The sequence below is a fragment of the Rhodococcus sp. NPDC056516 genome, from assembly GCF_042794655.1.
In the GTDB taxonomy this organism is placed as follows: Bacteria; Actinomycetota; Actinomycetes; order Mycobacteriales; family Mycobacteriaceae; genus Rhodococcus_F.
In genome coordinates this window covers 1-456,261 of sequence record NZ_JBHTTG010000003.1, presented here as the reverse complement: position 1 = coordinate 456,261, position 456,261 = coordinate 1, and the positions used below count along the sequence as shown (strand labels likewise).

Below are 456,261 nucleotides of genomic sequence, written 5' to 3'. Positions count from 1 at the left end.
CCATGGTCGTCGTAACCCACGAGATGGGCTTCGCCCGTGAGGTTTCCGACCGAGTCATCTTCATGGCCGACGGGTACATCGTCGAAGAAGGCAAGCCGGAGAACTTGTTCGGCAACCCCCAGCAGCAGCGCACCCAGGACTTCCTGGCGAAGGTTCTCTAGGCGGCAAGCCCCCTGTGCGCCTTTTTGGTAGTGCGGACTACCGGAAAGGCGCACGGGTGGTGGCCAATTCGACGACAACGGCCGTCTCCATCCAGCCACGCTGACCGGCAACCAGAGACGACATGCCGCGAAATTGTCGTGGGACCTTCTCGACTCGAACATAGTCGGTGCTGCCAGGCACCAACACCCAGTGCCTGGGTTCTTGTTCGACAAATTCGCCGCGCTCGAGTCGGATCGCGAGAACGATCCCGGCTGTAGGTTCCACGTCGTCGGGATAGATTCCTCCATGGACCGTCCCGTCGAACCACGGCGACTCAGGTATCGGGTGCAAAGCCCACGAAGATTTTTCGCCGACCACCGGCAACGGTGCACAGCACTCGAATTCCCACGTTTCGATGCGGACTGTGACCACGTTGTAGTCATTCATCTGAAATACCCCGCGCAGTAGACGGACCGGGACACGACGGTCCCAGGCGCGGAGTTACCTGTCAGACCACCATAGCGTCAGAGTTTGTAGACGCGCTCCGCTGTCGCCGTGGACGCTGCCGCGAGAGCTTGCGGATCCTCACCGCGGATGTCTGCGAGCGCACGCACTGTGTAGGGCAGGCAGTACGACTCGTTGGGCGCCCCGCGGAACGGGTGCGGCGTCAGGAACGGCGCATCCGTTTCGACGATCAGCTGATCCGACGGCACCAGCAGCGCAGCCTCACGCAGCGCTTTCGCGTTCTTGAAGCTGACGGTTCCCGAAAAGCTCAGCACGTACCCGGCGTCGATGCACTCCCGCGCCATCTCCGAATCCGAGGAAAAACAGTGGAACACCACCGTCTCCGGTGCACCTTCCTCGTTCAGCACCCGCAGCAAATCCTGGTCGGCTTCGCGGTTGTGGATCATCAACGTCTTGCCCAGACGCTTCGCCAAGTCGATGTGCCACCGGAAACCGTCGACTTGCTCCTCGATGGTGGCGCACCCCTCGAGCTTGCCGGGCCAGTAGAGATCGAGCCCGGTCTCCCCCACGGCAACGACTCGTGGATCGGACGCCAAACGCTCGATCTCGGCTCGGGTGCCGGCATCAAGAACGTTTGCCCTGGTCGGATGGATTGCGACGGCTGCGTAGACCCTCGAATCCCAATGAGCCGCGTCGACGGCAAATCGCGCGGCGTCGAGGTCGTCGGCCACCGTGACGACTCGCCCGACGCCGACGGCCTCGGCTCGATCGACTATCTCGGCCACGGTTGCAGCGTCATGCGCACCACACGCGTCGAGGTGTGTATGGGCGTCGATCAGAGGCGACAAGGGCTCAGGGGCATCGGGGGCGGGACGGTCTTTGCTCACGCCCGATAGAGTAAGCGCACCATGACTGTGCCTGCCTCACCCTCCCAGACCCCGCGCCCGGACTCCGCCGCCTCGGAAGGCGCGGAACGACCGCCGTTCTACATCACGACAGCGATCGCGTATCCCAACGGCGCTCCGCACATCGGCCACGCGTACGAGTACATCTCCTCGGACGCGCTCGCCCGCTTCAAGCGGTTGGACGGACATGAAGTGTTCTTCATGACCGGCACCGACGAGCACGGTCTGAAGATGCAGCAGACAGCGATCAAAGAGGGCATCGACGTCCGCGAACTCGCGGCTCGGAACTCCGACGTGTTCCAGAACCTCGACAAGGTCCTGAACATCTCGTACGACCGGTTCATCCGCACCACCGACGCAGATCATCAGGTCGCCAGCAAGGCGATCTGGGAGAAGATGGCCGCATCGGGCGACATCTACCTCGACACGTACTCGGGGTGGTACTCGGTTCGTGACGAGGCCTTCTACACCGAAGCCGAGACAACGCTTCTCGAGGACGGCACCCGTCAGTCCACCGAGACCGGTACGCCGGTGGAGTGGACCGAGGAGTCCAACTACACCTTCCGTCTCTCGGCGTACGAGGACCGTCTCCTCGCACTGTACGAAGAGCATCCCGAGTTCATCGCCCCCACGACTCGCCGCAACGAGATCGTCAGCTTCGTCAAGGGCGGCCTCAAGGACCTGTCGATCTCGCGCACTACGTTCGACTGGGGCGTCGAGGTTCCCGGCGACCCCGACCACGTCATGTACGTCTGGGTCGACGCCCTCACCAATTACCTGACCGGCGTGGGCTATCCGAACGTCGACTCGGAGGAGTTCAAGAAGTTCTGGCCCGCGAGCCTGCACATCATCGGCAAGGACATCACACGGTTCCACACCGTGTACTGGCCGGCGTTCCTCATGTCGGCCGGCATCGAACTGCCGGAACGAGTCTTCGTCCACGGGTTCTTGTACAACAAGGGCGAGAAGATGTCGAAGTCGGTCGGCAACGTCGTCGACCCCATCGCGATGGTCGATCAGTACGGCCTCGACGCGGTCCGCTTCTTCCTGCTCCGCGAGATCTCGTACGGCCAGGACGGCAGCTACAGCCACGAAGCAATCGTGACTCGCATGAACGCAGACCTGTCCAACGAACTGGGCAACCTCGCACAGCGTTCACTGACGATGGTCGCGAAGAACTGCGACGCCCAGGTCCCCACCCCCGGCGAGTTCACAGAAGACGACCTGGCGATGCTGGCGTCGGCGGATGCCTTGCTTGCCAAGTGCCGCAGCGAGTTCGACGTGCAAGCGCTGCATCTCGCGTTGGAAGCCATCTGGGGCGTCCTCGGAGAGACCAACCGGTACTTCTCCAAGCAGGAACCGTGGGTTCTGCGCAAGACCGATCCGGCACGGATGGCAACGGTCCTCTACGTGACGATCGAAGTTGTCCGTATCGTCGGCCTTCTCGTTCAGCCCGTCATGCCCGACGCGGCGTCACGCATCCTCGATCTGCTTGGGCAGAGCGAAGAGAACCGTCAGTTCACCGACATCGCGGTTCGCATCGACGCGAATCGGAAACTGCCTGCTCCGGCACCGGTCTTCCCCCGCTTCGTCGAGGAATGATCTAGGCACGAGTGCCGCACGTGGGGTCCGAAATATCCGTCTACCGGCGGATGTGTCGGACCCCACGTGCACACTCCAGCCATGACTACGAATAGAACATACATTCGAACCAGCGCTTCGGCGCAGACACTGCCTTGGAACGGAGCACGGGTGTCCACTCAGGAGGTCAGCCCTCAATCCGTCTCTGCGGCGCAGGGTCTCGTCAGCGAACTGACGGCCGCCTACGAACGCGGATGGCAACCGGCAGATCTGATCCATCTGGCGCGCCGAAGCAAAGACGCGTCCGACGCCGATCTCGCTGCCACCACCATCCTGTTCGACGCGAACGCCTCCCGCGCGTCGGATCGCGCACCACTCGAGTGGGTGGGGCAGTTGCAGACGATCGGCGAGCAGTACCCGAAGTCTCGGCGCGTCGCCTCTCGAATCACCGTGGACGACGACGCTTTCCGCTCCCTCGCGGCGGGCCTACTGTTCCAGGACCCCTACTTCCTTGTTTCGCAGATCGTCGATGTCACACGATCGTGGATGCGCCTACCTCAGTGGACGGTATTGCTCGCGCCACCATCCACCTGGCCGTCGCAACGCACCCACACCAGCTATGCCGGCGTCGGTGACACCGAGGTTGACGCCAAGGTACTCAAGCGAATTCGTGGGCTACTCGCCAAAGCGGAAGCCACCAACTTCGCGGAAGAAGCCGAGATCTTCACCGCGAAGGCCCAGGAGTTGATGACGCGATACGCGATCGATTCCGCACTGCTCCACAGTCGCGCCGGGGTTACCGACACGTCCGTGAATGCACGACGCATTCACATCGAGAACCCGTACGTGAAAGAAAAAGTTCACCTCTTGACCGAGATCGGCGAATCGAATCGTGTCAGGACGGTGTGGTTCAGTGATATCGCGCTCGCGACCATCGTCGGCACTCCGGTCGACCTTCAGCAAGTCGACATGCTGTTCACCTCACTGCTTGTACAGGCAACCCGTGCAATGCAATTCGCCGATTCGAGCAATCGCGGCGGCTCCCGCACCACATCGTTCCGCAAGGGGTTCCTGGCCGGTTTTGCCAGCCGAATCGGACACCGCTTACGCGACGCAGGCACCAAAGCCACAGCCGAAGCGGCCGACGCAGCATCGATGGACGTCGCGGATCTTCTACCGATCCTCGCCACCACGTCCGAGGCTGTCGACGCCGAATTCGATCGACTGTTCCCGACAACCCGCAAGACTCGCGGGCGCTCCGTCGACGCCGAAGGTTGGCACGCCGGCCAGGCAGCAGCCGACGACGCCAACCTGCGTCCCGGTGCGCCAGCAGTGCACCGCTCCCGCTAGTCCTTGCGAGCGGCCAGAACCGTCTCGTACAACTCACGCTTGGATACTCCGGCCGTCGCGACCAGAGCGCACGCGTCCTTCAAGCGCGTTCCCCCCTCGACCAGCCTTTCCACCTCGTCGACAAGATCGGCAGGATCGGATGCCACCAGCACGGCGCCTTCGAGCACCACCGTGATCTCGCCGCGAACACCCTCGGCCGCCCAGGCAGCTAACTCCCCGAGAGTGCCGCGCTTGACCTCCTCGTAAGTCTTGGTCAATTCCCGGCACACGGCCGCGCGCCGATTCGGCCCGAGAACTTCCACCGCATCTGCGAGGCAGTCGGCAAGGCGATGGGGTGCTTCGAAGAACACACACGCTCGCTGCTCGGTTGCCAAGGCCGAGAGCCACGTCTTGCGCTGCCCCTGCTTACGCGGTGGGAATCCGTCGAAGCAGAACCGCTCCACCGGCAAACCCGAGAGTGCCAGCGCCGTCGTCACCGCCGACGGACCGGGAAGGCACGTGACGGCGAGGTTCTCGGCCACGCAGGCGGCAACGAGGCGGTATCCAGGATCGCTGACAGACGGCATGCCTGCGTCGGTGACCAGAAGGACGGTCTTGCCTTCGGCGACGTCGGCTACCAGCGCAGGCAGCCGCGAAATCTCGACCTGATCGTAGAAACTGACGATCTTTCCGGTGATTGTGACCTCGAGCGCGGACGCCAGAGACTTGGTGCGTCGTGTGTCCTCCGCAGCGACGACGTCGGCGGTTGCGAGAGCAGACCGAAGACGCGGAGACGCGTCACCGACATCTCCCATGGGTGTTGCGGCGAGTACCAAACGACCAGTCATACCTGACAGCCTACGATTGCCAGGTGACTGTGCAGACGGACGAGCGGCCAACGCCCGCCACGAGCGATCGGGTAGTGCGTAGTCCCGGGCCGCTGGTACCGGATCCTGATTTCGGCCCGACCGACAGATTGCGCGGCTGGATCGTCACCGCTTTCATCACCGCCATCGCGGCAATCACACGCTTCACGATGCTCGCCTATCCGACCGACGCCGGCACCCCGGTCTTCGACGAGAAGCACTACGTTCCGCAGGGTTGGCAGGTTCTCACCGGCGGCGGCATCGAAGACAACCCCGGCTACGGATTGGTGGTTCACCCGCCGATCGGCAAGCAGATGATCGCGATCGGAGAAGCACTCTTCGGTTACAACGGTTGGGGGTGGCGATTCTCGTCGGCCCTGGTCGGGACACTGATGGTCTTGCTCATCATCCGCATCGTGCGCCGCATGACGCGCTCCACGCTGATCGGCGCGATTGCCGGAATCCTGCTCATCGTGGATGGCGTCACCTTCGTCTCCTCGCGTCTGGGGATGCTCGACATCTTCCTGGCTTTCTTCGTCCTCGCCGCTCTCGGCTGCCTGGTGGTTGATCGCGACCAAGTCCGCGAACGGATGGCGAAGGTATACGAAGAGGGCCGAATCGGCGACTCTGCCTGGGGTCCGCGGATGGGTTTCCGGTGGTGGAGGTTCGGCACCGGCATCCTGCTCGGTCTGGCCTGCGGAACCAAGTGGTCCGGCATGTACTTCATTCTGTTCTTCGGATTGCTCAGTGTTGCCTTCGACCTGTCAGCGCGCCGCGCCTACCGCGTGCAGCGCCCCTGGGTCGGCACTGCAGTTCGCGACATCGGACCGGCTCTGTATGCGCTGGTGATCATTCCGCTGGGTGTGTACCTCGCGAGCTACTGGGCCTGGTTTACCAGCGAGACCGGCGTCGACCGTCACGCCGTCGGTAACGAGATCGGCGAGGGCGGCACGTGGACCTTCATCCCCTCCGCGCTGCGCTCACTCTGGTACTACAGCGGAAACGTTCTCCAATTCCATGCCGGTCTGACGAACTCCGCCGGAAACCACCACCCGTGGGAGTCGAAACCGTGGACGTGGCCGATGGGGCTGCGACCGATGCTCTACTACTACGCCGACGGTGAGCAGGTCACCGGTTGCGGGGCCGCCAGCTGCGTCAAGGCCGTGATGCTGATCGGCACACCGGCGATGTGGTGGCTGGCCCTGCCTATGTTGGCGTGGGCGATCTGGCAGACGTTCGTGCGCAGGGATTGGCGATACGCAGTGGTCCTGACGGGTTACGGTGCCGCCTACCTTCCGTGGTTCGCGACGCTGGACCGCCAGATGTACTACTTCTACGCCGTTGCGCTCGCCCCGTTCATGGTCATGGGATTTGCGCTCGTCCTCGGTGACGTTCTGGGCAAGGCGAGCGCCTCCGTCGAGCGTCGTACCACCGGACTTCTTGCGGTCAGCCTGTACATCGGTCTGGTCGTGGCCAACTTCGTCTACCTCTGGCCGATACTCACCGCCATGCCGATCACGCCGGAATCGTGGCAGAACCACCTGTGGTTGCCGAGCTGGAAGTAACAGGACAAAAGAAGGAGGCACCGAACCCAGTTCGGTGCCTCCTTCTTTTCACGGTTACTCCGCCGATTTACCGACGCGACGCCCCCGCCGCGGGCGCAGGAGTGCGCGTTTCTGCTCCTTCGCCGCAACGATGATCGGGTCGTGCGAAAGATCCTTGTACAGCGAGAAGCACAGTCCGATCATGACAAGCACGAACGGCGCCGCAGCGATGATCGTCATCGTCTGCAAGCCGTCGAGCGCTTCGGAACCACCAGTCCACAGCAGAAGCGCCGCGACGCCACCGGTCAACATGCCCCAGAACACCACGACCCAGCGACTCGGTTCGAGCGTTCCGCGCTGCGAGAGCGTCCCCATCACCATCGACGCAGCGTCGGCGCCGGAGACGAAGAACACTGCGACGAGCAGCATGACCAGGACAGTCGTCACTCCGGCCAACGGCAGATTGTCGAGCATGCCGAACAGTTGAGCCTCTTCCGAGCCTCGGCCGGACAAGCCGATTCCGTCGCGTTCCTCGCCGATGCCTGCGCCGCCGAAGATCGCGAACCAGAGCAAGCTGACAGTCGTGGGAACGGCGATGACGCCGACGATGAACTGACGGATCGTACGACCACGGCTGATGCGCGCCAGGAACATGCCGACAAACGGCGTCCAGGAAACCCACCATGCCCAGTAGAAGATCGTCCAGGACGAAAGCCACGCGCCCGTTTCAGGATTCGACGACGCACCCGTGCGGGCGGACATCTGGGCAAGGTCGGAAACGTATGCACCGATGGTCGTCGGGAGCAGATTGAGAATCAGTACGGTGGGCCCGAGAACGAACACGAACAGGGCCAAGACCAGCGCGAGCACCATGTTGATGTTGGAGAGCCACTGAATTCCCTTGGCCACACCGGAAACCGCGGACGCGACGAACGCCAGGGTGAGCACCGCGACGATGGCAACGAGCAGGAACACGCCGGCTTCTTCCATCCAGCCGACTACCTCGAAACCGGAGCCGATCTGCAGTGCGCCGAGCCCCAAGGATGCTGCGGTTCCGAAAAGTGTCGCAAAGATTGCCAGGATGTCGATGACCTTGCCGATCGGCCCTTCAGCCTTGCGACCGAGCAACGGGATGAAGGCCGAACTGAACAGTTGCTTGCGTCCGCGGCGATACGACCCGTACGCAATGGCAAGGCCCACAACGGCATACATCGCCCACGGGTGAAGACCCCAGTGAAACATGGTGGTAGCCATGGCAGTTCCGACGCCGCCGTCGGTACCGGGAGGCGGAGTCACGTAGTGCGCAAGCGGTTCCGCGACACCGAAGAACATCAGGCCGATCCCCATACCGGCGCTGAACATCATCGCGATCCAGCTGACGGTGCGGAACTCGGGCTTCTCGCCGTCTTTACCCAGCGGAATGTCGCCGAATCGGCTCACCGCGAGGTAGATGGAAAACAGCACGAAAGCCGAAGCTGCGAGTACGAAGAGCCAGCCGATGTTGGTCACCAACCAGCCGAGAACACTTCCGGTTACCGAGTCGAGGTTGTCGGGAGCTACCAGGCCCCACACGACAATGGCCGACACCGCTGCGGCCGCCACGGAAAACACCACGTAGTCGGTCCGAACGCCTACCCGAGTAAAGCCCGTCTCCGGACGCTCTTCGTTGGCCCCGGAATCTTGTTCGGATCGATCAGATTTCGTCACCATAGATGACTACGTTCGTCACTTTGTGGTCCAAAAGCAAGCCAGAAGGCGGGCTCAACGTCCGCTGAGCCCGCCTTCTCACCCCGATCAAGCTGGGGTTTTAACCCAACCGTTGCCCTTGCCGATCAATCCGTCGATGCTGATGCGTCCTGCGCCGATCACGGCGATCAAGAGCGATCCGACACCGAGAGCGACGACGAGTTCGTAGCCACCGTTGTCGATGAAGACACCCTTGTCCGCGTGCACGATGAAGAACGCGCCGACCATGTCGAGGAACAAGAGCGCTCCGACGAGCGGGGTCAGCAGACCCGCGATGAGCAGGATTCCGCCGCCCAGTTCGATGGATGCGGCGAGAACTGCAGAAATCTTGGGGAGCGGGGCGCCCATCCCTTCGAATGCGGCCTGCGTTCCGGCGATCTTGTAGGTGAAGAACTTCTGCCAACCGTGGGCGATGAAGATGATCCCGAGGCCGACACGGGCGATGAGGAGTCCGAGGTCACGAGCAATCGACGAATTCATGAGCCAAGACTGACAGCTTTAACTTGAAGCGTCAACTTAATCACTGTGTCACGCACCTCTCAATGCCGACTCCACCATGGCGACGATCTCACTGTCCGTGTACCCGAGCGAGCGGACGCTGTGCGCAAACGCAGTCGCCGCTTGTTCGGCCTGCGCCTGCACCGGATCGGTCCCGGAGGCGATGAAGGTCCCTTGCTTTCCCCGCGTCTCGATGACGCCCTGATCGCTGAGCGCGCGATAAGCCTTCGCAACGGTGTTGGCCGCCAAACCCAGCTCCGAGGCGAGCGCCCGCACCGTCGGGATCTTGGTTCCCGCGATCAATCCGCCGCCGTGAACCTGCTCGATAATCTGTTGCCGCAGTTGGTCGTACGGAGCCGTGGAGGAATCGTGTTCGATCGCGATCTTCATCGTCACCCTCGTCGTATCTTCTCAGTCACAGGCCACAGCATCTTCTCGATCACAGACCCTCAACAGCCTCGCGGATCGTATGGGGGCCGGAGGTCAGAACCAATATCTTGCCGACGCTGGACGGCGCATCGATGAGCGCCTCCACTACGGCGGCAACGTCGGCACGCGGAACAGAGCCGCGATCGACGGGCGGCTGTGCAAGCAACACTTCACCGGTTGGGTCGTCGTCCGTCAGGAGGCCTGGCCGAAGAATCGTCCAGTCCAGCGAAGTCCTTGCCTGGAGGTCTTCCTCCGCCGCAGTCTTCGCCCGCAGATACGCGGCAAAAACCTCGTCGGTGCCCTCTGGCACGTCGTCACCAGCACCCATGGCGCTGATCTGGATGAACCGACGCACTCCTGCTTTCTCGGCGGCATCGGCCAACAGCACGGCCGCCGCTCGGTCGACGGAGTCCTTGCGTTCGATCGAGCTGCCCGGTCCGGCGCCCGCGGCGAAGACCGCGACGTCGGCACCGTCGAGTACCTTCGCAACTTCCTCGACCGTCGACGTTTCCAGATCGATAACCACTGGGAACGCGCCAAGCGTGCGGACAGCACCCTCGTGCGCAGAATTGCGGATCAGCGCTACCGGCCGATCACCATGCCCGGCCAGCAGGTATGTCAGGTGCTGCGCAATCTTGCCGTGCCCACCGGCAATGACTACGCGTCGTTCGTCCACACTTCGATGTTCCGTCATCGTTTTCTCCTCACACGTCGGTACTTCAAGTGCAGCACGCCGGAGCGGCCCGTTGTTCCCCTGTTTGTCCCACGAGTTCGGACGCAGAGGCAGAATGACGAACATGGCATCTGCAACCATCTTCCACAATCAACGGTGCAACACCTCGCGGACTGTTCTCGGGCTCATCCGGGATGCCGGAATCGAACCCACCATCGTCAAGTACCTCGATACTCCGCCTACCCGATCCGAGCTGGAAAAACTCCTCGCCGACGCCGGCCTCGAGCCCAGTCAAGCGGTTCGCAAGCGCGAAGCGCAGTACAAGGAACTCGGACTCGCCGACGCTTCCGAATCCGAGATCCTCGACGCGATGATCGAGCACCCAATTCTGATCGAACGCCCATTCGTCGTCACTGACAAGGGCACCGTGCTCGCGCGTCCGGCAGCCAAGGTGGAAGAGATTCTCTGACAGCGTCTACCACTCACAGCGGATCGCGGGCGATCGGACAGGACATACACCGAGGCCCGCCACGACCGGAGCCCAGTTCGGAACCCGCGATTCTCAAGACCTCGATACCCGAGGCCTCGAGCCTGGCGTTCGTTTCGACGTTGCGCTCGTACGCGACGACGACGCCAGGTTCGACGGCCAACGTGTTGTTGCCGTCGTCCCACTGCTCGCGCTCGGCCGTCACCGTGTCGAGTCCGGTGTCGATCACACGAAGTTTTCCGATTCCCATGGCGTCCGCCGCTGCTTCGAGGAACGGCGTCGCACCGCGAATACTCACCCCGTCGTCTTCCTTGCGCAGGGTGAACGCCGACAAAGTGTCCTGGATGGCCGGGTACATGACGACCGCGTCGGCCTCGACCATGGTGCAGACCGTGTCGAGATGCATCGACGCTCGGCGCTGCTCGATCGGAACAACCAACACGGTGTGAGCGAGACCGTCGTCGAACACGCTGCGCGCCAATGCTTCTGCTCCCGCGGGTGACGTCCGCTCACCGACACCGATTGCGATCACCCCCGGAGCGAGAAGCAGCACGTCCCCTCCCTCGACAGGAGCGGTGTGGGACTCGTACGCGCGTCGCACGCCCTTGAATCGAGGGTGATGGGCGTACACGAGATCCGTGATCGAGGATTCGCGAGCTCGCGCCGACAACGCCAAGGACGTGATGATCACCCTCGGCCCGACCCAGAACGACGAATCGCGGGTGAAGAGCAAATTGGGCAGAGGGTCGATCACGAAGTCACCGCCGTGATGCATCCTGCGCACCAACGAGGTCGAGTCTGCATCGATCGGCAGCTCGTCGAACGTCATTCCGGCAGTGAGGATCGACGACAGCTCCTTCGGCTCTACCTGTCGCAGGTACGCGGCCAGGTGTTGCCCGAGCGCGTGTCCGATCTTGCGTGCGTCGACGGCAGCCGCGATTCCCTGGATCCTGGCTGCGCCACTGACCTCGAGCGACTCGGTGAGGAGATCGGACAAAAGCAGTACCTCCACGCCGCGCTCACGAAGGACGGTCGCAAACTGGTCGTGCTCTTCCTGCGCACGGTCCACCCACGGCAACGCGTCGAACAGCAGCTCGTCGTTGTTGCGCGGGGTCAACCGTTTCAACTCGTCGCCAGGCCGATGAAGAATGACCGATCGCAAGCGGCCCACCTCGGAATCGACACCGAGGGGGACGGAGCCAGAAGCGTTCATGAGTGAACACTAATCCCGTAGGCCCCACCCAGCAGGGAGAAGCAGCTGCCTTACCGGCCCGCGTAACGTCTGATCCGACGCAGGCGAGAGGACTACACAATGGACAGTACGGATCAGGTGGCGCTGAGCGGCGCCGGAATCGACAGGTTCACCGGACGCTGGGTCGGCGCTGGAGCCGGACATTTCCCGACCATCGACGACTTCGAGTACTCCGAGGAGATCGAGTTCGCGGCCACTCCCAAACCATTTGTCACCTACTCGTCGCGCACTCGGGGGCTTCCCGACGGCCGACCGCTTCACATGGAATCGGGATACCTGCGTCCAACACCTGGTGGCGAACTCGAACTGCTCGTCAGTCAACCCACCGGATTTGTCGAGATCCACCGCGGCACCGTCGACTCCGAAGGCACTCTCGCCTTGACCCGTCTCACGCTCGCAGCATCGCCCGACGCAAAACCCGTTCACGACGTCCGACGCGTCTTGCGCGTCCAGGGCGACACGCTGACATACGACGTGTGGATGGCGCATGGAGACACCCCGCTGACGCATCACCTCCACGCCACTCTTCATCGGGCAACGGACCGGTAGTCGTCATGGAGATGCCGTCGTGGAAAGCCAAGGAACTGACGCCCGGCCAACTCTCCGAGCGCAGCGGTGTGGCCGTCTCAGCCCTGCATTTCTATGAACGGGAAGGCCTGATCGTCAGTCGCCGGACCAGCGGCAACCAGCGTCGATACCAACGAGACACGCTTCGACGCGTCGCCTTCATCAGAATCTCGCAACGCGTCGGAATTCCGCTGTCGGAAATCCGGGAGGCACTCGGCACACTGCCTGAAGGCCGGACCCCGAACCGCGCAGATTGGGAAAGGTTGTCGACCGGGTGGCGGCGCCACCTCGATCTACGCATCGAGCAGTTGGAACGCCTACGAGACAACCTCACCGGCTGTATCGGTTGTGGGTGTCTCTCGCTGGAGGGGTGTGCCCTCGCCAACCCTCACGATCAACTCGCGTCCGCCGGTCCGGGTGCGCGCGTTCTGGAGGTCGATTTCGGCGCCGATTCAGGCGAGAAATGACTCGACGGCGTCCCGATCGCGCCCCAGCAAGTCCTCGACGGTCTTCTTCAGCAACTTCTCGATCTGGCCGCCGATAATCGGCATCTTCACCTCAGCCGTTCCGTCGACGACCAACCGCGTGCAGGACTCGGCAGCGGTGAGATCGAGCGTCGTCTCGATTCGTATCGGCAGTCCCTGCGCAATTCCAGTCACCGAACCTGCCGCACGCCCGTCCGACAGAGGTCCCCACCGATCGATCCGCTGCAGACCGAGTCGACTCGGCGCAACCTTCGCAACCAAGCTCGGCAGGGAGGCGGAGTCGATTTCCTCGGACACCGATACTTCGATGGATCCGTCCAGTACCGCGATGTCCGAGGTGGCATACAGATCGCCCAGTCGAACTTCCCAATAACTCGGGTCTGTCAAAGTTCGATGAACGTCGTCGATCGGATATTTGAAATCGATATCGAAATGAAAACTCTTCGGCATGACCTTGGTCCCTATTCGACTAGATAAAAGTCCCGACTGAGTTAATGCTCATCGCTTGAGCAATTTACCGAACTGGTCGTTCGCTTTTTGCATGACGAACTCGTAAGGCGGGGCGAATTTGCGCGCCCACCAGTATCCGAAACGGATGTCATTGGACGTGTAAACGAGATACTTGTTCTTCTCGATCCCCCGAACAATGCACGACGCCACCTTTTCCGGCGAAACCGCACGCTTCTCGAACCGATGTGTGAGCTTTTTTACCCGCGGGTCATCCCTGTCGATACCCGCGATTTCCACGGTTCCCACCAAAGGCGTCTTCACCCCACCAGGCACAACCAGACTGACGCCGATCCCGTGCCGCTTCAGATCGAATCGCAGCACCTCGGAGACCCCGCGAAGGCCGAACTTGCTCGCACTGTAGGCAGCGTGCCACGGCAGGGCCAAGAGTCCGGCGGCCGAAGACACATTGACCAGATGTCCACCCTTGCCTGCACGAATCATGGGCGGAACAAACGTCTCCATGACATGAATAGGCCCCATCAAGTTGACGTCCACCATCGACTTCCAATGCCGATGTTCGAGGTTCTCGATAGTTCCCCAAGCTGAAATGCCGGCGATATTCATGACGACATCCATCGGAGAGAATTGAGTGTGAATCTCGGTACCGAATTTCACGACCTCGTCGTAGTCCGAGATGTCGAGCGCCTTCGCCATGCTGACCGTGCCGCCGCCGGCACCGACCATCGCAACGGTCTCCTCTAATCCGAGGTCATTGATATCGGTGAGAAACAATTCTGCACCAGCCTCGGATGCGCGCAGCGCGGTTGCGCGTCCAATTCCACTACCAGCGCCGGTGATCAGGCATTTCTTGCCGTCGAGCGACCTTACAGACATGGATGAACACTCCCCCGCACTCGTACTGTGGACATGCGGGAAAGTCTACGCACGCACGGTGCGGCCGCCCCGAAACACGCAAGGCGACCTGCGAGTGAGGCCGCACTCCAAAAATGTTCGGTGGAGACGACCGCACGCAGTACTACAGACGCTGCATCATCTGCTCTTGATAGCCCCTGACTGTACGGTCGAGTTCTTCCGCCGCTACATCGTCCCCGCGCTTGCGCGCGTCGTGGGCTCGATCCTGAATTTCACGGATTGCGCGGCGCAGTTCGTCATCGCTCATCGTGTGTTTCATATCACAATTCTGCACCTGTCCAGCGGGTTTAGCTAGCACAGATCGCATTCCGGCAAACCGTTCAAGGTTCAACCCAGAAGTGATCCCCACGACATCGCGAATAAGCAGTCAGATTGCGGCCCCATTCATTCAAACCGTCTCTGAACTGCAGTTTTTCAACCGAAACACTCTCGAAAAACCAGGCTAACGCTTAGCTAATATCGCCAAAACAGGTAAATAGTTTGATAATGGGCATATTAGCCAAGTACTGGAAGGTTCGAATAGCGCAGCCGTAGCTGCGCATTTCCGTGCGGCGGATACTCAATGTGCGCTGGGACATAGCTGAGCACTCAACGACCCGATGAATCGAATCTCGGACACATTTGACAACTAGTCCACTAAACAGACTACGGTGAGCTACCGATCGGTTATCCGCGTGATACCGTAGGATTCACTGAACGGACAATTGCTAGCTAGAGAGGATTACGGGGCGGTTCACAATGGCTGACTTTGCAGAACGATTGAACAAACTGTTCGACAGTGTTCATCCTCCGGGGCGCAAACCCCACACCAATGCCGAGGTTGCGGCAGCGCTCATCGAAGACGGCCATCAGATCTCCAAGCCGTACATCTCGCAGCTCCGCTCGGGACAGCGCACCAATCCGTCCGACGAGACAGTCGCCGCATTCGCCAGGTTCTTCAAGGTGAAGCCCGACTACTTCTTCAACGACATCTACGCAGCCAAGATCGATCACGACCTCGAGCTGCTCTCGCAGCTCCAAGGCTACGGTCTTCGCCGCCTCTCGAGCCGTGCATTCGACCTCTCGGAAGAATCGCAGAACCTGCTCACCACGATGGCTGAAAAGCTCCGCGCGAGTGAAGGATTGCCAGAGGTACCGCCTGACGCGTCACGCTGATGCGAAAGTGCTGAAGTGGCGAGAGCACTGAAATACTGAAATGACATGGAGTAGGTCGACTATGAACGTCGACCTACTTTTGTCGTTTCATCAAGTTCTTTCGCCAACAACAAGACCCAGCGGCGCGCAGACATCTTCTCCGGTGGTGCAATCCACCTGGTGTCCAACACATCCGAGGCCAACGGATCCGCGATCCACCCTGCCATTATTCCCGCATGTGCAGTGACTGCCCGTGGCGGTTCCTGTCCGCCGACGTCGAACATCCCGGCGCCGGACTGGATGTACATTGCATCCATGATCTGGGCGATCATGTCCGATGCTCGCAGCACAGACGTACTTCCGGCACTGTCCGCGTCGACAACCTCGGGAAATCGCTTGACGAGAAGCGCATGCATTCGCCGCAGACGATACAAATCTCGTCGTGCGCGCAACCAGGTCTCGAGAAGCACCCATGTGATGCCCAGCGCTATAAGAACACTCGACGCAGCGATGAACCAAACCCCTGCGCCCGTCCAGACATCCGATTCGAGTGCTCCTGTGCCACCGATCGATTCGACCAGCATCACGACGACCACGACAAGCAGGATCGACGAACCCGTCACGATCAATGCGATACCACGGCCCAACGGCGCCCACGCCACGTGCCGTAGACCTGTCGAAATGACAAGGGACAGAGCGACTATGACAAAGATCAGAGCCGGCGCCGGGTAACCGAAAAGAACCGCGATCGCCACCAGCAGCCCCACCGAGTACAGCACCGTAGCGAGACCGCGCATAGCTGGGCGCGACATCACCGGCCAGGCAGACACGGCACCGACTGCGCTGGCCGCAGACAACGCTGTCCACAACACGATGACGATCATCGCTGCGGCATGCTGCTCCGGTGCAATGCGATCGACGATGTCCCACACCGCCGGCACCATGACCGTCGAGGACAATGCGACCGAGAAGCCGGCAAAGACCATCGACATTCGCAAGGGCGTAGCGGTGCGCGCGACAACTCGACCCAGTCTCGCGCCGGCTGCAACCCAGACGAGAAGGGCGACAGCCCAAAAGATCATCCGATCGCCTCGTCGTACCGCAACACCGACAGCGGTGTCCCACGGCCACTCATCGTTCGCAGACGCATGATCAACATGGACGCAAACGTCTCGGCTTCCCACTCGGCGATGTCATCCATCGGCACGGGCTCGTTGCGCCGCAAAGAACGTTGACTCAGCATGTACGCGATCAAATCGTCACTGACTTCGAGCGTCGCCTCGGCGATCTCGGCACCCTCGTGACGAAACACTATGTGCCCCAACTCATGTGCCAGGGTCCGCTCGACATTGGGCAGTCCGGGAGCCAGGACGATGACATCGTGATCGTCGTAGGCTCGACGCTGACCGCACACTCCGGTGGCGAGCGGGGTTTCCAGATCGATCTCGATCGGGCGCCCACGCTCGCGGGCGACTGTCTGCACCACCGTCAGCAGTGACACAGCCTCCGACGACGCCGCAGCGTCACATACGGCATCCACCGCAGCCAGAACGCGGCGATGTGAACGTCTGTCCGGCACGACTCACGCACCTCCCTGTGATCCAGGTGCCAAGAACTCGGCACGGGCGGCAGCCAATCGCGCCTTCTGCAGCGATGCTCCGCGGAAAGTCATTGCTCCCGCACCGGCCGCCACGACCGCCATCCCGCCCACACCGCCGGCGACGGCGGCAGCGTTGAGAATCGGCGGAAGCCCTTGAGTGAACGCCGTCGGAAATGCCTGCGGGTTGTCACTGGGAGCCGCGACGTTCGGAGTATTCGACGGCACCTGGGGAGCCACGGGTGCCGGAGCGGCCAGGACCTCGGGGACCGATGGTGCTGCGACTGCGCCCGGCGCAGCGTTCGCCGGTCCACCGGAAGAGGGTGCAGGCGCTCCGCCGCCCGCTGACGGTCCCTGCGGATCAGACGGTCCCGCCGGCGGAGCCGCTACCGCGGACGACTGCTCGGAACTCGGCTGCGATTCGGAAGGGGACTGCGTCTCTGACGTCTGCAACTCGGAGGGTGCTTCGCTCGGAGAACTCTCGGTCTGCGAGCTTGCGCTGGTCACCGGTGACGCACTGCTGCTCGGACGTTGCGACGCCGAAGGGTTCGCTGAGGGCTCAGGCGTGGTCGTGGGCTCAGTCGTCGTCGTCGGATCAGTCGTCGTCGGCTCAGTCGTCGTCGTCGGCTCAGTCGTCGTGGTCGGCTCAGTCGTCGTGGTCGGCTCAGTCGTCGTCGTGGGCTCAGTCGTCGTCGTGGGCTCAGTCGTCGTCGTCGTCGGCTCAGTCGTCGTCGTCGGCTCAGTCGTCGTCGTCGGCTCAGTCGTCGTCGTGGGCTCAGTCGTCGTCGTGGTCGGCTCAGTCGTCGTCGTCGGCTCAGTCGTCGTGGTCGGCTCAGTGGTCGCCGGCACAGTCGTCGTGGTCGTCGGCACAGTCGTCGTGGTCGTCGGCACAGTCGTCGTGGTCGTCGGCACAGTCGTCGTGGTCGTCGGCACTACCGTCGTTCCGCAGTTGTGGTGATGGCAATGCCAGCCGTAGTTGCCGTTGCCGCCACCGTTGTTGCCGTTGCCGTAATTGCCGTTGCCGCCACCGTTGTTGCCGTTGCCGTAGTTGCCGTTGCCGTAATTGCCACCGTTGTTACCGTTGTTTCCATTGCCGTTATTGCCACCGGGTTGGGCGGCGACGATGGCGGGGAAGACCGATACGGCAAGGACGCCGATTCCCATCAGGCACATCACAGCAACAAGCATCATCGCTAGCCGTCGTGGCTGGCTCATCGACATTCCTCCCCGACATATACGTCCTACCTGCGGAAAACTGCAGCGGACTCATCGTGCCTATCGCAGCGGACAGACCCTCGTTACATTTCCGGCAAACATGTATCCGCCCAAGGATCATCCCTCACTTGGAAGCTCAACGGTCCGGATCGGCGGTCGCAATCGTATGAAACGGCGCACACTCAGACCGAATCTTCGCAATTCGGGCAGGCCCTGAAAATGCAGGAAAGGGTCGTTCAACTTTCGTTGAAAGACCCTTTTTGCTGGTACTTCTTGGTGGAGCTGAGGGGAATCGAACCCCTGACCTCTTCGATGCGAACGAAGCGCGCTACCAACTGCGCCACAGCCCCGTGCCACCGCCTCAGCGGTGCTCGGCAACTCTAACAGGAACGATTACTCCCGTTGGAATCACCCGACACGAACTTTCGGCCCGACAGATCGGCCCAGAGGATCACTGACCGGACGCGCGACGCATCTCGGTGTGCCTGACCTCTTCTTCGTAGTGGTCCAAGTGATCGAACACCGGATCTTCGTCGTCGACCTCGAGGACAACCGCTCCGGGCCGACGCAGTCGCGCCGGAATCAGGCGCAACTCTTCGTCGGTGTGCGACTCGACTCCGAGTCGCGATCGGTTGAGGCGTTCAGTGCGGCGGCGGCGAATCTCCTGCTCGATCCGAACCTGCCGACGCAAGTAAGCCATGTACCCGCCGAGGCCGCACACGGTGAGCGCGAACAACCACCACACCATCGGCGAGATGATCAATGCGAGAGCGCCCGAAAGAATTGCGACGAACGCAAGTCCCAGCAATGTCCGCTGACGGAAGGCATACCGCGCCTCCCGGGCGATGGCATCCGCTTCGGGGTCGAACCCGCCTCGGCCGCGCCTGACGGGAACAAATTCTCCGACCGGTGCACGACCGCCGGCGTAATCGTCTTCTGCGTGAGTGTCCATCTGGTCCTCCGCGTCGTAGCTGCTGCGCACTGGTTCTGGTTGCCAGTTCGGATCGCTTCGATGTCCTGCTGCCGGCCCGCGCTGAACAGGGTTGCTGTCGCCGCGGTGGAGTACTCGAGTCGCGAGCGCCGCGTCACTCGTCTGCCGGATCCTGGGGCGCTTGTTGACGAGCATCGGCACCAGGACGAACAGCCACACGGCCACCAGCCCGATCCACACGAATGAGCTAGGCATGCCGCGGCCTCCTCCCGATCACCTACCAGCACCTATGCCAGCCGTTGACGAGTCAAGGTTAACGGCCGACGCCCTCGCATCGTTGCCGACGCGCCGAACCCCACCATACTCATGTGTCACACGCGTACCGAACTGAACTTCCGGTTCAGTCCCAAAAGTCTCAAGTTCTAGTTGAATCAAAAATCACAAATTTCCGACCAAAAGTAGGACTACTCAGCGGTAACTGCTGTTTAGCTCGCGTTTCTCATGCTTCTGGCGCCGTCTTCGTCACACCCACGAAGCGCGCCCGGATCGCACCAATCTGTCGACGACGGTGGTGGGCACTTCCTCGATCGTCATTCCGACCAGAAGATGATCGCGCCATTGGCCGTCCACATCGAGATAGCGTTTGAGGAGACCTTCCTCCCGGAACCCCACATTTCGTAGGACTGCGCGACTCGACGCGTTCTCCGGCCGAACAGTGGCCTCCACTCGATGCAGACCGACCTTCGAGAATGCGTGATCGAGTGTGAGCGCAACGGCCGCTGTGGCAACGCCCCCACCGGTGACGTGCGAGGCGACCCAATAGCCCACCCAGGCGGACCTCAGGGCGCCGCGCACCACATTTCCGATGGTGACCTGCCCGCAGTACTTCCCGTCGAGTTCGATCACCAGGGGAAGGATCCTGCCCTTGCGCGCTTCGGAGCGAAGGTTTCCGCACAGGGAGGGCCAGACGGTGATGTGATGGCGAGCATCCCAGGGCGATTCTCCGGTGGGCTCCCACGGCTCTAGGTGCTCGCGATCGCGAATGCGGAGACGACTCCACACGGCAGCGTCACGAAGTTTGACGGGGCGGACGGTCACCACGCCCGCGGGCACTCGCAGCGGGCCGAGATCTTCCGGCCATCCTGGATGGACTGACATCACACCCCACTCGGGTCGGCGTTACCCACGTTGGGCGAGAAAAGCTACGTCGACTTCTTCACCGATGTGCACTTCGGTGACGTCTCGATCGACAAGAACCAGGCAATTGGCTTCCGCCAAAGTCGCGAGGAGGTGGGAGGACGCGCCGGGTGCACCGCCGAGAGCCTGCACCAGGTACTCCCCTGTCGCTTCGTCACGCATCAGCTGACCACGCAGGAAACCCTTGCGATCGGCGATCGACGTAATCGTTCCCACCGTGCGCGCCTTCACTACTCGTCGCATCGGTTGGCGTCGTCCCAGCGCGATTCTGATCAGCGGGCGAACCATGACTTCGAATACCACCAGTGCGCTGACCGGGTTGGACGGTAGGAGAAAGGTCGGAACCTCGTCTCGTCCCAGCTGACCGAAACCCTGGACTGATCCCGGATGCATGGCAACGCGCTCAACCTCGAGTGTCCCCAGATCGGCAAGCGCCTCACGAACTTCGTCGGACGCTCCGCCGCCCACTGCACCGGCGATGACAACGATTTCCGAGCGAATCAGCTGACCCTCGACTACTTCACGAAGACGACGCGAGTCGTTGCCTGCGATTCCCACGCGGTTGACGTCGGCACCGGCATCGCGCGCGGCCGCGGCGAGAGCATACGAATTGACGTCGTAGACCTGACCAGGCCCCGGCGTGCGATCCACGTCGACGAGTTCTCCACCGACGCTGATGACCGAGAGGCGCGGACGTGGATGGACGAGCACTTTGTCGCGGCCGACGGCGGCAAGCAACCCGACCTGTGCGGCTCCGATGATGGTGCCTGCCCGAACGGCGACGTCGCCCGGCTGGACGTCATCGCCTGCACGGCGAACGTAATCGCCCGAACGCACCGGCTCGAAGATCCGAACGCGAGCGCGACCACCGTCGGTGTTCTCGAGCGGAAGAACTGCGTCGGCCAGCGTGGGCAACGGCGCGCCGGTGTCGACTCGGACAGCCTGACGAGGTTGCAGCCGGATCGGTTGGCGTGAGCCCGCCGTCACCTCGCCGACCACCGGCAAGCTGAGGTCCGTGGGCTCGCCGTCCTCTCCTCGGAGATCGGCTCCCGCACCGGCGACGTCGACGCTGCGAACCGCGTAACCGTCGATGGCAGCTTGATCGAATCCTGGCAATGGGCGTTCGGTCACCACTTCCTCGGCACACAGCAGTCCCTGCGCCTCCGAGATGGCGACCCGAACCGGACGGGGTGCCACTGCAGCAGCGGTAACCCTGGTCTGCTGCTCCTCAACCGACCGCATCTGGTCCGCGTCCTCCTGTGTCTGGAAATTCGGTGATATCCGTCAGCTCATGATGCCTTGCCTTCGAAAAGGGACAAGCACATTGATACTGCGTTATCGGGCGATCAACCACCGTGGCGACACGCTCAGCGGTCGAGTCGATCCGCGAGCCACTTGCGCAAGGACGGGCCGTAGTCGTCACTGTCGAGAGCCAGGTCAACCGAAGCGCGGAGGTACCCGCCGGGGTTGCCCAGGTCATGACGTGTTCCGCGGTGCACCACCACGTGAACCGGATGGCCCTCGGAAATCAGGAGCGCGATGGCGTCGGTGAGTTGCAACTCACCGCCGGCTCCCGGCTTGATGCGACGAAGTGCGTCGAAGATCGCACGGTCGAGCAGGTAGCGACCCGCCGCGGCAAAGGTCGACGGCGCATCTTCCACAGCGGGCTTCTCGACCATGCCGACGACCTTGAGTACGTCGGGATTGACCGCGTCGGGAACGATCTCGACGTCGAAGACGCCGTACGCACTGACCGCATCTTTGGGTACGTCGATTGCGCAGAGAACGGAGCCGCCGCGCTTGGCCCGAACTCGCGCCATGATCTCCAGGACACCACGCGGCAGTACGAGATCGTCGGGCAGAAGGACCGCGATGGCATCTTCGTCGTCGTCGAGAACCGACTCGACACAACCGACGGCATGCCCGAGCCCGAGGGGCTGTTCCTGAATCACGGAATCGACTTCGAGCAAACCGGGCGCTTTGCGCACCTTTGCCAGCGCAGCAAGTTTTCCGCTCGCCTCCAGCTTGCTTTCGAGTACGAGATCCTCGACGAAGTGAGCAACCACTCCGTCTTTACCCGGGGACGTCACGATGACGAGCCGCTCGGCTCCCGAGTCCGCGGCTTCACCAGCCACCAGTTCGATACCCGGTGTGTCCACGACCGGCAGCAATTCTTTCGGAACCGTCTTGGTGGCAGGTAGGAAACGCGTACCAAGTCCGGCTGCGGGGACCACGGCCGTACGGAAGGCCCTCGTGCTGCTAGCGACAACGTCTGTCATGCCAACACCTTAGCCGCCGCTTGTTACCGCTCGGTCAGCAAGACGAATATCGTTGCGGGGTGACACCTCGGACAAAAGCGCAATGGCGACAAATCGCACTCGCAGCCCGTGAAGCAGTCTCGGAGCACACTCGAAACACGGAAACTGCGGCGTTGATCACGCACCTGCGGTCGGTGATCGTCGACGGGTCAACGGTATGTGCGTATGTCCCCACTCGCACCGAACCCGGATCCACCGACTTGCTCGACGCCGTTGCCGAGATCGCCCAGCGAGTACTACTTCCGATCACCGGGGAGCCCGGACCCTTGTCCTGGGTCCAGTACAGCGGCGCCGACGGTTTGCGCCCGGCGAAGTACGGCATTCGGGAGCCCGTCGGACCCGTCCTACCACCGGAAACCCTGTCCGAGGTGGAATGCATGCTGATCCCTGCACTTGCGGTGGACTTTCGCGGAACACGCCTCGGCCGTGGCGCAGGCTTCTACGACCGCACTCTCGGGTCGGTCGGCTCGCAGACTCGATTGGTGGCCCTCGTCAGAGACTCCGAACTCGTCGAGACCTTGCCGGCAGACGACCACGACATTCCCATGGGCTGGGCACTGACGCCGGGCGGCGGTCTCACGCGGCTCCATCGCTAATGATCTGCGGGAATAGATCCCTGATTAGCGCTGTTGGCACTGTCACTTGTAGAGTGCTAAAGGCTGCGGTGTAAATACGCGGCTGCTCGAACATCACAGTGCGGAGGAAGCCCGGTGCCCACCTACTCATACGCATGTACGGAATGTGACAACCGTTTCGACATCGTCCAGTCCTTCAGCGAAGATTCGCTGACGGTCTGCCCAGCCTGCTCAGGCAAGCTCCGCAAGCTGTTCAACTCTGTTGGCATCGTGTTCAAGGGCAGCGGCTTCTACCGCACCGACAGCCGCGGCGGCTCCGGAACAGCGAGCGAGCCGGCCAAGAGCGATTCGGCACCCGCCGCGAAGTCCGAGTCCAAGTCGGACTCCTCTTCGACCTCGAGTTCGTCGACCAGCACGCCGGCGCCCGCGAAGGCTGCCGCAAGCTGATTTCCACAACCTCCGGGTTGTCCACAGGTTCACATCGTTAGGGCCGGAAGCACCGCTTCCGGCCCTAACGTGCATGAATGCCGTCAGTACGTTCTCGTTCGCCGAGGCGCTCCCATCCATTGCGCGCCCAACTCGATCTCACGCCGAACACCTTCGATCGCCTCGTCGAACTGACACGCGGCACACGATTTCGCTCAGCGACCGTCCGCAAGTTCGCAGCCGTTATGCTGGCCACACTCGGCGTTGTTCTTTTCTTTCGAGGCGATCCCGCGACCGACACCGTCGCCGTAGTTGTCTCGAACCGCGATCTCACTCCGGGGCAGGTGATCGCGGATTCGGATGTCGAGGTCCGCGAGATCAACTCGAAACACCTTCCCGAAGGAGTTGTCTCCGATACCGACCTGGTAGTCGGCAGAACCGTTGCCGGCCCGATTCGCTCCGGGGAAACCGTCACCGACGTGCGTGTTCTCAGCCCCCGGTTGGCCGGGTTGTCGGTGGGCACCGACGACGCCCGCATCGTCCCCGTTCGACTCGCCGATGCGGCTGTGGCAGAAATTTTGCGCAGCGGCGATGTCGTCGATGTTCTGACTGTCGGCCCAGACACACCCCGCCCCGACACACCCAACGAATCAATTGCCGACAAGGCCCCGCAGATTCTTGCCGCGGGGGCGGTCGTCGCGCTGGTCACCACCTCGGAAAGTACACGTAACCAGCAGGAACAGGTGATTCTGCTGGCCCTGCCGACACCGGCGGCCAACGTCGTAGCCGCCGCATCTCTGTCCAATGCGATCACCGTGACATTTCGCTGACCGCACAAATCAGCCGAAGCTCCTCTAGGATTTTTCCAGTCGGTTCGGTATCAACGGACCATCTGGCACTTGCCATCGGAGACTCGAGGGGACACCGACATGCTCAAGGGATTCAAGGATTTCCTGCTTCGCGGAAACGTGCTCGACCTGGCCGTCGCAGTTGTCGTCGGCGCAGCCTTCACTGCCATCGTCACGGCATTCACCAGCAACATCATCAACCCGCTCATTGCCGCAATCGGAGGTTCCAACGAGTTGGGCTGGGGCCGTGAGATCGTCTCCGGCAATCCCGAAACCTTCGTGGATATCGGCGCAGTCGTCACCGCGATCATCAACTTCGTCATCATCGCGGCGGTCGTTTACTTCGTGCTCATCGTTCCCGCGAATGCGGCGAAGAAGAAGTTCGTCTCCGAGCCCGAGGACAAGGAAGCCAGCGAAACCGATCTGCTCATCCAGATCCGCGACATCCTCTCCGCCAACAGTGGCGCCGACACGGGAGCGCACGCGAAGACACTCGAATAGGCAGTGCCCACAGAACAAATCAGGCCCTCGGACATTGCGTCCGAGGGCCTGATCTACTTCTCAACCACCGTGGTGCGGGGGCCGCTGGCTGCGCAGCCAATCGTCGTCCGAGGATCGCGACGATCCTTCCGGACCCCGCTCGTCCGACGTCGTCTCGGGAAAGACGTCCCCGAAGATGCGCGCCAGGCGCTTCTTGTCGACTGGCGGCTTCTTCGGGGTATCTGACTGCTCGGGCAAACCGTCTCAGCCCTCGAGGCTGGACAGCTCGGCGATGACGTGGCTCGCCAGTGCCGTCAGGGTTGCCATCCCGTCGCGAATCGCCGGCCTGGTCGACGCCAGGTTGGCGACCAACGTGCTGCCCGAAACCCCGACGAGGCCACGGGACAAGCCTGCGTCGAGTGATCCGGCCGAAAGACCGGAAGCGCGAAGTGCTTCGGCAATTCCCGGGATCTCGCGATCGAGAACCTCGGCGGTCACATCGGGAGTGACGTCACGCGGGGACACCCCGGTACCGCCGACCGAGATGACGAGGTCGACGCCACCGATGACTGCTGTGTTGAGAGCGTTGCGAATTTCCACTTCGTCGGCGGCGACGGCAACCGTCGCATCGACGAGAAAACCCGCTTCGTTCAGCAGTTCCGTGACCAGAGGACCGATGGAGTCGGTGTTGTCGCCGTGGGCTGTGCGATCGTCGACGATGACGACCAGAGCGCGGCCGGCCGATGTGGCTTCGAGTTCCATGACTCCTACCGTAGTGTCCGATCCCGACGCCGTTGCGATCTGGCCGAAGATCGGGTCGATCGTCTGCTGATCGCCGAACATCATCGGCCGCCCTGCGCCGCCGCGGTTCCCAACGTGACATCGACGGTCTTGGTCTGCCCACCGTCGCTGTACGTGATCGAGACCTTGTCTCCGGGAGCATGCGAACGCACTGCCGCGATCAGCGAATCACCATCTGCGACAACACGATCGTCAACTTTGGTGATGACTGCACCCTTCGGGATGCCGGCCTTTGCAGCCGGTCCGTCAGCGGTGACATCCATGACGGTTGCGCCGTCGGCGTTGTCCTGCGACGGCACGGTCACGCCGATCATGGCCTGGGTCGCCTTGCCGGTCTTGATCAGCTCGTCGGCGACGCGGCGTGCCTGATCGATCGGGATGGCGAATCCGAGGCCGATGGAGCCGCCCTGGGTACCCGAGGACGCCCCGAGGGAGGCGATCGCCGTGTTGATGCCGATCAGCTGGCCGTCCATGTTGACGAGAGCGCCACCGGAGTTACCGGGGTTGATCGCTGCGTCGGTCTGCAGAGCGTCGATGACGGTGTTCTGGTTGCCGGACTCGCCGCTCGTGGACACCGGACGATCGAGGGCGGAGATGATGCCTTCGGTGACCGTGCCGGCCAGACCGAGCGGGGACCCGACGGCAACAACCTGCTGTCCGACCTGGACGTCGCCGGAGTTGCCGAGATCGATGGGCGTGAGGTCGTTGCGACCGTCGACCTTGATGACGGCGATGTCGGAGACTGGATCGGCACCGACCAGGGTGGCCGAGGCCTTGGTTCCGTCGGAGAACGCGACGCGAAGTTGCGCTCCCTGAGCACCGGCAACGTGGTTGTTGGTCAGGATCAGGCCGTCGGAGGACAGGATGACACCGGAACCCTCACCGCCCTGTCCCTGAGCGGTGGCCACCTCGATCTGCACGACGCTGGGCACCACCTTCGAGGCAACGGCCTGAACCGAGCCGGCAGGAGCGTTGGACGTGTTGGTCGCAGTGGGCTTCGGGGCGTTCAACGAGTTGGTGACCGTCGCGGTTCCACCGTTGCGGTCCGCTACGACGGCACCGACCACGCCACCGACACCACCACTGACCAGGACCAGGGCGAGAGCGCCGGCAACCAGCGCCATGCGTCCCGACTTCGGCTTGGTGGTGGTCGAACCGGAGTTCGGCCCCTGCAGCGGCGCTGGGATCTGATTGTGGCCGCCCGGACCGTTCGGGCCACCGGGTCCACCAGGTCCACCTGGGTTGGGTGCGCCATACGGAGCGTTGTGCTGGTACGCCGCCTCATGAGCACCGTGCGGGTGGCCGAAAGCCTGCGTGGGCTGCTGCGGCGCCTGCCCGAAGCTTTCGGTGGGTCGGCCTTCGGTGGGTCGGCCTTCAGTGGGTCGGGCAAAGGATTCGGTCGGCTGGTACGGCTGCTGCGGCTGCACAGGAGGCTGCTGCGGCTGCGCCTGGGTGGTGGGCTCGCTGTTGGGCTGCTCGGGCCGGGTCGGCCCGACGTTACGGTCCTCGGTCATCGGCTCGCTTTCGTCTACGGTGACCACCGGACGGGCAGTCACAACTGTTCTGCCGACAATGCTGCCTTGCGCTGCTGAGAAGGCGCTGAGACGTGCCTGTCACTTTACCCAGAGTTCGACGTGAAAAGCCGGTGTTGCCGGCTCGGCCCGAAATACTTTCGGCCCGAACGTATTACCCCGTGACCTCGGTCACCGATACGCGGGACCGACGGGCCTGGGCAGCCGCCCGAACACGCTACTCGGCACTCGGACCCGGTTCCCCGGGAAGCACGATTCGAACCAGCGCTCCCCCACGATCGGATTCGTCGATCGCGATGGTGCCGCCGTGCTTGACGACGACCTGACGCACAATCGCAAGTCCCAGACCCGATCCCGGCATGGAGCGAGCCGCGGTCGACCGGTAGAAACGATCGAACACCAACTCCCGATCCTCCTCCGGAATGCCAGGTCCCGCATCACTTACGGTCAATTCCAACAATCCTTGGCCGACCGGACGCATTTCGACGCGTACCTGTTCGCCCTTCGGGCTCCATTTCGCAGCGTTGTCGAGGACGTTGAGCACGGCACGCGAGAGGCCCGCCTGGTCTCCGTAGACGTACCACGGAGTAGTGACCGCCTCGAACTCGATTTCGTTGCGCCTGCGCCGTGCTCGCTCGAGCGCCCGCTCGACGACGTCGCTGACGTCGACGCGCTCGTACACGGTTTCGGGCGCGTCTTCGCGGGCCAGATCCACGAGGTCGCCCACAAGAGTCGACAGTTCTTCGATCTGCGCGACGACGTCGGCGCGCAGTTCGGCCATGTCCTCGTCGGGAATCTGCGGCGCGCCTGGTCGGCTGGACGCGATCAGCAATTCCATGTTGGTACGCAACGAAGTCAGCGGTGTGCGCAACTCGTGTCCGGCGTCCGCAACGAGACGCGACTGACGCTCGCGGGACTCGGCGAGTGCCCGCAGCATCGTGTTGAAACTCTCTGTCAGACGCGCCAATTCGTCGCTGCCGGTCACGGGGATCTGCGTCAGATCGTCGGTCCGGGCGACGCGTTCGGTGGCTGCAGTCAGCCTGGCAATGGGCCGTAAACCGGTGCGGCCCACGGTAGTACCCGCCACCGCTGCGAGAATGACACCACACCCGCCGACCACGAAGAGGACCCAGGCCAGCCGGTCCAGTACCGCCACAGTCGGCGCGAGCCGCTGCCCGATCACCAAAGTGCTTCCGTCATGGGTTCGTTGGGCCAGCACGCGCTGGCCGTCGACGGTTCGCAGCGAGGAATCCGATTCGCCCCGCGCAACGGCATCTTCGGCTTCGCCGATCGGCACGTCGGAACCGGGCGGCTGGTACGTGCTCAGATCCGAGAAGATCAGGGCAACACTGATGTCGGTGGTGTAGAGCGTCGCGCCGGAGATGTAGCGAGGATCGAAGCGCACGACATTACTGTCGATGAGCACCGCTGCTCTGGTCCGCAACTGGTGATCGACGTCCGCGTAGAGCGCACGCGAAACCACCGCGTATGCCGCGATCGCCATGACTGCGACGGCAATGGCCACCACCGACGCAGCGAGCAGTGTCACGCGCCAACGCAGCGACACCGAACGGGTCAGTGGCATCGGCGGGCGCATTTCGACGGACGCTTGGGTGGTGGAGGATTTCTTCGGTTCGGCGTTCTTGCCGAACGGAGCGGTGATCACGGAGGCGTCTCCCGCAGGACGTAGCCGACTCCGCGGACGGTGTGAATCAACCTCGGTTCGCCGTCCGCCTCCGTCTTACGACGCAGGTAGCCGACGTACACCTCGAGCGCATTGCCGGACGTCGGGAAGTCGTATCCCCACACCTCTTCGAGAATGCGTCCACGAGTCAGCACGCGGCGCGGGTTGGCCATGAGCATTTCGAGGAGGGAGAACTCGGTTCGGGTGAGGCTGATCGATCGTTCGCCGCGCTTGACCTCGCGGGTGACCGGGTCGAGGGTGAGGTCCTCGAACGCCATCATCTCGGAATCGGCGTCGAGATCGGGTGCGGTGCGACGCAGCAGAGCGCGCAGTCGCGCGAGCAGTTCTTCCAAGGCAAACGGCTTGGGCAGGTAGTCGTCGGCTCCGGCGTCGAGGCCGGCGACTCGCTCGCTGACCGAATCGCGAGCGGTGAGTACCAGGATGGGTAGGTCGTCGCCGGCGCTACGCAATCGGCGGCAAACTTCGAGTCCATCGAGTCGCGGCATCATGACGTCGAGAACGACGGCGTCGGGCCGGTTGGCGAGGATCTTCTCGAGAGCGTCGAGCCCGTCGACCGCGAGTTCGACCGTGTAGCCGTTGAAGCTGAGCGACCGCCGAAGCGACTCGCGAACCGCCCGGTCGTCGTCGACCACCAAAATACGCATACCGACAGTTTGGACTGAAGTGCTGAGATGCGGCTGAGAGGGTCCGATTCCGGGCTCCGGCGTGTCGCGATCAGTCCCGGGTTCGCCGGGGTCCCGGCAGGCTCCAATGACGCCACAACGCAAGCAGTCTGAACACTGCGGCGAATGCGGTGCCGCATACCAGCGCGGCGTTGGTGGACAGTCCGGCTTGCGAGACTGTGACCACCAACGCAGCGCCGAGCAGTGCGGGAACCGCGTACAGGTCCTTGTGCAGGAGCAGCGGCACCTCGTTGACGAGGACGTCGCGGATCACTCCGCCGCCGATCGCAGCGGTCGCACCGATCAACGTCGCCGCCAGCGAACTGGCGTTGTTGTCCAGCGCGATGACGGCGCCGGTGCTCGCGAACAGGCCCATTCCCAGTGCGTCGAGCGCCAGGATTTCACGACGCAGTCGATTCAGCGGCTCGTGGAGGTAGAACACGGCGAGTGAGGTGGCGGCGGCCGTTCCGAAGTACGGCCAACTGCTCAGCGAGCTGGGCGGATGGACGCCGAGGAGAACGTCGCGGACGATACCGCCGCCGATACCGGTGAACACACCCACCGAGCACACCCCGAAGATGTCGAGTCGCTTGGTGACGCCCACCAGGGCACCCGAGGCTGCGAACGCCACGATGCCCACCAGTTCGAGGATCCTCAGCAGCACCGGCCAAGGATCGCACGGTCAGATGCGGCTCGGGTCGATCACCCCGAGTCGAACTGCTTTGACCAGTCGCCGGGGAACCCGGTGGGTCTGGCCGAAGGCCGTGACCTCGACCAGATCGGGCGCCGTCGCCTTCCACTGGGCACGGCGACTGCGCGTGTTGGAGCGCGACATCTTCCGCTTGGGAACGGCCATCAGAGTGCCTTGCGCTTTCCGTAGCGACGCTCGAACTTCTCGACGCGTCCGGCGGTGTCCATCACGCGTTGCGCTCCGGTCCAGAACGGGTGCGAGTCGCTCGTGACATCGACGACCAGCAGCGGGTACGTGCCGCCGTCTTCCCATTCGACGGTGCGGTCACTCGTCACGGTCGATCGGGTCAGGAAGCTCTTGCCGGTGCTGGCGTCCTGGAACACCACCGGGTGGTAGTCGGGGTGCATCTGCTTCTTCATTCGTTTCCCTCTCGCGTTGATTCGGTTTCGGCATAAGGTGATTCGGATTCGTCACACGGGTCTTCGTGGAACTCACCGAACGGGTCTTCCCAGGTGGCCCACGACGTTTCGTCTGCCAATTCGTCGTCGGTGACCAAGGCATGCTGCAGTGTTCGGTCGATCTCGAGCGGGTTGGCACCGCAGGTCAGAACGACCATCGAGGTGTCGCGATCACCGAAACGCTCGTCCCATTTCAGGGCCGCGAGGGCACGGCGCTCGGCCGGAACGCGCTCTCGTTGCTCCGGCGTCATCGCGGCCAGCCAGGTGTCTGCGCTGGCAACCCGCAAGCCACCGCCGGCCGATTCGAGCCAGAGCGCTTCACCCGGTTGCGTCGCCACCCAGACGCGACCCCGGGAGTACACGACGCCTTCGAGCAGGACGTCGATCGCCTCGTGCAGACGCCCGGGGTGGAACGGCCGGTTCGCGGTGAACTCGACCAGCATCACTCCGCCGTCGTCGTCGAGCGGCGGCTGGCGACGCAGCAACGGTGAATGTGCGTCGGCCAGTTCACCGCGTCGCGCATCCGCAGGCACCTCGAGGAGCAGTGCCTCAATGTCGTCTCCCTCATCGAAGACGGGTACCCGCGGAGCGATGCGCGCGAGAACCGCGTTCAGGCGGGACCGCTGCCAGCCGTCGAGTCCGTCGGACCCGCGCAGGACGAGCGCGTCGGCGAAGTCGACCTGCCCGACGACGACCTGAGCCAGGGTGCGGTCGTCGTCGAGAGCTTCGTCGCCGGTCGCTTCGGCGAGCCAGGTCTGCGCGTCGATGCACGTCACGACAGCGTCGACGCGGACATCGCGCTGTGCCGGTCCGTCCAGTTGGCCGACGACGCCGGTCACGACGACGTGCTCGATCGCCCAGCACAGCGCCTCGGGCTCGAGTTGGCGGTCCAGCAGCAAGACGATCCGCTGGACCGAACTGTGCGAGTGAAGCCGGCGCAGGAGCGGCAGCAAGTCTTCGCGCAGGGTGCAGGAGACGCAGCCGTGCGCGAGCTCGAGGATCGTCTCGCGCTCGGACACAGTGCTGGCAGACCCGGCACTCCCGGTCATCGAGGTGACCGTCCGCCGGACCACCCCTTCACGGACGTGGCTCAGGTCGTGATGGACCAGAACAGTTCCGGTTCGCAGCAACGCTCGTGCGGTGTGTGGGGTGGATTCGCTCATGCCGGCGACCAGGACCAGCGGAGTCCTGCCGTCCAAGATCGTGTTCACAGCGGGCCTTTCTGGGAATGATTGTCATTACCGAGGTTGAACGGTACATTGATCTCACCGCATTGTCGAAAATGATTGTCATCTGCAAGTTGAAAGGAACACCCATGTCGGCTCACTGCCAAGTGACCGGACGTGTGCCGGGGTTCGGAAAATCCGTCTCGCACTCCCACAAGCGTTCGAACCGTCGCTGGAACCCGAACATCCAGCGCAAGACCTACGTGCTGCCCAGCGAGGGTCGCCGCATCACGCTCACTCTCTCGACCAAGGGGATCAAGACGATCGACCGCGACGGCATCGAATCCGTCGTCGCCCGGATTCGCGCCCGCGGCGAGAAGGTCTGAGCAGATGGCGCGCAACGAGATCCGCCCGATCGTGAAACTCAAGTCCACCGCGGGCACCGGGTACACGTACGTGACCCGCAAGAACCGTCGCAACGACCCCGATCGACTTGTGCTGAAGAAGTACGACCCGGTGCTGCGAAAGCACGTCGATTTCCGAGAAGAGAAGTAGGCATGGCCAAGAAGTCGAAGATCGCCAAGAACAACCAGCGACGGGTCATCGTCGAGCGGTACGCGGAGCAGCGATCCGCTCTCAAGGAGGCGATCCGCTCGCCGAAAAGCTCGCCCGAGGAGCGCGCGAAGGCCCAAGCGACCCTGCAACGTCTACCACGCGACGCCAGTCCGGTACGATTGCGCAATCGAGACGCTGCGGATGGACGTCCGCGCGGCCACCTGCGGAAGTTCGGGCTCTCCCGGATTCGCGTGCGAGAAATGGCGCACCGTGGGGAACTGCCTGGCGTACAAAAGTCGAGCTGGTAAGGAAGTCGGATGGCAGTCAAGCGTTCACCGTCGAAGAAGCCACGCCCCGTAGAGGGTCGTAAGCCCAAGAAGAACCCGTTGTTCGCAGCGAAGATCACGCATGTCGATTACAAGGACATCAACTTGCTTCGCACGTTCATCTCGGACCGCGGCAAGATCCGTAGCCGTCGCGTCACGGGCCTGACCCCGCAGCAGCAGCGTCAGGTCGCCGTTGCAGTGAAGAACGCACGCGAAATGGCGTTGCTCCCCTTCACCGCCGCACGGTAGTCACACGTAGAAGTACCGAAGAGGCCGCGCAGTCACTCGACTGCGCGGCCTTTTTGTTGCCCGGACTAAGATTTCTCGAAGTCGTTCATTCCAGTCGAGAGGTGCCCGCAGCGTGTCGGGAGTTGTTGCGGGTTTCACCGTAATCTTTGTTGTCATCGCGGTCGGTTATCTCCTCGGCCGTCTCGGCACCCTCGGTAGCCAAGGGCAGTTCGTTCTCGGTCGACTCGTCTTCTTCGTCGCGACGCCTGCCCTGCTGTTCACGACCCTCGCGTCGTCCGATTTGTCGGTGATCTTCTCGCCGACGCTCGCGGTTGCGTCGGCCACGGCCTTTGCCGTCGGCGCTCTGTACGTTCTCGTCGCGAAGATCTGGCTCAATCGGCCGCTACCCGAACTGACTATCGGCGCACTGTCTGCGTCGTACGTGAATTCGGCGAACCTCGGAATCCCGATCGCGGTATTCGTGCTCGGCGATGCCACGTTCGTTGCCCCGCTCCTGCTGTTTCAGATCGTCGTCTACTCCCCGATCGCTTTGACGATCCTCGATCTGACGGCGCTTCGCGGCGAGAATGCCGAGAAGCTCTCGTTGATCTACACCGTCACTGCCCCCTTCAAGAACCCGATCGTGCTCGCGGGCGCAGCGGGATTGATCGTCGCGTTGGTCGGTTGGTCACCGCCCCGGCCGCTGATGCAGCCTTTCGAATTGATCGGCGCCACATCGGTACCCGGAGCGCTTTTGGCATTCGGGCTCTCGCTGTACGGCGTGCGGGTCTTGGAGAAGGGCTCGAGTCCGCGCCGCGACGTCGCGCTGGCGTCGACGCTCAAAATCGTCGTCCAACCTGTGCTGGCCTATCTGATGGCGCATTTCCTCCTCGGCATCGACGGCCATCAGTTGTTCGCGATCGTGGTCGTCTCGACCTTGCCGACTGCGCAGAACGTCTTCATCTACGCAAGCCGCTACCGGCGTGGAATGGTCCTCGCCCGAGACAGCGCGTTTGTCACCACTTTGGCGTCGATTCCGGCAATTGCGCTGGTCACGGCACTACTCGCTTGAACAGGGTTACGGTGGATTCATGCGTGTACTAACCCTCGCCGTTCTGGCCTGCCTTGCTTTGGCCGGATGCTCCGTCGGGGCCCAGACAACCGGGCCGGTTGCCGCGCCGAATCCGATGGCGGCCAACGAAGCGAGTCCCGCCGACTGGTCGCTCGGAACGCCCGTTCCCGACGAGGTCGACGACAGCGAGATGGGCACGGAGTTCGACAGTCGCACCGACATCGTGGGAGCAACGGCCACGATGTTCGAATCGTGGTCCGAGGTCGACGATCACACGGTGGCCGTCCACTTCGTGACCGGCACTCCGGAGTGCTACGGCGCGTACGCAACCGTCGAAGAGACCGATACGACGGTGATCGTCACTCTACGAACCGGGGCACTGCCCGAGGCCGCGGACAAGATGTGCATTCTGGTTGCCGTGTTCGGCAGCTTGGATGTCCCGCTGAGCCGACCGCTCGGCGATCGTCACGTCATCAACGGCTAGCCGCGCCTAAACGGCACAAGATCACCGATCGAACACTCCGTTTCGTCAGGTGTGGCGTGCGTCTCCTCAGGACAGACTGAAAACCGACAACCGTTCACTCGCTCGTCGGCAGCTTTTCGACTCGAGCGGTGCTCAACATGAAGGAGCTCGCAAGTGCCTACTCTCCAGAGAGACGTTGCAATCGTCGGCGCCGGCCCCTCTGGCCTGGCAGCGGCAACCGCGCTGCGCAAGGCCGGCTTGTCCGTCGCCGTGATCGAAGCACGCGATCGTGTCGGCGGCCGCACGTGGACCGACACCATCGACGGCGCAGTCCTGGAAATCGGCGGCCAGTGGGTCTCCCCGGACCAGACCGCGCTGATCTCCTTGCTCGACGAGCTCGGCCTCACGACGTTCGAGCGCTACCGAGAGGGCGAATCCGTCTACATCTCGTCAGCGGGTGAGCGGACGCAGTACACGGGTGATTCCTTCCCCACGAACGAGACCACGAAGAAGGAGATGGACCGTCTCATCGACGAGATGGACGATCTCGCAGCGCAGATCGGCGCGGAGGAGCCGTGGGCACACCCCCTCGCCCGCGATCTCGACACCGTCTCGTTCAAGCAGTGGCTGATCAACCAGTCCGACGACGCCGAGGCGCGCGACAACATCGGCCTCTTCATCGCCGGCGGCATGCTCACCAAGCCCGCCCACTCGTTCTCCGCTCTACAGGCAGTCCTGATGGCCGCCTCCGCTGGTTCGTTCTCCCACCTCGTCGACGAGGACTTCATCCTCGACAAGCGCGTTGTCGGCGGAATGCAGCAGGTATCCATCCGTATGGCCGAGGCGCTCGGTGACGACGTCTTCCTCAACGCGCCCGTCCGTACGGTGCAGTGGAACGAATCCGGCGCAACGGTGTTGGCGGACGGCGATGTTCGTGTCGAGGCAAGCCGGGTCATCCTGGCTGTACCCCCCAACCTCTACTCCCGGATCTCCTACGATCCCCCGCTGCCACGCCGTCAGCACCAGATGCACCAGCACCAGTCCCTCGGCCTCGTCATCAAGGTGCACGCCGTGTACGAGACGCCTTTCTGGCGCGAAGCCGGCCTGTCCGGCACCGGCTTCGGCGCGTCCGAGGTAGTGCAGGAGGTTTACGACAACACCAACCACGAGGACGATCGCGGCACCCTGGTCGCTTTCGTCTCCGACGAGAAGGCCGACGCGATGTTCGAGCTTTCCGCCGAGGAGCGTAAGGCAACGATTCTGGCCTCACTCGCCCGCTACCTGGGCCCGAAAGCCGAAGAGCCGGTTGTGTACTACGAATCCGACTGGGGCTCGGAGGAATGGACACGCGGTGCCTACGCGGCGAGCTTCGACCTCGGCGGCCTTCACCGCTACGGCGCGGATTCCCGCACGCCCGTCGGCCCGATTCACTTCTCGTGTTCCGACATCGCGGCCGAGGGGTACCAGCACGTCGACGGTGCCGTCCGGATGGGTCAGCGAACCGCCGCCGACATCATCGCCCGCAACAAGGCCTGACGGCCGCTTTGCCAAGTCTCGATCATTGCCCGGCAGTCACGACTGCCGGGCAATGATCGAGAGCAGCAGTTCCGCACGAACTCTCGCAACTTCGAGCCGACAGTCGATCAGGCTCTCCACCTTCGCCATTCGGCTTCGCAGCGTGTGCCGGTGGACGCCCATCGTGATGGCTGCCGCTTCCCAGTGCCCGTTGGCCTCGAGAAATGCCCGCAACGACGCCAGCAGTTCGGTGCCGTTGTCACGGTCGTAATCCTCGATCGGAGTGATCATCGTTTCCGCCAGCGTGTTGAGCACTTCACGCGTCGAATCGAAAGACAGCAGCACACTTCCGGTCAGCGCCGCGAATTCCAAAGGCTCACCGCCGATTTCCGCCGCAGACGCACACAGCTGGGACTGTTCGACGGCGACCGCCAGGGCCGCGACCACGCGTCTCGCGCTCAGGCCGACGCGGAGTGAGCGTAGATCCGACCTCGATACCCCGCTCAATAACTCTCGGGCGAACGCGACGTCGTCGGTTCCTCGCAGCAGCACCGTGACGCGAGTGTCGTTGATCCGCGAGAACAACTGCCGCCCTGCCTTGTTCATGAATTCGGCAATCTCGACTGCGACGCGTCCCGCGACATCGGACGTGTCGGCAAGAACTGTCAGGCCACGGATCATTCCCTCGCCGTCGGCGGCTTGCCGGATCTGTTGCCACGCCGGCGCCGGGTCGCGGTCTTCGGTGAGCAGCAGTCCGAGGGCATGCGAATTCAACTGATCCTGAGTGGCACGCAGGCGCGCAGGTTTCTCGAAGTCCAACGCCAACAACGAGTTCGCGTGACCGAGAAGTATCTGATCGACGTAACTGAGCGCAGACGCACTGATGACCGCCAGGTATCCGTACGGCGTTCGCCCGACGCTGATCTGCTGCACGGCAATGGACGCGCCGGAACGTGCAAGCGTCACGCTGCTGGACGCGCCGCCCCCGAGAGTTGCTCGCAATTCCTCGATCACGTCGTCCGTCGGCAGTTGAGGTGAGCTCTCGAGAACCCGCCCGGCGACGTCGAGCAGGAGCACCGTCGCCGAAGTCGCGATCGCCAGTTCACGCACGGTTGCGGCAGTTCCACCGGAAATGACTGCGCGCGTCATCCGCGGTTGCGCTCGTGACGCCCGAAGGACAGCTTCGTACTCCTGCTCTGCCAACCGGCTCATCACGCGCTTGACGACGGCTGCGAAAGGCGTCGGCAGCGGCACCTCGATCAGCGGCAGTCCGATCTCGTCGGCAACCGCCACCAGATCGGCCGGAACCTCGGGGTACGAGAGTCCGGTCCCGAACCCCACCGCCGCCACACCCGCTGCGTCGAGCATCCGGAGATAACGGCCGCGCTTTTGCTGAGTGGACGGCAATCGAATGCCGGTGGTGAGGATGAATTCGCCGCCGGTCAACCATCGGAACGGGTCGAGCAACTCCGTGGCGTGCGCAAATGTGATTTCGCGACCGACACCCTGCGCCCCACCTTTGAGTTCCAGCGCGAGGTCCGGCTGCGCCAACATCCACCGCACAGCGATCGTCATGCGCTGGACTGTACAACTCGGCGCGTTGGTGATCAAAGATTTCACCTTTTTGGCAGCTGTCTTTACCTGTGAGTCAGCGCACACTTGCTCACACACGCCCCACAAAGTGCGAGTTCCGCGCTGATCACCTCAGCCGGAACTCGTTCGACCTCGAGAGGAACCGGTACCGATGTCGATCGTCGTACTCGAGAACTACATCAACGGTGAATTCGTCGCCTCAGCCGCGACGGAAACGCTCGACCTGATCAACCCCGTGGACGAGAGTGTGGTCGGGCGTACGCCGGTCTCCACCAAGGAAGACGTCGACGCCGCCGTCGAAGCCGCGCAGCGCGCATTCGAGACCTGGGGCAAGACCACTCCGAGCGTGCGCCAGGCCGCACTCCTCAAGCTCGCCGACGCCATCGAAGCGCACAGCGACGAAATCGTCGCGGCCGAAAGCGCCAACACCGGCCAGGCCCACCAGATGATCGCCGACGAAGAGGTCAAGGTCGGAGCCGATCAGATGCGGTTCTTCGCCGGAGCCGCACGCCTCCTCGAGGGCAAGGCTGCCGGAGAGTACATGGAAGGTTTCACCTCGTACGTCCGCCGTGAGCCGATCGGCGTCGTCGGTCAGGTCACTCCCTGGAACTACCCTTTCATGATGGCGCTGTGGAAGATCGGGCCCGCGCTCGCAGCCGGCAACACGATCGTCCTCAAGCCCAGCGACACCACACCGGGCAGCACGCTGGTCTTGGCGAAGCTCTCGAAGGGCATCCTGCCGGACGGTGTGTTGAACGTCGTGCTCGGCAACGGCGGAACCGGCGCGACGTTGGTGGAGAACCCGGCCCTCGGTCTCGTCTCCATCACGGGGTCGGTACGGGCAGGCATCGCAGTCGCGGTGTCCGCGGCGCAGCAACTCAAGCGCGCACACCTCGAATTGGGCGGCAAAGCCCCGGCCATCGTCTTCGATGACGTCGACATCGAGAAGACCGCCACCGGTATCGCCGAGGCAGCGTTCTTCAACGGCGGTCAGGACTGCACCGCGGCCACTCGCGTGATCGTTCACGAATCCATCCACGATCAGCTCGTCGAAGCTCTCGTGCGTAACGCCGAAAAGCTGCGACCCGGAGCGCCTTCCGATCCTGACGCCTTCTACGGCCCGCTCAACAACATCAACCACTTCAACGCCGTGAGCGACAAGATCGCGAACCTGCCGGCGTCGGCCAAGATCGTTACCGGCGGAAAGCGTTCGGGCGAAACCGGATTCTTCTTCGAGCCGACCGTCATCACCGGCGTCGCGCAATCGGACGACATCGTGCAGGAAGAGACTTTCGGTCCTATCCTCACAGTCCAGAGCTTCTCCGACGAGAAGGAGGCGATCGCGCTTGCCAACGACGTTCGGTTCGGCCTGGCCTCGAGCATCTGGACCAAGGATCACGGTGTCACGCAACGCGTCTCCGCTGCTCTCGACTTCGGTGCGGTATGGATCAACTGCCACATTCCGCTCGTCGCCGAGATGCCGCACGGCGGCTTCAAGTACTCCGGTTACGGCAAGGATCTCTCGGCCTACGGAGTCGAGGACTACACCCGTCTCAAGCACGTCATGAGTTCGCACGACTGAGTCGCCGCCCCTCCTGCTGTGCGCCTTTATTAACCCCCCGCGGTTAATAAAGGCGCACAGCAGATTCCTCCAATCCGGAAAAGAGCCACCATGCGCCTTATCGTCGGATACCTCGCCACACCCAGCGGTAAAGACGGGCTGGTCCTCGGGGCCCAGCTCGCGCGCAGTCTCGGCGCGCAACTCGACATCTGCATGGTCCTCCCACCGGATCGGACACTGCCGGCCAAGGTTCCCTCGGAAGCCGGCTACGACGACATCCTCGCCGCACGTGCACACGACTGGCTCGCCGAAGCGAAAGCCTCGGTGCCCGAGGACATCCAGGTGGAAGTACACCTGAGCTTCCACGAGTCGTTTGCTCAGGGCCTGCTCGACGAGGTGGACCGACTGAACGCGCTGGCGATCGTGGTGGGCGCTTCCGGCGACGGTCTGCTCGGCCGTCACGCGATAGGTTCGGTCTCGACCGAACTGCTGCACTCCGCCCACGTCCCGGTAGCGCTGGCGCCTCGCGGAACGCGGCACTCGACGGCCACTGCAATACGAGAGGTCACCTGTGCGCTCGGCACCCGCGTCGGCGCCGACATCGTCTTGAACACCGCCGTACGCGCCAGCGAACTGATGCAGGTTCCGCTGCGACTGGTCTCTCTCGTGGCGCTCGACCCCCAGAACGATCTGCGCGATCATCGCGACACCGCCGAGTCGGCCAGGGAGCGTGCACGAAATCACGCTCAGGACACACTCGACGTCGCAAGAGCCGCGCTCCCCGCGGAGTTCCCCATCGAGGTCATCATCGCCGACGGATCCACCGTGGAATCGGCAGTGCGTCAACTGGACTGGCAGGACGGCGACCTCGTGATGGTCGGTTCCAGCCGCCTCGCACAGCCCCGCAAACTTTTCCTGGGTTCCACCGCCACCAAGATGCTGCGCGTACTGCCCGTTCCCATGGTCGTAGTGCCCAAGCACGAATTCACCCAGCCGGAGGCACTGTCATGACCAGCACCGAACTGAGTTCCAAAGGCCTCGCCACCGGCAAGATCGGCATGATCTCCGGCGCGGTACTGGGAATCTCCTCCGTGGCACCGGGTTACACCCTGACGGCCAGTATCGGATTGATCGTCGCCGCCGTCGGCCTCAAGATGCCCGCCATCTTCATCGCCGGCTTCATCCCGATGTTCCTCACCGCATACGCGTACCGCGAACTGAACTCCGACACTCCTGACTGCGGGGCGTCATTCACGTGGTCCACCAAGGCATTCGGACCATACGTCGGCTGGATGTGCGGCTGGGGCATGGTGATCGCCACCATCATCGTGCTCTCGAACCTCGCTGCGATTGCCGTCGACTTCTTCTATCTGTTCATAGCGCGAGTGGTCGACAATCCCTCCATCGCCGATCTACCGGGCAACAAATTCGTCAACGTCGGCACCACGCTGGTGTTCATCGCGTTGGCCACCTGGATTGCCAGTCGGGGAATCACCACCAGCGAGCGCGTGCAGTTCGCGCTCGTCGGTTTCCAGATGGTGTTGCTCGTCGTCTTCGCCGTCGTTGCACTGGTTCACGTCGGTGCCGGCGACGCCCCGGCCGGATTGTCCTTCGACCTGAGTTGGTTCAACCCGTTCAGCGGACTCGCGATCGGCGCATTTGTCATCGGACTCACCGGATCGATCTTCGCGTTCTGGGGCTGGGATACCTGTCTCACACTGGGCGAGGAGTCGAAGAACCCCAAGAAGACCCCGGGCCGTGCCGGTTTACTCTGTGTCGCAACCATTCTCCTGACCTACCTGCTGGTCGCCGTCGCCGCGATGATGTACGCCGGCGTCGGCGAGGAAGGCCTCGGCCTCGGCAACCCCGACAACTCCGAGAACGTCTTCGGCGCCCTCGCCGACCCGGTCTTGGGTAACTGGGGCGGAATGCTCCTGTTCCTCGCCGTCTTCGTCTCCTCCGTCGCCAGCCTGCAGACCACGTTCCTGCCCGCTGCACGAACCATGCTCGCCATGGGCGCGTACGGAGCCTTCCCCAAGAAACTCGCCGAGGTCTCCCCTCGCTTCCTGGTGCCGTCGTACGCCACAGTCGTGGCCGGCGCGGTGACCGCCGTGTTCTACAGCGTTGTCACGTTCCTGTCCGAAAGTGCACTGCTCGACACGATCGCTGCACTCGGCATCATGATCTGCTGGTACTACGGCATCACGGCATTCGCGTGCGTGTGGTACTTCCGCAAAACGCTTTTCGAGAGCTTACGAAACTTCGTCTTCCGGCTCGCGTTCCCACTCATCGGTGGCCTCATGCTGCTTGCGGTGTTCGTCATTTCGGTCCAAGAGAGCATGAATCCGGACAACGCCAGCGGAGCATCCATCGGCGGGATCGGCCTGGTCTTCTTCCTCGGGTTCGGAATCCTCATCCTCGGCGCGGTCCTGATGATGGTCATGCGAGTGCGCAATCCCGAGTTCTTCGAGGGCAAGACCCTCAACCGCGACACGGAGGCACTGCGCGACGAGAACGACCTCAGCGTGTCCTAGGAGGCAGTTTCGGGAGCCTGCGCGATCAGGCCCGCCATCAGCACGCGCAAGCCGAATTCGAAGGCGGCGTCGGCACGTTCGGGATTTTTCCCGGACGTTGCCAACGCCGCCTTCATCGCGTCGTTGGCCTCGGGCCCCGACGCCCACTGGACGTCCGGCGCCGCCAGATCCAAGGCCGAACCGAGAACAAAACTGTCGACGGTCGTGATCGCGTGCAGTGTTTCAGCCGGGTCGAAGCCACCATCGGCAAATGCCTGCGCCAATGCGTTGTACAGGGTGAAAGCCACACCGGCCTGGACGGTCTGCGCAGTGAAGAGCGGAATCAGACGAGGATGCGCGGCGTAGCTTCGCCGGTACTCGGCTGCCAGCGCCGCGACGGTCTCACTCCAGGTCCCCGAGGCCGACTTCACGTCGATTCCTGCCATCAGTTGAGCCCTCATCAGTTCGACGATCTCAGCCCGTCCGGAAACGTGGTTGTAGAGCGACGACGGTCGAACCTTCAGCCTTGCGGCGAGTCCCGGCATGGTGAAGTCGCCGGATTCGTCCACCGACTCGATCGCTGCCTCGGTGATGATCTCCGGTGAGAGCAGTCGTTGCGGTGGCCGCGGCATATGTCCTCCTGTAGTGATCCACACCGTTCGGGCGCCGCAAAAAACAATTCCTCGAAAGTCCTTGATCAATCAGCGCTCACCCACCATACTTAACGAATCACATTCGTTTTACGTTGAACGTCGAATACCCGAGCACCGAGGAAACCCCATGCTGACGATCACCGCCCTCACTCCACCCGAGTCACTGGCCGCGACTTCGCCGTCCACGTCCACCCCTCTCCGTGTAGGTCTCGTCCAACATCGCTGGCACGAGGACCAAGACGACCTTTACACCGAGTTGAGCGAGGGCATTGCGTCCGCAGCGAAGCTGGGCGCTTCCGTGGTCTTTCTTCCGGAGCTGACGCTCAGCCGCTACCCCGCCTCCACCCCTGCCGGGGACAATCCCGGACGCCAAGCCGAAGACCTGCTCACAGGACCCACACTCTCATTCGCTACCAAGGCAGCCACCGAGAACCAGGTCCTCGTTCATGCATCGCTGTACGAGCGCAGCGACGCCGAGGACGGACTGGGATTCAACACCGCGATCCTCGTCTCGCCCGGAGGGGAGCTTCTCGCTCGTACCCGCAAGCTCCACATTCCGGTGACGGCCGGGTACTACGAGGACACGTACTTCCGGGGTGGTCCGGCCGAGGACGCATACCCCGTTCACGAGGCGCTCGGCGCCAAGTTCGGACTCCCGACGTGCTGGGACGAGTGGTTTCCCGAGGTCGCACGTGCGTACTCCCTCGCCGGTGCACAGGTTCTGGTGTACCCGACGGCGATCGGTTCGGAGCCTGATCACCCGAACTTCGACACCCAGCCACTGTGGCAGCAGGTGATCGTCGGAAACGGGATCGCGAACGGCACGTTCATGGTTGTCCCCAATCGCCACGGCAGTGAAGGCCTCATCACCTTCTACGGTTCCTCCTTCATCTCGGACCCGTACGGACGCATCCTCGTTCAGGCTCCCCGCGACGAATCAGCCGTGCTGGTCGCCGATCTCGACCTGCAGCACCGTGAAGACTGGCTGGCACTGTTCCCATTCCTGGCAACGCGTCGTCCGGACACATACTCGACTCTGACCGCGCCGGTGAACACTGCGGGAGCCAAGCGATGACCTGGCGCATGCCCGCGGAAAGCGAACCGCACGAACGTACCTGGATGGCCTACCCCAGCGCCGGATACTCCCTCGGGGACACCGCGGAAGAACAACACGAAGCTCGCTCGACGTGGGCCGCAGTTGCACACGCCGTCGCCGAATTCGAGCCCGTCACCGCCGTCGTCGATCCCGCCGAGGTCGAAGAAGCGCGAAAGTACCTGTCCGAGAAGGTAGACATCGTCGAGGCACCCCTCAATGACGCATGGATGCGCGACATCGGGCCGACGTTCGTCTTGTCCGACGAGGGCCGTCTCGGCGGAGTCGACTGGGTGTTCAACGGGTGGGGCGCACAGGATTGGGCGCAGTGGGACAAGGACTCGAAGATCGGCAGATTTGTCGTCGAGCAGTCCGGGGCCCAATTGATCGACTCACCAATCGTCAACGAGGGCGGCGGCATTCAGGTCGACGGCCTCGGCACTGTGCTGGTCACCGAAACCGTGCAACTCGATCCGGGACGAAACCCCGAACTGACGAAGGCGGACATCGAGGCCGAACTCGCCCGCACCATCGGAGCCAAGCATGTTATCTGGCTTCCCCGCGGATTGACCCGCGATCAGGAGACCTACGGAACGCGCGGACACGTCGACATCGTCGCGGCAATCTGTTCCCCCGGAGTGGTACTCGTCCATGACCAACGCAATCCGGTGCACCCCGACTACGCCGTCAGCAAGACGATCATCGAGTTGTTCGAACGCTCGACCGACGTCGGCGGTCGGCCGTGGAAGGTCATCCGGGTACCTGCGCCCGAGATCCTGCGCGACGACGAGGGATTCGTCGACTACAGCTACATCAACCATCTTGTGGTGAATCGGGGAGTGATCGCCTGCAGCTTCGACGATCCTGCCGATGCCGAAGCTGCCCGGATCCTGTCAGCCGCTTACCCCGGGCGCACCGTCGTCACCGTCGACGCGAGGCCGCTGTTCGAACGTGGCGGCGGCATCCACTGCATCACCCAGCACCAGCCCGCTGAACAGAACTAACGTCGACCTCGCATGTAGTCACTCACCACGGCGGCGCCGAGGCCGTCCAGGTCCGGCGCGATGACGCGTCCACCCACACGGTGCGCCATCCGGTCGACCACCCTGGCCAGGCCTGGATCGTCACCGAGGCGGAAGAACGTGACCTTGGCGCCAAGCCTGGCCACCGCGTCGAGTGCGCGAACCGTCAAACCGAGGGTTCGTGCACTCGGCGGGTAGTCGAACCTGGCTTCTCCGTCCGCTTCGAGATGAGCCGTCGGCTCACCGTCGGTGACGATCAGTACCACCGGCTGTGCGTTGGAGTGGCGTCGAAGGTGTCTGGCCGCCAACAAGAGCGCATGGTGGAGGTTGGTTCCCTGGTCCCACGCGCCGTCCAAACCGGCGAGCTCAGACGGGCTCAGTACGTGTGCGTGGCGTCCGAAGGCGATCAACTGCAGCTCGTCGCTACGAAACCGAGTACTCACCAGATGATTGAGCGCCAGTGCGGTGCGCTTCATCGGAACCCAGCGATCCTCCATGACCATCGAGAACGACGTGTCCACCAGCAGAGCCACGGCAGCCTGACTACGTTGTTCGGTTTCGGCCACCTCGACATCGACGACGCTCAGCCGCACCGGCATTCGGCCCGGGTCACGCAGGACGGCGTTGGTGATCGTTCTCGTGACGTCCCACGGTTCCGTGTCCCCGAATTCCCATTCGCGGGACGCTCCGGTCGGTTCACCCATCGCACCGGCCCGACGCGTGTCGCGTTGACCGGTTCGCGACGACAGTTGCCCGGCGACATCGCGTAGAGCAGTCTGTCCGAGCTGCCGCATGGCCTTGGGCGACAGGCGCCATTGACCGTCCGGTGCGCGATCGAAGAAACCCTGCTCCTGCAAAGCCTTTTCGAGGTCGGCGAGGGTGCGGGCGTCAGCAGCGGCTTCGTCGCCGAGTTGCCGCGCGAGCAGTTCGGGGTCGATGTCGTCGAGTGCTGCGCCTGCATACTGCTGCGATAGTTGGTCCGCCAACGATTCCAGCTCGGCAATGTCCTGCAGTGCGCCGGTTCCCTCACCCAAACCCATCCCGTTGTCGCCGCGGAACTGTTGCGAGCCTTCCCAGTCCTCACCCGGCCGAGCTGCCTGAAGGTACTGGTCGAGTTGCCCCAGTTCACTCATCAGGCTCGGATCCCCGAAAGCCTGCTGCGCCAAAGCATCCAACTCGTCACGCTGCTCCTGCGAGAGCGAGTTCCGTAATCGTTGTGCGGCCGCTGCGCGCTGCGCCAACGAATCCAGAAGTTCCTCGACGTTGCGGGGGTTGTCCGGGAAATACTGCCCGTGTTTGTCCATGAACTCTGCGAACTGCTCCGGAGTGTCGACGCCCCGAGAGTGCGCGTCGAGCAGGTGATTCAGATCTGCCAGCATCTGGCGAATCTGCTCACGATCCTCATCGGTGGCACCCTCGAGCGCCTGCTTCATACCCGAGAATCGCTGATCGAGGACTTCACGACCGAGCAGATCACGAATCTTCTCGTAATCCGCGCGAGCCTGTTCGCTGCGCCAGTTGTAGTCGGCCAGATCTTGCACGGCCTGAGCTGTCGACGGCGGTAACTCCTCGATCCGCATTTCGTTGAATCGTGCGTCGTCGTCGAGAGCACGTGCCAGTTCTTTGCGCTCTTCGAGCACCGCCTTGTCGAGAAGCTTGCGAACCTCGTCGAGTGTTCCGTCGAGATTGTTGCGGCGCAGCAACTCGCGTCGACGCCGGTTCGCCTGGGCGGCAAGGTCGTCGAGCCCGCGCATGTCCCGGTTTCCTCGGCGCAGGAGCTCTCGGAGGGCATGGCGCGGCGACGTGCCCGACAACACGTCGTCACCGATTGCTGCCAGGGCCTCGCGCAGATCCACGGGAGGCGCGAGCGGATCGGGACCACCGTCGTAAGGCCCGTACCGCGGATTGTGGATCATCACTGCCCCTTACGAGTACACCGAGCGGCCGCCCGGGCCTTGATCTTTGGAGATCCGGCGCGCGAGGTAGAGCCCTTCGAGGGCAAGTTCGGCACCGGCGGCACGCTCACCGTCGGATTGCGCGCCCAGACGTTCGGCTACTTCGTCCAGAACTTCGAGGTCCGGAAGTTCGTCGAGAAACGCCTTGGCCGTGACAGATTCACCGGTGACGATCGTGTTGCCCATCTCCACGGCTGCAACCAGCATTCCCAAGTCGATTCCGCCGAGACGTACCCGAACCGTATCGGCCGTCGCGCGACGCAACAGGTGCTCGAGCACCTCCAGTTCGCGGCCCTCTTCGCCGGATTCGAACTCGACCTTGCCTCGAAGAACCTCGACCACGGACTCGAGATCGACCGGCCGTGCAACGGGATCAGCTTCGCCAAGCACCGCCGCGCGTCGTACTGCGGCCGCACTGACGGTTTCTGCGCCGGCAACGGCAAATCGTGCCGACACACCAGATCGCTGGTCCACCGAGGTGGATTCACGAAGCAGGCGTGTGAATCTGGCAAGAATTTCGAGGAGATAGTCGGGCACCTCGGCGGCCAGATGCGCTTCCTGCTCGATCACCGCGATCTCGCCCTCCAGTTCGACCGGATAGTGAGTCCGGATCTCGGCACCGAAGCGGTCCTTGAGCGGTGTGATGATGCGTCCACGGTTGGTGTAGTCCTCCGGGTTCGCGCTCGCGACCAGCAGGACGTCCAACGGAAGCCGAAGCGTGTATCCGCGGACCTGGATGTCTCGCTCCTCCATCACGTTGAGCAGCGAGACCTGGATGCGCTCAGCCAGGTCGGGAAGCTCGTTGATGGCCACGATCCCGCGATGCGCGCGGGGCACCAAACCGAAGTGAATGGTCTCCGGATCGCCGAGGCTCCGACCCTCGGCAACCTTGACCGGATCGACGTCGCCGATCAGGTCGGCGACCGAGGTATCCGGCGTCGCCAACTTCTCGGAGTACCGCTCGCTGCGGTGGCGCCAAGCGATCGGGAGGTCGTCGCCCAGTTCCTTGGCTCGACGTATCGAAGCCGGGGTGATCGGCTCGTACGGGTGCTCCCCCAGTTCCGAGCCTTCGATGACGGGCGTCCACTCGTCGAGCAGGAGCCCGAGAGTGCGAAGCAACCTCGTCTTTCCCTGGCCTCTTTCGCCGAGCAGAACCACGTCGTGGCCGGCGATCAGCGCCCGCTCGAGTTGTGGAGCGACCGTGTCCTCGAACCCGACTATCCCGGGCCAGGGGTCACGGCCGTCCCGCAACGCGGCGAGAAGATTCTCTCGTAGTTCTTCCTTGACACTTCGCTGTACGTGTCCGGAGGCGCGTAGCTCTCCGAGGGTTTTTGCGACAGTCACCACTCCACGCTACGAGTGTTTGCGGGGTTTCGCCTCTCGCCGAGGAAGTTCGGTCGCTCAGCCCTCGATGTTCTCGGGATTCATCCAGATGATTTCCCAGATGTGGCCGTCGGGATCCTGGAAGCTGCGGCTGTACATGAAGCCGTGATCCTGCGTCGCGTTTCCCTCGGAACCGCCGCTCGCGAGTGCCTTGTCGACGATGGTGTCGACGGCCTCACGGGTCTCGGCCGAGAGACCGAGCAACGCTTCCGTCGACGTCGAAGTGTCGGCGATGCCCTTGGTGGTGAAGGTCTTGAAGAAGGGCTCGGCCAACAACATCACGACGATGGTGTCACTGATGACCATCGACGACGCGTTCTCGTCGGAGAACTGCGTGTTCTTGGAGTATCCGAGGGACTCGTAGAAGGTGGTGGCCTTGCCGAGGTCCTTGACGGGCAGGTTGAGGAAGAACATCGGTTGCGGGTTTGTCGCCATGGAAGGTCCTTTCCGAGTGCTTGCTGTGCGCCTTTATTAACCGCCGGCGGTTAATAAAGGCGCACAGTAGACCTAAACTCCACCCATGGATACCTGGGTGTTGCCCGCCATGCTCGGCCTCGGACTCGCCGCAGCGTCCGGAATGCGAACCTTCCTACCGCTGTTGATGCTGAGCGCTGCGGTGCATTTCGAACTGTTCGGGATCACCGTCGGCGAGTCGATGCGGTGGATCGGATCCACCGGCGCACTCGTGGCATTGGGAATCGCCGCAGTGGTCGAACTGGGTGCCGACCTCATTCCCTTCGTGGACAACGCGTTGTCGGTGATCGGGAACGTCACCGGACCCATCGCCGGAGTGATCGCTGCCTGGGCGGCTTTCAGCCATCTCGATCCTGCGATAGCCGCGCTCGCGGGCATCATCGTCGGCGCACCGACGGCATTGACGTTCAGCGCCGCCCAGACCGGAACTCGCGCGGTCAGTACGGCCACTACCGGTGGGCTGGCAAATCCTGTCGTTTCCGTCATCGAGGACGTACTGACTTTCTTCACCTCGTTGATCGCGATGATCTTGCCGTTCCTGATCATTCCGCTGCTCGCCGCACTCTTGTGGTTCAGTTGGCGCGGTTGGCGCCGTGTACGGAGTCTGCGCACCGCCTGAACGTGCGGACCTGGTAGACAAGTCGTCATGTCCGACACCGAGATCTCGTTCCAATCCGGCGACGTCACCCTGTACGGGAGTCTTCGCCTGGCCGCCTCACCCGACGTCCCTGCCCCGGCCGCGCTGATTCTGGCCGGCAGCGGCCCCACCGATCGCAACGGCGACAGCGCGCTCCTCGAAGGTGACATCGGAACCCTCCGCTTCATCGCGGATCTCCTTGAGAATCAGGGCATTTCAAGCCTGCGTTACGACAAGCTCGGCAGCGGCGAAACCGCACTCGGCGACTACGAGATCGAAGACATCGCCGATCTCGGCTTCAACACTTTTGTCGACGCAGCCTCCGACGGACTGGACTACCTCGCCGGGCAACCCGGTGTCGATCCCGAGCGGTTGTTCGTGGTCGGACACAGCGACGGTGCCGTCGTCGCACTGGCTCTCGCCACTGCTAAGGAGGGCACCAGAGTCAGCGCCCTCGCACTCCTCGAGCCACTGAGCGTCAGGCTTCTCGATCTACTCACGACGCAGATTCACCGCCAGCTCGACGCCGTCGTCGGCGCCGGTCAGTTGCCGGTCGAACTGGCTGACGAACTGCGCGTCGCGCTCGCCGACGCCGTCGAGTCGCTGCGATCCGAGGGCACTGTTCCGGATGACCTGCCCGAGCCGCTGCAGAATGCGGGACTCGTACACGCCAACGCCAAGGCACTCGCCGAGGAAGACGCATTGGACCCGGTTGCGCTCGTGGCGGCTCTACCGGCGGGCATGCCGGTTCTCACGAGCTGCTCGGACAAGGACATCCAAGTCATTCCCGCCGATGTCGCAGCACTGGATGCCGCGCTCTCACATACAGAGCTGACTTCCGTGCGGATGCGCAACGCCAACTTCGTACTCAAGGACATCGGCGACGAACAGTCCACCGGTGCCGACTACGTCGCGCCGCTTCCGTACTCGGCAGAGTTCTCGGAGCCCTTCACAGCGTGGGTCCGTTCGTTCTCCTGATCACGTACAGACCGAACGTCCTTTTTTTCAGGTAGAAAGTTCCCTCCGCGAAGCATCGCGGAGGGGCTTTCGCTTTCTACGCCTGACCTGCACCAGAGGCTCTTTCAATCCCGCAAATCCGGGGACAGAAGTCACCCGGTGTTTACGTTCGCGGCGCTTTTTATTGGTGCGAACCCTCAATCCGTGCTGTACGGTCATCCATTAACCAGCAACGCCACACGGAAAGGAACGGACATCATGTCGCTACACCCGAACGTCGTATCCGTACTTTCGTGGCGCAGCTGCACCGCAGACAAGCACATTTTTTCGGCCGCAATGTCGGCCAAGCACATGGGCAACAAGCGCGGTGTACCCCGAGAATGATCCCCAGTTTCACCGGATTCGTTCTCGGGCACCCAGGGCAAACGCCTCGGGTGCCTTTTCTTTTACCTTTCACACGCAGGAGCACCAGATGAAACTTCGAGTCAACCAACTGTCCATCGCGCCGCCGTATGTCGATCTGCCCGGTGACCTCACCGGATACGCCGTCACCCTGGATCTTTCGCACTCCGACGCTGCCCACGAAGCCACCCTCGGCGCACTGATCAGCGAGATCCGCAGTCGCGGAGCCTCACGCGTCGTCATCACCGGCTCACCCCGCGAACTCCAGGGCACCCACAGCAGCGCTGCCTGAAAGAACCGGGCCGCCTGAAAGCAGAACGGGCCCCGACAACCTACGAAGAGGAAGTCGAGGCCCGCCAGCGAAGCAGAAATCAGTGCGCGAAGTGGCGCGCGCCGGTCAGATAGAGAGTGACGCCGGCTTCCTTGGCCGCAGCAATCACTTCGTTGTCGCGAACCGATCCACCCGGCTGCACAACAGCCTTGACGCCGGCGTTGAGCAGTACCTGCAGACCGTCCGGGAACGGGAAGAACGCGTCCGAGGCCGCAACCGAACCTACGACGCGGTCACCGGCGCGCTGAACAGCAAGATGCGCTGCATCGACGCGGTTGACCTGGCCCATGCCGACGCCGACGGACGCGCCGCCGGAGGCCAGCAGGATCGCATTGGACTTCACCGAACGGCTGGCGCGCCAAGCAAATTCGAGGTCTGCAAGAGTCTCGGCATCGGCAGCCTCGCCGTTGGCGAGAGTCCAGTTGGCCGGGTTGTCCCCGTCAGCGTCGAGGACGTCGCGCTGCTGGAGCAGAGTACCGCCCGAGATCGGACGCAGTTCGATGCCGGTAGCGGTCGGAGCGGCAGCTTTCAGAACGCGAATGTTCTTCTTACGCTGCAGAACCTCGACAGCTCCGTCTTCGTACGAGGGCGCGATGACGACCTCGGTGAAGATATCGGCGATCTGCTCGGCCAGTTCGACGGTGACCTCACGGTTGGCTGCGATCACGCCACCGAAAGCACTGACCGGATCGCACGCATGCGCCTTGCGGTGAGCGTCGGCGATGTCGGTGCCGATGGCGATGCCACACGGGTTGGCGTGCTTGATGATTGCCACTGCCGGATCCGTGAAGTCGTACGCTGCGCGCCACGCGGCGTCGGAGTCCGTGTAGTTGTTGTACGACATCTCCTTGCCGTGCAACTGCTCTGCCTGAGCCAAACCTGCAGGCGCTGCGGGGTTTTCGTACAGCGCGGCGTCCTGGTGCGGGTTCTCGCCGTAGCGCAGGACAGCGCTGCGGTTCCACGTGGCACCGACCCAGGCCGGGAACTGCGAACCGTCTTCGTCGGCGGCAATCGTGCTCGTCATCCAGCTCGCAACAGCGACGTCGTACGACGCCGTGTGCTGGAACGCCTGCGCCGCAAGCACAGTACGCTCACGCAGAGTGAATCCGCCACCGGCAACGGCAGTCAGAACGTCGGCGTAGCGAGCCGGATCGACCACGACGGCAACCGACGGATGGTTCTTGGCTGCAGCACGCACCATCGACGGGCCGCCGATGTCGATCTGCTCGACGCACTCGTCCGGGCTCGCGCCCGAGGCAACCGTCTCAGTGAAGGGGTACAGGTTCACGACGACCAATTCGAAAGTCGCGATGCCGAGTTCCTCGAGCTGAGCGAGGTGATCCGGCTTACGGGTATCAGCGAGAACGCCGGCGTGGACGCGCGGATGCAGCGTCTTCACACGGCCTTCGAGGCATTCCGGGAATCCGGTCAGAGCCTCGACTGGGGTCACAGGGATTCCGGCGTCGGCGATCTTCGACGCGGTCGAACCGGTCGAGACCAACTCGACACCGGCCTCGTGCAGGCCCGTGGCCAGCTCGATCAGACCACTCTTGTCGTAGACGCTGACAAGTGCACGGCGCACAGCCTTGCGTTCACTCACTGGGGATCACGGCCTTTCGTCCATCGGAAACCACTCCGCGCGTAGCAACAGCGGCGATGACGTCCGCCAACAACCGTCGCTCCACAATTTTGATGCGTTCATGCAACGACGACTCGGTGTCGTCGTCATGCACCGGCACAGCTTCCTGCGCCAAGATCGGCCCGGTATCAACTCCGCCGTCGACGAGATGCACCGTGGAACCGGTGACCTTCACGCCGTACGCCAGAGCGTCGGGAACCGCGTGCGCGCCGGGGAAGGCAGGCAGCAACGCGGGATGAGTGTTGATGATTCGGCCGCCGAAACGCGCGAGAAAGGTGGGGCCGAGGATCTTCATGAAACCAGCACTGACCACCAGGTCGGGGTCGTGCTCGGCCACCGCTGCCGTCAGCGCGTCGTCCCAGGTGGCGCGATCTTCGTAGGCCTTGATCGACACTTTGAAGGACCGAATCTTCGAATCCGCGGCGTGCTCGGCGGCGAGGCAGTCACGATCTACACCGACGGCAACGATCTCGGCCGGGTATCCGTCGGCATGCGAAGCGTCGATCAGCGAGGTCAACAGAGTTCCCGCGCCGGAAGCGAGTACGACTACCCGCGCGATCGAGTCGCGAAATTGGACCCTGTCGGGCATTGTCGGCTGCGGATTGTCGGCCGAGGCAGTCAGCGCACTACTCCTGAGAACTGGAAGACGATGCGGCCGGAGTATCGGCCGCATGACAGCCTAGTCGCTGGACTCCTGCGGCTTCGAGGGCAGGTCGGTCTCCGGCCCGGACTTTGTCTCGGGTCCGGCAGCGGGGTCGGTCTCCGGTGCCGCGACAACTTCGGCGTCGACTACTTCGATCTCGACGGTTTCCTCTGTCACGACCTGCACAGGTTCGCCTGATTCCTCGACGATTTCAGCTTCGACGACCTTGGTGACCACTACCGCAGATTCCTGGGCGAGCACTTCGTCGGTGTTCTCGTCTGCCTCTTCCGGGGTGGGCGCGGCCGTGATCGCGAGTTCTGGCTCGGATGTTCGAGCCGGTTCAGCCTCCGGCGGCGCAACCTCGTCCTTCATGTGTCCGCGATGCGAGAACCACATCGCGAACAGCGCCGAGACGGTTCCGAACAATCCCAGCCACGCAAAAGTCAGAAGACCGAAGCCCCACCACAGGACCTCGACGGTGCCGAACTGCCCGAGGTCTCCCCCGGCAGCAAGCGCAAGCAGAGCCATGACGACGCCGGCACCGGCAGCTGCCGTCAGCACCGCGAGCACACTGTCCTGCCCGGCGATGCGTCGAGCGCAATCGCGGCCGAGCATCACCCCCACCGCCGCCGGAACGATCAACAAGATCGGCCAGATTCCGCCGGCGACGCCTTCCGGAATGGCTCCGAGAAGGGGCAGCGGTGGCAGATCTCCGCCGATGTTGCCGAACACACTGATGGAGACGTTGCCGAAATCGGCCGTCGATCCCGTCATCACCGCGGCAGCGCCGACGACGAGATTCGGTAGATAGAGGAGCGACAACACCGTCAATCCCAGAACGCCGACAAACCCGTTGCCGCGCGCGAGCAGGTCACCGACCGTCGACCACGACACGAGCAGTGACACCACGACGGCCACGGCGCCTGCGGCCAACAGCGCTGCCGACGCGGCCGTTGCCGGGCGGACAGCGGCGGACGCCCACGGCGGAATCTCGGCGACGACGCGATCCCAGTGCGCTGCAGCAACACCGACGGATGCGGCGAGCAGGTGAATCCCGGCGACCCAGCCGAAAGCAGCCAACGTGTTGGGGCTCGACAGCGGAATCGCCGCGGAAGCGTCGGCGACCACTGCGAGCGCGATCGCCGTGATCGTCAACGGTCCGGCTACCGCGGCCCCCACCAGGCGGAGGGTGTCGTCACGGGAGTCGGTGTGCACCGCAGTCGACGCGCATCGGCGTGCGACCACCCACATCATGACCGCCGTCGGAAGCAGTGGCAGTACACCGAGTTGGACGCCGCTGATAGTCGCCGGCACTTGGTGGATGACCAACCATGTAGTGGCAATGGCGCCGAAGGTTCCGGTCAGATCGCTGCTCGCCGATACCAAGGTGACCACAACGACGGCCGCGATCAGCAGCATCGTCAGGCCCGACGGCCGGAACGCGACAGTCAGCAACTTGCGTGCCAGGTCCGGGTTGGGTGCCGGGCGACCGCCGCCGACGCGGCCGCCGCCAGTACGACCACGTCCGGGTCGTGCGGACGCGGGACGGGACCGGGTGCCATCAATCAAAGAACTCATCCCCTCGAGGGTTTCACTCGATAGTGCGCCGCGCACTCAGGCGCGCCGTCGGCTCACGGAATGTGGCCTCCACCCGCAGCGGGTCGGAGGCCACATTCATGCTCGTGAAACGAAGAAGTACTACTGCTGACGCTCGTCAGGGTTCTGGGAACCGAAGACCTTGGTCTCGGCCGCAGAATCGCTGCTGCCCTGCTCAGGTTCCGCGGGCGGCGTCGGTGCTTCGAAAGCGGGCGGCTCGAAGCCCGTCGGCTGCTCGGTCGAGCCAGTCTGCTGCTGGTTGTACGGCTGGCCGTAACCACGCGGAGCGGTGAACTGGTCCGACGAGTAACTCTGGTTCGGCTGGCCACCGGGCTGCGAGGTCAGCGGATAGTAAGACGACGTCGTTGCGGACGACGACGAGTCGGTGGGGGTCTGCGTCGGATTCTGCACCGGGTTCTGACCGTAGGGAGATGCGCTCTGTCCGTAAGGCTGCTGCGAAGCAGTCGGGTCGGCGGGGGCGGCGTGCGCTCCCCCGTATCCCTGCTGCTGAGCCTGCCCGTACTGCGGATTCTGCTGGTACTGAGGCTGCTGCTGAGCCTGCTGGCCCTGGCCGTACTGCCCTTGTCCGTAGCCCTGGGGCTGACCCAGTTGTTGCCCCTGGGGCTGACCCTGCTGCTGACCGTAGCCCTGCGGCTGACCGTACTGCTGGGCTACCGGACGCGGCGCGGGAGCCTTCAGGATTCCGATCTCGAACAGCAACGCCGCAACTGCGACGACGGTCTGCACGAACGAGAGAATCAGCACGATGATCAGGCCCCAACCGAGCCCGATATCTACGTAGTCGCTGGTACCGACCGAGAACGCGGCGAACACCAAAGAGAAGAAACCCGTGAGTGAGAGCGCTGCGGCAATGCCTGCATACGACTGCTTCGGGAGCAGCGAGATTCCGGCGACAACACCGCCGGCGAAGATGAACCCGAGGCCGTAGATGCTCGACTCGAAGAAGCTCGAACTGGTGTCCAGATCGCTGCCGATTCCGCTGCTGCTTCCACTGATCGTGGTGAAGGGCGCAAAACCGAGTAGGAAGTTGATCAGGCCGAGCGCCGCGACGGCGATGAGCAGGATGAATCCGAGATTCTTGGTTCCACCGCCCGCTGCCGGCTGATTCGGTGGCCCGAAGTTGGGCCCTTGCGGCGTGAACGTCATGACTTCTCCTCGTAGACGGTCTTCGATGGTTACCAGCGTATGTGTCTCGACTTCGCACGCTAACACCGACGGGAGACAATGGGCAGATGCCCTTCACCCTCGCGCCCGGCGCCGACCATGTCGTCGAAACCGAGGTGAAGCATTCAAAATTCATCGCCGCGCTTCGCCGGATCGACGACCCCGAAGCCGCCATGGAGTTCGTCGCGGAGCAGAGGTCGCTGTATCCCGATGCGCGCCACCATTGTTCGGCTTTCGTGATCGGATACGACGCGAACTCGCGCGTCGAGCGTGCACACGACGACGGCGAACCGGGTGGCACTGCGGGGGTGCCGATGCTTCAGGTTCTCAAGTCTCGAGATCTGGTCGATGTGATTGTGGTCGTCACGCGCTATTTCGGCGGAATCAAGCTCGGCGCCGGCGGATTGGTTCGCGCGTATTCGGGAGCGGTCTCGGTGGCTCTCGATTCGGCCGAGCTTGTGGCCAGGGAGCGGAAAATCCTGCGCACTTTGGCGATCCGGCACTCAGAGGCCGGTCGAGTGGAAGCAGAACTGAGAGCGCGGGGCGTCTCGGTGCTCGGAACTACGTACGGATCGAAGGCGGTCATGACACTCGCCGCCCGTGATGCCGACGATCTCGAATCGGTCGTCGCATCCATCACATCCGGTGCCGGGCAGTTGGAACCAGCCGGGTCGATGTGGGTCGATACCACCGTGCGTGGTTAAGGAGTCCGGAGACTCCCTAACCACGCACGGGGGCGAAGCCCCTTTACAGGGACTGAAGGATCTCGCGAGCGAGAGCAGCAGTGGCGGACGGCGTCTTGCCGACCTTCACGCCTGCAGCTTCGAGAGCTTCCTGCTTGGCCTGAGCCGTTCCCGAGGAACCGGAGACGATGGCGCCTGCGTGGCCCATGGTCTTGCCTTCGGGAGCGGTGAAGCCTGCCACGTAGCCGACGACCGGCTTGGTGACGTTGGCCTTGATGTAATCGGCTGCACGCTCTTCGGCGTCGCCACCGATTTCACCGATCATCACGATGACCTTGGTCTCGGGATCGTTCTCGAATGCCTCGATGGCATCGATGTGGGTGGTGCCGATGACCGGGTCGCCGCCGATACCGATGGCGGTGGAGAAGCCGAAGTCACGGAGTTCGTACATCATCTGGTAGGTCAGGGTGCCCGACTTGGAGACCAGGCCGATGGGGCCGGTGCCTGCAATGTTGGCGGGCGTGATGCCGACGAGGGCCTCACCCGGGGTGATGATGCCGGGGCAGTTCGGTCCGATGATGCGGGTCTTCTTGCCCTTGGACTCGTTGTACGCCCAAGCGTAAGCGGAGTCCTGAACCGGGATGCCCTCGGTGATGACCACGAGGAGCGGGATCTCCGCGTCGATGGCCTCGACGATGGCGTCCTTCGAGAAGGCCGGGGGGACGAACGCGATGGAGACGTCTGCGCCGGTCTCCTTGATTGCCTCTTCGACCGTCGCGAAGACGGGGAGCTCGACAGCGGAACCGTCAGCAGCAACGTGCGAGACCGTGGTGCCGGCCTTGCGTGCGTTGACGCCGCCGACGACCTGGGTGCCGGCCTTGAGCATCAGAGCGGTGTGCTTGGTGCCCTCGCCGCCGGTGATGCCCTGGACGATGACCTTTGAATCCTTGGTGAGGAAGATTGCCATTGTTCTGTGAGTCCCTTACTTCGCTGCGTGAGCGAGTTCGGCGGCCTTGTCGGCGGCCTCGTCCATGGTTGCGACGACCGTGACCAGCGGGTGGTTGGCCTCGGCGAGGATGCGGCGACCCTCTTCGACGTTGTTTCCGTCCAGGCGAACGACGAGCGGCTTGTTGGCCTCGTCACCCAGGGTCTTCAGTGCGCCGACGATGCCGTTGGCAACTGCGTCACACGCGGTGATGCCGCCGAAGACGTTGACGAACACGCTCTTGACCTGTGCGTCGTTGAGGATGACGTCGAGGCCGGCAGCCATGACTGCAGCGGAAGCTCCGCCGCCGATGTCGAGGAAGTTGGCGGGCTTGACGCCACCGTGGTTCTCGCCGGCGTATGCGACGACGTCCAGGGTGGACATGACCAGGCCTGCGCCGTTGCCGATGATTCCGACCTCACCGTCGAGCTTGACGTAGTTGAGGTCGTTCTCCTTGGCCTTGAGCTCGAGGGGATCGGTAGCGTCGCGATCCTCGAATGCCTCGTGGCCGGGCTGACGGAACGCTGCGTTCTCGTCCAGGGTGACCTTGCCGTCGAGGGCGAGGATCTGATCGTCAGGCGTGCGAACGAGGGGGTTGACCTCGACGAGGAGCGCGTCTTCGCCGATGAAGACCTCCCACAGCTTCTGGATCGTCACGGCCGCTGCGTCGAGCACCTCTGCGGGCAGCTTTCCTGCCTCGGCGATGCTGCGCGCGAACGCGAGGTCGACGCCCTTGACTGCGTCGACGGGGATCTTGGCGAGAGCGTCGGGGTTCTCCTCGGCGGTGACCTCGATCTCGACGCCACCCTCTACCGAGCACATGGCCAGGTAGGTGCGGTTGGTGCGGTCGAGCAGGAAGGAGATGTAGTACTCCTCGGCAATGTCACTTGCCTCTGCGACCAGCAGCTTCTTGACGACATGGCCCTTGATGTCCAGGCCCAGGATTGCCTCGGCGTTTGCCACTGCGGCATCCACGTCGGGCGAGTACTTGACGCCACCGGCCTTGCCGCGGCCGCCTACCTTGACCTGTGCCTTCACCATCACGGGCTTACCGATTTCTTCGGCAATCTCGCGTGCGCCGGCGACTGTGTCTGTAACACGTCCAGCCGAAGTCGGCACTCCGTGCTTGGCGAAGAGTTCCTTCGCCTGGTATTCGAAGAGATCCATCTGCTCACCGTCTCGTCTGCGTTGTCACCCGCTCGAGGGGTAGGAGCGGGTCTGTTCTGGACTTTAACCAGTTGCCGCGTTCGGTTTGCGCCCGCATTGATGCTATGTGGCCCAAGTCACGCGCAATTGCCCAATGAGGCACGCCTCACCGATTCGGCAAGGTGGCCACACCGAATTTGTCAAGCATCAGTCTCACTGATTCTTGCGCTCGAGAACGCTGCAACGAGAAGCAACACTATGCCCGTGGCTGCTGTGATCGCACCCACCCCCACCGTTGCGTCCGATATGCGTGATGACGTGAGCAGCCACTCACTGACGTACACCAGAGCTGCCACGGCAGATCCGATCAGCAGTACTACGCCCTGTGTCGGCCGCGCAGACGCAGCGATCACCGCGGCGATCACGACGGCGACGCCGACGAGCAGTTGTCCCCAGACGTCAATTCCCCACGGCCACTCCAGAACTGACGCCGCCCTGTACGCGTCGCCTTGATAGAGCGGAAGCGCCGTTCCGATCAGGACCGCGACGCCGCCGATCCCACCGACCAGAAGTACCAGCCCTCTCGAACCGCCGCCTACCGACGTGTCGACGTCCTCACGTTCGGCGCTTCCTGCCAACCAGACGAGCAGTCCCGTCGCCGCAGCGAGGAGTGCTGCCCCGCAGAGGACGAAGGCTCCGGCTCCCAACCCGACGCCCGGTACGTCCGTCGCGATGACCGCCGACTGCATGACCGCGGCGACTCCCATCACGACCGTTGTCCACAACACTCCGACGGCCGGACGCACCACGGCGGCGCGGCCCGGAACGAAGAGACCCAGCGCGGCGAGCAGCAGTACGGCAGCGGCGAGCAGGACAACTCGAGACGAAAGAATCGACGGTTCCGGGATGCCCGCCGGCAACGACAGGACCGGAAGGGCCGCGCCCAGGGTCGCCAGTACTGCCGTGACAACCGCGCCGGTTCCGGCAACGCGGTGAAGTCTGTTCACCCGCGCCTGCGCTGCCCGGGACTGAGCCACCATGGCTGCTTTGAGTGCCCCCTTCGTCGTTCTCGCAGGAGCGCGGACCTCACTGGCGGCGGGAATCGCGTCAGCTTCGCGGCTGGACGCCAGATAGTGCGCTGAAACTCCGATGACGACGATGACCACCGCTGCCAGCGCCCCGACGACGGAACCCGATCCGACCCCGATCCGATCACCGGCCGCGAACCCGGCCACCACCCTGGTGCCGCTGACTGCCAGCGCGCCGAGACCGACACCGATCAGCGCGCCGCAGCCAACCGGCAGCGAGATGGACGTCAATGCCGCCGCGACCGCCACAAGTACCGCGACGCCGACCAATCCCGTACCGACAGCGGTGGCCGCCGCCGAGTCGACGAGTGGTTTCACCAGGAAGATCGGATCCTGCGAACTGAAGGAAGGACCGAACAGGGAGAGCACGAACACCACCGCGGCCAGAATCAGCAGCGCTGTCGGCCACCCACCGATCCGCCCGCCAACCGATCGCCCGTCGAATTCTGCGGCGCGTGCACTGCCGTATCCGTCTCGTTCAGATTCACGATGGACGACCATGAGCCCGAGGACGCCGGACACGACAAGGAGGCCGTGGCCGACGAGTGCGAGGTAGGCACCCGGACCTGCATCGATCGAACCCGCAGATATCGGACGGAAAAGGTCCAAGCGGTTTGCATCGATTGCGTCGACGAACAACTGGACGTCCAGAATTGCGGCCCCGAGCGACACCGCGCCGATACCTGCCAGGAGTCCACCGGCAAAAGCGGGTCTGCGACTCGAAGCAAGCACTGCAACCAGCGGCACGATGATCACGCAGACAGCGGCGAAGAGAGCTGCAGAAGCAAGAGCCCCCGTCGTGTCGATCCCGCGGCCACTCCCGACTCCGACGACGGGACCGGCCGCCACTGCGAGGGCTCCGAGCAATCCGGTTGCCGCCGCGAGGGGCGCCCCCGACTTCACTCGGGGATCGTCGAAACGCGCCTGCGACGTAGTTCCAGGTGTTGTGGACACTCGATCGACGGTAGTGCCTGTGTGGACCGGTGATCCCGTTGTGACACGCTTGATCACGAAACGAGATGATTCGTCCGTTTTGCCCGAATCGACATATTCCCAGGTCAACCTGTGAGGCACGTCACATAATCGGACAGGTTTCCGCTACGGCTTGCGCCCATCGCAATCATTTCGTTACCGTCAGTCGGTCTAAGTCACGGGCTGATCACGAACTCGAGGAGAGAACCGGCATATGCATCACCGCAGCCAGTTCACCGCCAGTAGGTTCTCGAACCCAGCACATGACGAGGTCACGACCACTTATCCAACGCACTCGGCCAGGCGTTACACCGAGACTAAAAGTTCTGAGATCTCTACCGATATGTTCATTCGAAATTCATCCTCCACGTCGTCAGAATCCGACTCTCACGAGTTCGTCGAGTCCGACGTGATCAGCGCTCCCACTTACTCCTCCTCCGCACCGACAGTCGATGTCGAATCTCCGGTTCGCCGCAGCGGTGCCCACCGACTCCCCACCCCTCCTTCCGCACTCAAGGGCCGCGCCGCCGTTCTGGCCGTTGCAGCCGGCGCAGTTGTCGCTGCGGGCCAGGCAGTCATCAACGACGGTTCCTCTTCCTCCGCCGACCACTCGGAAGTTGCACTCGCCAACGAGTCCTCCGCGATCGGCACCACCGCAGAACCGCAGGCCGCTCAGTTCGCTCCGGCCACCTCCACGGCAGCCACCACCGAGGCCGACGCTCCCCAGGTCCTCAACGTTGCAGCGCCGACCGATCTCTCCCAGTTCAGCAATCTGCTTGCCAAGGGCCAGCGTTTCAGTGACGAGCGCGCCGCACGCGAAGCCGCTGCCCGTCGCCCGCTGTTCGTTCTGCCCGCAGTCGGAACCTTCACGTCCAACTTCGGCACCCGCTGGGGCACCCTGCACGCGGGCGTCGACATCGCTGCCCCGATCGGGACTCCCATCGTCGCCGTCGCCGACGGCAAGGTCATCGATTCGGGCCCGGCTTCCGGATTCGGCATGTGGGTCCGCCTGCAGCATGCGGACGGAACGATCACCGTCTACGGCCACATCGACACCTCGACCGTCACCGTCGGTCAGCAGGTCATGGCCGGCGACCAGATCGCCACCGTCGGCAACCGCGGCTTCTCCACCGGCCCGCACCTTCACTTCGAGGTTCACCTCGCCGGCGAGAACAAGATCGACCCCCTCCCCTGGCTCGCCTCGCGCGGCATCAGCCTCGGTATCGAGCAGGACTGATCGCAAGCCCGACACTTCTGAAAAAACTTCCGGCCCGCACCTGAAAAGGTGCGGGCCGGAAGTTTTTGTCTGCCTTCTACAGCTTGACCATCGGCACACCACCGATGAGCATCAACCGCACCTTGCCCGCGCTACCGAAGTCGATGGTGACCGTCGCGGTGGGTCCGGTGCCCTTGGTTTCGAGAACGGTCCCCAGACCGTACTTGTCGTGACTGACGCGATCACCCGTGGTGAGGACCAGAACGTTGTTGCGGCCACGCGCAGCTCCGAAACTGGGAGTCGACGCAGCCTTGCCTGCCCCACCCCCATAGCCCTGTCCGCCGCCGTAACCCTGGCCGCCCTGGCTGCCGTACCGGCTTCCGCTGCCGTAACCTGGCCTACCACTTCCGAATCCACCACCGGTACCCGGATCCTCGCGGCGCCAGTTGATCAGGTCCTCCGGGATCTCCTGGATGAACCGTGACGCCGGGTTCTGGATCGGTTGCCCCCATGCCGAACGCATGATCGCGCGCGTCAGGTACAGGCGCTGCCTGGCTCGGGTGATGCCGACGTAGGCGAGTCGACGCTCTTCGGACAGCTCTGCAGGATCGCCGAGGGCACGCATGTGCGGGAACTGTCCGTCCTCCCAGCCGGTGACGAAGACGACCGGGAACTCGAGGCCCTTGGCGGTGTGAAGCGTCATCATGGTCACGACGCCGTCGTCGGAGTCCGGTAGTTGATCGGCGTCGGCGACAAGCGATACGCGTTCGAGGAACGCGGCGAGCGAACCCGGATCGGGTTCACCTTCGCGCATGGCTGCCGTTTCCTCGTCGTCCGGATCTGTCAGCCCCGCTGCGTTTCGTGCGTCGGAACTGAATTCTCTTGCCACGCTGACGAGTTCGTTCAAGTTATCGAGCCGAGCGCCGTCCTGCGGATCGCTGCTCGCAGCGAGTTCGGCGCGATAGCCGGTTCGCTCGAGCACCGCCTCGGCGACCTCACCGATGTCACCGAGTTCGAAGGGTTCGTCCTCGTCGGCCGCTGCTGTCGGCAGCAGGGCCCGCAGTCCGTCCATCATCTCGAGGAACGACGCGATGGCCTTCTGCGAACGCGTATTGAGCAGCGCCACTTTGCCTTCCGCGCCGTCGCGCAGTGCAGCGGCGAAGCTGATGTTGCGGTGCTCGGAGTGCACGGCGACGCAGGCTTCGGCTCGATCACCGATACCGCGTCGTGGTGTGTTGAGAATGCGTCGCAGGCTCACGGTGTCGTCCTCGTTGGCGAGGACGCGCAGGTACGCGACGATGTCCCGAACTTCCTTGCGCTCGTAGAAGCGAACGCCGCCGACCACCTTGTACGGCACACCGAGTCGGATGAAGATTTCCTCGAGCGCACGTGAGGAGTTGTTGGTCCGGTAGAAGACCGCGATGTCGGCGAACTTGGTCTCGCCCTGGTCCACCAGGCGATCGATCTCCGAGGCGACGAACGATGCTTCGTCGTGCTCGTTGTCTGCAACGTAACCGACGATCAGTTCGCCCTCACCGGAATCGGTCCACAGGCGCTTTTCTCGTCGTCCGGTGTTCTTGGAGATCACGGAGTTGGCCGCCGAGAGGATGTTCTGCGTCGAACGGTAGTTCTGTTCGAGCAGGATGGTTCGGGCGTCCGGGTAGTCGCGTTCGAACTCTTCGATGTTGCGGATGGTGGCTCCGCGGAATGCGTAGATCGACTGATCGGCGTCACCGACGACACACAACTCGGCCGGGGCAACCGCGTGGTCGGACTCGCCGGCACCGCCGACCAGTTCACGCACCAGCATGTACTGCGCGTGGTTGGTGTCCTGGTACTCGTCGACGAGTACGTGACGGAAGCGGCGACGGTAGTACTCGGCGATCTGCGGAAACGCCTGCAAGAGCGCAACGGTCTCGCCGATGAGGTCGTCGAAGTCGAGTGCGTTCGCAGCACGCAGTCGCTGTTGGTAGTGGCCGTAGACCTTGGCGATCAGTCGCGGCAGTTCCGCCGGATCCTGATCGGCCGCGACAACCGCTTCTTCCGGTCCGACGAGTTCGTTCTTGAGGTTGGAGATGTGCGTGGCGAGAAGCCGCGCGGAGAATCGTTTGGTGTCGAGCTCGAGGTCCTTCGAGATCATCGTCAGCAGTCGACGCGAGTCGTCGGAATCGTAGATCGAGAAATTCGAGTTGAGACCGGGCAGGAGCGCCGCCTGTGCCCGCAGGATGCGAACACAACTCGAGTGGAACGTCGATACCCACATGGCGTTTGCGCGCGGTCCGACAAGCGCGGCCACACGCTCACGCATCTCGGCTGCAGCCTTGTTGGTGAAGGTGATGGCCAGGATCTGGCCGGGAGTGACGCCCCGTTCGGCCAGCAGATAGGCGATGCGACGCGTCAGCACTGCCGTCTTGCCCGAGCCGGCACCCGCGACGATCAGCAACGGCGAACCGGTATGGACCACAGCCTCGCGTTGCTGCGGGTTGAGTCCCTCGAGGAGGGCGTCCGAACCCGCGTCGTGTCCCCGCGCGCCGCCCCCGTCGTGATGGGAATGTCCGTCGTGCTCACCGAGTGCTGGGTACGTGTTCATCGCCTGTCCACGCTACCGGCGTCCACCGACACGGTCGTCAGTGCGTCCACCTGCTGGTAGAGGCACTTGGATTCCTTGTGTCGAACATGGCAAACTGGACGCTATGTTCAGCATTTCCGTTCGCGACAACGCGGCCGACCCCGTCGGTCCGCTGTGGCGTTACTTTACGTGCCCCGGACCTCGGTGCACGTGATCTGAACAGCTCACCCGCCCCTGGTCCGAATCGGATCCGGGGCATTTTCGTCAGTGTGCCTGGATCGGTAACGACCCGAGCCGAGACCACGATCCACGCAGTAGGAAGAGGAGACGAATAGCAATGAGCACCCAGGCTGCAGCACCCAATGGAAATACTGTAAATACTGTAAATACCGTAAATACTGCTCCGACGGACGTCGAGATCCCCCAGAGTGAGGCGGAGATCGACGAACTACGGAAAGAAATCGACCGTCTCGACGCCGAGATCCTCGCGGCCATCAAACGCCGCTCCGAGGTCTCCCAGATCATCGGCCGCACCCGGATGGCATCGGGTGGTCCGCGTCTGGTGCACAGCCGGGAGATGAAGGTCCTCGAACGGTTCAACGAGCTCGGCCAGGAAGGCCATACCCTCGCGATGCTGCTCCTGCGTCTGGGCCGAGGACGCCTGGGCCACTAGCGCACACGCCGATCATTCGCGAACGGCCACATCGGATGCCTCTGGCAGTCCCGATGTGGCCGTTCGCGTGTGTATCAGCTCTCGAGCGCGATGTACTTCGTGTCGAGGTACTCCTCGATCCCCTCGGTCCCGCCCTCGCGGCCGAATCCGGATTCCTTCACACCACCGAACGGCGCTGCCGCGTCCGAGATCACTCCGCGGTTGACGCCGATCATTCCTGATTCCAGAGCGTCGGAAACGCGAAGTGCACGGTCGAGATCCTTCGTGAAGATGTATGCGGCCAATCCGAATTCGGTGTCGTTGGCGGCCGCGATTCCCTCGTCTTCGGTGTCGAAACCGGTGATTGCGGCGACGGGCCCGAACACTTCTTCCTTCAGAATCCGTGCGCTCGCCGGAACGTCGGCCAGCACCGTGGCGGGATAGAAGTACCCTTCACCACCTGGCGCTTCGCCGCCCAGTCGCACCTTTGCCCCGGCGTCCACCGCGTCTGCGACCAGCTCTGCGACGGTGTCGAGCTGATCCTGGTTGATCAACGGCCCGAGCTTGGTCTCCGGGTCAGTCCCCGGTCCCATCGTGAATGCCGCCATCTTCTCGGTCAGTTTGGTCGTGAACTCTTCACGCACCGCGTTGGCGACGTGGAAGCGGTTGGCGGCAGTGCAGGCTTCGCCCCCGTTGCGGAGCTTGGCCAGGACCGCGCCTTCGACGGCCTTGTCGACGTCCGCGTCGTCGAACACGACGAAGGGCGCGTTGCCACCCAGTTCCATCGACGTGCGGAGCAAGCGCTTCGCGGACTTCTCCACGAGCATCTTGCCGACGCCGGTGGACCCGGTGAAGGTGAGCTTGCGCAGTCGCGGGTCGTCGATGAGCGGGCCGGTCACTTCACCGGATTTCGACGTCGGCAACACCGAGAGGACACCGTCCGGCAGCCCTGCCTCGGCCATGAGCTGGGCGAGCAGCAGCATCGTCAACGGGGTCTCCGAGGCGGGCTTGACGATGATCGTGCACCCGGCAGCCAAGGCCGGTCCGATCTTCCGGGTGCCCATCGCCAACGGGAAGTTCCAGGGCGTGATGGCCAGACACGGTCCCACCGGCGCCTTCGTGACAAGGATCCGTCCGTTGCCCGCCGGCGCCGGTGTGTAGCGCCCGCCGATGCGAACGGCCTCCTCGCTGAACCACCGGAAGAACTCCGCCCCGTACTTCACCTCGGCGCGGCTTTCGGCGAGCGCCTTACCCATTTCGAGGGTCATCAGCAGCGCCACGTCCTCGGCGCGCTCGGTGATCTTCTCGAAGACGGCTCGCAGGATTTCCCCACGCTCGCGCGCAGGTGTGCTCGCCCACTTCGGCGAGACCGCCACTGCTTCGTCGAGGGCGCGTAGCGCGTCCGCGGGGCTCGCATCGGCGACATCGGTCAACGGTTTCCCGGTCGCCGGATCCGACACCGGAAAGGTCGCGTTGTTCTCCGCGGGCACGAACCGGCCGCCGACGAACAACTGGGTGGGAACTGATCGAATGAATTCGAATGTGTCCATGGGTTCCATGATGCTCGCCGCAGGCGCGTACGTCTGCGGGCGAGTAAGACTCGCGAGGAAGTTTCCAGCCCGTGCCACTAAAGTCGATGATCGTGAGCACTGATATCACCGGAACCTCAGCCTGGCAGAAACTGCGCGCTCATTACGCCGACATCGAAGGCGTTCACCTGCGAGAACTCTTCCAGGACGATCCAGCCCGAGGGCGAGAGCTGACGATCGACGCCGGTGATCTTCACATCGACTACAGCAAGCATCGTGTCAGCCGCGAGACTCTCACGCTGCTCGTAGACCTTGCCCGCGAGGCCGGCGTCGAAGCACGACGCGACGCGATGTTCGCGGGTGATCACATCAACACCTCGGAAGACCGCGCCGTGCTGCACACAGCGCTGCGTCTGCCGAAGGATTCTGCTCTGACCGTCGACGGTCAGGACGTCGTCGCGGACGTTCACGAGGTTCTGGACGCGATGGGCGCTTTCGCGGATCGCGTGCGCAGTGGCGAGTGGACCGGCGCCACCGGCAAGCGCATCCGCACCATCGTCAACATCGGTATCGGCGGTTCCGACCTCGGGCCCGTGATGGTCTATCGCGCGCTACGGCATTACGCCGACGCCGGAATCAGCGTCCGGTTCGTCTCCAACATCGACCCTGTCGATCTGGTCGGGCAGCTCGACGACCTCGATCCGGAGACGACGCTCTTCATCGTCGCGTCCAAGACCTTCTCCACCCTCGAGACGCTCACCAACGCGACTGCGGCAAAGCGTTGGCTGTTCGCCGGCCTGGGCAGCGAAGACGTCTCCGCCGTAGCCAAGCATTTCGTCGCAGTCTCCACCCACGGTGACCGCGTGGCGGAGTTCGGCATCGACACCGCGAACATGTTCGGTTTCTGGGATTGGGTCGGCGGGCGCTACTCGGTCGACTCGGCGATCGGCTTGTCGGTCATGTGCGCCGTCGGACCTGTCCGTTTTGCGGAGTTCCTCGACGGTTTCCACCAGATCGACACGCATTTCCGAAACCAACCGCTCGAGCAGAACGCGCCGGTACTCCTCGGTCTCATCGGGCTCTGGTACTCCAACTTCTTCGGAGCTCAGTCCCGCGCAGTTCTGCCGTACTCCAACGATTTGTTGCGCTTTCCCGCGTACCTGCAGCAGCTGACCATGGAATCCAACGGCAAGTCGGTGCGCGCCGACGGCTCACCGGTAACCACGTCCACCGGTGAGATCTTCTGGGGCGAGCCTGGAACCAACGGGCAGCACGCGTTCTATCAGCTCCTGCATCAGGGCACCTGGCTCGTGCCTGCCGATTTCATCGGGTTCGCGGAATCCACCGACGATCTGCCGACGGCGGACGGCACGGGATCCATGCACGATCTGCTCATGAGTAACTTCTTCGCTCAGACCAAGGTTCTCGCGTTCGGCAAGATGGCCGAAGAGATCGCGTCGGAGGGCACGGCACCAGAGTTGGTGCCGCACAAGGTAATGCCAGGCAACCGGCCTTCGAGCACCATCTTGGCGAAGGAATTGACACCCTCGGTGGTCGGTCAGTTGATCGCCCTCTACGAGCACCAGGTATTTGTCGAAGGTGCCGTATGGGGGGTCAATCCGTTCGATCAGTGGGGCGTCGAACTCGGCAAGACGCAGGCACTGGAACTTGGGCCTGCACTGTCCTCCGAAAAGGCACCCGGCGACCTCGGCGACACATCTACCGATGCTCTGGTGCAGTGGTACCGCAAGGAGCGCGGACGGGCCTGACTTCACGCGGCGGCTGGGCCGAACCAACTCTCCGTTGTGTACACGCGCCCGGATCGGTCGACGAGCCGAGCGCGAAGCTCTTGCTGTTCAACCCATTTGATGGCACTGATACCTCGGATCAATGCTGCTTCGCTCGCGGCGTACGCCCACACTGCGTCATCCGCGATCACCGAGACTTGCGCCCACTCCGTGGAGGGTCGCTCCTGGTTGGGTTCCCAGGAGGGCAGCTCTACCGCCCGCGCCGTCGCCATCGCGGTTCCGTTGATCAGCTCGACTTCTTCGCTGCCCGGCACCGGAATCTGCCAGCCTCCGGCGGGCGCATGGCCGGCAGTGGCGATCACGTCGCCGATCCGCACGGCAACACCACATTGCAATTCGGCAGCGACGATCTGCGCGGCGCGATCGACTGTGTCCGCCTTGGCAACTCCGGTGATGTCGAATGACGCACCCCACGGCGCGTACACCACGTCACCGTCGAGTTGGACGTCCTCGAACGTCGGGGTGGGGTGCACCGGAGGGATGGATTCGTCCTCGGAGTAGTTGTCGGCAAGCGGATTGACTGCACCGCCGGTCATGCGGGCCGCCCACAGCGCGGAGCGCAGCAGAGCCGACATACGTCGTGTCACTTTGACCGGAGTTCCCTGAGCGAGATTGACGGCGTGGATCTCGGCGTCGCCCCGGCGAAGGTCGCACACTGTCTCGGTCTCGTCGATGGCAGCTGCGATCAACGCGTGCGCAGTGGGCAGCGCAGCGCCCTCGGTGACATCCACCTCTACGGCGGAATCCCACATCGCCCACTTCTCGACACTGACCATGCCAGTCCTGCCCTTCAAACACCGCGTTGTAACCAGTATGCGCCGGTCAGCAAGCCCCGTGCCATAAGCCGCTGATCAGAGTCGAGGCAAGCGTGGTGCACGGTGTGCAGCGCTTCGGCAGCCGAGACAGGAACGGGACAGCGACGAATCGGAAGACCTGTGCGACAGAATTGCCGCGCGTCACTCTCACCCGCTGTTCCGCCCTGACTGGCGTCTCGCTGCAACGCACGCCGACTACTACAGACGCAACAGGCAATTCCGACTCGAAAGATGCAGAGGCGATCCTCGACGTGTCCTTACGGGGTGCTGCGTCACAAGACCCGTGCCTCGTCGCCGAAGGCTGCCGAAAACTGTCCGGGCACATGCCGACGGCGCCGACAGCACCGTATGAAATAGTGGCGAGCGGCGAGATGTATTGCGCTCCAACATCGGTGACATACCGATCGGCCGCTTTTCGGAAAGCAACGACTTCGATCGGAGCCACTGGGAACACCTGACCGACAGGTCGACTCGGCCGACCGCCCACTCGCGAATGACAAAAAGTGCGCGCCCGTTCTTGCTCGCGGGCGTCGACTCGACCACCAAGTGAGGACGGCGCGCCAACTTCCGCGAAATGCAGCGACCGTCACCTACCGGCGGTTCGCGCACGTTACAGGCAGGGCCGACATGCATCGACCCTCATGGATAGGACCGGCCGAAAGAACCTGCAGCGCAACCGCGTAACCACCGCCATTTTGCTTATACGCCACCCCGACACCGCTTGGCAAAACGAACGGTCAGTACGCGGTGTAAATCACATACTTTGCAAAGTCTTTGGAATGTCGCCGCACCAAATATCCGCAGGTGAAAGGACTTTCGACCGGAGTCCAGAATAACCGTGTCGTCTACTATGTGAAAACTGCGAAGTAGCTGTGACGCTGGGTCACGCTCGAGGGAGGAATTGTGACCGATTCATTCAAGGACCGATTGAACGCCTTGTACCCGGCCACAGCCCCTAGACTCACCAACGCGCAAGTTGTGGAAGCCCTTTCACAACGAGGATGCAAGATTTCGACACCGTACCTCTCGCAACTCCGCAGTGGTGTGCGCACAAATCCGTCCGAGCAAGTCGTTTTGGCATTGGCCGATTACTTCGGCGTTGCCGCCGAGTACTTCTTCGGTCCGACGCCTCGTCACGATCCCGAACTGATTCCGGAAGAAGACCGTTCGGTTGTCGAAGAGTTCCACGACAGCGAATTACGTTCTCTGGCCATAAAAGCGGTTGATCTCTCCCCCGAATCGCAAGATTTACTCTCGTCCATTGCGGAGAAACTTCGCTCGTCCGAAGGACTCCCGGCCGTCCCCCCGGATTGCAGCACGTACACCCCACCGTTCACGCGCGACTAGTCGTGGTGAAGGTCAGCGAGTCAACCGGCCCAATAGTGCCGAGGCGGTGACGATTCCGAGCAGCGCTGCCCCGATCAGCACCCCGAAGTCGACGGCGTAATCGGTCGGCATTCCGATGAGCAGACCCCGCAGCGCTGACACCTCGTAGCTGAGCGGGTTGATGCGGCTGAGCCACTGAACCCACGTCGGCATGAGTTCGACCGGGTACAGCGCGTTGGAGGCAAAGAACAGTGGCATCGTGATTGCCTGCCCGATGCCCATCAATCGATCTCGTTTCAGCACGATTCCCGCGATCGCGACCGACAGGCAGGCAAAAAACGCGGAGCCCAGCACAACGACGACCACGACCCCGAGCAGTTTGAGCGGGTTCCACGTCATACTCACACCCAGCAGTGCCGCCACGATGACGACCACCACTGCTTGGGCGACAGCGCGGATACCGGCGGCGAATGCCTTACCCGTCACCAGTGCGGCGCGCGGCGTCGGCGTGACCATCAATTTGGTGAGTACTCCCGCGTCACGCTCCCAGATGATCTGGATTCCGTAGAAGATTGCAACAAAAAGAGCGGACTGAGCAATGATGCCCGGTGCGAGAAAGTCGAGATAGGGAACGTCGCCGGTCGGAATCGCTCGGATATGACTGAACGTCTGACCGAAGATCACCAACCAGAGGATCGGCTGGATTGCGCGCGTAACCAATTCAGATCGGTCGTGCCGCAACTTCTGCACTTCCACGAGGCAAAATGTGTAAATTCTCGACAGCAATCGTGCAGGACCGTTGGTTGTGGGATCAGCCCAAGCGGCGCGCTGTGCGACGGGCAGTGCGGACATCGCGGAGACCTCCTGACTTGTCGCCGGTGAGATCGTCGCCGGTGTAATGGCGGAACACGTCTTCGAGAGTGAAATCCGGTCCCAGTTCGGAGGCCAACGCGCTCGGCTCGCCCACTGCGCGAAGTTCACCGTGATGCATCAACGCAACACGATCACACAACTCGTCGGCTTCTTCCATGTAATGCGTAGTGAGCAGCACGGTCATGCCGTACAGCTTCTGCATCTCTGCCACTCGCTGCCAGACGGATTCGCGGGCAATGGGATCCAACCCCACCGTCGGTTCGTCGAGCACCAGCAGCGACGGTCGGTTCACCAGAGCCTGCGCAAGTTCGAGCCGTCGCACCATACCGCCGGAGAAACTCGACGCGAGACGATCCGCCGAATCGAGTAGATCCACCATCTCGAGCGCCTGGTCGACGCGCTCGCGTCGTTCGGACCGCGGAACGTCGTACAGTCGCGCGAACCAGGTCACGTTCTCGCGTGCGGTCAATGCGCTTTCGATCGAGAGCTGTTGTGGCACGTACCCGAGATAACGCCGAATGGTCATCGCTTCGCTGCGAACGGATCGACCGAGAATTCGAATGTCACCATCCTGCAGTGGAAGCAGGGTGTTGAGCATCCTGATCGTCGTCGTCTTTCCTGCACCGTTGGGACCCAACAGGCCGAAGCATTCCCCCGCGTTGATGACCAGACTCAAGTTGTCCACCGCGCGATGATCGCCGAAATTGTATGTTACCGAGTCGATCTCGACCGCGGGCGCGCCTGGGTCAGGCACGTGCGCCGCTCGGCTCTTCCGCCACTGTGTCAGCATCTCACTGCCCCTCGCCTTCTGATCCGGCTGCTGCCAGAGCGCTCGCCAATCGAGACAGGGCCGGTAGCGCAGCCTCGATACTCGTCCTGTCTGCTGCGGTCAGACTCGACAATGCCTGACCGACAATCACACTCCGTCGATCACGCCACACTTCGACGCGGGCGCGCGCCTCGTCCGAGAGCACCAAACGCGCGACGCGTCGATCGGCCTCGTCGGCGACGCGTTCGATCACTCCCTCGTCGACCAGCTGACGAACCAAGGTGGACACCGTATTTGCCGCGACACCCAACCGCCCGGCAGCCTCGGCCACGGACAGGCCCGGGTTGCGTCGCAGCAACCTGACGAGTTCGATCTGGGCGCCGGCGAGCGGTCGTTCCGCAAACGGACGCCCCGACGCCTTCCTGGTTCCCCGACGCAATTGCCCGAGCGTCTCGAGGACGTTATCGGTAAGATCTGCTCCGCTTTCATCCACAACCTCACAATAGCTCTGTAACAGAGCTATTGTCGAGAGGTCGGCTTACGCGGTGTAAGAACTCATGTCGTAGACCGTGTAATCGTCCACGGAAGTCGGGGTGAAGTGGGCGTGCACCCACGTGGTGATGTCGGAGTGACCACCTCCCGCTCGCGCATTTCCGCCGACCTTTCCGCCGCCTCGATCACCACCCTCTTCCGGAGCCTGAGACTGAGACTGTGTCTGCGTGGGCTCGACAAAGTACGTGACACGGTGGTTCGTCACATCCGAGACGAACTCGGCCAGGGTGGGCGCTGGGTCGTTACTGAAACCACCGATCGCCATCACCGCAGTGTTGCTTCCCAGTTCCAAAGTTGCTGCTGCCGAGGACCTGTCAATTGCCGCTGACCATCTCGTGGTTGTCGTCCGAAGCATCGAATCCAGTGCGGAACTGTCAGCGCCACCCCCGAATCCACTACCACCGAATCCGCTGCCGCCGATTCCACTAGCACCGACGGACTGACCGTCCCGAGAACTGTTCTGCGCCTTCGGCCCTACCGCAGGGCTCCCACCGGTGTGTGGCTGTTCGAACGTCGCCACCGCGTATGCCGTGCCACCACCGAGACCGCCGATCAGTGCGCAGGCGATCAACAACGGCGTGAGAATCCGCCGCTGCGAACCAGAAGTGACGACGAGCCCCACCGAGCCGATGAGGACAGCAGCCAGCAGCACCCACCGAAGCTCGGGCAGCCAGTTCGAATTGCGTTGAAGAAGAACACATCCCCAGACTCCGGCCGTCAGGGCGATCGCTGCCAAGCCGATTCGTCCGAACAGACGCTCGCGGATCGACCACATCTCGGCAACACCGATGCCGACCAGAGCAGCGATGGCGGGTGCGATCGCCAAAGTGTAATACGCATGGATAGTGCCACTCATGAAGCTGAACACCAATGCATCGACAACCAACCACACACCGAAAATCAACGCGCCACCACGGATCACATCTGTTCGTGGCCGTCGCCCCCGACTTACGAGAATCACGAAGAATGCCATCAGCGCAGAAGGCAGCAACCACGAAATCTCGTATCCGAACTCACCGGTGAAGAGACGGCCGATACCCGGGGCGGCGTTGCCCATTCCCCCACCACGGCCACCGGATACAGCATCGAGCGCTTCCGGCGACGGACCGGACGCCCCACCTCGGGCCCCTCCGCCGCTCCGGCCGAGTATTCGCGCAAATCCGTTGTACCCCAGTACCAAATTCATGAAATTGTTGTCCGTCGAGCCTGCAAGATAGGGACGCGCGTCGGCGGGCCACAGCAGAGTCAAGATGACGAACCATCCGGAAGCGATCATCATCGACACCAGCGCGCCGACAAGGTGGAGTAACCTTTTCGGCAACGAGGTAGGTGCTACGACGAGATATGCAATCGCCAACGCCGGCATCACCATCAGTCCTTCGAGCATTTTCGCCAGGAACGCAAAGCCCAGTGCGACCCCAGCCAACGCCAGCCAACGTGGACTCGCTTTCTCCAACGCACGGACAGTGCAGTAGGCGGCCACAGTCATCAGCAGAACCATCACCGCATCGGGATTGTCGAACCTGAACATCAGCGCGGCAACCGGAGTCAACGCCAAGACCACTCCCGCCAGGAACCCTGCCCGCGCGCCCGACAATCGCGTGACGGCGCCGTAGATCAGCGCCACGGCGCCCACAGCCATCAGGGCCTCGGGAATCAACATGCTCGCGCTGCTGAAACCGAAGAGCTGCCCGGACAGTCCCATTACCCACTGTGAGACCGGAGGCTTGTCGACAGTGATGAAGTTGGACGTGTCCAGCGAGCCGAACAGCAAGGCCTTCCAATTCTGGGAGCCGGCTTGCGCCGCAGCCGCGTAGAACGCGTTGGCGTTGCCATTGATCGAGATGTTCCAGATATAGACGATCGCCGTGCCGACGAGAAGTACAGCCAGAGCGATACGTTGCCACAAATTCTCGACGTGGGAGCGCGGTCCTCCTGCTGTCTGAGGTGCGGAGAGCAATTGATCGCTGGTCTGGGTCACACCACACTGTCCGACCACAACCTGGCCGTCGGCTGGCACGGTCCTGGCAGTTTCCTGTCAGACACTCGACTTCCTGTCAGAACCCCGACTTCCAGTCAGGACTGTCCGCACCCGCATCGCGTTTTCAGCTCGTCCGCAACGGGTATCCCCGATTGCTTGTCCCGAGCACTCCCGCCCAGAACGGAGACGTCATGCGCAGACAGTGGTTGTTCGCGACGGTAGCGAGTACCGCCCTCGTCCTCACCGGGTGCTCGCCCGATGCCCTCGACTCCGGGGACAGCGCGGACAACGTCACCGCCATCTCGACGTCGCTGTCTCCACCTGCCGCTGCCGATGCTCCCTTGCTGAAGACCGCCGACTCCCCGCTCGGGAGGATCGCCGTCGACGGCGAGGGCATGACGGTCTACGTCTACAACCCGGACGAGGAGAACTCCCAAGCCGGCGCGTGTGACGAAGCGTGCCTGCGCTACTGGCCGGCGGTCACCTCGGTTTCCGATTCACCGATCGTCGAGGGCATTGACGCCGCAATCGGCACCGTCGACGGGCCGGAAGGATCGTTCCAGATCACCGTCAACGGCAAGCCCGTCTATCGGTACCTCGACGACAAGGTTCCCGGCGACATGCTCGGACAGAGCATCGGCAGCCTGTGGTGGATGATCGACGCCACCGGAAACCCCGTGTTCACAACGGAGTAGCCCTCAGTTGTACGGCTGCCGAGCGGTTTCCGGATCACCGTACGTGATTGCCCGTTCCCGACGAGTTTTCGACGCCAAGGTTGCACCCCAGTTCAGCACCGTGCTGGCGCGGTTGCGGAACCCGGCGAGAAACGCGATGTGGATGATTCCCCAGGACACCCATCCGATGAACCCGGACAACTGAACCGGCCCTGCCTGAAGCAACGCGTGGCGACGCGAAATGTACGCCGCAGTTCCAAGATCGCGGTACTTGAAAGGCTTTCGGTTGGGTGCGCCGTTTTCGACTGTGGCCGCGATCCTGGCCCCGGCGTGCCGCCCGCCCTGCATCGCAACCTCGGCCACCCCGGCAAGCTTGTCACGAGACATGAGGTCGCCGACCACGTAGACGTTCGGGTGACCGGGGACGGTCAGATCGGCTTCCACTTCGATGCGGCCACCGCCGACCTGCTTCACACCCAGCGCTGTGGCCAAGGCCTCGGCGAATGGCACTGCTTCGACGCCCGCAGTCCACAGAATCGTCCGAGTCTCGTACTGCCGCTTCTCTTTAGTCTTCTTGTCCGTCGTCTCGATGCTGGTCTCGCACACGTCGGTGACGTGCACACCGAGGTGAGTCTCGACGCCTATCCCATCGAGAGTGCGTTTGGCTGCAGCCGAGAGCTTGCGACTGAACGAGGGCAACACACGATCGTCCCCGTGGAAAAGCAGCACCCTCGCCTCGTCCGGGTCGATGGACCGGAACTCGTTGGTCAGCGCGTGCATCGCCAATTCACGGATCTGCCCGGCCAATTCGACACCGGTCGGTCCGCCGCCCGCCACGGCGAAGGTCAGCCACGGTCGACGCTCCTCCGCCGTCGGGAGCGATTCGGCCATCTCGAACGCGGCAATGAGACTGCGTCTGATCGCCAGAGCGTCGTCGAGGGTTTTCATCCCCGGCGCCCATTTGATGAACTCGTCCTGACCGTGGTACGACTGCCGCATTCCGGCCGCCACGATCAGGTAGTCGTACGGCAATTCGAAGGTCGATCCGTCGAAGCGGCTGGCGGTCAGTATCCCGGCGTCCGCGTCCACCGACTTTGCCTCGCCCAGAACGACGTTCGTGTTCTTGTTGTCTTCGAGTAGATGACGCAGCGGACTTGCGATCTGCCCTTCGGAGAGCAGGCCGGTGGCGCACTGGTAGAGCAGCGGCTGGAAGACATGGCTGGTTCCCCGGTCGATCAGAACGACCTCGACGTCGGCCTTCTTGAGTCGTCTCGCCGCGTACAGCCCACCGAAGCCGCCACCGACGATCACTACCCGGGGCTTGCCGTTCGAGATGTGGATGCTCATCAGACAAACCTCGCTGTCACGGAGTTGGGCAGGAATCGTAAGGCTGCATCTATCCCCTGCCACTTGAGGCCGGGCAGCGCCGCCCGTGTGGTTTCCTTCTCGATGGCGTCGACCATCGCGCTGACGCCTTCGTCCAAACTGGCCATGAGCGCAGCATCGTCGCCGGCGCCGGCAGACATGTCGGTCTTGATGAAGCCGGGCAGCAGCGTGGTGACCCGAATAGGTGTGCGCGACAACTCGATACTGAGCGCCTCCCCCAGAGCCGCTACGCCGGCCTTGCTCGCCGAGTAGGCCGCCTTCGGCCCGGGTAGTCCCCGATCCGCGCTGATCGAGGACACGAGAACCAGGTGTCCGGCGTCCTGTGCGCGGAAGATCTCGAGCGCAGCTTCACACTGCGAAAGCGCACCGACAAAATTCGTCTGCGCTGTTGCGAGATTCGCGTGCGCTTTGCCGGTACCGATCTTCGCGCCCTTGCCGAGCCCGGCATTGACGATCACTCGGTCCAGACCGCCCAGCTCGTCGCGAAGCTCGCCGAAAACTCGGACGACGGAATCGTGTTCGGTCACATCGAGTTCGCGCACTGCAACGCTGATCAACGGGTACTGGGCCACCAACTCCTCGCGAAGTGCGTCGAGGCGATCCGTCCGCCGGGCACACAGCGCGAGATCGCGACCGGCTGCGGCAAATCTCCTGGCCATCTCCTCCCCGAGACCCGAACTGGCACCCGTGATCAAAATCTTCTGCCGCGTCATGGGTGCAACTGTAGCCACCATCGAGCTCTCGTACCCGGCAGTAACCGAGCGAACTCGGACCGATCCGGCATACCGTGGAGCAATGACCGACGAATTCGATGTCATCGTGATCGGCGGTGGGCCCGCCGGTGAGAACGCCGCCGCATACGCCATCGCCGGGAGTAATCGCACCGCCGCAATCGTGGAACACGAACTGGTCGGCGGTGAATGCTCGTATTGGGCCTGTATGCCCAGCAAGGCGCTACTGCGTCCAGGGCAGGTCCTCGAAGCGGCCGACGCCTTGCCCGGGATCCCGGCCGGACCGCTGGACGTCGAGGCCGTCCTGAAACGGCGCGACTCGTTCACCCACAACCACGACGATTCGTCCCAGGTCGACTGGGCAACCTCCGCGGGTATCACCGTGATCAAAGGCCACGGAGTGATCGACGGCGAGCGAGCAGTGACCGTCGACGGGACCCGTAAGCTCCGCGCCCGCCAGGCAGTAGTACTCGCCACGGGCACAACTGCCACCGTCCCGAAGACACCGGGATTGCGCGAGGCGCTCCCGTGGACCTCGCGCGATGCGACCAACCTGCACGAGGTTCCGTCGCGAGTGGCGGTCATCGGCGGCGGAGTGGTCGCAACGGAGTGCGCAACGTGGTTGTCGTCGTTCGGCGCTCACGTGACGCTGCTCGTGAGGGGCGATGCTCTCTTGAAATCAGCAGAACCGTTTGCCGGAACGATGGTTGCCGAAGCACTCGGCGCCCGCGGTGTGGATGTTCGACTGAGCACTGACGTCAACTCGGTCTCACGCCCCGATGCCAAGGACACCGGCGAAGGCCACATCCACGGAGGACCCGTCAGCATCGAGACCTCGTCCGGCGTGATCGAGGTCGACGAGGTCATCGTCGCGGCGGGCCGCGGTCCGACCTCTGCCGATCTCGGCTTGTCCGCCATCGGCCTCGAGGACGCCAAGTACGTCACCACCGACGACCACCTCTGTGCCCAAGGTGAGTGGCTCTACGCAGTCGGCGACATCAACGGCCGTTCACCCCTGACCCACATGGGCAAGTATCAAGCGAGAGTGTGCGGAGACGTCATCGCAGCGCGAGCCGAGAGTCGGGGACTGCGCGGACCTCGATACACGGCGTCGGCAGACAACGGGCAGGTTCCCCAGGTGGTATTCACCTCACCCGAGATCGCCTGGGTGGGACGCACCGAGAAGAAAGCTCGCGACGACGGCTACGACGTCGAAGTCGTCGAGATCGAACTCGCCGTCGCGGGATCTTCACTGCTGCGTGACGACTACTCGGGACGCGCGAAGTTGGTGATCGACAAGGCCACGGACGTGATCCTCGGCGCTACCTTCGCCGGGCCCGAGGTATCCGAACTGGTGCATGCGGCGACAATCGCGGTGGTCGGCGCCGTACCACTGGAAACTCTGTGGCATGCGGTGCCCTCCTATCCGACGGTCAGTGAGGTCTGGCTTCGTTTGCTGGAGGCTCGCCGCTGACGCGATCCCGAAGTACGTATAGTCGCGACATGGCGTCCGACATACTTGTGACCACGGCCGACGGCATTCTGCGCGGCCGCCGGGTGGGAAAACTTCGTGCCTGGCGCGGAATTCCCTACGCCCGGCCGCCGGTCGGAACACTGCGTCTGACGCGGCCGCAGCCGGTCACGCCGTGGTCCGGAGAACGCGACGCGACCAGATTCGGCGACGCGTCTGTCCAGCACAAGAAGGGGCTGCTGCTCGCGCCCGGGAAGTACCAGCCCAGCAGCGAAGACTGCCTGACGCTTAACGTGCTCGCTCCCGCGAACACCGGAAATACTCCGCGTCCCGTCATGGTTTTCATCCACGGCGGGGCCAACACCATCGGAACCTCCGCCACCGGCCTGTACTCCGGAGTATCCCTCGTCGAACGCGGCGACGTCGTCTACGTCTCGATCAACTACCGGCTCGGCGCTCTGGGCTACCTCGATTTCACCCCGTTCTCCACATCCGAGCGCGTATTCGACTCCAACCTCGGACTGCGCGATCAGGTAGCGGCGCTGCAGTGGGTGCAACGCAACATCGCCGACTTCGGTGGGGATCCCGACAAAGTCACGATTTTCGGTGAATCCGCCGGAGCCACTGCCGTCACCACCCTGATGGCTACTCCGGCCGCCAAGGGACTCTTCGCCGGGGCTATCGCCGAAAGTTCGGCTCCGGATCTGGTCTCGAGCACTCAGCGATCGCACGCCTGGGGTGCGCGTTTCGTCGAGATCCTCAATTCCGTTCTACCGCCCGCGAAGGCCCTGACCTCGGCGACAGCCGTCGAATTGGGCCGAGCCGGAAGCAGACTGGGCGCCGAGGTACTCGCGAACACACCTGGACTACATCCCTTCGGACCGGTCGTCGACGGCGACTTCCTTCCGCGTTCACCCTTGGACGCATTCAAAGAAGGTTCGGCACACCAGGTTCCGATGATCATCGGAACCAACAGACGAGAGGGAACGCTGTTCCCGAAAGTGCTCGACGCACTCCCGACCAACCCGTCGCGCATCGACACCATGTTCGCCCTCACCGATCCCGAAGCCGGGAAGCGCATCCTCGCAACCTATCCCGGGTATCCCGACGAGCAGTCCGCGATCGACGTCGGCGGCGACGTCACGTTCTGGCACCCGTCCGTGGAGTTGATGCAGGCGCACGCACAATCGGCGCCCACGTACGCCTACCGATTCGACTTCGCGCCGACGATGATGCGTTGGCTCGGCCTCGACGCCACCCACGGATTCGAGATGTTCGCGGTCTTCGGTATCGGCGACACCATGATCGGGCGTGGCCTCACTCTTCCCGGTGGTCGGCGCGGACTGCGCGCAGTCACCGAATCCGTTCAGGGACACTGGCTTCACTTCGCCACGCACGGCTCTCCGCGCGGATCGTGGCCTCGTTACGACGCACAGGAGCGTCGGACCATGATCTTCGACCAGATCGTGCGCGTCGAGAACGATCCCAGACGTGAACAACGCTTGGCTTGGGCGGGATACAGCGGTTACCGCAGCCACGGCACCGACATCCCTCTACCGTGACACACGCTCTCGAGGTCGAGCTCGATTCCGGCGTCGTGCGCGGCCGCCTCGATCGAGGACTGCGCACCTGGCGGGCAATCCCCTACGCAGCGCCCCCGATCGGTCCCTGGAGATTTCGCGCACCGCAGGCGGTCGAGGCCTGGAATGGCGTCCGCCCCGCGGAAGCATTCGGTTCTCCGTCTCCGCAGCGCAAGAGCAACTTCGACGAGAACTCTCTGTTCGTGAACGTCGTGGCCCCTCGGCTACCTTCCGATTCGCTGCGACCGGTCATGGTCTTCATTCACGGCGGCGCGTACAACGGCGGGAATCCGTCGACGCCCATGTACCGCGGAACGAGCCTGGTCGAGCGAGGCGACATCGTCTACGTCTCGATCCAATATCGTCTCGGCGCGTTGGGCTATCTCGATTTCAGTGAATATTCCACTGCCGAACAATCATTCGAGACGAACCTCGGATTGCGTGATCAGATCGCGGCACTGGCGTGGGTCCAACGCAACATCGCCGCTTTCGGTGGCGACCCGAACGCCGTCACCGTCTTCGGTGAATCGTCCGGCGCCAACGCGGTCACCACATTGATGGCAACGCCGGCGGCACGAGGGCTGTTCGCCCGGGCCATCGCGCAAAGTCCGCCGGCCGCTTCCGCATACGGAAAAGAGCGAGCGCACCGCTGGGCACGCGAGTTCCTCGAGATCGCACATGCTCCGGAAACCGAGCCGGCATCGTGGCTGCGCTCCGCTTCGGTGAAGGAACTGGTCGATGCCGGCGAAGAACTTGCGCGCCGCGGCGCGGACGAAGAACCCGGAACGCGGGCATTTGCTCCCGTAGTGGATGACGACGTCCTTCCCGAACACCCGCTCGACGTGTTCGCAGCGGGAAAAGCCCACCCCGTCCCGTTGCTGGTCGGTTCGAATCTCCATGAGGGGCGGATCTTTCCGCGCGTTCTCGACATCTTGCCTACCAACCCGGTTCGGATCGAGAAGATGTTCTCCCACACCACCCCTGAAGTGAAAGCACGTGCGCTCGCGGCGTATCCCACATATCCGCACCGGTTTGCTGCCGCAGATCTCGGCGGCGACATCACGTTCTGGGAACCGGCGATACTCTGTGCACAGGGTCATTGCCAGGTAGCTCCCACCTACAGTTACCGCTACGACTTTGCGCCTCGCCTGCTCAGACTCATCGGCATGGGCGCTACCCACGCCACCGAATTGCTTGCGGTCTTCGGGCGTTCGGATGCACTCACCGCGGCCTTGACCGCAGTCGGAGGGCGCCACGGACTGACTGCGGTGACCTCCACCATGCAGCGCCACTGGATCCATTTCGCCCACCACGGAGTGCCGGACCGGGAATGGCCCGCCTACTCCGTACCGGAGCGGCAAACAATGGTTTTCGACGAGACGTCCCGAGTGGAGAACGACCCGATGGGTGAGCGTCGACGGGCTTGGATCGGCTACGAGCACAGGCGCTGAAGCCCGATCAGAAGAACTGGCCTTTCACGAAACCTGCGAGTAGGACGGCGAATCCGCCGACCTCTCCGAGAATCAGCAGGAACATTCCGAGGTGCAGGGGCGGACCGGCGGACTCGAACTGGTTGTCGGTGTCTTTCATCGCACCGTGAGCGATGTAGCTGAATATCGCTGCAAGAAAGAAGAACACGACCACCGCTGCGCTGGTCAGGTTGATCCACGTCGGCCAGGCACTGAGTTCGACGAACACCGCGATCAACAGCGTTGCGAACGAGTACATCAGCGCTGCGCGGTGTGCGATGTCGACATACGGATGGGCGAGATGATTGTCCGAGGTCGCCATTTGTTGGTATTTCCAGATACCCAGGCACAGGGAGAGCAGGAAGATCAGACCCGCCGCGAGCAGCGTGAGTGTCGTATCGGTCCCGAGCGTCATCTGCTCACCCCGCAGTGCGTTTCCAGCGAGTCACCGCTGGGTGATCCAGCCGAAGGCTTGTCGTAGACGACAACCAGCACCACCGCACGATCCGCCGACACCGACCGCATCCGGTGCGGCGTATTCGCGTCGAAGTACAAACTGTCGCCGGCGTCGAGGTGCATCGTCTGACCGGGGATTTCGAATTCCACAGATCCGGAGTGCACGAACACGAACTCCTCTCCCGTGTGGTCCATGAACTTGGGACCCATCACCGAGGACGGATGAACCACGAACGGCTGCATGGCCTTTCCGACCAGTGAGGGCGCGATCGGATCGTAGACGGAAGACTGCACGGAGGTGGCCGGGTCGATCACGCGGTCCTTCGCGCGCACGATCGTCATGGCATTTCCCTCCATACTGTCCGAGAACAGTTGCCCCACATCGGCATCGAGCACACGCGCAATCTTGAGTGCCACCGCGATCGACGGGGTACTGATACCCCGCTCGACCTTGGAGAGATAGCTCTTCGTCAGCCCGGTCTGCTCGGCCAGGCCCTCGAGTGTCAGACCGGCGCGACGCCGATGTGTTCGCAAAAACGCTGCCATTCGGTTCCCCTCACGAGACTTTGTGTCATCACCCTACCAATACATTGACCTGCGGCGATCACCGATTCATAAAACCGAGGGTTGCACATTTCCGTCCTATATGACACTTTGTGTCTTATAGGTGACTGGATGTCATCGAATGCCGGATCCAGAGAAAGGCACACCCATGACCGACACGATGCATGCAAGCAAGCAGGAACTCATGGCCACCGCCGAGACGAAGATGCTCACCGAAGTAACGACAGGTAGTTGGACTCTTCGACAGAAGATCGCACTGACCTGCCGGGCACTGTCGGACGCCGGCCACGATTCCGGCCTTGCCGGCCAGATCTCCGCCCGCGGTGAGCAGCCCGGCACGTTTGTCACCCAGCGACTCGGCCTCGGGTTCGACGAGATCACCGAGGACAACCTCCTGCTTGTCAACGAGGATCTCGAGGTTCTGGACGGGGAGGGAATGCCGAACCCCGCCAACAGGTTCCACAGCTGGATCTACCGCGCCCGACCCGACGTCAACTGCATCGTCCACACGCACCCATTGCACGCGACGGCGTTGTCGATGCTCGAGATTCCCCTCGTCGTGTCCCAAATGGACATCGCACCCCTCTACGACGATTGCGCATTTCTTGCCGACTGGCCCGGAGTTCCTGTGGGAAACGAGGAGGGCGAGATCATTTCGGCTGCACTCGGCGACAAGCGGGCAATTCTGCTCGCCCACCACGGCCAACTCGTCGTCGGCAACACGGTCGAAGAGGCATGCTCCCTCGGACATCTGATCGAGCGGGCCGCGCGGCTGCAGTTGCTGGCGATGGCTGCCGGCGACATCAAGCCGCTACCGCCTCGCCTGGCGAAAGAGGCACACGATTGGACGCTGACTCCTCGGCGCAGCGAGGCGAACTTCGCGTACTACGCCCGCCGCGCTCTCCGCAATCACCCAGACACGCTGACCAACTGAATTTCGTTTCTCACCAACAGAACAGAGAATCTCATGAGCAGCACCATCAAGGGAATCGTCGCCTATCCCATCACCCCGTTCGACCGCGATACCGGAGCGTTCGATTCCAAGCCGCTACACACGCTCCTCGACAACATGATCGGCAGTGGTGTCGACGCGATAGCTCCGCTCGGCAGTACCGGCGAGAGCGCCTATCTCGACGACGCGGAATGGGAGACAGTCGCCCGGGAGACCCTCGACCACGTCGACCGCCGAGTCCCCACCGTCGTCGGCGTATCGGACCTGACGACGGCGGGAGCACTTCGCCGAGCATCGATCGCGGCGGACGCCGGCGCCGACGCAGTCATGATCCTTCCCACGTCGTACTGGCATCTGGGTGAGCCGGAGATTCGTGAACACGTCACTGCGGTAGCCGATTCCGTCGACATTCCCACGATGATCTACAACAATCCGGCCACCACCGGTATCGACATGTCGCCGGAGTTTCTCGTCGATCTCGTCTCCACCGTCGACGGCATCACGATGATCAAGGAATCCACCGGCGACATCACCCGGATGAACCGCATCAACGAACTGAGCGGTGGCACGATCCCCTTTTTCAACGGCAGCAATCCTCTTGCACTGCAATCTTTCTCTGCCGGTGCACGCGGATGGTGCACGGCAGCCCCGTGTCTGGCCCCAGGGCAGGTGGTGCACTTCTGGCGTCTACTCGAATCCGGTGATCGGTCGGGTGCCGCCGCTGTGTTCGAACAGATCGAGCCACTACTGAAGGTCCTCGTCAGTCGCGGACTGCCGTCGACGGTCAAAGCCGGGTTGGAATTTCTCGGCGTCGACGCCGGCCTTCCCCGCCGGCCCCTGCTGCCCCTCGACGACAACACCAGGACTGCTCTGTCCGATGCGTTGTCGGTGGCTCGCGGTGTAATCGTCGCGTCGTGACCTGACGTGGGAGTGGGTTCCGGCAAGATGGAATGCACACCGACCGAAGGAGGGACACCATGTCCGTAGATTCACGGTCTGCGAGGATCGCCGTCACCGGCGCTACCGGTCATATCGGCGGCCTGGTGGCCGCGTCGTTGGCCGACGCGGGTGTCCCGCAGCGGCTGATCGCACGTTCGGTCCATCGATTGCCGCAGCTCGCCGGTGCCGATTCTGCCGAGACCACATACGGGGATCGCGAGCGCGCTCTCGCGGCTTTGGCGGGAATCGACACCCTTTTCATGGTCTCGGCGGCCGAAAGCGCAGATCGCCTGGATCAGCATCGCACCTTCGTCGACGCCGCAGCGGCGGCCGGGGTCAGGCACATCGTGTACACGTCTTTCCTCGGCGCCGCTCCGGACGCAACGTTCACGCTCGCGCGCGATCACTGGGTCACCGAAGAACACATCCGTGCTTCCGGACTCGCATTCACCTTCCTGCGCGACAGCTTCTACCTCGATTTCCTACCCGCTCTCGCCGGCGAAGACGGTGTGATCCGGGGCCCCGCCGGAAACGGTCTCGTGGGCGCTGTAGCGCGATCCGACATTGCTGCCGTCGCTGTCTCGGTCCTGAAGGATCTGGATTCCCATGTCGGACAGACGTACAACCTGACCGGACGGGAGGCGCTGACGCTCTCCGAGGCTGCGAGCATCATCACCGAAGTCACGGGCAAGCAGACCACGTACGTCGAGGAAACTGTCGAGGAAGCTTACGAATCACGGGCGTCGTACAACGCACCGGCCTGGGAACTCGACGCGTGGGTATCGACGTACACCGCAATCGCGCAGGGTGAATTGTCGCTGATCACGGGCACCGTGGAGGACCTTGTCGGCCGGCCTGCGCTCACGCTGCGTGAATTCCTCACAGCAGAAACCGCCTGATGCCACCACGCAAAGCAACCACGGCACGCAAGGCTGCCGCAAAGAAGTCTGCACCGAAGAAGGCTGCACCCAAGAGGAACACGACCAGAAAGACCGCCCCGAAGAAGACTGTCGCAAAGAAGAGCTCACGCGCGACGATGCCGGATGTGCCGACTGCCGGCCCTGGTGAGAGAGTCTGGCTCCTCGACGTTCCCTTTCGGACGCCGGCGCCTGGTGCGCAGTTCGTCAAGAAATGGAAGAGCTACGCGTGGGTCGGTACGGAGTTGCCCGTAGAACTCGCTCCATTCAAGGCACTCCCCTTCTCGTATCAGCAATGGGTAGAGGACGACATCAATGACGGCACCGGTGAACGTCCCGTGGCCGCACCCAAAATTCCGCGACCCGAACAGGTTTCGGGGGCGAGCGCCGTCGTCGACGCTGCTCGCGCCGGTAAACGCGGATTTCTGTTGGCAGACAATGCGGGCCTGGGTAAAACGCTCATCGCGGTGATGTCGGCCAAGACGATTGCCGAAGAGCGCGGCGAAACCAACATTCTCGTCCTCGTCGATCGACCGGCACAGATCACCATTCCACATTGGCGCTACTCCATCGCCTCGGTGGGCGACGGCGGCTTCCGTTGGCTGATCATGTCGCCTGACCAATTGAAGAAACTGATCGCACGAAACGGGCGCCCCAAGTACACGTTCGGTGTGGTGATTGCTGACGAGGCCCAGCTGTACAGCAACGACACACAGCGCACGGCGGCATTCGAGAAGGTCGCGCGCTTTCCGAATGCTCACGAGCAAGCGCCGTTCGTCCTGTCCGTGACAGCAACTCCGGGACATACTCCAGCAGATCAGCGTTACCTGGCACCACTTTTTGCGCAGTTGCATTCGGAGCCCTCCGAATACTGGTCGGACCTCGGCGCCAGGCTTGTCGAGTCCGGTCTTCCGCTGGACAAGTCCTACGGGAAGTGGACGTGGAGCGCTGAGGCGAAGGAATCACCGACACTGCAATCCCAGGCGCTCGAGACCGTACGAGGGTGGATGTCGAACAACAATCCACCCTTGATGATTCATCGACCGACGCCGTGGGGACCCGTTCCACTGGACGGTATGCCGATCGACCTCACGCATGCCCAGCGCGCCGAGTACGAGACGGAGTGGGCCGAGTACGCGTACGAGATGGGCTTGGCCCGTAAGAGCCGCAACATTGCTCGGGGTCGTGCGCTGGTTCTCCGCTATCGGCAGAAGGCGGGAATGATCCGTGCCGAGTCGACAGCTCAGTGGGCGCAAGCCCAGGTCAAGGCAGGCAAGCAGGTGTTGGTGGCCGTCGAGTTCGTCTCCACGGCAGGCGATCCGCTGGTCGAGATGATCGAAGACGCCGGGATCTCGGTCGCGAAACTGTTCGGCGCGGTAGCGGACAAGGAGGGCCAGCGTCTGCGATTTCAACGCGGGGACGCACCCGTCATTGTCTTCAATGTCACGACCTCGATTTCGCTCCATGCCAACGAAGCGCTCCCCGACGGCTCTCACGCGTCCTCGTTGCCACGGACGGGGATCTTTCATCAACCGCGATACTCAGGAATCGCGGCAGAACAGACATTCGGTCGGTCACATCGCGACTACCAAACGTGCCCGTGGGTCATACCCTTCGGCGTGGGCACCAAGGAAGAGGACGTCGCCACGGTCATGTTGCGCAATCTCAATTCCGTGACCGGCCTGAAAGGGGGCGATCGATCCGGACTGCGGTCGCTGTCCGAATTGCTCGGTGTCGAGTGGCTCGAGCCCGACGTCTTGACGTCGGAGGCCTGACCTTCCAGCGAACATCCACCGACCAAAAACGGGCGGTTTCAGAGATTTGCCCCAATTCAACTCCACCAAAACCGAATTCGGCTGACCGCTTCATTCCTTTCGGGACCTTGGGACTCAGGTATCTGTGACCAGACGTGGCAGACTCTTTCGAGTCGAGGTGCACCAGCCTCGAAACAGTGCCGAGAATGCGAGGGGTCCGATGCGCAATATCTACCGGTCATTGATGCGCAATGTCGGCCATACACAATGGTTCTCGGATCTCGGCAAGGATCTGGTTCCGCTCGATCGAGCAGTGCAGAGAGTATCGGGAGGCAAGCTCTCGCTGGTCGGAGAGAACACCGTGACTCAGCTACTGCTCACCACGACGGGCCGTAAGACCGGCCGTTCTCGCACCACGCCACTCCTGTACGCGCCCGACGGCGATGCGTTTGTCGTCGTCGGTTCCAACTGGGGTCAGGATGCGCATCCAGCGTGGACACTCAATTTGATGGCCAACCCCACTGCGATCGTGACGGTGAAGGGCGTCGAAATACCGGTCGGTGCAACCCTGGCGGAGGGCGCCACGCGTAAGAAACTGTGGACGCTCGCGACCACCGCGTGGCCGCCGTACGAAACCTACGCCGATCGAGCATTCGGGCGCCAGATCCGCGTATTTCGGCTCCACCCTGTCAAATAGCTGCTGCCGGGCGCAGGATGGGAAGGACAACCTGCCGAATCTCAGGAGCATTCACGAATGTCCACAGCACTGACTCACGCAGAAGACACACAGGTCAAAGCTTCAAACGGGCGGATCGCACTCGAGCCGAACCCCCGCCGAATTCGAGCATTCTTCGCTGGTCACGCCGTCGCTGACACCACTCGTTCGGTGTATCTGTTCGAACGCGGCCGCCTGCCGATGTACTACATCCCCCTCACCGACGTTCGCAACGAATTCCTCGTCCCGACGTCGACGACCACCCATTGCCCGTGGAAGGGTGACGCCACATATTGGACTATCGAGATCGGGGATCGCCGCGCCGAGGACGCCGTCTGGTCCTACCCTCAACAGTTCGACGGTTCCTTGGACCTGAGTGAGTACGTCGCGTTCTACTGGGATCGCATGGACGCCTGGTTCGAAGAAGATCAACAGGTCTTTGTCCACGCCCGCGATCCATACGTACGTATCGACGCACTCCCCTCGTCCCGGCACGTCGAGGTTTTTGTCGGCGACGTACTGGTCGCCGAGACGACACGACCCCGACTGCTCTTCGAAACCGGCCTGCCTACCCGCTATTACATTCCGAGAATCGACGTCCGCAGCGAGTACTTTGTCGCGTCCCCGACCACCACTGCTTGCCCGTACAAGGGCACCGCGTCGTATCTGTCCTTCACCGGCACAAGCGAACTCGCACCGATCGACGATCTGGCGTGGTTCTATCCGTTCACCACTGCCGAAGCGTCCGGGATCGACGACCACGTGTCGTTCTATCCCGAACGCGTCGGCAAGATCCTGGTGGACGGTGCCGAAATCTGAGAAGGTGCAGGGATCTGAAAGGTGCTGGAATCGAGAAGGTGGCTGCCTATCCCACCGCGACAGGGGATTCCGGGATTCGCAGTTCAGCCGTCTCCAGGCGGCGATCGTGCATCCACACCAACGCCGTTGCAAGGGAGAAGACCAACCCGGCGATGCATACTCCGTTCCAGCCGTACGACTTCCACACCACTGATCCCACTGCCGAACCCACGGCAGCACCGACGAAGTAGGTAGTCATGTACACGGAGTTCACACGCGAACGTGCCTCGGGGACAAGGGCGTAGATCACATTCTGGTTACTGACGTGTACTCCCTGCAGCGCGAGATCGGCAAGAACGATGGCAACAAGAAACCACACTATGTGCGCGGCACCGGCGACAAAGGGAAGCCACGAGACCAACAGAATCGCAATGGCGCCGCCGGTTGCCACCTGACCCAATCCCCGATCGGCCAGTCTGCCTGCCACTGTCGCCATCAATGCTCCTGCCACACCGAGAAGTCCGACGAGGCCGATTTGAGTGTCGCTGTAGCCGAATTCGTCGGAGAGCAGAAAGGCCATGGTTGTGAAAACAGTGCTGACGGCAGCAAAGGCCAACCCGCCCATAGCCGATCGAGTTCTCAGTCGCGGCAACGTCGCAGCCAGCCTTCCTACCGAAGCAAGCGTGGCGCCGTAACCGGCCTTCGGGCGATCTGCGGAATCGGACGGCAAGGATCGCCACAATGCCACGGCCATTCCCACCATCAGCACCGCCGCCACCTTGTACACCGTCGACCAACCTCCCAGTCCGGAGAGCACGCCGGCAACGCTGCGCGCCAACAGGATTCCGATCAGTAGTCCGCTCATGATCGTGCCGACCACCTGACCGGACCTCTCAGGCTCGGCCAGTGAGGCGGCAAACGGGATCAGTACCTGCGCGGCGACCGAAAAGACTCCAGCGACTGCGATTCCCACTGCCAGCGTGGCAAAGTTCGGCGCAAATCCGCTGACCGCTTGACCGGTCGCCGCCAGCAGCATGAGCCCTACCGTCAGCTTGCGTCGGTCCACCATGTCGCCCACCGGAACCAGGAGTATCAATCCGAGTGCATACGCGACCTGCGCAATGGTCACCGTCGCGGCTGCGGTCGAGGCCGACACATTCAAGTGATTCGCGATGGAATCGAGGAGTGGCTGATTGAAATAGTTACCGCCCGCGCACAGGCCCGTCGCTGCAGCCATCAGCAGCACTGTCGGTAGTCCGAGCCTCGGACGCGCGTCGCTTGAAATCATGTCGCCAAGCATGACCCTCCACACCGGCGTGCGTCCAATAGATGGATACGCATGATCTATCGCTGAGAACGATAGATTGGTGATATGGAACTACGTCACATTCGCTACGCCCTTGCCGTCGCGGAAGACAGACACTTCAGCCGGGCTGCCGCGCGGTTGCACGTTTCCCAGTCCGCCCTGAGCGCCCAGATCAGAGACCTCGAAAAGGAACTGGGAGTAGAACTGTTCAACCGGAACAGTCGCAACGTCGGCCTGACTGCTGCCGGCGAGGTTTTTGTTGCGCGCTCCCGCGAGGTACTCGGCGCCATGTCGAGACTGGTCAGCGATGTCTCGGCTCGGAGCAACGAGCAGGTGCGGCTGACGGTAGGCATCATCACCTCGGCAGGACGCGTCGACGTCGGCCGCGCGCTGGCAGATCTGACACGGCGGCATCCCGCCATCAACATCACCGCGCGGCCCTACGGCAGTGAAGTAGTGATCGAGGGAGTTCGGTCCGGCGCGATCGACGTCGGCATTGTCGGATTGGCCGCCGGCCGCCTACCCAAGAGCTTTGCCGCGGCACCGTTGTGGAGTGAACCGACCGCAGCGTTTGTCACTCCCGACCATCCCTTTGCCCAGGCCTCGTCGATCAGGCTCGAAGACCTACGAGATCACACTCTCGTGGACTTCGCCTCGGGCAGCGAGGCCCGTGTCCAAACCGACCAGGCCTTCGCCGAATCACAGGTCCCACGCGGAAAAACTCTCGAAGCCAACTCCGTAGACCTGATCTGTTCACTGACCGCCAACGGTTTGGGCGTCGGCCTGCTCCCCCAGTCCATGAGCGCCCTACATCCCGAACTGATCTGCATTCCGATCACCGATGCACCGCATCGGATCGTCCACGCAATAACCGAACCCACCCATTCGTCTGCCCTCGCCCGAGAGTTCGTCGAACTGCTCGCGGCGCAGTTCGCTACTTGAGTAGTTTCGACATTCGCCTGTCCGCCAATGGCTTACCACCCGTCTGGCACGTCGCGCAGTACTGAAAAGAGCGTTCTGCGAACGACACTTCGCGTACGACGTCACCGCACACCGGGCAGGGAAGTCCTGTGCGCGCGTGTACTTGCATCCCCGAGCGTTTCTCACCCTTGAGTCGGGCCGCGTCCTGACCCTCGGAACGCTCGACCGCATCGGCCAGCGTGGATCGCATCACGGTGTACAGCGTCGAAATCTGCTCCGGAGTCAGGCGCGACGACGTCGCGAAGGGCGAGAGCTTCGCGGTATGGAGGATCTCGTCCGAATAGGCGTTCCCGATACCGGCGATCAGCGACTGATCAACTATCGAGTTCTTGATCCGGGCCGACGTGCCGCCCAGAATTTCTGCGAACTCCGCTTCCGTCACAGCCATCGCGTCCGGCCCCAATCGCGCGATGCCTGGAACCTCTTGCGGATCGCTGACCACCCAGACTGCCAGGCGCTTCTTGGTACCTGCTTCGGTGAGATCGAACGCCGGCGTCAACCCTTCGGGTGTGAAGAAATGAATTCGTAGCGCCAACGGCCCCTTGCCAGGCTTCGGCGGTGCTGCCGACGGATTGTCGAGCCACCGCATCCAACCGGCACGGGAGAGATGCGTGACCAACCACAACCCGTCGCAGTCCAGCGCCAGATGCTTTCCGAAGCGGGCGGCGCCCGTCACGTCACGCCCCTGCAAGGCCGTGATCGGCGGATCGAAGGTCTTGAGCACACTCAGTGCGGCGATGTCGACGCGTCCTACCACTGCGCCGACCGCGTGCTGACGAAGGAACCCTGCCAGTGCTTCCACCTCGGGTAGTTCAGGCATGGCAACAGACTAGCGCCGACCACGGACACTCACAGCGCGCTCAGCCGGTTTCAGTCTGCAGAACCACCGAGTGCCCACCTCGCGCCTTCGCGGCGTACATCGCCCGATCCGCTCGCCGCAGCAGAGTCGGGTAGGCGACCAACGCATCGTCAACCGAGTCGAAAGGCCCTGCCACTTTCGCGATTCCGACGCTTATCGCCACCGGTGGATGATCGGGCGAGGTGATCGTCGGACGCCGAAGTTCGTGCGCGAGTCGATCGACCGAGCGTTGATCGACCGAATCGACGATTACGAACTCGTCGCCCCCGATCCGTGCGATCAACGCCGTCGGTCCGGCGCTGTCGACCAGTCGCGATCCGACTTTTTCGATCACCGCATCGCCGACGCTGTGCCCGTACTCGTCGTTGATCGCTTTGAATCGATTGATGTCGACCGCGGCGACAACCAAGAGAGTCGAGTGCTTGTGCGAGCGCTCGAGTAAGAGCCGTACTTCGTCTGCCAGCCCCCTTCTGTTCAGCAATCCGGTCAGCGGGTCCAATTGCGAATTCAGCGCATCGGTACTGAGGATCGAGAGTATGAACTGACAGGCAAAGGGAATCACGTAGATCGCTGCACCCACTAGAACAACCAGCGCGAGAAGAACCGGAATATCGGAATAGTTCTCGACAATGGCAATGCGTGTCACGATCCCGATGACTACGACGAACACCCACAACATGTGCAGGCTCTGAAGTCGAGCATTGTGAAAGAACGCGATGTAACCGCCGATCACGGAGAACATCACTGCATGCGCCAATGCCGCAAGTGGATTGGAGTACAACAGCATTGCTGCGGCAATTCCCACTTCTGAATAGAGCACGAAGGCGTATGACCACGAGCGAGACAGATTGCGCTTCGTCGAGAGAACAAGGACCATCATCACGGTTACGACGATGATCACCAGATTCGCAGTGCGCGCATGCGCGCTCGTCGGCCCCTGTGCACTGAATCGAGTCAAGAACATGATGACCGTGACCAGCACCAACGAGGAGACGACCAGAAAACGTGAAGCGATGGTCAGCCCCTTGTCCGCAAGGTAGCGATTGAAAGTATCGAATTGATCCGGCCGCTGATACCAATCGACGAGTTGCGACGAGATCATCCGAAATGCTGGACCCGAGAGCGGTCGTTGCGACGCGACGACGTCCGAACGCTCTGCACCCCCGGTTGTTCCCATGAGGTCAGGGTAATCCAGTCAACTCCCCGCAATCAGACAAATATCACGGTTTTTCTTCGCACATCACAACCTGATTGCCGCCGCCGGCCTTCGCTCGGTACATCGAGGTGTCGGCTACTCGAAACAGTTCCGTCAACTCCTCGTCGGAAATGATCGCCGACCATTGAGCAGAGGTGATCGCCACTCCGACACTGGTCGTCACTGCCGGATCACGATCGTCGATTCGCAAGTGCCTCCGCAGCTTGTCTTCGAATGCAGGCGCTGCACCGGTGTCTATCATGTCGACCAACACGAACTCGTCCCCACCGAACCTGGCGAAGAGTGCGTTTTCGCTGCCACACCACCGCAGTCGATCAGCAATCTGACGAAGTACAAGATCGCCTTCTTCGTGCCCGTGCGAGTCGTTGACGCTCTTGAACGAATCGACATCGACAATCGCGACGACATAAGACGATTTGCTCGACGCATGTCCCGTTGCCCCCAACTCGACTACTGCTCGCTGCAGCCCGCGCCGATTCAGGAGACCGGTCAACGGATCGACATCCGAACTTTCGGCGTCGGATCCGAGAAGTGAGAGGACGAACTGGCATGCAAACGGCACGACGACGATCGCGGTGGCGATGATCAGACACAGTGCAGTGGCCAACGCAGGGTCCGCGTAGTCCGCGACCTTTCGCCCGACGAGTGCCAGAACCACGATGGACAGCGCGATGTGAACTGCTTGGAGTCTCGCATTGTGGAAGTAAGCGATGTAACCGCCGATCAGTGCGAAGAGCACACACTGGATCAACCCGATGAACGGATCGCTGTTCAGGAATACACCGACGAATACGCCGACCTCGCAGTAGACGACAAAGAAATACGACCACCGACGTGTGATTTCGGGTAAGAGACAGAAGAGCACGATCACCGCGACCGTGACGGCGATGATCACGGCGTTGACGACACTGGTGACGTGGTTGTGAACGCCCGCATCGCTGAAGCGCAACAGAGTCATCGCGATGATGACCGTCGTCAGGGAGCTGACAACCAGCAATCGGACAGCTAGCTCCAGGCCCTTCGTGGCGAGGTATCGATTGAAACTGTCGAATCGATCAGGGTTCCGATACCACTGGGCGAGAAGATCCAGAGCTGACTTCACCGCTGATTTTTCACGGCCACGCGGTGCGGGCAGAATCGACTGCCGTCGATCCTGCCCGAACGATGTCATGCGCAGATCATAGGTGCGCAGACCGTCATTCGGGATCAAGAGCGCAGGATCGACGACGCAATCTGTGGCCGGTCGTCAGCGCCGAACGAGGTACGTATCCATGATCCAGCCGTGCTTCTCTCGCAGCTCCGCCCGACGCGCGACGATCCGATCTTCGACGTCGCGCAGTTTGCCGGAAATCAACTCCTCGTCCGAGGTTCCGAGGTACGCACCCCACCAGATCTCGGCGTCGTCTTCGGCCACCTGAGTGAACGTGCAATGCGCGTCGAGCATCACGACGGCGTTGTCCACTCCGTCAGGTAATCCCTCGGCCAGTTTGCGGCCGGTCGTGATGTGGATGGGTTCACCGATGCGGTTCAGGACGATCCGGTGTTGTGCAGCCAACGACTGCACACTCGTGATCCCCGGGATGACGGAGTAGTCGAACGACACTCTCCCGCGAGCGAGCACGCGCTCGACGATCCGCAGAGTGCTGTCGTAGAGGGAAGGGTCACCCCAGACGAGAATCGCGCCCACTCCGGGTTCGGCCGCGAATTCCGCTTCGAATTTCGCTGCCCTGCGCTCGTGCCAGTCCTCGACGACACCTTCGTAATCGGTCGGGGTTCGGTCCCGCGGTGGGTCCGTGATCTCGACCACCTTGTAGTCGAGATGAACGTGCTCGTCGAGGATGCCGGTTCGCAGGTCGACCAGAGCCTGCTTCTCGTCACCCTTTCCGATGATGAAGAAGGTATCGGCCCTGTTCATGGCCTTGATCGCCTGAACAGTCACCTGCTCGGGATCACCCGCACCGATACCGATCACCAAGAGTTCGCGCATGCGCTGAGGCTATATTGCTGTGCGCCTTTATTAACCGCCGGAGGTTAATAAAGGCGCACAGCAGGCTAGGCCCTAGACTGATTCCCGTGACTGTCTCCACTGCTTACGAAGACCTCCTCCGGCTCGTCATGGAGACGGGTACCGCTAAATCCGATCGCACCGGAACCGGCACCCGCAGCATCTTCGGTCACCAGATGCGCTTCGATCTAGCCGACGGCTTTCCGCTCGTCACCACCAAGAAGGTCCACCTCAAGTCGATCGTCAACGAGCTCCTGTGGTTCCTGCGCGGCGACTCCAACGTGGCATGGCTGCACGAGCACGGCGTCTCCATCTGGGACGAGTGGGCCGACGAGAACGGCGAACTCGGCCCCGTCTACGGCGTCCAGTGGCGTAGCTGGCCCACCCCTTCGGGCGAGCACATCGACCAGATCACGCAGACCGTCGAGACCCTGCGCTCCAACCCCGATTCCCGGCGGATCATCGTCTCGGCATGGAACGTGGCCGACATTCCGCAGATGGCGCTGGCGCCCTGCCACGCTTTCTTCCAGTTCTACGTCGCCGACGGCAAGCTCTCGTGCCAGCTGTACCAGCGCAGCGCCGACATGTTTCTCGGCGTTCCGTTCAACATCGCCAGCTACGCGCTACTGACCCACATGATGGCCCAGCAGGCCGGACTCGACGTCGGTGAGTTCGTCTGGACCGGCGGCGACTGCCACATCTACGACAATCACGTCGACCAGGTGACCGAGCAGCTCGGCCGCGAACCGCTGCCGTTGCCGACCCTGAAGCTGAACAAGCGCGACTCCATCTTCGACTACACCTTCGAAGACGTGGAGATCGTCGACTATCGACACCACCCCGCGATCAAAGCGCCGGTAGCGGTCTGACGATGACCGATCGCACAGTCACGCTCATCTGGGCGCAGGCCCATGACGGCGTCATCGGCACCGACAATACGATTCCGTGGCGCGTGTCCGAGGACATGGCCTACTTCAAACGCGTCACCATGGGCCATCCGGTGATCATGGGGCGGCGCACCTGGGACTCCATTCCACTGAAGTTCCGGCCGTTCAGCGGGCGACGGAACATCGTCGTCACGCGCGATCCGGAGTGGCACGCCGAAGGCGCCGAGGTAGTCCACAATCTGGACGAAGCGCTGGCATTGCCGGACGGTGACGTCTTCGTCGTAGGTGGCGGGCAGATTTATTCGGCTGCACTGCCATTCGCGACGCACCTACTGGTCACCGAGATCGACCTCGATACCGCCGGTGATGCCTTTGCTCCCGAGATCGGCTCCGAATGGAACCTGAAGTCCGACGAGCCCTGGCAGACCTCGGAGAAGAGCGGGCTGCGCTTCCGCTGGCTGGAATACACGCGCTGACCGACTTCCGTCGATAACGAGGCACCTCGCGAGTGAGTCGGTCATACTCCAAGAAGGACATTCACCGCTTTCGAGAGGTCTTCGATGGACAAGAAGTCACTGACCGCTCTCGCTCGCCAACAGTTGAAACTGGCGGGCTCGGCGACCAGCGGTCGCAGTTCACAAACCGTCTACGGCGGCCACCAACGCAGTCTGCGGCAGACAGTGATCGCGCTGAGCGCCGGCAAGAGCCTCGCCGAACACGACAGTCCGGGCGAGGCCACGCTGTTGGTCCTGAGCGGGAAGCTGAATCTTGTGTGTGGGAGCGACCAGTGGAAAGGATCTACCGGTGATTTCCTCGCTGTTCCGGCCGACCGGCACAGTGTCGAAGCGCTCGAAGACGTCGCATTTCTGTTGACCGTCGCCATGAAGGGCTGAAGTCGGTAGCGTCTTCCGGATGAGCGAAACCGTGATCGAAGTGTCGATCGTCGCAGCCCCGTCCGTACTCTGGCCCGCGCTGCGTGATCCGTCGCTGATTCGTCGTTGGTTCGGCTGGGAGTACGACGGACTCGACGACGAAATCACCCAGATCTACTCCACCGCCGAGGCCGACCCCGAAGCGTTGACGCTGAGACTCGGAAACGGTGACCGTTTCTCTCTATTGGAACAAAACGGCAAGACGCTCGTCCGCATCGATCGGCCGGCAAAGTCGGCAGAAGACGACTGGTACGACGACATCACCGAGGGGTGGACGACGTTCCTCCAGTTGCTCAGATTCGCCGTGGAACACCACGGGCTGGCCGAGCGAAGGACAATTTATCTCGACGGCCTTCTGCTCCCCGGCGAAAACGTGGCGACCGTCCTCGGGATCACCGAAATCGAACTGGAAGCGGGAAGTCGGTACGCGGCGACGATCGCTCCCGGCGACTACTTCGAGGGCGTCGTCGACTTCGTCACCGACCACCAATTCGGCTTGACAGTCGAAGATCTCGGCCCTGGCCTGCTGTCGGTCGCCTCGCAGTCCGTGACTACCCAGCGACCCGATGGAGGTATGTCGATCCTGCTGACCACCTACAACCTGAGCGATGACGAGTTCGACGAAATCAAGCATCACTGGTCTTCGTGGTGGGAAGGTCGCCGTCAAGAGGGCTGACGTTCCGCGAGGCGATATGCTTCGACCATGGTCGAAGCTTCGGGTCACAGTCCGGCACGCACGTTCGGCGAGTTGCTCGACCGCCTGGGCGATTCCAACGCAGACATCCCCACGCTCCACCGTCTGCTCGAGGCGGTCCTGGTCGTCGGTTCAGGCCTTGATCTCGACCTGACACTTCAACGGATCATTACTTCTGCGACAACGGTTCTGGATTGTCGCTACGGCGCCCTGGGAGTTGCGGCGCCAGGGGGCGGGCTCTCGGAATTCGTCTACGAGGGAATCCCCGGGTCCCAACGCGCGATCATGGGACATTTTCCCGAAGGGCATGGCGTTCTGGGTGTTCTGATGAATCATCCGCAGACTTTGCGCGTGGCGCATCTCGGCGACCATCCCGAATCGGTCGGATTCCCCGCAAACCACCCACCGATGGAGAGCTTCCTCGGAGCGCCGATCATGATGCGAGGAAAGGTGTTCGGCAGCATCTATCTGACCGAGAAGCGAGGAAAAGCCGAGTTCACCCAGGAAGACGAGGTCATTCTGGAGGCTCTCGCCATCGCAGCCGGTATCGCCGTGGAAAACGCCCGACTGTTCGAGCAGTCTCGAACTCGTGAAAGATGGCTCACCGCAACATCTGCCATTCGCTCCCGGTTGCTGGCCGGTGACTCGCTCGAGGACGGCTTGCAACTTCTTGCCAGCCGCGTTCGGGATTTGACCGGGGTCGAGGACGTGATCGTGGTGATCTGCGAGAACGGGTATGCCCAGGTCCATGCTGCGGCCAGCGCCCGAACCACTTCTCGTGGGGTCAGAATTCCAGCGACGACCTATCCGTTCGACGTCGTGCGGAGTACCCGAAAGCTACAGGTGCTCACCACATTAGGTGCGCTCACAGAACTGGTGCCGTCGGCCGGAAGTGCGGTCGTTGCACCGATGTGCGTCGCCTCGGGTGTAGTCGGCGCGATCATCGTGGCGTCGAATTCCACCAACACGCACTGGGACCACGACGAACTGACCCGGATCGAGTCGATGGCCGAACTCGGCTCCGTTGCAATCGAGTTCGACGAAAAGCAAAAGGCCCAGCGTCTGCTGTCGGTCCTCGCCGACCGCGATCGCATCGCACGAGACCTGCATGACAACGTCATCCAGCGACTGTTCGCGAGTGGAATGAGCCTGCAGAGCACGCTTCCGGACGAGGCCCTCCCCGCGTCGGCACGCGCGATTGTCAAACGATCGCTCGAACAGTTGGACAAGACCGTCCGCGAGATCCGGACAACCATCTTCGATCTGCAGACTCCCACGGCCACCGATTCGTCGAGCCTGCGCCGACGCCTCCTCGATGTCATCGGCGACGCCACCGCGCAGTCTGCGGTGACCCCCAGCGTCCAATTCTCCGGCGCCATCGACACTCTGGTGAATCCCGGAATCCATCAGCACGCCGAGGCCGTGCTGCGTGAAGGACTGAGCAACGTCCTTCGGCATGCACACGCACATCACATCACCATCGCAGTCACCGCGGATGTCGAATTCGCGATCACAATCGAGGACGACGGCGTGGGTCTTCCCTCCGACTTCCACAAGAGTGGGCTTCACAATCTCGAGCGCCGTGCCGAACACTGCGGCGGTACATGCACAATCGTCAACCACGAACCGAGCGGTGCACGTCTGCTCTGGCGAGTGCCGCTAGGCCGCACCAACTCGAATCGACCGAAGTCCGGTCGATAGTCCTATCGACTGCCGCTTCGGATTTCGGTGGCCAGCACTGCAGCCTGAGTACGGCGCTGCATGCCCAGCTTGGACAGCAGACGCGTCACGTAGTTCTTGACCGTCTTCTCCGCGAGGAACAACCGCGCGCCGATCTCCCGGTTGGTGAGTCCCTCTCCGATGAGGTCGAAGACTGCTCGCTCCTGATCGGAAAGTTCGGCCAACGGATCAGCTGTGCGGTCGCTACGGATCCGCTGCATCAGCGCCTCCGTCGCCCGACTGTCGAGCAGTGAACCGCCACGCCCAACTGTGCGGACGGCAGCGACCAGATCGGTTCCCAGAATCTGTTTGAGGACGAACCCCGAGGCGCCGGCCATGATCGCGTCGAGCAACGCCTCGTCGTCGGCGTAGGAGGTGAGCATCAGGCAGCGCAGGTCGGGAAGCATCGAGCGGAGCTCGCGGCACAGTTCGACGCCGTTACCGTCAGGCAGCCGTACGTCCAGAACCGCGACGTCGGCATTGCTCTGCGGTACCGCAGCCAATGCTTCTCCCACGGATGCGGCCTCGCCCACCACCACGAAGTCTTCGACCCCGCCGAGCAGGTCGAACAAACCGCGTCTGACGATCTCGTGATCGTCGACCAGGAATATCCGCGTTGTCATCGAACCCCTCCAAAAGACATCTCGAGTCGAACGGTACCGGAGATGGTGGACTCAGAACTCATTGAATGCATTCTCTTCACTTGTTGTCGTGCCGGACTATGAGAACCGGGCAATCCGCAGTGTGCAGGAGCGCCCGACTGGTCGATCCGAGGAGCATTCCCGCGAATCCGCCGCGCCCACGGCTACCGACGACTATCAATTGCGCCGTCTCCGCGTATTCGCTCAAAACCCGGACCGGACGGTCACGCGCGACGACCCTCTCGACGACGACGTCCGGGTAACGCTCGGTGAATCCGGCCAATTGCTCGGCGAGCACAACTTCCTCGCCCGTCTGGATGCTGCTCCACAGCTTGTCCTCCGGGGTGGCGCCCAGCGAGGGCTGCACACTCACGTCGCTCCACACGTTGACCGCAATCAAGGTGGCGCCCCTCGCGGAAGCCTGCTCGAAAGCATGCTCGACTGCCTCGATGCTGCTCTCGGATCCATCGACGCCGACGACGACGGGACCTTCGGTCGGCGGTCGCCCGTCGAGCGTGCGCCCTCTGACAACTGCAACCGGCGATTCGCCGTGCGAGACCACGGACACAGTCGCGGAACCGACGACCAATCCGGTGAATTCACCGTGTCCGCGCGGTCCGAGCGCAATGATGTACGCACTCTTGGACAATTCGATCAGCCGATCGGAGACGCTGCCGTCAAGAAGTTCGGTGACGATCTCGAGGTCGTCATCGATGCTTTGCCGCGCAAGAATCTGCGCGCTGTCCAGACGAGCTGTGGCAGTTCGGCGCAGTTCTTCCTTGAAGCTCTCGGCGAGGTACGGCTCCGAGTAGTAGAAGGCGGGGATGTGCACCACCGTCGCGATGTGGAGAGGACGACCGAGCGCCACTGCGGTTCGAGCCGCCCAGACGACAGCCGACGACGCCGATTCCGAACCGTCTACCGCTACGACGACGGGTTTGGTTGCACTCATGTTCGTCCCTCCACTATCGACCACAGAATCTCTACACCCTCACACTATTGCCCAATGACGGCAAAAAGGATTCATCAGCCGACGCGAGTCCCGAATCGGACATTCGACCTTCGGGTCTACTGCGGCAACGGCCCCGCCAACATCCCTTTCGGGCGTCAACGAGGCCACTGGAGCCGGATTCGCACGCGGACCCTGGCTACCCGATCCACGATAGGTGAAGAACCCGACCGGTCAGAAGTGCAAAAAGTCCTTTCAACAAGCGCCTAAAATCGGGTTTCGTGCGCAAGAGATCCCGAATCGACTGGAACACTTCTCACCTGATCGTCACTGGAGGCTCGTCCGGAATCGGTGAGGCAGTGGCCAATGAGGCAACAACTCGAGGGGCAAAGGTTTCACTGATTGCGCGCGACGCCGATCGGTTGGAGGCAGTCGGCTCCCGAATCGGAGCGCAATGGGCCAGCGCCGACGTCACGGATTTCGATGCCGTTCAACGAGCCGTCGAAGATTTGCAGTCCCGCAGCGGCACGTGCACCGCTCTGGTCTCCTGCGCAGGAACCGCGCTCCCCGGGCGATTTCTCGACGTCGACGTCGCGGAGTTCGGATCTCAGATGGCACTGAACTATCTGGGCGCCGTACATGTCCTACGCGCTGTCCTCCCAGCGATGGTGGCACGCGGCAACGGCTCGGTACTGTTGACCAGCTCCACCGCGGGCCTGATCGGTGTTGTCGGATACAGCGGCTATGGCCCGACCAAAGCTGCAGTCCACCAACTTGCACACAGCCTGCGATACGAAATGGAACCGCACGGAATCACCGTCGGCGTCCTCTATCCCCCGGACACTCGAACGCCCGGATTCGACGTGGAGAACGCTCGGAAACCGCCCGAGACTGCTGCGGTTTCCGGTGCGATCACCCCGGTGGAACCGTCGGTCGTCGCACGAGCGGCGCTGAACGGAATGGAGCGCGGGCACCATCACATCGCAGCAGATCCGCTCACGAAAGTTCTGATCCGAGCGGGCGGATTGTTGGAGCCGGCCATCCGACCCTTCATGAAGAGGACTATTTCCCGCTCTGCTGTGCGCCTTTATTAACCGCGGGCGGTTAATAAAGGCGCACGGCAGGGTCAGTCACAAATCTTGCGGAACTTCTCGATCAGCTGAACACGGCCGTTGCGATCGGCAGCCAACGGCGTGACGTTGAGCGTCGTGACGCCCGCTTCGGCGAAGGCTGCGACGCGTTCCCTGACGTAGCTCTCGGGACCGATCAACGACACGGCACGAACCAGCTCGTCGGGGACTGCTGCTGCGGCTTCGTCCTTCTTGCCCGCGAGGTAGAGATCCTGGATCTTCTCAGCGGCTTCTTCGTAGCCGTAGCGCACTGCGAGGTCGTTGTAGAAGTTCTTGCCCTTGGCGCCCATGCCGCCGATGTAGAGCGCAAGGCTCGGGCGCACCCAGTCGAGCATGTGGTCGACGTCGTCACCGATGGCGAGCGCCGGCGACGCATACACCTGAAGCTCGCCGAGGCTCGGATCGCGCTTGGCCTTGCCCTTGGCGATCGGCTCGCCCCACACGCTGGCTGCCTTCTCCGGATGGAAGAAGATCGGTTCCCAGCCTTCGGCGATCTCGGCTGTCAGCTCGACGTTCTTGGGGCCGAGCGAAGCGATCAAGATCGGGATGCGCTCACGCACAGGATGATTGATCAGCTTGAGGGGCTTGCCCAGTCCGGTGCCCTTCTCGGCGGGGAGCGGGACCTGGTAATACTTGCCCTGGTATTCGACCTTCTCGCGGCGCCACACCTGGCGGCAGATCTCGACGACCTCACGCGTGCGCCCCAACGGAGCGTCGTACTTCACGCCGTGGAATCCCTCGATCACCTGCGGCCCGGAGGCGCCCAGTCCCATGACGAAGCGGCCGTTAGAGACGAAGTCCAGGCCCGCTGCCGTCATCGCGGTCAACGAAGGCGTACGGGTGTAGATCTGAAAGATTCCCGAAGCGAGTTCGATTGTCGACGTCTTGGCCGCCAGGTAACCCAGCTGGCTGACCGCGTCGAAGGAATACGCTTCCGGGACGAAGGCGATGTCCAGGCCGGCCTTTTCCAGGTCACCGACCTCTTCGACGGTTTCGGCGAACCCGCCGCTGTAGTTCAAACCCATACCGATACGCACGTTGTAACCCCAATCCTGACGATTGCTGCCGTGTGCGACGCGCACACGGGCAGTGGTACTCCCATCGAACACTTACTCACATCGAACACTACGGAACCTGAGTCCGCATTCATGTGACTACCCCGTTCATATTCGATGACCGAAATGAACGGGGTAGCGGGAGAACCTGAAGAGGGTCAGGATTCTTCGGGACGAACCACCATGACGGGGCACTTGGCCGAAGCGATCAGGGTGTTGCTGGTCGAGCCGAGCAGCATGCCGCGGAATCCACCGCGACCACGGCTACCGACGACCACGAGCTGCGCTTTTGCCGACCAGTCCAGCAGCCGTCCGCGTGGGTTGTCGAGGTAGACCTCGCGCCGGACCTTCACGTCCGGGTACTGCTCGGACCAACCGGCCAAGCTCTCGCTGAGAACTGCGTGCTCTTCCTCTTCGAGGGACTGCGGTGCAAGTGCAGCGGCCCTCGGGTCTTCGAATGCCGCGCTACCGAGGTCACTCCACACGTGCAGCGCCACCAACTCGACGCCGCGGAATGCCGCTTCCTCGAAAGCCGCCCCGACGGCCTGCGCGCTCAATGCGCTGCCGTCGACGCCGACCACGACCGGCCCCTCCGAGGGCACCGCGCCGTCGCGGTCTCGGACGACGATCACCGGGCACTTGCCATGACTGGCCACCCCGACCGCGGTATTGCCGAGCACTGCCGTTGCCGCCTTGCCTGATGCAGAAGCTCCGACAACGACGCGCCTGGCCTGTGCCGAACTCTCGATCAACCACTGAGTTGCACTGCCGATGGCGATTTCGGTGTGAACCTCGAGTTTCGGATCGATCTCATGGGCGAACTGTTCCGCCTCTGCCAAGATCGCTTTTCCGGCCTCCTCGACCCATTCGTACACCCCGCCCGCGTCGACGTACGGTCCACCGAAACCGTACGGCGCGAAGTCGAGAGCGTGGATGATGTCGAGTCGCAATTCGCGCTGGGCGGCGATTTTCGCGGCTTCGCGGAGTGCGGTGGACGCAGTGTCCGAACCCTCGACTCCGACAACAACACTGTTATGTTCGCGTGAACTCATGTGCCCACCTTCCTGAAGAAGTAACCGAGCCACTTTCACTCTAACCATCCCACTTGTCCGGCTTTTTTGGGGTCGCCCCCTCTCGATTTCGGGGACTTAGGTCCCCGAAACTGTTGACGGATAGGAGAATTAGCAGAGCAATCAGGACCAGGTGTGAACAGGATCTCCCGTGCGCATGTTCTCCACGTAACCGCGGAGCATTCCGGTGAGCGCAGTCGAGCGGTCCGCGCCAGAGCCCTCCGCCCGCGCAACATGCTCTCGTTGCCAGGCGGCACCGGTCTGCCGATTCATGCACCGCCCTTCGATGACGCCGAGGTACCGATCGCGGGCGGCGGCGGACAATCCGAAGTCCGTCAAGCCCTCGTGCGCCAACGGCAGCAACCTTCGCAATATCAACTCGTCGGCACCGACCCAACCGATCTCCGGCCAGTACAGGGTCGCATCCAGTCCGTACTTGGCGCCGATGTGCAGGTTCTCTTCCGCCGCGTGAAAAGACATGTGCGACCACAGTGGCCGCTCCGCGTTCACCAGTGCCCGAACGGTTCCGTAGTAGAAGGCTGCATTGGCCATGATGTCGACGACGGTCGGTCCGGCCGGCAGTACGCGATTCTCGATACGCAAGTGCGGCTTGCCATCCGAGCAGTCGTACACCGGTCGATTCCACCGGTAGACCGTGCCGTTGTGCAATTGAAGCTCGCTCAACTCCGGAACCCCGCCCGCCGCGAGCACTTCCAGTGGATCGGTGTCCGACACATCAGGCAGCAGGGCCGGGAAATACCGCGAGTTCTCCTCGAACAAGTCGAGCACCGAATGGATCCACCGTTCACCGAACCACACCCGCGGACGCACACCTTGATTCTTGAGCTCGAAAGTTCGGGTGTCCGTGGCCTGTTCGAAGATCGGAATGCGTGATTCGTGCCAGAGTGCCTTGCCCGCCAGGAAAGGAGAATTGGCGGCCAACGCCACTTGCACTCCGGCCAGACACTGCGCGGCATTCCAGTGCGCGGCAAATTCTTCCGGCGCGACGCGCAGGTGCAACTGCATGGACGTACACGCCGCCTCCGGCACCACCGAATTGGTATCGGCCCGAAGAAGTTCCACGTCGCCGCCAGGTAGCGCGACACCTTCGACGTCGAGTTCGATGTCCTCTCCTCGCGCGGCAAAAATCTGCTCGTTGAGCAATTCGTAGCGCGGGTTGGCGGTGATCCACTCTCGATCGAGATGCTCGAGCTGCAGTGTCGGCAGCATCCCGATCATCACCATCTCGGCGTCGTGCGCATGGATTCGCGCGTCTGCAACGTCGAGGGACGCCCGCAGTTTCTTTTCCAATTCGAAAGTCGCGTCACCGGTGAGCGGGCCGGGTTCGACGTTCATCTCGACGTTGAACTGTCCGAGCTCGGTTTGGAAAACCTCAGCGTCGTCTATGGATTCGAGTACTTCACGATTCGACATCGCAGGAGCCATGTCCCCGTTCACCAGGTTGAATTCGATCTCCATACCCAGCAGCGGCGCCGGCTTGTCGACGGCGTCCCGAAAGTCACCACCGTCGAGCATCTGCTTCATGGCGTCGACGCATGAGCGCACCTTCTTACGAAAGAGCCTGCGATCGGCTCTGGTGAATTCTCTCGCCGTGACCTCTGCACCCATCGCGCGTTCCCCCTTCGACGATCAACGTCACTGAAGGCTATCCGGCCGGGGTCACCGACAAACGAGAACTGCGGTGGCACCAGGAAGATTTTCCCGGCACCACCGCAGTTCTACAAGAAGCTTTCTTACGAGTTGTCTACCCAGGTGACAGCCACGCCGCGGGCCTGCAGCCACGCTGCGGGATCGACCTTTGCGCCGTTCTCGGCAACCTCGAAGTGGAGGTGCGGGCCGGTGGACTGGCCACGGTTACCCACGGTGGCAATCTGCTGGCCGGCGTTGACACGCTGACCGACGTTCACCTGGTAATCGTTGACGTGACCGTACGTGGTGACGGTGCCGTCGTCGTGCTGGACACGGACCCACAGTCCGAAACCTGACGCCGGGCCGGCGTCGATGACCTGGCCGTCGGCTGCAGCCAGGATCGGCGTACCGATCGGGGCTGCGATGTCGAGACCGCCGTGGTGTGCTCCCCAGCGCGAACCGAAGGTGGAGGTCAGCGTTCCGGATACCGGCTGCACCGTGCGAGCGGACGTGCCGGGATTGATACCGGCGAGGAACTGCTGTGCCTGCGTGTTGAGGTCAGCTGCAAAATCGGGAAGCTCAGGAATGTCGAGAGCGGGAAGAGCTGCCAATTCAGCCGGAACGACAACGCCCTCGGGAAGCAGACCCTGCGGGAGTTCGAAGCCCGCGATGGTCTGTGTTGCGGGCGCCGCAGCAGCGGTTCCTGCACCCATCTGGCCTGCACCGACGAGGAGTGCACCGGTAGCCGCAGCTACGACGCCTGCCTTGACACCGGCACCAGGGCCAGACGACGCGGTGCGGTGGCGGCCGCTTGCTGCCTCGGGATCGATCTCGAAGACAACATCGTCATTGCCCGTGCGGTGGTGGTTTCCCACAGTGTGTACTCCGTCAGTCGTCGGCGTGCAGCGTCCTTCTGATGAAGCCCGCTCCTCTGTCTGCCGAAGAATGTAACAGTTTGATCAAGGCGGCCGCCACCGTTACCCGATCTTGACCAAAACTATTTTTCGCCGTTCTGTCGGCTGGCGTCCAGTTCTGACTTGAATGCGTCGTATCGTGCCCGGTGAGCGGGTCGGCGCCGGATGATCGCCCACGCGATACCCAGAACGACGAACCAGATCGGCGTGACGACAAGTGCCTGCAGGGTGTCGTCCTTGGTTGTCAGCGCCCAGAGGATGAAGACGAAGAACGCGAGCACGACCCAGCACATCACGATGCCGCCGGGCATCTTGAACTTCGACGCCTCGTGCAGGTGCGGACGACGCTTCCGGTACACCATGTAGCTCGCCAGGATGATCGTCCACACGAACATGAACAGCAGCGCTGAGATGGTCGTGACGACAGTGAAGGCCTCGATCACGGAGTCGCCCGAGAACAGCAGGATCAGCGACGCCAGCAGGAAGATGCACGAGAACATCAGGGCGTTCGCAGGAACCTTGCGTGAGTTCAGCTTGCCGAGAGCCCTCGGTGCGTCGCCTTCTTGTGCAAGCCCGAACACCATGCGCGAGGTGGAGTAGATACCCGAGTTCGCCGAAGATGCGGCGGAGGTCAGCACGACGAAGTTGATGACCGATGCAGCGATGCCGAGGCCGGCGAGCGTGAACATGGCGACGAACGGACTCTTGTCTGCACTGATTTCACGCCACGGTGTCACCGCGATGATCACGGTCAGCGCAATGACGTAGAACAGCAGCACACGAATGGGGATGGAGTTGATGGCCTTCGGCAGGTTCTTCTCCGGGTCCTTCGCCTCGGCTGCTGTCGTGCCGACCAGTTCGATACCCACGAATGCGAATACCGCGATCTGGAAGCCGGCCACGAAGCCCATGAATCCGGTCGGGAACATGCCGCCGTCGTTCCAGAGATTGTCGATGCCCGAGGTAGCACCGTTGGGCGCAGTGAACCCGGAGACGACCATGACGATGCCGACGATGATCAGGCTGACGATGGCGATGATCTTGATCAGCGCGAACCAGAACTCGGTTTCACCGAAGGCCTTCACCGTCGGCAAGTTCAGGAGGAGTAGGGCCGCGATCGTCAGCAAAGCGGGAATCCACGCCGCGAGACCTGGCCACCAGTATTTGAAGTAGCCGGAAATCGCGATGACGTCAGCGATGCCGGTGACGATCCAACAGAACCAATACGTCCAGCCGGTGAAGAATCCCGCCCAGGGGCCCAGCAGATCAGCGGCGAAGTCCGAGAAAGACTTGTACGCCATGTTCGAGAGCAGCAACTCCCCCATCGCGCGCATGACGAAGAAGAGCATGAAGCCGATGATCATGTACACGAAGATCACGGAGGGCCCGGCGAGAGAGATCGTCTTGCCCGATCCCATGAAGAGTCCGGTGCCGATGGCCCCACCGATGGCGATCAGCTGGATATGCCGGTTGGACAGCTGACGTGAGAGGTGGGGGTCTTCGCCGGACGGCTTCGTCAAATCTGGTGTGTTCGCGTGGTCGGACACGGAGGATCCCCCTCGTCGTTCGGTTCATCCGGGGCGTCGAAATCACGCCCGTCGGGGGAACCTCGGAAAATGTGCCCTCTCAAAGTACGCGTGCACTGGCTCACATCACGCATCGGAAAGCGGACGCCGATAACCTGTCGAGGTGAACACTGACAGCACGGCCCATCAAGACGGACATATCGCCGCGACGCTGTTCGATTTCTCCGGAACGCTCTTCCGTCTGGAAGAGAGCGACGATTGGAACGAGCACCTCGTCGATCACCAAGGTGATCCGCTCGACGTGCATGCTCAAGCCGAGCTGATGCGCAGGATGACCGCGCCGGTGGGTAGAACCGTCGAGATGGACGAAGCCGGGATCTACGCGTGGGAGAACCGCGACCGGGATCCGAAGTTGCATCGTCAGGCCTACCTCGACGTGTTGAGCAAGTCCGGAGTTCCCGATCCGGTTCGCGCCGAGGCTTTCTACGCCCTACTGGTCGATCCGGACCAGTGGTCGCCGTACCCGGATACCGGCGAGGTCCTGCAAACATTGTCGGAGAAGGGCATACGAACCGCGGTCCTGAGCAACATCGCCTTCGACATCCGACCGGCGTTCGTCGACCGAGGCTGGGACGTCTGGGTCGACGAGTTCGTACTCTCTTTCGAGGTGGGTGCAGTCAAGCCCGAACCGGCGATCTTCGAGTACGCCCTTGCGCAACTCGATGTGGATGCGGCGCAAACTCTGATGGTCGGTGACAGCGACATCGCCGACGGCGCTGCCCGAGACGTCGGTTGCCAGTTCGCACTTGTCGATCCCCTGCCGACGACCGAACGCCCGCACGCGCTACTCGACGCAGTCCGAAAGTTCGGCCTGCTCTGAGCGATCAGCAGTCGCGGGGCTTACCGGCAGTCTCGTATTCGCCGATCGCAGCAACCTTCTCGGCAGAGGCGCTCCGAGTGTCGAAGTGATAGCCCAACCACTCCTTCGCCAGTCGCCTGGCGAGTTCGAGTCCAACCACTCGCTGCCCGAAACACAAGACCTGCGCGTCGTTGCTGAGAACCGATCGCTCCACCGAGAAACTGTCGTGGGCAGTCACCGCACGGATCCCCGGTACCTTGTTGGCGCTGATGGCGACGCCCAATCCTGTTCCACACACGAGGAGCGCCCGGTCGGCTTTGCCGTCGGCCACCAACCTGGCGGCGGTGACAGCAACGTGTGGATACGCCGTGTGCTCGTCGTTCCCGACGCCGACATCGGTCACCACCTCCACACGGTCGTCGGCTTCGAGGTCGGCCTTGAGTGCCTGCTTGTACTCCAAGCCGGCGTCGTCGCAACCGACGACGATACGAAGTCGCTCAGCCATGATCGTGCTCCTTGCGTTCAGAGTTCGTGTTCAAGAAATCGGCGACGGTACGGACGCACATCGCCATCGATATCGCGCCGGCATCCGGGGTGCCGACGCTCCGTTCTGCCAGCGGTCGTGCCCGACCCACCAGCGGACGCAATTGCGCCGTGGCGTCGGCTGCGGTCTGGGCAACGACGGCGGCTTCGTCCCACGCCTGTGCCGTGAGCACCCCATTTCCGACTGCGGCACTTAAGGTTTCCACGAACGGCCACAGAGCGTCGAGCATCGTCTTGTCGCCTGGTTTTGCTCCACCGAGCGCCACTATCGCGTCGTAGCCCGCCCGCACACCGTCAGCGAGGTCATGGGCACCTGGTTGCCCCTTGTCGCCCAGCCTGGTTCCCATCGCCGTAAGCGCGGCACCCCACAGCACGCCGGACGTTCCGCCTGCCTTTGCCGCCCAGGCTTCACCCGCTGCAGTCAGAACTCCTTGTGGCCCTGCACCTTGCGCGGCTGCGGACTGCGCTGCCAGTGTCGCGTACTCGGTTCCGCGAACCATCCCGCGCCCGTGGTCTCCGTCGCCTGCCACCGCATCGATGCGGCCCAGTTCTTCTTCGTTGTCCGCCATCACCCGAGCGAGAGCCTCGATGACCGTAGCCACGGTTTCTCCGCATAGTCGTCCCTGGTCGTCGCCCGCAGCGCTCACGCCGGACGTCTCGTGCACGGAAGTGGTTGTACGACGCTCCCCCGATCGTGTTGCCACACCGAATGTTCCGCGTCGAAATGCCGGAGTGTCCGCGGCTGCGGTCCAGAACGATTCGAGTTCCTCGTCCAGCCACATGAGCGTCAGTGAACAACCGGCCATGTCCAGACTGGTCACCAACTCTCCGACCTCCGGCGAGACGATTGTGTATCCGGCCTCCCGCAACAGCTTCGACGCGGTTCCCCAGACCACGAACAATTCCTCGTACTTGGTACGCCCGAGCCCGTTGAGGATGGCACCGACGCGTGTCCCGGTACCGTCCGGTCGTTCGGCAAGCACGCCGTCGACCAATAGTCGCGCCAGTTCTGCGGCACTTGGCATCTCGTGCGTGGATACACCCGGTTCTCCGTGAATACCCAGCCCCAGATCCATCATTCCGGTTTCCACTGTGAACAGTGGGTGATCCGCGCCCGGCATGGTACATCCGTCGAAAGCAACACCGAGGGTTCGTGTGTTGTCGTTCGCCGCGCGGCCTACTCGCTGTACCTCGTCGAGGTTGTATCCCGCTTCCGCAGCAGCCGACGCGATCTTGAACACCGTGAAATCACCGGCGATTCCCCGCCGCTTCGTGATGTCCTCCGCCGATGCACTCGCAATATCGTCGGTGACCGGCAGGTATCGAGCATCAATTCCCTCGTGCGCCAAAGCTTTCACTGCGAGCGAGAAATTCATCACGTCACCCGCGTAATTTCCGGTGGTCAGAAGAACCCCGGCACCGCCGTCGACGGCGCGAGCGACGGAGGTCGCCTCCGCGGCGGAGGGAGACGTGAAGATGTTTCCCACCACCGCGCCGTCGGCGAACCCCGGCCCGACAACACCACAGAACGCGGGATAGTGACCGGAGCCGCCACCTACGACGACCGCAACCTTGCCCGGTCGTGTCTCCTGGGCTCGTACTACACCGCCTGGTACACCGACAACATAGTCGGAGTTGGCGTCGAGGAAACCCTCGAGCATGTCTTCCGTAAAAGTCGCGGGATCGTTGAATAGCCGAGTCATGACAAAATACCTCTAACGCAGTCGATTTCCGGTTTCAGGGTCGAACAGATAGACACGTTCGGGAAGAGCAGTCGCAGCGCACTCGTCGCCTGCCGCAAACCTTTCGTGGGCCGGCGTCTGAACCATCAGCGTTGATCCCGAGCCAGTCGACTCGGTTCCCGCTGCGTTCACCTGTACCAAACCGAACTCCATCAGGTGCTCGAAATGCTTCACGTGCACGGTGATCTGCCGATGCCCGGCAGGCCCCGGCACCATAGTCATGTCCTGGGGGCGAACCCCGACCCGAACCGACTGACCCTCAACGACATTGCGAGTCGAGACCGGCAAGGTACCAGCCGATCCTATGGCAACAACCGCAGATCCGTTCTCGAGGCGGACAATTCCGTCGAACATGTTGATCTGAGGTTCGCCCACGAACTCCGCCACGAAGATGTTGGCCGGATCGTCGAACACCTCGTCGGGAGTGCCGTACTGCTGGATGATGCCACCGTCCATCACCGCAAGCCGGTCGGCCAAGCTCAGCGCTTCGACCTGGTCGTGGGTGACCACGATTGTGGTGTAGCCGAATTCGCGTTGCAGCATCTTCAGTTCACGCCGAACCCGTTGCCGCGCCGACGCGTCGAGGTGCGATAGCGGTTCGTCGAGGAGCAGCACCGGCGGATTTCGCACAAGCGCCCGAGCGAGTGCAACCCGCTGCTTCTGCCCGCTCGACAATCCTGCCGGACGCAAGTCGAGTAGGTCCTCCATCTCGAGACGACGGGCGATGGTGGACACCAGTTCGTCTGCGCCCGCCACCTTTCGGGCTTTCAATCCGTACGAGAGGTTGTCGCGTACCGAGAGCGGCGGATACAAAGCGTAGCTCTCGAATCCAACCCCGACGCCTCGTTTCCCGGGCGCCAACTGACTGATCTTCCGGTCACCGATCAAGATCTCCCCACTCGAGACGGTCTCCAGTCCGGCGATCATCCGCAAGGTTGTCGTCTTGCCGCATCCCGAAGGACCTAGCAGGGCGACCAACTCACCGGGTTCGATGTGCAGGTCGATTCCTTTGACCGCGTGGAATGTTGCCCGCCCGCGTGAAGAGTAGGTCTTCTCCAGGTTGTCCAGGGTGAGTGATTGCGCGACCTTCGTGGCGCGACGGCTATCGGCGGTAGTGGTCATCGCCTGTCCTCCTGTGCTGCGTGGGTCGTTACACTGTCGCCGGTCCTACCGGCGCCGGCGATCGCGCTGCCGAGTCGTCGACTGTCTGTTCCCGCTGGCGCTCCCTCGAACAGGTGAATGTTCTGGCGCGCCACTTCCACAACGATCTCGGCGCCTTCGACCGCGAGCGAACCACCCGAAGACAGACCGATCATCGTGACCCCGCCGCCGAGATCTATCGAGAGTTCGACATTGCGGCCGAGACGCTCCACCAGTTGGATGCGGCCGCGTACGGCCACCGAACCGGAGTTCCGCGAGAAATCTGCCCGGATCTCGATGTCACACGGTCGGATACCGATTCGAGCGCCGGCCGACGCAGATATCGTGATATCCGACGGAATCCCGACCTCCAGATCGGTTCCGAGCACCCGGAGCGCTGCCCCGTCGACTACTGCGTCGAACACGTTGATCTCGGGTTGGCCGAGCGAGCGCGCCACGAAGGTGTCAGCGGGCGCATGCCAGATGTTCGCCGGTGTGTCGATCTGGACCAGCCGTCCCTCCCGCAGGATCGCGATACGATCACCCAACGCCAGCGCTTCTTGATAGTCGTGTGTCACGTATACCGTTGTGGTGTTGGACATCTGACCGAGCTGACGCAGTTCGGCACGCATCGCGGCCCGTAGTTTGGCATCGAGATGTGAGAGCGGTTCGTCGAGAAGGTACACGTCGGCCGGCCGTACCAACACTCGCCCGAGAGCAACTCGCTGCCGCTGCCCGTTCGACAATTCCCGTGGAAAGCGCTCGAGAAGATGGTTGATTCCCAAGGTCTTGGTGACGGTGTCGATCCGGCGCTTCTGCTCGTCCTCCGAGTATTTTCCAGTTCGACCGGACTTCAGTGGTGACGCCAGATTCTCGGACACCGTTTTTTGTGGGTACAACGCGTAACTCTCGAAGGCCATGGCGACGTTGCGGTGGTACGGCTCGACGAGCGTCATGTCCACTCCCCCGATGTCGACCGTGCCGTCGTCGACTTCGACGAGTCCGGCTATCGACTTGAGCGTCGTCGTCTTGCCTGCGCCCGAAGGTCCCAGAATGACGAGGAATTCACCGTCTGCCACGTCGAGGTCGATGCCGTCGATGCCCACGGTCTTTCCGTAGTGTTTGGTCAATGCTTTGACAGTAAGTGCGACCATCAGGATTTCACCGCCCCGAACGACAGTCCGCGCACAAGGTATCGCTGGATCGTCAACGCCAGAATCAGCGGTGGTAGTGCAGCGATCACCGCAGCCGCAGCTGTCAGGTTGTAGTAGGCCTGTCCGCCACCACCGAGGAACTTGGTCACCGCGACGGTGACTGTTCCGGCGTTGCTGTCGGCGAGGATGAGTGGGAATACGTAGTTGTTCCACGCGAATATGAACGAAAGCAGCGCTGCTGCAGCAATTCCCGGACGAACGAGTGGTAGCGCCACCATGACGAAAGCGCGCTTGCGCGTGTATCCGTCCAGGAGGGCCGCCTGTTCGAGGTCTTCAGGCAGATCTTCGAAATACGAGCGCAAGATCCAGACCACCAGGGGCATCGTCACCAGTTGCAGAACCCACACCATTCCGAGTTTGGTGTCGAACAACCCGATCTGGTTGTAGATGACGAACAGCGGCACGATCACCATCAGCTCCGGCGCAAAGCGGAAGGACAGCATGTTGAACATCAAATCGTTGGATCCCTTGTACTTCCACCGTCCGGCAGCATACGCAGCCGGAATGCCGATAGCCAACGAAACCAGAACAGCACCACCACAATTGATCAAGCTGGTGAGCAGAGCCGACTTGAAGTCGACACTCGTCAGATCCGTACCCTTCTGACTCAGCACGGTTCCGAAGTTCTCGAACGTGGGACTGAACTTGAAGTATGTGGTGGTCTGCTCGGCCGGAGTCTTCAGCGCCAGCAGAAACATCCACAGGATGGGAAAGAGCGAGAAGACGAACCACACGACCAACACGATGTCCGCGGCTACGGCACCCACCGTGAACCTCTTCTGGCCTGGCATCAATTCACTGGCCATGACTTTACGACTCCGCTCCGGCAGCACGACGCTGCGCTTTGCCCAACACGCTCACCAGATAGCGCGCGGTGACGAACACGATGATCCACAGCAAGAACATGTAGGTGCTGCCGCGGGAATAGTCGAGATTGATGATCGAATCCTCGAACGCACCGATCTGGAGCGTTCGGGTGGACAGTCCTGGCCCACCCGCAGTCAGGACGTACACCGCGTCGAACACTTTGAGGTTGTCCATGAATCGGAAGATCACGGCGACCAGAATGTATGGCCACAACATGGGCAGCATCAGCCTGCGGAACATGTAGAACCAGCTGGCGCCGTCCACCTCGGACGCTTCGAACGGCTCCTTCGGTAGCGAACGCATGCCGGCGAGAACAAGAATTGCCACGAAGGGAGTGAAGATCCACAGGTCCACCAGAATGACGGACCACAGTGCATTCTGACTGCTCAACCAGTCGAATGTGTTGCCCAGTCCCAGAACGTGATTCAGAATTCCGAACTGCGGGTTGAACATCAGCTTCCAGATCACACCGGCGATGACCGGTGCGATCATCAAAGGAAGGATCAGCACTTTCTCGAAGATCTTCCCGATCAAGCTCGAACGGTTGAGCAGTAACGCGATGCCGACGCCGATCACCGTCTCGACCGCCGTGGCGACAATCGCGAAGACTCCGGTCACACGCACGCTGGTCCAGAAGCTCGAGTCGCCCAGCACACTCGCGAAGTTCTTGAACCACACGAACTGCGGATCCGGGTTCACTGCCGCGTAATTCAAGAACGAGTAGTACGCGCCGATCACAAACGGATAGAGAATTCCGACAACGATCACCACAGCCGGAATCGAGAGGATGTAGGGGCGCAACTTGCGTCGCCACATCGGCACTTCGGGAGGTTCGACGTTGCGGGGCGGTGCGCCTGCCGGTTTCGCGGAGTGCGCCTCCGACGGCGGACGGGTGGATTGGGTAGTCACTTTTCCTTACTCCCTTGCTCCGGTGATCCGCCGCGGATCAGAGGTTTACCTTGGATGTGTTGGTCTTGGCGAGCGAGGACAGCGTCGATTTCGCGTCCTTGCCGCCGTAGATGTCCTGCAGCGCGACAGCCCAGTCCTCGGTGGTGTCGAAGAACTTCTTCTGAGGCGTGAACTGGATCTTGGAACTGCCGATCACCGTCTCGAACGTTTCGAGATAGCCCGGCATACCGTCGCCGACTTCCTGTTTGAAAGTTTCGTTGAACACGGACTCGCGCACGGGGTTCGCGAAGATGCCTGATTTGACCGCGTCGTTGAGAGTTCCCTTACTGGTGGCCCACTGCAGGAAAAGCCATGCCGCATGCTTTTTCTCGGAACGCGCATTCATGGCCAACGACCACGTCCACAGGTTGGTCGCGTAACTCCCGTCCGGACCCGCCGGACCCGGGTACCACGCGAGGTTACCCGCTTCGCGACTGGCTCCGGGCTTGTTCTTCGGGTACGTCGCACTGTCCGCGTCGTAGACCATCATTGCCTTGCCGTCACCGAGATCGCCTGTCGCCTGCGGATAGTCGTACGTTGTCCACGAGGTCGGTCCGGCAGCGTGCATCATGTCGATCCACTTCTCGGTGAAGGCGACAGCCTTGTCCGAATCCATGGTCGCCACCAACTCGCCACCCCGGAATTCGTAGTCCTTCGCGCCCTCGCGGGTGAACTGCGTCATGAACCCCGGGTGAATCGTCGCCCAGGACTTCGAGCCTCGCGTGGCGATTCCGTAGACGTTCTCACTTCGATCCGTGAGATCCGTTGCAAGTTGGATCAATCCGTCGAATGTGTCGGGCAGCTTGATGCCCTTGTCGTCGAAGACTCTCTTGTTGTAGGTGACGACGTTGTTCTCGAATCCGAGCGGTAGTGCCCACTGCCCACCGGTTCCGAGTGGAGACCCCAACTCGAAATCCCAGCGGGTGGAGGTACGCAACCCCTCGTAGATGTCCTCGAAGTCGTACTCGTCGCTGGTGGCCGATGTGTTCTCGAGCCAGGGCTGCAGATCCTCGAGCCAGGCCGGCGGCCCGTACTGCCAGATGAAGTACGCGCCGAGCATGAATACGTCGTGCTTGCCGGTACCACCGGCAAGTTCCGTGTTGAGCTTGGTGAAATAGTCGGCCTCCGGCACCAGATCGGCTTTGACTGTAATACCGGTCAATTCGGTGAAATCAGCGAGCAGCGGCTGCAACGCCTGCTGATACGGGTGCGGGGTTTGCAGGATGTTGATGCTCGTACCTTCGAGCGCCCGCCAATTGAATCCGCCTGTCACCTCCGACGCTCCGTTGGTCGGCTTCTCACCACCACCGACACCACAGGCGGAAAGTATGGGCACGCTCGCGGCAGCCATCCCCGCGATACCGAACGCCCGCAGCATCTCTCGACGCGAGAGCTGTGGACCACCGCTGAATGGGACGCGGGGTGTGAAACGACTCATGTTGATTCTCCGCTGAATGGATGAGTGGGGATCTCGAACGACCTGCGGTACAGGCCGGGTGTGCGAACCGTCAGGGAATGAGTGAGACCTTCACGGACTCGGTGCCACTGGCCACCAGATCGAGTCCCTTCTGGAAGTCTTCCAACGGAAGCTGATGCGTGCAGATCTTGTCCATCGGCAGCAGGCCTGACTCGATCATCCGGATTGCGGCCGGCCAGCAGTCTGGGCCCAGGTGCGCCCCGAGGACGTCAAGTTCCTTGTCGTCGCTGATAATGCTCCAGTCGACGCTGACGTCGTCTTTGAACACTCCGTATTCGACGTAGGTGCCGAGCTTACGCAAGATGTTGAGGCCCTGCGGAACTGCAGACGGATGGCCTGTCCCCTCGAGATAGACATCGGCTCCGTAACCGTCGGTGAGATCCTTGACGATCTGCACGGCATCTTCGTCGGCAATGTTGATGACGATGTCGGCTCCGCACAGTTTGGCGAGCTCGAGCTTTTCCGGTGCCATGTCGAGAGCGATCACGTGCGCCGGGCTTTTTGCCCGCGCACCGGCAACCATCCCCAGCCCGATTGGCCCGCAGCCCGCAACAACGACAACGTCGTCAAAGGTGATTCCAGCTCGTTCCACGGCGTGCAGTGAGCACGACAGCGGCTCTGCAAACGCAGCATGTGCTGCCGGGAGATCCTTGGATACCTTGTGCACCAAAGCTTCCACTGGATAGACCATGAATTCGGCCATCGCGCCGGGGGTGACTCGCTTGAATCCGTACAGGTTGTGCGGTTGGCACATGTGATACTGACCGCGCTTGCAGTAACGGCACTCCCAACACGGAACGATCTGTTCGGAGACCACACGGTCGCCCACCTCGATCCCCCAGCGCTTCGACCCTTCCGCATCGATCGAGACAACCTCACCGACGAATTCGTGCCCCGGAATGACCTCGGTCTCGGCCCAAGCCGGACGGTTCTCGTCGCCCCAGAATTTTGCTGCACCGTGGTAGCACTTCAGGTCACTCGCACAGATTCCGACTGCTTCGACCCGAACCAGCGCTTCACCGGGGCCCGGAACAGGCTTCGGCACTTCTTCGAGTCGATAGTCGCGCGGACCGTGGCAGATGACCGCCTTCATCGTCTCGGACATCGTTGTCTCCTCTTGGGATCAGGTCTGGATGGGGCGCTGAGCGCTGGTCCAGTGGCTGCACATGAACACAATTTCATGTGTCGGCGGTCACAGTATCGGATCGAATTACATATGTCCAGCACAATTGTTCATCTGAACTAGGTGCGTGAGCATCTGTTCATGCGGTACCTTTCTGTCATGCCGATCAGCAGCTCAGACGCGATGCCACTACCCGCATCCACGCCTGCCGGTTCGGCACCGACCAGCACGAACAGCACCTTCACACGCGCGTTGCTCTACACCGCGGCCAAGCTTTACTACGACGAGGACGCCACTCAAGCCGAAGTGGCAAAAGCCCTCGGCACCAGCCGCGCCACCGTCAGTCGCATGCTCTCCGAGGCGCGAAGGCAGGGCATAGTCCGCATCCAAGTTGTGCCGCCTCAGGAAGAAGCACATGGAAGCCTGGCCGAGCGGCTGCGCGTCAAGCTCGGGCTGCATCGCGTGTACCTCTCAGGTCCCCTACCCACTCCGGCACAGCAGAAAGGCACGGTTGACGTCATGGGTTCGGTACTCGCCCCGGCGACGGCCGAGGCACTCGCCGGCGCAGGCCTCGTGCCAGGTGACGTACTGCTCGTGTCCTCCGGGCGGACGGTCTACGAAGTCGCGCAATACGATCTGACGCCCATTCCAGGAGTCTTGGTCGCTCCCACTGTCGGTGGCAACGACCAACCGGAGGAGTGGTACCAGACCAACGAGATCACCCGCTTGATCTCGAACAAGATCGGCGGACGTCCGAATTATCTTTTTGCGCCGGCGCTTCCAGGTCCCGATCTGTATCCGACCCTCACCAAGGATCCGGCCATACAGCGAGTTCTCGGCCTGTGGCCACGAGCTCGGGCTATTCTCATGGGCATCGGCGCTCCACCTCTACTGCGCGCCGACATTCCGCAGTTCGTTCCGATAACATCGTCGTCGCTTCGAGAAGCCGTGGGTGACATCTGCTCTCGCTTCTACGATCGCGACGGCAACACCGTCGACTTCCCCGGTAGCGAACGCCTTATTGCGCTCGAACTGTCTGCACTGCAAGATATCCCGGTGGGTATCGCCGTGGCCGTCGGCGCCGATAAAGTCGCTCCCATCATTGCCGGTGCGCGCAGCCGGTACTTCAATCAACTCGTCACCGACCCCACCACCGCACAACAGATACTTGCGGTCGAGTAACTTCGAAAGGCTTTGCCATGCCTACTGCGTCAGCCCGCCTGCTCGACGGAAAACGCGCTCTTGTCACGGGAGCCTCGAAAGGCATCGGCACGCAAATCGCACACGCCTTCGCCCAAGCCGGTGCGGACGTAATCGTCTCCGGTCGTAGCCGTTCCGAACTCACAACGCTGGCCGACAGACTCCGCGACAGTTGTGGCGTGCGCGCCGAGATTCTCGTTGCAGACCTCGCATCCCCCGACGCACCGACCCAGGTCGCACAAGAGTCTCTCGCGGTATTCGGCGGACTGGATGTGCTGGTCAACAACGCTGGAATCTCGTATCCCGAATTTGTCACCGACATAACCGAACCCAACTTCGACGCGGTTCTGAACGTCAACCTCCGTGCCCCGGCCTTGCTCGCCGCGAAGATCGGCTCGGCCATGGCCGATGCGGGCGGCGGAGCCATCGTGACGGTTGCTTCAGCAGCAGCCTTGCGCGCTTTGCCCGAGCACTATTCGTACTGCATCGCAAAGGCAGGTTTGGTGATGGCCACCAAAGTGCTTGCCTTGGAGTTGGGTAACCGCGGCGTCCGGGCGAACTCGGTCTGCCCGACGGTTGTACTCACCGAGATGGGACAGACGGTATGGGGTGAGCACGACAAGGCCGCACCTATGTTGAATCGTATCCCGAGTGGCCGCTTTGCCGTACCGGACGAGGTGTCCGAGGCCGTCGTCTGGCTGGCGTCGGACGCCGCCGCCATGGTGAACGGAACCGATCTTCCCATCGACGGCGGTTACCTCGTGAGCTGAACGGCCGCAGCCATCAGGCCGTTCAGCCGAATTCGGCGAGGGCGTGGATTTGTTCCTTCGTCGTCGGATACAGCGTCAACCACGTTTGATACAAATCCTCGTACATCGCGCTGTTGGCTGCATTCGGCACTACCTCGTGCGACAGCGTCGTCCAATCAGTATCCGGCGCAACAAGTCCGGTTCCGATCGCAGCCAACAACGCGTCGCCGTAGCTGGCGCCGATGGTCTGAGCGGGAACCAACTGTGTGTGTCCCGTGATGTCGCTGATCGCCTGCGTCCAGACCCGACTCTTGACCCCACCTCCCACCGCGATCGTGCGTCGGACTGGTTCATCTGTGTCACCGAACATCTCGAGTATCTGACGGATTCCGAAGGCTATGCCCTCATAGGCTGCTCGAAACAGATGACCCCGGCCATGGCGCAACGAGAGTCCTGCGACCACGCCTCTGGCTTTGGGGTCGAACACTGGGGTACGTTCGCCGGCAAAGTACGGCAGGATCAACAGCCCTTCGGCGCCTGCCGGTATTGCCTCAGCTTCGGCGAGCAACTGTTCGAATGGTGCATCACCGGTGAGCTTTTGAAGCCAGCCGGTCAAGCTTCCGGCGGTGGATGTGCCGGCCGCAAGTGCCAGAGTATTCTTCTGAACGCCTGCGGTTGTCCACAATGCCGGGTTGCTGTGAAACTTGTCGAGCACCTGCACAAGGAACATCGTCGACCCGTACATGAGCATGAGATCCCCGGGATGACGGGCACCCACACTGAACCCCTCGGAAAAGGCGTCGACGGTACCCGCGACAACAGGAGTTCCGACCGGTAGTCCGGTCTGCTCGGCCGCATCACCGTGCACAAGTCCGACAACATCACTCGGCCACACCAAACGTGGGCATTCCAGATGTCCCAGAATGCGATCGAGCCACTCGGATTTCCAGCTGAAGTCTCGAACCGAATAGAGCGGATCGCACTGACTGGCCGTGTGATGATCTTGAATGTACTCGCCGGTCAGCTTTGCGGCGATGTACGAATTCGAGCCGTACCACCGCGTCGCCGCGGCAAAAACATCCGGTTCGTGGATGCGCACCCATTCGATCTTCGGTCCGACGGCCTGACTCGACAGGAGTTTGCCACCACAATCGAGTATTGCCTCCTCGCTGAACAATTCGGTCAGCGAGGCCACCTCCGCTGACGCTCGACTGTCGATTCCGTAGAGGATAGCCGGACGAACAGGACGAAGTTCACTGTCGCACAACACCAATGCCGGGCCGACACCACTGACACATACGCCGGCCACCTTGGCATTCGTGGGAACTTGCGCCACAAGACGTTTCGAGATCGCACACACCTCGGACCACCACATCTTCTCGGCGTCCACCTCGGCCCACCCTGGCCGGGGCATCGAGATCTGGTGATCGATCTGCTCGGTTGCCAGGACCACACCGTCAGGGGTCACCAGAACCCCTTTGCTGCTGCCCGTCCCCATGTCTATCCCTACCAACAAGTCCACGGAGTCACCCTAACCGAGCGAACGGTGTCAGGCTCTGTGGTTACACGCCTTCGGTGAGTTCGCGCAGCGACGCGTAACGCTCACGCACGTGGGGAGCTGGTTCGGCGTCGAATCGCCGCTCTTCCGGTTTCGGCCACACCGGCGGCTGCACGTCTTTGGACAGAGCCCATGCTGCTTGCCGGCAGGCTCCCTCGGCGACGTACTCACCCGGAGCAGGGATCACGACCGGCACCCCGAGAATTGCCGGCGCTATCTCACAGAGTGCACGAGACTTCGCTCCGCCTCCCACAAGGAGAACTCGCTTCACCTCGACACCCTGACGAACCAGATCGTCGACGCCATCGGCCAAGCCGCACAGGAGACCTTCGACGGCGGCTCGTGCAAAGTGCGCAGGCGTCGAGTTCTGCATACGGAATCCGTGCATGGCTCCCGTGGCGTCGGGCCGGTTGGGCGTCCGCTCACCCTCGAAGTACGGGATCATGACCAACCCGTCGTTTCCGAGGGGCGCGGTCAGCGCCAACCTGGACAGTTCGGCGTGATCGACGCCGAGAATGGATGCCGTCGCATCAAGAATGCGAGCGCCGTTGAGAGTGCATACCAGCGGCAGGTGCAGTCCGGTCGCGTCCGCGAATCCTGCCACGTTTCCACTGGGATCGTGTGTGGGCGTGACTGATACAGCGGATACTACGCCGGAAGTTCCGATCGAGATGATCACGTCACCGGGGACTGCACCCAAACCAAGTGCGGCGGCGGCATTGTCACCCGTGCCCGGTCCGATGATTCCCCCGGAGTGAGTGCTTCCGATCTTCTCGTTCGGCGCTGCAACTCGGGGAACCTGCGGGGTTCGATCGCGAAATGCCAACGCCAACAGATCGATACGGTATTCGCGCGTCGAGGCAGCGTAATAGCCGGTTCCACTGGCGTCGCCCGCGTCGGTGGCAAGTTCCTTCAACGACCCTGACCCGCCCAATTTCCAGGACAGCCAGTCGTGCGGAAGACACACCGCGGCAGCGCGATCGGCGTTGGCCGGCTCGTGATCTGCCAGCCATCGAAGCTTGCTTGCCGTGACTGCAGCGACCGGAACGACTCCGACGGCGTCGGCCCATTCGTTCGATCCGCCGAGTTCTTCTACCAGATCGGACGCAGCCTTGGCCGAACGAGTGTCGTTCCACAGCAGCGCCGGCCTGACGACCTCGCCGCCGTTGTCCAGACACACCATGCCGTGCTGTTGAGCTCCGACGGAAACTGCCGCGACGTCGTCCAGCCCACCCGCCGCGGCAATTGCACTGTCCACAGCCTCGAGCCAGCAGGCCGGATCTATCTCTGTACCGACTGGATGAGCCGCTCGTCCTTCTCGTACCAGTTCGCCTGAATCGGCGTCACGGACAATGACTTTGCACGACTGAGTAGACGAATCGATACCGGCAACGAGCGTCACGCTGGAGTCCTTTCCGAAGGGACCTTCAGCTCGCGTTGGCGACCGCGGGCATCCGGTTGCTGCGCTTACGCAGCGATCGCACATATTCTGCGCGCTCGGTCTCCGTCATTCCACCCCAGATGCCGTACGGCTCGTGGACGGACAGTGCATGTTCGCGGCACTGCTGGAGTACAGGGCACGTCCCGCAGACCTTCTTGGCGTTGCGTTCACGGTTCTCGCGAGCATGTCCACGCTCGCCGTCCGGGTGGAAGTACACGGCGGAGTCGTGCCCACGGCATGCTCCCTGCAACTGCCAATCCCACACTTCGGCGGTCGGGTACGGCATCGGAAGGTGCTTGTGCATGATGGCGACCTCAATTCCTTACTCGGGTGAAACGGATTCGGGTGACTCGGAGCTACGCTGCGGACTTACCGGCGCCCGGCCGATTCGTCGATCGGCCGAGTCGATGCGCACAGACCGAAGCGAGTTCGCCGGCGACGGGCGGAGTCAGCGCTGCGACGCCGTCGTCGAGAATCGCCTGCAGCCTGCGGAAATACTCGTCCGGGGCGAGGCCGAAAGTTACGAAGATCTCTTCGTCGGGTCCACCGTCGAACTGCTGCCACTTACGTGCGAACTCGACGATCTCTTGTGTATCGGTGCGGCTCATCAGGTTCTCCCCTGTTTGTGCGCCCTGCTTCACAGAAACTGCGACTCGTCTCCTCGGACGCCCGTGGCAGTGAGTCAAGACACACACTATGCCTACTTCTGCTTTTGCACAAGACTTACTTAAGTCTTTTTGTGAACAAAGTAGGGCAACTTTCGCACGCTGAAGTTGCCGACAAGGAATGCTTGAATAGGACAATGACCCGACCGTCCACAACTCCGGCTACCGCAGGAGAGGTATTCACGCTGATACGCAGCGGTTCAGCGACCACTCGCAGCGAGATCGGGAAGCTCACCGGCCTGTCCAGGACAGCAGTATCGGCCAGGGTTGCGGCACTTCAATCGCTTGGATTGATCGCCGATGACGACGAGGGACCGTCGACGGGCGGACGGCCGCCGTCCACTCTCACGTTCGCAAAGGCGTCCGGCGTGGTTCTCGTCGTGGCGATCGGTCGATCGCGGGCACAACTTGCCGTCACCGACCTGGCGGGCACGATCCTCGCAGCGGAAGACATCGACAAGTCGGTCGGAGTCGGCCCGGACGAACTGATGCCCGAAATTGCCGAGCATCTCTCGTCACTCCTGGCCCGGGTCCAGCGCAAGTCCACCGAAGTCATCGGAGTAGGACTGAGCATTCCCGGAACCGTCGACGTCGCTGCAGGAGCCAGCCTCGATTCCCCGATGATGGCGGGATGGGACGGAGTTGCTCTTGCCCCCTACCTGGCATCGGTGACGACGGCACCGCTGTTCGCCGACAACGATGCCAACGTGATGGCTCTGGCCGAATTGAGCGAACGACGCGAGAGCGCGCCCAACCTCCTGATGATCAAGGCATCGACCGGCCTGGGCGCGGGAATCGTCCTGGGTGGAGTCCTCCAACGCGGTTCACTCGGAGCATCCGGCGAGATCGGGCACACGAAAACCGCTGCGGCGCGGGGCATGAAATGTCGGTGCGGCGACGTCGGCTGCGTCGAAACCGTCGCCAGCGGTTGGGCTCTCGTGCACGCCCTTCGAGATCAAGGTCGGAGCGTCGGGCATGTGCGTGACGTTGTCCGCCTCGCCCTGGACGGTGACAGCGAAGCCCGCCGGCTCATCAGAAGCAGCGGTCGACTGATCGGCGACGTCATTTCGGGCGCGGTCAACCTCCTCAATCCCGAGGTCCTGATCATCGGCGGCGACATGGCCGAGGCCGACGAACTCTTCCTCGCCGGGCTTCGAGAGTCCGTGTACGGCAATGCAACGGCGCTTGCCACCCGAAAGCTGCAGATCGCATCGGTCAGCCACGGCGCACAGTCCGGCATTCTCGGCTGCGCGGTTCTTGTCCTCGACCACCTACTCAGCGCTCGGGAAATCGACCTGCGCATTGCCGCGTCGCCCCAAAACTGAGCGCCCGATTTCTCGCACACTCCGCACCGGATAGTCAGACCTTTCCGACATCTCTTGTGCTGACGCTCACACTTCTGCATAATTCATTACCTACCGATCATTCGGTTGCCGATATCGACAATGGGATCGCGCAGGAACGCTCCGAATCAGCCAAAAGCATGCATCGAGCACACCGGCAACGTCGCAGATCGAACAGTATTTCTCCCCTGTTCCGACTTCGCAGTTCACCTCCTCGGTGGAACACGTGAATGGCAGAAAGTAGCTCGATGACCACAATCAGAACTGGCACCAAACCCGCCGCGAAGGAGTACGACCGCGCCGCGATGGCGTCGATGGTCGGCACCACCGTCGAGTGGTACGACTTCTTCATCTACGCCCAAGCCGCAGCGCTGATCTTTGCCGACCTGTTCTTCAAGCCGATGGGCTCAGCAGGTCAGATCGTCTCCTACGTCACGGTCGGCATCAGCTTCGTCTTCCGTCCACTCGGCGCCATAGTCGCCGGCTATCTCGGCGATCGACTCGGCCGAAAGCGCGTGCTGGTGGCAACTCTGGCAATGATGGGCGCCGCGACGGTCCTGATCGGCGTGCTGCCGACGTATGCCTCCATCGGAATCTGGGCGCCGATCCTGCTGATACTTCTCCGAATCGTGCAGGGATTCTCGACGGGCGGCGAATGGGGCGGGGCCGCTCTACTTGCCGTCGAACACGCACCCACCAAACGCCGAGGATTCTTCGGAGCATTCGTCCAGATGGGTGTACCGCTCGGAATGTTGCTCGCCACCGGTGTTTTGGCACTGTGCACGTTCACCCTCACGGAAGAACAGTTCACCACCTGGGGATGGCGAGTGCCGTTCCTGCTCAGCGTCGTGTTGATCGGCGTCGGCTTCTACATCCGAAGCCGGGTCAGCGAGTCACCTGTATTCGCCGAACTCAAGGAACGCCGCTCCGAGAGCAATACGCCTATCCGCACGCTGTTCAAGAAGCACCCGAAGCAGGTCGTACTCGCAGCCCTGTCCTTCATCGGCACAAACGGCAACGGCTACATGGTGATCGGTGGATTCATCGTCGCGTACGCAACCAAGACGTACGGTCTGGGTAAGACGGAACTCCTGATTGCCACGCTCGCCAGTGCCGTCACATGGGGTGTGTTCACCATGATCGGCGCCTACTGGTCGGACCGACGCGGCCGCACCACGGTAATGAACGCGGGCAACCTCGCGATGGTCCTGTTCGCGGTGCCGTTCTTCCTCCTCATCGACACCGGAAATCTCGGCTGGATCTATGTGGCGATGATTCTCTTCTCGGTTGGACTCGGGCTTTCGTACGGACCCCAACCGGCGTTGTTCGCCGAGCTGTTCCCGGCCTCGATCCGCTACAGCGGCGCGTCGATCTCCTACGCCGTCGGAACCATCTTCGGCGGCGCCTTCGCACCCACCGTCGCGCAGTGGCTCCTCGGCAAGACCGGTGGCACTCTGGCCATCTCGATCTACCTCGCTTTGCTGGCAGCGGTGTCATTCGTCGCCACGACGCTCATCAAAGACCGATCGGGACGAGATTTGATGCTGTGATCGACCTCGACGTGGACGCCGCACGGCGCCGCGATGCCGGAGTTCGTCAGCCGAACTTTCGAATGGCGAACTCCGGCAACTTCTTCACACCGTTCGCGGTGCGCACGATCTTGTGATTTTTACCCCTCATCAAAGCCAGTTGGATCCGTGATTCGATCCAAAATGCCCAGCGAGGCGATCGGTTCCAGGTCCTGTGCAACAACGTCTTCGTTGCTGCGACGGCGTCCGGCGAGCGAGTCATGATCTGCGACAGCAGTTCCTGCGCCGGCTTGATCGGGTTGTCGCTGACTCCGCTCACGAAACCCCACTCGAGAGCTTGATTTCCATCGAACAGTTCCGCCGTCATGGCGAGGCGTTTCACGACATCTATTGCCGCGAGTTCGCGCGTCGTGACCGTCCCGGTCATGTCTGGAATTAATCCCCACTTCGCCTCCATTACCGAGAACGTGCAATCAGGGGTGGCGAATCGAAAGTCTGCGGCGAGCGCCAATTGCAGTCCCCCGCCGAAACAGTGGCCGTGAACGATCGCGATGACCGGTACGGGCAATTCGCGCCATACCCAGCACGCGCGCTGAAACAAGTTGGTCTTCTGACCTGGAAACTTCGCAAAGGCCCTTGCCATCCGCCTCGGTTGCTTGCCGGCAGAAGCAAAATCCAATCCGGCAGAGAATGCGTCACCCGCGCCTTGCAGAACTACGCCCCGAATCGAACGATCGCTCTCGATCGTTCGAGCGGCATTCACCAGCGCGTCGAGCATGTCCAGATCGAGACCGTTGAGTTTCTCCGGCCGGTTCAACGTCACGTACGCCACCGACTGCACTATCTCGACACGAACACGATCACTCACGGCAACTCCTCCGATTCGACATATCCCCGACGAACTTACCTGAGAGTAAGTTCTTCGGGGATTCGTCATGCCATCTCGGCGAGAAGTTCCATGGTCACTTGCCCGGCCGGGTCCGAATCAGTGGATGACGGCACGGCCACAACGGTGTCCACGCCCGCCGCTCGGTACGCCGCGAGTTGCGCGCGAGCGTCGGCCGCTGTTCCCACTATTCCCACCGTCGCCACCATGGCGTCGGAGACCTGACTCAAGAGCTCTCGCGGCGCGGCCCCGGCCCTCGCTGCCTCGATCACGTCCGCGAAGCCGGCACGGACGAACATGTCCGAGTACCCGGGGGCAGCGAGATACGGCACAAGCCCACGTCTGAGTTGATCGATCGACACCTGCGACGGTCCATGCTCGGCGACAGCAGCCGGTGCCCACACCGACACGACGGGCATGCCCGTTTTCAACTCGGCCGCGATCTCCTTGCATCGCGAGATCAGACGACCGGCCTGCTCCGCGCTCACCAGATTGAGCACCAGTTCGTCACCCAACTCCACGGCGGCCCGAAGCGCCTTGTCTCCGAATGCCGCAACGATCAACCGGCCGCCCGGCGGCTGAAGTCGCAGTCGGTATCCACTGGTGCGCACCACAGTGCCGGCGACTTCGCCGCGCTCGCCGTTCATCAGCGCTCGCACACCGCGGGCGGACTCCGCGAGCGCACGTGCTGCCCCGGATCTACTTCGCCCATGCCATTTTTCGACCACGACAGTGCTGGACGTTCCCAACGCGATCGACACGTGACGCCCGGTCAAGTCCGCTACCGACGCCGCCCCGATCGCGATCATCGCCGGATCACGAACCGTCACTGCCAGCGGACCGACCACCAACTCGGAGTGCTCGAAGCCGGTGCCAACCGACGTAGCCAGCGCAAATGCGTCGTACGTCGCCATCTCTCCCACCCACACTCGGCCGAACCCCAGTTTGTCGGCAAGACGCGCAGTGGCGGTCACCTCGCGCGGCGGACGGTCCTGCCACAACCCCAGGGAGATGTCGACAGTGGGCAATCCTCGCTCTGAAGTCCCGCTACTCGAAATCCCGCTACTCGAAATCCCGCTATTCGAAATCGGAGACAAGACCCATTCCCTTCAACAGTGTCGGGCGGTCGTAGTATTCGAGCCACTCGGTGATCCGTCCGTCTGCCATGGTGAGGATTCCGACAACAGGCACGACGCCGTAGGTACCGTCGAAGTGGAAGTCGTCGACTCTCTGCACGAATACCCTGCCGCCGATCACGCCGAGAGACTCGATCTTCAGCGTGATCCTTTCACACTTGCTTGCCAGCAATGCAATTCGGCCCGCGACGGCCTCTTTGCCGACAAGCGGTTCCTGCATCACGCTGTGGAGCACACCGTCCTCGGCAAACAGGTCGACGACGCGTGTCCAATCCATGACGTCCCAGGCCTGGAACATCTCACGCGCCAGCGCAAGTTTTTCACTGTCGTTCATCACACTCATGCCACACTCTTCTGTCGAAGTTCACGCTTGAGGATCTTTCCGGTCGAATTGCGCGGCAACTCTTTCCGAATCTCCAGCCGTTCGGGAAGCTTGTACGACGCGATGCGCTTGTCCTTCAGGAACGCGACCAGAGCGTCCAGTTCGAGTTCCGTCTCGGGCCGCAGCGTGACCACTGCCGCCACACGCTCACCGAGCACTTCGTCGGGGTCGCCGATGACGGCCACATCCGCAACTGCCGGGTGCTCGGCGATCAATCCCTCCAGTTCGGCTGGGGCGATGTTCATTCCGCCGCGGATCACGAGATCCTTGCCTCGATCCAGGTAGCGGAGGAACTGCCCCTGATCACCGGCGATCTCGAAGATATCTCCGGTGCAGAGGAATCCGCGTTCGTCGAACGGCGACGGTCGATCGCCGAGATAGCCGGCGAAGACAGTCGGTCCACTGATTCGCAACTCACCCGGGTGTCCGACTTCGGTGATGTCCTCGCCGGTGACCACGTCGACCAAGCGCACGTCCATCCAGTCCGAGATCCTGGTGCTCCAACGGAAGCTTTCGACACCGAAGCGGGGGAAGTACCGTGCGCGGTCGTCCGGATCCGGCATGTCCGCAGGCGAGGAGAGCAGACTGATGCCTTCGTTTGATCCGAAAAAGTTGATGACTCCGATTCCGTATCGCTCCTGCCACCCCCGCACCATCGGAGGTTGTAGTGGCACCGAACCCGAACCGATCCGCGTCAAGCTCGACAGGTCGACCGCCGCGAGCATCGACTCGTCGGCGAGCAGCATCCACAACAGCGCAGGCGGCGCTACCGTGTACGTCACTCGCTCGGCCTCGATCTGTCCGAGGAACACTCGAAGGTCGAACGGGTGGTGCTGTACCAGTACACATCCCGTGCGGAGCCACGGCAGGAACATTCCGTTGATTCCGGCCATGTTGACCATCGGGAACGGGTTCAACAAGACGTCGCCGACGACGATGTCGGGAGCGTCGATCGTGGCCCAGCAGATGGCCAGCCACTCGTAGTGCGAACGTGGGACCCCCTTCGGTTCGCTTTCGGTCCCGGAGGTCCAACAGATCGTCATCGCATCGTTGGGGTCGTTGGGATCTTCGGTGTTTCGTTCCTCCAGTTCACTGCGCTGTGCTTCGGTGGCAGTCCGAGGACTCAGTCCCACGACGCCGGCGGGAAGCTGAGCCGCAAGCTCGGACGCGGGAGCGTAGGCGAACACCGATCTCAGAGAAGGAATCCGGGATCTGATTGCAGCGATCTCCGTAGCGGGGAGTCTGTCACCGAAACTGGGTACGGTGACAAATGCTGCAAACGCCGCCTGGTTTGCCATTCCTTCCACTTCACGTTCGCGGTACTGCATCGGCAAGGGTGAGACCACGATCCCCAGCGACCACGCTGCAAGATAAACCTCGACCAGTTCGACGGTGTTCGGCATCTGCACGCCCAGAACATCTCCCCGGCCCAAACCCACCTCGGAGAAGCGGGCAGCGAGCGCGATGACTTCGCTCTCCAGTTGGTTCCAACTGAGGCGTCGTGGATCTCCCCCGGACAGCTCGCTCCGGTTCGCCGGATCAACTACCGCGAGTTCGTCGCCGCGGACCCGCACCTGCGCCCGGAACACCTGATCGATCGTCTCGTCGGACCACCACCCCTTCGAGGTGTATTCGTCCACCTTGCCGCGAGGATGCAATCCCCTGTGTGTCTTGTTCATGCGCGCACTCGCCTCAGTTCTCGTAACGGCCGGAAATGTCGATCACGTCGCCCTGCTTCTCGAATGCCTGAGTAGCGGCATTCCACTCGAACGGCTGGAATGCCAAGATGCCCAGCGCATGATCGGCGGTCATGGTGAACTTGATTCCGTCGATGAACATCGGCGGGTGGTAGTCCTGCGTACGCGCGGCACTCATGATGGTGGCGCGAGAGAGTCCGTCAGAAGACTCGGAGGCCCGAGTGAAGTTGTCCACCAACAGGTCACCGATGGCCCATCCGTTCACGGTGTAACTGTTGGTCGGGGAATCGGCACCGTGAGCAGCTGCACCCGCTAGGTAGTCACGTACCGCCGCATCGTCCTTGTAGAGAGCGTTGTTGGGATCCTTGAGCCACACCATCACCTGCTGCCCGTCTGCAGCATCACCGGCGGGCGCGTACAGGGTCGCACCGTCGACGCAGTTCGACGGCTGAATCACGGTGTCGGGCTTCCATCCGACACGTCCGATCGCCTGAGTGATCGCGAGGCAGTCAGTGGTGACACCAGCTACCACCAACACCTCGGCGCCACTGGCCTTGAGGGTCGATGCCGCCGTCTTGGGGTCGGTCAACGCCTCCTCGGCAGCGATCTCGAAGTTGGTTCCTTCGATCGCCGACTTGAAGCCGTTGGCGATTCCCTGTCCCGACTCGGTCTGGTTCGTAGCCAATGCGACCTTGGCGCCGTCCGGATACTTCTTCTTCAGGCTCTCGACGACTACTTCCATCTCGATGCCCGGATCCGGGAGATACTCCGTTGTCCACGGGAAGTCTTCGATGACCCGGAACTCCGGCATCCCTGCCTGCGCAAACAGCAGTGGCACACAGGCAGTGGTCTGATCGTCCGCGACGGCGTTCAACTGGCCGGCTCCGAACGTGCCCAGAACGTCGACCTTGTCCTTCTGAATGAACTCTCCGACATTGGCTTTGGCCCGTTCCGGAGAGAAGGCATCGTCCTTGACCACCACGTCGAGTTTGACACCGCCGACACCTCCGGCCGCGTTCGCCACCTCGAACCGTGCTCGCATTCCTTCGATCACGTTGCCGACGGCGTCGGCGAGCGGGCCGGACGTCGGCCCACTCCATCCCACCGTCAGTTTGTCGGTGATCGGCGCTGCGGCACCGCTGGGATCGCTGCAGTCGTCGACCGAGACTGCGCCGGCTGATGTCGACGTGTTGCTCTCTGCATCGGAGCTACCTCCGCAGGCCGTAAGGAGTAGTGCCGCAGCGGCGATGACTGCGGGAATCGTGGTCTGCTTTTTCATGTCGTCCAGTTCCTTGCTGTGAGTCGAGAGAAACGAGAGTGGGCGAGGGAGATGTTGTTCAGGCGCGAGGCTCGCCTTCGCGATACTTGGGATGATCTGCGGGAACCACGAGGATGAATCGTCGTAGGACGCTGTTGATCCGGCCGACGATTCCGTCCGGCATCAAGAACACGATCGCGATAAGCACCGCGCCGAACACCACTCCCGACACGGGGCCGTCGGTGACGCTTCCGGTGTAGTACGGCAGGAACACCACTGCCGTTGCCCCCACGATCGGGCCGAATTGGGTTGCGATTCCGCCCAACACCAGCCCGGTGATGAACTCGATCGACTTCATCAGCGAGAAGGATTCCGGCGAGAGCGCGCCGATGTACATCGTGAAGAGCGAACCTCCCAGGCCGGTGATCGCGCCGGAAAGCCCGAAAGCGAGAATCTTGACCCGCGCGACGTTGATGCCGTTTGCGCTCGCCGCAATCTCGTTGTCGCGCACCGCGACCATAGCCAGACGGAATCGACTCTTGACGAGATTGCGAATCAGGAGCATGACAATTGCCAGCGTCACGACCGACACCCAGAAGATCCAGAGATAGGTGTCCGCGCGAGTCAAACCAGTCCATTTCGGCGGGACCAGTAGATTTGCACGAACCACCATTCCGGCAGCACCACCGGTCAGATCGCCGGTCTTGCGGATCACTTCGGGAAACGCCACAGCGACAGCGAGTGTCACGAGAGCCAGATACAGCCCCTTGATCCGCAACGACGGAAGACCGACGAGAAGCCCTAGTACAAAACATAATACGACTGCCATCGGGATCGTGGTCAACGGCGAGTATCCGCGATCGACGATCAGCACGCCGGTCGTGTACGCGCCGAGGCCGAAGAAGGCAGAATGCCCGATCGACAGCAGTCCCGTGTATCCGCTGACGATATTCAGTCCCGCAATGGCAATCGCGATGATGAAGACGCTCGTGAACTGCCCTACGCGAAACGGCGCACTTTGTGAAGCGAGAAGCAAAGCACAGACGGCTGCCACCAACAGACCAATTTGGAGTAACCGGTACGACGTCGATCCGGCGACCACCACACGCGGCTGCCTGACCGCCTTTTCGGCGACGGCGGGTTCATTTCTCTCGGCAAGCGTCGTCATACTCGCTCCAGTTTCTTGGTTCCGAACAGTCCATTGGGTCTGACGAAGAGGATCACCACGATGATCAGCAGAGCGGATGTCTGCTGAAGCGAACCGCCGATGGCCGAAATATAGCCGCTGAGCATCGATTCCAGGACACCGATCGTCAACCCACCGACCACGGCACCGACAAGACTGTCGAGTCCTCCGAACAGTGCGGCCGCAGATGCTGCGATGAAGATCGGAAACATGGTCGTGAGACCGAGTTGTTGCGGCGAGAGCGGAGTGACCAGGACACCGGCCAGTGCGCCGATCGCTGCCGCAACACCCCAACCGATTGCGAGTATCCGGCTGGTCGAAACTCCGGCCAGGGTTGCCGATTCGGCGTTGTCCGCGACAGCGCGCATGTGCAGACCAACCCTGGTCTTGCGAAAGAGCAAGGACATCAACACAAGTAGGACAACCAGCGCCACGAGTACACCCAGCGCGTCGCCGTACACACGCGCACCGCCCACCGAGATGTAATCGGTCGGACCGTTGGGGAACGGACTCGGCATGATCTTCGTATCGCTCCCCCACAGCATTCCGGCCAACGAGTTGAGCCCGGTGAACAATCCCAGTGCCACGATCAGCACGGCCATGTCGCTTCTCCGCTGAACCGGCCGGATCAGCAGGCGCTCCATCAATGCACCGAGCAGGAAGCCGAGAGCGAGAGCCGCTCCGATCGCGCCCCAGATCGGCCAGGACATCGTCGTGAGCCACCACGCCACGAAGGTCGTGAACAGGGCCAACTCGCCCTGAGCGAAGTTGATCGTGCCGGTGGCGCGGAACACCACGACCAGTGCGAGGGCGAGAATTGCGTAGATGGACCCGTTGGTCAATCCGGAGATGAGTCGTTCGAGAAAGAGTGTCACCGTTTACTCCTGGTACCCGAGGTAAGCGCTGCGCACGACGTCGTCGGAACGAAATTCCTCGGGCGTTCCGGCAGCGACGATGGTGCCTACGTCGAGCAGGAAGACCTTCGACGCGAGTTTCATTGCGAGGTCGGCATTCTGTTCCACGATCAGCAGTGCAGTTCCGTCGCTGCGGTTGATCGCACCGAGCGTGTCGAACAATTCGGCGATGACGATGGGTGCCAGCCCCAGGCTGGGTTCGTCGCATAGAAGCAGTGTGGGACGGCTCATCAATGCGCGTGCGACCGCGAGCATCTGCTGTTCGCCGCCCGAGAGTGAGCCCGCCAGTTGCGTCGAGCGACGACCGAGTACCGGAAACGTCTCGCACCACCGCTCGATGTCGGCTGCGATCTCCGCCTTGTCCTTACGCAACGCAGCGCCGACGAGCAGGTTGTCGCGGACGGACAGTTGACCGAGAGTTCCGCGGCCTTGCGGGACGAGGCTCACGCCGGCAGCCACGGCGCGTTCCGGTTTGGACCCCAACGGCGAACCGTTGAAGGTGATCGTTCCCTGATGCGGAATCAACCCGGCCAGCGCACGCATCATGGTGGTCTTTCCGGCGCCGTTCGCACCGAGAACAACAGCGACCCCACCAGGTTCGACGTCGAGCGAAACCCCGTGCAGTACATTGCCGCGCCCGTAGCCGGCATGCAGATCGTCGACCTTCAACAGCGTCATGCGGCACGTCCCAGGTACGCGTTGATCACGGCGTCATCCTGCTGGATCTGCGCCGGAGTGCCCTCGGCAATCTTGTGACCGAAGTTCAGGGCGACAACGTGATCGGAGATCCCGAGCACCAATCCCATGTGGTGTTCGACCAGAAGCGCACCGAAGCCGAAATCGTCGCGGAGGGAGACGATCAGTTCTCCCAGTTCCTTGACTTCACTGTGCGTGAGCCCACCGGCAGGTTCGTCCAGCAGGAGCAGCGACGGCTCGGACATCAATGCTCGCGCCAGTTCGACGCGCTTGAGTGTTCCGAACGGAAGGCCTGCCGCAGGTGCGTTCGCGACGTCGACGAGTTCGAGGCGTTCGAGCAGATACCAGGCCTTCTCTCGCAGTTCTCGGACTCGAGCGCGCGCTGGAGGCCAGCCGAGAAGCCCGCTCGCCAGTCCGAAGCGACCCCGAGACGACCCGCCGACCATGGTGTTGTCGAAGACGCTCATGCCGCTGAACAGTGCGAGATTCTGGAAGGTTCGAGCGATCCCGGCCGAGGCGAGCGCATAGGGGCGCAGCCCGAGTAGATCGGTTCCCTGCCAGGTGATGACGCCCCGGCTCGGCTCGTAAATCCTTGTGATGCAGTTGAACAGCGTGGTCTTACCAGCGCCGTTGGGTCCGATGAGCCCGCATATCTGTCCGGCGCGGACGTCGAAGCCGACGTCGTCGAGAGCGGTGACACCGCCGAATTCGATCGATACGCCGGAAAGCGTGAGTACGACCGGGTCATTCGCGGGTTGTGCGGGTGGTGTGGTTCCAAGCATTGGTTCACCTCCTCGTGACACTTCAATTAGCAGTGTGATAGAGATTACTACAGTAAGCAGAGGCACTCCGTCAACGTGCGGCTCCGCTCCGGGGCCGAGAAGGGACATCATCGTGAGGTCCAACGACATTCGCGAAGTCGATACCGGCGGGGGCCCGGGCACTCGGGAGTACAGCCCGATCGAAGCCCTCGTCGCCAAGCAGGAAATCTACGAAGTTCTGGCGCGTTTCCTCCGAGCCGCAGATCGCGGCGACGTCGAGGACGCCCGGCAGTGCTACCTACCCGGCGCAACCGAAGACCACGGCGGGGTCTTCACCGGCACTGCCGACGAGTACGTCGACCACATCGCCGGGGCCATAACGCACCCGCGGTCGCTGACGACCCACGCCCTGACCAACGTCTTGATCGAACTCGACGGGGACACCGCACGGGTCGAGTCCTACGTGCTCGCATTCGCACGAATCAAGCACTCGGACGGCATAGCCGACACACTCACCTCGGCGCGCTTGATCGACCGCTTCGGCTTCGAGGACGGCAGGTGGGGAATCCGCCACCGCGCACTGCGGTGGGACTGGAACCACGACATGGCCACTACCGAAGGCTGGATCTTCGGGATGCTCGCACCCGAATCGTCATTGAAGAAGAGCAAGAAATTTCCCGACGACCTCATCTACACCCGGCAGACACAGGAGAACTCATGACAACCTTTCGCGGAACTCCGGTCGAGGGTGCGACCGTCCTCGTCACCGGCGCCAATCGAGGCCTCGGGTTGGCCTTCGTCCAGCAGGCGAAGTTGATGGGCGCAGCCAAAATCTATGCGGGGGTGAGAAATCCCGACGAGGCACCGGCCGAGCTGCGAGCCACGGGAGTGCACATCGTCGAACTCGACGTGACCGATCCAGGACTCGTCGACGCAGCGGCCAGTGCGTGCGGTGACACCACGGTCGTCGTCAACAACGCCGGACTGTTCACCGGGAATCGGTTGATCGAGGCCGACGACCGAGACGCCGCTCGCGCCGAGATGGAGGTCAACTACTTCGGGCCTCTGACGATGATCCGAGCCTTCGCGCCGGTGCTCGCCGCCCGTGGCGGAGGATCGATAGTCAACGTCCTGTCGGTGGCCGCAATCGCTCCGACCGCTTTCATGGGTGGCTATTCACCGGCCAAGGCGGCGGCTCTGTCGCTCGGCGGAATCGCTCGCGCCGAACTCGAACCGCACGGCATCACCGTCACGTCGTTGATCGTCGGCAGCGTCGACACCCGCATGGCGTCACATGTGCAGGGCCACAAGGAAAACCCCCTCGACATCGCGGCAACCGGACTCGCCGCCATGCAACGCGGCGAGTGGACGTGCGACACCGATTTCATGGCAATCGACGCACGTGCGCGCCTGGCCCGCGACCCGATTCGGTACGAACGCGGACTGGGCAAGCTCCTCTTCGCCGGCGAACTGACCACCCGATCATGAGCGATCCGATTCGTGTTGCCCAGTGGGCGACCGGCGCCATCGGCAAGACGGCGCTGCGCGGAATCATCGATCGTCCCGACCTCGAGTTGGTCGGCCTGTACGTCTACAGCGACGCCAAGGCAGGTCGAGACGCCGGTGACATCGCCAGACGCGCACCGACGGGGGTGATCGCTACACGTGACGTGGACGAGATCATCCGCTCGCGCCCACAGGTTCTCATCCACAGTCCGCGGTTGCAGATTCCGTACGAACGCCACGACGACGATCTGTGCCGTCTGCTTCGAGCCGGGATCAACGTGATCACGACGGCCGGGCAGCACTTCCCCCGCGCACACGGCACCGAGCGCGAGCACATGTTCGCCCAAGCATGCAAGGAAGGCGATTCGACGCTCTACGGGGTTGGTGTGAGCCCAGGTGTCATCGGCGAGCGATTGGCGTTGGCTCTGACGGGAACATCGATCGAACTCGACCGAATCACGATCGACGAGGTGCTCGATGCTCGCGGCATGCCCGACCCCGACTTCGCGTTCACCGTCATGGGAATGGGCTCGCCCCCGGAGGAACTGGACGGAACCGGGCCGTTGCCCTCGCTGTACGCGTCGCTGTACCTCGAGACCATCGCGTTCATGTGCGAGCGCCTGGGCGTCACCTACGACGAGGTCGTCTCCGATCACAAGGCGCTTCCCGCGCGTACGGATCTCGACGTCGCTGCCGGACGCATTGCGGCCGGAACCGTCGGAACCACCGAATGGCGCTGGCACGCAATGGTCGACGGAAAGCAGTTCCTCACCCTCGCCATCATCTGGACCATGGAACCCGATCGCGAGGAATACGCGGAACGGGACCAATGGGAAGTCCACCTATTCGGCAAACCCGAGATCGTGATGACCGTCAATCTGGTCGAACCGCAAGATCCGAACAGTCGAACCACGGCCGGTCAATTCATCACCGCAGGCCCGGCACTACGCGCCGTCGAGCATGTACTCGCCGCTCCCGCCGGCATTTTCGAACCCCCTGTCTTTGCCCCCTTCAGATTGGAGCATTCAGCATGACAACTCAGCCGACGGCCGTAGATTCGACTGCCACCCGTGAAACTTCCGCCCGTGAAACTTCCGCCCCTGAACCTTCCGTGAACGCGCTCCTGCCCGACGGACGTCCCGTACAAAATCTGGAAGACCTACTCCGCAGCCGGGCCATTGCGACGCCGGACAGCACTGCCATCATCTCCGATGACGGTCGAACCAGCTTTCGCGAGCTGGACGTCGAAGCCAATCGAGTGGCGAATGCACTTCTGCGCGATGGTGTTCGACCCGGCGACCGGGTGGCGTACATCGGCGCCAACGCACCGTCCTTCCTCTCCGCCTTGTACGGATCTTCGAAGATGGGCTCGATTCTGACGGCCGTCAATAATCGACTGGCACCGGGTGAGGTCGACTACATCCTGAGCAACAGCGAGCCGACCGTCGTCGTCATCGGAGCAGGCGATGAGGGCCTCTCCGACGTCGCGGCGGCGGTCGGTAGCGTCCGAACCGTCGTCACAGTCGACGGCGCCGGAAACTCGGTCTCGTGGAACGACTGGCTGGCCGGTGTCGGGGACGAAGATCCAGGGTCGTCGCGCCGTCCCGACGACACAGCGCTGATCTTCTACTCGTCGGGAACCACCGGTCACCCCAAGGGAATCGAGCTCACCGGCGCCAACCTCGGCCGAGCCCTCGCCACCATGTATCACCTGCTCGATCTCGACACCGACTCCGTGGCTATGTGCCCGGTTCCGTTCTTTCACGTCGCGGGGCTCGGTCTTGCCCTCGTCACGACGCTCAGCGGTGGCGCTCTACTTCTCGAGACCATCGCCGGGCCTCTCGAACTCGTCGCGCTGATGCAGGAGTACAAGGTCACGCATGCGGTCGCCGTTCCCGCGGTGATCAGCGTCCTGACCTCCCTTCCTGCTGTGCGCGAGGCAGATTGGAGTGCCCTGCAGTTCCTGGTCTACGGAGCCGCGCCGATGCCACTGCCCCTGTTGCAAGATGCGACGAAGGTATTCGGATGTAGTTTCCTGCAGGCATACGGACTCACCGAGTCAACCGGCGGCGTCACCATGTTGACGCCCGACGACCATCGGGCGACCGACGAGTCGACCGCGCATCGGTTGAAGTCCGTCGGGCAGCCGATGTTCGGCGTACCCATCCGCATCGTCGATCCCGTGACGCTCGATGACGTCCCGGTCGGTAGCCGCGGCGAGGTCGTCATCGGCGGCGCTCACGTCATGAAGCGCTACTGGCGCAACGAGGCAGCGACGGCGGCCACCATGTTGGACGGAGACTGGCTCCGAACTGGAGACGGAGGATCGTTCGACGAGGACGGTTACCTCTACCTCCACGACCGTCTCAAGGACATGATCGTCTCCGGCGGTGAGAACGTCTATCCCGCCGAGGTGGAGAGCGTTCTCTCGGGGCACCCTGGAATCCGGGAGGTCGCAGTGGTCGGCGTTCACTCCGATCGCTGGGGTGAGACTCCCATTGCGGTGGTCGTTCGAGCCGGCGATTCTGGTGCCACCGAAGCTGAGATCATCGAGTGGTCACGCAAGCGGCTGGCTCACTTCAAGTGCCCCAGTGCAGTTCGGTTCGTCGAGGAGCTGCCACGCAACGCGAGTGGAAAGCTTCTCAAGACTCGCTTGCGGCAGGACTTCGCCTGAGTCCATGACAAGAAATCGGGGCCGATCGCTTCGAGCGATCGGCCCCGCTTTCTGTCGTTCGATATAAGGCAAGCTCAGCGTGGGTGAATCCGGAACTCGACGCCGCCGATACTGAGACCGGGCTCGACGGCAGACGCGCCGCTCGACGCCGCCAGATCGATTGCACTGAGCATCGACCGCTCCCCTGGAACGAACGACACGACGCGCGATCCCAGCGTGATCGAGAGTGTTTGCCTCGAAACGGGTTTCTTTCCGAACACCTCAGCCCACAGTGCCGCCGTCTTGGCCGGATCGGGAGAGGACACGTCGACGCCGAGGATGTCGTCGACCCATGGATCGACCGAAACCTCCTTCTCCGTCTCATCCCAGAACCACTCGTCGGCGTCGGGAATCTCGTCGAGTTCTACGAGCAGTCCGAGATCACCGGGATGGAGCTGAACGATCCGGTGACCGTAGGCCTCGAGATCGGCCACCGTCCGAACATCGGCCGCAACTGCACGTTCCAGATAGGGCTCGATGTTCGATACCTGGATCGAGAGTGCATAACCGCCCTCCCCTCCGCCCTTTCGGATCCATCTCGCCAGCGAGACAGTCTCGTCGAGCGGTGCGACGATCTCCAGAAAGGCTTGCGGCCCGACGGCCAGGGTCTCGTCGGCCAATCCGATGTCTTCGAGCAGCGGATCCGCGAATCCGGCAGCGAGATTCAGCGCTTCACGTAGTTGCCGACCGGTCTTCTCCAGGTCTCGTGCGCCGATCACCACCTGCCGCAAGATCTCCCAGGAGCCCGAGTCGGGCGTGGCCGTCACAATCCGACCGCTTCGGCTGCGGTGTCGGCACTTTGCCAGCGTCGGAGCTCGGCCCCCGGAGCCCACGTCGAGTGCGTACCACTCGAAATCCTCTCGGGAAGGCGAAGTTTGCACAGAGGACCGTCTCCGACGCGGGCGGCGTCGAAGATCAGGCAGAATGACGCATCCTCGTTCATGTCAGTGGTCAACGTGATGAGATAGCCGTCGTCTTCAGCGGTACCACCCACACGCGGCGCCATCGAAGTCTCGCTGCCGTACACACCGTCACCGAAGGAGAATCGTTCCTCGTTGCCCGTCAGCAGGTCGTGTTTGACCAATCCGTCGAACAGGAACCACGACGGCTTACCCGAAGCCGCGTACGCGTACCGGTATTTCTCGCCCGCGAAATTCCCGTTCATCATGCCGAATTCGGTGATCGAGTCACTGAGCTGCTCTTCACGCGTAGCTCCGGTGACCAGGTTCAATCGCCAGCGGTGCAGCCGGGTCTGCATGCGATCGAGAGCGAGGAAGCGGAAGGCGCGTTCCCACTGATTGCCCATGCCGTTGTCCGACGGTTCGGGATCACCTTGGTAGAAACCGTCGAGAACTATTTCGTCACCCTCTTCGTAGGCGTTCACGAAGTGCAGGACGTAGGTCGGATCGGCCTCGAACCACTTGATGTCAGCGGTGTTTCCGCGGCGTGGGATGACTCCGAGACGCAGCGGGATTTCGGGATGGAAATTCGCGACGTGCGCGCCCTTCTCGAGCAGAACCGGATCCCAGAACAGGGGGCAATCGTTGAGGATCGCGTAGTTCTCCGTGAAGGCCATGTCGTGCGGCAAGCGCGGACCGGGAAGTGGGACATCGACGTAGTGGACCAACTCGTTGGCCGAGTCCACGACGCCGTAATGCATGTACGGCGCTTCCTTGCTGTAGTTGAAGAACAGCATTTCTCCGGTTTTGTCGTCCACCTTCGGGTGCGCGGACACACCCCATTCGAAGGGGAACTTGCCGTTCCAGTTTTCCTTTCCGAGTGTCTCCGCCGACATCGGATCGAGGCGATACAGATCCCCACACTGGTAGAAGCTGGTGAGAGCGGTTCCCCGGTGAACCACGACGTCGGTGCTGGACGCGTCCTTCATCCGGGTGCGTGCACCTTTGCCTCCCTCTGGGCGACTGAGCTTGGGAGACTCGGCGAGCCCTGCCCACAACGCAGCGCCGGCATCCTGCTCGGCCGCCAAGCCGTCCGTACGCACGAATCGGTTGCGGTAGAACGACTCTCCATCGCGAAAACCCACGATGTGAATCATGCCGTCACCGTCGAAGGGGTGATACGCCTTCATCGAGGGATGAAGCGGATTCTCGGTATTTCGCAGGTAGACACCGTCGAGGTCTTTCGGAACCTCACCGAACACAACTTCGAGGTTGTCCGCTTTGAACTCGGTGGTCTGCGGTTGCCACGGACCGGTGCGATACGGGTGATCGTCATCGGCGGGAAGGGTGGACAACAGCTTGCCTACGATTTCGACGTCCATGGATTTCTCTTTTCGACTGATAGGGAAAGACTGGGCTGCAATTCAGGAAACGGCGTCGACGACAAAACTGACGGTGGTGGCCGTACTTCCGCCGAAGTTGAGCGTCGCAAAGCGGTGTGCGCCCTCGACTTGGAAGCCACCGGCCGTTCCCGTCACCTGATGGGCCGCATCGAGAAGCATGCGGACACCGCTGGCGCCCACCGGATGACCGCCGCCGATCAGACCACCGCTCGGGTTGATCGGCAGCTTGCCGCCCATGGCGATGTCTCCACTCTCGATGGCTTTCCAGGACTCACCAGGCGCCGTCAGACCGATGTGGTCGATCGCGAGATACTCGCTCGCGGTGAAACAGTCATGTGTTTCGATCCCGTCTATCCCGGTCAGATCGACTCCGGCCCGAGAGAAGGCGTCCATCACCGCATCCCGAACGTGTGGCATCACGTAGGGATTCTCCGCGTCACGCGCCAGTTTCTGTTCGAGGCCCAAACCGACGGTGCGGTGGCCCCAGCCCGCGATCTGAGCCAGAGGGGTCGCCGCGGCACCAGGGTGCTCACGAAGGTACTTGTCCGTCACCAGCACCACCCCGGCACCACCGTCGGTCACCTGACTGCAATCGAATCGTCGAACACCACCTTCCACAACAGGATTGGTGGTGTCGTCACCACCCGCATTTCCGAGCAGATCGGGCACCGACCAACCGCGTGTCTGTGCGTTGGGGTTGTTCTTCGCGTTCGAGAAATTGATCTGCGAGATCGCGCGAAGGTGAGATTCGTCGATCCCGTAACGGCGCCCGTACTCCTTCGACACACGATCGAACATGTACGGCCACATGAATTTTGCTTCCCCACCTTCATGTCCGACCCAGGCTGCGGCACCAAGATGACCCGCTGCGTCGTCACCCGGAACTGTCTTCTCCAGTTCGATACCCATCACCAGAGCGGCGTCGTAATTGCCGGCACGCAGGTCTGCCATTGCGGCGAGTACCGCGATACTGCCCGATGCGCATGCCGCCTCGTGTCTGGACGAGGGCACACCCCAGAGTTCCGGATGGACTGTGGCGGGCATCGCACCCAGCTGACCTTGGCCGGCAAACAACTGGCCGAAGGCATTACCGACGTGAATCACCTCGATGTCGGTGGCAGGAACCTTCGCCGCGGCCAGCGTGTGGTTCACCACCTCTTCGGCAAGGTTCGCGAAATCGAGTTCCTCACGGGTGAAGTTTCGTGCGAAGTCGGATTGGTACCCGCCGAGAATCCAAATGTTCGAAACAGTCATGACCTCTCCCCTTGCCGATCCGGCCTCGGTGACGTCACCGAGATACCCGTGTATCGGCGGTTGTAATTTCATCGCAACCGTACTACAACTAGCAGAGTAACTCTACTAATTGAAGGGTTGAAAATGACTGATGCTTTTGTCCTCGACTACGTGCGCACGCCGCGCGGTCGAGCATCGGCGCGAGGCGCCCTCCACGAACACAGCCCCGTGGATCTTGTGGTCCACCTGGCCAAGGCTCTGCAGGGTCGAACAAACCTCGCCGCAGAACAGATCGACGACGTAGTTCTCGGTTGCGCATCGCAGGTGGACGAGCAGGGCGCTAACATCGCGAGAACTGCCGCACTGCTGGCAGGTTGGGGCGACTCCGTTCCCGGAGCGACTCTCAGCCGATTCTGCGCATCCGGTGTCGACGCAGTCGGCCAGAGCGCAGCCCGCATCCGTAGCGACGACGTTTCCCTCGTCGTGGCAGGCGGTGTCGAAAGCGTCTCCCGCACCCCGATGTTCAGTGATCGCGGGCCGCTGTGGACCGACCCGGCGACTATCGCGCAGATCGGCTCCATCCATATGGGTGTTGCCGCCGACTTGAATGCCACGATCGAGGGGTACTCCCGCGACGAGTTGGATGCCTACGGCGTCGAAACCCAGCACAAGGCTGCCGAAGCGTGGCGCAACGGGGCGTTCGAGCGGTCGGTTGTACCTGTTCCCGGAAGAAACGGTGAGGCGGGAATCGCGCACGACGAACTGGTCAGGGCAGACACGAGCGCAGAGGGACTCGCCGCACTTCCGGCCGCATTCGAAGGACTCGGCGCCGGAGGTCAGGACGCTCTCGCGCTCGCCGCGTACCCAGAGGTCGGAAAGATCGAACACCTGCACACCGTCGGATCCTCTCCCGCCATGGCCGACGGAGCGGCACTCCTGCTCCTCGGGTCCGAGAAAGCCGCTGCCCGAGCCGGTTTGACACCTCGCGCACGGATCATCGGGTCCGCGTCGACATCGGTGAATCCGGTTCTCATGCTCACGGCAGGTCAGAGCGCCGTGGAGGCCGTCATCGCGCGAGCCGGACTGCGTCCGCAGGACATCGACGTGTTCGAGTTCGCGGAAGCCTTCTCCGCGCTCTGCCTGCGATTCCGTCGCGATCTCGACGCCGGGCCGGACCGGATGAACCCCAACGGCGGAACGATGGCGATGGGCCATGCCTTCGGCGCTACCGGAGCAATTCTCGTGGGCTCGTGCGTCGACGAACTTGTTCGAAGCGACGGGCGATACGGTGTGGCCGCGGTCAGTGGCGCTGCAGGCGTCGGAGTTGCCGTGCTCGTCGAACGGATCGCCTCATGACCGCCAGTGCACTCTCCGGTCGCGTTGCCGTCGTCACCGGAGGTGGCAAGGGCCTCGGCCGTGCCGTCGCGCTGCATCTGGCAAGCCGAGGCGTCACGGTGATCGTCAACAATCGAAATCGCACACTCGATTCGAGCGCCCGAGGCCCCGCGGATCAGGTTGTCGACGAAATCCTCGAATCCGGTGGACAGGCCGTCGCCAACCACGACGACGTCACCGACCCCGACGTCGGTCGAAAGTTGGTGGACGACGCTCTCACTCGGTTCGGACGACTCGATTTCTGCATCACCAGCGCCGCGGTCAGCGGTCCGCAGATGCTCCACCGCACCACTGCCGAGAACCTCAGTACCGTCATCACGACAAACGTCGTCGGGACCGCACTGGTTGCAGCCGAAGCCTCCCGCGTGATGCGCGAAGCCGGGTTCGGACGCATCGTGATGATTGCCTCGACCGCCGGACTGCACGGTGAGCCCACCGTATCTGCTTATGCCGCAAGCAAGGGAGCCGTGATCGCCCTGGGCCGCACCGCAGCGGCAGAAGGTGCGAACCGCAACGTCTTCACCAATGTCCTTCTTCCCTATGCCACTACGCAGATGACCGAATCCGGAATGAACCCCGAATTCATCGACATCATGGGAGCCGACTTGGTCGCACCGGTAGTCACCGCCCTTGTCGATCCCGAGTCCACCACCAACGGTCAGGTGATAGTCACGGCAGGCAACGGCGTGCGTTCGGCCGACGCCGTCGAGGGCTCGACCGAATTTTTGCCTACCACCACCGAACTCGATGCCACGGCGCTCGATTCACTGCTCGTAGCCAGTCGACTCGGCACACCTCACACCTATTCGAGCGCACAGGAAGCCTTCGCGGACTTCGCTTCCGAACTGCTCGACCACCACAATCGGAAGGCGCACGCATGACCGGCATCCCACTGGGCGATCTAGCGCTGAACTTCGGAGTGAGTGCACTCGCCGTACTCCTCTTCATCGCCGCAGTGATGGCCGTCGCCATCCGAATGAACAATCACTCGATCATCGATATCTGTTGGGGGCCAGGCTTCGCCGTCGTCGCCGTCGTCTCGTACCTGACGTCCATCGGATCGGAAGGAAACGATCTGCGTCGCCTCGTTGTCCTTGCACTGACCGTGGTGTGGGGGATGCGACTGGGGTTGTACATCGGCTTCCGAAACCGCGGGCACGGGCAGGACAAGCGCTACACTGCCCTACTCAAACATCAACAGGGACCGCTGGTTCCGTTCCTGATTCGCAAAATCTACGGCCTCCAGGGCGTCCTCATTCTCGTGGTGTCGCTGCCCGTCCAGTTCGCGATGTACGAGTTTCGCGCCCTCGGAGTCCTCGGCGCGATCGGCATCGCTGTCTGGACCGTCGGCTTCGTCTTCGAATCGGTTGGCGACTACCAACTTTCCCGCTTCAAGGCAGATCCGGCCAATTCGGGCATGGTGATGGATCATGGACTCTGGGCCTGGACCCGGCATCCCAACTACTTCGGTGACGCATGTGTCTGGGTCGGACTGTTCATCCTCGCGCTTGGTGATCCATTGGCGCTGATCACGATCGTCTCGCCGATCGTCATGATCAAACTACTGGTGAGCTACAGCGGTAAGGCCTTGCTCGAACGAGGCATGCGCAAGAGCAAAGGCCAGGCCTACGACGACTACGTCGCCCGGACCAGTGGCTTCTTCCCCCGTCCACCCCGTCCGGCACGAAACCACGCGTCGTGAGCGCCCCCACGAGTGGCCTCGCCGACGTCTTCGACCTGGAATCGACCGGCCCGGACCGGTGGCAAGGGTTGAACGACGGTGTTCGGCTTCCTCAGTTGTTCGGCGGCCAACTGGTCGCGCAGTCGATTCTCGCGGCCGGACACACGGTCACCGACGGCAAAGCGATCAGTTCCGTCCATACGCACTTCCTGCGCCCCGGATCGACGAAGTGCGCGACCGAGTTCTCGGTGGATCGTCTTCGCGACGGAAAGCGCTTGTCCACCAGAGGCGTCGACGTCCACCAGGGCGGACGACTGGTCTGCCGTTCGACGGTCTCGGCCTCCTCGATCGGCGAGGGCATCACTCACAGTCGAGCCGTCCCGGCAGCACTCCGACCCGAAGAGTGCGTGACCTTGCAAGAGTTGGCCGAGGCGGACGGCGGGTTGGGAGAAGTGTGGGAGGAGTTCTCCGCCATCGAGATTCGTGTGTCCCCACTCGATTCGCAGTTCCCCACGACACATTCGGCGGCGCCTGCGCGCAACATCTGGATGCGTTCGGCGCAGCGACTGAGCGAAGATCCACTGATTCACGTCGCTGCTCTTGCTTATGCCAGTGATTTGATGCTGATGGCCACCGCTTTGACTCCACACGGATACGACATCGGGCAGGAGCACTCGCTCGACACGGATTGGACAGGAGTGTCCCTCGATCACACGATGTGGTTTCAGCGCCCCGTGCGAGCGGACGAGTGGCTGCTCTTCGAGCATTCGACCCCCACAGCTCATGCCGGCAGAGCGGTCGTGAATGCCGCGGTCTTCGATCCATCCGGACTCCAGATCTGCCAGATCACTCAGGAAGCGTTACTCATTGCCCGTACCGAGTGATTCCCGACTCTTTCTGCAGACCACTCGGTACGCTCTCGCGGTGCGGCTGGGTTCACGGCCTATGATTTCGGGGTGGTACGAGTGAATGCAACCGACTCTTCGACACCCACCGCGTCGGCGGGCGTCACCGAGTTGCCCGCAGGCGGACCCAACGCACTGGCCGTCACGCTCGGGCTGTTGGGGGACGAGTGGAACCTCTGGATTCTGCGGTTCGCCCTGTTGGGGTCGCGGCGCTACAACGACTGGCTGGCACTGGGGGGAATCTCCAACTCCGTGTTGTCAGCACGGTTGGCGATCCTGACGGCAGGCGGAATGCTCGAGCGTCGTGAGTATCAGCAGAACCCGCCACGGCACGAGTACTCGGTCACTCGCAAAGGGCAGTCGATCTGGCCCGTCCTCATCACCATGTGGTCGTGGGAGAAGCAGTGGGCGCCCAATGAAACCGCGCCGCTACCACCACTTCGGCACAGCACATGCGGAAACGACTTCACCCCGATCCTGCGTTGCAAGGAGTGCGGCGAGGACGTGGACGTGCGGTCTCTGGACTCCGAAATGGGACCGAGTGGCGACTTCTCACGCAGTGTCCCCGAAGCAACATCCCGGCGACGCTCCACCAAGTCCGAACGCCGACCGGAAATTCTGGCTCACACGATGGAACTCGTCGGCAATCGCTGGTCAGCGGCGATCATCGGTGCGGCATTCCGAGGCGCGCGCCGGTACGGAGAGTTCGCCGAGATCACCGGCGCGCCACCGGCGATAGTCGCGGATCGTTTGAAGCACCTCACCGAGATCGGTGTGATGGAAACGCGACCGCTTCCGGATCGTCCCCAGTGGTCGGAGTATCGACTCACTGCCAAGGGGACGGCCTACTTCCCTGTCGTGATGTGCATGATCTCCTGGGGTCAACGTTGGTTCAGATCCGCGGACGGCCCGGACATCGTTCTCCATCACAAAGCTTGCGGTAAGCGATTCGAAGCAAGGCTCGGGTGCAGTGTGTGCGGTGAGGAATTGAGGTCTTCGGACATCGAGGCGATCGACCTCACCACCTCGGTCCACGTACCCGGGTCCGGCTGGTCCTGAAGTCCCCGCTCAGCCGGCAGTGGGGATCCGGTCGAAGCTCCGGCCTCGGTGTTCGAGCGGCAGCCTGTCCCCTCGCCCGAACAGTTTGTTACGCAGCGTTCCCTCGTCGTAGTCGCTCTGGTAGGCACCTCGTTTGGTCAGCTCCGGAATCACATGCTCCACAATGTCTTCGAAGGTTCCAGGAGTCACCGCGTACGCGAGATTGAACCCGTCGACGTCGGTCTCGGCAACCCACTCCTGCAACTCGTCCGCGACCTCCGCACCGGAACCGACAACGATCGGTCCCAGCCCGCCGATACCCGCCCACTCCGCGATGTCCCCCACCGTCCATTCACGGCCCTTCTCGTCGGCCTGACGAAACGATGCGACCGCGGATTGAATGGCATTGCTTTCGACGTTTCCGATCGGCTCGTCGGCTCGGTATCCGGACAGGTCGATCCCCATCCACCCCGAGGTGAAAACGAGTGCACCTTCACTACTCGCGTAACTGCGGTAGTCCTCGAGCTTCGCCTGGGCCAACTCGGGGGTTCGGTCGGTGACGATCGTCAACAGTGTGTAGATGCGGGCCGAGTACGGATCGCGGCCCACCTTTGTCAGCTCGTTTCGGATTCGGGCAACGGTGTCTTTGAGAATCGCCTTGGTCGGCGCACCGACAAAAATCGCCTCGGCATTCTCGGCGGCGAAGCGAACCCCGCGAGGCGACGCACCGGCCTGGAAGATGACCGGCGTCCGCTGCGGAGACGGTTCCGAGATGTGGATGCCCGGAACCGTGAAGTGCTTGCCTTCGTGCTCGATCGGATGAACCTTGGACGGGTCCGTGTAGACCCCGGTGCTTCTGTCCCGCACCACCGCATCGTCTTCCCACGACGTTTCCCACAACTTGTAGAGAACCTCGAGGTACTCGTCCGCGTGGTCGTAGCGATCGTCGTGCTGGAGTTGGTCGTCCTCGCCCATGTTCCGTGCGGCCGACGGGAGGTATCCGGTGACCACGTTCCACCCGATTCGCCCGTTCGTCAGGTGATCGAGGGTGCTCAAACGCCGAGCGAACGGGTACGGATGCTCGAACGCTGTACCGGCGGTGATCCCGAAGCCCAAGTGCTCGGTCACGGCAGCCATTGCCGACGCCAGTAGCAGTGGGTCCGAGACCGGTACCTGCGCGCCCTGCCGCAACGCTGCGTCGTCGTTCCCGCCATAGACGTCGTAGGTTCCCAGGACATCTGCCAGGAAGAGTCCGTCGAATCGTCCACGCTCGAGGAGTTTCGCCAATTCCGTCCAGTACCTCAGATCCGTGTACCTGGACGACTGGTCCTCGGGGTGGCGCCACAGACCTGGCGATTGGTGGGCGACGCAGTTCATGGCAAAGGCGTTGAAGCGGATTCTGCGGGTCATTCCCGCACCTTGCCGCGCCTGCTCGGCGGTGACCACCATTGCGATCAGTGCGATCGGTTCGGCCGGCACCTTGCACGCGATAACACCGTCGACTTCGCCACCGCGTCGGTGGGCCGCTACACTGACTAGCGCAGCTGTGATGTCTCGGGCTTCGTGCCGACAGGTCGAGCAGATGCAACGGCAGTATCGGGAAGCGAAAACCCCCGCAGCACAGGGTTTTCAGCGCTTGTCGGTATGCTCCCCGCCCTCGTAGCTCAGGGGATAGAGCATTCCTCTCCTAAAGGAAGGGTCGCAGGTTCGAATCCTGCCGAGGGCACCAGGTGGGACTCTCTCCACACCGGCGCGACCAACGTGCCATTCTTGGATTCATGACGATGCCTCACTCCACGACTACTCCCCCGAAGAACATGTCGTTGATCCCGGGTGGGACGTACTGGATGGGCTCCGAAGACTTCTATCCCGAAGAACGCCCAGTTCACCAGGTCACAGTCGACGGATTCTGGATGGACACGACGGCGGTGACTGTCGCCGAGTTCCGACGCTTCGTGAAGGCAACCGGCCACGTCACCACTGCGGAAATCGCCCCGGATCCCGCCGACTATCCTGACGCCGATCCAGCCCTCCTCGTTCCGGGATCGTTGGTCTTCAATTCACCACCCGGCCCGGTTCCACTCGACGACTACACCCAGTGGTGGTCGTTCACTCCCGGCGCCGACTGGCGCCATCCCGAGGGCGCCGACAGCAATATCGGGGGACGTGAACGGCACCCCGTCACCCACGTGTCGTACTTCGACGCCCAGGCCTACGCCGCGTGGGCCGGCAAGGAACTCCCGACCGAGGCCGAGTGGGAGTTTGCCGCCCGTGGTGGACTCGATCGCCAGGCCTACGTGTGGGGCGATCACGACTCACCGGGAGGACGGCCCGGTGGCAATGTCTGGCAAGGCCAGTTCCCCTGGGAGAACCTGCTCGAGGACGGGTACGAGCGCACCGCGCCGGTCGGAAAGTTCCGGCCCAACGGCTACGGGCTGCTCGACATGGCCGGGAACGTGTGGGAATGGACGGCCGATCATTACACGTCCGACCACGCCCACGGTTCGAAGAATGTCGCGCCTGCCTCTTCGTGCTGCATTCCGCGCAATCCCCGCGCGGAGTTCGCCACCGAGGTCTTGGCTGGCGAACCCTACGCACGACGGGTGATCAAGGGTGGCTCACATCTGTGTGCGCCGAACTACTGCTTGCGGTACCGCCCTGCCGCGCGGCAGGGCGAGTCCGAAGAGTCCTCGACCTGCCACGTCGGCTTTCGGTGCATCATCCGCATTCCGCAGACGTAGATCAGAAGGGCACGTCTCCGAGGATTGCCACCCGCTCCATCACGCGGCGATGAGGGAAGTAGTCGCTCGCCGCATAGTGCTGTGTTGCCCGGTTGTCCCAGAATGCAATGGAATTCGGCGCCCACTTGAAACGGCACTGGAAGTCCGGGACCTTGACCTGCGCGAACAACAGGTTGAGCAGAGCGTTGCCTTCGGAAGGATCCATGTCCGGAATGTGGGTGGTGAAGAGGCTGTTGACGAACAACGTCTTACGCCCGGTTTCCGGATGCTTACGGACCATCGGATGCAGAACCGGTGGGTACTGTTCCTTCATCTGCTCCAACTTCTCCGGGCTCATGCCGCGTCCGAAGGACGGCACGAAATCGTGGATGGCGTCCTTGCCGTCGATCAAGTCCTTGATCTCGTCCGGGAGGCAGTCGAAAGCATTTCCCATATCTGCCCACAACGTGTCACCGCCGGCCGGCGGCACGTCGATCGCCCGAAGGACCGAACCGAGCGGCGGTGTCTTGGTCCAGGTGACGTCGACGTGCCAGATGTTCTCGGTGCCTGGACTGTCTTCTCCGCGTTCGAATCTGACGACGGCCGGGACCTCTCCCTGCGGGAGAAGTGGATGAATCTCGAGTTCGCCCCAATGGGCGGCGAAGTCACGATGATTCAGACTCGAAATCGGCTGGTCGCGGAAGAAGACCACCTTCCATTCGAGTAGGGCCCGACGTAGATCCTCGATCTGATCCTGCGACGGATCACGTAAGTCGATATCGCTGATCTCGGCACCGATGAACGGTGTGACGGGCGTCAGAGTGAACCGCTCGTACGGGCTCGATTCAATGCCTTCCGGATTTCGCCGCATTCCGCGTGGCCCGAATTCGATTGTGTGATTGCCGATTTGAACTGTGCGTGATGATGTAAGGGTCGCCATCATATGACTCCGTCCTGTCGCGTCCTGAAGGGTCACACGTCAGTCGACGCGTGCACCCGTTGTGCTCGTGTGCGCTTGTGTGTGCTTTGGGGTGCAGTCAGGGCTCCCACCGCGAGATCGACCAGATGGTCCACCGTCGTATCGAAATCCGCCTGCACAACCGGGTTTTCGTCTTCGCGGCGCTGCTCGAATATGGCCAGTGCGGACACACTCATGTTGAACGACAGGTCGATCCGTTCGACCGCGACGCGGCGGGGCAGATGCGGCAATGCCCGCGTCAGTCTGCCGACAACTTCGTTGATCCCTTCGCTGACCTCTCGAAACTCGGCGCTCTGCGTATCCACCGACGGAGAGATTCTGGCAATGAACCTCGCATAGTTGGAACCGTCGACCGTCGCCATGAAATCGGCCAGCGGATACAGAAAAGCTTCGACCAACGCGCGGACCAGGTCAGTCCGCCCATTGGCGTCGATGTCGTCGAGATACGTCAGTCGCGCTGCATTGATCTGATCCATCCGATGGCGGAATACTGCCAACACCAAACCGTCTCGCCCACCGAAGTGATACTGAACCGCAGAGTTGTTTCGCTGCCCGGCCGCAGTCGCCACGTCCCTCATGGACACTTCGTGAATACCGTGCTCGGCAAACATCCGTTCAGCGACGGCGATCATGGCGTTCTTGGCGTCCAGCGAGGCGGGCATACACCGACCATATAAGTCACTGTCTTAATTCCGCAAGACCCAACCCCCGTGCGCGGTTAGGGAGTGCAGGCACTCCTTAACCGCTCACGGGGGGTGATTGTCCCAGTCAGCGAGACTTGCACCGCCAACTGAATCCTCACCGATACGCTCCAGATTAAGACGACTGCTTAATCGACCCGGTTTTGCACACGCCAAGGAGCCTGCTGGTGAATCGCCATTCCATCCCGATCATCCCCGAGACGCCGAACGTCGCGGCCGCCGTGTACTACCCCGATCAGAATCCGCCGTACACCCGCCCGGAACCGCTTCGCCCACCCGCAGGTGCGCCGAACGTGCTGCTGATCATGATCGACGACGTCGGATTCGGGGCGCCCTCTGCCTTCGGCGGTCCGTGCCGCACACCCACCGCCGAGCGTTTGGCCGAGACCGGCGTGAAGTACAGCCGATTCCATACCACCGCTCTGTGCTCACCGACGCGCGCTGCCACGTTGACCGGGCGCAATCACCACAGCGTCGGCATGGGAGTCATCTCCGAAATGGCGAATGCTGCACCGGGATACAACGGGACCCGTCCCGCTTCCGCAGCGACCGTTGCGCGCGTCTTGCAGGGTAACGGCTATGCGACGGGCGCTTTCGGCAAAATGCACCAGACCCCGACTTGGGAGACAACCGCCGCCGGGCCGTTCGATCGTTGGCCGGTGCGTGAGGGTTTCGACAAGTTCTACGGTTTCCTCGGCGCCGAGTCCGACCAGTTCACGCCAGTGCTCTACGAGGACTTCACCATGGTGGACTTGCCGAAGACACCGCAGGAGGGATACCACCTGTCCGAGGACCTGGTCGACCACGCGATCGAATGGGTCGAGGGCATCAACACGATGGACCCCGACAAGCCGTGGTTCTGCTATCTCCCCTTCGGCGCTTGCCATGCCCCACTTCAGGTTCCGGACAGCTACCTGGACAAGTACGTCGGCGAATTCGATCACGGATGGGATCGCCAACGCGAAATCACCCTCGAAAAGCAGAAGGAACTGGGCGTCGTCGCTCCTGATACCGAGTTGGCCCCGTGGGCTCCGGGGCTCCCGCACTGGGACGAACTCGACGACGACCAGAAGAAGGTTTCGGCCCGTCTGATGGAGGTGTACGCGGCGTTCCTCGAGCACACCGACGACGAGGTCGGCAGGCTCGTCGACCGGTTGCAGGATATGGGCGTCCTCGACAACACCCTGGTGCTCTACATGATGGGTGACAACGGCGCTTCCGCGGAGGGCGGAATGGAGGGCTCGTTCAACTACCTCGCCGGCCTCAACGGTTACAAGAGTGCGACATCCGACGTGCTGACGCGCTACGACGAATTGGGGACCGAAACCAGCTACCCACACTATCCGGCGTCGTGGGCTCTGGCCCTCGACACCCCGTACCAGTGGGCCAAGCAGGTTGCGTCCCATTACGGCGGTACCCGAAACGGCCTGATCGCCCACTGGCCCAAGGGGATCGACAATCCCGGAATCAGGGAACAGTGGCATCACTGCGTCGATATCACGCCGACAATTCTGCAAGCTGCCGGAATTCCGGCGCCGACCAGCGTCGACGGCGTCACCCAGAAACCGATGGAGGGTGTGGCGATGAACTACACCTTCACCGAGCCCGACGCCGAAGAGCGCCACACCACACAGTATTTCGAGATCTTCGGTAATCGCGGAATCTACGATCACGGCTGGACCGCGGTCACCGCGCACCGCGCACCCTGGCTGATGGCGACTCACGGCCTCGAGCTCACCCCGATGAGCGAAGACCGTTGGGAGCTGTACGACACATCGGTCGACTGGTCGCAGGCCCGCGATCTTGCAGACGAGCATCCCGAGATCCTTGCCAGGCTCAAGGACAAGTTCCTCGTCGAGGCCGCCAAATATCAAGTACTGCCGCTGGACGACAGAACGGTCGGCCGTCACGCCACCGCGGAATCACGACCACCACATCCGATGATGGGCCGCAAGACCCTCACGCTGTACCCACACATGAACGGTCTGGTCGAGAAGGCCGCGCCGACGTTCTTCAACCGCTCGTACACGCTGACCGCCAGTCTGGGTAGCGTCGCCGACGGCATGCTGGTCAGCCTCGGTGGCCGGTTCGGCGGATTCGCTTTGTACATACTCGATTCCGTCCCCGTCTACTGCTACAACTTCAGCGGTGGAGGCCGAACCTACGTTCGCGGACCGGGTCAGCTGAGTGCCGACGCCAGCGAGGTGTCCATTCACTTCGAGTACGACGGCGGCGGAATCGGCAAGGGCGGAATCGCCACCCTGAGCGTTGACGGCGAGGTGGTCTCCGAGGGACGGATCGAGAAGACCACGCGGGCGATCTTCAGCATGAACGAACAGCTCGACGTCGGCATCAACCGGGGAAGCCCGGTCTCGGAGGAGTTCGCCGAGCACGGCACCTTCCGTTACGGCGGCGCGTTGCACAGCGTGACCATCGACTTGCGCTCCACCCGCGACGTCGTGTCCGCGGCGGAACGGGAGAAGATCTCACTCGCCGTGCATTGATCGACCCGGCGGCGCTCGCCGATTGTGCAGCCGCGCGCTATATCTGCCGCGCGGCTGCACAATCGCTCTGCGTCTATCCGACCGTGTACATCTGCAGGCATGGCCCCACTGGGCGAGTCTCCACGATGTCGCGGGCCTTCTCACGCGCCGCGTTGAACTCCCAGGGCGCACTGGTACCAGGCACTCCGAATCGATACCTACTCAACGCACACGAGCGCTGCGGTTCCGGTAGACGATCCAAGGCAGGTACCGCGTCGACGGAGAGCCCGTGCAGGTAGGAGACGTCGATGCTCTTACCGCCCTCGAACCGCTCCACGTTCTTTTGCGCGATGTACGCGTCGGGGTCGAACACCGCGAATGCCAGCAGAGCAAGGGCAGAGGTGGCGAGAACAGCTGTGGGTAGCCACTTCCCGGACATCCGGATACCCGCGACGAGCAAGATCACGAACACGAATCCCAGAAGCAACTCTGTCGCGAAGACGCTGACCCGCAGCACCGTGAAACCGTACTGATTCTCGTACAACCACATCCGGTGCACAGCCGATGCCACGATCACCAGGCTGAAGAGGCACAGTGCACCCAACAAACCGCGGGCCAGACGCCTCGATCCAGCATCGCGACGGTCGATGAACCGCACCGCGACGGCGATGACGAGCAGCGTCAGCACGGTTACTGCCATGAGCTGCCAGAAACCCTCACGTGCGTAGTCCGCATAGGTCAGTCCGTCGGTCACCTGAACGTGCTCGTCTCCCCCGAACAGTGTCTTTGTCTGCACTGCAACAAAACCGAGGAACAGGACGTTGAGCACGCCGAGCGGGACCGCCCATTCCCACATCGGCAACGGCGTCGCCGGCGCAGGCGCAAATGCGTCCACCGTCGGCGTTCTACGACGCAGATACACCGCAACCAGTGTGCCGAACGCCATCACGACGCCGGCGAAGATCCGTGCCCCCGGGTTCGACACCGAGATGGCAGGAGCGAAGCCACCGAAGATCTTCGCGAACTCCGGATCCGCACTCACGAACAAAGATCCGAAGATCAGCAGGAGGACAACAGACACTGCGCTCACGACGACAACTCTCGCCGCCGGCACCCGCGGAGCAGAGCGGGTAGCGAGTTTTCGACGACGAACGAAGTTTACCGTCCGGTGGGGCGCCCGCCAGGGTGCCACCGTTCCCAGGAGTATCCCGGTCCACGTCCGCCCGCCGATCAGAGTCCACGTGAACAGAACCCACGCAGCTACGACGCAGACGAACACCAACCACTCTGCACCGCGAACGGCGGCAACGCCCAGTAGTGCAAGCATCCCGATGGCGGCGACCCACTGCGCCACGGTCATCCGCGGCGGTGTCAGAATCCCGAAGACGATCACCACACCGACACCCACGATCACGTACGCGATACTGACGAACCCTGGATCGAGGATCAGGGCCGCAAGCACCCCTACTGCGGCCGCGCCGACGAGCATCGAGCGGGTGGCCATCGACGTTCGATCGGGGCGCCAGAACCGGCTGGGACGCTTGGGTTTTACGGCTGGCATCGGCGGTTTCGGTGGAATTACTATCGGAGCGCTCATGTGATCTCCTATGTTTCTGGTTCAAATTTTCAGGTTCGGAAGTACAGACGAATGCCGATGAAGGCATGCGCCATCGCGAGATCTCTCGATCTCGTCAGGGACTTTGATTCAGTTCTGCGGCAGCACTACTCGAATGCAGCATCCCGACGGGGCATCGACGACCGCAATCCTGCCGTCATGTAATTCGACCGCCCACTTCGCGATCGCGAGGCCGAGCCCGGTGCCCCCGTCTGTCGATCCGCCGCGGATGAAGCGGTCGAACACTCGCTCTCGGGCTTGTGGTTCGATGCCGGGGCCGTCGTCGTGGACGTCGAGCACCAACTCCCCCGCGCTGCCGGAACGCACTCGGATGGCAACTTTGGTGTCGACGTTCCCGTGCTGAACCGCGTTGTCCACCAAGTTGGTCACCACCTGATGGAGGCGATCCGGATCGGCTACCACGGACAATTGCGGAGGCTTCACGTCTATCTCGATGTCGCCCGCACTCACACTCGACAGCTCGCGTAGGAATGGCTCGACCTCGAAACGGCTGCGCTTCAACGGCATTGCGCCGCCCTCGAGTTTCGAGAGGTCGAGAAGGTCGGCCACCAACGCGCCCAGTCGTTCCGTCTGCCGCAGCGCCGACTTCATCATCGCCGGATCCGGTTCTTCGACACCGTCGACGACGTTTTCGAGCATGGCCTGCAAAGCGGTGATGGGCGTGCGTAATTCGTGGGAGACGTTGCCGATCAGCTCGCGGCGGTACCGGTCGTCTGCCCCGAGGTCCTCGGCCATCCGATTGAACGCATGGGCGAGTTCGCCTACTTCATCGCGGGAAGTCGCTCGCACACGCCTCGAATAGTCGCCGCGCGCCATCGCCTTCGCCGCGGCCGTCATCTCGCGAAGCGGCGACGTCATTCCGTGTGCGAGCACCTGTGTAACTCCGAGAGCGACAACCAACGCGGTCAGCAGGGCGAAACGAAACGGTTGTTGCGACGTCAGCCAGAACCCACCGGAGGCGAACAACAGTGCTGCGACAACCAAGAGCCCGACCTTCACCTTGAAGGATCGCATCGGGTCCAGGGGCCGCGGCCACCGCGCAAAGAGTCGGTCGACGCTGCTCATCGCGGCACGTCCCAGGCGTACCCGACGCCGTGAACGGTCCGGATCACGGAAGATCCGAGCTTGCGTCGTAACGCCTTGACGTGGCTGTCGACGGTCCGACTACCCGCTCCCTCGCCCCAGCCCCAGATCTCCTCGAGCAGCGACTCCCGTGGGATCGCGGCTCGCGGCCGTTCCGCCAGATAGGCGATGAGATCGAATTCGGTGCGGGTCAGATGGACTTCTTGGGCATCACGGCGCACTCGACGCTCGGTCAGGTCGATCACGACGTCACCGAACTCGAGGAGGTCGGTCACCGGACGAGCGGCATGCTCCGCACGATCAGCACGCCGAAGCAACGCCTGCACCCGGGCGACGAGGACACGCATGCTGAACGGCTTGCTCAGGTAATCGTCGGCCCCCACACCGAGACCGATCAGCAAGTCGGTTTCATCGGCACGTGCTGTCAGCATCAGCACGGGTACCGGGCGCACAGCCTGGATGCGGCGGCACACTTCGAGGCCGTCGAACCCCGGCATCATCACGTCGAGCACCACCAGGTCTGCATCCATCTGCTCGCAGCGGGTCACCGCGCTGGGACCGTCGAACGCCAGCTCGACGTCGTAGCCCTCGGCGCGCAGCCTCGCCGCGATGGACTCGCAGATACTGACCTCGTCGTCGACCACGAGCACTCTTCGCTGACTCATGGAACTGACTGTATTCGGCCGTCGTGGATGAACCTGGGAGGACTTGTGAAGGTTCTGTGCAGGTTCTAGAACCTGCGGATGTTGTTGATCGGCAGATCCGTGAGGGGCGTCAGTCCGGTCGGAACACCAACACCGTAGGCGTTGAACACCATTCCGAACCCAGCGTAGATGCCGACATGCGTCGCTCCGGGATAGAACGTGATGACGTCGCCGGGAGCGAGGGCCCACCGCGGAACCGGCTGTCCGACGTTGGCCTGCTGCTGACTGGTCCGTGGCAGATTCACCCCGGCCTGCCGAAACGCCCATTGCACCAGCCCGGAGCAGTCCCACGAGTTCGGCCCGACGCCGCCCCACTGGTAGGGCTTTCCGGTCTGAGTGCTCGCCGCTGCCAGCGCGATCAGGCCTGCCGGACTCGGAATGGGCAGGGCGGCTGAACCGCTGCTGATGCTGCCCGCGCTCCCCAGGCTGCCGGAACTCCCGCTACTGCCACCGCTACCGAGGCTTCCCGGGTCGGCTGAGGCAGGGGCAGGGGCAGCGGACAGCAACAGAACACTTCCGGTCAGCAGAGCCGCGACCGTTCCCGTGCGGAGTGTCGACTTCTTCATGCATCCGTCCTTCGTGGGAGTCGTTTCGGCGCGCGGCAGCGCACCTCGATAGCCGTGAACTGGTAAGACACGTGAAAACAAACACTTCGTTCGGATGTTAACGGCGTGGACGTGGTGTTCGGACAGGAATGATTGATCCGATTTGTCGGTTTTGAACAAACGGGCCTTACGTCCCGGCCCGGCAGAAGATCAGGGAATGATGGGGGATTTCCTGGATCCCGCGGCACGACAAGGTCCATAGATTCGACTCATGCGCCCATACCTGCTCGTCGCCGCGGTCATCATCGGAGCCACCACGGCACTCGTCGGTTGCTCGACGCTCCAGCGCGCAGTGGAGATTCAATCGGATCTCGACGGACTCACCCGCTCGGGCGTCGTCGGGTCGATCGCAACACTCGACGACGGCACCACGACGGCTGTCATGACCAGCGGCGTGCCCAACCGGACCAACGGCGATTCGATCGGCAAGAATGATCGCGTCCGGATCGGAAGTGTGACAAAAACATTCACTGCTTCGCTCGTTCTGCAGTTGGTGGCCGAAGGCAAGGTCGACCTCGACGCACCGATCGAGCAGTACCTTCCGGGGCAGCTACATGGGAGCGGCACGGACGGCAGCGCGATCACCGTGCGGCAGCTGCTGCAACACCGCAGCGGCCTTCCCGAGTTCGCCGGTGAACCCGGAGCCGACGAATGGATTGCCGCAAACGAGGACCGGATGCTGACGCCTTCCGCTGCGCTCGCCATCGCCCTCGGCAAACCGGCCCAATTCGTTCCCGGAACGTCGTTCGTCTACACCAACACCAACTACATCGTTCTCGGAATGCTCGTCGAATCCGTGACCGGCCGCAGCTACGCCGATGAACTTCAGTCTCGGATACTCGACCCGCTGCATCTGGGAGACACGTACCTCCCGCCGGCCGGCGAACGCGACATCAGGGGCGATCACCTGACGGGCTATCAGGACCTGGGAGGGGGCCTGACAGATGTTTCCCGGACCGAACCGTCGATCCCCTGGTCTGCGGGAGCGATGGTGTCGACGGGCACAGACCTGAACGTCTTCTGGCGGGCACTACTCGACGGGCAGGTGGTGCCGGCCGCGCAGCTTGCCGCGATGACTACTGAGCAAGTCGCCGCCACCGAAGCCGAGGGGCTCGGGTACGGGATGGGCGTCAGCGTCACCGAACTTCCTTGCGGCGTCACCTATACCGGCCACAGCGGCGGGATCTACGGGTACTACACGTTGTCCGGTGCGACGCCGGATCGTGCATTCACCGTGACGCTGACGTCGACGCCGAAGGACCAACCGGACACTGTCGCGATGCTCTCGCATGCTCTCTGCCCCTGAAATGACTATCAGTACTGACGACTACCAGTACTGATGACGCTGCCCGTCGGTATCGTCGACGAAGATGACCGCGTCGGCGCCGTCCAACTCCGACGGTTTCAGCGGCAGATGGCCTGGCAGGATCGCCTCGCCCGCGGCGATCGACGGGTCGAGCGCGGCTCGCAGGGCCGGCGTCGGGAACAGGGCACGCCGAGTGGTCGCATCGGCCAACACACCCTGCAGAGTGCCCGGATCACTGCCGGGGTTGGCGTCGGTTGCCACGAATACGTAACGCTCTCCGAGGGCAAGTCCGACGAGTGAACCGGCGCTCCCCCAACTGACCACATCATCGCTGACCGGCATCTCGGACTGCACTCGCAGAAGATGAGCGTTGTGGGCGAACAGCAGGCTCGGCCCGCGTCGCTGCTCCTGAGCAACGACGGCCAGCAGGTTCTCCGCCATCATCTCGGCGCGCAGGCTGAGGAGAGTTCCGATGCGATCAGGAGCGGAACTCGCCATCGCGGCGTGATATCGCAGGAGTCCTACAGCGGTGCGTGCGTGTGCGAGGGCCAGGTCGTACCCGTCCGGGTCGGTGGGTCGCAGCACGGGCGCGGCGCGCCGAAGGATGCTGCCGAGGTCGTCCGCAATGATGCGCAGGAGGCGAGCATGATCGCAGTCACCGATGGACGCGGCCGGATCGAACATCGCCGCCGGGTTGGTCCAGTCGGCGTCCTGCCCGAGCAGAAGGTCGATGTCGTCGAACGAATGCGGCCGCATCTCAGCGGGCAGGATGTCACCTGCCGCAGACAGTGCGCGGCGCGGGCTCGGTGCACCGGAATACTCCACCGGAGCGTCGAAGCCGTAGAAGCGAACTCGGTCGGCCGGAGCGCGGCCGTGGTTGTACTCGCGTAGCCATTCGACGAGTTCGCGGTTTCCCGGTACTGCGCCGAATCCGTGGCTGAAGCCTGTGGCGAGCACTTTCTCGATGTCCGCCTCTCCCCCGCTCACGTAGTCGTCGACAAGGAATGCCGCAAAGACATCTGTTTCGAGCACGATCGACCGATACCCTCGTTCGACCAGCTGGCCGAGAAGTTCGTTGCGCAGCAACGGAAAAGCCTTGATCCCGTGAGTCGGCTCGCCGAGGCCGAGCAGAGTCGGCGCCTCACTTCGCGCTGCGAGCAGTTCGTCGACGACGCGACCAAGACTTGCCGAGTCTTCGAGTTGGCGGCCGATCTCACTCAGTGCCGGGGCAGTAGACATGGATATCCCTTTCGAAGGTGGACTGCCTTCGACAGTATCGTTGAAGATTCGGGTGAAACTTTCACAACAATTACCTGGGGCAGATCGCTGAAAGCCTCAACCGGAGGTGCTCAGTGCGGCCCATCGACCTTGCCCGTGAACACGGGTTGTCCGCACAGGCGATCCGCAATTACGACGACGCCGGCATCCTTCCTCCGACCGAGCGCAGCAACACCGGCTACCGGCGCTACACGCCTCTGCACGCGCAGGCCCTGCGTTCTTTCCTTGCGTTGCGCAGCGGTCACGGACACCAACAAGCTACGGAAATCATGCGGGCGACCAATCAGGGCGACACCGAGTCCGCCTACCGCCTGATCGACAGTGCGCACGTGACGCTGCTCGCCGAGCGTGGCACCCGCACCGAGGTAGCCACAGCGCTGGGGACTCTGTCCACCACGGCACCGGCACGCGTGCGTGGTCCAGCATTGACGGTGGGTGAGCTCGCGCGCCGTCTCGGCGTGCATCCAGCCACACTGCGCACCTGGGAAGAGCACGGCATTCTGCGTCCAGAGCGCGAACGATCAACGGGTTATCGCGAATACGGGCCGGAGTGTGTGCGCGACGCCGAGATCGCCAGGCAACTGCGACGCGGCGGCTACCGGCTGTCGCAAGTCGCCCAATTCGTCGATTCGCTGCGCGAGGCCGGCGGAGCGGACGCATTGGCGGCGTTCCTCGACTCCTGGCAGGACCGGCTGACCACACGCAGTCGCAACCTTCTCGCCGGCGCAGCTCAGCTCGATGCCTATCTCACGATGCTGGACCAGACCTAGCAGGGTTGCGGATCGACAAACGGATAAGGCGTCAGTTCACAAGCCGCGCAAGGCTCCTCACCATCTCACTGACGGTATCCGTCGACGGCCACGGGAACTCCGGGAGATCGGCACGCAACATCACCTGCCCGTGCAGCGAGGTCCAGATCGACACGGCATCGACAAAAGTGTCTGTGCTGTTTGACTTCCCAGCGGCGACACACGCGTCGAGGTTGGTCACCAGAGTGTTGAACGCAGCCAGCCCTCGCGTATCCGATTGTGGTGATTGACCTTTCGGCCTGGACCACCCGAACAAGACCCGATACCGAGCAGGCTCGGAAATGCCGAACTCGACGTACGCCGAGCAACCGGCGTACAGGCCCTCGACGGGGTCGGAATGCGCGGCCACTGCGTCGGCCACGGCGAGATGCAACTGCTCCAGCGATTCGGAGACAACCGCTTCGACAATGGCGTCGCGATCGGAAAAATGTCCATAGATCGAAGGGGCAGAGATCCCGACCTCGCGAGCGACCGATCGAAGCGTCACCGCCTGATCCGATCCGGTCCGGGCGATGAGCGTCGCCGCTGCGGCAACGATCTCTCCGCGCAGTCGTGCGCCGCTTCCTCGCGGATTTCGGGCGCGAGAACTCCGAGAACCACTGGTTTCGGTTTCATCGGCTTCCTCGGGACCATGACTCACCAGACAAACTTTACACATGTAAGGCGAAGCGGTACGTTCTCATCACTAAACATCCGTAAGGTTACATTTGTAAGGAAATGATGAATTCTCTGGAACCCACTGACCGGCGACGATGGGCAGCACAAGGCGCCCTCTGCACATCCCTGGTCGTCGTCACGATCGACAACACCGTCCTCAACACCGCCATCCCCACCCTGGCCCGCGAACTGCACGCCACCACCGTCGACCTGCAATGGATCAACAACGCGTACACACTGGCGTTCGCCGCCTTGCTCATCACGGCGGGTGGACTGGGCGCGAGATTCGGTCACCGGCGAATACTTCTGACCGGCCTCACACTTTTTGCCCTCGGGTCTGCCTGCGCCGCCCTCTCTCACACGTCGTTGCAGCTGATCGGGTGGAGAACAGTGATGGGAGCAGCTGCCGCACTGGTCATGCCCGCGACGTTGTCACTTGTCGTCTCGATATTCGCCCCGCACGAGAGAGGTCGGGCGATAGGCATCTGGTCTGCAACCGCCGGACTCGGAATCGCGATCGGTCCGGTAGCCGGTGGCGTACTACTCGAACATTTCAACTGGGGAAGTGTCTTCTGGATCAACCTCCCACTGGTCGCCGGTGTGATCGCCGCGACGATTCTTCTTGTGCCCCCGGCAAGAGGAATCACGAAGGGTTCGTTCGACATCCCCGGCCTCCTGTTGTCCGCCGGCGGACTGGCTTTGATGGTGGATGCCCTCACCCAGGCAAGCCTTCGCGGATGGTCGTCGCCCGTCACGCTGGTGGAGATCGTCAGCGCAACAGCACTTCTCGCCGTATTCATTTGGTGGGAGCTGCGGGCCTCGGCGCCGATGACCGACGTGCGCATCTTCACCAGTCGAGTGTTCAGCATCTCCAATGCCATCTTGGCCGTAACGTTCTTCGCCGTGTTCGGAGTTCTCTTCACGTACACGCAATACCTCCAATTAGTTCGTGGTTACGGTCCATTGGTCGCCGGCGTCGGTGCAGTTCCGTTTGCGATAGTGATGGCGGCTGTCGCCTCCAGCAGCGATCGTATGGTCGGCCGATTCGGCGTGCGCAGTTCGATCGCGAGCGGTCTCGCAGTCATGTCCGTGGGACTGTTGGTCCTGTCGATCGCAGCAGATAGGTACGCACCGTTCGGAATCCTGGCTGCGATCATGGCACTGGTCGGCGCGGGGATGGGGTTGGTCATGGCTCCGGCCACAACCACGTCGATATCTTCGGTTGCGCCCCAGCAGGCTTCGATGGCCAGTTCGATCAACAGCGTCGTGCGAGAGTTGGGTGGAGTTCTGGGCGTCGCCGTCATCGGGACGGTCGTAGCCACTGTTTTCCGGTCCCGCTTCGAACCCGGAGTCGATACTTCCACAGCCGATCTGGCGCAGATCCATGCCGGAGCTCCCCCAGCGAGTGCCTTGACCGACGCAGCGAACCAGGCTTACACCTCGGCGATGAGTACCGGAATCCAAATCTGTGCCGCAGTCGCGTTCGTCGGTGCGTTGGCCGTCATTGCACTGTTTCCCGCACCACGTCTTCCCGCACCACGTCGCCCGGTCTCTTCTCCTCCCGCAGACCTCGCCAACTCGGATGACGCAGACGCTCGGTCTTCGTCCAATCCATGAACCGCACCTCACCGACGAGTTCCGGTTTCACCCACACTGCTCCCTTGCGGTCGTCGGCGGGCAGTTCCTCCTCGAACGGACTTTCCTTCTGACGCAGCGGTTCCAGTGTCGCAAGTAAAGACTCCAAGTCGCGATCACTGAAGCCGGTGCCGACGCGCCCCACGTAGGTCAACCCGTGCTCGCCCGGAATACCCATGAGCAGCGCGCCGATTCCCTGCGCTCGATTGCCCTGCCCGGTGCGCCACCCACCGATCACCACCTCCTGGGTACGCCAGTTCTTCACCTTGATCCAACTCGATCCCCGCCGACCCGGAAGGTAGACCGATGCACGACGTTTGGCGACAATCCCTTCCCACCCGGCATCGGTACTCACCTCCAACGCGTTCTCCGCCGTACCCTCGATCTGTGGGGGCACCTCGAGTTCACCGACCTTGCCCGCCAATGCATTCAATACGGTACGGCGATCAGAATAGGACTTCCGCAGCAAAGACACTCCGTCGAGGTACAGAAGATCGAAGGCCAGGAAAACCGGATCCCCACCGCGCTGCAGCAGACCGAAATCGGTGACACCCGCCTCGTTGTACGCCACCACTTCGCCGTCGAGAACCACCTCATGACCGTCCAGGATCTCGGCCAACCCCGAAAGGGCGGGATAGTCCCGAGTCTTGTCGTTACCCGCGCGACTGCGGAATGTCATTGTGCCCGAACGATATTCGAGAATTACCCGAATACCGTCCCACTTTCCTTCGAAAGCCCACTCCTGCGGGTCGAGGCCCTCGAGCGTTCCAGCGGTGGCAAGCATCGGCTCGAGATTCTTGGGAAACTCCGTTCCGAAACTCGCGTTCTGATCCTTCATCAGATGCATCAACCACTGGTCACCCTTTGTCCGGATCAGCGCGAACCGTCCCTGCACCCGTTTCCCACGGAGGCGCACGATCACCTCGTCGTCACGCCACTTCTCGGTCTCGTATGTTCCGGAATCCCAGATCGTCATCGAACCGCCGCCGTACTCCCCCTTCGGAATCGTGCCCGAGAACGTGGCGTATTCGAGCGGATGATCCTCGGTGTGCACGGCCAACCGGTTCTCTCCGGCACTGGTCGGCACACCCTTCGGGACTGCCCAGGATACGAGCACACCGTCCCGCTCGAGACGTACGTCGTAATGCAATCGCCTGGCGTGATGTTCTTGAATCACAAAGGTATTGCCCGCTGTCTCCTTGTCCACCGCAGCCGGGATCGGCTCGGGCGTCCGATCAGCCGATCGTTTGTTGCGATAGTGCGTCAACGTGTCGGCCACAGCCGTCGAGACGGGCGGATCCAAGTCGCGCAGCAGATCACCGTCTGATTCGACGCGCTCCAGAACCTCGTCGAACAGCAGGTGGCGCAGCTTCGGATCGTCGAGTTCGTCCCAACTACGCGGCGCGGCAACATAGGGTTGATCGCGACCGCGCATCGAATAGGGCGCAATGGTGGTCTTGGCTGCGTTGTTCTGACTCCAGTCCACGAAGATCTTGCCGGCCCGGACATTTCGAGCCATCGTTGCGGTGACGAGATCCGGGTGAAGCTTCTCCAATCCGGTGGCGATCTGCTTGGCGACAGTCGACGCACCACTGCCGTCCAAAGTTCGATCCAGCGGAACGTAGAGGTGGATTCCCTTGCTACCACTGGTTACCGGATAAGCAGTCCACCCCAGAGTTGCAACCAGATCTCGAATCGACCTCGCCACCTCGGCGCACTCGGCCAACCCCACGCCCTCACCCGGATCGAGATCGAACACCAGTCGTGTCGCCGGGCCACGCTCGGAACCGTCGAACCGCCATTGGGGAACGTGCAATTCGAGTGCCGCCTGCTGCCCCAACCACGCCAGGGATGCAACGGAATCGAAGATCGGATAAGTGACAACACGATCCGAGTGTTGCAGCGACGCTCGGGTAAGCCACTGCGGCGCAGACGACGCAAGGTTCTTTTCGAAGAAGGACTGGCCATCGACGCCGTTCGGCCAACGCTTACGAGTACCCGGCCTACCGACGACGTGCGGAAGCATGACTGCGGCGATACGGGTGTAGTAGTCGATGACTTCGGCCTTCGTGGTGCCGCTCTCGGGGTAGAGGATCTTGCCCAGATTGGTCACGGACACCGTTGTGCCGTCGAGCGTGATCTGACCCCGATCCGTCGTTGCCATTTCCTCATTGTGCTGGAAACCGCTGTGTCTGGATACCGCTGCGTATGGCAGTAGAAATCTGGTGGATCGGAAACCTGCCGCTGCGCCAGTCCACGGGCAAGACTGGATTCTCGATCGGAGAGGAGACCACGATGACAGTTCGCAGTTCCCCGGAGCCGTTAGTGGACAACAACTGGCGGATGTTCGCCACCTGTAAGACGGTGGACCCGGCGGTGTTCTATTCGCCGGGTGAAGAACGCGGACGCAATCGGACTGCACGGGAAAGTTCCGCGAAGCAGGTGTGCTTCCGCTGCCCTGTCATCCGGGACTGCCTGACTTTTGCACTCGAGACCGCTGAACCGCACGGAGTCTGGGGTGGGACGACGCCGTCTGAGCGCCTTGCGTTACGACGCTCAGCTGCGTGAACACCTCTCGCACGAGACCCCCGTCACGTCCATACCGGACAAACAGGCAAGATGGCCTTGTGCCTATGACACGACGCGCTGTTGCCGTGACCGCGATCTTCGCTTCCTCGATCTTGTTGGGCTCGTGTTCGTCGCAGCCGGAAGCACCTGCGGCAGCGGATACCACGACCACGGTTCCCGAGGCCTTCACCAAACTGCCCTCGACCACCGCAGTGGACAAGTGCGGGCCCCAGAGCGGGACCACCCTCGAAGACGGTGTCTTGACCATCGCCACCGATTCACCGGCATACGCACCGTGGTTCGTCGACAACAATCCGTCGAACGGCAAGGGCTTCGAGGGTGCCGTGGCCCGCGCCGTCGTCGACAAGCTCGGATACACCGCCGAGCAGGTTCGCTTCACCACGGTCGCCTTCAACGACGCTTTGAAACCGGGCCCCAAGAATTTCGACTTCGACGCCAATCAGTTCACGATTTCCGGGGAACGCCGCGAGAGGGTCGACTTCAGCTCGCCGTATTACGCAGTGGCGCAGTCGGTGATCGCCTCACGCGGAAGCAAAGCCGCTGGTGCAAAGAATCTTGCGGATCTTGCGGGCTACCGCTTGGGCGCTCAGACGGGTTCCACCAGCCTCGCGGCGATCACCGACACGATTGTTCCGACCACTGCGCCACGCGAATTCGCGACCACGGACGACGCGAAAGCAGCGCTGGCCGCAGGCGAGATCGAGGCGCTGGTCGTCGACATCCCGACGGGATTCCACATCACCGAGAACGAACTCCCCGGGTCCGTCATCGTGGGTCAGTTTCCGCGGCCCAATGCGGTCACCGAATTCTTCGGTTTGGTGCTCGAGAAGAACAGTCCACTGACCGCGTGCGTCTCTGCCGCCGTGGATGCGCTCTACGCCGACGGCACCCTAGAGAAGCTCGCGACCGAATGGATCACGGACAGCGCGGACGCACCCGTACTCGAGTAGTTCAGCCGGCGCGCCCACTGATCGCGCCGACGAAGACCTTCGGGATGTCTGCCGGTGTCGGAGCGAAGTGACTGTTGCCGCCGGTGAGAGCCGAAATCTGCTCGAGCACATCGGTATCGGCGTCATCGGTGACGCCGATGGTGATGATCGGCACCGGGCGCGACGGGTCCTGTTCGCGAGTCAGGGTGTCGAGAAGTTCTTGCAGCGAGATCCCTGCCGGATCGTCGTTGGCACCGTCGGTCAGCAGAATCACCGAATTGATCGACGCCGGATCGTAGGACTGTTGCACCGACCGATACGCGGCGAGAACGCTGTCGTACAAACCTGTTCCACCGCCGACGATCGAAGAGAGATTGTCGATCTGAGACAGTAGTTTGCTCCGATGGTCCGTCTCGCCTTCCATTGCATCCATACGGGCGATGGGTTCGAGTTCGCGGTAGTCCGTCCCGTCACCGAGGTCCACGGAGAAGGCCCAGAGGCCCAATTGTGCGTTGGCGGGAAACATTCGGATCGCGATGTCGCCGGCCTGCGCGGTCGCGGCCATTCGAGTGATCCCGTCCTGCATGTAGTCCATGGACCCCGAGACGTCGACAACCGCCAATGCGCGCGATGGTCTGGACAGAATCTCGTACCGCGCCAGGGCTTTGGTGACGACAGCCGGATCGGACGGCACCAGCGGCACAACCTTCCCCACTCCGCCGGCGACCAGTGGGGCCTGATCCGCGCCGCGGAACCCGAGGCCGGCGAGCACGGAGCGTCCGGTGTCCGATGTCAGAGCCGCCGCCAGCAGTTTGCCGGCTTCGTCTGCCCTAGACGAGTCTGCGCCCACACTTGCCATTGGGTAATCCATGAAGACCGAACCGGCCGCCGGAACCGACGCGGCGAGTCCACTGTCAGCATGCGCGGCGAGATAAGCCTCGAAGGTCTGCTCGGTAGTCACCGCGGTCCCGCCGTCCGCGTCCACGGTTTGGATGCGTCCGGTCGAACCGGTTTCCTTCAGATTTCCGTACTGCGCTTGCGCCACCGGGACCAGGGCTGCCGAAATGGACGTGAGGTCCCCGCCCCGCGACTGGGTCTCGGCAAAGGCTGCCACGATCGGCGCACTGGAGACGGCACTGGTCAGGGGATCACCGATGTGCAGTGCTGGAGCACCGAGGACATCCGTCCATGCACCGGGTGCCTCGCTACCCGGCGCCGAGACGGTGACAACAGGGGTGGACGCGACCGAACTGCTGATCCGGCGAATCTCCTGCCCGCTTGCCGAAACCTTGTCCAGCCATTCGCTCGAATCGGGGATCCACAGTGCGGGCGCCGAACCGTCGGCGATCGCCGCGACGGTGAGCGCGGGATCTTGCGGCGTCACGCGCAGTGACGTGCACCCGAGATTCGCAGCGGGAATGGCAGCGGCGACGGCTTCGAGCGCTGAGGCGATCGACGGATCGGCCGCCACAGGCACGGTTTCCTGGTTGTCGCAATTGGTTGCTGTCGCAGCAGCAGCGGCGCCCACGCCGGGTTCTCCTTTGTCGCTGACGCTCTTGAACGTCACCGCAAATGCTGCGGTTCCACCGACTGCAACTACCGCCAGGAGTCCGATCAGAACCTGCACGGATCGAGGCATGGACGCAGGTGGTGCGCCGTACCCGTGACGAGACGACATTGAGCGAATCCTTTCCGGCGGGACCCGCACCAATAACCAACCGATGCCTGGTTTATCCCGCCGAAAAGAATCCTAGCTCATGTTAGCGGCGAAGTAGCTCTATGTGTATATCTCGACAAACTAGGTGTAGATCTGAACAAACTGGGCCAGCGACTTCTCCACATCGCCCTTGAGCGCCCGCGCCACACTCGAACCGATCGGGCCGAACAGCGGCGCTCCACCCAACTCGACTGTCAGCGCAAGTTCCGACCCGTCGCCCTTTGCCTTCACGTCGAGTTCGAGACCGAGCTTGACCCCGCCCTTGCCGTCTCCCTTGAGCGAGATCGCCTTCGGGACGTCGTACTTCTTGATGGTCCACCGAACGCGGTTGCGCAGGCCCTTCACGGTCACGACCGAGCTGATCTCGGTGCCGACACCCAACTGCTCGGGAAGTTCACTACGCCATCCGTCGTGAACCACGAGCCAGTTTTCGTAGCCGCTGAGATCGGAAGCCTTGTCCCACACTTCCTGAGGAGGAAGTGGAACGTCGATTTTCACTGTGAGCTTTGCCATGGCAGAACAATAAGCCCCGTGCGCCTTTTCCGTAACCAGAGGTACCAGAAACGCGCACGGGGCTTTGCCCCTCTTAGTGGCTGACGGCTTTCTCGACGCCGACGCCGGTGAGGGAGCGAACTTCCATCTCTGCCTGCTTTGCCGGATCTTCGATCTTGTTGCGTCCGATGTACGTACCGACGATGCCGAGGACGAATGCCAGCGGGATCGAGACGATGCCGGGGTTCGAGAGCGGGAACCAGGCGAAGTCGGAGTTCGGGAACATCGACGACGCCTTGCCCGACACTGCCGGGGAGAAGACGATCAGCGTCAAGCAGCTGATCAAACCGCCGTAGATGCTGAAGAGTGCACCGGTGGTGTTGAACTTCTTCCAGAACAGCGAGTACAGCAGGGTGGGCAGGTTCGCCGAGGCCGCCACTGCGAAGGCGAGAGCCACCAGGAAGGCGATGTTCTGCCCCATCGCCATGATGCCGAGAACGATGGAGACGAGTCCGATGACCACGACGGTGATTCGAGAAACTCGAACCTGCTGCTCCTCGGTTGCGTTGCCGCGCTTGATGACACTGGCGTAGATGTCGTGGGCGAACGACGCCGACGCAGTGATCGCGAGGCCGGCAACGACGGCGAGGATGGTCGCGAACGCCACCGCGGAAATGATGCCGAGGAAGATGGTGCCACCGAGTTCGAAGGCGAGCAACGGAGCTGCCGCGTTCTCCTTGCCTGGTGCCGCCAAGATCTTGTCCGGTCCGACCATGCTGGCCGCGCCGTAGCCGAGAACCAGTGTGAACAGGTAGAAGGCACCGATCAGCGCGATCGCCCAGGTCACCGAGCGGCGAGCTTCCTTGGCGGTGGGCACCGTGTAGAAGCGCATCAGTACGTGAGGCAGGCCGGCGGTGCCGAGCACCAAAGCGATTCCGAGAGAGATGAAGTCGAGCTTCGTCATTCCGGAGAGTCCGTACTTCGCACCGGGCCCGAGGATGTCTCGTCCCTGCACACCCTTGGTGGTGGAGCTGTTGACCATGTCCTGCGCATTGGCGAGCAACTGAGAGAAGTTGCCGCGCACTGCCCACAGTACGAGCACGAACATGATGCCGGCTCCGGCGACCAGCAGAACCGCCTTGACCATCTGTACGTAGGTGGTGCCCTTCATGCCGCCGACCAAGACGTACACGATCATCAGCACACCGACAATTGCGACGACGATCGACTGTCCCACTTTGCCGTCGATGTTGAGCAGCAGCGCCACAAGTCCACCGGCGCCGGCCATCTGAGCAAGGAGGTAGAAGAGGGAAACTGCCAGAGTGGACAGCGCTGCCGCCATGCGCACCGGACGCTGCTTGAGCCTGAAGCTCAGGACGTCAGCCATCGTGAATCTTCCGGTGTTCCTGAGCAATTCGGCCACCAGAAGCAGCGCAACCAACCAGGCGACAAGGAATCCGATGGAGTACAGGAAACCGTCGTAGCCGTACACGGCGATAGCGCCTGCGATGCCGAGGAACGACGCCGCCGACAGGTAGTCGCCGGCGATGGCGAAGCCGTTCTGCGGGCCGGTGAACTGTCCACCGCCAGTGTAGAAGTCGGATGCCTTCTTGGTGGTCCGGCTGGCGCGGATGACCAGCGTCATGGTCACGACGACGAACGCGAGGAAGATCGCGATGTTGAAGGCGGGGTTTCCTACGTCCGTTCCGGACGCGGCGAGTGTGGTGATCACTGTGCGGGACCTTCCAGTTCTTCGCGGATGGCGGCGGAGCGGGGATCGAGCTCACGGCCGGCGAACTTCACGTACCACGCGGTGATGGCGAAGGTCGTGACGAACTGCCCGAGGCCGAGGATGATGCCGAGATTGATGTTTCCGAGGACCTTGGTGGCCATGAAGTCGTGGGCATAGGTAGCCAGGACGACGTACACCGCATACCAGAGCAGGAAGAATGCAGTGATGGGGAAAACGAACTTGCGCAGACGCGTTCGGAGTTCCTGGAATTCGGGACTCGCTTGCATGTCTATGAATGCCTGGGCATCCGGGGTACGTCGCTCTTGCGGCGACCCCTCACTGATTTCTGCTGTGGACACTGCCGGCTCCTCGCCTCGCGTGTGAAGTGAACTACGCACAGACGTTAGTGAGATCAGAGTCACATGAAGATGCTGTGGTGCCAGTCACACGCTGAGTAGTCGCGCGCTGCGCCGAACGGTCCGGCAGGCGCGACCAACGGCACGATCCCTGGGCGACGAAAGTCAGGGTTGGCGGAGATCGTCTTCGCGATCGGAGCCCATTCCGAGCCGTTCAGGGGCGTGCATCCGCGTGAAGATTCGCGCGATATCTGCCGGTACCTGCTTCGCCGACGCCTTGCTCACGACGATCATCGTGACGAACGCCAGCGGCACGCTCACCGCGGCCGGGAACGCAAAAATGGCTGCCGGCCAGCCACCGAGGACGTTCTCCGACAAACCGCCCAGAACTGCGACGGTAGCGGCGGTTCCCGCGACAAACCCGCCGACCACCATCCCCGCCCCGGCGCCGACGGCGGTCAGGCCGCGCCACCAGATGCCCAACACGAGCAGAGGGCAGAGCGTCGACGCCGCGACCGCGAACACCAGTCCGACGGTTCTCGAGAGGTCGACCGATACCACCGCCAGCGACAGCACGAGCGGAACGACACCCGCCAGGAGTGCGGCAATGCGGAAATCCCGAACTCGCCCGCGGAGGACATCGGTACTGAGGACCCCTGCGATGCTGACGAGCAATCCGGACGACGTCGACAGGAAGGCCGCAATGGCACCGGACGCCACGAGGGCTGCCAGCAGTTGTCCACCCCACCCCGAGAACACCGATCCCGGAAGCAGCAGCACCGCGGCATCCGAGGTACCCGTGATCAGAAGTTGCGGAACATACAGGCGAGCGAAGACACCCAGGAGTGTCGGAAACAGGTAGAACACGCTGACCAGACCGACAACTGCGAGCGACGTGAGACGAGCGGCCCGACCGTCGGGGTTGGTGTAGAAGCGAACGAGAACGTGAGGCAGGCCGAGAGTTCCGAGGAATGTGGCGAGCATCAGCGAGTACACCTGATACATCGGGTGCGGCCCACCGAAACCCCAACCTGGGGTGATCCAGTCCGAGTTCTGTGCAGGCGCTCCGGCGACGACGGGGACCGCGGCTCCCGCGTCGAGGACCATGGACATGCCTTCACCGAGGGTGTGCTCCCCCGGCCCCAGGGTGACGGTGCCGTCGACCGCTCGCCCGTCGACCGTGCCACCGCTGACCGTCACCGGCTCGGACACCTGGACCACGACGTCGGTGGTGATGTCCACCGTCGTTGCGGTGGTGACCGTCGGCGGCATCGACGCGCCGACGTCGTGGTGATCTCCGAAGAAGTAGAAGGTCAGTGCCACAGCGGGAATCGCGACGGCGGTCAGTTTGAGCCAGTACTGGAAGGCCTGAACGAAGGTGATCGAGCGCATCCCGCCGCCCACGACGTTGGCGATGACGATTACCCCGACCGCAACGCCGCCGATCCAACTGGGAACACCGAGCAAGGTGTTGAGCGTCAGGCCCGCGCCTTGGAACTGCGGAATCAGATACAGGATGCACACCATCGCGACCACGAGCATCGCGAGCTTGCGCAAGCGCGGTGAGCCGAGACGGAATTCGGCAAAATCGGGGACGGTGTACGCACCCGAACGCCGAAGCGGCGCTGCGACGAACAGCAACAGCGCGAGGTATCCGGCGGTGAATCCGATCGGATACCAGAGGGCGTCTGCACCGTATTTCGCGACTAACCCGGCGACTCCGAGAAACGAAGCAGCAGAAAGGTACTCACCGGAGATGGCCGTCGCATTCCACCGCGCGCTGACGGTCCTCGACGCGATGAGAAAGTCCGAGGTGGTGCGAGCGAGCCGAACTCCGTAGATACCGATCGCCACCGTCGCCACAGCCGCTGCCACGATGCCGATCACCGTCAACACCGGGATAGGTTGTCCTCCCACAGCGCCGCGCTCAGTCGTCCACGATGTCGGTGAAGTCCTGCTCGTTCCGTTCCGCCCGACGTACGAACACCCAGCCGGTGATCAACAACAGGGGATACACCGCGCCGCCCATCACGAGCCACGGCAATCTGATTCCCAGGACAGCGACGTCCGACAGCGTCGGGAAGAGGTGCGTCAGAAGCGGTACTGCACACAGGAGCCCGGCTGCGACGACCGCAAGGCGGATCGCCAGCCCCAACTGCGCGCGAACGAGACCCCGGATCATGGCGTCACCGACTTCGGTCTGTTCCTGCACCTCCACCCGTGTCCGCACGATCCGAGCGCCGCTGCGTTGCGCCAACACCACACGCTCACGTTGAGGAGGATCGGACTGCGACGTCATCGCGACAACCAACTCTGCTTTGGCGCACGAACCAGACGATCCTTGAGTTCACGGGTGTGTCTGCGGCTGACCGGAAGCTCGACGGGAGGCTTGTCGCCGTGCGGGCGCAGACACACCACCAATCCGCTGCCCACCGTGCGGATACCGGTGACCAGCGCCAGAGACACCAAATAGGAGCGGTGAACGCGCAGGAAGCCGGCGTCGGCCCAGCGTGATTCGAGCGTCGAGATCGGGATGCGCACCAGGTGCGACTTCCCTGCAGTGTGCAAACGCGCGTAGTCCCCGTCGGCTTCCACCCACTCCACCGAGGACCGCTGAACGAGCGTCGTGACACCGCCCAGTTCCACCGGGATCACCTCGTCGGTCGACGCAGCTTCGGGCTTGCTCTCGCTCTTGGCGCGCCCGGCCAACCCCACGATCCGTTGAACGGCCTGAGCGAGACGCTCCTCCCGGAGCGGTTTGAGTAGGTAGTCGACGGCACCGAGATCGAATGCCGCAACTGCTCGATCGTCGTGCGCTGTCACGAACACCACGGGCGGCGGCGTGGCGAAGTTGGAGAGAATGCCGGCCAGTTCGAGACCGTCGAGTCCGGGCATGTTGATGTCGAGAAATACCGCGTCGATGCTTCCACCGCGCAGGATCCTCAACGCGGTCGTCGCATCCGATGCAGTGTGAACGTGCGCGACCGAGCCCTCTGCGCGCAGCAAGAACGCCAGCTCGTCGAGGGCTGGTTTCTCGTCGTCGACGGCGAGGACGGTCAGCTGGGCATCAGTGTCAGTCTCGTTCACAACAGGTCCATGTTCCCACGACGGTTTCAGCCTGATCATCGAAGGCGAGAATCAGACGTGAATCCCCTGCTTGAACTTGGGAACACGCATACTGACCTTCGTTCCGGCGCCCGGCGCCGTCTCCACCACGAGTCCGTAGTCGTTTCCAAACGCGGCGCGAAGCCTGTCGTCGACGTTGGCCAATCCGACGTGAGCGGCTTCCCGCGCGCTGGGTCGTCCCGATCCCGACTCGATGGCGTCGAGTGAACCGGAGCGCAGTAGTTCGGGATCCATCCCCACTCCGTCGTCCTCGACGCTGATGATGCAGTCCGGTCCCTCGTCCGCGGCCACGATGCTGACAGTGCCGCCCTCCGGCTTACTCGAAATGCCGTGACGAACCGCGTTCTCGACCAGCGGCTGGAGTGCCAGGAAGGGAAGCACCACGTTGAGCACTTCGGGTGCAACCTGAAGGCGGACGTTCAGCGCCTCCCCGAATCGCGCGCGTTCGAGAGTCAGATACCGATCGATGTTGCGTAGCTCGTCGGCGAGCAGGGTGAACTCGCCCGCTGATCGAAACGAGTACCGGGTGAAGTCCGCGAACTCGAGAATCAGTTCTCTGGCACGCGCCGGGTCGGTCCGCACGAAGGACGCGACGGTGTTGAGCGCGTTGTAGATGAAGTGGGGACTGATCTGCGCGCGCAGAGCCCGCACTTCCGCTCGATCCAACAGGGCCCGGGACGCGTCGAGGTCGGCGAGTTCGATCTGGCTGCAGGCGTACCGAGCGACCTCGGTGACCGCTCCGAGCATTCCCGGCCACGGATCTTCGCTGGTGACGATTCCCATCACCCCGACTACGCCGATGTCCTCGATCAGCAGTGGTTGCGCAATCAACGCTCGCACGCTGTGATCGCTCGATCCGCGCACCAGGTCTGCGTGTGTGACGAGCACCCGGCGCTCACCTTCGATCGCGCGAATGGCGGCGTCGTGGAACTGATCGGCCAACGCTTCGTGACGACCGTCCCACGCCAGCAGATTTCCCGACGCGTCCGCCAGGCCCAAGCCGGAACCGCCGGTCAGCTCGCGCAGGTGAGGCGCCGCCTCCGCCGCCGAATCCTTGTCGAGTCCGCGCCGAAGTGGCCGCGCTGCAAGCGAAGCCGTGTGGAGCGCCGCGTGGACGGCACGCTCGGTGGGGGTGGTCACCTCACGTCTGGTGCGCATCCACACCGCTGTCAGCGCCCCGGCCACCGCGAGAATCAGTACGCTCAGAAGCGCGACCACGGCCGGGCTCAACGTGAATCCTCGTCCAGTTTCCGGATCAGAGTTTTCGAAGCCACCGTGCGGTACGCATCTTCGACGACGTCGGCGACGTCGTTCCAAAATTTTTCGTTCTCGGTTTCGTCGGCGCTCGGCACGTCGAGGTACACGCCGATCCATCCGCGGCCACCCACGTACGGCGGGACGAAGAACCTCGACGGATCGCGGCTGACCCAATCTGCCTGCGCTCCAAGGGGTGCCGCGGCCCAGATCGCAACGCGATCGTCGTGGTGGTGATCCGCCATGGTGACGAACTGCGGCACCTTGCGCACGAACCACGACGCTTCACCGTGGCTGACCCGCTCGGTTGCTTCCGGCAATGCCAGTGCAAGAGCGCGGATTCGCTCCAACGGCGTCATCTATTCACGACCCGCAGGTATTCGGCGCCGGCACACCTGCAAATCGATCCTTGACCCACGCAACAGCTCCCGGCACAGCGGCGCCGTCCGCGTGACCCTCGCCCGGCCGCGCGTGGAACTCGATGACGTCACCGTCGGCGCAGGCACGTTCGACTGCCGCCTCGGTCCATTCCGGACGGATGAGGTTGTCATTCGTACCGACGACGACGTACATGGGACCGCTCGCCCGTTGACGTGGGAGAGCAACGTCGCTGAGCCACGCGTGAATTCGATCCGCGTCCTCGGCGGTGGCGGGCCGGGTGTCGGCCGGCGTGACCTTTCCGACTAGGCCCAACTTTTCGGTCGCGCGAGAGGTCAGGCACGAGGTGAGTAGTTCGTAGTTCTGCTCGAATGCTCCGCGCACGTAGTCGGTTCGTTCGAGTTCGGGATGGGTGAGTGAGAGTCCTTCGAGCACGTACGGGAGCAGCAACTGCTGTGGGAGAGACAGATTCACCTCGGAATCACTCGAGATGATCGGTGAGATGTCCGCAGCCGGGGACAGGTTTGCCGCACCCACGAATTCGAGGCCGTCGCCGTACGTCTCGGCTTCCTCGGCTGCAGCCCAGGAGGCCTGCCCGCCTTGGGAAAGCCCCAGAGTTGCCCACCGAGTCGAGGTGTCCGGAACGACGTTGCGCGCCGCTCGAACCGCGTCGATGACGTTGAACGCCGCGGTGTCGGGTTGCAGGTAAGGATGCGGATCCGGAGTGCCGAGACCCTCGAAGTCGGAGACAGCGACAACGTATCCCGAGTCGAGGAACGGTGCGACCAGGCCGATCGTGCCGAAAAGAGTCGGCGACGTCGACGGCGCACAGTCGTCCGAAATACCCGTCGTGCCATGGCCGATGGAAACGATCGGCCAGCCACCCTCCGGCGGAGTTCCAGGCGGCGTGAACACCGTTCCCGATACCTGAGTCTCCCGGCCGTCGATGCCGGAGGTGGAGCCGTAAAGGATCTTGACCGCACTCGCTCCGGACGCCGCCACTTCCGCTGTGCTGGTGAAAGGTTGACTGTCGAACACGACGCCGCGTTGAGCACTGTTCTCGACCGGCGGGGTGGTGGTGGTCTCGGTGTCGGTGACAGATATGTCAGGCGAGACATCCGATCCGCAGGCGACGCTCACGAGAAGTGCGCTCGCCACCAGTACTCCCCAGCCTGCGCGAACTCTCGAACTCCGAACCGTCATACGCAGTGTTCCCCTCTATTTGCCCGCGCTGCCTGCTCGGCGACGCCTGACACGTTCCTCGGCTGCGGCCTCTTCGATGTCGAGTCCTTCCAATACGGTACGCAATACCTCGTCGTCGAGATCGCCGTCGTCGCGTGCGGCGATCAGCGCAACTCGCTGCGAGCGCAGTGACTGATGCCGGAACTTGTCGAACAACGCTCCCGCGTTCCACAGGACAGCCTCGCGATCGGCGTCTTCGTCGACCTCCTGGAGTTGAAGCCTCGCCTGCATCGAACGCCGCACACGTTCGACGATTGCCTGCAGTTCCTTTCCGTCGATCCCCGGTGGAGGGTGCGCCGCAGCGTCGGCCAACGCCTTCTCACCGGCCTTGCGAGAAATGTTGCGTGCCAACTCCATCTGTTCCTGCGTGCGCAACTGCTCGTAGGGATCCGCGACGTCGAGGCGGCGAATCATGAACGGCAGAGTCGAACCCTGAATCAGCAGGGTCCCGACAGCGACGATGAACGCGATCGCCTGGATGACGCCGCGTCCGGGGAACGGCTCGCCGGACGAGAGCGCAAACGGAATACCGCCGGCGGCAGCAAGAGTCACGACGCCGCGCATGCCCGCCCACGAGACCACCAGATTCTGTTTCCACGTCAGTTGATTCTCGCGATCGCGGCGCAGGGTTACACCGAATCGAACACGCGAGTAACTCAGGAACAGCCACAGAGGCCGAATCACGATGACCACGGCAAGGACTGCGAGACCGTATGCGAACACGTGAAGCACCGGAAGCCCGTCGGCGACAACATCGTCGATCACGAAGCTCAGTTGTAGACCCATGTATGCAAAGACGAACATCTCGAGAAGAGTGTCCAGACTCGACCACACCGAGCGCTCCTGCAGTCTCGTCATGATCGACGCATCCGTCGAATAGTGCCCGATCACCAAGCCGGCGACCACGACGGCCAGAACACCGGACGCGTGCAGTTCTTCGGCGGCCAGGTACGCAGCGAACGGAAGCACCAGCCCCAAGCCGGTTTCGAGTGGAGAGTCGTACATGCGGGCACGAACGAACTTGACGACAAACGCCAGCACCAAGCCGACGACGACGCCACCGATCACTTCGTACGCGAAAAACAGCAGGGGCGAATCTGTGGCAATCCTGGTTCCTGTCACTGCCGCGACGGCGACGGTGAAGAGCGTCAGCGCGGTGGCGTCGTTGACGAGCCCCTCGCCCGTCAGGATGGCGATGACCCGTTTCGGGAGCCCGAGTTTCTGACCGACCGCCACCGCGCTGACGGCGTCGGTCGGCGCGATCACGGCCCCGAGCACGAGGGCGGCGCCGATCGTGAACTCGGGCACCATCCATTCGGCGAAGAAGGCAACCACGAACGCCGTCACCAACACCATTCCGACGCCGAGACGCAGGATCGGTGCCAGGTTGCGTTTGAAGGTCGCCACCGAAAACTTCAGAGCGGCCGAGTAGAGCAGCGGCGGCAGGACCACACCGAGAATGACGTGGGGGTCGAGTTCGGGTCGCGGCATACCGGGTATGAACGATGCGACCGAACCTACCGTCACCAAAACCAGCGGGGCCTGCAGGTTTCGTCGATTGGACAGCCCGGTGACTGCGATGGCGGCAATGACGACCAGCAGAATCCAGGTGAAGTTCACGCGTTCATTCTGCCCGCCGACCCTGGGAGTTCACCCAGCGGACGCACAGAAGCCCGCAACCTTTTCGGTTACGGGCTCCTGAGCAACGGTGTTACCGAAAAACGGTATTGCCGAATCCGGTCTTACTGCTTTTCGGGAACAGCCTTCTTGGCGGCCTCGGCTGCCTTGTCGATCTTGTCGCCGTACTTGTTGCCGGTCTTGTCGTCAGCAATGTCGGCGACCTTGTCGATCGCGTCGTGAACCTTGTCGGAGTTCTCCGCTGCGAGCTCCTGGCCCTTTTCGACCAATCCCTTGACGTTGTCCAAGAAACCCATGTCCGTGTCCTCTCCCGGTGCTGACGCACATCCTTCGGCGGAATCGTTCCTCCGCGCCCTTCGATTCTCACAGGTCGACGGCCTCCGCGCCAGAAAGCAGGTCCGTGCTCACGATCCTCGCACTACTCGAGGTAGCGTTAACCCGCCAATAGCTGATTGACCGCCCATCGACATCGACAGGTGCCCGGTTTGAATGCAGGACTGCGCGGGACGGGGAGCGATCCCCACCCGACGCGTGAACTGCTGTCTCGGTGGTGGTCAGACCGTACCGATTACAGTTGGCTCCCCCGATTCCTCGACACCCGCGGGCTGACCGTTCCCGGGCGCAAATTGGTTGCGCTGTGGTGTTTCCTCTTCGCCCTGATCGCGGCGACGATGCAGTTGAGTCGCTTCGGTTCCGACACTGCCCTGGCGCGGTCGGTCCTCGCTGTCGGAAGCATCAGCGGGATCTACGCGGGTTGCCGTTGGGCACGAAACGAATCGTGGCCCACCTGGCGACAATCCGTGGCCTTTGTCGTCTGGGCCGACCTGTGGCTCGCCGTCACTCTTTTCTTCGCTGTCCGCACCGCTTTCGTCGGAACCATCGGCTGCATCCTGTTCATCATGATCGGTTTCTACGCGGCGATAGTTCACAGTCCACGCGTTGCCATCACGCACATCGGCTGGGCTCTTGCCGTCTGTACGACGCTGGCCGCCATGGCGATGTCCGAACCGGTCAACGACAACTGGGTGGTCGTGAACCTCTATCTGATGGTTGCCGGTGTGGTTTTCTCCACCGCCTGGATTCTGCAGATCGTCTGGCTGCGTCTGACCGACGACGCACGCAATGCCCACCGGGACTACCTCACCGCGACGCTCAATCGCCGCGGACTTCAAGACGAGGCACAGCATCTGCTGCGCAGTGATCGAACACAGGCGCTGATCGCACTTCTGATCGACGTCGACTCGTTCAAAAGCCTCAACGACACTCACGGCCACGTCGCGGGCGACGATGCGTTGACCGCTGTCGCCGACCGCCTCATCGCTGCCGCCGGACCCGATGCGGTGGTGGCGCGAATCGGCGGGGACGAGTTCGTCGTCCTTCGCGGAGTCGATCGAGGAGATATCGAACAGGTCGCCACCGAGATACATTCGGCGGTCTCGTCCGACTCCGATCCCTATCCCGTATCCGCCAGTACCGGCGTCAGTGTCTATCTGAGTCCCGAGACGGACTTACCGGATCGAGCTGTCAACGAACTGATCGAGCACGCAGACAATGCGATGTACCGGGCCAAGAAGCGCGGCGGCAATCGCATTGCCTGGGTGCAGATGTTCAGGCGCTGAAACTGTCTACTCGCTGTGCGCGTGGTGATGCTCGCCGGGTAAGTCGTCCGGCGTGGCGAACATCTTCCGTTTCTCCCCGTGCAGGCGTGCGCTGATCCACCACGAGAGTTCCACTAGTACAACACCGATCGCGCCGAGGGTGATCGCGAGCGTCGTAGCAGCGACGTTGCTCGGATCCAGTTTGAAGAACTCTCGGGTGAACGGCAGAGCGAACAGAATCAGATAACCGGCTACCGATCCACCGATCAGAACAAGCTTCCACCAGACGTACGGCCTGGCCACAACGGCCAGAACCCACACGGCGATCATGATCAACGTGATGAGCGCGCTGGTTCCGGCCTGGATCTTCTGGGTCTCCGTCTGGTCCGGACCTTGGTAGGCCAGCACGTAGGAGATGAACGTGGTGATGCCGATGATCAGACCTGACGGCAGCGCCAAGCGCATGACGCGGGAGACGAAACCGGTTCGCGCGCGCTCGTTGTTGGGTGCCAGAGACAAGATGAAGGCCGGGATACCGATCGTGAACCACGCTGCGATCGTGACGTGGCGGGGAAGGAACGGGTACGGCAGCGGTTCGAAGTCGAAGACCTGGGACAGGACGCCGGTGATGCCGATCAGGAACGCAAGCACCACCGAGTAGACGGTCTTGGTCAGGAACAGATTCGACACACGCTCGATGTTGCCGATCACTCGGCGGCCTTCCGCGACGACGTACGGAAGCGTCGCGAACTTGTTGTCCAGCAGCACGATCTGGGCCACGGCTCGCGTAGCCGGGCTGCCCGAACCCATCGAGACCCCGATGTCGGCGTCCTTGAGGGCGAGCACGTCGTTGACGCCGTCACCGGTCATCGCGACGGTATGTCCGCGAGACTGCAAGGCAGCGACCATTTCCCGCTTCTGATCCGGCCGCACGCGACCGAAGGTTGTTGCGCCGTCGAGAGTGTCCGCCAGCTTTTCCTGATCGCTGGGCAGCTCCCGCGCATCGATCGGACGGTCGCCACCTTCGAGTCCGAGTGACCCCGCAACGGCGCCGACGGAAACCGCGTTGTCGCCGGAAATGACCTTGACCGCCACCTTCTGACTGGCGAAGTACTCCAACGTCTCCTGTGCGTCCGGACGCACCTTCTGCTCGAGTACGACCAGCGCTTCGGGGGTGACAGTTCCCGGTGCGTCGGCGTCGTCGACGGGGAGGTCGCTGCTGCCGAGCATGAGGACACGAAGTCCGCTCGACCCCACCTCCTCGGCCTTGCGGGCCATTTCCGAGTCGGGATCGAGCAGAACGTCCGGGGCACCGAGTACCCAGTTACCGTGACTGCCGTACGACTGGCCGCTCCACTTCTTCGCCGAGGAGAACGGCGCCACCGCTGTCGCCTCGCCCCACCCGGAATCGTCGGAGAGCGACTCGCGAATCGCCAGGACACTCGCGTTGGGACGAGGGTCGGAAGCAGCCATCGCGCTCAGCGCAGACTTGACCGCAGCCTCCCCCGATCCGCCCGGTGCGACATCGACCTCGGACAGGCGCATGCCGTTCTCGGTCAGCGTTCCGGTCTTGTCCGCACACACCACGTCGACGCGGGCCAGACCCTCGATCGCCGGCAACTCCTGAACGAGGCACTGGCGCTTGCCCAATCGGATGACCCCGACCGCAAATGCGATGGAGGTCATCAGCACAAGACCTTCGGGAACCATGGGAACGAGAGCTGCCACCATGCCGTTGAGGGCCGGTCGGATCGGCAGGCCGATGGTGAAGAGCTGGTTGAAGATGATCAGCGCACCCGCCGGAATCATCAGGTAAGTGATGAATTTCAGGATCTTGTCGATGCCGCTGCGCAGTTCGGAATGCACGAGGGTGAACTTGCTCGCCTCTTCGGCCAGCTTGGCCGCGTATGCATCGCCGCCGACCTTGGTGGCGCGGTATGCACCACTGCCCGCGGCAACAAAACTGCCCGACAACACTTGCTGGCCGCTCGCCTTGTGAACCGGATCGGCTTCACCCGTCAGGAGCGATTCGTCGACCTCGAGTGCGGCGGAACTGACCACCTCGCCGTCGACGACTATCTGGTCACCAGATCCGAGTTCGATAATGTCTTCGAGCACAACATCTTTGGGTGCCATTGCCACGGCGACGCCGTCACGCCTGACCATCGGCTTGGCCTGACTCACGATGGCCAGAGCGTCGAGCGTGCGCTTGGCGCGGATCTCCTGGATGATGCCGATGCCGCTGTTCGCGATGATCAACAACCCGAACATGCCGTCGATGATCGAGCCCGTCGCGAGCACGATCACCAACAACACGGTCAGGATCGCGTTGATGCGAGTGAAGACGTTGCCGCGAATGATGTCCTTGACCGAGCGGGACGCCCGGTCCGGCACGTCGTTGGTTTGCCCCGACGCGATCCGGGCCGCAACCTGATCGGCGGTCAAACCGCGGGCGACGTCGACGTCGTCCGGCAATCGCTCAGGGGCGACCGCCACTGCTGTCTCTTCTGAACTGGTGTGCTCGTGAGCCATGGTCAAAGATTACGCACCCGGAGCAACTAATCAGGGTTCGACTCGAAAGGCAACCACGTCCGCGGCGCTTCCCCGCTCATCCCAGCGGTATCCACCACTTCGACGGAGGTGTGGGCGACAACGCGTCGATCCTGCCGCCCGGCATCGGAACCGACACGGTCGTGCCTGCCTCTGCGGCCGACTCGTTGAGGCGAATGATCGGCTCCGACCACGAGTGAAACGCGAGGTTGAAGGTCGCCCAGTGAATCGGGACGAATACACCGCGCGACCCGTCGCCCTTGTTGAGGTCGATGTGCGTCTGCACTGCCTCTTCGGGATTCATGTGAATGTCCGGCCAGCGCACGTCGTACGCGCCGACGGGGAGAAGCGTCAGATCGAAAGGCCCATAGGTTTCACCCAGCTGTTCGAAACGTGATGTGTATCCGCTGTCACCACCGAAGAAGACCCGGTGCTTCGGACCGGCGAACACCCATGACGCCCACTGGGTCGTGTTCCGGACGAGACCGCGACCGGAGAAGTGACGAGCCTCGGTGCACGTGAGAACCAGCTCGTCGATTTTTGTCGACTCGTCCCAGTCCAATTCCACGATCCGGTTCTCGGGCACCTTCCAGTGCCGTAAGTGAGCACCGATACCGATCGGCACGACAAACGGAGCCGTCTGTGTGCGAGTCAGAGTCTTGACCGTCGCCATGTCGAGATGGTCGTAGTGATCATGCGAGATAACGATCGCATCTACCGCCGGCAGATCGGCCAAGGCCACCGGAGCGGGATGCATTCGTGCGGGACCCACTGTGGCCGAAGGTGATACGCGTTCGCTCCACACCGGATCAGCAAGAACACGGTATCCGTCGACCTCGACGAGAACGCTCGAATGGCCGTACCACGTCACCGCCGCGTCGCCCGCTACCGCCGGTGCCAGCGGAGTGGCCAACGGAATCGGCTGACGCGGCCGACCCGTCGACCCTCGCGTAGCCATCGACTTGAACATCCCGGCATCGGTGCCCGGGACCAACGTGCTGCTGGGCTCCGAATTGTGGAACTGCCGGTCCCGGTATCGCGGGGACATCGCCGCATACGGCTGCACCGTGTTCCGCGATGCCCCGATCTGCGTCGGGATTCCCCATGCGGCTCGCGCCACCCATCCTGTTGCCGCGGCAACTGCAGCAACTCCGAGAAGCGTCGTCTTCTTCATTCAGACGAGCGTAGCCACTATCTGCCCCGCGTGCGTGGCGCCTGAGTACCCTGCAACTGGCTTTACTTTCCCTTGAATACGGGAGGGCGGTTTTCGATGCGGGCGGCGCGGGCTTCCTGGACATCCTCGCTGAGCCAGGCGGCGTGAAGGGCGTCGAGTTGCTCGGGAGACTGCTCCTCCATGGTGCCGTCGTCGTTGAGGACCATCTTCATGTGCCGCAAGGACAGCGGTGCGAGATTCGCGATGCGGTGCGCCCACTCCTGGGCGTCGGCGAGGGTTCCGATCTTGTTGGCGAGGCCGCGGGTGAAGGCTTCCTCAGCGCCGATCTGCTCGATCCCGAGCAGGATGGTGCGCGCGGGACCGCCGCCGACCAGCGACGCGAGCCGGCGCATGGTCCACTTGTCCACCGAGACACCGAGGGTCGCTGCCGGGATTCCGAAGCGAGCGCTCGGTGCTACGACGCGCAGATCCGACGCGATGGCCAACTGCGTACCCGCGCCGATGGCCGGACCGTTGACGGCAGCGATGACCGGGATGGGCGCCGTGTCGATCGACCGAAGCATCTCGAACAGGCGGTCGGTGAAGCCCTCCATGTAGACGTCACCGGAGAGGTCTGCCCCTGCACAGAACGCCGATCCCTCACCGGTGATGACGACGACGTGCGCATGCTCGGCGACTGCCGCATTCATCGCGTCCCGTATCGCGATGCAGAGTTCCGCGCTGAGCGCATTACGACGCTCGTGACGCTGCAACTCGATGGTCACGACGTTGCCGTCACGGGAGAACCCGATCATGTCCGCTCTCTTTCGTTTCTGGAAGGCTCGACACAGGGATGTTCCGAGGCGCCGATACCGTCCGCATACTTCTCTGCAGCTAAGTTCTGTACATCAGGAGGTTAGATTACCGATGAGTACAGACGACCTTGCCGCACAGCAACCACACCCGGTTGACGTGGTGGTGATCGGCGCAGGACAGGCCGGACTCTCCGCCGCGTACTACCTGCGCAAGTTCGGAATCGCACCCGAATCGGGGTTCGTGGTGCTCGATCATGCGTCCGGTCCGGGCGGAGCGTGGCAGTTCCGTTGGCCGAGCCTGACACTGAGCACCGTCAACGGTGTGCATGACCTCCCGGGAATGTCTTTCGCGGAAACCACCGGGACCGACGCCCAACAGGTGCCTGCATCGGTGGCGGTCCCCCACTACTTCGAACTGTACGAAAAGCAATTCGAACTTCCCGTCCACCGCCCGGTACACACGCGAGTGGTGTGCCCGAGGGAAGAGCGACTGCGGATCGAGACCGACCACGGAGTGTTCGCGGCCCGAGGCTTGATCAACGCGACGGGAACCTGGGAGCGACCCTTCATTCCCCATTACCCTGGGGCCGATTCATTTCGTGGCCGACAGCTCCACACGAAGGACTATCGAACCGCCGCGGAGTTCGAAGGCAAACATGTTGTCGTAGTCGGCGGCGGGATCTCGGCCGTCCAACTGCTCGACGAGATCTCACGCGTCACGACCACCACCTGGGTGACGCGCCGCGAACCGGAGTTCCGCGACGAGCCGTTCACGCCGGACATCGGCCGCGCTGCGGTGGCCATGGTCGAGGATCGTGTACGACGCGGTCTGCCACCGGGATCCGTTGTTTCGGTCACCGGCCTCCCCGTAACGCCTGCCATTCGGGCAGCACGTGAGCGTGGTGTGATGAATCGACTCCCGATGTTCTCCGAAATCCTTCCGAACGGCGTGAAGTGGGCCGACGGCACCGCTATCGATGCCGATGTCATCCTGTGGTGCACCGGATTTCGTAGCTCTCTCGATCACCTGGCTCCGTTGCACCTACGAGGGCCGGGTGGCGGAATCCCGATGACAGGACGCCTCGCCACGCAGGTCGAAGCCGACCCTCGCGTGCACTTGGTGGGATACGGTCCGTCGTCTTCGACGATCGGAGCCAACCGCGCGGGCCAAGCGGCGGCTCGTGAGCTGACGTCTTACCTGGGGATCGGCGAATGAACAGAATTCTTGTTCCGGGCGAAACCTGCTGGCGCATCGAGCCGGCGGACAATCTTGCCTGCATCGTCGACGCCGCTGACTACTTTCACCATGCGAAGTCCGCGATGTTGCAAGCCGAGAAGCGAATCATGTTGATCGGCTGGGACTTCGACACGCGTATCAAACTCGAACCAGGCAAGCAGACGCTCGACGGCCCCAACAGGTTGGGGATGTTCCTCCGCTGGCTGGTGCGCGAGAAACCTGACCTCGAAATCCTCGTACTCAAATGGAACATCGGGGCGTTCACCGCAATCGGCCGCGGTATGACTCCTGTCTTCGTGTCCAACTGGTTGACCGACGAGCGCCTTCGGTTCGAGATCGACGGCGCCCATCCGGTGGGTGCGGCGCACCACCAGAAGATCATCGTCATCGACGACGCCCTGGCGTTCTGCGGCGGCATCGACATGACTGTGGACCGCTGGGACACCTCGGATCACGTCGACCGAAACGATTACCGAATCACGCCGAGCGGAAGGCGTTACGGCCCTTGGCATGACGCGACCACGGCGGTCGACGGCAATGCGGCGGCGGCCATCGGCGAATTGGCGCGGGCACGCTGGAAATCCGCAACCGGCGAGGATCTGACACCGGTCGAGAGCACTGCGACTCCGTGGCCCGTCAATCTGGCGCCCACCTTGCGGGTTGTCGACGTAGCCGTCGCCAGAACATTGCCGGAACTCGGCGAACGCACGGAGGTGCGTGAGATCGAGGCGCTGTATCTCGCGGCCATCGCCGGGGCCGAGCACACGCTGTACATCGAAAGCCAGTACCTCGCCTCACGCACTCTGGCAGAGGCGATTGCCGCGCGCCTGCGTGAGGACGACGGACCGGAGATCGTTCTGGTCATTCCGCGCAACGCCGACGGTTGGCTGGAACAAAAGGCGATGGACGGGGCGCGCCACGACCTGTTGCATCTGCTGTGGGCCGCCGATATCCACAACCGATTCGGTGCGTTTTATCCCGTGACCTCTTCTGGCGCACCTATTTACGTACACGCCAAGGTTCTCGTGATGGACGATCGTCTCCTGCGAATCGGGTCGTCGAACCTCAACAACCGCTCTATGGGCTTCGACACCGAGTGTGATATCGCCGTCGAATCCGACGACGACGCAGACGTCGAGTTGCGGGCCTCGATCATCGGTTTGAGGCGCCGTCTGCTCAGCGAGCACCTCGACGTCACCGAGGAAGAAGTCGACGACGCATTGCGTGAGCGCTCACTGTTGTCGACGGTTCGCAGTCTTGCGTCTTCCAACGCTCGCAGTCTGCGCGAATTCGACCGGAACACAGTGGACGGCGAAGACCACGTGCTCGCTGAAAACGCGCTGATGGACCCCGAGCGCACGCCGCCCAGACTCAGCGACCGAATCGAGGGATTCCGTCGTCTCCTCGGTAAACGCTGAGACACTAGAACACGCGGACGCTGTGCCCGGTTGTCAGCGAGAGTTCGACGAGTGTTGCGGCTCGATCACTCGGGACGAGCACAACGAGAAACGTATCGCTGTCGCTGTCGAGCCAGGCCACGGAAACGCCTGCCCCGGCGATGTTGTCGCCCACCCGCGCGAGAAGCGATTCCAGTCCGGCAGCTCGATCGAAGGCAGCGGCAAGGCTGTCTGCCCACTCCCACGATCCCGCACTTGCGGGCGAAGACTTCAGCTCTCGCAGCTGGCCGAGAACCTCGCCCGCGTCCTCGTTCCAGTCCACCCAGACGAGGAGTTCTTGTTCGTGCAACGCGTCGACGAGAGCGAACCACGCCAATTCGGGGTGTGGCTTCTCGAGCTTCTGTGAGTACAGCTCGTTCTGTACTGCGACATACCGTTCCGGGTAGTCGATTGCGAGAGTCACACGGTCGATGACTGTCGAGCTGTTCGGGGCCAGCAGTTCCGCGATCGCGCGCAACGCATCGCGAGCAGGTCCACCCATTACGTCTCCAAGGTTCGAATCGGTCATCGGCGCGGTTTCCACAGTCTGACACGCGGGTCCGCCTCGTACGGACCTGTCCTCGACGTTCGGTGCAGAGTCAGACACCGTTGCGGAGAGATCCCTCACGCTTACGAACCAAAGTTCAGATAGCTACCAAATCGAACAACTCGGCTATCCTATTCGCCGCACTTGTCCGTTTAGCCTTTCACCTGGCCTTACAATCCCGATATAGTCATGGTCGATCCGTTGAGACACCTGGAATGTAGCGAGCCAGCGAACAGTCTGTTACCGTTCAGCTAACTACTCCTTCTGGTCAAACCGGATCGAAGGGGTTCGGGCAATGACCCACGGGGGGTTGACGTGAAGGGGCCATGTTCCGCATGAAACACGATTCACACACGACAACCTCTTGGTGGTCGATCGGCGAATGGCGCCTGGGATGGAAGGTCATCGCTGTCCTCGCATTGCCGATGATCGTCGCCGTTGTCCTCGGAGCCCTTCGAGTTCAGACAGAACTCGAAGAAGCCGCGCAGCTGAGTTCCTCGTCCGAGCGCGCCCTCGCAGTGCCAGCAGCGATCAATCTGGAATCGGCATTGTACGAACTCGCCGAAGCGGCATCGGCACGCTCCGACACCGCTCCTGCCACGCAAGCAGTCTCCGATGCGATGGACCAACTTGTCGATGCCGCCCGCACGTTCCAGTCCGACGATGCCCTCAACGACCAAGTGACTTCGGCGTTGGCCGAGAGCCGTTCCATCACCGAGGAGATCGCCGCCGGCGCGGTGGCACCCGCTCGCCTGGTTTCGCGGGTCGGTGAGGTCTCACGAGCCCTTTCCGGCACCTTCACCAGCGTCGTCGAGCATTCTCAGCGCCCAGTCCTGCGTGAACAGGGTGGTCGACTGTCCGCACTCTGGGAAGCGCGACGAGCCTTGGCCGAACAACGAATCCTCTTCGGCTCAGGCGATCCGGACCAGCAGGCTCGCACCTCGATGGTCAGCGCTGCCGGCGCCGAACTGGTCGCTCTGAACAACATCCTCACGATCGACGGAACCAACGACACCGTCCAGGACCTCAGCAACTCGGCTCAGAACCGGATCAACGCACTCGGATCGACTCCGTCGACTTCTCCCCTGGGGAGCCGCGTCGGCACCGATCTGAAATCTGGAAACGAGCAGTACAACAGCCTGACCGACACCACCGTCACCGAGTTCGGCGATACCGTCACCGCTGAATCCAACGCCGCACGAACCGCGGCACTTCGCGATACCGCAATTGTGCTCGGCGCGGTCCTGCTGGCGCTGGCCATCGCCCTCGTCATCAGCCGATCGCTCATCGATCCGATCCGTCGGCTGCGATTTGCCGCATTGCAGGCAGCGAGACGCGGACTCCCCGACGCGATCGAACGAATTCGCGCAGGTGCCAGTATCGACGACGTCGACTTCGCCCGTGTCCCGATCCGCACCCACGAGGAAATCGGCGAGCTTGCACGCGCGGTGGACGACATGCACGGTCAGGCCATCACGCTGGCCGGCGAGCAGGCCACCCTGCGGCGCCAGGTCAACGACATGTTCGAAACGCTGTCGAGGCGTAACAAGTCCCTCGTCGACCAGCAACTCGGTTTGATCGAACAGCTCGAGCAGGACGAAGACGACCCGCGTCGCCTCGAGAATCTGTTCCGCCTCGACCATATCGCCGCGAGAATGCGCCGAAACGGCGACAACTTGTTGGTTCTCGCCGGAACCGATGTACGCCGCGCCAGGACCGCCCCCATCGCCCTCGGCGATACCCTTCGTGCCGCCGTGTCAGGCGTCGAGGAGTATCGACGCGTCGAACTCGGGCAGATTCCGCCCGGAGTCGTCACCGGTCATGCGGCCCCGGACGTCGTTCACCTCATCGCCGAGCTGCTCGACAATTCGCTGCGGTACTCCCCACCTGAAACCACCGTCTCCATCAACGCCGCCCGCACCATCGACGGCTCCATGATCGTCGAGGTCGCTGATCTCGGTATCGGCATGTCACCTGCCGATATCCTCGATGCCAACGAACGCCTCGCCGCCGGCGGCGAGATGAGCGCAGATACAGCGCGTCGCATGGGTTTGTTCGTCGTGAGCCGAATCAGTCGTCGCTACAACATCTCTGTGCGCCTGCGCCCGACGGCGACGTCGTCGACACACAGCGGCATCACCGCCACGGTGCTCCTACCGACGTCGATCCTCGATTCTTCTCGGGCACCCGAGATCCGCACGCCGCGAACCGGACCCGTTCCCACGCTCGATCGGACTCCCCCTCCCGCAACGTCTGCACCGTTCGCACCGTCGGCACCGTCGGCACCGTCATGGTCACAGCCCGTCCCGACCGAATCCGCACCTCCGCGGCCTGCGACCAGAAGCTTCGCTGATCTCCCGCGTCGAACACCCGCCAACAGCACCGATCGGACTGAGACGTTCGCCCCGATCACACCGCAGTCGACGCCGCCGGCAACGGCACCTTCGGGGCTACCGCGTCGAACCCCGGGCACCAGCGGAGTACCGGCGGTCAGCACCTCGACTCCGACTTCTCCGGCACCCACTTCGTCGGTGTCATCCTTCGCTCCTCTGCTCGATCCCTCGGGGACAGAAACACCAACGGCCCTTCCCGTTCGGGCTCCGTCGCCGGAATTCACCTCGCCGGCACAGGGTCCCGAGATTCCGGTGGGTCCCCAACCGTCGACAACTCCGCCGCCACGGCACCGGCTCTCAGCCCCGACACCGACAAATACTGCGGCGTTCTTCTCCTCGCGTACCCGTGACGGGCTCTCTGCCCGACCATCGGCGCGCGCTGACAGCGCAGGCGACGGCAACTCGAACGGCGCGCCCGCCGCCCCGTCCACGATGCCGATTTTTGCCCGGATGGTGTCGGAGTGGCTTGTCGATCCGACGGCGGAGACGTCGGCGGCTTCCACCGGCAGCTCGTGGACCACGGACGCCGATCAAGGCTGGGTGGCTGCTCGAACGTCATTCGAAATGCCGGTCACCAAGATCGCCGATTCCGGACTTCCCATTCGGGACCGCGGAGCCCGGCTGGTTCCTGGCGCCGTCGGCGGTGGCGGCTCGACTCAGCGTCACGCATCCAATCCGGCGGACGTCCAACGCGGTTGGAGCAGTTACCAATCCGGAGTACAACGAGGGCGGCGGCACGCCGCCGACCATCAGCGCGATGGCGGACAGTCTTTCGAATCGTCCACGATGTTGCACAACGATGAAGGAGAACAGTGAACACTGTCGGAGCCCAAGAGACTCCCCGCGCACTCGACTGGCTGGTTTCGGCTTTTGCCCGAGACGTGCCGGGTGTGAGTCACGCGATCATCGTCTCAGCCGACGGGTTGTTGACGGCCTCGAGCACACACCTGCCGCTCGATCGGGCGGATCAATTGGCCGCTGTCACTTCCGGACTCGCCAGCCTGTCCGCGGGTGCATCACGCCTCTTCGACGGTGGGGCCGTCATGCAGTCCGTCGTCGAGATGGAGAACGGGTACCTACTTCTCATGGGTGTCGGTAGTGGTGCTTACCTTGCCGCCCTCGCCGTTGCCGGATGCGACATCGGCCAGATCGGTTACGAAATGGCGACTCTCGTCGATCGCGTCGGGACAACCATGGACATTGCTCCGCGAACATCGCAGGGTATTTGAGTCCGATGCCTCACCACCAATCCGAGTACGACGACGCCGAACCGAGCTTGGTCCGGCCGTACGCGCTCACCGAAGGTCGGACCCTGCCGTCCATCGACCTCCCGCTCGAAGCGATCATCGCGACGATCGAAGACGTGGTCTCGAACAATCTTGCACCGCAGGATATTCGTGCGTCGATTGTCGCACTGTGTGAGCAGCGGATCTCGATAGCCGAGATCGCTGCCCACCTGGGTGTTCCGATCGGAGTCGTGCGGGTACTGGTTGCCGACCTCGTAGTAGCCGGATCACTGGAAATACATGCCACTCTGCGAAGCGACGCATCTCGAGTCGAGCGACGCGAACTGATCGAAAGGACCCTCAGTGGACTTCGGGCACTCTGACTCATCGTCTCGCGTGAAATCGACCAAAATCGTGATCGCCGGGGGTTTCGGTGTTGGCAAGACAACGCTTGTGGGGACCGTCTCCGAAATCGTCCCCCTTCGCACGGAGGCCATGGTCACCGACGCCAGCGACGGTATCGACAATCTCGGATCAACTCCCGACAAGAGCACCACGACGGTCGCGATGGACTTCGGACGAATCACTCTCGCCGACGACCTGGTCCTCTATCTATTCGGAACCCCGGGGCAGCGCCGCTTCTGGTTCATGTGGGACGACCTCATCACCGGTGCGATCGGTGCGGTCATTCTGGTCGACACTCGCCGCCTTGAAGACAGCTTCGCCGCAGTCGACTTCTTCGAGGCGCGAGGGCTCCCGTTCATCGTGGCGGTCAACCGTTTCGACGGCGCACCAATCCATTCGGCGAGCGATCTCCGGCAGGCGTTGGCTCTGCCCAACCGCGTTCCCATGATCGAGATCGACGCCCGTAACCGCGAATCGGCCAAACGCGCGTTGATCGCCATCACCGAGTACTCCCTCGAACGACTCGCAGCCGAAGCAGTCGTCTAGATGAATCACCAGATGCGAATCGTCACCGAAAGGAACTGGCATGTCGGATGAAATGCACCATTTCTCGATGGGAATCTGGCTGCTCGGGCTCGCCTACGTCGTGTCCGTGGTCGGGTCGGTAGTCGGCCTGGCGTGCACCAGGCATTCAGCGTCGGCGACGACAACCGCCACACGCATGCGATGGCTCGCCATGGCTGCCCTGTCGATCGGTGGCGTCGCCATCTGGCTGATGCATTTCATCGCCATGCTCGGCTTCGCAGTCCCCGGCAGTCCCATTCGATACAACCTCGGATGGACCGTGATCTCTGCGATCATCTCGGTGGGCGCCGTGTTCGTCGGTCTGCTGATCATCGGGACCGAATTCCGCTGGACGCGGCTTCTGATCGGGGGCCTGGTGACCGGTCTCGCCGTGAACATCATGCATTACACGGGTATGCGCGCCTTGCGCTTTCAGGGCGAGATCCACTACGACCTGCTCTTCGTTGCACTGTCGGTTCTCATCGCAGTCGTCGCCGGCACCGCCGCATTGTGGTTCACCATGGTGCTCGAGTCCACGATTCTGCGTTTTGTCGCCGGAATCATCATGGGTATCGCGGTCGTCGGTATGCACTACACCGGAATGGCCGCAGTCGAAGTTGTCCACGACGCGGCAGCCCCGGCGCCGCAGGGGCTCGAAGTGTTCTCCTTCCTCTTCCCCGTCTTCGTTCTCGGCTTGCTGGCGTTGGCAGTTCCGATTGTCGCAGTGCTGACAGCGCCCAACCGTGCGACGGCTCGGATGGAATCCGCCGCCGACGACTTGGCATTCGAAGCTCGAGAGTTCGCGATCCCGAACTGAGAGGAGTACGGGGCGAGTCGGCGTAAATCGACGACGCCCCGTACATTTCGAGGATGGTGGATGCCGGACACAACCCGCAGCCGTCGGCCCGCGCAACACTGGTCGTGATCGGTGGTTTGCCGGCCACCGGCAAGTCGACGATCGCGCGGGCACTTGCCCGGCATCACCAGATTCCCTACGTGCGGATCGATACCATCGAACAGGCACTGACCCGCAGCGGTATCGCTGATGTATCCGGGACCGCTGGATACATCACCGGGTACGCACTCGCCGCCGAACAATTGCGACTGGGGCTCTCGGTCGTGGTCGAATGCGTCAACCCGGTCGAGGTGACACGAAACGCCTGGTCCGCTACCGCACAACAAAATTCGGCGCGCTTGCTCAACGTCGAGGTCGTCTGTTCGGATCCCGACGAGCATCGCCGACGCGCGGAGCAGCGTGTCGTCGACATCCCGGATCTTGTACTACCTACGTGGCAGGAAATCCTGGATCGAGACTACGAACCGTGGACCGTGGAACGGCTGGTGCTCGACACCGCAATCATGAACTTCGACAGCGCAGTACGACTCGTCACTGCCCGAATGTTCATTGCGTGAGGACTGCTCACAGTGCGAGAACTGTTCACAGCGTGAGAACAAAGAAGGCGCTGCTCGGATCTTCGCGGTAGTTCCCGAACGGTGGACACGGCACAAACCCGAATTTTGCATAAAGTCGCCGTGCCGGGTCGAAGAAGTCTTGCGTACCGGTCTCCAATTCGAGTTGCCGGTAGCCTCGTTGTCTTGACTCGTCCACGACGTGTTGAAGAAGTCGCGTTCCCACTCCGCGCCCTCGAGCGGCCGAAGATGTTCGCATCGACTTGATTTCACCACCGCTCGACGACCGTTCCTTCAGAGCTACACAACCGAGTAGCTCGTCGCCTTCGCTCCACAACGTCCACATGGTCACGGAGCTATCCATCAGACCTGCGACGTCCAGCGCGTGAACGCTGTCCGCAGGCGAGGTCGCATGCATGTCGGCGAGATGTTCGGTCAGTAAGGCACGGACCGCATCCCGGCTCAAGTCGTCAACTTCGATTCGCACAGATCCCTCACCGTCCACTTTGCTTCCGCCTGCATCGAACAAAGTATGACTGTCCGTCACTTCGCCGAAGGCTTGGCCCGTACGTGGATGCGTTCTCCTTGCGGGCCGAACAGACTCAGCACCTCGACCGGGCCGCGGCCGTCACTGCCGAACCAATGCGGGTTTCGGGTGTCGAATTCAGCAGCTTCACCCGTACCCATCACGATGTCGTGATCGGCCAACACCAACCGCAACCTCCCCGACAACACGTACAGCCATTCGTAGCCGTCGTGCACTTGGGGGTCCGGTTCCGTCTGGCTTGCGGGGATGGTCATCTTGAATGCCTGCAACCCACCCGGTTGCCGAGTCAACGGCAATACCGTTCGCCCACTGACGCTTCGAGGCGCACTCTGGATGCGCGGATCGGCGACCTGCGGTGCCGCCACCAGCTGGTCCAACGGCACTTGGTGGGCAAGCGCGATCGGAAGCAGCAACTCCAGACTCGGGCGACGCTCCCCCGCTTCGAGCCTCGACAGAGTGCTCTTCGAAATACCGGTGGACTCGGACAGCGCTGTGAGCGTGACGTTCCTCTGTGTACGAATGCGTTTGAGGCGCGCGCCGATCTGCGAGATGGCGGCATCGATGTGCGGACCGTTGACATTCATGGTCCGAGTCTGACGACGATTCCCAGAAATGGCAACAATAGTTGCTGAAACTTCTCGTCCGCAGGCAACCTGTGCTCATGCGAACACACACTGAAACAGAGATCCTCGACGCCGTGATCGTCGGCGGTGGCGCCGCCGGACTCAGCGCAGCCCTGGTGTTGGGTCGTGCGCGGCGCACGGTCGCCGTCATCGATTCCGGCAAACCGCGCAACGCGCCGGCAGCACACATGCACGGCTTCCTCTCGCGAGACGGCATGGCGCCCGGTGAGTTGCTTGCCGTCGGGCGCAGCGAATTGCAGACGTACGGAGTGGAATTCAATCGCGATGACGTCGTCGACGTCTCCTGGCGCGGTATCGAACCCGGCTTTGTCGTCGAACTTTCAGGAGGCACAACCCTCGAGACCCGCACTCTGCTCATTGCCACGGGCCTACGGGATTCACTCCCGGAAATACCGGGTATTCGGGAGCTTTGGGGACAGAGCGTGCTCCATTGCCCGTACTGCCATGCATACGAGATCAGTGACGAGCCGATCGGCGTTCTCGGCGGCGATGCTCGCGAGATGTCACTTCACCAGGCGTTTCTACTCCGACAGTGGTCGTCGGATGTGACGTTCTTCCCCCACCACATCTCACTCACCCGTGACGAACGCGCGCGACTTGCTGCGCGTGGGGTGACCATCGTAGACGGACTAGCCTCTGGATTGATTTGCGAGAGAGGCGAACTGAAGGCCGTCGAACTCGACAACGGGCAATTAGTCCCTCGCTCAGCACTGTTCGTTGCGCCGCGTTTCATTCCGAACGACGCGCATCTGACGCGACTCGGGTGCAAAACCGGCCCTACGGGATTCGTGGCTGTCGACCCTTCCGGCGCCACCAGCGTTCCAGGCGTCTGGGGCGCCGGCAACGTCGTCGACCCTCGCGCTCAGGTGATAGGCGCTGCCGCTGCCGGGTCGACGGCGGCAATCGCGATCAACGGATACCTGGTCGAGCAAGATGTCGAATCGGCTCTTCGTTCGACCGAGCCTGTGGGCGGCTTCTCGGCGGCCGTGGAGCAACGCGTCTGTGAGATGAACGGCGGCAGCGCCCTCCACGGTATGTGACCGAGGTGCTACGTCGCGGGGCCGCCGTGCAGCTTCTCGTAGGCGGCCTTCTCGGCGTCGTGGCGCGAGATCTTCTTCGGGTTCTCGAGGTCGGAAGGCAAACCGTGACGCTCGAGGCGACGCGACCTGTTCTGAGCCATGTAGGAGACCGAATAGAACAGTGCCAGAAGTACTCCGAGTAGCACCATCGATGCCCGCAGGGCCAACGGCCCGGGGAAGAGCATGAAGGCCGCGAAGACTGGAATGAACGGCACCATGCTGCGGATCAGGTGACGCGGCACAGCCCAGTCACCGATCAGGTCGTTTCGCACCCATTCCTGCATGGAATCGGGCAGCTTGCGCCCCACTGAATAACCCAACCACTGAAGGGGATTCGGGCTCGTACGTTGCTTTTTGGAAGTCACGGAAGTCACCTGTTCGGTACGCATCGACGGTACTGACGCAGTCATCACGTTTCTCTCGGATGCAGTCATCACATTTCTCTCATTGGTCCAAGGCTCCGGCGCGGAGCGCGGCCTCGTTGACCCGCGTCAGAACATTGTGGAGTTCTTCGAGTTCGGCGAGGCTCACGCCGAGCTTCGCGACAACCGCCGGGGGGATCTTCTCCGCCTCCGTGCGCAGCGCCACACCCGCTTCGGTGAGGTCCACGTCCAGTTGACGTTCGTCGGCGCGGCTACGGGTTCGCGTGATCAACCCGGACGCCTCGAGTCGCTTGAGGAGCGGCGACAGTGTCGGCGAATCGAGCTGCAGTGCCTGCCCGATTTCCTTGACCGCCATCGGCGACTTTCCCCACAGTGCCAGCATCACCAGATACTGGGGATGCGTGAGGCCCATCGGCTCGAGCAGTGGCCGATAGACGGACAGCACCGCCCGGTTCGCGACCGCAAGTGCAAAGCACACCTGCCGGTCGAGAGCCAGCGGATCGTCCATCTGCGTCTGCGGAGCCTTCGTCGTCATGAATCCGATGTTATCAGATTAATTAGTGCAGTAACTATTATTGCACTAATCAATTTGGCGATGATCGTCACTCTTCTCCAACGTCGACGTGGGTTGCCCGGTGAGACCCACATGCGCCTCCGCCCTCATTCGCTCGACCATGTGTGGGTAGTGCAGTTCGAAGGCCGGGCGTTCGCTGCGGATGCGCGGCAGCTCGGTGAAGTTGTGACGCGGCGGCGGGCAGGTTGTCGCCCACTCCAGCGAGTTTCCGTAGCCCCACGGATCGTCGACGGTCACAACTTCGCCGTAGCGGTAACTCTTGAAGACGTTCCACAGGAAGGGCAGCGTCGACGCACCGAGTACGAAGGCGAAGATCGTGGACACCGAGTTGAGCACGGTGAATCCGTCCGAGGGCAGGTAGTCGGCGTAACGACGCGGCATGCCCTCGCCGCCGAGCCAGTGCTGGACGAGGAACGTGCCGTGGAAGCCGACGAAGGTGGTCCAGAAGTGCCACTTGCCCAACCGCTCGTCGAGCAGACGTCCCGTCATCTTCGGGAACCAGAAGTAGATACCGGCATACGTGGCGAACACGACCGTGCCGAAGACCACGTAATGGAAGTGGGCCACAACAAAATACGTGTCGGTGACATGGAAGTCGATCGGCGGACTCGCGAGGATGACACCCGACAGACCACCGAAGAGGAAGGTGATCAAGAAGCCCACCGAGAACAGCATCGGCGACTCGAAAGTCAACTGCCCCTTCCACATCGTTCCGATCCAGTTGAAGATTTTCACACCCGTGGGCACCGCGATCAGGAACGTCATGAACGAGAAGTACGGCAGGAGAACAGCACCCGTCGCGTACATGTGGTGAGCCCATACCGCGATCGAGAGGGCAGCAATCGCAAGCGTCGCATAGACCAAGCCGGTGTAACCGAAGATCGGTTTACGACTGAAGACCGGGAAGATCTCCGAGACGATTCCGAAGAACGGCAACGCGATGATGTACACCTCAGGGTGACCGAAGAACCAGAACAGGTGCTGCCACAACAGAACTCCGCCCGATGCCGGGTCGAAGATGTGCCCACCGAGGTGACGGTCGACGAACAGACCCATGAACGCGGCGGTCAGGAGCGGGAACGCCATCAAGATCAAGATGCTGGTGATGAAGATGTTCCAGGTGAAGATGGACATGCGGAACATCGTCATGCCGGGTGCTCGCAGGCAGATCACGGTGGTGATCATGTTGACCGCACCGAGAATGGTGCCGAGGCCACCGACCGTCAGACCGAAGACCCACAGGTCAGCTCCGACGCCGGGGCTGTGTACCGCGCCGGAGAGCGGGGTGTACGCCGTCCAACCGAAGTCGGCGGCGCCGCCCGGCGTGAGGAATCCACCGAGGACGATGAGGCCACCAAAAGTGAAGAGCCAGAACCCGAATGAGTTCAATCGCGGGAACGCCACGTCGGGCGCACCGATCTGCAGCGGAAGTATGTAGTTCGCGAATCCGAAGACGACTGGGGTCGCGTACAGCAACAGCATGATCGTGCCGTGCATGGTGAACAGCTGATTGAACTGCTCGTTGGAGAGGAACTGCATCCCGGGAACGGCCAGTTCTGCGCGCATGAACAGCGCCATCAGACCGCCGATCAGGAAGAACACGAACGCAGTGATCAAGTACATGATCCCGATCTTCTTGTGATCGGTCGTCTTGATCATCTCGAGCATCCACGACCCCTTGGGATCACGACGCTTCGGATACGGCCGCTCCGGAATCGGCTCCAGCTCTCCGGCCCGCTCGTTCGGCACCGTCGTTGTCATGCTCGCGCGTCCTCTTTCGTGCTCGATACCGCCCTCAGAAACTTTCCGCACGACCATATCGCATGTTAATAGTTAATGCACAAACTAAGTTGGGTCTACATAGATACTGATCGAAAACCGAACGTACGCAACCTTTTGCAGATTTCAGGGAGATAAACTCATGCGGCGGAATAGGTCGAGGGTCCGCTGTGTTGAACAATCCCGTGACTCTTCCCGACACATCGACAGCACCCGAGGCCTCCGCGTTGCGCGGCCTCTTCGAGCCTTTCGAGGTCAAATCACTCTCGTTGCGCAACCGTTTCGCCATGGCCCCGATGACGCGTGCCTTCTCTCCCGACGGAATCCCCGGCGCCGACGTCGCCGAGTACTACCGTCGTCGCGCAGCAGGTGGTGTCGGCTTGATCATCACCGAAGGCACCTACATCCCCGACCCGGCAGCCGGCCCGCACACCCGCGTACCGCGCATCTACGGTGATTCGAGCCTGGGCGGCTGGAAGTCGGTTGTCGACGCCGTCCACGCCGAGGGTGGATCGATCATTCCTCAGCTGTGGCACCTCGGAGTCGAGCGCGGCGAGAACTCGCACCTGAACCCCGAGGTCGAAACCGTCAGCCCCTCCGGTCTGGCGCTGGACGGCACCCGTTTGGGACGCGAATTCACCACGTCGGATCTCGACGACTTGAAGCAGTCGTGGGTGGATGCCGCGCTCAACGCGAAGAACACCGGCTTCGACGGTCTCGAGTTGCACGGCGCACACGGCTACCTGCTCGACGAATTCCTCTGGGCAGGAACCAATGTCCGGACCGATGGATACGGCGGATCGCTCGAAGCTCGCACCCGTTTCCCGGCCGAGGTCGTCTCCGCAATCCGAGAGGCAGTCGGGGACGAGTTCGCGATCGTCTACCGATTCTCGCAGTGGAAGTCCGGCCAGTACGACGCTCGTATCGCGCAGAGCCCGGCAGAACTCGGCCGCATCCTCACTCCCCTGGTCGACGCCGGCGTCGACGTCCTGCATCCGTCGACGAGGCGTCATTGGGAACCGGCATTCGCTGAGCTCGACGGTGAAGACGGCAAGCTCGGCCTCGCCGGTTGGACCAAGAAGCTGACCGGGTTGCCGACTATCACCGTCGGATCGGTCGGACTCGATTCCGTGTTCACGACGGCATTCACCGGCGACGCTGCATCGGCTGTGACCGGACTGGAGCGTCTCGAAGCTCAGTACGAGAACGGCGAATTCGACATGGTTGCCATCGGACGCGCACTGCTCGCCGATCCCGAGTGGGTCGACAAGCTCCGCACCGGACGCACGGACGAGCACATCGCATTCACTGCAGAACACCGCACACACCTGAACTGACCTCGCACGACAAAACGGCACTCCCGCGATTGAGGGAGTGCCGTTCGTGGATCTACCGGAAGTTCTAGCTGCCGAGCGTGACCGGGTCGGGGCCGATACGGCCGGCCGGGTCGTCGAGAGCACCGATCGCGTTGATCTGTTCCGGAGTCAGCTCGAAGCCGAAGACATCGAAGTTGGCTGCGATGCGTTCCGGGGTCACCGACTTCGGAATCACCACGTTGCCGATCTGCAGGTGCCAGCGAATGATCACCTGAGCCGCGGTCACGCCATGAGCGTCGGCGATGGCAGTGATGACGGGGTCGCCGAGAACGGTTCCCTGGCCCAGCGGGCTCCACGCCTCCGTCGCGATTCCCTTGCCGGTGTGGAAGGCGCGCAGTTCTGCCTGGTTGAACTTGGGGTGGAGCTCGATCTGATTGAGGACCGGCACCTCACCGGTTTCACCGATTACACGCGCGAGGTTCTCGATGGTGAAGTTGGAGACGCCGATGGATCGAACCCGTCCGTCGGCCTTGAGCTTCTGGAATGCCTTGAACGTCTCGACGTACAGGTCCTTGGACGGAACCGGCCAGTGGATCAGGTACAGATCGAGGTAGTCGAGACCCAACTTGTCGAGGCTGGCGTCGAATGCGGCAAGCGTCGAGTCGTAACCCTGGTCGTCGTTCCACAGTTTGGTCGTGATGTAGAGGTCTTCGCGGGCGATGCCGGATTCGGCGATAGCGCGGCCGACACCCACCTCGTTGCCGTAGATCTTGGCGGTGTCGATACTGCGGTAGCCGGTCTTCAGGGCGGTCGAGACAGCTTCCTGCGTTTCGTCGTCCGGAACCTGGAACACACCGAATCCCAGTGCGGGGATCGTCTTACCGTCGTTCAGAACAATTGTCGGTACGGAGGTCACATCGTTGGTTTCGGTCATATTCGAAACCAACGCGTCAGAGCACGGAGGCATTCCCCGCCGAACATCCGGGGAGTGCCCTTGTACCGCCCGAAATGCCGGTCTACCTTGGAAGACAAGTATTGGAATCGCCTCGAGAAAAGAGAGAGCGATGAATCTTTCATATCGTCTCGCCTACAAGGTCGGCGTCACTCCGTGGGAGCACACCGGGCATGGGTTCGACGCCCAACTGTCCGGACTTCTCGACGCGATTCCTGTTCCGGAAGGTGGCCGTGCCCTCGATATCGGCTGCGGCACCGGACGTCATTCGATCGAGCTGGCGCAACGCGGTTGGCACGTCACCGGCGTCGACGCCGAGCAGGAACCGTTGGACAAAGCGCGCATCCATGCACGTGAAGCCCACGTCGACGTCCGGTTCCTCCATGAGGACGCCGCAGACCTGCACATAGCCGTCGACGGTGGGCACATGCTGGTACTCGACATCGGCTGCTTTCACGGGCTGTCCGAACATCAGCGACGGGACTACGGGAGGTCGGTCAACGCGATCACCGCGCCGGGCGCGTCCATGGTCATGTTCGCGTTCGGGCCAGGTCACCGCTGGCCGATGCCACATGGTGTCTCCGAAGAAGACGTCATGCGCGCATTCGACGGGTGGTCGACGGCCTCGAGCATGGCCGCGGACGTGAGCGAATCGCCACTTCCAGTCCGTGCGGCGCATCCGTGCTGGTATCACCTGGTTCGGGACTGACTGCTGTGCGCCTTTATTAACCGCCCGCGGTTAACAAAGGCGCACAGCACCGATTAACACAGGCGCACAGCACCAGGGATACTTCTCGGGTGACTGCAACACTGCGCATCAGCGGCCTCTCTGCTTCCCGGGGAGAACGCACCCTGTTCTCCGACCTCGATCTCACAGTGGCGCCCGGCGACGTCATCGGCCTCGTCGGGGCAAACGGCGCCGGCAAGTCGACGCTTCTGACTGCCCTGGCCGGAATCGGAACCGCCGACGTCGAGGGTTCGATCATCCTCAGCCCGCCGGATGCTGCGGTCGGTTACCTCGCGCAGGAACCCGACCGCATCGAGGGTGAAACCGTCCTCGAGTTCCTCGGCCGACGCACCGGGGTCGCGCACGCCGAGGCGGTTATGAACACCGCGGCCGAAACGCTGGCTGAAGCCGAAGAGGATCTGTACTCCCCGGCGCTGGAGCGCTGGCTCGCGCTGGGCGGCGCCGATCTGTTCGAGCGCGCCGAGAAGGTAGTCGAAGAACTCGGACTTGGCGTATCCCTCGATGCTCACATGACGGCATTGTCCGGCGGTCAGGCCGCACGCGCCGGCCTCGCATCGCTGCTGCTTTCGCGCTACGACATTCTCCTGTTGGACGAGCCCACCAACGATCTCGACCTGCGGGGTCTCGAGCAGTTGGAACGATTTGTCGCCGAGACCCGAGCGGCGCTGGTCGTCGTGAGCCACGATCGCGAGTTCCTCTCGCGCACGGTCACGGGGATCGTGGAACTCGATCTGGCACAACAGGACATCGCAGTGTACGACGGCGGCTACGAGTCGTACCTCGCCGAACGTGAGATAGCCCGCCAGCACGCACGCGAGGCCTTCGAGGAATATGCCGGCACCCGCTCCGATCTCGAAGATCGTGCACAGATGCAGCGCAACTGGATGGAACACGGCGTCCGCAACGCGCGTCGTAAGGCCAAGGACAACGACAAGATCGGACGCGGATTGCGGACCGAGTCGACGGAGAAGCAAGCCGCGAAGGCCCGCCAGACTCAACGCCGCATCGAGCGACTCGAAGTGGTCGAGGAACCGCGTAAAGAGTGGGAACTTCGTATGGAGATCGCGGCGGCTCCGCGGTCCGGTTCCGTTGTCGCAACCACGAACGGCGCCAAGGTGACGCGCGGTCAGTTCACTTTCGGTCCGGTTACGACGCAAATCGACTGGGGCGATCGAATCCTCGTCACGGGCGCGAACGGTGCAGGCAAGACCACCCTCCTGAACGTCCTGCTCGGCAAACTCGTCCCAGACGAGGGCATCGCGTCTTTGGGTTCAGGTGTCGCGATCGGTGAGATCGATCAGGCGCGCGGATTGTTCGAAGGCGATCAACCAGTAGTCGAGGCCTTCGGTGCTCAGGTTCCGGACTGGCCAGACGCCGATGTCCGCACGCTCCTCGCCAAGTTCGGCCTGCGTGGACACCACGTGCTCAGATCTGCCGCTTCACTCTCCCCTGGCGAAAGAACAAGGGCTGCACTGGCTTTACTGCAGGCTCGCGGCGTGAATCTACTGGTACTGGACGAGCCGACGAACCATCTCGACCTTCCGGCGATCGAACAACTCGAGCAGGCGATGGAGTCGTTCGAGGGAACCCTCCTCCTCGTCACTCACGATCGACGCATGCTCCAATCCACCCGCAGCACGCGGCGGTGGCGGATGGAGAACGGACAACTCTTCGAGGAGTAGCCGACAGCGCTGCTTGCGCAGACAACCCGCGTGTGCAACTATTTATCAGGCGCACGCAATAGTTGCATGCGCGGCATAGGTGGTTCACGGGCGACACGATCCCCGGTCGGACCGCCATACACAGTCCTGAAAGGCGCTCTTCAATGTTGTCGATCCCCGACCGCACACTGACTCACGGAACCACCGGCGAACCGATCACCATCCCGCAACTCGGGTACGGCGTTTTCCAGGTACCGGACGCCCAGACCGAAGAGGTCACTGCCACCGCTCTCGAGATCGGCTACCGCCACATCGACACGGCCGCGATCTACGGAAATGAAGCCGGGGTCGGCCGCGCCATCGCAGGGTCGGATATCCCTAGGTCAGAGCTGTTCGTCACCACCAAGCTGTGGAACGACGATCAAGGCCACGACCGAACACTCGCCGCTTTCGACTCGAGCCTCGACAAGCTCGGACTCGACTACGTCGACCTGTATCTGATTCACTGGCCCGCGCCGGCAAAGGGCCTGTTCGTCGAGACCTGGGCCGCTTTCGAAGAGATTCTCGCCTCCGGCCGCGCCCGTGCGATCGGTGTGTCCAACTTCCTCCCCGAACACCTCGACCTGCTGGCCCAGCACAGCTCGATCACCCCAGCCGTCAACCAGATCGAACTGCACCCCAGACTGCAACAGCACGCGTCACGGGAGTACGCACAGAGTCGCGGCATCGAAATCGAGGCCTGGAGTCCGTTGGGACAGGGAACTATCCTCGACGACCCGACCATCGGGAAAGTTGCTGCAGCACACGGAAAGAGCCCGGCGCAGATCATTCTGCGCTGGCATCTCGAGCAGGGACACACCGTACTGTCGAAGTCGGTCACACCAGCCCGCATGCGCGAGAACGCCGCGATCTTCGACTTCGCACTCGATGCCGACGAGTCAGCTGCCATCGCAGCGTTGAACACCGACAGCCGTGTCGGACCCGATCCGCTCGAATTGAACTGAATCGGAACGACTTCAGAGATTCTCGTGCGGAGCCAACGTCAGCAGAACCGAATCGACAGCCTGCTCAGCCAGGAGCGCGTCCAGCGGTAAGTGACGGAACAACGCTCGATAATAGATCGGGGACGCCAAGGCATCCAGGACGAAGTCCAGGTCGAACTCGCTCCGAATGTCGCCGCGTAGACGCGCCGATTCCAGCACTGCCGCAGTGGAATCGCGTCGCGGCTGAAAGAATGCCGACTGGAAATCCCGCGCCAATTCCGGGTCCGCGGCCAGATCTGCGACCAACGCGGGCAGTATCCGACCAACTACCGTTTCGCTCAGTCCCACAACCAATGTCGTGATGCCGGCGACCAGGTCTGCCCTGAGATCGCCGGTGTCCGGCGTTGGATCAGTGCCGATATGCGCCACGACGACGTCTACCACCAGATGCCGCTTGGACGGCCATCTCCGGTAGATGGCGGGGCGATGTACACCCGCCCTCGTCGCCACCGATCCGATCGACAGCTCCGCATACCCGTTCTCCCCCAACAATTCCAGGGTCGCAGACAATACGGCATCGTCAATCCGCTCGTCGCGGGCGCGCACCATCTACAGCACCGGACGCGGCATGAGCACCAGACGCCAGCCGTCAGGATCTTCGAAAGTCATTCCCGCATTCTCCTCCCAGTACGGATTCTCGGCTTCGACGGGTTCGTGCCCCGCCTCACCCAGTCGCTGAACCACCTCGTACATCGCCGACTCGCCGGCAAAGTAGAGCACCAACAGATTGTCCTGCGTCGGCGCCGGGCACGGGCTCCCGTCTTCGTGGGTGGTGAATTCGAGGTGATAGTTCACATCTGGCAACCCCAGCATGATCCCGTCGTAGCCGGCGTGCCCGGAAAACCGGTAGAGCTCCGGCAACCCCAGGCAATCGCGATAGAACGCAATCACGTCGTCGAGTCGGTCGGTGGGTCTCGCTACCCGCACTTGCACCACTGCGAGGTCGTTCGGCCAAGTTGTCATAGTTAAACGGTACAGTACGTACCGTAACATTTTGAGCACAAGCCCGACCGCCCCTCCACAGCCGACCTCGCGAGACCTACAAACGATCATTCTCCGGAAACGCCGCCTTGGGCATGAACTTCGGTCTGGCGAACAAGACCGACAGTTTGGTGGGCTGCGACTCCACCGGGCGATCAGACCGGTACAACAATGCCTGCTGCGGGGCGCTCACCCATTCACTGGCGAAGATCTCACCGAGACGCAAAACCGGCACGTGCGACCCGTCGTCGAGTCGAACGGTGACGTCAGCCGTGGTGTCCGACTGGCCGTACACGACCCACCATGATTCGCCTTCGACATCGCCTGGAGTGTGCTGACCGATACCGATGACGGCACCTTTCTCCATCGGATCGCGCCAGAGCGGTTCGCACCCCTGCGGTCCCACACTGAAGCTACCGTCCTCGCGCACCTGCACGACCAGGCGGGACTTCTCGAGTACCAACTGTTCGACCACCATGTGAAGCCCCTTCCGTTGCCCGAACCCTATCCGCCGGCATCACCCAGAAGCGGGACTATCGCGGTTCGTGTTGACAAACTGTTGGGTTTTTACAACACTTTGATGCATGAGCCCAGTCCGGCGGGGAGACGCGCTCCCTATCTTCAATCGCATCGGAGTGCTTCGCGCCGAGCGGAAGATGAGTCGGGCCCAGCTTGCACAACTCGTCGACGTCAATCCGCAGACGGTGGGGGCACTCGAACGCGGCGACCACTACCCCAGCCTGGATCTTGCATTTCGGATCTGCTGGGTATTCGACCTACCGGTCGAGGCGGTGTTCTCGCGGACTGAGTTCGGGCCGCTGTCGACGGAGGTCTACCGGAATGCACCGTCGACGGAGGTCTACCGAAACGCACAGTCGACGGAGGTCTACCGGACTGACCGCACTATCGAGGGGAGTGAAAAGCCCAGTGCCTGAATCGAATCTGATCGACCGCTACCAGGCCCACCGCACTCGGCGGTTCCTGCAGAACGAGGAGACGTTCCGACATTGGCTCCCGAATTGGCGATCCCGCCGTCGTCGGCGCGTGCTCGTCGTCGCCCTCGGAGTCCTTTTCGCCTTGATGATTGCCGTCGGCATAGCGTGCCTGTTCAATCCGCTCTTCGCGGTGGCTTGGCCGATCCTCACCCTGTTGTTCCTGCCGACGTGGTCCTCACTTCAAATCGTGTCGGGTCGGCAAGGGGATGCGCCGCGGCAGGCTTTGGACGAATGGGAGATCCAGCAACGCAATGACGCTCGCTCTGTCGGGTTGAGCGTGACCCAAACGTTGGTGTTCATTGTCGCCATTTTCCTCATTTTCACCTCTTCGGTGCAGTGGAATGTAGAGAGGCTGCCTTACACGGGAGGTTTATTGGCACTGACTGCAATGCTGATCGGCGCGTGCACGCCCGCGATGATTCTCTCGTGGACCAATCCAGACCCGGATCCGATTGATTCGGAAGAGTTCGACTTCTGACCCGTATTACCGAAGCGCACCACTCGACCGATGGGAAGGACCCATGTCAGCCACCCTCACGATCGACGGCATCTCGAAACGCTACGGCGACGTCGTTGCACTCGACAACCTGAGTTTCGAAGTCCGCCCGGGCGAGATCTTCGGATTTGTCGGCAGTAACGGCGCCGGCAAGACGACCACGATGCGCATTGCGTTGGGTGTCCTCGGAGCAGATTCGGGGGAAGTTCGTCTCGGCGGCAAACCCGTCGACCTCGACGTGCGTCGCACTATCGGATACATGCCGGAGGAACGCGGCCTTTACCCCAAGATGAAGGTGGGAGCGCAACTTTCCTATCTGGCCGAACTACATGGACTCTCGAAAGCCGACGCGCATGCGGCCACGGAGCGGTGGACCGAACGTCTGGGCATCGCCGAACGCGTCAAGGACACCGTCGACTCCCTCTCCCTCGGCAATCAGCAACGAGTTCAGCTTGCAGCGGCGCTGGTTCACGATCCTTCGGTACTCGTTCTGGACGAACCATTTTCGGGTCTGGATCCGGTAGCGGTCGACGTCATGAGTGACGTGTTGGTCGAGAAGGCCCGCACCGGTGTTCCCGTTATTTTCTCGAGCCATCAGCTGGATCTGGTGGAGCGCCTGTGCGATCGCGTGGGCATCATCAGCCGCGGCAGCATGCGAGAGATCGGAACTGTCGACGAACTACGAGGCAAGGGGGACGGCCGAATCGAAGTCTTCGCCCCTGACGCGCCGGTCGGTTGGGCACACCATCTGATCGGTGTCACCACGCTGAGCCACCTCGACGGTCGAACACTCCTGAGCGTCGACGGCACCGCCGACGATCAGCAGATCCTGCATGCAGCGTTGAAAACCGGTCCGGTGCACGAGTTCACGCTACGACGTCCGTCACTGACTGATCTGTTCCGAGAGGTGGTAGCCGCATGAGCAACCAGTTGAGTGGAGGTCGAGCGATCGGGTTGGTCGCTCGACGCGAATTCATGACGCAGATCTCGAAGAAGAGTTTTGTGATCAGCAACGTCATCATTCTGGTCGCGATCATCGGCGGCATCATCGCCTTCTCACTCTTTTCCGGTGGCGACGAGGACAAGTCGAAGATCGGCTTGGTCGGCAACCAGTCGCTCAGTGCCACGATGGTGTCCATCGGCGACACCCTCGGAAATCCGGTGACGGTGACGGAGGTTTCCGACGACGGGACCGCGCGTGATCAGGTCAAGGACGGCGACCTCGACGTGGCCGTGATCGCTGGATCGGGCGGCGGCGTCACTGTCGTGACCAAGAAAGAAGTGCCCACGAATCTGCGCGCCGTCATCGAGAGTTCCGTTGCACAACAGGCACAGTCGAATGCGCTGTCCGCCGCGGGGATCGATCCGGCTCAGCTCGCCGAAGCCACGTCCACCGCAGTGGTCACCATCGATGCCATCGATCCGCCGGATCCCGAACAGGGCCAACGCATAGCGATGTCGATCGCTGCCGTGGTGCTCCTGTACATGCAGATCTTGCTATTCGGAACGTACGTGGCGATGGGCGTCGTCGAGGAGAAGTCCAGTCGCGTCGTCGAGTTGTTGCTCTCGACTCTGCGTCCGCTGCAGTTGTTGTGGGGCAAGGTTCTCGGAATCGGCGCTGTCGGCCTGATGCAGATGGCTGCTTATGCTGTCGCGGGCGTCGCGACCGGATTGGCGACGGGCGTCCTGACCGTGACGGGCACCGCGATCGGTGTTCTGTTCGGCACTCTCGGGTGGTTCATTCTCGGCTTCCTCTTCTTCGCCGTGCTGTACGCCGCGGCCGGGTCCATGGTCTCGAGGCAGGAGGACGTCAATGCCACCGCGATGCCACTCGCACTGCTTGTCATGGCAATGGTCAGCGTGGCTTTCGTTTCGGTGAGCAATCCCGAAGGAACCCTGAGCAACGTGCTGAGTTGGATTCCGCCGTTCTCGGCGATCCTCATGCCCCTGCGCATTTCCGCCGGTGTAGCTTCTCCGCTCCAGATCGTAGGAACCATTCTGCTGATGCTGATCGTGACTGCTGCGCTGTCGATGATCGCGGCAAAGATCTACCAGCGCTCCATCCTTCGCATCGGCAAGGTCGTTTCGTGGAAGGAAGCGTTCGGACGCTGATTCTCCGGCGCACAACTGACGCCACGCGATCCCGGCGGCACCCCGTCCAGGTAGGTTCATCCTGGACGGGGTGCTGCTTACTTGGAGGACGTTGTGCGAATCTCGGCCGAAGAACTACTCACTGCGGTACTCGATCCCGAGAGCTTCGTCTCGTGGGACTCCCCGCCCGTCGACGTCGGGCCTGGGCCGAAGTACGCGGAAGACCTGAAGAAGGCCCGCGAGAAGAGCGGAGTAGACGAGTCCGTCGTCACCGGCGTCGGCACAGTTCGGGGGCGTCGGGTCGCGGTGATTGCCTGTGAATTCAGCTTTCTCGCCGGTTCGATCGGAGTTGCTGCAGCCGAACGGATCGTGACCGCCGTCGAACGTGCTACGGCAGAACAACTCCCACTGCTCGCCTCGCCCACCTCTGGCGGAACACGAATGCAGGAGGGAACCGTCGCGTTCGTTCAGATGGTGAAGATCGCTGCGGCAGTGGCTGTTCACAAGGCTGCACACCTGCCCTACCTGGTGTACCTGCGTAATCCCACCACCGGCGGGGTTTTTGCGTCGTGGGGATCTCTCGGCCACATCACCGTCGCGGAACCGGGCGCCCTGGTGGGGTTCCTCGGACCCCGTGTCTACGAATCCCTCTACGGCGAAAAGTTTCCCGACGGGATTCAAACCTCCGAGAACCTGTACCGCAACGGCGTGATCGACGGCGTCGTCCCGGTGGACCGCCTCCGTCTGCTGGTCAATCGAGCGCTGTGCGTGCTCACCGATCCCCCGGCTCCGGCAGTCGCGGACCCGATTTCCTCGCCCGAGATTCCCGATGTCCCTGCCTGGCAGTCGGTGATGCTCTCGCGTCGGGCGGATCGACCAGGCATCCGGCAGTTGCTCCGCCATGCCGCGACCGAACAGGTACCACTCAGCGGCACCGGGCAGGGTGAAACCGACAAGACGATCTTGCTCTCGCTCGCCCGCTTCCGAGGCTTTCCGTGCATCCTGCTCGGCCAGGACCGCAGTGGACAATCCGCGCTCACCACGATGGGACCGGCCGCGCTTCGTGAGGCGAGACGGGGCATGAAACTTGCCGAAGAACTACAACTCCCGCTTGTCCTCGTGATCGACACTTTGGGCGCGTCGTTGTCCAAGGAAGCCGAGGAACGTGGACTGGCCCCTGAGATCGCCCGCTGCATCGCCGACCTGGTGACGCTGAGAACCCCGACAGTGTCAGTGCTGCTCGGTCAGGGAACCGGCGGTGGCGCTCTGGCCCTGCTACCTGCCGACCGGGTACTCGCGGCACAGAACGGGTGGCTCGCTCCCCTGCCACCGGAAGGCGCAAGCGCGATTGTCCATCGCGACATCAGTCACGCCCCGGAGATGGCCGCAGCGCAGGGAATTCGTTCGTTGGATCTGCTTCGAGACGGCGTGATCGACGCCATCATTCCCGAAACCCCTGACGCGGCCGACGAGCCCGTGGAATTCTCCAAGAGAGTAGGGGCAGCAATCGCGCACGAGCTCTTCATTCTCGCCGAGGAGTCAGACACCGATCGCCAGTCCTCCCGTATCGCGCGCTATCGAAACCTGGGAGTTCCGCAATGACGACGAAGGATCGGACTGCACTGACTCTGCCGCACAGTTACGACCGTGCGGCACTGGCTCGTTTCGAGCTCTTCCTGTTCGCTGCCATTGCGACCGTGCTGATCACCCGCGCTTACCTTGCGGCAACCGGCTATCCCCAGATCGGGGGCGGTTCCCTCCACATCGCCCACGTTTTGTGGGGTGGATTGCTGATGGCCGTCGCCATCGTCTCGACTGCCATCACCGAAGGCTCTCGCATGCGCGATCTGGCGACCCTCGTCGGCGGAATCGGATTCGGCCTCTTCATCGACGAGGTCGGAAAATTTGTCACCGCCGACGTCGACTACTTCTACCAGCCTGCCATCGCGATCATGTACGTCGTCTTCGTCCTCTTCTATCTGGCCGCGCGCGAGATGGTGATTCGGCGCGGTATGAACGATCGTCATCGGCTCGCCATCGGCGCCCGAGCGCTCTCGGACCTCGCTCTCGGTCAGCTCGACGAGATCCAGTACAACCACGCCCTCCGCGTACTCGACGGCGTCGAAGACCGCAGCTTCACCGGTCTCGTCGACTCGATCAAGGCCGGCTTGCACACACAGACTCCGCCGGTCGGCGGTATCGAATCGAAGATCACGCGTGCTCGCAACGTGTTCTTCCAACGGGCCGAAGCACTGCTCGGGCACCGAATTGTCCGCCGACTGGTACTGACACTGTTCGTCTTGCAGGCCCTCCTCGCGATAGCCCAGGTGATCTACGCACTCGTCTCCGAGAACGGCGTCGAAGCTGACGACGTCTCCGATCTCGTCGTCCAGATCTCCACGGCTGCAACCGGAGTTCTTGTGGTTCTGGGAGTGTGGTTCCTCTTCCGCGGTCCTTACCTCCGGGCCTTGCGGCTACTACGAGCATCGATCGTGGTGAGCCTTCTGGTGACGCAGGTGTACCTGTTCACGCAGGACCAGTTCGGCGCGCTGTTCGGTTTTGCCGTCTCGCTGTTCATGCTCGCGACTCTTCGTATCGCGATTCGAAGCGAAGAGGCCGCAGCAGCTCACCGCCGTGATTCGCTGCCACAGTGATTCGCTAGCGCAGTGATTCTCTAGCGCAGTGACTCGGCGGGCCGACTCGGTAGATCGCGGATGCCGCGCAGTGGACTGAAGAGCAAGACCAATCCGCACGGCGCGATCAACCCGGCCATGATCCACATGGTTCCGCGCACACCTACGAGATCACCCAGGAAGCCCGCCAGCAACGCACCCAGCGGAATAGTGCTGTGCAACAAGAACATACTCGTTGCCACCACTCGACCGAGACGGTCCGGCGGACAGTAACTCTGACGGAAGCTGCCGAGCACTACGTTGCAGGACACGACGCCGGCGATCATCACCATTCCTCCCGCACAGAACCAGAACAGGCCGGCGCCGTACGTCGTCAGAGGAGCCAACAGGATGAACGGTCCCGTCACCAACTGACAGATGAGAACGCTTCGGGCAGTACCGAATCGGCGCCCGAGCGGACGCGCGATCATCGACCCGACAATTCCGCCGATCCCGGCAATGGCCAACAGAAGTCCGAGTCCGAACTCCCCCACGCCAACTGTCTTTTCGAGGAAAACGATCTGGATCGTGGTGTACCCGGCGAGACCGAAATTGAGAAGAGTCCCGTAGACGACGATGGGCCGCAGATACGGATCAGCTGCGACGAATCGCAGTCCGAGCGCTATCTGGCGCCGAAACGGTTCTCGGCGGCCCTGTCCGCGGTCAACCGTTTCCTGCGCACGAATCAGCCAGATGCACACTGAGCAGACGACGAAGGTGAAAGCATCGACCAGCAGACCGGCTGCCAGCCCGACAGTCGCTACCAACAGTCCACCGATACTCGGGCCGATCACCCGGGTTGCGGCCTCGGCGCCCTGTATCTTCGAGTTCCCTTCGACCAGATCCGCTTCGTCGAGCACCGTGGGGAGATATGCGTGGTAGGCCGCCTGGAAGAAAACGGTGGCCGTACCGGTGAGCAGCGCAACCAGAAGCAAGTGGCCGTATGTCACCGCCTCCATGAGGCCGGCGATCGCGACGCTCGCGAAGAGCAGCGCGCACGCAGCGTTCGCGATCACCATGATCGGACGGCGAGGCAGCCGGTCGATCCAGGCACCGGCGGGTAGTCCGACGATCAACCACGGCAACCACACCGCCGAGGCCAGCGCCCCGATTTGAAAGTTACTCGCTTCCAATTCGCGAAGCGCGATCAACGGCAGCACGACGGTCGTGACACCGTTTCCGATGCCGCTGACGGCGTCGCCGGTCCACAGAAGCCGGAAATCACGCTGAGCGAGGACTCCCCAGAAGCCCGCACGTTGCGCCGTATCCGTCACACCGATTCCCCCTTCAGTCCCTGGCCCAAGTCCCTGGCCTATCCCACCCGCCGACGCACCACTGGCCGACGGGACGGGCCCGTCCGGCGCAAACGGACGGTACCCGCACCCACACTGAGGCGCACGGCACTAGCGGTAACCTAAGGTGCTTCAGGTCACGGGTTAGCGAAGTTCACGAGAGGACACACGTCGATGAGCTCTTCTGAGCAGGCGTCCCACACCACGTATGCCGACGCGTATCGCGAGAGCATGCATCAGCCGGAGAAGTTCTGGCTCGATGCAGCGCGTGCCGTCGACTGGGATGTCGCGCCCACGAAGGCACTCGACGATTCCGCCGCACCGATCTATCGCTGGTTCCCGGATGCGTCGCTCAACACCAGCTTCAATGCCCTCGATCGGCACGTCCGCGACGGCCGCGGCGATCAGACCGCGTTGATCTTCGACTCCGCGATGGTCCCCACCAAGGCCACGTACACCTACTCCGAACTCCTCGAGCAGGTCTCACTCTTCGCCGGTGTCCTGAAAGATCAGGGTGTTGTCGCGGGTGACCGTGTCATCATCTACATGCCGATGATCCCCGAGGCTGCGATCGCCATGCTGGCGTGTGCCCGTATCGGTGCTGTGCATTCAGTGGTGTTCGGCGGCTTCGCAGCCAAGGAACTTGCCACGCGTATCGACGACGCCGGCCCCGTGGTGCTCGTGACGGCGTCCGGTGGCCTCGAGCCCGGCCGAACCATCGAGTACCTGCCGATGGTCGAGAAGGCTCTGCAACTGTCCGCCACCCCCGCTCACACCGTGATCGTGAAGAATCGTGAGCAGATTCCCGGCGCTGCTGCCGACTACAAGTCAAGTGCCGCAGCCTGGTTCGACTGGGACGAGCTGATCGCCGATGCCACCCCTGCCGGCCCGGTGTCGGTCGCCGCGACGGATCCGCTCTACATCCTCTACACCTCGGGAACAACCGGTAAGCCGAAGGGCGTCGTCCGGGACAACGGTGGCCATGCCGTTGCGTTGACGTGGACGATGAAGAATCTGTACGACATCAGCCCCGGCCAGGTCTGGTGGACCGCCTCCGACGTCGGCTGGGTGGTCGGCCACTCCTACATCGTCTACGGACCTTTGCTCGCCGGAGCCACGACGGTCATGTACGAAGGCAAGCCCGTCGGCACCCCCGACGCTGGTGCATTCTGGCGCATCATTTCCGAATACAAGGTATCGGCACTCTTCACCGCTCCGACAGCCATCCGCGCGGTCCGCAAGGCCGACCCGGACGCAAAAGAGCTCGCCAAGTACGACATCTCGTCGCTCGACACGCTGTTCGCGGCCGGCGAGCGCTTGGATCCCGACACCTACGAGTGGGCTACTCGGATTCTCGATCGCCCGGTGGTCGATCACTGGTGGCAGACAGAAACCGGTTGGGCAATCTGCGCGAATCTGCGCGGCCTCGAACCCATGGAGATCAAAGCGGGCTCACCCACCGTCGCCTGCCCCGGATACCGCGTCGAAATCGTCGACGGCAAGGGCGAACTCGTGGGACCGGGCACCGAGGGCAACATCGTGATCGGCCTGCCACTTCCTCCCGGAACACTCGCCGGACTGTGGCGTGACGACGATCGGTACGTGAAGTCCTACCTGTCGACATTCGAAGGCTATTACCTCACCGGCGACTCCGGATACATCGACGAGGACAACTACGTCTTTGTCCTCGGGCGCAGCGACGACGTGATCAACGTTGCCGGACACCGTCTTTCGACCGGAAGCATGGAAGCTGTCGTCGCGGGCCACCCGGCGGTCGCCGAATGCGCCGTCATCGGCATTCACGACGAACTCAAGGGACAACGGCCGAGCGGTTACGTCGTGCTCAAGTCCGGCGTCGACATCGATCCCGAAACTCTCCGACAGGAACTGGTCGCGCGGGTGCGCGACCAGATCGGTGCTGTCGCCACGTTCCGGGACGTCACCGTCGTCGCCGCACTACCGAAGACTCGTTCCGGCAAGATCCTCCGCAAGACCATGCGGCAGATCGCCGACAACGAGGAGTACACGGTCCCGTCGACCATCGAGGACGCGAGCGTATTAGACGAGCTGTCCAAACTCCTTCGCGGATAAGGATTTCGCGAATTCCCCTGCCTGCCCGGCACCGGACATAGCAGTATGAACACGTTCCAGTTTTGGCGCTTTACACGGGCAGGGGAAGTTCGATGGGCAATTTAGACGGTCAGGTCGCATTCATCACCGGAGCGGCGCGTGGTCAAGGGCGCGCGCATGCCGTCAAGCTCGCGTCCGAGGGCGCGGACATCATCGCGGTGGATCTCTGCGCGCCGGTCGCAACGGCGGGGTACGACATGGCCACCGAGGCCGACCTCGCCCAGACCGTCGCACTGGTCGAAGCTCAGGGCAGGCGCATCGTCGCGTCCGTAGCGGACACTCGCGACCTCGATGCCCTGAAATCGGCAGTCGACGCCGGAGTCGAGGAGCTCGGCCGGCTGGACATCGTGATTGCCAACGCGGGAATCGCGGCGTCGGCAAAGCTGTCCTGGGATCTGAGCGCCGAAGAGTTCCGCGAGCTGATGGACATCAATGTCACCGGCGTCTGGTTGACGACCAAAGTGTCGATTCCGCACATCATGAACGGCAATCGGGGTGGGTCGATCGTGTTGATCAGCTCGATGGCCGGCCTTCGCGGCGTGCCGGGTATCGCACACTATTCCGCGTCCAAGCACGCCGTTCGCGGTTTGGCGAAGTCTCTGGCCAACGAACTCGGCTGGGCGGACATTCGGGTCAACTCCGTGCACCCGGGCAATGTGCGAACCACGATGATCGACAACGAACCGATGGTTCGCGCGTTCCGTCCAGACTTGGAGAATCCCGTCCTCGCGGACACCGCTCCCATCATGTCGAAGCTGAATCTGCTGCCCCATCCGTGGGTCGACCCCGAAGTGATTGCGGATGCGGTGTTCTACCTGGTGGGGCCGGCCGGACGCGGGATCACCGGGATCGCACTGCCGATCGATCTCGGCACCTCGGAAAAATTCGCCGGCGGCTAAAGGCCCGAACTGATGCAGAATTGCCTCTGCCGGATGGGTCTCGAGCACCATCCGGCAGAGGCAATTCCGGCTTGATCAAGCCTTCGTAGCAACAGAACAAGTAGTCGACAACCTCATAGGCGCTCCTCGTCTGGCGTGGGAAAAACCTTTGTGGGATGCGCAACAAACCCAAGACCCAGAGTAGAAGCATTTGGCCTCAAACGCGCGTCATTCGGCAGTATTTTTTCGGATTCGGGCATACTGGACAACGCTCCCACCACGTATTATGGACCCGAGTTCACACTTACAGGGGGTAGGCACAGTGACGGTCAATTACGCCGCGATGGACCCGATTCACGGAAAAGTCGAGATCTCCTTCGACGTCGACACCGGGGTCGTGGACGTCCGAAACGGCGAATCGCGCGCTCTGTTGACGCGCCGAGTCGACGCCCCACGCCGCGAAGGCACACCCATCGGAACGCGGGCTGCCGCGGACCTGTTCTTCACTCTCGGTGGCGACGAAGTCGAACTCACTGTCGGCAAAGGGTTTCTGTCCCGGCGCTCGTATTCGGTCTCGGCACTCGTCGAGGGCGTGACACTGACCTTCGCGCCCGTCGACGACGCGAACAGCGCCTTCACCCGGGACGGGGTTCGCATCGCGCTGTTCTCCAAGAACGAGGAATCCGACCCCAGACAGACCGACGCAGTCTGGTCGAGCACTCCGAGCAACGACGAAGTCGTCATCGGCTACGCCCTGGCCGAAGCATTCGACTGCGGAGCACTCAACGGCGCTTTTGCCCTGATCGAATCACTGGTGCTCGGCGGCGGGTAAGGCCGAACTCAGAGCAGGTGAATCACCAGCAGAACGACGGCAATGGCTGGGAAAAGCATCTGCACGACGGCTGCGCGGGCCTTGTCGGGAGACGAGAGAATCAACACCACCCCCGCGGCAACCATCGATCCTGTACCTGCCAGCACGAGGGCGATTCCGACCGACGCGGAACCTGTCGCCGCAATCACGATGCCGATCACGGACACGATTGCCAGGAAGAGGTTGTAAAAGCCCTGGTTGAAGGCAAGCGACTGCGTGGTGATCGCCTCTTCTTCTGACTTGACGCCGAATGTCGCGCGTGTCTTCGGGGCCGTCCAGAGAATCGATTCGAGGACAAAAATGTACACGTGCACTGCTGCGGCCAGTCCCGCGAAGATGTAGCCGGCGACGTTCATCGGTGAGCTCCTGTTGCATAGAGTGAATTCTGTATCGTTTGGTCCAATATATACTGGACCAAACGATACAGAAAGAGCGAGGCTTTGATGGGCAGATCACAAGAATTCGACACAACAGCCGTGGTCGCTGCCGCTTTGGACGTGTTCTGGGCACATGGGTACGAAGGCGCATCGCTCGGCGACCTGGAATCCGCGACGGGACTGAGCCGGTCAAGTCTCTACAACTCGTTCACCAACAAGCGCGGATTGTTCGACGCCGCAGTGCAGCTGTACCTCGAACATGTCATCCGTCCGCGTTTGCGCAATCTCACTACGAATCCGAAACCGGACGCCGTCGACGATTACCTTTCCTCGCTGGCGCAAGCGATCAGCACCATGACCGCCGACTCACCGCGGCGAGGTTGCCTACTCCTCAACACTGCTGCCGGACTCGGCGCGCACGACGACGCGGCGGCAGCCGTCATCCGCGCCTACCGCCAAGAACTCGCCGACGCGATCAACAGTGGATTACACGCCGCTTTTCCGACCGAGACAGACGCCACGCTCTCCGATCGCACTCGAATCCTTCTCTCCTGCACGGTAAGTGCACTGGTTCTCTCGCGAGTTGACACCGAAGAGGCCATCGCGACTCTGGAATCTGCGCGCCGACTGAACGCAGAGTGGCAGAGCCGGAACACGTAGGCTGTAACCGCACCGGCCGCCATGGAAGCACCTTCCGAGAAGCAGGGTTTCACCGACTCGAACTCCAGCACTCGATCCACAACCCACCGTCATGCCGAGTCGCCACCAAATCAGGGTTCAGCGAAGAAGGTGTTCGACGAGGCTCCGCGAGGCACGCCGACGGCTGGCACGACATGCACGTCCACGCCCGACTAGGCAGCGATCAGCCGCAGGTCACTCGATAACCACCCGCGCTGAGAGGGCAAGAGTCTGATCCACCAATTCCGCAACTCTCTGCGGCGTGACCGGCTCGAGGTCGAACAGGATTCGGTAGACGATCGGTGCCACCACATGGTCCACCACCGAATCACCATCCACACCAGCAGCTTCCGGCCAACGCGCGAGGATCACGTCGATCTGCGTCCGACAGAAGAAGGCACACTTGAACTTCTTCGTACCGTCCGGTGCGTGCGTCTGATCGTCGCTCATCAACACGTCTCGCAGCGAAGCACGACCGACGGGCGCCGACATCTCCTCGAGATAGTCCTGCGCCCAGACCGTCAGATCTCCTCGGAGCGAACCCGTTTCACGCGGGTCGGCGTCCGGTCGCAATCTCTCGATCGAGACATCGGCAAAAACTTCGTTGATGTCGCCCCACCGCCGATAGATGGTCGACGGGGTCACTCCCGCATCGGTCGCGATCATCGGCACCGTGATCTCGGCTCGATCACGCTGTTCCAGCAACTTGCGCGCCGACGCGTGCACGGCCTGTTGGATACGCGCACTGCGGCCACCGGGGCGCGGACCTGCGGACGGACTCATAAATCAAATACTAACGCAAAGATGTTGCATTAGGCTACGGCCAAGCGTAGCGTCCCAAACGCAAAGTATTTGCGTTTGAAGTCTTCACCACCCGCACGGGAAGCGCTACGACAATGACAACGACCGTTTCACCACCGACCGAGAGCACTTCACGCCCACGCTTGGGGCGAGGCGCCGCTTTCACACTCATCGCCGTCATCATCGCTACGTTCCTGGGCGCCTCCGCGACCCCGACACCGTTGTACGAGCACTATCAACAGTTGTGGGGATTCTCCTCGCTCGCGTCGACGCTCGTGTTCGGCATTTACGCTCTCGCACTGCTCGCCACACTCTTGACCGCCGGTTCCCTGTCCGATCACATCGGCAGGCGCCCGGTCCTGCTCGGGGCACTCGTCCTCGAGGCGATCTCGCTCGCACTGTTCGCCTCGGCAGACGGTCTGACCATTCTGCTGATCGCCCGCGTCGTACAAGGTGTTGCCACCGGCGCTGCAATCAGCGCTCTGGGCTCGGCCTTGATCGACCTCGAACGCACTCCCGGCCGCGGATCGATCATCAACAGCGTCGCTCCGACAGTGGGACTTGCCGTCGGCGCCGTGGGTTCGAGTCTCATCAGCGAGCACCTCCCCCGGCCCACCAGCACTGTCTACCTGGTCCTTCTCGTACTGGTCGTTCTCGAAATCCTCGGGGTTTGGGCCGCTCCCGAGACTTCGGGCGGACGACCCGGAGCCTGGCAGTCGCTACGCCCCACCCTTGCCGTTCCTCGGGAAGCCCGAACGATGATTGCGCTCACCGCACCGTGCCTGATCGCAGTCTGGGCGTTGGGCGGTTTCTACCTCTCACTCGGACCGGCGTTGGCGCGCAACGCACTTGACGTTCACAGCTCACTCATCGGTGCCATCATGGTCGCAACACTGACGGGATTCGGAGCTGCAGCGGTACTCACCTTCCGCAAACTCGGCGGGCGAACCGTGATGCTGATCGGAACCACCGCCCTGGTGCTCGGGGTGGCCATCACGCTCATCGGCGCTGAAACGTCCTCTGCAGTACTGATTCTGGTTGGTACGGCTGTGGCAGGTATCGGCTTCGGAGCAGGATTCCAGGGAACCATCCTCACAGTCATGCCGCTGGCCGAGAACCACGAACGCGCGGGATTGTTGTCCACCGTCTACGTCATCGCCTATCTGGCCAACAGCCTTCCGGCATTGCTGGCCGGCTACCTGGTCGGCAAGGTGGGGTTGGTGGATACGACGCGCGGCTACGGAGCACTCGTCATGGTTCTCGCGGCCGCCGCGCTGATCGGACTGCTGGTCACCGGCGAGCGAAAGGTCAAAGCTGTCCCAGTGTCGGAGTAGATGTCCCCCGATCGGTGGACACACAGTTCCTCCTTCGTACGGTCCGGGTAGTGGACATACGGCATCGATCCGCTCCGACATAGTTGTCTTCGACAGAGCCAACCGAACGCTCACCCGGACAAAGGACACCGACGATGACGAACCCGCGCTACGTAGTTGCCGCAATCACGGCCCTGGCCGCTGGTGCCCTCACTTTGGGGTTGAGCGGAATCGCCAGCGCCGGAACTCTTCCGGCAACCGGCAATACCATCACGATGACGATCAGCAACGACACCGAACAGACAATTCATCTCGTAGGCGCCGACAATCCCTACGGACAGTGGATGCAGAGCCCACGTCAGTCGCTCGCGCCCCACGAGACCGAGATCGTCACCGCATACAACCAGGACCCGCGAGGCCTGACGGTCGACGTCGTCTACTCCACCCCCGGCGGCGGACAAGCAGTCTTCATGGCCAACGACTATCCGCAGTTCGACACCGACGGAACTCGCACAACCGACCCTGATCACTACTTCATCTCGAGCTACATCGACGGCTACTACCCGAACCTGAGCGTCGGCTACCACCTCGGTGCGGCATCGTCATAAGAAATCCGTCTGCCTCTCAGACGCACTCATTCTTGGACATTCGTCCGGCGTGAGGGGATTGTTGAACGCGGCCCCGCACGAGAAGGCACACGCCTCGTTGCAGGTGGTCCGAATGTCAACGGGAGAGGGAAAACCACAGTGCGACTACCCAATCAGTTTCTGATCTATGTCAGCGATGCAGCCTCCGCAGCAGCGTTCTACGGCGAATTGTTCGACGCGAAGGCGGAGGTACTCAGCCCTCGGTACATGACCTTCGACCTGGGCGGCGGTGTGGTCCTTGCACTGTGGAGCGGCAAGTCACGCGACCTCGATCCCGCGACACCACGAAATTTCGAAGTCGGCATATTGGTCGACGGCGGGAGCAACGAAATTCGGGCGATCTACGACGAGTGGGTGGCCAAGGGTGTCGAGGTCGTCGAAGAACCCAACGAAGATGTCTTCGGCCTGACATTCGTCATTTCAGATCTGGACGGAAACCGCCTCCGCGTAGCGCCCGCCGATCACTGAGCACTCAGCCTTTGATCTCGCCGTACCGGCGGAGGGCTTCCTCACGCTCGTGCGCATGGTCGACGATCGGGTCCGGATAGTCGACCGGCCGCATCGCTTTCAGTGAGTGGACCGCTTTGCCTGGAACATCGCGAAGTTCGGGGACCCACCGACGGACGTATGTGCCGTCGGGATCGAACTTCTCCCCCTGAGTGATCGGGTTGAAGACCCGAAAGAACGGCGAGGCATCCGTGCCCGACCCCGCAGTCCACTGCCACCCGTGCTGATTGGACGCCAAGTCACCGTCCACCAGTTGCGACATGAAGTACCGTGCGCCGCGCCACCACGGAATGTGCAGGTCCTTCACCAGGAATGACGCGACGATCATTCGCACCCGATTGTGCATCCAGTTCTCGGCGGCGAGTTGCCGCATGCCCGCATCGACGATCGGGAAGCCGGTCTTGCCCTCACACCAGGCAGTGAAGGCAGCGTCCGCGTCGACTCCGCCGTCGTGACGTAAGCGGTCGAACTTGTTGTCGTAGTTCTTCCGTGCGCTGTCCGGTCGTTGAAACAGGATGTCTGCGTAGAAGTCTCGCCAAGCCAGCTGGCGACGGTAAGCCTGAGCGCCGTCGCCGAGCCGCTTGGAAAGGTCTGCCAACATGGTTCGCGGATGGATCGTGCCGTACTTGAGCGGGATCGACATCCGGCTCGTGGTGTCGAGGTCCGGCCGATTTCGTTCGTCGTCGTAGCGGTCAAGATCGTTCTCGCAGTATTCTTTCCACTGCTCGAGCGCACCGGCCTCACCCACGAATTGGCTGACCTCGCGAGACGGCACGGGAATGTTCACCCGGCGCGGGCCACCGTCCTTCTCACTCGGATCGAACCAACTGAGGGTCTGTGCGTCGGTCGACGCGGGACCTCGCCAACCGTGTTCCATCCACTGACGGAAGTACGGCGTGAACACCTTGTACGGATCGCCGTCGGCCTTGGTGACGCGTCCGGGGGCGACAGCGTACGGAGAACCGGTGGCGATCAACTCCACCTTCTCCGCCACTGCAGCGTCACGCCGTCGGCCGTATGGTCCGTAGTCTGCACTGATGTGAACTTCTTCGGCGCCAACGGATTCCGCCACGCGGGGCACCACATCCACCGGATCACCTCGAACAACCATCAATTTTCCGTCGAGCTGGTTGTCGAGGGCCGCCAAGTTGGCGAACAGTTGATCCTGGCGGGGGGAGCCTGCCGGTCCGAGCAGTTTCTCGTCGAGAACAAATAATCCCAATGCCTGCCCGCCGCCATCCGACGCCGCGCTCAGGGTGGGAAGGTCACCTACCCGCAGATCGCGTCGAAACCAGACCACAGAGTTGTTCACCCCGTCGAGCCTACCGATCAGATCCCAGAACGCACCCCGTCGCACGCGCAGCAAGTTGCGCAGCTCTTTCGGGTGTCGGCTCTGGGACCAGCCCGAGCAGGCGCCGCCGGTGTTCCTCACCGAGCAGCAATGTGTACAACTGATCCGCACTCAGCGCAGCCTTCTGTCCGTGCTGATCGAGCAAGATTTTCTCCAGGAAGGCAATCGACTTGGCCGGTCCGGATTCGTAGAACGCGGCAGCCAGCTCAGGGAACTGCAGTGCCTCGCCGATCATCATGCGGTGCAGCGCAATCGAGTTTTCACTGTGCAGGGCGATGACGATGTCCACTGCGGCGGCCAGCAGGTCGGACTGGCCCTCGCCGGCATTGTCGACGTACGCGTGCTGACGCGCTACCGCAGCTGCAAAGACCGCGGACTTGTCGCCGAAGTAGCTGTACACGGTGCGCTTTGCGACGCCGGCCGCCGTGGCAATCGCGTCGATCGTTGTTCGAGCGAACCCGACTTCCCGAAACGAGTCGACCGCGACGTCGAGAATCTCGTTGCGTCGATCGGCACGCTCGGCGTCACTGGTTCTCCCACGTCTGCGCGGTTGCTCCATCAAGTCTCCTGTTACCGTGCCAGTGAATTAATGCTACGTTGACGTTTCATTATTTCGAACACTACAGGAGCACTGCATGACCGGACAACGACTCGTCCACGTCGCCATCGCCGACGACTGGGAAGCGTGCAAGCGCTTCGGTGAGTACGAGGTCTCGACGCGCGGAATCAGTTACGACGAGGCGGGATTCATTCGCGCAACCAACCCGGACGCACTCGCTTCGGTGCTCGATCTGGTGTTCGGCGACCTGACCTTGCCACTGATCGTCGCCGTCATCGACGAGGACGCGCTGACCTCCGCAGGCATCGACGTCGAATGGGAGGCCGGAAAGCCCCGAATCCTCCGACCCCTACCGATGGACGAGGACACGGTGGTCGCCGAACTGGCCGTGGAACGCGTTGACGGGGTCTGGCCGCTTCCCGACCTCACCCCGTACGCAACCCGCACCGGCTAGACCAGGGCTACCTCTGGTTCGACCACCGGCGTCGACGCCTTCTTCCGACCGGCAGCCACGCACAGCGCGATCCCGACGGCGATCCAGCACACCAGCACCAGAAGTGGTGCGGCGGCACCGTGGCCGTCGAAGAAAGCCATCGATCGGACGGATGCCCCTGCGGCACCAGGCGGGAGCAGTTGTCCCAATGCACCCCACCCCGCGGGCAACCAGGCCGCAGTTGTCGCCATCCCCGAGAGCGGATTGCCGACGAACATCATCGTGACGGCCCCCAATGCGAATCCCTTCATCCCGAGCAGGGATTCGAGTCCCAGAATGGGAAGCGAGATAGCCGAAATGCCCATGGTGAGTGCGAGTGCGGTGAGCAGGTAGTTTCCGTCAAGGCTGTTCGTGCCGAACTGCAGAATGCCAGTCAGGGCAAAACCTGCGACAACCGCGACGCCGACGGCGCCCAGCACTCGCTTGGCAATGCTGCGCGGAAACAGCTGCACGAGAACAACAGCGGGCATGATTCCACCGAACACCAGCGGCAAGGCCAGGGCTGTGAGCCCCGCACCGGTCGGGTCGTCCGCCGTCAACGGCACCACGTCTTCGACGGGAACCTCCGTTCCCGAAGCATCCGAGAGTCCACTGGCCACTCCGGTCAGGGTTTGCGCGATCGGGGTACCGCCCGCGGTCGCGATCAGCACGTGAGGGCCGGTCGCATCGACAACGATTCCGCCGACCACGTCTCGATTCCGAATCGCGTCACGAAGCGCGTCGGCGTCGGCGAAGTCCTGGGTGGCAAAGGCACCCGGCTTGCTCGCCTCGAGCGAGGCACTGATCTGGGTGGTTGCCTGAGCCGGACCAGCGATACCCAACTTCAGCTCGTGCGGGCCACTGTTCACCGACGGCAACACGAAGGCGAGCAGCATCAGCCCGATCACGGCAGAGAGGCCCAACACCACGGCCACCAGCTTCTTACGATCCCACGCTTCGACTTCGACGTTCATCACTACCTTCCCTAAGTGGAGGTTTTTCCTCCACTATTTGTGGAAGATATTCCTCCAGTTATGATGGACTGTCAATACCGGAGGTGAATGTGCGAGCCGATGCACGTGAACGCAGGAACGCAATAGTCGACGCCGCACGTGCGGTGTTCACCGAGCGCGGGCACGATGCGCCCCTCGACGCCGTCGCGGAACTCGCGAAAGTGGGCATAGCCACGCTGTATCGGAACTTTCCGACGCGCGAGGACCTGGTGACCGCCGTCGCCGTCGCAACGCTGACCGATGTCCGAGAGGCCGCCGACCTCGCGCTTGCGGCGATGCCCACCGATCCGACAAGCGCGTGGCACACGTTGGTGGACCGACTCGTGGAACTGCGACTGGGTGCACTCATTCCCGCACTGGTGGAACGCAGTTTCACCGAGTTGGCCCCCGAAGTTCTGGCCGTGCGTGAGGTGACGAAAGCGAAGATGACCGCGTCAATCGGCGCCGCTCAGAGCGCCGGACTGGTTCGCGCCGATCTGCAACCGCTCGAATTCGTCATGGCTCTGGCCAAACTGACACGCCCGCAAATCGAGTTGTCCGACGAGGCCATGCCGAACCTGGTCCCTCGATTGGTCGCGGTGTTCATGGCCGGTCTGCGTCCGGACGGTACCGACTTGCCGGTCTGATCGGCGAAACACGACGTACCAGGCAAGGCACAATGGGGCTGTGACCGAGATACCGAAAATCCTCGTAGTCGACGACGACGCAGACGTCCTCACCTCACTCGAACGCGGATTGCGGCTCTCGGGATTCACCGTACTGACGGCGGTGGACGGCGCCGACGCGCTCCGAGTCATCTCCGACAAGCGACCGGACGCGGTAGTCCTCGACATCAACATGCCGGTGCTCGACGGCACCGGAGTGGTGACGGCGCTTCGAGCCGCCGGCAACGAAATCCCGATCTGCGTACTCAGCGCACGCAACTCGGTCGACGATCGCATCGCCGGGCTCGAATCCGGTGCAGACGACTACATGGTCAAACCGTTTGTCCTCGCCGAACTGGTAGCCAGGATCCGCGCGATGCTCCGGCGTAGCAACACCCCTGCCGGCGATCACACCGAGGGAACGAACACCCTGCGCGTCGGTAACCTCGACATCGACCTCTCCGGCCGCAGAGTTCGTGTCGACGGCAAGGAAGTACCGCTCACCAAACGCGAATTCGAACTACTCGAAGTACTCGCTCACAATTCCGGCATCGTGCTCACTCGCGAACGCCTCCTCGAACTGGTGTGGGGCTACGACTTCGTCGCCGACACGAACGTCGTGGACGTGTTCATCGGCTACCTGCGTCGCAAGTTCGAATCCGGCGGTTCACCTCGCCTGCTCCATACCGTTCGCGGCGTCGGGTTCGTGCTTCGGGAGAACCCGTGAAGCGTCGCCGCTTCTCACTACGAACCCGCGTTGCCGCAGCCGCGGCACTGGGGGCGACGTTCATCGTCATCGCTCTCGGTGTAGTCGTTGCGTTGGCCATCGCTCGAAACAACCTGTCCCAGCTGGACCGTCGACTCGAGACGGCGTCGACAGTGATCGTGGCCAACGCCGCCACTGCCGGACCGTTCCTGGGAGCATTCGGAGACGGCGGCGCGTTTTCCGTCACCATCCGCTCCGACACCGACGGAACCGTCAAATCCAGCACCCCGACCCGTCTGCCCGAACTCCCGGTCGGCTCGGCCACCGTCGATGTGGACGGCACCAAGTACCGGGCATACACCGCCGAGGCCGACGGCATCAACGCCCTTGTCTCACTGGCAGTTCCCTACGCCGAAGCGCGGGACATCACCGTCGACCAACAACGCCAGGTCGCTTTCTTCGGCGTCGGTGCCGTCGGGGCCGCTGCAGCTCTCGGGTGGTTGTTCGGCGGCCCGGCGGTGCGCCCACTCGTGGAACTGACCCGCCGGATCGCCCGACGCGATCCCGATCTCGCCACCGAAATTTCCGGCATCCGTGAAGCGGACGAGCTTGCCGCAGCAGCAGAATCGATGCTCAGCGATGTCGCCCGGGCACAGGCCGCGACCAACTCGGCCCTTGCCGCCGCGCGAGACTTCGCTTCCGCCTCGGCGCACGAACTCCGAACTCCGTTGACGGCGATGCGAACCGACATCGAGGTGTTGTCCATTCACGACCTCGATCACGAACAAAGACGCGAGATCCTCACAGATCTGGCCCGCGCGCAGGGCCGCGTCGAATCAACGCTGCGAGACCTCGAGCGACTGGCGAAGGGTGAACTCTCGACTGCCGAGGATTTCAAGGACACGGATCTGACCGAGGTCTGCGACATCGCCGCCGACGACGCACGCCGACATCATCGCGGCCTCGACGTCAGCGTCGTCACCGTGGATTCCCCACTCCCCTATTGCATCCGGGCTCTTCCCGGCGGAATCCGGTTGATCCTCGACAACGCGATCACCAATGCCGTCCGCCACGGCCGCGCGAGCACCGCGCGCATCACCCTCGCGCGCCCGGTCGATTCACCGGACACAGTCACGATCACGATCGACGACAACGGTTGCGGAATACCGGCCGAGGAACGCTCGAGCGTCTTCGAAAGGTTCACCCGCGGGTCGACGGCAGGCAAGACGGGCTCCGGCTTGGGCCTGGCACTGGTGGCGCAACAGGCGGCCCTGCACGGCGGACGCACGACATTCCACGACAGTCCGCTCGGCGGGGCTCGCCTGCTGGTCGAGCTCAGGGATCAACCCGGATCCGTTTAGCCCTTTCAGGTCTCGATCAGCTCACCGATCCCGGACGAACTCACTTCGATTACCCGAGCCGATCCGATATCGAAGAACAACCCGGCGATACGCAGGCGACCGTCGACGCGGGCCTGACCGACGAGTGGATGTCGTTCGAGGGTCTGCAATTGCACTGCAACGTTGACCATTCCGAGCTGATCGACCTCCGAGAAACCCGCCTCGGCGGCAGCGCGGGCGACCGGGTGGCCACTCGTGTAGGCCTGCAAACTCGTTTCGGCGTGACGCAGCCATTCCCCGATGGCTCCCGATTCCGGCGAACTGTCGGTCAGAAGTGCTTGCATCGCTCCGCAGCCTGAATGTCCGCACACGATAACCGAACTGACGCTCAACTCGTCGATCGCAAATGCCAGTGCCGCTTCCACCGACGTATCGCGTCCGCCGGCAGGAACCAGGTTTCCGACGTTGCGCACAGTGAAGAGGTCTCCTGGGCCACTGCTCGTGATGATGTTCGGCACCACTCGCGAGTCTGCGCAGGTAAGGAAAAGGGAGTCCGGATTCTGCCCGTCACGCAACTGATCCATGTGTGGCCGTATCGCTTCGGCGCGGTGGCGATGGTAGTTGGACACCCCGTCGAGAATGGGCCGCAGCGCAGGCGGGCTGCTCAGATTCCTTCCCGAAGCCTGTGGTTGCCAACTCCCCCACGGAGCGAGCAAGCCTCGCAGGTCGGTGACTGCTGCGCCGCGCTTGGGCGGTCCGGTGGTCGCGCTCTCCATGCTCACCGATCCGACTTCGTCGATAGTCACCGACCCACCTGCCAACTCGTACTGCCTCGCCCACTCTTCGATGACGTCGAAGACGGCGTGGTCGAGAAAGTCGACGGACAGTTCGACCGTCACGTCCGACCGCGGCGGAATGCCGGCGAGTACCGACGTGAGCTTGGGCAGCACGAGGAAGGTGCACGACCCCTCGACGAGCACCCGCCACTTCCCGGAATCCTTGTCATCCAGCTCTTCTGCCGTGACCGATGCGCGAATGACACGCCACACCAGGAGGGCGATCGCCAGTGCCAATCCGATGAGTACGCCCTCGAGCAGGTTCAAGAACACGACTCCGACCACCGTGATGCCGTACACCCACAGGTCACCGGTCCGCCGCGCCAACCGAATGTGCGCCAGCTTGACCAGTTGAATACCGATGACGATCAACAGACCGGCAAGTGCAGACTTCGGAATCTGCTGAACCAACCCGGCCAGCGCGGCCGAGAACAGCAGGATCCACAGGCCGTGCATGATCGACGACGCACGGGACTTCGCACCGGCTTCGACGTTGGTGGCACTGCGCACGATCACTCCCGTGACGGGCAGCCCGCCGATCGCCCCTGACACCAAGTTCGCAGTACCTTGACCGAGCATCTCGCGGTCGAAATTCGAACGCGGGCCCGAGTGCATCTTGTCCACGGCCACAGCCGAGAGCAGACTCTCGACGCTGGCAATCAGGGCGATGGTCAGGATGCCGGTTGCGACGCCGAGCCACTGGCCGTCCGGCAGGGCAGGAAGTCCGATCGAGTCCAGCAGGGACCCGTCGAGAGCAATACGCTCGACGTCGATCGGCAGCACGAGTGAAGCGAGAGTTGCCAATACGATGCCGACCAACGCGGCCGGAACCTTTCGGACGCCCGCGGGAAGATAACGCCAGCCGAGAAGAGTGGCGACGACGACGAGCCCGATCATCAAGTCCTCGACGTGCAAGGCACCGATCTGCGCGGGCAACTGCCGTAGGTTGTCCAGCGCCGAACTGGCGGAGCTTCCGCCCAACAACACGTGAACCTGTTGTAGCGCAATGGTGATGCCGATACCGGCGAGCATCGCGTGCACCACCACCGGTGCAATAGCGAGTGCCGCACGGGCAATTCTGCTGAGCCCGAACACGATCTGCAGAAGACCGGCACCGACGGTGATCAAGCAGGTGACTTTCCACCCGAACTTGCCGATCAGTTCGGCGACCACCACGGTCAGGCCTGCCGCGGGACCACTTACTTGCAGCGGTGAACCTCCCACCGCTCCGGCCACCACTCCGCCGACGATGGCGGCGATCAGACCTGCCATGATCGGCGCCCCGGACGCGATCGCAATTCCCAGGGACAAGGGAAGCGCCACCAGGAAGACGACCAGCGACGCCGGCACGTCGTATCTGATCAGTTGCTCGAGATAGCGCCGGCTTCCACCACCCGGCGGAGACGAATCCCCTACGACGCTCTCGTCTGCCGGTGATTGTGTGTGCACTACGGACTGCGTCGACATAGATCTCCTCGCCGGACCCCGGATCCGGCTGCTGGGCAACATGTTCGAAGCGAATCGGCGATCGGTATCGCCGATCGACTGTGACCATGGTAACCGCGATTCCTTACCGTTCCCTTAGATGCGAACCCAGACGTGGTCGACGTCACCGCCGCCTGACACTGTGACTCGAACCTGAACGTCGGTCCAGAAGATCGATCGAATTACTTTAACCCGCAAGCATTTTGACTGAGACACCTCCCAGCGACCAGCACACCTGAGCGGCATCGGCGATAATGGGTAGACGCTCAACCGCAACCACAACGATGTGAAGGCAGGCACCATGTCCGATCAGTACGTCGCCGCGCAGAACCGCTACGAAGCCATGCCCTACCGCCGGACCGGCCGGAGCGGTCTCAAACTCCCGGCGATCTCGCTCGGCCTCTGGCACAACTTCGGCGACGACGTACCGATCGACAACCAGCGCGCAGTTCTGCGACGGGCGTTCGATCTCGGAATCACCCACTTCGATCTTGCCAACAACTACGGACCTCCGTACGGAAGCGCCGAGACGAACTTCGGCAGGATTCTGCGTGAGGATTTCTCTTCGTACCGCGAGGAATTGGTCATCTCGTCCAAGGCCGGCTGGGACATGTGGCCCGGCCCCTACGGATTCGGCGGTTCCCGCAAGTACTTGCTGTCGTCTCTCGATCAGTCGCTCGGTCGAATCGGAGTCGACTATGTCGACATCTTCTACAGCCATCGCCCCGACGCCGACACTCCGATCGACGAGACCGCAGGCGCCCTGATCACTGCCGTCCAGCAGGGCAAGGCCCTGTACGCGGGTATCAGTTCGTATTCACCGGAGCGCACCCGTGAAATCGCCGCACTGCTCGCCGCTGCCGGGGTTCCCTTGTTGATCCACCAGCCGAGCTATTCGATGCTGAATCGGTGGATCGAGCAGGATCTGCTTTCGGCTGTCGACGATCTCGGAGTGGGCGTCATCGCGTTCTCACCGCTCGCGCAAGGCATGCTCACCGACCGGTATCTGAACGGTGTACCCGACAATTCTCGTGCCGCCCAAGGCAAGTCACTCGACCCGTCGTGGCTGACCGACGACGCTCTCACCCACATTCGCGCACTCAACGATATCGCCGCAGCCCGCGGCCAGTCGCTGGCCCAGCTTGCACTGAGCTGGGCACTTCGCGATTCGCGGGTCACCTCGGTACTGATCGGTGCGTCCAGCGTCGCGCAGCTCGAAGCCAACGTCGGCGCGCTCGACAATCTCGAATTCAGTGCAGCCGAACTGGCCTCCATCGATCAGCACGCCAAGGACAGCGGCATCAATCTGTGGGCAGAGGCCAGCTCGATCTGAGTGAGAACTTCAGCTAGAGCGCAGGCAACTCCACGTTCACGTGCTCGCCCTCTTCGAATACCGCCGAGGCCGGCCCGACGATCAAGGGGTCCGGAGTACCGACTGCCCGGTGATCCTTGTTGGGATAGTCGAAGCTGGCGAGCACGTGACGCATCGCTTCGAGGCGCGCGCGCTTCTTGTCGTTGCTCTTGATCACCGTCCAGGGCGCATCCCCGGTGTCGGTGTAGAAGAACATCGCTTCCTTGGCCTGCGTGTAGTCGTCCCATTTGTCGAGCGAAGCCAGGTCGGTCGGTGAGAGCTTCCACTGACGCACCGGGTCCGTTCGACGGGCCGCGAACCGCGCCAACTGCTCTTCGCGGCTGACCGAGAACCACAGCTTGTGCAGATGAATCCCGGAGTTGACGAGCATCCGCTCGAAGTCCGGGGTCTCTCTCATGAACTCGAGATACTGCGTCGGCGTGCAGTAACCCATCACTCGTTCGACGCCGGCGCGGTTGTACCAGGACCGGTCCATCATCACGATCTCACCGCCGCTCGGCAGGTGAGCGACATAGCGTTGGAAATACCACTGCGTTCGCTCGATGTCCGTGGGCTTCTCGAGCGCGACGACGCGGGCGCCACGGGGATTGAGATGCTCGGTGAACCTCTTGATCGAGCCGCCCTTTCCGGCAGCATCACGACCTTCGAAGATGATGAGCACCTTCTGACCGGTTTCCTTGACCCACAGCTGCAGTTTGAGCAGCTCGATCTGCAGACGCCGCTTCTTCCGCTCGTACTCGCGGCGCGACATCTTCTTCTCGTAGGGGTAACCCTGCTTCCAGGCATCCGCGAACTCCGAAGGCTCCAGCACGCCGAGCTTGTGCTTGAGACTCGAGAGCTCGTCGATCTCGGCCGCGTAGTCCTCGGTGACGGAAATTCTGGTCGACGGGGTCGGCAGGTCAGGAACCCGACCGTCCACACCGCTGGCGTCGGGGCTCATGAATACGTACTCCCTGTCGTCGAAATGAACGAACGTCCGGAAAGTGAATTTTACGCGCCGAAGCCCACCGCCGCGGGGCCGAAGCGAATGTTGCTTGGCATCGAGGAGGTAACGACAGGTCCGGCTTCCCAGTCGCCGAACCCCCACGCGGTACCTTGATCGAGGTAACTGAGACGGTCGGTAACCCCGAGAGAAGAGAGTTCTGGCGAGATGCGAGTAGACGGACGGGAGATCCCGGTAACGGGAAGTCTCCTGCCACCACTGCACCGCCGTACGAGCGACATCATGCGGGTCGCTATCGCTGCCGTGCTGCTCGGCGGCGTCATCGCGGGATCTCTGATCACTCGAAGTCAGTGGGACGCCCTCGAAACGTCGGTGTCCAACATCGTCGGCGTTCTGTCGCCGAGCCTGTCAGACACTGTGTATCTGCTTTACGGCATCGCAATTCTGGCGCTACCGTTCGCCATTCTGATCGGACTGATCGTCGGTCGCCGATGGAAGTTGCTGGCCGGATACGCCGCCGCCGGCCTGTGCGCCGGTGTCGCGCTCTCCTTCACCGGAACGGGCCTCGCCGCGCCCAAGTGGCACCTCGACGTCCCGGACAGACTCGACGCCACGTTCCTGTCTCAGTTCCTCGACGATCCACGATGGATCGCGATGCTCGCGGCGGTGCTCACCGTCTCGGGCCCGTGGCTTCCGAAAAAGTGGCGACGAGCCTGGTGGACGCTGCTTCTGCTTTTTGCTCCCATTCACCTGATCGTCAGCTCGATCGTCCCCGCCCGCTCGATGCTGGGTCTCGCAGTCGGCTATTTGATCGGCGCTGTGATCGTTCTCGTCGTCGGCACACCAGCCCTCGAAGTGCCGCTGGATTCGGCAGTGCGCGTACTCGCGCGGCGTGGTTACCGGGTCACCACTTTCCGCGTCGTAAGCCCGTCCGGAATCGGGCCTCTCGTCATGTCCGCCGCCATCGACAAAGCACCGGACGACGAACCCTTCGACGAATTGATCGTCGAGTTGTACGGACAGAACCAGCGAAGCAGCGGAGCAATTCGACAGACCTTCCGCTGGATCTCGTTCCGGAACCGGGAAACTCCTCCGCCCTACGGATCGCTTCGTCGTGCCGTCGAACACCGGGCGCTCATGGGTATCGCGTTCGCCGACATCGGACTGGCCAGCTCCAAAGCCGTCGCCATCTCGGTCCTCGATCGCGGATGGGAAATGTACGCGCGCCCGAGTCCGCGCGGTATCCCCCTGTCCGTCGCCGTCGAGAATCAGGCGGGCGAGGAAGAATCCACCAAACTGATCGACGCGCTGTGGCAAACACTGCATACCGCTCATGTGCACCAGATGGCGCACGGTGACCTACGCGCTTCCGAGATTCGCGTCGAAGGCGGAACCATCCTCTTCGGTGGATACGCGTACTCCGAATTCGGCGCGACCGAAGTGCAGATGCAGTCCGACAACGCCCAGCTTCTTTTCGCCACCGCATCACTGTTCGGCGTCGACGCAGCAGTGGACGCCGCGATTCGCGCGCAAGGCGCAGACACGATCCTCGCGGCGTCGGGCCGATTGACCACTGCGGCGTTGCCCAACCGCATTCGGCGGACCGTCGCGGATTCCGCGAAACTGATGACCGAGATCCGAGACGAGGTCGGTGCGAAGAACGGGATCGAGAAGGTCGCTCCCGCGCAGGTCACCCGGTTCAGTCGCAATCAACTCATCCAGCTCGTGCTGCTCATCGGTCTGGTCTATGTCGCCTATCCGTTCATCAGCCAGGTACCGGCATTCATCACCGAACTGAAGACAGCCAACTGGTGGTGGGCGCTGCTCGGCCTCGGCGTCTCCGCACTGACGTACGTCGGTGCAGCAGCGGCCCTGTGGGCGTGCGCGTCGTCGATGGTCAGCTACCGCAACCTCCTGATCATGCAGGTGGCCAACACCTTTGCGGCGACGACAACTCCCGCCGGCGTCGGCGGGCTCGCCCTGAGTGTGCGGTTCCTGCAGAAGGGCGGGCTCGGTACCGTCCGCGCAACGGCCGCTGTGGCGCTTCAGCAGACGGTTCAGGTGGTCACCCACGTCGGGTTGCTGATCTTCTTCTCGGTCGTCGCCGGACGCGATACGAATCTCTCGCACTTCATCCCGGGATCCACTGTTCTGTATCTGGCGGGCGGAGTCGCGCTCGGAGTTCTCGGCGCATTCATGTTCATCCCGAAGCTCCGTGGGTGGCTGCGCGACGATCTGCGTCCTCAGATCACCGAAGTGTTGGGTGAACTGAGCCAGCTCGCGCGAAACCCCACGCGTTTCCTCATCATCGTCGGCGGCAGCGCCGCAACCACTCTGGGTGCCGCTCTGGCGCTGTGGGCGAGCGTCGAAGCATTCGGCGGCGGAACGACGTTCATCACCGTCACCATCGTGACGATGATCGGCGGCACGCTGGCCTCGGCAGCTCCGACACCGGGTGGCGTCGGAGCAGTCGAGGCCGCCCTCATCGGCGGTCTGTCCGCATTCGGACTGCCGGCAAGCATCGCGGTCCCGTCGGTCCTGCTCTACCGAGTACTGACCTGCTGGCTCCCGGTGTTCTGCGGTTGGCCGACGCTGCGATGGCTGCAGAAGAACGACATGGTCTGAGCCGTTCCCCTTTACTGCCGGTTTTACTGCCGACGAACGACGTGCGCCTGCAGCGCTTCTCCGTCCTCGTCGACCCAGCCTTTGCTCTGCGCGTAATCGACCATCGCGGCAACACCTTCGACGTCCAAGGTGCCCTCGCGTACACGGGCCACCGAGACGAAGGCACTACCACCGCTGACGTATCCGTAATCTCGAACGCGCAACAGCTCGTCCAGTTCGGAATCGGAGATGTCGGTAGTCACCTCGACGTGGAAGTCCTTCAGATTCTCGCCGTCATGGATGCTGACGCGGCCGTCGTCCACCAATACATACATGGCTCTCCTTCCTAGAGCACTGACGTCGATGCGTGCGTACCGAATGCACGCCGGTGGTAGGTCAGTGGATTCGACTCGCGGTGCTCGACCTCGTCCACCGATCCTGTCACGATCTTGTGATCACCACCGTCCACGGTGCACACGATCCAGATGGGAGCGTCCGGCAGTCTCGGTGAGCACACGTGCGCCATGGCTTCTCGAAAACACAACGCCCGGTTGCCCTGTGGGACATTCACGATGTCAGCCCTTGTCTGCCAACTCTTGTGCGTACTTCTTTGTCATGTGGTCGACGGCGTCGACTTGCGCCTTCGCATGCCCCTCCCTGACGGTGCGCGCGTGAGCGCGGACAGCATAAACACTACTTCGAAAAAACGGACAACTTCGCCGCCTACCAGCACTGTTGATGCCGATAACCGATACTGAGCTGTATGTCGGAACTCGGAAATGAACCAGACTCGAAGCAGAAGGCGGTGCTCGAGCGACACGCGTCATGGATCGAATTGTTCTTCGACCTCGTCGTGGTTGCCGGTATCGGTCAGCTGGCTCACCTGCTCCACGGTTCGCCGTCGTGGTCGGATGTCGGGCTCTACGCGTTGCTCTATCTCGCGTTCTGGACAGCGTGGGCGACGTTCACGATGTACGGCAACATTGCCGGCGACCGCGTCCGAATTCCGAGCATGCTGATCGCCATGTTCGGGCTGGCCGTCATGATGGCGGCAGTGGCCGGCATCCACGACAACCATGCGCTGGCCTTCGCTGTCGCCTACGTAGCCGTACGTCTGCTGGCTAGTCGCGTGTGGCACAACGGTCAGATCGTCGTCGACTGGCCGATCGCCCAGATGTCACTTGGTGTGATTCCGTGGATCGTCTCGTTCTGGTTCGAGGGTGACACCCGCTTCTGGCTCTGGACTGCCGGTGTCACCATCGACCTATTGATCATGTTCGTCGTCTCCGGCAGCGCGATCATGGAAGACGCTCAGGAAAAGCTCGACCGCATCATCAAGGTCCGCGGGTTCAAGGACGACCGAATGCCCGAACTCGAAGCCCTGCACTCCGATCGGGCTCACCTTGCCGAGCGCTTGGGCCTGTACGTCATCATCGTGCTGGGCGAGGGTGTGATCCTCGTGATTTCTGCGGCCTCGAAGCTCACCTGGGACTCGACGGTGGTCAGCCTCGCAGTCGGATCGTTTGTCCTGCTCTCGGGCATGTGGGCTCTCTCGCTTCTCTACGGCCACGCCGGTGTTCCGCACCTGCAGCCCGAGAAGTTTCCCGCTCGCATCGACATGGCGCTGCACTGTTTCACCACCGGCGCTATCGCGGTTCTGGTCGCGGGGCTCGGAGCGGCAACCGAACACGGCGCGGAGCACACGCCCGCGAATCTGCGGTGGTTGTTGTGCGGAAGCATCGCAGTCTATTTCGGCATCAGCACCGTCGCCGGATTGTTTGCGCGAACGGACCGACGGTGGTTGCTCGGCTGGGCACTCCCCTGCACTGCAATCCCCATCATCATGGGCATCGTCGGCACGCATATGAGCGCTACGTGGATCATCTGGGTGCTGGTGGCCACCGTGACCTGGCAGAACGGCTACGAGTACGCGCAGGTGCGTCGTTCGCGCCGCTCTGCTGTGCGCCTTTATTAACCCCCCGCGGTTAATAAAGGCGCACAGCAGGGAGGGTTTTTACCCGCACCGCCGGGTCGTAGCGATAAGGCTGCGCCAAGAGGATTCCGGCCAATCGTTTACGCAACCTCGACATCTCGGCCCGGACGGTCACCGTCTTGCGCGGATCGCCGAACAGCTGTGAGGCGAGCTGCGAGGCCGTGAGGCCCTCGGACGTCTGCGTCAGAGCGAGAAGGATCTGCGAATGGCGCGGGCTGAGGTCGATACTCCAACTCCCCATGGCCGAGGAGTACCGCAGTTCCATCGCATTCGGATCTCGCAGGTCCAATTCAACTTCGGCACAAACAGTTCCGGACGCCGGGTTCACCTGAGGACGGATGAACCAACCACCCGGAAGCGGCTCGCACATACATAATCCGAGCGACGGGAGCCAATGCTCGCCGCTGCTCATCACTTTCGGCAGCGCGATGCGGTAGATCGGAGCCATCGAATCCACGGCCGCGACCCAGCCACCACGGTCCACGACCACTGTCGGCTGACTCGCGCGAGCCAGCGTCGACGCCGAGATCATCCGGAGCTGATCCAATCCGATTCGATGCTTCTCCCGCAGTGCGGATTCCGCCAGCCTGGCCACACTGTCCACCAGCGCGAGAGTCGACGGGTGGACCGTGTCTGCTGCGCCGGCGACGTTCACGACGGCGATGGCCCGGCGACTACGCGGATCCCGAACCGTCGCTCCGGAGCAGGTCCACGGATGCTGCGAGCGTGAGTAGTGCTCGGCCGAGAACACCTGCACTGCCGAACCTGATGCCAAGGACGTGCCGATCCCGTTGGTACCGACAGCTTCCTCGGTCCACGACGCACCCTCGATCATCCCGAGTCGTTCGGCCCGATCCAGCATTCGGCTGGGCCCGTGTCGCCAAAGGATCCGCCCGTGGCGGTCGGCCACCACGATCAGATTCGCGTCGCCTGGGCCGACGAGTGGCGCCAGACCGTGCACCGCCTCGTCGAAGATCTCCGTCATGCCGGCGGCGCGTCGGCCCTCTTCGATCTCGGATTCGCGGCCCGTCTTGGTGATCGAGCACCGCTCCGGATCGAGTCCGAGCGCACGCAGACGCGACCACGAATTCGCGATGACGGAGCGCGGACGCGCAGGCGGCTTGCGCCCGGACATCGTTGCTTCGTACACGGATTCGAGAACACGTGCGTACTGCGCCGGGTCTTCACCACTACCCAAGGCCGGTTCGAGTCGATTCGTTGCGCCGATCACACTCCAGTCCTATGCGACGGGGTCACCGAAAGCGAGCGTTGCACCCGGTTGCAGAGTTGTCCGCGTGCGTGAACGTAGGACGGCGTTCACGCACGCGGACTGTGCTCACGCGTTGAGGGGTCTCCCCAGCGCCGAGAGCACCGACTCGTGCATTGCCTCCGAGAGCGTCGGATGAGCAAACACGACCTCGGCGAGATCCTCGCCGGTGGCTTCGAGGGATCTGGCGATTCCGAACCCCTGAATCTGCTCGGTCACGTCCGGACCGACCATGTGCGCGCCGAGCAGTTCCCCGGTATCGGCGTCGAAGATCGTCTTGACGAAGCCTTCGGCCTCACCGATCGCCAATGCCTTGCCGTTCGCCTGCAGGTCGAAGTGCCCGACGCGCAACGTGCGACCAGAGTCGGCGCATTGCTTCTCCGTCAGACCGAGACTCGCTACCTGAGGGCGGGCATACGTGCAACCAGGAACGTAGTCACGATCGAGCGGGTGAACATCGGGCACGCCGGCTAGCTTTTCGACGCACAGGACGGCTTCGTGACTTGCCTTGTGCGCCAGACACGGAGCGCCCGCGACGTCGCCGATGGCGTAGATCCCGAAAGCACTGGTGCGGCACCACTCGTCGGTGACGATCGCACCGCGCTCGATCTCGACGCCCGCGGCCTCCAACCCGAGATCCTCGACGTTGCCGGTAATTCCGGCCGCCACCAAAACCCGGTCCACGGTCAACGCGTGGACACCGTTGCTCGTCTGCACATTCACCTCGACGGCGTCGGCGCCGACGGTTACCGCCGACACCGAGGCACCGGTGTGGATCGTGATGCCCCGCTTCTCGAACTGCTTGCGAACGAAGCCGGAGATCTCCTCGTCCTCGACCGGCATGATGTGCGGTGCCATCTCCACGATGGTCACCTCGGTTCCGAGATCGCGGTACAGGCTGGCGAATTCGACTCCGATCGCGCCGGACCCGATCACGAGCAGCGACTTCGGCAGTTCCTTCGGGACGAGTGCGTCGAAGTAAGTCCACACCCGGTCGCCGTCCGGAACGACACCGGGAATCGAGCGCGGCCGGGCTCCGGTTGCAATGATGACGTGGTCGGCTCGATACGTCCGACCTTCCACGGATACGACGCCCTTGTCCACCAACTTCGCAGTGCCGGAGATGACCTCGACGCCGTTCTTCTTCATCAGATAGGCAACACCGCCGGACAACCGCTCCGAAACCCCACGGCTGAACGACACCAACTTCGAGATGTCGAATTCAACAGACGCCGAACTGAATCCGTATTTGTCGAGTTCGCTCAAGGTATGCGCGACGTCAGCGCCGTGAAGCATTGCCTTGGTGGGGATACAGCCCCAGTTGAGGCAGATACCACCGAGGCGATCACGTTCGACCAGCGCAACGCTCAACCCCAACTGGGCAGCCCGGATCGCCGCAACGTACCCACCCGGGCCACCGCCGATGACAAGAACGTCGTACTTCTGAGACGTATTGTTTTCCACCACAGCCCCTTACACCAACATCAGGGCAGGAGAAGCGACAAAGCGCTGGAGTTCCCGAAGGAACGTCGCACCCAACGCTCCGTCGATCACCCTGTGATCGCACGAGAGGGTCACGGTCATCACCGTCCGGACCGAAACGGTGTCGCCGACCACCACGGCCCGCTTCTCCCCCGCACCAACGGCGAGAATCGCACCCTGGGGCGGATTGATGATCGCGTCGAAGGCCTTGATCCCGAACATACCGAGGTTGGACACCGTGAAGGTTCCACCCTGGAATTCTTCGGGACGGAGTTTGCCGGTCTTCGCCTTGGTGGCCAACGCGAGCACCTCACCGGAGATGTCCGCCAACGACTTGGTGTTCGCACTGCGCACGATGGGCGTGATCAAACCGGTCGGAAGTGCCACTGCCACCGAGACATCCGCCGACGCGAATCGAAGAACCGATTCGTTCGCGGCATCGAACTGGACGTTCACGTCCGGCACCTTCATCAGCGCGGCGGCGCAGGCTTTCACGATGAAGTCGTTGACCGACAACTTGACCGCCGGGACGGTCGAATTGATCTCCTTGCGCAGAGCGAGGAGCGCATCGAGCTCGAGATCCGCCGAGAGCCGGAAATGGGGAGCCTGCTGCTTGGACGCCTGCAACCTACCGGCGATTGCCGATCGCATGGGTGTGAAAGGAACTGTGTCGTAATCGGGTTCAACGGCAACGATTCCCGTCTCGGCTGCCGCATCAGGTAGGAGCTGCGCGGAACGGGCGGCGTCGTGCACGTCGGCGACGCAGACGCGCCCCCTCGAGCCCGTCGGACGACAGTCGTGCAAATTGACGCCCAGCGAGTGCGCAGTTCTGCGTGCGACCGGGGTGGCCGGTACGGCGCTGTCATCGACAGTCGATCGCAGCGGAAGTCCGGATCTCGTGGCCGGCACTACCGGCGCAACAGTGCCACCGGCGTCACGAATCGCGTCGTCGATGTCTCGGACACTGATCCGTCCGAGTGGGCCCGTACCCACCACGGCGGCGAGATCGATTCCGAGTGCTTCGGCACGTCGGAGTGCGCGAGGACTGGCAAACACGTCACTCTGAGTCGTGCCCTGCAGAACGCTCGGTACGACGGTGGAGCCGGTTGGTGCAGGTTTCGGCGCAACAACCACCTTCGCAGCCGGCGTCGGCAGGGGTGTCGCGGGAGCCGCCGGCGCGGCAGCTGGTGACGGTGACGGCTCTTCCGGCGGCGCGGTTGCGCCGCGGGCGGCGAGGAACTGCTCGATCTCCTCATCCGTCGTGGACGCGTCGGCGGACACACCGATCACGGCACCGACGGGCAGAGTCTGCCCCGGTGTGCCGACGATCTTGCGGAGAACACCGTCGAACGGCGCCTCCAGCTCGTTGGTGATCTTGCTGGTCTCGATCTCACAGATCAATTGGCCCTTGGTGAACGACTCGCCTTCCCCGATGAGCCAGGCGTTGACCAACCCCTCCTCCATGGAGAGCCCCCACTTGGGGATGTCGATAGCTTTGATATCCGCCATGATCAGGCTCTCACCAGCTTGCGAACCGACTCTTCGATCCGCGCCGCGTCAGGCAGCCAGGCAGTTTCGAGGGTCGGTGAGAACGGAACCGGCGTGTGCGGCGGCGTGATCAGTTCGATCGGCGCTTTCAGGTAGTTGAAACCCTTGGTGGCGATCAACGCGGCCACGTCGTGCCCGAAGCCGCAGCGGGCGGCGGATTCGTCGACGATCACGACCCTTCCGGTCGACGCGACGGATTCGAGAATGCCATCCTCGTCCAATGGGGAGACGGTACGAGGATCGACGACCTCCACCGAAATACCCTCTGCTGCCAGCTTGTCCGCTACGTCGTTGGCGCGGTTCACCATCGCGGACAAAGCAATGATCGTGACGTCGTCGCCCTGCCTGGTGTAGTTGGCGACGCCGAACGGAATCGCGTAGGGCTCGTCCGGCACTTCGCCCTTGAGGTCGTAGAGAACCTTGTGCTCACAGAAGACGACGGGGTCGTCGTCCCGGATAGCTTGGATGAGAAGCCCTTTGGCGTCGTACGCGTTGGACGGAGCGACCACCTTCAGACCAGGCACCGCCGCGAACACGTTGTACGGGGACTGAGAATGCTGTGCAGCGGCGGAGAATCCTGCGCCGATCATGCCTCGCACCACCAGCGGAGTTCTGGCCTTGCCACCGAACATGTAGCGGAACTTGGCAGCCTGGTTGTAGAGCGCGTCGTAGGAAACTCCGAAGAAGTCCATGAACATCAACTCGGCGACCGGCCGAAGTCCGGTCAGTGCGGCTCCGGCAGCCATTCCGATGATCGCGGATTCGGTGATCGGGGTGTCGATCACACGCTCCGATCCGAACTCCGTCCACAGGCCCTTGGTGACCCCGAGGACACCGCCGAACGCCTCGATCTTCTTCGTCTCCAGATCGGGATTGGTACCGGCATGCCCGCCGCGTACGTCCTCGCCGATGAGGACGACGCTCGGATCTCGTTGCATCTCTTGGGCGATGGCCTCTTTGACGGCCTCGCGGTAAGTCTTCTTCGACACGTTCTTGGTTTCCACGCTTGTCATCTCGGGCTCCTCAGTACGACACGTAGACATCGGTCAGCAGATTCTCGACGGGTGGATACGCCGCGGCGCGCGCCTTCGCTACCGCCTCGTCCACCAACACTCGCGACTGCTCGTCCACCGCGTCCAGATCAGCGAAGCTGACCTTCTTCGCGTCGACACTGCTACGGAAGTTCTTGAGCGGATCTTTGGTTTCCCGCAGTTGCGCAACCTGTTCCGCCGTGCGGTACAGCTGCGCGTCGCCCTCGAAGTGGCCGTGCCAACGGAATGCCGCCGCCTCGATCGTGGTGGGGCCACCGCCGGTCCTGGCACGCTCGGATGCTTCTGCCATTGCGTCGTAGACCGCGAAGAAGTCGGTGCCGTCCACCTTGACGGCAGGCATGCCGAAGGATGCGGCGCGCGCGGCGATGTCGGGTGCACCGACGGCGTAGTCGGTTCCGGTGGCTTCCCCGAATCCGTTGTTCTCGATCACGAAGACGATCGGAAGATCCAGCACCACAGCCATGTTCATCGCCTCGAAGACGGTTCCCTGGTTGGATCCACCGTCACCTGTGAACGAGGCTGCGATGACTCCGTTTCCGAGGGTCTTACCACTCAGTGCTGCACCGATCGCCAACGACGGTGCGCCGCCGACAATCGCGTTGGCGCCGAGCATTCCCACGGACAGGTCGGCGATGTGCATCGAACCACCCTTGCCGCGACACAGGCCGTCGTCCTTGCCGAAGATCTCCGCCATCATTCCGTTGAGGTCACAGCCCTTGGCAATGCAGTGCCCGTGACCGCGGTGTGTATCCGATGTAGTCGGCGTCGCTGAGGTTCTCGCACACTCCGACGGCGATGGCTTCCTGGCCCGAGTAGAGGTGAATGAAGCCGGGGATGTCGCCGGTTGCATTCTCTTCGTGCAAGCGATCCTCGAAGGCACGGATACGTGACATCTTCTCGTACGCCTTCAGCAATGCTTCCCGGCCCAGTCCTGAATGAGGCTTGGCCCCGGTCTTTTTCGATCCTGGCGTTGTCGGCTTCTGCGCCGTCCGTTGAACCACCGTCACACTCCTCGTTCTCGATCACTCGTGCCATGCAGTGTCGTGTAGGTCACGGACGAAGAGAAAGAGTTGCGTACGGTTGCCGGGAGTTGCGAAGGGTTGCAGCTGTTGACTTTCGAGCGTTGATTAGGCGCCGCTCAGGCTGCCGCGTCTGATCTTGGACAGCGCGCGGTGTTGGACGAGTTCGACGGCGCTCGTTGTTGTTCTCAGTGACAGCGCCGTCTCGCGCACGTCGAAACCGACGACGATGCGAGCTACCAAAACATTGCGTTCGACGGCCGACAGATCACCGAAAGGCAGAGTGAGTCGACTCGATGCTGGTAGCGAATCGATTTCGCGACTTATCGCGTCGTACAGGTGCGCGAGGAACGCTTCTCCGGCGCGTCTTCGTCGCCGGATGTCGGACAGGACGGATCTGCAGATACCGACGGCAATACGGTCAGCGTCGAGCGGTCGCAGTTCGGCACGACAGCGCCGCGTCACCAGAGGCACGATGCGTTGGATGAGTTCTGCAATCGCGTCACGATCCCCTCGGCACGCATCGTCGGCAACACAGTCGATCGAACGTCCACCTGCCCTGCTTGTCATTGCGATCTCCCCCTGGTTCGGCCCTTGGTCGAATTCCGCACTACTGCTCAGGTTTTGAACTCGTCAGGGGCGTATCGGCTCGGGGCAGATCCCGGTTTGTTCCCCGATGATGTTGATCTCAGCGTTGGAACGAGGGTCAGCGCCGTAGTTGATCTGGTCGGTGCACTTCTCTGAGGGTTCGACGGCATCGGATGGGAGCGGCGCCGGACACGAACCCATCCGCTCTCCGATGCTGTTGATCTCCGCATTCGAACGAGGATCACCCGCATAGTTGATCTGATCGGTGCACCTGGTCGACTCGGTAGGCGGACCAGGGGCCGCAGGGGCAACCGCGCTGGTCGAGACCGGGGTCCAGGCCGGCGCTGCTCCGCGCGCCGGGGCTCCGGGAGTGGATGTGTCCACACCGCCGCCCGCCGAGCTCGAGCTTTCGACTGTCTCCGACGCGGTCGCTGGGGTCAGCGGCGGTGCGGTCGTCGACGCCGCGACCACCGACGTAGTCGTCGATTCGAGTCCTGGCGCGCTGGTGTCGTCGCTCGAACACCCGGCCATCGCGCACACCACTCCGATCGTCAGTACGGCGAGCAGCACTCGCAGACGCCGAGTCTTGTTGGTCAGCAATACTTCAGGCATTTGCTCTCACACTCCTCGATACGCGGATCAGCTCGTTCCGCCCAAGCGGTGAACACCGACGTGACTCACTCTAGGAGCCCGATTCCATCGGTTTCGTAACAGAATTCCGTCGGTCACGTACCAACTCTCGACGGTCCTGACATTTGTACGATTACGTAACGGTGGGTGGCGAAACCCCGATATCGGGATCACCTGTGATCGTATGAAGTACATATGCCGATGAGACAGTTCGCACCGGCCGGGGAGGGGAAAGCGTTGTATCGGAATGAGATCTGCGAGGGCCGAACAGGCCGCACTCGCAGGCTGTTCGGTACGGCACTCGCGACAGCGGCCCTCGGAGCGTCCGTGATCACCGGATGCGGGTCCACCCAGGGTGTTGTGATCGAAGGCGATGTCGCTTCCACCGGATTGTCCGTCACACAGCCCGCCGACCTGGCCAGACGGGTTGCCGAGAATTCGAGGTTGGGGCGGGCGCTTCTCGACGACCCCGGGGTGTCGGAGGGTGTGAAGACCGAACTCCGATCGTGCCCGGACTGGTATCCGATCTCGGTCGGATCCATCCTTCTCGATCCAGGCGCACCTCGTATCGTGCCGGAGACCGAACTGATCGTCATGAACGTGTATCCGTGCCAACCGGCCCACCAACCCGGGACCGGAGTATCGATTTCGGTCAACCTCGCCGGCTACGTCTACCGCAGCGGCAAGGCCGGTTCGAGTGAAGACAATCCCGAACTAGGTGAGCGCCTGTTCTCCGTCGAAGAGCGAGGAAAGTTCATCGTCAGCGGTCAACGCGCCGCGAGTTTGTCTGTCCTGGAGACGGATCCGCGGCCACCGGAGTTCGAATGTTGCCCCCGTCCACCGCTTCGGACCGAGTTCCACTGGGATGGAACGGAGTTCATCCGTGATTGATCGCCGTCGTCGCGCGCTGCTCGCCGTGCTCTGCCTGCCGGTCGCGTTTGCTCTCGCCTCCTGTTCCACCGAGCCTGAATCAGAACCCACTCCGAATATCGCAGCATCACTCGACCCCTCGGATCTCTCACAGGGCTTGAGCATCGATCCTGTTGCCCTCCTCAGAGCAGACCCGGAAGTGTCCGATGCGGTCAAGGACAGTCTCCGGTTGTGCGGTGATGCGAACTTCCCCTTCGAAATCCGCTACTCCCACGTGACGGACGCCGTTTGGCAAGATGCCGTCGTCAATGTCTTCACCTGCGAGTCTGTCGGCATCTGGGGACGACCGGCCCCACCGGTCAGCTTCATGGTCGCCGGATTCGTCTACCAGATCGACGAATCGGGCGCTCACAAAGTCTTCGGAGTGCAAGACCCAGGACGCTACGTCGTCGGCTCAACCGGAGGATTGTCGGTCATGGTCGACCTGTGCAAGGACCCCGGCATTCCGGAATTCTGTCAATCGTCGACTGCATACAAGTGGACCGGTGAAGGGTTTGAGAGTGTTCCGTTCCCATGAAAGCGAAGGCCGATGACCGATCCGTTGATTTTGCTGGTCGAAGACGACGCTGTCATCCGCGAAGCAACGCAATTGAATCTCGAACGCAACGGGTTTCGGGTGATCACCGCACCAGGTGGGTTGACCGGAATGGATTTGGCGGTCGACGCCAAGCCGGATATCGCCGTCCTCGACGTGATGCTTCCCGACCTGAACGGAATCAGCCTGTGCCGACGCATTCGTGAGGAACTGTCGGTGCCGGTCATCATGCTGTCCGCGCGCGACGACCCGGTCGACATAGTTCTCGGATTGGAAGCCGGTGCCGACGACTACGTCACCAAGCCCTTCGACAGCGGTGTCCTGGTGGCCCGTATCCGAAGTGTGCTCCGGCGGGTCGAATCCCATTCCGGTACGGAGAAAGACATCGTGACTCTCGGCGATCTGGAGATCGATCGCGAGTTGGTGACCGTCACGCGTTCGGGCGCCGAAGTGGCACTCACCCCCACTGAAATGAAGCTGCTCCTGGTCATGGTGAGTGTGCCGCGGAAAGTCTGGTCTCGCTCCGAACTGCTCTCGGACGTCTGGGATTACGACTGGGGCGGCGATACGCGCATCGTCGACGTTCACGTTCAGCGATTGCGCACGAAGATCGGCTCCGAACAGATCCGAACCGTCCGGGGGTTCGGCTACACGATGGACAACCATCGGTGAGATCGCGGGATCTCGCCGCCAAGCTCCCGTCCACCGGGAGGCGGTTGTCGTTTCAGTGGAAGATCGCGGCGGCCATCACGTTCGTGATTGCCGTCGCCTCGATCACGCTCAGTACCGTGATGCATCAAACCTTTTCACACAACCAGGAGGATGCAGCGCGGGCTGCAGCTGATCGCAATCTCCAACTGGTGTTGCAGGACGAAACAGGCAGCATGCGTGCATTGTTCCGCGCCACCACGGATGGCCTGGACGTTCCGGAAGAGTTACGCGAGGCCGTCGCCGGCGGCAAACGCGCCACCTACCTCGTCGACAGTGACGACCAACCATTCGTCTGGGCAGCTGCCGACGTGAACACTCAAGTGGTGGCGATTCGCGTCCCGTACACCGCGCAGCGGGAATCGATCGCCAGCGTCGATCGGACACTGCGCAATGCCACCGTCGCTGTGATCGCAGCGGGTGCCGTCCTGGGTGTGCTGCTTGGGCTCGCGATGTCGTATCGTTTGCGCTCGGCCGCCCGTGCGGCACGCAAAGTGTCTACCGGAGCGGACATCCGCGTCCGCTCGGTCACCTGGTCACTCTTCGACGACGAGATCACCGAACTGGCGGATGCAGTCGACGCGATGTCCGATGCGCTACGGGGTCAGCTCGACGCCGAAAAGCGTGTGACAGCCAACATCGCGCACGATCTCCGGACGCCCATCTCCGGACTGGTCGGCGCCGCGGAGCTTCTACCGCCCGGCAGGCCAACCGAATTGGTGCGCGACGGCGTACATAAACTCAGGAGACTCGCCGAGGACGTCATCGAAGTGGCCCGCCTCGACACCACCTCCGAGCAGGCAGACATCCAATCGGTGGAACTGGCACCGGTGGTGCGTCACGCGATTTCCACCACCGGGGTCGAGTGTGTAGTGAGTGCTCACGGCGCCCCCGCGTCGTACACCGATGCACGCAGACTCGAACGGATCATCGCCAACCTGATCTTGAATGCTCGCAATCACGGAAAGTCGCCGATCATTGTCGACGTCGACCACTCCCGCATCACCGTGCGGGATCGAGGCAGTGGGTTCACTGAAGAGTGGCTTCGCCAGGGGCCGAAGAGATTTCAGACCGATTGCGTCGAACGCGGCCCGAACTCGGGCCTGGGCCTCGGCTTGACGATCGTAGTGGGGCAAGCGGCGGTCATCGGCGCTCGTATCGACTTCGCGAACCATCCGAAAGGGGGCGCGGTGGTGACGGTCGACCTCCCCGAATGCTCGTCGGACGAGTTCGATTGACACCGGTGCAGTTCGGTCGATCGGCCGGGACACAGTGCCCCGGCCGATCATTGGTGCTTCAGGCTCAAACCTGTCCGACAGTAACTCCGGTGCGAACGTCCGGTGCACCGAGGCGCGCCGCATCAGCCGTCAGGTCATCGGGCTGCTCCTGAGATTCCCGCTCGGCTGCAACGCGCAACCGGTAGTGCTCGATCTCCTCGGCAATGTGCTCGGGAGTCCAACCGAGCACCGGTGCAACCAGTTCCGCCACTTCGGCAGCTGCCGCATCGCCGCGATCGGTAACCTCGATGGAGATGCGAGTACGACGGGTCAGGATGTCGTCGAGATGCTGCGCACCCTCGTGGCTCGCAGCGTAATGGATCTCTGCCTTCAGGTACTCGGGAGCGGAGTCCAACGGTTGCCCCAGTTCCGGCCGCGCCTCGACGAGTTCGAACAACTCGTCGGCCAGAGTGCCGTACCGACCCAGTAGGTGCTCGATGGTCGAAACGTGCAGTCCCGTGCGCTCAGCGGTGAGGTGCCGATTGTTGTGCGCGGCGAAGTAGCCGTCGGCACCCACCAGTTGGATACGCTCGGTGCAGGACTTCGGCACCTTCTGTTCGAGTCCGTGCACCGCGGAATCGACTGCGTCCTTGGCCATCACGCGGTAGGTCGTGTACTTGCCACCGGCGACCACCGTCAAACCTCGGACCGGACTCGACACCGCGTGCTCACGCGAGAGAGTGCTGGTCGAGTCCGATTCGCCGAACAGCAACGGACGCAACCCCGCGTACACACCGACGACGTCTTCGTGCGTCAACTCGTCCTGAAGGAGCTTGTTGACATGTCCGAGGATGTAGTCGATATCGCTTCGGCTGGCTGCCGGATGCGCGAGGTCGAGGTTCCAATCGGTGTCCGTCGTACCGATGATCCAGTGGCTTCCCCACGGGATCACGAACAGCAGGCTCTTCTCGGTCCGCGTGATGATCCCGGTCGAGGAGTTGATCCGGTTGCGCGGGACAACCAGATGCACGCCCTTGGAGGCACGAACCTGGAATTGTCCTCGCCCACCGACCATTTCCTGAATCTCGTCGGTCCACACGCCGGCCGCGTTGATGACCTGGCGAGCACGGATCTCGAAGGCGCGACCCGTTTCCAGATCCACCGCCTTCACACCGACCACGCGGTCCTCCTCACGGAGAAAACCGACGACGCGAGTGCTGTTGACGCACAGAGCGCCGTACTCGGCCGCCGTGCGCGCCAGCATCATCGTGTGGCGGGCATCATCTACCTGACCCTCGTAGAACTTGACCGAACCCCGGATAGCAGAACGCTTTCCGGAAGGGAACGATTCGAGAGTCTTCTTCTTGCCCACATGCTTGTGGTGCGAAGGAACCCCGCGGCCTGCGCCCATCACGTCGTAGACGCCGATGCCCAGACCGACGTACGGCCGGTCGATCAGCTTCTCGAGCGGGTAGATGAACGGCACCGGCTTCGCGAGATGCGGGCACAGCGAGTTCAGAACCAGCGACCGCTCACGCAGTGCCTCGAACACGAGCGCAAAATTGAACTGCTCGAGGTAACGCAGTCCGCCGTGGAACAACTTGCTGGACCGGCTCGAGGTTCCGGACGCGAAGTCGCGTGCCTCCACCAAGCCCACCTTCAGACCACGAGTTGCGGCGTCCAGCGCGCTACCCGCACCGACCACGCCACCGCCGATGACCAGGACGTCGAGTTCGGTTTCTTCCAACTTCTTCAGCGACTCCGCCCGCGAGGACGGACTCAATGCTTGTGCTGTGCTCATGAAAACTGTTCCTTCACTTGAAAATAGGTAGAAATGCGGGCGCCGCGATCAGTCTGCGTCGACCCAGTCGAGTGTCCGAGTGACGGCCTTCTGCCAGCCTGCGTACAGCCGGTCCCGCTCCGCCGAATCCATCGATGGCGTCCAACTCTTGTCCTTCGCCCAGTTGCTACGAATGTCGTCCTCGCTCTCCCAGTACCCGACCGCGAGACCAGCGGCGTATGCGGCGCCCAAAGCCGTGGTCTCTGCCACGACCGGGCGGATCACCTCGACGTCGAGCAGATCGGCCTGGAATTGCATGAGGAGTTCGTTCGCGACCATTCCGCCGTCGACCTTGAGCACCTTCAAGTCGACACCCGAGTCGAGGTTCATCGCCTCGATCACCTCACGGCTCTGGTACGCAGTCGCTTCGAGCACCGCCCGAGCAAGGTGCCCCTTGTTCACGAACCGGGTCAGACCGACGATCGCGCCGCGTGCATCCGCGCGCCAATGCGGTGCAAACAGACCCGAGAACGCGGGCACGAAGTACGCGCCACCGTTGTCCTCCACAGAGCGAGCGTTCACCTCGATGTCTGCCGCATTGTCGATCATGCCGAGGTTGTCCCGAAGCCACTGCACCAGCGAACCCGTCACGGCGATCGATCCTTCCAGCGCATAGACAGTGGGCTGCTCGCCGATCTTGTAACAGACCGTCGTCAGCAATCCGTTCTTGCTCATCACCTTTTCGGTGCCGGTGTTGAGGAGCACGAAGTTGCCGGTTCCGTAGGTGTTCTTCGCTTCTCCGGGAGAGAGGCAGGCCTGGCCGAAAGTTGCGGCCTGCTGATCACCGAGGATTCCGGCGATCGGCACGCCGGACAGGGTGCCACGTTCACGGACGAATCCGAAGACCTCGGACGAGCTTCGGATCTCGGGAAGCATGGACTCCGGAATTCCCATGTCGGCACAGATCGCCGAATCCCAAGCGAGAGTGTCGAGATCCATCAGAAGGGTGCGCGAGGCGTTGGTCGGATCGGTGGCGTGCACTCCGCCTTGGACGCCGCCGGTCATGTTCCACAACACCCAGGTGTCCATCGTGCCGAAGCACAACTCGCCGGCTTCTGCCTTGTCGCGAGCGCCCTCGACGTTGTCGAGAATCCACTTGACCTTGGGGCCCGAGAAGTACGTTGCCAACGGCAGTCCGGTGACTTCGGTGTACTTCTTGGGGCCGTCTTCGCCTGCGAGTGCCGTGCAGATCCGATCAGTGCGTGTGTCCTGCCAGACGATCGCGTTGTACACGGGCTTTCCGGTTGCTCGTTCCCAGACCACTGCCGTCTCACGCTGATTGGTGATTCCGACGGATGCGATGTCGGCCGCGGTCAAGTCTGCATTGGCGAGGGCGCCCGCCGTGACGTTGCGGACGTTGTCCCAGATCTCGATCGGATCGTGCTCGACCCAACCCGCCTGCGGGAAGATCTGTGAGTGCTCATGCTGCTCGACGGCAACCACGTGCCCACTGTGGTCGAAGATCATGCAACGAGTGGAGGTGGTTCCCTGGTCTATCGCGGCTACGAACTGCGCCATCGTGCTACCCCTTTGGTGTCGAAGAAAGTGCGAAAGATTTACTGTCGGAAATGATGATTCGCCATCAGGCCGGTATCGCGGCCGGCTCCTCGGCCGCCTTCTCCACCGACTCGTCAGGCAGGAATCGTCCAACCAGCTTGTCGTAGAGGAACACCCCGATCGGAGCGCCGATCAGCGGTCCGACGATGGGCACCCAGAAGTACAAACTTCCGTACTGATCCCGCCAGGCACTGCCGTAACCGGTGAGGTACGACGCCAGACGCGGGCCGAAGTCACGGGCCGGATTGATGGCGTAACCCGCGTTGGTCGCCCAGGCGAATCCGATTCCCACGACGATCAATCCGACGACGAAGGGCGCGAGATTCGCAAGCGGTGGAGTGCCGCGGGAATCCGTCACGGCAACGATGAGAAACAGCAGAATGGCTGTACCGATGATCTGATCGATCAGCGCCGAGCCGAGACTGACCGGAAGCGTTCCGTTTCCGGGCATCGTCGAGAAGATCGTCTGAGTGGCCGTGGTGTGTCCGGGATCGATGGCGTTGAGCATGTCGTTGTAATTCCATCGAACGATCAACGCCGCGACAAATGCGCCCGCAGTCTGCGCCAGCGTGTAAGGCAGCACCTTGCGCCAGGAGAAGTCCCGGAAGATCGCGAAGGCGAACGTGACCGCGGGGTTCAGATGAGCACCCGTCGCCCGGCCTGCGACATAGATTCCGAACATCACGCCGAGTCCCCAGGCCCACGCAATGCTGTCGTGTCCACCGAGACCCCCTTCGCTCCCGCCGGACACCACCTGCGCCACCACCCCGACGCCGAACAAGATCAAGATCATCGTTCCTGCAAACTCGGCTGCCAACTCGCCTGGAAGCCCCAATCGCTTGGCTTTCTCCATCCCCACCCTCACTTCGTTGTGATGCATGTCATAGTTTGGTCTGCTGCACTCGTAGCGTAAGACCCATTGCACATTCACGCATAGCTCGTGCACATATGTGCAAGTTGCCCATTTACGCACCGTAACGTGGGTAACAGACACACTTCAGGGACTTTGCGTGATCGAACGCTTCAGCCTGGTCCTACTCGGATAAGATTCGGTTCAGTGCTCTTGCACGTACGTGCAGACAGGACGAAACCATGGAAACTCCCACTTCCGACTCTCCAACCTCCGACCCGGCAGACCCGCGTATCGCCGACGCCGTTCAGGCCGCTCGCCTCTACTACTTCCAAGATCAGACGATGGCTGCCATCGGGCGCGACATGGGAGTCTCCAGATCCACCGTCTCCAGGCTGATCACCTACGCACGCACTTCGGGACTCGTCGAGATCAAGATCAGCACGCCGCACGGCCAGGCACCTCGCATCGAACGCGAGTTCTCGGAACGATACGGAGTACGCGCACACGTAGTGACCGTGCCGGAACTGGTGGGGGATCTCGAGCGACTCGAGAAGGTAGCCACTTTCGCGGGACGCCTGTTGGCCTCGTTCTTCGACAGCGACATGGTGATGGGAATCGCCTGGGGAACCACTCTCAGTGAAGTCAGCAAGCACCTCGCCCCCAAACGCACGTACAACTCCTACGTCGTGCAACTCAACGGTGCTGCCAATACCCGCACCACGGGAATCTCCTACGCCAGCGACATCATCAGAACCATCGCCGACGCCTACGGCGCTCTGCCACAAGGATTTCCGGTACCTGCATTCTTCGACTACCCGGAAACCCGGGAACAGTTGTGGCGCGAACGCAGCATCAAGCGAGTGCTGGACATGCAGAAACGAATGGACCTGGCAGTCTTCAGCATCGGCGTCCCGGGTGGTAACGTGCCCAGTCACGTCTACACCGCCGGATACCTCGAACCCGATGAAGCAGAAGCACTTCGACGCGACGGAGTGGTCGGGGACATCGCAACCGTGTTCTTCCGGTCCGACGGGAGCTATCGCGGCATAGAACTCAACGAGCGCGCGAGTGGACCGCGGCTCGACCTTTTCGAGAAGGTCGCCAGACGCGTGTGCATCGTCGCCGGAACAGCAAAACTGCCCGCCCTGGAGGGAGCACTACGGGGCGGGCTGATCACCGACCTGATCATCGACGACGTCAGTGCCACCGCGCTGGTGTCCTGACCGCTGCACCAACTTCTCGATTCCGTCGAGCAGAAGGCCAAGCGAGAAACTGAAATCGAACGCATCATCGCCGGCTGCCTCGCCCTCCGGACTGCCGTCCTCGAAGCCTCCCTCCTCGATTGCAGCACTGAGGTAGGGAAAGTCCTCGCGGTTGATGACTCGCGCGATGAGGGCGCCGTAAGCCACGTCGTCGTCAGCCGACTGCGCCGACCGCGAAGCCAGGTCAGCCGAGAAGCGGGCACGGCCGATCACGAACAACGACACGTTGGTCACCACCTGGAACTTCGATGCGGCACTCAGAGCGACGCCGTCGAGTGCGCTCAGCCCCGCGTCGAGCCACGCCATGTTGTTCGGTCCGGTCGGCGGAGCGGTGATGGGCAGCTTGAGCCACCAGGGCCGACTCAGCATCGTGGCGTACTCCTGGTTCGCCCACGCCTCGAGCTTGACGCGCCAGGTCACGTCGTCGGGAATTATCGGCGGCGGCCCGATCACTCGATCCGAAATCAGTTCGATCAGTTCGTCTTTGCTTGCCACGTAGCGATAGAGCGACATCGTCGTGAACCCGAGCGCTTTGGCCACCCGGCCCATCGACAGTGCCGTGACACCTTCGGCGTCGGCCAACTCGATCGCGGTGTCGAGGATGTGCTCGAGACTGAGCCCCTTCTTGGGACCCCGCGTTCCGGGCTGATCCAGTCCCCAGGCCAGTTCGACCGTCCTCGGTAGCGCGCCGCCATCCATACAGCTCCCACTCTTCGCTCTTGCCATCATCCTAGAACTGTGTACGCTATAAACACGAGTTTATGCCCTACACAGTTACCTCGGAGGTTTCGATGCCAGGAACGATCCCCGCAATCTCGGTCCGCGGACTCCGCAAGCGCTACGGCGATCAACAGGTTCTGGACGGACTCGATCTGTCGGTACCAGCCGGATCGGTGTACGCCCTCCTCGGCGCGAACGGCGCCGGAAAGACCACAGCGGTAAGAATTCTCACCACCCTCATTCCTTTCGACGCCGGCGAAGTCACCGTGGCGGGCCACTCACTCCCCGACGATCCCCAGAACGTTCGCCGACGCATCAGCGTCACCGGGCAATATGCTGCCGTCGACACGCTGTTGACCGGCTCCGAGAACCTGACTCTCCTGGGCGAGCTGAATCATTTGGGCCGGAAGAACTCTCGAAAACGTACCGACGAACTGCTCGACCAGTTCGACCTGGCGGACTTCGGCGACAAACGAGCGGGCGACTACTCGGGCGGCATGCTCAGGCGACTCGACATCGCGATGAGCCTGGTGGCGAACCCGGACGTCGTCTTCCTCGACGAACCCACCACCGGCTTGGACCCGAGAAGCCGCCACGAAATGTGGTCGATAGTTCGCGGTCTCACGGCGTCGGGTGTCACGATCTTCCTCACCACCCAATACCTCGACGAGGCAGACGAATTGGCCGATACCGTCGGCGTGCTCAGTGGCGGCCGTCTGGTCGCCGAGGGAACACCGGACGAACTCAAGCGACTTGTTCCCGGCGGCCACGTCGCACTGCAATTCGAGAACCTGGCCCAACTCGATCTCGCCGCGGCGTCACTGCCGCAGGCACACTCGAATGCCGAGACATTGACCCTGCACATCCCTTCCGACGGAGCCGTTCCGTCGATCAAAGCCATCCTCGACTCTATCGACGACCCGTCGATCACCGTCGAGAAGTTCTCCGTTCACACCCCGGATCTGGACGACGTGTTCTTCGCGCTCACCGGATCCGGCCAACCCGAGATTGCGAGCGTTCGATGACGTCCACCATTGCAGTCGATTCCGCGGTGATGCTTCGCCGGAATCTCAAACACGTTCTGCGTAGCCCTGATTCGATGATCACCGCGATGGCGCTGCCGGTCATGCTCATGCTGCTGTTCGTCTACGTCTTCGGTGGCGCCATCAACACCGGTACCGAGTACATCGACTACGTCGTGCCCGGAATCATCCTTCTGTGCGCCGGTTTCGGCGCCTCGACCACCGCCGTCAGCGTCTCGGGCGACATGAAGGACGGGATCATCGACCGTTTCCGGACGCTCGCGATCTCACCGTCATCGGTCCTGACCGGGCATGTGCTCGCCAGCGTCGTCCGCAATATTCTGACGACGGCGATCGTGGTTCTCGTCGCTCTGATCATGGGATTTCGCCCGACAAGCGATCCGCTACGGTGGCTCGGCGTCGCCGCTGTGATCGTCGCCTTCGTCTTTGCCATGTCGTACCTCTCGACAGCTTTGGGGCTCTTGGCCAAGAACCCGGAGGCTGCAAGCGGATTCACCTTCGCCATCATGTTCCTGCCCTACGTCAGCACTGCTTTCGTACCGGCTGAGACCATGCCGTCCTGGCTGCAGGGGTTTGCCCGGCACCAACCGGTGACTCCCATCATCGAGACGGTGCGTGGACTCTTGATGGGCACCCCGATCGGGAACAGCGCGGCCATCGCCCTCGCGTGGTGCCTGGGCATCGCCGCCGTGGGATTCGTGTGGTCGAACTGGCTCTACCGGCGAAAGACAACACGCTGACCACACAAGAAAGCCCCGCACCTGACGGTGCGGGGCCCTCCTGCTGTGCGCCTTTATTAACCGCGGGGGGTTAATAAAGGCGCACAGTAAATTACTTGGCGTCCAGCAGATCGATCACGAAGACCAAGGTCTTGCCGGAAAGCTGGTGCCCTGCACCGGCGGGGCCGTATGCCAGCTCCGGCGGAATGGTGAGCTGACGGCGTCCGCCGACCTTCATGCCCGGGATGCCGTCCTGCCAGCCCTTGATCAGGCCACGAAGCGGGAACTGAATGGACTCGCCACGGCTCCAGGAAGAGTCGAACTCTTCGCCGGATTCGAACTCGACACCGACGTAGTGAACGTCGACGGTGCCACCGGGAACGGCTTCGGCGCCTTCTCCGACAACCAGGTCCTTGATGACCAGATCGGTCGGCGCGGGGCCTTCCTGGAACTCGATTACGGGCTTGCTACTCATGGGTCCTCCTCGTTGAGGCGAAATATTGGGTACAGAAGACTAGCGGGTGGTGATATCGCTAGGTCACGCGTCAGCGGGACGTGATGTCTCTGTAGTCACGCTCGGTGTAGCCGGTGTAGATCTGGCGCGGGCGGCCGATCTTCGTAGCCGGATCCTCGTGCATTTCACGCCAGTGCGCAATCCAACCGGGCAGACGGCCCATGGCGAACAGCACCGTGAACATACGCGGCGGGAAGCCCATCGCGCGGTAGATGAGGCCGGTGTAGAAGTCGACGTTCGGGTAAAGCTTGCGCTCGATGAAGTAGTCGTCCGTGAGGGCGGCTTCTTCGAGTTGCATTGCGATGTTGAGCAGTTCGTCGTCGCCGCCGAGCTTGGCGAGGATGGTGTGCGCAGTTTCGCGGACCAGCGCAGCGCGCGGATCGTAGTTGCGGTAGACGCGGTGCCCGAAGCCCATGAGCTTCACGCCGTCTTCCTTGTTCTTGACCTTGCGGACGAACTCGGCTGCGGTGCTGCCGCTGGCCTTGATCTCGTCGAGCATCTCGAGCACTGCCTGGTTCGCGCCACCGTGCAGCGGGCCCCACAGTGCGTTGATGCCGGCCGAGACGGAGGTGAACAGGTTGGCGTCCGACGAGCCGACCATACGCACGGTCGACGTGGAGCAGTTCTGCTCGTGGTCGGCGTGCAGGATCAGCAGCATGTCGAGTGCCTTGGCGACCTCGGGATCACCCTGGTACGGCTCGGCCGGGAAGCCGAACGTCATGCGCATGAAGTTCTCGACCAAGTTCAACGAGTTGTCCGGGTAGAGGAACGGCTGTCCGACGGACTTCTTGTACGCGTACGCAGCGATGGTCGGCAGCTTCGCGAGAAGACGGATGGTGGACAGTTCCACCTGCTCCGGATCCTCGGGATCGAGCGAATCCTGGTAGTACGCCGACAGTGCGTTCACTGCGGACGAGAGAACCGGCATCGGGTGAGCGTTGCGCGGGAAACCGTCGAAGAACCGCTTGAGGTCCTCGTGGAGCAGGGTGTGTCGACGAATGCGGTCCGTGAAGGACTCGAGCTGGGCGTCGGTCGGCAGTTCGCCGTAGATCAGCAGGTAGCTGACCTCGATGAACGTCGACTTACCTGCCAACTGCTCGATGGGATATCCGCGGTAACGCAGGATTCCCTTCTCGCCGTCGATATAGGTGATTGCAGAACTGGTGGATGCAGTGTTCACAAAACCGGGGTCAAGGGTGGTGTACCCCGTTGTGGCCAGCAGCTTTCCCAGCTCGATGCCGTCATTGCCCTCGGTTGCCCTGGCAATGGACATCGTGTACTCACCACCGGGGTAAGTAAGCGTGGGCTTTGTGTCATTGTCAGCGGGCACGAAGGATCCCTCTCAAGCTCGAACCAACGAGTAACTACATGCGATCAACTAGAAACTAGTCGCACGGGAGAGATCGTGCCGAAGGAGGGTCGCCCCACGGCTATTTTTCGGGTACTCACGAACCCGACATACCCACCGAAACTGAAACACGTTCCAGGCGGGATTTTCCCACCCGCGTGACCGGTACTCCTGTCTACGGAATCGCGCGCTTACCCGCATTGATCTGCAAGTCTCGACAGCAGCACGAGACGTGGACAAACGATCGACCTTCTGAACCACTGACACGGCGTACCGAAAATCGATTGTTATCGGCCGATACCCAGACTGCGTTACACGATCCCACGGTATGAGAGCCGGATCACAGAGCCTTGATGCCCCAGCTACCAGTCCACGTCTGACCCGGTTGAAGCACCAGGAGATCGATGCCCGAGTTGAATGCATCGGGTGGGCAGGTCATCGGCTCCAACGCCAATGCTCGTCCACGGTCGGGATATCCCTTGTCGTTGGCGGGATCTGCGATGAATGCCTGAATCCACGGGAACTCGCGGTTGGTCCACAGCGCTGTGCCCGTTCCATCCGGAGCCAGCAGCTCGTGCTGAGTGCGACCACTGCCGTCGACGACGTCCAACGCGCTGTACGGGGTGTCCAACTGAACCCCGGCGAGCAGTCTCGGCGTCCGGAAGTCGTAGTCCGTACCGGCGACTGCCTGCGAATACGCGTTCGGCAGCATCCTCGCCGGATCGATCGGCAGTCGCGTGCCTGCCGCCAGATGCAGAGCACATTCGTCGAGCGGAAAGTCGCCGGCGCGGATGAAGGTGTGCATTCCGAGCCCGAACGGCGACGAGGTCGCACCCTTGTTCGTGGCCGTGTGAGTGACGGTCAATCCGTCAACACCGACCTCGTAGGCGACCGTCAGCTGCAACGGATACGGCCAACCCTTGTGCAGTCCCACGTCGACCGACAGTTCGACGCGCTCGTAGGTGTGGTCGACGAGGCTCCAATTCCTACGCCTGACAAACCCGTGGCTTGCGTTCCCCAGCGCCGGTTCGGTGATCTCGAGTTGATGCTCGATTCCGTCGAACATGAAGTGCCCGTCCCGAATCCGGTTGGGCCACGGCGCGAGAACCAATCCGGCAGAGAGCGGCGGCTTCGATCCGAGGGCCCAGGTTTCGGTCAGCGCGCGCTGACCGTTGGGCCCCTCGTGATCGAGAAGCCGCAGTCCGGCACCGGCCGCCGCGATCTCGGCCCGATAGCCGCCACCACGGATCTCGAACCCTCCCCTACCCGTGCTGTGCGGCGCAGTCATACGTACCAGTTTCCACCACGAGCGACCGGTTAACCAGGACGTCAGACGGCGCGTCCCACCTTGTAGCGAACGAACGCCGGGAATGCGAGGGCAGAAAGGACAACACCGACAATCACCAGGAAGCCGCCTCCCGCTGCCGCAACACCGGTTCCGAACAGGAAGGCCGCGCCGCCGTGCAGTACGTCACCGATACGCGGACCACCTGCCACGACCACGATGAAAACGCCCTGCAATCTTCCGCGCATGTCGTCGGTTGCCACTTGCTGGAGCATCGTGCTGCGGAATGCGGCCGAGACCATGTCGACGGCGCCGCCGAACGCCAGGAACGCCACCGCGACCCAGAGCAGAATCACGCTGGAACCGGGACTCGCGAAGTACACGGCAACGCCGAAGCCGACCATGGACAGCCCCCACAGCACGATGCAGACCATCACGGCGCGCCCCTGGTACTGCACCCGCGGCAACCAACCCGAGAAGACTCCGCCCAGAACGGCTCCCACCGACATCGCCGCGAACAGCAGTCCGAGCGCAAAACCACCGCTGGCAGGGTCACCGAAGGATTCGTGTGCGATCTCCGGGAACAGTGCTCGCGACATCCCGAACACCATCGCGATGATGTCCACCACGAACGACGCGAGCAGAACCTTCTGCGTCGCCAGATACGTGAAGCCGCCAAGCACCTCGCTCAATCCGGCCCGCCGAGAGGTACCGGTCGGCGGAATCGCCGGGAGCTTCCACACTGCCCACAACGTGGCGAGCAGAAAGATCGAGTCGACCAGGTAGAGCAGCTGCAGACCTGCCTTCGGAATGAGAACGCCGGCCAGCAGCGGGCCGGCTATTGCACCGAACTGCACGACGGTCATGTTCAGCGAGTTCGCGGCAGGCAACTGTCGGCCCGGAATCAGCCGAGGGATGATCGCCGCTCGAGTCGGCTGGTTGACGGCAAAGAACGCCTGTTGAACCGAGAACAAGCCGAGCACCAACCACACGTTGTTCACGTTCAGCGCGGCTTGGATCCAGAACAGAACCGACGTGACGCCGAGTCCGATCGAGGTGATCATCAACAGTCGTCGTCGATCCATGACATCGGCGAGGGCGCCGCCCCACAGACCGAAAACGATCAGCGGTACCAGGCCGAAGATTCCCGTCAGACCGACATAGGCCGAGCTCAAGGTGATCTGATACACCTGCTGCGGTACGGCGACCACACTGAGCTGAGCGCCGATAACGGTGACGATGCCGGCCGTCCACAGTCGTCGGTAGTCGCGATTCTCGAGCGGAGTCGTATCCGCAAGTAACCGGCTCACGGCTGGAGTCGGACGGCGGACCACTGACCGTCGACCAGGCTCGTGCGAACTCGATTGTGCATGCGGTTCGCGCGCCCTTGCCAGAACTCGACAGACTCCGGCCGGATCAGAATCCCGCCCCAGTTCGGTGGCACCGGAATCTCTCCGTCCACGCCGAATCGGGCCGCGACCTCACGCAGTTGCTCGTCGAGATCGGCACGCGAGCCGATCGCACGAGACTGCGACGACGCCCACGCACCGAGCTGCGATCCACGAGGCCTGGTTCGCCAATACTCCTGCGTCAGTTCAGCACTCACCCGCTCGGCGGCGCCGCGAACGATCACCTGCCTGGCAAGAGTCAGCCACGTGAAGTTGGCCGACGCGTACGGATGGGCGTCGAGTTGACGAGCCTTGTCGGATCCGTAGTTGGTGAAGAAGAGCACGCCGTCTTCACTGAGGCCCTTGCAGAGCACGGTGCGCGAGGCCGGGTGACCACGGTCGTCGACCGTCGACAGAGTCATGGCATTCGGTTCCGGCGCGTCCGCTTCGACGGCGTCCACGAGCCATTGACGCATGAGGGGCAGCCAACCGGTCTCGACGACCGAGGTATCCAATTCCGCACTCATGCGGTCCTCGACGGACTCCGATTCGCTGCCTGCTTGCGGATAGCCCACACGCATGGCCGCGAGTTCGTTGTCCACCGCCTGCGGGTCCTGACGTTCATTCGACACAGCCGAGAACGCTACTCCCGGGTACTCACTGGCCAACGGCTACGCGGCACGCGCTAAAGTTTGCCGTGGCTAGACCCGACCCGGACCGCGAGCCGCACCAGCGACAGCAACCGAATCGGGACGAGAAGATTGCGCAGTACTAAACACGGTGCGTGCTCATCCCTGCGAGCACCGAGGCGCAGTCACTGAAGCTGAGGCAGTGCGACTGTAGACCTGGCGCACTCGAACGAGGAGAGTCCACGAGAATGGCAGCGAGCGCAGCAATACCGGACGATTTTGTGAGCGGACTCGAAGGCGTCGTCGCCTTCACCAGCGATATCGCAGAACCCGACAAAGACGGCGGCGCACTGCGCTACCGCGGAGTCGACATCGAAGACCTGGTCGGCCAGAGGGTCACCTTCGGCAACGTATGGGCCCTTCTCGTCGACGGCCGCTTCGGCCCCGGCCTCCCGCCGGCCGAGCCGTTCCCCCTCCCCATTCACACCGGCGACGTCCGTGTCGACGTCCAGGCCGGACTGGCGATGCTGGCTCCCATCTGGGGCTACCAGCCACTCCTCGACATCGATGACGAGACCGCCCGCGACCAGCTCGCCCGCGCGTCCGTCATGGCACTGTCCTACGTCGCGCAGTCCGCTCGCGGCATCTACCAGCCCGCAGTCCCCCAGAGCCGCATCGACGAGGCCAAGACGGTCACCGAGCGCTTCATGGTGCGCTGGAAGGGCGAGCCCGATCCGGCACACGTCGAGGCAATCGACGCGTACTGGGTCTCGGCAGCCGAGCACGGCATGAACGCCTCCACCTTCACGGCCCGCGTCATCGCCTCCACCGGCGCCGACGTCGCGGCCTCGCTCTCCGGCGCCATCGGCGCGATGTCCGGCCCGCTGCACGGCGGCGCTCCGGCCCGCGTTCTTCCGATGATCGAAGAGACCGAGAAGACCGGCGACGCCCGCGCACTGGTCAAGGGAATCCTCGACCGCAAGGAAAAGCTCATGGGCTTCGGACACCGCGTCTACCGCGCCGAAGATCCCCGTGCACGCGTGCTTCGCGCTACCGCGAAGCGCCTCAACGCTCCCCGCTACGAGGCTGCCGCAGCTCTCGAGCAGGCAGCACTGACGGAACTGCGTGAGCGTCGTCCCGATCGCGCGATCGAGACCAACGTCGAGTTCTGGGCTGCAGTCATCCTCGACTTCGCCGAGGTTCCCGCGCACATGATGCCCGCCATGTTCACCTGTGGCCGCACCGCCGGCTGGTGTGCACACATCCTCGAGCAGAAGCGTCTCGGTAAACTGGTACGCCCGGCCGCCATCTACACCGGCCCGGAGCCCCGCACGCCTGAGTCCGTCGAGGGCTGGGACCAGATCAGCCACGCGTGACACCCGCTCGAATTCGCCAATCACGGTAGTACAGAACACAAGTGAAGGAACAGAAAGAAGCGATGACCTCCACACCGATCATCCCCGCCGACCTCAAGCCCGCCGACGGACGCTTCGGCTGCGGTCCTTCCAAGGTTCGCCCCGAGCAGCTGCAGTCCCTGGTCGAGGTGGGCGCTTCGGTGTTCGGCACCAGCCATCGCCAGAAGCCGGTCAAGAACGTTGTCGCCAGCATTCGTTCCGGCCTCGCCGATCTGTTCTCACTGCCCGAGGGCTACGAGGTCGTCCTCGGTAACGGTGGAACCACTGCGTTCTGGGATGCGGCTGCATTCGGCCTCATCCGCGAGAAGTCGCTGCACCTGACCAACGGCGAATTCAGCTCCAAGTTCGCTTCGGTCGCCAAGGCCAACCCGTTCATCGGTGACCCGATCGTCGTTTCCGCCGATCCGGGCAGCGCACCGGTGCCGGTCTCGGACCCGTCCGTCGATCTCATCGGCTGGGCGCACAACGAGACCTCCACCGGTGTGTCGATCCCCGTCTCGCGTCCCGCGGGTTCGGAGAACGCCCTGATCGCCATCGACGCCACCTCGGGCGCCGGTGGACTCCCGGTCAACGTCGCCGATTCCGACGTCTACTACTTCGCTCCGCAGAAGTGCTTCGCTGCAGACGGCGGACTGTGGATCGCGCTGATGAGCCCGGCCGCCCTCGAACGCGTCGCGGAGATCAAGGATTCGGGACGCTGGACGCCCGACTTCCTCTCGCTGCCCATCGCCGTGGACAACAGCTCCAAGGATCAGACGTACAACACCCCGGCCCTGGCCACCCTGTTGCTCTTCGCCAACCAGATCGAGTGGATGAACAGCAACGGCGGCCTCGACTGGACCACCGCTCGCACCGCGGATTCGTCCTCGCGCCTGTACAACTGGGCCGAGGCCAGCGAGTTCGCAACGCCGTTCGTCGCTGATCCGGCACACCGCTCGCAGGTTGTCGGCACCATCGACTTCAACGACGACGTCGACGCAGCAGAAGTTGCAAAGATCCTGCGCGCCAACGGAATTGTCGACACCGAGCCGTACCGCAAGCTCGGACGCAACCAGTTGCGTGTCGGCATGTTCCCGGCCATCGACCCCGATGACGTCACCGCTCTCACCAAGAGCATCGACTGGGTCGTTTCTCAGCTCGGCTGATTTTCACACTGCTTCACCGCTCGGCCCTCGACATCGTGTCGGGGGCCGAGCGTCGTTTGCGCAAGACCCTGTGAGCTACCACACCGGTAGGTGAATCAGAGGCCATCTCGCCCTGCGTGTCCTGCCGAGCCCATGGTCACGAATGAATTACAGTTGAGCGCGGCGCAAAGTCGCGAGCCGGCGCGATAAGGAGGTCAATGTGCGAGAGCTTCGAGTGATCGGACTTGAACCCGATGGATCGCATGTGGTGTGCGCAGATGCTGAAACCGGCCAGAAATTCCGGCTTCCCGCCGATGACAAACTTCGTGCAGCTTCCCGCGGAGACGTGGCTCGACTCGGCCAGATTGAGATCGAAATGGAAAGCCAACTCCGTCCCCGCGAAATCCAGGCCCGCATCCGTTCCGGTGCTTCCGTAGAACAGGTCGCCGAAGAAGCGAAGATTCCCATCAGCAAGGTCGAGCGCTTTGCGTATCCCGTTCTGCTCGAGCGCTCTCGCGCCGCAGAAATGGCGCAGGGCGGTCACCCGGTTCGCGACAACGGTCCGACGGTTCCCACACTCTCCGAAATCGTGACTCACGCATTCCGTGCTCGTGGCCACAGCATCGACGAGGCCACCTGGGATGCCTGGCGCGACGAGGACAATCAGTGGGTTGCGCAGTTGCAGTGGCAGGCCGGCCGCACCACCAACGCCGCGCACTGGCGTTACCAGCCCGATGCACACGGCGGAACGATCGTTGCGCTCGACGACGCAGCATTCGACTTGATCGATCCTGACTTCGGTCGCCCGCTCCGCGGGCTGGTACCGGTGGCCTCGAACGAGCCGGAACAGCTCGAACTGTCCCGATTCGACGTCGAACCGGTGGCGGAAATCGAGCCGACGGTGGTTCCCGAACGGACTGTGGTTGCCGAACGGACTGTGGTTCCCGAACGGACTGTGGTTCCCGAACGGATCGTGGCGCCCGAGCCGATTGCCGAACCGGAAACCGTCGTCGCCGAAGAGGTTCCCGAACCTGCGCCGGATGTGACGCCGAAAACCGCGCCGCAACAGACGCAGACAAAGGACAAGCGCGGAAGGCCTGCTCTGCCCTCGTGGGATGACGTTCTTCTCGGGGTCCGCAGCAGCGGTCGCTGACCCGAAGGAAAGTATTCTTCTTTCGAGCGAGGCTGAGGAGAGAGGGCTGCCGGTGGCTGCACGGGTATCGACAATCTGGTTTCTGGGCGGCGCAGACGCTCGCACCGAATTGAGCAAGTACCCGCAGCCGGATCAGACAGAGGCGCTGAAAATCGCCATGTCGTTGTATCCGGACAAGGAGTTCGAATCCCTCGGGCCCCAGCCGCTGTCGATGGCCGCGACGGTGAGCCCCGGCTACGTCTTCATCGGCGCGTACAACCGGGTGAGCGTCGTATGCAGCGCCGAACTCAGCACCTTCGTCCCCTCGAAACTGCCTGAGTCCTGGCACCTTTCGGCCGAGGGTGGGTCGACGCTGCTGATCAGCTCCGTCCCCGAAACCGCGCAGGGCTCGTTTGCACTGTGGGAGGACGGCGAGCTACGACGCTCGTTCAGTGCCATCCCGATAGACATCGTCGAAAATGTGGGGATCCCGCAGACCTGGGAACGGGAATTCTGGGCCGGCGATCATCCTCTGCGCTATCCGCCCGGGATCCTGCCCGATCCGCAGTCATTGCCGTTCCACCCGCAACAGTTCGCGGAGTCCGCCAATCTCGAGTGGCTGGGATTCCGATACACCGGCGCTCCGCGAGAACACGAACTCGATACGACGCAGATTCTCCTGTGGGGCTTCAAGATTCACCGTCCCGGCGAGGCGCCTAAACCTGCGCCACCAGCTCCCGTGCCGGTACCCGAGCAGGCGCCGACCGAGGTGCCCGTGCCCGAGAACATGCCGCCGATCCGCGAAGCGCCGGCAGCCAAGCCGCGCAGCCGCCTCGCCCGCTACTTCGGATTCAAGTAGCGCGGTACGCCTTCACAGGTTCATGCGGCTATCGCTGCGATCCACCCGAGCGGAACGCCGACAACTGCGCCGAAGACCACCCATCGCCAGACAGGAGTCGCTCGCCAGCGCCACACGGTCGGCGCAAGTCCGCCTACCGCAATGAGATTGACGACAATCGCCAGGAGCACGTTCACGTTGCCCAGTGCGACGCAGAACGCCGCGACGGCACTGGTCGAGAGCATCGCGGCGAATACCGACACCGCGATTCCGGTGAACCAGGGTGTGCGGTCCTGAGTCACCGGCCGGTCCTGACACGTTCGTAGAAGGCCATCGCCGCTGCGGTCGCGACGTTGAGCGAATCGGTGCCTGGTGCCATCGGTATCTTGGCGCGAATGTCGGTGGCGCGCATCGCATGTTCGGTCAGTCCTGGCCCCTCGGCGCCCAGCAGTAGCGCCACCTTCTCCCCGGTCATCGCTTCGGCCAAAGTGACCGCTTTCGGATTCGGAGTCAAGGAAATGAGCTGAAAACCGTTGCCACGCAGCTCCTCGAGGTCGTACGGCCATTTCGCCACGTGCGCGAAGGGCACTCGCAGCACGTGTCCCATCGACACGCGGACCGAGCGCCGGTACAACGGGTCGGCACAACCCTTCCCGAACAGAACGGCGTCGACGCCGAGCCCCGCAGCGTTACGGAACATCGAGCCGAGGTTCTCGTGATCATTGACGCCTTCGAGGATCGCTACCGTCTTCGCATCCCTCAACACGTCCGAGACCGCGAGCGGTGCCGGACGTGATGCTGCAGCGAGGACGCCACGGTTCAGGTGGAATCCGACGACCTCGGCCATCACTTCGGCGCTCGTACGGTAGAACGGCACGTCCACACCGTCGAGATCGTCAGCCAACTCCACGAGCCGTCGTTCGACGCCGAGGAGACTGATCGGCTCGAACCGCGAGGTCAGCAGCCGCTGAGTGACGAACACTCCCTCGGCGATCACCAACCCCTTGCCCTCCGGCAGGTCGGGGCGTCGATCCGAGGAGTTGAGATCGCGAAAGTCCTCCAGCCGGGAGTCGGCGGGATCTGAGATGTCGATGACGTGAACCACGGGTCTATCGTGCCGTACGCACCGCGAGCCCCCACCACTACTCCCGACCTAGCGCAACAGCGTGACAAAATGCGCGTCGAGCACCTGGCTGATCACCTCCGGATTGGTTCGCTCGGGATTGTCGACGCCGTGCGACGCGAGCCCGTCGGCGAGCGCATGCAATCTCATCGCCTCGATGTCGACCGAGGCACCCGGCCGTAGAAAACCCGCTCGATGCGCCGCTTCCACGAACGAACGAAAGTGCTCGAACAAGGTCCGGTCTGTCTCGTCACGCACCGCCGTCAACGCCGGATCGGTCTGGGCGGCAGCAGCAAAGGCCTCCCAAACCTGCATTTCTTCACGCCGATCTTCGTCGAGGGGCACGAACTGATCGGTGAACTGGCGGATCGCGCGGCGGATGTCGGGATCGAAGTCGATGCCGGCAATCCTCTTCTCCACCCGAACGGTCACGAGCGTCATCGCGAACAGCAAGAGTTCGGACTGCGTGGTGAAGAAGTGACGCAGCGAGCCCGTCGACATCTTCGCCTCGTCCGCGACGGCTCGGACGCTGGCGCTCGCGACACCGTCGCGTCGAATCACACGCCAGACAGCCTCGGCGATCTCTTCTCGTCGCTCGTCGGGACTGATTCGTTTCACCACTTCACAAAACTAACACAACTGTGCTAGTTTTCCTCCACTAATACAGTCGTACTAGAAATGAGCTGATGTCATGATCGTCCACCTGATCATCGCGTGCGAAATCATGTTCTGGGTGTTCATCGCCGTCGGTCTCGCCGCCCGCTATCTCCTTCGCCGCAAGACGCTGGGCGCCGCGCTGCTCATCTGCGCTCCCCTGGTCGACGTGGTCCTGCTCGTCGCCACGGCCCTCGATCTTCGCGGCGGTGGCGAGGCGAACTTCACCCACGGCCTTGCCGCGGCCTACATCGGCTTTTCCGTCGCGTTCGGACACAGCCTCATCTCCTGGGCCGACACCAGGTTCGCCTACCGATTCGCCGGCGGCCCAGCGCCCGTGGCACCGCCCAAGTACGGGAGCGCGCGGGCCCTGCGCGAATGGCGCGAGTTCGGCAAAGCCGCGATCGCCTGGGCCATCGCGTGCGGGCTTCTCGCCGCCGCCATCTACCTCGTCGACGACCCCGCCCGTACGGGAGCCCTCGACGGATGGATCAGCAAGCTCACTGTGGTGCTGGGAATCTGGGGAGCAATCGCGTTGAGCTACACGGTATTTCCCAAGCGAGAGAAGGTCATGGCGCGCGGCTAGCCTCGACTGCCTGTTCGGTCGCATCGCACACGATCACCGGACGCAGGACGAACACCGGCAGCCTGCCACCGTCTTCCGGCCTCGCGAGCCGAAGCTTCAGTCCTTCGCTACGCAGCAGGTACACCCCGGCGGCAGTGCCCGAGACCAGCGAGATCACTCCGCCCACGATCAGGGGCGCGCGAGGATCCACGGAGTCGGCGAGCCAGCCCAGCAACGGGCTTCCCAGCGGTGTGCCACCGAGGAAACTGAGCATGTAGATGCCCATCACCCGCCCGCGCATCTCGGAGGGTACCGACATCTGCAGGATGTTCATCGCAGACGTCGTGAACGTCAATGTCAGTGCGCCCGTGGGAATCAGCATCAGTGCCACCAACGCGTAGGTGGGCATCAACCCGACCGCGACCTCGAACACACCGAAAGCCACGGCGGCACCGAGGAACGTACGCAGTCGCGGTGCTTCCTTCCGTCTCGCGGCATACGCAGCGCCCGCAAGGGTTCCCACGGCGAGCGTCGTGGACAGGAGTCCGTAGCCGTCGGCCTCGAGACCGAACGTGTTACGCGCCATCACCGCAAGGCTGATCGCGAAGTTCAGACCGAACGTCGAGACCATGAAGACGGACACCATGATCACCCGAAGGTCCTTGCGGCCCCACACATATCGGAACCCGTCGCGCACCTGGCCCTTGGTACGCGGAGCGGGTTCGGACGGGATCAACTCCTTCTTGTTCATGAGGTAGAGCGCGATGAGCACCCCTCCGAACGTCGCGACGTTGAGCAGGAACACCCACCCGGTACCGATCAGGTTGATCAGAACACCCGAGATGGCCGGGCCGACGATGCGGGCCGTGTTGAACGTCATGGAGTTGAGCGCGATGGCGTTGGACAGGTGCTCCTTGCCCACCATTTCGATAGTGAACGACTGACGCACCGGTGCGTCGAGCGCCGAGACACAACCGAGCGCAAAGGCAATCAGGAAGACGTGCCATAACGCGACCAGTCCGCCGACGTCCAACACACCCAGTACCAGCGCACAGGCCGCACTCGCCCACTGCGTGAAGATCAGGATCCGACGCTTGTCGTACCGATCGGCCAGCACACCGCCCCATACCGAGAGGAACAGCGTCGGGCCGAACTGCAAGGCCATGACGATGCCCACCGCCAACGCGTTGCCGTCCGAGAGCGTCAGTACCAGCCAGTCCTGGGCGATACGTTGCATCCACGTGCCGACCAGAGAAACGATCTGTCCGGAAGCCCAAAGGCGGTAGTTACGGTTGTGGAGCGCGGCAAACATGCCGGAATCGGGGTCTCGGGGCACCACACCATCTTGCCCCTCGAGTAATTCGTTTGGGCAACGACCTATGGCATGGCGGAGCTACTCCGTCTTGTTGACCATCTCCGTGATGATCTCGACAGCCCCGCGCAGCGTCGCGAGTTCTTCGCCACCCAACCCCGCCAACTGCTCGTTCATCCACGCTTCACGCGCGTGGGTCTCGTCCGCGAGCAACGCCTGCCCGGCGTCGGAGAGGTTGACGATGATCTGACGACCGTCCGTGGGATGCGGCGAACGCTCGACCAAACCGAGCTCGGCGAGAGAAGCAACAACCCGCGTCATCGACGGCGGCTGCACTTTCTCACGTGCTGCGAGTACGCCAGGAGTCATCGGGCCGTACTGATCCAGGCTCGCCAAAGCGGACAGTTGCGTCAGCGATACCTGAGCGTCGACTCTGCGGCCGCGCAGATGCCTGGTGAGACGCACTACAGCCAGGGAAAGATCGCTGGCCAGCGCACGAGTTTCGGTGGTCACGCGTCAGACAATACGTCAAGAGCTGGCCGGTAGCTCACGTAATCGAATACCGGTCAACCCCGATTTCACGTAAGGGCGTCGGTAATGGGTCCGACAGTGAAGTAGGCCACAAAAAGTGCCGCCACGATCCACAGCAACGGGTGGATTTTCTTGATACCACCGCTGGCAGCGTGCAGGACCACCCACGAAATGAAGCCGACGCCGATGCCGTTGGCGATCGAGTAGGTGAACGGCATGACGATCATGGTCAGGAACGCCGGGAGTGCCACCGAGAACTTCGTGAAATCGATGTCTCGGACCTGTCCGATCATCAATGCACCGACGACGACGAGGGCAGGCGCAGCTGCCTCGATCGGCACGACGGAATACAGCGGCGTCAGGAACATCGCGACCAGGAAGAGCAGACCCGTGACCACGTTTGCCAGGCCCGTGCGGGCGCCTTCGGCGATACCCGACGCGGATTCCACGAACACGGTGTTCGACGACGCCGAAGCGCCACCGCCGACGATCGCACCCGCACCTTCGACGACCAACGCGCGACCGACGTTGGGGAGGTTTCCGTCCTTGTCGGTCAGGCCGGCTTCCTTACCGAGACCTGTCATCGTGCCCATGGCGTCGAAGAAATTCGCGAGCACAAGGGTGAAGACCAGCAGGCTGGCGGCCAGAACACCGATGCGGGTGAACGCGCCGAAGATGCTGACGTCGCCGACCAAGCTCAGGTCAGGCATACCTCCGAGCATGTCCGGGATGGCGGGGATGCTGAGGTTCCAGCCCTTGGGGTTGGTGCCGAGTGAGGGTCCGACGTCGGCAACGGCTTCGATGACGGCGGCGAGGATCGTCGTGACGACGATGCCGATCAGCAGTCCACCACGAACCTTGCGCACGACCAGAACACCCATGAGCAGCACACCGAAGATGAACACCACGGTCGGCCACGAAGCGATGGAGCCGTTGATTCCGAGTCCGACGGGGACCGTCGTACCGGCGGCGTCGGGGATGCGGCGGACGAATCCGGCGTCGACGAGTCCGATGAAGGCGATGAACATGCCGATACCGGCCGCGATCGCGGACTTCAGCGCTGCGGGGATCGCGTTGAACACCGCCGTTCGGAAGCCCGTGAGCGCCAACAGAACGATGATCACACCGTCGATGACCACCAGACCCATCGCCTCGGGCCAGGTGACCTGAGGTGCGATGGTGACTGCGAGGAGGCTGTTGATGCCGAGACCCGCGGCGATGGCGAACGGATAGTTGGCGACGACACCGAAGACGATGCTCATCAGGCCAGCCACCAGAGCGGTGACTGCAGCCACCTGGTTGACCGGAAGGATGTTGCCGAGAACGTCGGTCTTCGCCGCAGCGTCTTCGGCCGAGAAACTGCCGAGGATGAGGGGGTTGAGGACCACGATGTAGGCCATCGCCACGAAGGTGACGACACCGCCGCGAATCTCGGTCGAGATCGTCGACCCTCGTTCGCTGATCTTGAAATAGGTGTCGAGGATCTTGCCGGGTGCCGCCATGTTTGTTCTTTCCCCATCGCTGTAGGTCGCCGTGTGCCGGCGCACATGAAGCCGGTCGCACTAGGGAGAGTAGGCCACCGGGGTACGGGTAGCGTTAATTTTGTGACGGAGACTCGCAACACAACTGGCCTGATCGGCAAATTGTCCGCACCCGCGCCGGCACTGATCATCGGCACCGCGTTGTGGGTGATCGCCACGATCGTGGTCGCGGTGAGCGGCGACCGTTGGTCGGATGCACTCCCGATTTGTTACGCGGGTATCGGAGTCGGCTTCCTCGGCTTCGCTCTGTTCTCGATTCAACGGCGCGCAGCTGTGCGCGGCGACAAGGGCGCGCAACAGGGCGCCGGTCTGGTCGACTGAGCGGGTCGATTCACCCTTTCAGTATGGTAAGCCTACCCTGCACCAATGTGCGGATCATGGCTTGCCGCCGCTGAAAGGAAACACGTCACCGTGAATATCTCCATCCGAAATCGTCGGAAAAGCCGCGACCTTAGGAAAAGCCGAGGACATCGGACGAGACTGACATCCGTTGCCCTGGTCGCACTGGTCGGCACAGCACTCGTCTCCTGCGGATCGGGCGACGACGACACGACAAATAGTTCGTCGACTTCCGGAGGCGGCGCCTTCCCCGTCACGATCGATCACGCCTTCGGCAGCACCACGATCGATTCCGAACCACAGCGGATCGTCACCGTCGGCTACAACGACGAGCAAGCTCTGTTGGCCTTGGGCATCAAGCCCGTCGGCATGGTCAATCAGTACCCGGGTGAGCCGGACGTCAACCGCACGTGGCCGTGGGTGACCGGACCTTGGGGCGGAACCGAACCGACCGTCGTCGGCAGCAATCCCGAAACCACGATCAGCGTCGAAAAGATCGCCGCGCTCGAGCCGGACCTGATCCTCGGGCTCTACTCGAGCATCGACAAAGACCTGTACAGCACACTTTCCGCGATCGCCCCCACCGTCGCGAAGGATCCGGCCTACGGCGACTACGCAACCCCGTGGCAGATCACGACGAAGACCGCGGCAAAGGCAGTGGGCCGCGAAGCCGACGGCGAGAAGTTGGTCGCCGACATCGACAAGCAGTTCGCCGACGCGAGAAGCGCTCACCCCGAATTCGCGGATCAGACCGCGGTGATCATCAGCGTCGACACGACTCCGGAGTTCTACGCCTTCTCCTCCGAGGATGCCCGCGGACGAGTTCTCGGCAGCCTCGGATTCAAACCTGCTCCCGCGGTCGAGGCGTTGATGAACGGCGAGTTCTACGCTCCGATCTCCACCGAACGACTCGATCTCCTCGATGTGGACCGTCTCGTGGTCATCGGCAATCCCGATGCCGCCCAGGCGGTCCGGAGCAATCTCGGCTTCCAACAACTCGACGTGGTCAAGAACAACCGCGTCGTCTACGTCAACGACGATCAGGCCCCGCAGGTCGGCGCTGCCCTGACCGCAAGCTCAGCGCTGAGCTTGCCTTGGGCTACAAGCGAACTACTCGCCGAGCTTACGAAGTAACCGGCGTCCGGCGCGCCTTGATCTGCGCAGTTCCCCAGATCCACACTCCGGCCCACATCATCCCGAACGCCCAACCTGCCAGAACGTCGGTCATCCAGTGGGCAGCCAGGTAGACGCGGGAGAATCCGACGGCGATCGTGTACAGGCCGAGGCTCGCGAGCATTGCCAACTTCGCGAGCCTCGGCAAGGCAAGCCGAAGAATCACGGCGGCAACCGAAGTCGCGAGGATCGCGCTCATCATCGCGTGGCCCGACGGGAACGAATACGAGTCGATTTCGATCAAACGCTCCGGAACGGGTGGGCGGGTCCGGGTGAAGATGCGCTTCAATCCGCTCATCACGAGCAGGCCGGTCAACATCGACCCGGCGATCAACAGAGCTTCGGTGCGCAGTCCTCGGACCAGAAGCACGATCGTCAGCAGCGTCGCGATCAGCCACGACGCGAGTGTTCCGCCGCTGTCGGTGATGACGTCGACCACGTCCACGAGCCACGCCGTCCGCTGACTCACCGCGCTGTCGAGCACCCACTGATCAAAAGACATCTGGCCTCACATTCCTTGCGGCAGAGTCCACGTGCGCATCACGTGATGAATGCCGTCCGAGTCCACCCACCAAGGCACGGTCACTGTCGCCTCCACTGCTCCTGTCAGTTCCACCGACAGTTCGTGATGGATCACTACCTCGCCGACGGGAACCTCACGGCCGAGGGCTGCGAAGCCGAGAACTGCCTGTGGTTCGTTCGCCCAAGTCGTCACGACGCCGGTGCTGCTCACTCGTCCGTGAACGGATGCAGAAGCCGCCGCGATGTCGAGGAGATCCGCCAGTGCGGCGGCCGTCTCGAAGCTGCCGAGCACCACTCGTTGCGCAGGTAGTGCTGCTCCGAGCCACGGTCGGTCGAGAACAAGGGCGTCGCCGGGATCGACCAGATCGCCGGAAAGGCCGCGCACGAACGGTGGCAGGCGCAGTTCCTCGAGGTCGAGAACCCGTCGCTGCGCTGCCTCACCCAGTAGTCTGTGCGCCCGCGCGACGACGGCGGAGGCCGGCATCCGTAGTGGGTCGGCAAGCCGATCGAGCAGCAGCTGAGCCAGTTCCGGATCGTCGACGGTATCCGATGCCAGCAGTCCGGAAAAGAATCCGGCGTCGGGGTGTTCGGCAGCATCGAGCAATCCCTCGAAAGTGCGATCGCCCGGCGCGCGCAGCAGTCCCAGAACCTCCCCGCCCAGTTCGGCATTCGATCGCAACCACCACGCCGTGTATCCGCGGCGATCGACGAGCAGCGCCCGCGTTGCCGGCGATTCGACCAGCAACGACAACGCTTGAGCCCAGCGGTCTTCGTCCACGAGATCGAGGTCGCGCACGGCTTCGATGTATTCGGGATCCTCGTCGAGGGTGTCCCACCATGCGTCTTCGGCGTCGAGATCGTGGTCCGGGCCGGACGGCAATTCCTCACGGACCACCGCGAAGCCCCACCCGACACCGACTACCCGAAGTGCCTGCTCCCCCACCTGCTGCACGAAATCAGCGTCGACGATGCCGAAGGGAGAATCCTCGACCAGGACACCCGCGAGGGGAGCCCCCGGAAGCAGAAGCTGGTCGGCGGAACGCAATTCGCCCTCCGAATCAGGAAGCAGCACTTCACCGATCCACGACGGTAGTGCCCCTGGCGCCACGTGGGCAGCCAAGCCGAGCACCACCTGCGCCAAGTCCGTCACTACCGAATCATCCTGATCCGCAGCATCTTCGATCAATGCTCGTAGCGCCGGGTCGGACAGCAGGTCGGTGGCACTCGCGGTCTGCGCTCCCAATCGAGACAGCAACGGGTGAGCCGCAACGGGATGAACCAACCTCGTCCACTGCACCGACGGTGCGTCTTCGCCCAGTTCGACACCGACGACGACGGTCCGCGGACCGGTCACGATCCGTCCGTCGGAGAGCGGAACGGGCAGCGTTCCAAGCTCTTCCACCGCAAGGGTGTCGATCACCAAGGGCTCGAGAGCCGAATAGAGCCGATTCCACCAACTCGGTTCACGTTCGAGGCCGCTGAGCAGTTCCGCGATGCGCGCGAGTCCGATGCGGTGCGTCGACACCGCCGCAAGTGCTCGCTCGTGCTTGGGGCCGGAGAGTTCGGGGACAACCAGTCCGCCGATGATGTCGGTGAGCAAATCGGCGAGTTCGTCACTGAGCCCGGGAACCACGGACGCTCGCTGCGGCGCCCGGTCGGGTTCACCGACCACCGGAAGCCACTCGTTCTCCTGCAACTCCTTCAGAAGCGCTTCGCGCAGAAGCGAATCCGTTTCACTTCGAGCGAAGGCGGGAATCGGAACGAGCGCCGTGCGCTGCCGGGGCGGCAGTGCGGCAAGGAACTTCGCGTATCCCTCGGCGAGCGGAGCGATCGGTGCAGCGGGCATGATGCGTCGCCGATCGGGCTGCATCGCTATGTCGGCAATGATGATCGCGGGGATCGACAGTTCCTCGTCGGATCGCGTCGGCGCCCGCAGGACGTCGTCGGACACCGGCTCGACGACCCCGTCGCGGACCGGCACCAACCATCGTGCGTTCGTCGCCGAGTACTGCCACCACGTGCGATCTCCGATCGCTATCTCCACGAGACCGGATTCCAGCACTCGTTCCGAACGCTGAAAAGTCTTCTCGCCCAGACGAATAGATCCGAGGGCCGGAAGTTCGAGCAGCAAGTCGACGGCCTCGCGCGTCATCTGCGCGAGCAACGCAGCGGCATCGACATCCGGCCGCAGTGTCAGCACCACTTCCGAATCGGCACCGACGCCGGGCAATTCGACCGAGGGCCACACCAAACGGAGTACGGGAACTCCGGTTTCCGGCACCGGAAGTTCGTGAGACTCGATCTCGCGCAGGGTTTGCGAGGCAGAGAACCGAACCGATCCCGTCGACGAGCGCAGTTCCACCTCGTCACTGACCGAGAGAACTGCCGAGAATCCGACGCCGAACCGACCTGTGACGCCTTCGTCGGCGTCGACCTTGTTCGACGCTCGCAGCGCCGTGAGCGCGTGCACGCCGGATTCGTCCAGCGGACGGCCCGTGTTCGCCACGGTCAGCGTCTGATCGTCCAGGTCCACCCACAAAGAGCCTGCGATGCCCTCGCGTGCAGCCGCATCGGCAGCGTTCTGCGCCAACTCGGTGAGCAGACGGTCGCGGTACCCGGCCTTCGCGAGATCGGATTCAGCAGCCGCGTCTTCACGCAATCGCGTCGGAGATTCCGACCACGCGCGCAGCGTCGCCGCCCTGAGTGCGTCCGTGCCGAACGGATCTTCTACTCGGTGGATACCGAATCCTCAACTGCAACAACGCTCGACGGGCGAGCAGGCACCGCGATCAGCTCGACTGCCCCGTCGTCGAATGCGTCGAACTGCGGCGAACCCGCACCGAGCGGCAAGCTGGTGTCCGAGTGCGCGCCACAACCGTAGGACACGCTGACCACTCGGCCGTCTGCGGAGAGTTCGTTGCCGCACACGCCGAACGCTGCATGCAGCGAACCGGCGAGCGGCAGGAAGAACCCACACAGCCCACACGTCGACGGCGCGGCCTTCGCCATTTCCGACTCCGGGCCGAAGTCACCGTCGAACCAACGCTGCGCGGCATCGAGTCGGCCTTCGAGGCTCATGACCTGTTTGCGGCCGAGCCCGATTTCGAGAGCTACCTCGTCGACTTCCGGGTCACCGGTGGCGACGTAGCCGGGAACGAGACGAGGATCCTCGGCCGGCGGAGCCAACAGGTCACCGACGGAGAGATCGCCGGGGCGAATCCGCTGATCCCATGGCAGCCATTCCGGCGCAACCAACGCGTCGGGACCTGGCAACAGCGCCAACTCACTGACCGTGGCGTGGGTGTCCTCCGGTCCGGCAGCGACGACAACCGCCCACTGCCAACCGCGGTATCCCGGAATGTCTGCTGCAAATCGATGGGTGGCGGCAAATTCGTCCTCCGACGTCACGCCGAGGTATGCCCCCACACCGCCTTCATGCAGGTCGACGACTGCCGTTCGGGCAAGCTCGACCGCATCGGCCAGTACTGGGCGCGGCACTGCACGCTCTGGAGAAGTAGCAACACTCACTCCTCCAGTTTGCCGCACCACCGCAAGTCCGCAACGCACTGGGCTGCCATGCTGGGCAGATGAGTAGGTCACACGCCAATTCCGTGCGCAGTTTCGCAGCGGTCGCCGTGATCGCGTCGGCGCTGGCGGGGTGCTCCGATTCCCCCAGCCCTCCCGACAACCTCACGACCGAAACCGGCTCCGTCGAGATCGTTCGAGTGTCCGCGCACGACCCCGACGCGTTCACGCAAGGCCTCGAAATCGACGGAAATCGTCTCTACGAAAGTACCGGGCGCGTCGGGCAGTCCTGGGTCCGCTCGAGTGAGATCTCGGACGAGCAGGCACCCGCTTCGGGACCGGAGGTTGCACGTGCCGATCTCGACCCGCCGTTGTTCGGTGAAGGCATCACGATCGCCGGAGACACGCTGTGGCAACTCACCTGGAAAGACGGCGTTGCCATCGCTCGTGACAAGGACACCTTGATCGAACGAGGGCGGTTCCCACTCGACACCGAGGGATGGGGAATCTGTTCGCTCGGGGATCGGCTGGTCTCGAGCGACGGTTCGGCCACGTTGACCTTCCGCGATCCCGAAACCTTCGCGGCGATCTCCACGATCGATGTCACCAGGTCTTCGGAGTCCGTGGGCAAACTGAACGAACTGGAATGCGCCGAAGACGGCTCCGTCTACGCCAATGTCTGGACCAGGGACACCGTCGTCAGAATCGACCCGTCGGGCGGCAGTGTCACGAACGTGTACGACGCGTCGCCGCTCCGCGAAGAACTCGTCACGGACGGATCGACCAGCACCGTCGACGTTCTCAACGGCATCGCGCAGATTCCCGGTACCGATCGATTCCTGCTCACCGGCAAGTATTGGCCGCAGATGTTCGAAGTCCGTTTTGTTAACTGAGTCCGACATGACACAGGACTCGCAGGGGTGTGCGTGGTAGCCGCGCCGACACTAGGACAGAATTGAGTGGTGACCGGACCGCGCGAACCCTACGACCCCGAAACTCGGCGAATCCACGACGAGCCGGAGGGGCAACAGGTGCACCCCGGTTACGACAATTACCCACCCGCGGCCCGCCCGGACAACTACCCGCCTTCGGCCCGTCCCGCTGCCCGTCGCACGCCTTTGCCGCCGCTGCATCCGATCCCGGAATCACGGGGAGACTCCGATTCCGCGTCCGGTTCGAAGGCACCGGGTGCGGACGCTCCCAAGGCTCCCCCGATGCCTCGCAAGCTCACCGTCACCCGCGTCGCAGCGATGCGCAGCCGTGAACTGACGAACAAGGGCATCGCGACATTCCAGCGCGCAGCGAAGGCCGACGGCGCGGACAAGTCCGGACTGACCGCTCTCACCTACGCGGTGATGACGAACAATGCCACCGACGCGGCCATCTCCGTCGCCCTCGCCAACACGCTGTTCTTCTCGGCCGCGACGGGCGAGGACAAGACCAAGGTCGCGCTCTATCTCCTGATCACGATCGCGCCGTTCGCCGTGATCGCGCCGCTCATCGGTCCGATGCTCGACCGCTTGCAGCGTGGCCGCCGAATCGCGCTCGCGTCGTCGTTCGGAGTCCGGACGCTCCTCGCGGTGATCCTGGTCTTCAACTTCGACAGCTGGATTCTGTATCCGGCGGCGCTCGGCATGATGGTGCTCAGTAAATCGTTCTCGGTACTCAAGAGTGCGGTGACTCCACGCGTGCTACCACCGGAAATAGACCTGGTGCGAGTCAATTCGCGTCTGACGGTCTTCGGGTTGATCGGTGGAACGATCGGGGCCGGCGCTGTCGCGGGTGCGCTCGCCCTCGCTTTCGGTTCCACCGGAGCCTTGTGGTTCGCGGTTGCCGTCACCGTCTTCGGCGCATATCTGAGCATGCGAATCCCGTCGTGGGTCGAGGTCACCGAGGGTGAGGTTCCCGCGACCATCACTTACCACCCGGACGAGGCACATCACGCCGGCAGCGCCCCACCACAGCCGAACGCGAAACCGGCCAAGGTCCGTCAGCCTCTCGGACGGGCCGTGATCATCGGACTCTGGGGCAACGGAACCATCCGAGTGCTCACCGGCTTTCTGACGCTCTACATCGCGTTCGTCGCCAAGTCGCGTACCGATCACGAGCCACTCCAGCAAGCCATGATGCTCGGCTTGGTCGGCGCAGCCGCCGGTCTGGGTAACTTCGCCGGCAATGCCGCGGGCGCTCGCCTCAAGCTCGGCCGGCCCGCGTTGATCGTGCTTCGGTGCACGGCCTCGGTATGGATCATCGCCGTGATCGCCGCTCTGACGGACAACCTGATGACCGCCGCCCTGGCAACGCTCATCGCCTCGGCCGCCAGCGCACTCGCCAAGGTCTCGCTCGACGCGTCACTCCAGCACGACCTGCCCGAGGAATCGATCGCGTCCGGATTCGGCAGATCGGAGACGGTTCTGCAGTTGAGCTGGGTACTCGGCGGCGCATTGGGGGTTCTGCTTCCGACCGAATACTGGATCGGGTTCACTGTTGTATCGGTGTTCCTGACGATCGGTCTCCTACAGACCTTCCTGAGCTACCGAGGAAGCAGCCTCCTGCCCGGCCTCGGTGGGAAGCGACCCGATCTGGCCGAACAAGAAGTGACCGAAGTGATTTACACCGGTAAATCCAACCGAGGACAAGGAAGTACTCCGCAGTGATGATGCGCTCGAGAACAAAGAAGATCGTGGCAGCGATCAGTGTCCTGATGGTGGTGGCACTGGTTGCTTACGTCTCCGTTCTTTTCGTGATCATCAAGAACATCAACGACGACCCCGAGAAGCTGCCGGTCATCACTGCATACGCACACGGCAAGACGATCGAGACCAACCCTGCCGGGTTCTGCACCATCGATCTGTCCCAGTGCGCCCAGGTGGGCGACATCTACGCCCTCGACGTTCCCGCGGGCTATCCGCTGCAGCTGTCGTTGTCGACTGACGTCTCGGATGCGCAGTGGGCACTGCTGGCCGTCTACGAGGATGCCGACGGCAACCAGACCGGCGAGCCCCGAGTCTTCGAGCCTGGTGAGGCATTGGCCGTGACGGTCGAATCTTCGAGCGATCCCGTCAAGCAACTGGTCGGCGTCGAAATCCACCTCGCCGTCGGTGAGGGAAGCGAACAGGGACTGCTGATCTGGTCGATCAAGACCGCCTGATCCCCGGACCATGAAAATGCCCTGCACACCGATTGGTGTGCAGGGCATTTTGTCAGCAGCTGTATATGGCAGCTCGTATCGAAGCGATCAGGTGTCGAGCTCGCGAGCGACGGCCCGGACGACCTCGGAGATCCGCTGAGCGGTCTTGCGGTCCGGGTACTTGCCGTTGCGCAGATCCGGCTGGACCTTCGCCTCGAGCAACGTGATCATGTCCTCGACCATGCCGTGCAGCTGGTCAGGGGTGTGCTTACGCTCGACGGGCTCACGACGGGTCGCCGTAGCGCCGCGCAACGACGGTGCCGGCTCGAGCACCTTCAGGCTCAGCGCCTGCGGACCGCGTCGACCTGCGGCCATGCCGAACTCGACGCGCTGGCCGGCCTTCAAGCCCTCGACGCCCTCGGGGAGAGCGGAAGCTCGGACGTAGACGTCCTCGCCCTCTTCCTGCGACAGAAAGCCGAAACCCTTTTCGACGTCGTACCACTTCACCTTGCCGGTCGGCACCGCGTTCACCTGCTCATCACTCGACTGGGGCATCTGCCCCAATGTGCTCGGGAGGCTCTCGGAAGAGCCTCATGGCCTTGCTCGCATCGCTTCCGGTGGAAGAATGCAAAAGAACGCGCCCCACACTTGCTTCAGCGGGGCGCGCAGTCTGTTAACAGTCTACCTGTGACGAACCCGGGTCGGCACCCAGGTTTACAGGCACTATCCTCATAGGTGTGGACCCTCAACCGAACCCGCGCACTTCCGGCACCGGAAACGGTCTGTTCCGTACGGCGATGGCACTGTTCATCGTCGGATTCCTGGCGATCGTGGCCATCTTCGCGGTCCACATCTTCAGCGACACTCCGCCCGGCCTGGCCTTGTATCTCGTCGCACTCGCGTGCCCGATCGGCTTCCTTCTCGCCATCGTCTACACGCTGAGATCCGGTCGACGCGTGCGCTGATCTCTCCCGCCTCCAACCGAAAGGTCACTGACCATGAGAATCCTCCTGAACGTGATCTGGCTGGTGTTCGGCGGCTTCTGGCTGGCATTGGGTTACTTCGCCGCAGGCATCATCTGCTGCATCCTCATCATCACGATTCCCTTCGGAATCGCAGCGTTCCGCATAGGCATCTACGCGCTGTGGCCGTTCGGTAAGACCGTCGTCGACAAGCCGACCGCCGGTGTCGGTTCGATGATCGGCAACGTCATCTGGGTGATCATCGCCGGCATCTGGTTGGCGATCGGACACATCGTCACCGCCGTCGCGATGGCAATCACGATCATCGGAATTCCACTCGCCGTCGCGAACTTGAAGATGATTCCGATCTCGCTGATGCCACTGGGCAAGGAGATCGTCGACGTGGACCGCGTCAATTACGCATAGCCGTGGACCGCGTCAATTGCTCGTAATCGGCCTCGCAGACAGACGAACCCGACCACGGCAGGTGCTGTGGTCGGGTTCTTCTATCAGGTCGGATCAGCGGCCGAGGCTACCGAGTCCGGGGAGGTTACCGAGCGAACCGGTACCCGTGCCCGGGTTGCCCGGATCAACGGGGCCGACCGGGCCCTCGGAGACAACGACGGTCACGCTCGAAGCACGCGAAAGCACGCTCTTCGCAGTGATCTCGACGGTGACGCTGCCGACAGCAGTGGGGGTTCCCGAGATGGTGCCGTCCGGTGCGAGGGACAGTCCGCCGGGCAGAGTGCCGTTGGTGAGTGCAAAGGTTGCGCGCGTGTCAGCGGCAGTGAGCTTCTGCGAATACGCCTTACCGACCTGAGCGGCAGGCAGTTCGACGGTCGCGGGCAGCGGATACGCAGCAACTACGGTCACCTTGCCCCCGTTGGTCGTCGACGCGATGGCGCCGGTCGAGGTGTCGAGCGCGAGGTTTTTGACCTTCTCCAGTGCCGGAACCTTGGTATCGGCCAGAGCGGTAGTGGCGCGCGTCGTCAGATCGACCGACCACAAGTGTCCGTTCATGACGTCGGCGACATATGCAATGCCTGCCGCAGAGTCGACGATCACGCCGTTGGGAATCGCGGTCGGAGACAGCGTGGTCTTCGACAGAACCGCGCCGCCCGGGGTGATCGCCCACAGGTTGGTTGCCCGGGTGTCGGTCATGTAGATGTTGCCGGTGTTCGTGTCGACATCGACGTCGACGGGGTAGAGGTTGTCGGCACGCACGATCGACTTGAGTGCTCCGCCCTTGCGTACGTCCGCCTGCCACAGCGTGCGGCCGTAATTCTCGTCGAAGAAGTTGGTGTCCGCGATGTAGAGGAAGCCGCGGACACTGTCGAAGGCGAGCTTGGTCGGCGTTGCCGACTTGTCGACCAGAATGCTCGACACGGCGTCGGCGGCGTTGGGGTCGACGACTCGGATGTTGCCGGACTTGTAGTCCGAGAAGTACGCGCGGTGTGTTGTGGGGTCGACGACGACATCGTTGATCTGTGGCCGCGAGCCGTCGGGGTTCTTCTCGCTCAGCGTGACCGTCTTTTCGACCTTGCCGGTCTTGGTGTCGACAATCGAGATCGCGCCGCCGTAGGAGGAGGACACGTACGCGCGTCCGAGGTCCGAATCCACGGCAAGTGCCGACGGGTAACCGACGACACCGTCGATGCTGCCGACGGACTTGCCCGTGTTCGTGTCGACGACGGACAACGAACTGGTCGGTCCGCCGTACTGCGTGATGTATCCGCGGTGGGTTGCCGAGTCGACGACGATGTCGCCGGGCTGGGTTGCGGAATAGCTTCCGACAACACCGTGTGTCGGATCCTCGGGTGAGGCGTGTGCAGCGGGAGCAGTGACGGCCAGGCCGACAGCAGCAGCGGCGACGGCGAGTGACGCGGTGACCGCGCGCCGACGGTATTGCAGTTTCATGAGGGGTGCCCTACTTCTTTGGAAGACTCTGCGAACCCTGCCCATTCAGGACAAGTCAGGCAAACCTAACCTAAGTTTCTATTCGGATGTTGAGACACAGGCCACACCACCGGCCTGGATCGACACACCTCTCAATCGCCCGGATTCCTATTTCCAGATAACGTGTGACCTTGCTCACATTACGGATGGATAACGGAACGGACACAACCGGACATTCACTCAGGCACCCCCACCTACCTGGGAAGAGTCTCCTGCGCTTTGTGTGACGCGTTGTACGTCTTTCGCCACGCCGCGTTATCAAATGGTGACACGAGAGACTCGAGCCGTTACCGTCGTTTTCGGCCGGGAAACTCGGCCACCTCCGGCCCGCCGCGCCAAGCCTTGTCCCGCGGGTACCGGACTTCCGACAGAGCATTCCAGGGACGAGGACGGGGGACCCAAAGTCCTCTGTGAGAACAGAAAAGTTCTCCAGTGGACACCGGTTCGGTCGCAAGACCGGATCTTGGGGTGAAGCCAGACCCTTTCCAGCCAGGAAAGGCGAGGCCGGGCGACCTCTCAGCCCGAACCCGACAGCTGACCTCGCAGGCGCGTGTGGAGAGGATTTCGACCATCATGAGCGGACGCCATCGCAAGCCCACCACCACCGGCCGCACTGTCGCCAAGGTCGCCGTCACCGGCGCCATCATGGGCGTAGCAGGAATTGCAGCCACCGGAACCGCAAACGCTGCCCCCGACTCCGACTGGGATCGTCTCGCCCAGTGTGAGGCCGGCGGAAACTGGGCCATCAACACCGGCAACGGTTACCAGGGCGGATTGCAGTTCTCCCCCAGCACGTGGAACGCACACGGCGGCGGACAGTACGCAGCCACCGCAAACCAGGCCTCTCGCGAGCAGCAGATCGTTGTTGCCGAGCGTGTTCTCGCAAACCAGGGTTGGGGCGCATGGCCGTCCTGCTCCTCCAGCCTCGGACTGAGCAGCGGCGCCACCGAGCGTTCCGCTCCGGCCACCACGGCTCCTCAGGCAGCTCCGGCTCCGGCACAGCAGGTCGCTCAGACCGTTGCACACCCGGTTGCCGACGCCATCGATCAGGCAATCGCTTTCGCCAAGGCCAACGGCATCCCGGTCGACCCGCAGATCCTCGCAGTCGCCGACACCGCGAAGACGTTCCTCAAGTAAAACCGGCAAGACTGTCCGCTCGGACGCTCGAACTAGAGAAGGCCCGCACCGAATCGGTGCGGGCCTTCTTCGTGTCGAGTTGTTATCGGTTGATGACGGTGTGCGGGTGCACGTAAGGGAGTGACTCCACCGGAACCGGAAAGGTGGTGTCCTCGCCGAAGGGTGAAAGTCCACCTGCACGGGTCGATGACAATTCGGTCACTGCGTGATCTCCGTCTGCAGTTTCCGGCCATCCTGGATCTACATAGTGTTGCTTCGAATTGTTGGCCACGAAGTCATTTTGACAGGACGCCGTTACGCCGTACAGACCAGGTCTCTAATCTGATACCTGATGACCGAAACACGTGGCACCCCGGCGGGCAGTTCCGCAGCCGAAAGTCTGACCGATTGGCTCTCGGCGCGCAGTGACGCCGAGTTGACGGAGTTGATGCGTCTGCGCCCCGATCTGGCCGTGCCGCCGCCGAGCACGATGGTGGTTCTCAGCGGTCGGGCGCAGCAACGCGCGTCGGTCAGCCGAGCCGCAGACGAACTCGACACCCTCGATTTCGGTCTTCTCGAATTGTTGGCGCTGGCCGGCGCCGAGGAAACTCCGATGACGCGGGCGGAGCTCAACAGTGCAATCGCCGAACGCGCCCTGACCGGCAAGGGCAAGGTCACCAAGAAGGCCGTCGACAAGTCACTGTCGAAGATGCGCGAGTCCGCCCTCATCTGGGGTGTCGATCCCATCAGCGTCGTCCCGGCAGTCATCGGGATGATTCCCTGGCGTGTGGGGCGTGCCCTCGAACCTGCCGAGGCGATGTCCGAGACCGAGATCTCGGCGGCCCTCGACGCTCTGGACACCCGGGAACGGGATCTCCTCGAGACTCTCGCCAACTCCAGCCCGATCGGCCGTACCCGCGACGCTGCCCCGGGAACGCCGCCCGAGCGCCCGGTTCAGCGATTGCTGGCAGCCGGCCTGCTGCGGTGGCTCGACGAGCAGACAGTCGAACTTCCGGCGACGGTTCGTCAGGTCATCCGCGGCGAGCCGGTTTTCGATCCGACGACACTGACCGCACCGGTCATTGGGGGCGACAAACTCAAACCGGCGGACGTGAACGCCGCAGCAGCCGGCGAAGCGCTCGAGTTGGTACGCCAATGCGAGAACGTGATCGCAGTTCTGGGAGCAGCACCGGCCCCCGCCCTGCGAGCCGGTGGACTCGGCGTTCGAGAACTACGACGCGTGGCCAAGACTGCCGATCTCGACGAAGCGCGAGTGAGCCTGCTTGTCGAATTGCTCTCGGCAGCCGGACTCATCGCGAGCGGAACGCCCGACCCGGCGCCGATCTCGGACAACGCTGACGAATACTGGACGCCTACACTCGCCGTCGACGGCTGGCTGAACGCGTCCACAGCGCGACGGTGGGAGGTCCTGGCGTCCGCCTGGGTGGACGTACCGCGCGTTCCGTGGATGATCGGGCTGCGGGATTCCACCGACAAGCCGATCGCGGCACTGTCCGAGGAGGGCCGGGCACCGGCCGCTCCGCGAGATCGTCAGGCCATTCTGGGGTTGCTCTCCGAACTCGACAGTGGTCAGACTGCGTCGGCCGTCGAGGTCAGTCGGCTGCTGGCGTGGCGACGTCCGCGGTGGAGCGGGCGCCTTCGGACCTTCGCGATCGAGCGAACTCTGGACGAGGCCGCCGCGCTCGGACTGGTAGCCCGCGGCGCTTTGTCGTCCCCGGGTCGAGCATTGCTGCACGGCGGGGACGCCGAAGCCGAAATGCAGTCCGCGCTACCCGAGCCCATCGACTACATCCTGGTCCAGGCAGATCTGACATTGGTTGCGCCAGGTCCGCTCGTACCGGACCTGCTCGAGCAGGTGAGCCTGGTCGCGGACATCGAGTCGGCAGGATCGGCGTCCATGTACCGCATCAGCGAGGACAGTGTGCGGCGTGCTCTCGACGCCGGCCTGACGGCCACCGAACTGCATGCCATGTTCGCTTCGAAATCGAAGACACCTGTCCCCCAATCGCTTTCGTATCTGATTGACGATGTTGCCCGTCGGCACGGACGACTGCGTGCCGGGGTTGCAGCGTCGTTCATCCGGTGCGAGGACGCATCACTGTTGGCGGAGGTACTCGCATCGGCGGTGGCCGAGTCCCTGGCATTGCGCGCATTGGCTCCCACGGTCGCGATCTCCCAAGCCCCGCTACGCGAGGTCCTGGCCGAATTGCGCGCAGCCGGATTTGCGCCGGCCGGTGAAGACTCCTCGGGAACGCTGGTCGATCTTCGCCCACGCGGGGCTCGCGTACCGAACCGTCGCAGCCGACCGGCGTCGAGAATGCCTGCGAGCCCGTCGGCGGATCAGTTGGCGTCGTTGGTACGCACGATGCGGGCGGGCGACCGCGCTTCCGCCCCCGGCCGTGGCGGCGTTCGAACGGACGGTTCGCGCGAGAACAACGCAGCCACCATCGCCTTGCTGGCCACGGCGGCACGAGACAATTCCAGCGTCAACATCGGGTACGTCGACGCCCAGGGGGTGGCGACCCATCGCATCGTCGACCCCGTCAGCGTGGGCGGCGGACAGCTGGACGCGTTCGACCCGGCAAGTGGTGCGGTACGCCGTTTCACGTTGCACCGCATTACTTCCGTCAGCCCCGTCGACTCCGGAAAAAAGTAGCAGAAAAGAAGCAACTGGCTTTTTTCTGTAAATGAAGTATGGTCGAGGTCAGTTTGTGATTGCCACTTCGAAAAATGAGGAGCGACAATGGCTGACAAGGCGCCGGGTAAAAACATGAAGAAACCCGCTCAGTCGATCAAAGAACGCCGCGCGGAAAAGCGGGCGAAAACTGCGGAGTCTTCGGAGTTCATTCGTAAGAGAAAGCGGAGCTGACAGCACAGTCCAGAGAAAGACGAGCTGACTGCGAAGCTGACCAATGCCGGCCCCCACCGACACCCTCGTGCACCTGCACGAAACATTCAACCTGTTCAAGTCACGTAGTCGAGGAACTGACGCACGCTCGCGCGGCTACGCAGCGGGCATGACCCTCGCTTCACTCTGCGTCCTCGACGAACACGCTCGGCAGTCCGGAATACTACTTTCGGATTCTCCGCAGAAAGAGAATTAACTATCGTGAAAAGAACAATCCACACCCTGGACCGCATTCAAACGAGACTCGAATCGGAGCTTGATTCCACTCCGGGCGATTCCGAAAAGAATATCGGTTATCGATCCGGAATTTCCGAGGCTATTACTCATGTAATGGAAATGCGAAAGTCTGTCGTCGCGCAAAAATAAGGAACTCATCCCAATAACTGCCGCACGCCACCGATCAGAAAGACGACCTGATCCTCGTAGAAGTCGGCAAGTCGCTCCGGCGCGAGCGGCTTGCCACTTCCGCTCCAATCGTCGGCCCGGCTCAATGCTTGGAGGAAGCCCATCAAGGCGATCGCCCAGCGCGTCTCGAGCCTTTCCGGATCGGTAGCGGGAAATGTACGACGGACCTGGTCGAGAAGGTGATCGCGAAGGTGCAGCTCGGTCGCCTCGAGGGCGGGATGCCCTGGTCGTGACATCTGCGGCTGCGAGATCTGCGTGACGATCCTGATCCATCGCATTCCCCGCGTGCGGTGGCGAAGGAGCAACGCCTCGTAGGGCGCGGTGACAGCCCGTACCAGTGCCTCGACCGTCGGCGGCGTCTGTTCGGCGGCAAGGGCGTCCACGTTCGCGCTGATCTGATCTCGCACCGACGTTCCCATGTCCAGCAGCACCGCGGCGACCAGGTCGTCCTTGGTGCCGAAATGGTAGTGGACAGACGACGGACCGAGACCGGCTGCTGCGTTGACCGAGCGCAACGAGACTGCATCCAATCCCTCTGTCGCGAAAAGCCGCTCGGCAGTTTTGAGCAAGCGCATGCGCGTCGCGTCGCCTTGTCGGTTCTGCCTGGAGTCGGTCATACGAACGAGCTTCGCACGGGCTCGCCGAAGTTCTCCGAAGCGCTGACCCTGGAGTCAGAGTGATTCACGGTGTGCCCGCACCCTGTTGTCGCGATCGACCCAGCCGTGGGCGCGCGCGTAGTCCACCATCGCGGAGAACTTCTGCCTCCACTGCGCGTTTCCGACCTGGGCCGCGACGGCTTGTTCCAGGTGAGCAATGTCGAGCCAGACGTGATCGTCCTCGAGTTCCCCCCACGGTTCCAATACCCGACGCAGAGTCTCGGACTGATCGTCGCCGCCTACGACGACCGAGAGACTGGTGAAGTCGTCGACCCCGTTCAGTTCGACGGTCGAGGAGGTGGGGGTGATGGTGACGTCCAAGTGCATGACCTCTTCAACGCTCCTTCTCGCAATGCCTGGTTTAGTTGATCGACTTGAAACAACATTAGACGACATGACTACACCAGATAGCGTTGAGCTACAAGTGATTACAAACCTCCCATTGTGCGGGAGATTCAACTTATTGGATCAGGTGATCCATGTTAGACATCTCCACCAGAGCGAGTGAGCCAAATCACTTCACTGTCGACAGGAGATGTCATCGTGTGGTCCGCATCGTCCATCCGCTTCGGAGCCTTCCTTGCCCCGTACCATCCGCTCGACGCAGATCCCGCCTTGCAACTCAGACGCGATATCGATCTCATGGTGCACCTGGATCACCTCGGCTTCGAGGAAGCCTGGATGGGTGAGCATCATTCGACCGGCGCCGAAATCGTGCCCGCGCCGGACATGTTCATCGCCGCCGCAGCCGAGCGGACCGAGCGCATCCAGTTCGGTACGGGCGTGACGTCCCTGCCCTATCACCACCCGCTGATCACGGCCGACCGCATCACTCAACTCGATCTGCAGACCCGCGGGCGAGTCATCTTCGGCACCGGCCCGGGCAAGATCCCCCTCGACGCACACATGATGGGTATCAACCCGTCGGATCAGCGCCGCCGCCAGGGCGAAGCACTCGAGGCCATCCTTGCGTTGCTCCGCGGCGAGGTCGTCAACATGGAAACCGACTGGTTCACGTTGCGTGATGCTCGTGCACAGCTGCCCACGTACCGCGCGGATGGCATCGAGACCGTGACAGCGTCGACGATTTCGCCCAACGGTTCGGTACTCGCAGGCAAGAACGGCCTCTCCTTGCTCTCGTTGGCGGCGAGTTCACCCAGCGGATTCGACGCACTGGATCGCAACTGGGATGTGTACGAGAAGGTCTCGGCCGAGCACGGCCACCACGCCGACCGCGCGACGTGGCGGGTGGTTAATCCGATGTTCATCGCAGAGACCCGAGCCGAGGCCGAGCGCGCCGTGAGCCGACGGATCGGATCGATGGCCTCCTACGTGAATCGGCAGACCGGCCAGACCCCGGCCTGGGCAGATACGCCGGCAGGGATCATCGACCAGTGGCGTAACGACACTCTCGGCGAGTTCGGTCAGGCGATCATCGGTACCCCCGAGGATGCGATCGCACAGATCGAGCGCCTGATCGAGAAGACGGGAGGGTTCGGCACGTTCCTGATCCTTCACGTCGACATGGCGAGCTGGGAGGACACCAAACGCAGCTACGAATTGTTCGCCTCCGAGGTGGTCCCGCACTTCCGGAAGCGGAACGTCGGGCGTCAGGCGAGCATGCAGTTCGCCGAGGACAATCGCGAGTACCTGATCGGCGGGCTGGTCGGAGCGCTCACCAAAGCCCACACCGACTACTACGGCCGGTCCGCCGAGACGGGAGCGGTACGCGCATGAGGGCTGTCCGATTCCAGAACGGTGAATTCGCAGTAGCGGTGGTAGCCGACCCGCCGCCGTTGGCACCCCATCAGATCCGCATCGACGTCGTCGCCTGCGGGATCTGTGGCAGTGATCTGAGCATGTCGAAAGACCCGTGCCGGTTCGTCGAGGTCGCACACGACGGGGGCTACCCGCTCGCCACCTTCGACCCCGACCGCCCCGTAGTCCTGGGACACGAGTACGCGGGCATCGTCTCCGAAACCGGCTCTGCAGTAGACGATTTCGCGATCGACGACAGGGTGGCGGGCATCGGCCTGGCCACCGACACTGCCACCGGGATCCCGACGATCATCGGCTACTCGAACGAATACCACGGCGCGTTCGGCGACCACATCGTCGTCGACGCGTTCTGGGTCCGCAAAGTTCCCGATCACCTGTCACTCGAGCACGCCACACTTGCCGAACCTCTCCACGTCGGCGAGATGCACCTTCAACAGTCCGGCCTCACCTCGGCCGATTCGGCGCTCGTCATCGGTTGCGGGACGATCGGACTTGGTGCCGTCGTCGCGGCGAAGGCGAGAGGAGCACAGATCGTCATCGCGTCCGAGCCCTCCCCCAAACGACGCGAGCTCGCCGAGAAGATGGGCGCGGACATCGTCGTCGATCCGGCCGAGCAGGATCCGATCGAACTGTGGAATCAGATGGTCGCCGAGGGCAACCCACTCGTCGGTCAGGCCGCAAACGGCATCCTGATCGCCTACGAATGCAGCGGCCGGGCGGGGGCTATCGGGGAACTGATGCGCACCTTGCCGTTCAACTCGCGGATACAGGTGCTGGCTGCGCCGTTCGGCGACGAGACGATCATTCCCGTCGTCGGGCAGTTCCGGAGGATCTCGATCAACTTCGGTCACGGCCCCTACGAGAATGCCTACGACATCACCCTGCAGAGACTCGCCGATGGAGAGATCGACGCCGAAGCGATCATCACCGGCCGGGTCGGTCTCGATGGTGTCTCGGACGCTTTCGCAGCTCTGCGCGCACCCGACGAACACGTGAAGATCCTCGTTCTACCCGGCGCCGGCCGCCCGGAATAGCGGTCGGTCATGCCCTGTTGACCTAGGGGTGCCCGCACTCGGGCACCCCTAGTTCGGGCTGTGCGAGCGTCGCCTGTTGGCGTCTGCGCCCCGATACCAGGACAATGGCAGGGTTGGCGTCAGCCGACAACGCGGCGCAACGCTCTGTGGCCGCGTTTGTTTCACTAGGAGGATTCCGTGACCGACGGACCGTTGATCGTCCAATCCGACAAGACGCTGCTGTTGGAGGTCGACCACGAGCGTGCCGGCGAGGCCAGGCAGGCAATTGCCCCCTTCGCGGAACTCGAACGGGCCCCGGAGCACGTCCACACCTATCGCATCACTCCCCTGGCCCTGTGGAATGCGCGCGCAGCCGGGCATGACGCCGAGCAGGTTGTCGACGCCTTGGTCTCGTTCTCACGGTTCGCCGTGCCGCAGCCTCTCCTGGTCGACATCGTCGACACGATGGCCAGGTACGGACGCTTGCAGTTGGTCAAGAGCCCGGTGCACGGTCTCATCCTGGTCAGCCTGGACCGCGCGGTACTCACCGAGGTGATGCGGCACAAGAAGATCTCGCCGATGCTCGGTGAGAAGGTCGACGACGACACCGTGATCGTGCACCCGAGTGAGCGCGGCCGCCTCAAGCAGATGCTGCTCAAGGTCGGCTGGCCGGCCGAGGATCTCGCCGGCTACGTGGACGGCGAAGCGCACCCGATCGATCTCGCTTTCGAAGAGGGCCACTGGGAACTGCGTGACTATCAGCAGATGGCAGCGGATTCGTTCTGGGCCGGCGGCTCGGGCGTCGTCGTGCTGCCGTGTGGCGCCGGTAAGACGATGGTGGGCGCCGCAGCGATGGCAAAGGCCAAGGCCACCACACTCATTCTGGTGACCAACACCGTTGCCGGTCGTCAATGGAAGCGTGAGCTCATTGCCCGCACGTCGTTGACCGAGGAAGAAATCGGCGAATACTCCGGCGAGCGCAAGGAGATTCGGCCGGTCACGATCGCCACGTACCAGGTGATCACGCGTCGCACGAAGGGCGAGTACAAGCACCTCGAACTTTTCGATTCCCGGGACTGGGGACTGGTGATCTACGACGAGGTACACCTGCTCCCCGCGCCGGTCTTCCGGATGACGGCAGACCTGCAGTCACGCCGCCGCCTCGGTCTGACCGCGACGTTGGTTCGTGAGGACGGACGCGAAGGCGACGTCTTCTCACTCATCGGCCCCAAGCGCTACGACGCTCCGTGGAAGGACATCGAAGCGCAGGGCTGGATCGCACCGGCCGACTGCGTCGAGGTGCGCGTGACGATGACGGACGCCGAACGCATGTCCTACGCCGTCGCCGAACCGGAGGAACGCTACAAACTGTGCTCGACGGCGCACACCAAAATCGCTGTCGTGAAGTCGATTCTGGCCAAGCACCCGGATTCCCCGACGTTGGTGATCGGCGCGTATCTCGATCAGCTCGACGAACTCGGCGAAGCCCTGAACGCCCCGGTGATCAAGGGATCCACCAAGAACAAGGAACGTGAGATCCTGTTCGATCAGTTCCGGAACGGTGAGATCCAGACGCTGGTCGTGAGCAAGGTCGCGAACTTCTCGATCGACCTTCCGGAGGCGTCTGTCGCCGTGCAGGTTTCGGGAACCTTCGGATCGAGACAGGAAGAAGCTCAGCGACTCGGGCGCCTCCTGCGACCCAAGCACGACGGCGGTCAGGCGCACTTCTATTCGGTGGTCTCCCGCGACACTCTCGATGCGGAGTATGCGGCACATCGTCAGCGATTCCTCGCCGAACAGGGCTACGCCTACCGGATCACCGACGCCGACGACCTGCTCGGACCTGCAATCGGCTGAGCATTTCTGCAACGCGTTCCAGAAATAAATGGACATACGTCCAGTTACCTGTAGAGTGTGCCCTGTCACAGTCGTGTCCATCGGCCGGGGGTCACCAGCACCATGCGCTCAGTTCCACGTCTACGGGGTCGGCTCGCCGGAACCATCTCGCTGCTGACTGCCGCCGTCGTCGTCGCCACGACCGGCGTCAGTGCGGCGGCACCGAGCCCATCTCCTACCGCGCAGAACTCGGTGTATGCACTTGCGAACGGCTGCTACGCGCTTCGCACGGAGTCCGGAGACTTCGTGCGTCGGGGCGGACCGGCGTACCTCACCGACGCCACGAAAGCCGCCGACGCCGAGCCTTTCCGCCTGCATGCGGCCCAGTTGGGTCGTTTCATGCTGTACGGCCCGGACGGGTCGATGCTCTCGCACGACGGAGCAGACTCCGTTCTCGCCACCTCCGAAGCAACTCCAGCCACCGACTGGACCGTGATGTCCACCGGCGAGTCCTTTGTTCTGACCGCAACCTCGAACGGCCGTCAACTGATCTCGCGAGATTCGACGCTCACGATGTCCGATCCCGGTGACGTTCCCGAATCTGCGTTCACTCTCGTCCCCCGCGATGGCTGTGCCGATTTCCCCGAAGCCGAAGTGGGTGCAAACGGTATTCCCGGAGAAATCGGGCCGAACGGTGAAGTCACGGGATTCATCGACACACACGTGCACATGAATGCTTCCGAGTTCATGGGTGGAAACCTGCACTGCGGCAGACCTTTCGACCCCCAAGGTGTCACAGCTGCACTCGTCGACTGCCCGGACCACCAACCCGACGGAATACCGGCACTCCTCGAAAATGTTCTGTCGTACGGAAATCCCTTCGAAACTCACGACACCACGGGCTGGCCGAGCTTCGCCGACTGGCCGGCTCACGATTCGCTGACGCACGAGCAGACTTACTACAAGTGGGTCGAGCGGGCCTGGCGCGGCGGACTGCGAATCTTCACCAATCTCTTTGTCGCCAACCGTGTCCTGTGCGAGCTGTATCCGAGCAAGCGAAATCCCTGCGACGAGATGGAGACCGTCCGGATCCAGGCGCAGCAGACACGCGAACTCCAGGACTACATCGACGCCCAGTACGGCGGACCCGGCCGCGGATGGTTCCGCATCGTGAGCTCCCCGGAACAAGCCAGGAAGGTGGCTGCCGACGGAAAGCTGGCCGTCACCCTCGGGGTGGAGGTATCCGAACCCTTCGGTTGCTCTGTGCGTAACGGGATTCCGCAGTGCACCGAGGACGACATCGACCGCGGTCTGGACGAGTTGTACGACCTGGGTGTCCGGCAGATGATCGTCACGCACAAGTTCGACAACGCTCTCGGCGGTGCTCGTTTCGACGGCGGAATTACCGGCGTGGCCGTCAATATCGGCAACTACCTCGGCACCGGGGAGTTCTGGCAGTCGGAACCCTGCACCGGAGTTGCCGAGGACAACGTGCTGCCCACCAAGGTCGACGGCGCGCAGAATCTTCTCGCCGTACTCCCGCCCGGAGTGACGCTTCCGGTGTACCCCTCTGGTCCGCAATGCAATTCGCACGGCCTGACCGACCTGGGTGCTTACACGATCAGAGGTTTGATGGACCGAGGAATGATCGTCGACATCGACCACATGAGCGTCAAGACCGCCGAAGCAGCCCTCGACATTCTCGAAGCTGCGAACTACTCCGGTGTCGTCTCGAGTCACAGTTGGAGCGACCCGAGCCTGTACAAGCGGATCTACGCGCTCGGCGGATTTGTCGCCCTGTACGCCGGGCAACTGGACGCATCGGACGAAAAGCCCGAAGAGCGCGGATTCATCGACCAGTGGCGCGACGCGCGGGCAATGCGAAGCGAGAACTACTACTTCGGTTTCGGCTACGGCGCCGACACCAACGGCTTCGGTCCCCAAGCCGCACCGCGCGGTGACGCCGCCGAAAACCCGCTGCAATATCCGTACACCGCCTTCGACGGCACGGTCATGGACCAGCAGCGCGCCGGCACCCGGGTTTTCGACGTGAACACCGACGGCGTGGCGCAGTACGGGATGATTCCCGACTGGATCGCGGACATGCGCATCGCCGCGGGAGCCGACGGCGACACCATCGTCGAGGACATGAGCCGCGGCGCCGAGGCTTACCTGCAGATGTGGGAGCGCGCGCGAAACTAGCTACGCTGGTGGACGGTCCCCGGGCGATCGGGGGCCGGTCCTAGATCGTCCGGCACCACCCGAAGGATTTTTCGTGGCTGACTTCGAGTTCACTGTCGACAAGGCTCACGCCAAGTCGGTCAACGACACACTGGCCGACGTACGCCGCCTGCAGATTTCTGCGGTGATCTTCGCGATCGTCCTCGCCGCGGTCGGCGCCTGGCTGATCAGCATGGGCGAGGTGTGGTCCATCATCATCGGCGCAGTCCTGGTCATCGGTGCGGTCAGTTCCCTGTGGGTGGCCGTGTGGGCACCTCGCAAGGTGGGGAGCGTCGAATCTCTGTATGCGGACAACCCGCTGGTCCCGGCGATCGTCACCGAGGTCCACCCGCGTGCGGCGACGCTGACCGCACTGATCGACATCGCGAAGCCGGCCGCTGGGGCACCGAAGTACGCACTCGTCAGCCGCAATGTTCGACTCAATCCGAAGTGGCGAGTCGGCGACCGCATTCCGTCGGTTGCACTGTGTTCGGATCGTTCCACCCGCAGCAAGGCGGACACCTGGCAGATGGTCAGCCCCATGCCGATCGAATGGGGAACCAAGGACTCGGCGGCGCTGGCACGCGCTGTCGCGGCTGTCAGTGCCAGCGAGTGGAACTTCCTGCAGAGCCGGATCCCCGATTCCGAAGAAGTACGCACCCACCCCGATCGCCGGGTCCTGATCAACCCGGCCGATCTTCCTGACTCCCTGCGATAGCCGTACCGCTACGCGAGCGCGGGCAGTACTTCCTTCTCGAACATCTCGATCCCCGACGTGTCGTACGCGGCCTCGGGGAAGTAGAAAATTCCGTACTCGAGACCCTGTGCTTTGAGCGCCGACAGGTTCTCGATGATCTGCTCCGGTGTACCCACCGCCGGCATTCCGCGGAAGGCGTCGAGCGACGCATCCGCAGCAGCTTCGCCGACCAACGGCGTCAGTCGGGATTTCAGCGTCTCCAACCGCTGAGACACCTCGACTTCCGTCGCCCCGATGGCCACGTTGTAGTTGGCCGAACGGACGATCGCGTCGAAGTCGGTACCGACGGTGTCGCAATGCTTCTTCAGGATCTCCGACTTGTGCGCGAAGCCGTCCGGGGTGCCGTCGAAGTTGGTGTACTGCGCGTACTTCGCCGCGATCTTGAGAGTGACCTTCTCGCCGCCGCCGGCAACCCAGATGGGAATTCCGCCCTCTTGCAACGGAAGTGGACGGCACAACGCTCCGTCGACCTGGTAGTACTTGCCGTCGAGCGTCGCACTTCCCTTCGACCACGCCTGCTGCATGATCTGGATTCCTTCGTCGAGTCGACCCAGACGCTCACCGGCAGAGGGGAATCCGTAGCCGTACGCGCGCCACTCCTGCTCGTACCAACCGCCGCCGATTCCCATTTCGACGCGTCCACCCGTGATCAGGTCGGTGGTCGCGGCGACCTTGGCCAGGTACGCCGGGTTGCGGTAGCTCATGGCGGTACACATCTGGCCGAGCCGGATACGCGACGTCGACGCACCGAGCGCGGCCATCAACGTCCACGCCTCGTGAGTCGCTTCTTCCGTCGGCTGGGGAACGGTGTGGAAGTGGTCGTAGACCCACACCGATTCCCACGGCCCTGCCTCCGCGCGGAGCGTGAAGTCTCGCATCACCTCCCACTGCCTCGCGGGGTCGATGCCGACCAGGTCCAGACGCCAGCCTTGAGGTACGAACAGTCCGAATCGCATGCTGCGAGCCTACCTATCGTTTCCCGACGCGCGAGCGGGGTGACCCCCGCGGAGAGTAGACCGGAATGAAGCGGAACATCATCGCCGCGCCCGCGAACGACGTCGCGCCCAGAGCGGCGAATGCCCACCCGAGTGGGAACACCGCGGCGAGTAGACCGATCGCGAGCGGCCCACCGAACATGCCCGTGTCGTGAGTCAAACGCCATGCGGCGAGGAACTCGGCGCGTTCTTCGGGCGGGGCGATATCCGCACCGAGAGTCATGATCACGCCGTTGCCCAGTCCGTTCCCGATCCCCATCACGACAGCGACCACGGTCAGCCCCACCGCGCCCGTCGAGAACGGCAACATCAGGTACGACACACCGATCACGGTCAGCGAAGGCACCGCCACCAACCTGCGCCCGTATCGGTCCATGATGTGTCCGGCCGGATACGAGCACAGCAGATCCACGGCCGCACCGATACCGAAGATCACACTCACCTGGGCCGCATTCAACCCGAGGTGCAATGCCCACAATGGAAGAACGGCCTCCCTCGACGCACGGGCGGCGCCCATCAGCAGGGAGCCTGTCCCGAGCGTCGACAGGGCGGCGCGGTGGCGGCGAAGGATCTCCGGGAGCGTGACGTGGCTATGACCGCCGTTGCCCGCCTGCGCCTTTCGTGGCGGGTCGGGAACGCGGGCCATCAGAGCCCCGGCGAGTACGACGCCCACCAACTGGACCAGAAATCCTCCGCGCGCGCCCACCAGCAGAATCACGCCGGCTCCGATGAGTGGGCCCAGGAAGAAACCCAACCGCCACATCGCGGCGAAAGACGACATTGCTCGGGCCCGCAGGCCGAGCGGCACCGTCTCAGCGAGGTAGCTCTGCCTGGCAAGACCCCACACAGCATTCGCCAGTCCGGTCAGCAGAGCACCGATACCCAGCATCCACGGAGTCTGCGCAAGCAGACAGATCACCACTCCGGTCGCGCCCAAGGAACTTCCGCCGATGATGGACCGACGCTCGCCGAATCGCGACACTATCCGGCCCGCCGGGAGATCGCCGAGGACGGCACCCAAACCGCCGAGTGCAACGATCAATCCGGCGACGGCGACCGATGCACCGAGGTCGCGTGCGGTGACTGCCATGATGGGGGCGGCCGCGCCCTGACCGATTCCGAAAATAGCCGCCGGTACGAAAACCGTTGTGACCAGTGGCTTGAGCCCGGCAATCGCCGGCTGTTCCTTGGGCAGTGTTTCCGTCACGCGCTCACTTCTGCCGCGTCAGCGGCCCGCGAAAACCGATTCGCCGGACGATCGAGGCCGTAGTGACCCCGCAGGGTGGATTCCGTGTATTCGGTACGGAAGAGCCCACGCGCCTGCAGAATCGGCACGACCCGGTCGACGAACACCTCGAGCCCTCCGGGCAGATAGGGCGGCATGATGTTGAAGCCGTCCGCGGCGCCCTTGTCGAACCATTCGGTCAACTCGTCCGCGACCTGCTCCGGTGTGCCGGCAAATGTCCGATGCCCACGGCCACCGCCGAGTTTGCCGATCAATTCACGGACGGTGAGGTTTTCGCTCTCTGCAAGATCTTTGACGAGCTGGTATCGACTCTTGTTCCCTTGGATGCGATCGATGTCCGGCAACGGTGGCAGCGGGGCATCCAGAGAATGCTCGGTGAGATCGACACCCACCATGTTCGAGAGCTGGCGCAGCGAATACTCCGGAGAGATCAGGTCCGTGAACGACTGCTCCAGAGCCTTCGCTTCTTCTTCCGTATCTGCGATGAAGGGCACGATGCCCGGCAGCACCTTGATCTCGTCGGGACTACGCCCGTACTTGATCAGCCGCGCTTTGAGATCGTTGTAGAAATCCTGCCCCTGCTCGAGTGTTCGTTGAGCGGTGAACACGGCTTCGGCATACCTCGCCGCGAAATCCTTACCGCTCTCGGAGGAACCGGCCTGTACTAGCAGCGGACGTCCCTGTGGAGACCTCGGCGAATTGAGCGGGCCAGCCACCGTGAATCGTTGACCGTCATGGTCGATGCGATGGACACGATCAGGATCGGCGAAGATTCCGGTCTCTTCGTCCAGGACAACTGCCCCCTCTTCCCAGCTGTCCCAGAGTCCGAGTGTCACGTCGAGAAACTCCTCGGCGCGCTCGTAACGACCGCTGTGCGTCGGTACCGCATCGAGGCCGAAGTTCGCGGCCTCGTCGGCGCCGGCCGACGTCACGATGTTCCACCCGCCTCGTCCGCCACTGATGTGATCGAGGGAAGCGAACTTCCTTGCAAGAGTGTACGGATCGCTGTAACTGGTCGACGCGGTTGCAATCAACCCCACCTTCTCGGTGGCCGCAGCGATCGCCGACAGCAAGGTGACGGGTTCGAAGATCGCCTGAGTGTTGTATTTGACCCGCGGACCGACTGCTAGACCGTCGGCGAAGAACACCGAGTCCAACTTTCCACGCTCGGCGATTCTCCCCAAATCCTGGAAGTGCTTGACGTCCAGAAGGTTGGCCGCATTTGTGCGAGGGTGGCGCCACGCCGCCTCATGATGGCCGACGCCCATCAGGAAGGCGTTCAGATGAAATTGTCGTTCGGACATGAGTTCGCAGAATCTTTCCGTGAAAGTGTGGTCAGGTGGTGACGCGCCAGCGCGAGAGCCGACGTTCGATCAGGACCAGAATCGCGTTGATTGTCAGACCCAACAACGAGATCGCGACGATGCCCGCATACATGTTCGGGATCTGGAAGTTGAGTTGGGAAGCGGTGATCAGATACCCGAGACCGGCTTTGGCCCCGACCATTTCGGCGGCGATCAGCACGAGAATCGACGACGCGGCTGCCATGCGGATACCAGTGAAGATCGTGGGAACTGCGGCGGGCAGAACCACCTTCTGGAACAGCCGAATCGAGGAGAACCCCAGCGAGGCAGCGGACTTGATCAGCAGTGGGTCCACTGTTCGCACACCGGAGATCGTGTTGAGCAGAATCGGGAAGGTGCAGGCGTAGATCACCAGGGCGATCTTCGATTCCTCACCGATTCCGAGGATCAGCACGAAGACGGGAAGCAGAGCCAAGGCTGCTGTGTTGCGGAACAATTCGAGAATCGGGTTGAGGAAGTCGGAGACCGGGCGGTACCAGGCGATCGCGATTCCCAACGGAATCGCGATCGCGATGGCCACGAAGAATCCGGTCAGCGCACGCGTCAGACTGGCCGAAACATGCTCTTGCAATTGTCCGTTCTCGGCGAGAGTGAAGAATGCGGACACAACTTCGGTGAAGGGCGGGAGGAAGACCTTGTCCACCAGCCCGAGCCGAGGTGCCGCTTCCCAGATCCCGAGGAAGATCGCGATCGCAATCGACGGCTTGGCAATCCGCCAGGCGGTGGAACCAATGTAGCGCGCCGCCTTGCCGCCGGCCTGGCTCCGCTGCGCAATGTCAGGTGTTTTGTCGGCCAACGGTTTCGGGGTGGCGACTACCTCCGGCGTCGCCAATGCGCTAGACATGTGCAACCTCCTTGGCAGGATCGAGTTCGCCGGCCCGAGCGCGCTCGACTTCACCGTGCAGCAGCGTCCAGATCCGGTGCCGGAACACACGGAACTCCTCACCTGATCGCACGTCGTCGCCGGACCTGTCGATGTCGATGTCGACGATCGTCTTGACGCGCCCCGGCCGCGAAGTCAGTACTGCAACACGTTGCCCGAGGTAGATGGCCTCGTCGATTCCGTGGGTGATGAACAGGATGGTCTTGCCGGTGGCCTTCCAGATGCGCAGAAGCTCGTCCTGCAGCGACTCTCGCGTCTGTGCGTCCAGCGCAGCAAATGGTTCGTCCATCAGCAACACTTCGGGATCGAATGCCAAGCTGCGGGCGATCGCGACTCGCTGCTTCATTCCACCGGACAACTCGTGCGGATAGCGATCCGCGAAACCTTGCAGACCGACCAGTTCGAGGTAATGCTCGGCGAGTTCGCGTCGCTCGCTCTTCTTCACGCCCTTCGCTTCGAGTCCGAACTCGATATTGTGACGTGCAGTTCGCCATGGAAGTAGCGCGTATTGCTGGAAGACGATTCCCCGATCCAAGCCTGGGCCCGTGATCTGCTTGCCGTCCAGAAGGATTCGACCGGAAGTGGGCGAACTGAGTCCTCCGAGGAGGTCCAGCAGAGTCGACTTGCCGCAACCACTCGGCCCGACGAGGACCAGGAACTCCCCCGGCGCGACGTCGATGTTGATGTCCTCGACCGCGGTGAAAACTTCGTCGGTCCCACGAATGTCGAACTGTTTGGTGACGTGCTCGAGCCGTAGTTTCGGTTCTGTGCTCATTTTGCTGCCTCCAGTGCCTGTCCGTCAGCGCCGCTGTCGGGTGAATACGTTCCGTTGGCGTACGGGTTGAATTCGTTGGTGTAGATGTCCGACGGCTTCAACTTTCCTTCTTCGAGTTCGCCGTTACGGGTGAGCCAGTCGATCCACGTGCTGATCTCGGTATCGGTGATCGTTCCGCCGGGGCCGGCGACTCCCGGGCTCTTCCAGTAACTGATGAGCTTGGTGTCCTCGTTGCGTCCGCGACTGTTGATGATCGACGTCAGCTTCGCGATCACTTCCTCACGTGGGTGCGTCTGGGTCCAGCGGATCGCTCGCGCTGTTCCCTGTACGAAATCGGCGACCGCTTCCTTGTTCTTCGCGATGTAGTCGTCACGGAACACCAACGTGCCGTAGGTGAACGAGCCGAACAGTGATTCGTCCGTGAACAGCTCGCGAAGACCACCGCGTTCGAGCGCGGAGTCACGGAAGACCGAGCCGAGGGTGGCAACGTCGATCTGTCCCTGGCGCAGCGCTTGCTCCGTGTTGACGGGAGGCACCACGATCAGTTCAACCTGTTTGATCTCGTCCGGCGTAAGCCCTTCCCGCGCAAGCCATTCACGAACAACGAACTCGTGGTGGGCGCCGAGTGTATTCATCCCGACCTTCTTACCGATCAGGTCTTTGGCCGTTTTGATCGGACTGCCGTCCAGTACGTAGTACCCATTGAAGCTCTGTTTGTCGGAGCCGTAGTACCCGATCACCGAGGTGATCGGTGAACCCGCGGAAGCCAACTTCACCACCGCACCGTTGAACGCACCACCGAATTCGGTCTGACCGGTCGCGGCATTCTGAATGCTCTGAGGACCGCTGGTCGTGTCGCCGATCCAGTTGAGTTCCACGTTGTCGAAGTAGCCGAGATCGGCAGCGAGTTCGGGGTAGATGACCTGTCCGGTACTGCCCTCGTACCGCAGGACGGTCTTGCCGTCGGCGGTCTTGACGACTTCGTCGGAAGAGCCCGAGCAGGCCACGGCAAGGCTGGACAGAGTGACAAGAGCGACGACTGCGGCTATGGAGCGCGCAAGGCGAGGGCGAATCATGAAGTTGCTTCCTTTAGAGGATGATTGGTGAAATTTACGACGACACCTGTCCGGATCGCCTTGTGCGGCGATCGGCACAGGCAGGTGTTGGGAAAGTCAGTTCAACGACAACAGTTCAACGACGACAAGAGCGAAGACCGAAACACGTGAGACTCCAATGAATGTGAAGACAGAATCGAGCCGTTAGCAGTGTCGAAACCATACGTCGGCACCCACTACCTGGGTCAACGGTTACATTCATGCCGGATTTAAAGTGTGAAGTCCGTATCATGAGGGCATGCTTTCGCCGACTACCGCGCAGGACTTCGAGCAACACCGTGGCCATCTGACGTCGGTGGCCTACCGTCTCACCGGAAGTTTCAACGACGCTCAGGACGCGGTGCAGGAAGCATGGATACGACTCCAAGTAGCCGAAACCACGCGAGGTGAAGAGCTGGAGATCCGCGAGCTGCGCGGATGGCTCACCACTGTTGTGGGTCGGATCTGCCTCGATCATCTCAAATCGGCCGCAGTCCGGAGAGAAAGCTATGTAGGACAATGGCTTCCGGAGCCGATCGTCACGCCCGTCGACGCCACCGTGAGCACACAGTCAGCGACACCCGATCCACTCGAGTACGTCGTGACGCAGGAACAGAATCGTTTTGCGGCCCTCGTCGTCCTGGACACTCTTACTCCCGCGCAACGCGTTGCCTTTGTCCTGCACGACGGCTTCGACGTACCGTTCGCCGAGGTAGCCCGAATCCTCGACATCGAAGTCGCCGCCGCCCGTCAGTTGGCCTCGCGAGCCCGTAGAGCCGCAGCGTCGGCGCCCGTCCCGGTCAGCAGCGAGGAGCATGCTGCCGCCGTCGAAAGACTGGTCATGGCTATCGCGAGTGGGGATCTGAACGCGGTGATCGAAGCACTCGATCCCGATGCCGTGCTGATCGGCGACGCAGGCGGAACAACTCGCACGGCGGTCAACGTCGTGCGCGGCAGTGATCGTGTGGCACGGTTCTACCTGGGGCTGGCACGCAAGTACGGACCGGCGGCGCTGTTTTCGATGTCACCGGTTCTCGTCAACGGACAGCTCGGTGGTGTATTCGCCGGCTCCCCCGGAGATGACCGGTACCCGCAGTTCGCCGCTCGCGTTGCCGGCTTCACGGTTCGCGACGGAGTTGTGTGTGCGGCCTACGACATTGCGAACCCAGCCAAGTTCAGTGCCGTCCCGATGCTCGATCACACCGAACCCGAGCGCAGGTAGCGAGACTCCCATTCTTCGAGGTGAGACCTGGACACCTGCGTGCCGAACCACAGTCGGTGCAGCACATCCGATCCCAGGTGATGCAGTGCGGTATGCGTTCTCCACTGCTGCGACGCCCACTCGGGTTCGTTGTGGGCGGCGTCGATCCCGGCCATCGTGCTGCCTCGTAGTTCGAAGTCCAGGTCGCGTCGAAGCTCCGAAAGCTCGGACCAATTCGCTTGTGGTGCATAGTGCCTTGCGCGGATTTCGGTCAGCAGCTTGAACAGGACACTGTCGGCACGCTCGTCGACCCAGATCAGAGTGCGTCGATGTGCCCCGCGCCCGACCGTCCACAGGACGATCAACGCCACGACGACGCCGATTGCCGTCTCGAGCATGCGGCTGAGGATCAGATGCTGGACGGTCCCATGTGCACCACCGGCAGCGCCGAGGAGAATTGCCAGAGCGGTGATGAAGATGACGGCGATCCCGTAGTTCCGCACCAGGAACAGTTCGATCCCCGCCATCAGGATGGCAAGTACCGCCACCAGCCACAGACCGGTCGGACTCCAGGCGTATATGGCGCCCAACAGAATCAACCCGAGGACGGTTCCGCCGATGCGATGGATTCCGCGATAGGTGCCCAGTATTCGATCCGGTCCTTGATGCAGGACCATCGCCGCGGCGATCACCGCCCAGTCCGGGCGATCGATACCGAGTAGAACGGTGAGGGTTCCCGCCGCCATACAGGCGATGGACAGCCGAAGTGCCGTGATCGACGCTCGGCTGGACGGATTGCAGGCGCGGAGAAACCGATACCGGATCGTCGGGTCGGGCAGGGGCGGATGCGCCCCGACCTCGTCGACGTCGAACGCGGGGTCCGCCATGAGTTCGGGATCGTGGTCGTCGGAGATCGCCCTGGCCATCGCGATTTGTGCTCGTTCGAGTTCACGGGTCAACGGGTGGTCTTTCCCGACGATTGCGCCACGGTAGAGGCACTGCCACGCGTCGTGCAGCCGCAGTGCTGCAGCGTGCCGTTTGTCTCGCGTCTGCTCCGGCGGGGCGTACTTCGCCTGCGCTTCCGTGTACTCCGCAACGGCCGAGACGGCTGCCTGTACCGCGCTGCGTTCGATCGCTCGCGGTGCCCACAGGATTCCCGTCATCGAGACGACCACCGCGCTGATCCCGCCGATTGCCGTCCACATCGCAACCTCGATCGGCGGCTGCCCGGGAGTGGCGATCACCGAACTGATCTCGGTGGTCAGCAGCAGGAAGAACGCGCCTGGTGGGCCTAATCGAAGCGCGTCGACGGTAAAGGCGCAGGTCGACACCACGATGGCCATGATCAGCACGACAAAGACGAGCAGCACCGTCGGCGCGCCTTCGGAGATCGCTCGGTGGACCGGCTCCCCCACCGATGCCCCGATGAAGGACAGGATCGTCAACGCCGCCGCGGCGATACCGACTGCCTTCCATCTGCTCCGGTACGGACGTCCCTCACCGTAGATCGACGCGAATGCACCGAGCCCGACCAGGAGGGACGAGGGCCCGAATCCGAGCAGTGTCGCGACAGCCGCAGGAATCGCCAAGGCGAGTGCGACCCGAATTGCTCCGGGATACCGGTTTCCCACCGGCGGCAATCCGAACAGGACGCTGCGAGCCGGACGCGGCGCCGGGAGGTTGGACTCGTGACCCGCTGATGTTTCTTCGGGGTCCACTGCCCATCCTTCGCGCCGGTTCGATCGTGTCTGTGCCGTCCCATTCTTGCGGGCGGCTGCCCTGGTATCCGAAGCGGGTCTGGAGGTCGATTCGGCCACCCGCTTATTGACACTGCGTCAACAGTGTGGATGATAGGTGGAGCCAGATCCGCTCGTGGGTCGCACTTCATCGATCGGGAGAAATCACGATGACGCAAGTATCAACCGCAACCCGAACCACCGAACGACGCTCCCCGTGGATGGACGACGAATTGGAGGCCGTTGGCGAACTGGCGAGGAACTTCTTCGCCAAACACGTGACACCGCACCAGAAACGCTTCGCGTCCCAGGGTTTTCCCGACAAATCCGCCTATCGGGAACTCGGGACGCTCGGCCTCGCCGGCATGTCGATACCCACCGAGTACGGCGGCGGAGGAGGAACTTTTGCGCATGATGCCGTGCTGTTCCACGAGCAGGTGATGGCGGGTGATCATTCACTCCAACTCGGTGTGCACTCGGGAATCGTGCCGCACTACCTCAATGCCTACGCCGATCACGAGCACAAACTGCGCTGGCTACCGAAGCTGTCGAGTGGCGAGTGGGTGGGCGCAATCGCCATGACCGAGCCCGGCACCGGATCCGACTTGCAGAACATCACCACCCGCGCCGTCCGCGACGGTGACGACTATCTGATCAGCGGCGCAAAGACATTCATCTCCAACGGTCGCAATTGTGATCTGGTGATCATTGCCGCCAAGACCGATCCCAGCCTCGGAGCGCGTGGAGTGTCGCTCATCGTGGCCGAGGTCGATGACAACACACCGGGTTTCGAGCGCGGGCGAATACTCGAGAAGGTCGGACAGAAGGGCCAGGACACCACCGAGCTGTTCTTCGACCGCTTGCGGGTGCCTGCAACGAACCTGCTCGGGGACCGCGAAGGCACAGGGTTTGCCCAGCTGATGCAGCAGCTACTGCCTGAACGATTGATCTGCGGAGTTGCAGCCACTGCGGCAATGGAGCGTGCAGTCGCCCTCACCGTCGAGTACACCAAATCCCGAAACATGTTCGGGCAAACGCTCTTCGATCTGCAGAACACGCGCTTCGAACTTGCCGAGTGCGCGTCCATCGCTCGTATCTCACGAACGTTCATCGACGACTGCATCGTCAAATACCTTGCCGGGCAGCTCGATGCGACTACCGCCGCGATGGCCAAGTACTGGCTCACCGATCAGCAGTGCGCCGTGATCGACCGCTGCGTGCAACTACACGGCGGGTACGGCTACATACTCGAATATCCCATCGCTCAGATGTACGCCGACGCTCGTATTCAGCGAATCTACGCCGGATCGAACGAAGTCATGAAAGACCTCGTGGCGAGATCACTCTGAGTAATCAGGAATCCGCCTCGCACGCCGGCAGAACGTCACGCACGATGGCGAGCAAACTGCGTACCAGCAGAAGGTGCACCTGTTCGCGGTCGAGCGCTCCCGTCACCAACCACTGCTTACTGGCGGCCTTCGCCAGTCCTCCGTACGCCACGATCATCGAATGAACAGCAGCCTCGCTGCCTTCACTCGGTCGAATCTCGAGCGCATCCATCATGCGTCGCGCAGCAACGTCGTCAGCATCCTGCAGGATCCGATCCATCTCGGGATCACGGCGGAGGTCGTCGGACATGACTGTCGAGATCCACATGTCGCGATGACGCCAGGCGACGTCGAGCCACCGATCGATCACGGCGCCGATCCGCTTCTCCTGGCTCGCCGATCGCGGAATGCGGTCCACCGCCACTTCGGGAATGAAGACGAACCGCCGCACGACGTCGAGATACAACTCCCGCTTGGAGCCGAAGTAATGATTGAGCAGCGGACGACCGACCCCGGCCGCCTTGGCCAACTCGGTCATCGAGACGTCGGCAAAAGACTTCTCCTCGAAAACCTTTGCCGCGCTGACAATGATCTGCTCACGCCGGTCTTCGGGACCGAGACGCTTTCCGCCTGTGGCCGACGCGGACGTCATTCTTTTCTCGCGGGCGTGCTGTTGACCGTCGCCTGCGCCTCGACCATGAGCGAAATGTGTTCCACCAAACGCTTTCGAGAGATCTTGGAGGACGGGGTGTGCGCCTGATAGATGAACGCGAGGGCACCGAACAGCCCCACCGAATTGAGTTCGGAGTTCGCGGAGTCGGTTGCCTCGCCGCCGTACATCAGCTCGAGCGACGCGGAGATCGGATTGGTGAACTCCGCCATCAATTCTCGCCCTCGATCCCACAGCGCAGGTTCCGCCTGGGATTCGACGAACATGATGCGTCCACGGCGCGGATCCTTGAATACGTAGGTGGTGAAGGCCTTCACCACGTGACGGATCAGGGCCGACGGTTCGGAAGGCGCCGCCTCGAGAGCGTCCAGAATAGTGTCGCGTGCCCCGAGAACGACCTCGTCGAGCACGGCGACCAGCAGTTCGTCACGATTGGCGAAGCTCTCGTAGAAGTACCGTTCGGTCAGCGCAGCCTCGCGGCAGGTCGCACGCATGGTCGCGGCGGCCGCACCCTCGGTGCCCATGATCTGCAACCCGGCTTCGATCAGCTGTGCCCGGCGCGCGGCGCGGCGATCTTCTGGTTCCTGCCCACGCCACCTGCGCGGGCCGGTGCGCCGAGCCTCGGTATCCGTCATGTCCCCATGTTCTCACTGACCGGCAGTGCTCTCGACCTCAGGTTATCGCGGCGACCTCGGCAAGCGAACTGACATCGCACGATGTCAATCAATTCAATTCTGACATCAATCGCTGTTGACATCACTTGATGTCAGACTTACTCTTCGTTCAGTTGTTCACGCACCAATCAGGAGGCGTCACACATGGTCGACATCGACCCAACCTCGGGGCCATCGGCCGGTGAAGAGGAAACTCCAACTCGCCGAACACGAGTCGTCGTCATCGGAGCAGGCTTCGGCGGCATCGGAACTGCTGTCCGCTTGAAGCAATCCGGGATCGACGACTTCGTCGTTCTCGAACGCGCTGCGGAGCCCGGGGGAACCTGGCAGGTCAACACCTACCCCGGTGCACAGTGCGACATCCCGTCGATTCTGTACTCGTTCTCGTTTGCGCCCAATCCGAACTGGACGCGGCTGTATCCGCTACAGCCCGAGATCTACGACTATCTCCGGGATTGCGTCCATCGCTTCGGACTGGCCGGTCATTTCCACTGCAACCAGGACGTGACAGAAGCTTCGTGGGACGAGCAGGCCCAGATCTGGCGGGTGCACACCGCGGAAACCGTGTGGGAGGCACAGTTCCTGGTGGCGGCCACCGGCCCGTTCAGCGCCCCCGCCACACCCGACCTCCCCGGACTCGAATCGTTTCGTGGTCAGATGTTCCACACCGCAGACTGGAACCACGACCACGACCTTCGCGGTGAACGCATAGCCGTGGTCGGCACCGGCGCCTCCGCAGTGCAGATCATCCCCAGACTGCAACCGCTCGCGAACTCGCTGACCATATTCCAGCGGACACCGACGTGGATCCTGCCGCACCCGGATCAGCCGATGACGGGCTGGCCCAGCGCGCTGTTCGAGCGGGTACCGCTCACCCAGCGACTCGCACGCAAGGGACTCGACCTACTTCAAGAAGCCCTGGTACCCGGATTCGTGTACAAGCCGTCACTGCTCAAAGGGTTGGCCGCACTCGGCCGAGCACACCTTCGCCGGCAGGTGCGGGACCCGGAGCTTCGCGCAAAGCTGCTCCCCCACTACGCATTCGGATGCAAGCGTCCGACGTTCTCGAACACCTACTATCCCGCGCTGGCGTCACCCAATGTGGAGGTGGTGACGGACGGAATCGTCGAGGTGCAGGAGGGCGGAGTTCTCACCGCGGACGGAACCTTCCGGGAAGTCGACACCATAGTCATGGGAACCGGCTTTCGGATGGGAGACAACCCGTCGTTCGACATCATCCGAGGCCAGGACGGCCGCAGCCTCGCGCAGACGTGGAACGGCAGTGCCGAGGCCTTCCTCGGCACCACCATCAGCGGTTTTCCGAACTGCTTCATGATCCTCGGCCCCAACTCGGTGGTCTACACCTCGCAGGTCGTCACGATCGAAGCGCAGGTCGAATACATCGTGAGCTGCATTCTTCAGATGGACGAGCGCGGCATCGGCAGCATCGACGTCCGCGCCGACGTGCAGCGCGAGTTCGTGCACGCGACCGACCGCCGACTCGCCACCAGCGTGTGGAACGCGGGCGGGTGCAGTAGCTACTACCTCGTCGACGGCGGCCGCAATTACACCTTCTATCCCGGATTCAACCGATCCTTCCGCGCCAGGACCAAACGAGCTGACCTCACTCACTACACGCAGGTACAACCTGTCTCGTCCACATCACTCACCACTGCTCGAGAAACCGTGAGGAGCCGATAATGCTCGGCATCAACGCCTTCCGAGGCACACCCGTCATCGCACCGTCCGGCGCTCGCCGCTACACCGACGAAGCACATGCCATCGCCGCCCGTGACGTCGAATTCGACTGGGACGGTGTACCACTGCACTACGTGCCGAACGAACCGATGGTCACCCACGTCATCAACTTCATGCATCTCGTGTTACCCGAGGGAGAGCGGGCCATGTCCGCGACGCTCGCCGAAGCGCTCCCTCTCATCGAGGACACCCGACTGCACGAAGAGGTGGTGGGTTTCGTCGGCCAGGAAGCAACACACGCGTCGTCGCACAAAGGTGCACGCGAACACCTTGCGGACCTCGGCATGGACATGAAACCGATGGCACGCCGCATGGACTGGCTCGTGGACAAGATATTGGGAGACAAGGGATTGACCGGAAAAGCCAAGCACGCCTGGCTCTGTGAACGTCTCGGCTTGTTTGCTGCCATGGAGCACTACACGGCAGTGGTCGGGGAATGGCTGCTCACCGATCCCGCCCTCGAAGATGCCGGCATGCACCCGGTGATGCTCGACATGGTCAAGTGGCACGGCGCTGAAGAAGTCGAGCACCGCAACGTCGCTTTCGACGCCTACATGTACGTCGACGGTAGCTACTCCCGACGCGTTCGCACGGGGCTGCTGGCCAGCTTCACGTTGTTCGTACTGTTCATCGCCTCGATGAATTACCTTTTCCGGCAGGACCCGTCGAAGGCGAAGGGTCGACTGTGGCCTCTGCAGCTGATCAGCGCCACTCGTCGTGGACTGGTACCGAACATGAAATTCCTGATCACCGAGATTCCTCCGTATCTGCGGCCGAGCTTCCATCCGTCCCAGATCGGGGACATGGACGTAGCCATGCGCTACCTCGCTCGCTCACCTGCCGCCAATCGTTCTTCCGAAAAGAGTGAAGAATGAACAAGACGGCTGCCGACCGTCCTCACGACGCACACGGCTTCACACCGACCCGGTCGTTGAGGTTTGCCGCGCAGGCCACCAGCGCATACCGTCGGATCTTCGCAACCAGTCCTGCAGCGCAGATACTTTCGCGTCCCAACCCGGTCCGCTACAGCGGGTTCGACATGACGCTGGACGTGAAGTCCGTCCGGTTCGAGTGTGACGACGTCATGAGTGTCACCTTGACCCCGAGGGAAGGCATCGCCCTGCCGTCGTGGATTCCCGGCGCCCACCTCGACGTCTTTCTCCCCTCTGGAAGGCAACGACAGTACTCGCTGTGCGGCGACCCCGACGACTTGACCTCGTATCGGATCGCCGTCCGAAGGATAGACGAGGGCGGTGGCGGCTCACGCGAGATCCACGAGTCGCTGAAACCTGGAATGGCGGTGGACGTACGAGGGCCACGGAATGCATTTCCGTTTGTCACTGCTCCGTCGTACCTCTTTGTTGCGGGCGGAATCGGGATCACTCCGATACTTCCCATGGTGCAACGCTGTCACCGCCGCGGAGTCCAGTGGCGATTGGACTATCTCGGACGAACTCGGGCAGCTATGCCATTCCTAACCGAGATCGAGGAGTATTCCAGCGGCCGGGTAACCATCCGGCCGGACGACGAGTTGGGTCCGCCAGATGTCGAAACACTGCTCTCCGCTGCGGATCCCTGCGCCGCGGTGTACACGTGCGGACCGACGCCGCTGATGAACATGGTGCGCGCGGCGGCCTTCACGAGCAACCCGACCGGATCGGTACACAGTGAGCGCTTCTCGCCGCTACCGGTAGTCGACGGCAAAAAATTCACTGTGCACCTGGCGCGCACCGGTCTCACCGTCGATGTCGGCGAGTCCGAAAGTGCCTTGGCAGCAATACGACGCGCACTTCCCGGCGTCGCGTATTCCTGCCAACAGGGCTTCTGCGGTACCTGCAAGGTCCGGGTGCTCGCGGGGACCGTCGACCATCGGGACACCCTTCTCACCGAATCGGAACGCACCGATTCGATGTTGACCTGTCGATCACGTTCCACCGGTGGGTCTTTGGTGGTGGACCTGTGAAGCGAAAATTCCCGCTCGCGGCGGCCGACGCAGACTTCATCCGCTCCGCTCCGCTGGCGATCACTCACCGGATCGAGTCCGAAGCGACGTGTGAAAGCTTGTGGCGGACGTTGACCTCGGACGGTGCGCTCGCGTCGTGGGCGCGCGGGATCACCGGATCCGACTGGACCTCGGCCAGACCATTCGGCATCGGTACGACGCGAACTGTGCGGGCCGGCGCTTTCGCCGCACTGGACGAGAGATTCTTCCGCTGGGACGAGGGGCGCCGGATGACGTTCTACGTGGAGTCTGCGTCACTCCCGGGATTCAAGCGTTTCGCCGAAGATCTGGTGCTGGAACCGACTTCGACTGGAAGCCTTCTCACCTGGACGTTCGCGGTGCAGGCGCAGCCGTGGTTCGCCCCGATTCTGTCTCTGTCCCGACCGATCCTCGACCGCGTGACCCGCAACTGGGCCGACGGCGCCATCCACCACACACTTCAAGGAACTCCACAATGACGGCGACCGAGATCGACACGACCACACAGGCGTCCGACGACACGGTGACACAGGCAGTGCGCGAAGCTCGAGTCGCCGCCGCGTGGTGGGCGGAACTGACATTCGAGCAACGCGCCCACCGACTGGATCGGTGGCGAGGAATCATCGCTCGTCGAGCATCCGAACTCGCCGACGTCGTGCACCGGGACATGGGCAAGCCTCACCCCGACGCAATGCTCGAAATTGCCATGGCGCTCGAACACCTCGCGTGGGCCTCTAAGAATGCTCGAAAGGTGTTGGGCAGGCACACCGTCGGTTCCAGTCTGTTGACGATCAATCAGGCCGCCTCGGTGGAATATCGGCCTCTCGGAGTGGTCGGCGTGATCGGTCCGTGGAACTATCCGGTCTTCACCCCACTCGGTTCGCTCTCGTTTGCCCTGGCTGCCGGCAACGCTGTTGTCTACAAGCCGAGTGAGTTCGCACCAGGTGTCGGTGAATGGTTGGCCCGAGCATTTGCCGAGGTCGTCACTGAACATCCTGTGCTGCAAGTTGTCACAGGTGACGGTGGGGTCGGCGCGGCACTGTGCCTGGCCGGTGTCGACAAGATCGGGTTCACGGGATCGACCGCGACTGGCAAGAAAGTCATGGCAGCGTGCGCCGAGACCCTCACACCGGTGTTGATGGAATGTGGCGGTAAGGACGCACTCGTCCTCGATTCCGACGGAGATGTCGGCGCCGCCGCGGATGCTGCGGTGTGGGGAGCGTTGTCCAACTCCGGTCAGACCTGTCTGGGCGTCGAGCGTGTGTACGTGCACGAACACGTCTACGACGAGTTCCTCGACAAGACAACCACTCTGGCCGCTCGAATTCATGCAGGTCCTGCTGCCGACGACAAGATCGGTCCGATCACCATGCCCTCGCAAGTCGCCGTCATCCGGCGCCACATAGACGACGCGGTATCGCGGGGTGGACGTGTCGTTCTCGGCGGGCTCGGCACGATCTCCGGTCAGTACGTGCAACCGACCATCATGGTCGACGTACCCGAAGACAGCCTCGCCGTCACGGAGGAGACCTTCGGCCCGACGATGACCATCACCAAAGTCAGCTCGATGGACGAGGCGGTGGAATTGGTCAATGCGTCGACATACGCCTTGGGAGCAAGCGTGTTCGGCAAGGACGGAGTATCAATTGCAGATCGACTCCGATCGGGAGGAGCGTCGGTGAACTCCTACGTGATGTATGCCGCAGTTCCCAACCTGCCGCTGGGCGGGGTCGGAGCATCCGGTTTCGGACGCGTTCACGGCCCCGACGGACTGAAAGAGTTCACCTATGCCCGTTCGATGACCAGGCAACGGTTCCGTTCGCCATTACCACTGACGACGTTTCGACGGACCGCCCGAATCGACTGGCTGGTCAAGGTTCTCATACGCGCTCTACACGGAAGGCACTGAAGCCATGACGGGACGCTTGTCCGCGCTTGCAGGAACAGTCCGCGATCTGGGCATTCCACTGCCCGGACGCCGGATCGACTTCGACGTCGCCGGTAAGGTCGTACTGATCACCGGCGGAGGCGACGGTATCGGTGCGGCGTTGGCGCGCACTCTCCACCGACGTGGGGCAACGGTGGCGCTGGTCGATGTCAACCAGAGTTCGCTGGCAGCAGCCGAGCGCGCATTCGAGTCACGGCGAGTCGTGACGGTGACGGCCGACGTCCGCGATCGGGACGGTATGAAAGCAGCCGCGCGCACGGTTGTCGATCAGCTGGGCAGAATCGACGTCGTGGTGGCCAACGCCGGAATCACCCCTCCCCCGGCAACATTGCGCCAAATCGATCCCGACGCCTTCGATCGAGTGGTCGACGTCAATCTCACCGGTGTCTTCAATACCGTGCAACCGACCATCGACGAGGTGATCCGCAACAGCGGGCACATCGTCGTCGTGTCCTCGGCCGCGTCGTTCGCCCCCGGTTTGGGCGGAGCGTCGTACATGATCAGCAAGGCCGGCGTCGAAGCGCTCGGGCGGGCACTGCGTTTGGAGGTTGCCGGCTACGGCGCCACTGCCGGAGTCGCGTACTTCGGGATGGTGGACACACAACTTGCGCGCGCAACTCTCGACGACGACGAGATCGGGCGCAAGCTCGACGCTCGACTGCCTGGGCCCCTCCGCCGTCGAATCTCCCCGGACAGTGCCGCGAAAGTGATCGCCGACGCGATCGCGCGCCGCGCCGGCCGGACCCTTGCCCCCGCGGCCTGGGAACCCTGGGCGTGGGGACGCGGTTTCGTCAATGTCCTTGCCGACGGTTACCTGGCCAGGGACAAACAGGCACACGACCTGATCCGCGAACTCGAAGACAGAACCACCGCTGCGGCCCCGACGAATGCATCAGCCCTGACAAAGGCATCCAGGAGAACATCATGACCACGTTGTGTGCTGCCTTCCAGCGAGTGTCGGCGGTAGCGCCCGACGCGGTGGCCCTGCGAGACATCGGCGATGCGCGAACACTGACGTGGCGCGAGTACGGCGAACAGGTCCGCGATGTTGCCGCAGGATTGGCCGGAATCGGCGTGGGACATGGCGATACGGTTGCCTTGATGATGAGTAACCGAATCGAGTTCTACCCGATCGACGTCGGCGCCCAACACCTCGGCGCGACGTCCTTCTCCATCTACAACACGTCGGCACCCGAAGCCGTTCGCTACATCCTCGCCAATTCCGGTGCGCGAGTTCTCGTCTGCGAGGCCCAGTACGTGGATACCGTTCGCCGATCCGGTGCCACACTCGACACGATCGTGGTCGTCGATGCGCAGCCGCATGCCCAGCAGTCCGGCACCCTGACGATGGAGCAGATGAAGTCTTCTGCTGCCGCCGATTTCGATTTCGAGAGTACCTGGCGTGCGGTGAAGCCGAACGATGTCGCCACGCTGATCTACACCTCCGGTACGACCGGCAACCCCAAGGGCGTCGAGACGACCCATGCGTGCCTGTTGTTCGAGACGAACGCCGTCAGCGCGGTACTACCAGTCGAATTCGGTGACCGCATCACGTCGTACATGCCGTCGGCGCACATCGCCGATCGGCTCACGTGCTTGTACATGCAGATGGTGTTCGGCACCCAGATCACCGTGGTGCCGGATCCCGGCCAGGTTGCGGCTGCGCTTCCCGACTGTCGCCCGACGATCTGGGGCAGCGTTCCCCGTGTGTGGGAAAAGCTGAAGGTTGCCGTCGAATCAGCAGTTGCCAACGAACCGGACGACGCGCGTCGGGGGGCGTTGCAGTGGGCACTCGACGTCGGTCGAACTCGTCTCGCACATTTACGGGCCGGTCAATCCGTCCCCGCCGAACTGGAGGCGGAGTACGCCCGAGCCGATGCGATGGTCCTCTCCGCCCTGCGTGCGAAACTGGGCTTTGCCGAATTGAAGTGGGCCATCTCCGGCGCAGCGCCCATTCCGCCGGACACCTTGGCATTCTTTGCGGCCCTCGGAGTTCCGATCTCGGAGATCTGGGGAATGTCGGAACTGACATGCATTGCGAGTACAGCGCCGGCCGAGCCGACCAAGCTCGGAACGGTCGGAAAGTTGCTCCCGGGTATGGAAATGCGCATCGAGGCCGATGGCGAGCTACTGGTTCGAGGACCGCTGGTCATGAAGGGGTATCGCGGCGAACCCGCGAAGACGGCAGAGGCGATCAGCGCCGACGGTTGGCTCTCGACCGGAGACATCGTCACCGCCGACGCGGACGGGTACCTCACGGTGATCGATCGCAAGAAGGAGTTGATCATCAATGCGTCGGGAAAGAACATGTCACCCGCAGCCATCGAGACGGCGGTGAAGACGTCGTCGTCGTTGATCGGTGAAGTAGTGACGATCGGTGACGGCCGGAAGTTCAACACAGCATTGATCACTCTGAGCGCCGACGCCGCGGTCGAAGCGGCACGCTCACTGGGACTTGCGGTCGACGCCGCGGTGCTCGCCAAGGACGCTCGGATCGTCGACATCGTTGCAGCTGCTGTCGCCGAGGGAAACTCGCGACTTTCGAGGGCCGAGCAGATCAAGCGGTTTCACGTGCTCACCACGTTCTGGGAGCCTGGCGGCGAGGAGCTGACACCGACGATGAAACTCAGGCGCAAGCCGATAGCCGAGAAGTATGTTTCCGAAATCGTTGCTCTCTATGCGGATTCGATCGCAGAGGACGTCTACGAGCCGGCGCCCTGAGCGTAGATCAGTGTTTCGGTGGCCTTGACCACAAACGTAGCGGCCGTTCCCGGAACCAGATCGAGTTCGGCCGCTGCACTGGCCGTGATGTCGGCAGACAAACCAGGCTGGCCGGCGTCGTCCTCGGCTCGGACTCTGACGACATCGCCTCGGTTTTCGATCTCGGCGACCGTGACTGCAAACGCGTTTCGTGGGCTGCCGTGCGGCGGTTCAAGGTAGACCGATACCGCTCGCGGTTCGAAGACCGCCACAGCGGCACTGCCGGCGAGTAATTCGGACTCGGTCTGACCTGCGATGTCCACTCCGGTCGGGCTCCTGAGAACACCGTCACCTGCCATCGTGCCACTGCGCAAGTTGATCCCGGCGATGCGTGCGGCGAACGCACTTCGCGGGCGAGTCAGAACTGTTCGCACGTCACCACGTTCGACAACCCGGCCACCGTCCACAACGACAACGGTGTCGGCAAGGGCCAGCGCATCCAGAGCGTCGTGCGTCACGAGTACGGCTGTGCGATCCCCGGTCCGGAGCACTCTGCGCAGTAACGACCGCAGCGCCGGGGCCGACGCGACGTCGAGCGCGGACATCGGTTCGTCGAGCAGCAGCAGTTCGGGTTCTGCCGCCAATGCCCTCGCCACTGCGATGCGTTGTGCTTGGCCGCCGGAGAGCTGTGAAGGCTTGCGGTCAGCCAATTCGCCGGCGTCGACTGCGTCGAGCCAATGGCGCGCAGACTCGGCGGAATCGCGACGCGACCGTCCTGCGCTGCGCGGCGCGAACGCCACGTTCGCAGCCGCGCTGAGATGTGGAAAGAGCAGTGCCTCTTGCGCGAGTAGGGCGGTGCCGCGCCGATGCGGCGCCAATGCGACTCCCCTGCTGGTATCGGTGAGAACGCGGGAATTGAGTTCGATCAGCCCGCGCCGCGGATGATGCAGTCCGGCAACTGCCGCTAGAACGGTCGACTTGCCTGCGCCGTTGGGTCCGAGGATGGCGGTCACCTCACCGGCCGCGACGTCGAACGCCGCGACGACGTCGCGCTCAGGAATCTCGATGTCGACGTGGAGGCCATTCACAACGAACCCGCCGATCCGCGTCCACGCACCGCAACCACAATGACGACCGCGACGACTACCAGCACCAGCGAAAGCGCAACCGCTGCATCCGGATCGGTCTCACGCTGGAGATAGATTTCCAGCGGCAGGGTACGCGTCACCCCTTGCAGACTTCCCGCAAACGTCAGCGTCGCACCGAATTCTCCCAGCGCACGAGCGAAAGCCAGAACTGCCCCTGACACCAGACCGGGAAGAACCAACGGCAGCGTCACCCTGCGAAGCACGGTGGTAGGGCGGGCACCGAGCGTCGAGGCCACTGCCTCGTATCGCGTGCCTGCAGTGCGTAGCGCACCTTCGAGGCTGACGACAAGGAACGGCAGGGCAACAAACGTCTGCGCCAGGACGACCGCAGTTGTCGAGAAGGCTATCTGGATGCCGAGCACTTCCAACTGCTCACCGATCAAGCCTTTGCGTCCGAACGTGTACAGCAACGCGATACCGCCCACGACCGGCGGCAGAACCAGCGGGAGCAGAATCAAGGACCGGAGAACGGACAGTCCCCGAAAGTGACTGCGTGCCAACACCGCGGCCATCGGTACCCCGAACAGGATGCACAGCACCGTGCTCATCGCCGCCGTCTTCAAACTCAATTTCAGTGCAGCAACCGATGATTCGGAGGTCACGAGTTCCCAGAACTGCGACCACTGCACGGTGGCCAGCATCGCGACCAGGGGAGCTATGACAAAGGCCCCGCCGATCAGCGCGGGAAGGTAAATCCACACCGGCAACCCGAGCGGAGCGCGGGTTGCCGGTCGTAGGCGTGTCACGGAGCAGCGAATCCCGCGTCACTCAGAACTGCCAGGCCCTTCGGCCCCTTCACGAGGTCGACGAACTTGGTTGCCGTAGCCGAATTCTTCGAATCCTTCAGCACCGCAATCTGGTACAGGTTGACCACCGTGGTTGCTTCCGGGAACGCGACGGTCTGCACCTTGTCACCGGCGGACTTCGCGTCGGTGACGTAGACGACGCCGGCATCGGCCTGGCCGGATGTCACCTTGTTGAGAACGTCGGTCACCGACGATTCCTCACTGACAGGCGAGAGGGTCTCACCGGTAGCCGTCTCGACCTTCTTCGTGGCCGCGCCACACGGAACCTGTGGAGCGCAGATCACCAATTGTGTCCCCTCCTTCGCCAGGTCGGCGAACGACGCGATGCCCTTCGGATTGCCAGGAGGCACAACAATCGTCAAGGTATTGCTCGCGAAGTCCGAGGCTGATCCTGCGACGACACCGGCATCGGTGGCCTTGGTCATGTTGGCGGCGTCAGCCGAAGCGAACACATCAGCGGGTGCACCTTGGGTGATCTGGGCGACGAGGTCCGAAGATCCCGCAAAGCTGAAAGTGACTTCGGAACCGGGGTTCTCGGACTCGAACTCCTTGCCGAGTTCGGTGAAGGTGTTCTTGAGGGACGCCGCCGCGAAGACGGTGATGCTTCCCGTGGCACTCTCGCTCGAAGTGGTTGTGGTCGGAGCGGCCGACGACGTCTCCGACGACGAATTGTCGGAGGAACTACAACCGGTCACCAGGGCAAGCGAAAATGCGCCTGCTGCAACAAGTCCGAGTACGCGTTTCACGAATATCCTCCAATATGTTCAGAACTACGGCGTTTTCAGAGTTACGGGGTTTCCACTATGACGGTGGTGGCCTTCACTATCGCGACGGCGATGCTTCCGACTTCGAGTCCGAGTTCCCTAACCGCGTCGGTGCTCATCAAGGAGACGACGGTGAAGGGCCCACACTGCATTTCGACCTGTGCCATCACCTTGTCGGTGACGACCTTGGTGACGAGGCCGGCGAACCGGTTGCGGGCCGAACTTGCACCGGTGAGCGGATCGGCCGGTGCGGGTCCGGCATTGGACCTGGCGAAGCCTGCCAACTCGGCGCCGTCGATGACCTTGCGGCCGGAGTCGTCCGTCGTCGCTTCGAGAAGCCCACCGTCGACCCACCGCCGAACGGTGTCGTCACTGACACCGAGCAGACCGGCGGCTTCGCGGATTCGAATGTTGGGCACGAGGTGATCGTAGGTCGCAAGTGCGGACCTAACAAGCCGAAATACTCCGCAGATGCGTGAACTAGTCAATCATGATCACGTATCTGCGGAGCATTGTCGATAGTTGCCGTAGACGAGTCAGCGCATCATTCTTCGGCCCAGGGCACGCGGCAGGAGTCGGTGCTGAACCCTTGCTCGGTGATCCCCAACGCCGAATACATCCGGGCGCGCATGTTCTCGAGCCCGATCTGATAGGTCAGTTCCACGACGCCCGCTCGCCCGAACCTGCGCTCGAGATCCGCGACCTGCTCGTCCGTCACCCCGTTCTCCCCGTGCGGGTCACCGGTCATGGCATCGGCGTAGGCGATCGCGGCCCGCTCGTCCTCGCTGTACTTCGGTGAATCCCGGTAATTCGCGATCCCTTTCAGCTTGTCGATGTCCAAACCGTCCAGGCGCGAGAGCATCGTCCCGAAGTCGACACACCACGAGCAGCCGACAGTCCAGGCGACGCGATAGACGGCCAGTTCACGAATGTTCGACGGCAGCACCTTCGACGCCTTCTGCACGGCCATCTCGTGACGGGCAGCGGCGACGAACAATTTCCGATGATTGGCCAGGACGGCAAAAGGCTCGGGAACTTCGTCGTACTGCCTGGCGGCAAATTTGTAGGCCACCTTGATCAACGGACTGGCTTCTGACGGTGTCACTGCGGGAATGCGAGTCATGGCAAGCCTCCGTATCTTCTACAGCACCGGATTCGATGCTCTCTACAGAGTTGGACGACGGCGGCGATTCAAACGTGACAAGCACCGCGCCCGAGCAGATGTGAGGATGCGGTCTCAGCCGACTAAGCTGCAAAGATGCCTTCGACGCCCCGCAACCGCACCGTCTCGCGTCTGCAGCCGTTCGCATCCACGATCTTCGCCGAGATGACAGCGTTGGCCACACTTCACGACGCGGTCAACCTCGGTCAGGGCTTTCCGGATACCGACGGTCCTGCGGCCATGCTCGAAGTAGCGCGTCGAGCCATCGCCGAGGGCGTCAACCAATACCCACCCGGGCCGGGCATGCCCGTCCTGCGTCAAGCAATCGCGGAGGATCGGCGCATCCGCTACGGGCTCGACAGTGATCCCGACTCCGAAGTTCTGGTCACCGTCGGTGCCACCGAGGCGATCAGTGCTGCGATCCTCGGACTGGTCGAACCCGGCGAAGAAGTAGTGCTGATCGAGCCGTATTACGACTCCTACGCAGCATCCGTCGCATTGGCCGGCGCGGTGCGTCGCACTGTTCCTCTGGTCGCCTCGGGAGACGGATTCGCGGTCGATCTCGATGCCTTGCGCAACGCGATCACCGCCAAGACGAAGATGCTGATCGTCAACAGTCCTCACAATCCCACCGGCACCGTGTTCACCGATCAAGAACTTCGAGCGATCGCCGAACTCGCGTGCGAACGCGACCTGATCGTGTTGAGTGACGAGGTCTACGAGCACTTGGTGTTCGACGGTCTCACCCACACACCGATGGCGTCTCTTCCGGGTATGCGTGAGCGCACCGTCACGGTGTCCAGTGCCGCAAAGACTTTCAATGTCACCGGCTGGAAAACAGGATGGGCGATCGGCCCTCGCGAACTCATCGACGGCGTTCGTGCTGCCAAGCAGTTCATGTCATTTGTCGCCGGCGCACCATTCCAACCTGCCGTTGCGTATGCGCTGACCAACGAACAGCCGTGGGTGGTCGAACTTCGACAGAGCTTGCAAGGCAAACGGGACGTGCTCGGCAAAGCCCTGACCGAAGCCGGTTTCACGGTGCATTCCGGCGGCGGCACGTACTTCCTCCTTGCCGACATCAGACCGTTGGGTGAGACCGACGCGGGAGAGTTCTGCCGCGCGCTGCCCGAGCGTATCGGCGTCGCGGCCGTACCGGTCGACGTGTTCGCGGACAACCGCGACGATTGGAAGCACCTGGTGCGCTTCGCCTTCTGCAAGCAGGACCACATTCTTTCCGAAGCTGCACGCCGTCTCCACCTCCTCCAAGGAGCAGCGCACCCATGACAGCGCGGACCATCCCGACCGCATTCGTCCACCGCTACCTCGCGTTCTCGCCGGACAACGACGTCGATTTGTCTGGTGCACTGCGAGCTGCTGGGATCGATCTGGAGACATTGTCCGACCCTCGCGCCCGGCTGACCCCGACTCAGGTCACCACGTTCATCCAATCCACCTGGCAGATCACCGACGACGAATTGTTCGGCCTCGGATCCGCCCCGGTGCCCCGTGGCACTTTCCGTTTGATCTGCCTGACGTTGATCCATTGCCCTGACCTCGGATCCGCCTTCGTCCGAATGTCCGACGTGATCCGTGCACTACCGGCCCTGGCCCCACTGTCGATCGAGAAGGGCGAAGAAAGCACCCGAGTGAGTTTCGCTGTCCGAGCACGCGAAGGTGTCGCCGAACGTGATGTCGCAGAACGTGTCACGACCGATTTTGTCCTGATCTTACTGCACCGCTTCTCCGCGTGGCTGATCGGAAAGCGCGTCCGACTACGGGCCGTCGAATTTCCGTACTCTGCGCCGGATGCGCGGTTGGCCCAGGACTACGACTACATCTTCGGAGCGCCCGTCACCTTCGGCGCGCAGCGAGCGGCACTGGAGTTCGACAACTCGGCCATGCGTGCACCGATCATCCAGACCGAAGAAACACTGGAGGAATACCTCCGAGAATCGCCGATTCAGCTCATGTCCGAACGCGACTACGACAGCACCGCGTCGGCACAGGTGCGACGGGTCCTCGAACTCGGAGTGAAGGGACGAACCTCCACGGCCGAGGAGATCGCCGAAATGCTCTCGATCAGCGTTCCCCATCTGCGTCGACTGCTGCGGCGTGACGGCACCTCACTCAATCAACTGCGCGAAGAAGTACTCCGCGACGTAGCCATCGCCGGTTTGCGACGCGGAGAATCCGTCGAAGTACTCTCGGCGCGATTGGGATTCTCCGAGCCCAGCGCCTTCCGTCGTGCCTTCAAACGATGGACCGGCGATACGCCGAGTTCCTACCGCTAGCTGACGCAGAACTCGTTACCTTCGGGATCGGTCATCGTGATCCACACGCTCGGCCCCTGTGTTCCTCGGTGCAGGATCGTCGCTCCCACCTCCTCGAGTTGCGCTGCAACATCCTCGCGCTTGTCGCCCACTCGTATGTCGAAGTGGAGACGGTTCTTCACCGTTTTCGATTCCGGAACCAGTTGGAACAGAACGCGGGGACGTTCGGGATGCTCCGGATCGCTGATGGCCGCACCTTCACGCCAGACGAGAACTCCCTCGAACGTCGTGGTGTCGGATTCCTTGGCGTGACCAGCGGCGACGAGGCCTCTGATGAAGTCTTCGTCGCTAGGCTCCGCTGCCCACCCGAGTGCCGCGGCCCACCACTTCGCCTGTTCGTGCGGGTGCGCCGAATCTACTGTGACTTGAAATTCGTATCCCATGTTCCGACGTTAACGCCGAGCACCGACACGAAAGAGCAGGTTCGGGTGAGTTTGGGCGTCAGTCGACGCTCTTGATGGTCTTCATGGTGATCAGCGATGTCACCCGCGAGACGGCCGGAAGCCCGCTGAGCTTGGTGACCATGAAGTTCTCGTACGTCGCCAGATCTTTCACGGCGACACGGATGAAGTAGTCGGGTATTCCGAACAGTCGCCGACATTCGATCACTTCGTCGAACGCCGCGACCTGAGATTCGAAGTCCTCGATGGTCGCCTGGTCGTTGACTCCGATCTCGGCAGTGACGATCACCTGAAATCCTCGACCGAGCGCTTCCTGACTGACGATCGCGCGGTACCCGGTGATGATTCCGTCGGCTTCGAGCTTCTTCACCCGACGCAGGCAAGGAGAGGGCGTCAACCCCACCAGATCCGCCAACTCGGTGTTGGTCAAACTCGAGTCTTGGCGAAGGTGAAACAAAATTGCGTCATCCATGGCATCCATCGCACTATTATTGCGCACCGTTCACTATGTGGGCATTCTGAGCAATCGATCACCTCGATCTTTGTTATAGATTTGCGTCGTGATCGAACCAGCATCGTCGACGGCCGCACCTGCCGTCGAATCCCCGCCTCGAACTCCGGCGTGGCGGCACGCCTTCCAGCTGTCGCTGCCGGTCGGGTTCGGCCTGCTCCCACTCGGGATAGCTCTCGGAGTTCTCGTGGTCCAACAGGGGCTCAATCCTTGGTGGGCAGTTGTTTTCACGTCGCTGATCTACGCAGGATCGCTGGAGTTCCTCGCCGTCGGAATGGTCGCGGCCATGACGCCACTGCCGTACGTCGCACTGACCGCACTGTTGGTCAACTTCCGACATGTGTTCTACGCCTTGAGCTTTCCGCTGGAAAAGATTCGAAATCCCTTCGCTCGCTTCTACAGCATGTTCGCGCTGACCGACGAGGCGTACGCGATGTCGGTGACTGCCGATCCCAAGGCACTCACCGGCCGCACCATCGTCTACTCCCAGCTGTACCTGCACGCCTATTGGATCGGTGGCGCGATCCTGGGCGCAACGGCAGGACAATGGATTCCGGACTCGATCGTCGGCCTCGACTTCGCCCTGACGGCATTGTTCGTTGTCCTCTCGATCGAAGCGATTCGCGCGCAAAACGGATTCGCGGTGCCGGTCGCAGCGGTCACCTGCGCTCTGGTCGCGCGGCTCGCGGCACCGGAACACATGCTGCCAATTGCGATGGGTGCCTTCGTACTCTTCCTGATCGGCCGCTTTGTCTACGACTCACGAAAGGCGAAGATCGATGCCTGACACCTCGTACATCTTTGCGGCGGTCGCCGTCATGGCCGTGGTCACCTTCGCTCTGCGCGCGATACCGTTTGCCGCGCTCATGCCGCTGCGCTCCTCCGCTCTGGTCGGCTACCTGGGCATCTACATGCCGGCCGGCGTCATGCTGATCCTCGTGATGTATTCGCTCAAAGGCGTGTCGATCACCGCACCGTCGCACGGCATACCCGAACTGATCGCAGTGTGCGCCACGATCGCCGCGCATCTGTGGCGAAAGAACGCCGTCTTGAGCATCGTCGTCGGAACGACGATCTACGTCGCCCTGGTCAATACCGTGTTTGCCTGAAGATTTCCCATCCGGGAGCAAAGAATCTTTACTCCTGGATGGGTGATTTGTAACCTCCAGGCGCTTATCTGAACAGTTGAACACTTATACGATTTCAGTAGTGTGGCCGCCGGCCGCGACTGAAAGATCGGTGAGGTTCGATGTCCACGACAATGACCACGACGGGCACCCGAATCGCCGGAGCCTGGCACAGTCTGGATCGAGGCCAGCGTCGAAGCATCATCGGAATGACCGTCACCGTCGTTGCACTCAACGTCGTCGGGTGGGCAGTTCTGCTCGGTCTGGTCGTGCCCGGCCACTACACGATCGAAGGCAGTGTCTTCGGCATCGGACTCGGCGTCACGGCGTACACGCTCGGCATGCGCCATGCTTTCGACGCCGATCACATCGCCGCCATCGACAACACCACTCGGAAGTTGGTGGCGGACGGCAAGAAACCGATGTCCGTCGGTTTCTGGTTTTCACTCGGACACTCCACCATCGTCTTCGTTCTCGTCGCACTTCTGGCGTTGGGTGTGCGGCAACTTGCCACCAGCCTTTCCGACGACAACTCCGATCTGGAGAAATGGACCGGCTTGTTCGGCACCACCATTTCCGGAACGTTCCTGATCTTGATCGGCCTCCTGAATCTTTTCTCTCTCATCGGGATTCATCGGGTGTACACGAAGTACAAGGCCGGAACCTTCGACGAGGAACAACTCGAGAAGGAACTCGACAGCCGCGGCGCCCTCAACAAGATCCTGAGCCCGGTGATGAAGATGGTTCGCAAGCCCTGGCACATGTACCCGGTCGGCCTACTGTTCGGACTGGGATTCGACACCGTCACCGAAGTGGGACTGTTGGTGATCGCCGGCGGCGCAGCGGCGACAGGGCTCCCGTGGTATTCGATCCTCGTTCTACCGATACTCTTCTGCGCCGGGATGTCTCTGTTCGACTCGATCGACGGATCGTTCATGAACTTCGCTTACGGTTGGGCATTTGCCCAGCCGGTACGAAAGATCTACTACAACATGGTGATCACCGGACTCTCGGTGGCAGTAGCCCTACTGATCGGGACCCAGGAAATCATCTCGATCTTCACCGACAAACTCGACATTCACGACGGGATTCTCGGCGCCATCGGGAACCTGGATCTCGGCGCGATGGGCTTCATCATCGTCGGACTCTTCGTCGTCACCTGGATGATCGCCCTCCTCGTGTGGCGGTACGGCCGCATCGAAGAACGGTGGCAGGCGCAGTCCGGTGCGGCAGTCGCACGACGAGCGACGGCAGAAGACGCGATGTGAGTTCAGTTCGGCGACAAGGCAGCACAGAATTCTCGAGGTTGGTCGACATGCAACCGCAGCCCACCGATCATGGTGGAGCTAGATCCCTTCGACAGCCCTTTCGGTAGCGAGACCGGCAGCGGTCGATCGAATTCGACGTCCACGACAGTGCCGTCGGGCCCCGGGAGAACGAGATGCTCGTCGACCACCGCATTGGCGGTATCACCGAATCTTCGGACCATGCTCACCCGCGAAATCCGTGATCGGTCCACCTCGACACGAATGCCCGTGCCGGATCGAAACACCACCGTTCGAGCCGACACGAGATGCGGGTGCACGACCCGTCCGGCGAGCCAACCGCCAATCGCAATCAGCGACAACACCGTTGCAATGAGCAGCACGACGCGAAGCCACTGCCACGGAACAAGGAAGTGAATCGCCACGGCCTCGATCACACTCGCCGCGACAAAAGCCACCGGTATCGACATGGTCCCCCTCGAGTAGCCGAAAGTCGCTGTATCACCGGAACTTCCGTCTACCGTGCCCGTCGAGAGCAACCACAGTGATCGGATCACGCCGTACCGCTAGACATGAGACGTGTTGCGACGCGCGCGACCACTTCCCGTTGCGCCGGATCAGGCACCAGATCTGCGATCCCGACCGAGAAGCCCACATCTGCGGATCCTCCGTCTGAGGACACGTCGCCCAGCACCCCGGCCAACGATCCCCCCAACTCGCCCGACAAGTCCGCGATCTCGTCCGCAGCCTCGGCTACCTCGCGCCCAGCCAATGCAGCAAAGCGGCGGTACAGATCGACAATGCGCTTCCGGTCATCCTCGTCGGACAGCAACTGCGTGGCCGTGGAGAACAACTCGTGCGGCGCTGCCCCCGAGATCGCCACCAGCTCCCACATGTCGCGTTCCCGTTCGAACAGGCGCCGCACCGAGTCCGTCGGAGACGAGGCGATCAACTCTTCGAACGCCGACACCAGCTCCACGGGAAGCGGCGAGACCACCCGCCCGGCACCTCGCGCCGACAGCATTTCCTCGAGGCGCACCCGCTGGTCAGCGAGGACACGCTGCTTCCTGTCTATCTCTGCAATCAGGGAGGAAAGGTCGTCGGCGAAGTCGTCCGGTTCTCCTGCATCGATCGGCTTCGGCTCGATCATGGCGGCAATGGAGCCGAGTGGAATGCCGGCGGCAGAGAGCCAACGAATGCGCATCAGCCTGACCAGATCGGGCAGTTCGTAAGTTCTGTATCCGTTGGACAGCCGCCTCGGCTCGGCCAACAGGCCTAGTCGGTGATAGTGCCGAACGGTCCGTGAAGTGGTCCCTGCCGCCCTGGCCACGTCGCTGATTCGCATACGAACAGCATCAACTATGACGCTACGTCATAGTCAAGGCACCGCATCCCTGGCCGCAGGTCCAAGGTCCCGTTCTTCCTGCGGAGAGTTTCGCAGACGAATGTGGCGGGTATTGATCACTTGCGGCGGCGATTTCCAGAGCGAGGGGTCAGCCGCGCAAGGTCTGCCCCCGGCTGTCACTCGCCGGGTGGCGGGCCGCCAAAGCAAGCGGGCCGCCGAAAACAATCTGCGCCAGGCGATGATTTCGATGCAAACGACACGACTCGACACCATCCTGATTCTGATCGTCGGGACGGCAATCGGACTGAGCGTCTGGCTGGCCACGCAAGAACCATTCGCGTCGATCGGACTCGGAATCGCAACGGTCGTGATCTGCTGGATTTCTTGTTCGATGATCCACGGCTTCCCACACCGATCGACAAAGGACATGCGTCCGCGCGAGGACCAGGATCGCGAATCACCGAGGCGCCGTTGACGCCGTGCAGTGATGTGGCCAACCGTGGAGGCCCGGACACAGCGGAGTGAGTGGTTCGCCTGTCGCAGGTGAACCACTCACTCCGGTCAGTTGATCAGACCTCGTCGGGTCGCCATGTCGCGACGGCCCAGATCACAGCGACGTCGAGAGCGATGATCACGATCGACCACAGCGGGTAGTACGGCAACCACAAGAAATTGGCCACGATCGAGAGAGCTGCGATCACGAAGGCCATCCCGCGAGCCCATGTCATTCCCACGAACAATCCCAGCGACACCGCGATGCCGATGATTCCGAGCACGATGTGAATCCAACCCCACGTCGTGACGTCGAATTCGAAGGTGTAGTTGACTCCGACGATCAGAAGATCGTTGTCTGCGAGAGCGGCAATGCCTTGCAGCAGCGCGACAATTCCCGCTACGAAGAGCAGGCAGGCTGCCGCCACCGTGGTCCCGATGGCAAAGCCTTGTCGGACAGGATGGTTCGCATGAGATTGGTGCGGAGCAGTCATGACATCCCCTTCATCGGCGAAATAGCGTGAGAACAGTATTCAAAGGTTCGCGCCGACGAACATCACCCAGCAAGGATGAACAGCCGTCCAGCACCGCAATAGAAAATTCATGGGAACATATGTTCGATTTCGGTGTACTGTGGTCCTTATGACCGCCACGATGCAACCGTCTCTCTTCGACAACGGTGACCTCGGCGTTTCTTTGGCCGATCTCGACGGCACGGTGCAGCGACGCATTCTCACCGCCGGTGCATGGGTCGACCATCGCCCAGCTTGGCTGACTGGATCGGAAGCCGTGTTCGACAACCTGGAAGCTACGGTTCCGTGGCGATCAGAACGGCGCCAGATGTATGACCGCGTTGTCGACGTACCTCGTCTGGTGTGCTTCTACGCGGAGAATCAGCCGCTGCCGGACGCGCTTCTCACCGAAGCCAAAGACGTACTGAGCAGCCACTACTTCGGCGAACTCGGCGAGCCCTTCGCGACGTCGGGGCTGTGTTTCTATCGTGACGGTTCCGACAGCGTTGCCTGGCACGGGGACGACACGGGACGAAGCCGCACCGAGGACACAATGGTTGCCATTCTGTCTCTCGGTGCCGCTCGCCCGCTCCTACTGCGCCCCCGCGGGGGTGGCGAATCGATCCGGTTCAATCTCGGTCACGGCGATCTACTCGTGATGGGTGGATCGTGCCAACGCACCTGGGAACACTGCGTCCCCAAGAGTGCGCGGGCACTCGGGCCGAGAATCAGCGTTCAATTCCGTACTCGCGGAGTCAGATAGCGTCGCGAAGTTGCTCTCGCAGCGCCTTCCGATTGAGCTTGCCGACGGCCGTCTTCGGAACCGATTCGGCAAAAACCACCCGGCGCGGCTTCTTGTACGACGCCAGTCGCTCGCCGACGTGAGTGACCAATGATGCTTGCAGTGCGTCGTTTTCGACGGTTCCGTCCTCGAGGACAACGACGGCGGTGACCGCCTCCACCCACTTGACGTCGGCGGTGCCGACCACGGCAACCTCACGAACAGCCGGATGCGTCAGGAGCGCATCCTCGACTTCACGGGGGTAGACGTTGTATCCGCCGCTGATGATCATGTCCGATGCCCGGTCCTTCAGGAACAGGAATCCGTCGGCGTCGAACTGGCCGATGTCGCGCGTGTGGACCCAACCGTCTTCGGTGAAGGTGTCCGCATTCAGTTCCGGTGCGTTGAAGTATCCGGCGATCGCAGATGGCGAACGGATCACGATTTCACCCGGTTCTCCCTGCGGCACTTCGTGCCCCTCGCCGTCGAGCAGCCTGATCTCGACGTCGATGGCAGGCTGACCACAGGACAGTAGTCGATCCTCCGTGTGGTCTTCGGGCCGAAGGACTGCGATACACAGAGGCGCCTCGGTCTGCCCGTAGTACTGCAGAAAGCGGTGTTGCCCCCATGCCTGCATTGCCCGCTCGATGGTGTCCAGCGGCATCGGCGAGGCACCGTAGATCACGGATTTCAGACTCGAGATGTCTGCGCTCGCGAAATCAGGGCGTTCGAGGAGCATCTGAATCATCGTCGGCACCAAATTGATTGCGGTGGCACGATGCTCGGTTATCGAGTTCAAGAACGTCGATGGGTCGAAACCGGGAAGGACGACGGTCTTTCCGCCGCGGAGCCAGAACGGAAGCACGAACACACCGCTGGCATGGATCAGCGATGCCGCATGCAGCATCGTGTCGTCCTGAGTCGCCGGAAGCAGATTGAGCAGCACATTGCGGCAGATGGCGGCGTAGCTGCGTTGGGTGTGCTGCGCGGCCTTCAACGTTCCCGTAGTGCCGGACGTGAACAGAGTCAGGATCACATCGTCGGGAGCCACCTCGACGTCAGGCATGTCCGAAGGCATGCTCTGCGCTTGGTCGAGCAGAGAACTCTGTCCCTCCGAGTTCGTTTCCAGCCCGATGAATGTCCGCTCGGGAAACCTGGCCGAGAGTTCAGCGGCTCGGTCCGCGAGGTCGTGACCGAAGACGACGTGGGAACTGTCGGTGTCCTCGAGCATCCTCGCGTGCTCGTCGACCGAGAGTCGCGAGTTGAGCGGAACCCGATTGATTCCGGCTTTGACGCAGGCAAAATCGACGGGCACGCTGGCAAGAGAGTTGTTGACCAGCAACGCAACCCGTGCGCCATGCCCGATACCGAGCGCGATGAACGCGTGTGCCAATCGGCTGCTGAGTTCGTCCACTTCCGCGAACGTCATCGATCGATCGCCGAAGACGACGGCCGTTCGCGCCCCGTGCTGTCGCGCGCCACGGACGATCAGGTCTCTGGTTATGGGCATCATGGTTCAGTTTCCTCGTTCGAATTCCGGTTGTTCTCGAATCGGCCGTGCCGGCCGGCGCCCGCGGCGAACGCAGCAGCGCCGCGTACACCTTCAGCGATGACAATGGGATTTCCTGCAACGCCCTCGGCGCGCAGCGCTTCGGCAAGTGGTAGATCAAACGATCGGTAGGCTGACGCGCGATCCGCGAGCATGCAAAGTTGCGGAAACGCGGTCAACTGGTGTGCAAGTTCCTTGGCTGCCTGGAGTGATTGCCCTACTGGAACAACACGATTGGCCAGACCGAAGGACAGCGCCTCCGGAGCGTCGACCGGACGACCGGTCAAGATCATGTCGAGTGCTCGCCCCTGCCCGACAATTCGCGGCAGTCGCACGGTCCCTCCGTCGATGAGAGGAACTCCCCAGCGTCGGCAGAAGACTCCGAACACGGAATCTTCCTCGCAGATCCTCAGGTCCGCGAGCAACGAAAGTTCGAGCCCTCCGGCCACCGCGTATCCGCTGACCGCGGCGATCAGCGGTTTGGACAACACCAACCGACTCGGCCCCATCGGACCGGTGCCGCCGCCTTCCGGGTGTAACTCGTGCACGCGGGCGGGGTCGGAGACTGCGGTCAAATCCGCACCGGCACAAAATGTGCCGCCCGCACCCCACAGAATCGCCACCTTCTGGCTCTCGTCCGACTCGAACTCCAGGAAGGCATCACGCAATTGCGCCGCCATCGGTCCGTCAACCGCGTTCTTGCGATCGGGGCGATTCATCACGATGACGGTGACGCCACCGTCACGCTCCACATAGACATCGCCACCTGGTCGATCGGAGTCGGTCACGATATTTCCTCACTGCTCGCGGATAAGGTTTCCCGGTACCCACCATGCCACTTGTAACAGAATTTGTCAGGAGTTGTTCAAAAGTTGTTACAAACTGATCGAGGAATGTCCGCAACCCGAGTTGTGCTGGACCTCGCAACGGCAAGCCCGGACACCGAGTTCAGCACCGCTGTGCTGACCCGGGCCGGCGAGATTGTCGGCGTCAGCGCATCGAGCATTCGCGTGGCAGCGGGCCGTCTGTGCCGCGAGGACAAACTGCGTCGCACCGCCCGGGGAACGTACGTCCTCAACCCGGACGGCATCCCCACCTACAGCGAGGTCGAGGGGTGGCGAACTCGCACCGATCGCATACGCCCCTGGGACGGCACCTGGATCGCCGTCGAGCACTCAGGGCTCAAACGAAGCGACCGCACCGCCGCCCGCCGGCACGATCAAGCGTTGCGCCTGGCGGGCTACGAGGACTGGAAGCCCACACTCGCCGTCCGTCCGAACAATCTAGGCGGCGGAATCGACAGCGCTCGCCGCACTCTCCGCCGACTCGGCGCCGCTCCCGAATCGTCGCTGATGGAGGTTGATCACCTTACCCCCGAGGATGATTCGACTATCCGTACGCTCTGGAACTCGGAGGCGCTGTTGGCCGACATCGCCGAGGCTCGCGAAGCACTCACACAGGCGCAAACCCGCCTGGCGGCAATCAGCCGCGAGGAAGCCGCCCGCGAATCACTTGCCCTGGGCAGCGCGATCATCGCGGTCATCGTCCGCAATCCACTACTTCCGGAAGAGCTCGAACCAACGCAGCCACTGCGAGAGTTGATCTCGCACATGCTCGAGTACCAGGATGCATCTCGTGAACTGTGGCAGTCACTGCTCCAATTCTGATCGGCTTCCTCCAGAAGGTATTTCAATACGTTGCGCGGCCACCGCTGGCGTCGTACACGGCACCGGTCGAGTAACTCACCGCAGACGACGACAGCCAGGAGATCAGTTCGGCGATCTCGTCCGCCTTCCCCATCCGCGCCATCGGCGTCAAAGATTGCGAACGGGCGAGAATGGCAGGATCGGTGCCGGCATTCATGGGGCTTTCCACCGCCGCCGGCGCAATCGCGTTGACCAGCACTCCGGTGGTGGCGACCTCTTTGCCGAGTGATTTCGTCAGCGCGACAACGGCCGCTTTGGACGCCGAATACGCACTCTGATTCGGGTTTCCGTCCTTGGCAGCAATACTCGCGAGATTGACGACCCGTCCCCACCCCGACGCAACCATCCCCGGTACGAATGCCCGGCACATGAGGAATGTTCCCTCGACGTTGATGCGGAACGTACGCTGCCAGGCCGCAAGATCAACCTCGACCAGCGGCGCTGACGGCCCGACAATTCCCGCACTGTTGATCAAGATGTCGACACTGCCGACTCGGGCACGAAGCGCGTCGACGGCGACCGGGTCACTCACGTCGAGTTGTTCGTGCGCTCCCTCGGCAAGATCTGCCGTGATCACCCGAACTCCCCTCTCCGTCAGCAACTTTGCGCTGGCGGCGCCGATTCCGCTCGCACCGCCGGTGATGAGCGCGGTGACACCTTCCGGATAACTCTGCATCCTCTTCACTCCTGAGTTTCTGTGCGTTACGCACTCAATTTATGTTGCAAATAGGCATAATTGCCGTCACACTGTGTAGAAATTCTGAATATATGGCGTTTGTCGTCGACGTCAAATACCTGGAGGCGTTGTCGATGGAAACCCGCTGGTTGCACGCGTTCGTCGCGGTTGCGGAAGAACTTCACTTCGGACGGGCCGCGTCACGGCTCCAGATGGCGCAGTCGCCGCTGAGCCAAATGATCCGAAAGCTCGAAAAGGACATCGGCGTCAAGTTGTTCGAACGGAGCACCCGCAGCGTCGCACTCACGTCCGGCGGACATGCCTTTCTCCCCCACGCCTATCGCGTCATCGAGAACATGGAGACCGCACGGCACGCTACGCGGGCGTCGTCGGGAGGCGTCTACGGACGAGTCACGATCGGATTCACCGGAGTGCTCAATTATCAAGCACTTCCGCCACTCACCCGCGCGTTGCGTCAGCGCTATCCCGAAGTCGAACTGACACTCCTCGGCCGGATCATGACGCGCGACGCGGTCATTCAACTCGAGAGCGGCGCCCTCGATCTCGCCTTCGTCGGGCTACCGGTGGAATCCGCATCGCTCTCTACCCGACTCATTCGACGGGAGGCGTTCGGCGCCGTGCTTCCGATCGACCATCCCCTTGCCGAGAGGGACGCGATCGATCTCCGCGAATTGGCCGGCGACGGATTCGTGACCACCCCGCTCTCGGCCGGCTCGGCACTGCAGGAGACCGCGATGCGGGCTTGCATGAACGCCGACTTCAGACCTCGCGTAGTCCAGGAGATCACCGATCCGTACATGATCCTGATGCTTGTTGCTGCCGGCGTCGGCGTAGCCCTGATGACATCGGGCATGGCTGCGATCACGCCCCCTGGCAGTGTGTTCGTCCCGCTCACCGGCGACCCGACGTACATGAATCACGGAATTGCCTGGTCACCACGGCACATGACCGATGCGCTCGCCGTCGCACTGGAGACGTCGGAGGAGATTCTGCCTACCCCGGACATTGAGACCAATAACGTCATTATCTGAGACTCATTTAGTGTTGGACGCGCCATAGTCCTTCGTGGCACTGTCGTCTCAGCCGCCGAAAGGTGAGGGACGTCACCGATGCGTGGTGCATCTCCACACGTGCCACCACGGCCGGCCCATCGGGACGAAAGGACTTCACATGGCACCTCCGATTACCTCCACCGGTTCCACGAACTCGACCGAGGAACATCCGAATGCGAACGCGCGCCGCGCCGCCGTTTCGGGCTTCCTCGGCAGCACCCTCGAGTACTACGACTTCTTCATCTACGGCTCCGCGGCCGCGCTGGTGTTCCCCAAGATCTTCTTCCCCGGCGGCGGATCAACCGCAACCCTGCTCTCGATCAGCACCCTGGGTGTTGCCTACGTCGCCCGCCCGCTCGGCGCGGTGCTGTGGGGTCACCTCGGCGATCGCTACGGACGTAAGAACGCACTTCTCGCGTGTCTTCTCCTCATGGGAGTCGCGACCGTCATCGTCGGTTGCCTGCCGACCTACGACCAGATCGGCATAGCCGCACCGATCATCCTCGTCTTGCTCCGCCTGCTTCAAGGGCTCTCCGCCGGCGGTGAATCCCCCGGCTCGTCGGCGCTGACACTCGAACACGCACCTGATCACCGTCGCTCGTTCTTCACCTCGTTCACCATGAGCGGGATCATGTTCGGCATCGTCATCTCCAGCCTGGTATTCATCCCGGTGGCAAGCCTGCCCGACGAAGACCTCTACTCGTGGGGTTGGCGAGTTCCGTTCTGGCTCAGCATCATCGTGACCGTGGTCGCGCTCTGGTTGCGTCGTGCCCTCGACGAGCCCGAAGTGTTCGAAGAACTCAAAGAGCAGGACGAGACAGCGGGAATCCCCGTCGTCGAGATGTTCCGCTCGCACTGGCGCACCGTGATCCGCATCAGCATGAGCTCGACCTTCGCGATGATCAACACCATCGTCAACGTCTTCGCGCTGGCGTACGCCGTCGAATCCGGATTCGAACGCTCCACGATGCTGTGGGCCATCGCGACCGCCAATTTTGTTGCCGTACTGACGCAGCCACTGTTCGGCATTCTCTCCGATCGCTACGGGCGCAAGCCGATCTTCGTCATCGGTGCGATCGGAGCGGGGCTGATGATCTTCGTGTTCTTCCATTCCATCGGAACCCAGAGCGTTCCCATGGTTTTCGCTTCGGGAATCGTCATGATCGGCATCTTCTACGCGATGCCCAACGGTACCTACCCGGCGTACTTCCCGGAGCAGTTTCCCGCGAAGGTCCGATACACCGGTATGGCTGTGAGCCTCATGCTCGGTCTACTCGTCGCCGGCTTCACACCGGCTATCGCCCAAGCGATTTCGGCCGGAGACAAGAGCAACTGGACGCCGGTTGCCTGGATGTGCCTCGGCTTTGCAGTCGTGTCAGCCATCGCTGCCATGACCGGGCCGGAGACGTACCGGACGCCCACAGCTGAACTGGGCCAACCGAAGCCGAAACTGCCGACCAAGCAGGACTCAGAGCTCACCAGCAACAACGCTTGACCGGACCGGCCCCTCGCGTTGATTTTCCGCGAGGGGCCGTCCCCACTTATGCAGGAGAATGTCATGACTACCGAATTCACACGTCACCGAATCGGCCTTGTCGGAGCGGGGATCTCGACCTCCCTCTCGCCGGCGCTGCATTCGCACGAAGCATCAGCACTCGCACTCGTCGATTACAGCTACGAACTGATCGATCTCGAGAACCTGACGGTCTCGGTCGAGAAGACCGGCGAGGTGGTGCGGAGCGCCGTCGCAGGTGGTTTCACCGGGTTGAACATCACCCATCCGTGCAAGCAGGTTGTCGTGGACGCGCTCGACGAACTGTCCGACAATGCCCGATTGCTCGGTGCCGTCAACACGGTTGTCGTCGACAACGGCCGTCTGATCGGCCACAACACCGATCACAGTGGATTCCTCACCGCACTGCAACGCGGTTTACCTGACGCCACCTTGGATCGAGTTGTCCTCGCCGGAGCCGGTGGCGCGGGTTCCGCGGTGGCGTACGCACTCGCTGCGGCCGGTACGACGGACCTCCGCATCGCCGACGTCGATCCCGAACGTGCTGCCGATGTGTGCTCGCGCGTGTCCTCGGCCTTCCCTGCAACGTGCACAACGGCTTTGACGATCGATCAGATCGGCGACAATCTGGCTACGTGCGACGGAGTCGTCAATGCGTCGCCGATCGGCATGGTCGGTCATCCCGGAACCCCCTTCGACCCCGCGGCGCTGCACTCCGAGTTATGGGTCGCGGACATCGTTTATCGGCCGATGCGGACCGAATTACTCGACGCTGCACTCACTCTCGGATGCTCGGTTCTCGACGGTGGTCAGATGCTGGTGGCACAAGCCTCGGACACCTTCACTCTCCTGACCGGTGTCGAAGCCGATACGGACCGCATGCGCAGTCATCTGCGCGATCTGCTCTCCGAGGCGGCACACGCATGAGCACAACCGAGCACCTACTTTCTCGCGAAGTACCAGGAGCGCTGATAAACGTGACTGCGCCGTTCGCCGCACCTCTCGACATGGGCACCGTCCGCCTTCGAAACCGATTCGTGTCGGCTCCGATGGAGCGCAATTACTGCGAGGTCGACGGAACCATGACGGACGAGTACATCGCGTACCTCGCCCGCCGCGCTGAAGGTGGTGCGGCACTGATCTTCACCGAGGCGAGCTACGTGCGCGCCGACGGCAAGGGGCGCATCCGGCAGATGGGCGTCGACGTCGACGAGCGGATTCCGGGCATCAAGAAGATGGTCGACGCTATTCACGCGCATGGAGCGCTCGTCGGAGTCGAACTCAACCACGGTGGTCGCACGGCTCAAGGTTCGGTCAGCGGTTTCGTTCCCGTTGCCCCGACTCCGATTCCGTGCTTGGTGGTCGGCGGCGAGATGCCCGAACAACTCGACGGTGACGACATCGAGCACATCATCGAATGTTTCGGTGAGGCTGCTGCACGATGCCAGAAGGCCGGCGTCGACGTCATCTCCCTGCACGGCGGGCATGGGTATCTGATCCACCAGTTCCTCTCCCCCGCTTACAACCATCGTGACGACGAGTGGGCGGACCCGACTCTCTTTGTCAACAGGGTCATCGCGGCGGTACACGAGCATGCTCCGGGAATCACTCTGGGACTTAGATTCTCAGCCTTCGAGGGAATCGACGGCGGGCTCGACGCCGAGACGACCCGTGCCCGCATCGACGCCATCGACACCGACCGACTCGATTTCCTCGACGTCTCGGCGGGCAACTACGAAGCGGGACAGTGGATCATCCAGCCCGGCGAGTGGTCGCGTGGCCTCCTCGCGCCGTACTCCGAGCAGTACCAGCGCGACTTCGACATCCCGGTGGGCGTAGCCGGCCGCATTACATCGCCCGAAATCGCTGCGCAGATCATCGAATCCGGGCAGGCGAACTTCGTCAGCATGGCACGGACTCTGCACGCTGATCCCGACTTCCCCAAGCGCGCGATCGACGGCGGCCGCTACCGCCCGTGTATCGCATGCAACTACTGCATCGACAGCCTGGCGGCCGGCCCGATCCCATGCTCGGTGAACCCCTGGGTCGGACGTGAATTGGACCAGCCCACGACGCCTGCTGATGTCACCGTGCGAGTCGCCGTCATCGGAGCCGGCCCCTCCGGAATGGCTGCTGCCCGCGACCTCGCACTCGCCGGCCACCGCGTCGACCTGTACGACGAACGCCCCAGTCTCGGTGGCGACTTCGCCTTGGCGTCAAAGTTGCACGAGTATCCCGAATACGGGCGGATCGTGGAGTGGTATCTCGCCGAGCTGGCTGATCTCGGAGTGCAGTGCCACACGTCGACCAGGGCAGATGCCGCTTCACTCGCCGGCCGTGACTTCGACGCGATAGTCCTGGCCGCCGGCGGCGTAGGCCCCACGGTCGATCTCCCCCGAGCAGCAACGCGCACCGTTCGTGACATCCGCGAATTCCTAGTCCTCGAAGATCCTGCCCCCGATGCGATCACGATCTTCGGTGCTGATCGCGAGGCTGCGGCCGTCGCCGACGATCTCCTCCAGAAGGGCACTCAGGTCGTGATGATCGGTCCCCAGGAAACCATCGCCCACGACGTCGGACGACGCGGCAAGATCGTGCTGCTACCGCGCCTGGCCGCAAGTGAGAACCTCACGACCTACCTGAGCTCGATCATCACCAAGGTCGACACCGACTCGGTCACGATCTCGACGGCCGGTGTGCTGAGCGAGGTCGACGCTCCCGGCGAACTGCTGATCTCACAGGGCGTCGAGCCACGCTCGGAGCTTCTGACCGAACTACGTTCACTGGCACCGCGCCTCGGTGTCCATACCGTCGGCGATGCGAGCGGAGACGGCGGGTCCATTCACGCTGCACTCGTCACCGCCGCCGATGTCGCCGTCACGATCACGGCCGCCGCTGCGGCCCGTCAGGAGATTCACGCATGACTACGCAGGCAGCCGCACCGGTCGCAACTGCATTGCCGCCCATCGGACTCGGAACCTGGCCCCTCGTCGGCGCGGACGCCACGACGTCCGTTCTCTCCGGCATCGAGGCTGGATACCGCCTCATCGACACCGCCGCGATCTACGCCAACGAGGATGCTGTCGGTGTGGCGCTGGCAGAATCTGGTGTACCGCGAGAAGAACTGTTTGTCACCACCAAACTTCGTGGCAACGACCAGGTTTCCGGCGACATCCGGGGCGCCCTCGAGCAGAGCCTGGAACGACTAGGGCTCGACCGGCTGGATCTTTTCCTGATCCACTGGCCGCTCCCGCGAATCGATCGCTATGTTGCGTCGTTCGAGGCGATGCTGGCCTGCCGCGATGCCGGACTGGTCAGGTACGTCGGTGTGTCGAACTTCCTGGAGCACCACTTGCACAGACTCGTCACCGAAACCGGTGAGGCACCGGCAGTCAACCAGATTCAGATGGACCCGTCGCTCGCTCGCATTCCGGTGCGCCGGGCAAACGACGAGCTCGGCGTTTTCACCCAGTCGTGGAGCCCCCTCGGTCGGGGTGACGTGCTCGACAACGCCGTCGTCGGGGAGATTGCCGGTCGAATCGGTTGCACCCCAGCGCAGGTGGTTCTCGCGTGGCACTCCTCGCAGGGCGTGGTCCCGGTCGCGAGGTCAGCTAACCCGACCCGCCAGGCCGAGAATCTGGCGGCTCTCGACGTGACACTTACCGCCGAAGACGTCACCGCACTGAACAGTCTCGACCGCGGCGAGTCCGCGGCGCGGGACGTCGAAGCAGAGGAGCATTTCTGATGACGTTGAAAGTCGGAATCGTCGGCTGCGGCAAGATCGCCGGCAACCATGCCCGTGCTCTGCAACAAGTACCCGGCGTCGAGGTGATCGGCTGCTGCGATCCCGATATTGGGCGCGCTCAGGAGTTCGCGGCACTCCACGGCATTCCCGCAGCCGTCAGTTCCGTTGACGAACTACTTGCTCTCGGTCTCGATGCCTGCACCGTCTGCACGCCTCACCCGGTGCACGAAGAGGTCGTCGTTGCCGCGGCCGAGGCCGGTGTACATGTGTTGTGCGAGAAGCCCATCGCGGTGGATGTTGCCGCAGCCGACCGCATGATCGAGGCCGCCGACCGAGCCGGTATCACCTTCGGCGTCCTCTTCCAACGACGCTTCTGGCCGGCAGCGCGTCGTATCCGGGACGCGATCGACGACGGCCGGATCGGGCTTCCCACGCTCGGTGAGGCGTCGGTGATCCTGCATCGTCCATCGAGTTACTACTCGGCCGACGCGTGGCGCGGACGCTGGGACACCGACGGGGGCGGCGTGCTCATGACGCAGGCCGTGCACCAGATCGACATGCTGGCCTGGTTCATGGGCGAGGCCGTCTCGGTCAGTGGCTTCATCCGCACCCATACTCACGGTGAGCACATCGAGACCGAGGACAGCGCGTCGGCGGTGATTTCCTTTGCCTCGGGCGGCACCGCCACCGTCACCGCGACCACGGGTGCCAATCACAATTTGGGCAACCGCGTCACGGTGATCGGGCGCTCCGGAGCAATTGCCAGTGTCCTCGAGTTCCCCGAAGGGCACGAGGGTGTCAACGAAATCTGGACCGTAACAGGCGAAGTGGAATTCCAGTCGCCGTACTCCGCGGACGCCGACGCGAATCTTGATGTGGGCGCGGTCAATGCGGCACTGACCGACTTCCATACATTGCAGGTGCAGGACTTCGCCGACGCCGTCCTGACCGGGCGCGAACCCGCCGTCACCGGACGCGACGCCCGCGCGTCGCTGGCCATCATCGCCGCAATCTACGAATCGTCACGAACCGGGAAGGTTGTCGAACTGTCGTCGACGCCGACCCTCGCAACAACTGCCAAGGAGCAGAAATGAGCAGCAGTACCCCCCTCACCTACGACGTGGTTGTCGTGGGCTCCGGCGCAGGTGGGCTTTCCACAGCGATTGCCGCAGCAAATGGCGGCGCGTCCGTCCTCGTGGTCGACAAGGCCGACACCTGCGGCGGCGCAACGGCATGGTCGGGTGGGTGGATGTGGACTCCGCGCAACATGTTTGCCATCGCAGATGGTGTTGTCGAGGATCGCTCGGCACCGCGGACATATTTGGAGAACCGACTCGGCGACAACTTCGACGCCGCGAAGGTGGATGCACTCCTCGACGGCGCACCGGAGATGGTCGAGTTCTTCGAACGCAAGACCGCGCTGAAGTTCGTTCCCGGAGCCAAGATCGCCGACATTCACGGTGACACACCGGGTGCCGGCACCGGTCACCGGTCCGTCGGACCGAAACCGGTGAGTCTGCGAAAGCTCGGGCCAGATGTTGCGGCCTTGCTCCGTCGGCAGTTGTACGAGACGTCGTTCCTCGGAATGGGCATCATGGCCGGCCCCGATCTGCAGGCGTTCCTCCACTCGACGCGGTCACCGAAAGCCTTTGCGCACTGCGGTGTTCGAGTCACCAAGCACATGTTCGACCTCGCCACCAAGCGTCGCGGTCAGCAACTCGTCAACGGTACTGCCCTGGTCGGCATGATGCTGCGTTCAGCGCTCGATCTGGGCGTCGAGTTTCGGGTCAAGACGTCCGCGACCGCATTGCAGACCGATGACGACGGCCGCGTTGTCGGCGTCCGTCTCGAAGGTCCGGACGGTGCGTACTCGGTAACAGCCACGCGTGGCGTTGTACTCGCCACCGGCGGCTTTGCACACGACATCGATCGACGACGCGAATTGTTCCCGCGCACCCCAACCGGACACGAACACTGGTCGCTCACCCCGAAGACAACCACCGGCGACGGCATCACCCTCGGCGAATCCGTGGGCGGACGACTCGACCGCACGCTCGCCTCCCCCGTTGCCTACTGCCCCGTCTCCATCGTTCGTTACCGCAACGGCAAGGAAGGTGTGTTCCCCCACATCCTCGACCGCGGAAAGCCCGGCGTCATCGGGGTTCTCGCGAACGGCAGGCGGTTTGTCAACGAAGCACTCGGCTACCACGACTACACGCTTGCGATGGTCGAGCAGGTTCCTGAGGGCGATGAGGTGTGCTCGTGGCTGATCGCCGATCAGCAGTACGTGCGCTACCTCCCGCTCGGCATGGCCAAGCCACTACCGATCCCGATCCAGCCGTATCTGCGCTCGGGATACCTCACGCGGGGGCGCACTGTTCGGGACTTGGCCGAGAAGATCGGCGTCGATGCGGCGCAGTTGGAGAAGACCGTCTCGGCGTTCAACACCGGAGCTCGCAGTGGCGACGACCCCGAGTTCGGTCGCGGCGCAACACCGTTCAACCGGGGATCCGGTGATACCGCCAATCCCTGGCCGAACCCGTCACTCGCGCCGTTGCAGAAGGGTCCGTACTACGCGGTGAAGGTGGTACCCGGCAGCTTCGGCACCTTCGCCGGGCTTGTCACCGACTCGTCGTCGCATGTCCTCGACGACAACGACCGCCCCATCGAGGGATTGTTAGCTGTGGGTGTCGATCAGGCCAGCGTGATGGGTGGGCATTACCCCTCCGGCGGTATCAACCTCGGTCCGGCCATGACCTTCGGTTACCTGGCAGGCCGGGAACTGGCCGGCACCAAAACAGTTGGAGCGCACGCATGACACTCTCACTCGGGCTGGCGGCCCTCACCGTGCTCGATACCGCACCGATGCAGCATGTCGACTTGGCCGAAAAGCACGGCTTCGACACGATCGGTATCCGGTTGATGCCCGCGGCACCGGGTACGACGGCGTACCCCCTGCACGAGGACAAGCAGGGGTTGAACGAACTGGTGCGTCGACTGGATGATTCACCGGTCGAGGTATTCGATCTCGAAATCATCCGTCTTGCAGCCGACTTCGATCCCGCCGACTACGTTCCGCTCCTCGAAGCGGGAGCGCAGCTCAGCGCCAAGGCCGTTCTGGTCGGTGGCGACGACCGTGACCGTGCTCGTCTCACGGACTCCTACGCCCGCCTCGCGGAACTGTGCGCGAACTACGGCATCGTCGCCTCACTCGAGTTCATGCCGTGGACCGCTGTGCCCGATGCGCGGGCGGCCATCGAGATCGTCTCGGCGGCAGACGGTCCGGCTCGTAGTGTCCTGGTTGACGCATTGCACACCGACCGCTCGGCGACAACGCTCGAGGATCTTGCGTCCATCCCTCGCGAGTGGCTGCACTACGCCCAGATGTGCGACGGTTCGACCCCCGCTCCCACTGGGGACGCAGAGCTGATCCGTCAGGCCCGCGAGGAGCGTCTGGTGCCCGGCACCGGCGGCATCGCCCTGGCCGACATCTGGTCGACGTTGCCCGCCGGGCTGCCGGTCAGCATCGAATTGCCCAACGAGCCGCTGCGCCGCGCTGTCGGCACGGACGCTTGGCTGGAACGCCTGGTCACGGCCACGCGAGAAGTGTTGGCCTAGCGGCCCTGTGCGCGTTTAGCAAGTCCAGGCACTCCCTAAACGCGCACGGGGGCGTCAGCCCCTCCGAGCCGCAACAGCCTGCGCCAAACGATCCAACTGCGCTGCCGTGGTGGACCAGTCGATGCACGCGTCGGTGATCGACTGACCGTAGGTGAGCTCGTCCGCCTTGCCCAAGGTCAGGTCCTGACGTCCGGCCTCGATGAAGCTCTCCAACATGACGCCGGCGATTCCCCGCTCACCCTCGGTCAGACGACGGGCAATGTCGTCCAGGACGATGACCTGACGCTCGTGGTCCTTGCTGCTGTTGCCGTGGCTCGCGTCGATGACCACGCGCTCGGGCAAGTTCGACTTACGCAGACGAGCAAGGGTGTCCGCGACTGTCTCGGCATCGTAGTTCGGTCCGTCGCTGCCGCCGCGAAGAATGACATGGCAGTCGGGGTTGCCGGCAGTGCGAATCAAGGCAGCCTGACCGTCGAGGTCGGTTCCGGGGAACACATGGCTCGCGGCGGCAGCGCGGGTACCGTCGACGGCTACCTGCACGTCACCTTCGGTGGAGTTCTTGATACCGACGGGCATGGACAGTGCGCTGCACAGCTGGCGATGCACCTGGCTCGCAGCGGTCCGGGCACCGATCGCACCGTAGCTGACCAGGTCCGCAATGTACTGAGGCATGATCGGGTCGAGGAATTCACAACCGACAGGCAGACCCAGACTCGACACGTCGAGAAGCAGTTTGCGACCGATACCGAGCCCGGTGTTGATGTCGAAAGTTCCATCGAGGTGCGGATCGTTGAGCAGTCCCTTCCACCCGAGCGTGGTGCGCGGCTTCTCGAAGTAAACGCGCATGACGATGTGCAGATCGTCCCGCAACTCCTCGGCCTTGGCGGCCAACCGGCGGGCGTAGTCCATCGCGGCTTCCGGATCGTGCACAGAGCACGGACCTACAACGACGATCAAACGATCGTCGTCACCGTTGAGGATGTTGATGGTGTCAGCACGACCGGTGCGCACGGTTGCGGCCGCGACCTCGTCCGGAGCGTGCTGAGCACGAACAGTCGCCGGTGACACGAGCGGACTGATACTCACAGTGCGCTGATCGTCGAGGCTGTCCGAAGATGCGGTGGTGTCGATGGTGACAGTCATGGGGTTTTCGGTTTCCTGTTCTCAGGCCGACCCCAGAGATGAAGAGAAACTCCAGCGAGCCGGTCTGTAGTCCGGCTCTTGGGTGGAGGTTGTCAGCGCGTGGTTACGCCGGCAGGCCCACCCGGGGCCGGCCTGCTAAACCAGAAATAAACGCGCTGCATGTCGGCCACGATACCTCGAGTTCGAATGGGATGGGCGTGCCCCTCCACTCCGAGCCGAGTCCGAGGGGAGCGTCCCCCAGCACGAGTCCGTTGAAGAATGGCCAAATCCGCTGAGCGGTTGGCGCTTTCGAGCAAGGCTCCGACATCGAAGTTCGAATACGTTGAGTGGGCACCCTGCCAATGTCCGGAACATCAGATGGAGCTGCGCCTTCTCATGCCTGTGATCGAATCGACCGAAACCGTCCACCCGAGGGTTTCCCCTTCCGCGTCCGAAACCGCCTGGCAGTCGACGAAAGATGTGGACCGCGAATTCACCCGTCTGATCGATTCCTTGACACGACGTGGCTTCCTGACCGGTGCGACGGCGCTCGGTGCACTGGGCGCACTGTCTGCGTGTTCGAGCGAATCCAACGGCACCGAAGCCTCGGACGAGTGGGTCGACGTCGTCGTCGCGGACCAGGCCTACCGCCTCCCTCGGAACCCCAAGCGTGTCGTGGTGCTCGAAGCCCGAGGAGCCCTCGATTTCGCACTACTGGCCGAGTACCCGATCGTCGCGACCAATTGGGATCCGAAGTCTCAACTCATGCAGCAGGTACCCGCCGGCGCAGCTCGCCTCGGTGGGACGAACAACGAACCGAATGCCGAATCGATACTGAGCCACGACCCCGATCTGTTGGTCGTCGGAAAAGGCTGGTGGGATTACTACCAGGACAAGGGTCTGCTCGGCACTGACATCGCACCGGTGCTCGTCGTCGACGAAGGCAAGACGGGCTCGTCCTGGAAGCACGCCATGACCGCGCAACTCACGGCTCTCGATCGCCGCGAGGTCGCTGAGCGCGTCATCGCCCGATACAACGCTGAACTTGCACAAGCGCGGGCCAAGATCGGTGGTCTCCTCGAAGGAAAAACGATCGCGATCGCCGGCGCAGACAGCGGTCAGATCTGGCTGCAAAACAACACGTTCGCGGTGTCGGTTGCGCAGGACCTCGGCTTGAACGTCTTGACCGACGCTGCCCATGCCGCGCCCGATCGGAAGGATTCGACCTTCTACAGCCTCGAGGAGCTCGCCATCTTCGACCAGGCCGACTTCGTGTTGCTACAGAACCCAGACGCTGTCGAAGCCGAATCGCCCACGTGGAAACGGGTACGGGCTGTCCAAAACGACAATGTCGGGCAGTTGCGCTACGACCTCAACAACGGCCTCGCTCTGACTGCCATGGCCCTGGCCGCTGATATCGCCGAACAAGTACAAGTCATGCGCTGACATCTGTGCGGCATTCGTTCAGGACTCGAGTGACCCCGTCTCACCGGGTGGGGTCATTCACGCATCCAAACGGAATACACCTCGCACCTGGCGTACGCCGTTGATCTGTACCTCGACGGCATGGTCGCCTGCGTAGTACTTCCGGGTACTGATCGGTTTGAAGGAATGCTTCTTCGCGATGCGGGCCGGAACCCCGGGCTCCAGCGTTCGTGTCGTCAGTTTGAAGACCTTGGGCGTCGTCTGCCCGTTGGCCTTCACGTGGTGGACGATGTAATCGATCACGACGGTGACGGACTCGCTGCCGTTGTTCGTGACGGCGAAGTCGAAGGTGAGTTCTCCACCCGCATCGACTGTTTCGCGGTCGATGACGAAGCCCTCGACCACGACGTCGGTGGGCGGCGAGAACCCTAAAAGCGACAGAGCATCTGGGTCGCCGGCCTTGATCAACGTCCGCAATGCATGTTTGACGATTTTCAGTGTGTTGGAATCCGGTGTCTGTAACCAGCGCTTCGCGGTCGATACTGCGAGCGCTGCATCGGCACGACTGAGATCGTTGAGATGGTTTGCGACCGAACGGCGTACATATTCGGAATCATCCCGGTACAGCTCGTCGAGAATGGAGATTGTCGACTCGGGACGCGCCGTCAACTCTTTCACTCGCCTTCCCCAAGGCAAACGTGTACGAGTGCCTTCGGTCGCCAAACGCCGGACGTGTTCGTCTTCGTGCCCGGTCCAGGCGAGTGCAATCGCCAGAGAACGGTGAAGGTCCGTTTCAAGGAAGGTTCGAATCGCGAATTCACCAGTCAGACGCGAAGTCAGCTCAGCGAGGAGTGCCATTCCACCGTCGAAATCCGACTCGGAGCCGCTCCGTGTCGCCGTGACGGCAACTGCTTCGGTGACCGGCCAGATCATCCACCCCGTGAAGGTCTCCTCTTCGAGCGCACGACGGATGATCTCCGCGAAGACCGGAAAGTCCTCGGGCAGTTCGGCAATCATCGCGTCCCGTACGATACGTGTGCGCTCGCCGAGACTCATTCCGTCGAATTCGGATGAACTACCTCGAACGAGGGAAAGGCGCGTATCACCAGTCGCACGCTCGAGGCAGCCTGCCAGATCGGCCACGACGGATACCCCGAGAAGTTCGTCAGCTGTGGGCATCAGGGGCACACCGTGAGAGCGGAAACCCGATCACCGTCGAGAGTGAAATGGTGATGTAACTGGACCGGGCTTCCCGGAAAATCACCCTCGACCTTCACAGACACGACAACGGCCGAGCCAGGCGTGTGCACCGACTCGATCTTCTGGGTGAAGGTGAACGCAGTCGACACGGCGGACTTCCACGCCACGATTTCGTCGATGCCGAAATACGTCCGGCCATCGTCACGCACTACCGCGTCTTCGGTGAACACGTCGCGGACATCGCCGCCGTCGAAGTACGCGCGCGCTGCGCCTGGCACCTTCGCTGAGTCGATCATTCGCGAAGCGTACTGCTGGGGTCCGACAGGTTCGGCGACCTCACTGCGCGAGCGGAGGCCGCCAGCTGAATCTCCATCAACAGCCTCGCCGACGGCTCGGACAGATCGGTATCTGTTATCTCCTCGACCCTCTTGATCCGATACCGGAGTGTATTCGGGTGAATCCGGAGCTGCTCGGATGCGCGTCTGACGTCTCCCGAGAGCGCAAGATAGACGCTGACGCTTTCTCGCATGTTCGACCCGTTACGTCTGTCGTAGACGTCCAGGGCGTCGATTCTCGGATCATGCAGTTGCTCGTCGGCCGCGATCGTGTTCATGATTTCGCGCAGCAGCACCGGGGTACGCGAGTCCGCGAGAGTAGTCACACGAGCATCCCCCGACGTGCCGTCGAGTACCCGATCCACTTCGGCCCGAGCCTGAGCCACCTCGGCAAGCGTCGAGACCGGAGACGACACGGCGGCCCGTAAACCCGAGGGCGACACCTTGTCCAAACGCGCGATAACTTCGCGGGTCCACGAGACTGTGGATTTCACGGATTGGGTTCGGGGAAACAGCACATAGAGCCGGGTGCCGACGGCACTCACCAGTGATTCACGCTGAAAGGCGCTGGCGTGCAGGCGCAAAGACGACACGAGTTCACCCGAAGACGGCAGCCCACCGCCACCGACGCCCGCCACCCCGATCACCATCGCCGGTCCGGACATGGGAATGGACAACGAGGCCGCCAGGGAAGGAACGTCGACGCCCCCGCCTCGAACCCCGAGCAACCGCTGAATCTGTATCGCCTCGTTGTTCGGTGCGTCCCGAATACGCGAAATCAGCCGAGCAGCAACGGCAGCGGCGCCTCGGAGGACGCTGTCGGCGTCGCCGGCAATGGGAAGCGGGCCTTCCTGAACCCAGATAGTGCCGAGCAGGCCAGAATTGAAACCACTCTCCCCCTTGATGTTCTCGGAGATCCTGCGTATCGGAACCACCAACCGTCGCCTGATTGCGAGGTCTTCGTGGGCAGGCACCTCGACCACGTCGTCGCTGCGGCGCAGGCTCTCGAAGACACCCCACTCTTGCAGCTTTCGGAGGTATTCGTGAGGACCTTCGCGTCCGAGAATGGATCGTTTGCGTAGCTCGTCCGCAGCATCCCCCGATGCCGAGTAAGCCAAGACATGAGAACGCTCGTCCTCGATACTGACCATTCCCCGCGTGAGTGCTGCGACGTTCTGCGCCAACTCGAACAAGTCTGTGTCACTGCCGAATACGACGTCGTCCGAATCCTGTCGGGATACCGAATGATCGAGCACGCCGCTTACCGTGGTGAACAATCGATCCCAACGAGCGTCCGCATGGACCGCTATCAACGCGATCCCGGCGCGCTTTGCCGCTTCCTGCACCGACGTGTCCGAGGCCTCCTTCGACATGACGGCCCGAGGCGCTGAGCCACTCTGATCGAGGCGGTTCAACCAGGCCGCCAGTTCGGCTGCACCGACACCGACAGTGAGCCAGAGCTCAGAGGATTCGACGCCTGCAGTTCTGGGGCGCACGAGGTCCCCGACCTCCGCGAACACCACGGAATCGACGAAGAAGTCGTCGCCTGGCGGCGCGAGGACGAGCTCGACAAAGGCTCCACCCAGTGCTCCAAGGACCGCGTCGAGCCTGACCCCACGGATAGACACGTACCACCAACTTTCCGGACCGTTCCTACGCCTTGATTTCGAGAATAGTGCATTTTCCTGCGAAAACAGTTCAGCCGATCGGACAAACACGGCCGCAGATGTTTGGCCGCTCAGCGGATTACTCACCGAGATCTTTCGACTTGACTGGTGAACAACACGACAACTGCCCACTCCTGAGTCTGCCGAAGGATCGTCATGGACGCCGTCACCAATGTCCCCCGCCCCTCCAACGAACCGGTCAACAATTACGCGCCGGGAAGCCCGGAACGATCTCGCCTACGCACCAAGCTGACCGAACTGGCCGAAACACCGACCGACATCAGACAGGTCATCGGTGGCGTCCACCGCACCGCGGAAGGTAAGCGGGAGAAGGTCGTTCAACCACACCGTCACAGTTCCGTGATCGGATCATTTGCGGGCGCAACGCACTCGGACGTTCGAGACGCAATCGACGCCGCCACCCTCGCCGCCCCCGCCTGGCGCGACCTCTCGTTCGACGACCGGGCTGCAGTCTTCCTGAGAGCTGCCGACCTGCTCTCCGGACCGTGGCGTGAAACCATCGCCGCCGCAACAATGCTCGGGCAGTCCAAGACCGCATATCAGGCCGAGATCGACGCACCGTGCGAACTGATCGACTTCTGGCGATTCAACGTCGCATTCGCTCGTCAGATACTCGCCGACCAGCCCGTTTCCGCTCCGGGAGTATGGAATCGCGTCGAATATCGGCCGCTCGAAGGCTTTGTCTACGCGATCACGCCCTTCAATTTCACCGCCATCGCCGGAAATCTACCCACCGCACCGGCCCTGATGGGCAACACCGTGATCTGGAAGCCGTCACCGACGCAGGCCGTCGCGGCGTACCTGACGATGCAACTACTCGAAGCCGCCGGCCTCCCGCCCGGGGTGATCAATCTTGTTCTCGGCGACGGCCCCATGGTGTCCGAGGTCGCGCTTGCCGACCCCCGCCTGGCGGGCATCCACTTCACCGGATCCACCGCAACGTTCCAGCGATTGTGGCGTGAGGTCGGAGCCAACATCTCGAACTACCGGACGTATCCGCGTCTCGTCGGCGAAACCGGCGGCAAAGATTTTGTACTCGCACACAGTTCCGCTGACCCGGACGTACTCACGACGGCGTTGATCCGCGGGGCCTTCGACTACCAGGGACAGAAATGCTCGGCCGCGTCACGCGCATTCGTTCCGAAGTCGGTGTGGGCCAAGATGGGCGACACGTTCATCGACACGGTGTCGTCACTGAAGTACGGCGACGTCACCGACCTGACGAACTTCGGCGGCGCCGTCATCGACCAGCGTTCCTTCGACCGCAACGCCGCCGCGATCGTCCGCGCCAAGTCGACCAGCAGCCTCACCATCGCAGCGGGCGGCGACTACGACGACCGCGAAGGGTTCTTCATCTCGCCGACCGTCCTGCTCGGCGACGACCCCAGTGACGAGGCATTCAGCACCGAGTACTTCGGTCCCATACTCTCGTTGCACGTTTACGACGACTCCGCGCCGAATGCCTACGCCGACACCCTCGCTCGTATCGACAGCGGATCCGCCTACGCTCTGACCGGCGCCGTGATCGCCACCGACCGTGCCGCCGTCGATCAGGCTCACCATGGTCTGCGGTTCGCCGCCGGAAACTTCTACGTCAACGACAAGCCGACGGGAGCGGTTGTCGGACAACAACCCTTCGGAGGTGCACGGGCCTCGGGCACCAATGACAAGGCCGGTTCGCCACAGAATCTACTCCGTTGGGCTTCGACGCGAACCGTGAAGGAAACCTTCGTTCCTCCCACCGATCATCGTTACCCCCACCAGGACGTCGATTCAGCCGAAAGCGAGAACCGTTGATGAGTGCCGTGTCCCTGAGCAACCCGCTGCGCCCTGTACTTCTGGCGGCAGCGCGCTCGCCGCGACTGGAGAAGACAGTCTCCGGAATGGCCTTGACCCGCAAGCTGGTAGACAGATTTGTCGCCGGCGACGCGGAACCCGCAGCGGTCTCCGCCGTACGCGACATCCTCACCGGTGGCCGGTTCGCGACGGTCGACTACCTCGGCGAGGACACCACCGATCCAGCTCAGGCAACGGCGACCGTCGACGCCTATCTCTCTCTTCTCCGCACCTATGCAACGCTTTCCGACACTGCCGGGACGCAACACCCCTTCGAGGTCTCACTCAAACTCTCCGCACTGGGGCAGTCGCTCCCCGGCGACGGTGAGAAGATTGCGCTGGCGAATGCACACCGAATTCTCACAGCAGCGGACGAAGTGGGAGCGTGGGTCACCGTCGACGCAGAGGATCACACCACCACCGACTCGACGCTGTCCATCGTGAAAGAATTGCGCCGCGACTTCCCGACGCTCGGTACCGTTCTGCAGGCCTATCTGCACCGCACGGAAGCCGATTGTCGCGAGTTCTCCGGACCGGACTCGCGAATTCGCCTGTGCAAGGGCGCATACAAAGAGCCGGCAGGGGTCGCATTTCAAAAGCCCGCCGAAGTCGACGCGTCGTACCTGCGTTGCCTGAAGGTCTTGATGGAGGGTGACGGATACCCGATGGTCGCCTCCCATGACCCCGCGATGATCGACGCCGCACTCGAACTCGCCACACTCACCGAGCGGACACCCGAGGATTTCGAGTTCCAGATGCTCTACGGCATCCGCGACGGCGAACAACGCAGATTGGTCGCCGAAGGCAATCACCTGCGGGTCTACGTTCCCTACGGCAGCCAGTGGTACGGCTACTTCATGCGTCGCCTCGCGGAACGACCGGCCAACCTCATGTTCTTCATGCGCTCACTCGCCTCCAACAACTAAGGCGCCGGAAACTGTTGGCAGCGGCGGCAACTCGAGATTCTCGCGGAACGTACCGCCGACGTAGTCCGTTCCCACGATTCCGCGCTTGCGTAGTTCCGGCAGCAGACCGTTCGTGACGAAATCGCGCGTGCGCGGATCGGCAAGGTCACCGAGGGTGATGACGTCGAGGACACCCGCGTCGTAACGCTCCGCGATCGCATCCGCGAGATGTTCCGGGGTGCCCGCCGCTGCCCAGTGGCCGGTATCCCTGGAGGCGATGATCAACTCACGCAGCGTCTTTCCTTGCGCGGCGAGCTTGCCGAAGATCTCGACCCGACCCCGTCGTCGATTCACCGACGACGGGTCCGGGATCAACGACTCCGGGATCGGCCGGTCCAGCGGCAATTCCGAGAAATCCACGTCGCCGCCGAACATGTCGGCAAGCCGCGTGCGTCCGGCGTCGAAGTTTGTCGATTCCTCGGCCTCTCGGACCAATCGGTCGACTTCGGCTTCGGTGGCGCCGTACGTTGCGTGGAACGAGCTGAAAATCAGTGGCAGTTCGTCCCCACGCCCCAACTCTGCCGCCCTTGCGCGAATGGTCTTCGTGTAGGTGACCGCGTCCTCGAAGGTTGGGAGAGAGGTGAATACGACCTCTGCGAAGCGAGCACCAAGTTCGATACCCCCGGCAGACTGGCCCGCCTGGAATTGAACCGGACGACGCTGCGGCAGTGAGGGAATGTTCAACGGCCCCTGCACGGTGAAATACTTGCCTCGGTGCTCGATGGGGACCACCCGCGACGGATCCAGCACTGCGGACCCTTTGCCCTGGACCAGGGCACCGGGCTTCCAGCTGTCGAACAGTGCGTTGACGACCTCGAGCGACTCTGCCGCTCGGGCGTACCGCTCCTCCGGGCTCGGCAGCGTCAAATCACTGTAGTTCTCTTCTCCGAGTGAGGAAGTGACCGCATTCCACGCAGCTCTGCCGTTGCTGACATGGTCGAGGGTGCCGAACAACCGCGCCAGGTTGAAAGGGTGATGAAACGTGGTCGTGACGGTCGCGATGAGGCCCACGTGGGTGGTTACTGCACTCAGCGCGGCAAGAAAGATCAGCGGTTCCTGCGCGCCGATCGCGCCCTGCGCACCGAAGCTCAACAGGTCGGCGGCAAACAGTCCGTCGATCTTGTTCGCCTCGGCCGTCTTCGCGATTTCGATCGCGGACGCGAGCGTCGAAGTCGTCGGATCGATCGCGGCGTCGTAGATACTCGCCGCCCCGCTGACACCGGTCACCGTTTTGAGCGGACGCCTACGATCGGCCACCGAATATCCTCCTGGCTTCGCGAAATCTGTTCCGACTTCACAACGCTAGACCGATCCTGGCTCCCGACAAGGTATTCACTCAGCCTGGTCCTAACCCTCCGAACACCACTCGGTTACACCCTGGATCTACGGGCACGATAGGCGGCGACGTGTGCCCTGTTCCCACAGTTTCCGGTGTCGCAGTATCGCTTCGAACGATTGCGCGACAGATCCACGAAGACCGCGCCGCAGTCCGGGGCCTCACACCATCGCAGTCTCGAGAATTCGTCGGTTCGGATCAGATCGAGCACACCCATCGCCGCTTCTGCGGCCATCCGGTCCACCAGCGGCGAATCGTCGGCGGTGACGTGCAGATGCCAACCGAGGTCGTCGTGCCTGGTGAGCCGCGGCCGCGCACCCGATTCGAGCAACAGAGTGTTCACCACCTCGACGGCGTTGTCCACTCCCGCAACTTCCCAGAACTGTCGCAGCCTGGGACGCAGTGCACGAACCGCCGTCAATTCCTCCAGCGTGCCGTCCCGCCTGCCGGTCCAGTGATCCGCGTCGAGAAACCGTGTCAGTTCCTCTTGATCCGGAAGCAGTTCGGCCCCGCCGCGGTCCGTGTTGACCAACGAGGCAGCGAAGACGAGCGCCGATTCCGTGTCACCAGCAAAATGCACTTTGACTCCTGAGCTGTATCAACCTAATGTCAGCATCGTAATCGCTTTTACTCCTGACGGGTGACGACGTGAACTCTCGCAACGGCTTGATCTTCGCTCTGCTGTCCGCGGCAACGTTCGGCGTATCGGGCCCGTTCGCGAAATCTCTCATCGAATCAGGGTGGTCCCCCGGCGGCGCAGTGTTCGCGCGCGTTGCCGGCGGCGCACTGGTGATGATGGTGATCGCAGTAGCCACTCAGTGGAATCGCCTACGCCAGGTGAGCGCCCACACGCGAACGGTACTGCTGTACGGGGTGTTCGCGATCTCGGGCGTTCAACTGTGCTTCTTCAATGCCGTGCAACATCTTTCGGTCGGAGTCGCCCTGCTGCTCGAATACCTTGCACCGATCATCGTCATCGGGTGGGTGTGGATCACCAAAGGCGCGCGCCCGAGTGTGCAGACACTTCTCGGTGCAGCGGTTGCCCTGATCGGTGCCGCCGTGGTGATCGACGTCTTCGGATCGGCGGAGATCAGTGCCGTCGGCGTCGCCTGGGGATTGGCGGCAGCTGCCTGTCTTGCAGTCTATTTCGTCATTTCCGAGCGCGCGGACGGCGACCTCCATCCCGTTGTACTCGCGGCGTCCGGGCTCACCGTCAGCGCACTGGTCATCGGCACCCTCGGACTCGTCGGCATCCTCCCCTTCCAGTTCTCGGCCTCTAACACCGTCGTGGCAGAACACTCGGTGGGCGTGTGGCTGCCGGTAACGGTTCTCGTCCTGGTCAGCACCGTCATCGCCTATCTCACCGGCATCGCCGCGATCACGCTCCTGGGACCAACCATCGGATCCCTGGTAGCGCTGACCGAAGTGCTGTGTGCGGTTGTCGCCGCCTGGATCCTGGTCGGGGAGTCCGTCACCGCACTACAAGCTGCGGGCGGTGCAGCCATCATCGCCGGTTTGGTCCTCGCCCGACTCGGCCAGGTTGCACCGAAACAGATACCGGCCGACCCGATGACAAATGTCATGGCAGAAGAATGACGGACGGACGAGGGTTCACGTCCTCGAAGCGAGCAGATTCTATGTATGACCTCAGCACAGGCACGGCATTCACCACAGGCACTGCATCCACTCAGTGAAGGATCGACACACGACGCCGTCCGGTTGACCGGACTTCGCAAGAGTTTCGGCACCGTCGACGCAGTCAAGGGAATCGACCTGAGCATCCGCCCCGGCGAGATCGTCGCGTTCCTCGGCCCGAACGGCGCAGGCAAGACCACGACCATCGACATGATTCTCGGCCTGTCCCGGCCGACGTCGGGCGAGGTGAGCGTCTTCGGAATGTCACCTCGATCAGCGATAGCGCGCGGACTCGTGTCCGCAGTCATGCAGACCGGCGGGCTGCTCAAAGAACTGTCAGTGGCCGAGACCGTACAGCTGACCGCCAGTCTGTACGCCCATTCCCGTCCGGTCGACGAGGTGCTGGGGAGAGCCGGAATCCTCGACATCTCCGATCGCCTCGTCAGCAAATGCTCCGGCGGACAACAACAACGCCTGCGATTTGCGATGGCGTTGCTGTCGGACCCGCAATTGCTCATTCTGGACGAGCCGACCACCGGCATGGACGTCGAAGGGCGACGGGACTTTTGGTCCGCCATCCGCGCCGACGCCGATCACGGTCGCACTGTGCTCTTTGCGACGCACTACCTCGAAGAAGCCGATGTCTACGCCGACCGCATCATCCTGGTCCGGCAAGGCACCGTGGTCGCAGACGGGACCACAGCCGAGGTCAAGTCCATGGCGTCCGGACGGACCCTGCGCGCGACAGTCCCCGGCATCACCGACGAACTCCTGCGCGCGATACCGAACTCGGACGCCGTCGAGGTGCGTGGCGAGTCACTGCTCGTGCACTCGGGCGACACCGACGCCGTTGCACGGTTCCTGTTGACCAACACGCAGGCTCGCGATCTCGAAATCGTCTCCCGCGGTCTCGAAGACGCCTTCATCGCACTCACGTCGAACAACTCCGAAGGACAGAAGTGATGACCACTGCAACCGAACCGAACACCTACGGGGCCGAGCGAACCGTCGTACCTCTCGGCGGATTCAACACGACGCTTCTGCGACTGGAATTCCGTCGTCTGACCCGCAATCGGCGCACGATGATCTTCACGCTCGTCATGCCGGTTGTCTTCTTCCTCGTCTTCGGGCTCGGTCAAGGCGACGACGATCACGGGATCGGGCGTGGCAATGTCGCCGCGTACATCATGATCAGCATGGCGCTGTACGGCGCGATGCTGGCCACGACCAGCGGCGGAGCGATGGTCTCGATCGAACGGGCGTCGGGATGGAGCCGGCAACTTCGGCTGACTCCCCTGACGCCAGTCGCCTACATCGCCGTCAAACTGATCATGGCAATGCTGCTCGGGCTCGTCTCGATTCTCGTGGTCTACGCCGTCGGCTCGTTCACCTCCGCTCAGATGGACGGATCACTGTGGTTCACAACAGCATTGATCGCGTGGCTGGGATCGTCGATCTTCGCGGCGTTCGGCCTGTTCATGGGATATCTGCTGCCCAGCGAGAACGTCATGCAGTTGCTCGGGCCAGGACTGGCCCTGCTCGCCTTCGGCGGCGGACTCTTCGTGCCGCTCGAAGACGGTTCGGTATGGGCGAGCATCGCGCAGTTCACACCGATGTTCGGCATCAATGCCCTCGCCCACGCACCGCTGACGGGCAATAACATTCATTGGACCTGGATCGTCAATATCCTGGTGTGGTTCGCCATCTTCGCCGGCGGAGCGATCTGGCGATTCCAACGAGATACGGAGCGTGTGTAGTTGTCGGAAACGACTGACCGAAACGATTCCGTCGCATTGCCGCGACGGAATCGTTTCGGCGTTCTCTTCGCGGCGGTCTGGATGGTGTTTCTCGGCGGACCGCTGATCGAGGGATGGAATCTGCGCGACGAACTGCGCGGCTGGACAGGGATTCTCGCGACGATCGCCTTCGGTGCGCTCTACCTCTACACCTTCGCCACAACGCAGCAGCGGCGACGAATGACGATGACTCGGCCGACGATTCGCGAAGCTGCACTGGCTCTGGCCGCCTTGACCGCGCTGGCCGCTGTGATGATCGTCAGCGTCGGGCCGACGGGATTGGCAGCGGCCCCTTATCTCGCGGTGACAGCGGTGACGCTGCTCCCGACCGTCGCGGGCGGCATTCTCGCCTTGGTGTTCGCGGCCTCCGTGGAGATAGTGAGCCTCTCGTCAGGGTGGGGGAATTACTCCGGCCTCTCACTCGGTGTCTGCGCGGCCGCTTTTGCGACGTGGGGAATCATGTCCCTGATCAGCCGTAACTTCGCCATGCTCCATGAACGCGAAGAGCAGGAGCAGCGAGCGATCATGGAGGAGCGAACGAGGATGGCGCGCGATCTGCACGACATACTCGGACACTCACTGACCGTCATCACGATCAAAGCCGAATTGGCCAACCGGTTACTGGACGTGGACATCGAACGCGCGCGCAGCGAACTCGACGACGTTGAAAGACTCTCTCGCGACGCGTTGGCAGACGTCCGCTCGGCAGTCGAAGGATTTCGTGGGATTTCGCTACCCGTCGAGATAGCCCGTGCGCGAGAGGCATTGCGCGCGGCAGGGATCGAAGACGAGGTGCCGAGCAGTACCGACATGGTTCCTACGCGCCTTCGTGAACTCTTCGCATGGACGATCCGCGAGGGCGTGACCAACGTGGTTCGGCACAGCGGGGCAACACACTGCCGGATCACGGTCGACGAGAAAAGCGCGACTGTCGTCGACGACGGACACGGGGCCGGGTCGGTGTCTTCCGGCAACGGTCTGATCGGATTGCGAGAGCGAGCCGGTGCGTCGGGCGCACGAGTGATCATCACTCATCCCCAGCCGCAGGGGTTTGCACTTCAGGTATTCGAACAGGAGAAAGTGTGAGCAACCAGGGCGAGCGGGCATCCATACGGCTGCTCTTGGCGGACGACCAGGCACTCGTGCGAGGAGCGCTGGCCGCGCTGCTCGATCTGGAATCCGACCTGTCCGTAGTGGCCGAGGTCGGCCGCGGTGACGAGGTCGTGGCCGCCGTTCTCAAGCACCGCCCGGATGTCGCGCTTCTCGATGTCGAGATGCCTGGCATGGACGGGATCGCCGCGACAGCAGCTCTTCGCGAGGCAGCACCCGACACCCGAGTCCTGATCGTCACCACGTTCGGACGTCCCGGATTTCTTCGCAAAGCCCTGCACGCCGGGGCCGGCGGGTTCGTCGTCAAGGACACGCCCGCCAGGCAGCTTGCCGACGCCGTCAGACGTGTCCACGCCGGATTGCGCGTCGTCGATCCCACCCTTGCGGCCGACAGCCTCGTCAGCGGCGAGTCGCCCCTGACAGAACGTGAGACCCAAGTCCTTCGGGCCGCACACGACGGCGCGCCCGTGGCGGCAATCGCGGCGGAACTCTTCCTCTCCCCGGGAACGGTTCGAAATCATCTGTCGGCCGCGATGGGTAAAACCGGTGCCACGACACGCGCCGAAGCCGTCAGGATTGCCGAGTCGAACGGCTGGCTCTGATCAGAACGGGAGAGAACCCGCTTCCCGGCAAATAGTTCGCCGCTCGTTCATCGATGGCAATTTGTCCAGATCACTCAAAGTAGGGACCTTATACCCTAGGGATTTGCCCAGAAAACTACCCGGTCACGCAAGTCCGAAACAGCTAATCGTTCGATAACTGGCTATGATGCAGTTAATTGAATTGACGGAGCCTGTGTAACGGGGAAGGGGCGTCTCATGTCGAACCAGTTCAACGATCGATTGAACTCGCTGTTCGAGACTGCCGACTTTCACGTCACCAATGCGATGGTCGTTCGCGGCATGACCGATTTCGGTTGCCGCATTTCGACTCCGTATCTGTCACAACTGCGCACCGGCGTCCGAACCAATCCGTCACCGGAAGTGGTTGCCGCCCTCGCGCACTTCTTCAACGTCCATCCGGACTACTTCTACGCCCCGTCCGACCACACTCCGCCCGCCATCTCCGGTGGCGAAGCTGACCTTTCTCTACTCGAACAGTTGCATAACGTGCGCCTGCGAAACCTCACCTCGCGAGTCGTCGACCTCTCACCGTCGTCGCAGGATCTGCTCGTGGAAATGGCGGAAAATCTGCGCTCCTCGGAGAATCTTCCGCGCGTACCACCGGACTCGAATTCCTACATGTCTCGCGCTTAGTGCTTCGTCGACTCTCCTTGACTGCTCAGGGAGGGTTGGCCTTATGCTGGTCGATGCAGCTGGTTCGCCCGGCACGGTCATGAGGAGCCCCGAAGACCGTTCCCGGCGTCGAAGCCCCGTCAGCGCAAGCTGTCGGAGTGAGAGGGAACCCGGTGAAAATCCGGGACTGTCCCGCAGCGGTAAGCAGGAACGACCGCCGTTTATGTGCACTGGGCATCCGCCTGGGAAGCGACGGCCAGTAGGTTCGATCCAACTCGATCGAGTGCCCGCGAGTCCGAAGACCTGCCGACTGTGTCGGGCACGCCGTGCCCGACGGTCCACCGCCTCGTGGAATGGGCGTGTAGATCTCCATCGAGCCTCGTGTGCGGTGCGGGCAGTGCTGCCCGCCGAAACTCGAGGTCTCGTGAGGTGTACCCGTCTGCCGGCAGTGGCCATCAATGCATTGGCAATCTGGAGAAACTCCGTGACAACGACATTCACTTCGACCGTGCTGGGCTCACCGCGCATCGGTCCTCATCGAGAACTCAAGCGGGCAACCGAAAGCTACTGGGCGGGGCGCATCGACGCCGACGCCTTGCAGAGCGTGGCCCGTGACCTCCGTCGGCAGGGCTTGGCCGACCTCCGTGACCTGGGCCTCGACTCAATCCCGGTCAACACCTTCTCCTTCTACGACCAGATGCTCGACACCGCAGTTCTTCTCGGCGCACTACCCGATCGCGTCGCACCCGTCACCGATCCGTTGGACCGTTACTTTGCAGCTGCCCGTGGGACGGACACCATTGCGCCGCTGGAAATGACGAAGTGGTTCGACACCAACTACCACTACCTGGTGCCGGAGATCTCACCGTCCACCACTTTCGAACTCGACCCGTCCAAGGTCTTGTCCGAACTGGCAGAAGCGCTTTCCGACGGCATTGCAGCCCGCCCGGTCGTCATCGGACCGGTTACCTTCCTGCTGCTCTCGAAGGCTGTCGGCACAGACGAGCCGCTGCTCTCGCGGCTCGACGAACTACTCCCCCTCTATGCGGACCTACTCGGCAGGCTCGCGAAGGCCGGTGCAGGGTGGGTCCAGCTCGACGAACCGGCACTCGTGGGCGATCGCACCGACGAGGAGATCGAAGCGGCACGCGCTGCGTACGAACAGCTTTCGGCACTTTCGGAGCGACCGTCGATTCTGTTGGCGTCGTACTTCGGTTCGCTGCGTGACGCGTTGCCCGCACTTGCTTCGACCGGCGTCGAAGGATTTGCCGTCGACCTGGTGGCCGGTCAGGATTCGATCGGCTCCGTACCTGAACTCGCCCGCAAACTGGTCGTCGCCGGAGTGGTCGACGGACGAAACATCTGGCGGTCGGATCTGGACTCGGCACTGAGCACATTGGGCGCTCTGCTGGGAAGCGTCGATACGCTTGCTGTCTCGACGTCGTGCTCTCTGCTGCACGTTCCGTACACGCTCGACGCGGAAGCCGGGGTCGACAAGGCACTGCGCTCGTGGCTCGCGTTCGGCACCGAGAAGGTCAAGGAAGTAGTCACTCTCGCAACCGCTCTCACACAGGGCCGAGAATCGGTGGAAGACGAGTTCGCTCTGGCACGAGCGGCCGCCTCGACCCGCAAGGACGATCGCAGACTCAACGACGCGAGTGTTCGAGGCCGTCTCGACGCCGTTCTGAACTCGGCAACCGGTCGCGCACCCGCCGCCGAACGCCGTGCGGCCCAGGACGAGTTGCTCTCTCTTCCGCCGCTCCCCACGACAACCATCGGCTCGTACCCGCAAACGTCGAAGATCCGCATCGCTCGCGCGGCGCTGCGCAAGGGCGAGATCGACGAAGCCGAGTACGTCAACCGTATGCGCGCCGAGATCGCCGAAGTTGTTGCGCTCCAAGAAAAGCTGGATCTCGACGTACTTGTTCACGGTGAGCCGGAACGCAACGACATGGTCCAGTACTTCGCGGAGCAGTTGGACGGGTTCTTCGCCACCGCCAACGGGTGGGTCCAGTCGTACGGCACCCGCTGCGTGCGTCCGCCGATTCTGTACGGCGACGTCTCGCGTCCGAAGCAGATGACCGTCGACTGGATCACGTACGCACAATCGCTGACCGACAAGCCGGTCAAGGGCATGCTGACCGGGCCCGTCACCATCCTTGCCTGGTCCTTCGTCCGCGACGACCAACCGCTCGCCGACTCGGCGAATCAAGTCGCACTGGCCATTCGAGACGAGACGGTCGATCTGCAGGCCGCCGGAATCGGAATCATCCAGGTCGACGAACCCGCACTACGTGAACTACTCCCGCTGCGTGCGGCGGACCAGCCCGCCTATCTGGACTGGTCCGTCGGCGCTTTCCGGTTGGCCACCTCGGGCGTCGCAGATTCCACCGCGATCCACACCCACCTGTGCTACTCCGAGTTCGGAGCGGTGATCGGTGCCATTGCCGGTCTCGACGCGGACGTCACGTCCATCGAGGCGGCGCGATCACACATGGAGGTGCTCGACGATCTCAGTTCGGTCGGGTTCGACCTCGGCGTCGGCCCGGGCGTCTACGACATCCACTCACCGCGTGTGCCGAGCGTCGACGAGATCGCCGAATCACTGCGTGAGGCACTCAAAGCTGTTCCGGTCGAACGGTTGTGGGTCAATCCGGACTGCGGTTTGAAGACCCGCGGCCCGGTCGAGGTCGAAGCATCGCTGCGTAACCTCGTCGAAGCCGCGAAGTTGGTCCGAGCGGAGCTTTAGGGGCAAAGCCCCTGTGCGCCTTTTTGGTAGTGGGCACTACCAAAAAGGCGCACGGGGGTCAGCTCAACCACGTATTGCCGAAGAGCAGAATTCCGTCCGCACTCGGCGTCACTCCGTGCACGTTCTCGCGCCACGGAATGAAGACCTTGCCGGAGTTGACCACAGCCATCGGCGCCGTCTCGTTGACTACTGTCTGGATGTCGTCGATGACGGCTCGACGCTCTTCCTCCCCCGACGCCGTCTGCAGTTTGCCGAGCAACTCGTCCATCCGAGCGTTCTTGTAGCCGAGGATATTCGACGGCGACTCACTGAACAGATTGCCGTACATACGCACGAACGGTGACTCTTCGAGAACGTTGAACGCGAAGTAGGACACGTCGTAGTCGTGCTTGGCATACAGCATGGAGATCAGATCGTTGATGCTGGTTGCGTAGGTGATGTCGACCGTGAAACCCACTGCCTGCAAGAGCGACTGAAACGTCAGCGCGCTGCGTTGCGTCGCCGGATCGTTCATTCCGACGTAGGTCAGTTTTCCGTCGTAACCGTCGGCCTTCGCCTCGGCCAGATACTTCTTCGCAGCCTCGGGATCGAAACCGTTTCCCGCCACCGAACCGTGCCATTGCGACCACGACGCGAACATGTCTGTGCCAGGTTCGCCGAAGCCGCCTTGAACCCGCTCGTTGAACGTATTCGGATCCACCGCAGCGACGATCGCCTTTCGCACACGCTCGTCCTTCGCCGCCCGATCGTCGCGCTGATTGATCGCCAGGACACCGGCCATGCTGGCCGAGTACACAAATCCCGGATCGCCGGCTTCGAAAGCCTCGTGAATGAAATCGGGAGACTTCAGATAGGCAACCTGAATTCCGTCGGTGTGTAGGCCCTCCAGTTTGCTCTTCTCGTTGACAATTGCCGGGAAGCGCAACTTCTCGAGATACGGCGCCCCGTCCCAGTACGTCGTACGGGCAGCGAGCACCAATTCGTCCTGGGAAGCGAACTTCTCGACGGTGAACGGGCCTGCCCCGACCGGGACGAACGTGCCGGTTGCCATCGACGAGGGTGCGACGATCATGCCGGGGCCAGTGGTGAACATGATCGGGAACTCGTCCCACGGCTGCGCCAAGGTGAAGATGACCGTACTCGGATCCGGTGAATTCATCTCGCGCACAGCGGTCTTCCACACCAGCGCGTGAGTTCCCTTCTTCTGCAGATAGTGATCGATGCTCCACAACACTGCTGCACTGTCCATCGCGGTGCCGTCGCTGAAGGTGACACCGTCGCGCAATTTCAGTGTCCACACCGTGTTGTCGTCGTTGGCAGACAAAGTCTGCGCCATGTGGGGAACATATTCTCCCGCAGCGGTATCGAAGCGCATCAAAAGGTCGTAAATGGCTGCCATTTCGCTACCACCGGTAGCGCCGCCGTCCTGACGGTCTGCTGGGTCGAGACTGCTGATTCCGTTGTACGTCGCAAACGAGACCGTGCCACCTGAGCGTGGCTCTCCCCCGTCGTTCTGGTCGCCGACAACTCCGACCGTCACGTCCGATGCATCCGTGGTCGTACCTTGGCCGCTACTCGCACACCCGGTCACCACCAGTGTCGCCGACGCCAGGACAACCATCCAGATTCGAGCGCGAGCTCGGTACGAGCGCTTCATTGCGACTCACTTTCACAGTTCACGGACACGTCGATCTCATGGATCCAACACCCGACAGATTTGTGAGTGAATTCTAGGTAAGGACTCATTCTGTGTCTGCGATTTCGCAAAGCTGAGACGATGATTCACAATATTGACGAGGAAAAGAGAATCGAATTCTAGATGACTCTGGTCCGCTGAACACCAACCAGATGGCATCGTCGAGCCTTCCACTGCGCCTCGGCGAACTGATCCCACCACGAAGGGTGCTCGATCTCCCGCCTGCCGTCGTCTCCGCCTTGCGCAATCACGATCGTTCGGAACAGCGCTCGAATTTCCGAGTCGTCAAGGTTCGTCACAGTCCAGAGAAGTAATACACATATTAATTAAGTATTGAACCACGCGATCACGCTAGGGTTAGGCCATGAATGACCCGACGACCGACAACCAGGCAACCGATGACCAGGCAACCGTCGGCGAACTGAATTTCTGGTCGTTCATCGAACTGGCCAACAAGCGACTGGCCACCGAACACGGCTTTCGCGATCAGCTGGCCACCGAGGTACTCCTGACGCTCAATCGAGCCTCCAACGTCGTCACCTACGATCTCGAGTCGTCAATCCACCGCCCTCGCGGCTGGTCATGGTCGTCGTTCCGACTATTGTTCGTCACCTGGCTCGCCGGACCGATCGAGCCGAAGGCTGCCGCCGAGCTCACCGGGATGAGTCGAGCCGCGGTCTCCAACCTGTCCAAGTCCCTGCTGGCAGACGGACTGATCGATCGCCGCCCCACCGAGAACGACGGACGCTCTGTCCAGCTGTACCTGACCGACAAGGGCCGGGAAGCCATGGTCGAGGCATTTCGCGAGCAAAACGAACGCGAGCACGCCTGGGTCAGCGTCCTGAGCGAAGCCGAACAGCGCATCCTTGTCATGCTCCTGGACAAACTGATCACCAACCGCAGCCAATTCGACGTACGCGGGCGTAACTGACGCGAATCAACACCGTCTCGAGGGTTGCACGCATCACATCATTTTAGTTAATGTATTTACTATCTGGTGGATGTGAGCCAGGCAGAACAGCACAGAAGGAGCCCCGTCATGGCGTTCTATCGACAACTCGGCAACATTCCACCGAAACGTCACACCCAACACCGTGACGAGTCGGGCAACCTCTACTACGAAGAACTGATGGGTGAGGAAGGTTTCTCCTCCGACTCGTCGCTGCTCTACCACCGCGAAATTCCGTCGGCCATCGTCGACGCAACGGTCTGGGAACTGCGCGACCAAAGCACCACGCCCAACCACCCCCTCAAACCCCGCCATCTGAAACTCCATGCACTGTTCCCCGAGAGCATCTGGAACGAGACCGACGTGGTAACCGGCCGTCGTCTCATACTCGGCAATGCCGATGTCCGACTCTCCTACGTGGTTGCTTCCGCACCATCCCCCCTGTACCGCAATGCAATCGGTGACGAGATGGTCTACGTCGAGTCCGGCGAGGCTACCGTCGAGACCGTCTTCGGCACGCTCGACGCCCGCGAGGGTGACTACGTCCTGATCCCGATGTCCACGACCCACCGGTGGATCCCCAAGGGCGACAAGCCACTCCGCGCTTACGCCATCGAGGCGAACAGTCACATCGTCCCGCCCAAGCGCTATCTCTCCCGCTTCGGCCAACTGCTCGAGAACGCACCGTTCTGCGAGCGAGATCTGCACGGACCGACCGCGCCCATGATCGCCGAAGGCATCGACGTCGAGGTACTGGTCAAGCACCGCACGTCGGCAGGCATCGTCGGAACCCGAATGGTGTACCCCACGCATCCTTTCGACGTCGTCGGCTGGGACGGCTGCCTGTACCCGTACACCTTCAACATCTCGGACTACGAGCCGATCACGGGCCGCGTTCACCAGCCGCCGCCGGCACATCAGGCGTTCGAGGGGAACAACTTCGTTATCTGCAACTTCGTACCGCGCAAGGTCGACTACCACCCCCTGTCGATCCCGGTGCCGTACTACCACTCCAACGTCGACTCGGACGAGATCATGTTCTACTGCGGCGGTGACTACGAGGCACGCAAGGGTTCCGGCATCGGGCAGGGATCGATATCGATTCATCCCGGCGGCCACGCTCACGGCCCACAACCCGGCGCGTACGAGCGAAGCATCGGCGCCGAGTTCTTCGACGAACTGGCCGTGATGGTCGATACGTTCCGGCCGCTCGAATTGGGCGAGGGGGCATTGGCTTGCGAAGACGGTGCCTACGCCTGGAGTTGGGCGGGACGGGGGCCGCAGCAATGACGGTCATCTCTCCCCTCCTTCGCGGCCTGTGTGACGACGCAGCACTCTTCCCACCCGGCAATGCTCCTCTCGCCGAGGCAGTTCCGGCCCACGGCGCCTACCTGCAGGCGGACTACGACGCACTGGTCGGGCCCTTCGTCTTTCCCGCACCGCGATTGAGCGAACTGGCCGCGTATGTTACGGCAGACAACCCGGTGACGCTGAGTCTGACCGTGCCGGCCGGCCCAGCCGATACAGCGGCCGCGCTGTCGAATGCGCTCGCCATCCCTGGCGTTCACGTCGCCGCCGTCGAGGTGGGAATTCCTGACGGGCTGGACGCCGATGCGGCCTTCGAGGAACTCGCTCGTGTCCATGCCGCTCATCTCGACATCGATATTTTTGTCGAGGTACCCCGCGGTGATCGGCGCGCGGACTATCTGACAGCTCTCGAAACTGCCGGGTACTCCGCAAAGTTTCGAACCGGCGGGATTGTCGCCGAGGCGTACCCGGACGAGGAAGAGCTCGCAGATGCGGTGATATCCGTTGTCCGAGCAAATATCCCGTTCAAGGCAACCGCGGGACTGCACCACGGCGTGCGCAACACCGATCCGGAAACAGGCTTCGAGCAACACGGCTTCCTCAACATCATGGTGGCCGTCGATGCTGCGAGACGGGGCGCCGGTCGTTCGGAAGTTGTTGCCGCACTGGCGCAGCGTGATCAAGATTCAATCGCGCGAATCCTGGCCGGATTGACCGAGCCCGAGGCCGGCGAGGTGCGTCGCCGATTCCTCTCGTTCGGTACCTGCAGCATCTCGGACCCTCTCACCGAGCTAGAAGGGCTCGGATTGATCGTCCGCTCCGACAAAACCGAAGGAACACTCGTATGACCGTCACGACCATCGACATTCCCGCCGACTCGCTGTTCGGGCTCGACAATCTGCCGTACGGGGTCTTCTCCCCCGCGGGAGGGTCGCCGCGCATCGGTGTACGGGTCGCCGACTCGGTGGTCGATCTCGCAGCCACACTGGGTGATTCCGTCTTCTCCGAACCGACCCTGAACGCGTTCATGGCTCAGGGCCGAAATCAGTGGATATCTGTGCGAAACCGGATCTCGGAACTCGTGACCGGTGAAATAGACTCGGATGCAGTGTTTTCCGTCGACTCGGTGACACTGCACTTGCCGATCGCCGTGGCCGACTACGTCGACTTCTACGCCTCGGAGAATCACGCAACCAACCTCGGACGGCTATTCCGTCCCGACGCCGCGCCTTTGATGCCGAACTGGAAGCACCTTCCCGTCGGATACCACGGGCGCTCGAGCACCATCGTCGTCTCCGGCACCGACATCGTTCGTCCCTGCGGACAGCGGAAGGCACCCGATCAGGAAAGCCCGGACTTCGGACCGTCTCGTCGCCTCGACATCGAAGCCGAGATGGGGTTCATCGTCGGAACTCCCTCGAAAATGGGCGATTCCATCACCCCGGACGAATTCGCCGAGCACGTCTTCGGCGCTGTCGTCGTGAACGACTGGTCTGCGCGAGACATCCAAGCGTGGGAGTACGTCCCCCTCGGTCCGAACCTGGGGAAGAGCTTCGCGACGTCCATCTCGCCGTGGGTCGTACCGTTGCTCGCCCTCGAAGCAGCCCGAATCGACACTCCGGTGCAGGACCCCGAACCGCTCTCCTACCTGCGCGGTGAGGAGAAGTGGGGACTGGACATCGATTTGGCCGTCGAATGGAACGGCCACGTCGTCTCGCGACCGCCCTACTCGCAGATGTACTGGTCGCCGGCGCAGATGCTCGCGCACACCACTATCAACGGCGCAGCAGCGAGCACCGGCGATCTCTTTGCATCCGGAACCATTTCCGGACCGGACAAGGATCAGCGCGGCGCCTTCATCGAACTGACCTGGGGTGGCAAGGAACCCGTGACCGTGGGCTCCGAGACTCGAACCTTTCTCGAAGACGGCGACACCATCGCCATCTCGGCCACCGCTCCCGGCGTCGGGGGATCACGAATCGGCTTCGGGGATGTTCACGCTCGGATCCTGCCGGCAACGCAAACCGAAAGATAACGATTGACAACTGTTTGATTCACGCTGATCTGATGTCCGAAATTCCTTGCCTCACGATTCTCCGAAGATAAGCTGGACTAACCATCCAGAGCGATCGAGAGTCCTGGCTCCGTGACGTCGCAGCAACCCCCTCAGCTGAGGTGCGGGTGCTTTCTGCCAGGTCCGATGGAGGACTCGTGCCCGGCGATCGACCCCGTACCTCAGTGGGGACAGCAACTGTCATCGTGATCGTGGGCGGTGGCCCCCGCGGTACCGGCGTACTCGAGCGGATCCTCGCTCACGAATCGGTGGACGCCGATCCCACACCGATCGACATTCATGTTGTCGACCCGTATCCGGCAGGTGCCGGCCGTATTTGGCGAGGCAGCCAGGCGCCGCTCCTGTGGATGAATTCGACAACCGCAGACGTCACCATGTTCACCGACGAGACCACCGCAGTGACCGGTCCGGTACTTCCGGGTCCGACGCTCGCGGAATGGGTCGCCGAAAACTCGGCAGAGCTTGCCCACTTCCCTGAAATCGCGGCAGAAGTGCCGACCGTCACGCCGTCGTCGTTTGCATCGAGGTCACTACAAAGCCGATACCTGAACTGGGTGTTCCAGACCGCGGTCGACTCTGCTCCAGCGCACGTCGATGTTCAGGTTCATCGACGATCCGTGTTCGACATCGTGAACGTGGGCGAAGTACAGAATGTTCACCTGGACGACGGCGTTGTCATAGAGGCGACGGCCGTCCTTCTTGCACAAGGGCACCCGGATGCGTTGGCTGCACCGCGCGAAACCTCACTGAGCGGCTTCGCGTCGGAGCACGGGTTGACCTATGTAGGTCCGGGATACACCGCCGACCTCGACGCCGATGTCATTCCAGCAGGCGAGCCGGTACTGATCGCCGGACTCGGTTTAGCTTTCATCGACTGGATGGTTCTACTCGCCGAGAGCCGCGGCGGCGTTTTCGAACGCGGCGACCACGGCACCCTCACCTACGCTCCCTCGGGTCGGGAACCATTGTTGTATGCCGGATCTCGTCGCGGCGTGCCGTATCACTCCAAGATCTCGTACTCGATCGCTGACGCCCGGCCACCGCTACCGCGGTTCTTCACCGCTGATCTTGTTCCCGGCGACGGGCCTTTGGATTTCCGAAACGACATCTGGCCGCTCGCGTCGAAAGAACTGGCAGGCGCCCACTATCACGAACTGTTCGCCTCGCACCCGGATCGGACGGTGGGCACCTGGGAGGAGTTCGACGCCGAATTCGCCTCGCTGGCTTGGGGATCGCCTCGATTGCAGGAACTGGTCGAGAACGCGGTCCCGAAGCCGGAAGACCGTATCGATCTCGAACGGCTCAACCGCCCACTCGGCGGTGAGCGCTACGACGGACTTGCCGAGGTCCAATCTCGGATCACCGAATACATCTCGGCAGACGTCGCACGCCGGTCGGACCCGTATTTCAGCGCCGACGCAGCTGTCTTCTCAGCGCTGCTGTCGACGTACATGACTGTCGGAGAATTGTTGCGGCGCGGTAGAATCCCGGCCGAATCCGTAGCCAAGGACGTCGAGGGTTGGCTACATTCGTTCTTCAGCTTCATTGCCAGTGGTCCACCGCCCGAGCGTCTGGAACAGTTGGTCGCCCTCAACGAGGCCGGCATCGTCCAGTTCCTCGGGCCGGATTCGGTGTTCTCCACCGAGATCGACCCGGCAACGGGAGTTGGCGTCTTTGTCGCTCGCAGTGCGTCGCACACCGATATCGTGGCCGCGAACACCCTCGTCGAGGCACGCTTGCCGGTCGCTTCCATCAGCGCGAGCGGTGACTCGCTCCTGCGGACACTTCACGGGCGGGGCGAGGCGGTCGAAATACGTGCCACCGCCGACAGTGCTGCGAAGCTCGCGGTCGACGGCACGTCGCGAATTCTTCATCAGGACAACACTGCTCATCCCCGTCGCTTTGCTGCCGGGCCGTGGGTTGCCGGACACAACTGGTCGGCGGCGTTCCCTCGCCCGCGCACCAATGCAGGGTTCTTCCGGCACAACGACGCTCTGGCGGCGGAGATTTTGGGCGCTGCGCGCCTGTGAGCGGTTAAGGAGCCCAGAGACTCCCTAACCGCTCACGGGGGCTGTGCCCCTAGCTGAACACCAACTCACCCTCGTCAACCGCGACGGTGATGCTGCCACCCTCTTCGAGGAGATCGTCGAGCAGCATGTCGGCGATCTTGTCGTCGACCACTCGCTGGATCGAGCGGCGCAACGGCCGAGCCCCGAACTCGGGCTGGTGCCCGTGCTCGGCGATCCAGTCCACGGCGTCGGCGGTGAACTCGATCTCGATGCCCCTGGACTGCAACCGCTTCCGGCTGTCGTCGAGCAACAGATCAGTGATCCGGTGCAGTTGCTCGGTGTCGAGCTTGCGGAAGATCACGATCTCGTCGATGCGGTTGAGGAACTCCGGCCGCATCGATTCGCGCAACCTGGCCATCACGCGGTCGCGCAGTGGCTTCTCCGCCGACTCTGCATCACCCGTGGTGAAGCCGAGTCCACCGGACTTGCTCGAGATGATGTCCGAGCCGAGGTTGCTGGTCATGATCACGACGGTGTTCTTGAAGTCCACCGTGCGACCCTGGCCATCGGTCAGACGCCCATCGTCGAGTACCTGGAGCAAAGTGTTGAACACGTCCGGGTGTGCCTTCTCGATCTCGTCGAGCAGAATCACCGAGTACGGGTTACGACGCACTTGTTCCGTGAGCTGTCCTGCCTCGCCGTAGCCGACGTATCCGGGAGGAGCACCGACCAATCGGCTGACCGTGTGGCGTTCCCCGAACTCACTCATGTCGAAGCGCAACATCTTGTTCTCGTCACCGAAGAGTGTGGCAGCCAAAGCTTTTGCGAGCTCCGTCTTACCGACACCGGTAGGTCCGAGGAACAGGAAGCTGCCGACGGGGCGATCAGGATCGCTCATACCTGTCCGGCTACGACGCACCGCACGAGCGATGGCGCGAACCGCATCATCTTGACCGATGACACGACCGTGCAGTTCCTCCTCCAGACGGCGCAGGCGATCCTTCTCTGCCTGAGTCATCTGGCTGGCCGGAATACCCGTGGCGCGAGCGACAACTTCGGCGATCTGCTGAGCGGTCACGTCCGGAGTTTCCTCCGAAGGAACCGAGGATCCCGCCTTCTCGAGACGCTTTGCGACGCCGTTGATCTCGTCACGAAGGGTCGACGCCTTCTCGTACAACTCGTCGGCGACGGCTTTTTCCTTGTCGCTCTCGAGCTGCTCGAGACGCTGCTGCAGGGCAGCGGTGTCTACGGTGGCCGTCCTCAAACGGAGCCTGGCGCCGGCCTGGTCGATCAGGTCGATTGCCTTGTCCGGCAAGAACCTGTCGCCGATGTACCGTGCCGACAATTCCACCGCAGCGGTGATCGCCTCGTCGGTGTAGTGCACCTTGTGGTGATCTTCGTAGCGACTGCGCAGTCCGCTCAAGATGGCGATCGCGTCCTCGATCGACGGCTCTCCGACCTGTACGGGCTGGAAGCGCCGCTCGAGTGCGGGATCCTTCTCGATGTTCTTGCGGTATTCGTCGAGCGTGGTGGCGCCGACGATGTGCAGTTCACCGCGAGCGAGCTTGGGCTTGAGGATGTTTCCGGCGTCCATCGCGCCTTCGGCACCGCCGCCTGCACCGGCGATGGTGTGCATCTCGTCGATGAAGACGATCAGCTCGTCCTTGTGTGCGGTGATCTCGTCGATCACCTTGGTGAGCCGTTCCTCGAAGTCACCGCGGTAGCGGGTACCCGAGACCATGCTCGACAGTTCGAGCTGGACGATCTTCTTGCCCACCAACGATTCCGGGACGTCCCCGTCGACGATGCGCTGGGCCAGCCCTTCGACGATGGCAGTCTTGCCGACGCCGGCCTCACCCACCAGGACCGGGTTGTTCTTGGTACGGCGGGAGAGGATTTCGATGGTTTGTTCGATCTCGTCGGCGCGTCCGATCACCGGATCGACGCCGCCGTTGCGGGCACGATCGGTGAGATCGACGCCGTACTTGTCGAGCGTCGGAGTGGTGGACTCGTCCTCCACTGGACCGGCCGCGGGATTCTGAACAGCGGCCTGCAGTTTCTCCGGCGTGATACCGGCGGAAGCGAGCAGGCGACCCGGGACGTGATCGGGGTCACCGGCTAGTGCGATGAAGAGATGTTCGGGGTCGATGTACGTCGATCCCAGGGCTCGGGCCAGTTGATGTGCCTCGAGTAGAGCAGTTTTGACGGCGCTGCTGAGCGCGGGAGCAGAGTATGCACCCTGTTCACGGCCTTGTGGTAGTCGCAGGTCGACGGCGTCGACCACGGATTTCGGGTCGGCTCCGGCGCGCTGCATGAGCGTGCGGACCGGATCCTGCTCCGCCATGACGCGGAGAACGTGCAGTGCATCGAGATCCGAATCACCGCGAGCAGCCGCTACGCGTGCAGCGTCAGCCATGAGTTGCTGGGTGGCCCTGCTCATGAGCCGGGAAATATCGATGCGACCGGGACCCTCGGGCCCGAAGAATGCTGGCATTCCGAAGCCTCCTTGCAGAAAGTTGAGCGTTACTGACTCAATTAACGTGCATGGGGCTCGATCAATTCCCGCGGGCTCAGATTTGTTTCAACACCCTCGGGCCGAAGATCGTTCTCAACTACCGAAAGATCCGGTAGATCGACCGACCGGGTACGCCTCGATGTGCATGATCACCGACCCCTCGCAGGGACCACTCTTGATGTCGGTACGCCACGAACCCTTCAGGCTGCCATCGGGCTGAGGTGTGTAGTACGCGTCCGAGTGTGCCGGCGCCCACACCTTGGGTACACCCTCACCCTGGTAGCAATCCCACTCCCAGTCATAGGGGTGCACCCAACTGGTTCCGTCCCAGGTGTATTGCGCCGGCTGCGGCAAAGTCGGATTGGCGGGAGCCGGCCCGCCCACCACAGTGGCAACACACACTCCGCCCGAGCAGTCCGTCTCGAACGTGTACGTATCGGAGAAATCCGGCTCCCATTGGCCGGCGGCCAGACTTGTACCCGTCTTGGTCGCGGCGAAGCGCTTGAGCGAGTAATCACCGGACCAGTTCGCATCCGCCGCCCCCGCAGGCATCGCCCCTGCGACAAACCAAGCAGCAACCAGCGCAACCACCGACAATGACTTCCGCATGCGTGAAGTGAATCACAAGCGATGTCCGATTTGTCGGATACTGGCCACAAGAACACCGACCACGATGAGCACCAGCGCCACCAAGGGCAACGCTCCCGCACCCCTGTTCGCCAAGATCAGGCCGCCGACGACGCCACCCGCTGCGATCGCCGAATTGAAGATCGTCACGAAAACCGATTGTGCAGTGTCCACCGCGTCACCCGTCGTTTCCGCGAGCGCAGTCTGAAGGAGAGTGGGAGCGCCTCCGAATGCCACACCCCATACTGCAACGCTGAGTGCGATCACTGCGAAGTTCGCGCCGCCGACACCCAAGGCCGTCAAAGCTGCGGCAAAGACCACCAAGCTCAACACGGTGAGGCTTCGAAGCGCCCGGTCGACGAGCACCCCGACCACACCGATGCCCACGAAGGCGAAAAGTCCGAACACGAACAAGACGATTCCCAACCGATCGCCGAAATCGATGCGATCCAGGAACGCCGCCAGATACGTGTACACAATGTTGTGCGCGAGGATCCACAAGAACGCGACAAGGAGAATCGGTCGTACGCCCGGCAAGACCAGGACTTTCCGCACCGACAGCCGCCGATCCGCTTGTTGCCCGGGAAAGTCCGGCATCACTGCGAGTATCCACACCACCAGAAGTAGCGCAGAACCCGACATCAAGGCGAAGACGACGCGCCAATCGGCCAAGGTCCCGAGCCACGCCCCCATCGGAACGCCGATTGCCAACGCAATCGGCTGTCCGACTGAGGCAACCGCAACGGCCCGCCCCTGCAGGTGAGGGGGCGCCATCCTACGTGCATACCCGGCAAGCAATCCCCACACCACACCTGCCGCCATGCCCGCCAGGAACCGAACACCCAAGGTGAGAACAAGATTCGACGACAGCGCTGTCACCAGATTGAAGACACCGAACCCTACAATCGCCGACACCAGGACCGCGCGCCGTCGCAATCCCCGCGTCACTGCGATCAGCGGTACAGCCCCGACGACAGAGCCCAAGGCGTATGCAGTGACCAATTGCCCGGCGCCGGAGACAGATACGGACAGTCCTGACCCGATCTGCACCAGTAGTCCGGCCGGCATGGTTTCGGTTGTGATCGCGATGAAACCTGCCGTTGCGAGTGCCGACAACCCCGAAAGCGGTAGTGTCCGGACGGAATCGGTCTCCGCCAGTGCCGAAGTCGCAGTCCCGTCCGAAGTCACAGTCCCGTCCGAAGTCGCGCTCACCTCGTCGGTGTTTCGGGACTGCCTTCGCCCGACTGGCCGGAACGGACCAGTTCTGCAATCGACGCCCAGTCCATCTCGCCCTGACCGTTCGCCAGAGCCTGAGTGAGCACGCCCCGAAGTACGCCACCGAACGGCAAATCCAGATTGACGCTGTCGGCGGCGTCGAGCGCAAGCTTCAGATCCTTGAAGCCCAGAGCGGTGGTGAATCCCGCAGGCTCGTACTGACGCGTCGCGACGAGGTTTCCGTAGCTGGAGTAAACCGGCCCCGGGAAGATCGTGGAGGTCAGCAGTTCTACGAGTTGGCTTCCGTCCACACCTGACCTCTCCCCCAATGTGATTGCCTCACCCAAGGATTGAATCGCGGAGAGGATGAGGTAGTTGCCGATGATCTTGACGATGTTGGCCTGCTCCGGACGCTCACCTTGTGGCCAGGTGCGAGCCCCGATGACGTCGAAGAACGGCTGTACTCGTTCGAGAAGGGCACTGTCGCCACCGGCGATGATGTTCAACTGACCAGCCTGAGCAACAGAAACGCGTCCGAACACCGGCGCCGCGATGTAACCGATGCCGTGCTCGGCGTGCAGTGCGGCGGCGCGCTTGGCAAGATCGACGCTGACGGTGGCCATGTTGACGTGCACGGTTCCACTCGGAACGGATGCGAGTACGGCGGGATCCAGAATGGCCGTAGACACGGCCGAATCATCCGCCAACATCGACAGCACCACACCGGACTCGAATGCCTCGGCAACGGTTTTCGCGCCGGTCGCCCCTTCCTCGACCAGTTCGGTTACCGCTTCAGGGCTGCGATTCCACACCGTCACGTCAAACCCTGCGCCCATCAGATTTCGAGCGATGGGACGACCCATCGCGCCCAAACCGACCACGGAAACAGAAGTCATGGATTTCCCTCTCGAAAGTGTTGAACCATCTAAGACGGTTCAACACTCTCATACAGGTACAGTTGGTGTCGAACCGGTTGAGATGGTTCACCACGAAGGAGGGCGAAAGTGAACGAAGCAGGAGCTGATGAATCCGCTCGGGACGTCTTTCGACTCGACAACGACACGCTCGCGTTCCGCTTCACCGCCACCCTCACCAATCGAAACGGCTCGAGGTTCGAGCGACTCACGAGCCCGCAGCGGCTCGAATTATGGTTGCGCGCCAACGATCTGATGAACACCGCGGCAAGAGCAACGACAGACGACCTCCACGACGCGCAGGATTTACGTGAGTCCATTCATCGCATTGGAACCGCCGTGTGCGAGAACCGCCAGGCTTCACGCGCCGATGTCGCGATCGTCAACACCGCATCCGAACTCGGCAGCGCCCACCTCACCCTTTACGGCGGCCGAGCCCTCTGGAAATCGACCGGAGACAATCCGGTCCGCGACGCCCTGTCGATCGTGGCAGCCGACGCGATCGCGGTACTGGGCGGTCCCGACCGCGACCGCGTCAAAGCATGCCAAGGCGACGGGTGCACCGGCCTCTACGTCGATACCAGTCGCGGCAACAACCGACGCTGGTGCTCGATGAACATCTGCGGAAACAAGGCGAAGAAATCCGCGATGACCGCGCGCGCCGACTAGCTCATTTCACCTTCGCCGCCTCTCGATTTCACCGCTTCTCGATTTCACCGCTTCTCGATTTCACCGCCGCTCGATCCCACAGCTTTTCGATCGGGGTCGACAAGAGGAGAAGAAGCAACGGGAAGTACGACGTCACCGGGACAAGCACGCTGACGAGCAGTGCCACCAGCATTATCAGGACGGTGACGATCTCGGCCGTGAAATGCGGCTGTGCACTCTCTTCGCTCAACGACGGGTTGCGGACCAGACCCCACGCGACCACCGCCAGGCACGCAGCGCTGGCGGCCATCGTCCCGATGTAGAGAGCCCTGGTTCCCAGGTCCTGGGACGGCGCTGCAACCAGCGCCGTCGGGAAGGGCAAGAACACGATGGTCAGTACCCACAACCCCAGTCCGCGCACGACCACCTTGTCCCCGTCGATCACAAAGCGAAGTAGTCGATGCTGCGACCACCACAGGCGGAAGATCACCAGAAAGCTCAGGGCGAAGGAGCAGAATTGCGCCGCGTGCTCGCGCAGCAACTCGGACGTGGTGCCGTGGTGGTCGCTGGTCAATTCGACCAACGGCAGGACGAGCAGCGTGATCGCGATGGCAACTATCGCGTCGATGAAAGTGACGTAGCGCTCGAAGTAGCGGGTTCGTTCCTCGATCTCAGCCATTGCGGAAGCATAAGCCTCGCAACAAGAAACAGACCGGTGACGCCACTTTGCGAGAGTCGATATCCCGAAACATATAATTAACGAATCAAATTCGTTATACCTCTTGACCGAGCCCTCGGCCGTCCCCATACTTAACGAATCACATTCATTAAGTGACTCGCATCACGCCATCAGGGGTCGGTTCCGCCACCCCCTTCAGGACTTGGGGTTGCCCTAGTGCCAAACAACGCTTCTGCGAATACGAAGTCAGATCGGGTTCCACTCACCACCAACCGCGGTGTTGCCGTCTTCAGCATCGGCGTCATGGGGTTCATCACCGCGAACCTCATCCCATTGATGATCGTGGCAATGGTCGATGACCTCGGTGTCACCGAATCTGCCGCTGGTGCCGTCCTGACCGCGTCGCTGCTGGTCTGCGCGGGCACCTGCCTCGCCACCACGCGGATCGCATCGGGTCCGCGTCGTCACCTGCTCGGCCGCATCAGTCTGATCGCGATGGCGGCTGCATTCGGCGTCGCGGCCATCGCACCGACCACGGCAATCGCGTGTGCGGCGATCATCATCGGCGGCGTCGGCGCTGGTGGCTCCGCATCCGTCGGTGGCGCGGCATTGGCAGCGCTCACGAACCCGGACCGGGTATCAAGCATCAGCGGACTTGTGAATCGGGTCGTCGTCACAGCGGTCCTCGCTCTCATTCCCATCCTCGGCACACATATGACCAACGCCTTCGGCATCGTCGCGGTCCTGGCGCTTGCCACCGCCGCGACGGTGACCTGGTTGCCGTCATCCCCGGTGAAAGAGTCGCCGGAGACGACGAAGTCCGCCAAGGCGACCACAACTCTCCCCGCCGGGGTCAGCGCGAAACGACTCACTTTTGCCGGGACCGCCTTCCTCGCGATGCTCGCCGTCTGGGCGATCAGCGAGGACTCACTGTGGGCAGTACTCGGCATCATGGGCTCGGAGCACGCCGGACTTTCGGACCAACAGATGGGGCTCGCGCTGAGCGCATCAACGGCAGGTGGTGTCCTCGCGGCAGTTGTCCTGACCGCGCTGGGTTCCCGCGTCAGCCGGACAGTGTCGATCTCGGCACTCCTGATCCTCGGGGCAATTCTGAAGCTGTCGGCTTGCCTCGCAACCGATTCCACGATCTACCTCATCCTGGTGATCGCCTGGAACACAACCTACGCGGCAACGTTCATCGTCTTGGTCGCCATCTCGGCGGCCCTCGACGCCGCCGGCCGATGGTCCGCCCCACTGCTCGGTACCTACCTCATCGGTTCCGCGTTTGCGCCGTTGTTCGGCACTTCGGTGACTGCGAGCCTCGGCTATCCGACCTTCGGAGTCATCATCTCGGGGATCAGCTTCGTCTTGTTGGTCCCGTTCGCCTTGGTATCGCGGCTCTCCGCACGTACCGAGGGTGCGTATCGTCACCACAGCGCCGCCATCACTACTACCGTCATCGCGTAAGGATCACGTAGAAGTCATGAATGACAGCATCACTCACTACCGCAACGGAAAGATCTTCACGGCCGCCGAGGACGGGTGGGCCGAATCGATAGTCGTCGAGGGCCAACAACTCAGGTTCGTGGGCGAGACCGTCTATGCCGAAATCCTGGCTCCCGACGCCGAGGTGGTCGACCTCGAAGGTGCGGTCGTGCTCCCCGGTTTTGTCGACGCCCATACACATTTGGTCATGATGGGATTCGCGCTGCAGAAGCTCGATCTCCTCGATGCCACCGATCTTGCCGACATTCAGTCCAGCATCCGGCAATTCGCGGAATCGAGCCCGGACGCGCCGCGCCTGTTGGGTCGCAGTTGGTTGTTCTCGGCGCTGAACGGAGAGCACCCCACGCGAGAGATGATCGACGCCGTCGTACCCGATCGCCCGGTGTACCTCGACGCCAACGACGTACATTCGGTCTGGGTGAACACCGCAGCACTGCGAGAACTCGGCATCGACGCGGACACTCCCGATCCGATCGGCGGTCGTATCGGCCGGGATCCGGACACCGGAGAAGCCACCGGAATGCTGTACGAGACGGCCATGATGCTCTACGTCTGGCCGAAACTGGCGGAACTCGCTTCGGACGAGGACCGGGACGCCGCCCTCGCGCTCACGTTCCGCCACTATCTCGAGGACGGCGTGACCGGTGCGGTGGACATGGCCCTCGGCGCGGACGAATTGGCCGCGCTGGAAAGAGCTTTGGACGCCGGGAACGGCACTCTCCCGCTACGAGTCGCGGCTCACTGGCTGATGACCCGCGAAGACAACGAGGCCGACAACGTGCGGCAAGTTCACGAGGCCACCGAACTCCACAAACGCATCCAAGGGCCGTGGCTCCGCATCGCCGGAATCAAGATCATCATCGACGGAGTGATCGACAGCTGCACTGCCGCAATGAAAGAACCTTACTCCAACGGCACCAATGCCGAGCCTATCTGGGATCTGGAGTCCTTGATCCCGGTCGTGACCGCAGCTGACGCCGCCGGCCTGCAGATCGCCATGCACGCGATCGGCGACGAGGCGTCGGAAATCGGATTGACTGCACTCGAGTACGCGATCGCCGCCAACGGAGACATTCCCCGCAGGCACCGAATGGAACACTTGGAGTCCATCACGCGAGACAACGTCGAACGGCTTGCCCGCCTGGGCATCATCGCCTCGATGCAACCGGTTCACGCTGACCCTGCGATTCAGGAGAACTGGCAGGCGATGCTCGGCGACTATCGCGTGAATCGCGCGTACCCCTGGCCTGAATTCACCGAGGCCGGAGCGGTTCTGGCGCTGGGTTCGGACGCTCCGACGGCGCCTCACCCGCCGCTGCCGAACATGTTCATCGCCACCACCCGCCGATCCGCAATCGATCCGTCGCTGGCACCCAATCTGCCGAAGTACGCCCTCCCCCTCGCAGATGCGTTGGCCCACGCAACTCGTGACGCTGCCTACTCGTGCAGGTGGGAAGATGTGACCGGCCAACTGGTTCGGGGTAAAGCAGCCGATTTTGTCGTGCTGAAACAAGATCCGTTCACCGAAGGGGTCGATTCTCTCCTGACCACGGAGATCGCAATGACCGTGGTTGCCGGATCCGTGCGATACGACGCATCGGAAGTTGCGAACGCCGGAGCCGCGAACAGCGAACCCCGATAGCCGATCGTTACCAGTTGTTCGATAACGCAAACGCATATCCCGGCGACAGAACGAAGGAGGGACTTGAACACGTGAACCCATACTCTCTGGAGGACGCATGCGCAGGAAAGCTCCGATTTCGGTCGTCGCCGCGGCCATTGCACTGGTGACGGCCACTGCCCTGACGGTCGCCGGTTGCGGGTCGACCGAAGGAACACCTGAAGCGGCGAGTTCAACGACAGCAAGTTCGGCGGCGGCGTCTTCGACGGCAAGCGAATCCGAGACGACGGTAGCGAGTTCTCCCCCGCCACAATCGGACACCCGCACAAGCGCATCCATGACAGCAATCCCCGCTTCGGGTCCCTGTCTCGACGTCGGCTCTCCGCTCGTCACCGATGCCATCAGCACGCTGGGTACCGACGTCAACGGAGGTAACTGGATACCGACATCCTCGAGCGAGGAGCAGGTCGGTAATTGCCCTGACCTGCTCTGGATTTCGGTCGACGGCGACGGCGTCGGCGATGCTACGTATCAGACACACGTTCTGTTCTTCCGCGACGGAACCTACCTGGGCACGGCTACCAGTAAGCCGTATTCATACACACACGTCATCGACAGCAACAAGGATTCGGTATCCGTCCAATACCGATGGCTGCTGGACGACGACGCATTCTGCTGCCCCCAAGGCGGACCGAACATCGTGAACTTCACGTGGAACGGAAGCGCCGTGGTTGCCGACGGTCAGTTCCCGCCCTCCTGAACCTGTCTACGTACGATTCGGCTCCGAACACGACTGTGCCCCAGCAACAACGGTTACTGGGGCACAGTTTCTTCGAGCTACTCGCTGACGCTGTTACTCGCTGACGCCGAGTTCACGCAGGCGAGTCTTGTACAGCTCGATGTTGCCGAGCTTGATGTCCTCGTAGCCACGAACCACGTCCGGCAGCGCCGCGATCTCGACGGCGCGATCGTATCCGTCGGCGCCGAGCGTACGAGAGAGATCAGCGATCATGGCCTCGTACTCGGCGAGCAGTTCACGCTCGACCTTGCGGACGTGCATGTAGCCGAAGGGGTCGAGCTTGGTGCCGCGAAGCTTCTTGCCCTTGGCCAGAACCTTCAGTGCAACATGCGACTTGGGTCCGAGGCCGATCTTCTTCTTGCGACCCATCACTCGAAGGATCGGCGGGTGGAGCTTGTAGGTCAGGTTCTCCCCGGCCGGCACCTGCGACTTGACGTCTTCGATGAAAGCGGGGTCGACCAGCATACGAGCAACTTCGTACTCGTCCTTGTACGCGGTGAACTTGAACAGGCCGCGGGCAACCGCTTCGCTGAAGTCGGTCCGCTCGGTTGCGGCACGCTCGGCAGTCCAGACTGCCTGCACCTGATCGATGTAACGCTGGGCGATCTTGACGGACTGGAACTCGATGAGCTGCGCAGCACGCAGCTCCACCAGTCGCAGGGTTTCACCGGTGAAGGTGGTTCCGGCGAACATGTGAGCCGGTGCGACAACGGGTTCGCGGACGGACTTGGCCGGCGTGGTGACGGCCGAGAATGCAGCGGTGTCGGCAATTGCTGCGCGACCCCAACGGAATGCTGCGATGTTCGCGTCCACGGCAACGCCGTTGATGCCGATCGCTTCTTCGATGGCCTCGGCCGGCAGACGAAGTCCGCCGCTCTGGTAGGCCGCACCGATCAGCAGGAAGTTGGCAGCTGCGGTGTTACCGAACAGCTCCTGCGCCGCTGCGAGGGCGTCGAAGGAACGCAGGGTGCGCGATACCTTGTCGAGGCGCGCGAGGAGTGAAGTCTCCTCTGGGTAGCGAACAGCCTTGTCGTAGACCATGTCTCCGGTCGGCGTCTGCGACGTCGACGCGATGGAGACCGTCTTCTCGGAGTTGCCGTAGTCGAGGTTCTTGTTGTCCGTCGCGGTCAGCAGGTCGAATGCGACGATGCAATCCGCACTGCCAGGGGTGAGGCGGTTGGACGGCTCGAGCGCGCTGGAGCTGAAACGCAGGTGCGAGACGACGGGCCCGGCCTTCTGGCTCAGTCCGATCTGGTCAAGGCTCTCCACCTCGAGGCCTGCGCGCAGTGCCGCCGTTGCGAGCACCTGGTTGACGGTCACGATGCCGGTGCCGCCGATGCCTGCCAGGAAGACGTTCTGCGTGGTTGTCAGCGGGCCGAAATCAGGATCTGCGACGACCGGCGGGACGGGACGTGCGGCCTTGGGAGCCTTCTTGCCCGGTACCAGTTCGACGGTCACGAACGACGGGCAATCGCCGTCCATGCAGGTGTAGTCGGTGTTGCAGGACGTCTGATCGATCTTCGTCTTGCGGCCGTACTCGGTGTCCACGGGCTGGACCGAGAGGCAGTTGGACTTGACGCCGCAGTCACCGCACCCCTCGCACACTGCCTCGTTGATGACGACGCGAGTGTTGCGAGTGGGCAGCGTGCCGCGCTTGCGCTGACGACGAGCGTCGGCCGCACAGTGCTGGTCGTAGATCAGCACTGTGACGCCCTTGATCTCGCGAAGCTCCTTCTGAGCCTCGTCGAGGCGATCGCGGTGCCAGAGCTTGGTTCCCTTGGCCAGTGCGCGCTTGTTGTGACGCGAAGGCTCGTCGGCGCAGATGATGATCTGCTTGACGCCCTCGGTGGTCAGCTTGTGGCTGAGTTGAGCAACGGAGAGGGCACCTTCCGCGTCCTGCGCTCCGGTCATCGCCACTACCTCGTTGTAGAGCAACTTGTAGGTGATGTTCACGCCTGCAGCGATGCACGCCTGGACAGCCAACTGACCGGAGTGGAAGAAGGTGCCGTCGCCGATGTTCTGGAACAGGTGAGGCACGTCGGTGAACGGTGCCTGCCCGATCCACTGGCTGCCCTCGCCGCCCATCTGCGTCAGACCGGTGACAGCGCTGTCCTCACGGCCGGACATGGTGACGAGTGTGTGGCAACCGATTCCGCCGCCGCCGATGGAACCCTCGGGGATAGCGGTGGAACGGTTGTGGGGGCACCCGCTGCAGAAGTACGCGGTTCGCTTGGCGGAGAGCACGTTCAGCGACAGCGGCGCCGGGAGGGTGCGCTTGAGCTCGACGTGCGGCTTGAGTACGCGGCGCAACGGGGCCAGCAGTCGACCTGCGGTCAGCTCACCGCTGGCAGGCATGAGCAGACGGCCCTGGCCGTCGCGCTTGCCGATGATGCGTGGGGCATCGTCGGTGCCGTACAGGACTTCCCGGATCTGCGCCTCGATGAACGCGGTCTTGTCCTCGACCACGACGATCTGCTCGAGACCTTCGGCGAACTCGCGAACCTTCTCGCCCACAACGGGATAACACATGCCGATGCGGAGGAGGCGGATACCGGCACGGTGCAGCGCGGCGTCGTCGACACCGAGGTCTGCCAGCGCCTGGCGAACGGAGTCGAAAGTTGTCCCGGTGGCCGCGATACCGATCTTCGCACCGGACGGGTTGACCTCGATGACGTCGAGATTGTTGGCAGTTCCGTACGCGTGCACCAGATCCCATCGCGGGCCGTACAGATCGGCCTCGGCGATGACGCTGTCCGGCGGCGCGGCCATCTGACGCTGCTTGTAGACGAAGGGCTTGCCCTCGAACTGCACCTCCGGAACCACGATGTCGAAGTCCGCGATGCTGCCGTCGATCGTCCAGGCACCGTCGGCGACGTCGGCGACGATCTTGAGCGCCACGACACAACCGGACACACGCGAGAGTGCAACAGCGTGCATACCCATCGTGATGATCTCTTCGGCATTGCGCGGGAACAGAACCGGTACACCCATCGCAGCAAGCGAGCGCTCACTGACGGCAGGAACCGTAGATGACTTCGACGCCGGGTCGTCGCCCACCAGGAGGACGACGCCGCCCTTGGGGTTCACGCCGTACATGTTGGCGTGGCGAATGGTGTCGGTAGCGCGGTCGACGCCGGGGCCCTTGCCGTACCAGACGCCGGTCACGCCGTCATGGGTCGCGGTTCCTGCGGGGAGGTCCGTCTGGCTTCCCCACACCGCGGTGGCAGCAAGTTCCTCGTTGAAGCCGGGAATGAAGGTGATGTCGTGTTCTGCGAGTACCTTCGGCATGCCGTGAAGCATCTTGTCGACGCCGCCGAGCGGGCTGCCCTGGTAACCGGACACGAAGGTGGCAATACGCTTACCTGCCCGAATGTCGCGAACGTGCTGCTCGACGAAGCCGCGTGCAATTGCCTGAACACCGGTCAGCAACACCGGTCCCGATCCCGACCGGTACCGATCATCGAGGTCATAGGGCTTGGCCTGGGCTACGCCCGACACCAGTTCAGTCATCGTGGACCACCGTTCCGTCTGCAGTGCATTTCAACTACCGTGCATTTTCAACAACCGCGTAACTCGATCTGTTCAGATGATCGTGGTCGAGGTATGTGAAAGCGTCAACAGAGGCTTGTTCAACTATTCAAATTGACAATTTGTGAGCCAAATCACGTGACCTAGGTCATCGAATCAATCAGTTGGAGACCCGTTCGTGGCGATACGGCGAAACGGACATAAAACGTTCCCGACAATGCAAACCGAAAACATCCTTGACATTGACGCAACGTCAACTTGCATGCTGAATGAGCACAACCGATCCGAGAGTAGGAACTACACGTGAGCGAATGGTCCATCCAAGAACTCGCCAAATCCGCCGGTACCACCAGCCGAACGCTGCGTCACTACGGCGATCTCGGGCTCCTGGAACCGAGCCGCATCGGCGCCAACGGCTACCGCTTCTACGACGAAGACGCCCTGGTGCGGTTGCAGCGCATCCTGCTGCTCCGAGAACTCGGACTCGGATTGCCGGCCATCGCCGAAGTCCTCACCGGTGAACGCGACACGGCCGCCGCGTTGCGTACCCACCTCGAACTTCTCGAGCATGAGCGCACGCGGATCTCGAGACAGATCGAATCGGTCAACAGGACCTTGAACAAGACGAAGAAAGGTGAATCACTCATGCCGGAAGATGTTTTCGACGGGTTCGACCACACCCGATACAAGGACGAGGTCATCGAGCGTTGGGGCAAGGACGCCTACACGAGAGGGGACAACTGGTGGCGATCGATGTCCGAGCAGGACCGAAAAGCGCATCTGCAGAACCAAGCTGACATCGCAGAAGCATTCGGCACCGCAGTGACAGCCGGTCTGTCCGCGGATAGCGACGACGTCCAGTCGATTACCCAGAGACAGTTCGAGTGGATAAAAATCGGTTGGCAGGGAAGGACTCCCAGCGCCGACGCCTTCACCGGACTCGGGCAGATGTACGTCGACGACCCTCGCTTCACTGCAAACTACGACAAGTACGGCGAAGGCACCGCTGTGCTGGTCCGTGACGCGATGAAGGTCTACGCCGAGCGCAACCTGCACTAGCCGGTAGTCAGTCCTGCCCGCTGCCGAGTAGGTTGTGTCGGTGCGCTGCCGCGACGGCCTCTTCGCGGGAATGCGCACCGAGTTTGCGATACAGGGCTCGCAGGTGACTCTTCAACGTGTTGTTGGATACGAACAACTTTCGCGCTATCTCACCGATCGGGATGCCGAGACCGAGTTCCACGAGAACGTCCATCTCCCGCTTCGTCAATTGGACTCGAGCGATCACCGCTGGATACATCTGCGGCGCTTCGGATTCGAGAAAGGCCGCGACGGCACTGCTCGAGCCCTCGGCCCGCTCCTCGAGTCGCCTGATCAGATCCCGCGGTATCGTCGCCAGCGCCGACAGGACACCCGAGGTTTCGAGCAGTCCGCGAGCCTGCTCCCATGGACGCGCGGCAGCGGCGATTGTGCCCAGTTCGCCCAGCGCTGCGCATTCGATCAACAGCGATTCGAGACGATTTCTGGTGAGATACTCTCCACTCCAGTCAATTTCACGGCACAATTCCAATGCCTGTGCCGGCGCTCCGGTCAGTAGATGCGCACGAGCGACAGAAACCGTGACAACAGCAAACGTGTGCGCGGCAGCAACTGCTTCTTCCAGTGCCTTCGCACCCTCCCCGGACGCCAAAAGAAGATCGATGCGTGCTGCGGTGAGAAGTGCGTCACCGAGCGATCGTTCACACGGATTCACGTGACCATGCGTAGCCACTGCACGCTGCAATGAAATCAGGCCCGAGAACGGGTCTGATTGCAGCAGTGCGAATCTCGTGTACGCGTAGGCGGCAAATGCCCAGAGATCCCCTGGCGGCGTGATCTCGGCGAGCACGTCCATCGCGGCAGCGCCCGCAATCCGGTCCACGCTGTCGTACGCCACCAGTGCACGCGCGATCGCTCCGCCCATGTGCGAAGGTGGTCCCAACCATCCCGAAACGTCCGGGTGCATGCTTTCGACTTGAAGCCACTCTGTCGCGTGTGTGACATCGCCGATCAGCGCGGAGTTGAGCGCAGCGTTGCCTGCGGCGTGCCGCAGGACGAACTCCGGACCGTGCTGCACGGCGCCGTGATACGCGAGCCGCAATTCCACCGCGGCATCACCGAGGTCACCAGTCAACTGGTGCGAGACTCCCCAGATCAGCCGCAGGGCGGGCAGTTGAGACCCCAACGCGCTCAACGATTCTTCGCCGAGTCCGTACACGACGTGCGCCAACTTGCGTGTGATGTCGGTTGAGCGCTGGTACTTTCCGGACGTTCTCAGTACGACGGATTGGACGGTCCCGACGTTCAACAAACTGCATGCTTGCGAACTACCGCCTATTGCGCGCAACTCCGCAGGTTCCGTCGGTAGCGAATCGCCGTTCATCAACTGTGGACGAAGGCGTGATTCGAGTAGGTCACGCCCCACCAGGATCGAGGGGTTCTCGGCCAAGACGTCACTGGGAATCGATTGCAACGCCGTTCGAATCAGTCCAGTGTGATCGACCAAGAGGTCGGCCCAGTGCCGTTCGAGTATGTCGAGCGCGCGAAGCCACTGACGACCGTCCATCGCGTAGCGGACCGCACTGGCGAAATCCGAAGTCGCGAGAGCGTGATCGACGAGCATCGGAAAGGGGTCTTCGAATCTCGCCCCTTGTTCGGACCGTATCCGTATGAGCGCCAATCGAACTGATGGCGCAAAATACCAGGCCGGCTCCCCGGCGCGGCCGTCCCGGAAGATGAGTCCGAAAGACTCGAGCACGTCGAGTTTGCCCGTCACGTCAAGGTCGTCGGACACGACGGCCGCGATCGCAGGTGTGACCGTGCGCGCGGCGGCGATCGTCGTCGTGAAGTCGAACAGCTCGAGCGCTTTGCCCGATCGAGGAGCGGTGCGACTGACGTAAGCGAGGATCGCCTGGTCCACCCGCTTCTGAACGCGTTCACGCCCGCGATTCGGTTCACTCAGCCCCGCAACCGCGCTCAGAGCAACCTTCATCAGAACAGGGACACCCGCAACGCGTTCGCAGATCGAATGCACGATGCCGGACGGAAGGTGAATCCCGGCGTCCGCAAACAGAATCGTGGACTCGTCGAGTGTGTATCTGAGGTCGTTCATGCAAAGGTACTCGTCCACGCGCACACCGTCGAGCAAGTCCGTTGCAGATCGATCCTGGAGCGTGACAATCACTTTCAACCCGGGCAACCGCACGATCAGGTCAACGAGTTGGTGCCCCACCTCGTCTCCCTCGACCAGGTCGATGCGATTGAACACCAACACGAACGGCGTAGCCGAGGAGTGGAGAAGTGATTCGACGGCTCCGACCGGATCGTCGAGGATTCGTGGCGGAGCCTTCAGCGATTCCAGCGAATCCTGAATCAGGGCGAAAGCCGAGTTCCAGTAGTCGACGGGAGTCATCCGTTTCGACGGTGCCGGCACCCACACAACCGGTCTACTCGGCACCGTCCCGAGAGTTGTCAACCACAAGGCCGCGAGTTCGGTCTTGCCGAACCCTCGGGGCGAGTCGATGACCGTCAACCCCGCGGGGCGCTCCATCAAAGCCAGGAGGCGAGGGCGTACCGCGGTCGGTCCACGACCCGCGAGACGCCGATGCAGCGAGCCCGTTCCGCGCGGGTTTCGCTTTGCTCGGGATAGCTGTGATCGATTTGAAGGGGACGTCACGATTTTCGGCCAGTGAGCAGCCGAGCCCCACCGAATTCGAGATTTCGTTCGAGAACCGAACTCACAGCCTGTCCACCCATAACGAACAACATAGACAGAATCTGCACGACACGCGAGGGCCGTGCGTCTCAAAAACTCGTCCGTTTTGTCTCAATATGTGGGCTCGATCACTATCGACGATTATTTGCGGGAGAGTGACTGCGGCCTGCAGGATCTGACATATCATGCCCGCGTGTCGATCAATTCCGCCCGCATTCGCGTGTCGACCGGATCGGTCGACCCCGCAGATGCCGACGACTTCTGGCGCGACGCGACGCGTCCGTTCTTCGTCACCGAACCGGTGGGTGCCGACACTCCACTCGAAGGCTCGATATCCGCTCTGCCCATCGGGACCTCGCTGATCGGTGAAACTACGTTCAATGCACAGAAGTACACCCGAAACAAAATCGTCATCGCCGAGAGCGGACTCGACGATCAGTACATGATCCAGGCCGTCCTCGACGGGCAGGTGAGTGGTAATGCAGAGGGGGTAGATTTCGTCGCCCGCCCAGGGGACGTCACGTTCTTCGACCTAGGGCGGACCTGGACCGCCGCCGCCGAAGCCGAGGCGACAGGGCGCACCATCACGCTCCTCGCCCCGCGCTCTCTCGTCGAGGCCGAGTCGAAGGGTCGTTCCCTCCACGGAACGGTCCTGCGCGGAGTTCCCGCCTACGTTCTCGCTCAGTGCCTGCAATCGGTCGTACTGGCGCTGCCGCATCTCGACCCCGATGCTGCGGCCGGCTACGAGGACGTCGTCGCTTCACTTCTCCGCGTCAGCTTGGGTATCGCCGAGCCCGACTTGTTGCCGCGGCCCGATCACTCTCTCCGCGATCGTGCCTACGCCTACATTGCCGAGCATCTCTCCGAGACCTGGCTGGGGCCGACGACCATGTGCGCGGCCTTGTCGGTCTCCCGGGCCCAGCTCTACCGCGCGTTCGCGTCCGACGGCGGAATTGCGCTTGTCATACGGCGCAAGCGTCTCGAACTCGTGTATCGCGAGTTGACCCGAGCCGAGATGCCGAACGAAACGATCGAAGCGCTGGCGCAGCGTTGCGGCTTCACGTCCAAGTCCCAGTTGGCGCGCGCGTTCAAGGACTTCTACGGGATGACCCCGAGCCAGGCACGCACAGACGGCAGACGCACGATCGGAGACCCGTCGATCTCGCGTCTGCACCGCCGCCTCGAGTTCTTCAGCCCTTGAATCGCAATACTTCACAGCCCCGCGATCGTGCCTGTGTTCTAGTTGATCCATGAGCTGGGTCGACAAGGAACTGAGTCTGGCCGCGCTCACCGGCGCCGTCACAGGTGTCGCCGTGATGATCCCGATAGTCGGCGATGGAGCTTGGTCCTGGGTAGGACTGTTCATACCTGCCTTCATCGGAGCACTAGTCGGGCTGATTGTCGGCTCGAGCGCTGTTGCAGGCGGGCGCTGTGCGCTGAGCACAGGCCGGAGATGGCCGGCGCGCACAGTCCACCGCTGGAAGCATCGGTTCGCGGCGTATTCGACAATGGCGGTGGCGTTACTGGTGGCCACAGTGTTCATGGCGGCTGTCATCGCTACGGGTGACCCGGTGCGAGATGCCGGAGGGTTCCCGACGTCCTTGATCGTACTGGCGGTCATCGCCCTGGTGACGTACGTGTTCTCCTACGTGCTCGCCCCGGCCCAGGCCTCGGAAACTCCGTAAGTAACTCTGCTTCATCACAATTCAGCAGATCATTTCAGCTGGAAATGAACCGAAGAACAAGCTGTTCGATGCCTTCCGATATGACCTTGGTGAGGGCGGTGAAGTCGTTCGACCAACGTTGAATGTCCAAGCTGCTCATTGATTTCCTCCGGTCAACATCCCGCTGCCTGTGACCACATGACATATGCGAGGCATCGGTCGCGCACTGGAAATATCTGCCAGAAAGCGGTTTCCGTTACCGCTGGGCCCACCGAACAGCGACACCTGTTCCTGCGAACCCTGGTACTGCAGATGCCGTCGAACGGTTGCAACAACGCCATGCAGAGTTCGAGCGAAAAGCGCTATCCACCAAAAGTATTAGCTCGAAAGGACTACGATCCACGCGACTTCCGGCACATCAAACGGTCACTTCTTCGACCGGCTTCTCCTCGTGGGTCGCGGCGCCGAAGACTGCCACGGCGACGGCACCGGCGATCGCCCCGACAAAGCCGACGACGGCAAGCCATTCCAGTCCCGGTCGCGACGCGTCACCGAGTACCACGACGCCGACGATTCCCGGAACAACCGTCTCGCCGACAACCAGAGCCGCCGTCGCTCCGTTGACGGACCCCAGCTGCAGCGCGACCGTGTGCAGATAGAAACCGCCCAGGCCCGAGACGAGGATTGCCCACCCGGCCGGATCGCGGAGCATCGTGCCGATTTCGAACGGATCGATTCCGTAGACCACGCGTACGGCAATGGCCAGACAGCCGAACAGCACACCCGAGATCAATCCGGCGACAACTGCTGCGCGTGAACCCAACCATCGGATCAAACCGATGCCGATCGACAAGATCAACGCCGAGCCCACCAGGACGCCCCAGTGGACGACGTCATTGGAACTCCCGCCGCCCGCGTGACCCGACGACAAGCCGAGCAGCAGGAGCGATCCGATCACAGCGGCGATCGCGAACCAGTCGCGGCGATGCAGCTGGATGCCCAGGACCACGGTCCCCAGCACCGCCGTGATGACGAGATTGGCGCTGACCACGGTCTGCGACAAGAACAATGGAATGAGCCGCGCGGAGATCGCACTACCGGCGAATCCGACCGCATCGAGCACGGTGCCCAGAATGAACGACGCCGTCAGCGCGGCTGCGAACGTCGACCGCAAGGTCGGGCCACCCGACGCCGTCACGTGCCCGGACTCGCCCCGCTGCTCGGCGGCTGCTGCCGACTTGCGCGCACCGTACGCCTGCAGCACCGACGCAACGCCGTATCCGACACACGCCACGATTGCGGCTATCAGTCCGATCAGCATCGAAAGTCCACACGAAGTTCCAGAGCAATGGTCATAGACGTAAACCCTGCCCTATTTCCCCAGTCCTGACATCACCCTCAGGTATTCGAACAAGTGCTACCCGAGAAGTACACCGACCAACCCTGACCGGTACCTGAGGACACCCCGACCCCTAGTGGAACTGCTTGAGAGCCCTGATCTTGTTCATGACGTCGAGCGCCGCCACCTTGTACGCCTCGGACAGCGTCGGGTAGTTGAAGACGGCGTCGACAAGGTATTCGACGGTCCCGCCGCACCCCATCACCGCTTGACCGATATGCACGAGATCCGTTGCACCCGAGCCGAAGATATGAACACCGAGCAGTTTGAGGTCATCCGTCGACACCAGAATCTTGAGCATTCCGTAGGTGTCACCGCCGATCTGTCCACGCGCGAGTTCACGGTATCGGGAAACCCCGACTTCGTACGGCACCGACTCCTTGGTCAGATCCACTTCGGTGGCGCCGACGTACGACACCTCGGGAATCGAGTAGATGCCGATCGGCTGCAGATCCATCAGCTTCGCGCCGGGTTCGTCGAATGCATGGTAGGCCGCGAGTCGACCCTGATCCATCGACGTCGCCGCCAATGCCGGGAATCCGATGACGTCACCGACGGCGTAGATGTGTTCGACCTTGGTGCGGAAATTGTCGTCGACGTAGATACGCCCGCGTTCGTCTGCCTCCAGCCCGGCGTTCTCCAGCGCCAGTGGCGCCGTGAGACCTTGACGTCCAGCCGAGTACATCACGGTCTCGGCGGGAATCTGCTTGCCGCTGCGCAGCGTCGTGAGCGTTCCGTTCGCTCCGACGTCGACGGCCGTCACTTCCTCACCGAATCGGAAGGTGACCGCCAGGTCGCGCAGATGGAACCGCAGCGATTCGATGACCTCGGGGTCACAGAAGTCCAACATCGACGTTCTCTTCTCGACGACGGTGACCTTGGTGCCGAGCGCCGCGAACATCGACGCGTACTCGATACCGATCACTCCCGCACCCACCACGACCATGGTGGTCGGGATGGAGGTCAGATCGAGGATTCCGTCGGAGTCGAGCACCCGGTGACTGTCGAAGGACACACCGGACGGACGGGCAGGCAATGTTCCGGTCGCGATCACGACGAATTTCGCAGTGATCGTCATCTTGTCTCCGCGCGAGGCGTCCTCGACGAGGATGGTGTGCTCGTCGACGAACGAGCCGACCCCTACCAACAATTCGACACGGTTGCGCAAGAGCTGAGATCGCACGACTTCGATCTCTTTGGTGATGACATGCTGGGTTCGCGCCAGCAGGTCGGCCGGAGTGATGTTCTCCTTGACACGGTAACTCGCACCGTACAGTTCACGCTGGTTCATCCCGGTGAGGTAGAGAACCGCCTCGCGCAGTGTTTTCGACGGAATGGTGCCGGTGTTGACGCACACTCCCCCGAGCATGTTGCCTTTCTCGACCATCGCCACCCGTTTACCCAGCTTGGCGGCCGCGATGGCAGCCTTCTGCCCACCCGGGCCGGAGCCGATCACAACCAGGTCGTATTCCATCGGATCAGTCATCGCTTACAGATACCGTCTGCATACGACCGGCAGATGCCGAGCATGTCAATACTCGGTGAACAATCCGCGGCACCGAGTGCGCACGCCGGACCTACACGAACCGTGTTGCAATAGAAAGAGATACATCAGAATCTCTACGAAACTTACTACACACAAACATATTCCACTATTTGCATATTCGAATGTGTCGCAATCTCACAGCTTTTGAAGCAGGTTGATGAAATTTGTTTCACCACAGAGTGATTGATCGATAAACTGACAGCTGACCAGGGGCTGTAAACCGGATGTCCAGTATTCGAATTGTCCGAAATAACGAGCGGAATGTTCCTCGTCACATCCCGGACCGAAGCAGTTGCGCGCAGCCTCGGGTCGCGTTCTACTTGCCTTGACTAATCATCTGTCACTCTCGGTTACAAACATCCGCCCCGTCCACGATCCCCACCTTTCGCCATCTCGAGAGATCAGGTTTCCCAATGGAATTCACGGAACTTGCCGACTATCCCTTACCGCCTGGGACCGTCACCGAGTGGACTCCCGCTGCGGTGAATCCGCCCGAGCATTGGCCTGTCGACCAGCGTCCCGCCAGCTACATTCACGAAGCACACTTGAAACATGCCGAACAGATGAAACAGCAGGTGCACCATCAGATCGACGGATGCACTCCCTCCTGGTTGGGTACCTCGTTTCGCATCCACGATCGACTCGACCGAAGGATCTGGGCGGCTGCACTCGATCATTGGATCGATCGCCACGAAGTGCTGCGGACACACGTCGCCACAGAGGGCGAAGCGATAGTCCGACGCACCGCGGGGCCCGGAGAGGTCCGGATTCTGGGCACCGAAGTCGGACACCTGGCGTCCTCGATGTCCGTCTTCACGCACCTGCAGCGACTGCTCGACCGGTCGACCGATCCACTCGTCTGGCCTGCGTATCAATTCGCGACGATTGAAAGTCCCAATCATTTCACTGTGGTTTTCGCCGCTGATCATGCTCTGCTGGACGGATATTCGGTTGCGCTGACCGCGCATGAACTGCAGACGATCTACCGATCGTTGAGCGAGGGAAGCCCTACCTCGCCGCCGGAGACCGGGAGCTACATCGACTTCGGCACCACGGAACGAGATCTCGTGGAACACGCGGACTGCTCCCACCCTGCGGTGCAGACGTGGCGTGAGTTCTACACGCACGGTGAGGCTCCGCTCTTTCCGGCGTTACCCGAACCGGTCACCGGACGCCGAGTTCCTCAGCAAAGCCTGTCCGCCTGGCTTCTGAGCGCCCGGGGAGCCGAACGCCTGGCAGAAGCGAGCAAGCGCAGCAACCAAGGTTTCCTTGCCGCGATACTCGCGTGCGCGGCCAAAGTGACGGGCGATCTCACCGGTGCAGACGAATTCCGCGTCGTCGTGCCGCAACACACCCGTTCGGAGCTTCGATGGGCTGCATCCCTGGGATGGTTCATCGGTGTTGTGCCGGTGAGGATTCCGATTGCCCCCGCCGCTACCGTGAGCGATCTGGCCCAGGCTGCCGGCGCGGCGGTACGACGCGTCCGACCCGCAGCGGCCTTGCCGTATTCGAAAGTGTGTGAGCTGATCGACTGCCCGCAGCACCTGCCGTTCGTGCTCTCCTACATGGACGTTCGTCACGTTCCCGGTGCCGAGCAGTGGACGAGCTGGCAGACCAGAGGCCTTCGTAGTCGCGATCATTCGGGAACCGACGTCTACATCTGGCTGACGCGGACGCCGGAAGGGCTCAATCTGGCCATACGCCACCCGGGCAACGCGCGCACGAGCCGCCACATCCATCAGTTCGCCGGGTTGCTACGCCGTGAGATGGAGGACTTTGCCTTCCTGACCGAAACATCCGCAGCGTCGACTGACACCACTGCACCGATCAACCCCGCTGCAACGATCGAGGAGAACTCTCATGGAAATGACACCGATCGATCTCTGGGCACCGAAAGCCGGGACGCTCACCGAGTTCAGGCCTACTGAGCAATCCCTGGCGGCGGCTTCCGGGGCACCGCGGAGCGATCAACCACTCTCGTTCCTCCAAGAGGGACACATTCGTACCGCCGACCACAAGCGCTCACAAGGCGTCGACTGGTCACCGTGGATCGGATTCACCTTCACTCTGCCCGGTGATCTCGATCGGGAGGCACTGCGGCGGGCAGTGCAGGCTTTTGTCCTGCGGCACAACACACTGCACAGTTGGTTCGAGGTCAGACCATCCGAAGATCCCGCTGGTAGTGGGGTCATCGACCGTCGGGTGGTGGATGCGTCGACGATCGAGCTCACGCCACACAGCGTCGGTCCCCTGAACACGACAGATGCGGTTCGTGAGCATGTGAGCAGAAGTTTCGCCGGCGATACCAGCCCACTGCAGTGGCCCTCGTTCATCAGTGGCGCCGTCGAACATGGCACGGGCGCCGGCTTCACCATCTACTACGGCGTCGATCACTCGCATACTGACGGCCTGTCGCTGATGCTGGGCGTCGAAGAACTTCGTGCCCTGTACGTCGCCGAGAGCGCCGACATCGACGATCAACTTCCCTCTCCTGGAAGTTATGTCGAGTACAGCGGCGAAGAACGGGCAGCAGCGGGGAACCTCGACCTGGCCGCAGCGCCTGTGCAGCAGTGGATTTCGATTCTCGCCGCCAATGCCGGACAACTCCCGACGTTCCCCCTCGACCTCGGCGTGGCGCGGGGCGAGCAGACCCGGTCGACGCGCACACATATCGACGTTCTCGACAGCGACGAGTCGGCCGCGTTCGCAGCGCTGTGCAAGGCCAACGGCGTCGGCTTCTCCACGGGGATATTCGCCGCCCTCGCCCTCACCGAGATCGAGGTCGCGAACAGAGCGAACTACTTCGCGCTCAACGCAGTCGGTACTCGCTCCGATCCGAGATACCGCTATTCTCAAGGCTGGTTCATCAATCTCGTCCCGGTCTCGTTCACGCTGAGCGGTGTCACGAGCTTCACCGATGCACTCCCCCTTGCCCACGCTGCTCGCGCCGCAGTGAAGGGACTTGCAGACGTGTCCATCCATTCGGTGATTGCCGAGGTGTCGAAGTTGACCGGATCCGACATCGGCGGAACGTCGGTCCCGCCGATGGTGTCGTACATCGACATGCGCCTGATTCCCGGTGCCGAGCACCACGACGAACTCGAAGCGCGTGCACTGGGTGGACCTGGAACGACGGGTGATCTGTCGATGTGGATCAACAGGAAGGAAGACCGTACGTATGTGATGGTCAGTTTTCCCGACACCGAGCAGGCACACACATCGGTGGATCGATACCTTCGACATCTCCGCAACGTCCTGAGAACGGTCGCTGATGCCGGCGACTACCGGGTCGTTCGTCAGGCGGATGCGCGTCAGGAAGTGGAGACCGCCTGATGCACATCACCTTTCTCGACAGGTTCGAGGCACGGCCGGGCCGCATCCTGCAGTGGACGCCGAGCGAAATCTCCACCGGATCGACGTATCCGGTTCCTCCGACCTCCAATCAGCAGCTGCACCTTGCCGGCAGCCGCGGCGATACGACCTGGCTCGCTGCCACTTTCGACGTTCCCGGCCCCATCGACACGGACGCACTCAAGGCCAGCTTCGAGGAATGGACGTCCCGTCACGACGCCCTGTCGTGCTCGTTCTCCCAGGCCGAAGAACCGGGCGAATCCTCGGCACTGTTCGTCGACGTCGCCGACGTCGGCGATCTGCGCCTGCGTGAGGAAAGAGTGGCTGACGCACGAACACCTGAACAGGTGCGAGAACTCTTGGGCGAGCGCTTGGATCGATGGTGCAATCCTTTTGCGTTTCCCGCGTACTTTCTCGGTGCCATCACCCGCGAGGACCAGTCAACAGTGATCTGCGGATTCGACCATGCCATCTGCGACGGTTGGTCCATGAGCATCGCAATTACCGAGATCAGCACTCTGTATCGCGAATACACGCAGGCGGACCGTGTTCCGATCGCGTCGGATCTCCTGCCGGAGCCCGGGAGTTTCCTCAACTACTGCTTCCGTGAATCGGCAACCGCGGATCCAGAGCCCGGCGACCACCGCATTGCGGGTTGGCGGTCCTTCCTCCGATCATGCGGGGGTGACACTCCACATTTTCCCGTAGATCTGGGACTGCCCGCCGGGACCATGTCACCTCAGGGCACAGACACCCGGATGCTCCTCGACGCCGGCGAAGCAAAGCTGTTCGACCAGAACTGCGCCGATCATCGACACTCGTCGTTCGGCGCGATTCTCGCGTCGATCGGTTTGGCCACAACACAATTGACCGGCAAGAGGGACACACACCTACTGTTCCCGGTCCACACCCGTCGGGAACCGCGACACAACCACACCTTCGGATGGCTGGTAGCCAATGCGCCCATCACCGTGACGAGCATGGACAATCTTCACAGCACTGCTCGGGCAGTCAATCTCGCTTTCCACGAGTCACTTTCACTGTCGTCCGTGTCTTCGAGACAAGTCTTGCAGAGCTTGGGGCCCGAGGTTTCGCCCAGTCGCAGAGACATCTTCTCGGTGTCCTACGCCGACTACCGAAGCATGCCTGGTGGATCGCGCCCCCGTACATCACAGTCCAGCGAATCGCCGCCTGGGCCGATCAATCCGCAGCAACTCAGTCGCGTATCGAGCGCAGACGACGTTCAGTTCTGGTTCTCACGCACTCACGACGGATTGGCAGTGCGCACCAGGTTTCCGGCACCTGCGGCCCGGACAGTGCATACCTTCCTCGAGTGCGTCTCCGAGATTCTGTCGACGCCGTAGACGGACTGCCGATCATCCGAAGGTCTATTTGACACCTCTTTGTTGTGCACAACTTAACTGTGCGCTACAGTTGTTCTCGTGACCAACCCACTCGCCCTCGAACGCCAGGTCTGCTTCGCCCTCTATTCGGCGTCGCGGGCTACTACGGCCGCGTACCGAGCAATGCTCGACGACCTGGGGATCACGTACCCCCAGTACCTCGTCCTGCTGACACTCTGGGAACGAGACGGCCGCGGCGTGCGAGAGATCTGTGAGGCGCTCGATCTCGATACCGGAACTCTGTCGCCGCTGCTCAAGCGGCTCGAGGGCCTGGGATTCATCGAACGCCGACGCCTCACCACCGACGAGCGTCGCGTCGAGATCCACCTGACCGAGTCGGGTTCCGCCTTGCGCAGCAAGGCCGAGGACATCCCGGCCAAGCTCGCAGGCGCCACTGGTCTGAGTAACGACGAACTCACCGAGCTCCGAGACGTTCTCACTCGTCTCGGCGAGTCACTTCAAGCATCCAATGCCCACTCCGACGGAAAGAAGAAGTCATGAACATCGTCTACACCGCAGAAGCACTTGCCACCGGCGAAGGCCGCAACGGTCACGCTCGCACCTCGGATGGCCGCCTCGATCTCGGTCTCGCCATTCCCAAGGAAATGGGTGGCAGCGGCGAAGGCACCAACCCTGAGCAGCTCTTTGCCGCCGGGTACGCAGCCTGCTTCCACTCCGCACTGCAGATGGTCGCCCGCGCCGAGAAGGCCAACGTGGCCGATTCCGCAGTCGGCGCGCGAGTCGGCATCGGCCCTAACGGTGCAGGTGGTTTCGGACTCGCTGTGACGCTGGAAGTTTCTCTCCCCCATCTGCCCCACGATCAGGCCGTCGAGCTGACGGAGAAGGCGCACCAGGTGTGCCCGTACTCCAACGCGACTCGCGGCAACATCGAGGTCACCCTCGAAGTAAGTAAGGACGACGAATGAGCACCACCACTACTGTCAGCCGAGAAATCCATCTCGCTTCACGCCCCAACGGTTGGCCTACCCAGGAGAATTTTTCCACCGTAGAGGTAGAACTCCCCGAACTCGAAGACGGCCAGATCCTGGTCCGCAACATCGCCATCTCCGTCGACCCGTACATGCGCGGCCGGATGAACGACGTGAAGTCCTACCTTCCGCCGTTCCAGGTCGGTGCAGCGCTCGACGGTGGTGCTGTCGGCGAGGTCGTCGAATCCAAGTCGGCTGATCGCGCCGTGGGCGACGTCGTCGTCCACGGCCTCGGATGGCGTGAATACGCCATCCTCGACGGATCCGCAGTGACTCCGGCCGACACGTCCATCGCGCCGGCGACGGCTTACCTGGGCGCCCTCGGCATGACCGGTCTCACCGCGTATGCCGGCCTCACCGCGGTTGCAGAGTTCAAGGAAGGCGACACCGTATTCGTCTCCGGCGCAGCAGGTGCCGTCGGATCGCTCGTCGGTCAGATCGCCAAGTTGCTCGGTGCGAAGCGAGTTATCGGTAGCGCCGGTTCGCCGGCGAAGGTCGCCCGACTGCTGGAGCTCGGATTCGACGCGGCATTCGACTACCACGACGGCCCGATCACCGAACTGCTTGCCGCTGCTGCCCCTGACGGCATCGACGTGTACTTCGACAACGTCGGTGGCGAACATCTGGAAGCCGCCATCGATGCCATGAACCAGGGCGGCCGGATTGCCCTGTGCGGAGCCATCGCTCAGTACAACACCACCGACAAGCCCACCGCGCCCCACAACCTGGCACTGGTGATCGGCAAGCAGCTCACCCTGCGCGGATTCCTCGTGGGCGGCTACCGTCACCTCGGCGGCGAATTCCGCACCCATATGGCAGCGTGGCTCGCCGACAACAAGATTCAGTGGGACGAGACCATCGTCGAGGGCCTGGAGAATGCACCGCAAGCGTTCATCGACCTGATGCGCGGTGCGAACACCGGCAAGATGGTTGTCACGCTGTAACCGAACAGTCTGCACCTGAAACAGATTTGACTGTGGCCGCGAACTTCTCGGAGTTCGCGGCCACAGTCGTATCCGAATCAGATGCCGAACGACACCCCGGTCAACTTCTCCGACCGAGTCCACAAGCCCGCGGCGGTCCTCGAGTCGTGTGACTTCTTGTTCGACCCCACGACCTTCGGATATCCGCGCTGCTCGAACGGACCATCCGGTCCGATGTAACTGCCGCCGAAGGCATCCGGCGCGGTTGCCGCCCATAGTTCGGGAAGCGCACCCATCTCCGCGGACTGCGCGAAGATCTGATTGCCGATTCCCATCAGCTTGTCCTGGATCGACTCGGTGTGCCCTTGCAGGTTCGTCGACGCATATCCCGGATGCGAAGCGAGCGCCTTGAGCGGAGATCCCGAAGCCGCGAGCCTGCGCTGAAGTTCGTACGTGAACAACAGATTGGCAAGCTTGGACTGCCCGTAGGCCAGCCAGCGGTTGTACTTCCGACGCTCGAAATTGAGATCGTCCAGATCGACGGTCCCGAGCTGATGCAAAGCACTGGACATCGTCACGACTCGGTCGGTGAGCTTGTCTTTCAGCAATCCGGTCAACGCGAAGTGTCCGAGATGGTTTGTGCCGATCTGCATTTCGAATCCGTCGACGGTCCGGCGGAACGGAACCGCCATCACGCCGGCGTTGTTCACCAGGACGTCGACCTTCTCCGTTGCGTCGGCAAAGGCTCGTACCGACGACAGATCCGAGAGGTCCAACTCGCGGACAACCGCGTTGGACCCGATCTCGGCGGCTACGGAGTCGGCCTTCGTGGTGTCGCGACAGGCGAGGACGACGTCGGCCCCGGCTTTGCCCAGCGCTCGTGCGACTACCTCACCCAGTCCGCTGTTCGCCCCCGTGACGACAAATGTGCGGCCGGTCTGATCGACTACGTCTTCTGCGGTCCATTTGGTCATGCATTCCAGCGTACGTGCCTTACCCGCCGGTAGGGAGGGCCGATTTTTCGGTCATCGCTTGCGCTTGGCCCGGATCGGCTTTGCTCCTGGCACCGGTGGGGCGCCCGCTCCACGTGCCGGGGGCGTGGCCACTGCGGGCGTCGGCGACAGTTCGGCTTTCTTCTGCTCCGCCGCGATGCGTCCGTACACAAAATGCTGTTGCCCCAGCGTCCAGCAGTTGTTGCTCACGAAGTAGAGCAGGATCGCGACGGGCGCAAAAGCGCCGAAGACAATCACACCGACCGGAAATACCCACAGAGCAAGTTTGTTCATGATTGCCGTTTGAGGATTGACGGTTCCGGTATCCACTTGACGCGCGATGGACGCCCGCGACGTGAAATGTGTAGCGACGGCGGCAAAAATCATCAGCGGTACGGCAACCAGAATGATGGAGATCCGGCTGACGTCGCCGAACACTTCCAGCTGCGCTGCCGGACTCGAAATCATGGCGGACAACGGCGCGCCGAACAGTTTGGCGTCGAGAAACGACTGCACGTCCGAGGCGCTGAAGAAGTAGTTGGCCGTGTTCGCGTTGTCCGCCACCGACATCGGTTCGGTCGGGCTCAGAAATGGGACGTGGGATGCTGCTCCGGTTCGATTGAATGATCGCAGGACGTGGTAGAGACCAATGAACACCGGCGCCTGGACGAGCATCGGCAGGCATCCGAGTAGCGGACTGTAGTTGTGTTCCTTCTGCAGCTTTGCCATCTCGACAGTAAGTTTCTGCCGGTCACCCGAATACTTCTTCTGCAACGCCTTTATCTGAGGTTGCAGCTTCTGCATCACCAGTTGGGTGCGGACCTGCTTGACGAAGGGTTTGAACAGCAAGGCCTTGAGTGTGAAGACCAGAAATACGACCGACAACGCCCACACGACGCCGTTGTCGGGTGATCCGGAGATCAGTGAGAATACTTTGTGCCAGAACCAGAGGATTCCGGACACGGGGTAGTAGACAAAATCGAGCATGACGAATGAACCTCACCGAGAGGCACGCTCAGGCAATCGAGAGCGCGGAATGGTCGTGGACGCAAGACGTCTGACCGACCTACGACGAGTTCACCCCCGCCGACGGCCGATCTACAGACCGATTCCGGGTGCTCGAGGTTGCGGACGGCCAGGCGCGTCCGGGCTGCTCTGCCTGCGGAAAGCGCCACGCAGGCAGCGTTCGTCATCCGACGGGCCGGCGGCCGAAACCGCGCGCAGTTGGAGAAGTTCGTACTTCGAGGAGGTTGCGAGTGCAGCGACCACGAAGACGGCGATCGCAGTTCCCAGCACCGCGGCGCTACCCGAGGAACCAAGCGGAGGTACTGCGAGAAGGGCGACGAACGGCAACAGAAGCAGCAACAGTGATCGCGTCACTGTCCCCGTACTCCGCTGTTGCATGACTGCGAGAGTACAGAACGACCACCGGATCCAGCTAGACGCTTTCCTCGCGGACATGTCCGCGTAGCCATCTATGAGCAGGATCGTGATCGAGCCGACCGTGCCGCCGTCGCAGTCCGACCGCAGCCAACGCGTCGTCGATCGGTCCGTGGGTCCGGCCACGTCTGGATGTCGAAACGTGTGGGTGCTCGCACACCCTGATCGCCGGCAGCCTGGTCACTGCGCAATCCGCATGGTCGAACAAGATGCGAGAGACGGAAACAGAACTGGCGCATTGACATCTCGACCGGCCAGTTCTTCCGTCAGCACCTGGCCGAACAACTCCGCATCGTCGATCAGCCAATTGTGATTACCGCGAACCTCACGGACCCCGGGATCATGCAAAGCAGCGCAGACAGCATCAAAGCTCGCGCGCGGAATGACACGATCACCGGCGCCCCACAACACGACAACCGGCATCGCGCGGACTGCAATCTCTTCGAGCGCATCGATGAGATCGGCAGTCCGCGCGAGGTTGCCCGTTCGCCACACCGCACCGACGTTGCGAAGCGCGTTGAACGCGAACTCGTCGAGTGGAAACTGTGTGATTCTGTGAGTGTGTGCCGTCTCGGCCGCTTCGACCATCGCCGACCCACACCAGTTCCACCACGGCCGTTCACGAATCGAGCGCTCCCGGCCGCCGCTACTCGACCAGATTCCGCCACCGACCGCGTTCACCAGAACCAAGCGCGAGACTCGGGTGGGGAAATCCCGCGCCACCACTGTCGCCACACCGCCGCCGAACGAATGCCCGACGACGGTCACCGGGCCGGCAACGCCGGCCGCGTCCAGAAACCGCGTCACCCACGCGGCATAACCTTCGAAGGTGCGATCGGCTCGGTCGAGCTCGGCCGTGCCACCAAGGCCTGGAAGCGCAGGCGCGATCACCCGGTATCCCCGGTGAACAACAGCAGCAAGGGCAGATCGATAAGCACGAGGCGACAACCCCCACCCGTGCAGAAAGACCACTGTCTCGCCGTATCCGCCGACGCCGAAGTCGACAGGTCGAGAATCGACCACGGCTGTGCGCCACTCGATGAATTCATCGGTTCGGCGTGCGTCGACGGTCATGTCAAATCCCAGTTCAGGTGTGGTTTTTCCTCGGATGAAGTATCGAACTCGATATTGCCGTGCGCCCTCCGGCGCCGCGACGACCGTGGTACCTACATCGGTACCTACTTCTTCCTTCCGGCGTCACATTTCGCGGAATGCCGCGAAGTGCTGCCACTCGAAAAACAGGTATGCACCCCGTCCAACTGACCGGCGCGAACGCGTCGATGCGAAACCAGGCTGTGTGTCACAAGCCGAAGCCCGATCACGCCCAGCTGAATACCTGCTTCGGGACGCATCGACACGAAGGCAACACGAGAAATGTCGCACCATCGATTCACCAACCCCCGCACGACGAAGAACACACTCGGGAGGGTCATCGTCATCGGCGCTCTGTCATTGACGACCCTCGCCGTGAGTATCGACACCGCAAACGCTCAGGCACCCTTGCTTCCGGACTGGAACATCGCCGGAGTTTCTGCGGTCACGAATCCGGAGAAAGTGTCAGCTTTCGCTTCCTCGGATGGAGGCCGCGCCTTGGCAGCCGCAGAGTCCAAGATCGGCGCCCCGTACGTCTGGGGCGCGACCGGACCGGACTCGTTCGACTGCTCCGGCCTCGTTCAGTGGGCCTATGCACAAGCGGGCGTTTCGATTCCGCGAACTACCTACGACCAGGCGGTCGGCGGATCTCCGGTTTCCCGGGACGACCTCCAGCCGGGTGACGTGGTCCTGTACTACGGCGGGGAACATGTGGGGATCTATGCCGGAGGCGGTCAAGTAGTTCACGCCCCGACGTCTGGGGAGTCGGTCAAACGCGCGCCCGTGGACTCGATGCCGTACTACCTCGCCCGACGTTACTGACATGTATCACGTAAGCCTGATGAAACATCTTGTATCGCAGCGCTATTCGGGACATTCGTCGCGATCCGAATGCTTGACACTCCCCCATTGCGCGGAATGTGATGCCATCCTCTCCCCCGCAAGCGCCGTCTGCACCAGGTGTCGCGGGGCCCGGTTGGACGTAACGCGGTGTTGCGGAGACGGCACTGTCGTGTCCTGGCGAACGGTTCGCGGCGATCCCGCGACTGTCCTCGCCATCGTCGAATTGGACGAGGGCCCGTGGTTGTACACGTTGCTCACGGAATCTCCGCGTGTAGATGCGTCGGGTCCGCTGCGAGTGTCGTTTCAACGGAGGGAAGTGGGTAAGCGATACCCGGTGTTCTGCCTGTGCTGCGACGACCGGGGAAAACTGCGATCGGACTTCAGTTCCGGTCTGTTGAACCATTGACATCGCGCGAGTCACGCTCCGGCGCAGTCGACACCACCCACGCCGCGATCTGCGCTCTGGAGGTGAAGCCCAATTTCGTCAGCACATGCTCCACATGCCCCTGAGCCGTGCGTACCGAAATGACGAGGCTCTCTGCGATAGCGCGATTCGTGAACCCCTGAGCAACCAGTTCCGCAACTTGCTGCTCACGACGAGTAAGTCGAATCACGTCGATCGACGATGCAGCTTCGGCGGTGCGATGCTCGTCGAGCGCGTATGCCACAGCTTCGCCCTCGGTCATCCCCGTTCCCCGGTGAAAATTCTTGTCGAAAGTACTTTCACCCAAAGCCTTTCGAACAACCTCCATGGCGTTCTCACGGAAACGCGACAATCCCGGGAATCCGGTGAGCGGTTGCCCGATCTTCTGCCAGTACATCGCTGCGGCGCCGAGCAGAATCGCTGCTTGCTTCCAATCACGTTGTGCTGTCGCGGTCCACGCCAACGGTTCGATGCACCACGCCGCATTCATCGAAGATTTGTCAGTCTGCAAACTGCGCGTCAAATACTCACTCGCGCGCTCGAAGTCGCCGCGAAGCCAAGCGATGAGTCCGATAAACCCCAACGCGTGTGCCTGATATGTGACTTCGTGCAGTGGCTCGGTGATCTCGATGCACTCGTCGAAACACTGTACCGACCGCTCCAGTTCACCGGCAAGGATGTATGCAAGACCGAGGGTGTCCAAACTGATGACGACGTATTGCAGATTTTCGTCGAGCCGAAACAACGACACGGCAGTTTCCAATTTCACTGTGGCATTGCTGAATTCTCCTGCGGCCGTGTCGATGTACCCGTCTGCCCAAGCCGCCAGCGCCCGCGAGCGCACATCCCCCAGAGCCTCGGCAAGGCGGTGGCCCTCGTCGATCAATTCGCGCGCGCGAACAACATCGCCCTGCATCGCATGCGCCGCGGCGTCTACGCACAGAACATCCACGCGAAATATGTCAGGCCCAGCGTCTGGGACGCTCAGTGTTCGATCAGCCCAATACCGCAACTGGCCGATCAATCCGTCGGACAACCAGAATCTGTACAACGCGGCGACCATACGAGTCGCAGACCGCGCCTCGCCAGCGGTAGAAATCGAGAATTCCAGCGCGTCGTTCAGATTGTGTTGTTCGCGACCGAGCCTCGCGGCCCATGATTCTTGACCGCAACTGATCCAGTCGGATTCGGCACGGACGACAAGATCTTCAAACCAATTACGCTGTCGGCGAGACAGTTCAAGCTGTTCCCCGGTGGATTCCAGTTTTTCCCGCCCGTACTCCCGGAGCAGGTCGAGGAGATGGTAGCGAACGATACCGTCGATCTCTTCACGAATGAGAATGGATTTCTCGACCAAAGCAGTAATCAGATCAAGCACTTCGTTCGAACCCATATCCTGCCCGCACACACCTTCGGCGGCGTCGAGGTCGAACCCACCCGAAAACACCGACAACCTCCCCCACAACTGTTGTTCGGATGGTGAGCAGAGGTCGTAACTCCAATCGATCGACAATCGCAGCGTCTGTTGACGACTCGGAACGTCACGTCCACCCGTTGTCAGAAGTCGGTATCGATCCGAGAGCCTGTTCATGATCTGCTCGGCAGACATACCACGCAGGCGAGCTGCCGCCAGTTCGATCGGTAGCGGCAAGCCGTCCAGATCGTGGCAGATACGGGCAACGGTATTCCGGTTCTCTTCGCTCAGTACGAACCCCGGCACCACTGTTGCGGCTCGTTCCGCGAACAACAGAATGGACTCGTACCGGGCCAGTCCGTCGAAAGCGCTCGGCCCCCGAAGTTCCGGAGTCGTGAGGGAGGGAACCCGCATCGTGACCTCGCCACCGACCCCCAGCGATTCGCGGCTGGTCGCCAAAATCTTCACGCCGGCACACCGGCGTAAGACGGTCGCGGCAAACCTGGCAACCGAATCCACCAAGTGCTCACAGTTGTCGAGCACCACCAGCAGGCTCCGATCGCTGCAATAGTCGATCAGTGCTTGCAGTGCGCCAGACGAGGAAACCGGCCGCACACCCAAAGTCGCGGCGATGTGGTCTTCGAGCAGATCCGCATCCGAGAGCTCACCCAGTTCGACCAACCACGCACCGTCTCGGAACACCCGTTGCAACGCTCCCGCAAGTCGGATCGCAAGCCGTGTCTTGCCCACGCCACCGATCCCGGTCAGTGTCAACAAACGGGACGACTCGAACAATCTTCTGGCATCGGCCAACTCACGCCGTCGACCGACAAAACTCGTCAGTTCCAACGGCAAGTTGCCGACTACTCGCTGATCGGCATCTGAGCGCACAGCCGGTGCCATGGACCGTCTCGCTTTCTGCGATTCCGCTACGAATCAACGCTACCCCCGCGAACTGCACCCGGAGAAGCACTCACCTCTGCCCGCGTTCTCAGCCTCGGGAGTCGGTCTCCTGCGCGGTCGAGACGAACCACGCCGCGATCTGTGATCTGGAAGTGAATCCCAGTTTTGTCAGCACGTGCTCCACATGCCCCTGAGCCGTGCGCAGCGAGATGACCAAGTGCTCCGCGATTGCACGGTTGGTCAGTCCCTGAGCCACCAATTCGGCGACCTGCTGTTCACGACGGGTCAAGTGAGGTGCGTCGATCGGCGATGCAGCCGGTGCGCTACGACGCTCGTCGAGCGCATAAGCCACAGCTTCACCTTCGGCCATCTCGAATCCTCTGCGAAATTCCCTCTCGAAAGCATTATCACCCAATGCCTTTCGAGCAGAACTTGCAGCGCTGTCGTGATGGGCTGACAAACTCGAAAGCCCGCTCAGTCGACCCCCGACCCGCTGCCAGAACATCGCTGCGGCACCGAGCAGAACTGCTGCATGCTTCCAATCACGTTGCGCTGCCGCAACCCAAGCCATCGGTTCGACACACCATGCGGAGTTCAACGAGGCGTCGGTGGTCCGCAGACTTCGCGTCAAATGGTCACGAGTGCGCGCGAGGTCGCCCCGAAGCCAATCCACAAGCCCGAGGTTGGCTAACGTCGACGCCTGATACATCACTTCGTGCAGCGGTGCGGTGATCGCGAGGGACTCGTCGAAGCACTCCACAGAACGCTCCAGAGCACCGGTGAAGATGTACGCGAGCCCGAGGGTGCCCAACCCGATCACCTCGTGCTGCAGATTCTCAGCTGATCGGAACAGCGTTACGGCAAGTTCCAACTTCTCGGTGGCAGTGTCGAATTCGCCATTGAACGCGTCGACATATCCGTCAGCCCATCCGGCCAGGCCTCGCGAGCGCACGTCTCCGATGACCTCGGCAAGGCGCCAACTCTCGTCGACCTGTCCGCGTGCGCGAACGAGATCACCCTGCATGCCGTGTGCCACAGCATCGATGCACAGAATTTCCAGGCGATACATGTCCGACTCTCCATCGGAGGCGCTCAGGGTCCGATCCACCCAGCGCCTCGCCGAACCGATCCGCCCACCGTTGAGCCAGAATCGGTACAACGCCGCGACCATTCGTGTCGCAGACCGTGCCTGACCCGGCGTCGAAATCGAGAACTCCAGCGCTTCGTACACGTTACGCTGCTCACGACTCAGCCACTCGATCCACCTCGCCTGCGCGCTGCTGATCCATTCGGAATCAGCCTGTACAACAAGGGATTCGAACCAATCACGATGCCTTCGACGTAGATCGGAATACTCACCGGCGGACTCCAACTTTTCATGTCCGTACTCCCGGAGAAGATCGAGGAGGTGGTAGCGAACATCCCCGTTGGTTTCCTCACGAATGAGGATGGACTTCTCGACCAACGCGGTGACGAGATCGAGCACTTCGGTCGAATTCATATCCTGTCCACACACGCCCTCGGCGGCGTCGAGGTCGAACCCACCCGAAAACACCGACAACCTCCCCCACAACTGTTGTTCGAATGACGAGCAGAGGTCGTAACTCCAATCGATCGACAATCGCAGCGTCTGTTGACGACTCGGAACGTCGCGTCCACCCGTTGTCAGAAGTCGGTATCGATCCGAGAGCCTGTTCATGATCTGCTCGGCAGACATACCACGCAGGCGAGCTGCCGCCAGTTCGATCGGTAACGGCAAGCCGTCCAGATCGTGGCAGATACGGGCTACAGCAAGCTTGTTCCCATCCGTGAGGACAAAGCCTGGAACTACCGTGGCCGCACGCTCGGTGAACAGTGACACGGATTCGTATCGAGCCAGCCCCTCGGGCACTCCCGAGTCATACTGCAGCGGGGTGCTGAGGGAGGGAACCCGCATCGTCGCTTCACCACCCACACCCAACGACTCGCGGCTCGTCGCGAGGATCTTCACACCGGCACATCGACGCAAAATCGCCCCGGTGAACAGCGCAACTGCATCGACCAGATGTTCACAGTTGTCGAGCACCAAGAGCAAACTCCGATCGGCGCAGTAGTCGATCAATGCCTGCAGCGGGTCCGGCGACGAGACTGACCGGACACCAAGGGTCACGGCGACATAATCTTCGAGGAGATCAGGATCTGTCTGCTCCCCCAGTTCCACCAACCAGGCACCATCTCGAAACACCCGTTGCAACGCTCCCGCAAGTGGGATCGCGAGCCGTGTCTTGCCGACGCCACCGATCCCGGTCAGTGTCAACAAACGGGACGTCTCGAACAATCTCCTGGCGTCGGCCAACTCGCGCCGGCGACCGACAAAACTTGTCAGCTCCAAGGGCAAGTTACCGACAACTCGCTGGTCGGCTTCTGAGCGCACAGCGGATGCCATCGACCGACTCGCTTTCTGCCATACCACTACACAACAACGCTACGCCCACGATCGGCCTCCTGAGCAGCACTCACTTTCGCTTGTGATCGGATCACTCATGTTCCCCTTCGAGTGCGCGATTCACGACGGCCACACCGGTGTCACGCGGGCGAAACAACGTATTTCTACGCTGGCAATACACGAAGGGAGAGCGACATGCCGCCGCGCCGTAGATCGGTACTGCTGACGCAACTGGTAATCGATGCTCCCGGTAGTCCACAACAAGCGATTCTCGACGAACTGCGGCGAGTGATTCTGTCCGGTTCGGCGCCTCCGGGTACCCCGATTCCTCTGGGCGAGGTGGCTGATGTGTTCGGTGTCAGCCGAATACCAGTGCGCGAATCGCTGAAAACCCTGGTCGGAGAATCTTTGGTCGACCACCGACATCAATTCGGCTACACCGTTGCTCAGTTGACGCCGGCGGAATTGCGAGAGATGTACATCGTCCGCGAAACTCTGGAATCAGCTGCGTTGGCCGTCGCGGTCGAGCAGGCAACCGAGGAGGATCACGAACACGCCGTCGAGGTGAACTCCCGTCTGGAGATCGCATTGCGCTACGACGACTCTCAGTCCTATCACTGCGAGAGCCGAAACTTTCACCTCGCGCTGACTCGACCTTCGCACATGCTTCGACTTCTGCACATGTTCGAAGCTGCCTGGAACATCACCGAACCGGTTCAGCCGATGGTCCATGTTGCCGGCATCGATCGCCAGGTTCTGCACTCGGATCACACCGCGATGCTGGACGCATTCCTGCACCGGGACGCAGCCGCCCTTCTGAGTGCGTCCGAAATCCATCATCGCCGACTCAATACCGTGATCGCGACTCTGCCCACAAACACCGGTCTACTGTCCGAAAAAGATATACCGATCGCGCAATAACTGTGCAACACAGCGTCGATACCTTTCCCTCGACACGGTTTTCATCACTGACGCTGAGAGCTTGTGCTCTGTCCGCTGATTTCCTGCACTGATGCACAGGAGCTGTCATGACCGACATTCTTCCCTCTCGAACGACCTCTACACCTACTCCCGCAATGGAAACCGGCCCAGGTGACCTGGTCGAAGCTGCGGGTCACCCGGTCGGCAGCGGACTGATCAAGCCCGGCTACGACCCACGATTGACCAATGAGGATCTGGCGCCGCTTCGCAAGCAGACCTGGTCGTCGTACAATATCTTCGCCTTCTGGATGTCCGACGTACACAGCGTCGGTGGATATGTCACCGCCGGTAGCCTTTTCGCACTGGGGTTGGCCAGCTGGCAAGTACTCGTCGCTTTGCTGCTCGGTATCACGATCGTCTACTTCTTCTGCAATCTCGTCGCCAAACCGAGCCAGGCCACAGGCGTGCCGTATCCGGTGATCTGCCGCAGCGTGTTCGGAGTTCTCGGCGCGAACATCCCGGCAATAATCCGTGGCCTGATTGCCGTGGCTTGGTACGGGATTCAAACCTTCCTCGCTTCGGCAGCGCTCGATGTAGTACTGATCAAACTCTTTCCGTCACTCGCGCCCTATGCCGTCGTCGAAGACTACGGATTCGCCGGACTCTCCGCTCTCGGGTGGGGAAGTTTCATGCTGCTGTGGGTATTGCAGGCCTGCGTGTTCTGGCGAGGCATGGAGTCGATCCGTCGGTTCATCGACTTCTGCGGGCCGGCAGTGTATGTCGTGATGTTCATGCTGTGCGGCTACCTCATCTACCAGGCAGGCTGGAGCGCAATCGATCTCACGCTCGGCGACGTCAAGTACTCAGGGTTCGACGCCGTCCCCGTCATGCTCGGTGCTGTCGCTCTGGTTGTCTCGTACTTCTCCGGACCGATGCTCAACTTCGGCGACTTCTCCCGCTACGGGAAGTCGTTCGCTGCAGTCAAGAAGGGCAACTTCCTCGGTTTGCCGGTCAACTTCCTCGTGTTCTCGGTGCTGGTTGTCGTCACGGCATCGTTGACACTGCCGGTGTACGGCGAACTGATCACCGATCCAGTTGCAACCGTGGCACGAATCGACAGCACCTTCGCCATCGTCCTCGGCGCACTCACCTTCACCATCGCCACGATCGGCATCAACATCGTCGCCAACTTCATCTCCCCTGCCTTCGACTTCTCCAACGTCAGCCCACAGAAGATCAGCTGGCGTGCCGGCGGAATGATCGCAGCGATCGGCTCGATCCTCATCACCCCGTGGAACCTCTACAACAATCCGGACGTCATCCACTACACGCTCGAAACCCTTGGAGCGTTCATCGGTCCGCTGTTCGGAATCCTGATCGCCGACTACTACCTCGTGCGCAAGCAGAAGGTGATCGTGGACGAACTGTTCAGCATGTCACCTACCGGAACCTACTGGTACAGCAAGGGATACAACCCGGCCGCAGTGATCGCAACCATCGTGGGAGCAGTCGTCGCGATGGTCCCGGTGCTGGCCAAAGATCTCACCGGGATGTACACGGCAGCACAGTACAGCTGGTTCATCGGTTGCGGACTCGGATTTGCCGTCTACTACTTGCTCGCCACGCGTACCCCCCTGGCTGTCCGTAATGCTTCCTCCGCGGAAACCGCGACGGTCGACTGAACGTCATGAGAATCAAGGTGATCAACCCCAACACCACGTGGGCCATGACCGCCAAGATCGAGGAATGTGCCCGAGCCGTCGCCGGTCCGGGCACATTCGTCGAGGCTGTCAGCCCTGTCATGGGACCCGCGTCGATCGAAAGCCACTACGACGAAGCTCTCAGCGTCCCAGGGATTCTCGCCGAGGTCGCGTCCGGCGAGAAGGACGGTGTCGACGGATACGTCATCGCCTGCTTCGGGGATCCAGGTCTGGACGCAGCCCGCGAACTGGCCAGGGGTCCAGTGGTTGCGATCGCCGAGGCGGCGATGAACTACGCAGGCTTTCTGGGCCGTGGCTTCAGCGTTGTGACCACCCTCGGCCGAACCCGTGGCCGCGCTGCCGACCTGGTGGACCGTTACGGGATGCAGGCCCGCTGCCGGGGTATCCACTCCTGCGAGATTCCGGTTCTCGAACTCGATCGTGATCCCGATGCGCGAAAAGTGATCCTGGAAGCCTGCTTCGACGCATTGGAACGAGACGACTCGGACGTCCTCGTTCTGGGTTGTGCAGGTATGGCGGACCTCTGCCAGGAACTGTCTGCCGAACTGGGGGTGCCGGTAGTGGACGGCGTTGCCGCTGCCGTCACGATGGTTCAATCCTTGATCACGCTTGGTTTGTCGACCAGTACGCGCGGTGAGTTCTCGCGGCCACTTCCCAAGAACTACGCCGGCACCTTGGCGCCGTTCTCGTTGTGAACCCGCCCGAGCGACAATCGAGCGATGATCATTGCCAGGGCGAGGGCAGCGAACAAGACTCCGGCCCAGACCAATTGCCGTGTTCCGAGATGCGAGAGAAACAGGCCGCCTGTCGCTGTTCCGAGCGTGATCCCCAGATTGGAGAACGAAATGAACAGGCTGTTACCGAACTCAGGTGCATCAACCGAATCTCGTCCCATCCAACTCTGCGAAACGACCAGTCCACCGGAATGCACCATGCCCCACACCAACACGGCAACAGTCATCGCGGCAAAGTACGGCCCCACCAGATAGATCACGACGTACACGACGATGTAGAGCAACGGGAAAGCCACCACCGTTCGCACCACATTCTTTCCGAGCATCGCGCCGAAAACGAAGTTCCCGAAGATCATCACGACACCGAAAGCCAAGAGCATCGCGCTGATCCACGATCCGCTCATTCCGGTCACCCCGCCGAGATATTCGGCGAAGTATCCGTACACCGAGAACATGGCTGCGAAGACGAACGTGACGGAAAGAATGGTCAACCACACGCGGGGCCGTCGAAGTATTCCGACCTGCGCGCCGTAGGAAATGCGTTGTGTCACCGGGGTCGAGGGCAGAAGTGTCAGAATTCCGAAAAACGCGAGGACATTGACCACGGCGCCGAAAACGAAAGCTGTCGACACCGTGAAATTCTCGGCCAGATACGACGTCAACGGCACACCGAACGCAAATCCGACGGTGACACCGGCAAACACCTTCGTGACCGCAGTAGTTGCCTCCTCTGGTGGCACCAGACGAACCGCACTCGCGAGCGCGAGAGCGAAGAAGACCGGATGAACGACGGCGGGGATGATCCGGAAAGCAAACATCACCTCGAAACTCGACGTTGTCGCATACACCAGATTGGAAACCGCGAAGACTGCAATCGCCACCAGCAGAACGGTTTTCCTGTTGATTCCCGAAGTGAAAAGCGTCGTGAACGGACCGGTCACCGCCACGACGAGCGCAAACACACCGACCAACCATCCTGCATCGGACGCGGTGATGCCGAACTTGTCGCTGACCTGGGGCAGAACTCCGATAATCCCCATTTCGGTGGTGATGATTCCGAATACGCCCAATGCCAGAACGGGAATCAATAATTTCGACTTCACAACACACTCCTCTTACTGCGCCACACGGGACGCGAAGCAGATATATATCTAGATATGTAGATATGATGGGGCGCACATCGTCGCGAAAAAACCGACTGTCACAGTTCTTCGCGAACGAATTCCCTGAACTCGGCAATCACGGCTTCATTCCGCCGGTAGTACGTCCACTTCCCGATACGTTCGGACTCGAGCAGGCCCACATCCTTCATGCCCTGCAGATACCCCGAGATCACCGACTGCGCGAGCCCCGATCGCGACGCAATGTCACCGACACAGACTCCGATGTGAAAACCGAGATCCTGTTGCGTGTACGAGTCTTCGTCGAAGTACTTCGCCGGATGCGCCAGCCACTCCATGATCTGCAGGCGAGTCTGGTTCGACAGGGACTTGAAGATCGCCAAAGCATCCATCGATCACACCTCACCCTTCACCGACCGGAACGCATCTACTTTTATAGATACGACCGGCTAAGTCAAGCCTGCACGGCACGAGAAAGGTTGTGCATCACATTTCTACGCGTGAAGTGAGCTGTGCCACTTCGTTTTCAGCGACCTGCGTAAACATACACCCCGACTTTCTATCTGTGACGACTTGTTTATAGTTATCGCCAACAACGAATTGTCGGAACTTTCCGGTTCACCTCAGAACGTCCGTGGGTGAACACAATTCGCTCAACATCAGCCGTACCCGGCTTGTCATTCGGGAGTCGAACCATGAGCACACCACATCAGTTCGGGCTCGATCTCCGATGGTGATGTCGAGGCTCGCCAAATGGCAGCTGGTCGCTCTCGTCGCCGTCGCGCTACTCGGGTTGATCTACGTCGGTGCGAAATATGTACGGCTGGACAATCTTCTGGGATTCGGCCAGTACACGGTCAAGACCGAACTGGCGACGTCCGGCGGCATCTTCACCAATGCCGAAGTGACCTACCGCGGTGTACCCGTCGGACGCGTCGGCGACATGTCCCTCACGTCCGAGGGAATCGAAGTCGACCTGTTGATCGACAGCAGTGCTCCCCAGATCCCCGCATCAGCGCGAGCCGTCGTGGCCAATCGCTCTGCCATCGGCGAGCAGTACGTCGACCTGCAGCCCGATACCGACCAGGGTCCGTTCCTCGACGACGGCTCGGTGATCGCCGTGGGCGACACCACCACGCCGATCCCGATCGAGAACGTCTTGACCAGCGCCGACGGTTTGGTGCGGTCCGTTCCCGTCGACGCACTGCATACCGTCGCGAAGGAACTCGGCGCGGCATTCAACGGCAAAGGCGAAGATCTGCAGGTACTTGCCGACTCGCTGTCGGGGATTTCCCAGTCGGGCCTCGATACCCTTCCCCAGACCCTCGGACTGATCCGCGACAGCCAGACGGTGCTCACGACCCAGTCCGATCAATCGTCGGCGATCAAGCAGTTCAGCACCGACCTCGACGCACTGACCGCGCAGTTGCGCACCAGCGACCCCGACATCCGACGCGTGATCGACAACGGCATACCGGCCAGCGACCAAGTCGGCGCACTCGTCACCGAAGCCGGCCCCGCACTCACCACCAACCTCTCCAACCTCTCCGCCGTTGCAGCTGCGACTGCACCGACATTGCCTTCCCTGCAGCCATTCCTACTCTTTCTCCCTGCGCTCGCCGGGGCGGCGCCCACCGTTGCGCCGGGAGACGGGACTGTTCATCTGGGCTTGGTACTCGAGACCAACAACCCACTCTCGTGCACTGTCGGCTACGAAGGAACCATGGCGATTCTCGACGAGATGAAGCGCAAAGACCCGAACTTCGACGACACCACGCAGAACTTCCCGTTGAACACTGCCGCCAACTGCCAGGCGCCTCAGGGCAGCCAAACGGGAGTTCGTAGCGCCAACCGCATCGCCTTCGCCGACCCGAACACCTCGCAACCGTGGGACAGCAAGCCCAAGGTGGACCCGGACAGGCTCAACCTGAACCCAACTGCCACTCAACTCGCACCGATGCTCGGCGCCACCCCGAAGTAGCCGTAAACAAGTGGCACCGTCAGTGCTCGCCGACGATGATGATGTGATGTCAGAAGGAACGCCGGAGGGCGAGTCACAGGGGATGTCACGAGGTTTCGACGAACTCGTCGCCGAAGCCGAATCCGCCTCCGTCGACGGATGGGATTTCTCGTGGCTCGACGGGCGCGCTACGGAGCAGCGTCCCTCATGGGGATACCAGAGGCTGATGGGTGAGCGCCTCGGCCGCGCCGGCGCCGCATTGGACATCCAGACCGGCGGCGGCGAAGTCCTCGCCGCTGCACCGTCACTCCCGCGGGTGATGGCAGCAACCGAATCCTGGCCACCGAACATCGCCAAGGCCACCGCCCTTCTGCGTCCCCGAGGTGTGGTGGTCGTCGCGGACGCAGACGAGCCGCCGCTACCGTTTGCCGATTCGGCATTCGATCTGGTGACCAGCCGGCACCCCGCGACAGTGTGGTGGTCCGAGATCGCGCGCGTGCTCGAACCCGGGGGAACGTACTTCGCCCAACATGTGGGCCACGCCAGCGTGTTCGAACTGGTCGAGTACTTTCTCGGTCCTCAGCCGCAGGCTCGTCGCGGACGGCACTACGAGGATGAAAGTGCTGACGCGATTGCGGCCGGGCTCACCATCGTCGACCTTCGTTTCGAGCGTCTGCGCATGGAATTCTTCGACATCGGCGCCGTTGTCTACTTCTTACGCAAGGTGATCTGGATGGTTCCGGGATTCACCGTGGCGCAGTACCGAGACCGACTCCGCGAACTCGACGCGCAGATCCGTCGCGACGGATCGTTTGTCGCGTACTCGAGTCGATTCCTGATCGAGGCACGCAAGAGCTGAGCGCACCGCGACGGGGCAGCGCATCCCGAACGTGATCGAAGCTGCTAAGTCGACTCGTCGACGTCGCTCCGCGAGCCGATCGCAGCGGCGAGGTAGTCGCCGAGTTCACGCTGAAGGTTCGCGTCGAGCGCCCGGGCCAGTGCCGAGTGTACCGACGCCACACCGAGTTCACGCATCGTCTGGAGCATCTCGGCTGTTCCGGCAACCTCGTCGCCCTCCGGGAGCCAACCGACCCCGTGCTGATCGACGATGTGATCCTTCGCCGCCTGAATCAGGTCTTTGGCGATCCCGTCCACGGCGTTGTGGAGCTTTTCATGCACATCGACAAGTTGATCGAGAGTAAAACCGTATTCGAGGAGACTCGAAAACCCGCTGAGCAAAGCAGGATCGGTGAAAACGCAGTTCTCGCCTTCGATCTGTACCAGTCCGAGATCTACGAGTCGATCGAGTTGACCATCCGCATCGCCCCCGAGAAATTCGCGTACGACGGCCATCTCGATACTCACGGTGTCACTGCGGGACCATGGTTCGGTGACCGCGTGCTGCAGACCCAGCACCTCTGTCAGATCTTTCCCGGTTTCCCACCCGGTGATGAAGTCGTCGATATGCGCAGTGGTGAAACCTCGTTGAAGAAGTGTGTCGATCAGTTTGAGGCGTTCGAGGTGCGCGTCGCCATAGATACCTACCCGCCCCCGCTTCTCCGGCGGAGGAAGCAATCCGCGTTCCTGATATGCCCGTACGTTCCGCGAGGTAGTGCCCGCAGCGCGCGCTAGATCGTCGATGCGGTACTCGGTCACCGCCTCGTCTCCTCTGCCGCGTCGGTCGTCACGATTCCAACTTAGTGGCAACACCAGGCCGATCAGAACCCGGGATCAGGTCCGCGCAGTGTCTTTCTCGCGCACCGTGCTCGTGTAGTCCCGAAGATCCACCGATTTCAATTGGTTCACGTACTGGGTCGCGAAGCCGGGAAACATCGTGGCGTTGAAACCTTCGTCGGTGAGATACCAACTCGAACATCCCGAGTTCCACGTGGTCTTCGACAGCCGACGCTGCAACTCGACGTTGTACGCATCTTCGACATCTTGACGAACGTCGAGCGCCTTGAGGTCGCGCTCGAGGACGATCTTGATCGCTTGGGCGAGATAGTCGAGTTGCGCTTCCATGTACACGAGGGCGGAGCTGTGCCCCGGACCAGAGTTGGGTCCGAAGGTGAAATACAGGTTGGGGTAACCGGATACCGCAATGCTCTTGTACGCGCGCGCCCCGGATTTCCACTCCTGTGCGAGCACACGTCCGTCCCGTCCGATGATCGGGACCGGTGTTCCGGTCTTGCAAACGTCGAAGCCGGTGGCGAACACAATGCAGTCGAATTGATGCTCGATCCCTTCGACCGTGCGAATGCCATGTGGGGCCAATCTCGCGATCGGCCAGGTCACGAGTGTGCAATTGTCCTGCTGGAGAGCCGGGTAATACTCGCTGGTCATCAGCAACCGCTTGCACCCTGCCCGAAAATCGGGAGTGAGTTGTCGCCGCAACCACGGGTCCTTCACCTGCATGCGCAGATGAAGACGCCCGAATGTTTCCACCACCCTCGTCAACGGGGATTCCCAGACCACCCCGAGCGCTACCGATTCGTGTCCCCAGTACCAAGCCCGACGCGCCAGAGTCTGGACGACCGGATGACGACGGTACAGCTCCTTCGTGCGAGGTCGTGTGCGTAGATTTGCTCGCGGCAATGCCCATCCGGGGGTTCGTTGGAAAACCTTCACTGATCGTGCAGTTTTCACGAGTTCCGGGACGATCTGGACTCCACTGGCCCCGGTTCCGATCACTGCGACCCGCTTGTCGGTGAAGTCGTAGTCATGGTCCCAGCGAGCACTGTGAATCTTGTGCCCTTCGTAGCTCTCCAAACCCGGAACAGCAGGAAAGCTGACGTTCGCGAGCGGACCGGACGCCATGACGACGGTCCGGGCAACGACCGCTTCACGGCCCTCGAGCGCGATCGTCCAGGCACCGGTCTGCTCGTCCCACTCGACGCCCGTGACGTTGCACCGAAACCGAATCTTCGGATCGAGGCCGAACTCTTTCACCATCGTTCGGATGTAGCCGAGGATCTCCGCACTGGATGAGTAGGTGTGCGACCAGTCGGGGTTCGGGGCGAAACTGTACGAGTACAGACGGGACGGAATGTCGCACGCAGCTCCCGGATACGTGTTGTCGCGCCACGTCCCGCCGACCTCCGTGCCGCGTTCGAGAATGACGAAGTCCTCGATACCGTTCTGCTTCAACCGAATCGCCGCTCCGATTCCTGCGAAACCTCCACCGATGATCGCCACTGACAGTGGCTCGGCAGTACTCATGCGAGTGGCTCGTACGTAAGTTCCTTGGCCCAGGTCGGCTCGGAATTGAGCCTGCTGCCGGAAAGTCGGCCCGTGACCTTGACCATCCGATCGGCAAGCAGATGATAGGGATGGTTGCGATTGATGACCATGTTTCCGTGCCACTTCACCACCCGATACATCGGGACGCGGAGCGCGGCCGGACTCCGTTCGCCTACGTTCCTGAACCGCTTCATCGCGGTGTAGAGCCGTTCCTCGTTCACTCCCATGTCGACGATGTTGTCGCGCATCTTGTTCAACAGCGGGATGTATCGAAGTGTCCCGATGATCAACGCCGGATTCATCCAGGCGCCGACGGTTTCGACGACGAGCTTGCGCGTCGTCGAGTGCCCGAGCATCTCGATCACCGCGAAATCGACCGCCAGATGCCTGGACTCGTCTGCATTGATCTTCTTGAACACAGCCTGACAGACCGGATCCTCGATCTCGTCCATGATGAATTTGACCAGGGCTCCGTCGAGCGCCACCTCGAGCATCGGTATGACGGTCCCGAGAATCGAGAGAGACAAACCGTCGGAATGCTTGTCCAGCCAGTCGATGACGAGCTTGACGTTGATGTTGGGCTCGGGCATCTCGTCGCCGTCGAGCATTCCCCACCTACGCATCAGCGCGAGTTCGGCGTTGGCGTGCTTCTGTTCCTCGGCGTGAAAATGCCGATAGATGTCGCGGAGAGTTTCAGTCGGCGCCTTGAGAGCCATCGCAGCGAAGCCACGGGCACCGACGTTCTCGATCCACATCAGGTCCGACATGAACGGTTTCAGCTTCGCGTGAAGCTCTGGACTGATCGTCTCGGCACCGGGAGCATCCCAGTCGATCTCCACCAGAGCCCATTGTCGGTCCTTGATCTTCTGCAGCATTCCGTCGAAATCGAAGGACATGTCACGCTCCTTTCGTGCTCAGCGAGTTCGTATCCGGCACCGCCGAGGCTCCAGATGATCCCGACTTCTGTTTCGGCGCAAAGCGATTGAGAACTCCACAGCCCCACGTGTATGCAACGGGTAGATACCGCTTGAGTCGCCAGGTCACCTTCGCATCGAACTGCGGCACCACGTAGAGTCGCCCCTTGTCGTAGGCGTCGAGAGTGGTGACGGCGATGCGCTCCGGCGAAAAGCCGGTTCGCCGCATCAACGCCTGCGCCAATTGTGTTGCTTCCGCGGTGATTCGACCGTCGCGAGCAACATTTGTCTTGACGAAGGTCGGACACAGCACCGTCACCCGCACTCCCGTACCGGCAAGTTCAGCAGACAAGGTCTCCGAGAGCGACATCACGGCCGCTTTGCCGACGTTGTAGGGCGCCATCAGCGGCGCAGCCGCAAACCCAGCGGCCGAGGCCACGTTGATGAATCCCCCGGCGCCGCTCGCACGCAGTTGTGGAGCGAATATCTCACAGCCGTGCACGACACCCCACAGATTGATCCCGAGTGCCCACTCCCAATCGTCGAAACCGATCTCACCCACCGGTTTCCCACCGATACCGACCCCGGCATTGTTGATCACCAGCGAAAGCGGTCCCGCAAGTTCGAGTTCCGCGAACAACGCCAGGTCCTGAACCTGCTCACGAATCGACACATCGCATTGGACGGCGTGTGCGGTACCACCGATCTCGTCGATGAGTGCCACAGTTTCCTTGGCCCGCTCCAGCGAGATATCCGCGCAGATCACCTCACCACCTCGGCGCGCCAACTCCAACGAAAAGGCACGGCCGATTCCGCTGCCGGCGCCGGTCACCACCGCGCGGGCACTGTGGGACAACTTCCATTCGCGGCTCTTGGTCGGCTTCTTGGTTGGCACTGGTCGGCTCACTTTGAAGACGCTTCGACTGCTGTGTGTTTCTCCATCTACAAAGAGTCATCCACAACCGTGCCAGTTGTCAATGGCCTAGAATTCGCTGGCGGAATGCGCGCCGGTCGAATAAGTACCCGAACTGCTCGAATGAAGTCTTTTGTCGACCGGCCGTGATCCCTAAGCGGGGTGCGCGGACTTCCAGTGCTCGGCGATGTCGATGCGCCGCGCGATCCAGACTTTCTCGTGCGACTGCACGTGGTCCAGGAATCGTTCGAGAGCGGCAGCACGGGCGGGGCGGCCGACTATGCGGCAGTGCAACCCGACCGAGAGCATCTTCGGCGATCCGGCCGTCCCCTCCGCATACAGCACGTCAAAGGCGTCACGAAGGTGCGCAAAGAACTGATCGCCGCTGGGAAATCCTGCGGGAGAGGCGAATCGCATGTCATTGGTATCGAGCGTGTACGGAACGACCAGGTGCTTCACCGACTCTGCGCCACGCGGCACATCGACCCAGTACGGCAGATCATCTGCGTAAGAATCGGAGTCGTAGACAAAGCCGCCGTGCTCGACCACCAGTTCACGAGTGTTCGGTGAATCGCGTCCGGTGTACCAACCGAGAGGCGCCGAACCCGTCAGATCTCGCAGAATCTGCACTGCCTCGGCCATGTCTGCGCGTTCGCGTTCGATGTCCACGGATTGGTAAGACTTCCAACGCAATCCGTGGCACGCGATCTCGTGGCCTAACTCCTGAAAAGCACTGACTGCTTCGGGGTTACGCTGCATCGCCCGCGCCACCGCAAAGACTGTGAGAGGCAGGTTTCGCCGCTCGAAGGTTCGCAGTACACGCCACAACCCGGCCCGGGAGCCGTACTCGTACAGCGATTCCATGCTCATGTGTCGGTTCGGAAACGCCTCTGCCGGAGTCATTTCCGACAGAAATGTTTCCGAAGCCGCGTCCCCGTCCAGGACGTTGTTCTCCGCTCCCTCTTCGTAATTGAGGACGAACTGAACGGCAATCCGCGCGTCGCCGGGCCAGTGCGGGTGCGGCGGATGAGGCCCGTATCCCACCATGTCCCGGGGATAGGTGTCCCGGGGATCGTTCTCGCGCGGATAGTCGCTCATGTCAACAACTTTACCGTCAGCGCCCGGAAATCACAGCGCGAGCAGCGTCGGTCAATACGCCGAAGACTCTCAGCCGCGCGAGGCCACCATCCGGGAAGATGTCCAGACGGACATCGGTGACCGGGACTTCGGATTCGATCGGAAAGCGATGACGCGTATCCGGACGCAACGTCGTGCGCGGCAACAGTTCGATCCACTCCCCTTCCGTCGTTCGACCGGCCAAAGCGCCCTCACCCGGACTGTTTCCGAGGAAATACGAGGTGTCGATCTCGACGAAGCTCAACACGCCTTCACCCGCGAGTTGTACTTGTACCCAGTCGTTTCCGTCATCGCGGCGCCTGGCGGTCTCCCACCCGTCACCCATCGAAGCAGCGCGTCCGGGAAACAGGATGTTCTGCGGTGAGCTGTAGAACATGTTGGAGCAATCGGTCACGCGGCCACCGTTTTCGAGTGCTGCGAGGTCCAACGGCCCGGCGTCGAGGAAGCGTGGGTCCGGCCGCGCTTCACCGTGAACACGGAATCTCGCCACGCCGCCGTCCGGGTAGATGGTCAGCTTGACGTGCGTCCACCGCTCCGCCGACGCCACCGAGAACGGATTCTCCGAGTCTCCCTGCACGGTCGAGCGCTCGACGATGGTTGTCCACTCGCCGGAGCCGGCGAGGTCGAGGGGATCCGGATACCCGTCGACGGAGATTGCCTCCACCGAGATCTCGGGCGGGTAGTTGCCCTTGAACCACGCGGTGTCGACGACGACGCCTCGCACCACTCCGGGAACACCGAGGCGCACGATAGCCTCGTCGTGACCTGCCGCGCGGCGACGACGCGTCTCCCAACCGTCGTACACCTGCCCCTTGTGCCCGAACGTCGCCGGCTGATAGCCGGCCTTGCCTGGCCGGATCAGGGCCTCACGCTCGGCGAATGCCTCGTCGTTGGCCCAGATGACGGCTCCGCCGAGGGTGCGCAGTGCGAGGTCGGGCAGCAAGGTGAATTCGGTGGTGCTCATCGGTCAGTGTTCTCCTGTGATCGGTGTGGTGCGTCCTACGAGATGGCGGAGTGCGTCGGTGTCGGCGCTCGGCGCGAGCCGGAGAACCTCGGATTCCGGATAGGCCCCCGCGTCGAGCCCGCGCAGAACCACCGCCGCCAGAGCCTGTGCGGTTGCGGGTTCGTCCATCACATCGCCACCTTGGCGCCCCAGGTACGACTGGATGCGCGGGGCGGCGGCGCCGAGCGCGTTGCGGTAGAAACCGAAGGTGGCGAGCCAGCGGGTGACCAGGTGCCCGGGGTGCATGTCCCAGCCCTGGTAGTAACCGCGTTCCAGGGATCGTGTGACGAGCCCATGGTGCCGAGTGATCGCGTCGCGGATTGCCGTGGCACTCCCGACTGGCGCGACCTGAGTGGACCCGTCGCACACCCACACGCCGGTCTGCGCGGCAGCAGCCAACATGACAGCCTTTGCGTGATCTGCCACCGGATGTTCGAGCGACTGATGATGCGATGCAATTCCGCACGCCGCACTGTAATCGTAAGTGCCGTAATGCAAACCGGTCAGACGACCGGCACCGCGGTGGATAGCCGGAGCAACAGCCACCGTTCCGTCGGCAGCGATGACTGCCTGCGGGCTCTCGATCTGCAACTCGAACCGAAGCGAACCCGGCTCGAGTCCGTGAGCCTTCTCCAGTTCTTCACAGAGCAACACCGTCGCCGTGACCTGCTCCACCGCGCGCAGTTTGGGGACGGTGAAGACAAATCCGTCCGGCACTCCGCCGGCCGCGTCGAGCACCAACTCGAGCGTCCTGATCGAGCGACGACGCTCACTGGCCGGCAGCCCCTTGAACCTGATGCCGCCCCAGTTCGGCCCGGCAGGATCAGCGCTGAGCGCTGCAAGTGTCCGCCCGGCCGACGTCGCTGCTGCGTCTTCTTCCTCGTCGCTGCGGCGTCCGTATCCGTCCTCGAAATCTATTCGAAAGTCTTGGACCGGCTTGCGGCCGAGTTGAACTCGCACATCGGCGAGTGCATTCTCGGTGTCGAGATCGGCGAACACATGCGCGTGAGAATTGAGAAGCGCAATCGCCTGCTCACCCCAGAGACGAGGAGTGTCGACGGTTGCATCAGCGGCACTGACGTAAATCGTGTGCACTGGCTGGATCTCGTCACGGTTTCCCGGGTACTGCGCCGCGAGCCGCTCGTCCACCGGGTCCAGAAGTTCGTCCAGACGATCATGGACGGCGGCGGAGAGTCGGGATTCTGTCATCGGACGATCTTCTCAGAACCTCCGCGAACCCGCAGGTTCTCACGCCGCCGTCGCAGTCCGGGTCAGCGACCCCCGACGAAGGGGACGTTGACGAAGCTCGGCCGGTCTGCAGCCAACTCGATGTGCTGCGGCTCGAGTTGACTGTCGGCGAGCATCGGCCCGAGGGCCAGGTAACGCGGCACGCTGGCAGCGTAGACGTCGACGCGAAGTCGGTGCCCCGGTTGCAGCACTGCGTCCGTCGGGAGCATGTTGATGTCGACGGTGGTGACCTCTCCGGGAACAACCGGCTGACGCGTGTCGATCGTCAGAAAGTGGTGCGGTTCACTGTAGTCACCGTTGGCCGAGCGGGTGCTCTTGGAATCGTCGACCGCCCGGAGCGACGCGGTCAGTGCCCCGTTCGTGATCGGCGTCGAGGTTCCGTCCGGCGCTACGTCGTTGACCGTCGCTGCCCAGAATCCGTCCGTCGCGTCCAAGACCGTCTCGAGATGGACGTTGATCGGGCCCGAGAGTGTGGTCGGCTCGGTCACTGCCTCGCCGGTGAACGTGAGACCCTCCGCTTCCTGGAACCGGGAATCCTTGGAACACGACGCACCGAGCACCACGGAGATACCGGCCGTTCCTTGGGTTCCGTCACCGGAGCAGAAGCCTTGCAGTCCGGGTGCAACTGTCAATCGTGCTGCGGCACTGGGTAGGTCATCGGTCAGGGAACCGTCGTACGCCGCGTGGGCGGCAGTACCGCTGGGCGCGGAGTTCAGATACATACGTTCATAGCGCGCACCCGCTCGCGGGAACTGATCGTCCGTGATCCATCCGCCACCTTGCTGGAACATCGTCACCGGACCGTATCGATCGATTCCGTTGTCGATGCCCTTGAGCCACTTGTCGAACCACGCACGTTCGAGCACGTCGAGGCGCGGCGGCGCACCGTCCTTGCCGAACCCACCACCGGGAGTGACGTGATAGCCGTTCCCCATGATCAACTGCTTCTGTCCGGGCGGCAGATCTATTCCGTTGTAGATCCGCGGCTCACTGTTGGCGAAAATGTCGTGCCACCCGCCGTAGACCATCGTCGGAACAGTGATGTTTCCGACGTCTGCGGACCGGTCCTGATAGAACTGACCGTCTTGCGCGACTTGCAGAGTCGACGGTGACACGTCCTCGATTCGCTGAGCCGTCATCGCTTGCACCAGTTCGGGAATCAGCGTTCCCGGATCCTCGAGGCGGCTCGCCAACCACAGGGGATCGAAGTTTCCTTGCAGGATGTCCTGAACGTTCGGGACGAGTTTGAGCCCGTTGACCGCGGTCAACCACAACGGCATGAACCCGACTCCGAGGCCGCCACCGGTCCCGACGATGTCGCGCAGCAGATCGTTGCCCGGTTCGACCGGGAAGATCGCCTTCAGTGCAGGTGGATTGTTGCTCGCCGCCTGCACCGAGTTGATCGCGGAGTAGGAGATGCCCGCCATCCCTACTTTCCCGTCGGACCACCCCTGCTTGCTCATCCAGTCGATGACCTCGACCGAATCCTGTTGCTCACGCTTGCCGAGCACGTCCCAATTACCCTGGGAGAAGCCGGTTCCACGTGCGTCGACCACAACCTGTGTATACCCGTTCTGGACCAGATCACGGTTGACGCCGAGCACCCTGGCACCTCCGCCGGCAATGACGCCCGTCAACTCCGACACACCGTCGAACGGCGCCGCAAGGTCGAGCGAGTTCGCCACGTCCATCAACGTCTCTCCGACCTGCGGGATCGAGAGAGCTGAATCCACCAGCGTGTCCAGCAGTTTCGTGTACGGCGTGATGTTGAGGACCGAAGGCGTCCTCGATTCCACGGCCCGCCCGGATGCATCCGCCGGTCGGTACACATTCGCTTGCAGAACTGTGCCGTCACTCATCGTGATGGGCACGTCCCACTCGATGGAGACCCCCGGATACTGCGGAGTCGCCTCCGTTGCCGCGAGCCAGGCCTGCCCGTCCGACCCTCCCGTCGGATCCGCAGAAGCGACGGCGCTCGGCACCGTCAACCCCACGACGCACAGCCCCACCGCAATCGTTGTCGACCTTCGACGTAGAAGTCGTGTCCTCACGAAAACCCCAATTTTCTGTTGTGATGACCCAGCCCTGCCCCCACGACAGTGACCGGTGTCACGAACTTACCGGATAGTAACTTCCGTCCCATATGTCGTCAATAGGTCTGAATGCCGACCGGACGGCTAGCTTTGAAGATGTGTCACGATCACCCCTTCCCGTCCGCGACGGCCTGAACTCCAGTCGCATCCGTCAGCCCGACGACGGCATGTGGGCGACGACGCTCGACTACCTGCTCGAACGGTTTCCCCAGGATGCCGTCCGCCTGCGGGAGAAAGTCGCAGCCGGGGAGGTCGTCGACGAGAAGGGCGTCGGAATCACCGAGACGAGCGCTTACGCTCCCCGGCGGTTCGTCTACCTGTACCGCGACCCTCCCGTCGAAACGCGGGTGCCGTTCGAGATCGACATCCTCTATCGGGACGAGAACATCCTTGTCGTGGACAAGCCGCACTTTCTCGCGAGCACCCCGCGCGGCCGATACATCGCCGAATCGGCGTTGGTCCGCTTGCGTCGGGACCTCGATCTACCGGAGCTGAGTCCAGCTCATCGCCTCGACCGCGTTACGGCGGGACTGTTGCTGTTCACCGTGCATCAGGCGGCCCGGCGCGACTACCAGACCATGTTCGCCGAGCGCCGCGTCGCCAAGGAGTACGAGGCCATCGCGCGTTACGACGCTCAGGTGAGCACCCCCGCAGTCGTGCGCAGTCGCATCGTGAAAGAACGCGGGGTACTCAAGGCCGAGGAGATCGAGGGCGAGCCCAACAGCGAGTCGCGAATCGAACTGATCGAGACGCGGGACGGCTTCGCGCGGTACCGGTTGATCCCCCATACCGGCAAGACTCATCAACTTCGCCTGCACATGACCTCGCTCGGGCTACCGATCCACGGCGACAATTTCTATCCCGACTTCTACGACGTTGCCGCAGAGGATTATTCGAATCCTCTGCGCCTGCTGTCGAAGGTTCTCGAGTTCGAGGATCCGACTACCGGCCGTCTGCAACGGTTCGAAAGTAGGCGGACCCTGTCCTGGCCGGACGAATCAGCCCGTGGCGACTCGCCGTAGGAACCCCGGACCCTTCCACTGTGCGTCCGATACCGGGAGGATGGAAGCGCAGACCGCACCGCAAGAGGAGACCAGATGAGCAAGACCGCTGACGTACCCGAAGCCGTACGGGAGATCGAGCGTAAGTACGAGGCGCCCGCCGAACAGGAAGTTCCCGCACTGGGCGGGCTTCCCGGTGTTGTCGGCGAACCGGTCCACGACTCGATACAGCTCTCTGCCACCTACTTCGACACCGCCGACTACCGGTTGCTCGCCGAGAAGATCACGCTGCGCAAGCGTGAAGGCGGCGATGACGCGGGATGGCACATGAAACTTCCCGCAGGCCAGGACACTCGAACCGAAATCCAGCTTCCTCCCGACGAGAGCACCGATGTGCCCTCGCCGCTGTCGAGTCTGATCCGGGCGATCATCCGCGGTCACGATCTGGTGCCGGTCGCCCTGATCATCACCGATCGGGAGCGCACCAGGCTCAACGGCGAAAACGGTGTGCTGCTTGCCGAAGTCGTCTCCGACACCGTCATCGCCTGCAAGGCAGACGGTTCCGGTGAGTCGACGTGGCAAGAAGTCGAGGTCGAACAAGGTGCAGGCGGACAAGACCTCGCCGACGCCATCGAGTCGGTTCTACTGGACGCCGGACTCGAGCGTTCTGCGAGTCCGTCCAAACTCAAACGAGCACTGGGCACTTCGGTCACGCCGTACGTCGGCCACGAGGTCACCACGGGCAAAGCGTCGAACCCGCGGATTCTGTTGCGCAATTACCTCATCGAACAACAGCGCGCACTGGTCGCAGCGGATCTGGGGACGCGTCGGGCCGACGACGAAGCCGTTCACGATTTCCGGGTCGCAGCACGTCGCATCCGAAGCGCTCTCCAGTCGTACGCCGGCCACTCCCCCAAGACCGACGATCTCATCACGGATCTGCGATGGATCGGTGGAAAGTTCGGCGACGCCCGCGACGTCGAGGTCCAGTGGGAGCGTCTTGTGGAACGCCTCGGCGAAATCGACGAGATGCCCGAACGAGAAGCTGTGCGAGCTCGAGTCGACGAGTTCTTCTCGGCACGCGGTGAAACCGCACAGGAAACTGCCCTCGAGGCGCTCGATTCCGAGCGATACACCACGCTGCTCGATCGTCTCGACGAGTACGTCGGCGATCTCGAGTTCGACACAGTCGCGCACCGCGTGGGAAAGAAGGCGTCGGCACGAGAATTGGCTCATACCCTGCGCCACCTGGCACACAAGGTGGGTAAGCGAGTCGATCACGTCTTCGACGCCGATACCCGCACCGATCGTGACGAGCGCATGCACCGCGCCCGCAAGGGAGCCAAGCGGATGAAGTACGCGATCGAGGTCATGGAACCCGTGTCGAAGAGTCGAGCCAAGCGCGCCCTGAAGCATTTCAGCCACTTCCAGGACGTTCTCGGCGAGCATCAGGATTCCGTTGTCGCCCAACATCATCTGCTCGAAATTGCCGCAGAGCAGGAACACACTTCATTGACCAGCTTTGGATTGGGCATGGCCTATCGGCGGGAATTGGAAATCGCCGACGGGCAATCAACCCTGCTGCGCAAGACGTGGAAGGAAGCCGTGAAGTCGGCGTCGTCACTCTGGTGACTTCGCTGTAACCAGTCGACCGATCTCGATCATTTCAGAGGGAGTAGACATGAACACACTTGCAGGACACCAGGATGTCGTCGCCGGCATCGACGGATCCGAGGCCTCCACGGCCGCGGCGCGGTGGGCAGCCTCGATCGCCAACGCGGTGAATTCACGACTGATTCTGGCGCACGCCCTGCCGCAAGAGGGTCCGATCTACAGTCCCGCTGCAGTGATGTTGCAGTCGCAGTTCCTCAGCCAGATCCGCGAAGACGGCGAAGCGATCGTCGAAGCCGCCGCCACAGTGATTTCGGCCGAATTCCCGGAACTGACCATCGAATCCGAGATCGCGCCAGGGCCGGCGTCGACGCACATCCTCGAATCCTCGGGTACCGCACGCCTGATCGTGATGGGGTCGACCGGATCGGGTGCACTGCGCTCACGGCTGCTCGGATCGACAGCACTGAAGGTGGCCAATCATGCAACCTGTCCGGTCACCGTGTGGCGTGGTTCGGCACAGAATCCCGGTCCGGATCAGCGTCCCGTCATCGTCGGAGTCGACGGAAGCGCGTTGAGCAAGAAGGCCGTCGAGTACGCGTTTCGTTATGCCGATCAGTTCGACGCACCGCTCATCGCAGTTCACACCTGGCAGGGTTCGTCCACCTTCCGCGAAGGCGGAGCGGGAATTCTGATCGACTGGGAGGCCGTCGAACAGGAGGAATCGGCACTGCTGGCAGAGAATCTCGCGGGCATGGCCGACCAGTACCCCGACGTGCCGGTCACCCGCATCAGTGAACCCGGTGCCGCTGCCCCGGTCATGCTCAAATACGCCGACGACGCGCAGTTGATAGTTGTCGGAAGTCACGGCCGCAGTGCGATGGCCGGCGCCGTAATGGGATCGACCAGCCAGAATCTGCTGCACCATGCGCCGGGGCCGGTCATGATCTGTCGTGCCTGAATCTGCTGTGCGCCTTTATTAACCGCGGGGGGTTAATAAAGGCGCACAGCAAGGGTCAGGCGAGGCCCGTGCCTACCAACTGACCTACCCCGTACGTCACAGCCATCGCGAGTGCGCCGCCGATCACCACGCGTAGCACCGCTCTCGTCTTGCGGGCTCCGCCGAGCGTCGCGCTGATCGTTCCGGTAAGCGCAAGTGCGATCAGCACCGCGAAAAATGCGATAGGGACACGGATACCCGTCGGCGGCACCAGAATTGCGACCAGCGGGATCGCCGCGCCGATCGTGAACGAGATTGCCGACGAAATCGCCGCATGCCACGGATTGGTGAGATCTTCTGGATCGATACCCAATTCGACTTCTACGTGCGCCGCGAACGCGTCGTGCTCGGTCAATTCTTCGGCGACGCGGCGGGCCGTTTCCGGACTCAATCCCTTGTTCTCGTAGATCTCGGTCAGTTCCTGGAGTTCAGCCTCCGGGGTCTCGAGGAGTTCCTTCTTCTCCTTCTGCAGGAGTGCACGTTCGGTATCTCGCTGGGCGCTGACCGAGACGTACTCGCCCAACGCCATCGATACAGCGCCGGCGACCAGACCTGCAAAACCAGCCGTGAAGATCGCGGAACGCTCGGTTGTCGCTGCCGCAACACCGACCACGAGGCCTGCGGTCGAGACGATTCCGTCGTTTGCGCCCAGAACACCGGCACGCAGCCAGTTCAGGCGATTGTTCAAACTCGGTGCGTGAGGTTCCGAGGCATGGGATTCTGGTTCCCCTTCCGGCGCCCCATCGGTCAACTGCACACTGTCTCCGGACATGGCACCAGATTAGGGCGATCAGTCCGGTTGCGATAGCAATCTGAGCCTGTCCTTCGCGCAGTGATATATTCCGAACGGCATCCCAACCAAGCATTTGCTAGGTTGGAATCGGCATACCACTGGAGGCACTGTGAGCGCAGCACGCACCGCTTTTGTCAGCGGCGGAACCGGCGGAATCGGGTCGGCGATCGCCTTGACTCTCGCCGAACGCGGACACGACGTCGCCTTCACCTACCGAAACAACAAGGACGCCGCCGAGCAACTGAGCGAGCAGATTCGAACGCATGGAGTGCGCGCCCACTCGTACCCTCTCGACCTCACGGACGAGTTGTCGATCAGCGCCGCCGTGAGCGATGCGGTCAGTGATCTGGGCAGGTTGACAACGCTGGTCCACGCTGCCGGACCGCACGTCCCGATGACGCACCTCTCACGCGTGACGCCGGCGTTCTTCACCGAACAACTGAACCAGGAAGCCGCAGCGTTCTTCACCCTCGTTCACACCGCTCTGCCTTCGCTGCGTGCATCTTCAGGTTCGGTGGTAGCAGTGACGACCGCGGCAACGGATCGTTTTCCGGTGCGCGACGGACTCTCCGCAGGTACCAAAGGGGCTGTCGAACAACTTGTTCGCGGATTCGCCGCAGAAGAAGGGCGCTACGGCGTCCGGTTCAACTCCGTGGGCCCCGGCATGTTGACCGACGGAATGGCCGAGCGGCTGATCAACTCGGCCGAACTCGATCAGAGCGCACTCGACGTGACCATGAGCCGAATCCCGTTGAAGCGCTTCGGATCGGCAACCGACATCGCTGAAGCCGTATGTTTTCTCGCAAGCGATGCCGCCGGATTCATCAGCGGCCAGAAGCTCAACGTCGACGGCGGCTACACCGTGTGAGGACTATCCGCCCAACTTGCGAAAGACCAGGCGCACTGCAAGTTCGAGATGCGCCATCACTTCGTCCGTCGTCATCCGGCCGGCAACCCACGAGACGAGACTCGACATCCAGACGTCGTCGATGACCTTCACCGCGTCCAACTGCTGCTGCGAGACTTCCTCGACGCCGATCGCCTTCGCGAACATCTCGGTCACGACCCCACCGAGCGCATTGAGTTCCGGAGTCGCCGACGCGTCCGCGAACATGTACGCCCGAACCAACGCTTCGTAACGGAGGTGATCGGTCTCGAGGACCTCCGTATTCTTGCGCAGCACAAACAGAATCCGGTCCGACGGAGTCTCACCCGGGATTACAAAGTCCTGGAATCTGTCACGCAAACCCTCGAACATCCACAACAATGCGACAACGAGCATGTGGTTCTTGGACGGGAAATACCGGTAAACAGTGCCGATCGCGACGCCGGCGCGATCGGCGACCGATCGCATCTGCACCGCGTCGTAGCCGCCTTCGGAGGCGGATTCCATTGCGGCGTCGACAATCCGGCGAAAACGTGCTCGCTGCGACGGCGTCGTACGACGTCCGGTCACCGAGCTACGTTCGACCACCGACTGGTCTGCCTTGTCGCCACCTGCCATGTCCACAACCCTTATTAGACGTCGTTTTGCCGACTCCCAATGTAGTCGCCCACCGCAATTGTCGGGTGGATGACTGCCCGCTTCCGAATTGCCCGCCAGTGGAACTGGCCCAGATCAGGAAGCGCGCCGGGGTCGATCGGAGCGGCCGCGTCTGCGTGGATCTTCCGACCAGTCACGCGACGGTGCGCGTCGGCCCGGAGCTGGAGCCCGGCGCCTGTCGGGTTGCGGCGCGCGTCGTTCCGGTCTGCGTTGCCCAGTTGGAGCAGGTTGGGCGCGGCGAGCGGGCGGCCTACGTCGATCAGGCTGTGGTTTCTTGGCAATGCCGAACCGAGGCTTGCCGAAGACCAGCGGGATCCAGCCGCGACCGCTGCTCTCGGACGAGGCGACCGCCTCCGGTTCACGGAAGGCTGCATGAGCGATCAGCCCGAACATCAGCAGGGTGGTGATCATCGACGTTCCGCCCGCCGAGATGAGCGGCAATTGCAGACCGGTCACCGGAATCAGGCCAACCACGTAAGCGATGTTGATGAACGCCTGGACGACGATCAACGTCGTTGCCGTAGCCGTCATGACTTTGAGGAACGGATCGGTGGACCGCTTGGCGATCCGCAATCCGACGATCAGTACCGCCGCAAAGAGAGCTACGACAATCAGGGCGCCGACCAAACCCAACTCTTCACCGATCACGGCAAAAATGAAGTCGTTGTGTGCCTGCGGGAGGTAGCTCCATTTGGCGTCGGACTGTCCTAGACCGCGACCGAAAATGCCGCCGTTGGCCAATGCGTACTTGGCCTGAGTGCTCTGGAAGTTCAACCCCTGCGGGTCGAGGTCGGGATTCAGGAATGCCTTGATGCGATCCGATCGGTAACCAGCAGTAAGCCCGAGCACGAGAAACGCGACGGCAGAACCGAGTGTGAGGCTGATGAACGTCTTCATCCGGAACAGTCCGAACCACAGCACCGACATGAAGATGATGCCGATCGTGATGGTGGTTCCGAGGTCCTTCTCCAACACCACCAGGACCAGAACGAGCAGCGTCGTACCGCCGATCACCGGCAATGCGCGGTTGACATCCATCCGTGCGTTCATGAACGACGCAACTGTCGCAGCCGACCAGATCGCCAGAGCAAGTTTGGCCAGCTCCGACGGCTGGAAGGAAATGCCCGCGATCACGAACCAGCTGCGAGCACCCATCTGTTCGGAACCGATACCTGGAATCAGCACCAGGACAAGCAGAACAAGACACAGGATCAGCAGCCACGGCGAAGCTCTGCGCATCGTTTCGGTCGGTAAGCGCACGACCGCCACGAACATCACGAGACCGATCGCTGCGAACATGCACTGCGGCCAGAATCTGGCGTACGACGTCCCGGACAGAACGTAGGACTCGACGCCCGAAGACGAGAGCACCATCAGTAGTCCGAACGCGACGATCAGCACGACCAGACCGACGATCATGTGGAAATCGAACAGTGGCCGATTCGTCCACATCGCCGTTCGAGCGCGAAAGGGCGTCGATGTGCGGTCACGTTTGTCCGACGATCCGCGGGGTGAGTTAACTGGCTCTCCACTCCCGCGACCGTTGGGCTTGTCTTCGCTGCGACCGGTCACCACACAAGTATCGTCCCACGACTCCTAACCCATGGGTAACACAAGTCCCACGAGTCACACGGGCTCTGCCTCCGAAGGACCGAGGAGACCCACAAAATGCCAGTTCACGTCTTTCTCCGACGGCTGTCTGCCACCGCCCCCGCCAACGAGAGCATCAACATGACGACGCAGACGGCCAGCGCGATTCCGAGCGCACGTCCGTATCCGTCGGTCGACGACCCGAGGACACCGAGATACAACCCCGATACCGCTGCCAGAGAGATGGTCGCCGACAACCGCTGCGAGAGTTGAAGGAAGCCCGCTGCAACTCCGTTCGCGCCCGCCGGCGCGTATTCGAGAGTCAACACCCGATTGGGTGCGTCGACGAAGCCACTGGCAACTCCCGACAACACGGCCAGGACTACCAGCACCGGGATCAGACACTCCCGAGGAATCAGATTGACCGCCGCGATGTAGCCGAGGATGACAAGTATCTCCCCGACTATCGCAACAACGACCGCACCTCGGCCGAACCTGGCAACCAACCGCCACCCGAAGGCCGACGTCAGTGCCATCGCGAGCGAACTGCCGGTCATGATCAACGCCGCACTCAGCGGCGCGAAGCCCAAACCTTCGATCAGATAGAGGCTGAGTACCGCGTTGACGGCGAGGATGGATCCGAACCAGAAAAGCGCAACCGTCGTACCGAGTCGAAATCCCCGAGAGGCGATCAACGACGGAAGTAGCACGGGCGTACCTCCGCGGACGGCATACCGACGTTCCCAGAACCAGAAGGCGACAGCAGCGCCGAAAGCACCGATCAGGAAGGCCGCGGCCACCGTGACACTCGTTCGGGTCACGATGGGCCACAACAGGAGCCCGGTCGTAGCCGCCAGCAGGCACAACCCCACCGGATCTATCGACGCGCCGGATCGGGTGGTTCGATCACGGCGCAGAAAGCGAAACGCCAGAAGCAGTGTGACCACGGCAAACGGCACGTTGAGGATCAGGAGCAGCCGCCACCCGAAGTCAGGATCGGAATACTTCAGCAGAACACCACCGAGGATCGGTCCGGAAACGCCGGCCAGACCACCCGCGGTGCTGTACGCGCCCAGCGCCTTCGCCCGTGCCTTTCCGGACACCCGGTCGGTGATGATGCCGAGCACTTGCGAACTGATGGTGCCTGCACCGATCCCCTGTCCCAGCCGAGCCAAAACGATCATCGACGGGTCCGACGCACACGCTCCGAGGATTCCCATCACCGCGAAAATGCTGAGCCCGACCAAGAACAAGCGCCGACGACCGACGACGTCACCGAGTCGGCCCGCCGGCACCAGGGCCAAGCCGAAAGTCAGCGAATAGCTCGCGAGGATCCACTGCACCTCGGAGGTCGACGCGCCCAGCGACGCCCGGATGGACGGGACCCCGATTCCGAGCACCGCCGAATCGAGAAGGGTGGTGAAACCCGCCGCTACGCAGACGACGATCTCCCAGCGCACGGCCGAATCGATCTTGGTGGATTCGGCCGCCGCTGTGACTGTGTGGGACAGGACCCGTTACCCCGCAGCTTCGTGGGAAGCCCGACGCGTGAGCGCCGGTCGCAGCCCAAGGTGCTCCCGCAGCGTCGACGTGGAGTACTCGGTGCGGTACGCCCCACGCTCCTGCAGTTCCGGGATCAACCAGTCGACGATCTCGTCGAGTCCGGTCGGCACCAGGTACGGCGAGATGTTGAAGCCGTCCGAGGCTCCGTTGCGCACCCAATGCACCAACTGGTCGGCGACCTGACCGGGAGTGCCCGCAAAACCCGAACGCTGTGAGGTTTCGATGGCGACCTGACGCAGGGACAGATTCTTTGCCTCCGCGAGAGCGCGCCATTCACGCGCAATTGCAATGGGGTCGTTACCGTCCCGCGCTGAACCGCGCGTCTCCGAAACCGGGCGAGCAACCGGATCTTCTTCGGGGAGTGGACCGTCGGGGTCTCGATCGGAAAGGTCCTTGCCCCACACCAGACCGACGAGAGAGAGTGCGGTTTGGCCGGTGAACTGACCTTCGAGGACCCACCGAGCCTTCTCCTCCACCTCGGACTCGTTCTCCGCCAACACGATCTGCGTGCTCGGCAAGATCTTGACGTCGTCTTCGGGTCGCCCGGCTTTACTCAACCGAGCCCGAATGTCCTCGGCGAAGTCGAGAGCGCCGTCGAAATGTGTCCCGTGTCGCGAGAAGATGACGTCGGCATGCGTCGCCGCGAAATCGCGTCCACTCGGCGAATCACCCGCTTGGAAGATGACCGGATGCCCCTGGCGGCTTCGGGGAAGCGTCGGCGTCACGGAGATGTCGAACTGCGAAGTCTGCCTGTGCACCTCGCCGACGGCTCCCGGATTCGACCAGTTCTCGGACGTCCGAGAGACCGAGATCGCGTCGTCGGCCCACGAATCCCACAGTGCCCGCGCAGTTTCGATGAACTGCCCGGCACGCTCGTAGCGTAGGGCGTGGTCGAGGAAACCACCGCGACGGAAGTTTTCTCCCGTCCACGCGTTGTCGGTGGTCACCGCATTCCAGCCGGCCCGTCCGTCGGAAAGTAGATCGAGGCCGGAGAGTCGACGTGCAAGGTCGGCAGGTTCGTTGTACGTGGTGTTCTGCGTCGCGACCAACCCGATCTTGTCGGTGATACCGGCGAGTGCGGCCAACTGCGCTATTGCATCCGGGCGGCCGGCGATATCCAGATCGAGAATCTTGCCGTTCTGTTCACGAAGCCGCAGGCCCTCACCGAGGAAGAATGCGTCGAACAGACCTCGCTCGGCGGTGAGTACCAATCGCCGAAAAGTCTCGAAGTCGATCTGGGATCCACTGGCTGAATCGGACCAGATGGTGGTGTGGTTGACCCCTTGGAAGAAGACGCCGAAGTGAACGTGAGCGTCGGGTCGAGGCACGGCGGAGCGTGATGCAGTCATAGCCGAAATATCCTTAGCACGAAGTCAAGTCAGGAAGAGTGGGCGAATCGATTTGCGGGCCGCTGCAGCCCGAGGTTGCCCCTCAGCGTCGAGCCCGGAACGGGGCGCCGCGTCAACCCGGCCTTGGACAACCCCGGAAGCACGAACTTGGCCAGCACAGGGAGGTCCTCGTCGATCACGAGAGCGTGGAAATGAACACCGTCGAGGTGCCCGGCCAACTCTTTCAGAACTGCGGCCGCCTCCCCCGGATCTGCAGCCAGGAGCAGTCGACCACTATCGACGGCTTTCCCGTGCGAGTTCAGCTCGGTCAGTCGCTGCGCCGCAGACAGATTCGGCGTATCGAAAGCCACATCGACCTCGGCGACCACCAACGACGCGCCCTCATCGCGCGCCTTGGCAGCCGACTGTGCGATGGCCTCCACCGAATCACCGGACACGAGAACAACATCCGCCTGGTGTGGTTCGATGGCGCCGTAGCGGCCGAAGACCACCAACTGGCCTTGCGGCGGCCGCGGAACGATGGCCGGCCCCTTCACCGAGAACGTGTCGCCCTCGAAATTGACGTAATGCAAACGATCACGCTCGAGGAACCGTCCACTGAGATAGTCACGGACGACGGCGTCGTCCTCCCACGAGTCCCAGAGATCAGTCACGACGGTGACCGAATCCCGCTGCTCCTGCCGACGCGCCGACTCCGTTGCCACCGGAGCTCTCCCCCACGCCCTCGCCGCAGCGTCGTCCTCGACCGGAACGGCAAGCCAGCCGCCGCGCCCGCGGGAGGAGTAGTCGAGCGTCGCCAATTGCGAAGAGGTATGGAATGGTTCGGCGTACGTGGTCCCGACGACGGGGACCAGCCCGATCGTGCTGGTCGTCGCCGCCACGTACGACGCCCTCGAGACTGCGTCGATACGGCCGACCACCTCCCCACTCGGAGGAAGGATGGAATCGTCGAACGTCGCGAACGTGAAGCCCGCATTCTCGGCAGCCGCGACGCGATCGCGCACGGTCTTACCCGTGAGCAGCTGGTCCGGGCGGTGCGAGCTTCGACGCCAGGCAGCGGGGTGAGTACCCTCGCCGTCCAATTCGATACCCACGGCAAAAACAGTCATGCGTCCTCCATCGGTCCTGGCGGTAGCACCCACACTGCGGTTAGGTAGCGGGTTGCTGCGGCATCATCGAGCCAGGTCTCTCAGCCACTCTGGATGGTGGATGCAATCTATGTCGACCACGACAGGCAAGTCAAATTCGAACATTCGAATTACCTTGACTAGCAACATATTTCAAAAGAATCACGATGATCGAAAGGGTTGCGTGTTTACGCTATCGAGCTGGACACGACAAAACCCCGCCCGACTCACGTCGGACGGGGCTCTCGGGTTGCGCGTAAGGCTACTTAGCGCCCATCCATGCCTGGTCGAACAACATGATGCCCGTTGCGGTCGGAACCACACCGTGCACGTTCTTCTGCCAAGCCCAGAAAGAGGCCAATCCACCGACCGGAGCCGACGGAACCGTTTCGTTCCACAAGGTCTGGATCTTGCTGATCACGGCCAGCGCCGACGCGTTGTCCTTCGTCTGCTGCAGATCAGCGATCAACTGATCCATAGCGGGGTTGGCGTAACCCGCGGTGTTGGACTTCGAGGTGCTGTTGGTGGTCGAGTACAGACCGAGATCGGGAATCGACTCGTACAGACCGATACCGGCGTGAGCGAGGTCGAAATCATTCTTGACGTAGACGTTCTGAACGATGTCGCCGGCATTGTTCGCAAGAATGAGGTTCACCTCGAACCCGACGGCCTGAAGCAGAGACTGCACAGCCAAACCGATCGCATGGTCCTTCGGCTCGCTGAGCACGATGTAGTTGAGCGTGCCGTTGTATCCGTCGGCCTTGGCCTGGCTCAGAAGCTCCTTGGCCTTGGCGGGGTCGTACGCGATCCCCGGGGTGTCTACATGCCACTGTGACGTCGTGCCGAACAGCTCCGAACCCGGGAGTCCTTCACCGTTTTCGGCGCGCTGGTCGATCAGCTCCGGATCCAGTGCGTAACCGATAGCCTGGCGGACACGAACATCCGAACCCGGACGGCCCGCACGGTTGTTGATGATCTCCGCACTGCCGGCGTTGAGTACGTCGATGTAACCGGGATAGCCGGCGGACTTGGCTGAGTTGATCGCCGACGTCAGACCACGAATGTAGGCAACGTCCAACTGACCGCTGTTCAGCGATTCGAGATTGGCCTGCGGGCCGTTGAGCGCAACCATCCGAAGCTGTTCGAGCTTGGGAGCACCACCGTAGTAGGCGGGGTTGGCCTTGAAGATTCGCTCGACACCCGGGCTGAACACGCCTTCGGTGAACGGTCCGGCACCAACCGCAGTGAACTTGTCACCTTGCTGCGAGCTGGGAGCGACGATCATTCCGTGGCCAAGGGCCAGCATCGACGGAAAACGCATCCAGGGCGTACTCAGATTGAAGACCACGGTAGTGGCATCCGAAGCTTTCATCGAGGCGACCGATGCCAGCCACAGTTCTGCGCCGTTACCCTTACCTGCGTTGTACCGATCAATACTCGCGATCACCGCGTTGGCATCGAGCGCAGTGCCGTCACTGAACTTCACACCGTCGCGAAGTTTCAGCGTCCAGGTGGCTCCGTCGTCAGCTGTCTCGAGCGATTCAGCCAACTTGGGCTCGAACTCGCCGCTCGCAGTGTCGTAACTCATCAGGACGTCGTACACAGCAGCGAAGGCCTCACCGCCGGAACCGCCGCGTGCGGCAGTCTTGGTCGGGTCGAGTGAGGGAACGAGCACCTGCACGCCGTAGGTCATCGTCCCGCCGGCGACAGCGCTCCCCGGATCGGACTGCTCGTTGACCATGCCTGTCACGATGTCTCCCGATGCGGTCGTCGTGTCGGTACCGCTGTCGTCATTGCTGCTCGCGCAGCCCACCAGCAGGACACCGGCACCGAGCAGCGCCACGGCGACACGGCCAACTTTCCCGATACGCCGAGATCTCGAGTTCGACACGGAGATTCCACCTACTTCCAGTAGACGCGGCCAGGAATCGGCCGCAACCCGCTAATAGTGAAGTTCTCGGCGGAGTGACGCGCAGCACGTTCCCGGTGACCGGAAATTCATCTGAACGGACGAATCCGGACGTGCGCGAGTGGAGACGCCCACTCTTGCCGAGGCAGGTCAGACCCCATCTCAACCGTGAGCAAACTCATATTTTCTATGCAACAAGTATTGCATAAGACACTCCATGCAGCTAGCGTTGCCGACGATATTCCCGTCGATTGGAGGAATCTTGACCGAATTACCCGTTACACACGCAGTCTCGAATGAGGACGATTTGCTGCTCCGCCTCGATCGAATCAAGCCCGGGCGCCCTCATCGCAAGCTGATGGTGATGGGTGGACTCGGCTACACGTTCGATGCTTTCGACGGCGCGTTCATGTCATATGCGCTTTCAGCACTGATCGTGATTTGGCACATTCCGAAAAGCACGGCGGGATGGCTGCTGTCGTCGATTTTCGCCGGCTACCTGGTGGGCGCTCTGGTGGCCGGCGTTTTGGCGGACCGCTTCGGCCGTCGGCGAATGATGCTCACCGCGCTCCTGGTGTTCTGTTTTTGCAGTCTCTTGATAGGGACTTCGACGACGGTTCCCGAACTGTTTGTCTGGCGGATGCTCGCCGGCGTGGGACTCGGCGCAGAGGCCACCTTGATCGCGCCGTATATCTCCGAGTTTCTGCCGGCTCGCGTCCGTGGCCAATTCGTCGCCCGCACCATCAGTTTCCTTGCGCTCGGATACATCTTGGCAGGAATACTGGCGCCAGTGGTGATCGCACCCCACCCCGAAACCGGTTGGCGGATCGCGGCTGTGATCGCAGCACTGCCCGTAGTCTTGCTTCTCTGGTGGCGGCGCAGCATGCCCGAGTCACCCAGGTACCTCCTCTCACGTGGGCGGGTCGCCGAAGCCACGGCCATAATCGAGGACTTCGAACGAAAATGCGAGGTCGATCCCGAGGCTCTCACTGAAACCGCGCAGACCCAGACGAGCGCACCAACGCAGTCCAATGTCAGTGCCGGGGGCATGTTTGCACCGTTGACGAAGTTGTGGGCCGGGCCAACGGCACGCACGACTTTGATGTTGTGGCTGTTGTGGTTCGCTCTGACGGGCGCCCACTACGGATTCTCCACCTGGCTGCCAACGCTGCTTGTGACGGACAAGGGATTCACAATCACCAAGTCGTTCCTGTTCACCTTGGTGGTCGGGATCGCGCAGATCCCCGGTTACTACGTCGCGCAATTGCTCATCGATCGGCTGGAACGCAAATGGTTGATCGCCGGTTATGTGCTTGGTGCAACCGGCTCCGCCCTGGTGGTGGCGTTGTCCGACAGTAATTTGATGCTGCTTGTAGGTGCAGCGCTGCTCGCCGCATTCTTGAACGGAGTGGCTGCCGTCTACTACACGTACACCGCCGAGCTCTACCCGACCTCGATCCGCGTGACAGGCATGGGCGCGGCGTCCGCAGTCGGGCGAATAGGTGCCATCGTCACACCAATCGCGATCGGTTATCTGTCCGCGGCTGGGATCAGTTTTGCGCAGATCTTCCTCGGCCTCGTTGCATTACTGGCCACCGCGATCGCTGTTGTGGTGGTTTTGGGACAGAAAACGTCGGGTCGCGCCCTGTCCTGAGACGGTGAAGATTCCTACCACGTCACCGATTTTCCAGAGCGGTCGATCGATACGTCGCCAGGATTCGATGTGCCGAGCTTCCCGGCGGTTCGCACTGTTCTGTCATCACAACTCAGGGACTATTGTGGGCAGACCGATGAGGGGCATGCCTTACATATCGCTCAGCGGTGGATGCGGACGGACATGAAGACGTGGCCAAGTAGGCGCTTTCACCGAAAGGGTCTGAACTACAAGGTTTTACACCAATTTCCTACCTCGATGAGAGCATCCACTGACAGCATCGAATTCTCATGCCGCGCCATGATTGAGGTTTGGACTTCGCGACGGGTAGCTGTGAGCGCCGGAAGAATGCTTACAGCTACCCGTTGCAGCATTCCCAGCCGGTTCGGGTCGGAGAATAGCTACCTCTGGACGGAAAACAATCACTGAACGAGAAAAGGCTCCAACATCATGTCAAGACACATGATGTCGGAGCCTTTTCTCAAAATATTATGGTGGCCAGGGCCGGGATCGAACCGGCGACCTTCCGCTTTTCAGGCGGACGCTCGTACCAACTGAGCTACCTGGCCGGACGGCACCCGAACCGAATGCCTATCGCATTGCGTTGTTCTCAATCAAGTGACTGAGAACAACGCTCTGCGACCCTGACGGGACTCGAACCCGCGACCTCCGCCGTGACAGGGCGGCGCGCTAACCAACTGCGCCACAGGGCCTTGCTTTTTCCTTGCTGTGAAACCGTACTACATCTTCGAGCCGCTCCCAAACCACTGTCCTGGTCTGGCATTTGTGCATCTCAAAGCGTGTCGTGCGGGTCAAACCATACTGCATCGTTTCGCTTTCGCAAAACGTACCCCCTACGGGATTCGAACCCGCGCTACCGCCTTGAAAGGGCGGCGTCCTAGGCCGCTAGACGAAGGGGGCCCGCCGGATCTCTCCGAACTAGTACCCCAACGGCGTTCCGTTGGGAGCTTGGATAGCTTATGGCACGGCATTCGGAAATCACAAATCGCCTGTTCACGGGCGAAAAAGTACGCTATTCGGTGTCAGGGAACTCCACCTGAGGCCATCCGTCACGATGGAACGTCTCCAACCACTGCGGCGTAGCCATGGCTTCGAGGACCACTTCGAGAGACTCCTCGAACCACTCGCCCAGCTCTCCGCTGGAGGCAATCAGGTCTGCCATGTACCGCTGACCTGCAAGGCCGGCCGCCAGCACGCGCGTGAATTTGACCGGGTCGGCATCTTCTCGCAGCAATCCGTCGTCCTTGGCACGCACTGCCAACTCGTAAGCGGTCTTACCCCAGACCTGCCCACCACCCGATTGCACGTCCTTGTAGAACTCGGGCTCGATGATCAACCGGAATTCCGCCTGCACGATCACTTCGGCACGAAAGACTTCGGCAATGTCGAGCACGAGTCCGTGCAATGCGACGAATGGATCGAGGTCTGTTCTCCTGGCCCAACGATCAGTGATTCCAGTGAAGGTTTCGATGGCCGAGGTCAGAACTGCTCGCGCCAGCTCTTCCTTGGACTGGAAATGAAAATACATGGCGCCTTTGGTGGCGCGGGAGCCCTCGAGGATCGTGTTCACCGACGCAGCTGCATAGCCGCGCTTGGCGAATTCGACTGCAGCCGCTTCGACCAGGGCGGCGCGGGTACGCCGCGCACGCTCTTGTTGACGTGCCATTTACGGTGTTGTGCCTCTCGCAGAGTTGGTACGCAGAATCGCCGTGATCGGCGCCTGTCATCCCCCCGAAACTTCACAGTATCCCCTCCAACACACCCTACGTAAGGACTAGAGCGATACCCGCCAAAAGTACTAGTCGCAATCGGCTGTTCAGGGGACAACAACCGACTTTATGCCCAAAGGACACCAAGTGGTATGGTTTTGGCCGCTCGGGTGCGGCACAGGGGGTGCGCATCCGAGCTTTTTATTGCCTGGGACGTCGACAATCCGACCATTCGGGCGAAATCACTTTTGCCGACCAAGGCGTAACAGTCCCAGTGTTTTAAACAACCAAAGCGAATGTTTATTCCCTATTTTTCGACAAAACAGCACTGGAAGCATTGAAATAACACAGTTAGACTGCCTAAATGAACGTAGGTAAGGATCGCAGCGAAACCAGAGACGACATCGACGTACTTTGGGATGATCTGGGCGCCTTCGTCCGGCGGCTCCGCACCAAACGCAACGACCACAAACTCACGCCAAGCCAAATCCAGGCCCTCGGCCACCTAGATCGACAAGGTCCGTCGACCGCGAAAGCGTTGGCGCAGTTCGAGCGAGTCACGCCGCAGTCCATCGCAAAGACGGTGACCGCACTCGAAGAGCAGGGGATGGTGACACGCAGTTCGGATCCATCGGACGGTCGCGCGGTCCTGGTCACGATGACCGAACTCGGGACATCGACCCTGCACGAAGACCGAACGAAACGCACAGCGTGGCTGGCCGAGGTCATCGAAGCCGAGTGCACCGAAGCCGAGCGCGACTTGCTGCTGATCGCCGGCCGCATCCTGCGCAAACTCGGCCAGGACGTGACCCCAGCATCCGCATCCGCATCAGAGGAGTCACTGATGAACCCGTGACCGCCGTCGCCGTAACGTCGACACCCCAAACCTCCGTTCCGCTGAAACTGAGTCTTGCTCTCGGTTCGGGAACCGTTCTTCAGGCACTGAACTCGTCGATGATTGCGGTGGCAATCGTCCCGATCGCCACCTACTTCGGTTCGAGTTCCGGCACGGCCTGGGTGATCTCGGCCCTCTACATCGCGACTGCTGTCACGGCCCCGGCTGCCGGGCGACTCGGATCTATTCTCGGAGCCAAACGCGTCTACCTCGCCGGGTTGGGCCTGATCGCTGCTGGATCGATCCTCGGCTCGCTCGCTCCGTCACTGGGTTGGCTGATCGCCGCACGAATCCTGCTCGGAATCGGCACCGCGACACAGTATCCGAATGCAATGACCGTCATCCGTGAATATGCCGATCGCCACCGGGCTCAAACCCGTTCAGCCATCGCAACACTCACCATTTGTGCACAATCGGTAGTCGCACTGGGGCCTACCCTCGGTGGGTTGCTGGTCGGCACACTCGGTTGGCAGTCGATCATGTGGGTGAACCTCCCACTTGTCGTAGTTACTGCAATATGGGTCCTCTTCGCCGCTCCGAGCGACTCCGCCCTGCCCGACCGGGCCGGTGCCGCTGCTCTGTTCAAGTCTCTCGACCCACTCGGCATCGCCCTGTTCCTGGCACTGACGACATCTACGATGCTCTTTCTCCTCTCTCTTGCCGAGCAAGCGAAGTGGTACCTCGTCCCGTCGACGGCTCTATTCGCGTTCCTGTTCGTCTGGCGGGAACGGCGAACCACCTCGGCGTTCATCGACGTCCGAGCTGTCGCGCGAAACCGAGCGTTGAGCATGACTCTCGGCCGGACCCTTCTGACCTACACGGCGTTCTACTGCATTTTCTTCGGACTCCCCCAGTGGCTGCAGGTGGCCCGAGGAATGTCACCGATCAGCGCCGGACTCTTCATGCTCCCTGTCGCTGCGGTCGGGATCTTCGCGACCATGTCCGCATCGAGGGTGTACGGGAAATTCGGCGCACGGACCACCCTGCTGATCGGCACCGCCGCCTTGGCGGTGGGCGGGGTTCTGATCGCCTTTGTCGAATCGAGCTCGACGCCACTGGTGGCGCTCCTACTGATTGCGGCGATCCTGGGCATTCCCAACGGCTTCAACAACATGGGAAACCAGAACCTGATCAACTCGGTGACCACCTCTGCAGATGTCGGAACGGCGATCGGCCTGTACCGAACAATCCAGTACATCGGCGCCAATCTTGCTGCCGTCGTCATCGAGCTGACCATGCGCGGAACCATCGACGACGCGGGTCTGCATCGCACCGGTGGGACCATCGCCATCATCGGAATTGCACTTCTGGTGGGGGTGGTGTTTTCACGAACCCTGCGGTCCCGTTAGACTCTGCGCCGCGCCCCTATAGCTCAGTTGGTAGAGCTACGGACTTTTAATCCGCAGGTCGTAGGTTCGAGTCCTACTGGGGGCACAAACGCAGACCCGGCACCTCATTCGGAGGCGCCGGGTCTTGTGCATTCGAGCTACATGAATGCATCAGCAAGTCATCGAAGCAGAAACTCGAGGGTCACCCGCTCGAATGCCTGCTTGGCTTCGATCATCACCCAGTGCCCGCAGTTCGGGAAGACGTGCAGTTCTGCGTTCGGAATCAGTCGCATCGGAATCATCGGCATGTCCGGTGGGCACTGCCGATCATCGAGCCCCCACGTCAACAAGGTCGGGCACTGCACCTTGTGCATCATCGACCAGTAGGGCGGTGCGTCCGAGTTGGCCATCATCTGCTGCTGAGCGGCAAAGGCTTTGGACCCGTACATCGCCGACAATGCCTGGTGCGAGGCCGGGTCGTTGGCCGTTTCCCACCGCTCCTCGATCCGCTCCTCGGTGATCACGGATTTGTCGTAGACCATGCACTCGAGCCAGCGAACCAACTTCTCGCGACTGGGACCGTCGGCGAAGTCCTGCAGGAGTCGCGTGCCTTCACTCGGGTTCTGACTGAAAATGTTCGGACCGATGCCACCGATGGTGACCAACTTGCGGACGCGATCGGGAAACCTCATTGCGACGTTGACGCCGACTACCCCACCCATCGAATTGCCGATCATCGCAGCCGATTCGATTCCCAGCGCGTCCATGAATCGGTTCACCGACGAAGCTGCCGTGAGAACCGGATGACCGTCGACGGGATCGCTCACGCCGAACCCCGGGAACTCCAGGATGTAGCAGTGGAAATGCTTCGCGAACACCGCGAGGTTCCCCCGGTAATTCCGCCAACCACTCACGCCGATCCCCGAGCCGTGCAACAGGATCAACGGCGGACCCTCACCTGCCTCGTGATAGCGCAAGGTGCCCTTGTCGGTAGCGACTTCCCGTTCGGTCCCCTCATACGTCACGTCCATGACCCGATACTAGAACGTGTTTCAGATTTGCAGGACGGAACCTTCGAATGCAGCCGACGAGGTCAGAAGCATCCCCCACCACCTCGACGCCCACTGCGATTCGTGGACTTCTGCTCGCTCGGTTTCGGCTTCCCCGGTGCGGCCTTCGTGCACCGGTTGGGGCGCCGCACCTGCTCGAAATGCCCAGCGCTCACTACATGGCCGGCCACGCTCACCCTGACCGGCGTGTCCGCGCGGGCGGTTCCGACTTGCGCCGACCCCACTGTCAGGGCGAATGCCGCCACAACGACCATCGCCATCTTCTTCGAGATCTTCATGCGTACTGCCACTTCGACACGGGTCCACTCCAGATGCTGAACAGGTGCGCGCACCGAAGGAACACGCTCGGTGTCGACGATATTCAGCCAGGGTGGCCGGCCGCGATCCTTTTGCTCACCAGCATCTGAACAGTCGACAACAAAAGTTTTGGCGGCACGTCAACATCCCGAGGGCGTCAACGAGCCGACGCCCAACGTACGCACCGTTACTGAGAAATCCGTAAATCCAGACCGCCGCCTCACGCGACGGTCGAGCTGCACCTACTGCAAGTCCCGATGGAAACAACGCGTTTCGTCCGCAGTCCGAAACATCCGGTTTGATAATTTCTTCACAGACAAGCTCACTCCTCGGATTCTCGGGGCCTGCCGGCGCTCTCCGGTGAACAGGCATCGGAAACTGTTGTGCGCGAACTCTTCAACCCAGATACCCACAGAAGCCGAGGCATTGATGACGCAGACCAACGTCACGGAACGGGAAGGTCCGACGCCTACCCGATACGAACCCGACGACCGCTGGGTCCCGGTTGATCGGCGGTGGTTCGGTCTCGACCGCACGACCTTCCTTCCGGCCGCCATCGTATTGGCTGTCGCAATCGTGATGAGCATCGTCATTCCGCAGATCAACGACGCCGTCTCCTACGACGACCCCGTCGTCGCGGGCGACGTCATGGAACTCCAGTACGGCGTCACCTTCGTTCCTGCTCCGGGGTGGGGAATCACCGACGGCGTCCGGGAGGCTGATGCACCGGTGACCGGTTCGTTCCCTCCTCGCGCCACACTCGTGAACGGAGGTGCGATGTTCACCGTATACACAGCGTCTTTCACCGGTGACGCAAACGCCCTCCTCGAACAGATCAAGAAGACTTCCGATGCCCTCGCTACCGAGAAGTCACTCCGGGTGAGCGACGATGCCTCCGCAATCACTACGGAAAGCGGCATCCGCGGAGTGCTGACCAGCTACTCGAATTCGACCACAGACGGCGTGATCGCCGCATTTGTCGTCGACGGTAAGGGCATCGAAGTGGTGTCCACCGGTCCGAGCGACGTGGCTCCGACGATCACCGACGACATCGCTCACATGATAGTGAGCATCGGCCACCGAACCGGAGAGGGCAAGTGATGACCGCTCCCGTAGTACAGACGACCGACGATCTGATCACCATTCGAGCGGAAGCTATCGAAAACTCGGGCTGGGGGCGGTCTTTCGCTTTCTATCAACCACGCAACGCAGCCTTCTGGGTGTACCTGCTGTTGGTGGTGAGCGGCGCCTTCAAGCTCTTCTCCATGCTCTCGGCCTCCGCACCCGCCTACGGCGACGCCATAGCATTGTCCATCGCACTCTTCGGCGTGTACGGCGCGGTCTTCTGGTGGTTCACCCACCACATCGACCGGTACGCACGCCAGCCCGTCAAACTGATCGTGGTGGCGTTCTTCTGGGGCAGTTTCGCGGCTACGTGGGTGATGGCAGCGAACGCCAACGACGCGATACTTGCCCTGTACGCCAAAACGTTCGGACAGGCATGGGCGTCGGATTGGGGCGCAGGATTGACAGCGCCGTTCACCGAGGAAATCGCCAAGGGCGTCGGATTGCTCCTGCTCATCTCGCTGGCATCTCGCTTGGTGCGCACCGCGTTCGACGGCTTCATTCTCGGCGCCTTCATCGGGCTCGGCTTCCAGATCTTCGAAGACATTCTCTACGCATTGAACTCGGCTGCCTCGCAGTTCGGAGCAAATCCGGTCGGCGCCGAAATGTCGACGATCGTCCTCCGCATGGTCTTCGGAGTGGCAGCACATACTCTCTACAGTGCGATCTTCTGCACCGGACTGGTCTACCTCCTTGGGCGTCCGGCCGAACCACGGCGTGTTGGGCGTGGTCTCGCCTTGATGGCATCCGCGATGCTTCTCCACGGCCTGTGGGATTCCGCCGGCGCCTTAGCACAGGGCAAGAATGCACTCCTCTTTCTGCTCTTCGTCATTATGATCGCTGCCGCCTTGATCCTCGTGGTCCGCGTGTTTCGAATGACGGTTCCGCGTGAGCGCCAGTTCCTCCGTGAGGTTCTCGCCCCGGAGGTCGAGCGCGGCGTCATCACCGGTGACGAACTGACGGCACTGTGCGGCGACCGTAAGGCACGCAAGGCTTTCCGGAAGTCAGCGGGAAACCATGCCGACCGCAAGCGCAACGAGTACGTGCTCGAGGCCGCCGCGGATCTTGCCGATGCGCTGGCCGAAGGCCGCGGAACAGAAAGCGGTCGAGTCGAATTCGCTCGATCCGAGGTAAGCCGAATCAGGAGTGGTCAGCCGTCGGTCAAGCTCTGACCGACAGCCGACCACTGTCCAATGCGGCGTTTCTCGGTTCAGAGGGCGAGGAACGCCGCGTTGGCCACCAGTGCCTGCGTGAAAAGCGTCCAGTCGTTGATGATGTGCGCACCTGAGGAGACCCACAGATTCTTCGTGCGAATGTAGGCAAGCGTCAGGATAATTCGAGCCCCACCGATAATGATGAAGGCTTGCGCGAAATTCCAGTCGTATGTCGGAAGGTGTGCTGCCGCAAACCACAGGGAACTGATCAGCCAGGCCAAGAGAATCGCGTTCTTGCGCGAAAGCTTTGCCTTGGCGAACAGGAAGTACATCACGGCGAGGAACGGGATGATCGTGAAGACTTCTTCACCGACAAGTTGGAACAGTGTCCCTACGTAAAAGGCAACGGTGTCCACAGCGCCGGCGTCGCCGACATCCTCGATTACGTCGTTGGCCGATACCCCGAAAACCGACTTGACGATCAAAGCCAATACCACCGTCAGAATGAGGTTGAGGACGGCAAAACCGATCATCACCAACACATCGTGGCCACTGACTTTGCGAAACAATGCGCGCCAATGATCTCTTGTCACCATGGCCAGCACGGCCAACGGAACCGTCACGAAAAGAATTCGTGGAATCAGGGCCACAGTGTTGTCGGGCTGCGGGATGAGCACCAATGCAGCAAATCCGACGACGACGGATGCCCACACTGTCAACCACTGCTTCACCGAGAGCGCAGCGGGAACATCGTTGTAGAACGGGAAATCTGCGTCGTCACGACGCTCGATCAGATGACCGAAACGATCACCGGGAGTATCGGTTCCGCCTATCGGCAACTCGTGTGCTCCGGAACGACCACTCATCAATGTGCCCCTTTTAGGTAGATTTGTGGATCAATAGTTCCACGTCACGCCTAGCGGAGCAGCATTGAGAGCCGTAATTCTCCGAGTCAGGGCACAGCAGTCAATCGACGAACCGCCTCCACCGCAGCCTCGCGACGTCGAGCGACGGTACGGGACGACTTGAGCGCAAACATCCGGGCGATGTCCGTGATCAACAGAATCAATTCCGTGGGATTCCACTCCGGATCAATGTGCCCCTCGAGCTGTCCCTTGCGAATCTCCGCAATTTTCGGCCGGAAGGTCTTGCTTCGTATGTCGTCCTCGCTCATGACATCCGGCGCTTCGAGATCCGCCCACTGCTGCAATCGAGCGTTCTCGGGATGGGCGACGTAGTTGTCGAAAAGCCGACCTGCATAGCCCGGCAGGTCATCACCTCGAAGCGCTGTCTCCGCTGTGGTTTCGGACGTCCACTGTTCAGTGACGGCAGCGAACAACTCTTCCTTGCTTGCGAAGTAAGCATAGAGACGGTCTTTGCTGGCACGCGCTTGCGCGGCGATTCGATTGATCCGCGCGCCGGCCAGACCGTACGTGGCAAATTCGTCCTTTGCGGCCGCCAGAATGCGGTCCCTCGTGGCTTCCCCTGCTGAGCGCATGTTCACAGCCTAGAACGAATCGACCGTTGCCGAACCATCCGGTTCGGCGTAGCGTGCAAAGTTGACGAACAATTTGGTTCGCGAACTGACATGTGGCCTACCCGCCGATGCAAGGAGAGACATGAATCTCGACGAAGCCCGAACCGCTTTCGCCCGGCTCCGTGCAGCGGAAAGTGGTGTGTCGCCAGAAGAACTCGACGACGTGTGGGCGGCGCTGGATACCGTCGCCGCCGCGGACATACTCGGTGAATGGAAGGGTGACGACTTCGCCACCGGTCACCGGCTGCACGAAAAGCTGTTCGCGAGCCGTTGGTACGGCAAGACGTTCAACTCGGTCGAGGACGCTAAGCCGTTGATCTGTCGCGATGAGGACGGAAACCTCTATTCCGACGTCAAGAGCGGCAATGGCGAAGCAAGCCTGTGGAACATCGAGTTTCGCGGCGAAGTCACGGCGACGATGGTCTACGACGGCGCGCCGATCTTCGACCACTTCAAGAAGGTCGACGACTCGACACTCATGGGCATCATGAACGGAAAGTCGGCATTGGTTCTCGACGTCGGGCAGCACTACTACTTCCTACTCGAGCGAGCGTGATTCGCGCCGAACAGAATTCGACGTCTGCAATGCAGATGACAGCGGCGCTCTCGCACGGACCGCACTCCCCCTTCACACTCGACACCGTCGAGATCGACGAACCCCGTGCAGACGAGATCCTTGTTCGCATCGTCGCAACAGGTCTGTGCCACACAGATCTGTTCACGAAGTCGGTGCTCCCGGAAAGCCTCGGCCCCTGTGTGTTCGGGCACGAAGGGGCGGGGGTGGTCGAGGCCGTCGGCTCGTCGATCGACAGCATTTCACCCGGTGATCACGTGTTGCTGAGCTACCGCAGTTGCGGTGCGTGCAGGCAGTGCCTCAGCGGTCATCGGGCATATTGCGAAAGCTCCCACAGGCTCAACAGCTCTGGCGCACGCACCGACGGCTCGACGCCGATCCGGCGAAACGGAACTCCGATACGGTCCGCATTCTTCGGTCAGTCCAGTTTCGCGGAATACGTCATCGCCTCTGCCGACAACACCGTTGTCGTCGATCCTGCGGTGGATCTGACCGTCGCGGCTCCGTTCGGCTGCGGGTTCCAAACCGGCGCCGGTGCGGTCCTGAATCTGCTTCGCCCCGAGCCCGACTCGACGTTTGTCGTTTTCGGAGCCGGAAGCGTCGGATTCGCGGCGCTGCTGGCAGCACGGGCTGCCGGGGTTTCCACCCTGGTTGCCGTGGACCCCGTTGCACATCGACGAAGCCTCGCCGAGGTATTCGGCGCCGTCACCGTCGACCCGACCACCGAAGACGCGATGGAAGCGGTTCGCGCCGCCACCGACGGTGGCTCGACGCATTCCCTCGACACCACCGGCATCGGCGCCGTGATCAATCAAGCCGTCGCATCACTTCGTGCGCGGGGAACACTGGCGGTGGTCGGGCTCGGAGCGTCGACAGTCGAGGTGAACATGGCCGACATCATGCTGAGCGGAAAGGCAATTCGAGGATGCATCGAAGGTGAATCGGAAGTCGCGACATTCATCCCCGAACTCGTCGAACTCTTCACTGGTGGCCGGTTTCCGATCGACCGCTTGGTGACGCGCTACGCCTTCTCCGACATCGACAAAGCCGTCGAAGATCAAGCGTCGGGGCGCGTCATCAAACCCGTTCTCGTGTGGTGAGGGGCGAAATGTCTCATTCGTCGACCCGGCGGAATTCGCCCTAGACTGCGCTCCTGCACTTCACGTCGGAGCAAGGTGGGGACGATGACAGAACACACCAGTACAGGCGCGGGCCACGGCCGGGCCGTTATGCCGATCATCCGGATGCGCGCACGCAGCCGCGACGAGGACCATCGAGCGTCGACGCCACTCGAACTGTTCTTCGACCTGTGTTTTGTGGTGGCAGCTGCGCAAGCCGGAGTTCAACTGGTGCATGCCGTTGCCGAAGGCCACTACGCCGACGGCATCGCCGGTTACATGTTCGTCTTCTTCGCGCTGTGGTGGGCGTGGGTGAACTTCACCTGGTTCGCCTCTGCCTACGACACGGACGACGTCCCCTACCGGATCGCGACCTTCGTACAGATTTGTGGCGTTCTCGTCTTTGCCGCCGGAATCCCCGACGCTTTCGACGGAACCGACCGCACGACAGCTATCGTCGGCTACCTGATCATGCGGATAGCACTGACGTGCCAATGGCTTCGAGCCGCGAGCGGTGAAACCGGTGCGGCGCGAACCACAGCGCTGCAGTACGCCGCCGGACTCGTGATCGTTCAGGCGGGCTGGATCGTGCTGCTTCTGATGCCGGCGTCGGCGTGGATACCCGGCTTCTTCGTTCTGATGATTGCCGAACTCGCGGTGCCGGCAATCGCCGAACGCAACCACCAGACGCCGTGGCACCCGCATCACATCGCCGAACGCTACGGCCTCTTCACCATCATCATGCTCGGCGAAACCATTGCTGCCGCCACCATCGCGGTCCAATCCGGCATTCGTGACTTCGACGCCGCCGATCTACTGATCCCCATTGCCGTCGGCGGAGTTCTGATCGTGTTCTCCGCGTTGTGGATCTACTTCGCCGTCCCGATCCACGAGTACCTCGCAGACCAGGGCAATCGCGCTGTCCTGTTGTGGGGGTACGGACACTACTTCGTATTCGGGTCCGCTGCGGCCATCGGCGCCGGGATCGAAGTAGCCGTCGAGGAAGCAGTCGGCGAAGCGCACATTTCAACATTCGCAGCATCTGCTGCGGTCACGATCCCAGCCGCGATGTTCTTGATCTTCGTGTGGCTCATGCACTCACGGCACTTCAAGCGCGACAGGATCGAGCAGGCCGTTCTACCGGTGAGCGCAATCCTGGTTCTCGCCTGCACGTTCGCCGGACACTGGGCGGTCCCGCTCGCCGGACTGGTGGCGGCGGGAACCGTCGGAGTCGGTGTCGGCCTGAGTACTCGATCGAAGAGCTGACTCAGATTTCGGGAGCCGGTGCCTCGCCCTTGCTCTGCGGCTCGTGCTGCTTGAGTTCACCGCGCATCTTGTCGAGATCCTTGCCACGCTTCTTGTACAGGTAGCCGAGCGCAACGAGACCCAGGAACAACGCGACGCCGAGGACTGCACCGACAACGGAGGCTCCGCGGAATCCGGGACCGTCCACGTCGAGGATCCGCTCGCCCGCATGCGCTGCATTGTTGTTGCCGAGAACAACTGTCAGCGAGAGCAGATTCGGCAGCGCGAAGATGACACCCAACGCGAGAGCCGTGATCTGCATGATTCGAGCATGCTTGCGCTTGCGCACCTGCCAAACCGCCCGGAAGAAGATCAGCGGGACGAGTGTGCAGACGAGACCGAACAGTAGTCCCCACGCGATACCGGCGCTGAAGCTGCCGTTCGCCAGCGACGCAATGCGCTGCGCCCACCAACGCGGCAGGAAGGCGGCAAGGATGAAGTAGGCGATGACCAGGACCACCGCCATCACTGCGATCCCGATGGCCTTCTTCGCCCACGGCGGCATGCCCGGCTGTGCGGTGGCCGGTGAAGTTTCCGGTGTCGTCATGACAATTCCTCGTCTAGTCGGCGTCTGTACTGACGAATCTATCCGTTACGAGCGTTCCTCATCCGCATCGAGAACGATCCGGGCAAGCCGCTTCGGCGCAACGAGGGTGAACGAGGTGTAGATCCACTCCTCGAGCTGTGACCATTTCTCCTCGGAAACGTCGGTACCGATGTCGAGTGCAACCCACCCGTGGCGACCGAGCCCGTAGCCGGCAGCGCTTGCGCCTGGTTCGGTGGCCACCACCGCTTCGGATTCCTCCTTGCTCAACTTGACTGTCAGGGAGGTGGCTTCGAGGTTGCAGAACACGAAGTTCTTGCCGCGCACCCGGAACGTCGGGTGACCATCCCACGCTTCGACGTCGACACGCTCTGCCTCCGGCAGGGACAGCGAGATCTCTTCGAGTCGACGCATGTTGTCGGGCATGGAGATGATTGTGCACGCTTCGATACCGGGCTTCACACTCTCGACACGGCTAGGCTCGGCGACGACCGCGTTACCGAACTCCAATCATGGGGAGAGTGGCATGCGCACGTTAGTTCATCTGGTTCTGTTGATTTGTGGGATCGCCGTAGCCGTCGGCTCGTTCATGTACGTTCTGGCCGGCGTCAAACCGGGCAACGTTCGTCTCGAGGACCTGCGGGACGGTTTTCCGGCGGGCTGGGCGATCGAGCAGATCGGCGATCAGTCCGTGACCTTCTACCGTTCGATGGCGATACTTTTGCTCGCCGCCGCCGTTTTGATTCTGATTGCCGCATTGTTCGGTTCTCGTCTTGCAGCGTGGATCGGAATCATCGTGGGATTGGGAACTCTGGGCACGTTCTACTACCGAGTGAACGACCAATTCGACAACGTCATCAGGGAAAACTACTCCACGATCCTGACAAATCAGACAGGATTCATCTTGACGGCCGGTGGACTGATTCTCGCGCTCCTAGCGTGTCTGGTCCCCCGCGAGAAGACCCGAGCCTGACCGCTCGGCAACCGGAGGGTTACCGTCGACGCCGACATTCACTAGTGTCTGCAACAGCCGGGTACTGACGAGTAGTACCCCAGAAGAGGTAGGGCATCAATGGCATCGCTTGACGACCTTCTATCCCAGATCCCCATCGACCAGATCGCGCAGCAACTCGGCGTAGACCAGGCAACTGCCGAATCGGCGGTCAAGACGGCACTGCCGACCCTCGTCGGTGGCCTCGGCGCCAATGCGCAAGATCCGGCAGGCGCGGCCTCGCTGGAAAGCGCGTTGCAGTCGCACGCCGACACCAGCCTGCTCGACGACGGCGTCGACATCAGCAAAGTCGACACCGCTGACGGTCAGAAGATCGTCTCGAACATCTTCGGCGGCAACACCGATCAGGTCGCCAGCGCACTCGGCGGAGTCGGCGGCGGCGGAAACGATCTGGTGAAGCAGTTGCTGCCGATCCTCGCTCCCATCGTCCTGGCCTACCTCGCCAAGCAGTTCACCGGCGGCGGCGCAGGTGCGCAGACCCAGGCCTCCGGCGGCGGCGGGCTCGGGGATCTCCTCGGCGGAATTCTCGGCGGCGGTGGCAATTCCGGCGGCGGCATCGGTGGCGCACTCGGCGGCATCTTGGGTGGATCCGGTGGCGGCGGCCTCGGAGACCTGCTCGGCGGTCTCCTCGGCGGCGGCAAAAAGTAAGACTCTCGGCAGATAAGCGCTGCGGCGCACCCCGTGGGGTACGCCCCCCCCCGCTGTTGCGTCCAACCGCGACGGTAGAAAAAACCACACCGCCAAAGCAAAA

Annotated in this window: 433 protein-coding genes, 6 tRNA genes, 1 pseudogene and 3 riboswitches (1 of these 443 only partly in view); of the genes and pseudogenes, 208 read left to right on the top strand and 232 right to left on the bottom strand. The window is 62.4% G+C overall.

Annotated features, from left to right (window positions below):
- Nucleotides 1-161 carry the 3' portion of an amino acid ABC transporter ATP-binding protein gene (locus tag ACFQ6Y_RS11480; protein ID WP_378632167.1) on the top strand. It extends 607 nt beyond the left edge of the window, so the window shows 161 of its 768 coding nt (coding positions 608-768); its start codon lies off the left edge, out of view; its stop codon occupies nt 159-161.
- A gap of 37 nt (nt 162-198) precedes the next feature.
- Here ACFQ6Y_RS11480 and ACFQ6Y_RS11475 read toward each other — a convergent pair whose 3' ends face one another.
- Nucleotides 199-588 (bottom strand): DUF6578 domain-containing protein, encoded by a 390-nt coding sequence (locus tag ACFQ6Y_RS11475; RefSeq protein WP_378632165.1) that lies wholly within the window; start codon nt 586-588, stop codon nt 199-201.
- 77 nt (nt 589-665) lie between these two features.
- Nucleotides 666-1,493: a TatD family hydrolase gene (locus tag ACFQ6Y_RS11470; protein WP_347874363.1), complete on the bottom strand. Its 828-nt coding sequence runs from the start codon at nt 1,491-1,493 to the stop codon at nt 666-668.
- 21 nt (nt 1,494-1,514) lie between these two features.
- Between ACFQ6Y_RS11470 and metG the strand changes: the two genes are divergently transcribed.
- Both metG and ACFQ6Y_RS11460 read left to right on the top strand, forming a co-directional pair.
- Entirely contained in the window at nt 1,515-3,113 is a 1,599-nt protein-coding gene (gene metG, locus ACFQ6Y_RS11465; RefSeq protein WP_378446444.1) for a methionine--tRNA ligase, read from the top strand.
- Between the two features lie 150 nt (nt 3,114-3,263).
- Nucleotides 3,264-4,442, top strand: coding sequence for a DUF2786 domain-containing protein (locus ACFQ6Y_RS11460; protein ID WP_378632154.1), 1,179 nt, complete (start codon nt 3,264-3,266; stop codon nt 4,440-4,442).
- On the opposite strand, the gene rsmI is transcribed toward ACFQ6Y_RS11460, so the two are convergent.
- Complete coding sequence (gene rsmI, locus ACFQ6Y_RS11455) at nt 4,439-5,269, bottom strand: 16S rRNA (cytidine(1402)-2'-O)-methyltransferase (protein ID WP_378632150.1); 831 nt, start codon at nt 5,267-5,269, stop codon at nt 4,439-4,441. The two genes, ACFQ6Y_RS11460 and rsmI, sit on opposite strands and share 4 nt — an antisense overlap.
- A gap of 23 nt (nt 5,270-5,292) precedes the next feature.
- Here rsmI and ACFQ6Y_RS11450 point away from each other — a divergent pair, with 23 nt between their 5' ends.
- Nucleotides 5,293-6,852 carry a dolichyl-phosphate-mannose--protein mannosyltransferase gene (locus tag ACFQ6Y_RS11450; protein WP_378632145.1) on the top strand — a complete coding sequence of 520 codons (1,560 nt, stop codon included), beginning with the start codon at nt 5,293-5,295 and terminating at the stop codon, nt 6,850-6,852.
- Between the two features lie 54 nt (nt 6,853-6,906).
- On the opposite strand, the gene ACFQ6Y_RS11445 is transcribed toward ACFQ6Y_RS11450, so the two are convergent.
- From ACFQ6Y_RS11445 to ACFQ6Y_RS11430, 4 genes are all read right to left on the bottom strand, one after another.
- Nucleotides 6,907-8,541, bottom strand: a complete 1,635-nt coding sequence (locus tag ACFQ6Y_RS11445; RefSeq protein WP_378532661.1) for a BCCT family transporter — start codon at nt 8,539-8,541, stop codon at nt 6,907-6,909.
- Nucleotides 8,542-8,625: 84 nt separating this feature from the next.
- Nucleotides 8,626-9,057: a DoxX family protein gene (locus tag ACFQ6Y_RS11440; RefSeq protein WP_003946228.1), complete on the bottom strand. Its 432-nt coding sequence runs from the start codon at nt 9,055-9,057 to the stop codon at nt 8,626-8,628.
- Between the two features lie 48 nt (nt 9,058-9,105).
- Nucleotides 9,106-9,465 (bottom strand): GntR family transcriptional regulator, encoded by a 360-nt coding sequence (locus ACFQ6Y_RS11435; protein ID WP_378632141.1) that lies wholly within the window; start codon nt 9,463-9,465, stop codon nt 9,106-9,108.
- Between the two features lie 49 nt (nt 9,466-9,514).
- On the bottom strand, nt 9,515-10,198 hold the full coding sequence (locus ACFQ6Y_RS11430; RefSeq protein WP_378632136.1) for an SDR family oxidoreductase: 684 nt from the start codon (nt 10,196-10,198) through the stop codon (nt 9,515-9,517).
- A gap of 94 nt (nt 10,199-10,292) precedes the next feature.
- On the opposite strand from ACFQ6Y_RS11430, the gene arsC reads away from it, so the two are divergent.
- The gene (arsC, locus tag ACFQ6Y_RS11425) at nt 10,293-10,646 is read left to right on the top strand and encodes an arsenate reductase (glutaredoxin) (protein ID WP_378532659.1); all 354 of its coding nucleotides are present in this window, start codon (nt 10,293-10,295) and stop codon (nt 10,644-10,646) included.
- Nucleotides 10,647-10,659: 13 nt separating this feature from the next.
- Here the strand turns inward: arsC and arcA are convergent, their stop codons facing one another.
- Entirely contained in the window at nt 10,660-11,877 is a 1,218-nt protein-coding gene (gene arcA / locus ACFQ6Y_RS11420) for an arginine deiminase (protein ID WP_378532657.1), read from the bottom strand.
- A gap of 99 nt (nt 11,878-11,976) precedes the next feature.
- Here arcA and ACFQ6Y_RS11415 point away from each other — a divergent pair, with 99 nt between their 5' ends.
- Nucleotides 11,977-12,465 carry an FABP family protein gene (locus ACFQ6Y_RS11415; protein WP_378446437.1) on the top strand — a complete coding sequence of 163 codons (489 nt, stop codon included), beginning with the start codon at nt 11,977-11,979 and terminating at the stop codon, nt 12,463-12,465.
- A 5-nt stretch (nt 12,466-12,470) separates the two neighbouring features.
- Nucleotides 12,471-12,950 (top strand): redox-sensitive transcriptional activator SoxR, encoded by a 480-nt coding sequence (soxR, locus tag ACFQ6Y_RS11410; protein ID WP_050654499.1) that lies wholly within the window; start codon nt 12,471-12,473, stop codon nt 12,948-12,950.
- On the opposite strand, the gene ACFQ6Y_RS11405 is transcribed toward soxR, so the two are convergent.
- The 3 genes from ACFQ6Y_RS11405 to ACFQ6Y_RS11395 all read right to left on the bottom strand — a co-directional run bounded on the left by ACFQ6Y_RS11405 (nt 12,936) and on the right by ACFQ6Y_RS11395 (nt 14,610).
- Nucleotides 12,936-13,418 carry a DUF2505 domain-containing protein gene (locus ACFQ6Y_RS11405; RefSeq protein WP_378532652.1) on the bottom strand — a complete coding sequence of 161 codons (483 nt, stop codon included), beginning with the start codon at nt 13,416-13,418 and terminating at the stop codon, nt 12,936-12,938. The genes soxR and ACFQ6Y_RS11405 overlap by 15 nt on opposite strands.
- Nucleotides 13,419-13,466: 48 nt before the next feature.
- On the bottom strand, nt 13,467-14,312 hold the full coding sequence (locus tag ACFQ6Y_RS11400; protein WP_378532650.1) for an SDR family oxidoreductase: 846 nt from the start codon (nt 14,310-14,312) through the stop codon (nt 13,467-13,469).
- 142 nt (nt 14,313-14,454) lie between these two features.
- The gene (locus tag ACFQ6Y_RS11395; RefSeq protein ID WP_166813907.1) at nt 14,455-14,610 is read right to left on the bottom strand and encodes a hypothetical protein; all 156 of its coding nucleotides are present in this window, start codon (nt 14,608-14,610) and stop codon (nt 14,455-14,457) included.
- A gap of 479 nt (nt 14,611-15,089) precedes the next feature.
- Here ACFQ6Y_RS11395 and ACFQ6Y_RS11390 point away from each other — a divergent pair, with 479 nt between their 5' ends.
- A complete protein-coding gene (locus ACFQ6Y_RS11390) occupies nt 15,090-15,506 on the top strand; it encodes a helix-turn-helix domain-containing protein (RefSeq protein ID WP_003946231.1) in 417 nt (138 codons plus the stop codon).
- Nucleotides 15,507-15,565: 59 nt separating this feature from the next.
- Here the strand turns inward: ACFQ6Y_RS11390 and ACFQ6Y_RS11385 are convergent, their stop codons facing one another.
- On the bottom strand, nt 15,566-16,567 hold the full coding sequence (locus ACFQ6Y_RS11385) for a hypothetical protein (protein ID WP_378632132.1): 1,002 nt from the start codon (nt 16,565-16,567) through the stop codon (nt 15,566-15,568).
- A complete protein-coding gene (locus ACFQ6Y_RS11380) occupies nt 16,564-17,064 on the bottom strand; it encodes an ImmA/IrrE family metallo-endopeptidase (RefSeq protein ID WP_003946241.1) in 501 nt (166 codons plus the stop codon). The genes ACFQ6Y_RS11385 and ACFQ6Y_RS11380 overlap by 4 nt, the downstream gene beginning before the upstream one ends.
- Before the next feature lie 178 nt (nt 17,065-17,242).
- Here ACFQ6Y_RS11380 and ACFQ6Y_RS11375 point away from each other — a divergent pair, with 178 nt between their 5' ends.
- Both ACFQ6Y_RS11375 and ACFQ6Y_RS11370 read left to right on the top strand, forming a co-directional pair.
- The gene (locus tag ACFQ6Y_RS11375; RefSeq protein ID WP_378632129.1) at nt 17,243-18,040 is read left to right on the top strand and encodes a hypothetical protein; all 798 of its coding nucleotides are present in this window, start codon (nt 17,243-17,245) and stop codon (nt 18,038-18,040) included.
- Nucleotides 18,041-18,045: 5 nt separating this feature from the next.
- Complete coding sequence (locus ACFQ6Y_RS11370; protein ID WP_378632125.1) at nt 18,046-18,279, top strand: hypothetical protein; 234 nt, start codon at nt 18,046-18,048, stop codon at nt 18,277-18,279.
- Between the two features lie 292 nt (nt 18,280-18,571).
- On the opposite strand, the gene ACFQ6Y_RS11365 is transcribed toward ACFQ6Y_RS11370, so the two are convergent.
- The 5 genes from ACFQ6Y_RS11365 to ACFQ6Y_RS11345 all read right to left on the bottom strand — a co-directional run bounded on the left by ACFQ6Y_RS11365 (nt 18,572) and on the right by ACFQ6Y_RS11345 (nt 22,704).
- Nucleotides 18,572-18,647 (bottom strand) — tRNA-Ala (locus tag ACFQ6Y_RS11365).
- 101 nt (nt 18,648-18,748) lie between these two features.
- Nucleotides 18,749-19,483: a gephyrin-like molybdotransferase receptor GlpR gene (gene glpR / locus ACFQ6Y_RS11360; RefSeq protein ID WP_095971057.1), complete on the bottom strand. Its 735-nt coding sequence runs from the start codon at nt 19,481-19,483 to the stop codon at nt 18,749-18,751.
- Nucleotides 19,484-19,750: 267 nt separating this feature from the next.
- Nucleotides 19,751-20,386 (bottom strand): GNAT family N-acetyltransferase, encoded by a 636-nt coding sequence (locus ACFQ6Y_RS11355; RefSeq protein ID WP_007727523.1) that lies wholly within the window; start codon nt 20,384-20,386, stop codon nt 19,751-19,753.
- Between the two features lie 21 nt (nt 20,387-20,407).
- Nucleotides 20,408-21,667 (bottom strand): gephyrin-like molybdotransferase Glp, encoded by a 1,260-nt coding sequence (gene glp, locus ACFQ6Y_RS11350; protein ID WP_317554289.1) that lies wholly within the window; start codon nt 21,665-21,667, stop codon nt 20,408-20,410.
- Between the two features lie 125 nt (nt 21,668-21,792).
- Nucleotides 21,793-22,704, bottom strand: a complete 912-nt coding sequence (locus ACFQ6Y_RS11345) for a UTP--glucose-1-phosphate uridylyltransferase (protein WP_019744725.1) — start codon at nt 22,702-22,704, stop codon at nt 21,793-21,795.
- A gap of 59 nt (nt 22,705-22,763) precedes the next feature.
- On the opposite strand from ACFQ6Y_RS11345, the gene ACFQ6Y_RS11340 reads away from it, so the two are divergent.
- From ACFQ6Y_RS11340 to mscL, 4 genes are all read left to right on the top strand, one after another.
- Nucleotides 22,764-23,339: a 5-formyltetrahydrofolate cyclo-ligase gene (locus ACFQ6Y_RS11340; protein ID WP_378632121.1), complete on the top strand. Its 576-nt coding sequence runs from the start codon at nt 22,764-22,766 to the stop codon at nt 23,337-23,339.
- 114 nt (nt 23,340-23,453) lie between these two features.
- Nucleotides 23,454-23,765, top strand: a complete 312-nt coding sequence (locus ACFQ6Y_RS11335; protein WP_003946378.1) for an FmdB family zinc ribbon protein — start codon at nt 23,454-23,456, stop codon at nt 23,763-23,765.
- Between the two features lie 77 nt (nt 23,766-23,842).
- Nucleotides 23,843-24,574 carry an SAF domain-containing protein gene (locus ACFQ6Y_RS11330; RefSeq protein ID WP_378632117.1) on the top strand — a complete coding sequence of 244 codons (732 nt, stop codon included), beginning with the start codon at nt 23,843-23,845 and terminating at the stop codon, nt 24,572-24,574.
- A 99-nt stretch (nt 24,575-24,673) separates the two neighbouring features.
- Nucleotides 24,674-25,093: a large conductance mechanosensitive channel protein MscL gene (gene mscL / locus ACFQ6Y_RS11325; protein ID WP_378632859.1), complete on the top strand. Its 420-nt coding sequence runs from the start codon at nt 24,674-24,676 to the stop codon at nt 25,091-25,093.
- 60 nt (nt 25,094-25,153) lie between these two features.
- Here mscL and ACFQ6Y_RS11320 read toward each other — a convergent pair whose 3' ends face one another.
- The 9 genes from ACFQ6Y_RS11320 to mrf form a co-directional block, all read right to left on the bottom strand.
- Complete coding sequence (locus ACFQ6Y_RS11320) at nt 25,154-25,330, bottom strand: hypothetical protein (protein ID WP_378632114.1); 177 nt, start codon at nt 25,328-25,330, stop codon at nt 25,154-25,156.
- Between the two features lie 6 nt (nt 25,331-25,336).
- Entirely contained in the window at nt 25,337-25,834 is a 498-nt protein-coding gene (locus ACFQ6Y_RS11315) for a molybdenum cofactor biosynthesis protein B (protein ID WP_283303020.1), read from the bottom strand.
- A gap of 80 nt (nt 25,835-25,914) precedes the next feature.
- Nucleotides 25,915-27,387 (bottom strand): S1C family serine protease, encoded by a 1,473-nt coding sequence (locus ACFQ6Y_RS11310; RefSeq protein ID WP_378632111.1) that lies wholly within the window; start codon nt 27,385-27,387, stop codon nt 25,915-25,917.
- Between the two features lie 235 nt (nt 27,388-27,622).
- Complete coding sequence (locus ACFQ6Y_RS11305) at nt 27,623-29,002, bottom strand: HAMP domain-containing sensor histidine kinase (RefSeq protein ID WP_020908630.1); 1,380 nt, start codon at nt 29,000-29,002, stop codon at nt 27,623-27,625.
- 65 nt (nt 29,003-29,067) lie between these two features.
- Nucleotides 29,068-29,754 (bottom strand): response regulator transcription factor, encoded by a 687-nt coding sequence (locus ACFQ6Y_RS11300; protein ID WP_003946387.1) that lies wholly within the window; start codon nt 29,752-29,754, stop codon nt 29,068-29,070.
- Between the two features lie 70 nt (nt 29,755-29,824).
- Nucleotides 29,825-30,436, bottom strand: a complete 612-nt coding sequence (locus ACFQ6Y_RS11295; protein WP_003946409.1) for a trimeric intracellular cation channel family protein — start codon at nt 30,434-30,436, stop codon at nt 29,825-29,827.
- A gap of 18 nt (nt 30,437-30,454) precedes the next feature.
- Nucleotides 30,455-30,628 carry a 50S ribosomal protein L32 gene (gene rpmF / locus ACFQ6Y_RS11290; protein ID WP_007727540.1) on the bottom strand — a complete coding sequence of 58 codons (174 nt, stop codon included), beginning with the start codon at nt 30,626-30,628 and terminating at the stop codon, nt 30,455-30,457.
- Nucleotides 30,628-30,882 carry a type B 50S ribosomal protein L31 gene (locus ACFQ6Y_RS11285; RefSeq protein ID WP_019744731.1) on the bottom strand — a complete coding sequence of 85 codons (255 nt, stop codon included), beginning with the start codon at nt 30,880-30,882 and terminating at the stop codon, nt 30,628-30,630. Before ACFQ6Y_RS11285 ends, rpmF begins: the two co-directional genes overlap by 1 nt.
- Nucleotides 30,879-32,132 (bottom strand): ribosome hibernation factor-recruiting GTPase MRF, encoded by a 1,254-nt coding sequence (mrf, locus tag ACFQ6Y_RS11280; RefSeq protein WP_378632108.1) that lies wholly within the window; start codon nt 32,130-32,132, stop codon nt 30,879-30,881. Before mrf ends, ACFQ6Y_RS11285 begins: the two co-directional genes overlap by 4 nt.
- 104 nt (nt 32,133-32,236) lie before the next feature.
- On the opposite strand from mrf, the gene rpmB reads away from it, so the two are divergent.
- The 7 genes from rpmB (at nt 32,237) to ACFQ6Y_RS11245 (ending at nt 36,267) form a co-directional block, all read left to right on the top strand.
- Nucleotides 32,237-32,473, top strand: a complete 237-nt coding sequence (gene rpmB, locus ACFQ6Y_RS11275; protein WP_020908631.1) for a 50S ribosomal protein L28 — start codon at nt 32,237-32,239, stop codon at nt 32,471-32,473.
- A 4-nt stretch (nt 32,474-32,477) separates the two neighbouring features.
- Entirely contained in the window at nt 32,478-32,642 is a 165-nt protein-coding gene (gene rpmG, locus ACFQ6Y_RS11270) for a 50S ribosomal protein L33 (RefSeq protein ID WP_003946358.1), read from the top strand.
- A gap of 2 nt (nt 32,643-32,644) precedes the next feature.
- Nucleotides 32,645-32,950: a 30S ribosomal protein S14 gene (gene rpsN, locus ACFQ6Y_RS11265; RefSeq protein WP_378632105.1), complete on the top strand. Its 306-nt coding sequence runs from the start codon at nt 32,645-32,647 to the stop codon at nt 32,948-32,950.
- 9 nt (nt 32,951-32,959) lie between these two features.
- Entirely contained in the window at nt 32,960-33,217 is a 258-nt protein-coding gene (rpsR, locus tag ACFQ6Y_RS11260; protein WP_003946414.1) for a 30S ribosomal protein S18, read from the top strand.
- A gap of 112 nt (nt 33,218-33,329) precedes the next feature.
- Nucleotides 33,330-34,268 carry an AEC family transporter gene (locus ACFQ6Y_RS11255; protein WP_378632103.1) on the top strand — a complete coding sequence of 313 codons (939 nt, stop codon included), beginning with the start codon at nt 33,330-33,332 and terminating at the stop codon, nt 34,266-34,268.
- Nucleotides 34,269-34,287: 19 nt separating this feature from the next.
- Nucleotides 34,288-34,752, top strand: coding sequence for a hypothetical protein (locus tag ACFQ6Y_RS11250; protein ID WP_317827301.1), 465 nt, complete (start codon nt 34,288-34,290; stop codon nt 34,750-34,752).
- Between the two features lie 153 nt (nt 34,753-34,905).
- Complete coding sequence (locus ACFQ6Y_RS11245; RefSeq protein ID WP_378543559.1) at nt 34,906-36,267, top strand: flavin monoamine oxidase family protein; 1,362 nt, start codon at nt 34,906-34,908, stop codon at nt 36,265-36,267.
- A 36-nt stretch (nt 36,268-36,303) separates the two neighbouring features.
- On the opposite strand, the gene ACFQ6Y_RS11240 is transcribed toward ACFQ6Y_RS11245, so the two are convergent.
- The gene (locus tag ACFQ6Y_RS11240) at nt 36,304-37,821 is read right to left on the bottom strand and encodes a PucR family transcriptional regulator (protein ID WP_378632100.1); all 1,518 of its coding nucleotides are present in this window, start codon (nt 37,819-37,821) and stop codon (nt 36,304-36,306) included.
- Nucleotides 37,822-37,990: 169 nt separating this feature from the next.
- On the opposite strand from ACFQ6Y_RS11240, the gene ACFQ6Y_RS11235 reads away from it, so the two are divergent.
- From ACFQ6Y_RS11235 to ACFQ6Y_RS11225, 3 genes are all read left to right on the top strand, one after another.
- Nucleotides 37,991-39,421, top strand: a complete 1,431-nt coding sequence (locus ACFQ6Y_RS11235; RefSeq protein WP_378632097.1) for a gamma-aminobutyraldehyde dehydrogenase — start codon at nt 37,991-37,993, stop codon at nt 39,419-39,421.
- A 90-nt stretch (nt 39,422-39,511) separates the two neighbouring features.
- Nucleotides 39,512-40,411 carry a universal stress protein gene (locus ACFQ6Y_RS11230; RefSeq protein WP_378632094.1) on the top strand — a complete coding sequence of 300 codons (900 nt, stop codon included), beginning with the start codon at nt 39,512-39,514 and terminating at the stop codon, nt 40,409-40,411.
- Nucleotides 40,408-41,934, top strand: a complete 1,527-nt coding sequence (locus ACFQ6Y_RS11225; protein ID WP_378532626.1) for an APC family permease — start codon at nt 40,408-40,410, stop codon at nt 41,932-41,934. The genes ACFQ6Y_RS11230 and ACFQ6Y_RS11225 overlap by 4 nt, the downstream gene beginning before the upstream one ends.
- Here the strand turns inward: ACFQ6Y_RS11225 and ACFQ6Y_RS11220 are convergent.
- Nucleotides 41,931-42,545: a TetR/AcrR family transcriptional regulator C-terminal domain-containing protein gene (locus ACFQ6Y_RS11220; RefSeq protein WP_378532624.1), complete on the bottom strand. Its 615-nt coding sequence runs from the start codon at nt 42,543-42,545 to the stop codon at nt 41,931-41,933. The genes ACFQ6Y_RS11225 and ACFQ6Y_RS11220 overlap by 4 nt on opposite strands.
- 148 nt (nt 42,546-42,693) lie before the next feature.
- On the opposite strand from ACFQ6Y_RS11220, the gene ACFQ6Y_RS11215 reads away from it, so the two are divergent.
- Complete coding sequence (locus tag ACFQ6Y_RS11215; protein WP_378632091.1) at nt 42,694-43,641, top strand: nitrilase-related carbon-nitrogen hydrolase; 948 nt, start codon at nt 42,694-42,696, stop codon at nt 43,639-43,641.
- Nucleotides 43,638-44,663, top strand: coding sequence for an agmatine/peptidylarginine deiminase (locus tag ACFQ6Y_RS11210; RefSeq protein ID WP_378632088.1), 1,026 nt, complete (start codon nt 43,638-43,640; stop codon nt 44,661-44,663). The genes ACFQ6Y_RS11215 and ACFQ6Y_RS11210 overlap by 4 nt, the downstream gene beginning before the upstream one ends.
- Here ACFQ6Y_RS11210 and ACFQ6Y_RS11205 read toward each other — a convergent pair.
- From ACFQ6Y_RS11205 to ACFQ6Y_RS11195, 3 genes are read right to left on the bottom strand one after another with little or no spacing between them, the layout of a single operon-like run.
- Entirely contained in the window at nt 44,660-46,597 is a 1,938-nt protein-coding gene (locus ACFQ6Y_RS11205; protein WP_378632085.1) for a VWA domain-containing protein, read from the bottom strand. The genes ACFQ6Y_RS11210 and ACFQ6Y_RS11205 overlap by 4 nt on opposite strands.
- 9 nt (nt 46,598-46,606) lie before the next feature.
- Nucleotides 46,607-47,983, bottom strand: coding sequence for an ATP-binding protein (locus ACFQ6Y_RS11200; protein WP_378446415.1), 1,377 nt, complete (start codon nt 47,981-47,983; stop codon nt 46,607-46,609).
- A gap of 54 nt (nt 47,984-48,037) precedes the next feature.
- On the bottom strand, nt 48,038-48,454 hold the full coding sequence (locus ACFQ6Y_RS11195) for a VOC family protein (RefSeq protein ID WP_378532617.1): 417 nt from the start codon (nt 48,452-48,454) through the stop codon (nt 48,038-48,040).
- 85 nt (nt 48,455-48,539) lie between these two features.
- On the opposite strand from ACFQ6Y_RS11195, the gene ACFQ6Y_RS11190 reads away from it, so the two are divergent.
- From ACFQ6Y_RS11190 to ACFQ6Y_RS11180, 3 genes are all read left to right on the top strand, one after another.
- Entirely contained in the window at nt 48,540-49,112 is a 573-nt protein-coding gene (locus ACFQ6Y_RS11190) for a DUF4126 domain-containing protein (protein ID WP_378632082.1), read from the top strand.
- A 27-nt stretch (nt 49,113-49,139) separates the two neighbouring features.
- Nucleotides 49,140-50,108: an alpha/beta hydrolase family protein gene (locus ACFQ6Y_RS11185; RefSeq protein WP_378632079.1), complete on the top strand. Its 969-nt coding sequence runs from the start codon at nt 49,140-49,142 to the stop codon at nt 50,106-50,108.
- Nucleotides 50,109-50,559: 451 nt separating this feature from the next.
- Nucleotides 50,560-50,781, top strand: a complete 222-nt coding sequence (locus ACFQ6Y_RS11180; RefSeq protein ID WP_003946391.1) for a hypothetical protein — start codon at nt 50,560-50,562, stop codon at nt 50,779-50,781.
- Nucleotides 50,782-50,860: 79 nt separating this feature from the next.
- Here ACFQ6Y_RS11180 and purH read toward each other — a convergent pair whose 3' ends face one another.
- From purH to ACFQ6Y_RS11160, 4 genes are all read right to left on the bottom strand, one after another.
- Nucleotides 50,861-52,420, bottom strand: coding sequence for a bifunctional phosphoribosylaminoimidazolecarboxamide formyltransferase/IMP cyclohydrolase (purH, locus tag ACFQ6Y_RS11175; protein WP_378446412.1), 1,560 nt, complete (start codon nt 52,418-52,420; stop codon nt 50,861-50,863).
- The gene (gene purN / locus ACFQ6Y_RS11170; protein ID WP_378632075.1) at nt 52,413-53,132 is read right to left on the bottom strand and encodes a phosphoribosylglycinamide formyltransferase; all 720 of its coding nucleotides are present in this window, start codon (nt 53,130-53,132) and stop codon (nt 52,413-52,415) included. The genes purH and purN overlap by 8 nt, the downstream gene beginning before the upstream one ends.
- A gap of 6 nt (nt 53,133-53,138) precedes the next feature.
- Nucleotides 53,139-54,680 carry a DUF6350 family protein gene (locus tag ACFQ6Y_RS11165; RefSeq protein WP_378632070.1) on the bottom strand — a complete coding sequence of 514 codons (1,542 nt, stop codon included), beginning with the start codon at nt 54,678-54,680 and terminating at the stop codon, nt 53,139-53,141.
- A 120-nt stretch (nt 54,681-54,800) separates the two neighbouring features.
- Nucleotides 54,801-55,865 (bottom strand): DUF5336 domain-containing protein, encoded by a 1,065-nt coding sequence (locus ACFQ6Y_RS11160; protein ID WP_378632066.1) that lies wholly within the window; start codon nt 55,863-55,865, stop codon nt 54,801-54,803.
- 86 nt (nt 55,866-55,951) lie between these two features.
- Here ACFQ6Y_RS11160 and ACFQ6Y_RS11155 point away from each other — a divergent pair, with 86 nt between their 5' ends.
- Nucleotides 55,952-56,587, top strand: a complete 636-nt coding sequence (locus tag ACFQ6Y_RS11155) for an IMPACT family protein (RefSeq protein WP_378532605.1) — start codon at nt 55,952-55,954, stop codon at nt 56,585-56,587.
- A gap of 43 nt (nt 56,588-56,630) precedes the next feature.
- Here the strand turns inward: ACFQ6Y_RS11155 and sucD are convergent, their stop codons facing one another.
- The 3 genes from sucD to ACFQ6Y_RS11140 form a co-directional block, all read right to left on the bottom strand.
- Nucleotides 56,631-57,533 (bottom strand): succinate--CoA ligase subunit alpha, encoded by a 903-nt coding sequence (gene sucD / locus ACFQ6Y_RS11150; protein ID WP_378632063.1) that lies wholly within the window; start codon nt 57,531-57,533, stop codon nt 56,631-56,633.
- Between the two features lie 15 nt (nt 57,534-57,548).
- Nucleotides 57,549-58,718 (bottom strand): ADP-forming succinate--CoA ligase subunit beta, encoded by a 1,170-nt coding sequence (gene sucC, locus ACFQ6Y_RS11145; RefSeq protein WP_003946426.1) that lies wholly within the window; start codon nt 58,716-58,718, stop codon nt 57,549-57,551.
- A gap of 179 nt (nt 58,719-58,897) precedes the next feature.
- Nucleotides 58,898-60,739 (bottom strand): hypothetical protein, encoded by a 1,842-nt coding sequence (locus tag ACFQ6Y_RS11140; RefSeq protein WP_378632059.1) that lies wholly within the window; start codon nt 60,737-60,739, stop codon nt 58,898-58,900.
- A gap of 232 nt (nt 60,740-60,971) precedes the next feature.
- Here ACFQ6Y_RS11140 and ACFQ6Y_RS11135 point away from each other — a divergent pair, with 232 nt between their 5' ends.
- On the top strand, nt 60,972-61,994 hold the full coding sequence (locus tag ACFQ6Y_RS11135; RefSeq protein WP_378632056.1) for a M23 family metallopeptidase: 1,023 nt from the start codon (nt 60,972-60,974) through the stop codon (nt 61,992-61,994).
- A 76-nt stretch (nt 61,995-62,070) separates the two neighbouring features.
- Here the strand turns inward: ACFQ6Y_RS11135 and pcrA are convergent, their stop codons facing one another.
- Nucleotides 62,071-64,563, bottom strand: a complete 2,493-nt coding sequence (gene pcrA, locus ACFQ6Y_RS11130) for a DNA helicase PcrA (protein WP_378632051.1) — start codon at nt 64,561-64,563, stop codon at nt 62,071-62,073.
- 316 nt (nt 64,564-64,879) lie between these two features.
- On the opposite strand from pcrA, the gene ACFQ6Y_RS11125 reads away from it, so the two are divergent.
- Entirely contained in the window at nt 64,880-65,215 is a 336-nt protein-coding gene (locus ACFQ6Y_RS11125; RefSeq protein ID WP_153211831.1) for a chorismate mutase, read from the top strand.
- A 74-nt stretch (nt 65,216-65,289) separates the two neighbouring features.
- Here ACFQ6Y_RS11125 and ACFQ6Y_RS11120 read toward each other — a convergent pair whose 3' ends face one another.
- Nucleotides 65,290-66,744, bottom strand: a complete 1,455-nt coding sequence (locus ACFQ6Y_RS11120) for an NAD-dependent succinate-semialdehyde dehydrogenase (RefSeq protein WP_378532597.1) — start codon at nt 66,742-66,744, stop codon at nt 65,290-65,292.
- Nucleotides 66,745-66,836: 92 nt separating this feature from the next.
- Here ACFQ6Y_RS11120 and pgi point away from each other — a divergent pair, with 92 nt between their 5' ends.
- Complete coding sequence (pgi, locus tag ACFQ6Y_RS11115) at nt 66,837-68,492, top strand: glucose-6-phosphate isomerase (RefSeq protein WP_378632045.1); 1,656 nt, start codon at nt 66,837-66,839, stop codon at nt 68,490-68,492.
- A 2-nt stretch (nt 68,493-68,494) separates the two neighbouring features.
- Here the strand turns inward: pgi and ACFQ6Y_RS11110 are convergent, their stop codons facing one another.
- Entirely contained in the window at nt 68,495-69,307 is an 813-nt protein-coding gene (locus ACFQ6Y_RS11110) for an FAD:protein FMN transferase (RefSeq protein ID WP_378446401.1), read from the bottom strand.
- Between the two features lie 942 nt (nt 69,308-70,249).
- On the opposite strand from ACFQ6Y_RS11110, the gene ACFQ6Y_RS11105 reads away from it, so the two are divergent.
- On the top strand, nt 70,250-70,693 hold the full coding sequence (locus ACFQ6Y_RS11105; RefSeq protein WP_378446399.1) for a helix-turn-helix domain-containing protein: 444 nt from the start codon (nt 70,250-70,252) through the stop codon (nt 70,691-70,693).
- Nucleotides 70,694-70,705: 12 nt separating this feature from the next.
- On the opposite strand, the gene ACFQ6Y_RS11100 is transcribed toward ACFQ6Y_RS11105, so the two are convergent.
- Genes ACFQ6Y_RS11100 through ACFQ6Y_RS11085 form a run of 4 tightly spaced genes read right to left on the bottom strand, consistent with a single transcriptional unit; the run spans nt 70,706 to nt 74,847 of the window.
- Nucleotides 70,706-71,524: an ABC transporter permease gene (locus tag ACFQ6Y_RS11100; RefSeq protein ID WP_378632039.1), complete on the bottom strand. Its 819-nt coding sequence runs from the start codon at nt 71,522-71,524 to the stop codon at nt 70,706-70,708.
- Complete coding sequence (locus tag ACFQ6Y_RS11095; protein WP_378632034.1) at nt 71,484-72,335, bottom strand: ABC transporter ATP-binding protein; 852 nt, start codon at nt 72,333-72,335, stop codon at nt 71,484-71,486. Before ACFQ6Y_RS11095 ends, ACFQ6Y_RS11100 begins: the two co-directional genes overlap by 41 nt.
- A gap of 1 nt (nt 72,336) precedes the next feature.
- Nucleotides 72,337-72,807: a MarR family winged helix-turn-helix transcriptional regulator gene (locus tag ACFQ6Y_RS11090; RefSeq protein ID WP_378632031.1), complete on the bottom strand. Its 471-nt coding sequence runs from the start codon at nt 72,805-72,807 to the stop codon at nt 72,337-72,339.
- A 45-nt stretch (nt 72,808-72,852) separates the two neighbouring features.
- Nucleotides 72,853-74,847 carry an ArnT family glycosyltransferase gene (locus tag ACFQ6Y_RS11085; RefSeq protein ID WP_378632027.1) on the bottom strand — a complete coding sequence of 665 codons (1,995 nt, stop codon included), beginning with the start codon at nt 74,845-74,847 and terminating at the stop codon, nt 72,853-72,855.
- 191 nt (nt 74,848-75,038) lie between these two features.
- On the opposite strand from ACFQ6Y_RS11085, the gene ACFQ6Y_RS11080 reads away from it, so the two are divergent.
- On the top strand, nt 75,039-75,542 hold the full coding sequence (locus ACFQ6Y_RS11080; RefSeq protein ID WP_378532582.1) for a hypothetical protein: 504 nt from the start codon (nt 75,039-75,041) through the stop codon (nt 75,540-75,542).
- Between the two features lie 3 nt (nt 75,543-75,545).
- Here ACFQ6Y_RS11080 and ACFQ6Y_RS11075 read toward each other — a convergent pair whose 3' ends face one another.
- Together ACFQ6Y_RS11075 and ACFQ6Y_RS11070 are read right to left on the bottom strand one after the other, a co-directional pair.
- A complete protein-coding gene (locus ACFQ6Y_RS11075; RefSeq protein ID WP_283302126.1) occupies nt 75,546-76,868 on the bottom strand; it encodes an NAD(P)/FAD-dependent oxidoreductase in 1,323 nt (440 codons plus the stop codon).
- Nucleotides 76,868-77,620: an SDR family oxidoreductase gene (locus ACFQ6Y_RS11070; protein WP_378632023.1), complete on the bottom strand. Its 753-nt coding sequence runs from the start codon at nt 77,618-77,620 to the stop codon at nt 76,868-76,870. Before ACFQ6Y_RS11070 ends, ACFQ6Y_RS11075 begins: the two co-directional genes overlap by 1 nt.
- Before the next feature lie 82 nt (nt 77,621-77,702).
- Here ACFQ6Y_RS11070 and ACFQ6Y_RS11065 point away from each other — a divergent pair, with 82 nt between their 5' ends.
- Genes ACFQ6Y_RS11065 through ACFQ6Y_RS11055 form a run of 3 tightly spaced genes read left to right on the top strand, consistent with a single transcriptional unit; the run spans nt 77,703 to nt 82,140 of the window.
- Entirely contained in the window at nt 77,703-79,112 is a 1,410-nt protein-coding gene (locus ACFQ6Y_RS11065) for a dihydrolipoyl dehydrogenase family protein (protein WP_378632855.1), read from the top strand.
- 29 nt (nt 79,113-79,141) lie between these two features.
- Nucleotides 79,142-80,671: a carboxylesterase/lipase family protein gene (locus ACFQ6Y_RS11060; RefSeq protein ID WP_378632019.1), complete on the top strand. Its 1,530-nt coding sequence runs from the start codon at nt 79,142-79,144 to the stop codon at nt 80,669-80,671.
- A complete protein-coding gene (locus ACFQ6Y_RS11055) occupies nt 80,668-82,140 on the top strand; it encodes a carboxylesterase/lipase family protein (protein ID WP_378632016.1) in 1,473 nt (490 codons plus the stop codon). Before ACFQ6Y_RS11060 ends, ACFQ6Y_RS11055 begins: the two co-directional genes overlap by 4 nt.
- Nucleotides 82,141-82,147: 7 nt before the next feature.
- On the opposite strand, the gene ACFQ6Y_RS11050 is transcribed toward ACFQ6Y_RS11055, so the two are convergent.
- Complete coding sequence (locus ACFQ6Y_RS11050) at nt 82,148-82,573, bottom strand: hypothetical protein (RefSeq protein ID WP_378532573.1); 426 nt, start codon at nt 82,571-82,573, stop codon at nt 82,148-82,150.
- On the bottom strand, nt 82,570-83,160 hold the full coding sequence (locus tag ACFQ6Y_RS11045) for a helix-turn-helix domain-containing protein (protein ID WP_378532571.1): 591 nt from the start codon (nt 83,158-83,160) through the stop codon (nt 82,570-82,572). Before ACFQ6Y_RS11045 ends, ACFQ6Y_RS11050 begins: the two co-directional genes overlap by 4 nt.
- Nucleotides 83,161-83,326: 166 nt before the next feature.
- Here ACFQ6Y_RS11045 and ACFQ6Y_RS11040 point away from each other — a divergent pair, with 166 nt between their 5' ends.
- The 6 genes from ACFQ6Y_RS11040 to ACFQ6Y_RS11015 all read left to right on the top strand — a co-directional run bounded on the left by ACFQ6Y_RS11040 (nt 83,327) and on the right by ACFQ6Y_RS11015 (nt 89,274).
- Complete coding sequence (locus ACFQ6Y_RS11040; RefSeq protein WP_054831664.1) at nt 83,327-84,112, top strand: aldolase; 786 nt, start codon at nt 83,327-83,329, stop codon at nt 84,110-84,112.
- 33 nt (nt 84,113-84,145) lie between these two features.
- Nucleotides 84,146-85,048 (top strand): dihydrodipicolinate synthase family protein, encoded by a 903-nt coding sequence (locus ACFQ6Y_RS11035; protein WP_378632007.1) that lies wholly within the window; start codon nt 84,146-84,148, stop codon nt 85,046-85,048.
- A 59-nt stretch (nt 85,049-85,107) separates the two neighbouring features.
- Complete coding sequence (locus ACFQ6Y_RS11030) at nt 85,108-85,968, top strand: SDR family oxidoreductase (protein ID WP_378632004.1); 861 nt, start codon at nt 85,108-85,110, stop codon at nt 85,966-85,968.
- Complete coding sequence (locus tag ACFQ6Y_RS11025) at nt 85,968-87,761, top strand: DEAD/DEAH box helicase family protein (RefSeq protein WP_378631999.1); 1,794 nt, start codon at nt 85,968-85,970, stop codon at nt 87,759-87,761. Before ACFQ6Y_RS11030 ends, ACFQ6Y_RS11025 begins: the two co-directional genes overlap by 1 nt.
- A gap of 199 nt (nt 87,762-87,960) precedes the next feature.
- A complete protein-coding gene (locus ACFQ6Y_RS11020) occupies nt 87,961-88,437 on the top strand; it encodes a nitroreductase/quinone reductase family protein (RefSeq protein WP_378631995.1) in 477 nt (158 codons plus the stop codon).
- A gap of 57 nt (nt 88,438-88,494) precedes the next feature.
- Complete coding sequence (locus ACFQ6Y_RS11015) at nt 88,495-89,274, top strand: DUF427 domain-containing protein (RefSeq protein WP_378631991.1); 780 nt, start codon at nt 88,495-88,497, stop codon at nt 89,272-89,274.
- Between the two features lie 46 nt (nt 89,275-89,320).
- Here ACFQ6Y_RS11015 and ACFQ6Y_RS11010 read toward each other — a convergent pair whose 3' ends face one another.
- Nucleotides 89,321-90,553 carry an MFS transporter gene (locus tag ACFQ6Y_RS11010; protein ID WP_378543471.1) on the bottom strand — a complete coding sequence of 411 codons (1,233 nt, stop codon included), beginning with the start codon at nt 90,551-90,553 and terminating at the stop codon, nt 89,321-89,323.
- Nucleotides 90,554-90,625: 72 nt separating this feature from the next.
- Here ACFQ6Y_RS11010 and ACFQ6Y_RS11005 point away from each other — a divergent pair, with 72 nt between their 5' ends.
- Nucleotides 90,626-91,501, top strand: coding sequence for a LysR family transcriptional regulator (locus tag ACFQ6Y_RS11005; protein WP_378631987.1), 876 nt, complete (start codon nt 90,626-90,628; stop codon nt 91,499-91,501).
- Here the strand turns inward: ACFQ6Y_RS11005 and ACFQ6Y_RS11000 are convergent.
- The 4 genes from ACFQ6Y_RS11000 to cobF form a co-directional block, all read right to left on the bottom strand.
- Nucleotides 91,494-92,360, bottom strand: a complete 867-nt coding sequence (locus ACFQ6Y_RS11000) for an Fpg/Nei family DNA glycosylase (RefSeq protein WP_378631983.1) — start codon at nt 92,358-92,360, stop codon at nt 91,494-91,496. The genes ACFQ6Y_RS11005 and ACFQ6Y_RS11000 overlap by 8 nt on opposite strands.
- 40 nt (nt 92,361-92,400) lie before the next feature.
- Nucleotides 92,401-93,576, bottom strand: coding sequence for a diguanylate cyclase domain-containing protein (locus tag ACFQ6Y_RS10995; RefSeq protein WP_378543468.1), 1,176 nt, complete (start codon nt 93,574-93,576; stop codon nt 92,401-92,403).
- Nucleotides 93,577-93,619: 43 nt separating this feature from the next.
- Complete coding sequence (locus tag ACFQ6Y_RS10990; protein WP_378631980.1) at nt 93,620-94,786, bottom strand: diguanylate cyclase; 1,167 nt, start codon at nt 94,784-94,786, stop codon at nt 93,620-93,622.
- 75 nt (nt 94,787-94,861) lie between these two features.
- Complete coding sequence (cobF, locus tag ACFQ6Y_RS10985; RefSeq protein ID WP_378631976.1) at nt 94,862-95,602, bottom strand: precorrin-6A synthase (deacetylating); 741 nt, start codon at nt 95,600-95,602, stop codon at nt 94,862-94,864.
- An 86-nt stretch (nt 95,603-95,688) separates the two neighbouring features.
- On the opposite strand from cobF, the gene ACFQ6Y_RS10980 reads away from it, so the two are divergent.
- From ACFQ6Y_RS10980 to ACFQ6Y_RS10960, 5 genes are all read left to right on the top strand, one after another.
- The gene (locus ACFQ6Y_RS10980) at nt 95,689-96,489 is read left to right on the top strand and encodes a thymidylate synthase (protein WP_378543462.1); all 801 of its coding nucleotides are present in this window, start codon (nt 95,689-95,691) and stop codon (nt 96,487-96,489) included.
- Nucleotides 96,490-96,491: 2 nt separating this feature from the next.
- On the top strand, nt 96,492-96,983 hold the full coding sequence (locus ACFQ6Y_RS10975; protein WP_378631971.1) for a dihydrofolate reductase: 492 nt from the start codon (nt 96,492-96,494) through the stop codon (nt 96,981-96,983).
- 84 nt (nt 96,984-97,067) lie between these two features.
- The gene (locus ACFQ6Y_RS10970) at nt 97,068-97,400 is read left to right on the top strand and encodes a cupin domain-containing protein (protein WP_230814377.1); all 333 of its coding nucleotides are present in this window, start codon (nt 97,068-97,070) and stop codon (nt 97,398-97,400) included.
- Between the two features lie 19 nt (nt 97,401-97,419).
- The gene (locus ACFQ6Y_RS10965) at nt 97,420-98,115 is read left to right on the top strand and encodes a hypothetical protein (protein ID WP_378543456.1); all 696 of its coding nucleotides are present in this window, start codon (nt 97,420-97,422) and stop codon (nt 98,113-98,115) included.
- A gap of 27 nt (nt 98,116-98,142) precedes the next feature.
- Nucleotides 98,143-99,834, top strand: a complete 1,692-nt coding sequence (locus ACFQ6Y_RS10960) for a GAF domain-containing protein (protein ID WP_378631968.1) — start codon at nt 98,143-98,145, stop codon at nt 99,832-99,834.
- A 2-nt stretch (nt 99,835-99,836) separates the two neighbouring features.
- Here the strand turns inward: ACFQ6Y_RS10960 and ACFQ6Y_RS10955 are convergent, their stop codons facing one another.
- Nucleotides 99,837-100,475, bottom strand: coding sequence for a response regulator transcription factor (locus ACFQ6Y_RS10955; RefSeq protein WP_003946380.1), 639 nt, complete (start codon nt 100,473-100,475; stop codon nt 99,837-99,839).
- 76 nt (nt 100,476-100,551) lie between these two features.
- A complete protein-coding gene (locus ACFQ6Y_RS10950) occupies nt 100,552-101,445 on the bottom strand; it encodes a universal stress protein (protein ID WP_378631963.1) in 894 nt (297 codons plus the stop codon).
- A gap of 278 nt (nt 101,446-101,723) precedes the next feature.
- Here ACFQ6Y_RS10950 and ACFQ6Y_RS10945 point away from each other — a divergent pair, with 278 nt between their 5' ends.
- Complete coding sequence (locus tag ACFQ6Y_RS10945) at nt 101,724-102,536, top strand: SDR family oxidoreductase (RefSeq protein WP_378631958.1); 813 nt, start codon at nt 101,724-101,726, stop codon at nt 102,534-102,536.
- A gap of 32 nt (nt 102,537-102,568) precedes the next feature.
- On the opposite strand, the gene ACFQ6Y_RS10940 is transcribed toward ACFQ6Y_RS10945, so the two are convergent.
- The 5 genes from ACFQ6Y_RS10940 to cycA form a co-directional block, all read right to left on the bottom strand.
- Nucleotides 102,569-103,609 carry an LLM class F420-dependent oxidoreductase gene (locus ACFQ6Y_RS10940; protein WP_378543856.1) on the bottom strand — a complete coding sequence of 347 codons (1,041 nt, stop codon included), beginning with the start codon at nt 103,607-103,609 and terminating at the stop codon, nt 102,569-102,571.
- A 176-nt stretch (nt 103,610-103,785) separates the two neighbouring features.
- On the bottom strand, nt 103,786-104,679 hold the full coding sequence (locus ACFQ6Y_RS10935; protein WP_378631953.1) for a universal stress protein: 894 nt from the start codon (nt 104,677-104,679) through the stop codon (nt 103,786-103,788).
- Between the two features lie 141 nt (nt 104,680-104,820).
- Complete coding sequence (locus ACFQ6Y_RS10930) at nt 104,821-106,326, bottom strand: glutamate-cysteine ligase family protein (RefSeq protein ID WP_378631939.1); 1,506 nt, start codon at nt 106,324-106,326, stop codon at nt 104,821-104,823.
- Nucleotides 106,327-106,451: 125 nt separating this feature from the next.
- Complete coding sequence (locus ACFQ6Y_RS10925) at nt 106,452-107,222, bottom strand: M23 family metallopeptidase (protein ID WP_378446373.1); 771 nt, start codon at nt 107,220-107,222, stop codon at nt 106,452-106,454.
- A 122-nt stretch (nt 107,223-107,344) separates the two neighbouring features.
- Nucleotides 107,345-108,808: a D-serine/D-alanine/glycine transporter gene (gene cycA, locus ACFQ6Y_RS10920; RefSeq protein WP_230814383.1), complete on the bottom strand. Its 1,464-nt coding sequence runs from the start codon at nt 108,806-108,808 to the stop codon at nt 107,345-107,347.
- 142 nt (nt 108,809-108,950) lie between these two features.
- Here cycA and ACFQ6Y_RS10915 point away from each other — a divergent pair, with 142 nt between their 5' ends.
- A complete protein-coding gene (locus ACFQ6Y_RS10915; protein WP_378631935.1) occupies nt 108,951-109,667 on the top strand; it encodes an HAD family hydrolase in 717 nt (238 codons plus the stop codon).
- A 4-nt stretch (nt 109,668-109,671) separates the two neighbouring features.
- On the opposite strand, the gene ACFQ6Y_RS10910 is transcribed toward ACFQ6Y_RS10915, so the two are convergent.
- The 8 genes from ACFQ6Y_RS10910 to eltD all read right to left on the bottom strand — a co-directional run bounded on the left by ACFQ6Y_RS10910 (nt 109,672) and on the right by eltD (nt 118,682).
- Nucleotides 109,672-110,151 carry a ribose-5-phosphate isomerase gene (locus ACFQ6Y_RS10910; RefSeq protein WP_378631930.1) on the bottom strand — a complete coding sequence of 160 codons (480 nt, stop codon included), beginning with the start codon at nt 110,149-110,151 and terminating at the stop codon, nt 109,672-109,674.
- Nucleotides 110,144-111,892 (bottom strand): dihydroxyacetone kinase family protein, encoded by a 1,749-nt coding sequence (locus ACFQ6Y_RS10905; RefSeq protein WP_378631925.1) that lies wholly within the window; start codon nt 111,890-111,892, stop codon nt 110,144-110,146. Before ACFQ6Y_RS10905 ends, ACFQ6Y_RS10910 begins: the two co-directional genes overlap by 8 nt.
- Before the next feature lie 12 nt (nt 111,893-111,904).
- Entirely contained in the window at nt 111,905-113,053 is a 1,149-nt protein-coding gene (locus tag ACFQ6Y_RS10900) for an ABC transporter ATP-binding protein (RefSeq protein ID WP_138872305.1), read from the bottom strand.
- Nucleotides 113,050-114,225 (bottom strand): ABC transporter ATP-binding protein, encoded by a 1,176-nt coding sequence (locus tag ACFQ6Y_RS10895; protein ID WP_378631918.1) that lies wholly within the window; start codon nt 114,223-114,225, stop codon nt 113,050-113,052. Before ACFQ6Y_RS10895 ends, ACFQ6Y_RS10900 begins: the two co-directional genes overlap by 4 nt.
- Nucleotides 114,225-115,091, bottom strand: a complete 867-nt coding sequence (locus tag ACFQ6Y_RS10890; protein ID WP_021345201.1) for a carbohydrate ABC transporter permease — start codon at nt 115,089-115,091, stop codon at nt 114,225-114,227. Before ACFQ6Y_RS10890 ends, ACFQ6Y_RS10895 begins: the two co-directional genes overlap by 1 nt.
- A gap of 4 nt (nt 115,092-115,095) precedes the next feature.
- A complete protein-coding gene (locus ACFQ6Y_RS10885; RefSeq protein ID WP_166809424.1) occupies nt 115,096-116,061 on the bottom strand; it encodes a carbohydrate ABC transporter permease in 966 nt (321 codons plus the stop codon).
- 37 nt (nt 116,062-116,098) lie between these two features.
- Nucleotides 116,099-117,478, bottom strand: coding sequence for an ABC transporter substrate-binding protein (locus tag ACFQ6Y_RS10880; RefSeq protein ID WP_378532781.1), 1,380 nt, complete (start codon nt 117,476-117,478; stop codon nt 116,099-116,101).
- 130 nt (nt 117,479-117,608) lie between these two features.
- On the bottom strand, nt 117,609-118,682 hold the full coding sequence (gene eltD, locus ACFQ6Y_RS10875) for an erythritol/L-threitol dehyrogenase (protein ID WP_378631913.1): 1,074 nt from the start codon (nt 118,680-118,682) through the stop codon (nt 117,609-117,611).
- A 177-nt stretch (nt 118,683-118,859) separates the two neighbouring features.
- Here eltD and ACFQ6Y_RS10870 point away from each other — a divergent pair, with 177 nt between their 5' ends.
- Together ACFQ6Y_RS10870 and ACFQ6Y_RS10865 are read left to right on the top strand one after the other, a co-directional pair.
- Nucleotides 118,860-119,882, top strand: a complete 1,023-nt coding sequence (locus ACFQ6Y_RS10870) for a sugar-binding transcriptional regulator (RefSeq protein WP_378631908.1) — start codon at nt 118,860-118,862, stop codon at nt 119,880-119,882.
- A 17-nt stretch (nt 119,883-119,899) separates the two neighbouring features.
- On the top strand, nt 119,900-120,670 hold the full coding sequence (locus ACFQ6Y_RS10865; protein WP_378631903.1) for an SDR family NAD(P)-dependent oxidoreductase: 771 nt from the start codon (nt 119,900-119,902) through the stop codon (nt 120,668-120,670).
- 22 nt (nt 120,671-120,692) lie between these two features.
- On the opposite strand, the gene ACFQ6Y_RS10860 is transcribed toward ACFQ6Y_RS10865, so the two are convergent.
- From ACFQ6Y_RS10860 to ACFQ6Y_RS10845, 4 genes are read right to left on the bottom strand one after another with little or no spacing between them, the layout of a single operon-like run.
- A complete protein-coding gene (locus ACFQ6Y_RS10860; protein ID WP_378631898.1) occupies nt 120,693-122,171 on the bottom strand; it encodes an FGGY-family carbohydrate kinase in 1,479 nt (492 codons plus the stop codon).
- A 40-nt stretch (nt 122,172-122,211) separates the two neighbouring features.
- Nucleotides 122,212-123,609 carry a xylulokinase gene (gene xylB, locus ACFQ6Y_RS10855; protein WP_378631893.1) on the bottom strand — a complete coding sequence of 466 codons (1,398 nt, stop codon included), beginning with the start codon at nt 123,607-123,609 and terminating at the stop codon, nt 122,212-122,214.
- A gap of 25 nt (nt 123,610-123,634) precedes the next feature.
- Nucleotides 123,635-123,952, bottom strand: coding sequence for a WhiB family transcriptional regulator (locus ACFQ6Y_RS10850; protein WP_230814392.1), 318 nt, complete (start codon nt 123,950-123,952; stop codon nt 123,635-123,637).
- 52 nt (nt 123,953-124,004) lie between these two features.
- Nucleotides 124,005-124,256: a DUF3263 domain-containing protein gene (locus ACFQ6Y_RS10845; protein WP_378543414.1), complete on the bottom strand. Its 252-nt coding sequence runs from the start codon at nt 124,254-124,256 to the stop codon at nt 124,005-124,007.
- A 194-nt stretch (nt 124,257-124,450) separates the two neighbouring features.
- Here ACFQ6Y_RS10845 and ACFQ6Y_RS10840 point away from each other — a divergent pair, with 194 nt between their 5' ends.
- Together ACFQ6Y_RS10840 and ACFQ6Y_RS10835 are read left to right on the top strand one after the other, a co-directional pair.
- The gene (locus ACFQ6Y_RS10840; RefSeq protein WP_378543411.1) at nt 124,451-125,638 is read left to right on the top strand and encodes an ROK family protein; all 1,188 of its coding nucleotides are present in this window, start codon (nt 124,451-124,453) and stop codon (nt 125,636-125,638) included.
- Between the two features lie 266 nt (nt 125,639-125,904).
- Nucleotides 125,905-127,206 carry an MFS transporter gene (locus tag ACFQ6Y_RS10835; RefSeq protein ID WP_378631888.1) on the top strand — a complete coding sequence of 434 codons (1,302 nt, stop codon included), beginning with the start codon at nt 125,905-125,907 and terminating at the stop codon, nt 127,204-127,206.
- A gap of 46 nt (nt 127,207-127,252) precedes the next feature.
- Here ACFQ6Y_RS10835 and ACFQ6Y_RS10830 read toward each other — a convergent pair whose 3' ends face one another.
- The 9 genes from ACFQ6Y_RS10830 to ACFQ6Y_RS10790 all read right to left on the bottom strand — a co-directional run bounded on the left by ACFQ6Y_RS10830 (nt 127,253) and on the right by ACFQ6Y_RS10790 (nt 136,122).
- On the bottom strand, nt 127,253-128,053 hold the full coding sequence (locus ACFQ6Y_RS10830; protein WP_378532499.1) for a crotonase/enoyl-CoA hydratase family protein: 801 nt from the start codon (nt 128,051-128,053) through the stop codon (nt 127,253-127,255).
- Between the two features lie 65 nt (nt 128,054-128,118).
- Nucleotides 128,119-129,099, bottom strand: a complete 981-nt coding sequence (locus ACFQ6Y_RS10825) for an LLM class F420-dependent oxidoreductase (RefSeq protein ID WP_378631884.1) — start codon at nt 129,097-129,099, stop codon at nt 128,119-128,121.
- Nucleotides 129,100-129,148: 49 nt separating this feature from the next.
- Nucleotides 129,149-129,550: a nuclear transport factor 2 family protein gene (locus ACFQ6Y_RS10820; protein ID WP_378631880.1), complete on the bottom strand. Its 402-nt coding sequence runs from the start codon at nt 129,548-129,550 to the stop codon at nt 129,149-129,151.
- Complete coding sequence (locus ACFQ6Y_RS10815) at nt 129,547-131,268, bottom strand: class I adenylate-forming enzyme family protein (RefSeq protein ID WP_378631875.1); 1,722 nt, start codon at nt 131,266-131,268, stop codon at nt 129,547-129,549. Before ACFQ6Y_RS10815 ends, ACFQ6Y_RS10820 begins: the two co-directional genes overlap by 4 nt.
- Nucleotides 131,269-131,281: 13 nt before the next feature.
- Complete coding sequence (locus tag ACFQ6Y_RS10810; protein WP_378631871.1) at nt 131,282-132,565, bottom strand: ABC transporter substrate-binding protein; 1,284 nt, start codon at nt 132,563-132,565, stop codon at nt 131,282-131,284.
- Between the two features lie 58 nt (nt 132,566-132,623).
- Nucleotides 132,624-133,712: a branched-chain amino acid ABC transporter permease gene (locus tag ACFQ6Y_RS10805; RefSeq protein ID WP_378631868.1), complete on the bottom strand. Its 1,089-nt coding sequence runs from the start codon at nt 133,710-133,712 to the stop codon at nt 132,624-132,626.
- Nucleotides 133,709-134,605, bottom strand: a complete 897-nt coding sequence (locus ACFQ6Y_RS10800; RefSeq protein WP_378631863.1) for a branched-chain amino acid ABC transporter permease — start codon at nt 134,603-134,605, stop codon at nt 133,709-133,711. Before ACFQ6Y_RS10800 ends, ACFQ6Y_RS10805 begins: the two co-directional genes overlap by 4 nt.
- A 3-nt stretch (nt 134,606-134,608) precedes the next feature.
- Nucleotides 134,609-135,322, bottom strand: a complete 714-nt coding sequence (locus ACFQ6Y_RS10795; RefSeq protein WP_378446353.1) for an ABC transporter ATP-binding protein — start codon at nt 135,320-135,322, stop codon at nt 134,609-134,611.
- Nucleotides 135,319-136,122, bottom strand: a complete 804-nt coding sequence (locus tag ACFQ6Y_RS10790; protein ID WP_378532487.1) for an ABC transporter ATP-binding protein — start codon at nt 136,120-136,122, stop codon at nt 135,319-135,321. Before ACFQ6Y_RS10790 ends, ACFQ6Y_RS10795 begins: the two co-directional genes overlap by 4 nt.
- Before the next feature lie 112 nt (nt 136,123-136,234).
- Here ACFQ6Y_RS10790 and ACFQ6Y_RS10785 point away from each other — a divergent pair, with 112 nt between their 5' ends.
- From ACFQ6Y_RS10785 to ACFQ6Y_RS10770, 4 genes are read left to right on the top strand one after another with little or no spacing between them, the layout of a single operon-like run.
- A complete protein-coding gene (locus tag ACFQ6Y_RS10785) occupies nt 136,235-136,822 on the top strand; it encodes a nuclear transport factor 2 family protein (protein ID WP_378631858.1) in 588 nt (195 codons plus the stop codon).
- Nucleotides 136,819-137,589, top strand: coding sequence for an SDR family oxidoreductase (locus ACFQ6Y_RS10780; protein WP_378631854.1), 771 nt, complete (start codon nt 136,819-136,821; stop codon nt 137,587-137,589). The genes ACFQ6Y_RS10785 and ACFQ6Y_RS10780 overlap by 4 nt, the downstream gene beginning before the upstream one ends.
- Nucleotides 137,586-138,641: a dihydrodipicolinate reductase gene (locus ACFQ6Y_RS10775; protein ID WP_378446350.1), complete on the top strand. Its 1,056-nt coding sequence runs from the start codon at nt 137,586-137,588 to the stop codon at nt 138,639-138,641. The genes ACFQ6Y_RS10780 and ACFQ6Y_RS10775 overlap by 4 nt, the downstream gene beginning before the upstream one ends.
- On the top strand, nt 138,638-140,281 hold the full coding sequence (locus ACFQ6Y_RS10770; RefSeq protein WP_378631850.1) for a long-chain-fatty-acid--CoA ligase: 1,644 nt from the start codon (nt 138,638-138,640) through the stop codon (nt 140,279-140,281). Before ACFQ6Y_RS10775 ends, ACFQ6Y_RS10770 begins: the two co-directional genes overlap by 4 nt.
- Before the next feature lie 74 nt (nt 140,282-140,355).
- On the opposite strand, the gene ACFQ6Y_RS10765 is transcribed toward ACFQ6Y_RS10770, so the two are convergent.
- Genes ACFQ6Y_RS10765 through ACFQ6Y_RS10755 form a run of 3 tightly spaced genes read right to left on the bottom strand, consistent with a single transcriptional unit; the run spans nt 140,356 to nt 143,876 of the window.
- A complete protein-coding gene (locus tag ACFQ6Y_RS10765) occupies nt 140,356-141,087 on the bottom strand; it encodes a hypothetical protein (protein WP_378631846.1) in 732 nt (243 codons plus the stop codon).
- On the bottom strand, nt 141,084-142,601 hold the full coding sequence (locus ACFQ6Y_RS10760; protein ID WP_378631842.1) for a carotenoid oxygenase family protein: 1,518 nt from the start codon (nt 142,599-142,601) through the stop codon (nt 141,084-141,086). The genes ACFQ6Y_RS10765 and ACFQ6Y_RS10760 overlap by 4 nt, the downstream gene beginning before the upstream one ends.
- Before the next feature lie 42 nt (nt 142,602-142,643).
- Nucleotides 142,644-143,876, bottom strand: a complete 1,233-nt coding sequence (locus ACFQ6Y_RS10755) for an acetyl-CoA acetyltransferase (RefSeq protein ID WP_378631839.1) — start codon at nt 143,874-143,876, stop codon at nt 142,644-142,646.
- 123 nt (nt 143,877-143,999) lie between these two features.
- On the opposite strand from ACFQ6Y_RS10755, the gene ACFQ6Y_RS10750 reads away from it, so the two are divergent.
- The 5 genes from ACFQ6Y_RS10750 (at nt 144,000) to ACFQ6Y_RS10730 (ending at nt 148,895) form a co-directional block, all read left to right on the top strand.
- Nucleotides 144,000-145,211 (top strand): acetyl-CoA C-acyltransferase, encoded by a 1,212-nt coding sequence (locus tag ACFQ6Y_RS10750; RefSeq protein WP_378631834.1) that lies wholly within the window; start codon nt 144,000-144,002, stop codon nt 145,209-145,211.
- Complete coding sequence (locus ACFQ6Y_RS10745) at nt 145,208-146,131, top strand: SDR family NAD(P)-dependent oxidoreductase (RefSeq protein ID WP_378631829.1); 924 nt, start codon at nt 145,208-145,210, stop codon at nt 146,129-146,131. Before ACFQ6Y_RS10750 ends, ACFQ6Y_RS10745 begins: the two co-directional genes overlap by 4 nt.
- Complete coding sequence (locus ACFQ6Y_RS10740; protein ID WP_378631824.1) at nt 146,128-146,952, top strand: DUF1295 domain-containing protein; 825 nt, start codon at nt 146,128-146,130, stop codon at nt 146,950-146,952. Before ACFQ6Y_RS10745 ends, ACFQ6Y_RS10740 begins: the two co-directional genes overlap by 4 nt.
- Nucleotides 146,949-147,815 carry an acyl-CoA thioesterase gene (locus tag ACFQ6Y_RS10735; protein ID WP_378631821.1) on the top strand — a complete coding sequence of 289 codons (867 nt, stop codon included), beginning with the start codon at nt 146,949-146,951 and terminating at the stop codon, nt 147,813-147,815. Before ACFQ6Y_RS10740 ends, ACFQ6Y_RS10735 begins: the two co-directional genes overlap by 4 nt.
- 81 nt (nt 147,816-147,896) lie before the next feature.
- Complete coding sequence (locus ACFQ6Y_RS10730; protein ID WP_378543367.1) at nt 147,897-148,895, top strand: winged helix-turn-helix transcriptional regulator; 999 nt, start codon at nt 147,897-147,899, stop codon at nt 148,893-148,895.
- 9 nt (nt 148,896-148,904) lie between these two features.
- Here the strand turns inward: ACFQ6Y_RS10730 and ACFQ6Y_RS10725 are convergent, their stop codons facing one another.
- Nucleotides 148,905-150,284, bottom strand: coding sequence for an LLM class flavin-dependent oxidoreductase (locus ACFQ6Y_RS10725; protein ID WP_378632851.1), 1,380 nt, complete (start codon nt 150,282-150,284; stop codon nt 148,905-148,907).
- Nucleotides 150,285-150,527: 243 nt separating this feature from the next.
- Between ACFQ6Y_RS10725 and ACFQ6Y_RS10720 the strand changes: the two genes are divergently transcribed.
- Both ACFQ6Y_RS10720 and ACFQ6Y_RS10715 read left to right on the top strand, forming a co-directional pair.
- Nucleotides 150,528-150,603: transfer RNA gene (locus tag ACFQ6Y_RS10720), tRNA-Arg, on the top strand.
- Nucleotides 150,604-150,652: 49 nt separating this feature from the next.
- Nucleotides 150,653-151,615, top strand: a complete 963-nt coding sequence (locus tag ACFQ6Y_RS10715; protein WP_378631816.1) for a formylglycine-generating enzyme family protein — start codon at nt 150,653-150,655, stop codon at nt 151,613-151,615.
- Between the two features lies 1 nt (nt 151,616).
- Here ACFQ6Y_RS10715 and ACFQ6Y_RS10710 read toward each other — a convergent pair whose 3' ends face one another.
- Together ACFQ6Y_RS10710 and ACFQ6Y_RS10705 are read right to left on the bottom strand one after the other, a co-directional pair.
- Nucleotides 151,617-152,534: a TauD/TfdA dioxygenase family protein gene (locus tag ACFQ6Y_RS10710; protein WP_378631812.1), complete on the bottom strand. Its 918-nt coding sequence runs from the start codon at nt 152,532-152,534 to the stop codon at nt 151,617-151,619.
- Between the two features lie 32 nt (nt 152,535-152,566).
- Nucleotides 152,567-153,235: a TetR family transcriptional regulator gene (locus ACFQ6Y_RS10705; protein WP_378543363.1), complete on the bottom strand. Its 669-nt coding sequence runs from the start codon at nt 153,233-153,235 to the stop codon at nt 152,567-152,569.
- A 206-nt stretch (nt 153,236-153,441) separates the two neighbouring features.
- On the opposite strand from ACFQ6Y_RS10705, the gene ACFQ6Y_RS10700 reads away from it, so the two are divergent.
- The gene (locus ACFQ6Y_RS10700) at nt 153,442-155,778 is read left to right on the top strand and encodes an arylsulfatase (RefSeq protein ID WP_378631808.1); all 2,337 of its coding nucleotides are present in this window, start codon (nt 153,442-153,444) and stop codon (nt 155,776-155,778) included.
- Nucleotides 155,779-155,851: 73 nt separating this feature from the next.
- On the opposite strand, the gene ACFQ6Y_RS10695 is transcribed toward ACFQ6Y_RS10700, so the two are convergent.
- The 4 genes from ACFQ6Y_RS10695 to ACFQ6Y_RS10680 form a co-directional block, all read right to left on the bottom strand.
- The gene (locus tag ACFQ6Y_RS10695) at nt 155,852-157,354 is read right to left on the bottom strand and encodes a DUF4153 domain-containing protein (RefSeq protein ID WP_378631804.1); all 1,503 of its coding nucleotides are present in this window, start codon (nt 157,352-157,354) and stop codon (nt 155,852-155,854) included.
- 108 nt (nt 157,355-157,462) lie between these two features.
- Nucleotides 157,463-158,458, bottom strand: coding sequence for an ATP-binding protein (locus ACFQ6Y_RS10690; protein ID WP_378631799.1), 996 nt, complete (start codon nt 158,456-158,458; stop codon nt 157,463-157,465).
- Nucleotides 158,455-159,141, bottom strand: a complete 687-nt coding sequence (locus ACFQ6Y_RS10685; RefSeq protein WP_378631795.1) for a response regulator transcription factor — start codon at nt 159,139-159,141, stop codon at nt 158,455-158,457. The genes ACFQ6Y_RS10690 and ACFQ6Y_RS10685 overlap by 4 nt, the downstream gene beginning before the upstream one ends.
- Nucleotides 159,142-159,206: 65 nt before the next feature.
- Nucleotides 159,207-159,746: an NlpC/P60 family protein gene (locus tag ACFQ6Y_RS10680; RefSeq protein WP_378631791.1), complete on the bottom strand. Its 540-nt coding sequence runs from the start codon at nt 159,744-159,746 to the stop codon at nt 159,207-159,209.
- A gap of 250 nt (nt 159,747-159,996) precedes the next feature.
- Between ACFQ6Y_RS10680 and ACFQ6Y_RS10675 the strand changes: the two genes are divergently transcribed.
- Nucleotides 159,997-161,091: a serine hydrolase domain-containing protein gene (locus tag ACFQ6Y_RS10675; RefSeq protein ID WP_378631788.1), complete on the top strand. Its 1,095-nt coding sequence runs from the start codon at nt 159,997-159,999 to the stop codon at nt 161,089-161,091.
- 21 nt (nt 161,092-161,112) lie between these two features.
- Here ACFQ6Y_RS10675 and ACFQ6Y_RS10670 read toward each other — a convergent pair whose 3' ends face one another.
- Nucleotides 161,113-162,330 (bottom strand): erythromycin esterase family protein, encoded by a 1,218-nt coding sequence (locus ACFQ6Y_RS10670; RefSeq protein WP_378631785.1) that lies wholly within the window; start codon nt 162,328-162,330, stop codon nt 161,113-161,115.
- A 113-nt stretch (nt 162,331-162,443) separates the two neighbouring features.
- Between ACFQ6Y_RS10670 and ACFQ6Y_RS10665 the strand changes: the two genes are divergently transcribed.
- Nucleotides 162,444-163,139, top strand: a complete 696-nt coding sequence (locus ACFQ6Y_RS10665) for a TioE family transcriptional regulator (protein WP_378631782.1) — start codon at nt 162,444-162,446, stop codon at nt 163,137-163,139.
- 31 nt (nt 163,140-163,170) lie between these two features.
- On the opposite strand, the gene ACFQ6Y_RS10660 is transcribed toward ACFQ6Y_RS10665, so the two are convergent.
- Nucleotides 163,171-163,818, bottom strand: a complete 648-nt coding sequence (locus tag ACFQ6Y_RS10660) for a TetR/AcrR family transcriptional regulator (protein WP_378631777.1) — start codon at nt 163,816-163,818, stop codon at nt 163,171-163,173.
- Between the two features lie 80 nt (nt 163,819-163,898).
- Here ACFQ6Y_RS10660 and ACFQ6Y_RS10655 point away from each other — a divergent pair, with 80 nt between their 5' ends.
- Nucleotides 163,899-165,452 carry an MFS transporter gene (locus tag ACFQ6Y_RS10655; protein ID WP_378631772.1) on the top strand — a complete coding sequence of 518 codons (1,554 nt, stop codon included), beginning with the start codon at nt 163,899-163,901 and terminating at the stop codon, nt 165,450-165,452.
- Here the strand turns inward: ACFQ6Y_RS10655 and ACFQ6Y_RS10650 are convergent.
- Nucleotides 165,337-167,634, bottom strand: a complete 2,298-nt coding sequence (locus ACFQ6Y_RS10650; RefSeq protein ID WP_378631769.1) for an ATP-dependent DNA ligase — start codon at nt 167,632-167,634, stop codon at nt 165,337-165,339. The two genes, ACFQ6Y_RS10655 and ACFQ6Y_RS10650, sit on opposite strands and share 116 nt — an antisense overlap.
- Before the next feature lie 44 nt (nt 167,635-167,678).
- Between ACFQ6Y_RS10650 and ACFQ6Y_RS10645 the strand changes: the two genes are divergently transcribed.
- Together ACFQ6Y_RS10645 and ACFQ6Y_RS10640 are read left to right on the top strand one after the other, a co-directional pair.
- Nucleotides 167,679-168,038: a WhiB family transcriptional regulator gene (locus tag ACFQ6Y_RS10645; RefSeq protein WP_378631766.1), complete on the top strand. Its 360-nt coding sequence runs from the start codon at nt 167,679-167,681 to the stop codon at nt 168,036-168,038.
- Between the two features lie 65 nt (nt 168,039-168,103).
- Entirely contained in the window at nt 168,104-169,009 is a 906-nt protein-coding gene (locus tag ACFQ6Y_RS10640; protein ID WP_378631762.1) for a transporter substrate-binding domain-containing protein, read from the top strand.
- Nucleotide 169,010: 1 nt separating this feature from the next.
- On the opposite strand, the gene ACFQ6Y_RS10635 is transcribed toward ACFQ6Y_RS10640, so the two are convergent.
- The 12 genes from ACFQ6Y_RS10635 to ACFQ6Y_RS10580 form a co-directional block, all read right to left on the bottom strand.
- Complete coding sequence (locus ACFQ6Y_RS10635; RefSeq protein WP_378631759.1) at nt 169,011-170,666, bottom strand: substrate-binding domain-containing protein; 1,656 nt, start codon at nt 170,664-170,666, stop codon at nt 169,011-169,013.
- A gap of 120 nt (nt 170,667-170,786) precedes the next feature.
- A complete protein-coding gene (locus ACFQ6Y_RS10630; RefSeq protein WP_003939735.1) occupies nt 170,787-171,218 on the bottom strand; it encodes an SRPBCC family protein in 432 nt (143 codons plus the stop codon).
- A gap of 73 nt (nt 171,219-171,291) precedes the next feature.
- Nucleotides 171,292-172,929, bottom strand: coding sequence for a cation acetate symporter (locus tag ACFQ6Y_RS10625; RefSeq protein ID WP_378532439.1), 1,638 nt, complete (start codon nt 172,927-172,929; stop codon nt 171,292-171,294).
- The gene (locus ACFQ6Y_RS10620; RefSeq protein ID WP_003939976.1) at nt 172,926-173,288 is read right to left on the bottom strand and encodes a DUF485 domain-containing protein; all 363 of its coding nucleotides are present in this window, start codon (nt 173,286-173,288) and stop codon (nt 172,926-172,928) included. The genes ACFQ6Y_RS10625 and ACFQ6Y_RS10620 overlap by 4 nt, the downstream gene beginning before the upstream one ends.
- A gap of 162 nt (nt 173,289-173,450) precedes the next feature.
- Nucleotides 173,451-175,202: a cation acetate symporter gene (locus ACFQ6Y_RS10615; RefSeq protein WP_378631756.1), complete on the bottom strand. Its 1,752-nt coding sequence runs from the start codon at nt 175,200-175,202 to the stop codon at nt 173,451-173,453.
- Between the two features lie 10 nt (nt 175,203-175,212).
- Entirely contained in the window at nt 175,213-175,584 is a 372-nt protein-coding gene (locus ACFQ6Y_RS10610; RefSeq protein ID WP_378532433.1) for a hypothetical protein, read from the bottom strand.
- On the bottom strand, nt 175,581-176,411 hold the full coding sequence (locus ACFQ6Y_RS10605; RefSeq protein WP_378543337.1) for a LytR/AlgR family response regulator transcription factor: 831 nt from the start codon (nt 176,409-176,411) through the stop codon (nt 175,581-175,583). Before ACFQ6Y_RS10605 ends, ACFQ6Y_RS10610 begins: the two co-directional genes overlap by 4 nt.
- 12 nt (nt 176,412-176,423) lie before the next feature.
- On the bottom strand, nt 176,424-177,641 hold the full coding sequence (locus tag ACFQ6Y_RS10600) for a sensor histidine kinase (protein WP_378532429.1): 1,218 nt from the start codon (nt 177,639-177,641) through the stop codon (nt 176,424-176,426).
- Nucleotides 177,638-178,024, bottom strand: coding sequence for an MmcQ/YjbR family DNA-binding protein (locus tag ACFQ6Y_RS10595; RefSeq protein ID WP_378631754.1), 387 nt, complete (start codon nt 178,022-178,024; stop codon nt 177,638-177,640). Before ACFQ6Y_RS10595 ends, ACFQ6Y_RS10600 begins: the two co-directional genes overlap by 4 nt.
- A gap of 4 nt (nt 178,025-178,028) precedes the next feature.
- Nucleotides 178,029-179,246: a lipase family protein gene (locus ACFQ6Y_RS10590; RefSeq protein ID WP_378631751.1), complete on the bottom strand. Its 1,218-nt coding sequence runs from the start codon at nt 179,244-179,246 to the stop codon at nt 178,029-178,031.
- Between the two features lie 15 nt (nt 179,247-179,261).
- Nucleotides 179,262-180,905, bottom strand: coding sequence for a Na+/H+ antiporter (locus ACFQ6Y_RS10585; RefSeq protein ID WP_378532423.1), 1,644 nt, complete (start codon nt 180,903-180,905; stop codon nt 179,262-179,264).
- Nucleotides 180,906-181,027: 122 nt separating this feature from the next.
- Nucleotides 181,028-181,219, bottom strand: coding sequence for an antitoxin (locus ACFQ6Y_RS10580; RefSeq protein ID WP_214884047.1), 192 nt, complete (start codon nt 181,217-181,219; stop codon nt 181,028-181,030).
- Nucleotides 181,220-181,399: 180 nt separating this feature from the next.
- Between ACFQ6Y_RS10580 and ACFQ6Y_RS10575 the strand changes: the two genes are divergently transcribed.
- The gene (locus ACFQ6Y_RS10575) at nt 181,400-182,542 is read left to right on the top strand and encodes a diguanylate cyclase domain-containing protein (protein WP_378532420.1); all 1,143 of its coding nucleotides are present in this window, start codon (nt 181,400-181,402) and stop codon (nt 182,540-182,542) included.
- 6 nt (nt 182,543-182,548) lie between these two features.
- Here the strand turns inward: ACFQ6Y_RS10575 and ACFQ6Y_RS10570 are convergent, their stop codons facing one another.
- The 3 genes from ACFQ6Y_RS10570 to ACFQ6Y_RS10560 all read right to left on the bottom strand — a co-directional run bounded on the left by ACFQ6Y_RS10570 (nt 182,549) and on the right by ACFQ6Y_RS10560 (nt 187,039).
- Nucleotides 182,549-185,053, bottom strand: coding sequence for an HAD-IC family P-type ATPase (locus tag ACFQ6Y_RS10570; protein WP_378631748.1), 2,505 nt, complete (start codon nt 185,051-185,053; stop codon nt 182,549-182,551).
- A 76-nt stretch (nt 185,054-185,129) separates the two neighbouring features.
- Nucleotides 185,130-186,245, bottom strand: coding sequence for an MBL fold metallo-hydrolase (locus ACFQ6Y_RS10565; RefSeq protein WP_378532416.1), 1,116 nt, complete (start codon nt 186,243-186,245; stop codon nt 185,130-185,132).
- A gap of 62 nt (nt 186,246-186,307) precedes the next feature.
- Nucleotides 186,308-187,039: an enoyl-CoA hydratase gene (locus tag ACFQ6Y_RS10560; protein WP_378446313.1), complete on the bottom strand. Its 732-nt coding sequence runs from the start codon at nt 187,037-187,039 to the stop codon at nt 186,308-186,310.
- 112 nt (nt 187,040-187,151) lie between these two features.
- Between ACFQ6Y_RS10560 and ACFQ6Y_RS10555 the strand changes: the two genes are divergently transcribed.
- Both ACFQ6Y_RS10555 and ACFQ6Y_RS10550 read left to right on the top strand, forming a co-directional pair.
- Nucleotides 187,152-188,255, top strand: a complete 1,104-nt coding sequence (locus tag ACFQ6Y_RS10555; RefSeq protein ID WP_378631745.1) for an NAD(P)-binding domain-containing protein — start codon at nt 187,152-187,154, stop codon at nt 188,253-188,255.
- The gene (locus ACFQ6Y_RS10550; RefSeq protein ID WP_378631743.1) at nt 188,252-189,694 is read left to right on the top strand and encodes a phospholipase D-like domain-containing protein; all 1,443 of its coding nucleotides are present in this window, start codon (nt 188,252-188,254) and stop codon (nt 189,692-189,694) included. Before ACFQ6Y_RS10555 ends, ACFQ6Y_RS10550 begins: the two co-directional genes overlap by 4 nt.
- 4 nt (nt 189,695-189,698) lie before the next feature.
- On the opposite strand, the gene ACFQ6Y_RS10545 is transcribed toward ACFQ6Y_RS10550, so the two are convergent.
- Nucleotides 189,699-190,241 carry a hypothetical protein gene (locus ACFQ6Y_RS10545; protein WP_378631741.1) on the bottom strand — a complete coding sequence of 181 codons (543 nt, stop codon included), beginning with the start codon at nt 190,239-190,241 and terminating at the stop codon, nt 189,699-189,701.
- Between the two features lie 353 nt (nt 190,242-190,594).
- Here ACFQ6Y_RS10545 and ACFQ6Y_RS10540 point away from each other — a divergent pair, with 353 nt between their 5' ends.
- The 6 genes from ACFQ6Y_RS10540 to ACFQ6Y_RS10515 are packed head-to-tail and all read left to right on the top strand — an operon-like array spanning nt 190,595 to nt 196,260.
- Complete coding sequence (locus tag ACFQ6Y_RS10540; RefSeq protein ID WP_378631739.1) at nt 190,595-193,468, top strand: ATP-binding protein; 2,874 nt, start codon at nt 190,595-190,597, stop codon at nt 193,466-193,468.
- Nucleotides 193,465-193,881 (top strand): roadblock/LC7 domain-containing protein, encoded by a 417-nt coding sequence (locus ACFQ6Y_RS10535; protein WP_003940329.1) that lies wholly within the window; start codon nt 193,465-193,467, stop codon nt 193,879-193,881. The genes ACFQ6Y_RS10540 and ACFQ6Y_RS10535 overlap by 4 nt, the downstream gene beginning before the upstream one ends.
- Nucleotides 193,882-193,886: 5 nt before the next feature.
- Nucleotides 193,887-194,261 carry a DUF742 domain-containing protein gene (locus ACFQ6Y_RS10530; protein ID WP_019744850.1) on the top strand — a complete coding sequence of 125 codons (375 nt, stop codon included), beginning with the start codon at nt 193,887-193,889 and terminating at the stop codon, nt 194,259-194,261.
- Complete coding sequence (locus tag ACFQ6Y_RS10525) at nt 194,242-194,829, top strand: ATP/GTP-binding protein (protein ID WP_378446307.1); 588 nt, start codon at nt 194,242-194,244, stop codon at nt 194,827-194,829. Before ACFQ6Y_RS10530 ends, ACFQ6Y_RS10525 begins: the two co-directional genes overlap by 20 nt.
- A 40-nt stretch (nt 194,830-194,869) precedes the next feature.
- Nucleotides 194,870-195,664 (top strand): MHYT domain-containing protein, encoded by a 795-nt coding sequence (locus ACFQ6Y_RS10520; protein WP_378532406.1) that lies wholly within the window; start codon nt 194,870-194,872, stop codon nt 195,662-195,664.
- 53 nt (nt 195,665-195,717) lie between these two features.
- Nucleotides 195,718-196,260: an AAA family ATPase gene (locus tag ACFQ6Y_RS10515; protein WP_378631737.1), complete on the top strand. Its 543-nt coding sequence runs from the start codon at nt 195,718-195,720 to the stop codon at nt 196,258-196,260.
- 25 nt (nt 196,261-196,285) lie between these two features.
- On the opposite strand, the gene ACFQ6Y_RS10510 is transcribed toward ACFQ6Y_RS10515, so the two are convergent.
- Nucleotides 196,286-196,744: a GNAT family N-acetyltransferase gene (locus tag ACFQ6Y_RS10510; protein ID WP_378632847.1), complete on the bottom strand. Its 459-nt coding sequence runs from the start codon at nt 196,742-196,744 to the stop codon at nt 196,286-196,288.
- A gap of 56 nt (nt 196,745-196,800) precedes the next feature.
- Complete coding sequence (locus tag ACFQ6Y_RS10505) at nt 196,801-197,388, bottom strand: helix-turn-helix domain-containing protein (RefSeq protein WP_037128769.1); 588 nt, start codon at nt 197,386-197,388, stop codon at nt 196,801-196,803.
- Between the two features lie 71 nt (nt 197,389-197,459).
- Between ACFQ6Y_RS10505 and ACFQ6Y_RS10500 the strand changes: the two genes are divergently transcribed.
- The gene (locus ACFQ6Y_RS10500; RefSeq protein ID WP_378631735.1) at nt 197,460-198,488 is read left to right on the top strand and encodes an NAD(P)/FAD-dependent oxidoreductase; all 1,029 of its coding nucleotides are present in this window, start codon (nt 197,460-197,462) and stop codon (nt 198,486-198,488) included.
- 8 nt (nt 198,489-198,496) lie between these two features.
- Here ACFQ6Y_RS10500 and ACFQ6Y_RS10495 read toward each other — a convergent pair whose 3' ends face one another.
- From ACFQ6Y_RS10495 to ctaD, 3 genes are read right to left on the bottom strand one after another with little or no spacing between them, the layout of a single operon-like run.
- Entirely contained in the window at nt 198,497-198,916 is a 420-nt protein-coding gene (locus ACFQ6Y_RS10495; protein ID WP_378543847.1) for a DUF5313 family protein, read from the bottom strand.
- 55 nt (nt 198,917-198,971) lie between these two features.
- Nucleotides 198,972-199,445: a MarR family winged helix-turn-helix transcriptional regulator gene (locus ACFQ6Y_RS10490; protein ID WP_378446301.1), complete on the bottom strand. Its 474-nt coding sequence runs from the start codon at nt 199,443-199,445 to the stop codon at nt 198,972-198,974.
- A 45-nt stretch (nt 199,446-199,490) separates the two neighbouring features.
- Complete coding sequence (gene ctaD / locus ACFQ6Y_RS10485; protein WP_378532397.1) at nt 199,491-201,245, bottom strand: cytochrome c oxidase subunit I; 1,755 nt, start codon at nt 201,243-201,245, stop codon at nt 199,491-199,493.
- Between the two features lie 203 nt (nt 201,246-201,448).
- Here ctaD and ACFQ6Y_RS10480 point away from each other — a divergent pair, with 203 nt between their 5' ends.
- On the top strand, nt 201,449-202,600 hold the full coding sequence (locus tag ACFQ6Y_RS10480; protein WP_378543305.1) for an NADH:flavin oxidoreductase: 1,152 nt from the start codon (nt 201,449-201,451) through the stop codon (nt 202,598-202,600).
- 64 nt (nt 202,601-202,664) lie between these two features.
- On the opposite strand, the gene ACFQ6Y_RS10475 is transcribed toward ACFQ6Y_RS10480, so the two are convergent.
- Nucleotides 202,665-203,513 carry an aldo/keto reductase gene (locus ACFQ6Y_RS10475; RefSeq protein ID WP_378631733.1) on the bottom strand — a complete coding sequence of 283 codons (849 nt, stop codon included), beginning with the start codon at nt 203,511-203,513 and terminating at the stop codon, nt 202,665-202,667.
- Nucleotides 203,514-203,643: 130 nt separating this feature from the next.
- Between ACFQ6Y_RS10475 and ACFQ6Y_RS10470 the strand changes: the two genes are divergently transcribed.
- From ACFQ6Y_RS10470 to ACFQ6Y_RS10460, 3 genes are all read left to right on the top strand, one after another.
- Nucleotides 203,644-204,240 carry a class I SAM-dependent methyltransferase gene (locus ACFQ6Y_RS10470; protein ID WP_378631731.1) on the top strand — a complete coding sequence of 199 codons (597 nt, stop codon included), beginning with the start codon at nt 203,644-203,646 and terminating at the stop codon, nt 204,238-204,240.
- 89 nt (nt 204,241-204,329) lie between these two features.
- Nucleotides 204,330-205,961: an ABC-F family ATP-binding cassette domain-containing protein gene (locus ACFQ6Y_RS10465; protein WP_378446296.1), complete on the top strand. Its 1,632-nt coding sequence runs from the start codon at nt 204,330-204,332 to the stop codon at nt 205,959-205,961.
- A 143-nt stretch (nt 205,962-206,104) separates the two neighbouring features.
- Complete coding sequence (locus ACFQ6Y_RS10460; RefSeq protein ID WP_378631729.1) at nt 206,105-206,944, top strand: aldo/keto reductase; 840 nt, start codon at nt 206,105-206,107, stop codon at nt 206,942-206,944.
- Nucleotides 206,945-206,956: 12 nt separating this feature from the next.
- On the opposite strand, the gene ACFQ6Y_RS10455 is transcribed toward ACFQ6Y_RS10460, so the two are convergent.
- From ACFQ6Y_RS10455 to ACFQ6Y_RS10445, 3 genes are all read right to left on the bottom strand, one after another.
- A complete protein-coding gene (locus tag ACFQ6Y_RS10455; RefSeq protein ID WP_378631727.1) occupies nt 206,957-207,493 on the bottom strand; it encodes a TetR/AcrR family transcriptional regulator in 537 nt (178 codons plus the stop codon).
- A 39-nt stretch (nt 207,494-207,532) separates the two neighbouring features.
- A complete protein-coding gene (locus ACFQ6Y_RS10450) occupies nt 207,533-207,946 on the bottom strand; it encodes a VOC family protein (RefSeq protein WP_378631725.1) in 414 nt (137 codons plus the stop codon).
- A 76-nt stretch (nt 207,947-208,022) separates the two neighbouring features.
- Nucleotides 208,023-208,442 (bottom strand): hypothetical protein, encoded by a 420-nt coding sequence (locus ACFQ6Y_RS10445; RefSeq protein ID WP_378631723.1) that lies wholly within the window; start codon nt 208,440-208,442, stop codon nt 208,023-208,025.
- A gap of 106 nt (nt 208,443-208,548) precedes the next feature.
- Here ACFQ6Y_RS10445 and ACFQ6Y_RS10440 point away from each other — a divergent pair, with 106 nt between their 5' ends.
- The 6 genes from ACFQ6Y_RS10440 to ACFQ6Y_RS10415 all read left to right on the top strand — a co-directional run bounded on the left by ACFQ6Y_RS10440 (nt 208,549) and on the right by ACFQ6Y_RS10415 (nt 214,200).
- Nucleotides 208,549-208,899, top strand: a complete 351-nt coding sequence (locus ACFQ6Y_RS10440) for a helix-turn-helix transcriptional regulator (RefSeq protein WP_378631721.1) — start codon at nt 208,549-208,551, stop codon at nt 208,897-208,899.
- Entirely contained in the window at nt 208,892-209,437 is a 546-nt protein-coding gene (locus tag ACFQ6Y_RS10435; protein ID WP_378631719.1) for a hypothetical protein, read from the top strand. Before ACFQ6Y_RS10440 ends, ACFQ6Y_RS10435 begins: the two co-directional genes overlap by 8 nt.
- A gap of 43 nt (nt 209,438-209,480) precedes the next feature.
- Entirely contained in the window at nt 209,481-210,377 is an 897-nt protein-coding gene (locus ACFQ6Y_RS10430; protein WP_003939757.1) for an ABC transporter ATP-binding protein, read from the top strand.
- Entirely contained in the window at nt 210,374-211,567 is a 1,194-nt protein-coding gene (locus tag ACFQ6Y_RS10425; protein ID WP_378631717.1) for an ABC transporter permease, read from the top strand. The genes ACFQ6Y_RS10430 and ACFQ6Y_RS10425 overlap by 4 nt, the downstream gene beginning before the upstream one ends.
- Before the next feature lie 93 nt (nt 211,568-211,660).
- A complete protein-coding gene (locus ACFQ6Y_RS10420) occupies nt 211,661-213,148 on the top strand; it encodes a carboxyl transferase domain-containing protein (RefSeq protein WP_378543285.1) in 1,488 nt (495 codons plus the stop codon).
- Nucleotides 213,145-214,200, top strand: coding sequence for a hypothetical protein (locus ACFQ6Y_RS10415; protein ID WP_378631715.1), 1,056 nt, complete (start codon nt 213,145-213,147; stop codon nt 214,198-214,200). Before ACFQ6Y_RS10420 ends, ACFQ6Y_RS10415 begins: the two co-directional genes overlap by 4 nt.
- A gap of 20 nt (nt 214,201-214,220) precedes the next feature.
- On the opposite strand, the gene ACFQ6Y_RS10410 is transcribed toward ACFQ6Y_RS10415, so the two are convergent.
- On the bottom strand, nt 214,221-215,492 hold the full coding sequence (locus tag ACFQ6Y_RS10410) for an MFS transporter (RefSeq protein WP_378543283.1): 1,272 nt from the start codon (nt 215,490-215,492) through the stop codon (nt 214,221-214,223).
- A gap of 192 nt (nt 215,493-215,684) precedes the next feature.
- Here ACFQ6Y_RS10410 and ACFQ6Y_RS10405 point away from each other — a divergent pair, with 192 nt between their 5' ends.
- From ACFQ6Y_RS10405 to ACFQ6Y_RS10395, 3 genes are all read left to right on the top strand, one after another.
- Nucleotides 215,685-217,601 carry a propionyl-CoA synthetase gene (locus ACFQ6Y_RS10405; protein ID WP_378631713.1) on the top strand — a complete coding sequence of 639 codons (1,917 nt, stop codon included), beginning with the start codon at nt 215,685-215,687 and terminating at the stop codon, nt 217,599-217,601.
- A gap of 92 nt (nt 217,602-217,693) precedes the next feature.
- A complete protein-coding gene (locus ACFQ6Y_RS10400) occupies nt 217,694-218,539 on the top strand; it encodes a mycofactocin-coupled SDR family oxidoreductase (RefSeq protein ID WP_317828775.1) in 846 nt (281 codons plus the stop codon).
- 301 nt (nt 218,540-218,840) lie between these two features.
- Complete coding sequence (locus ACFQ6Y_RS10395; protein WP_378532367.1) at nt 218,841-219,350, top strand: hypothetical protein; 510 nt, start codon at nt 218,841-218,843, stop codon at nt 219,348-219,350.
- 8 nt (nt 219,351-219,358) lie between these two features.
- Here the strand turns inward: ACFQ6Y_RS10395 and ACFQ6Y_RS10390 are convergent, their stop codons facing one another.
- Nucleotides 219,359-219,745 (bottom strand): DUF1304 domain-containing protein, encoded by a 387-nt coding sequence (locus ACFQ6Y_RS10390; protein WP_378631711.1) that lies wholly within the window; start codon nt 219,743-219,745, stop codon nt 219,359-219,361.
- Nucleotides 219,746-219,832: 87 nt separating this feature from the next.
- On the opposite strand from ACFQ6Y_RS10390, the gene ACFQ6Y_RS10385 reads away from it, so the two are divergent.
- Complete coding sequence (locus tag ACFQ6Y_RS10385) at nt 219,833-220,426, top strand: TetR/AcrR family transcriptional regulator (RefSeq protein ID WP_378631708.1); 594 nt, start codon at nt 219,833-219,835, stop codon at nt 220,424-220,426.
- 213 nt (nt 220,427-220,639) lie between these two features.
- Here ACFQ6Y_RS10385 and ACFQ6Y_RS10380 read toward each other — a convergent pair whose 3' ends face one another.
- Nucleotides 220,640-221,227, bottom strand: a complete 588-nt coding sequence (locus tag ACFQ6Y_RS10380; protein ID WP_378532361.1) for a TetR/AcrR family transcriptional regulator — start codon at nt 221,225-221,227, stop codon at nt 220,640-220,642.
- Nucleotides 221,228-221,340: 113 nt separating this feature from the next.
- Between ACFQ6Y_RS10380 and ACFQ6Y_RS10375 the strand changes: the two genes are divergently transcribed.
- From ACFQ6Y_RS10375 to ACFQ6Y_RS10365, 3 genes are all read left to right on the top strand, one after another.
- Complete coding sequence (locus ACFQ6Y_RS10375) at nt 221,341-222,579, top strand: MFS transporter (protein ID WP_378532359.1); 1,239 nt, start codon at nt 221,341-221,343, stop codon at nt 222,577-222,579.
- Nucleotides 222,580-222,713: 134 nt separating this feature from the next.
- Nucleotides 222,714-223,166 (top strand): hypothetical protein, encoded by a 453-nt coding sequence (locus ACFQ6Y_RS10370; protein WP_378446279.1) that lies wholly within the window; start codon nt 222,714-222,716, stop codon nt 223,164-223,166.
- A gap of 138 nt (nt 223,167-223,304) precedes the next feature.
- The gene (locus ACFQ6Y_RS10365; protein WP_378631705.1) at nt 223,305-223,673 is read left to right on the top strand and encodes a VOC family protein; all 369 of its coding nucleotides are present in this window, start codon (nt 223,305-223,307) and stop codon (nt 223,671-223,673) included.
- 4 nt (nt 223,674-223,677) lie between these two features.
- Here the strand turns inward: ACFQ6Y_RS10365 and ACFQ6Y_RS10360 are convergent, their stop codons facing one another.
- Together ACFQ6Y_RS10360 and ACFQ6Y_RS10355 are read right to left on the bottom strand one after the other, a co-directional pair.
- Complete coding sequence (locus ACFQ6Y_RS10360; protein WP_378532357.1) at nt 223,678-225,024, bottom strand: cryptochrome/photolyase family protein; 1,347 nt, start codon at nt 225,022-225,024, stop codon at nt 223,678-223,680.
- Between the two features lie 10 nt (nt 225,025-225,034).
- Nucleotides 225,035-225,622: a TetR/AcrR family transcriptional regulator gene (locus ACFQ6Y_RS10355; protein WP_378532355.1), complete on the bottom strand. Its 588-nt coding sequence runs from the start codon at nt 225,620-225,622 to the stop codon at nt 225,035-225,037.
- Between the two features lie 76 nt (nt 225,623-225,698).
- On the opposite strand from ACFQ6Y_RS10355, the gene ACFQ6Y_RS10350 reads away from it, so the two are divergent.
- Entirely contained in the window at nt 225,699-226,076 is a 378-nt protein-coding gene (locus ACFQ6Y_RS10350; protein ID WP_378631701.1) for a DUF952 domain-containing protein, read from the top strand.
- On the opposite strand, the gene ACFQ6Y_RS10345 is transcribed toward ACFQ6Y_RS10350, so the two are convergent.
- Nucleotides 226,073-227,068 (bottom strand): ABC transporter permease, encoded by a 996-nt coding sequence (locus ACFQ6Y_RS10345; protein ID WP_378631698.1) that lies wholly within the window; start codon nt 227,066-227,068, stop codon nt 226,073-226,075. The genes ACFQ6Y_RS10350 and ACFQ6Y_RS10345 overlap by 4 nt on opposite strands.
- 89 nt (nt 227,069-227,157) lie before the next feature.
- Between ACFQ6Y_RS10345 and ACFQ6Y_RS10340 the strand changes: the two genes are divergently transcribed.
- The 3 genes from ACFQ6Y_RS10340 to ACFQ6Y_RS10330 are packed head-to-tail and all read left to right on the top strand — an operon-like array spanning nt 227,158 to nt 229,818.
- Entirely contained in the window at nt 227,158-227,733 is a 576-nt protein-coding gene (locus ACFQ6Y_RS10340) for a TetR/AcrR family transcriptional regulator (RefSeq protein WP_378631695.1), read from the top strand.
- 40 nt (nt 227,734-227,773) lie between these two features.
- Nucleotides 227,774-228,478: a response regulator transcription factor gene (locus ACFQ6Y_RS10335; RefSeq protein WP_378446273.1), complete on the top strand. Its 705-nt coding sequence runs from the start codon at nt 227,774-227,776 to the stop codon at nt 228,476-228,478.
- Nucleotides 228,475-229,818 (top strand): sensor histidine kinase, encoded by a 1,344-nt coding sequence (locus tag ACFQ6Y_RS10330; protein ID WP_378631692.1) that lies wholly within the window; start codon nt 228,475-228,477, stop codon nt 229,816-229,818. The genes ACFQ6Y_RS10335 and ACFQ6Y_RS10330 overlap by 4 nt, the downstream gene beginning before the upstream one ends.
- Before the next feature lie 5 nt (nt 229,819-229,823).
- Here the strand turns inward: ACFQ6Y_RS10330 and ACFQ6Y_RS10325 are convergent, their stop codons facing one another.
- Nucleotides 229,824-232,100: a SulP family inorganic anion transporter gene (locus tag ACFQ6Y_RS10325; RefSeq protein ID WP_378631690.1), complete on the bottom strand. Its 2,277-nt coding sequence runs from the start codon at nt 232,098-232,100 to the stop codon at nt 229,824-229,826.
- 319 nt (nt 232,101-232,419) lie between these two features.
- Here ACFQ6Y_RS10325 and mgrA point away from each other — a divergent pair, with 319 nt between their 5' ends.
- Nucleotides 232,420-233,451: an L-glyceraldehyde 3-phosphate reductase gene (mgrA, locus tag ACFQ6Y_RS10320; RefSeq protein WP_378631688.1), complete on the top strand. Its 1,032-nt coding sequence runs from the start codon at nt 232,420-232,422 to the stop codon at nt 233,449-233,451.
- A gap of 13 nt (nt 233,452-233,464) precedes the next feature.
- Here mgrA and ppk2 read toward each other — a convergent pair whose 3' ends face one another.
- The gene (gene ppk2 / locus ACFQ6Y_RS10315; protein WP_230814497.1) at nt 233,465-234,430 is read right to left on the bottom strand and encodes a polyphosphate kinase 2; all 966 of its coding nucleotides are present in this window, start codon (nt 234,428-234,430) and stop codon (nt 233,465-233,467) included.
- Between the two features lie 210 nt (nt 234,431-234,640).
- On the opposite strand from ppk2, the gene ACFQ6Y_RS10310 reads away from it, so the two are divergent.
- Nucleotides 234,641-237,058 carry a YbhN family protein gene (locus ACFQ6Y_RS10310; RefSeq protein ID WP_378631684.1) on the top strand — a complete coding sequence of 806 codons (2,418 nt, stop codon included), beginning with the start codon at nt 234,641-234,643 and terminating at the stop codon, nt 237,056-237,058.
- 23 nt (nt 237,059-237,081) lie between these two features.
- Here the strand turns inward: ACFQ6Y_RS10310 and ACFQ6Y_RS10305 are convergent, their stop codons facing one another.
- Both ACFQ6Y_RS10305 and ACFQ6Y_RS10300 read right to left on the bottom strand, forming a co-directional pair.
- On the bottom strand, nt 237,082-237,372 hold the full coding sequence (locus ACFQ6Y_RS10305) for a hypothetical protein (RefSeq protein WP_378631682.1): 291 nt from the start codon (nt 237,370-237,372) through the stop codon (nt 237,082-237,084).
- Nucleotides 237,373-237,383: 11 nt separating this feature from the next.
- Complete coding sequence (locus ACFQ6Y_RS10300) at nt 237,384-237,608, bottom strand: flavin reductase (protein ID WP_378631679.1); 225 nt, start codon at nt 237,606-237,608, stop codon at nt 237,384-237,386.
- Between the two features lie 192 nt (nt 237,609-237,800).
- Here ACFQ6Y_RS10300 and ACFQ6Y_RS10295 point away from each other — a divergent pair, with 192 nt between their 5' ends.
- Nucleotides 237,801-239,012, top strand: coding sequence for a low temperature requirement protein A (locus tag ACFQ6Y_RS10295; RefSeq protein WP_378631676.1), 1,212 nt, complete (start codon nt 237,801-237,803; stop codon nt 239,010-239,012).
- A gap of 10 nt (nt 239,013-239,022) precedes the next feature.
- On the opposite strand, the gene ACFQ6Y_RS10290 is transcribed toward ACFQ6Y_RS10295, so the two are convergent.
- The 7 genes and pseudogenes from ACFQ6Y_RS10290 to ACFQ6Y_RS10260 form a co-directional block, all read right to left on the bottom strand.
- The gene (locus ACFQ6Y_RS10290; RefSeq protein ID WP_378631674.1) at nt 239,023-240,261 is read right to left on the bottom strand and encodes a GAF domain-containing protein; all 1,239 of its coding nucleotides are present in this window, start codon (nt 240,259-240,261) and stop codon (nt 239,023-239,025) included.
- Nucleotides 240,262-240,366: 105 nt separating this feature from the next.
- Nucleotides 240,367-241,764: a dihydrolipoyl dehydrogenase gene (gene lpdA / locus ACFQ6Y_RS10285; protein ID WP_378631671.1), complete on the bottom strand. Its 1,398-nt coding sequence runs from the start codon at nt 241,762-241,764 to the stop codon at nt 240,367-240,369.
- 6 nt (nt 241,765-241,770) lie between these two features.
- A complete protein-coding gene (locus ACFQ6Y_RS10280; RefSeq protein WP_378631668.1) occupies nt 241,771-243,288 on the bottom strand; it encodes a 2-oxo acid dehydrogenase subunit E2 in 1,518 nt (505 codons plus the stop codon).
- A gap of 2 nt (nt 243,289-243,290) precedes the next feature.
- Nucleotides 243,291-244,340 carry an alpha-ketoacid dehydrogenase subunit beta gene (locus ACFQ6Y_RS10275; RefSeq protein ID WP_378543239.1) on the bottom strand — a complete coding sequence of 350 codons (1,050 nt, stop codon included), beginning with the start codon at nt 244,338-244,340 and terminating at the stop codon, nt 243,291-243,293.
- 10 nt (nt 244,341-244,350) lie between these two features.
- Nucleotides 244,351-245,272, bottom strand: a pseudogene (locus tag ACFQ6Y_RS10270) (thiamine pyrophosphate-dependent dehydrogenase E1 component subunit alpha).
- A gap of 234 nt (nt 245,273-245,506) precedes the next feature.
- Entirely contained in the window at nt 245,507-245,968 is a 462-nt protein-coding gene (locus ACFQ6Y_RS10265) for an RNA polymerase subunit sigma (protein ID WP_378631665.1), read from the bottom strand.
- Between the two features lie 63 nt (nt 245,969-246,031).
- Complete coding sequence (locus ACFQ6Y_RS10260; RefSeq protein ID WP_378631663.1) at nt 246,032-246,598, bottom strand: hypothetical protein; 567 nt, start codon at nt 246,596-246,598, stop codon at nt 246,032-246,034.
- Nucleotides 246,599-246,817: 219 nt separating this feature from the next.
- Between ACFQ6Y_RS10260 and ACFQ6Y_RS10255 the strand changes: the two genes are divergently transcribed.
- From ACFQ6Y_RS10255 to ACFQ6Y_RS10240, 4 genes are read left to right on the top strand one after another with little or no spacing between them, the layout of a single operon-like run.
- On the top strand, nt 246,818-247,507 hold the full coding sequence (locus tag ACFQ6Y_RS10255; RefSeq protein WP_378631660.1) for a hypothetical protein: 690 nt from the start codon (nt 246,818-246,820) through the stop codon (nt 247,505-247,507).
- Nucleotides 247,500-248,063 carry a hypothetical protein gene (locus ACFQ6Y_RS10250; RefSeq protein ID WP_378532315.1) on the top strand — a complete coding sequence of 188 codons (564 nt, stop codon included), beginning with the start codon at nt 247,500-247,502 and terminating at the stop codon, nt 248,061-248,063. Before ACFQ6Y_RS10255 ends, ACFQ6Y_RS10250 begins: the two co-directional genes overlap by 8 nt.
- Nucleotides 248,064-248,075: 12 nt before the next feature.
- Nucleotides 248,076-248,753, top strand: a complete 678-nt coding sequence (locus ACFQ6Y_RS10245; RefSeq protein WP_378631657.1) for a response regulator — start codon at nt 248,076-248,078, stop codon at nt 248,751-248,753.
- Nucleotides 248,750-250,027 (top strand): sensor histidine kinase, encoded by a 1,278-nt coding sequence (locus tag ACFQ6Y_RS10240; protein ID WP_378631654.1) that lies wholly within the window; start codon nt 248,750-248,752, stop codon nt 250,025-250,027. Before ACFQ6Y_RS10245 ends, ACFQ6Y_RS10240 begins: the two co-directional genes overlap by 4 nt.
- Nucleotides 250,028-250,091: 64 nt before the next feature.
- On the opposite strand, the gene ACFQ6Y_RS10235 is transcribed toward ACFQ6Y_RS10240, so the two are convergent.
- From ACFQ6Y_RS10235 to ACFQ6Y_RS10225, 3 genes are all read right to left on the bottom strand, one after another.
- Nucleotides 250,092-251,807, bottom strand: coding sequence for a glycerol-3-phosphate dehydrogenase/oxidase (locus ACFQ6Y_RS10235; protein WP_347874482.1), 1,716 nt, complete (start codon nt 251,805-251,807; stop codon nt 250,092-250,094).
- A 48-nt stretch (nt 251,808-251,855) separates the two neighbouring features.
- Complete coding sequence (gene glpK, locus ACFQ6Y_RS10230) at nt 251,856-253,364, bottom strand: glycerol kinase GlpK (protein ID WP_230814506.1); 1,509 nt, start codon at nt 253,362-253,364, stop codon at nt 251,856-251,858.
- A gap of 64 nt (nt 253,365-253,428) precedes the next feature.
- On the bottom strand, nt 253,429-254,256 hold the full coding sequence (locus ACFQ6Y_RS10225) for an MIP/aquaporin family protein (protein ID WP_378632843.1): 828 nt from the start codon (nt 254,254-254,256) through the stop codon (nt 253,429-253,431).
- A gap of 239 nt (nt 254,257-254,495) precedes the next feature.
- Between ACFQ6Y_RS10225 and ACFQ6Y_RS10220 the strand changes: the two genes are divergently transcribed.
- Nucleotides 254,496-255,479, top strand: a complete 984-nt coding sequence (locus ACFQ6Y_RS10220) for a sugar-binding domain-containing protein (protein ID WP_317828753.1) — start codon at nt 254,496-254,498, stop codon at nt 255,477-255,479.
- On the opposite strand, the gene ACFQ6Y_RS10215 is transcribed toward ACFQ6Y_RS10220, so the two are convergent.
- Complete coding sequence (locus ACFQ6Y_RS10215) at nt 255,414-256,217, bottom strand: TetR/AcrR family transcriptional regulator (RefSeq protein ID WP_378632838.1); 804 nt, start codon at nt 256,215-256,217, stop codon at nt 255,414-255,416. The genes ACFQ6Y_RS10220 and ACFQ6Y_RS10215 overlap by 66 nt on opposite strands.
- A 92-nt stretch (nt 256,218-256,309) precedes the next feature.
- Here ACFQ6Y_RS10215 and ACFQ6Y_RS10210 point away from each other — a divergent pair, with 92 nt between their 5' ends.
- Both ACFQ6Y_RS10210 and ACFQ6Y_RS10205 read left to right on the top strand, forming a co-directional pair.
- Nucleotides 256,310-257,263 (top strand): ATP-binding cassette domain-containing protein, encoded by a 954-nt coding sequence (locus ACFQ6Y_RS10210; RefSeq protein WP_378631651.1) that lies wholly within the window; start codon nt 256,310-256,312, stop codon nt 257,261-257,263.
- A complete protein-coding gene (locus ACFQ6Y_RS10205; protein WP_378631649.1) occupies nt 257,260-258,021 on the top strand; it encodes an ABC transporter permease in 762 nt (253 codons plus the stop codon). The genes ACFQ6Y_RS10210 and ACFQ6Y_RS10205 overlap by 4 nt, the downstream gene beginning before the upstream one ends.
- A gap of 91 nt (nt 258,022-258,112) precedes the next feature.
- Here the strand turns inward: ACFQ6Y_RS10205 and ACFQ6Y_RS10200 are convergent, their stop codons facing one another.
- The 5 genes from ACFQ6Y_RS10200 to pdxH form a co-directional block, all read right to left on the bottom strand.
- Nucleotides 258,113-258,475: an FKBP-type peptidyl-prolyl cis-trans isomerase gene (locus ACFQ6Y_RS10200; protein WP_003940440.1), complete on the bottom strand. Its 363-nt coding sequence runs from the start codon at nt 258,473-258,475 to the stop codon at nt 258,113-258,115.
- Nucleotides 258,476-258,545: 70 nt separating this feature from the next.
- Nucleotides 258,546-259,844, bottom strand: coding sequence for a citrate synthase (locus ACFQ6Y_RS10195; protein ID WP_003940509.1), 1,299 nt, complete (start codon nt 259,842-259,844; stop codon nt 258,546-258,548).
- Nucleotides 259,845-260,202: 358 nt separating this feature from the next.
- Nucleotides 260,203-261,150 carry an aldose 1-epimerase family protein gene (locus ACFQ6Y_RS10190; RefSeq protein WP_378532302.1) on the bottom strand — a complete coding sequence of 316 codons (948 nt, stop codon included), beginning with the start codon at nt 261,148-261,150 and terminating at the stop codon, nt 260,203-260,205.
- A gap of 41 nt (nt 261,151-261,191) precedes the next feature.
- Nucleotides 261,192-262,457, bottom strand: coding sequence for an MFS transporter (locus tag ACFQ6Y_RS10185; RefSeq protein ID WP_378532300.1), 1,266 nt, complete (start codon nt 262,455-262,457; stop codon nt 261,192-261,194).
- Complete coding sequence (gene pdxH, locus ACFQ6Y_RS10180; protein WP_378631646.1) at nt 262,454-263,167, bottom strand: pyridoxamine 5'-phosphate oxidase; 714 nt, start codon at nt 263,165-263,167, stop codon at nt 262,454-262,456. The genes ACFQ6Y_RS10185 and pdxH overlap by 4 nt, the downstream gene beginning before the upstream one ends.
- 245 nt (nt 263,168-263,412) lie before the next feature.
- On the opposite strand from pdxH, the gene ACFQ6Y_RS10175 reads away from it, so the two are divergent.
- The 4 genes from ACFQ6Y_RS10175 to ACFQ6Y_RS10160 all read left to right on the top strand — a co-directional run bounded on the left by ACFQ6Y_RS10175 (nt 263,413) and on the right by ACFQ6Y_RS10160 (nt 267,694).
- Nucleotides 263,413-264,540: a citrate synthase 2 gene (locus ACFQ6Y_RS10175; RefSeq protein WP_230814514.1), complete on the top strand. Its 1,128-nt coding sequence runs from the start codon at nt 263,413-263,415 to the stop codon at nt 264,538-264,540.
- Between the two features lie 62 nt (nt 264,541-264,602).
- Complete coding sequence (gene serC / locus ACFQ6Y_RS10170) at nt 264,603-265,724, top strand: phosphoserine transaminase (RefSeq protein ID WP_007733484.1); 1,122 nt, start codon at nt 264,603-264,605, stop codon at nt 265,722-265,724.
- A gap of 199 nt (nt 265,725-265,923) precedes the next feature.
- On the top strand, nt 265,924-266,856 hold the full coding sequence (sepH, locus tag ACFQ6Y_RS10165; protein ID WP_378631643.1) for a septation protein SepH: 933 nt from the start codon (nt 265,924-265,926) through the stop codon (nt 266,854-266,856).
- 52 nt (nt 266,857-266,908) lie between these two features.
- The gene (locus ACFQ6Y_RS10160; RefSeq protein ID WP_378543221.1) at nt 266,909-267,694 is read left to right on the top strand and encodes a DUF6928 family protein; all 786 of its coding nucleotides are present in this window, start codon (nt 266,909-266,911) and stop codon (nt 267,692-267,694) included.
- 20 nt (nt 267,695-267,714) lie between these two features.
- Here the strand turns inward: ACFQ6Y_RS10160 and ACFQ6Y_RS10155 are convergent, their stop codons facing one another.
- The 3 genes from ACFQ6Y_RS10155 to ACFQ6Y_RS10145 are packed head-to-tail and all read right to left on the bottom strand — an operon-like array spanning nt 267,715 to nt 269,417.
- Complete coding sequence (locus ACFQ6Y_RS10155) at nt 267,715-267,975, bottom strand: DUF2537 domain-containing protein (RefSeq protein ID WP_378631641.1); 261 nt, start codon at nt 267,973-267,975, stop codon at nt 267,715-267,717.
- Entirely contained in the window at nt 267,972-268,778 is an 807-nt protein-coding gene (locus tag ACFQ6Y_RS10150) for a TrmH family RNA methyltransferase (protein WP_378631638.1), read from the bottom strand. Before ACFQ6Y_RS10150 ends, ACFQ6Y_RS10155 begins: the two co-directional genes overlap by 4 nt.
- Nucleotides 268,779-268,826: 48 nt before the next feature.
- Entirely contained in the window at nt 268,827-269,417 is a 591-nt protein-coding gene (locus ACFQ6Y_RS10145) for a TetR/AcrR family transcriptional regulator (protein ID WP_378532287.1), read from the bottom strand.
- A 70-nt stretch (nt 269,418-269,487) separates the two neighbouring features.
- Between ACFQ6Y_RS10145 and ACFQ6Y_RS10140 the strand changes: the two genes are divergently transcribed.
- Nucleotides 269,488-270,036, top strand: coding sequence for a hypothetical protein (locus tag ACFQ6Y_RS10140; protein ID WP_378631635.1), 549 nt, complete (start codon nt 269,488-269,490; stop codon nt 270,034-270,036).
- Here the strand turns inward: ACFQ6Y_RS10140 and ACFQ6Y_RS10135 are convergent.
- The 3 genes from ACFQ6Y_RS10135 to ACFQ6Y_RS10125 form a co-directional block, all read right to left on the bottom strand.
- A complete protein-coding gene (locus tag ACFQ6Y_RS10135) occupies nt 270,020-271,327 on the bottom strand; it encodes an MFS transporter (RefSeq protein WP_378632833.1) in 1,308 nt (435 codons plus the stop codon). The genes ACFQ6Y_RS10140 and ACFQ6Y_RS10135 overlap by 17 nt on opposite strands.
- Nucleotides 271,328-271,408: 81 nt before the next feature.
- The gene (locus ACFQ6Y_RS10130) at nt 271,409-271,840 is read right to left on the bottom strand and encodes a MarR family winged helix-turn-helix transcriptional regulator (protein ID WP_003939901.1); all 432 of its coding nucleotides are present in this window, start codon (nt 271,838-271,840) and stop codon (nt 271,409-271,411) included.
- Between the two features lie 65 nt (nt 271,841-271,905).
- The gene (locus ACFQ6Y_RS10125) at nt 271,906-273,360 is read right to left on the bottom strand and encodes an NCS2 family permease (protein ID WP_378446242.1); all 1,455 of its coding nucleotides are present in this window, start codon (nt 273,358-273,360) and stop codon (nt 271,906-271,908) included.
- A 102-nt stretch (nt 273,361-273,462) separates the two neighbouring features.
- Here ACFQ6Y_RS10125 and ACFQ6Y_RS10120 point away from each other — a divergent pair, with 102 nt between their 5' ends.
- Nucleotides 273,463-273,720, top strand: coding sequence for a DUF2530 domain-containing protein (locus ACFQ6Y_RS10120; protein WP_007733492.1), 258 nt, complete (start codon nt 273,463-273,465; stop codon nt 273,718-273,720).
- 90 nt (nt 273,721-273,810) lie between these two features.
- Nucleotides 273,811-274,872, top strand: a complete 1,062-nt coding sequence (locus tag ACFQ6Y_RS10115) for an iron-siderophore ABC transporter substrate-binding protein (RefSeq protein WP_378631632.1) — start codon at nt 273,811-273,813, stop codon at nt 274,870-274,872.
- On the opposite strand, the gene ACFQ6Y_RS10110 is transcribed toward ACFQ6Y_RS10115, so the two are convergent.
- The 3 genes from ACFQ6Y_RS10110 to ACFQ6Y_RS10100 form a co-directional block, all read right to left on the bottom strand.
- Nucleotides 274,862-275,413, bottom strand: coding sequence for a phosphatase PAP2 family protein (locus tag ACFQ6Y_RS10110; RefSeq protein ID WP_378631629.1), 552 nt, complete (start codon nt 275,411-275,413; stop codon nt 274,862-274,864). The genes ACFQ6Y_RS10115 and ACFQ6Y_RS10110 overlap by 11 nt on opposite strands.
- A gap of 6 nt (nt 275,414-275,419) precedes the next feature.
- Entirely contained in the window at nt 275,420-278,092 is a 2,673-nt protein-coding gene (locus tag ACFQ6Y_RS10105; RefSeq protein ID WP_378631626.1) for a sacsin N-terminal ATP-binding-like domain-containing protein, read from the bottom strand.
- Nucleotides 278,093-278,160: 68 nt separating this feature from the next.
- Entirely contained in the window at nt 278,161-278,982 is an 822-nt protein-coding gene (locus tag ACFQ6Y_RS10100) for a DUF3027 domain-containing protein (protein ID WP_230814746.1), read from the bottom strand.
- 38 nt (nt 278,983-279,020) lie between these two features.
- On the opposite strand from ACFQ6Y_RS10100, the gene ACFQ6Y_RS10095 reads away from it, so the two are divergent.
- The 3 genes from ACFQ6Y_RS10095 (at nt 279,021) to ACFQ6Y_RS10085 (ending at nt 282,109) form a co-directional block, all read left to right on the top strand.
- Nucleotides 279,021-279,851, top strand: coding sequence for a glutaminyl-peptide cyclotransferase (locus ACFQ6Y_RS10095; RefSeq protein ID WP_378631624.1), 831 nt, complete (start codon nt 279,021-279,023; stop codon nt 279,849-279,851).
- Nucleotides 279,852-279,920: 69 nt separating this feature from the next.
- Nucleotides 279,921-281,615: an MFS transporter gene (locus ACFQ6Y_RS10090; RefSeq protein WP_378446236.1), complete on the top strand. Its 1,695-nt coding sequence runs from the start codon at nt 279,921-279,923 to the stop codon at nt 281,613-281,615.
- Between the two features lie 26 nt (nt 281,616-281,641).
- Nucleotides 281,642-282,109 (top strand): DUF2771 domain-containing protein, encoded by a 468-nt coding sequence (locus ACFQ6Y_RS10085; RefSeq protein WP_225989529.1) that lies wholly within the window; start codon nt 281,642-281,644, stop codon nt 282,107-282,109.
- 87 nt (nt 282,110-282,196) lie between these two features.
- On the opposite strand, the gene ACFQ6Y_RS10080 is transcribed toward ACFQ6Y_RS10085, so the two are convergent.
- A complete protein-coding gene (locus ACFQ6Y_RS10080; RefSeq protein WP_007733502.1) occupies nt 282,197-282,610 on the bottom strand; it encodes a cold-shock protein in 414 nt (137 codons plus the stop codon).
- A 215-nt stretch (nt 282,611-282,825) separates the two neighbouring features.
- On the opposite strand from ACFQ6Y_RS10080, the gene ACFQ6Y_RS10075 reads away from it, so the two are divergent.
- The gene (locus ACFQ6Y_RS10075) at nt 282,826-283,053 is read left to right on the top strand and encodes a hypothetical protein (RefSeq protein WP_003940194.1); all 228 of its coding nucleotides are present in this window, start codon (nt 282,826-282,828) and stop codon (nt 283,051-283,053) included.
- 33 nt (nt 283,054-283,086) lie between these two features.
- Nucleotides 283,087-283,476, top strand: a complete 390-nt coding sequence (locus tag ACFQ6Y_RS10070; RefSeq protein ID WP_003939919.1) for a YccF domain-containing protein — start codon at nt 283,087-283,089, stop codon at nt 283,474-283,476.
- A 93-nt stretch (nt 283,477-283,569) separates the two neighbouring features.
- Here the strand turns inward: ACFQ6Y_RS10070 and ACFQ6Y_RS10065 are convergent, their stop codons facing one another.
- Entirely contained in the window at nt 283,570-284,967 is a 1,398-nt protein-coding gene (locus tag ACFQ6Y_RS10065; protein ID WP_378631621.1) for a YncE family protein, read from the bottom strand.
- Between the two features lie 383 nt (nt 284,968-285,350).
- Nucleotides 285,351-285,571, top strand: a riboswitch (cyclic di-AMP (ydaO/yuaA leader).
- Between the two features lie 8 nt (nt 285,572-285,579).
- Between ACFQ6Y_RS10065 and ACFQ6Y_RS10060 the strand changes: the two genes are divergently transcribed.
- Nucleotides 285,580-286,143, top strand: coding sequence for a transglycosylase family protein (locus ACFQ6Y_RS10060; protein WP_378446234.1), 564 nt, complete (start codon nt 285,580-285,582; stop codon nt 286,141-286,143).
- Nucleotides 286,144-286,225: 82 nt separating this feature from the next.
- On the opposite strand, the gene ACFQ6Y_RS10055 is transcribed toward ACFQ6Y_RS10060, so the two are convergent.
- Nucleotides 286,226-286,414 carry a hypothetical protein gene (locus ACFQ6Y_RS10055; protein WP_019744939.1) on the bottom strand — a complete coding sequence of 63 codons (189 nt, stop codon included), beginning with the start codon at nt 286,412-286,414 and terminating at the stop codon, nt 286,226-286,228.
- A gap of 60 nt (nt 286,415-286,474) precedes the next feature.
- Between ACFQ6Y_RS10055 and ACFQ6Y_RS10050 the strand changes: the two genes are divergently transcribed.
- Both ACFQ6Y_RS10050 and ACFQ6Y_RS10045 read left to right on the top strand, forming a co-directional pair.
- Nucleotides 286,475-288,799, top strand: coding sequence for a helicase-associated domain-containing protein (locus tag ACFQ6Y_RS10050; RefSeq protein ID WP_378631619.1), 2,325 nt, complete (start codon nt 286,475-286,477; stop codon nt 288,797-288,799).
- Between the two features lie 87 nt (nt 288,800-288,886).
- Nucleotides 288,887-289,012 (top strand): hypothetical protein, encoded by a 126-nt coding sequence (locus ACFQ6Y_RS10045; protein ID WP_007733507.1) that lies wholly within the window; start codon nt 288,887-288,889, stop codon nt 289,010-289,012.
- A 410-nt stretch (nt 289,013-289,422) separates the two neighbouring features.
- Here the strand turns inward: ACFQ6Y_RS10045 and ACFQ6Y_RS10040 are convergent, their stop codons facing one another.
- Together ACFQ6Y_RS10040 and ACFQ6Y_RS10035 are read right to left on the bottom strand one after the other, a co-directional pair.
- Nucleotides 289,423-290,073, bottom strand: a complete 651-nt coding sequence (locus ACFQ6Y_RS10040) for a TetR/AcrR family transcriptional regulator (protein ID WP_378446232.1) — start codon at nt 290,071-290,073, stop codon at nt 289,423-289,425.
- 54 nt (nt 290,074-290,127) lie between these two features.
- Nucleotides 290,128-290,439 carry a hypothetical protein gene (locus ACFQ6Y_RS10035; RefSeq protein WP_378532265.1) on the bottom strand — a complete coding sequence of 104 codons (312 nt, stop codon included), beginning with the start codon at nt 290,437-290,439 and terminating at the stop codon, nt 290,128-290,130.
- A gap of 216 nt (nt 290,440-290,655) precedes the next feature.
- Between ACFQ6Y_RS10035 and ACFQ6Y_RS10030 the strand changes: the two genes are divergently transcribed.
- The 5 genes from ACFQ6Y_RS10030 to ACFQ6Y_RS10010 all read left to right on the top strand — a co-directional run bounded on the left by ACFQ6Y_RS10030 (nt 290,656) and on the right by ACFQ6Y_RS10010 (nt 297,678).
- Nucleotides 290,656-291,849: an LLM class flavin-dependent oxidoreductase gene (locus ACFQ6Y_RS10030; protein WP_378631616.1), complete on the top strand. Its 1,194-nt coding sequence runs from the start codon at nt 290,656-290,658 to the stop codon at nt 291,847-291,849.
- Nucleotides 291,846-292,925 carry an alcohol dehydrogenase catalytic domain-containing protein gene (locus ACFQ6Y_RS10025; RefSeq protein ID WP_378631613.1) on the top strand — a complete coding sequence of 360 codons (1,080 nt, stop codon included), beginning with the start codon at nt 291,846-291,848 and terminating at the stop codon, nt 292,923-292,925. The genes ACFQ6Y_RS10030 and ACFQ6Y_RS10025 overlap by 4 nt, the downstream gene beginning before the upstream one ends.
- A gap of 177 nt (nt 292,926-293,102) precedes the next feature.
- Nucleotides 293,103-294,761 (top strand): DNA repair helicase XPB, encoded by a 1,659-nt coding sequence (locus ACFQ6Y_RS10020; protein ID WP_138872200.1) that lies wholly within the window; start codon nt 293,103-293,105, stop codon nt 294,759-294,761.
- A gap of 102 nt (nt 294,762-294,863) precedes the next feature.
- Entirely contained in the window at nt 294,864-296,942 is a 2,079-nt protein-coding gene (locus ACFQ6Y_RS10015) for a peptidase (protein ID WP_378631611.1), read from the top strand.
- A 73-nt stretch (nt 296,943-297,015) separates the two neighbouring features.
- The gene (locus ACFQ6Y_RS10010; protein ID WP_378631608.1) at nt 297,016-297,678 is read left to right on the top strand and encodes a DUF3239 domain-containing protein; all 663 of its coding nucleotides are present in this window, start codon (nt 297,016-297,018) and stop codon (nt 297,676-297,678) included.
- Nucleotides 297,679-297,686: 8 nt separating this feature from the next.
- Here ACFQ6Y_RS10010 and ACFQ6Y_RS10005 read toward each other — a convergent pair whose 3' ends face one another.
- Genes ACFQ6Y_RS10005 through ACFQ6Y_RS09980 form a run of 6 tightly spaced genes read right to left on the bottom strand, consistent with a single transcriptional unit; the run spans nt 297,687 to nt 304,056 of the window.
- The gene (locus ACFQ6Y_RS10005) at nt 297,687-298,673 is read right to left on the bottom strand and encodes an LLM class F420-dependent oxidoreductase (RefSeq protein WP_378631605.1); all 987 of its coding nucleotides are present in this window, start codon (nt 298,671-298,673) and stop codon (nt 297,687-297,689) included.
- Between the two features lie 13 nt (nt 298,674-298,686).
- On the bottom strand, nt 298,687-299,919 hold the full coding sequence (locus tag ACFQ6Y_RS10000; protein ID WP_378631602.1) for an MFS transporter: 1,233 nt from the start codon (nt 299,917-299,919) through the stop codon (nt 298,687-298,689).
- The gene (locus ACFQ6Y_RS09995) at nt 299,916-301,262 is read right to left on the bottom strand and encodes an LLM class flavin-dependent oxidoreductase (RefSeq protein ID WP_378631600.1); all 1,347 of its coding nucleotides are present in this window, start codon (nt 301,260-301,262) and stop codon (nt 299,916-299,918) included. Before ACFQ6Y_RS09995 ends, ACFQ6Y_RS10000 begins: the two co-directional genes overlap by 4 nt.
- Nucleotides 301,263-301,293: 31 nt before the next feature.
- Nucleotides 301,294-302,166, bottom strand: coding sequence for an ABC transporter permease (locus ACFQ6Y_RS09990; protein ID WP_030535349.1), 873 nt, complete (start codon nt 302,164-302,166; stop codon nt 301,294-301,296).
- Nucleotides 302,159-302,980 (bottom strand): ABC transporter ATP-binding protein, encoded by an 822-nt coding sequence (locus ACFQ6Y_RS09985; protein WP_003940477.1) that lies wholly within the window; start codon nt 302,978-302,980, stop codon nt 302,159-302,161. The genes ACFQ6Y_RS09990 and ACFQ6Y_RS09985 overlap by 8 nt, the downstream gene beginning before the upstream one ends.
- Nucleotides 302,977-304,056, bottom strand: a complete 1,080-nt coding sequence (locus ACFQ6Y_RS09980) for an ABC transporter substrate-binding protein (protein WP_378631596.1) — start codon at nt 304,054-304,056, stop codon at nt 302,977-302,979. Before ACFQ6Y_RS09980 ends, ACFQ6Y_RS09985 begins: the two co-directional genes overlap by 4 nt.
- A 277-nt stretch (nt 304,057-304,333) precedes the next feature.
- Between ACFQ6Y_RS09980 and ACFQ6Y_RS09975 the strand changes: the two genes are divergently transcribed.
- A complete protein-coding gene (locus ACFQ6Y_RS09975) occupies nt 304,334-305,296 on the top strand; it encodes a sigma-70 family RNA polymerase sigma factor (RefSeq protein WP_378631594.1) in 963 nt (320 codons plus the stop codon).
- Here the strand turns inward: ACFQ6Y_RS09975 and ACFQ6Y_RS09970 are convergent.
- Nucleotides 305,272-306,993 carry an FUSC family protein gene (locus ACFQ6Y_RS09970; protein WP_378631591.1) on the bottom strand — a complete coding sequence of 574 codons (1,722 nt, stop codon included), beginning with the start codon at nt 306,991-306,993 and terminating at the stop codon, nt 305,272-305,274. The two genes, ACFQ6Y_RS09975 and ACFQ6Y_RS09970, sit on opposite strands and share 25 nt — an antisense overlap.
- 239 nt (nt 306,994-307,232) lie before the next feature.
- Here ACFQ6Y_RS09970 and ACFQ6Y_RS09965 point away from each other — a divergent pair, with 239 nt between their 5' ends.
- The gene (locus ACFQ6Y_RS09965) at nt 307,233-308,360 is read left to right on the top strand and encodes an acyl-CoA dehydrogenase family protein (RefSeq protein ID WP_378632829.1); all 1,128 of its coding nucleotides are present in this window, start codon (nt 307,233-307,235) and stop codon (nt 308,358-308,360) included.
- A gap of 4 nt (nt 308,361-308,364) precedes the next feature.
- Here the strand turns inward: ACFQ6Y_RS09965 and ACFQ6Y_RS09960 are convergent, their stop codons facing one another.
- Nucleotides 308,365-308,991 (bottom strand): TetR/AcrR family transcriptional regulator, encoded by a 627-nt coding sequence (locus ACFQ6Y_RS09960; protein WP_020970505.1) that lies wholly within the window; start codon nt 308,989-308,991, stop codon nt 308,365-308,367.
- Nucleotides 308,988-309,644, bottom strand: coding sequence for a TetR/AcrR family transcriptional regulator (locus tag ACFQ6Y_RS09955; RefSeq protein WP_020908817.1), 657 nt, complete (start codon nt 309,642-309,644; stop codon nt 308,988-308,990). The genes ACFQ6Y_RS09960 and ACFQ6Y_RS09955 overlap by 4 nt, the downstream gene beginning before the upstream one ends.
- A gap of 183 nt (nt 309,645-309,827) precedes the next feature.
- Between ACFQ6Y_RS09955 and ACFQ6Y_RS09950 the strand changes: the two genes are divergently transcribed.
- Genes ACFQ6Y_RS09950 through fadD11 form a run of 7 tightly spaced genes read left to right on the top strand, consistent with a single transcriptional unit; the run spans nt 309,828 to nt 318,091 of the window.
- Nucleotides 309,828-311,384 (top strand): flavin-containing monooxygenase, encoded by a 1,557-nt coding sequence (locus ACFQ6Y_RS09950; RefSeq protein WP_378631589.1) that lies wholly within the window; start codon nt 309,828-309,830, stop codon nt 311,382-311,384.
- Nucleotides 311,384-312,316: a metal-dependent hydrolase gene (locus ACFQ6Y_RS09945; RefSeq protein ID WP_378631586.1), complete on the top strand. Its 933-nt coding sequence runs from the start codon at nt 311,384-311,386 to the stop codon at nt 312,314-312,316. The genes ACFQ6Y_RS09950 and ACFQ6Y_RS09945 overlap by 1 nt, the downstream gene beginning before the upstream one ends.
- The gene (locus ACFQ6Y_RS09940) at nt 312,313-313,404 is read left to right on the top strand and encodes a PDR/VanB family oxidoreductase (protein WP_378631584.1); all 1,092 of its coding nucleotides are present in this window, start codon (nt 312,313-312,315) and stop codon (nt 313,402-313,404) included. The genes ACFQ6Y_RS09945 and ACFQ6Y_RS09940 overlap by 4 nt, the downstream gene beginning before the upstream one ends.
- Complete coding sequence (locus tag ACFQ6Y_RS09935; protein ID WP_378631581.1) at nt 313,401-313,901, top strand: SRPBCC family protein; 501 nt, start codon at nt 313,401-313,403, stop codon at nt 313,899-313,901. Before ACFQ6Y_RS09940 ends, ACFQ6Y_RS09935 begins: the two co-directional genes overlap by 4 nt.
- Nucleotides 313,898-315,331 (top strand): aldehyde dehydrogenase family protein, encoded by a 1,434-nt coding sequence (locus ACFQ6Y_RS09930; RefSeq protein WP_378631578.1) that lies wholly within the window; start codon nt 313,898-313,900, stop codon nt 315,329-315,331. The genes ACFQ6Y_RS09935 and ACFQ6Y_RS09930 overlap by 4 nt, the downstream gene beginning before the upstream one ends.
- A gap of 4 nt (nt 315,332-315,335) precedes the next feature.
- Complete coding sequence (locus ACFQ6Y_RS09925; protein WP_378631575.1) at nt 315,336-316,298, top strand: SDR family oxidoreductase; 963 nt, start codon at nt 315,336-315,338, stop codon at nt 316,296-316,298.
- Nucleotides 316,295-318,091, top strand: a complete 1,797-nt coding sequence (fadD11, locus tag ACFQ6Y_RS09920) for a fatty acid--CoA ligase FadD11 (protein ID WP_378631572.1) — start codon at nt 316,295-316,297, stop codon at nt 318,089-318,091. The genes ACFQ6Y_RS09925 and fadD11 overlap by 4 nt, the downstream gene beginning before the upstream one ends.
- Here fadD11 and ACFQ6Y_RS09915 read toward each other — a convergent pair.
- From ACFQ6Y_RS09915 to ACFQ6Y_RS09895, 5 genes are all read right to left on the bottom strand, one after another.
- Nucleotides 318,073-319,158: a sulfate/molybdate ABC transporter ATP-binding protein gene (locus ACFQ6Y_RS09915; protein WP_378446210.1), complete on the bottom strand. Its 1,086-nt coding sequence runs from the start codon at nt 319,156-319,158 to the stop codon at nt 318,073-318,075. The two genes, fadD11 and ACFQ6Y_RS09915, sit on opposite strands and share 19 nt — an antisense overlap.
- Nucleotides 319,155-319,964, bottom strand: coding sequence for an ABC transporter permease (locus tag ACFQ6Y_RS09910; RefSeq protein WP_317556225.1), 810 nt, complete (start codon nt 319,962-319,964; stop codon nt 319,155-319,157). The genes ACFQ6Y_RS09915 and ACFQ6Y_RS09910 overlap by 4 nt, the downstream gene beginning before the upstream one ends.
- Nucleotides 319,961-320,770, bottom strand: coding sequence for a molybdate ABC transporter substrate-binding protein (gene modA, locus ACFQ6Y_RS09905; RefSeq protein ID WP_378631568.1), 810 nt, complete (start codon nt 320,768-320,770; stop codon nt 319,961-319,963). Before modA ends, ACFQ6Y_RS09910 begins: the two co-directional genes overlap by 4 nt.
- Nucleotides 320,771-320,811: 41 nt before the next feature.
- The gene (locus ACFQ6Y_RS09900; protein WP_378446207.1) at nt 320,812-321,207 is read right to left on the bottom strand and encodes a molybdopterin-binding protein; all 396 of its coding nucleotides are present in this window, start codon (nt 321,205-321,207) and stop codon (nt 320,812-320,814) included.
- Nucleotides 321,208-321,332: 125 nt separating this feature from the next.
- Complete coding sequence (locus ACFQ6Y_RS09895; RefSeq protein WP_020908828.1) at nt 321,333-321,911, bottom strand: carboxymuconolactone decarboxylase family protein; 579 nt, start codon at nt 321,909-321,911, stop codon at nt 321,333-321,335.
- A gap of 135 nt (nt 321,912-322,046) precedes the next feature.
- Here ACFQ6Y_RS09895 and ACFQ6Y_RS09890 point away from each other — a divergent pair, with 135 nt between their 5' ends.
- On the top strand, nt 322,047-323,237 hold the full coding sequence (locus ACFQ6Y_RS09890; protein ID WP_378631564.1) for a pyridoxal phosphate-dependent aminotransferase: 1,191 nt from the start codon (nt 322,047-322,049) through the stop codon (nt 323,235-323,237).
- Nucleotides 323,234-324,244 carry an AraC family transcriptional regulator gene (locus tag ACFQ6Y_RS09885; RefSeq protein ID WP_378631561.1) on the top strand — a complete coding sequence of 337 codons (1,011 nt, stop codon included), beginning with the start codon at nt 323,234-323,236 and terminating at the stop codon, nt 324,242-324,244. The genes ACFQ6Y_RS09890 and ACFQ6Y_RS09885 overlap by 4 nt, the downstream gene beginning before the upstream one ends.
- On the opposite strand, the gene ACFQ6Y_RS09880 is transcribed toward ACFQ6Y_RS09885, so the two are convergent.
- Both ACFQ6Y_RS09880 and ACFQ6Y_RS09875 read right to left on the bottom strand, forming a co-directional pair.
- Nucleotides 324,241-324,666, bottom strand: a complete 426-nt coding sequence (locus ACFQ6Y_RS09880; RefSeq protein WP_378631558.1) for a VOC family protein — start codon at nt 324,664-324,666, stop codon at nt 324,241-324,243. The genes ACFQ6Y_RS09885 and ACFQ6Y_RS09880 overlap by 4 nt on opposite strands.
- A 58-nt stretch (nt 324,667-324,724) precedes the next feature.
- The gene (locus ACFQ6Y_RS09875) at nt 324,725-325,165 is read right to left on the bottom strand and encodes an Lrp/AsnC family transcriptional regulator (protein ID WP_020970517.1); all 441 of its coding nucleotides are present in this window, start codon (nt 325,163-325,165) and stop codon (nt 324,725-324,727) included.
- 79 nt (nt 325,166-325,244) lie between these two features.
- Between ACFQ6Y_RS09875 and ACFQ6Y_RS09870 the strand changes: the two genes are divergently transcribed.
- The 3 genes from ACFQ6Y_RS09870 to ACFQ6Y_RS09860 all read left to right on the top strand — a co-directional run bounded on the left by ACFQ6Y_RS09870 (nt 325,245) and on the right by ACFQ6Y_RS09860 (nt 327,590).
- Complete coding sequence (locus tag ACFQ6Y_RS09870; protein WP_378543166.1) at nt 325,245-325,982, top strand: AzlC family ABC transporter permease; 738 nt, start codon at nt 325,245-325,247, stop codon at nt 325,980-325,982.
- Complete coding sequence (locus tag ACFQ6Y_RS09865) at nt 325,975-326,304, top strand: branched-chain amino acid transporter permease (protein WP_378543164.1); 330 nt, start codon at nt 325,975-325,977, stop codon at nt 326,302-326,304. The genes ACFQ6Y_RS09870 and ACFQ6Y_RS09865 overlap by 8 nt, the downstream gene beginning before the upstream one ends.
- Nucleotides 326,305-326,444: 140 nt before the next feature.
- The gene (locus ACFQ6Y_RS09860; RefSeq protein ID WP_378631555.1) at nt 326,445-327,590 is read left to right on the top strand and encodes a HoxN/HupN/NixA family nickel/cobalt transporter; all 1,146 of its coding nucleotides are present in this window, start codon (nt 326,445-326,447) and stop codon (nt 327,588-327,590) included.
- A gap of 2 nt (nt 327,591-327,592) precedes the next feature.
- Here ACFQ6Y_RS09860 and ACFQ6Y_RS09855 read toward each other — a convergent pair whose 3' ends face one another.
- Entirely contained in the window at nt 327,593-328,057 is a 465-nt protein-coding gene (locus tag ACFQ6Y_RS09855; RefSeq protein ID WP_378532205.1) for a hypothetical protein, read from the bottom strand.
- An 83-nt stretch (nt 328,058-328,140) separates the two neighbouring features.
- The gene (locus ACFQ6Y_RS09850) at nt 328,141-328,932 is read right to left on the bottom strand and encodes a MerR family transcriptional regulator (RefSeq protein WP_378631552.1); all 792 of its coding nucleotides are present in this window, start codon (nt 328,930-328,932) and stop codon (nt 328,141-328,143) included.
- A 247-nt stretch (nt 328,933-329,179) separates the two neighbouring features.
- On the opposite strand from ACFQ6Y_RS09850, the gene ACFQ6Y_RS09845 reads away from it, so the two are divergent.
- Nucleotides 329,180-329,407: a hypothetical protein gene (locus ACFQ6Y_RS09845; protein ID WP_378532201.1), complete on the top strand. Its 228-nt coding sequence runs from the start codon at nt 329,180-329,182 to the stop codon at nt 329,405-329,407.
- Between the two features lie 94 nt (nt 329,408-329,501).
- Here ACFQ6Y_RS09845 and ACFQ6Y_RS09840 read toward each other — a convergent pair whose 3' ends face one another.
- Complete coding sequence (locus ACFQ6Y_RS09840) at nt 329,502-329,918, bottom strand: hypothetical protein (RefSeq protein WP_317556243.1); 417 nt, start codon at nt 329,916-329,918, stop codon at nt 329,502-329,504.
- 148 nt (nt 329,919-330,066) lie between these two features.
- Between ACFQ6Y_RS09840 and ACFQ6Y_RS09835 the strand changes: the two genes are divergently transcribed.
- A complete protein-coding gene (locus tag ACFQ6Y_RS09835) occupies nt 330,067-330,699 on the top strand; it encodes an alpha-ketoglutarate-dependent dioxygenase AlkB (protein WP_378543144.1) in 633 nt (210 codons plus the stop codon).
- Here the strand turns inward: ACFQ6Y_RS09835 and ACFQ6Y_RS09830 are convergent.
- Both ACFQ6Y_RS09830 and ACFQ6Y_RS09825 read right to left on the bottom strand, forming a co-directional pair.
- Nucleotides 330,692-332,230, bottom strand: a complete 1,539-nt coding sequence (locus ACFQ6Y_RS09830) for a class I adenylate-forming enzyme family protein (RefSeq protein ID WP_378543142.1) — start codon at nt 332,228-332,230, stop codon at nt 330,692-330,694. The two genes, ACFQ6Y_RS09835 and ACFQ6Y_RS09830, sit on opposite strands and share 8 nt — an antisense overlap.
- A complete protein-coding gene (locus tag ACFQ6Y_RS09825; RefSeq protein WP_378543140.1) occupies nt 332,227-333,054 on the bottom strand; it encodes a crotonase/enoyl-CoA hydratase family protein in 828 nt (275 codons plus the stop codon). The genes ACFQ6Y_RS09830 and ACFQ6Y_RS09825 overlap by 4 nt, the downstream gene beginning before the upstream one ends.
- A gap of 105 nt (nt 333,055-333,159) precedes the next feature.
- On the opposite strand from ACFQ6Y_RS09825, the gene ACFQ6Y_RS09820 reads away from it, so the two are divergent.
- Nucleotides 333,160-333,933 (top strand): hypothetical protein, encoded by a 774-nt coding sequence (locus tag ACFQ6Y_RS09820; RefSeq protein WP_378543138.1) that lies wholly within the window; start codon nt 333,160-333,162, stop codon nt 333,931-333,933.
- Between the two features lie 22 nt (nt 333,934-333,955).
- Here the strand turns inward: ACFQ6Y_RS09820 and ACFQ6Y_RS09815 are convergent, their stop codons facing one another.
- Entirely contained in the window at nt 333,956-334,648 is a 693-nt protein-coding gene (locus ACFQ6Y_RS09815) for an SDR family NAD(P)-dependent oxidoreductase (protein WP_378446191.1), read from the bottom strand.
- 134 nt (nt 334,649-334,782) lie between these two features.
- Here ACFQ6Y_RS09815 and ACFQ6Y_RS09810 point away from each other — a divergent pair, with 134 nt between their 5' ends.
- From ACFQ6Y_RS09810 to ACFQ6Y_RS09775, 8 genes are all read left to right on the top strand, one after another.
- Nucleotides 334,783-335,700 carry a LysR substrate-binding domain-containing protein gene (locus ACFQ6Y_RS09810; RefSeq protein ID WP_378543835.1) on the top strand — a complete coding sequence of 306 codons (918 nt, stop codon included), beginning with the start codon at nt 334,783-334,785 and terminating at the stop codon, nt 335,698-335,700.
- Between the two features lie 139 nt (nt 335,701-335,839).
- The gene (locus tag ACFQ6Y_RS09805) at nt 335,840-337,216 is read left to right on the top strand and encodes an MFS transporter (protein ID WP_378543136.1); all 1,377 of its coding nucleotides are present in this window, start codon (nt 335,840-335,842) and stop codon (nt 337,214-337,216) included.
- 63 nt (nt 337,217-337,279) lie between these two features.
- Nucleotides 337,280-338,161 carry a shikimate dehydrogenase gene (locus tag ACFQ6Y_RS09800; protein ID WP_378543134.1) on the top strand — a complete coding sequence of 294 codons (882 nt, stop codon included), beginning with the start codon at nt 337,280-337,282 and terminating at the stop codon, nt 338,159-338,161.
- Complete coding sequence (locus ACFQ6Y_RS09795) at nt 338,158-340,158, top strand: FAD-dependent oxidoreductase (RefSeq protein ID WP_378631549.1); 2,001 nt, start codon at nt 338,158-338,160, stop codon at nt 340,156-340,158. Before ACFQ6Y_RS09800 ends, ACFQ6Y_RS09795 begins: the two co-directional genes overlap by 4 nt.
- Complete coding sequence (locus ACFQ6Y_RS09790) at nt 340,155-340,979, top strand: aldo/keto reductase (RefSeq protein WP_378543132.1); 825 nt, start codon at nt 340,155-340,157, stop codon at nt 340,977-340,979. Before ACFQ6Y_RS09795 ends, ACFQ6Y_RS09790 begins: the two co-directional genes overlap by 4 nt.
- The gene (locus ACFQ6Y_RS09785; RefSeq protein WP_378543130.1) at nt 340,979-342,073 is read left to right on the top strand and encodes a Gfo/Idh/MocA family protein; all 1,095 of its coding nucleotides are present in this window, start codon (nt 340,979-340,981) and stop codon (nt 342,071-342,073) included. The genes ACFQ6Y_RS09790 and ACFQ6Y_RS09785 overlap by 1 nt, the downstream gene beginning before the upstream one ends.
- On the top strand, nt 342,070-343,797 hold the full coding sequence (locus tag ACFQ6Y_RS09780; RefSeq protein WP_378543128.1) for an FAD-dependent oxidoreductase: 1,728 nt from the start codon (nt 342,070-342,072) through the stop codon (nt 343,795-343,797). Before ACFQ6Y_RS09785 ends, ACFQ6Y_RS09780 begins: the two co-directional genes overlap by 4 nt.
- Complete coding sequence (locus ACFQ6Y_RS09775; RefSeq protein ID WP_378631546.1) at nt 343,794-344,597, top strand: sugar phosphate isomerase/epimerase family protein; 804 nt, start codon at nt 343,794-343,796, stop codon at nt 344,595-344,597. The genes ACFQ6Y_RS09780 and ACFQ6Y_RS09775 overlap by 4 nt, the downstream gene beginning before the upstream one ends.
- Nucleotides 344,598-344,651: 54 nt before the next feature.
- Here the strand turns inward: ACFQ6Y_RS09775 and ACFQ6Y_RS09770 are convergent, their stop codons facing one another.
- Nucleotides 344,652-345,740 (bottom strand): 3-deoxy-7-phosphoheptulonate synthase, encoded by a 1,089-nt coding sequence (locus ACFQ6Y_RS09770; protein ID WP_378631544.1) that lies wholly within the window; start codon nt 345,738-345,740, stop codon nt 344,652-344,654.
- Nucleotides 345,741-346,115: 375 nt separating this feature from the next.
- Here ACFQ6Y_RS09770 and ACFQ6Y_RS09765 point away from each other — a divergent pair, with 375 nt between their 5' ends.
- Nucleotides 346,116-347,165, top strand: a complete 1,050-nt coding sequence (locus ACFQ6Y_RS09765; RefSeq protein WP_378631541.1) for an ABC transporter substrate-binding protein — start codon at nt 346,116-346,118, stop codon at nt 347,163-347,165.
- A 57-nt stretch (nt 347,166-347,222) separates the two neighbouring features.
- Here ACFQ6Y_RS09765 and ACFQ6Y_RS09760 read toward each other — a convergent pair whose 3' ends face one another.
- The 3 genes from ACFQ6Y_RS09760 to ACFQ6Y_RS09750 are packed head-to-tail and all read right to left on the bottom strand — an operon-like array spanning nt 347,223 to nt 350,307.
- A complete protein-coding gene (locus ACFQ6Y_RS09760; RefSeq protein WP_378631538.1) occupies nt 347,223-348,323 on the bottom strand; it encodes a DNA alkylation repair protein in 1,101 nt (366 codons plus the stop codon).
- On the bottom strand, nt 348,323-348,640 hold the full coding sequence (locus tag ACFQ6Y_RS09755; RefSeq protein ID WP_378631536.1) for a nuclear transport factor 2 family protein: 318 nt from the start codon (nt 348,638-348,640) through the stop codon (nt 348,323-348,325). Before ACFQ6Y_RS09755 ends, ACFQ6Y_RS09760 begins: the two co-directional genes overlap by 1 nt.
- The gene (locus tag ACFQ6Y_RS09750; RefSeq protein ID WP_378631533.1) at nt 348,637-350,307 is read right to left on the bottom strand and encodes a PucR family transcriptional regulator; all 1,671 of its coding nucleotides are present in this window, start codon (nt 350,305-350,307) and stop codon (nt 348,637-348,639) included. Before ACFQ6Y_RS09750 ends, ACFQ6Y_RS09755 begins: the two co-directional genes overlap by 4 nt.
- A 195-nt stretch (nt 350,308-350,502) precedes the next feature.
- Between ACFQ6Y_RS09750 and pruA the strand changes: the two genes are divergently transcribed.
- Nucleotides 350,503-352,164, top strand: a complete 1,662-nt coding sequence (gene pruA, locus ACFQ6Y_RS09745) for an L-glutamate gamma-semialdehyde dehydrogenase (protein ID WP_378631530.1) — start codon at nt 350,503-350,505, stop codon at nt 352,162-352,164.
- Complete coding sequence (locus tag ACFQ6Y_RS09740; RefSeq protein ID WP_378631528.1) at nt 352,164-353,129, top strand: proline dehydrogenase family protein; 966 nt, start codon at nt 352,164-352,166, stop codon at nt 353,127-353,129. Before pruA ends, ACFQ6Y_RS09740 begins: the two co-directional genes overlap by 1 nt.
- Here the strand turns inward: ACFQ6Y_RS09740 and ACFQ6Y_RS09735 are convergent.
- Together ACFQ6Y_RS09735 and ACFQ6Y_RS09730 are read right to left on the bottom strand one after the other, a co-directional pair.
- On the bottom strand, nt 353,109-354,425 hold the full coding sequence (locus ACFQ6Y_RS09735) for an NtaA/DmoA family FMN-dependent monooxygenase (protein WP_378631526.1): 1,317 nt from the start codon (nt 354,423-354,425) through the stop codon (nt 353,109-353,111). The two genes, ACFQ6Y_RS09740 and ACFQ6Y_RS09735, sit on opposite strands and share 21 nt — an antisense overlap.
- 113 nt (nt 354,426-354,538) lie before the next feature.
- Entirely contained in the window at nt 354,539-355,084 is a 546-nt protein-coding gene (locus tag ACFQ6Y_RS09730; RefSeq protein WP_378631523.1) for a CGNR zinc finger domain-containing protein, read from the bottom strand.
- Nucleotides 355,085-355,152: 68 nt separating this feature from the next.
- Here ACFQ6Y_RS09730 and ACFQ6Y_RS09725 point away from each other — a divergent pair, with 68 nt between their 5' ends.
- The 7 genes from ACFQ6Y_RS09725 to metE all read left to right on the top strand — a co-directional run bounded on the left by ACFQ6Y_RS09725 (nt 355,153) and on the right by metE (nt 363,029).
- Nucleotides 355,153-356,100 carry a DMT family transporter gene (locus ACFQ6Y_RS09725; protein WP_378543105.1) on the top strand — a complete coding sequence of 316 codons (948 nt, stop codon included), beginning with the start codon at nt 355,153-355,155 and terminating at the stop codon, nt 356,098-356,100.
- 45 nt (nt 356,101-356,145) lie between these two features.
- On the top strand, nt 356,146-357,102 hold the full coding sequence (locus tag ACFQ6Y_RS09720; RefSeq protein ID WP_378631520.1) for an ABC transporter ATP-binding protein: 957 nt from the start codon (nt 356,146-356,148) through the stop codon (nt 357,100-357,102).
- Nucleotides 357,102-357,896 carry an ABC transporter permease gene (locus ACFQ6Y_RS09715; RefSeq protein WP_378631518.1) on the top strand — a complete coding sequence of 265 codons (795 nt, stop codon included), beginning with the start codon at nt 357,102-357,104 and terminating at the stop codon, nt 357,894-357,896. The genes ACFQ6Y_RS09720 and ACFQ6Y_RS09715 overlap by 1 nt, the downstream gene beginning before the upstream one ends.
- Nucleotides 357,897-359,021: a sensor histidine kinase gene (locus ACFQ6Y_RS09710; protein WP_378631515.1), complete on the top strand. Its 1,125-nt coding sequence runs from the start codon at nt 357,897-357,899 to the stop codon at nt 359,019-359,021.
- Nucleotides 359,018-359,647 carry a response regulator gene (locus ACFQ6Y_RS09705; protein WP_378631512.1) on the top strand — a complete coding sequence of 210 codons (630 nt, stop codon included), beginning with the start codon at nt 359,018-359,020 and terminating at the stop codon, nt 359,645-359,647. The genes ACFQ6Y_RS09710 and ACFQ6Y_RS09705 overlap by 4 nt, the downstream gene beginning before the upstream one ends.
- Nucleotides 359,648-359,863: 216 nt before the next feature.
- Nucleotides 359,864-360,301, top strand: coding sequence for a helix-turn-helix domain-containing protein (locus ACFQ6Y_RS09700; RefSeq protein WP_378532153.1), 438 nt, complete (start codon nt 359,864-359,866; stop codon nt 360,299-360,301).
- A gap of 103 nt (nt 360,302-360,404) precedes the next feature.
- Nucleotides 360,405-360,606: riboswitch (cobalamin riboswitch) on the top strand.
- A gap of 158 nt (nt 360,607-360,764) precedes the next feature.
- Nucleotides 360,765-363,029 (top strand): 5-methyltetrahydropteroyltriglutamate--homocysteine S-methyltransferase, encoded by a 2,265-nt coding sequence (gene metE, locus ACFQ6Y_RS09695; protein ID WP_378631510.1) that lies wholly within the window; start codon nt 360,765-360,767, stop codon nt 363,027-363,029.
- 58 nt (nt 363,030-363,087) lie between these two features.
- On the opposite strand, the gene ACFQ6Y_RS09690 is transcribed toward metE, so the two are convergent.
- A complete protein-coding gene (locus ACFQ6Y_RS09690) occupies nt 363,088-364,686 on the bottom strand; it encodes an ABC transporter substrate-binding protein (protein WP_378631507.1) in 1,599 nt (532 codons plus the stop codon).
- A 403-nt stretch (nt 364,687-365,089) separates the two neighbouring features.
- Here ACFQ6Y_RS09690 and ACFQ6Y_RS09685 point away from each other — a divergent pair, with 403 nt between their 5' ends.
- From ACFQ6Y_RS09685 to ACFQ6Y_RS09665, 5 genes are all read left to right on the top strand, one after another.
- Nucleotides 365,090-365,656 (top strand): MarR family winged helix-turn-helix transcriptional regulator, encoded by a 567-nt coding sequence (locus ACFQ6Y_RS09685; RefSeq protein WP_378543091.1) that lies wholly within the window; start codon nt 365,090-365,092, stop codon nt 365,654-365,656.
- A gap of 108 nt (nt 365,657-365,764) precedes the next feature.
- Entirely contained in the window at nt 365,765-366,964 is a 1,200-nt protein-coding gene (locus ACFQ6Y_RS09680) for a homogentisate 1,2-dioxygenase (protein WP_378532145.1), read from the top strand.
- Nucleotides 366,961-367,830, top strand: coding sequence for a hypothetical protein (locus ACFQ6Y_RS09675; protein ID WP_378631505.1), 870 nt, complete (start codon nt 366,961-366,963; stop codon nt 367,828-367,830). The genes ACFQ6Y_RS09680 and ACFQ6Y_RS09675 overlap by 4 nt, the downstream gene beginning before the upstream one ends.
- Entirely contained in the window at nt 367,827-369,017 is a 1,191-nt protein-coding gene (fahA, locus tag ACFQ6Y_RS09670) for a fumarylacetoacetase (protein ID WP_378631503.1), read from the top strand. The genes ACFQ6Y_RS09675 and fahA overlap by 4 nt, the downstream gene beginning before the upstream one ends.
- A 176-nt stretch (nt 369,018-369,193) precedes the next feature.
- Nucleotides 369,194-371,086, top strand: a complete 1,893-nt coding sequence (locus tag ACFQ6Y_RS09665) for an FAD/NAD(P)-binding protein (RefSeq protein ID WP_378631500.1) — start codon at nt 369,194-369,196, stop codon at nt 371,084-371,086.
- 49 nt (nt 371,087-371,135) lie between these two features.
- On the opposite strand, the gene ACFQ6Y_RS09660 is transcribed toward ACFQ6Y_RS09665, so the two are convergent.
- The 4 genes from ACFQ6Y_RS09660 to ACFQ6Y_RS09645 form a co-directional block, all read right to left on the bottom strand.
- A complete protein-coding gene (locus tag ACFQ6Y_RS09660) occupies nt 371,136-373,559 on the bottom strand; it encodes an ATP-dependent Clp protease ATP-binding subunit (RefSeq protein WP_378631498.1) in 2,424 nt (807 codons plus the stop codon).
- Nucleotides 373,560-373,673: 114 nt separating this feature from the next.
- Entirely contained in the window at nt 373,674-374,189 is a 516-nt protein-coding gene (locus ACFQ6Y_RS09655; RefSeq protein WP_378543081.1) for a hypothetical protein, read from the bottom strand.
- 12 nt (nt 374,190-374,201) lie between these two features.
- Nucleotides 374,202-375,395 carry an MFS transporter gene (locus ACFQ6Y_RS09650; protein WP_378631495.1) on the bottom strand — a complete coding sequence of 398 codons (1,194 nt, stop codon included), beginning with the start codon at nt 375,393-375,395 and terminating at the stop codon, nt 374,202-374,204.
- A 20-nt stretch (nt 375,396-375,415) separates the two neighbouring features.
- Nucleotides 375,416-376,318 (bottom strand): NAD(P)-dependent oxidoreductase, encoded by a 903-nt coding sequence (locus ACFQ6Y_RS09645; RefSeq protein WP_378631492.1) that lies wholly within the window; start codon nt 376,316-376,318, stop codon nt 375,416-375,418.
- Nucleotides 376,319-376,426: 108 nt separating this feature from the next.
- On the opposite strand from ACFQ6Y_RS09645, the gene ACFQ6Y_RS09640 reads away from it, so the two are divergent.
- Nucleotides 376,427-377,005: a CGNR zinc finger domain-containing protein gene (locus ACFQ6Y_RS09640; protein ID WP_378631489.1), complete on the top strand. Its 579-nt coding sequence runs from the start codon at nt 376,427-376,429 to the stop codon at nt 377,003-377,005.
- 28 nt (nt 377,006-377,033) lie between these two features.
- Here ACFQ6Y_RS09640 and ACFQ6Y_RS09635 read toward each other — a convergent pair whose 3' ends face one another.
- Nucleotides 377,034-377,663 carry a TMEM175 family protein gene (locus tag ACFQ6Y_RS09635; RefSeq protein ID WP_378631486.1) on the bottom strand — a complete coding sequence of 210 codons (630 nt, stop codon included), beginning with the start codon at nt 377,661-377,663 and terminating at the stop codon, nt 377,034-377,036.
- A gap of 216 nt (nt 377,664-377,879) precedes the next feature.
- Here ACFQ6Y_RS09635 and ACFQ6Y_RS09630 point away from each other — a divergent pair, with 216 nt between their 5' ends.
- The 3 genes from ACFQ6Y_RS09630 (at nt 377,880) to ACFQ6Y_RS09620 (ending at nt 381,550) form a co-directional block, all read left to right on the top strand.
- Nucleotides 377,880-379,130 carry an MFS transporter gene (locus tag ACFQ6Y_RS09630; protein ID WP_378631484.1) on the top strand — a complete coding sequence of 417 codons (1,251 nt, stop codon included), beginning with the start codon at nt 377,880-377,882 and terminating at the stop codon, nt 379,128-379,130.
- Nucleotides 379,131-379,146: 16 nt separating this feature from the next.
- The gene (locus ACFQ6Y_RS09625; RefSeq protein WP_378631481.1) at nt 379,147-380,811 is read left to right on the top strand and encodes an amidohydrolase; all 1,665 of its coding nucleotides are present in this window, start codon (nt 379,147-379,149) and stop codon (nt 380,809-380,811) included.
- A gap of 97 nt (nt 380,812-380,908) precedes the next feature.
- Nucleotides 380,909-381,550 (top strand): LppP/LprE family lipoprotein, encoded by a 642-nt coding sequence (locus ACFQ6Y_RS09620; RefSeq protein ID WP_378631479.1) that lies wholly within the window; start codon nt 380,909-380,911, stop codon nt 381,548-381,550.
- A gap of 93 nt (nt 381,551-381,643) precedes the next feature.
- Here the strand turns inward: ACFQ6Y_RS09620 and ACFQ6Y_RS09615 are convergent, their stop codons facing one another.
- Entirely contained in the window at nt 381,644-385,099 is a 3,456-nt protein-coding gene (locus tag ACFQ6Y_RS09615) for an indolepyruvate ferredoxin oxidoreductase family protein (RefSeq protein ID WP_378631478.1), read from the bottom strand.
- A gap of 321 nt (nt 385,100-385,420) precedes the next feature.
- On the opposite strand from ACFQ6Y_RS09615, the gene ACFQ6Y_RS09610 reads away from it, so the two are divergent.
- Nucleotides 385,421-386,176 (top strand): MerR family transcriptional regulator, encoded by a 756-nt coding sequence (locus ACFQ6Y_RS09610; protein WP_378631477.1) that lies wholly within the window; start codon nt 385,421-385,423, stop codon nt 386,174-386,176.
- Between the two features lie 7 nt (nt 386,177-386,183).
- On the opposite strand, the gene ACFQ6Y_RS09605 is transcribed toward ACFQ6Y_RS09610, so the two are convergent.
- Complete coding sequence (locus ACFQ6Y_RS09605; protein ID WP_378631476.1) at nt 386,184-388,703, bottom strand: response regulator transcription factor; 2,520 nt, start codon at nt 388,701-388,703, stop codon at nt 386,184-386,186.
- A gap of 358 nt (nt 388,704-389,061) precedes the next feature.
- Between ACFQ6Y_RS09605 and ACFQ6Y_RS09600 the strand changes: the two genes are divergently transcribed.
- Together ACFQ6Y_RS09600 and ACFQ6Y_RS09595 are read left to right on the top strand one after the other, a co-directional pair.
- On the top strand, nt 389,062-390,069 hold the full coding sequence (locus tag ACFQ6Y_RS09600; protein ID WP_378631475.1) for a helix-turn-helix domain-containing protein: 1,008 nt from the start codon (nt 389,062-389,064) through the stop codon (nt 390,067-390,069).
- A 49-nt stretch (nt 390,070-390,118) separates the two neighbouring features.
- A complete protein-coding gene (locus ACFQ6Y_RS09595) occupies nt 390,119-390,553 on the top strand; it encodes a hypothetical protein (RefSeq protein ID WP_378631474.1) in 435 nt (144 codons plus the stop codon).
- Between the two features lie 397 nt (nt 390,554-390,950).
- Here ACFQ6Y_RS09595 and ACFQ6Y_RS09590 read toward each other — a convergent pair whose 3' ends face one another.
- Together ACFQ6Y_RS09590 and sthA are read right to left on the bottom strand one after the other, a co-directional pair.
- Nucleotides 390,951-391,853, bottom strand: coding sequence for a hypothetical protein (locus tag ACFQ6Y_RS09590; protein WP_378543051.1), 903 nt, complete (start codon nt 391,851-391,853; stop codon nt 390,951-390,953).
- A gap of 151 nt (nt 391,854-392,004) precedes the next feature.
- Nucleotides 392,005-393,417 carry a Si-specific NAD(P)(+) transhydrogenase gene (gene sthA, locus ACFQ6Y_RS09585; protein ID WP_283302488.1) on the bottom strand — a complete coding sequence of 471 codons (1,413 nt, stop codon included), beginning with the start codon at nt 393,415-393,417 and terminating at the stop codon, nt 392,005-392,007.
- Between the two features lie 473 nt (nt 393,418-393,890).
- On the opposite strand from sthA, the gene ACFQ6Y_RS09580 reads away from it, so the two are divergent.
- The 6 genes from ACFQ6Y_RS09580 (at nt 393,891) to ACFQ6Y_RS09555 (ending at nt 400,164) form a co-directional block, all read left to right on the top strand.
- Entirely contained in the window at nt 393,891-395,405 is a 1,515-nt protein-coding gene (locus ACFQ6Y_RS09580; protein ID WP_378631473.1) for a condensation domain-containing protein, read from the top strand.
- Entirely contained in the window at nt 395,338-396,810 is a 1,473-nt protein-coding gene (locus ACFQ6Y_RS09575) for a condensation domain-containing protein (RefSeq protein WP_378631470.1), read from the top strand. Before ACFQ6Y_RS09580 ends, ACFQ6Y_RS09575 begins: the two co-directional genes overlap by 68 nt.
- Nucleotides 396,810-398,192: a condensation domain-containing protein gene (locus ACFQ6Y_RS09570; RefSeq protein ID WP_378631468.1), complete on the top strand. Its 1,383-nt coding sequence runs from the start codon at nt 396,810-396,812 to the stop codon at nt 398,190-398,192. Before ACFQ6Y_RS09575 ends, ACFQ6Y_RS09570 begins: the two co-directional genes overlap by 1 nt.
- Before the next feature lie 78 nt (nt 398,193-398,270).
- Nucleotides 398,271-398,732, top strand: a complete 462-nt coding sequence (locus ACFQ6Y_RS09565) for a MarR family winged helix-turn-helix transcriptional regulator (protein WP_378631465.1) — start codon at nt 398,271-398,273, stop codon at nt 398,730-398,732.
- Nucleotides 398,729-399,157: an organic hydroperoxide resistance protein gene (locus ACFQ6Y_RS09560; RefSeq protein WP_003939720.1), complete on the top strand. Its 429-nt coding sequence runs from the start codon at nt 398,729-398,731 to the stop codon at nt 399,155-399,157. The genes ACFQ6Y_RS09565 and ACFQ6Y_RS09560 overlap by 4 nt, the downstream gene beginning before the upstream one ends.
- Nucleotides 399,154-400,164 (top strand): NADP-dependent oxidoreductase, encoded by a 1,011-nt coding sequence (locus ACFQ6Y_RS09555; protein WP_378631463.1) that lies wholly within the window; start codon nt 399,154-399,156, stop codon nt 400,162-400,164. Before ACFQ6Y_RS09560 ends, ACFQ6Y_RS09555 begins: the two co-directional genes overlap by 4 nt.
- A gap of 77 nt (nt 400,165-400,241) precedes the next feature.
- Here ACFQ6Y_RS09555 and ACFQ6Y_RS09550 read toward each other — a convergent pair whose 3' ends face one another.
- From ACFQ6Y_RS09550 to ACFQ6Y_RS09535, 4 genes are all read right to left on the bottom strand, one after another.
- Entirely contained in the window at nt 400,242-401,117 is an 876-nt protein-coding gene (locus tag ACFQ6Y_RS09550; RefSeq protein ID WP_378631461.1) for an oxidoreductase, read from the bottom strand.
- A gap of 51 nt (nt 401,118-401,168) precedes the next feature.
- A complete protein-coding gene (gene yidC / locus ACFQ6Y_RS09545) occupies nt 401,169-402,122 on the bottom strand; it encodes a membrane protein insertase YidC (protein ID WP_378631459.1) in 954 nt (317 codons plus the stop codon).
- A 111-nt stretch (nt 402,123-402,233) separates the two neighbouring features.
- Nucleotides 402,234-402,515 (bottom strand): DUF6412 domain-containing protein, encoded by a 282-nt coding sequence (locus tag ACFQ6Y_RS09540; protein ID WP_378532093.1) that lies wholly within the window; start codon nt 402,513-402,515, stop codon nt 402,234-402,236.
- A gap of 240 nt (nt 402,516-402,755) precedes the next feature.
- Nucleotides 402,756-403,649 (bottom strand): alpha/beta fold hydrolase, encoded by an 894-nt coding sequence (locus tag ACFQ6Y_RS09535; RefSeq protein WP_378631457.1) that lies wholly within the window; start codon nt 403,647-403,649, stop codon nt 402,756-402,758.
- 300 nt (nt 403,650-403,949) lie between these two features.
- On the opposite strand from ACFQ6Y_RS09535, the gene ACFQ6Y_RS09530 reads away from it, so the two are divergent.
- A complete protein-coding gene (locus ACFQ6Y_RS09530; protein ID WP_378532089.1) occupies nt 403,950-404,489 on the top strand; it encodes a C40 family peptidase in 540 nt (179 codons plus the stop codon).
- A 401-nt stretch (nt 404,490-404,890) separates the two neighbouring features.
- Here ACFQ6Y_RS09530 and ACFQ6Y_RS09525 read toward each other — a convergent pair whose 3' ends face one another.
- Together ACFQ6Y_RS09525 and ACFQ6Y_RS09520 are read right to left on the bottom strand one after the other, a co-directional pair.
- Nucleotides 404,891-407,251 (bottom strand): ATP-binding protein, encoded by a 2,361-nt coding sequence (locus tag ACFQ6Y_RS09525; RefSeq protein ID WP_378543037.1) that lies wholly within the window; start codon nt 407,249-407,251, stop codon nt 404,891-404,893.
- An 88-nt stretch (nt 407,252-407,339) separates the two neighbouring features.
- Nucleotides 407,340-409,676, bottom strand: a complete 2,337-nt coding sequence (locus tag ACFQ6Y_RS09520) for an ATP-binding protein (protein WP_378631455.1) — start codon at nt 409,674-409,676, stop codon at nt 407,340-407,342.
- 195 nt (nt 409,677-409,871) lie between these two features.
- Here ACFQ6Y_RS09520 and ACFQ6Y_RS09515 point away from each other — a divergent pair, with 195 nt between their 5' ends.
- From ACFQ6Y_RS09515 to ACFQ6Y_RS09505, 3 genes are all read left to right on the top strand, one after another.
- Nucleotides 409,872-410,597 (top strand): GntR family transcriptional regulator, encoded by a 726-nt coding sequence (locus tag ACFQ6Y_RS09515; RefSeq protein WP_378631453.1) that lies wholly within the window; start codon nt 409,872-409,874, stop codon nt 410,595-410,597.
- Nucleotides 410,598-410,704: 107 nt separating this feature from the next.
- Entirely contained in the window at nt 410,705-412,279 is a 1,575-nt protein-coding gene (locus tag ACFQ6Y_RS09510) for an NCS1 family nucleobase:cation symporter-1 (RefSeq protein WP_378631451.1), read from the top strand.
- A 5-nt stretch (nt 412,280-412,284) separates the two neighbouring features.
- Nucleotides 412,285-413,013 (top strand): aspartate/glutamate racemase family protein, encoded by a 729-nt coding sequence (locus ACFQ6Y_RS09505; protein WP_378532079.1) that lies wholly within the window; start codon nt 412,285-412,287, stop codon nt 413,011-413,013.
- On the opposite strand, the gene ACFQ6Y_RS09500 is transcribed toward ACFQ6Y_RS09505, so the two are convergent.
- Together ACFQ6Y_RS09500 and ACFQ6Y_RS09495 are read right to left on the bottom strand one after the other, a co-directional pair.
- On the bottom strand, nt 412,980-414,155 hold the full coding sequence (locus ACFQ6Y_RS09500) for an MFS transporter (protein ID WP_378532076.1): 1,176 nt from the start codon (nt 414,153-414,155) through the stop codon (nt 412,980-412,982). The two genes, ACFQ6Y_RS09505 and ACFQ6Y_RS09500, sit on opposite strands and share 34 nt — an antisense overlap.
- Before the next feature lie 98 nt (nt 414,156-414,253).
- On the bottom strand, nt 414,254-414,565 hold the full coding sequence (locus tag ACFQ6Y_RS09495) for an ArsR/SmtB family transcription factor (protein ID WP_378532074.1): 312 nt from the start codon (nt 414,563-414,565) through the stop codon (nt 414,254-414,256).
- Between the two features lie 338 nt (nt 414,566-414,903).
- Here ACFQ6Y_RS09495 and ACFQ6Y_RS09490 point away from each other — a divergent pair, with 338 nt between their 5' ends.
- Together ACFQ6Y_RS09490 and ACFQ6Y_RS09485 are read left to right on the top strand one after the other, a co-directional pair.
- A complete protein-coding gene (locus ACFQ6Y_RS09490; protein WP_378631449.1) occupies nt 414,904-416,154 on the top strand; it encodes an MCE family protein in 1,251 nt (416 codons plus the stop codon).
- Nucleotides 416,155-416,236: 82 nt separating this feature from the next.
- A complete protein-coding gene (locus ACFQ6Y_RS09485; protein WP_378632824.1) occupies nt 416,237-416,992 on the top strand; it encodes a class I SAM-dependent methyltransferase in 756 nt (251 codons plus the stop codon).
- Nucleotides 416,993-417,036: 44 nt separating this feature from the next.
- Here the strand turns inward: ACFQ6Y_RS09485 and ACFQ6Y_RS09480 are convergent, their stop codons facing one another.
- The 8 genes from ACFQ6Y_RS09480 to ACFQ6Y_RS09445 form a co-directional block, all read right to left on the bottom strand.
- Nucleotides 417,037-417,789 (bottom strand): MerR family transcriptional regulator, encoded by a 753-nt coding sequence (locus ACFQ6Y_RS09480; protein WP_378631448.1) that lies wholly within the window; start codon nt 417,787-417,789, stop codon nt 417,037-417,039.
- A 75-nt stretch (nt 417,790-417,864) separates the two neighbouring features.
- Nucleotides 417,865-419,352: a flavin-containing monooxygenase gene (locus tag ACFQ6Y_RS09475; RefSeq protein WP_378631446.1), complete on the bottom strand. Its 1,488-nt coding sequence runs from the start codon at nt 419,350-419,352 to the stop codon at nt 417,865-417,867.
- Nucleotides 419,349-420,269 (bottom strand): ferritin-like domain-containing protein, encoded by a 921-nt coding sequence (locus ACFQ6Y_RS09470; RefSeq protein WP_378532066.1) that lies wholly within the window; start codon nt 420,267-420,269, stop codon nt 419,349-419,351. The genes ACFQ6Y_RS09475 and ACFQ6Y_RS09470 overlap by 4 nt, the downstream gene beginning before the upstream one ends.
- A gap of 1 nt (nt 420,270) precedes the next feature.
- Complete coding sequence (locus ACFQ6Y_RS09465) at nt 420,271-421,182, bottom strand: SDR family NAD(P)-dependent oxidoreductase (protein ID WP_378632820.1); 912 nt, start codon at nt 421,180-421,182, stop codon at nt 420,271-420,273.
- A gap of 171 nt (nt 421,183-421,353) precedes the next feature.
- Nucleotides 421,354-422,298, bottom strand: a complete 945-nt coding sequence (gene puuE, locus ACFQ6Y_RS09460) for an allantoinase PuuE (protein WP_378532062.1) — start codon at nt 422,296-422,298, stop codon at nt 421,354-421,356.
- Nucleotides 422,299-422,314: 16 nt separating this feature from the next.
- A complete protein-coding gene (gene alc, locus ACFQ6Y_RS09455; protein ID WP_378631436.1) occupies nt 422,315-423,301 on the bottom strand; it encodes an allantoicase in 987 nt (328 codons plus the stop codon).
- Between the two features lie 3 nt (nt 423,302-423,304).
- Complete coding sequence (locus ACFQ6Y_RS09450; RefSeq protein ID WP_378631434.1) at nt 423,305-424,549, bottom strand: DUF6986 family protein; 1,245 nt, start codon at nt 424,547-424,549, stop codon at nt 423,305-423,307.
- Between the two features lie 62 nt (nt 424,550-424,611).
- On the bottom strand, nt 424,612-426,639 hold the full coding sequence (locus tag ACFQ6Y_RS09445; RefSeq protein ID WP_378631431.1) for a CocE/NonD family hydrolase: 2,028 nt from the start codon (nt 426,637-426,639) through the stop codon (nt 424,612-424,614).
- A 140-nt stretch (nt 426,640-426,779) separates the two neighbouring features.
- Here ACFQ6Y_RS09445 and ACFQ6Y_RS09440 point away from each other — a divergent pair, with 140 nt between their 5' ends.
- The 3 genes from ACFQ6Y_RS09440 to ACFQ6Y_RS09430 all read left to right on the top strand — a co-directional run bounded on the left by ACFQ6Y_RS09440 (nt 426,780) and on the right by ACFQ6Y_RS09430 (nt 430,254).
- Nucleotides 426,780-427,703 carry a pseudouridine synthase gene (locus ACFQ6Y_RS09440; RefSeq protein WP_378631428.1) on the top strand — a complete coding sequence of 308 codons (924 nt, stop codon included), beginning with the start codon at nt 426,780-426,782 and terminating at the stop codon, nt 427,701-427,703.
- Between the two features lie 75 nt (nt 427,704-427,778).
- Nucleotides 427,779-429,314 carry a CYTH and CHAD domain-containing protein gene (locus tag ACFQ6Y_RS09435; RefSeq protein ID WP_378446556.1) on the top strand — a complete coding sequence of 512 codons (1,536 nt, stop codon included), beginning with the start codon at nt 427,779-427,781 and terminating at the stop codon, nt 429,312-429,314.
- A 49-nt stretch (nt 429,315-429,363) separates the two neighbouring features.
- A complete protein-coding gene (locus tag ACFQ6Y_RS09430; protein WP_378631425.1) occupies nt 429,364-430,254 on the top strand; it encodes a universal stress protein in 891 nt (296 codons plus the stop codon).
- 55 nt (nt 430,255-430,309) lie between these two features.
- On the opposite strand, the gene ACFQ6Y_RS09425 is transcribed toward ACFQ6Y_RS09430, so the two are convergent.
- A complete protein-coding gene (locus ACFQ6Y_RS09425) occupies nt 430,310-431,065 on the bottom strand; it encodes a VIT family protein (RefSeq protein ID WP_378631423.1) in 756 nt (251 codons plus the stop codon).
- Nucleotides 431,066-431,195: 130 nt separating this feature from the next.
- Between ACFQ6Y_RS09425 and ACFQ6Y_RS09420 the strand changes: the two genes are divergently transcribed.
- The gene (locus ACFQ6Y_RS09420) at nt 431,196-431,954 is read left to right on the top strand and encodes an SDR family NAD(P)-dependent oxidoreductase (RefSeq protein ID WP_378543007.1); all 759 of its coding nucleotides are present in this window, start codon (nt 431,196-431,198) and stop codon (nt 431,952-431,954) included.
- A 3-nt stretch (nt 431,955-431,957) separates the two neighbouring features.
- Here ACFQ6Y_RS09420 and ACFQ6Y_RS09415 read toward each other — a convergent pair whose 3' ends face one another.
- From ACFQ6Y_RS09415 to ACFQ6Y_RS09390, 6 genes are all read right to left on the bottom strand, one after another.
- Nucleotides 431,958-432,590, bottom strand: a complete 633-nt coding sequence (locus ACFQ6Y_RS09415) for a TetR family transcriptional regulator (protein ID WP_007733896.1) — start codon at nt 432,588-432,590, stop codon at nt 431,958-431,960.
- Between the two features lie 114 nt (nt 432,591-432,704).
- Nucleotides 432,705-434,081, bottom strand: a complete 1,377-nt coding sequence (gene ftsW / locus ACFQ6Y_RS09410) for a putative lipid II flippase FtsW (RefSeq protein ID WP_378532757.1) — start codon at nt 434,079-434,081, stop codon at nt 432,705-432,707.
- A gap of 224 nt (nt 434,082-434,305) precedes the next feature.
- A complete protein-coding gene (locus ACFQ6Y_RS09405; protein ID WP_378543005.1) occupies nt 434,306-435,679 on the bottom strand; it encodes an MFS transporter in 1,374 nt (457 codons plus the stop codon).
- 57 nt (nt 435,680-435,736) lie between these two features.
- On the bottom strand, nt 435,737-437,131 hold the full coding sequence (locus ACFQ6Y_RS09400) for an NtaA/DmoA family FMN-dependent monooxygenase (protein ID WP_378631420.1): 1,395 nt from the start codon (nt 437,129-437,131) through the stop codon (nt 435,737-435,739).
- A gap of 29 nt (nt 437,132-437,160) precedes the next feature.
- Nucleotides 437,161-438,240, bottom strand: coding sequence for an LLM class flavin-dependent oxidoreductase (locus tag ACFQ6Y_RS09395; RefSeq protein ID WP_378631417.1), 1,080 nt, complete (start codon nt 438,238-438,240; stop codon nt 437,161-437,163).
- Between the two features lie 4 nt (nt 438,241-438,244).
- Nucleotides 438,245-438,340: riboswitch (SAM riboswitch) on the bottom strand.
- 180 nt (nt 438,341-438,520) lie between these two features.
- The gene (locus tag ACFQ6Y_RS09390; protein ID WP_378631411.1) at nt 438,521-440,149 is read right to left on the bottom strand and encodes an ABC transporter substrate-binding protein; all 1,629 of its coding nucleotides are present in this window, start codon (nt 440,147-440,149) and stop codon (nt 438,521-438,523) included.
- A 280-nt stretch (nt 440,150-440,429) separates the two neighbouring features.
- On the opposite strand from ACFQ6Y_RS09390, the gene ACFQ6Y_RS09385 reads away from it, so the two are divergent.
- Nucleotides 440,430-441,821: an MFS transporter gene (locus tag ACFQ6Y_RS09385; RefSeq protein ID WP_378631408.1), complete on the top strand. Its 1,392-nt coding sequence runs from the start codon at nt 440,430-440,432 to the stop codon at nt 441,819-441,821.
- Between the two features lie 492 nt (nt 441,822-442,313).
- Here the strand turns inward: ACFQ6Y_RS09385 and ACFQ6Y_RS09380 are convergent.
- The 4 genes from ACFQ6Y_RS09380 to ACFQ6Y_RS09365 form a co-directional block, all read right to left on the bottom strand.
- Nucleotides 442,314-442,390: transfer RNA gene (locus ACFQ6Y_RS09380), tRNA-Phe, on the bottom strand.
- Nucleotides 442,391-442,460: 70 nt separating this feature from the next.
- Nucleotides 442,461-442,534 (bottom strand) — tRNA-Asp (locus ACFQ6Y_RS09375).
- 135 nt (nt 442,535-442,669) lie between these two features.
- Nucleotides 442,670-442,742: transfer RNA gene (locus tag ACFQ6Y_RS09370), tRNA-Glu, on the bottom strand.
- A 112-nt stretch (nt 442,743-442,854) separates the two neighbouring features.
- Complete coding sequence (locus ACFQ6Y_RS09365; protein ID WP_378631405.1) at nt 442,855-443,508, bottom strand: TetR family transcriptional regulator; 654 nt, start codon at nt 443,506-443,508, stop codon at nt 442,855-442,857.
- Nucleotides 443,509-443,915: 407 nt separating this feature from the next.
- Here ACFQ6Y_RS09365 and ACFQ6Y_RS09360 point away from each other — a divergent pair, with 407 nt between their 5' ends.
- The 3 genes from ACFQ6Y_RS09360 to ACFQ6Y_RS09350 all read left to right on the top strand — a co-directional run bounded on the left by ACFQ6Y_RS09360 (nt 443,916) and on the right by ACFQ6Y_RS09350 (nt 445,880).
- On the top strand, nt 443,916-444,407 hold the full coding sequence (locus ACFQ6Y_RS09360; RefSeq protein ID WP_378631403.1) for a MarR family winged helix-turn-helix transcriptional regulator: 492 nt from the start codon (nt 443,916-443,918) through the stop codon (nt 444,405-444,407).
- The gene (locus ACFQ6Y_RS09355; RefSeq protein ID WP_378631400.1) at nt 444,404-445,795 is read left to right on the top strand and encodes an MFS transporter; all 1,392 of its coding nucleotides are present in this window, start codon (nt 444,404-444,406) and stop codon (nt 445,793-445,795) included. The genes ACFQ6Y_RS09360 and ACFQ6Y_RS09355 overlap by 4 nt, the downstream gene beginning before the upstream one ends.
- 12 nt (nt 445,796-445,807) lie before the next feature.
- Nucleotides 445,808-445,880 (top strand) — tRNA-Lys (locus tag ACFQ6Y_RS09350).
- A 73-nt stretch (nt 445,881-445,953) separates the two neighbouring features.
- Here ACFQ6Y_RS09350 and ACFQ6Y_RS09345 read toward each other — a convergent pair.
- Nucleotides 445,954-446,805, bottom strand: coding sequence for an alpha/beta fold hydrolase (locus ACFQ6Y_RS09345; RefSeq protein ID WP_378631398.1), 852 nt, complete (start codon nt 446,803-446,805; stop codon nt 445,954-445,956).
- Nucleotides 446,806-446,867: 62 nt separating this feature from the next.
- Complete coding sequence (locus tag ACFQ6Y_RS09340; protein WP_378631395.1) at nt 446,868-447,176, bottom strand: hypothetical protein; 309 nt, start codon at nt 447,174-447,176, stop codon at nt 446,868-446,870.
- A 394-nt stretch (nt 447,177-447,570) separates the two neighbouring features.
- Between ACFQ6Y_RS09340 and ACFQ6Y_RS09335 the strand changes: the two genes are divergently transcribed.
- Together ACFQ6Y_RS09335 and ACFQ6Y_RS09330 are read left to right on the top strand one after the other, a co-directional pair.
- Nucleotides 447,571-448,242: a hypothetical protein gene (locus ACFQ6Y_RS09335; RefSeq protein ID WP_378631392.1), complete on the top strand. Its 672-nt coding sequence runs from the start codon at nt 447,571-447,573 to the stop codon at nt 448,240-448,242.
- The gene (locus tag ACFQ6Y_RS09330) at nt 448,242-449,438 is read left to right on the top strand and encodes a PrsW family intramembrane metalloprotease (RefSeq protein WP_378631389.1); all 1,197 of its coding nucleotides are present in this window, start codon (nt 448,242-448,244) and stop codon (nt 449,436-449,438) included. The genes ACFQ6Y_RS09335 and ACFQ6Y_RS09330 overlap by 1 nt, the downstream gene beginning before the upstream one ends.
- A gap of 38 nt (nt 449,439-449,476) precedes the next feature.
- Here ACFQ6Y_RS09330 and ACFQ6Y_RS09325 read toward each other — a convergent pair whose 3' ends face one another.
- Nucleotides 449,477-450,286 carry a CPBP family intramembrane glutamic endopeptidase gene (locus ACFQ6Y_RS09325; protein ID WP_378631386.1) on the bottom strand — a complete coding sequence of 270 codons (810 nt, stop codon included), beginning with the start codon at nt 450,284-450,286 and terminating at the stop codon, nt 449,477-449,479.
- An 86-nt stretch (nt 450,287-450,372) separates the two neighbouring features.
- Nucleotides 450,373-450,918 carry a TetR family transcriptional regulator gene (locus ACFQ6Y_RS09320; RefSeq protein ID WP_378542989.1) on the bottom strand — a complete coding sequence of 182 codons (546 nt, stop codon included), beginning with the start codon at nt 450,916-450,918 and terminating at the stop codon, nt 450,373-450,375.
- Between the two features lie 121 nt (nt 450,919-451,039).
- Here ACFQ6Y_RS09320 and ACFQ6Y_RS09315 point away from each other — a divergent pair, with 121 nt between their 5' ends.
- The 3 genes from ACFQ6Y_RS09315 (at nt 451,040) to ACFQ6Y_RS09305 (ending at nt 453,915) form a co-directional block, all read left to right on the top strand.
- On the top strand, nt 451,040-451,513 hold the full coding sequence (locus tag ACFQ6Y_RS09315; RefSeq protein ID WP_378631383.1) for a DUF4334 domain-containing protein: 474 nt from the start codon (nt 451,040-451,042) through the stop codon (nt 451,511-451,513).
- A 29-nt stretch (nt 451,514-451,542) separates the two neighbouring features.
- Nucleotides 451,543-452,631, top strand: a complete 1,089-nt coding sequence (locus ACFQ6Y_RS09310) for an NAD(P)-dependent alcohol dehydrogenase (protein WP_378632815.1) — start codon at nt 451,543-451,545, stop codon at nt 452,629-452,631.
- Between the two features lie 84 nt (nt 452,632-452,715).
- Complete coding sequence (locus tag ACFQ6Y_RS09305; RefSeq protein ID WP_378631380.1) at nt 452,716-453,915, top strand: low temperature requirement protein A; 1,200 nt, start codon at nt 452,716-452,718, stop codon at nt 453,913-453,915.
- 1 nt (nt 453,916) lies between these two features.
- Here the strand turns inward: ACFQ6Y_RS09305 and ACFQ6Y_RS09300 are convergent, their stop codons facing one another.
- The gene (locus ACFQ6Y_RS09300; protein ID WP_378542983.1) at nt 453,917-454,501 is read right to left on the bottom strand and encodes a hypothetical protein; all 585 of its coding nucleotides are present in this window, start codon (nt 454,499-454,501) and stop codon (nt 453,917-453,919) included.
- Nucleotides 454,502-454,546: 45 nt separating this feature from the next.
- Nucleotides 454,547-454,924, bottom strand: coding sequence for an MmcQ/YjbR family DNA-binding protein (locus ACFQ6Y_RS09295; protein ID WP_378631378.1), 378 nt, complete (start codon nt 454,922-454,924; stop codon nt 454,547-454,549).
- 100 nt (nt 454,925-455,024) lie between these two features.
- On the opposite strand from ACFQ6Y_RS09295, the gene ACFQ6Y_RS09290 reads away from it, so the two are divergent.
- Nucleotides 455,025-455,471 carry a hypothetical protein gene (locus tag ACFQ6Y_RS09290; protein WP_378532009.1) on the top strand — a complete coding sequence of 149 codons (447 nt, stop codon included), beginning with the start codon at nt 455,025-455,027 and terminating at the stop codon, nt 455,469-455,471.
- 99 nt (nt 455,472-455,570) lie between these two features.
- On the top strand, nt 455,571-456,158 hold the full coding sequence (locus ACFQ6Y_RS09285; protein WP_378446578.1) for a DUF937 domain-containing protein: 588 nt from the start codon (nt 455,571-455,573) through the stop codon (nt 456,156-456,158).
- The last annotated feature ends 103 nt before the right edge of the window (nt 456,159-456,261 follow it).

Bases quoted from the DNA above. Each gene is read 5' to 3' on its own strand.
- ACFQ6Y_RS11475 (WP_378632165.1), bottom strand. From the start codon at position 588: ATGAATGACTACAACGTGGTCACAGTCCGCATCGAAACGTGGGAATTC.
- metG (WP_378446444.1), top strand. From the start codon at position 1,515: ATGACTGTGCCTGCCTCACCCTCCCAGACCCCGCGCCCGGACTCCGCC.
- rsmI (WP_378632150.1), bottom strand. From the start codon at position 5,269: ATGACTGGTCGTTTGGTACTCGCCGCAACACCCATGGGAGATGTCGGT.
- ACFQ6Y_RS11445 (WP_378532661.1), bottom strand. From the start codon at position 8,541: ATGGTGACGAAATCTGATCGATCCGAACAAGATTCCGGGGCCAACGAA.
- ACFQ6Y_RS11440 (WP_003946228.1), bottom strand. From the start codon at position 9,057: ATGAATTCGTCGATTGCTCGTGACCTCGGACTCCTCATCGCCCGTGTC.
- ACFQ6Y_RS11435 (WP_378632141.1), bottom strand. From the start codon at position 9,465: ATGAAGATCGCGATCGAACACGATTCCTCCACGGCTCCGTACGACCAA.
- ACFQ6Y_RS11430 (WP_378632136.1), bottom strand. From the start codon at position 10,198: ATGACGGAACATCGAAGTGTGGACGAACGACGCGTAGTCATTGCCGGT.
- arsC (WP_378532659.1), top strand. From the start codon at position 10,293: ATGACGAACATGGCATCTGCAACCATCTTCCACAATCAACGGTGCAAC.
- arcA (WP_378532657.1), bottom strand. From the start codon at position 11,877: ATGAACGCTTCTGGCTCCGTCCCCCTCGGTGTCGATTCCGAGGTGGGC.
- ACFQ6Y_RS11415 (WP_378446437.1), top strand. From the start codon at position 11,977: ATGGACAGTACGGATCAGGTGGCGCTGAGCGGCGCCGGAATCGACAGG.
- soxR (WP_050654499.1), top strand. From the start codon at position 12,471: ATGGAGATGCCGTCGTGGAAAGCCAAGGAACTGACGCCCGGCCAACTC.
- ACFQ6Y_RS11405 (WP_378532652.1), bottom strand. From the start codon at position 13,418: ATGCCGAAGAGTTTTCATTTCGATATCGATTTCAAATATCCGATCGAC.
- ACFQ6Y_RS11400 (WP_378532650.1), bottom strand. From the start codon at position 14,312: ATGTCTGTAAGGTCGCTCGACGGCAAGAAATGCCTGATCACCGGCGCT.
- ACFQ6Y_RS11395 (WP_166813907.1), bottom strand. From the start codon at position 14,610: ATGAAACACACGATGAGCGATGACGAACTGCGCCGCGCAATCCGTGAA.
- ACFQ6Y_RS11390 (WP_003946231.1), top strand. From the start codon at position 15,090: ATGGCTGACTTTGCAGAACGATTGAACAAACTGTTCGACAGTGTTCAT.
- ACFQ6Y_RS11385 (WP_378632132.1), bottom strand. From the start codon at position 16,567: ATGATCTTTTGGGCTGTCGCCCTTCTCGTCTGGGTTGCAGCCGGCGCG.
- ACFQ6Y_RS11370 (WP_378632125.1), top strand. From the start codon at position 18,046: ATGCCAGCCGTAGTTGCCGTTGCCGCCACCGTTGTTGCCGTTGCCGTA.
- glpR (WP_095971057.1), bottom strand. From the start codon at position 19,483: ATGCCTAGCTCATTCGTGTGGATCGGGCTGGTGGCCGTGTGGCTGTTC.
- ACFQ6Y_RS11355 (WP_007727523.1), bottom strand. From the start codon at position 20,386: ATGTCAGTCCATCCAGGATGGCCGGAAGATCTCGGCCCGCTGCGAGTG.
- glp (WP_317554289.1), bottom strand. From the start codon at position 21,667: ATGCGGTCGGTTGAGGAGCAGCAGACCAGGGTTACCGCTGCTGCAGTG.
- ACFQ6Y_RS11345 (WP_019744725.1), bottom strand. From the start codon at position 22,704: ATGACAGACGTTGTCGCTAGCAGCACGAGGGCCTTCCGTACGGCCGTG.
- ACFQ6Y_RS11330 (WP_378632117.1), top strand. From the start codon at position 23,843: ATGCCGTCAGTACGTTCTCGTTCGCCGAGGCGCTCCCATCCATTGCGC.
- mscL (WP_378632859.1), top strand. From the start codon at position 24,674: ATGCTCAAGGGATTCAAGGATTTCCTGCTTCGCGGAAACGTGCTCGAC.
- ACFQ6Y_RS11315 (WP_283303020.1), bottom strand. From the start codon at position 25,834: ATGGAACTCGAAGCCACATCGGCCGGCCGCGCTCTGGTCGTCATCGTC.
- ACFQ6Y_RS11310 (WP_378632111.1), bottom strand. From the start codon at position 27,387: ATGACCGAGGACCGTAACGTCGGGCCGACCCGGCCCGAGCAGCCCAAC.
- ACFQ6Y_RS11305 (WP_020908630.1), bottom strand. From the start codon at position 29,002: ATGCGCCCGCCGATGCCACTGACCCGTTCGGTGTCGCTGCGTTGGCGC.
- ACFQ6Y_RS11300 (WP_003946387.1), bottom strand. From the start codon at position 29,754: ATGCGTATTTTGGTGGTCGACGACGACCGGGCGGTTCGCGAGTCGCTT.
- rpmF (WP_007727540.1), bottom strand. From the start codon at position 30,628: ATGGCCGTTCCCAAGCGGAAGATGTCGCGCTCCAACACGCGCAGTCGC.
- ACFQ6Y_RS11285 (WP_019744731.1), bottom strand. From the start codon at position 30,882: ATGAAGAAGCAGATGCACCCCGACTACCACCCGGTGGTGTTCCAGGAC.
- rpmB (WP_020908631.1), top strand. From the start codon at position 32,237: ATGTCGGCTCACTGCCAAGTGACCGGACGTGTGCCGGGGTTCGGAAAA.
- rpmG (WP_003946358.1), top strand. From the start codon at position 32,478: ATGGCGCGCAACGAGATCCGCCCGATCGTGAAACTCAAGTCCACCGCG.
- rpsN (WP_378632105.1), top strand. From the start codon at position 32,645: ATGGCCAAGAAGTCGAAGATCGCCAAGAACAACCAGCGACGGGTCATC.
- rpsR (WP_003946414.1), top strand. From the start codon at position 32,960: ATGGCAGTCAAGCGTTCACCGTCGAAGAAGCCACGCCCCGTAGAGGGT.
- ACFQ6Y_RS11250 (WP_317827301.1), top strand. From the start codon at position 34,288: ATGCGTGTACTAACCCTCGCCGTTCTGGCCTGCCTTGCTTTGGCCGGA.
- ACFQ6Y_RS11240 (WP_378632100.1), bottom strand. From the start codon at position 37,821: ATGACGATCGCTGTGCGGTGGATGTTGGCGCAGCCGGACCTCGCGCTG.
- ACFQ6Y_RS11235 (WP_378632097.1), top strand. From the start codon at position 37,991: ATGTCGATCGTCGTACTCGAGAACTACATCAACGGTGAATTCGTCGCC.
- ACFQ6Y_RS11230 (WP_378632094.1), top strand. From the start codon at position 39,512: ATGCGCCTTATCGTCGGATACCTCGCCACACCCAGCGGTAAAGACGGG.
- ACFQ6Y_RS11225 (WP_378532626.1), top strand. From the start codon at position 40,408: ATGACCAGCACCGAACTGAGTTCCAAAGGCCTCGCCACCGGCAAGATC.
- ACFQ6Y_RS11220 (WP_378532624.1), bottom strand. From the start codon at position 42,545: ATGCCGCGGCCACCGCAACGACTGCTCTCACCGGAGATCATCACCGAG.
- ACFQ6Y_RS11215 (WP_378632091.1), top strand. From the start codon at position 42,694: ATGCTGACGATCACCGCCCTCACTCCACCCGAGTCACTGGCCGCGACT.
- ACFQ6Y_RS11210 (WP_378632088.1), top strand. From the start codon at position 43,638: ATGACCTGGCGCATGCCCGCGGAAAGCGAACCGCACGAACGTACCTGG.
- ACFQ6Y_RS11205 (WP_378632085.1), bottom strand. From the start codon at position 46,597: ATGATCCACAATCCGCGGTACGGGCCTTACGACGGTGGTCCCGATCCG.
- ACFQ6Y_RS11195 (WP_378532617.1), bottom strand. From the start codon at position 48,454: ATGGCGACAAACCCGCAACCGATGTTCTTCCTCAACCTGCCCGTCAAG.
- ACFQ6Y_RS11190 (WP_378632082.1), top strand. From the start codon at position 48,540: ATGGATACCTGGGTGTTGCCCGCCATGCTCGGCCTCGGACTCGCCGCA.
- ACFQ6Y_RS11185 (WP_378632079.1), top strand. From the start codon at position 49,140: ATGTCCGACACCGAGATCTCGTTCCAATCCGGCGACGTCACCCTGTAC.
- ACFQ6Y_RS11180 (WP_003946391.1), top strand. From the start codon at position 50,560: ATGAAACTTCGAGTCAACCAACTGTCCATCGCGCCGCCGTATGTCGAT.
- purN (WP_378632075.1), bottom strand. From the start codon at position 53,132: ATGCGGCCGATACTCCGGCCGCATCGTCTTCCAGTTCTCAGGAGTAGT.
- ACFQ6Y_RS11165 (WP_378632070.1), bottom strand. From the start codon at position 54,680: ATGAGTTCTTTGATTGATGGCACCCGGTCCCGTCCCGCGTCCGCACGA.
- ACFQ6Y_RS11160 (WP_378632066.1), bottom strand. From the start codon at position 55,865: ATGACGTTCACGCCGCAAGGGCCCAACTTCGGGCCACCGAATCAGCCG.
- ACFQ6Y_RS11155 (WP_378532605.1), top strand. From the start codon at position 55,952: ATGCCCTTCACCCTCGCGCCCGGCGCCGACCATGTCGTCGAAACCGAG.
- sucD (WP_378632063.1), bottom strand. From the start codon at position 57,533: ATGGCAATCTTCCTCACCAAGGATTCAAAGGTCATCGTCCAGGGCATC.
- sucC (WP_003946426.1), bottom strand. From the start codon at position 58,718: ATGGATCTCTTCGAATACCAGGCGAAGGAACTCTTCGCCAAGCACGGA.
- ACFQ6Y_RS11135 (WP_378632056.1), top strand. From the start codon at position 60,972: ATGCATCACCGCAGCCAGTTCACCGCCAGTAGGTTCTCGAACCCAGCA.
- pcrA (WP_378632051.1), bottom strand. From the start codon at position 64,563: ATGAACACGTACCCAGCACTCGGTGAGCACGACGGACATTCCCATCAC.
- ACFQ6Y_RS11125 (WP_153211831.1), top strand. From the start codon at position 64,880: ATGAGCACCCAGGCTGCAGCACCCAATGGAAATACTGTAAATACTGTA.
- ACFQ6Y_RS11120 (WP_378532597.1), bottom strand. From the start codon at position 66,744: ATGGACACATTCGAATTCATTCGATCAGTTCCCACCCAGTTGTTCGTC.
- ACFQ6Y_RS11110 (WP_378446401.1), bottom strand. From the start codon at position 69,307: ATGGTCAGTGTCGAGAAGTGGGCGATGTGGGATTCCGCCGTAGAGGTG.
- ACFQ6Y_RS11100 (WP_378632039.1), bottom strand. From the start codon at position 71,524: ATGTCCGCACTGCCCGTCGCACAGCGCGCCGCTTGGGCTGATCCCACA.
- ACFQ6Y_RS11095 (WP_378632034.1), bottom strand. From the start codon at position 72,335: ATGCTGACACAGTGGCGGAAGAGCCGAGCGGCGCACGTGCCTGACCCA.
- ACFQ6Y_RS11080 (WP_378532582.1), top strand. From the start codon at position 75,039: ATGCGCAGACAGTGGTTGTTCGCGACGGTAGCGAGTACCGCCCTCGTC.
- ACFQ6Y_RS11075 (WP_283302126.1), bottom strand. From the start codon at position 76,868: ATGAGCATCCACATCTCGAACGGCAAGCCCCGGGTAGTGATCGTCGGT.
- ACFQ6Y_RS11070 (WP_378632023.1), bottom strand. From the start codon at position 77,620: ATGACGCGGCAGAAGATTTTGATCACGGGTGCCAGTTCGGGTCTCGGG.
- ACFQ6Y_RS11065 (WP_378632855.1), top strand. From the start codon at position 77,703: ATGACCGACGAATTCGATGTCATCGTGATCGGCGGTGGGCCCGCCGGT.
- ACFQ6Y_RS11060 (WP_378632019.1), top strand. From the start codon at position 79,142: ATGGCGTCCGACATACTTGTGACCACGGCCGACGGCATTCTGCGCGGC.
- ACFQ6Y_RS11050 (WP_378532573.1), bottom strand. From the start codon at position 82,573: ATGACGCTCGGGACCGATACGACACTCACGCTGCTCGCGGCGGGTCTG.
- ACFQ6Y_RS11045 (WP_378532571.1), bottom strand. From the start codon at position 83,160: ATGGCAGCGTTTTTGCGAACACATCGGCGTCGCGCCGGTCTGACACTC.
- ACFQ6Y_RS11040 (WP_054831664.1), top strand. From the start codon at position 83,327: ATGACCGACACGATGCATGCAAGCAAGCAGGAACTCATGGCCACCGCC.
- ACFQ6Y_RS11035 (WP_378632007.1), top strand. From the start codon at position 84,146: ATGAGCAGCACCATCAAGGGAATCGTCGCCTATCCCATCACCCCGTTC.
- ACFQ6Y_RS11030 (WP_378632004.1), top strand. From the start codon at position 85,108: ATGTCCGTAGATTCACGGTCTGCGAGGATCGCCGTCACCGGCGCTACC.
- ACFQ6Y_RS11025 (WP_378631999.1), top strand. From the start codon at position 85,968: ATGCCACCACGCAAAGCAACCACGGCACGCAAGGCTGCCGCAAAGAAG.
- ACFQ6Y_RS11020 (WP_378631995.1), top strand. From the start codon at position 87,961: ATGCGCAATATCTACCGGTCATTGATGCGCAATGTCGGCCATACACAA.
- ACFQ6Y_RS11015 (WP_378631991.1), top strand. From the start codon at position 88,495: ATGTCCACAGCACTGACTCACGCAGAAGACACACAGGTCAAAGCTTCA.
- ACFQ6Y_RS11010 (WP_378543471.1), bottom strand. From the start codon at position 90,553: ATGCTTGGCGACATGATTTCAAGCGACGCGCGTCCGAGGCTCGGACTA.
- ACFQ6Y_RS11005 (WP_378631987.1), top strand. From the start codon at position 90,626: ATGGAACTACGTCACATTCGCTACGCCCTTGCCGTCGCGGAAGACAGA.
- ACFQ6Y_RS11000 (WP_378631983.1), bottom strand. From the start codon at position 92,360: ATGCCTGAACTACCCGAGGTGGAAGCACTGGCAGGGTTCCTTCGTCAG.
- ACFQ6Y_RS10995 (WP_378543468.1), bottom strand. From the start codon at position 93,576: ATGGGAACAACCGGGGGTGCAGAGCGTTCGGACGTCGTCGCGTCGCAA.
- ACFQ6Y_RS10990 (WP_378631980.1), bottom strand. From the start codon at position 94,786: ATGACATCGTTCGGGCAGGATCGACGGCAGTCGATTCTGCCCGCACCG.
- cobF (WP_378631976.1), bottom strand. From the start codon at position 95,602: ATGCGCGAACTCTTGGTGATCGGTATCGGTGCGGGTGATCCCGAGCAG.
- ACFQ6Y_RS10975 (WP_378631971.1), top strand. From the start codon at position 96,492: ATGACCGATCGCACAGTCACGCTCATCTGGGCGCAGGCCCATGACGGC.
- ACFQ6Y_RS10970 (WP_230814377.1), top strand. From the start codon at position 97,068: ATGGACAAGAAGTCACTGACCGCTCTCGCTCGCCAACAGTTGAAACTG.
- ACFQ6Y_RS10965 (WP_378543456.1), top strand. From the start codon at position 97,420: ATGAGCGAAACCGTGATCGAAGTGTCGATCGTCGCAGCCCCGTCCGTA.
- ACFQ6Y_RS10960 (WP_378631968.1), top strand. From the start codon at position 98,143: ATGGTCGAAGCTTCGGGTCACAGTCCGGCACGCACGTTCGGCGAGTTG.
- ACFQ6Y_RS10955 (WP_003946380.1), bottom strand. From the start codon at position 100,475: ATGACAACGCGGATATTCCTGGTCGACGATCACGAGATCGTCAGACGC.
- ACFQ6Y_RS10950 (WP_378631963.1), bottom strand. From the start codon at position 101,445: ATGAGTGCAACCAAACCCGTCGTCGTAGCGGTAGACGGTTCGGAATCG.
- ACFQ6Y_RS10935 (WP_378631953.1), bottom strand. From the start codon at position 104,679: ATGAGTTCACGCGAACATAACAGTGTTGTTGTCGGAGTCGAGGGTTCG.
- ACFQ6Y_RS10930 (WP_378631939.1), bottom strand. From the start codon at position 106,326: ATGGGTGCAGAGGTCACGGCGAGAGAATTCACCAGAGCCGATCGCAGG.
- ACFQ6Y_RS10910 (WP_378631930.1), bottom strand. From the start codon at position 110,151: ATGGCTGAGCGACTTCGTATCGTCGTCGGTTGCGACGACGCCGGCTTG.
- ACFQ6Y_RS10905 (WP_378631925.1), bottom strand. From the start codon at position 111,892: ATGACTCGGCTATTCAACGATCCCGCGACTTTTACGGAAGACATGCTC.
- ACFQ6Y_RS10900 (WP_138872305.1), bottom strand. From the start codon at position 113,053: ATGACCACTACCGCCGATAGCCGTCGCGCCACGAAGGTCGCGCAATCA.
- ACFQ6Y_RS10895 (WP_378631918.1), bottom strand. From the start codon at position 114,225: ATGGTCGCACTTACTGTCAAAGCATTGACCAAACACTACGGAAAGACC.
- ACFQ6Y_RS10890 (WP_021345201.1), bottom strand. From the start codon at position 115,091: ATGGCCAGTGAATTGATGCCAGGCCAGAAGAGGTTCACGGTGGGTGCC.
- ACFQ6Y_RS10880 (WP_378532781.1), bottom strand. From the start codon at position 117,478: ATGCTGCGGGCGTTCGGTATCGCGGGGATGGCTGCCGCGAGCGTGCCC.
- eltD (WP_378631913.1), bottom strand. From the start codon at position 118,682: ATGTCCGAGACGATGAAGGCGGTCATCTGCCACGGTCCGCGCGACTAT.
- ACFQ6Y_RS10870 (WP_378631908.1), top strand. From the start codon at position 118,860: ATGCCGATCAGCAGCTCAGACGCGATGCCACTACCCGCATCCACGCCT.
- ACFQ6Y_RS10865 (WP_378631903.1), top strand. From the start codon at position 119,900: ATGCCTACTGCGTCAGCCCGCCTGCTCGACGGAAAACGCGCTCTTGTC.
- ACFQ6Y_RS10850 (WP_230814392.1), bottom strand. From the start codon at position 123,952: ATGCACAAGCACCTTCCGATGCCGTACCCGACCGCCGAAGTGTGGGAT.
- ACFQ6Y_RS10845 (WP_378543414.1), bottom strand. From the start codon at position 124,256: ATGAGCCGCACCGATACACAAGAGATCGTCGAGTTCGCACGTAAGTGG.
- ACFQ6Y_RS10840 (WP_378543411.1), top strand. From the start codon at position 124,451: ATGACCCGACCGTCCACAACTCCGGCTACCGCAGGAGAGGTATTCACG.
- ACFQ6Y_RS10835 (WP_378631888.1), top strand. From the start codon at position 125,905: ATGACCACAATCAGAACTGGCACCAAACCCGCCGCGAAGGAGTACGAC.
- ACFQ6Y_RS10820 (WP_378631880.1), bottom strand. From the start codon at position 129,550: ATGAGTGTGATGAACGACAGTGAAAAACTTGCGCTGGCGCGTGAGATG.
- ACFQ6Y_RS10815 (WP_378631875.1), bottom strand. From the start codon at position 131,268: ATGAACAAGACACACAGGGGATTGCATCCTCGCGGCAAGGTGGACGAA.
- ACFQ6Y_RS10810 (WP_378631871.1), bottom strand. From the start codon at position 132,565: ATGAAAAAGCAGACCACGATTCCCGCAGTCATCGCCGCTGCGGCACTA.
- ACFQ6Y_RS10805 (WP_378631868.1), bottom strand. From the start codon at position 133,712: ATGACGACGCTTGCCGAGAGAAATGAACCCGCCGTCGCCGAAAAGGCG.
- ACFQ6Y_RS10795 (WP_378446353.1), bottom strand. From the start codon at position 135,322: ATGACGCTGTTGAAGGTCGACGATCTGCATGCCGGCTACGGGCGCGGC.
- ACFQ6Y_RS10790 (WP_378532487.1), bottom strand. From the start codon at position 136,122: ATGCTTGGAACCACACCACCCGCACAACCCGCGAATGACCCGGTCGTA.
- ACFQ6Y_RS10780 (WP_378631854.1), top strand. From the start codon at position 136,819: ATGACAACCTTTCGCGGAACTCCGGTCGAGGGTGCGACCGTCCTCGTC.
- ACFQ6Y_RS10775 (WP_378446350.1), top strand. From the start codon at position 137,586: ATGAGCGATCCGATTCGTGTTGCCCAGTGGGCGACCGGCGCCATCGGC.
- ACFQ6Y_RS10770 (WP_378631850.1), top strand. From the start codon at position 138,638: ATGACAACTCAGCCGACGGCCGTAGATTCGACTGCCACCCGTGAAACT.
- ACFQ6Y_RS10760 (WP_378631842.1), bottom strand. From the start codon at position 142,601: ATGGACGTCGAAATCGTAGGCAAGCTGTTGTCCACCCTTCCCGCCGAT.
- ACFQ6Y_RS10755 (WP_378631839.1), bottom strand. From the start codon at position 143,876: ATGACTGTTTCGAACATTTGGATTCTCGGCGGGTACCAATCCGACTTC.
- ACFQ6Y_RS10750 (WP_378631834.1), top strand. From the start codon at position 144,000: ATGACTGATGCTTTTGTCCTCGACTACGTGCGCACGCCGCGCGGTCGA.
- ACFQ6Y_RS10745 (WP_378631829.1), top strand. From the start codon at position 145,208: ATGACCGCCAGTGCACTCTCCGGTCGCGTTGCCGTCGTCACCGGAGGT.
- ACFQ6Y_RS10740 (WP_378631824.1), top strand. From the start codon at position 146,128: ATGACCGGCATCCCACTGGGCGATCTAGCGCTGAACTTCGGAGTGAGT.
- ACFQ6Y_RS10725 (WP_378632851.1), bottom strand. From the start codon at position 150,284: ATGACCCGCAGAATCCGCTTCAACGCCTTTGCCATGAACTGCGTCGCC.
- ACFQ6Y_RS10715 (WP_378631816.1), top strand. From the start codon at position 150,653: ATGACGATGCCTCACTCCACGACTACTCCCCCGAAGAACATGTCGTTG.
- ACFQ6Y_RS10710 (WP_378631812.1), bottom strand. From the start codon at position 152,534: ATGGCGACCCTTACATCATCACGCACAGTTCAAATCGGCAATCACACA.
- ACFQ6Y_RS10705 (WP_378543363.1), bottom strand. From the start codon at position 153,235: ATGCCCGCCTCGCTGGACGCCAAGAACGCCATGATCGCCGTCGCTGAA.
- ACFQ6Y_RS10695 (WP_378631804.1), bottom strand. From the start codon at position 157,354: ATGAGCGCTCCGATAGTAATTCCACCGAAACCGCCGATGCCAGCCGTA.
- ACFQ6Y_RS10690 (WP_378631799.1), bottom strand. From the start codon at position 158,458: ATGAGCAGCGTCGACCGACTCTTTGCGCGGTGGCCGCGGCCCCTGGAC.
- ACFQ6Y_RS10685 (WP_378631795.1), bottom strand. From the start codon at position 159,141: ATGAGTCAGCGAAGAGTGCTCGTGGTCGACGACGAGGTCAGTATCTGC.
- ACFQ6Y_RS10680 (WP_378631791.1), bottom strand. From the start codon at position 159,746: ATGAAGAAGTCGACACTCCGCACGGGAACGGTCGCGGCTCTGCTGACC.
- ACFQ6Y_RS10675 (WP_378631788.1), top strand. From the start codon at position 159,997: ATGCGCCCATACCTGCTCGTCGCCGCGGTCATCATCGGAGCCACCACG.
- ACFQ6Y_RS10670 (WP_378631785.1), bottom strand. From the start codon at position 162,330: ATGTCTACTGCCCCGGCACTGAGTGAGATCGGCCGCCAACTCGAAGAC.
- ACFQ6Y_RS10655 (WP_378631772.1), top strand. From the start codon at position 163,899: ATGAATTCTCTGGAACCCACTGACCGGCGACGATGGGCAGCACAAGGC.
- ACFQ6Y_RS10650 (WP_378631769.1), bottom strand. From the start codon at position 167,634: ATGGCAACGACGGATCGGGGTCAGATCACGCTCGACGGCACAACGGTG.
- ACFQ6Y_RS10645 (WP_378631766.1), top strand. From the start codon at position 167,679: ATGGCAGTAGAAATCTGGTGGATCGGAAACCTGCCGCTGCGCCAGTCC.
- ACFQ6Y_RS10640 (WP_378631762.1), top strand. From the start codon at position 168,104: ATGACACGACGCGCTGTTGCCGTGACCGCGATCTTCGCTTCCTCGATC.
- ACFQ6Y_RS10635 (WP_378631759.1), bottom strand. From the start codon at position 170,666: ATGTCGTCTCGTCACGGGTACGGCGCACCACCTGCGTCCATGCCTCGA.
- ACFQ6Y_RS10630 (WP_003939735.1), bottom strand. From the start codon at position 171,218: ATGGCAAAGCTCACAGTGAAAATCGACGTTCCACTTCCTCCTCAGGAA.
- ACFQ6Y_RS10610 (WP_378532433.1), bottom strand. From the start codon at position 175,584: ATGACGTCGCAGTCCGATCCTCCTCAACGTGAGCGTGTGGTGTTGGCG.
- ACFQ6Y_RS10605 (WP_378543337.1), bottom strand. From the start codon at position 176,411: ATGATCAGGCTGAAACCGTCGTGGGAACATGGACCTGTTGTGAACGAG.
- ACFQ6Y_RS10595 (WP_378631754.1), bottom strand. From the start codon at position 178,024: ATGACGCCGTTGGAGCGAATCCGCGCTCTTGCACTGGCATTGCCGGAA.
- ACFQ6Y_RS10590 (WP_378631751.1), bottom strand. From the start codon at position 179,246: ATGACGGTTCGGAGTTCGAGAGTTCGCGCAGGCTGGGGAGTACTGGTG.
- ACFQ6Y_RS10580 (WP_214884047.1), bottom strand. From the start codon at position 181,219: ATGGGTTTCTTGGACAACGTCAAGGGATTGGTCGAAAAGGGCCAGGAG.
- ACFQ6Y_RS10570 (WP_378631748.1), bottom strand. From the start codon at position 185,053: ATGGCTCACGAGCACACCAGTTCAGAAGAGACAGCAGTGGCGGTCGCC.
- ACFQ6Y_RS10565 (WP_378532416.1), bottom strand. From the start codon at position 186,245: ATGAAGAAGACGACGCTTCTCGGAGTTGCTGCAGTTGCCGCGGCAACA.
- ACFQ6Y_RS10560 (WP_378446313.1), bottom strand. From the start codon at position 187,039: ATGATCGGGTTCTCCCGTGACGGCAACGTCGTGACCATCGAGTTGCAG.
- ACFQ6Y_RS10555 (WP_378631745.1), top strand. From the start codon at position 187,152: ATGAGTACAGACGACCTTGCCGCACAGCAACCACACCCGGTTGACGTG.
- ACFQ6Y_RS10550 (WP_378631743.1), top strand. From the start codon at position 188,252: ATGAACAGAATTCTTGTTCCGGGCGAAACCTGCTGGCGCATCGAGCCG.
- ACFQ6Y_RS10545 (WP_378631741.1), bottom strand. From the start codon at position 190,241: ATGACCGATTCGAACCTTGGAGACGTAATGGGTGGACCTGCTCGCGAT.
- ACFQ6Y_RS10540 (WP_378631739.1), top strand. From the start codon at position 190,595: ATGAAACACGATTCACACACGACAACCTCTTGGTGGTCGATCGGCGAA.
- ACFQ6Y_RS10530 (WP_019744850.1), top strand. From the start codon at position 193,887: ATGCCTCACCACCAATCCGAGTACGACGACGCCGAACCGAGCTTGGTC.
- ACFQ6Y_RS10520 (WP_378532406.1), top strand. From the start codon at position 194,870: ATGTCGGATGAAATGCACCATTTCTCGATGGGAATCTGGCTGCTCGGG.
- ACFQ6Y_RS10515 (WP_378631737.1), top strand. From the start codon at position 195,718: ATGGTGGATGCCGGACACAACCCGCAGCCGTCGGCCCGCGCAACACTG.
- ACFQ6Y_RS10505 (WP_037128769.1), bottom strand. From the start codon at position 197,388: ATGAATGTCAACGGTCCGCACATCGATGCCGCCATCTCGCAGATCGGC.
- ACFQ6Y_RS10495 (WP_378543847.1), bottom strand. From the start codon at position 198,916: ATGCGTACCGAACAGGTGACTTCCGTGACTTCCAAAAAGCAACGTACG.
- ACFQ6Y_RS10490 (WP_378446301.1), bottom strand. From the start codon at position 199,445: ATGACGACGAAGGCTCCGCAGACGCAGATGGACGATCCGCTGGCTCTC.
- ctaD (WP_378532397.1), bottom strand. From the start codon at position 201,245: ATGACAACGACGGTGCCGAACGAGCGGGCCGGAGAGCTGGAGCCGATT.
- ACFQ6Y_RS10475 (WP_378631733.1), bottom strand. From the start codon at position 203,513: ATGACCGAAACCAACGATGTGACCTCCGTACCGACAATTGTTCTGAAC.
- ACFQ6Y_RS10470 (WP_378631731.1), top strand. From the start codon at position 203,644: ATGAATCTTTCATATCGTCTCGCCTACAAGGTCGGCGTCACTCCGTGG.
- ACFQ6Y_RS10460 (WP_378631729.1), top strand. From the start codon at position 206,105: ATGTTGTCGATCCCCGACCGCACACTGACTCACGGAACCACCGGCGAA.
- ACFQ6Y_RS10450 (WP_378631725.1), bottom strand. From the start codon at position 207,946: ATGACAACTTGGCCGAACGACCTCGCAGTGGTGCAAGTGCGGGTAGCG.
- ACFQ6Y_RS10445 (WP_378631723.1), bottom strand. From the start codon at position 208,442: ATGGTGGTCGAACAGTTGGTACTCGAGAAGTCCCGCCTGGTCGTGCAG.
- ACFQ6Y_RS10440 (WP_378631721.1), top strand. From the start codon at position 208,549: ATGAGCCCAGTCCGGCGGGGAGACGCGCTCCCTATCTTCAATCGCATC.
- ACFQ6Y_RS10430 (WP_003939757.1), top strand. From the start codon at position 209,481: ATGTCAGCCACCCTCACGATCGACGGCATCTCGAAACGCTACGGCGAC.
- ACFQ6Y_RS10425 (WP_378631717.1), top strand. From the start codon at position 210,374: ATGAGCAACCAGTTGAGTGGAGGTCGAGCGATCGGGTTGGTCGCTCGA.
- ACFQ6Y_RS10415 (WP_378631715.1), top strand. From the start codon at position 213,145: ATGACGACGAAGGATCGGACTGCACTGACTCTGCCGCACAGTTACGAC.
- ACFQ6Y_RS10405 (WP_378631713.1), top strand. From the start codon at position 215,685: ATGAGCTCTTCTGAGCAGGCGTCCCACACCACGTATGCCGACGCGTAT.
- ACFQ6Y_RS10400 (WP_317828775.1), top strand. From the start codon at position 217,694: ATGGGCAATTTAGACGGTCAGGTCGCATTCATCACCGGAGCGGCGCGT.
- ACFQ6Y_RS10390 (WP_378631711.1), bottom strand. From the start codon at position 219,745: ATGAACGTCGCCGGCTACATCTTCGCGGGACTGGCCGCAGCAGTGCAC.
- ACFQ6Y_RS10385 (WP_378631708.1), top strand. From the start codon at position 219,833: ATGGGCAGATCACAAGAATTCGACACAACAGCCGTGGTCGCTGCCGCT.
- ACFQ6Y_RS10380 (WP_378532361.1), bottom strand. From the start codon at position 221,227: ATGAGTCCGTCCGCAGGTCCGCGCCCCGGTGGCCGCAGTGCGCGTATC.
- ACFQ6Y_RS10375 (WP_378532359.1), top strand. From the start codon at position 221,341: ATGACAACGACCGTTTCACCACCGACCGAGAGCACTTCACGCCCACGC.
- ACFQ6Y_RS10370 (WP_378446279.1), top strand. From the start codon at position 222,714: ATGACGAACCCGCGCTACGTAGTTGCCGCAATCACGGCCCTGGCCGCT.
- ACFQ6Y_RS10355 (WP_378532355.1), bottom strand. From the start codon at position 225,622: ATGGAGCAACCGCGCAGACGTGGGAGAACCAGTGACGCCGAGCGTGCC.
- ACFQ6Y_RS10350 (WP_378631701.1), top strand. From the start codon at position 225,699: ATGACCGGACAACGACTCGTCCACGTCGCCATCGCCGACGACTGGGAA.
- ACFQ6Y_RS10345 (WP_378631698.1), bottom strand. From the start codon at position 227,068: ATGAACGTCGAAGTCGAAGCGTGGGATCGTAAGAAGCTGGTGGCCGTG.
- ACFQ6Y_RS10325 (WP_378631690.1), bottom strand. From the start codon at position 232,100: ATGTCGACGCAGTCCGTAGTGCACACACAATCACCGGCAGACGAGAGC.
- mgrA (WP_378631688.1), top strand. From the start codon at position 232,420: ATGTCCGATCAGTACGTCGCCGCGCAGAACCGCTACGAAGCCATGCCC.
- ppk2 (WP_230814497.1), bottom strand. From the start codon at position 234,430: ATGAGCCCCGACGCCAGCGGTGTGGACGGTCGGGTTCCTGACCTGCCG.
- ACFQ6Y_RS10310 (WP_378631684.1), top strand. From the start codon at position 234,641: ATGCGAGTAGACGGACGGGAGATCCCGGTAACGGGAAGTCTCCTGCCA.
- ACFQ6Y_RS10305 (WP_378631682.1), bottom strand. From the start codon at position 237,372: ATGTATGTATTGGTGGACGACGGCCGCGTCAGCATCCATGACGGCGAG.
- ACFQ6Y_RS10295 (WP_378631676.1), top strand. From the start codon at position 237,801: ATGTCGGAACTCGGAAATGAACCAGACTCGAAGCAGAAGGCGGTGCTC.
- ACFQ6Y_RS10280 (WP_378631668.1), bottom strand. From the start codon at position 243,288: ATGGCGGATATCAAAGCTATCGACATCCCCAAGTGGGGGCTCTCCATG.
- ACFQ6Y_RS10275 (WP_378543239.1), bottom strand. From the start codon at position 244,340: ATGACAAGCGTGGAAACCAAGAACGTGTCGAAGAAGACTTACCGCGAG.
- ACFQ6Y_RS10265 (WP_378631665.1), bottom strand. From the start codon at position 245,968: ATGACAAGCAGGGCAGGTGGACGTTCGATCGACTGTGTTGCCGACGAT.
- ACFQ6Y_RS10260 (WP_378631663.1), bottom strand. From the start codon at position 246,598: ATGCCTGAAGTATTGCTGACCAACAAGACTCGGCGTCTGCGAGTGCTG.
- ACFQ6Y_RS10255 (WP_378631660.1), top strand. From the start codon at position 246,818: ATGAGACAGTTCGCACCGGCCGGGGAGGGGAAAGCGTTGTATCGGAAT.
- ACFQ6Y_RS10245 (WP_378631657.1), top strand. From the start codon at position 248,076: ATGACCGATCCGTTGATTTTGCTGGTCGAAGACGACGCTGTCATCCGC.
- ACFQ6Y_RS10235 (WP_347874482.1), bottom strand. From the start codon at position 251,807: ATGAGCACAGCACAAGCATTGAGTCCGTCCTCGCGGGCGGAGTCGCTG.
- glpK (WP_230814506.1), bottom strand. From the start codon at position 253,364: ATGGCGCAGTTCGTAGCCGCGATAGACCAGGGAACCACCTCCACTCGT.
- ACFQ6Y_RS10225 (WP_378632843.1), bottom strand. From the start codon at position 254,256: ATGGAGAAAGCCAAGCGATTGGGGCTTCCAGGCGAGTTGGCAGCCGAG.
- ACFQ6Y_RS10220 (WP_317828753.1), top strand. From the start codon at position 254,496: ATGGAAACTCCCACTTCCGACTCTCCAACCTCCGACCCGGCAGACCCG.
- ACFQ6Y_RS10215 (WP_378632838.1), bottom strand. From the start codon at position 256,217: ATGGATGGCGGCGCGCTACCGAGGACGGTCGAACTGGCCTGGGGACTG.
- ACFQ6Y_RS10210 (WP_378631651.1), top strand. From the start codon at position 256,310: ATGCCAGGAACGATCCCCGCAATCTCGGTCCGCGGACTCCGCAAGCGC.
- ACFQ6Y_RS10205 (WP_378631649.1), top strand. From the start codon at position 257,260: ATGACGTCCACCATTGCAGTCGATTCCGCGGTGATGCTTCGCCGGAAT.
- ACFQ6Y_RS10200 (WP_003940440.1), bottom strand. From the start codon at position 258,475: ATGAGTAGCAAGCCCGTAATCGAGTTCCAGGAAGGCCCCGCGCCGACC.
- ACFQ6Y_RS10190 (WP_378532302.1), bottom strand. From the start codon at position 261,150: ATGACTGCGCCGCACAGCACGGGTAGGGGAGGGTTCGAGATCCGTGGT.
- ACFQ6Y_RS10175 (WP_230814514.1), top strand. From the start codon at position 263,413: ATGGCAGCGAGCGCAGCAATACCGGACGATTTTGTGAGCGGACTCGAA.
- serC (WP_007733484.1), top strand. From the start codon at position 264,603: ATGACCTCCACACCGATCATCCCCGCCGACCTCAAGCCCGCCGACGGA.
- ACFQ6Y_RS10140 (WP_378631635.1), top strand. From the start codon at position 269,488: ATGATCGTCCACCTGATCATCGCGTGCGAAATCATGTTCTGGGTGTTC.
- ACFQ6Y_RS10135 (WP_378632833.1), bottom strand. From the start codon at position 271,327: ATGTTTGCCGCGCTCCACAACCGTAACTACCGCCTTTGGGCTTCCGGA.
- ACFQ6Y_RS10125 (WP_378446242.1), bottom strand. From the start codon at position 273,360: ATGGCGGCACCCGGCAAGATCCTCGACACCTATTTCAAGATCAGCGAA.
- ACFQ6Y_RS10110 (WP_378631629.1), bottom strand. From the start codon at position 275,413: ATGTCTTTTGATCAGTGGGTGCTCGACAGCGCGGTGAGTCAGCGGACG.
- ACFQ6Y_RS10095 (WP_378631624.1), top strand. From the start codon at position 279,021: ATGAGTAGGTCACACGCCAATTCCGTGCGCAGTTTCGCAGCGGTCGCC.
- ACFQ6Y_RS10070 (WP_003939919.1), top strand. From the start codon at position 283,087: ATGAGAATCCTCCTGAACGTGATCTGGCTGGTGTTCGGCGGCTTCTGG.
- ACFQ6Y_RS10065 (WP_378631621.1), bottom strand. From the start codon at position 284,967: ATGAAACTGCAATACCGTCGGCGCGCGGTCACCGCGTCACTCGCCGTC.
- ACFQ6Y_RS10060 (WP_378446234.1), top strand. From the start codon at position 285,580: ATGAGCGGACGCCATCGCAAGCCCACCACCACCGGCCGCACTGTCGCC.
- ACFQ6Y_RS10050 (WP_378631619.1), top strand. From the start codon at position 286,475: ATGACCGAAACACGTGGCACCCCGGCGGGCAGTTCCGCAGCCGAAAGT.
- ACFQ6Y_RS10045 (WP_007733507.1), top strand. From the start codon at position 288,887: ATGGCTGACAAGGCGCCGGGTAAAAACATGAAGAAACCCGCTCAGTCG.
- ACFQ6Y_RS10040 (WP_378446232.1), bottom strand. From the start codon at position 290,073: ATGACCGACTCCAGGCAGAACCGACAAGGCGACGCGACGCGCATGCGC.
- ACFQ6Y_RS10035 (WP_378532265.1), bottom strand. From the start codon at position 290,439: ATGCACTTGGACGTCACCATCACCCCCACCTCCTCGACCGTCGAACTG.
- ACFQ6Y_RS10025 (WP_378631613.1), top strand. From the start codon at position 291,846: ATGAGGGCTGTCCGATTCCAGAACGGTGAATTCGCAGTAGCGGTGGTA.
- ACFQ6Y_RS10015 (WP_378631611.1), top strand. From the start codon at position 294,864: ATGCGCTCAGTTCCACGTCTACGGGGTCGGCTCGCCGGAACCATCTCG.
- ACFQ6Y_RS10005 (WP_378631605.1), bottom strand. From the start codon at position 298,673: ATGCGATTCGGACTGTTCGTACCTCAAGGCTGGCGTCTGGACCTGGTC.
- ACFQ6Y_RS09995 (WP_378631600.1), bottom strand. From the start codon at position 301,262: ATGTCCGAACGACAATTTCATCTGAACGCCTTCCTGATGGGCGTCGGC.
- ACFQ6Y_RS09990 (WP_030535349.1), bottom strand. From the start codon at position 302,166: ATGTCTAGCGCATTGGCGACGCCGGAGGTAGTCGCCACCCCGAAACCG.
- ACFQ6Y_RS09985 (WP_003940477.1), bottom strand. From the start codon at position 302,980: ATGAGCACAGAACCGAAACTACGGCTCGAGCACGTCACCAAACAGTTC.
- ACFQ6Y_RS09980 (WP_378631596.1), bottom strand. From the start codon at position 304,056: ATGATTCGCCCTCGCCTTGCGCGCTCCATAGCCGCAGTCGTCGCTCTT.
- ACFQ6Y_RS09975 (WP_378631594.1), top strand. From the start codon at position 304,334: ATGCTTTCGCCGACTACCGCGCAGGACTTCGAGCAACACCGTGGCCAT.
- ACFQ6Y_RS09965 (WP_378632829.1), top strand. From the start codon at position 307,233: ATGGACGACGAATTGGAGGCCGTTGGCGAACTGGCGAGGAACTTCTTC.
- ACFQ6Y_RS09960 (WP_020970505.1), bottom strand. From the start codon at position 308,991: ATGACGTCCGCGTCGGCCACAGGCGGAAAGCGTCTCGGTCCCGAAGAC.
- ACFQ6Y_RS09955 (WP_020908817.1), bottom strand. From the start codon at position 309,644: ATGACGGATACCGAGGCTCGGCGCACCGGCCCGCGCAGGTGGCGTGGG.
- ACFQ6Y_RS09950 (WP_378631589.1), top strand. From the start codon at position 309,828: ATGGTCGACATCGACCCAACCTCGGGGCCATCGGCCGGTGAAGAGGAA.
- ACFQ6Y_RS09945 (WP_378631586.1), top strand. From the start codon at position 311,384: ATGCTCGGCATCAACGCCTTCCGAGGCACACCCGTCATCGCACCGTCC.
- ACFQ6Y_RS09940 (WP_378631584.1), top strand. From the start codon at position 312,313: ATGAACAAGACGGCTGCCGACCGTCCTCACGACGCACACGGCTTCACA.
- ACFQ6Y_RS09930 (WP_378631578.1), top strand. From the start codon at position 313,898: ATGACGGCGACCGAGATCGACACGACCACACAGGCGTCCGACGACACG.
- ACFQ6Y_RS09925 (WP_378631575.1), top strand. From the start codon at position 315,336: ATGACGGGACGCTTGTCCGCGCTTGCAGGAACAGTCCGCGATCTGGGC.
- fadD11 (WP_378631572.1), top strand. From the start codon at position 316,295: ATGACCACGTTGTGTGCTGCCTTCCAGCGAGTGTCGGCGGTAGCGCCC.
- ACFQ6Y_RS09895 (WP_020908828.1), bottom strand. From the start codon at position 321,911: ATGACTCGCATTCCCGCAGTGACACCGTCAGAAGCCAGTCCGTTGATC.
- ACFQ6Y_RS09890 (WP_378631564.1), top strand. From the start codon at position 322,047: ATGCCTTCGACGCCCCGCAACCGCACCGTCTCGCGTCTGCAGCCGTTC.
- ACFQ6Y_RS09885 (WP_378631561.1), top strand. From the start codon at position 323,234: ATGACAGCGCGGACCATCCCGACCGCATTCGTCCACCGCTACCTCGCG.
- ACFQ6Y_RS09880 (WP_378631558.1), bottom strand. From the start codon at position 324,666: ATGGGATACGAATTTCAAGTCACAGTAGATTCGGCGCACCCGCACGAA.
- ACFQ6Y_RS09875 (WP_020970517.1), bottom strand. From the start codon at position 325,165: ATGGATGCCATGGATGACGCAATTTTGTTTCACCTTCGCCAAGACTCG.
- ACFQ6Y_RS09865 (WP_378543164.1), top strand. From the start codon at position 325,975: ATGCCTGACACCTCGTACATCTTTGCGGCGGTCGCCGTCATGGCCGTG.
- ACFQ6Y_RS09860 (WP_378631555.1), top strand. From the start codon at position 326,445: ATGTCCACGACAATGACCACGACGGGCACCCGAATCGCCGGAGCCTGG.
- ACFQ6Y_RS09855 (WP_378532205.1), bottom strand. From the start codon at position 328,057: ATGTCGATACCGGTGGCTTTTGTCGCGGCGAGTGTGATCGAGGCCGTG.
- ACFQ6Y_RS09850 (WP_378631552.1), bottom strand. From the start codon at position 328,932: ATGCGAATCAGCGACGTGGCCAGGGCGGCAGGGACCACTTCACGGACC.
- ACFQ6Y_RS09845 (WP_378532201.1), top strand. From the start codon at position 329,180: ATGCAAACGACACGACTCGACACCATCCTGATTCTGATCGTCGGGACG.
- ACFQ6Y_RS09840 (WP_317556243.1), bottom strand. From the start codon at position 329,918: ATGACTGCTCCGCACCAATCTCATGCGAACCATCCTGTCCGACAAGGC.
- ACFQ6Y_RS09835 (WP_378543144.1), top strand. From the start codon at position 330,067: ATGACCGCCACGATGCAACCGTCTCTCTTCGACAACGGTGACCTCGGC.
- ACFQ6Y_RS09830 (WP_378543142.1), bottom strand. From the start codon at position 332,230: ATGATGCCCATAACCAGAGACCTGATCGTCCGTGGCGCGCGACAGCAC.
- ACFQ6Y_RS09820 (WP_378543138.1), top strand. From the start codon at position 333,160: ATGTCCGCAACCCGAGTTGTGCTGGACCTCGCAACGGCAAGCCCGGAC.
- ACFQ6Y_RS09815 (WP_378446191.1), bottom strand. From the start codon at position 334,648: ATGCAGAGTTATCCGGAAGGTGTCACCGCGCTCATCACCGGCGGTGCG.
- ACFQ6Y_RS09810 (WP_378543835.1), top strand. From the start codon at position 334,783: ATGGAAACCCGCTGGTTGCACGCGTTCGTCGCGGTTGCGGAAGAACTT.
- ACFQ6Y_RS09805 (WP_378543136.1), top strand. From the start codon at position 335,840: ATGGCACCTCCGATTACCTCCACCGGTTCCACGAACTCGACCGAGGAA.
- ACFQ6Y_RS09800 (WP_378543134.1), top strand. From the start codon at position 337,280: ATGACTACCGAATTCACACGTCACCGAATCGGCCTTGTCGGAGCGGGG.
- ACFQ6Y_RS09795 (WP_378631549.1), top strand. From the start codon at position 338,158: ATGAGCACAACCGAGCACCTACTTTCTCGCGAAGTACCAGGAGCGCTG.
- ACFQ6Y_RS09790 (WP_378543132.1), top strand. From the start codon at position 340,155: ATGACTACGCAGGCAGCCGCACCGGTCGCAACTGCATTGCCGCCCATC.
- ACFQ6Y_RS09785 (WP_378543130.1), top strand. From the start codon at position 340,979: ATGACGTTGAAAGTCGGAATCGTCGGCTGCGGCAAGATCGCCGGCAAC.
- ACFQ6Y_RS09780 (WP_378543128.1), top strand. From the start codon at position 342,070: ATGAGCAGCAGTACCCCCCTCACCTACGACGTGGTTGTCGTGGGCTCC.
- ACFQ6Y_RS09775 (WP_378631546.1), top strand. From the start codon at position 343,794: ATGACACTCTCACTCGGGCTGGCGGCCCTCACCGTGCTCGATACCGCA.
- ACFQ6Y_RS09770 (WP_378631544.1), bottom strand. From the start codon at position 345,740: ATGACTGTCACCATCGACACCACCGCATCTTCGGACAGCCTCGACGAT.
- ACFQ6Y_RS09765 (WP_378631541.1), top strand. From the start codon at position 346,116: ATGCCTGTGATCGAATCGACCGAAACCGTCCACCCGAGGGTTTCCCCT.
- ACFQ6Y_RS09760 (WP_378631538.1), bottom strand. From the start codon at position 348,323: ATGCCCACAGCTGACGAACTTCTCGGGGTATCCGTCGTGGCCGATCTG.
- ACFQ6Y_RS09755 (WP_378631536.1), bottom strand. From the start codon at position 348,640: ATGATCGACTCAGCGAAGGTGCCAGGCGCAGCGCGCGCGTACTTCGAC.
- pruA (WP_378631530.1), top strand. From the start codon at position 350,503: ATGGACGCCGTCACCAATGTCCCCCGCCCCTCCAACGAACCGGTCAAC.
- ACFQ6Y_RS09740 (WP_378631528.1), top strand. From the start codon at position 352,164: ATGAGTGCCGTGTCCCTGAGCAACCCGCTGCGCCCTGTACTTCTGGCG.
- ACFQ6Y_RS09720 (WP_378631520.1), top strand. From the start codon at position 356,146: ATGACCTCAGCACAGGCACGGCATTCACCACAGGCACTGCATCCACTC.
- ACFQ6Y_RS09715 (WP_378631518.1), top strand. From the start codon at position 357,102: ATGACCACTGCAACCGAACCGAACACCTACGGGGCCGAGCGAACCGTC.
- ACFQ6Y_RS09700 (WP_378532153.1), top strand. From the start codon at position 359,864: ATGTCGAACCAGTTCAACGATCGATTGAACTCGCTGTTCGAGACTGCC.
- ACFQ6Y_RS09690 (WP_378631507.1), bottom strand. From the start codon at position 364,686: ATGAAGCGCTCGTACCGAGCTCGCGCTCGAATCTGGATGGTTGTCCTG.
- ACFQ6Y_RS09685 (WP_378543091.1), top strand. From the start codon at position 365,090: ATGAATGACCCGACGACCGACAACCAGGCAACCGATGACCAGGCAACC.
- ACFQ6Y_RS09680 (WP_378532145.1), top strand. From the start codon at position 365,765: ATGGCGTTCTATCGACAACTCGGCAACATTCCACCGAAACGTCACACC.
- ACFQ6Y_RS09675 (WP_378631505.1), top strand. From the start codon at position 366,961: ATGACGGTCATCTCTCCCCTCCTTCGCGGCCTGTGTGACGACGCAGCA.
- fahA (WP_378631503.1), top strand. From the start codon at position 367,827: ATGACCGTCACGACCATCGACATTCCCGCCGACTCGCTGTTCGGGCTC.
- ACFQ6Y_RS09660 (WP_378631498.1), bottom strand. From the start codon at position 373,559: ATGCCAGCATTCTTCGGGCCCGAGGGTCCCGGTCGCATCGATATTTCC.
- ACFQ6Y_RS09655 (WP_378543081.1), bottom strand. From the start codon at position 374,189: ATGCGGAAGTCATTGTCGGTGGTTGCGCTGGTTGCTGCTTGGTTTGTC.
- ACFQ6Y_RS09645 (WP_378631492.1), bottom strand. From the start codon at position 376,318: ATGACTTCTGTTTCCGTGGTCGGTTTGGGCGCGATGGGTCGTCCCATC.
- ACFQ6Y_RS09635 (WP_378631486.1), bottom strand. From the start codon at position 377,663: ATGGCTGAGATCGAGGAACGAACCCGCTACTTCGAGCGCTACGTCACT.
- ACFQ6Y_RS09625 (WP_378631481.1), top strand. From the start codon at position 379,147: ATGAATGACAGCATCACTCACTACCGCAACGGAAAGATCTTCACGGCC.
- ACFQ6Y_RS09620 (WP_378631479.1), top strand. From the start codon at position 380,909: ATGCGCAGGAAAGCTCCGATTTCGGTCGTCGCCGCGGCCATTGCACTG.
- ACFQ6Y_RS09615 (WP_378631478.1), bottom strand. From the start codon at position 385,099: ATGACTGAACTGGTGTCGGGCGTAGCCCAGGCCAAGCCCTATGACCTC.
- ACFQ6Y_RS09605 (WP_378631476.1), bottom strand. From the start codon at position 388,703: ATGGAGCGCCCCGCGGGGTTGACGGTCATCGACTCGCCCCGAGGGTTC.
- ACFQ6Y_RS09595 (WP_378631474.1), top strand. From the start codon at position 390,119: ATGAGCTGGGTCGACAAGGAACTGAGTCTGGCCGCGCTCACCGGCGCC.
- ACFQ6Y_RS09590 (WP_378543051.1), bottom strand. From the start codon at position 391,853: ATGCTGATCGGACTGATAGCCGCAATCGTGGCGTGTGTCGGATACGGC.
- sthA (WP_283302488.1), bottom strand. From the start codon at position 393,417: ATGACTGATCCGATGGAATACGACCTGGTTGTGATCGGCTCCGGCCCG.
- ACFQ6Y_RS09580 (WP_378631473.1), top strand. From the start codon at position 393,891: ATGGAATTCACGGAACTTGCCGACTATCCCTTACCGCCTGGGACCGTC.
- ACFQ6Y_RS09575 (WP_378631470.1), top strand. From the start codon at position 395,338: ATGGAAATGACACCGATCGATCTCTGGGCACCGAAAGCCGGGACGCTC.
- ACFQ6Y_RS09570 (WP_378631468.1), top strand. From the start codon at position 396,810: ATGCACATCACCTTTCTCGACAGGTTCGAGGCACGGCCGGGCCGCATC.
- ACFQ6Y_RS09560 (WP_003939720.1), top strand. From the start codon at position 398,729: ATGAACATCGTCTACACCGCAGAAGCACTTGCCACCGGCGAAGGCCGC.
- ACFQ6Y_RS09555 (WP_378631463.1), top strand. From the start codon at position 399,154: ATGAGCACCACCACTACTGTCAGCCGAGAAATCCATCTCGCTTCACGC.
- ACFQ6Y_RS09550 (WP_378631461.1), bottom strand. From the start codon at position 401,117: ATGACCAAATGGACCGCAGAAGACGTAGTCGATCAGACCGGCCGCACA.
- yidC (WP_378631459.1), bottom strand. From the start codon at position 402,122: ATGCTCGATTTTGTCTACTACCCCGTGTCCGGAATCCTCTGGTTCTGG.
- ACFQ6Y_RS09535 (WP_378631457.1), bottom strand. From the start codon at position 403,649: ATGACCGTCGACGCACGCCGAACCGATGAATTCATCGAGTGGCGCACA.
- ACFQ6Y_RS09530 (WP_378532089.1), top strand. From the start codon at position 403,950: ATGTCGCACCATCGATTCACCAACCCCCGCACGACGAAGAACACACTC.
- ACFQ6Y_RS09525 (WP_378543037.1), bottom strand. From the start codon at position 407,251: ATGGCACCGGCTGTGCGCTCAGATGCCGATCAGCGAGTAGTCGGCAAC.
- ACFQ6Y_RS09520 (WP_378631455.1), bottom strand. From the start codon at position 409,676: ATGGCATCCGCTGTGCGCTCAGAAGCCGACCAGCGAGTTGTCGGTAAC.
- ACFQ6Y_RS09515 (WP_378631453.1), top strand. From the start codon at position 409,872: ATGCCGCCGCGCCGTAGATCGGTACTGCTGACGCAACTGGTAATCGAT.
- ACFQ6Y_RS09510 (WP_378631451.1), top strand. From the start codon at position 410,705: ATGACCGACATTCTTCCCTCTCGAACGACCTCTACACCTACTCCCGCA.
- ACFQ6Y_RS09505 (WP_378532079.1), top strand. From the start codon at position 412,285: ATGAGAATCAAGGTGATCAACCCCAACACCACGTGGGCCATGACCGCC.
- ACFQ6Y_RS09495 (WP_378532074.1), bottom strand. From the start codon at position 414,565: ATGGATGCTTTGGCGATCTTCAAGTCCCTGTCGAACCAGACTCGCCTG.
- ACFQ6Y_RS09490 (WP_378631449.1), top strand. From the start codon at position 414,904: ATGGTGATGTCGAGGCTCGCCAAATGGCAGCTGGTCGCTCTCGTCGCC.
- ACFQ6Y_RS09485 (WP_378632824.1), top strand. From the start codon at position 416,237: ATGTCACGAGGTTTCGACGAACTCGTCGCCGAAGCCGAATCCGCCTCC.
- ACFQ6Y_RS09475 (WP_378631446.1), bottom strand. From the start codon at position 419,352: ATGAGTACTGCCGAGCCACTGTCAGTGGCGATCATCGGTGGAGGTTTC.
- ACFQ6Y_RS09470 (WP_378532066.1), bottom strand. From the start codon at position 420,269: ATGTCCTTCGATTTCGACGGAATGCTGCAGAAGATCAAGGACCGACAA.
- puuE (WP_378532062.1), bottom strand. From the start codon at position 422,298: ATGAGCGACTATCCGCGCGAGAACGATCCCCGGGACACCTATCCCCGG.
- alc (WP_378631436.1), bottom strand. From the start codon at position 423,301: ATGAGCACCACCGAATTCACCTTGCTGCCCGACCTCGCACTGCGCACC.
- ACFQ6Y_RS09450 (WP_378631434.1), bottom strand. From the start codon at position 424,549: ATGACAGAATCCCGACTCTCCGCCGCCGTCCATGATCGTCTGGACGAA.
- ACFQ6Y_RS09435 (WP_378446556.1), top strand. From the start codon at position 427,779: ATGAGCAAGACCGCTGACGTACCCGAAGCCGTACGGGAGATCGAGCGT.
- ACFQ6Y_RS09430 (WP_378631425.1), top strand. From the start codon at position 429,364: ATGAACACACTTGCAGGACACCAGGATGTCGTCGCCGGCATCGACGGA.
- ACFQ6Y_RS09425 (WP_378631423.1), bottom strand. From the start codon at position 431,065: ATGTCCGGAGACAGTGTGCAGTTGACCGATGGGGCGCCGGAAGGGGAA.
- ACFQ6Y_RS09415 (WP_007733896.1), bottom strand. From the start codon at position 432,590: ATGGCAGGTGGCGACAAGGCAGACCAGTCGGTGGTCGAACGTAGCTCG.
- ftsW (WP_378532757.1), bottom strand. From the start codon at position 434,081: ATGTGGACGAATCGGCCACTGTTCGATTTCCACATGATCGTCGGTCTG.
- ACFQ6Y_RS09400 (WP_378631420.1), bottom strand. From the start codon at position 437,131: ATGACTGCATCACGCTCCGCCGTGCCTCGACCCGACGCTCACGTTCAC.
- ACFQ6Y_RS09395 (WP_378631417.1), bottom strand. From the start codon at position 438,240: ATGACTGTTTTTGCCGTGGGTATCGAATTGGACGGCGAGGGTACTCAC.
- ACFQ6Y_RS09365 (WP_378631405.1), bottom strand. From the start codon at position 443,508: ATGGCACGTCAACAAGAGCGTGCGCGGCGTACCCGCGCCGCCCTGGTC.
- ACFQ6Y_RS09360 (WP_378631403.1), top strand. From the start codon at position 443,916: ATGAACGTAGGTAAGGATCGCAGCGAAACCAGAGACGACATCGACGTA.
- ACFQ6Y_RS09345 (WP_378631398.1), bottom strand. From the start codon at position 446,805: ATGGACGTGACGTATGAGGGGACCGAACGGGAAGTCGCTACCGACAAG.
- ACFQ6Y_RS09335 (WP_378631392.1), top strand. From the start codon at position 447,571: ATGACGCAGACCAACGTCACGGAACGGGAAGGTCCGACGCCTACCCGA.
- ACFQ6Y_RS09330 (WP_378631389.1), top strand. From the start codon at position 448,242: ATGACCGCTCCCGTAGTACAGACGACCGACGATCTGATCACCATTCGA.
- ACFQ6Y_RS09325 (WP_378631386.1), bottom strand. From the start codon at position 450,286: ATGAGTGGTCGTTCCGGAGCACACGAGTTGCCGATAGGCGGAACCGAT.
- ACFQ6Y_RS09320 (WP_378542989.1), bottom strand. From the start codon at position 450,918: ATGCGCTCAGCAGGGGAAGCCACGAGGGACCGCATTCTGGCGGCCGCA.
- ACFQ6Y_RS09315 (WP_378631383.1), top strand. From the start codon at position 451,040: ATGAATCTCGACGAAGCCCGAACCGCTTTCGCCCGGCTCCGTGCAGCG.
- ACFQ6Y_RS09310 (WP_378632815.1), top strand. From the start codon at position 451,543: ATGCAGATGACAGCGGCGCTCTCGCACGGACCGCACTCCCCCTTCACA.
- ACFQ6Y_RS09305 (WP_378631380.1), top strand. From the start codon at position 452,716: ATGACAGAACACACCAGTACAGGCGCGGGCCACGGCCGGGCCGTTATG.
- ACFQ6Y_RS09300 (WP_378542983.1), bottom strand. From the start codon at position 454,501: ATGACGACACCGGAAACTTCACCGGCCACCGCACAGCCGGGCATGCCG.
- ACFQ6Y_RS09295 (WP_378631378.1), bottom strand. From the start codon at position 454,924: ATGCCCGACAACATGCGTCGACTCGAAGAGATCTCGCTGTCCCTGCCG.
- ACFQ6Y_RS09290 (WP_378532009.1), top strand. From the start codon at position 455,025: ATGCGCACGTTAGTTCATCTGGTTCTGTTGATTTGTGGGATCGCCGTA.
- ACFQ6Y_RS09285 (WP_378446578.1), top strand. From the start codon at position 455,571: ATGGCATCGCTTGACGACCTTCTATCCCAGATCCCCATCGACCAGATC.